Here is a 461373-nt window from a genome sequence, read left to right on the forward strand (position 1 = left end):
TGGCGACTTCCTCGATCGCTGCATTACCGGCCCGCTCCCCGATACCATTGATTGTGCCTTCGACCTGGGTGGCTCCGTTTTCGATAGCGGCAATAGTATTGCTGACAGCCATACCCATATCATCATGACAGTGAGCGGAAAGGTCGGCTTTCTGGACATTCGGCACGTTTTCCCTGATGTAACGGAACATAGCGCCGTACTCTGCCGGGGTGGTGTACCCGACGGTATCCGGCAGGTTAATGACTGTTGCTCCTGCATCGATTACTTTTTCGATAATACGTACGAGAAAATCAAGATCCGATCTCGAAGCATCTTCCGCCGACCACTGTACGTGAGTGAAGCGTTCTTTCGCATAGGTTACAGCTTCCACAGCCTGGCTGATCACTTCCTCTTCGGTTTTCATCAGCTTATGCTTCATATGAATGGGAGAGGTGGCAAGAAAAACATGGATCCTCGGCTCTGCAGCGTATTGCAATGCATTCCAGCAGGCATCGATATCTTTTTTGTGACAACGGGCCAGCCCCGTAACCGATGCATTTTTTACCGTCTGGGCAATTTCTTTCACCGATTCGAAATCCTCAGTGGAGGAAACCGGGAATCCGGCTTCCATAATATCCACTCCGAAGCGGTCGAGCTGTTTGGCGATTTCAAGTTTTTCGAGACGATTCAGGTTCACTCCCGGAGATTGCTCTCCGTCTCTTAGTGTCGTATCGAAAACGTTTATATCAGCCATGATTTACCACTTCCTTCTCTTTTTCGGATTTGCCTTTGACAAACGGCATCAGTTTACGAAGTTCCCGGCCCACTTCCTCAATCTGACTGTTATTCTCACGTCTGCTTATTGCTTCAAACTCAGGACGGTTCGCTTTATTCTCGAGGATCCAGCCTTTTGCAAATTTACCGGTCTGAATGTCTTCAAGCACTTCTTTCATGCGGGCTTTCGTTTCATCATTGATTACGCGGGGACCGGAGACGAAATCGCCCCATTGAGCCGTATCCGAAACGGAGTAACGCATGTTTTCAATTCCGCCCTCATACATAAGGTCGACAATCAGCTTCAGTTCGTGGAGACATTCGAAGTAAGCGACTTCCGGCTGATATCCTGCTTCTGTCAATGTTTCGAAACCTGCTTTCACGAGGTTGGAAACTCCTCCACAGAGGACTGCCTGTTCTCCGAACAAGTCCGTTTCGGTTTCCTCCTGGAAGCTCGTTTCAAGAACCCCGGCGCGTCCGCCGCCGATTCCTTTGGCATACGCAAGAGCAATATCTTTCGCCTGATTGCTCGGGTCCTGTTCTACCCCGATAAGAGCAGGTACGCCGGCCCCCTCTTCAAATGTACGACGCACGAGGTGACCCGGGCCTTTCGGGGCTACAAGGAACACATCAACATCCGACGGCGGGACTACCTGATTGAAATGAACATTGAATCCGTGTGCGAAAGCAAGTGCATTTCCTGCTTCAAGGTTCGGTTTGATCTGCTCTTCGAAAACTGTCGGCTGATACTCATCCGGCAGAAGGACCATCACAACGTCTGCTGCTTTCGTCGCTTCCGCTACCGATTTCACTTCCACTCCGTCCTGTTCCGCTTTGTCCCAGGACTTTCCTTTACGGAGACCTACCACTACGTCGAAGCCGCTTTCCTTAAGATTCAGGGCATGAGCATGACCCTGGGAGCCATAACCGATCACAGCCACTTTTTTGTTCTGCAGTACCTCTTCATTGATATCATTGTGATAATAAATTGTCGTTGTCATATTTAACATCCTCCTCGATAATTAGTTCAAAATAGAATAAGGTTTCACTTCTGTCTGATGCAGTTGCTGCCCTCTCGTGAAGGCTGTGAGCCCCGTCCGGGCCAGTTCTTTCAGCCCGTATGGCCTTAACAACTCGATCATCGCATCCACCTTGTCCGAATTTCCGGTTATCTGTACCGTCATACTTTCTTTACTTACATCGATGACAGTTGCCCGGAAAGGTTCGATGATGGCCTGAAGCTCACCCCGCTGTTGCGGGGTAGTGAGCACTTTTATCATAGCCAGCTCTCTCGCCACGATCTGTTTATCCGTAATATCCGATACTTTAATTACGTCGATCTGTTTGTTCAGCTGTTTGGAAAACTGTTCAAGTTTCCGCTCATCTTCCACATCTACCACGAACGTCATTTTCGAGACTCCGTCGGTTTCCGTACGCCCGACAGATATACTTTCGATATTGAACTGCCGCTTGGACAGCAGTCCGGTCACCCGGTTCAAAACCCCGCTCCGGTTATGGACAACCGCTGTTATTATTCGCTTCAAGGCTTGCTCACTCCAATCATTTCGTGACTTCCCTTTCCGGGAGCTATCATTGGATAGACGTTTTCCTGCTGTACCACCCGGCAATCGATAATCGCCGGCTTATCGTTGTTCAGAATACCACCGAGCTCCCGGTCGATTTCCTGGATGCTTTCCATCTTATAGCCGTGCAGTCCGTAGGCTTCAGCCATTTTCACGAAATCCGGCTGAGTATCTATGATGGAATGGGAATAACGTTTGTCATAAAATTTCTCCTGCCACTGTCTTACCATTCCGAGAGCCTGGTTATTGACGATTATGATTTTCACCGGAAGTCCCCTTTCCTGAAGCAGTGACATTTCCTGCATCGTCATTTGAAAACCTCCGTCTCCGACGATGGCTACCACAGTAGAGTCTTTATCAGCAATCTGTGCTCCAATAGCTGCAGGAAAACCGAAGCCCATCGTTCCGAGACCTCCTGAAGTCACCCACCGGTCCGGGCGATTGAAGGTGTAATATTGGGCCGCCCACATCTGATGCTGACCGACATCTGTCGTTACTACCGCTTCTCCGTCCGTATACTGGTGAACCTTTCTGAGTAAATACTGAGGAAGAATGACATCCTCCGACTCGTTATGCCAGAGTGGATAGTTCTGTTTGTTACTTTCCAGTTTTTCCACCCATTCCGCGTGATCGAGGGTGGCGGGTTCCAGTTCGTTCAGTTTATCCAGTGCTTTTTTCGCATCCGATACTATAGGGATCTCCGTAGGTACGTTCTTACCTATTTCAGCCGGGTCGATGTCGATGTGAGCGATTCTCGCGTTTGGAGCGAAATGCTGAAGATTTCCTGTAAGCCTGTCATCGAAGCGCCCGCCTATGTTAATAAGAAGATCGCATTCATAAAGAGACATATTCGCAGCATACGTTCCGTGCATCCCTGCCATTCCCAGAAACCGGTGGTGGTCTCCGGGAAAAGCGCCGAGACCGAGAAGGGTGGATGTGACGGGCAGGTCGTAATTGCTGACGAATGATTTCAAAGCTTCCGTCCCGCCTGCATGGAGTATGCCGGCACCTGTCAGAACTACAGGCTTCCTTGCGCCTATAAGAGCTTCACGAAGTTTGTTGATCTGCAGAGGGTTAGGCCGGACCGTCGGTTGATATCCCGGTAAATAGAATTCGTTTTTTACGTCCCTTTCGAACACCGTCGCCGAAATATCCTTAGGGATGTCGACTACTACAGGTCCCGGCCTTCCGGTTGCAGCGATATGAAAGGCTTCATTAACGATACGGGGCAATTCTTCGAGATCCTGAACCTGATAGTTGTGTTTCGTAATCGGAGTCGTTATACCCATAACGTCCGATTCCTGAAAAGCATCCGTCCCTATGACGTTCTTGGCAACCTGTCCGGTGAAAATTACAAGAGGCAGAGAGTCCATCATAGCGTCCGCAATACCTGTAATCAGATTAGTTGCCCCGGGACCGGATGTGCCGATGACTACTCCCGGCTTACGGGAAACTCTGGCATACCCTTCAGCTGCATGTATCCCTCCCTGCTCATGTCTCGGCAGCACATGGTCAAAACTTCCATCAGCCCGGTATAACGCGTCGTAAATCGGAAGTACGGCTCCTCCCGGATAGCCGAATATCGTTTCGACTTTCTGTTCAATCAACGCTTCCACCAGTAGATCTGCCCCTGTCTTTATCGTCTGCTGTTTGCCTTCTGCCGGTTTCGGTTCTGTGCTGGCCCTCATATTCATCATCCTCCTGTCTTAATGATTTTCGGTATAAATAAAAAACCTTCCCGTCCCTCTACAGTTCATCCCGCAGGCCACATTGAAGCCTCGGGATATCCGGTAAAGGGGCGGAAAGGTCTTGCTTTCCACGGTACCACCCTTGTTTTGCAAAGTTTCAGCTTTGCCTCATGAAACAGAATGCTTCTGTTTCTTTTGGTAACGGGTGAGTGACACCCGGCTCCGCCTACTGGGTCTTACCGTTCAGCATGAGCACTCAGGGACGATGTCGATTTAAGACGTATTGTCAGGCTTTCAGCAACCCTGACTCTCTGTGAATACGATCCCCTAAACCTTTCTTCCCGTCATCGCTTTGCATATCCTTTTTTAACCGGCCTGGACTTTTTCGCCGGAAGGGTAAACTTTATGTCCATCTTTCGTCGTTACTTTCCTGAATTCGGAAAGGAGGTGGTTGGTAATGGTTCCCGGTTTTCCGTCACCGATAATGCGCCTGTCCACTTCCACCGCTGCAATAACTTCGGCCGCAGTTCCCGTCAGGAACACTTCATCCGCTACGTATACGTCATGTCTCGTAAAAGGTTGTTCCATTATCTGGTAGCCGAGCTCATCCGCTATATCGATAATGGCATTCCTCGTAATTCCTTCGAGAGCTCCCAGATATACGGGAGGAGTGTAAATCTTTCCGTTCTTTACAATAAATACGTTGTCAGCAGATCCTTCCGTCACATAGCCCTGGTCATTCAGCATGAGGGCTTCATCCACCCCTGCCTGGTTCGCTTCCATCTTAACGAGAATGTTGTTCAGATAGTTCAGCGATTTAACCTGCGGAGGAAGGACGTCGGGTCTGTTACGTCGACTGGCAACGGAAGCGAGGCGTACCCCTCTTTCGTAAAGTTCTTTCGAGAATAAGGAAAGTGCTTCAGCAATGACTACCAGCCGCGGCTTTGAACAGGAGACAGGATTTAAACCGAGATCCCCGATGCCCCGGGATACGACTACACGGATGTAAGCTGATTCCAGTTCATTCTTACGGATCGTTTCCGCAATAATCTCCTCCAGCTCCTCTTTACTGTAAGGGATCTCCAGCATGACCGATTTAGCCGAATCATACAGCCGGTTGAGATGTTCATCCAGTTTAAAGATATTTCCTTCGTATGCCCTGATACCTTCGAACACCCCATCTCCATATAGAAAACCGTGGTCGTAAACCGAGATTGACGCTTCCTGTTTCGTTACGAATTCGCCACTTAAAAATATCCATTGGCTGCTCATCTGTAGCACTCCTTTCTATATGTAAATTCTTTCTATTACTTATGCTTTACGTCTTATTTAAAAGGGGGACCCCGATCACTATCTTTCAATAGATGGATCAGGGTCAGGAAAAGAGGTCTTTTCCAAACAGATCGCCCCGCTCCGACGAGAGCGAAATGTTTATTGATGATTACTCTAATACTCTTCATGACAAAGGTCAATAACAAATGTACAATTTTTCTGAACAATTAAAATTATCAAAATAATAGTAAACGCTTACATCCGCGTCACAATTGATTTAAAGCGGTAAAGCGTTTTTCTTTTTTTCTTTTTTATCTTAAAAACACCGACAGTAATGAAAGAACCTGAACCTGGATCCGCGGAATTTCTCATAAAAAAATCCATCCGCGCAAAGCATGTTGCTGCGGATGAATCAATGATGTTCAGTGTCGGGTATTCACCTGTTACAGAGTATAACTCGCAAGTGCTCTGTGGACCTCGGCAATATTATTGCCTTTTTTGAACTGTTTCATCACAGGCTCCGGTGTACCGCTCAACCATATACGGAGTTCCGACTCCATATCGAACGTGCCGGCTGTTTCCACACTGAAGTGTGTGATACTTCTGTAAGGTATGGAATGGTACTCCACTTTTTTTCCGGTCATCCCCTGTTTATCCACGAGAATGAGGCGTTTGTTCGTAAACAGGAACAGATCGCGGAAGACATTATATCCACTGTCCACTTCTTCTCCCTCTGTGAGAATATCCTCCATTTCACTTTCCAATTTATCCAGATCAACTTCCGACGCATTCCCCATCAGATTATCAATAAATCCCATTTCACTCATCCCCTTTTCAGATTCTTCTTACTTGTATCCCCTTCCTGCACACATTTAACACGTGCTTACATAAAATGCAAACCGCTTTTTTCAAGGATCACGCTGTATTTCGTACTAATCGTAAGCAAATAAAATCTTCCCGATAATTTATACATAAGAACGTAAAGCTTTAAAGATTTATTCCTTCTCATCATGAATAAACTGAGTTGATATATTTCTGAAAACTATCTAACATTGTAAGCGTGTTCTTAACAGAGCACAAATAAAAAAGTGAAACATTACTTGAAGGAGGACGATTATTCTGATGAAAACAGCTGCTAAAACGGCTGAGATCGTTTACGACAAACCGGTTGTCGAAGACGGTGCAGCTATGTGGAAGCTAGTCAATGAATCAACCCTCGACCAGAACTCTCCTTACAAATATATAATGATGTGTGAATTTTTCCAGGAAACGTGCGTTACAGCTAAAGAAAACGGCGAACTCGTCGGTTTCGTAACTGCGTTTATCCCTCCGGAAAAACCGGATGTTATTTTTGTATGGCAGATTGGTATCGGTGAAAATCAGCGGGGTAAAGGTATCGCTACCGGCCTGCTGAGAGAACTTACGAACCGCACCATTTCGGATGACGTACGCTACCTCGAAGCTACTGTCACCCCTACCAACGAAGCATCAAAAGCCCTGTTCAAAGGGTTTGCCGATAAAAATGACGTGACCTGCACAGTAGCCCCCTGTTTTGATAAAGACTTATTCCCCGGAGACGACCACGAAGAAGAACTTACGTATCGAATCGGTCCCCTGGACAAACAATAACCTGAGGAGGAATTATTAATGGACAAAGATCTGAAAGTATTTGAAGAGCTCGAATCGGAAGTACGTTCGTATTGCCGCAGTTTCCCGACCATTTTTACAAAAGCGAAAGGTTCACTCATGTGGGACAAAAACGGTAAAGAATATGTGGACTTTTTCTGTGGAGCCGGAGCCCTTAACTACGGGCACAACGATCCGAACATGAAACAGAAACTCATAGAATATATTTCAAGTGACGGCATCACTCACAGTCTTGATAAAGCGACCCCACCGAAACAGGATTTCCTCACCACTTTGAACGAAAGCATTCTGAAACCGCGGAACCTCGAGTATAAAGTGATGTTCCCGGGTCCTACCGGTACCAATACAGTGGAAAGTGCCCTTAAACTGGCCCGTAAAGTTACCGGCCGTACGGAAGTCATTACTTTCACCAACGGCTTCCACGGTATGACTATCGGTTCCCTTTCCGTAACAGGCAATGCTTTCAAACGAAAAGGCGCCGGTATACCTCTTCACAACGCAGTGACTATGCCGTATGACCGATATATGGATGATACTACCGATTCCCTCGATTATCTTGAACACTATCTTGAAGACGGAGGCAGCGGTGTAGAAGTGCCGGCTGCAGTCATTCTTGAAACTGTCCAGGGAGAAGGAGGACTGAACTGGGCTTCCAACAAATGGTTGAAACGTCTTGAAGAACTGTGCAGCCGATTTGAAATCCTGCTCATCATCGACGATGTTCAGGCAGGTGTAGGACGTACGGGAACTTTCTTCAGCTTCGAACCGGCCGGTATTAAGCCGGATATCGTCTGCATGTCCAAATCCATCGGCGGCTATGGTTCTCCATTTGCCATCACTTTAATCAAACCCGAATATGACATCTGGGCTCCTGGAGAGCATAACGGAACATTCCGCGGTAATAACCACGCGTTCGTTACAGCTACGGAAGCATTGAAGTATTGGGAAAACCCTGAATTCGAGAAAGCTATCCATAAAAAAGTCGAGAAAGTTACTGAGTTTCTGAATCGGATTGCCAAAGATTATCCTGAACTCGACGGGTATGTAAAAGGACGCGGGCTCATGCAGGGGATTTCCTGTGGAGTGGAAGGCATTGCTGACGAAGTTGCGGCGGAGGCTTTCTCTCGTGGACTGATTATGGAAACAGCAGGTGCGGATGACGAAGTGTTCAAGTTATTCCCTGCCATTAATATAGACGATGCAACCCTTGAGCGCGGCTTCTCCATCATTGAGGAGTCAGTAAAAGCAGCCGCATCGAAACATACACCGGTAACAAACTGATAAAGGAGGACATACAGTTATGAAAGTAATAAGACTGGAAGATATCAAAGATACAGAGCAGGATGTAAAAGCCGATACGTGGGAGTCCCGCCGTCTCGTGTTGAAAAAGGACGGAATGGGCTACTCCGTACATGACACCATAATCAAGGCCGGTACGGAAACTCACATCTGGTATCAGAATCACCTCGAAGCCGTCTACTGCATTCAGGGGGAAGGCGAAGTCGAAACAGTGAAAGACGGGAAAATCCATCCTGTAAAAAAAGATGAAATCTACATCCTTGATGAAAATGACGAACATTTACTCCGTGCTTACGAGGGAGAAGATATGCGCATGGTGTGCGTATTCAACCCGCCGATCACCGGCCAGGAAACACATGACGAAAACGGTGTATATCCTGTACTGGAAGATTGAATATTAAAGTTCATTATGTGCCCCCGGCTTACAAGGCCGGGGGCTTTTATATTTTCCATAAAACCGGTCCGGGTGATTAACAGGAGGGCCAAACGGGTAAACTTTATTATCTTCAGATTGATTAAGATGAACGAACCGAGGAGGTATATTCAACATGGAAAATTTACAGAATAAAACAGCTATAATCACCGGAGCCAGCAGCGGTATCGGCAAAGCCGTCGCTCACCATCTTGCCGGTCATGGAGCAAACGTGGTACTCGCCGCCCGGCGCTCCGATCGCCTGCAGGAACTGGCTGATGAAGTGAAAAACGAACATAACACAGGCGTGAAAGTCGTAGAAACCGACGTAACGAAAAAAGAAGACCTGGAAAATCTCGTAAGTGAAACGAAAAGCGAATTTGATTCCGTGGATATATTCATCAATAATGCCGGAGTCATGCTTCTTTCTTTCCTTAAGAATGATCACGTGGATGAATGGGAACAGATGGTGGACGTGAACATCAAAGGGGTTCTGTTCGGCGTTCACGCTGTACTACCTACAATGGTGGAGCAGGAATCCGGTCATATCATCAACATTTCTTCCGTCGCAGGTCACGAAGTCTTCCCGTCGAGTGCCGTTTACAGTGCTACAAAATACGCGGTGCGGGCTCTTTCCATGGGAATGGAAAAAGAACTGTCGAGAACTGGCGTGCGCGTAACGAATATATCTCCGGGAGCGGTGGATACAGAGCTTACCGACCATATAACCGACGGGGACGTTTTCGATATGTTCAAAGGGGCAAGCTCGAAGACACTGAAAGCTGAAGATATAGCCAAAGCCGTCACCTATGCTGTCACTCAGCCGGACTATGTGGACGTCAACGAAGTGATGGTCCGCCCTATGCAGAAATAAAAGCATAACCCTGGCACGGACCAGCGCATAAAACACTAAAATCCCGCAGCGACTACAATACGTCGTTGCGGGATTCTTTTTCCTTAAAATGGAGTCTTTCTCCGAGAATGAGCAAAGATTTATTGATTTTCCAAATGTAGTGAAGATGATGAATGAGATCCCCATCCGTCTTCGACACGGCCGGGGCATTGCTTTCAATGAGTTCCCGTTCGTTTTTCAGATCATAAAGTTTCCCTGCCTTTTTATTTTCTTTCAAACTTTCCCTCAGAGACCGGATGTTATAGGTCAGATATTCTTCAGTAAGCTCCAGGTTATCCTCCACTACTTTACCGTAACGAAAATCTTTCTGGTAACTTGAAGCGACAAGCTGTTTTGCATAATAGTTGACGGCAGTGAAAATCGTAAGCCATCCGGGCAGCCCCGAATACCTTCGCGCACCAGGTCCCTGAAGTAAAGGTTTCGCCTCTTCCTCCAGTAAATGCAGCTTCTCATCGAGAATAAAGGCTTTTTCGGCAAGGTCTTTCACCCCCTGATCACTGAACCCTTTCAAATATTCCGTAAGATATGCTTCCAGTTCCTCCAAATATTCTTCAAACGTGTCCGTAATCTTATTCATCGTCTTAGTCGGAAAAATGACAGCGACTACACTGAGGGCAATCACAGCTCCTGCGATTGTATCGATCACCCTGGCTGCCAGCAGTTCATACGTGATACCGCCAAGGATAAGATCGTACATGAAAGCGATAAGCATAGTAATGAATACACTCATGATGGTATAAGACACTGTAAGCATATAAAAAGCACAGAAAATCACGGTGAAAATAAGTAGCAGCTCCACTATTGCATAATCAGATACCATCGTGGCAAGGCCGAAACCTATTATCGCCCCGATCACCGTCCCGACAGAACGTTCCACTCCTTTGCGATACGCCCGTCCCACCGTATCCGTTCCAATCTGGATGATGAACGTCGTCAGTATGATCCAGTAGGGCTGCACCGGAGAAATAAGGTGACCGGCTATAATTGCAATAGAACCTGCAATGAGTGCCTGAACGGCTTTTTTCGTCGAGGGTTTCATCCCCTCTTCAGGCTCATCCTCCTGCTCTTCTTCTTTTATTTCTTCCACTTTCCGGTTGCGATGCATGGATCTTCTGATGTCCATGGCGCCTTCGGTCACGTGTGTAGCAATAGCTTCGATACGGCGGAGCAGGTAAAGCCAGCCCCCCGCTTTGGCTTCCTGGCTGTCAAACAGGTCGTTAATGACATCCCGGAGTTCCCGTAATGTTTTCTCGGCGCGCTCCAAATCGTTTAAGTCATACGAATATCTGAGCACTTCCGCTTTCCGGAGATGATCCAGCACATCAACCAGCAGCCTCTGCAACACTCGATTCTCGAAGGCTTTATCCATTTTAAGTCGCTGAAGACTGTCGGAGAGGGTGGTCACAAGCATAGCTGCATCAAACAGATAAAGCCTGACCTGAGCGGCACGCAGACCCGGCCAAATCTCCTGGATTTCTTTTTCTTTTATATCTGTCGCAACACTGCTTGCATATATTCTCAGTTTTCTTGCGTTCGCTTCCAGTATCGCCTTTCTCCCCTCCAGCAGATGTTCATCCTGTATCACTTCCTCCAGAAGGTCAAAAGTCAAATTCGCCTGCCTGTGGAAAGAACTCATACTATAAGCGATAAGCCGGGGGGAGTCTTTGAAAAGTATGAAATTGTAAGTAAAAGCGCTGGCAGCACCTAAAAGTATAGCCATATAAAACCAGGGGAACTCCTCATAGGAAAGACCGAGGAACGAAGATATGTAAGTGGTCAGAAACCCTACCATCCCGAGGGAAAAATAGCGCGTCCCGAAGCGGGAAAAATAGAAAGCCCCGGCTGTCACCAGTATCATCAGAGTACTTACGAAGAAAACATTTCCTGCCAGTAACGAGCCTGAAGTGAGGCCGGTGACCCCGGCTACCGGAAGTAATAACGTTGTTCTCTTTTTATCCTTCTCCGTATCGTCCATCACTACCATTATTCCCATCATACCGAGCATTCCTGCCACTATCGAAGGCAATAGCGGATCTTTGCCTGTAAGCGTGAGAATAGTCATAACGATAAAAACCGAAGTCATCAGACTTAATATTGCTTTCCCTGCCTGTCTCAACCGCTTCTTACCCGGGTCAACTGCCAGAAGTCGTTCCCACCAGTAAGCCATCGATTTTTTCACTGTTTCTCCCCCTTCCCTTAAGAGCATACCTTTTCTTATAATACGCATTCTGCTCTTCAAGGGCAACCTCCCGCTAATTTCGAAAGACCGCATGCGACGGAAGTCGTTATGTTTCAATCTACTATTACTTTTTATGTCGTAGAGAAACCGGAGTAAATGTGCTATAATGCGTACGGAATGGAGTGATTTTAATGTTATCCTTTGATGAAAAACAGGCAATACTCGATCAATTTGAAGAATTGAAGAAAAATGAAATCTCACTGGGACGACTCAATTACCACTATGAAGAAAGTCTATATGATAAAAAAAATGTCGTATATCACCTTCACCCTAACGGAAACGGGTTCGTTTATGCCGGCTTACTGGACGACAAAGAAACGGACGACCGGGGTATGGTGAATATCCGCGATTTCTCGGAAGAAGCTTTGAAAGAAATTGTCCGAGAGGCTATCGACTCCCTGTCCATGACCGAAGCCGAGCGTCACCCTCTCCTGGAAGAATGGGAAAACAGATCCGGTGAGCTGCTCGTTCTTCTCAAGGAAGATGACGGCTACAACGTTTATGGCGGAGAACGTCTCGAAGGGTCTTTCCGTTCCTATGAAGAGGCCAGCGATTTCCTCGAACAGGAAGGTTTCAGAAATATATAGGAGGTCGAATTCATGCTGATCCGCTTTATTGCAGTTTTCCTTATTTCCATAGTACTCTTCGCTCTGATCGCAACTTTTCTGCCCAACATACTTAATTTCGTCTGGCTGGCCATAGGGATTCTATTCATTTTATGTTTAGGTTATCTCGCCGCAGTCTACATTCAGAAAATCAGACGGTTGATTAAACAGAAATAACGCGCCGGCTCAACACCGGGCGCGTTATTTTTATTACCGCTTATATTTTTACACTCCAGCCTTTCGCATCTTCTCTCACGCCAAGCTGGATCCCGGTTATTTCGTCGTACAGACGTTTCGCCAGTGGACCGACTTCTTCACCGTTGATCGTCATCGTATTTCCGAGCCAGTCGAGTCGTCCCACCGGAGAAATAACCGCTGCTGTACCGGCCCCGAAAGCCTCTTCAAGTTTTCCTTCCTCGTAATACTGATACAGCTCAGCAATAGAAATCTTTCTTTCTTCTACCGGAATATCCCAGTCCTTCAACAATTCCAGTACGGACATCCTGGTCACACCTTCGAGAATGCTGCCACTGAGAGCAGGGGTGATGACTTTCCCGTCTATCTTGAAGAAGATGTTCATACTCCCCACTTCTTCGATGTAACGCTTTTCTACACCATCGAGCCAAAGAACGTCTGCATGCCCTTCTTTTTTGGCATTGGCCTGAGCCCGATATGCAGCCGAATAATTTCCTGCCGTTTTTGCAGCACCGGTGCCACCTTTGACCGCTCTGGTGAACTCGTCTTCCACCTTAATCCGGACCGGCTTCATCCCACCTGCAAAATAAGGGCCTACCGGCGAAAGAATGATCATAAGTTTATATGATTGCGACGGAGCTACTGCAAGATTCGCCTCGGTCGAAATTATAAACGGCCGTATGTAAAGTGAAGTTCCTTCAAACTCCGGTACCCATTCTTTATCTACTTCCACGAGTTGTTTCACGTATTCGAGCACCCGTTCTTCATCAATTTCAGGTATGCTCATGCGCCGGTTTGATTTGTTGAGACGTTCCATATTTTTGTCCGGACGGAACATGAGAGTCTCTCCGTCTTTGGTACGGTACGCTTTCATACCTTCGAAAACCGTCTGGCCGTAATGGAAAATCATCGCTGCAGGATCCAGAGTGATCGGCGCATAAGGAATAACGCGGGGGTCATACCAGCCTTTCCCTTCTTCATAATCCATCACGAACATGTGATCCGTAAACACCTGGCCGAACGGGATTTCCTTCGATTCCGGTTTCTGTTTCATAGTCTCGGCTTTTTCGATTTTAATGGACACACCTATCTCCTCCTATCGTTTTTCAAAAAATTGTTCTGCTTTTTGTAAGAACTGCTCATCTTCCGGAGTAAGATCGAATTCTTCCACAATTGCTGCTACCGGGCACTGCATGACACACATGCCGCAGTCGATACACGTATTCGGATTTATGTAAAATTGATCTTCTCCTTCTTCAATGCAGTCCACCGGGCATACATCGACACATTCCCCCGACTTTTCATTCATACACGGGCTCGTGATGACAAACGCCATAGTTGTCCCTCCTAATTTAAAAACTGAATGATACAATCTGCAAAACCAGCCATCGACTTTGTCATTCATTTCTGTTTATTCTAACATATCATACTCAAAAAAATCAGGACGGAACCTCCGCCCTGGTTATTCTCCGGTTAACTGCCGGTATTTTTTGAAAACCTCCTGGTACGTACGATGATTTTCCTCATTGAAACGTATGATTTCACCGACGGGGGTGTACTCACGTATCTCTTCATAGGAGCCCACTTTTCCGGAGCCGAAGAGGGAAACCCAGGCGGCGCCCCAGGCTGCACTGTGATGAGTGATGGACAGCTCTATATCCTGACCGAACACATCGGCAAGAATCTTTACGAAGACCCGTGATTTGGCAAGCCCGCCATTCATCCTGATTTTTTCCGGTCTGCCGGATATACGCTCCACCGAGTGACCTATGTGGTATAAATTGAAAGCTATCCCCTCGAGGCATGCCCTTACAAAGTGAGCCTGCCCGTGCCTCATCCCGAGATGATGAAAACTACCGGTGGCCTCAGGATCCCAGACAGGTGCCCTTTCCCCGTTTACGTGAGGAATGAACAGCACACCTTCTGCTCCCGGAGCTATTTCTTCTGCCAGTTCCGTAAATTCATCAGGAGAACCGTCGAAATTCATAACATTCTTCAGCCACTGTAATACAATCCCTCCATTGTTCGTCGGGCCACCTATAATAAATGAATCTTTTTCAAAAGCATATGTGAAAGTCTCCCGGCTGTCATCTACGTAAGGGCTATGCGCGAACTGTCGGATGGCTCCACTCGTTCCTGCAGAAATTGCAGCCTCTCCGGGTCTGATAGCTCCGTCCCCAAGATTTGCAAGCTGTCCGTCGCAGGCCCCCAAATAGAAGGGAATAGTCTCAGAGATGCCTATTTCCTCCGCCACTCCCGCTTTAAAAGGAGATAATCGGGTCCGGGGAGAAGAAACACGGTTCAGCATACGTTCGGAGATGCCCGCTACTTCAAGGGCCTTTTCATCCCATTTACCTTCTTTCAGGTTATACATACCGGTGGCCGAAGCCATCGAGTAATCAATGAGGTCATCACCGAACCAGTTATGAATAATGTATTCTTTCAGGGAAACGACTCCCTCAGCTCTCCTGAACATATCCGTACGCCTCTTTTTATGATGATGTAATTTCACAAGAGGGGTCATCGGGTGTATCGGCGTGCCGGTACGTGCATATATTTCTTCCTTCATGGGAATAGAATCCATACTTTCAAGACTTCCGGCATCAGACCAGATAGAAGCGTTTGAAATAGCCTGCCCGTCTCCATCTACGAAAATTAACGAGTGCATGGCCGCTGAAAAACCACCTGAAATGATACGTGTCTGTTCTACCCCCTCCATAAGAGCGGCCAAAGCTTTACGGGTTTTCCGGTCCACTTCCACCGGATCCTGTTCTGCTCTTTTCCCGGAAAGATACATCGTATCCAGCTCTTCCTCCACTTCTTTTACAACACTGCCATTCGTCCGGAACAGAACTGCTTTGGCGCTTGTCGTTCCTATATCGAGTCCGATGACTAACTGTTCCTTCATGTTTCCCACCACCATCTGCTTATAATTATCCTGTTCGAAAAACCCCCGGCCCGTCAAAGGAGCTTCCTCTCCTTGCGGCAGGCCGGGGTGAATTATATTACTTCAACCATTCGGTATGGAACGTTCCTTCTTTGTCTTTACGCTGATACGTATGAGCCCCGAAATAGTCACGCTGCGCCTGTATGAGGTTCGCAGGTAAATCGGCCGTACGATAACTGTCGTAGTAAGCGATCGCGCTTTGAAGAGTCGGTACAGGAATACCATTTTTCACAGCAATACTGACGACTGTACGGAGGGCGTCCTGATAACTTTCAACGATGTTCCTGAAATAATCATCGAGTAATAGATTATCAAGATCCGGGTCACGATCATAAGCTTCTTTTATCTTCTGGAGGAAGCCTGCGCGAATAATACATCCACCTCTCCAGATCATAGCGATATCACCATACTTCAATTCCCAGCCGTTTTCGTCACTTGCTTTTCTCATTTGAGCAAACCCTTGTGCGTAGGAGCAGATTTTACTCATATACAAAGCCTTGCGGATCGCTTCGATAAGCTCCTCTCTGTCTTCCTCAAAGGAAATTTCCGGTCCGGAGAAAACTTTACTCGCAGCCACTCTTTCCTCTTTCAGAGAAGAAATGAAGCGGGCAAAGACGGCTTCTGTAATTAAAGGAAGTGGCACTCCAAGGTCCAGAGCATTTTTGCTCGTCCATTTTCCGGTACCTTTCTGTCCGGCAGAATCCAGAATTACGTCTACCATCGGTTTACCTGTCTCCTCGTCTTTCTTCGTGAAAATATCGGCTGTAATTTCCATAAGGTAGGAATCAAGTTCGCCTTCATTCCATTTCTTAAATGTCTCATGCAGCTCGGTATCGTCCATTCCTGCAACGTCCTTCAACAGATGATACGCTTCGGAGATAAGCTGCATATCCCCGTATTCAATACCATTGTGCACCATTTTAACGAAATGACCGGCACCGTCCGGACCAATATATGTCGTACATGGGTCGCCATTCACTTTCGCGGAGATGTCTTCAAAAATCGGCCGTACAAGTTCATATGCTTCTTTCTGGCCGCCCGGCATAATTGAAGGTCCTTTCAGGGCTCCTTCTTCTCCACCGGAGACTCCGGTACCGATGAAATGAATACCGGATTCGGCAAGTTCTTCATTACGACGCATCGTTTCCTCATAAAGAGTGTTTCCTCCATCGATAAGTACGTCTCCTTTATCAAGGTGAGGAAGTAACGACTGGATGGTTGCGTCCGTCGCCGGTCCCGCTTTTACCATAAGCATAATTTTCCGGGGCTTCTCCAGCGAAGCAACGAACTCTTCCACTGTCTCTGTTCCTGTGAAGTTTCTGCCTTTCACTTCGTTATTTACAAACTCTTCCGTTTTCTCGAAAGTACGATTAAATACCGAAACGGAGTAGCCGCGACTTTCAACATTCATAGCTAAATTCTTACCCATAACGGCAAGACCGATGACACCGAATTGATTTCCAGACATAATCATAACTCCTTTATCCATTCGTTTATTTTCCTGACTATTGATTGTGACACAGTCCGAATTACCGGCATACACTTATATCAGAGAGGATTTCACACACTTTTGAAATCCAGCCGGGAAAACTGAATGATTTTACTTTACCATAAATAAAAATTTTTTTCAGACTTGAAATTGCATCAGAAAATTCGACAAAACTTCAAGCAGTAATAAAGCCGGACTATCAAAGATTATTCACTGAAAGTGGCGCCCATCGATATAATTTGTAAAAAGCCGCTTATACCTGTTATCTTTACATGAAGTTATCGTTACGGAGAGAGAAGCACCTGTCCTTCACGAAAAATAGTTTTCTATACTTTGTATCTGCGAATTTTGATATAATGTATAATCAACCATAAGTATTATCAATAATCAGCAAAGAGGAGTTCAATATGGAATATAAACTAGGCGTAATAGGCGGCATGGGCTCTGAGGCGACAAGTTATTTCTTCAAGGAAGTTGTCGCTCATACGGAAGTAAAAAAGGATCAGGATCACATTGACACCGTCATTTTAAATCATGCAAGTCTGCCGGACCGGACAGAAGCTATTCTGACGGGGGACGACGAGGAATTTATCAACAGGATTGTTCAGGATATTCAATTGCTGGAGAAGATAAACGTTCAGAACATTGCCATCCCCTGTAACACGACCCACTATTTTTATAACATCATTCAGGAAGAGACCTCCGTCCCGATTATTCATATGCCGAAAGAAAGCGTCGCTTCCGCAGTAAGTAATTTTGATGACGTTAAAAAAATTGGCATCATGGCAACTACCGGAACGATACGGACAGGAATTTATCGAAAAGAATGCGAGGAGATGGGTGTAGAACTCGTGGCTCCGTCCGAAGCAGGACAGGAAGATGTCATGTCTCTTATTTATGATGAAATAAAAAAAGGTCTGCCGGGTGACAGATCGAAATTTGACCGTGCCTATCAGGAATTGATTGCTGCAGGCAGTGACGTAATCATTCTGGCCTGTACGGAATTATCCGTGTTCGGGGAAAAGAATGAACTGTACGATAATTGTCTGGATGCAATGGAAGTGTTAGTGAAAGAAGTGATTGCCCGTTCGGAAGAATATCAGGAAGTATTATAATACGTACCTGTATATTCCCTGCTGACTTTCATTTCTTCACCTACAGCTCCGGTTAACCCTGGAGACCTTTGCACATAAAGCGATTTTGTACATGTCCCCATTGAAACAGAGTAAGTCCGAGTATCGACTTACGGTTGCTTTTATCACTGAACCCTGCCATACTGAATCAATTATCAAAGAAAAGCAGGTGATGGATTGATAGAAGTACGTACTTCTCAAATTACAGACGTCGAAGATGAATTCAACAAAGGGGTGTTCGCCTCTCAAATGATCAGTAAAGGGACCCGCTTCCACCGGGCACCGGTGCTTCCCTACCCGAACGAACAGCATAAGCATATTGAAAAAACGTATCTGGCCGACTACGCTTTTGAGTATGGAGAAAATCACACCGCCTTTTTGCTCGGTTACGGTATGATGTTCAATCATTCTTATGAGCCGAACGCCATTTATGAAATAAATTTCGACAACCATTCTTTTGATTTCTATGCTTACCGTGATATACAGCCGGATGAAGAAATTTTCATCAACTATAACGGGGAAGCGGATATTGAAGATCCTTTATGGTTTCATGAAGAAGAGGAGCAGGATTAAGTCCGCTCCTCTTCTTTTATATATCCGGCAGTTTGTTGTACGTTTTTTTACAGATGTTCTCCGTGTGCCAGCTTAGCTATGTGCTCCCTGAGATCTTCTTTCCTCACTCTCCAGTGCCTCCCGATTTTAAACCCGGGAATCCGTCCGTCCTGCACCAGTTTATACGTGGTCACTTCACTGATCTGCAGATACTCCGCGACCTGAGCCACCGTCATGATTTCACGTTCCTTATCCATCAGCAACCGTCCTTCATTTCTATTCTGCTATTGTCAGTGTACGCGTTTCCTTTGAAATTCACAATCAAAACTCGGTGAAACCGATGAACTGAATCACTCCAACCATAATTTCTCATTGCAATTCAGTCGTTTATATTATACTCTGTTATAGTCCATTATAAGTCATTTAAAGACAATGATTCAAAATTTCATTGCTTACCCAATGAAAAAAGATAAATTCATAAAAGAAAGAGGGTACCTATGTTCTCATCCACCTTAAAGCAGGAATGGTTCGGAAACGTTCGCGGCGACATTCTTTCAGGTATTGTAGTAGCTCTGGCTCTCATTCCTGAAGCGATCGCCTTTTCAATTATAGCAGGCGTCGACCCCATGGTCGGTCTCTACGCTTCCTTCTGTATTGCGGTAGTCATTGCATTCGTCGGAGGCAGACCCGGCATGATTTCGGCAGCTACAGGAGCGATGGCTCTGCTCATGGTAACGCTCGTGGCGGAACACGGGCTCGAGTATTTACTGGCCACCACCATTTTAACGGGGGTTCTGCAGATTATTCTCGGGGTATTTAAGCTGGCCCGTTTCATGAAATTTATACCAAAATCGGTGATGGTCGGTTTCGTCAACGCGCTGGCTATTCTGATTTTCACTTCCCAGCTGCAGCATTTCGAAGGGGAAGGCTGGATCATCTATGTACTTGTCGGAGCTACACTTGCTATCATCTACCTTTTCCCTCTGATCAATAAGACGGTCCCCTCCACGCTCGTCGCCATCGTAGTTATGAGTGTCATCGTCGTAACGATGGGAATTGATGTGAGGAACGTCGGGAGTATGGGCGAACTTACCCAAACGTTGCCTATTTTCGCACTTCCAGATATACCGCTTAATTTCGAAACGTTAGCGATTATATTTCCGTATGCCATGGCACTGACAATTGTCGGGTTGCTTGAATCGTTACTGACAGCCTCGATCGTCGATGATTTCACCGATACGGAAAGTGATAAAAATAAAGAGAGCCGCGGCCAGGGAATAGCCAACGTCGTGGCCGGATGCTTCGGCGGTATGGCAGGCTGTGCTATGATCGGTCAGTCCGTCATCAACGTCAAGTCCGGGGGACGAGGACGTTTGTCGACTCTGGTAGCCGGGGTTTTTCTTATGTTTCTCATCGTAGTCCTCGGAAACGTCGTCGTACAGATTCCGATGGCTGCCCTTGCCGGAGTCATGATCATGGTATCTATCGGAACTTTCGACTGGGGTTCTGTGCGTAACATCCATAAGACCCCGCTTTCCGACGCAGCGGTTATGGTCATCACGGTGGTGACTGTCGTCCTGACTCACAACCTTGCTTACGGTGTGCTGGCCGGGGTCGTCCTGAGCATGATTTTCTTTGCTGTTAAAATCTCCAGAGTCCGTGTTTTATCCCTGTATATGAACGAAGCACAAAAACGTATATACTATGTACAGGGGCAACTGTTCTTCGCTTCTGTCACCGAATTCCAGGAATCTATCGAATTTAATGAAATTCCTTCTGTAAAAGAAGTTATAATCGATTTAAGCGAATCCCACCTGTGGGATGATTCAGCGATCGGAGCCCTGGATAGTGTAGAAGCCAAGTTTGACCAAAAAGGTATCGACGTTACGTTTGTGGGAATTAACGCAGAAAGCAGACGTTTACTTGAAAAAGTAGGGGGAGTTTCCAAAACCTCCTCCTAATAAACCGTAAGGGAGTTCTGATATGTATACCAAAATACTTTTAGCATCCGACGGATCCGAACATTCTCATCGGGCGATCGACGAAGCCTTGAAAATGGTGGATCCCTATAAAGATGAAGTTCATATTGAAGTTGTTTACGCTGTAGATGGTGATCAGTCCAAAAAAGACGTGCTGAAATATGGGGATTCCGACACCGCTTCCCTGAAACGGAAAGAAAAGTTCCAGTCCACCATCGAATATATCGAGGCGAAGGGGCTTGCAGCCGACATTACGATTTTGCACGGTCAGCCGGCTGAGACACTGATTGAATACGCGAACGAAGGCGACTACGACTGTGTGCTCGTCGGAAGCCGGGGACGGAATAAATTCCAGACGTTGATTCTCGGCAGCGTCAGCCATAAGGTAGTGAAGTATATTCAATGTCCGGTGGTCGTTGTGAAATAATTCATGGACTTTTATAAAAAAGTGAACTTCCAGGAAGAGCGATTTTTTTCATTTACTGAAGAAAATCGTTCTTTTTATGCAAAAAATCGCCTCCTCTGTATGAGGAGACGATTAACAAAACTTATGAGCGTCGGAAGTTACCGAGCACTTCGACGGTTTCCGTCACGCTCACGAAAGCCCGCGGGTCCACGTCCTGGATGATGGACTTGACAAGCGCCAGCTCGTAGCGGGAAATCACCGTGTACAGAACCTTTCGTTCCTCGTTGGAATATCCCCCTTGAGCATTCATCACCGTAATGCCGCGTATAAGATTTCCAATCAGTTCACCACGGAGTTTCTGATCCTGATCGGTCACCACCATAAGACTGAGTTTAATGTGACGGGTGTGGATACGGTCTACGACGATTCCGGTAATATAAATGGAAGCCAGTGTGTAAAGTGCGAGTTCCCAGGTAAAGAAAAATCCGGAAGCGAACACGACGAGACTATTCAGACCGAACACGAGAACGCCAAGAGGCAGATCACGTTTCAGGGTAAGGACTAATCCGATAACGTCAAACCCTCCGGTGGAGCCGTAAAAACGGATAATGGTACCGATACATGCCCCGACGATGACTCCCCCGAATACGGAAGACAAAAGTGCATCCTCTGTCACTTGAAGCACCGGCACATAGAGCATGGCCACCGAGGTTACTGCCACGGAAAACACACTGTTGGCGATAAACTCTTTTCCGAGTTTCATCCAGCCGATGATCAGCACCGGTATATTGAATACGATAAGCCAGATTCCTGAACTTAACGGGGTCAGCAGGCCGAATATCATAGCCAGTCCGGTTACACCGCCCGATAGAACTTCATGCGGCAGCAGGAAGAAGTTAAACGCAAAAGCCAAAACGACTGATGCCGTGAATAATACAATAAGATTTCTGAAACGATGTTTCACTTATTATCCCTCCGATCTCTCGGGTTTCTTAATAACACTTAATAGATTTTAGGGTCACAAAAATAAGAAGTCAATAAAAAAATCATCGTTTCTTTGAAGGTTCCCGAGGAGTCTATATATTAAAAACAGCTGCAGAGGCGGGTCCCCTGCAGCTGCTTTCAATGTTCTCTTCTATAAGCTCTCTTTCCAGTACTCTGACAACTTCCGGATAATGTCAGCTGCAGCACTATCCTCGGAGAGTCTCGGACTCTGCCCCGACCATAGAGACATAAACTCCGTCTTCTGCAGCCGTCCGGCTTCCTTACGGATCGGTTTTGTCAACGCGTTCTGAAGGGGATATTCAAGAATCGTCCGGCCGTCCATTTCGCGGATGAACCGGTTCTCAATCCCGCGGGCCGGCTTCCCGCTGAACACATCGGTCACGACAGTGTCAGCTTCTGTCGCTTCAAGAATAGCACCTTTGTGTACGCGTTTGGCACCACTTTCCTTACTCGTCACGAAAGCCGTGCCAAGTTGCACACCTTCCGCCCCGAGAGCAAACGACGCGGCTATCCCCCTTTTATCCATGATACCTCCGGCCGCTATAACCGGAATGGATACATGATCTGTGATCTGCGGAATAAGCGACATCAGGCCGATCATCCCTTTTTCGAATGAAGCGTGGAACGTCCCACGGTGGCCACCGGCTTCTGCTCCCTGGGCGACGATTGCATCCATCCCCGCTTCTTCGTTGAGCACCGCTTCTTCTACCGTCGTGGCAGTGCCGATCACTTTTATCCCGGACTGCTTCAGGGAACGGATCACCTCTTCCGGCGGAATACCGAAAGTGAAGCTGACTACAGGTACCTTTTCTGCCAGAATCCCTTCTATCTGTTCACCGAAAACAGACGGAATATCAGGGTTCACGGCCGCCTCCATCCCAAGTTCTTCTCTGAAAGGATGAAGGGCACGCATAGCTTTCTCTTCTTCTTCGAGGCTTGAAGAAGGATGGCCAGGGACAAACAAATTAACGCCAAAAGGTTTTTCCGTATGTTTTTTCACTTCCCGGATTGAATCCTTCATCGCTTCCGCCTCCATATAGCCGGCTCCTATCGTACCGAACCCGCCGGCTTCAGAGACAGCAGCCACCAGCTCGGGTGTCGTCACTCCTCCGGCCATTCCTGCCTGTATAATCGGGTAATCCGTCTCCAGCAGTTCAACGATTCTTTCACCTTTCATATTTTGAACCTCCCCTGTCATACATTCTTTTTCAGAAAAACATACCCGGTCTTCTCATAGTCCATCTTTTCTTCATAAAACTTGTGGGCATGCGACTGAGCCATTCCTGAAGATAGAGCTACGTGATCATATTTATTCTGCGCGGCCCATTGCTCAACGAAGTGAAGCATCATTTCCCCGTACCCGTAATTCCGTTTTTCATTTGTAACTACAAGGTCTTCAATCCATACGAGTCGTCCATAGTAAAGGCTTACAGCCGGTTTGAATCCTGCGACTGCAACGATTTCCTCTTCCTCCATCATACCGAACATATGGTAATTATCCCGTTCCATCGCTTCCGTCACAAGTTCCGAATACTTGTTCAGATCGAGGTTCGCACGTAATTCATTTACTACAGCGAAAGCCTTGGTAATATCCTGTTTCGTCGTCAGTTCTACAAGTTCCATGTATTAACACTCCCGGTCATTCTTATTACTTTCCCATTCAATTCTTCTCCTGCCTCTTTCATCCCTAATTTTTTATAAAAAGCTATCGCTCTCCTGTTCTCAGGAGCGACACGCAGGTGAAATTCAGTGATATCTTTTCCACGAAAAAATTTCATGGCGTAATTATACAAATTTAAGCCAAAGCCGAGGTCCCGCCATTCTTTCTCAAGGTAAAACAGGTGAACGTAACCGATGATCCGCCCCCTGAACTCCCGGACCGACAGTTCCAGTTGGCCGATCGGCTCCCCTTTTTTCTTCACAAGTTTCATACCGTCGGGAAATTCTTCCGCCTTCTTCTGTAACCAGTCCAGATAATCTTCTTCGTTCATAGAATCCGAACTGCCAAAACTTTCCTGAAAAACTTCTCTCCTGAACCGGAGTACCGTGTCTCTTTCCTTTTTCACGTTGATAGAAGTAAATTCCATTTTTACTCCTCCCCTTAATTGACAGCGAAAATATATACGCCTACGAGAAGCACCAGCAGTACGGCTATACTCGTCATGAACCCGATGAGCCAGCTGGAGGAACGGAAACGGCTCTCATTGATATTCTTCCGGATGGTATAGTAATTGACAGTAGAGCCGACGATAGTCAATATCCCAAGTGCGAGAGCACCGATACTGACGGTCAGCACAAGTGTCTCTTCCGTTTCCCCTTCCCCGGGACCTGCATTTATGTGCAGAGTCGTGGCCAGAAATCCGATACCGATCAGGGCAATCGCCGTACGGATCCAGGCCAGGTATGTACGTTCATTCGCCAGATGCTGCTGGATCAACTTCTGTTTATCCATTCGTCCGGCCTTCCTTGTTCTCCCGTCTTCTTCTCAGAACAATCGCAATACATATCCCGATGTAAGCACCAATTACTGCAGGGACGAAAGGCAAATCAAAGACCAGCACGGCTATGCCGACAATAATAAGCGGCAGTATTACATAATCGAATATTTTCAGCATGGTATCCCTCTTTCAATCTTCATTCAATCGTCTTCACCAATCGTATCATATCACGGCACTGTATGCCGTTTTCCCATATATCATCCTCGTACTGTTTTATGAAAAAGTCTTTATCTACGTGATCAATACGAAATCCGTTGCGCTGATAAAACAAAAGCTGGCCGATGCTTGAGTTCCCCGTTCCAGTTTCCATATTCTCATACCCTTCAGCAGCCTCAGCAGCAAACTGTAAAAGCCGGGATCCTACTCCTTTGCCCCGGTAAGAACCTGAAACAGCTATATTCACCACTTCCAGTGTACCCGGCCGGGTCGGGAGGAGAACCATAACACCGATGACTTCCCCGGCTTCCTCTGCGACAAACACGTCTCCCCGGTTTATGTAGTCGATGACATGATCTTTCATCGGATCCGCTTCCAGCAGGAGTTCCATAGGAACCTCGACTCTGTTGCAAGGTTTAATAATCACTGATTTCCACCCCTTTCCCTTCCATGCAGAAACTGTATTTCAATATTCTATCATACCCGGGTTCAGGTGATGAGCTCTCCTTACGTTTCAGTCTGTTCAGGTGTGGTATTATTACTTTCGAGGTGAATTAACATGGAACTATTGCCTGCTTCATTTTTTCGACAGCCGGCCCTCACCCTTGCGGAGGACCTGCTCGGCTGTGAGCTGATCAAAGAGACGGAAGAAGGAACAGCTTCCGGCTACATCGTAGAGACCGAAGTCTATATCGGAGCTGTGGACAAGGCGGCCCACAGCTACAACTATAAACGTACCAAACGTACGGAAGTGATGTTCGGAGAAGCCGGACATGCCTACACTTACGTAATGCACACCCACTGTCTCGTAAACGTGGTGGCGGGAGAAGTGGGAGAACCGGAAGCGATTCTCATCCGTGCCGTGGAACCTGTCCGGGGGATAGATCTTATGTACAAAAGACGCGGGGATAAAAAGGAAAAGGAACTTACGAGCGGCCCCGGCAAACTTACGAAAGCGCTCGGTATCGTGAAAAACGACTACGGGCATCCTTACGGGGAACCCCCGTTGTACATTGCTAAGGGTTTCACGCCTGAACACATTTCCACCGGTCCCCGCATCGGTATCGATAATTCAGAGGAAGCCAGAGACTTCCCCTGGCGTTTCTGGGTTACCGGCAACAGGTTTGTGTCCAGATGAAGATCTGCCGGGAATTGCAGTTTCGTTCCCCTCCTCCCTGTCGCACTATGAGGAATGGCACATAAAAAGAACGCTTCAGTCACGAAGCGTTCTTTGCCCGGCTTCCCCGGATCCTGCCAGCTTTTTTCGAACGTTGGCGTTCAGCTGGTCCATTTCTTCAATAAACTGTTCACTGGAAGCGATGATTCGCTCCGACGACTGTTCGGTCGTCTCCAGAGCTTCAAACACATTATCGAAAGATTCCTGAAGCGCTTCAATGCTGATGGCAGGATTTTCCATCATGGAAGTCGCTTCTTTCGTGTTATCCCGTAAATTCCTGGAGTTGGATAACAGCATCTCTTCCGTCGCTTTATTCACACCATTAACCGTATCGATTACTTCTTTCTGGTTATTCAGCGCCAGCTGAATCGTAGCGGAGACGGTAATAATATTTTTAGTGAGCGTTACCGCATTCCGAATAGATTCTTTCAGTTTTTCATTGTTTCTTTTAATGATATCAACCGAGGAAATACTTTGAATGAGTACGCTTTTCATCTGCGTCATATTTCTGGTCCGGGTGATGATTTTCTCTTTCCCCTCTTCAATCAGTGCATCGTCGTGTTCTCCGGTTCCTTCTTTTTCTTTCAGAAGCTGGAACAGTTTCTTTCCGAGATAGATCTGCTTTTCCAGCTCGTATATACGCTCCCGGGCACTTTCCTTAATTAAGCCGAGCTCCACACTGTCCTCTTCCAGCTGGTCCTTGCCGGCAAGTAAACTGCGGACGATCGTTTCAATACGTCCGTCCACGGTTTCGTATTTCTTCATGTAGCGTTCAATCGGTTTTTTGTTGCTCATTTTGTAAAAAAGTCTGGTCACTGCATTCCCTTCCGTCTGTTTCGGATCCAGATCGGAAACTACGTTCTTCAATTCATTCAGAGTCCGCGGTATATCATTGTTACTTTTATTCATGAGATCGTTCACCGGTCTTTTGAGAGAATCCATCGTTTCTCCGGCCACCCGCTGTTCTTTCTCACCGAGATCACCGAGTTCCTTCAACACCTCCGAAACCGAGCCGTCTTCGGCCGTGTCAAACTGACCGGCGTAGGATTCGGCTTCCCGGTTCAAACGTTCCATATCTTCCTGTTTAATCAACGTCTTCGCTTCCTTCAGATCCTGCTCATCCATTTCTGCTTCTATACTTTTATTTTCAAACTCCTTACTCATGTCGCATCTCTCCTTATAAGGTATCGATAAAACCGTATGCCTGGTTGACTTGTACGGCAGAAGCGGACGTCTATCTGTAATACGCAGCGACGAGGGGAAGGGTTTCGATTTTCAATGCGGATCTTCGTCTCCGGATGAAGACTCTTCCTGCCAGGAGTCTTTATATTTCGTGGTGATGATACCTTTACTTCTTGCAAAATCCTTTGTATACGTCTCTTCTTCCTTCGCTTCCAGCCTTTCGATGAACTTTCGTAAGTCCTCCATCGTCTCCTTCAGTTCCTCTTTTTTCTTCTGTTTATTTTCAGGCGACAGACTGGAAAAAGAATCCAAAAAAGCAGGAACATCTTTAAGGACCATCGTTTCCAGCGCATGCTGATCCTCTATATCGAGTTTATCGATCCGTTCGAACTGCTTCTGCGTGCGTTTTTTTAAGCTTCTCCAGCCCGCCTGCAGCTCCGGATCACTTTCAGCGAAAGGAAACACCCATCCTTCGAATATCTCAGCCGCCTGTTCGCTCACCTGATTATCAGGAGGGCTTTCTTCACGTACCCCGGTCACGTTGTGTTCCAGATAAGAGTCAAGGAACAAAAAAAGTTTTGTCGCAAAATCCCCGAGCGTTTCCCCGAGTCCTTTTTTGCGCGTGAACTCTTCCTTCAACGAGGTAGGGACCAGGGAATCTTCCTCCCGGCCGTTTATTCTCTCCAGCCTGGCAATAAGCAGCCTCGGCGGTTTACCGTACATCTCAACGGTCGCCTGGAACATGGAAGACAGTGGAACCGTTACTGTCATGTAGACTCCTTTCCAGGACAGATCGACGATGTATCTCGTTTTCATTTCAGCTATTTCTTCAATATCAAGGTCAATATACACAGGTCTTTTCCCTTTAGCGACCTGCTTCATATCTCTGAAAGTCTGGAAATCAATATAATGCTGGTATTCGGAACCGTACGGCATGAACGTTCGTTCAAGTGTTCCGAGTGTAGAAGAGTAGAGGTCTTCCATCGTTCATCATCCCCTTCTTATTCACCCTTCCTAACGGGTGCTATAGTAAAAGAATACCACAAATACCTGGTATAGAATATGCTGAAGACGTTACCTGAAAAAAATAAGACCGGCTCCCGGCCGATCTTTACGCGTTAAGGGAATCATTCAGTTTTTTCGCCTGGAAATAGAAATACAGATAGCAGCCAGTCCAGATTAAAACGTATACGATCAGAAAAAGCAGAACCCCGAACAGCAGCCCTGCGAAAGTAAGGGGGAACCAGCCGATACCGATGCCAAGAATAAAATAGAGAGAAGTGACGATAAAGAAGTGTACAATCGTCCGTTTTCTGAGTGTCCAATGTTCAAATGTAAAAATCAGGGCTCCTACACTGAAAAACCAGCCGCAGAAAATAGATGCCGCCGAATTTTTGATAAATAGCGCGGCGTCAAAGGATTCTGCCCCTGTTGCGTAGAATCCGGTATACATCAATACAGCGATAAGTGCTCCAAAACAGATACCGACAAAGCTTTGGAAAATCAATTTCTTTCCCATTTTCTTCATCCTTTCCCTTCGAGTTTATTCCTGATTTCGGACACGTATTTCCGGGATACGTACTCCTTCTCCCCGTTTTTAAAATAAACGCACAGGGTACCATTGAAAGAAGCTTCAAATTTTTGCAGAGCATCGAGATTTGCTATCGCTGATTTCGAAAGTCTTACGAAATGTTCCGGATCCAGTTCTTTTTCAAGCTCGTACAGTCGCTCTTTCATTCGATACCTCCCGTCTTCGGTACGGGCCACCACCGTCTTATTTTCTGTATAGAGGTACAGGATTTCTTCAGGTTTGAATATGTGACGTGTATCGTCATTCACCCCACTGAAGTAAGAGCGTCTTCTCTCTTGTAACCGCTCCATAAGCAGACTCACTTCCTCATTCCATTCTTTCGCCCGGATCAGAACTTCCAATCGTTCCAGCGCCTCATCGATTTCCACGTTGATTTTCATACCCTGGGCCTCCCTTCCTCGCTATCTGTTTCTATTATAATAGAAGCGGCCGGTAATCCGTACCGGATGTTTCCAACCGGACGATAAATAAAGGCGACGTGCAGAAATAATGATCCAACGTGCAACTTATTCCGTAAGCTATGTAAAGGAGGCAAACTCATGCCTAAATATTTTCTCATTCTGATTTTTGTATTATTGAGCGGCTGTATGAATACAAATGACGAAGTAAAGGAAAGTGAAGAAAGTCAGGAAACAAACAATACGGAAGTGAAAGCACAAGCGGAGAGTACCGGTAACTATGACGAACCGATTATTAAAGATGAAAGAGAAGCCGTGACCCCGGCCAAACTATCCATACCGGCAATTGATGTCGAAGCGGAAGTCGAACAAGCGGGAGTCGATGAGAAAGGGCGCATGGGCGTACCGGACGGGTCGGAGAATGTCGCCTGGTTCGAACCGGGAACGAAGCCCGGGGCTGCGGGTAACTCCGTCATGGCGGGACACGTTGACGACACCGTGAATCCGGCAGTTTTTTATAACCTGCACAAACTTAAAGAAGGCGATGAGGTTTCCGTTCAGAACAAAGATGGGAAGACGTTGACTTTCGAAGTGACAGGTAAAGAAGTGTACGGGTTCAAGGATGCTCCAATGGAAGAAATATTCGGTTATACCCACCGCAGTGCTCTTAACCTGGTTACCTGCTACGGAGATTATGTCGGAGATACTACCCGAAGAGAAGACAGACTCGTAGTATATACACAATTGAAAAGTGAAAGCTCTGATTAACCTTTTGACTTCTTCTTTACCGGGAAATAGCGATGCGACAAAAATAAAACGATACACGAAGAAAAAGCGTTATCTGCCTTTCAAGATTTATACTTGTGCAGTTATGTTATCCAGCGTATGGAGCAGGGACTGCACTTTTTCATCGTTCTCCGCATCCGGATGAGGATTTCCGAAATTACCCTTATCGTTATCGTAATACTTCCCGGAAGCTTCCCGAAACGAATCGGATACAGCAGCCTGATATAAAATCCGGGCTCCGATACTGATGTCGTGCCCATCTGTTCCGAATGCCTCTTTCACCATTTTGCTACCGAGTAAAGACATCGGGTTAACAGCCACTATCACCGGTTCACTCTTTTTTGCCATTCCGAACGTCCACATCGTAAGTGCCAGCTTACTCTGACCATAGGCAGCGTCGTCCCCGATTTCTTTTCGCCTCATCATCTTGTCGAGGTCGACAGGCTGCTGTGCCGCGGAGGACAGGTTGATGATACGCCCTGACCCGTCCATAAGAGGAAGAAGACGCCTTGTGAGTAAGTAAGGAGCGACCGTATTGACCGCAAAACGGATATCCAGGCCGTCTTCCGTAGTTTTCACAGGCGTTTTGTATATTCCGGCATTATTAATGAGCACATCGAGACGATCGTGATGATCCGTAACCTCTTCGGCGAATTCCTTTACCTCTTTAAGTACAGAGAGGTCGGCCACGTAAGTTTCACTGTTCTCTTTCCCCAGTTCCTCTTCCACCATTTTCAGTTTTTCTTCATTACGCCCGTGCAGCAGAAGAGTGTGACCCTCTCCCGCCAGCATGCGTGCCGCTGCCAAGCCGATTCCATCCGTAGCTCCCGTAAGCAGAATTTTCATCGTACTCCTCCTGTCTGTGACTGACTCGTTCACCATTTACCGACCTGTTCCCTTTTCCTTGCTCTTTTAACATAAAAATTCCAGCCTGCACCGGGAATTATTATATTCTTCAATGTTACAATATAAGAAAAATATAAGGAAAAGGATGATCAGAAATCAATGTCAACGTCCATACTTTAGTAGATGTCATCGGAGACCTGTTCTCTGAAGAGACTTCTCTCGCTTTGTCGGATACGGAGAATTACGTCTATTATCGTCCCAGTAAACGGATTGATTTAAAGATAAGTGCCGGAGACCCGGTTACCAGAGGAACAATTACCTATAAAGCTCTGAGCATGAAGCAGAAAGTCTCGGAATATATAGACCGGGATGTTTTCGGCGTGCCTTATTACGGCATGGCAGTTCCCTACGAAATAGAAGGAGAACTCGCCGGGTGTGTAACCGCCATTTTCCCTACCCTGACCAGTGCCCTGTCCGTGGTCACCGTTAAAGAGAATGACAGGTGGATCCCGTTGAAGTTCGATCAGGTCCTGTACATAGAGGCGAAAGCGAAAAAGACGTTCGTCGTAGGTGAAGCGCACACGGGGGTGCACAAATACTCTTTGAACGAATTCGACTTCTTTCTGCCGGGAAGTTCCTTTATCCGTTGTCATCGCTCTTTCATTGTAAACGTCAATCACATTCAGGAAATCTATCCGGACACTCATTCCACGTTCCTGCTTAAAATGAGTGATGATTCCATGATCCCGGTCAGTCAGACGCATTCCGGTTATTTGAGAAAGCTACTCGGGTTCTGATTTACTCTTTCTCATCATCTGATATTCTTACTCGTAAAGAAAAATGACCATTCCGTCGGAAATCTCCAGTTCTTCCCTTTTTATAAGATAAAATATTCACAACAGTCTTATAAAAAGAGGTGGAACTATATGGGTATAGAAAATAGCCGAATTTTAAATGAAGACTTGAAAGAACGCATTGTTACAGCCGAAACTGCAGCTTCCTGGATCGGGGACGGTATGACGCTTGGATTAAGCGGATTTACAAAAGCCGGAGATTTGAAAGCGATACCAGACGCACTGGTTAAGAGAGCTGAGACAGATCCATTCAAAGTAAATGTATTTACAGGAGCATCACTCGGATCGGATATAGACAGAATGTTCGCGGAAGCTGATATTATCAATAAGCGCCTTCCCTTCCAGGCCGATCCCAGAATGCGTCAGGGGATAAATGAGGGGTCGTTTCACTTCGTGGACCAGCATCTTTCCCATACTTCCGAAATGTTGCGTCAAGGGGTTTTACCTGAAGTGGATTACGCTATTTTGGAAGCGGTTTCTATCAAAGAAGATGGAACTATCATTCCGACGACTTCCGTCGGGAATTCTCTGGCCTTCGCCATGCATGCAGAACACATTATTGTGGAAATCAACGAAGCCCAGCCCGAGGCCCTCGAGGGTGTCCACGATCTCTATGCTCCTGCTCCCCAGGGACAGCGTGAACCTATTCCTCTCGTCAGCCCGGAAGAAAGGATAGGGACGGAAGGTATTCAGGTGGACCCTGCAAAAATCAAGGGAATCATCTTTACGAATCAGCTGGATTCCCCTTCTACAGTCACACCGCCGGATGCGGAAACGCGTGACATAGCCGGTCACCTGATCGATTTTCTCAAAGAGGAAGTCAGATTAGGAAAACTGCCCGAAAATCTTGTACCTTTGCAATCGGGTATCGGTTCAGTAGCAAATGCTGTATTCCACGGCCTGCTGGATTCTGATTTCGAACATTTGCAAGTCTATTCGGAAGTGCTTCAGGATTCAGTGATAGACCTTCTTGATGCCGGAAAAGTGGACTTTGCATCAGGATGCTCAGTTACGTTGTCCGAAGATAAAATGAAACAGGTATTCTCAAACATTGAAGACTATCGTGACCGCGTGGTACTGAGACCACAGGAAATCTCGAACCACCCGGAAATCATCCGCCGGCTCGGTCTTATCTCCATTAATACAGCCGTGGAAATGGACATATACGGAAACGTGAACTCCACTCACGTAGGCGGTACTAAAATGATGAACGGAATCGGAGGATCGGGCGACTTTGCCCGAAATTCGAGACTGGGTATTTTCGTTACTAAATCAATAGCCAAGGACGGTGACATCTCAAGTATCGTTCCGTTCGTTCCACACGTCGATCATACCGAACACGATGTAGATGTTATCGTGACGGATCAGGGATATGCAGATCTGCGGGGACTAGCGCCCCGGGAACGTGCCGGGCTGATCATTGAGCGTTGTGCACATCCGAGTTACCGGGAACAGCTTCACGATTACTTTGAAGCGGCTCTGGAGCGGGGCGGCCAGACTCCTCACATGCTGGAAGAAGCACTCGCCTGGCACAGGGAGTTCGAAACAAACGGCTCGATGAAGAAATTGGTCAAATCCTGAAATCGGATATAACGAATTTAAAACCCCGGGGAAGAAAGCTTAAGTTCAAAGCTTCCTTCACCCGGGGTTTTAGTTAATATCGGATGGTTTTTCCATTTTACTGCTGGTTCTGTTTTCTGAAATGCAATGTAAGTGCTGTGATCAGCGCAAACATTCCGGCAATAGCAAGCCACATTGTACTGTTCATGCCGGTGTCCTGTGGAGACAATCCGGTTTCCGGCATTTCAGAAGGCATTTCCTGACTGAATTTCTCAGGGAACTGTGCAGAAATTGCTCCTGAGAGAGCTTTTCCTGGAGTGAACATATGAGCGTAAGCATCACGGATATCCGAGTAAGCTTTATCATAGTCTTCCATCGTATAGCTGTCAAAAGCTCCAATCAATTGATTCACGTGTGTCTGAAGTCCTTCTGACATAACGTCTGCACTTACTTTTCCTTCCGTAGCGGTTTCAATAAAGGAAGAGAAGTCAGCACGGTAATCTTCAAGGGCGGATAGTGCTTTCTCTTTTGCTGCTTCATCTTCTGCACCTGTCGCTTCTACATAAGAAACGAAGTTACCGATGTGGTCAGACCACATTTGCTGGAACTGTTCTCCTGCTTCTTCTCCGTATACAGACCCGATAGTATCAGAAAGTTCTTCTGTGTTATTGCTCAGTGCTTCTGCAGATGCTTCGAAGTCTTCACTTCCGTCGATGCCATTCTGCATAGCTGTTACTGCAAGTCCGGCGTGCTCACTTAACAGGTAGCTCAAGTCAGAACGAAGATCTGCTGCAGGTGTAACTGCGGATGTATCATTGAATTTCTCAGGGAATTGGTTGGACATAGCGTCAGACAGGCCTTTACTTACCATGTACATATGACTCATAGCTTCCCGTTCGTACTCGTAGGCCGCTTCATAGTCGCCAGCGACGAAAGCATCAAAAGCTCCGATCAGCTGATTGACGTGCACTTGAAGTCCTTCCGCGAGAGCTCCTGCTTCCAGTCGCTCACCAGTAGCATCTTCAAGGAACTGGGAGAATTCTTCTTTGTATTCCCCGAGGTTATCGAGTGCTTCCTGTTTCGCCTCTTCGTCCCCTGCATCAGTAGCCTTCACGTAATCCACAAAGTAGCCGATGTGCTCGGACCACATGTCATTAAACTGTTTGCCGGCTTCTTCCCCGTATACAGAACCGATGGCTTTGGACAGATCATCCGTGTTCTTGCTCAAAGCTCCTGCAGCCTGATCAAAATCGGAAGCTCCTTCCGCTCCTTTTCTCATCGTTTCCACTGCAAGGTATACGTGTTCACTTAACAGGTGGTCAAGAGACGAACGCAATTCTACAGCTTCTGTATCCACGGAAGGGGTCGGCATATGATCCTCCGCATAAACGTTCAATCCTAAACTCGGTACAGCGATAGTGGCAGCAAGTGGGATAGTTACAAGTCCTTTTTTCCAGTTCATTAATGATCCTCTCCTTTTTTAATTAATTACACCAAGCATACGGAGCGGATATAGAAGTGGATCATTATTTTTCGAAAAAAGTGAACTTTTTTTGAAAGTTTCATACAGAATCCCTCTACGGAAGGGATTCTCTCTTTTTCAGGAACGGCCGATGATTTTTTTCCGATATTTCGACGGGTACACCGAAAAAAGATGTCATCATATCCGAATCGAGCAGACGGCTCGTCTCCCCGGCCTCATATATCTCCCCTTCCTTCAACAGGAGAGTATGTTCGAAAACAGGAAGAATCTCATCTACATGGTGAGTTACAAAAAGGATGGTCGGTCCCTTTTCTTTTTCAGCTATCCGTTCCACCGACTCAAGCATCTGTTCCTTTGCAAGAAAATCAAGCCCGTTCGTCGGTTCATCCAGAATAAGGAGCTCCGGCTCTGCCATCAGGGCTCTCGCAATAAGCACCCGCTGTTTTTCTCCGGAAGAAAGAGTGTCGTACAAACGGTTTGCATAATCGTAGCAGTCAAGTTCCCTCAGTAGACCGATCGCTCTTTCTCTTATTTCATCCGTAGGAGTATCATACAGCCCTATGGAAGCAAAAGCTCCACTCAATACGACCTCAAAGGCATTGTCCCCTTTATGCAGACGGTTCTGTACCGAAGCGGAGACAAAACCTATCTGTTTTCGCAGCTTTTCTGCCAGATACGTCTTTCCGAATTCAAGACCAAGAACTTTTATCGTACCGGAGGATGGAAATGTATAGGCATTGATCAGATTCAAAAGAAAAGTCTTTCCTGAACCGTTCAGTCCAAGGATTGCCCAGTGCTCTCCGTTCTCTACTTGCCAGGTGATGTTATTTAATATAAAGCGACCCTCTCTCTTTAAAGAGATGTCCTGCATGTCGATGATCATTCTAAAACTCTCCTTTTATTTGTAAAAAGCCGCCCCCTGTATAGAGGACGACTTTCGTATATTTTATATCTCTGCGGCCAGCACAATTTCCCCCTGAGGTGTTTCACTGTCAGGCCCCGGTTCTTTAGTGATGGCAAGGGTATCCCAGTTACCGTCTTTAAGCTCATCCATAGGATAGGTCACTGCTCCGGAACCTTGTTCGTTCGTTACAAATGTTCCGGCCCTTACCGGATCCCCTTCCTCAAGAAGCCAGACCTGATAAGCCTCATTACCCGACAGAGGAGCGAGCTGTTCTGCCTGGATCACGAGCTGCGACTCTCCGTCATTTGCGACCATGGAAGCCTGACCTTTGGCTTCTCCTCCTTCAGGGTTCTGAAGAGTAAGCTCCTGCCTGAGGTTATCGATCACAACTTCCTCCTCCGGTTGAGTGGTGGAAGTGCCGGACCACTGGTTCAGGAATGCCGCATTTCCAACAAGTGAAGCAGCTAGTGCGGCCGCAAGCCCCCAGACCGCCCAGTTTCTTTTCCTTGTTCGGGAGAGCGCGGGTTTTTCCTTTTCCTTCTTCTCTTCAATAGGAATTACACTGTCATAACCCTCTTCTTTTTCCTCATCTTCAAAAACGGAAGAGAGTACGCGGTTTTTCATACCGCTATCCGGTTCAACCGGTTCGGAAAGATAAGGGAGAGACTCGGTCAGCTCACGCAATTCAGCCAGTTCCTCCCGGCACGACTCACAGCTTGCCAAGTGATTTTCAAATTGAGCTTCTTCTTGCTCGGACAACTGTCCGTTAAAATAATCTATCAGGTTATCACATTGTTTATCACTCATGTCGTATCTCCCCCCCTTCCTCTTTCCGTCATTTCAGTCTGTAAATGTTTCAACGCCATTCGTATTCGTCCCTTTACTGTTCCCAGGGGCACGTCCAGCTGTTCTGCTATCTCTCTGTGGGATTTTGCATCAAAATAAAACAGCCGGATTACCTTCTGTTGGTCTTCTTTCAATACTTTCATCGACTGGCGCACGGCCGTCGCTTCTTCTTTCGACTCATACATCTCCTCGATCGAAGGTTCATTAGTCTGAAGCGCATCTCTTTCATCGAGTTCATAAGGGGTGTCCTTCTTCTTCCTCATCAGATCAATCGCTGCATTCCTCACAATCGTGAGCAGCCAGCTCGAAAATTTTCCCTTCGATTCATCATACGTACCTTTTTGAGTCCATAATTTCATGAATACATCCTGGACGACTTCTTCCGACAATCCGTGATTGTTCGTCATCTTGTAACTAAAAGAAAAGACTAGTTTCTCATATTTATCATATAACTGCTCGAGGGCATCTTTATCTTTATGCAGCAGACGCCGGTAGAGTTCTTCATCCGGTTTACTCATCTGATTCTCCTTTAATTGTAGTAAACCTATTATAGAAAATAGAATACTGGATTACAATGTTTCTCACTAAGTATACGTATGAAAATCCGCTTTGGATCTTTGAATTTTAAAAGTTTCGTCTATACTGCCGATAGTGAAAGCCAATCCCCATTGGTGGTCCACACCAGTGGACGCCCTCCCCTTTTACGAACGATTTATGAATTATAGGTTTACGTTATGTCTCATGAAGGAAATGGTTACAGATATATTTTTGGAAAAAAAGGGTAACGATCAGGAGGGACGTAATGAAGATGAGAGGAATAGTTCTAGTAGTGCTTGCAGCTGTATTCTGGGGGATTTCTGGTGGAATAGGGGATATACTTATGGGTAAAGGCTGGAGCCCTCTCGTCATTTCTTTTTATCGCGGAGGAGTAGGATTGATATTATTCGCGGGGTGGTGGCTGGCCGGCAAAAAAGAGAAGCCGGTATTCACTCCCCCTATTATATTATTTTCTGTACTTGCAGGAGCAGGAGTAGCAGGGAACTTCACCTTTTACTTTTTCGCTATTGAAGCTTCCAGTATCGCTGTCGCAGCAACGCTTATGTATACGGCTCCGGTATTTGTTCTGCTCGCTTCCTTCTTACTGAGAATAGAGGACTCGACCTGGTTCAAATGGGGATGTATTATCGGCGTCCTTCTCGGTATCGTTCTGCTTACGGGTGCCTATAACACCGACAACCTTTCGGGTGGTGTCTTCGGTATTACAGCCGGACTGGCGGCAGGTGTATCTTACGCACTGTTTATTTTCGGTTTTAAAAAAGCGACAGCAATCGGCGATCCGAAAACGATTCTGAGTGTCGCTTTTCTCACCTTCTGTTTAATCCTTCTTCCTTTTAATGACATGACCGAAGTAACGTATGCTGTAACTTCGGGAGATGCCGGATGGTTTATTCTGCTCGGTCTTGTCGGTGCGGGTATATCTTTCATCATTTACGTTATCGGGATGCGTGGGACTGCCCCCTCCACCGCTTCCATGGTAGCCATGGCAGAACCCGTAACAGCTTCCCTGTTTGGAGTTCTGTTACTGGGAGACACCCTCACCATTATTCAGCTTGCCGGCATGGCCGTCATTCTGTTCACTATCACCATCCTCAGTGTAAAACAATCGGGCAGTTAGAAGGCTTTCAGGAAAAGTAATAATTCTTTACCATTTTCCCCATCAGCTCGTTTGTGCGGATTGCGCTCTTTCCCGTGCTCGGGCAGCTTCCTTTACCAAGCAGTTCATTAACGATGGACTGGATATGATAATACTGGATGTGGGTCGGGTGCTCAATATAAAAAGACTCTTCCCCGGATTCGGTCATGAGCTTCACAGACTCATCGCCGAAAGTCGAAAATGTTATCTCTCCTCTCGAGCCTACGATACGGTTGGTATCCCCGTTTCTGTAGGAAGAGAAATTCCATACTCCATTGCCGACTGCCCCGTTTTCGAATTTCCAGCTTGCGCTCACAGTATCTTCCGCCGGATGGGTGCCGGCAAGATTATCGGCAGCTCCCTTTATTTCAATCAGGGGCCCTAACAAAAAGTCGAACAAATCAAGGGTATGGGATCCTACATCGTACAACAGACCTCCCCCGCTCTCCTCCGGAAGGACCCTCCATGGCCATGTGCCGTCTTCCTGTTTCTGTACAGGTTTCTTCGTGTGCTGGATCGTTAAGAAACGTATGTCCCCGATTCTCCCCTTTTCAATCAGCTCTTTCACTTTCAGAAATCGTGGCAGAGACCTTCTGTAATAAGCGACGAACAGCGGCACGTCCTGAAGAGGTATGTTCCCAATCTCTCCAGGCTGTGTATATATTCTGTTCATTTTTTTTCGAGGTACGTCTTCAACACGTGAATTCCCTGGACGATGTCATTCAGCCCTGCCCATTCTTCCGGAGTATGGCTGATACCGTCTTTGTTTCTTATGAAGAGCATAGCTACCGGGTACCGGTGACCGATCACCAGTGCATCGTGCCCGGCACCGCTCGGTATTTCCACCGCTCTTATACCTTCATCATTCACAGCGCTGCGTAAAAATTCCTTCGTTTCTGCAGGGACGGGGACGGGAGATACTTCGAAATTCTGTTGATACTCCACGTCCACATCATGTTTTTTGGCCAGCGTTTCAGCTTCTTCTATTATACGATCCGTGAGCACATTTCTGTCTTCTTTACGAATATCACGTATATCCACAATCAGTTCCACTGTCCCGGGGATAACGTTCGCTCCATTCGGACGGACCTCCAGTTTCCCTACTGTAGCTACAGCGGATTCACTGACCTCTCCCGGCATATCCGGCACGGAGCTTACAAAAGCCCCTGCAGCTACGAGGGGATCTCTTCTATCCGGCATAGGGGTATTACCGGCGTGTCCGGCGTGTCCGGTAAATGTAACGCTGAGCCAGCACGGTCCTGCAATCCCAGAAACGATCCCTACGGGAAGGTTTTCTTTTTCGAGTACTTTGCCCTGTTCAATATGTATTTCCACATATTCTTTTATATTTTTGTTATGGTTTGCAGCTTCGGCAAACGTCGAAGCAGATAAACCGACCTCATGGATAACTTCCGAAAAAGCAGCACCCTCACTGTCTTTCAAACCTTTTTGGATGTCCATATCGACTTTCCCCGTCATCGCTCTGCTTCCTGTTAAACCGCTTTGAAATCGGGAGCCTTCTTCATCGGAAAAAACGACCACTTCATAATCGAAATCAGGGAGAAAACCGCTCGCGTTCCATGCTTCGACTATCTCAAGTGAAGAGATTACTCCGACAGGTCCGTCGAAATGCCCTCCATTCGGCACACTGTCGAGATGAGACCCGCTCATCAAAACGGAAGATGGCTCATTTCTGCCTCTCATTCTGCCGAACACATTCCCCGCTTCATCTTCGGACACCGTGAGCCCCGCTTCCCTCATCCAGCTTTTCAAAAGTTTTTTTGCTTCCTGCTCTTCTCCCGAAAAACCGAGACGGAAACTTCCTCCGTCCCCGGTTCTTCCTATTTCAGAAAGTTTATGAAGACGGGTAGCTACCCTTTGACCGCTCACTCCATTTCGATCAAATTCGGAATTATAATCATTCATCAGATTCGAATATAATTCGTTCTCTTGCATATGTCCACTTCCTTTCTATCGGATCAGGTTCTTTTGAATCTTTCCGTCTTTCATGACCATTACGATCCTCTCACTTTCTTCCAGTTCACGGATTTCAGCCAGAGGATCAACATCCGTCATAATAACGTCCGCCAGTTTACCTTCTTCAATCGTACCTACTTCCTTTTCCCACCCGAGGCATTCGGCGGCAGTCTTCGTTGTGGCTGTCAGCACTTCCATAGGTGTCATGCCCGCATCGCACAACAAGCCGAGTTCCCTCAGGTTAGTGCCGTGCGCGAAAACTCCTGCATCTGTCCCCATCGCAATTTTCACTCCCGCCCGGTGGGCTTTTGCGATGCTTTCTTTATGAACTTCAATCACTTCTTTCGATTTCTCGATAGCATAGGAAGCCATGGAATTTTCACCTTCTGCCGATTCAAGCACAGATACCGGGGCAAGAAGTGTCGGCACAAGAAATGTATCGTTTTCACGCATCAGTTCAATCGCTTCATCATCGATATAAATACCGTGTTCAATCGAATGTATTCCTGCACGAACAGCGTTCTTGATTCCTTCGGCCCCCTGGGCGTGGGCCATTACTCTGATGCCTTTGCGATAAGCCGCTTCCTCCACCATCACTTCCAGCTCTTCCTGAGAAAACTGAGTGTATTCAGGATGATCCGTCGGGCTTGATACCCCGCCGGTGGCATGTACTTTTATCACTTCAGCCCCGGCCCTCAGCATTTTCCTGACAGTCTTTCTTACTTCTTCCACTCCATCGCATATGGCATCCGGCATGCCGGTGTATGTCTGCAGAGTAGTATCAACCCCTGAACGATTCCAATTATCCCCATGGCCCCCGGTAATGGTAAGAGGATTAATACTCAGCTGCATACGGGGGCCGGCTGCAAGACCGTCTTCCACCGCTTTCTTCATTCCCAGATCGGAAAAACCGGCATCTCTCACTGAAGTGATACCAGCGTTCAGTGTTCTTCTCATGTAATGGATACTTTTGTAGAAACGATAGGAGAATGGAGTTAAAATGGTTTCTTCCAGGCCGCCCATTTCCATAGCCATATGAACGTGAGTATCTATAAAACCGGGAAGAATGTACTTCCCTTCTGCATCAATAATATCAGCATCCTCCGGCATTACCAGATCATTTAAAGCGGTCACCTGTTTAATTTTATTTCCTTCTATAACTACCGACATTCCTTTTTGCGGTTCTTTACCCTTTCCGTCGATTAACACACCGTTTTTTATCACCGTAATACTCATATTCCTTTCCTCCTTCTTTTATTAAAAAAGTTATAAAGTTCCTACTAAAATACTGGCAACGACTATCGAACCTACCGTAACGGAAGTGAATCCCCCGATCAGCATGGGCGCCACGAGTTCATCCATGATCCGCTTCCGTTCTTCTTCGTTTCTTCCGACACTTCTGCTTACCTCTTCGACGATAAGATAATCTCCCGGAAACCCATAAAGTGCTGTCAATACTACCGGAATGGACTTGGTCGGTTTCCAGTTGAATATTTTTCCTCCAATAAGTCCGCCGAGCATCAACCCCGCCGTTCCGATAATTATAGTTACGATTACGGCCAGTAAGGAAGAGACTACCTGGTCCCACGTAATTCCCACGAGCGAACTGATGACGACGACAATTAAAGCTACCATCGCAAGACCGGTACTGTTGGCTTTATCTAAAGCCCGGTCCGGATAGAATCGCAGTGCTGAACCGGTAACCCCGATTGCAAGTGACCATAAGCTGTAGTTGATCCCGGTTGCATCTCCGAGCCACGTTGCAGCCGCTCCTCCGATAAACAGCAAAAATAGAATAAAAAAGTCACTTTGCATGATCCGGTCAGGAAAAACCAGTTTTTTCGTTTTAGTACTAACCATCGGATCGGAAGACTCTCCACTTTCTTCCGCACCGTTTTGAGACGGATCATCGCGAATAGTTACAGCGTATTTACTCAGCAGAATTGAAGTCAAAGGCATGCCGACAAGGTTCTGAAGAGCGAAAACCACTACAGGAATAGCCGCCAGTGTAGTGAACCCGGCCTCCGTCAGTCCTTCAGCGGTAACAATGTATGCTATGATTCCACCTGTGAGCGGGCCCGCTCCCGCTACCGCTGTATTGTAATCGAAGATCAACGTAATAAGCGTTAGCATGGTAACTACCGAAATAACAAGACCAATAAGTGTAATAAGTACGGCTTTGTACTGTTTTTTCAGCACAGAAAGGGGAATAAGTGTCCCTAAATGCACAATCAGCACCGGTACGAGTACACTTCCGGCAGCTACAAAGGTGGACGCCTCAATATATGACTCCGGTAATACTCCTGTCTGAAGAAGTATGAATACTGTACCTATAACTACGAGCAAAGTAGGTATTTTCGCTTTTGAAGTAATGGACAAAATTTCACCGAGGGCAATGATGGCCGTCAGTATCCCCATAATATAGATAGCTTCCATATATTCACCTCTTTTTAGTTATTGTCAAAATTATAAGATAATTTCAAATAATAAAAAATATAGGTAACCGACAAAAACAAAACGAAATTTTTGTCGGTTACCTATAACTTTATTCATTCAAATAGTCATTTATTCGAAAAGCCAGCTGCAATTCAAAGTTTTTTTTCCCTGAAAGACTTTTGATATCGAGAATTTTATAAACCGTTGCCAGGCGATATTTAATAGTATTCACGTGAAGAAACAGTCGTCGTCCACTCTCCGCCATATTCTGATTAGTATCCAGATACATCTTCAGCGTGTTCAAAAGCTCCGACCCGTATTTTTCGTCATGTTCGATTACCGGAAGAAGAATTTCGCTTCTGTAGTTACGCAACTCGTCCCGTTCCATTTTCAAAAAAAGCCGATACGGTCCCAGTTGCCGGTAATTCATTATATACCTTTCCTGATAAGTGGATTGCAGAAATTCCACACATCTCTTAGCGTCGTAGTAGGAATAGTGTACTTCGTTCAGTTTTGTGACTGTTCTTCCGAGCCCTATACTCCCGGATATCCCGGCGTATGAAGAAGAATAACTCATTATTTTATTGAAAATACGGCCGAGTTTTTCGTATACAGCCGTCTCCGAGAGATACCCCGGAACTGTAAACATGACGTTGACTTCCAGATTCCGGTCGTAAACGAGAGTCCTGTATGGTAGTCTTGAAAATTCACGGTAAAACATCCTCATTATTTTCTGCTTCTTTTCAGTCATTTTTTCAAAAGACAGCAATGGGTCCCTAAAGTACAACTGAGCTATACAATAATTGTGGTAATCATGCTCAGGGAAATTCATCTCTGTTAAATTCAGCGAGGATAGATCTTCGTAAGGGTGATGGATGATCCTCTCGAGAATAGACCCGGAATAATTGAAGTGCTCCTCCACGAGTCTTTCCTGGCGATCGATTTCCATGGCAAATACAGTCACCGCCTGTTCTACGGCAAATTGATCCAGTGGATCCACATCCGTACCATTCATTATGGGGACAGCGAGCAATCCGAAAAAACGTGTGTCAGCAGCTATTGGGAAAAAATAGACGAGTCGTTCCTCCCCGGCGAGTGAGACCTGTTCAGAGAGCGTTTCCGTTTCAAAAACAGGACGCTCCGCCCCCTGTATGGTCTCCTCCTTCAGCTCGAGGGATATTGAATACAATTCTTTCTCGGACGTTGCTATTATATCCATCATTTCATTATAAACAATCACCGGTTCATCAATAAGTTTCGACAGGGTGGAGGTGATATCTGCCAGTCCTCCTTTCGCCAGTGAAACTTTAGAAAGTTCCTCATGAATTCTTTTGTTCCTTTCGTTCTGTGAAAATAATGTTGCATTCTCAATCGCTATAGACGCCTGATTCGCAAACGTTTCCAGCAGCCTTAGATCTTCCTGCTCAAATTGCACATCATCTTCATACACGTCGACGGTCAGAACACCGATGCACTTTCCGTCGGAAATGAGAGGTACACAAATAGCACTTACCGGATACTCCATCCGTCCGAGCGAATGAGAGTAAATATTTCTGATGTTATCCGAAATGTCGGCCATGCCCTCCACCGTGTCTTCTAAAGCAGAAAATATGCGACCTTTTTCATCGAGAAATGTTTTTCCACTCATCCCTTCCCCGGGCTTTAGGCGTATCTCCTTCATGTACGTCATATCAAATCCAACCGCTGTTTTCGCGTACAGTATGTCTGCCCTATCATCATACAGAAACAGTACGCTCTTGTTCGCTCCTCCAACAACATTCAATACTTCCTGAATCAATTGCTCCAGCACTTCCGGCAAGTCCCGTGTAGAGTTCAATACGTTCACGGAATTGATCAGGCTCATCAGTTTCTTTTCATTATCCATTGAGTTTCTCCTTTCTGGACGACTTTCACTGCACTCAATAAAAAAACAGCTCAAAAAAAGGCCCCGCCTTTTTTTGAGCTATCCGTATATTTTTTAAATTCTCCGGTCTACGAAACGCTTGATCCGTCTCATCGCTTCGTCGAGCTGTTTGAGAGAAGTGGCGTAGGAACAGCGTACAAATCCCTCCCCGCTCTCTCCGAATACGTTCCCGGGTACTACGGCTACCTGTTCTTCCTGAAGTAATTCTTCCGCAAAGTCAGCCGAACTTAATCCCGTTTCTCTTATGGATGGAAACGCATAGAAGGCACCGCCCGGATTCGGGCAGGAAAGGCCGATTTCGTTCAGACTGCTTACGATGAAGTTACGTCTCTGTTTGTAGCTTTTGATCATGTGATCGACACTCGATTTCCCGTTTTTCATAGCTTCAAGTGCTGCATGCTGAGCGATGGTCGGTGCACACATCATCGTAAACTGGTGGATTTTCACCATAGTCTGGATAATTTCCTCCGGTCCTGTTGCATAACCAAGCCGCCAGCCGGTCATAGCGAATGCTTTCGAGAAACCGCTGATCAGGACAGTCCTTTCCTTCATGTTTTCGATGGAAGGAAAACTCGTATGTACATCTTCATACGTAAGTTCTGCATAAATTTCATCAGAAAGTACGAGCAGGTCATGTTTTTCGACGACTTCCGCCACTTTTTCCAGTTCATTTCTCGTTAACGCAGCGCCTGTCGGATTATTCGGATTGCACAGTATAATCGATTTCGTTCTTGGAGTAATCGCAGCTTCCAGAAGTTCCGGTGTAAGTTTGAAATCATCCTCTGGTCTTGTCTGAATCGTAACGGGCGTTCCCCCTGCAAGACTCACTGTCGGCACGTAAGCAACAAACCCCGGTTCCACGACGAGCACTTCCTCACCCGGGTTCACTGTAGCTCTTAATGCAAGGTCGATAGCCTGACTGGCTCCGACCGTAACGATGGTTTCTTTTTCAGCATCGTAATTCACTCCGAAACTCCCGAGCAGATAGTTACTGATTTCTTCGCGCAGATCGAGCATTCCCGCGTTTTCTGTGTAAGACGTATATCCCTGTTCAAGAGCATGGAAGCTGTGTTCGATAAAACTCCACGGAGTGACGAAATCCGGTTCCCCTACGCCGAGAGAAATGACGTCCTCCATCTGTGCTGCCAGGTCGAAGAAACGGCGGATGCCCGACGGTTGCAGACTGTCGGCCTGCTTTGACAAAAAAGACGTTTTCTTCATGGTGTCACCACCATTCTTTTATCATTATCGTCTTCATCATCCAGAATAATTCCATCATGCTTATATCGTTTCAGTACGAAATGTGTCGTCGTAGAAAGAACAGAATCAAGAGCCGAAAGTTTTTCGGAGATGAACCGCCCTATTTCCATCATTGTTTTTCCTTCGACAGAAACAGAGAGATCATACGCTCCGGACATCAAATACACGGCTTTCACTTCCGGAAAACGATAAATCCGTTCTGCGACTTTATCGAAGCCGCTGCCTCTCGCCGGCTGCACTTTCACATCCACCATTGCGGTCACTTCTTCTTTCTGGACCACCTTTGCCCAGTCAATCAGAGTCGAATAACCGAGAATCGCTTTTTTCTCCTCGAGACTACGGAGAAGTTCGCGCACTTCTTCTTCCGATACAGCCATCAGCTTCGCAATTTTGGAGGGTTCCAGATTGGCATTTTTTTCAATCAATTGTAACAGTTCTATTTCCTGTTCCTGCATACTCTCACCTGCTTTTCAAGATTCCTGTTGTGTATTAAAGGTTTGATTTATCCATTATAACTCATTTCTTTCGTTTGAGAACGGTTATAATGATAGTTTTTTAAATAATTAAATTTTTTATGGAATTTCAGAACCATAATTGAAGAATGATCTGTCTGACATGTTACCGCAGAAAAAAAGACAGGAGCCCCTGTCTCAGCTTGTAGAGAAACCCCGTGTTTTTCTGCAAGCTTTTTTTGTGCAGTTCGTGCGGGCGAATACCACTCGCTTTCCGCGGACGAACGCCCGAGCCTCCCTCGTGAAAACCCACACTGCGGGGTCTCGGGTCGCCCGTTTTTCCGCAGGAGTCTCCTGGTATTCGCCCTCCCCTCACCGAAAAAGACTCTCCTTCACCTATCTCACCCTGGATAGGTGGAGGGCAATCTTTTTCATGTTTTGGCAGGCCGCCGTCAGTAACGCTTGTTCGCATACATTCTCTTTTCCGCGCAAGCGACAATAACGCAGCCCGTGCAGTTCTTTTGAATCTGCGAAGCTACGTTCAACTTTCTCTTTTCTCATGCGATAGATCCACTTGCCTTCATTAGAAAGCCGGTTCAACCGAACCTTCTCCTTCGAGCTTTCCCATACATGGCGAGTGATCGTTTTTTGATACTTCTTATTTTGGGTACACTTCGCTAGAAGAGGGCAATCTGCACAATTTTCAGGGTTTGATTTGTAATGCCGATACCCCTCACGATCGGTGGTCGAATAGCTTAAAACTTCACCCTGGGGGCACACATATTCATCCCGCTCTTCATCATATGCATATTTCCATTTCGGAAGAAGCCCTTTCTTTGACTGGTACCTTCGATGAGCAATAACTCCAAATATTCCTCTTTCCATTATAAGCCCATGACATATAGGGTTCGTCAGATAGCCGGCATCTAGACCTACAGCTTCCACCTCAAAGCCAAATCGTTCGATTTGGCGATCCAAACGTTGTAAGTAAGGTCTGGAATCATGAATATTTCCTGGCGTTACATGAACATCAGTAATGATGTTATGCTTTAAATCTGTGGTACGGTGATCAAGATAAAAGAAGCCTTCCGGCTTATTCTCCCGGTAAAGATAACCACTCTCGCTATCCGTGTCGCTAACCTTAATTTCCTTTGTCTTTTTTACCCCCTCCTTTTCCTTCAGAGGCTTTTTTTCATGATCTTCACGATCTTTTCTTACGGCTTCTTCCAAATCTTCGAGGTAGTCTACCGTTTCTACTTCAACTTCTTGTTTTGAGAATTTCTTCTTATTAGCGTTGGCTTTCAAGTGCGTGGAATCTGTGAATAATACACGGCCGGAGACCATACGGTGGTTCATCGCTTGGAGCACGATTTCATCAAAAACTTCTTGAAAGATATCCGTGTCTTTGAAACGAGTGCGGCGGTTCCAACTAATAGTGGAATGATGGGGGACTTTGTCTGTAAGATTCAACCCTAAGAACCAACGATAAGCAACATTCGTTTGAATTTGTCGCTCCAATTCGCGTTCGGAACGAACGCCATAAATATAACCAATGAACATCATTTTGAATAAAACAAGAGGATCCAAAGAGGGACGACCATTATCTTCTGAATAGTAAGGACGGACTTTTTCAGGAATGAAAGAAAAATCTATGTATTGGTCAATTTTGCGTAGGAGATGATCTTCAGGGACAAGCTCTTCAATGGTAACCATTTCGATTTCATTTTGTCGTTCAGTTTTAGATTGAAACATCCAATCACCTTTCGTTGATAAGTTACAGCTATTATAACAAATTAACGCGGTGATCTATTAAAAAAACAGAAAAAATAAAAGCTGCCGAGACTTTCTCGACAGCCTGAGACAGGAGCCCCTGTCTTTTTTCCTGTTACTTATAACTGCTCATAGATGACGTCTTCAAATAGAATAGCCATGTCTTTCATCAGCGACTTCGCCTCCAGCTCCTTTTCCGTCTCTTCTAAACCTGCAAATCGCAGCAGCCGTTCCTCCATTCCATCAATTCTTTTCTCCATTCCATCAGTGGATTTCTCCCTCAGCATTTTGATAAATAATGTGTGGGCTTCATATTTATTTATAAGTCGAAGAAGTTCGAGCGCCAGTATGTTCGCCGTTCCTTCCCACACAGTCAGCACCTGGGCATCGCGCAGGAGCCGTGGTGTAACAAAATCTTCGATGTATCCATTCCCCCCATGCATTTCTATCGCTTCATGAGCAAACTCAATCGATTTCTCTGCCGTTTCTTTTTTCATGATAGCAATCAAAAGACGATTCAGAGCTTCCTCTTCAAAAGAAGCAGTTCCGTTCGTCACTTTTTCATAGAGCTGTACCATTTCAAAAACTGCTGCCGTTTCTTTTTCGAGTTTCATCCGAAGCTCCTGGAGAGTCTGCTGAATCATCGGAAAACCGGCCAGTCGGCGTCCGAAAGCATTTCTCCCGTCGGCATAGAGAAGGGCTTCCGTATAACTTCGTCTCATGATTCCGAGTGAAGCGACTGCGTTACAGATCCGTGATAGATTGAGAGCCTCCATCATATAGTAGAAACCGCGGTCCGCTTCCCCGACGAGATAAGCTTTCGCTCCGGTGAATTCCACCTCGGCAGAAGGTACCGCGCGAACTCCGAGTTTATCTTTCAGCCGGCGGATCCTTATGTTGCCTCCTTCCCAGGGGACGAGGAACAGGGAGAGCCCCCGCGAGCCTTCCTTTGAGTCTTCCATACGGGCCAGAACCATTGCCACCCCGCACATACCTGCATTCGAGGCGAAATACTTTTCCCCGTACAAGTAGTAGTCTTCCCCTATAGACACGGCTTCGACCACGTTCGCCCCCACATCCGAGCCTCCTTGCCTCTCGGTCAGAAAAGTGGCTCCTTCATACAGCTCCATGTCTCCGGTAGCAAGGACGTGAGGAAGATACGTTTCTTTCAGTTCCTCACCACCATAATGGTCGAGCAGATATGCCGTCGCCATCGTCAGAGTGACAGGGCAATAGAAGCCTGGTTCAGCCTGGGAGAGAAGGTATCCTTGAGCAAAACTATACGTGTAGGTTCCTTTTTCACCCAGCTCAGGGATGTTCTTGTGTACGTAACCGACGATTCCCGTTTCATACGTTTCTTTTACCGTCTGTTTATACCCTTCGTTCACCCATACCCGGGAAACCTCTTCTCCATACTTGTCGTACCGTTCGAGTCTCGGCTGGCCTTCTCTGTCCGTGTGGACGGCACGTTCATCTATAGGTCCTGCCGCACGTTGTCCGAATTCTCTCAGATTCTTATCTGCATAGCTGAACATATCGGATGTCATATACTTTTTTAATATCTTCTGCAAAAACTTATCTTCTTCATAAAAGTTATGCTGTTCGTATTCTTCTGTCAGTACTTTCATAATTCCCCTCCTTTGAGGGCCTGTTTCAAGATTTTACCCGAAGCGTTTCTTGGCAGTTCTGCCACTTGTTCATATATTCTTGGTACTTTGTAAGAAGCTATCCGTTTCTCAAGGACGTTTCTCACTTTCTCTTCCTCCGCAGTACCTGCATAAACGGCTTTCACCGTCTCTCCCCACTCCGGATGTGGGATACCGATAACGGCTGCTTCATTTACGCCTTCGATTTCAAGCATTACATTTTCTATCTCTTTCGGATAAATATTCACTCCCCCGGAGATGATCATGTCTTTTTTACGATCAATTACCCAGTAATACCCGTCCTCATCCTGCATCGCGAGGTCTCCGGTCCGAAGCCATTCACCTGCAAATACCGCTTCCGTCTCGTGAGTTTTACGGAAGTATTCACGCATGTTTCCTTCCCCGCGAAGAGCAATTTCCCCTACTTCGCCCTTAGGGACGTTTTCTCCAGCTTCATCGATCAGACATATTTCCGTGCCCCAGGGAGCCCGTTTGCCGATACTCCCGGCTTTCTTTTCATGTTCCTCATCGAAAAGCAGTGTGCCACTCGGCCCCGCTTCCGTAAGACCGTAAACACAAGTAAGGCTGCCGGAAGGGAAAGCCTGCTTTATGGCGTGCACTTCTTTCGATGATAAAGGAGCTCCGCCATAGACCCACCATTTCATCGAAGAAAGGTCCCGTTCCCGGGGATCTGCCATCTGCATCGTCGTAAGATAAGCGACAGGGGCACCGAAGAAATGGGTGGTCTTTTCCCTTTCTATCGTATCCAGAAATAGCTCAGGGGTGAATGTAGGAGTCAACACCAGGGTGGAACCCGTCATCAGGCCCGCCATGAAAAACAAGTGCAGAGGAGCCGAGTGACTGAGAGGCATACTGAGTAAAATACGGCTTTCCGGTTTCACTTCCATTTCGATATTGATCATCGTAGCCACATTTAAAATACTGCGATACGGAAACAGTACACCTTTCGGTTTACCGGTTGTACCGGAAGTGTATAAAACAGTCGATAAATCATCTTCCCTCAAGTAACATTCAATCGGAGTATCTTCCTGCTCCTCAAGCAGTGCCCAAAATGAGTCCCATTCCTCTGTCCTTTCTCCGGTCTTCACTTTCAGCACCGGGGCAGAAATATTCTTGACTGGAGCGACGACCATTTCGTGGGCAATCAGCATTTTCGCTCCGCTGTCCTGAAGGATATAAAGCACCTCTTCCTCTGTAAGCTTTACATTCACCGGCACAACAATAGCTCCAATACGCTGGACAGCCAGATAGGCTATGGCAAACTCGGGGGTATTCGGCAGAAACAGGGCGACTTTATCCTCTGTGTGTATTTCTTTTTTTCTTAAAGCACTGCCGAACTTATTAACGAGAGTATCGAGCTCGGCATAGGTGAGCCGGTTACTCTGGAAGACTATTGCATCCTGAGCGGGATATTTACGGGCATTGCGGGCAAGCAGTTCAGATGTATTCATGACTCTTCCTCCTTCAATTTTTGTTCGAAGTGCATAAGCCATTCTACCATTTCTTCTTTTAACAGTTGGAATTCCGAAATAACAGTTTCTATTTCCCGAATTCGTTTTTCCCCGTATTCGATCGAACGCTCCAATTGTTTTCGTCCTGACCGGTCTTCATCAAAAAGAAGGATCATCTCCCTGATCTCTTCCAGCGAGAATCCGTATTTTTTCCCCCGCAGAATCAGTTTCAACCGGGCCGCATCCTGACTGGCATATACACGCTGATTACCGGAGGAGCGCCCGGGTGTAAGCAACCCGATTTCTTCATAGTAGCGCAGCGTCCGTGGAGTTACTCCGAAAGATACAGCCGTTTCCCGAATCGATTTCACCACAGCTCCCCTCCTTTGTAGTTTCATTTTATCATTGACGTTAACGTTAACTTCAATATATTTTTTAATTTTTCAGATTTCTTATTTCTTTTTAAAAAATCTTTTCTTCTCCTGTGTATAAAATAGTGCTGTGAACGTAACGGTTCGATAGGAAACGTGCTTATTTTGTCCAAATAAAAAAATAAAAAAGACAAAGGAAAAATCCTCTGTCTCCACAAATCATTACTGCCGTTATTAATCTCCGATGATGTTGACGAACGCAAGGATAAGTGCCAGAACCGGCCCTACTATAAAAATTCCGACCAGTAACGATCTCACCATATCCATTACCGCCTGAAAAGGCGTGACTTCATCCTTCTGCGCTTCCAGCAGATGGTTCGTTTTCTTAAGTTCCTCAAGAATTTCTTCCTCTTTATTCACATCGCGACCTCCTTAGACGGTGCCCAGGAATGAAAACAGGGTCATCAGTAACAGGGACAGGACAGCCAGACCGTCATAATAGTAGCTGCGGTCCCCATCGTCCCGTCTCCTGGCTTCTATCACCTGGGAAAGAAAATAAGCCGCCAGCAGCAGAGGGACGACGAAAAACATACCATCCGCTCCGCCCGTCAGGAACAGGAAGGTAAAAGCCGCAATAAGAAGAAATACTTCAAGAACAACGAAACGTTTGTCCCGTCCGGCCCAGGTCATCCCTGTTCTGTCCGGTTCAATTCCCCATTTCCTTTTCAGTACAACTTCGCTGACCGTAATGTGAAAAATAACGACCAGCACGACACCTATAACCGCCGTCATTTATTCTTCCTCCTCAGGCAATTTTTTAATATGAACCCGGCGTATCATACGGCCTTCGATTTCCAGCACCTGAAATTGGAGACGCTCGCGTTCAATCACTTCTCCCAGTTCAGGGAAATCGTTGCATTCCCGTAGAATATACCCGGCCAGGACGTCCTCTTCTTCAGGTATATCCGTATCGAAAATACTGTTCAGACGGCTGAGCGTTATTTTCCCGTCACAGATGATTTCGTCTTCGCCGAGGTGTTCAATGAGCGGGTCGCTGTCGTCGTCCCATTCATCTTCAATTTCCATGCCGATCATCGCTTCTATCGCATCTTCATGTGTCAGAATACCTTCTGTACCACCGTACTCATCAAGAACGACAGCCAGGTGTTTTTTGTTGATCATCATCTTCTTGAAAGCCGACTCCATCGACTGGAATTCATATACGAGGAGGGGTTCTGCATCATAATAGGAAGAGAAGTGATCCTCCGGATGCTCGTACCATGCGAATAAGAACTTGGAGTGGAACACAGCTACGATGTTGTCTATTTCTTCGTCGTACACCGGGTAGCGTGTATAGGAATTGTTGACGACTACATCCCGCACTTCTTCGAAAGTCGCGTCTTTATCCAGAGCCACCAGATCCACACGTGGCGTCTTCATGACATCTTTTACGTTCAAATTGTAAAAATCAAGCACGCCCTTGATCCGGTATGATTCCTCTGCGTTAAACTGTCCCTCGGAGTCCGCTACGTCGACCATCGTACGAAGTTCCTCCTTGGATACCTGTACGTCCTTCGGCTGTCCTTTGGAGAGGAGTTTGTTCAGATTGTCCGTGAACCAGTTCAGCACAGTGGTCAGCGGTTTGAACAAAATGACGAAAAACCAGATCACCGGGTATACAATCATCGCGATACGGTCTGGAAACGTGGCGGCCACTGATTTCGGTATGACTTCTGCAAAAAGGATGATGACGACTGTCAGAATCGCAGAGGCCATCCCTACACTGAACCCGTATTTAATAGCCAGAGTGGTGACCAAGGTCGGCAGCAGGATATTTGCTATATTGTTACCTATCAGTATCGTCGTAATAAATTCGCCCGGTCTGGAAACGAGACGAAGTAGTTTATCAGCCTTTTTGTTCCCTTTATCGACTTGAGACTGCAGGCGCATTTTGTTTGTCGCCGTCAGTGCTGTTTCACTGCCCGAGAAGAACAGGGAAACAAAAATCAGTACGATTATCGCTATGATCAAAACAGCTTCCTCCTTAAAAAACTCCATAAAAAATATAGCTGACCTGATGCCTCTGTTTCTTAAGGCTGCTTATGTTCACATCCGGCCGGAATTACATTTCTTTCACTATACCCTAAATAAAGAGCAGTGAAAAGAAAGAATATCTACCCGCTAATGGAATAATCTCCCTGCCCACATTCCTGCCCAGGCAAGAGCGATTCCGCCCGTGTAGCTTATAAATTGATATAGAAGAAATCTCTTCCTTTCAATCCTTTTATAAAGAGTAATTCCTTCCAGCTGCATGGTAGAGAAGGTGGTCAACGCTCCTGCCATTCCAGTGCCCGCAAATAAGAACGGATGTCCGGAAAACCCGGCTCCGATAAGTGCTCCTAAAAAAAAGCTTCCGAACCAGTTGACGGCCAGCGTGCCTGTAGGGAATGATCCACTGTTCCATTTTTCACTGAAAGAAAAACGCAGCAGGGCGCCGATACTTCCACCAAGACCGACGAGAATAATTGAAAGAATCGTCACATTTCTCCCCCCTTCCCCGGTCCCGCTTTACTGCCTGCGATGGCAGCTATAGTGCCACCTGCGAAGCTAAGAGATATGTATAAAAAAGCGACAGCGTAGAACTCTCTCTCCAGCAGCGATACTGTTTCCGCGCTCAGAGTGGAAAAAGTGGTGAAAGACCCGAGCACACCGGTGCCAATCGCTTTTTTCAACTGGGCAGACATGGGAAGAGTATGAAACGTCAGCCACGAAAGCAGGAAACTGCCCACTATATTGATAAAGAGTGTCGCGAAAGGAAATATCGTGTCCGGCCTGAATAAAACTTCCCCTGTGATGTAACGGAGCACTGCTCCGATAAACCCTGCAACTGCTATAAATATGTATATCATGTCATCTCTCCACCCGCTTAAAATTCCGTTTCCAGTCGATGCTCTCCTCCGCTATTTCTTCATCACCCATACTATCACAAATCATCCCTGCGTCCTTCTAAGCTTTCCACTTGACTTTATGAAACATATATCTTGTATCTGTTTCTCCTATCCCTTACTATAGGAATAGCGAATTTTAGACAACGAGGAGCGTATTTATGAAAACATCTATTTACGGACTGACGTTCGAACAGCTGACGGACTGGCTCGTAGACCATGGCGAGAAAAAGTTCCGTTCGAAACAGGTGTGGGAATGGCTCTATCAGAAAAGGGTCACGGACTTCGACGATATGAAAAACGTGAACCAGTCCTGCATAGACGTACTTAAGGAAAACTTCACCATCGAAACACTGTCCGAAGAAATCAAACAGGAATCCGAAGACGGCACTGTCAAGTACCTGTTTAAACTTCACGATGGAAACATCATTGAAACGGTACTGATGCGTTTTAACTACGGACTTTCCGTATGTGTGACGACGCAAGTCGGCTGCAATATCGGCTGCTCCTTCTGTGCCAGCGGTGTTCTCAGGAAAAACCGCGACCTTACAGGAGGCGAAATTACCGAACAGATCATGAAAGTCCAGCATGACCTTGACGGAAAACAAAAAGGCGAGCGCGTCAGTCATATCGTAGTGATGGGAATCGGGGAACCGTTCGATAACTACGACAACCTGATCGACTTCCTTAACGTCGTCAACGATAAAAAAGGTCTCTCTATCGGTGCCCGCCACATAACGGTTTCCACAAGTGGAATTGCACCGAAAATGTATGAGTTTGCAGATGAAGGCATCCAGATCAACCTGGCCCTCTCCATCCATGCTCCGAACAACGAACTGAGGACCCAGATTATGAAGATTAACCGGGCCTATCCTCTCGAGAAACTGATGCCGGCAATCGATTACTATTTAGAGAAAACGAATCGACGTATTACGTTCGAGTATATACTGCTGAAAGATGTCAACGACCACGTGAAAGAAGCGCATCAGCTGGCGGACCTGCTTATGGATAAGAAACATCTGTCTTACGTCAACCTTATCCCTTATAATCCTGTCGCCGATAACCCTTATGAGCGGAGCGACAAAGAAGCCATATTGAACTTCTACCAGACTCTGATGGACAGAGGCATCAAGTGCGGGGTCCGTACTGAACACGGCACCGATATCGACGCCGCCTGCGGCCAGCTCAGAAGTAAACAGATCGAAAAAGAAAAAGCCCGTAAAAAAGGAAAGAAAGAAAAAGCGGGAGTCTAAACGGAAGAAATCGTCTCACTCTATACAGAGGAGGCGATTTTTTATTGAAAAAATAAGCCGGCATACGTTTTACGTATGCCGGTGCCTCCGTCAGAAGTATTTGGTATATTCCGGATCCTCCGCCTTACTGACTGCCCCATGCTCGCGGTAAAATTCTTCCACTGTCTCTTCGTTATCATAACGACTGTAGGAATCATTTTTGTTCTTTTTATCGAAAACAGCAGTAAGTGTAATCAGTCCTCCAAGCACCGACATCCCAATAGTAAACCACCACACCATTCCCACCTCCTTCTTACTACTATTGTTCCCTTTTATGAACGGGACTAACCCAAAAAACACAGATGTAACCGGTTTGACATAATTGACATAAGGGTAACGTAAAACACCGGCACTGAGCGTTAGGTTTTATATTAATTTGCAAAAATGTCAATTTTTATTTAGTATAAGTAACTGTTCTTAATCCCGGTAAGTTTTTATACTAAATTACATAAGGAGCGGTTTTATGAAAAAGGTATCTTCGGTATTCTGGTATGGTATTATCGTATGTTTTATATTTGTTCTCTGGGGTGTAATCGGTCCTGAAAACCTGAAGACGGTCACTGCTGCAACCACTTCATTCATCTCGACCAGATTCGGCTGGTATTATCTGCTTATTGTCATGGTAATGCTTGCTTTCTGCGTCTACCTCATTTTCTCACGTTTTTCCCACATAAAACTCGGCAAACAGGATGAAAAACCGGAATTCGGGCTGGCCTCCTGGTTCGCCATGCTTTTCAGTGCCGGTATGGGAATGGGACTTGTGTTCTGGACAACGGCCGAACCGATTTCCCACGCCTTCAATAACAGTCCGACCGCAGAGCCCGGAAGTGAGCAGGCGATTATGGATTCCCTCCGCTTTTCATTTTTCCACTGGGGGCTGCACGCGTGGGCAATTTATGCGCTCGTGGCACTCGTACTTGCCTATTTCAAGTTCCATAAAGATTATCCGGGCTTAGTCAGTGCTACTCTGACACCAATTTTCGGTGAGGACCGAATGAAAGGAACTCTTGGGAAAATCATCGACACGCTGGCTATTGTGGCTACCGTCACAGGCGTGGCTGCGACTCTCGGTTTCGGTACGGCACAGATAAACCAGGGGCTCGCTTTTCTTTTTGACGCTCCCGGTAATTACTGGGTACAGCTGATCATCCTTGTAGTCGCTACAGTACTTTTCATATTCTCTGCCTGGTCCGGCGTGAGTAAGGGTATTAAATACTTGAGTAATATCAACATGATTCTGGGTATTGCCCTTATGGTTCTCCTGTTGATTATAGGACCGACCCTTTACATTATGAATATGTTCACCGCTTCCATCGGGGGCTACGTGGCCAACTTCTTCGACATGAGTTTCCGCATTGCCCCAATGAATGAAGAAAACAGAACGTGGATCGACAGCTGGACGATTTTCTACTGGGCGTGGTGGATCTCCTGGTCACCGTTTGTAGGAATTTTCATAGCCCGGATCTCGCGCGGCCGTACTATTAAAGAATTTATGCTCGGAGTTCTGTTCGTCCCGTCTATCATCTGCTTCGTATTCTTCACGGTTTTCGGCGTCTCTGCACTCGAAGTAGAGCAGAGCGGTCTTGCGACTATTTCGGACTATCCGATGGAAACTGCTACGTTCGCCACACTCGCTGAGTATCCGCTCGGATTCTTCATGTCGCTTATTACACTGGTCGTTATCGCCATCTTTTTCATTACGTCGGCAGACTCGGCTACGTTCGTTCTCGGCATGCTCTCTTCCGAAGGCTCTCTTGAACCCGGCGGACGTGTAAAAATCATATGGGGTCTCACACTTTCTGCCATGGCAGCGATTATCACTTACTTCGGAGGGACCCAGGGCCTGCAGAACGTTCTCATAATAGCTGCCTTCCCTTTTTCCATCGTTGTACTTATGATGGGATATTCCTTCTATAAAGCTGCCAGTCGGGAAGTTTCCCCGAAAAGAAAGAGAAAGAAAGAAAATAAAGCTGTATGATAAGGAAAACATGCCTGATCTCCCGCCGCAAAAGCGAGGTCAGGCATGTTTTATGCCTACTGTGATACAATTTTACATAAAACTTGGAGAAAACAGGTGAATCTATGGATATCAGACATCTTACGTACTTTATTGAAGTCACCCGGTTCGAAAGCTTCACACGCGCTGCGGAGCATTTGTACGTGACTCAACCCACCATCAGCAAAATGATCAAAAACCTCGAAACGGAGCTGGGCGTCGAACTGTTTGACCGGTCCCGTAAACAGCTGGTACTTACTGATGCCGGACGGGCCATTTATGACAAAGCGAAAACGATAGTAAAAGCTTCCGAAAACCTGCAGACGGAACTCGATGACCTGATAGGTCTGCAGAAAGGGCACATAAGAATCGGTCTCCCTCCGATTCTTGATGCAGAGTTATTCATCGGAATCCTCGGAGAGTTCCATCAGTTGCATCCGCGCATCACTTTCGAGCTGATTGAAAATGGCACGAAAAAAATCGAAGAGGATATCCTTAATGAGCACCTCGATGCAGGTATAGCCGTGCTTCCCCCGCAGGAAGAGGAATTCGACACCTTCTCTTTTATCAAAGAAGAGTTGAAAGCGGTTCTTCCCGCTTCCCACCCTCTGGCCGGGAGGAAAAGAATAGACCTGGAGGAGCTGAAGGATGACGATTTCATCACTTTCAACAGAGATTTCGCCCTGTATGAGCGTATCCACGATGCATGCCTGTCGGCAGGGTTTGTTCCGAAAACTATTTCGGAGACGTCCCAATGGGATTTCATCGGTAAAATGATCACTTCAGGGCTCGGTATTTCCATATTGCCCTATAGTGTCGCTAATTTACTGAAAGAAGACCTCCGGCTCGTCAAGATCCGCAACCCTTCCCTCGAGTGGAACGTCGGTCTTATATGGAGAAAGAACCACTATTTATCTTACGCTACCAGAGAGTGGCTCCGTTTCACTCAGGAAAGACTTATCGAAAACTCCTCCTGAACATACGGTATATCTGACGGATAGGAGAGACATCGAATTGATTTCTCTCCTGTCCGTTTTTTCGTGCTCTAATTCACGGCTTTCATTCCTGACATACATGGATGAAAACATTTTCATAGACATTATCTATGTGACAGATGATATATTTCTATTTCACTTTCCCCCGGAAACGGGCGTACACTTGGTTTATCAACAAATTGACCAAACAGGAAAGAAGGAATGAATCATATGGAAACGAAACATCCAAAAGAAAGTTTAATCGTAAATACCGATCAGGTGATGATCAATGACCTGAATAATTATAATACACTTTTCGGCGGGACTCTTATGAAAAAATTGGACAATAACGCAACACTCTCCGCCCGCAGATATGCCCGGGCTAAAGAATGTGTCACTGCCTCGACGGATTCCATCGACTTTCTTCACCCGATACATCAGTCGGACTCTGTCTGTGTCGAATCATACGTTTCTTATACAGGCAACAAGTCGATGGAAATCTTCTGTAAAGTCATTGCGGAAGATATGATTACCGGAGAGCGTCGCATGGCGGCAACGGCATTCCTTACTTTCGTTGCCCTCGACGACAACAAAAAGCCGATAACCGTGCCTCGTCTCGTTCCGGAAACCGAAGAAGAAAAGTTTCTTTATGAATCCGGGAAAGAAAGAGCGGAACGCCGCCGTATAAGAAAACAGCACAGTAAGGAACTTACTGAAATAATCGGTCTCGAGAAACCATGGGAAAAAGGGGTGCACGTATAATGACACACATGGTGGCAGGATTGAACCAGTTATATAAAGTGAAAAGAGATGTTGACGACCTCCAGCGGGCCTATCCCGACCTTGGTGAACAGCTCGTACACGTAGTCAGCCTGACAAGACAACTGCAGTTGAAATACGGTTATATGGCATCTCTCATAAAGAATGAAGAACTGCCGAAATATGCCCCTAAATTTCTCCGTACTTCCATACTGAGTCTGTATCAGGAGGAAGTGCAGAAACTGAAGGAGCATCCTGACATCGACGAACTGAAACAGCTGCTGAAAAAATACGAAAACATCAGTGATTCCACTGTCTTCCTTATGATTCTCGGTGCCAAACCTGAACTGCTGCAGGGCTCCGTCATTATGGATTGATCTCCATCCGAAAAGCCCGGATCTCTCTTTGAGACCCGGGCTTTTCGCAACTCATTTTGTTTTATCTTTGGCAGGGACGCCGAAATCGAATTTGATATTGTAATCCTCATCCAGCGTCAGTGCTGTACTGAACGTTTTCTTATTTTTGCTTTTGAACCCTTTCAGCACTTTCGTTTTTTTCTTTTCACACAATGTTTTTATCATGTTTTCCGTAAGCGTTTTTCCAGCAAGACGTTTCGGGAAGGTTACTTTGCATCCATCTTTATAACCGGAACAGGCATAAAACTTATAACGGTCCACGATTGCCCCGGTCTTACAGGACGGGCAGGTGACGATGGGTTCGTTCCATTTCTTCTTCGTTTCTCCGATATCTCTCAGCTGGACTTTTTCAAGGGAGGAAGGAGCTTCTTTCATCAGCTTTCTGATGAACTTTTCCGTATTATCTATGAAGGTCTGTTTCGAACCTTCCCCCTCACCGATTTTCCGTAAGTACGCTTCCCATTTTGCAGTCATGGACGGACTGGATAGAAGCGTCCCTTCGATGGCCTCACACAGCATAATTCCTTTATCAGTAATGGCCACGTTGTTTTTCGTAACGGAAATATAATTCTGTTTCTTGATCGTCTCGATGATACCCGACCTGGTCGCTTCTGTACCTAGTCCTTCCACTTCTTTCAGTATTTCTACATCTTCCTCATCTTCCACCGTCTTTCCGGCAGTTTTCATCATCGTGATCAGCTGTCCTTCGGTATAAGGTTTTGGCGGCTGAGTCATACTTTCTTTTATATGGACCTCGGCTTCCGGTTCTTCCCCTTCTTTTACCTCCGGCAGCATTTCTTCTTTTCTCTTCTGTTTCGGAAACAGCTCTTTCCAGCCTGCATCCACTTCCCTTTTGCCTGTGGAAAAGAACACGAGGCCATGAACATCTGTATGAATTTTCGTTTCTTCATATACATGATTTCTATGAAACATACCGAGTGTCACAGCGAGCACTTCGTTATAAATGTTTCTTTCCTCCCGGCTGAGTCCTTCCAGTTTCTTCGCCGTGGGGGCTGTTTTAGTCGGTATGATCGCGTAGTGTTCTTCTACTTTCGCCCCGTTCACGTATCGTTTATCAGGCCTTAATGTAGCCGGTGTGAAGCTGGTTCCAAGTACTTGTTGATAATCATCCGCCTTCTTCACTAAGTAATTGAACTCGCCCTGTGTGATGAAATTACAGTCCGTTCTCGGGTAGGACAACAGTTTCTTCTCGTAAAGCTGCTGGGCGATTTTCAGGACTTTGGCAGGAGGATATTTCCACATACGATTCGCCACGCTTTGAAGAGTGGATAAAGAATGAAGTTTAGGCGACCTGATACGCTTTTCCTTCTTGTCCACTTTCCGTACTGTACCTCTGTACGTATCTTCTTTTTTAAGACTGTGCTCGTCTATGAGCGCCTGCACTTTCGCTTTGTCTTTCTCCTTTATTTTGGCAAGACCTTTGTATGTCCCCTTCTTTGCCTTAAACGAGCCTTCTATCTGGTAGAAAGGTTCCGGAACGAATTCTTCGATTTCTTTGTGCCGCTGGTAAATAAGATAGACGGTCGGAGACTGGACCCGGCCGATGGATAAATGACTGCCGAACCCTTTTTTCTGGAGATGCAGCGTAAAAAGCCGGCTTGCATTCATTCCGACGAGCCAGTCACTGATCTGTCTCGCTTTCGCTTCTTCAAACATACGTCTGTCTTTCTCATTATTCTGCAACTGACGGAACCCTTCCCTCACTTCGTCTTTCTCGAGGGAGTTGATCCACAGACGTTTCACAGGCTTTTTCACACCTATCAGTGTGTAGATACTGTAAAAAATATTCGATCCTTCCCGGTCCACATCGGCAGCATTCACAATGACATCCGCCTGCTTAAACAGCTGTTTCACCGCCTGGAACTGTTCCCACTTTCCTTTCGCCACTTTCTCCTGGAATATTTCCGGTACTATCGGCAGCTCCTCAAGCTTCCATTTCTTCCATTCTTTCCTGTAATCCTGCGGTTCTTTAAGTTCCACAAGATGGCCCACTCCCCACGTAATGGTGGCACCCTCCGGAAAAATGGGATCCGGTTTAAGCTGAATATGTGTTTTCGTTTTGGTTTGAACAGAAAAAGCTTCCGCGTACGCTTTCGCCTGGGAAGGTTTTTCCGCTAAAATGACGACTTTAGTCATCGGCCGGTCACGTCCTTTCTTTTCTAAAGATATCTTCTTTCCGTTAAAAAATCAAGAACGTACGTTTGCAGGAATATTGGTTGGACGGGTCGAAATAAAAAAGCTGCCGGAAAGATCCGGCAAGCTCATTATAGTGAACCGCTTCTATAAACATCCGCGACCAGATCGGCCTGAGGATAGTCGTTCTCATACAATTTATTCACTGCTTCTTCAACATCATAAGAAACTTTGCGGAGTTCCATACTGTTTTCGCTCACTATCAGATAAGAAGCACGTGGATCGCTATCGAACGGTAAACCGACACTGCCGGTATTCGCAATCACTTTTCCCTCGAGAGGACGTACATAAGGCAAGTGAATATGGCCATACAGATAAACATCGGCTTCTTTTTTATCGAAATATTCTTCTTTCACCTGCTCTTCGGGAGTATCGGGTTTCACTACATCAAACAGGCTGTCCGGCGTCGCATGAACGCAGTATACGTCCTTCTCACCGATTGTTTCCGTTACACTTTCCGGCAAGTTTTTAAGATAGGAGATATCCTCTTCCGTAAGCTTATCCGCCACCCATTCTCTTTCTTCCCTCATCATTTTAATATTCTTCTCCGGCACTTCTCCGTCCCGCACGCCGCGGGTAATCCAGGCGTCTGCATTACCTTTGATGACCGGAGCATCGAGATTTCGTATAAGGTCCAGCGACTTCTTCGGTTCCGGGCCCCGGTAACAGAGATCACCGAGCATAACTACACGGTCTGCCCCCTGACGTTTTATATCGTCCAGTACCGCTTGCAGTGCTGTAGCGTTTCCGTGAATGTCTGCAATGAATGCTGTTTTCATAAGTAACTCCTTTCAAATTAAGTTCTACATAGTTACTTCCCTGCATTTGAAAGAAAAAATCGTTTTACTCTTGACTGTATTGAGATGATTACATAGGTTATTACGCTTTTGGATCCACACCGGTTTTTTCAACCAAACATCATAAACAAGGTCAACGGTCCCAACTTAAGCACCCGCGTGGGGTGCGACCAGGTCGCAGGGAACGCTTAGAAGCTATTGAACTATTTCAATCCACGCACCCGCGTGGGGTGCGACGAAAAACGCCAGTAACGGTAATGAAGAAACACAAATTTCAATCCACGCACCCGCGTGGGGTGCGACAGCTTTTGCAGATATTCTCTATCCAGCTGCAAGATTTCAATCCACGCACCCGCGTGGGGTGCGACCTACCTCGGATGTGGCGGCTTGTTCCAGGTACGTCTGATTTCAATCCACGCACCCGCGTGGGGTGCGACACAGCAATTCATCCAATACGTGCAGACAAATGGCCCATTTCAATCCACGCACCCGCGTGGGGTGCGACGCAGGTGCAGAAAGAAAAAGCAGAGCTCCAAGAATTTCAATCCACGCACCCGCGTGGGGTGCGACAGTAACCACACAAAAAAGTGAATAAACACGTAATGATTTCAATCCACGCACCCGCGTGGGGTGCGACTTTTTCTATGAAAAGTGCGTAAAAAGCTCATATGAATTTCAATCCACGCACCCGCGTGGGGTGCGACTAAAAACTTATTGTTTCTATATGTATCTAGATAAATTTCAATCCACGCACCCGCGTGGGGTGCGACTGCGATTTTGGCACAACATATTGATAAACCACTCAATATATGAACCAAAAACGAAAATTCTAATAGTGATTCTAAAGAGCCAAAGATAATTTCACTACATTTCACTATTAATTTGGTGCGAATCTCTCTGAAATTTTATGTTTACTTAGAGTTCGCACTCAAAAAATCAATGGGTCTTCTACATCTAGTGATTCCTTTACACCAACGTGTTCTACTTTGTCCTTGTATTCATTTCCTAAACGATAAAACCTCAAACTATCCTTTTCAAAATCTATGATGTTTTTCAATTTATGCTTCAGAGTTACGAATTGAGATGAATCGATTACACACTCGAAAACAGAATGTTGAACACGTTGGCCGTAACTTTGACAAGTTTTCGCAACTTTTCTTAACCTCTTACTCCCGCCTTCACTACTTGTTTGTACATCATAAGTAATTAAAACTAGCATAATTCACCTACTTCCAAAGGAAAGGAGGGTACTCATCAATGTCTCCTCTCAAGTATCTTGCTAACAACAATGCCTGGGCATGAGGAACCAAGCCCCAGGAGATTTTTTCTTTAAGATATGGATGAGTTATCTTTTCCTGTTTTTTCTTTTGCCAGGCTTGCAGAAATTTCTTTCTGGATTCTTCTTTCAAAATGATTGCTCCGTTTTCTTTTTGATAGAAATCCTCATTTGTAAAGATATTTCTGTTAATCAGAGACAAAACGAATCTATCTGCGTAACAACCTCTTAGCTCTTCCATCATATCAAGTGCCAGAGACACTCTTCCCGGCCTGTCTCTATGCAAAAACCCAACATATGCATCCAATCCTACCCCTTCAAGGCCTGATGCAGTGTCATTGGCTAAAAGTGTGTAAGCAAAAGACAGTAAAGCATTTACATTGTCCAACGGCGGTCGGCGATTTCTATTATGGAAATAAAAATCTTCCTTTTGACTGAGTATCATATCATCAAAGACTTTATTATAACTATAAGCTGCTTGTCCTTCCCATCCACGCAGGTTTTCTAAGTCTTCGACATTTCTGATGGATGCTAATAACTCAGTTAAAGTATTAGATATACCTTTCAGCCTTTGTTCATCAAGACGTAATCCATGATCTCTTATAGATCGTTCTATGACCCATTTGTTATTAAATACTTTTCCTACAATGAAATTTTTCGCTATAAAAGCCGATTTACGTTCAGATTCGGAAATCTTGTATTGCGTTTTCCTTAATACTACATTCCCTCGACTCTCCCCCACGACCCTGGCAAGAAATCTTCCTGTTTTCGTCATAAACACTATGGATATGTTTCTTTCAGCACAGTACCCCATTAATGCAGGACTGGCTCCGGTATATCCAAACGCAACAATAGATTCCAGGTTATGAAGTGGCATCTTTGCCAATTCTTTCTTGTCTTTAGACAGCACTACATTATCTCCACGAAGAGACAAGTAAACATCCGGTTGATTGACGAATAAAGTGTTGAGGAGCCTTTTCATTCGCTGATAACCCTTTCAATGTAGCCCCTGACCGATTCCTTATTCATGAGATGAGGAAGACACATATCTTTCAAAGAACAACTTTCACAAAACTTTCCTGTTTTGACAATAGGGGTGTACCTTCTTTTAAAATAATCATGCATCTCGGAGGCTACATTCTTCAATTCATTTCTCAGTTCTAAAGTAAAATGTACTTCTTCCCGACGCTTGGTTTCACCGTAGTAAATATAGCCTTTTTTCACTTCAGTCACCAGCATTTCTTCCAGACATATAGCCTGAGCAGTTAATTGAAGGATATCCGTGCGGTCTTTCTTTGGTTTACCACGCTTGTACTCCACCGGAAAAACCTCATATGTTTCTGTGCTACCATGAAGAGGTACACCATGATCATTTTTCGAAAATTCAACGACATCACAAATACCGCTTAATTTTAACTCTTCGGATTTGATTGGCATCCCTCTTGCCACAATTTTTTCTCCGCGTTTCTCTTTCACAAAAGGATTATCAGCCTTCTTATGCATAATATTTCCTTCGGTAGTTTTTGCGTTCTCTGCCCATTGCTGTTCAATATGAATCAAAGCCCACTGACGTCGACAGAAACGGAAATGTTGTATTCCTGAGAGCATCAGATACTCGTTTTCTTTATTGTCCCTCAATCTCTTCCACCTGCAGATCCGTTAATTCCTCCACTCTTATTTCGTAATCTTTTATAGTGTGAGGTGAATCTACGTTTCGGGATATATTTAGAGAACGATGAACTTTCGCTGCAGAATGCTTTCCTAGTTTTGAATCATGTTCCCACCAGTATAATTTATTCACTTCCATGGAACCCTCAGGCCTGGCTGAAGAACTGTCGTTTTCAAAAAGTGTTCTCAAAGCTTCTTTAATCTTCATTGCGTCTTCGTGGGTAAAGCCTGTCTTCTCAGCCAATTGCGGGTTGATACTGCCGTAAAAGACATAGACTCCAAAATCAACGCGGTGTTTCATCCCCATCGTATCAGAACCTCGTTTATCGCCAGATTCTGAATTGACACTTTTAGTAATTTGAGTACTTGTAACATCTACGGGATCCAAACTTGTAGCGGTGTGTATAGACACCGGCCCTCTTACTCCCACAGATACACCGCTACCTTTATTACTGCCCTTATAGGCAAAGACTTGGCCAAAGCTCCGAACATCAATCCACTCTTCACAAGCTAGGGAAGCAAATTCTTCATCCCTGTCCGCTTTATCTTTCAATATTTCTTCTAACTCTTTTTTTCCAGAAGCGCGCGCTTTTAAGCTGTCATATTCGTCCATTTTTCTGTCATTTGATTGAACAAAAACTTTCTCGCCCATGTCCATCAGCCTGTTTCTGATTTTTCGTTTGATTGCTACATCAGATATCTCTCCAAGGCCATCAAAATCCTGCCTCGGCCTGTTACCGTTTAATGGATCACCATTTGGGTTAGCTTTACTTACAGATAGAACTACTGCGAAATCAATTTTGTTTTTTAACGTGTTATTACTCATTAGTCATTTCCCCTTCTTTGTCTTTTTTAGATTTAAAAAGTTCTTCCCGCTGTGATGAAAAACCTAATAAATACAAGCCTGTTAATGGTTGGTCATTATATTGTGTAGAATGCATAGTGGATTCTACCGACTCCATAACTCTTAATACATCTATCCCCTGCCTGCCTAACCTTTGCTGGTAAGGCAAGAGTTGCTCCCGAATCACTTTCCAGGTTCTTGCCGGATGTTTAGAAAATGCGCTCATGTAGCGTATAGCATTTGTAGGACGATTTTCATCAGCCCCGTGTGCTCGTCTTTCCAATACATCTGCAGAAGCAAGAAGTCTTCCAAATAAATAGCTGCGATCCTCATTATCATATTCTATAGCCAAATCTTTCCCCTCCCCTTTTTTCGATAGTGAATTGTTAATTAAAGCACAGGAAACGCCCAATGTTTTTTCCCACATCCACTGTTGCATAGATTCAGGGCTAGACGCTCTTTGGAAAGTTTGCCGAGCCAGGTCCGTCGGTACGGGCCTCTGATCTATAATACTCGGAATCAACCGTTCTATCGTGTCTCTAATTATTTTGTCATCCGCAGAAAATCCATAGGCTGCATAAGCTATGTCTTTTAACGAGGGCGCTCCGAAAAAATATATTTTTTCTTTCTCCCTTTTGATCGATTGCTTCCATACAGTAGTAGTATGCCAGTTCCTTAATCTATCAAGATAGTCATCGATTATAAGAGTTTTGTAATAGAGAACCCCTAACCTTCCAGTGGTAGCTGCATCTAATATGATAATATTCACATTCTCTTCCGGAGGCAGGTTGTGTCTATAGCCTTTTAATGCCTTTGAAAATTCTTTTGCATATCCCTCCTTGGTAACCACCTCGTTATTAAACTTAATATCCGGTGTTAGGGAAAGACTGTCATTTCGTAAATCAGGGGCATCCGGATTCTTCTGACCCCAAACTAGAAACACGCGCTCACCTATTGCCGTTCCTTGACGTCGAATCAGCCACTTCAATGCGTTGTGTGCTTTCTGAGATGCTTCATAGCTGATTCCTGCTACTTGTTCGCTATCTGTGAATCTCCCCCTGAAAGTGAAACCACTAGTGTCATTTGCAGAAATCAATTTCGCTTTATCTGCGGCATTTCTGATTTTACTGGCATGTTTTGTTGTTTTTGGAAGACGTTTACCGAGCACAAAACATAAGTCCTCTTCTTCAAACTGTGATTCATAAAAATTTACATAGGCATTAAACACATTTTTGTTTTTCCAAATAGGTTTATGCTCTTTTACGGGGTCATGAATTCTAAATCGAATAAATGCCGCCTGTTGATCACCGGGTAAAACTTTGAAAATATCCGGTTTCGGCCCTCTTTCTTCCTCCATCTCTTTCGACCACTTCTTTAACAGCTTTCCCGAACTATCTTCATGAAGAATATCTTCCATTATCAAATCACTAATCAGCGTAGCATTCTTTAAATATTCATATACACTCTTAACGTCTTCATGTGTGTAAAGCGAGTTCGCCCATTCCTCTAATTGTTTAATATATGCATTGAAGTTCTCTGTTTTATTTTCACCTGTGTAATCGGAATAATCTCCAGCAACATATACAAGTTTGTCATGTAAGGGGTATGGTGCCACTTTAGCCCCGGCACGATTGGCAGAATCCTCAGTGGTTGGAATTGTGGTTCCTGTATCCTCTTTATCAATTACGTAGGCACTGTGAAATCTTCCCTCAGATGTAACGTACACTTCGATATGAGCATTTTGCGTAGTGTGGGCGATAGGGAGCAATGTATATTCTTGGCCATTGTCCCTTATTTTGATTTCACCGATTTCCTGCTTATTTTCTTCGTACGTTTCATATAACTGTTTTAACCAATTCATTGTTTCCCCCCCTTTTACTTCAATTGTTCAAATAAATCATCTACGGAAGTCATATTCGTTTCGTCAAACTCTTTCCTTTTCATATCTCTAATTTTCCGGACATTTCGGCATTCTTCCGGTCGTTGAAAAGAGATTATCCCGTTCTTCATCACAGGGTTCCATAATCTGACCTGCATCTCGTCTTTTTCTATATCCGATGGATAATTGATACCATGAACCATCGTTCCTAAATGATACTCTTCCTGATTATCATAAGCTCCTGCTCCCTCTCCAAACTTGCATGGCTCTACATAGCCCTGGCATTCCCTGGCACCCAGAAAAATGTCCCGTCTTCCACCAGCATTTAAAGCACGATGCAAAATACTGAAGTGTTTGCCCTCATTATAGTCATGATAAAGTTCAGGACGGCTCGCATTGAATTCGAAGTGAGCTCTTACCTGGTAACGGACATCCCTTAAATAAGTATAGTTAGCCAAAGTATTCCCGCCATGATACTGGATAGGACGAACTCCTTTAGATTCCATACTTATTGATTTCATAATACGAAGATCATCGATGATAAAAGTTAACGTCGGTTTCCAATAGATAGACTCTGTAATCCCTTTCAAAGCTTCGTAGGTAGGTACATTATAAGACAATTTCTCGCCTCCTATTTTCGTAAGAGGGTCCGTAAACAATGCATACTTACCATGAACTTCAAATTCTATTTCATTTCTCAATGGATAACGTCCTTTCTTGATATTTGATTTTTATGAAAGTTAACAGCAAAAGTTACCCACAGTTACATCTCTTCTAGCTTTAATTATTAAATAAAGTATAAACTACACAACAAACAAAAACAATAAGTAGAATTAAATATTATATGAATTATTAATATAATTTAATTTTGTATGCTATAATATACTCTATTCATTACTTTTAAAAGAGTAATGCGGATTGAAATATATAATATTTAATTCAAGAGCTTATCTGGTGTATTCAGATAAGCTTTTGCATTAATAAATCAACCCTCCTGAGCCCACTTCACCAGAAATAGCCAAACCAAATTCATCATCATAAAAACCTTCCACTAAAACTTTCACGCTTCCATCAATATAGCCTCTGACGCCGTTCTTTTTTTGCAGAGTCTGCAGCTCGTGGGGGAAAACATTCACGCTGAATTTCTGAGCTTTTTTAAGAAAATCAGAAAGCTCTTCGATTGTTTGCCCATCATTCAGTGTAGCTATTACGTCCTTTCCTTCCTTACAATAAGGTACTATTACAGAAGTGGTAAGATCAGGAATGACTTGAAATTTTTCAGCGGCTGAGCGGATACTGTTTCTTAAAATAAAATCAGGACTATCATTTCTTTGTACGTAGTTTGTCACGGTTATCCGATTATCACTCAACCAATTTATCATAGTCTCATCTGTAGTGTTCGGAATTGGGTAATCTAAACGATTTTGCACTTCCTGATAAAATTCTCTGAAATATCTTTTCATTACATATGGCTCGAGAATGTTCTTGGCAGGGTCCTTTTTTATATCTTTCATTAACCGTAAAGATATGTTTTTACCAATTTTCATCTCTTTCAGTTTACTCAAACTCTCTTCACTATGATTGATAACATAAACATTTTTCTTCTCGGCTTTCCCATTTCTATTACATCTGCCTGCTGCCTGAGCAATTGAATCAAGACCGGCAGCAGATCGTATAACACAATCAAAATCCAAATCTACCCCCGCTTCTACCAACTGAGTACTTATACAAATCATATCCTGTCCGCTTTTAACTTTTTCGTTAATTTTATCTATGAAATTCCTTCTATGTTCTGCACACATAGCAGTGCTTAAATGATATATATCATACGAAGTGGATTCTTTCATTTTGTGATATAAATCTTTTACCACCTGCTTAGTATTTAAAATAATTAACACACTGGCTTCTTTATCTTTTTTATCTAAAATAAAGTTTTTCAAATCATCATTATTCATCTGACCATCCGTTGCACAATCCACGACATCCACCCGTTCAAATTTCCTGGAAATTTTTTCGATATGAGGAATGATTTCGGCATCTTCTTGAATTTTTAATTTATTATGAACGTACTCAAGAGAAGGTTGGGTCGCTGTGCAAAGAATGGCACTGGAATTTGCATAATGACATAAGTAATTTACAGAGAGATTGAATAATGATACGCAATCGGAAGGAACTTTTTGTACTTCATCAAAAATCAGAACAGAGTTACTCAGGTTATGAAGTCTTCGAGCACTGGACGATTTCCTATGATAAATTGCATTCAAATATTGCACCATCGTTGTAAAGACGATAGGAGTATCCCAGTTTTCTTCAGCTATTTTCAATTTTTGGTGAGCGTCCAATGCTCCTTCATCTTCTTCCTCACTATCATGCGTTACTACATTGGAATGATGCTCCAGAATATAACTATATTCTTGTAGAATACTCCTTACTTCTTCTGCGTTCTGTTCGATGATTGTTGTGAAAGGCACGATGAAAAATATTCTTTCTTTGCTATATAAACTTGCATGTTTCAAAGCATATCGTAAGCTTGCAAGCGTTTTTCCCCCGCCGGTCGGTATGGACAGGGTATATATTCCTGATGGTTTTTCAGCAAATTCATCACAAATCTCTGACATCTCGTTTCTCAGTTTATTTATAGGGTTATGAGGATTTTCGAACTGCTGGAGATGAGTAGTTAATCTATTATAATAAACATTCATGGAAGGAGGAGCCGTTTTTTTAAGGTTTTGTTCAAAATCTCTTGTGTTTGTTCTGTCAGCATCGATTAAACTGCTGTAGACCATTTTTGTAACGTAGCTCATCGTTGAGTAAACTTCTTCTTGGGGGGTATCATTTATAATCTCATCAATTTCTATAATTGCCTTCTTTATATATTCTGTAAGTTCTTCCTCTTTCATCACGTCTCGAAAAAATCTTTGTTTAAGGTCGTGATACTCATTTACTTCCTTTTCCACTACACTATTTCTGTAAGGAGTATCCAAGTCGGAAGGCCTGATAAAATCATTAATATACGCATGATGTGAGATAATTGCATTCCCTACTATTTCTGCCACCAGCCCCTTCGCTAAACTACCCGGCTTCCCGTTATGAAGTAAGTCATATAGTAACTTTCCACCTGCTCGAGAGTGTACAACACTACCCTTTTTGGGAGGACAGTCCGGATTGTTTACGGCTTCATTCAAATACGTTTGGAATTCAACAGTGTACTTTCCTATATCATGAAGAAGACCCGCAAGACCGATAGTGTAAGAAAGGTGCAAAGGTTCACCAAATTTTTCTCCCAGTTCTTTTACTTCTACCAAATGATCCCGTAACATTTGTTCTCTTCCATCCTCTTCTCTGACATGAGCTATAAAATTCATTACTTCCCTCCCAGTTTTTTGTTACTTAAAGTATAACAAAAACACGTTCATTTTTTTCCAACATATGCAAATTATTGCCTATAGTTGATTAATAACTTGACATTGTCTCTCCCTATTCTCGATTCTAAATAATAGTTACAGTTTAATTTTCAGAAAATTCATCGCTCCATCACACGAGTTTGTTGAGAAAAAAGAGGAGGATTTGTACATATAACTTCGGCACTTATCTTTCTTACCTAAATAGATATTCTGAGAGAAACGAGTGATTTCGTATACTCGTATTTTTCCTGTATAGTGTTTTTGGAGCAGTGGCTCGTCGAAACATGAGAAAGATTCTCCTTTTTCGAAAGATGGAGAGATACTAGAAGACTACTTCGGAAACGGGCGACCCGAAGCTATAATAGTGGGATTTTCATGGAAAGGATGGGGAGTTCTTCCACGGAAAGCGATTGGTATTCACTCACAAGAATTGCACAAAAAAACTTGTAGAGAAAAACGGAGATTCTCTACAAGCTGAGATGCTGAAAATGTTCCTTTTTTAGATTTAAGTTAATAAATCAATTCCGGCATTACGACCTTGTTTTTATAGATTCTGCAAACTTAGACAGGTATACAACCCCTCTATCGTGATGAGAGATTTCCACAACGCATTAGTATTTAACTTCTTCAACCACTAATAGTCGAAACATTTATGGTTTTGATTCGCAGATTTTATGCTCTCTCCCTTTTTGCCCGGGCATGTTTCTCTCCCCACTTATGCATCGCCTCCAGAATCGGCTGCAACTCTTTACCATACTCGGTAATCGAATACTCCACTTTCGGCGGAACCTCCGGATAGACTTTCCTGTCCACAATCCCTTCCGCTTCCAATTCTCTCAATTGCTTCGTCAGCATCTTCTGAGTAATTTCGGGGATTTCCCGCTTCAATTCACTGAACCTCTGTGTTCCTTCTTTCATCAGATGGAGCAGAATAATCGGTTTCCATTTCCCCACCAATATCCCGATAGCTTCCTGGACCTGACATTGATCCGGTTTAATATGTTCGTTCATCGCTGTGCCCTCCATAGGTATCATCAATGATACTATCTTACTTGAAAGTACGTACTTCTCATTCATTCTGTTATCCCTCATACTAACATTAGAAACATGAAAAGAGAAAGGTGAGTTTTTGATGAAATATGGATTAGACCCTTCGAATGGATTAGAATTCGGATTATATACTCTCGGTGATCATTTGCCGAACCCGTCGACCGGCGAGCGTATCCCGGCGTCCCAACGACTCAACGAAATCATTGAATTATCACAGCTTGCCGAACAGGCGGGTATCGACTTTTTCAGTGTCGGAGAGAGTCACCAGGACTATTTCACGACCCAGGCACACTCCGTAGTGCTCGGCGCCATCGCTCAGGCAACGGAAAAAATAAAAATAGCCAGTTCCTCCACGATTATAAGTACCCTCGATCCGGTGCGTGTCTTCGAAGATTTCGCAACGATCGACTTGATTTCAGGTGGACGTACCGAACTGATTGCGGGGAGAGCCTCCCGCACCGGAAACTTCGAGCTCCTCGGTTACAGCCTGAAAGATTATGAGGAACTTTACGAAGAAAAATTCGATCTTCTGCGTCAAATCAATGAACAGGAAGTGCTCAACTGGAGCGGGAATTTCCGTGCCCCACTTAGAGATGCACACATTCTCCCACGTCCGATGAACGGGGAACTTCCAATCTGGCGTGCCGTAGGCGGTCACCCGGCAAGTGCGATGAAAGCCGGATACGAGGGAGTGCCGATGTTCTTTGCCGCGCTTGGAGGTCCTGTCTCCACTTTCAAAAATACCGTGGACACCTTCCGACAGGCAGCGGCTCAGGGCGGCCACAACCCGGATGAACTCCCGGTCTCTATGGCAGGGTTTTTCTATCCTGGCGAAACGACGCAGGAAGCGTTACGCGAATCGTATCCATTTTTCAACGAAGGCATGAAGAAAACGAACGGACACGGTTTCTCGAAGCAGATGTTTGCCCAAGGTGCAGATTCCAGAAGCGTCATGAACGTCGGAAGTCCGCAGCAAATCATCGAAAAAATCCTTTACCAGCACGAAACATTCGGTCATCAGCGTTACATTGCGCAAATGGACTTCGGTGGCGTCCCATTTGAAAAATTGAAGAAAAACATCGACATGATCGGTGAAAAGATTCTTCCGGAAGTGAAGAAGCATACTAAAAAGTGAGGAGGAACCCGGATGCGAATTGTAGGTCTCGCCGGCTCCAAAGTCGGCTCTAAAACGAGAACAGCGATGGATTATGTGAAAGAATCAGTGGAACGTCAGTATCCCGACCATACGTTCACCCTGATCGATCTCGGTGATAACGATGTCGAGTTCAGTGACGGGAGAAACTATCTGGACTATAAAGGAGACACGGGATACGTTGCGCAAACAATTATGGAAGCGGACGCTGTCCTCATCGGCACTCCTATCTTTCAGGCGTCGATTCCGGCCACACTTAAAAACATTTTCGACCTTCTTCCTCAGGACGGACTAGAAGGGAAAATTGTCAGCATATACGCTACCGCAGGATCGGACAAACACTTTCTGATTCCGGAACAGCAGCTGAAGCCGATTCTTGGCTATATGAAAGCGCAGATTGTGCAGACGTACGTATTCCTGAACGACGAAGATTTTCTCAATAAGAAAATTATCAGTGATGATGTTTTCTTCCGACTCGACCGTCTCGTCGAAGATACCATGGTGCTCACAGAAACATACCGCCAAATCAGGGAAGCGGAGGATGCAAAATACGACTTTTGAATAGGAAAAACGACCAGACGCTTAGCCTGGTCGTTTTTTATCCTGATTCAGAGGAAAGTCCAATCATTAATCAGAAGGAACCGCCCCTTCACAGGAACGGTTCCTCCTCTAAACTATTCTTCACCTGAACTGTCCGAGCTATTCTCTCCTTCGGAAGATCCGTCATTCTCCCCGCCATTCTGATTCTCGGGGTTCTGCTGCCCGGTTCCGCCGGAGTTTTGGGAACTTTGAAGCTTGGACTGGATTTCTTCCATGATACGTCCTGCTTCTTCATAATTCCCGTCAGACATCTGCTGCTGATACTGACCGAAAAGGTCCGAGATTTCCTGCAGCGTTTCATTCGTCTCCAACCCGGAGGACTGACCTTCTCCCTGACCGTCTTCTCCGCCCTCTTCCGGTGCTTCGACTTCCGGATCGATGCGGGAAAGGAGAACTTCCAGAGCCTTATCGAAGGTAGGTTCCATAACAATCTGATCCTGGTAGGCGACAATAACCTGTTTCACTTCAGGCAGGGACGTCTCGTTGGAGGACTCGATATATACAGGTTCTGCATAAAGGACCGTATCTTCAATCGGCAGTACAAGCAGGTTACCCCTGATTACCTCCGAGCCGCCCTGGGACCACAGATTCAACTGCTGGGAAATGTTACTGTCCTGATTGATCCGGTTTTCGATCTGTTGCGGACCGTATACATTTTCCTGCTTCGGAAACTCATACACGACTTTCTCCCCGTAGTGCTCGCCATCATTCCTGACACCCATCCAGGCGATCATATTCTGCCGGTTTCTCGGTGTAAACGGAGTCATCAGAACGAATTCTTCTTCCTCGGCTTCAGGCAGACGCATCGTAACGTAATAAGGTTCCATCGTTATATCTTCGTTGAAGTATTTCTCCGTAGGTATTTCCCAGTAGTCCTCACGATTATAAAATACTTCCAAATTCGTCATGTGGTACGTCTGATACATTTGTGACTGGATTTTGAAGAGATCGATCGGGTAGCGGAAGTGGCTTTTCACATCTTCCGGTATCTCCTCAGTAAACAGATCAGGGAAAATCTGTTGATACGTCTGGAGGAGAGGCTCCTCGGGATTCACTGCATAATAGTCCACTTCTCCCGTGTAAGCATCCACCGTCACTTTAACGGAATTCCTGATGTAACTGTTATCTCCGGAATACGGTTCCGAATAAGGATAATTCTCTTCTGTGACGTAGGCATCAATCATCCAGTCCATCGTGCCATCTTCGCGTATGAAAATATAAGGGTCTTCGTCATAGGTGAGGAACGGAGCAATACGTTCCACCCTGTCCATAATGTTCCGTGTCTGGAGAATTTTGGAGTCTCCTGTCACCTGATCGGAGACGAACATCCGGAATGATCCTTCATTAATCGCAAACAGGGCCCGGTTGATGCCGGAGAGCGGTACTCCGCTGTCTGCTTCAAATGTACTGGACATGTTCTCATCCCCAGCAGGGTAGTCGAACTCCTCGACGCCACTGTTGACGATGACAGAATCATAGTCTTCCTCTCCGAAATACACCTGTGGACGTTTTACTTCCGGTTTACCTTCAGGCGGGAGGTTTTCCACCATATACTCGGGCTGACCCTGAGGCGTGATTTCATTGACGTTACTCATGGAAATGCCGTAGCCGTGGGTGTAACGTAAGTTCTGGTTGACCCACGTCTTCGCTTGCGAAGGCAGATCCTCCGTATTCAGTTCCCGCGCTCCGAGGAATACCTGTTCATACTCCCCGTCCACGTTGTACCTGTCGATATCAATATCATTGAACTCGTAATAAGTACGGAATGTCTGCAGCTGATTATATACGCTCAAAATCGGCCGTGCATCATTGATACGTACGTTATTGATTGTGTCCTGATTCCTCTCCACCATGGACTGATTCAGGGAATCAGCTCCAGGGTGCTGCTCTTCGCTCATGTTTTCAAGATCATAAGCCGTTCTCGTCATCGAGAGATTTTCTTCCAGATAAGGGCTTTCTTTTGAAAATTCGTTTGGTGAAACGACAAAGTTCTGTACGATCATGGAAGCTCCCTGAGCGAGAACTCCTACGGCTATATAAAGGATGATCGGCGCTACCATCGATTTCCATCTTCCCCGGAACAGAGCTACGATGACCCAAATCGTTCCGAGGAGCGCGACTCCCGCCATCACGTAGGATGCAGGATTGTTGACGACATCATCCGTGTAACTCAGTCCGTGCACCACACTCTCCTGAACTACGTTCACCTGGTTGGTGAGAAGGGAACGGAAAGGTTCAAGCACGTGCTGGAAGGCAAGAAGAATACCGATGATCGCCAGCGTTATACCCATGTGCATCTGCGCTTTCCTGTTCATCCGGTACATATTGTAGACGGAATAGAATCCAATCTCCACAAGGAAGAAAAAGATTGCAAGTCCAAGAACGATAGAAAGAACAAATTCGATGAATGGTAATACGAACATATAGAAGGATACATCCCGGTCAAAATGGGGATCTTTCACTCCGAATGATTCGTAGTTGAGAAACTTCAGCCATGGTTCCCAGCCTACGCCCTGTACAAGCACACTTCCGAGCAGACCGACGATAATCGCAATTACAAGCGTCAAAAGGCGGCTCTGCTTCTTGTTATTGATGAAAGGCGGAAGTTGGCCCGCGGTGAAATGTCCGACATAGACGTTACGTATCCAGCTCAACGTCATGTAAGTAAATATAGCATATAAAATGAAACCGACGACACCAAGCATCAGCTTGCTCGTCAGAATTGTCATGTAGGAATCCTGGTACCCCACGCTCCCCATCCATATGTAATCGGTGATCCAGTTAAAAGATATAAGTACAATGAACGCAAGGATGAACAGGACCGTGAAGATTTTACCAAGCCACCCCCCGGCTTTGTTCAGTTTCTGTTTTTGCGCAGCCGTCAGATTCTTTGTCTTTTTCGGTTTAATATCCAATAATAACTCCTCCTTTCTTCTACTATATATCTACGCCCTTTACATATAAAAAGTTTCACGAAAAAGGGCACTTCTGATAAAAATAGTTCGGTGAATCCATTCTGTCTTCAAAACTCTGATGAAAAATGGGCGTTGTCGCAGGCGACACCGGGGGGTTCAGCCATGTCCAGTCCCCTGTAACCTGCCGGTTCTGTTTATGCTCATTCCTCTGGAAGACCTGAAACTGCCAGGCCGCCGTATGATGGTCAACGAGAGAGACTCCGTCCTGCTGGAAAGAGTATAGTACAGCCTGATTCAACTCCAGAAGCGCCCGATCCTTCCACAAAGAAGAATTCCGATTTGTATCAAGGCCCATCTTTTCAGCTACTACAGGAAGAAGATTGTAACGGAACTCATCCGCAAAGTTTCTTGCTCCTATCTCCGTTTCCATATACCAGCCGTTAAACGGGGCACATGTGTAATCGACCCCTCCTATCTCAAGCCGCATATCAGAAATTATCGGCACGGCATACCAACGCAGGTTCAGTTCCCGAAACCACTCATATTCCGGATGCCTGAGCGGTATCTCTAAAATAATGTCTTCAGGTACATCATACCACACGGGCTCGCGGTCATCGATGTGGAAGATATGGGGCAAAATATCGAAAGGAGTCCCAGCCCCTTCCCAGCCCATATCCAGTGCCTTCTTCGTAAGTGCCACCGAATCCGGATCCCCGATGATGCCCTCGTCCGTTTCGTATCCGGCATAGCGAAGCAGCTGGTGGTTCCAGATTTTCACTTCGCCGCCTGCTACGGTTTTCGGTTTAAAAATACTGATTGTGGACTGAATCCTCCCTCCGTTGGTCGCTTCGTGAATATGCTCCCGGAGCGCACCCGCCACTTCTTCTTCGGTATCAAGGTGTCTTTGATCCTTCACTTCGAGACGGTTCCAGAACAACCGGCCGATACATCGATTGCTGTTGCGCCAGGCCATCTTCGCCCCGTACTCCAATTCTTCATATGTATGAGTGTAAGAGCCGGTATCTTCTATTTCTTTTGTCACTGCTCCGGTCCGTTCCCGTAACTCCGCTTCCGTTTTTCCTAATTCTTTATAGCATTGCTCCAAAAATTGTTCAGCCTGTTTTATCATGACGACCGCCCTCTCTTTCCTGTTGATTTTATCACAAGAGAGATGCCGAAGGCGGTGACGAAGCTGTGAAGTCTGTATAGTTATATAAAAAACCGGACCCCGGAAGGTTTCCGGAATCCAGGTCTCGCCTTATTAATTGAGTTTTTGTTTTAAGAGAAAAGCTGACTGATGCGTGTGATTGTTGCCTGATCCAGTGTCACATCTGCTGCTTTGTTGTTATGAAACACCTGGTCTTTTCTCTTCGCACCCGGAATTACAGCATCGATTGCTTCCTGATGAATGTAATAAGCGAGCACGAGCTGAGCCGTATCAAGACCGTATGAATCCGCGATCGGTTTCAGTTCGTTGACTTTCCGGACGTTCTCTTTAAACTTCTCCCCCTGAAACTCGGGTTTCTGATGGCGGAGATCCCCTTCAGGAAAAGTCGTGTCCTCCTCATACTTACCGGCCAGTAGTCCGGAGGCAAATGGGAAGAACGGTACGAAACCGATCCCCTGTTCTTTCACGTAAGGGAAATACGTCTCCTCTGCTTCCCGCTCAAAAAGATTATAGTGTTCCTGTATAACATCGACATATCCGTCCTGATTCGCTTCTTTCAACTGATCCATCGAAAAGTTGGAAACACCCACAGCCCGTATCTTACCTGCCTCTTTCAATTCCTGAAGCGCACCGACTGCTTCATACTTCGGTGTATCTTCATCCGGAAAATGAATATAGTAAAGGTCGATGTAATCGAGACCGAGACGCTTAAGGCTGTTATCAACCGCCTGTTTCAAAAATTCCGGACGGTTACTTTTACCGCCGTCATCTGTGTGGGCACCTTTCGTAGCAAGAACGACTTCCTGACGTTTGCCGGATTCCGCAATCGCCTGACCCACGAGTTCCTCGGAACGTCCGTTACCGTAGGCATAGGCCGTATCAAGAAAATCCACGCCTCTATCGATAGCCGCTTTCACCATGTCCACGCCCTGCTGCTCATCAAGATTCGGATATATGTTGTGTCCTCCGACCGCATTTGTGCCAAGTCCGATCGGGTTGATGGATAAATCTGTTTTGCCGAGAGTTACCTTGCTTACCATAATCATCCCTCCTGCCCCACTATTTCCACATTTCTTTCATTCTTAATCGTCAAATAGCCAGAAGCCAAACGAAAAATGGCCCGAAAAAAGAACCGATGATGGCAGCCAGACTCATTGCCACAGAACTCATTGATACAGTTTCTTCCCCGTACTCCACAGCTTTTGAAGTACCGAGCCCGTGAGCAGCCGTGCCCAGTGCTATCCCCTTTCCTGTGTTACCGAATGGAATATATTTAAAAAATAAGGGGGAGGTCAATATGGCGGTAAATCCTGCAATCATCGTGAAAGCTACTGCCATCGAAGGAATGCCGCCTATTTCGGAAGCTACCGGCACCGCAATCGGTGTAGTCAGAGACTTCGGCAGAATGGTAAGGAGCAGTTCACGCTCCAGCCCGAGAGCCGTCGCCATCGCATATCCCGAACCGAAAGCTGTAATGACGCCGACAATGACACTAACGACAATCGGGAGAAAGTGTTTCTTCAGAACAGCCCGCTGCCGGTACATCGGGTAAGCCAGCGCCACGACGGCCGGCCCCAGCATGCGGTCGACCCACACCGCCCCCTCCATATATGTCTCATACGAAACTCCGGTTATAAGAAGTATGGCAACCATCACAGCTACAGTAGTAAGCACCGGAGTGAGCAGGGGTGTGCGGTATTCAGAATAAATTTTGCCCATCAATAAAAAGGTGAAAATCGTAAGCAGAAGCATTATAAAAGCCATTACGCTCCTCCTTTTTTCGACAGTTTTTCACTCGTAAAGCCGGCGATGAACATCGTCAGCCACGTCCCCGTAATCGTCATTATAATCATAACGATACCCGTACCGCTCAGCAGCACGGGGTACTCAATGATTCCCACCGTAACCGGCACAAAGAACAATGGCAGGTACGCAAGCATAAAACCTGCACCGTGATCGACCCAACCGGCCGGGAGCACTCCGGTCAGGAGCAGAGTCAGAAGAAGCAGAAGACCGATTATACTTCCGGGCACCGGGAGCCCGCTCCACTCCTGGAGTTTGCTTCCTATGTAGTATAAAACGAATAGTCCTGCCACCTGCAGAACAATCTTTCCTCCGAGTTGCATACACACTCCCCTTTCTTCGTTCCGGTACGATCGTTTCTCCCTATATTATCATATTATTGGTGGATTTTTCCCGTACTTCTATCGTTATGAAGGCTCCTTTGAAAAAACAGGACGAATGAGCAGTTCCATTATTCATGTTACTCTTTAAGTTGGAAGTATGTACTTAAATGAAGGAGGAATTACTTATGGGACAAGACATTAAGGGTAAAGTTGCATACATTACCGGGGCCGGCAGCGGCATCGGTAAGGCGACAGCTATCGAATTCGCGCAGGAAGGCGTTCATGTCGGGCTCATTGCCCGTACCGAAACGAAACTTCAGCAGGTGAAAGAAGAGGCAGAGAAATACGGAGTAAAAGCGGAGTACGCTGCCGTGGACATCTCTGATCTTGAAGAGACGGAGAAAGCGGTTTCCGGTCTGAAAGAAAAGCTCGGGAAAGCCGACATTCTTATCAATAACGCAGGGGTCGGCCTGCACGGTAACTTCCTGGACACGGACCCTGACGACTGGAAGCGGACAGTGGAAATCAACCTGTTCGGTATGTATCACATGACCCGTGCTGTACTTCCGGACATGATCGAGAAAAACGGGGGAGATATGATCAACATCTCCTCGAGTAACGGTCTGAAAGGCACCGCGGGCTCCACTTCTTACAGTGCTTCCAAATTTGCCGTTCAGGGAATGACCGAAGCACTGATGCAGGAAGTGCGTCCGCATAATATCCGCGTCTTTACCATGAACCCGAGTCTGGTAGCAACTGAACTCGCATTCGGTGATAACCCTGATAAAAATGATGAACAGAAATTCATGCAGCCGGAGGATCTGGCTGAATACATGGTGGCGCAGCTGAAGCTTCACCCGCGCATCTTCATTAAACAGTCTCTCCAGTGGGCAACCAACCCTTTCTGATATTTATTACAAAAAAGCCTTTCCTCCTGAACGGGGAAAGGCTTTATATATATGCCAGGGATTGAGAAGCGGGTCAGTCATCTTTATCCGTATCCCTGTCTACGCCAGTTTCCGGACGTGGCACGCGTTCTTCGAGCACCTTTTTCAGACGTTCTTTATAAGCGGCTTCCACGAGAATGTAGAGGAAATCCCCTTCCTTGATTTCTGTTTCCCCGTACGGCGTAATGACCCGGTTCTCCCGGATGATCGCGCTTATGTTGGCCCGGTTGGGAAAAGAGATTTCATGCAGTTTCTTCCCGACGACAGCTGACTCCCTGTTCGTCTGGAACTGTATCATTTCCGCCTGGGCTTTCCCCATTGAAATCAATTCGATGGAATGATGCGGTACATCCTTCTTCTTCCCCACGAGTTCGAGTTTGTTTGCGAAATTCGAAATCGTCGACCCCTGAACAAGTGCGGAGGAGAGGACGATAAAGAAGACGATGTTGAAGATATCGCGACTTGCCTCCAGTCCCTCAACGATCGGGAATGTGGCCAGTACAATCGGCACGGCTCCGCGGAGGCCGGCCCAGGAAATGAAGATTTTCTCTTTCACTGTATAGTTCATTTTAATGAGGGAAAGAAATACGGCAACGGGCCGCGCAACGATAATGAGAATGAAGGCAAGAAGGAACCCGTTCCCCATAATCTCTGCGGTGAATAACTGTCCGGGATATACGAGCAGTCCGAGAATAATAAACATCAGAATCTGCGCCATCCATGCAAACCCTTCATTGAATTGAAAAATCGAATACCGGTAAGTCAGCTCACTGTTTCCGATAACGAGAGCTGCCACATATACTGCAAGAAATCCGCTGCCCCCTGCGAACGCAGTGATACTGTATGTAATCAGAGCAAATGCCACGGAAAGAATCGGATAAAGAGCACTTGAGTCCAGCCTTATATTGTTGATTGACAGAGAACCGATTTTTCCGACCGCCAGGCCAAAGAGAAGACCGAGTCCCATCTGCACAAAAAAGGTCGGGATCATAGCCCATATACTGCCATCGTTAGCGGCGATAAGCTCAATAAGGGACAGAGTGAGAAACACTGCCATCGGATCGTTCGTCCCTGATTCAGCTTCAAGCGTCGCTCCCATTTTAGCCTTGATGTTCCTTTCTTTTAAAGCGGCAAAGACAGCGGCCGCATCGGTTGAACCGACGATCGCTCCGAGCAGCATACCTTCAAGAAGCGAAAAGTTGAAAAGGAAATAAGCACTGAACCCGATGAGTAAAGAGGTGATCAGCACACCGAGAGTTGCGAGGGAGAGAGAAGGAAGCGCTACAGACTTAACGGTCGCCCATTTTGTGTGCAGGCCACCCTCAAACAAAATGATGACGAGAGCGAAGACACCGATGATCTGCGCAGTACCTGCATCATGGAAGTAAACCAGCCCCAGCCCGTCACTGCCCGTCACCATCCCGACCATTATAAACAGAATCAGGGAAGGGATGCCCCAGCGACTGGAGAACTTGGCAACAATGATGCCGCTGAATAATAGAAACGCCGCTAATAGTAAGAAACCGTTTGTGCCAAACGAGTTAAGGAACATAGATAGATTGGATTCTCCTTTTGAAAGTTAATATAAATCCCTACTTTAAGATTATAGGAATTTTATATTAAAATCAAAATTTCATTAAAGACTCCCCCACCTCAACTTCTGGCAGAGAAGCGCGATTATCATCCGGTTTTATTTTCAGGTGACCGGAAGAACCCTGAATTCGGAAGCGAGTCTGAAAACTTCTTCCGTTTCACGCGATTCGGTCATCGTTACTATCACCCGATATACTCCCGGTTCAAAATCGGATTTTATTTCATCAAGCACAACAGCAGATTCGAAACTCTCTCCCGGCTTCACTTCTTTGGCCCGTTCCCGAAATGGAATTTCTTCATCGAACGGCAGTTCTTTCCACGTTCCGTCCGTTTCTTTTTCTATTTTATACCCCATATCATAAAAAACGGGGGCCTCACTTGCATTGATGATGTAAAAGTGCACTCCGTTTTCCCCATTATCGACTTCCGATTCCGCTTTAAAGGTAACTTCGTTTTCCGTATGCGGGAGTTGACCATACTCACTCGTCGGATAACCTGATTGACAGCCTGCAAGCAAAACCATACATATCACAATCACCGCTCTATTCAACGCCGCTCCCCCCTGAATCAGTAAAACTTCACCGGTACCTGAGCTTCATTTTCCAGCACATTACATCCCTGCCATAATTATAACAATTCTGACAATTCAAAGGATAGAGGAATATTTTCCAATTATCAACCAATCTTATCGTGCCCCCGCTCCCCTCAATTTGCCGCGAGCTGTATTTATTCGGGCGGAGTGGCGAGACCGGAGATGTCATCCCATCCATAGATCAGCTCATTCAGCGTTTTTCCGTCTATCCCGATTTTTATTTTATCGAGTAGTTTTGCGCCCAGCGCTTCGTAAAAATATCTGGATTCATTTTCAGCCAGAACGTATACGAGCATCGAAGACCGTCCGCCTTCCATAAGCTCATTCACGACGGGAGTGAGCAGTTTTCTGCCAAGCCCCTTCCCCTGGTCATCTTCTCTTATATAAATGGCGTACAGCTCCGCTTCATGCGGATGAAGTTGAGGAGATCGGCTCGGACCTCCGCTTGCAAATCCCGTAATCTCCTCTTCTTCATTCACCGCCACGTAAACCATACCTTTTTCGATAATCTTTTCCCATTTCTCCCTTCTGTTCTCCGGGGTCATCCGGTTCAGGTATCCCTCCGGTACAATCCCCCGATACGTCGTCTTCCAGGTCTCCACCTGAACTTTCGCAACGCCGGGCGCGTCTTCCAGGCGTGCGCTTCTTATTTCCATATGATTCCTCCTTCCGCGTAGCTGAAACAGTTATATGAATCTTCTTTCGTTCAGCCATTTTCCCATTTTCGAAAAAACCAACCTCCCCTGTCTGTTTGACCGGTCATGAGGACGGCAGAAAGCATGGTAATCCACCTGATCGATAAAAACGGCCAGCCTTACCATAGCGAACAGGAAAGAGGCCGTGGAGCCTATGGAGAAGCTGAGCCCGTATCCATCGTATCCAAGAGGCAAAAACACCAGAGACAGAATCAGGTTCAGACTGAAGAACATGATTGATGTGTACATAGCTCCCCGCCGATCCTCAAAGTAAAGAAGAATGAGAGTAACTATAAGTACCATAGCGTTTGAAAACGCTCCGACTGCCGTAAATCGGAAGATGGAAATAATTTCGTCCTCGAAACTGAGAAAAGCTGTCAGGTAACCGATGAACAGAATAACGAACAGGGAAAAAACCCCCTGACTCCGGAAGAGACCCTCCAGCTCCTGTCTCAATACACGCTGCATTTTCTCTTTAGCCTTCCTGATTTCACCGAGAGTTCCGCCTTCGTTGACATTCCCGTAGAAAATCCGGTACCTTTCATAAAAACGTGTTTCCACGGAAACCACGAAAATGATAAGAGCAGGGATGATTGTCAGATAAGAAAGGAAAACGGCCGTATCGTATATTCTATGATAAAGGAAAGTATCAAAGAGGGAAGAGCCCCCCGGCCCGAACCATATTACCCAGTTACAGACCCACACCCCTGCGTTATACAGAAAGCCCGTCCAGAATAGAGACGGGTACTTATCAAAATAACTTAAGTAGCTGAACTGGCCTTCGACCGTTTTCTCTCCAAAAGTCATAAGCATAGAAAGCAGGAGTCCAAACAGCGTTACGATCATCCCGCTCGTAAAACCGAGAAGCAGAAAGAAGCTGAGACTGTGTTCTGCGAATGTGAACATTTGCACATTGAACCCCATCCAGACAATAAGGATAATGGAAATGACAGCCCCGCTCAGAAAACTGTACGCCACGGCCTGGTAAAACTTAGCCGCACTTAAGAATAAAAACATTACCCAAATCAGGTTAATAGTAACAAATAATGCCAATATCAGAACATTAAAGTGAAAAGGAAGCTCGGAGAACCAGAGGAACAGCAACCAGGTGACCGATGCAATCATCAGAGTCAGCTTCGTCATTCCTATGAATGTTGCAAATATTTCTTTCGAACGGTTTTCAAATATCAGGTCTGCAAGATACCGCGTAACGACCAACTGCTGAATACCGAAAATCACCTGGGAAAAAATGAAACAGTACGCTACCGACAGCGTGAACAGTTCATTTTCCTGCCGGCTTATATCGATGAATTGAGTGGTGAGCCACTGGATCAGGGTAATGGTAACGATAACGATGAGCCACGGGCCTGCTGTCACCAGTCCTGCGAAGACATATGCTTTGAAACGGGAAGAAAAGTAATCCTCCTGGAACAGTTTCTGTAATCTAAACCCGATGCCTGCCATAAGCTTCTTCCCTCCTCTGATACAATTCTCTGTACTGTTCAATCAACTGGTTCAATTGATAATACGTCTCCACACGTTTTTTACCGTTCCAGCCGAACTTTACAGTCTCCTCCGGATGAGCGTACATCCACTCACATTTTTCCGCTACCTGTAGCGGCTTTACCGGTGGCACGACAAATCCTGCCGGTCCGTACGGATCACCTTCACCTCCGAGAATCAGTTCGGAACAGGACCCCACGTCTGTAACTACCCACGGGACTCCGGCAGCCATTCCTTCCAGAACTGCGAGCGGCTGGCCTTCGGAAATACTGGTAAGTAAGCACACATCAAATGTCGGCAGATAATCACTTATATTCACTTTGCCTGTCAGAAAGACGGAGTTCTCGAGTTCCAGCTGATTGATAAGACGCCTGCATTCCTCTGCGTAATCTTCTTCTTCATCGAGCGGGCCCATTATGTACATTTCAAATGGAATGGACTTCTCGGCCAGAAGATTAGCGGCCTGGATCATCGTCTTGATATCTTTGATCGGAACTACCCGTACGATAGCGCCAATAATCAACGTATCCTTACCTTTTTCGGATTTTTGGATAGCGCCCAGCCGCTCATAGTCGATTCCGTTAGGTACAACATGTAACTTCCCGGCAGGTGCCCCAAGCGTCTCCTGCAGTTCACTGTTTCTCTCAAACAGCGTAATCACATCATCCGCTTCCGTGTACGCCTGCAGGGACAAGTGATGGAAAAATTTCACCCAGCGCTCTTTGTAATAATCGGCGATCCATGCCGCCTGCAAAATTTCTTCCTCGCGCTCCCGGGAATAGATCCCGTGCTCTGTCAAAATAAAAGGAATGTCCTGCTGCTGTTTCATGGCGGCTCCTATCAGCCCGGCATAACCGGTGGAAACGGACTGGACCAGATCCACGTCCGGAAAATCGAACTGCAGCAGTTCAATAACCGGCGAGAACATTCCTTTCCACATAAAGAGATATTCAATAAAAGAAGCCGTCTGCTTTTCTTCTTCATAGCTGCTTTGTACGATATGCCAGAACAGCCGGCTCGAGAAGAACTCGGAAGGATCTCCCAGCCTTCCGCTCAGCATATTCAGCGCCGTATCACTGGTCTTCCGGAACATCATCCATTCGGTGAGTGCTTCCTCTTCTTCTGCAGAAAGCCTTTGTTTTTTCATCTTCTTTTTTTGTTTCATGTTCAATGGAAGGTTGGTTACGCCGGTTACGTTCTCCGGCAAAGTGTAACGATAGTCTTTTTCCGTCATCTGTTTCGGTGTGATAGCGACAATTTCAAATTCATGTTCGGGCATTCTCTGAATCATCATTTGTACCCAGTTGGCCACTCCCCCACTGACGTAAGGATAACTCCCTTCCACGATCATACCTATTTTCATTTGCCCCGCTCCTTAATAAGGATCTCAGCTTCCGGCTCTTTAACAGTCACCCGGTATAATCCTTCACTTAATTCGTCCACACTACCATAAGAATATTTTCCTTCATTGAGAAACTTGCCATTCTCCAGCCTGATGAGAAACTCACTCGGTTTCAGGATTTCATCCCCTGTAATAACGATCCGGTCTTCCTTATAGGATACCGTCAGTTCCGATTCCTGATAACTTTTCATTTTTTTCGTAGCGTTCGACTGGGTCATGGCTTCCAGGTAAGGGTAGTTTTCTTTAACGTGCTCTCCCATATCCTGTAACCTGGAACGCATCTGGCTCCAGTTTCTGCCTTGTGCCCTGTAGGAATCCAGTACGTCATCCGGGTGGACGAAGTGGGAGAAAACACCAAAGTTAGCAATAACGTCTGTCTGGAGAAACTGGTCTTCCGGACTTTCTGCATATCCGCTCGTCATTCGCGGAAAATAATAAAGGTTGTTCTTAACATCGCCCGGCCCGAATTCCTGTTCAAGACTTCCCTTGTCTCCCCCGATATATAATGAACTGATTGTCTTTAATTCAGGAAGCGACTGTTCCAGCGCTTTAATTCCGGTCGTGTTGATTACGTTGGAAGGAGGAACGTAGGATTTGATCTCTTCGTCAGGAAAATAGTATTTGAAAACACCTTCCACTTCCTTAATCATTTCCACCATCTGCCGGTTATTCTTCCACGGTACATATCCGAGCGTCTCATCTATCGGTTCGGAAGGGGTGACCAGGGACTGGTGGTTATACCCGTGCAGACCAAGTTCTCCTCCTTCACTCAATAAATCACGGCCGAAGTAGAGCATAGGATAACGGAGATTTTCCCGGATCTCTTTCCCTTTCAATTCCGTATCATCCCTGTACGTACCTATTAAGTAACCCGTGTACGTGAAGTCATGGTTCTCTCCGATCTCTTTCATATCCTCCCACCATACGTCTGTGTAAAAATCACGTATTGATTTATCATACTCCTGCTCTATTTTCTCCGGAGTTTCAAAAGGAATAGGGGACGGAAAGTCGTCGATATGAAAAACTTTAATGGAGGCCTGGGCACTGACGAAAGCAGGCGGAAGCATGGAGAGTGATTGAAGCAGCATTCCCCTCGTAGTTTTACCCACAGTGATGGTTGAATTCCAGAACATCACTTTCCCTTTGCCTCTTTCATGGATCCACATAAGCGGCTCTTCTTCCACTGTAAGAGGCACCGCTACCTCTTCTTTCAGTTCAACATCGGCGATACTGTGGGAAAAAAGTTCAGAGGATGCACCAAGATCCACGTAACCGGGGAACAGTTCCTGTTCGAAAGAAATACCGTGCAGATCGCCTTTGTATCCCTCCGCTTTCTTAATACCAAGAAGATCGTTCCAATCCGAATCGACAAAACGGCCGGCGATCATCACCCGTCCGCCTTCTTCCACAAACTCGGTGATAACGTCCCTCGGCCACTCTTCGGAATGTTCTCCGGCAAGAACTATTATCGAATAAGGGGAAGGGGCAATGTTTTTTATCTCCTCCCTGCCTACCTGTTCGTATGGCACTTTTGCATACTCGAGGGCCTGTTTCATATTTCCGATGGCTCCCTCGGACAGGTCACTCTCATTCTGGTGAAGAAATACCTTGAGTTCCTCCTCCCCCTTCTTCGGCTCTTCCGCAGTCATTACCGGGAACTCATTCTCCGGTGAGGAGTTGGGAGGAAACCACTGCTGGAACGTTTCCATTCTGATGAGCTGCAGAATAGTCACCATGCCTATCAGCAGTACAGCGAAGGTTATGCTCAATTGAATTGTGTGTTTTTTCATAATTCTTCCCCCAGCAAATGTTCAACAATGAAACGTCTGGATTCCGGTATATTGGTCTTCGGGACGTTTTCTTTCAAGGCACTCAGCACGCTGCGTATCTTTTTCCAATCTTTTCTTCCGTAATAATAACGGAGAAGTACCAGATATCCTTCGGCCTGAAGAGGGTGCTTTTCATTCATACTTTCGAGTATTTCCACTCCGGTGGAAGGATCACCCCGATACAGATGAAACTCTCCAAGTCTTTCAAGGAGCAAGGGGCGGTCATTGCCGGAAGCAAGTTCTTCCTCCATGAAACCTTTGTACTCCTTCTCGAGTCTCGAAAGGGAAGGACCTTCCAGCAGCTCACTTTTCAGAAATCGTTCATAGGCTGATAACAGCGTCTTTAATCTGGTCGTATCACCTGGAGTGTATTCCGATTTTGCGAGCTGAATTTCCTTCTCGTGGTTGTCTATCAGCAGGTTCCGGGTGGTAGCAGCGTAGTGGACCATTTCCGAGTTCTGGTTTGTTAGTCCGAGATTTACGTAATGCCCTTTTCTGGAGACGTCCGAATTTATCAGCCTCATAATCGCATCCTGTTTAGATCGTGCTTCAAAATCCGTAAGAGTCTCGGAGAACGGCTGCATATCATAGCTTGCTCTTGCTTCATATCTGATCTGCTCCAGCATCGGCGGCTTATAAGTAACGTACTCCTCGTATGATTCCAGTATGTCATTGCTGCCGAAGCGTCTGGCCATATACCAGACCATCCCTCCAAAAATTTCTCCGATTACAGGGAGAAATAAGCTTACAGTAAAAATCCACAGCACTACTCCCTGTTCTTCTTCTTCCGCCCTTTTCTGAAGAAAAAGCAGCAAAAGAAAAGCCAGAACACCGTGAATAAAATAAAATGTGAGTATCCATACCGGTTGTGTGAAGTTATTGAACATACTGCACAACCTTCTCATCCATAACTTTCTGTATACGATCCTTTACGATGCCGGCATTTTCCGGACCGGTTCCCGGAAGCAGGAAATAAAACACTCCGGTGCCTTCCTCGAACCCGACTATATCCACTTCCCGGAGGTAAGAGCGCAAAATGATTTCCATTTCAACTTTCGACACTGTTCCGGCGTTGACGTACGGCACCTCTATCACACTATAATCGACATCGAACTTCTCTTTACGGTCCTGCTGCTCGATGACTTTTTCTTCAAAAGCTTCCTTGAAATAAATACGTGTCCCCGGATACATTTTCTTCTCTTCTTCTTTCTGCATAGATGCCCGGGATTTTTCAATCCGGTCCGAAAGCCAATCCAGCAGAACGGAAAGAATCTGTATTTCATAATTCGTCAACCGTTCAAAATCGAGATCGTTGATGATCAGCACTTCCTGTACTTTGCCGTTTTGAATAATTGGGCCTGCCAGCACCGGAGCGTCTTCATCATCTTCAACAGAACGGATCGTCACCGTTTTATTCGAAAATAATCTCTGAAGCATCGAATCCTCTCCGGAAACGAAAATGGTCTGCAAAAACGCATCAGGCCCGCCTCTTTTCACACTGAGCCTCATCGCACTGAATGATGCGTCCACATGATAGATGGCTACTTCCCGGGACTGAAATAAATCCGAAATGATCTCAATCGCTTCGTTCCGTATGAGATAAGGGGTCGGCTGATCAAGCGCTTTTCCTACCTGGTAAATTCTGGTCAAGGTGTACTCGCTTTCCAGAACGCGGTTTTGCATCGCTTTCATCGACTCTTCCACGGACTGGATGACCTCTTTCACGTTTTCATTCTCTTCGTAAAGTTCGGAGTTACGGTCACTGAGAGACTCATATCTTTCCCGGAAACTTGTGCCGTACATCCCTCCGATGACGGCAACCAGGAGCAATAGCGCGACATTAATAAAACGGTCGAAGCTGTAGAATACAAGGAATACGTCCCCTCCTCCAATCACCATATCCGCCAGATAGTAAGCCAGCACAAGAAGGAAACTGCTTATACCGATCGTCAAACCGTACCTGAGAGAAAATAAAAGTACCGTTATAAGAAAAGGATTCAATGTCCATTCTCTCATCTCTAACCCGAGTATTTGATCTATCATTCCCAACCCTGCAATGACCAGAATCAGTTCAATGGATTTCCTGATTATGCTTGATTGTCTGTAAATCATCTCATCACCCCTTTTTGGTTCGTTCGGAATACTTTCGAAATAAGTATATTTAATTGTCACAATTGTATATAATAGTAATTACAAAAAATACTTTTTTAACAGGAGAAATGTTCTTTGAAAAGAAAAAAACGATTACCCGTCTACCTGCTGACTTCCCTGCTGTTCGCTTTCTCCGCTTTTCTGGTCTCGGATCGTATCACCGCTTCAAAAGAGTCGCCCCTCGCTCACATAGAAACTTATAAAATCTATTACGATGCTCCGACTCCTGCGATTATAGACGAGATGAGCGAGTATGATGTAATGATTATTGAGCCTTTCTACTACACAAACCAACAGATAGAAGAAATAAGAAAAGACGGTACGCTCGTGTACGGGTATATTAATACGATGGAAGCCGACCAGTGGAATACTCCGCTGTTCCAGAAGTTAAAAGAAGAAGACTTCTTCGTTCGCAATAGTAAACGAGTTTACTACGAAGAATGGGACTCCTACCTGACCGACATAACTTCCTCTCACTATCAGAAAGTTATGGCAGACGAAGTTCAGAAGCAGATTGTCGATAAAGGACTGGACGGAGCTTTTCTCGATACTGTAGGAAACATCGATAATGAGCATGGCGGTGACCCTCAGGTTCTTCACGCACAGCGGGAAGGATTGACGGACTGGCTGACTCTTCTCAAAGACAGGCACCCGGATCTTTCTCTGATACAGAACTGGGGATTCGATACGCTGGCCACCGCCTCCTCTCCGTACGTAGATGGTATTATGTGGGAAGGTTTCCACTTCAGCGATGTCGTATACGATGAGTGGGCCCAGGACCAAGTCTATAAATTGCGGAAAGTTCGTGAAATGGATGGGGTTGAAGTACTGACAGTTTCTCATCAGCAGCCCGGGGAAAGCAAAGGACTTTCTACTGCAAATCGCTTCAAACATTACCATGAACCGACAAATTATAACGAATGGTAGAATGATGCCACCATTCCCGACTACCTTCAGTTACGGGAAGCCGGAACTTTCCGAAAAGAACTCAATTGAGTTTATATAGTTCTATATTATCAGATTCCGGTTGTTTTCACTTCTTCTTTCATGTAATTTTATGGATAAGAATAAAAACAGGAGGGTAGCCTATGATTCTTATTACAGGAGGCGCAGGTTTCATCGGAAATCATATATGCGTGGAACTTTTGAACGAAGGGTATGACATTGCTGTCATCGACAACCTGTCGAACAGTCGAAAAGAGTCCCTGGCGAGAGTCGAGGAAATTACCGGCGGAACGATAACATTCTACGAAAACGACCTGCTGGACCGGAGTGCCCTCGAGGAGATTTTCTCGAAGCACACGATTGAAGCTGTTATACACATGGCAGGTCTCAAATCGGTGAATGATTCGGTCTCCCTTCCTCTCACGTACTACAAAAATAATTTGACGGCTACTTTCGTACTGCTGGAAGTCATGACCGAATTTAATGTGAAAACCATCATATTCTCTTCTTCCGCTACGGTCTACGGGAAACCGGCATTCAACCCGATAACGGAGGACTTCCCGGTGTCTGCCATCAATCCTTATGGAAGAACGAAACTGATGATTGAAGAGGTTCTGGCAGATCTTTGGAACGCTGATTCCGAATGGAGCATTTCCATTCTGCGCTATTTCAACCCGATCGGCGCTCACCCGAGCGGAAAAATCGGCGAGTCACCGAATGGAACTCCGAATAATCTCATGCCTTATGTTGCAAAAGTAGCTCTGGGACAATACGAAAAGCTCACCGTTTACGGCGATGATTATCCGACCGTTGACGGAACGGGGGTACGTGACTATATCCACGTAACAGACCTTGCTCTCGGCCATGTAAAAGCATTGGATAAAGCAATGCAGGGATCGGGTCATGAAATCTATAACCTCGGCACCGGGGAAGGTTACAGCGTACTTCAGCTCGTCCGGGCTTTCGAATCAGCTTCCGGTCGTTCTGTACCTTATGAAGTGACCGGCCGCCGCGAAGGTGACGTAGCCTCCTGCTATGCAAACCCTTCAAAAGCCGAGGAAAAGCTGGGATGGAAAGCGGAAAAATCCATTACCGATATGTGTGAGGACACCTGGCGATGGCGCAGCCATAACCCTTACGGTTATGCTTCAGGTAAATAATCCGAAAAAAAACAGATCAGCAGCAGAAACCCGGGTCAGATTGCTACAAACGCTTCCAGGAAACCCCTGTAGCAATTTGACCTATTACCTTTGCCCGATGTTTACAGAAAAGCATTATATGCATTTACGTATCGAATTTTGTTATGTATAATGAACAGATACAGTCGATACATAATAGAGGATCGTTCAGTGAAAGTGAGAGTTATTCCTCTTTGCGGAACGACTCATCTGCACGCACTTATCACTCGTCCGAGCTTCTTAGGCTGTCTTGTCCTTCTGCCCAGGTAGAAGGATTTTTTTGTTTCTGCATTTATATATCGGTCATAAATTACAAAACTGCCCCGGTCACTGCTGCAGCGACCGGGGTTTCCTATGCTTTCATTATAATAATCGCTGCACACCGCTGAAAGGATCTTCATTACTTGCGATGGCGGAAATAACGCTTATCCCGGCACCGGTCTCTCTAACTTTCTGTACGTTACCTTCGTGTATACCTCCTATGGCGACCACCGGCAAGCCGGCTCTGTTCTGAATCGTCCGAAGTCCTTCTATTCCTATTACGTCTTTCGCATCCTGCTTCGACGAAGTTTTGAACACGGGTCCCACTCCGAGATAATCTGCCAGCTCGTACCGGCTCTGCTCCAGTTCTTCCGGGGTGGATACGGATAATCCGATTATAAGATCCGGAAAACGATCTCTAACTTTTTCTACTTCCGTATCTTCCTGCCCGATGTGAACACCGTCCGCTTTCCATTCACGTGCCAGCTCAATATCATCATTTACGAAAAAAGGGATTTCATGCTCGTGGCATACTTCCCGCAGACGGTGGCCAAGCTTGACTTTTTCGGCGCCCATCAACGATCCTTCTCCTTTTTCCCTGAACTGAAAAGCGGTGATCCCTCCCCTGATGGCTCGCCGCAGAGTTTCCACAGGGTCTTTTTTACAGTTTTGGCTTCCCATAATGAAATAGGTATGAAGATAATCACTCATACATCTCCCCCCAGTTCATCGAGAAGAGAAACGGCGAAAGATCCCGGACCATGGGAGTTCGCTTCCGCCCTCTCCGCAGCTTTATTATAAAATTCCACTGCAAAAAGTACCGCTTTCTCTTTTTCATCCTCAACCGTGAGACAGGCGGCAATCAGCGTCCCGAGGAGACACCCCGACCCTGTAACCTGCGTAAGCAGAGGAGAACCGTAGGAAGACGTTGTATAATTGCCGTTTTCCGCTACTATATCTGTTGCTCCCGTCACTACTACGCAGGTGTTCAGTTTCTCCGAAGCCCTCAGGGCGATATCTGTGGAATCTCCGCTTTCTTCCGAATCCACACCTTTCACTTTCAGTGGTATGTCTGCGAGAGCAGCGATTTCCCCGGCGTTCCCTTTCACGACGGCTACGTCCAGCTCTTCTGTTATTTTTCTGACTGCATTTTTCCGGAAGGTACTCGCTCCTGCCCCCACCGGGTCCAGCAGTATAGGAATACCCTTCTCATTAGCTGCTTTTCCTGCTGCTATCATCGTTTCCACGTCACTGCTCCGGAGCGTGCCGATATTCAATACAAGAGCATCGGCCGCCCCTGCTATGTCTGCGACTTCTTCTCTTTCTTTCGCCATAACCGGGCTCCCCCCGAAAGCCAGGAGGCCGTTCGCAGAGAAATTCATCACTACTTCATTCGTAATGTGGTGAACCAGCGGTCTTTTTCCTCTTACACGCTCTTCCATCATTTGACCTCCCCCCTTCTGCCGGCCCAGTGATTCGTAGGGCCGCTCCCTGAACCGAGATCGAAAGAATGACGGATAGCTTCGGTAATAAAATGTTTAGCCTTCTCTACAGCTACAGGAAGCGTCCGTCCCCGCGCCAGATTCGCCGCGATAGCCGAAGCATACGTACAGCCTGTGCCATGGGTATTATCCGTTTTAATGCGCGCTTCTCTGTATGTCCTCATAATTTCTCCGTCATACAATACATCGACAGCTTCTCCATCCAGATGTCCGCCTTTAATGAGCGCGCCGCGGCTGCCGAGTTTTTCTACAAACAGTCCTGCCGCTTCTTCCATATCAGCTTCTGTCTTAATAGTCATCCTAAGCAGCGTTTCCGCTTCCGGAATATTCGGAGTGACGACATCAGCATGAGGAAAAAGATATTCGGAAAGCGCCTCCCTCGTCTCCTCTTCCATAAGAGGATGACCGCTCGCGGTTACCATGACGGGGTCACAGACGTATGGTTTCCGCCGGGCCCCGATCCATTCCCCTACTGTGCGTGCAGCTTCTTTCGATGAAATCATTCCGGTTTTGATAGCATCCACAGGCAGATCCTCTTCAATACTTTTAAGCTGAGCAGTAAGGAATGGAACAGGTACGTGATGAACCTCCCGGACTCCCATAGTGTTCTGGGCGGTCAAAGAAGTCAGCACAGACATCCCGTACACCTGCCATTCTTCCATCGTCTTGATATCCGCCTGAATCCCGGCTCCGCCTCCGGAATCGGATCCTGCGATTGTCAGTGCTGTATATGGTCTCATCTCGCCGTCTCCTTTCCTGCAGGCCATTCTTCCAGTGAATAGGACATTTCCCAGAAAGCGAGTTCCAACTGACAGCTTTTCCGGAAAGCCTCTTTCATTTTCCGCCTGTCTTCCGGAGATGCCCGCTCCGCTTCCTCATCCAGACGTTTCATCATGTAGCCGGTGGTTTCGGCAATAGAATCATCGGCATAGAATTCAATCCACTCATAGAAAGGATGGTCCGGTTCCGGAGAGAAACGCCGTTTCAATTCTTTTCCGATTTCATCGTAAGTCCACGGACAGGGAAGCATAGCCGCAATTGTTTTTCCGAGCAGACCTTCTGTGGCCACACTCTTCATGTGAGCACGATAATGATCCGCCGTCGGTGGCATCGGATAACCCTGAAGATTTTCGTACGGGGTGCCTGCGTAATCGCTTAAATTGCGGTGTGGATGTATCTCATCCCCCAGCACAAAGGCGATCTGATTATGAAAAAATGTTATATCCTCCCGACTGTCGGATTGGGAAATGGCCGTGCCATAAAGGGTAAGGAAGGTATTCAAGTATTCATAGTCCGCTTTTACGTAGTGAGCCACCGCTTCTTTCGGCAGTTCACCTTCGCCAAGACCCTGGACAAACGGGTGATCGAAAATCGCCTGAAATACATCTTCATTTTCTCTTCTTAATTCTTTCGTAAATGACATAAAAATAGCCTCCTCGTTTTAGTATAAAGGAAGCCCCCATGTGCAGAGTGCTTCCCTTCGGCGGCATGACCCGCATCAGGTTCAAAGGGACTAAGGCAAAACCTTATCTCAGCGATATCCGCGCCCCCAGCAGTTCAAATAATTAAGTTGTCACGATAGCTGCCTGTTTCAGCCGGACTGCGACCATCCAGCCTATCAGCGCCCCGGTCACGGTACTTACAGCGAATGACGGTACAAAAGCGAAAACCCCGGCGCCTGTACCCATCAACAGATTGGCGATCGGTACGGAAGCAAGAGATCCGAATAATCCTGTCCCGATGATTTCACCGGTTACCGCTCCCCCGATACGCTTCGTGTAGTGATATGTCACTCCCGCCACAAAAGCCCCGATCATACCCCCCGGAAATGCTAGCAGAGTGCCGAGACCTAACAGGTTCCGCAACACAGCTATCAGGAAAGCTATCGTCACCGCCGGCAGCGGTCCAAGCGTAACGGCAGCGACGACGTTGACGGCATGCTGGACCGGATAGGCCTTTGCTATTCCGGCCGGAAACCACAGCATCTGTGCCCCGAGCGTTCCGAGTGCAGTAAGCACAGCCATGGTCGTAAGCAGTTTTGTGCGATTCATAATTCTCCCCCCTTTTATCCCAGGCAGAAGAAGAAGCAAAAAAACCGGGTCCTGTATTACAGGACCCGGTTCGTCAATGGTATGTTGACTACTTCCCCACGCTGGTATGATCCAGATCAGGTCCAGAGAGTCGGAAAGTCATTCTTTCCTCTCAGTCCGTTCCACGGACACCCCTAGTAGTTGATTACTTATTCACTTGGACGACTTCAGTATAACAAAAGCCAGAATCTTTTGCACCATCTGAACCGTTTTTTTGAAAATATCAGTAATTTCCACAAGGAGGCATTGACAATCCCGGAGAGAGTAATAGAATTTAGAAAAAGCAGTCTTTTTGCTACAGTAAGGGGTGTAAGCAATGATTCGCATCGACAATCTTACCCGGCGGTTTACGAATGGCAAAGGGATTTTCAACGTCTCTTTTGAAGTGAAGGAAGGGGAAGTGTTCGGGTTTCTCGGACCTAACGGATCTGGTAAATCCACGACTATCCGTCATCTCCTCGGGTATATGAAACCTCAAAAGGGGAGTGCTGTAATTGACGGTTATGATACGTGGAAGAATCAGGCGAAAGCACGGGGAAGAATCGGTTATTTACCGGGGGAGATCGCTTTTCTCGAAGGAATGACAGGGAGCGACTTTCTCGATATGATGGCAGGAATGCAGGGGATCACGGACAAGAGCAAACGGACCAGCCTGATTCAGCGTCTCCAGTTTGATCCCGATACTCCTATCCGGAAGATGTCCAAAGGCATGAAACAGAAGGTCGGAATCGTTGCGACATTTATGCACGACCCCGATGTATATATTCTGGATGAACCCACCTCCGGACTGGACCCCCTTATGCAAAAGCTTTTCGTCGAGCTCGTGCTGGAAGAGAAGGAAAAGGGAAAAACCTTTCTGATGTCCTCCCACAGCTTTTCGGAGATCGAACGAACGTGCGATCGTGCAGCTATCATCCGGAACGGAGAGATTGTTACGGTCAAGGATATACACGAACTGCAATCCATGCAACGTAAGGTCTTCGATGTCACACTGACCCGGTCCGAAGATGTTGAAGCTATGAAGGAATCCAGGCTTTCCATTAAAAAAACGGAGGGGTTATTCGTACGGGTCGAAGTCCAGGGGGACTTTGATAATTTTATCCACGAATTATCGAAGTACAGCGTCAAAAATATCAGTGCCGGCACCCAGAGTCTGGAACAGATATTTATGGATTACTATGATGCAGAGGAGGCCGGGTCATGAATTTTCCGCTTTATAAACAAATGATGAAATCAAATATTAAATTATTCCTCGGCTTCGGTCTCGTTTCCGCTATTTATGTAGTTCTTATGACGTCGCTGTTCCCCCTCTTTGCGGACAATCTCGATGAAATGGAAAGCATGATGGAACTGTTCCCTGATTCTCTATTAAGAGCTCTCGGACTGGAAGCTTTCGGCAACTATGGCCAGTTTATTTCAGCGGAATACTACGGATTATTCTACCTGCTTATTTTGGGTGTGTTCAGCGTAATGAGTGCGGTGCAGTTGCTGGCAAAACTTGTGGACCGGGGTTCCATGGCTTATCTCCTTTCCACCAGAATCTCCAGGGTTCAGATTGCTTTTACTCAGATGATGGTTCTGCTGAGCGGTCTTATCATTATACATGTCCTGAATTTCGGCGGGGGACTGGCTGCCGGCGAACTGCTGATAGATGAGCAGAATGCGATAGCCATGAAAGATTTTTTTCAGATCAACTTTGTGGGGTTTTTGTTATTTTTTGCAGTAGGGGGGTACTCTTTCCTCGTGTCTTCCCTGCTGAACGATGAGAGGTCGGCGTTAGCGACAGCAGGCGGGTTGACCTTCCTTTTTTACGGAATGAATATGATTGGAAAGATTGTGACCGATGTCGACTGGTTACGGAACATCACTCCCTTTTCGCTTTATGAACCCGGAAAAATCGCCGGAGGAGATGCGGAAGTATGGACATCTTCTCTCATACTTACGGGTATTGGAATCCTTGCTTATACTCTGGCGATCCTTCTGTTCAGGCATCGGAACCTCCCGTTGTAAAAGTCTGCCATACAGGAAGATCGATACTCAGGTTCAAAAGGAATCAGGCCCCCGGCATGTTTCTTTCACCCGTTTTCCGGATACACGACCACCCCGTCTTTCTCGATGATAGGCATCGCTCCCCACCGGCCCTGCTCGTGTTTTACCAGGGAAATTCCATCCTTTTCATCTAAAATATGATAGACATCCCATCCGTTCGCTTCCAGCCAGTTACTGACAAGCAGTCTGTGACAGCGGGACGGGTGTCTTTCCGCACAAAAATACGCAACATCCTTCTCACCGGCCAGTGCTTCGAGCCCGACTATTCCTTCCCTGAACTCCTCCGTCAGTGTATAGTCTGCATAATTGTGAAAGGACTGGTTCTCCCAGGCTCCGTTCACCTTCGACTGCACGTGGCCTGCTTTATTGCGTCGTCCTGCAAGGAGAGGGTGGTAGGAGTATGAAAACCCTCCCCCCGCCAGCCACTTCTTCATGTTCTCCTGATTGAAATGGGAAAACTTACGACTCGCCGGAAACGCCCGTACATCCGCCACCGCATTCACTTTCGCCTCTTTCAGCATAGAAAGAAAGAACTGTTTCGAGTGGGAAGAGTGTCCAATCGTATATATGTAAGGTTTCCTCATTCCCGGGAACCCTGCTTTAACCGGCGAACCTCTTCTTCCAGTCTGGTAATTTTTTTTGCGTTGATCTCGACTACTGCGTAAACAATCCCTATCACAAAGCCCAGGATCGCTCCTCTCCACCCAAGAGTGATCAGCCCGACGAACGCTGCCATCAGTATGTAAAAAAATATCATTCTTTTCCTCCCCTTCTAAATCTTTCTGAGTTTCTTTCCGCTTTGTTCCTTATTTCCTGTTTAAAGTCCCGAAAGTCTTCTTCTGAAAGATTTTCCTTTTCCACCAGTGTTTCTCTGCGCTTTTTTCCGTATTCAATGACGAGCTCTTCTTCTCTTTCCACAAGTCCCGTCATGTCCCCGAGAAGCACTTCTTTTTTATTGAAAAACGGGCCATTGCGTATGAGTACAGCCTGGTCATCGACTGTTATATATTCTTTTCCCGATCTCGTAAAAAAGTAGAAAGTGTTTATTACCCCGGAAATAATGATGACTCCTGTCACAATTTGGATGAAACTGAGAAGCAGAGGGGAAGGGTCTATCGAGGCCATAGTAATAATGTTGGCTGCAACAGCAGCCATTGCCTGCCACAGAGATTTGAGGCCCTCACGCTTCCACTTCTTGGAATCTTTATAACGATACTCCATAGATACCCTCCAATCAAGATACCGATTATAACAGAGACTGTAGATCGGCGAATGTTTCAATCGTCTGCTCGGCCCTGTCCACCTCACCAAATCCGTAGGATGCGTAGTAGAAAGGAAGGCCTGCACTTTGAGCGGCTTCTTTATCTCCCGAGGTATCCCCCACATAAATCGGGCTGTTAAGATCGTTTCTTTTCACCACGAGCTGAATATTCTCTGCTTTGGAGAGGCCGGTACGTCCAGGATTTTCAAAGTCCTTAAAATATTTCTCCAGCTGATGGGCCTGAAGAAACGCTTCAATATAGCCGTCCTGGCAGTTACTTACGATAAACAGAGGATAGTTGTTATAAAGGTGCTGCAGAGTACGTTCCACCCCTTCGTATAATTCCCCACCCTGTTTTTTAATTACTTCGATCTCCGCTTCAAAACAATTGTGGATAATCTTTTCACCCTCAGACTGATCAAGATGCGGGAATAACTTCTTAACTACTTCTTCTGTTTGGAGTCCCATTATAGATTCCATATCTTCCCGACTAAGTTCTTTTTCTTCGGGACGATGTGCCTGAATTGTTTCATTCCAGGCATCTTTCACCGTGGAAATGGGATCCCATAGAGTCCCGTCTAAATCAAAGATAACACTATCCATGAATCATCACTCCTTTTTACGGCCCATAATCTTGCATCCGTTCCGTCCTGAACAGGCAATGAGCAATTTGTTATTTTCGTAATCTTTCCTGTACCCTATATGGACAAAGACTCGTGGCAAGAGAGCGATTTCGCCTCCCTCTGTGCATTTTGTTTGTCAGTCGGCGAACATTAAGTTTCCCTGTCTCAACTGTTTTGAAATCTCCTCCGGGTCAGGACAGACAGTGGGCTGGAAATCAATCAGTATCATCGAACGTTCCCCCTTCATTTCTTCTTTCCCTTTCGTTACGGGAGCAACATAATGACTGACCATCGGATCGAACACTCCATATGATTCGAGAGGGGAAGTCAGCGTCATCTGCTTCAGCAGCTGTTTCTCGTTTACGTTTTCCGGTACTTCTCCCGCTACATGAGGAGTGCCTATAGCATTCCCGCCCCCTTCTGCGTTCTGACGATGGACAAGATGGGCGAACGTGAATGGTTCCCCGTCCTGATGGAGATGGTTCGGAGAAGACACTGCAATTTCCTGTTCATTATCCACTTCCAGTTTCACAAAATGAACCCCGGCGTGAATAGGGAGAAGAAGGTCTTCCTCTCTCCAGAACGTCTGTCTGTAATCGAACAGAATGATGTCATCAAGCAGACGGTTCTCCCGCATTTTCTCTGAAATAGCCGGAAAATCACGGGCGCTGTCCGTATATTCAGGGTTGAAGCTCCCCTGGAAATACTTGTACATTTCTCCCTCTTCGGTCCGAACGGAAGGCAACCACTGGACATGGCCTGTGCCCGGTATAATCACCGCTCTCCCGTATCTTCTGTATCTGTTCAGTTCCTGCGCATACGAGTCTGCCGGCAGCGTAGCGAACTCCTGTTTGATTTCCTCCAGCTCTTCTTCAAGGTGACGGGTCTTCAGTATATTTTTCAGATCGTAATATTCATACCCGAAACGTTTCAAATAACTCACTTTCTTCTCCTCCTGTTGCTCATAATAATACTTTTCTTATGGTGTAAAATACCGCCGGTCAATATTGGCTGATTCAAATTAAAAACCGGTACGTACGAATGCCGGAATCGTCACTTTCTGTTATTGATAGTGTGAAAAATGATAAACGTGATCAGAAAGAAGAATACAAGACCGGCGCCGATCAGCATATCAATCACAAATTCCAATCCCCTCTTCCTCCTTTCCCGTACAGTAAAGCAGTATCAAACACATATTCTCACGTCTGAAATTATTTTATCATAGAAAAAATCCCTCTGCTTAAGCAGAGGGGGAGACAGGATTCATTCCGGCAGCGGAGTCTTTTCCGAAATGAAACCTTTCGTTACCATTTCTTTCCGGAAATCTTTCTGAATCTCTTCCTGCAGCAGAAGCACATCTTCTTCAATATAACCACCAGTCGCAGCCACCGAATGATTAGAAAAAAATCGTCGTGTGATCGATCCGTAAGGGCTTTGCCCGGACGTGCTTCTGCAAGCCTTTCCCGTGACAGGGTCAGAATCAAAGCACCTGAGCTTCAGACCCTGGGCATGCTGAATGGTCTCTTTAACTTTTCTTTATTCATTACCTTACTAAAGAGAAACATACCCTTCTTTATTCAAAACTCTGTCAGAAATTATTCTTTTGTTGCATAGACAAGGATATCTTTCCCATCTATAATGTGAGTATGCTCTTATAAAGAGCATTCATGTGAGAAAGACCTCCCAACCTCCGGGAGGAAGACTCATCTGCACATGTTAATTCAGAAACATCGAACAGCGCTCCTTCCACCCGCCGGTGGGGGAGCGCCTTTTTAAATTTGTCGCTTACTCTTCCAAAAGCGTTACGCTTACACTTACGTCGAGGTTCTGTCCCCCTCCGCGATATACCCCCTGCAGCGGACTTACATCTGCATAGTCACGCCCCGTGCCGATTCGTATATGATTCTCCAGCGCTTCTACGTTGTTCGTCGGATCGAGTCCCGTCCAGCCGACACCAGGAACCATCACTTCCACCCAGGCATGAGTGGCAGCGTCCCCGACGAGAGCCGAATCTTCCCCGATATATAAATATCCACTGGCGTACCGGGCCGGTATCCCGTTCCCCCTTAACACTGCAATCATAATATGAGCAAAGTCCTGACACACCCCTCCCTGCAAAGGCCATGCTTCGTGTGCTTTCGTATTCACATCCGTCGTGGTTGTATTGTAAAACAGCGTATTGTGCACGTATCTCATCAGGTCGATAGAAAACTGAATCGGATCCGTCGGATCACCGACATTTTTAGTAAGCAGATCAATCTGTTCTTTGTACATGAATGTATAGGGTGTTTCGTTCAGGTAGGCCAGATAGTGTTTGCGAAAAAGCTCGGAATGAAATATCTGCTTCATTTCGTCCGAATAGCGGATCATATCGATAAAAGGGCTCTTCTGAATACTGACCGTTGAAATCGTTTTGACCGTCAAATGTTTATGTTTTTCGGGAATAAAAAATGTTTCCACGTGATTCCCCCACACATCGACGTGCTCTTTTATTACAGAGACAGGCGAGATCTCCGAACGGTAGGCCAATACCCGCTGGCATTCATCGGAACGCGGTTTTAACCGAATGTGGTTCATGCTTTGATCTACGGATGTTTCATAGTGGAATTTATTTGTGTGTTCAATTTGGTATTTCATAAAATCGTTTGCTCCTTCTCATGTTGAGGATGTTGGTACAGAAAGATAGTAGGTTTCCATAAACAGACTGCTTAAAGCGATGCACTGCTTCTGAAAATGGTCAAGAAACCTCATAAGTTCTTCCATGTTCATGTCTTTAATCCCGGTATCGCTGATTTCTGCAAGAATCACATCTGTAAGCTGAAACAGCTCTTCCGAATAGTGATGCACCTGCCCGCCTTCAAGATCCATTATCGCTTCTTTAATATGCGTCATACAGTAGTTTATCGACCTCGGAAACTTTTCTTCTTTTACAAGAAAATCAAGGACGTACGCAGAGTCCATGGTCGGCGGATGTTCTTTGATGAATGAATCGTATCCGTTCAGGAACCTGAGAGCAGCCAGCCAGTAGTAATAATTGTTCGTTGTATGTTGAAGGGGTTCCCGCCTTTGTTTCTCACAGACGACGTTCAGAATACGGGCTGTCTTCTCCGCACGCTCAAGCCACTTGCCAACCTTGATGAACGTATATGGTACCCCTCTGGTCATTGAGGATTCTATTACCCCCTGCGCGGTCATAGAGGTGCGGGTGACTGTTTTCAAATAGTCTTTCGTCCGTGCCAGTGTCCCTATATTTCCTCCGCTGTCCTGATGATCAAGATGGAATTCATTGAGAATCTCCCACAACTCGCCAGGGATGATATCACGCGTATTCTTAGTGTTCTCTCTCGCGACTTTCATACAGTTCCCGATGGAATTGGGATTAATCGGATTCATTGTCAGATACTCGATCATAGTCCCTCTTTCCATTCTCGAATAATGATTGATGTAGTCCCGGTAGGAAGCACAAATCTCAAGCACTTCTTCCCAGTCCCTGTCCAGCACTTGCTGATCAGCCGCTTCGAGCATATTTATAAGCTGAACATTCAGTACCCGGGCGTTATTTTCGGAACGCTCCAGGTTTCTCGCCATCCAGTATAAAGCGTCTGCCGTCCGACTAAGCATCTGTTTCGCCTCCTCCCGACAAAATCCACGTATCTTTGCCGCCTCCTCCCTGAGAAGAGTTGACGACGAGTGACCCTTCTTTCAGGGCAACCCTCGACAACCCTCCGGGAAGCACATTCATCTCCGTTCCGTTCATGACGAAAACCCGTAAATCCACGTGACACGGATAAACATTCCCACCCTGAAAAGCCGGAGCCCGCGACAGTTTGATAGTAGGCTGGGCAATGTACTGATTCGGCTGTTCTATCACTTTCTCACGGAAAAGCGCTCTTTCTTCTTCCGTGGACTGAGGACCGATAAGCATATCGTAGCCCCCGGAAGCCCCGACGTTTTTAATAACCAGTTCTTCCATATTCTCTAAAACGTATTGAAGACGTTCCGGATCACTGAGAAAATACGTTTCCACGTTTGGAATAAGAGGTTCCTCTCCAAGATAAAAACGGATCATTTCGGGAACGTATACGTACATCGCTTTATCGTCCGCAACGCCATTCCCTATTCCGTTCAGGATAGCTACGTTACCTTTCTTATATGCATCAAGAAGTCCGTTCACTCCGAGAGCCGAATCCGGCCGGAAAGCTTCCGGGTCAAGAAAATCATCATCAATACGCCTATAAATAATATCGACTCGTTTCAGACCGCGTATCGTTTTCATGTAGACGACTCCGCCTTGAACGAAGAGATCTCTGCCCTCCACGAGCTCGATGCCCATCTGCTGAGCCAGAAACATGTGATCATAATATGCGGAATTGTAACTCCCCGGAGTCAGAAGTACCACATTCGCCTCTCCTTTACATCCGGACGGTTTGTGATCGCAGACCGCCTGGTGCAGTTTCGAGAATTCGTGCTCAAGGGTACGGATGGAATGATTGAAAAACAGTTCCGGATACACTTGTCTCATAACGTAGCGATTTTGAAACACGTAGGACATTCCGGAAGGGTTACGCAGATTATCTTCCAGCACACGATACTGCCCATGTTCGTCACGGATGAGATCGACGCCGGAGAGAAAGATATGATTATCAAGAGGTATACCGACGCCCTGTACCTGTTTCCGGTAATAATAAGGATTATTGTCCACAAGTTCCCGCGGTATAACGCCTTCCTCAATAATTCTGCGTTCATGATAAATATCTTCCAGAAACTTATTCAGAGCCGTCATTCTCTGTTTCATACCTGTTTCGATCATCGTCCATTCCGACTCCGGAATAATGATCGGAATAAAATCGAACGGCATCGTCCTCTCAGTCTGGCCTTCATTATTATAGACGGTAAACGTGATACCCTGACGCAGAAAACTCAGTTGCGCGGTCTCGTGCTTTTCATCCAGTTCCCGGGCCGAAAAACGTTCCACCAGTTTATAAAACCATTCGTAGTGAGGCTTCGGTGTAGCATCACTGTTCATCATTTCATCAAAAAAAGCTCCGGTCTGATAATTTTTGAGCATCGATTCTCCCCCTGACGCAGAATAAATTCACCAATATTCTGAATACTGATTATGTATATACCCTACTGCGAAAGTTATAAGCCGGCATCCGAGAAAAATATTTGGACGGCAGTGATAAGAGAAAACAATGCCACAATAAAAGAAAACAGACTCCAATACTTTCTCCCTTTTTCATAGTCATCTATTCCGGTAATCGCCAGTACTCCCGAAAGACCGAGAAGCATCAGGTACTGGTAGCTGAAGTCCCCTGTAACCAGTCCATAAAGAGCAAGTCCGGGAGTAACGGTGAAAAACACTCCCCGGATCACCTTCTCCAATATTCCGCCCTTTCCCATATCCATCCACCTCCCGACTTTTGGAATAAAGTTTTTTCATCTTAAAAAAGTTCAACAACGACGAGCGATAGAAAAACGAGTAGTATCACTACATTCACCGTACCGAGAATCTTTCGTCCCTCGGAAAAATCACGTATGGCATTCAGCGTGAACAGAATAGGTATCGCAATAACCAGAAATAACGGCGACATCGATACATCGGTAAACATCGATATAAAGAAATATACAAGGAAAATAATACCGACCCCGAGACTGACCAGATTAATGACTTTCAATTTATCCACTTCCGCTCCTCCTTTCAAGGTATACTCCATTACCTTATTATTCTACAGTATATATTCCAATCGTATCACATCCGTTTTCTTTGCCGCAGTTTCTTATGACTGTCATTTTAGTTATAATGTTTGTAAGCGGTTACTAAAAGGAGGAAATTGAATTGACTACATATGAAGACGTATGGATTCCATCAGAAGAAAAAATGAAGCAAACGAGACTTTATCAATGGATGAAACGGCTGGGATATGAAGATTATAAGCAGTTCCACCAGGCCACTGTTTCGGATATTTCCTGGTTCTGGGACGAAGCGGTAAAGGAAATCGACTTCGAATGGTTCGACAGTTATCAGAAAACACTAGACCTTTCCAGAGGCGCGCCGCATCCCGACTGGTTCCGGGGCGGAACGACCAACGCCACGCTGAATGCTCTGGATAAATGGACAAAAGATGAAGATAAGAAAAATGATATTGCCCTGTACTGGGAAGGGGATAATGGAGACCGGGTGAAGTATACGTTCACTGAACTCGACGAAGAGGTGAATGCTGTCGCCGCAGGTCTCAAAAAACTCGGCATCACTGAAGGAGATATCATCACCATCTACCTCCCCATGCTTCCGGAAACGCTTATCAGCATGCTTGCCATTTCTAAAATAGGTGCCATTTTCTCACCCGCCTTTTCCGGCTATAAAGCGGATGCAGTGAAAACAAGGGTCAACGCATGTGAAGCAAAAGCTATCATCACCGCTGATGGTTTCTTCCGGAGAGGGAAAACTGTCAATATGAAAGAAGAAGCGGATAAAGCTGCGGAAGTTTGCGATTCCCTGGAACACGTTATCGTAGTGGAACGCGCTGGCGTTTCATTTGAAAAGAAACCGAAAGACGTCCTGTTCAACGAAATGAAAGAGCCTAATGCTTCTGTGGAAACGATGGAGAAACACGCCGATGATCCATTTATGCTCATTTATACTTCCGGGACGACAGGCACCCCGAAAGGAGCGGTACATACCCATGCCGGTTTTCCTGTAAAATCGGCTTTTGATGCCGGAATGTGTATGGATGTCGGGAAAGACGACACTCTGTTCTGGTTCACGGATATGGGCTGGATGATGGGGCCTTTCCTCGTGTATGGAGGTCTCGTAAACGGAGCATCGATCGTCATGTTCGAAGGTACTCCGGACTATCCTGAGCCGGATCGTCTGTGGGAACTTGTGGAACGTTATAAAGTGACACATCTCGGCATTTCGCCGACGCTTGTGAGGGGGATGATGAAGCACGGGGAATCATGGATTGACCGTCATGACCTCTCTTCCCTTGAAGTGATCGGCTCTACCGGTGAACCGTGGAATCCCGAACCGTGGCATTGGTTATATAAGCACGTCGGCAAAGAAAGAGTACCGATTTTCAACTATTCGGGCGGTACAGAGACCTCTGGCGGTATGGTAGGAAACGTACTCGTAAAACCGATTCAGCCCGTTACCTTCAACGCAGCCCTCCCCGGCATGGATGTGGACGTGCTTGATGACGAGGGACGTCCTGTCGTGAACGATGTAGGCGAACTCGTGCTGAAGCAGCCCTGGGTAGGGATGACGAAAAGTTTCTACAAAGACGATGACCGATACCATCGTACGTATTGGAACCGTTTCAAAGACATATGGGTACACGGTGACTGGGCGACTGTGGATGAAAGAGGCTACTTTTTAATTTCAGGACGCTCTGACGATGTACTGAACGTAGCCGGAAAGCGCATAGGACCTTCCGAGATAGAATCTGCAATCGTCGAACATGAAGAAGTGATTGAAGCCGGGGTCATCGGTGCCCCCCACGATATGAAAGGGGAGGAACCCGTGGCGTTTGTCGTTACGAAAACGGAGAACTCGGAAACCCTGCTCGAAGAACTGCAGCAGCTTCTCACCGACAAGCTCGGAAAAGCTATTGCACCGAAAAAAATATATATCGTCAGTGATCTTCCGAAAACGAGAAATGCCAAAGTGATGAGACGTGCCATAAAATCGGCTTTCTTAAATCGGAATCAGGGAGACCTCAGTGCTCTTGAAAATCCTGAAACCGTGGAAGAAATCAAAAAAATAGGAGCCTCTGTCCATTAATTTCGCACTTTTGCTATGGAAGCATGACGAGAGTAAGCAAAGAAAGCTGCCGGTTTTAAAACCGGCAGCTTTCTTATTTATTCATCGTCTTTCGCTTTTCCGATGTTTTCCTGAACTTTTCCTTTAGCTTTATTCTTCTGTCCTTCCTGTTGAAGTTCAGAATCCTCTTTGGCGTTGCCTACCTGATCTTTGGCTTCCCCCTTCACTTTATTGACAGCACCTTTCACCTTATCACTCATACCTTTTTTGTCTGTCATACTGCACCTCCTTATTATGATTTGTTACTATTCTTTTCCCACTAAGTCATGAAGTAAAACTGCGACGCTTTATTTTCCCATTCCAAAAGTATTTTCGATATCTTCTTTATAGGCATAGGTGAACAGTAAAGAGACAAGGATACCGCCTCCAATAAGGTTACCTATACTTGCAGGGACAAGGTTGAAGAAAATATATTCATACCATGTGTACTGGTCCATAGAAAGTATCCCCATACTGAAATACCCCATATTGGCCGCGCTGTGCTGGAAATTACCCGCTACGAATAGTATGACCGGCAAAGTGGTCCCCAGTATTTTACCGGTTATGTCACGCGCCGACGTCGTCAGAAAGGCGGCCATACCGATCAGCCAGTTGGCGAGTATACCTGATACGAGAATTTCAAACCATCCCTTCACTCCATAATCGAGAAACTTCATTTTCTTATCTACATATACGGCCAGTTCCGAATAAAAAGGGTCGGAAAGTGAGCCGGACATCTGTATAAGAAGGCCTACCGCAAAGGCTCCAATCATATTACCAAGATAAGTTGCCAACCAGAATTTATAAATATTGACTTTCATTAAACCTTTTTTGTTGAAAAGATAGGAGGGCAACAGGACGTTCACTTCTGTAAACAGAACCGCTCCTGAAATGAACACCATCGCATACCCGGCTGCAAATCCCAAGCCGGACATTAAATAGAAAAGTCCCTCTGCCTGGATATCGATCGCCAGCAGAATAGAAAACACAGCTCCGAACGTCATGAATGACCCGGCCGTCAGAGCAAGCAGAAACTGAGCCCGTGGCTTCTTGTTCAGGTGGTCTCTACCCTTCTCCCCAAATTCATCAACGATTTGAGAAGGTATATAAAACTGCCGTCCCGGACGGTCAATTTTCTCTTCGGAAGCTTCTGTATGTCTGTTCTCATTCTCTTCTTTCTCTTTCATACTTTCATTATCCTTCATCTTCCTTCACCTCCGATGCCCGACTTTTCCCGTTTCCTGCTTTTATTAACCATACATGGAGAAATAAAACCGATGGTCGAGCCCCTGCTCTCCAATAGAAAAGCCCCCCTCTTACTGGTATCAGAGGGAGGCTGAATATCTTTTTCGTTACACGGGGTATACCCCATGTTTTCTTTCTGTAAAGACCGTGTTTTTCGAGTCATACATATCGAATCTGGTCATGAGCTCGTTCCGGAGGTTATCCGGCTGCACAATATCATCGATCACCATCTCGGATGCAAGACGGTAAATATCGATATTCTCTTTATATTCTTCATGCTTCTCTTTAGTGAAGGCCGGGCGCTCTTCTTCCGGAAGTTCCGCAATTTTATTAGCATACACTGCATTCACAGCAGCTTCCGGACCCATTACTGCAATTTGTGCACTCGGCAGGGCCAGACACGCATCAGGTTCGAACGCCGGGCCGGCCATTGCATACAGGCCGGCGCCGTAAGCTTTACGTACAATGACTGATATTTTAGGAACCGTAGCTTCGCTCATCGCCGCCAGCATTTTCGCTCCGTGACGGATAATACCGGCCTGTTCTACCCGAGTACCGATCATAAATCCCGGTATATCCGCAAGGAACAGGAGCGGAATGTTGAAAGCGTCACAAAGCTGCATAAATTTAGCCGCTTTGTCGGCGGAATCAGGGAAAAGCACGCCCCCTTTGGCCCTTGGCTGATTTGCTATAACGCCGACGGATTTTCCTCCGATGCGGGCCAGTCCCGTGATCAGTTCAGGTGCAAATTTTTTCTTAATTTCGAGGAAAGAGTCTTCATCAATCAGCCTGTCCACCAGCTGGTACATGTCAAACGGAGCATTCTGGTTCTCAGGAATCAGCTCGTTGATCGATTTTTCGAAAGAAGCCGGGTCGACACTATCTTTCACACCTGGTTTCTGTCTGAAATTGGAAGGGAAATAGCTCAAGTATTTCCGTGCGAACCGGATCGCTTCCTCTTCGCTCTCCGCCAGAACGTCTCCACACCCGGAGACGGAACAGTGCATGTTTGCACCACCCATTTCCTCGAGCGTCACTTTCTCTCCGATAACTTTTTCTGCCATCCGCGGAGAACCGAGATACATGGAAGCATTTTTATCCACCATGACTACGATATCGCAAAAGGCGGGTATGTAAGCTCCTCCGGCAGCGGACGGACCGAACAGCAGGCATATTTGCGGCACACGGCCGGACATTTTGATCTGATTATGAAAGATACGTCCCGCTCCTCTTCGATTCGGGAACATTTCCACTTGATCGGTAATTCTCGCCCCTGCGGAGTCCACGAGGTAAAGCATCGGCAGCTCAAGCTTCAGTGCCGTTTCCTGTATCCGGATGATTTTTTCTACGGTTCTCGCTCCCCATGATCCGGCTTTTACTGTGGAATCGTTAGCCATGACGCACACTTTTTCACCGTTAATACGACCGATACCGGTCACGACTCCGTCCGCCGGCAGCCCTTCGTCCTGATTGTTGGCGAAAAATGCGTCTTCCACGTCAATATTGTCATCAAACAGTTGTTCCAGACGTTCCCGTACGAACATTTTCCCTTTCTCTTTGTTCTTTTCGTGATATTTCTCCAGGCCGCCTGAGGCTATTTTTTCTTTCGCTTCTTTTAATCTCTGATCCATGGCCATACAAATTCCTCCTTATTCTCCTCGATACACAGGCTTTCTTTTCTCAGCGAAAGCTGTCAGTCCTTCCAGACGATCTTTCGTAGGAATCGTTTTTCTATAGCTCTTCTGTTCAATATACAAGCCTGCTTCAAGATTCGTCTCCATTCCCCGGTCGATAGCTTTTTTTGCTTCCCGCACTGCCACGGGTCCGTTCCCCGCGATAGTCCTGGCAAGATCTTCCGCTTCTTCCATAAGGACGTCCGGGTCGTGAATATACTCTGCAATCCCAAGGGCGTAAGCCCGGTCCGCATCTACGGGCCTTGCGGTATATATGAGCGACTTAGCCTGCCCTTTTCCTATCAGACGGGAAAGACGCTGAGTTCCTCCGGCTCCGGGTATAATAGCGAGGGATGTTTCGGTCAGACCGACCCGGGCCGATGAACTGATCATTCGAAGATCACAGGCAAGAGCCATTTCAAGACCGCCGCCGAAAGCTGCCCCATTAAGTACTGCTATGACGGGTACCGGCAGTTCCTCGATCATCCGTACCGTTTCCCCTATCTTCTTGACCGTTCCGGTTACCTCTTCATCGCTCATCCCTTTTCTTTCTTTTAAATCAGCCCCTGCGCAAAATGCTTTCGTACCGTTCCCCGTCAACAGGACGACGCGAATATTGTCATCTCTGTTCACTTTTCGAAGTGCGCGCTGCAGTTCATCGAGAAGTTCACGGGAGAGAGAATTCGCAGCATCCGGACGATTCAGTGATAGCAGAGCTATATGGTCTTCAATACGCTCTATCGTTACGGTTTTATCCATCATTCCGCCCTCCTTGTCTGTTTCTGATCTGCATCTGATGGCTTGGCAGTTCTTTTGATATTCTGGACTGGATGAACGTCGCCGCCTCTGCCAGTTTCTCCTGATTAACCCCGGTCTCTATCCCCATCTCTTCAAGCATATGGACGAGGTCATCCGTTGCGAGATTTCCGCTGGCTCCATCTGCATAAGGACAGCCGCCAAGGCCTCCCAGTGCTGCGTCGAATTTCGTAATACCCCGTTCGAGCGATACAAGAACGTTGGCTAACGCCATTCCCGACGTATTATGGAAATGCATTGCTACTTTTGAAAAAGGAACATTTTCCTCCATCTGCTTAAGAAATTCATCCACCTGCTTCGGATTGGCGACACCGATCGTATCGCCGAGGGACAACTCATCAATGCCCATTTGAAATAACCGGTTGCTTACCTCAAAAACACGTGAAGGAGCGACTTTTCCTTCATACGGGCAGCCGAACACTGTCGAGACATAGCCCCGTACCGTTTTTCCGGCCGCCTTCGCTTCCGTCACTACTTCTTCAAGAACCCGGTACGTTTCTTCGATCGTTTTATTTATGTTCTTTTTATTATGAGTTTCACTGGCAGACATAAACACACTGACCTCATCCACATCCGTATCAATCGCGTTTTCAAGTCCTTTTCTGTTCGGCACAAGAGCTGCATAGGTAATACCGGGAGTGCGGGTAATGCCTTCCGCTACTTCACGGGCATCCTTCAGCTGAGGAATCCATTTCGGATGTACAAATGAGGAAAATTCGATGTAATCAAGTCCTGATTGTGATAAAAGGTTGATCCAGTCAATTTTGTCTTCTGTAGCGATATTTTCCTCTTCGTTCTGCAGGCCGTCTCTCGGCCCCACTTCCCTGATTGTTACTTTTTCGGGCATTTCAAACATCCAATCCCCCCCTATTCCAGTACCGCCAGCACGTCGCCTTCATTCACGAAGTCACCTTCCGCGACTTTGATTTCTTTCACTTTCCCGCCTTTTTCAGCCGGAATGGGAATTTCCATTTTCATAGATTCAAGGATTGCGACATCGTCTCCTTCGTTAACCTCTGCGCCTTCTGCTACGTTCATTTTCCATACGTTTCCTGCCATTGAAGCTTTGATTTCCATGTTATTGTCCTCCTTTATAGTATTTTTCAACAAATGCGGTCGTAGTATCTCCGGCTCTGTACCTTTCGTGCCGGACCACTTTTTGAAGCATAGGTATGTTCGTTTTGATTCCTTCGATCCGGAACTCATCCAGAGCGTCCGTCATTCTCTCTATCGCCTGCTCCCGGTCACGGCCTGTCGTGATCAGCTTGGCTATCAGAGGATCATAATAAGGTGTTACTTCCGATGAGCTATGAACGGCCGTCTCCAGGCGGACACCTTCCCCTTTCGGAAAGACGGCCGTAGTAATGGTACCCGGGGATGGGAAAAACCGTTCCGGATCTTCTGCATAAATACGTACTTCTATCGCATGACCGGAAATAGCCAGGTCGTTTTGTGAAACGGCAAGCTTCTCTCCGCTTGCGATCCTCAGCTGCTCTTCCACAAGATCAAGGCCGGTGATCTCTTCTGTAACCGGATGCTCCACCTGCAGACGTGTATTCATTTCAAGAAAGTAGAAATTCTCTTCCTCGTCCACGAGAAATTCGATAGTACCGGCATTTACATACCCGAGAGCCTGTACCGCTTTCAGACCGGCTTCCCCCATCTTCTGTCTGGTTTTTTCCGACAGGACTGGAGAGGGCGCTTCTTCCACCACTTTCTGATGCCGGCGCTGAATTGAGCATTCCCGTTCAAAAAGGTGCACAGCGTTCCCGTGGGCGTCGGCCAGCACCTGTATTTCCACGTGACGCGGTTCTTCGATCAGTTTTTCGATAAACATAGTACCGTTACCGAAAAATGTTGCAGCCCGCTTCTGATTCCCTTCAAAAGCTTTCTCGAGTTCTTCCGGAGAATGAGCAGCCTGCATGCCGATGCCTCCTCCACCTGCGGAAGCTTTCAGCATAACCGGATACCCGTACTCCCCGGCGGTCTTTTTCGCTTCCTCCGTGTCTTCCACAGCTTCTTCCGTGCCGGGGATAACGGGGACGCCCGCTTTCTTCATTTCCTTACGGGCAGCGATTTTATCGCCCATTTTCCCCATGACATCAGCACCGGGGCCGATAAAGACGAGACCGGCTTCCTTCGTCTTGAGAGCGAAATCGGGATTTTCACTTAAAAGACCGTAGCCGGGGTGGATAGCTTCCGCCCCGCTGCTTTTTGCGACTTCGATAATCTTCTCCATATTCATGTAGGAATCCTTTACGGGAGGCTTGCCGATTTCATAAGCCTCATCTGCCTCTGCGGCAAAATTTGCATCAGCATCAGCTTCCGAATAAACGGCCACTGTCGAAATTCCGAGCCGTTTACAGGTTCTTATTACACGCGAGGCGATCTCCCCCCGGTTGGCAACCAGTACTTTTTTGAACATCTCGAATCTCCTTTCTTCCTTAACGTCCGATCATATCGACGGCAGCTTCTCTCAGCTTGAATTTCTGTATTTTACCGCTCGCGGTCATCGGGTATTCGTCGGTGAAGTAGATATACGCCGGGATTTTATGTTTGGAAATTTCCCCTTCAAAGAAAGCCCTTATATCTTTCTCGGACACTTCCGAATCCTCTTTCGGAATAATCCAGGCCATGATTTCTTCGCCGTATGTCGCGTCCGGAATTCCCACAACCTGTACGTCGAGCACATCCGGATGCTGATAAAGGAACTCCTCGATTTCTCTCGGGTAAATATTTTCTCCCCCGCGGATAATCATATCCTTCATGCGTCCGGTGATTTCCACGTACCCGTTTTCATCCATTTCGGCTATGTCACCGGTATGGAGCCAGCCGTCCGGATCGATAGCTGTTTCCGTTGACTCTTCGTCTTTGTAGTAACCTTCCATCACGAGATAGCCTCTTGTACATAGCTCCCCGGGCATCCCGCGCTCCGCTTCTTCTCCGGTGGCAGGTTCGACGACTTTCACTTCCACGTTGGGGTGTGCCCTTCCTACACTTTTCACCCGCAAATCAATCGGATCGTCAGGTCTCGTCTGGGTTATGACCGGGGAAGACTCCGTCTGACCGTATGCAATAGTTATCTCTTCGACGCCCATTTCGTTAATGACACTCTTCATCACTTCCATCGGGCAGGTCGATCCGGCCATAATACCGGTACGCAGTGTATCCGGTTTCAGATTTTCGAACTCCGGATGGTTGAGCTCGGCGATGAACATCGTCGGTACACCGTGAAGAGCTGTGCACGCTTCGTCTTTCACTGCCTGAAGAACGAGTTTCGGTTCGAACTGTTCGATGACTACCATCGTCGCCCCTTTTGCGACAGTGGCCGTCGTCCCCATGACACAGCCGAAGCAGTGGAAAAACGGCACCGGGATGCACAAACGGTCTTCGTCCGTCATATTCATACAGTCTGCTACCTGATTGGCGTTATTCACAATATTGTAATGGCTCAGCATAACCCCTTTCGGAAAACCCGTAGTTCCGGAAGTGTACTGCATATTGATTACATCTTTATAAGAAAGGGTGGCTTCTCGTTCCCGGAGCTCCTCATCCTTCACTTCTTCTCCTTTGGCAGTCAGATCCTTCCACGTGTAACAGCCGGGATATTCCTGATCTCCAAGCACAATTACGTTACGAAGGGCCGGGAGCTTCTCACTGTGAAGGTTACCTTTCTCCGAATGATCGAGTTCCGGGCAGATTTCCCTGAGAATGTCGACATAGGAAGTCCCTTTATACGACTCAGCCATGATCAGTGTTTCGGAATCAGACTGCTTCAGCAGGTATTCGAGCTCCTTCGCCTTATAACTCGTGTTCACTGTTACAAGCACGCCGCCCATCTTACCGGAAGCAAATTGGGAGGCCAGCCATTCCGGCTTGTTGTCGGACCATACCGCAAAATGATCCCCCTTCCCGATACCGAGAGCCATCAGTCCTTTAGCCACCTGATCGGTCCACTCATCCAGATCTTTATATGAACCCCGCAGCCCTCTTTCCGGAAAAACGAACGCTTCTTTTTGCGGCATTTTGTGCGCTTTCTCTCTCAACAATTCACCCATAGTCACTTGCAGTAAGCTCATCCAATCCCTCCTTCGTTATATTCAGCAACCGAGCTGGCGAGCTATGACCATCCGCTGTATTTCAGAAGTACCTTCACCTATTTCGAGAAGTTTTGCATCACGCAGGAACCGTTCCACTTCAAACTCTCTCATGTAGCCGTATCCTCCGTGGATCTGTATCGCCTGGTTTGCAGAACGGAAGGCTGTCTCCGATGCAAACAGTTTTGCATAAGCGGATTCCTTCGTGAACGGCTTCCCTTCGTCTTTCAGCCACGCCGCTTTCAGTACCATGTTCCGGGCCAGTTCGACTTCCATCGCCATATCAGCCAGCTTGAACTGAATCGCCTGGAATTTTGAAATCGGCTCCCCGAACTGTTTCCTTTCCTTCGCATAAGCAAGAGCACGATCAAGAGAAGCCTGTGCAATACCGACAGCAAGAGCAGCTATGGAAATACGGCCTCCGTCCAGCGTGTGAAGGAACTGACCAAATCCTTTTTTCGGGTCTCCGAGTATGTTCTCTTTCGGAACTTTTACATCTTCCAGTACAATCTCTGAGGTGTTAGAGCCGCGCACGCCCATTTTGTCGTAATCACTTCGAATCGTCATTCCGGGAGTATCCTTCGGAACGATGAATGCAGAAATGATATTTTTACCGTCTTCTCTTTTACCGGCCTGGGCCGTAATAGTTATCGATCTCGCATATTCAGCGTTTGTAATCCAGGACTTCTCTCCGTTCAGAACGTAGTGATCCCCTTCCAGAACCGCTTTCGTCTGTGTACCGCCCGCATCCGACCCGGCGTTCGGTTCAGTGAGACCGAAAGACGCAAGCCCTTCACCTTTTGCAAGAGGTATCAGGAATTCCTGTTTCTGCTCTTCCGTACCGAAATAGTACAGGGGACTGGCACCAAGAGATACGGCTGCCGCATAACTTAGACCGGTGGAGCCGCACACGCGTCCGATTTCTTCGACCGCCAGCGCATACGTTACCGTGTCGCCGCCGCTCCCCCCGTATTCTTCGGGGAACGGGATGCCGAGCAGCCCCAGTTCTCCCATCTCTTTGAACAAGTCCTCCGGAAATTCAGAATTTTTATCTATGTCTATTGCCCGGGGTGCTATCTTCTCTTCCGCAAAATCACGAACCATTTTCCTCGTCATTTCCTGTTCTTTCGTCAACTCAAAATTCATCAGCTTCCTCCTTTTATCTCTTGAGACCGACTGGTTGGTCTGTATAGAGCGCTTTTTATGAAATCGCTTACTTTTTACCGTAAAAAAAAGGGGGGCTCTGCTCCACTCCGGATACACCTCCGTGACCCGGCAAAAGAAAGTGAAGTACCAAATCCGTGAACACTTCAGCTATCTCTTCAATCGTATGGCTTCCCTCTCTCCGGTACCACTTATTCAGCCAGTTGACCATACCGAGAATAGCCATACCGGTAATTTCCGGAGGGAGTTCGTGACGGAATTCGCCTTCTTCCTGTCCTCTTTTTACGACGGCGATGACCTTATCCTTGAACTGGTCCCGTTTTCTGTTGATTTCGTCTTCGAAGGTTTCGTCGACGTAGTTACTTTCCTGGTAGAATACTGTGATGTGAGACTGGTATAAGTCAAACACGTGCACAAACGAACGTATAATTTCCTGTATCTGCTCCACAGGGGACTGGTGTGTTTCAGTAGCTGCCTCGGCTTCTTTCAGCACATATGTAATGAACGTGTCGTGAATAACGAACAGCAGCTCATCCTTGGATTGAAAATGGTGGTAGAAGCCACCTTTGCTGGTTCCCGCCTCTTTTACAATCTGATTGACACTGACGCGATGGAAGCCTTGAGCATCGAACAACTTAAGAGCTGTCTGAATGATTTCTTCCCTTAACTTCTGCATACACCATCCCCTTCGTAATGAATGTACGTTCATCTTATCATATAATTAGAAAATTACAAAATATGTGTAAAGAACATTTTCTTTCGTACTTTACGGCCTCCCCCGCAAGTAATGTTATCTCTTTCTTTGTTTCCCGTTACCGAATACAGGGAATGCTGCATTTTTAGAGGAGGGAAAAATATGCAGAAACGAAAACTTGGAAAGAGCAATGTAGAAGCCACCCGTATTGCCCTGGGTACGTGGGCGATCGGAGGTTCCGGCTGGGGAGGTACGGATGAACAGGAGTCCATCCGGACAATCAGAACAGCTATTGATAAAGGAATAACGATGATTGACACTGCCCCCGCGTATGGTGAGGGTCTTTCTGAAGAACTGGTCGGAAAAGCGGTCAAGGAGTCCGAAAAAAGCCGGGAAGACCTCGTTATCGCCACCAAGGCGGGAATCAACTTCGAAGGTGGAGCTTCCCGTGATTCAAGGCCCGGTAAACTCGAGAATGAATTGAACAGAAGTCTTCAACTGCTACAGACGGGTTACATCGACGTCTATCAGATTCACTGGCCGGATACGGATGAGCCGATTGAAAATACTGCGAAAAAAATGAAAGAGTTTTTCGATGAAGGGAAAATTCGGGCAATCGGGGTCAGTAACTTCAGCCCCGAACAAATGGATGAGTGGCAGAAATATGCTCCTATCCATACGTCACAGATGCATTTGAATATGTTGCAAAGATATCTGATCGACTGGTTCGAGTACTGTAATCGACACGACATCGCAACGTTATCCTGGGGGTCTCTCGCCCACGGGATGCTTACCGGTAAGTTTACAAAAGATGCCGAATTTCCGGAGGGAGATCTGAGAAGCAACATCGAACTGTTCCAGGGTGACCGGTTCCCTGCGTTTCTCGATGCCGTAGAACAACTGAGGGATTTTGCGGATGAACGGAATCTTGACCTGATCCAGCTTGCCGTACGCTGGCTGATGGATCATGAACCCGGCGCTGATTTCGTTCTCTGGGGAGCAAGAAAACCTTCCCAGCTTGAAGGTGTGCAAAAAGCGGATGAAGCAGAACTGTCCAGTGAAGATTTGCAGGAGATTGATAACATTCTGTATAACCATGTCAGCGACCTGAACAATGGAGACCTGAATGAATACGGGCCGCCGCTTCGTTCCGAAAAATAATAATCAGATATGCGACAGGCTGTGCGAAATATCCGCACAGCCTGTTTTTTGTTTAACAATAAAAGCTTCATCTTAAAATGGATATTGCTTTTCATATCACCTAATGATATATTTCATTTAATGATATATCATTAGGTGATATGAAAGGAGAAGAATATGGCCAGAAGAAATAGTCTCAATGAAAGGGAATTAACGGATACTTCTTTTTTTATCCTTCTCTCCCTGACCGAACCGAAGCATGGATATTTAATTATGCAGGAAATCGAAAAAATGACAGAAGGTGCTGTCAGTATCGGCCCCGCTTCCCTGTACACAACTATAAGGAAACTTTCAGAAGCAGGTCTGATCAGACCCGCACCCGGTACCGAAACAAAAAAGAAAACGTATCTCATTACAACAGAAGGAAAAAATCTGCTGAATGAAGATATCGTTCGGCGAGAACAGATTGTTCGGACTGCTAAAGATTATTTAAGTGAAAGGGAGAATGCAGAATGAAAAATATAAAATACGTCAGTTCAGGCGGACTTGCTTTTGAGGAAGAAAAAGATATGCGTAAACTGGAGCGGTATGCAGCCGAGGGATGGGAAGTCGATGGCTTTTCTCTGCTCGGTTATAAACTGAAAAAAAACGACCCCGCGGAACGAATTTATGCAATAGACTATTGCAACAAACCGGACGAAGAGTATTTCACTTACTTCAGGGAAGGCGGTTGGAAACACGTCGCCAGTCAGTCAAACTACATTCATCTATTCACTGCAGCCCCCGGTACAACCCCTTTGTATACAGACAAGACGACGGAAATCGATAAATACGAAGCTCAACAGCGGATCACCGGAAAAGCTGCCCTTCCGTTACTTATAATAGAAGTCTTATTACTGTCGGGGGCTTTTGGCGATTTCAGCTTTATAGCCCCGTTTATGAATAAAGTGTTTCTCGTTTTATTTTTCATCCTGTCGGTGCCGCTCGTGTTCACAGGACTGCCGTGGTTCGGATTTACGTACAGGTTATTCAAATTACGGCATTCGGGATAGCCGACGACATTAAACAACCTCCTTCTGCAGCTATTGTTGCGCAGAAGGAGGTTGTTTCTACTCGTATTATCGGCCGGCTCCACGGTCTGTTACTTCACTTCCATACCGAGAGCTATTTTAATATGGGCGAAGTGATGCTCTTCGTGCCAGGAAAGTTTTGCAACTTTGGTAGCTACCGTAATTTTACCGGTATCTTCGTGTATGAAATAACGCTGCAGCTGATCTTCTGTGAGACTGTGGCCAAGAGCTACGATTCGCTTGTTCATCCCTTCAAGCATTCTTATGGAAGGCTCCACAGGAAGTGAATTGTCCGCAAGTTCCAGCCACTTCTCCTGATCGAATCCCGGTACTGTCGGAGCATCGTCGGTCAGTGCAAGTTTTAATCTCTGGTACATATTCAACTGAGAATCCGCTATGTGATGAACGAGCTGACGGACGGTGAAACTTCCCTCGCGATACGTTTTCGAAAGTTCCTCCTCACTCAGATTGTCCACTGTGTCTCTCAGTCTGTCCGTATAGGTTTCGATTTCATTCAGCCAGGTCCTGATATCTTCAAGTGTCACCTGGTCCGGCACCTGCAATTCACCGATTGGAAATTTTACATTCATGTTCATTCTCCTTCCTTTGTAATGAAATCATTGTGTGAACGCACACTACATTAGTGACCGTTCATACACAACTTCCCCGCTTACGAGATTCACCGCATCCACACTCATTGTAAGCACTTCGCCCGTTTCCTCTTTTTTCGCTCCCCATAATCGTATATCACTGTTGAGATCGTCATCCTGATAAGTTATTTTTACGGTACGAATATCTCCGTCACTGCGCTGCTTCAACTGTATCACACATTCCTTGAAGAACAACGTCTCTTTCTGTTGCGTGAGTATATAGTCATTAAGCATCTGTTCCAGTTCAGGGAAATCGATACCATTATTTTGCAATCCTTCATTTTCAAATTCTTTCACATCTGTAAAATGGTGCAGCATTTTAGCTTCGTTTTCCACACTATCCCTCCGTATCTTAGAGTCATTCTACCTGTTTCCCTTTAAACGCCTCCGGAAAACGACGTTGCTTTTGAAAGTTTCCTCTTCCCTTGTAGTTTGTGCCTTCTCTTCAGGAGGAATATAATAATCAAGGAGGGGTTTTAGTTGAATAATTCAATTCCAGAACTTACATTGCGGGATGGTATGACAATGCCGGCGTTGGGGTTCGGCACATACCGCCTGAACGGGAATGACGGAGCTGTCTCCATCCAAAGCGCTATTGACATGGGATACCGCCTGATTGATACTGCATATAATTACGAAAACGAAGGAACGGTAGGAGAAGCGGTGCGCCGCAGCAGCGTTCCAAGAGACGAACTCAGAATCACATCCAAACTTCCGGGCCGTTATCACGAGTACAATAAAGCTGTCGCTTCCATTCAGGAATCTCTTTACCGGACCGGTCTTGAGTACTACGATCTCTACCTGATCCACTGGCCCAATCCGGAACAGGGGAGATTTACCGAAGCATGGCAGGCGTTGATTGACGCTAAGAAGTGGGGGCTCGTCCGATCCATCGGAGTCTGCAATTTTCTTCCGGATCACCTGGAGCAGTTAATGCGGGAAACGGACGTCACTCCGTCCATCAACCAGATAGAACTTCATCCTTTTTTCAATCAGAGGGATCAGCTTGCCTATCATAAAGAAAAAGGCATCCAGACACAGTCCTGGAGCCCGCTCGCCCGTGTGACCAACATTCTGGGAAATGAGACGATACAATCCATTTCATCCCGTCACAAAAAAAGTGTGTCCCAGATTATTCTAAGGTGGCATTATCAGTTGGGGACGCTTCCCATACCAAAATCCTCTTCCCCCGAAAGACAGCGTGAAAATATGAACATCTTTGATTTTGCGCTGGAGGAAGCGGAAATGAGAATTATGAATGAACTTACAAGAAGAGATGGCAGACTGAACGGGCAGAACCCTGCTGACTACGAAGAGTTTTGAAACAATTATGAACCTTCATTTCCCTTTCACAACAGGGTTTCACAGTTCCCGGGACAGGGAAGCTGGATAGCATCAGGCCATCAGACGGAGGGTAACCATGGAAGAATTAACGGTTTCAATTATCATTCCTGCTTTTAACGAAGGAAACAATATAAACAGGATTCACAAAGAACTAAAAAAAGAATTTAGTTCTCTTCGGTATGATTTTGAAATAATATTCGTCGATGACGGCAGTGAAGATGATACACTTGCGAGAGTGCGTACGCTCGCATTAGAGTTTCCGGAAGTGAAATACCTTTCCTTCAGCCGTAACTTCGGCAAAGAACCTGCTCTTATTGCCGGTCTTCAGCATGCTAAAGGAGGTTCGGTCATTATTATGGATGCCGACCTTCAGCACCCCCCTTCCCTTATCCCCGAACTTCTGGAAGGATTTGAGGAAGGCTTTCAACAGGTCGTCGCCAGGCGGAACAGGGTAAAAGAATCCAAAGTACGTTCTTCTCTCAGTTCCCTTTACTATAAACTGGTCAATAAACTGGCCCAGGTGGACCTGGTCGACGGCGAAGGAGATTTTCGTCTGCTTGGCAGACAGGCAGTCGATGCCATTCTCGCCCTCAGTGAAGGGAACCGTTTTTCCAAGGGGTTGTTTTCCTGGATCGGTTTTGATAAAAAGGTAGTGAAATTCGATAACGTACAGCGCGATGAAGGGAATTCCACCTGGTCCCTCGTTGACCTGTTTGAATACGGTATAGAGGGAGTGCTGTCCTTTAACCAGCGGCCTCTCCGTCTCGTATTTTACGCAGGGTTTTTCATCATGGGTCTGAGCCTTGTTTATATTCTGATCATGTTCGGACTCATCCTTTCACGGGGGGTGGAAGTACCCGGGTACTTCACCACTATCTCCTCCATCCTGTTTCTCGGGGGAGTACAATTAATAAGTCTCGGGGTTATTGGGGAATATGTCGGAAGAATCTATATGGAAACGAAAAGACGTCCTCACTATCTCGTCAAGGAAAGTAACACGGAAAGGGAGACCTATGAAGAAATGGAATAATGAATTCACCCGCTTCGTTCTCGTGGGCGGGCTGAATACAGCGAACTACTATATATTTTATCTGCTATTCTATAACGTACTGGAGTTTTATTATTTAATCTCCCACATACTCGCTTTTTTCATCAGTATGGTAATTTCGTTCTTCCTGAATGTGTATTTTACATATGGAGTAAAGCCGACCATTTCAAAGTTTTTACTGTTTCCTTTCACTCAGTTCGTTAACATGTCGGTCTCTTCACTTCTTGTTTTCGTATTTGTCGACCTGTTCGGTTGGAATGGAAACATCGCACCTCTGGCTGCTGTGTTCTTTACAGTGCCGATCACATTCGTAATAACCGGGAAAATTTTAAAAAGGTAGGTCAAAGGTAAGCATGACAAAAAAACAGCTGATCACGTTAGTAACCTTCAGTCTTGTAATTTCGGCACTGGCTCACGGATTCTTTTTATATCAGTGGAGTGAAGGCCACTACATGGTAGGACCGAATGACGGCCTGTCACAGATGGTCCCTTTTAAACAGATGCTTTACGAACAGTTCACCGGCGGGGATTTCTTCTACTCCTATCAATTCGGTCTGGGAGGAGATGTATACAGCCAGCTCGCTTATTATTTCAGCGTGAATCTTTTCTTCTATTTAACCGTGGCTGTTGTATTCCTTTTGGAAACATTTTCCGTCATCAGTGAACCGGATGTTTTGTTCTGGGCTCAGAGTGCGGTCTTTTTAAGTGTAATCAGAATGAGCTTCGTTATAATATCCACCACTTTTGTATTTCGTTACTTCACGAGCAAACTGGTTCCTTCCTTCGTGGGAGCTGTTTTTTTTGCCACTGCCGCGAAGTATTTTCAGCACGTCACATACTGGGAGTTTTTCGGCGATGCTTTCCTCTGGCTCCCTCTGCTTATACTGGGGGCCGAGAAAGTCATCAGGGAAAACCGGCCCGGCTGGCTGATCGCTGCGACAGCTGTCTCCTTTTTCGACAATTTCTATTTCGCTTATATCAACGGGTTCTTTATAGTCATTTACATTCTTCTCAGATGGCTGCTTCCTCTTCGTAAAAAGGAGATGCCGAAATTCAGCCAGATCAAAGTCTACATAATAGCTGTGTTACTCGGATTCTGCATAGGCGCTGCAGGTTTCGTTCCGGCAGTGAGGAGTTTTCTTCAGAACGTGCGTCCTCCCTATACCGATGAAATACCGCTGATTGAGAGTACTACGAACATTCTGTATGACAGCCTGTATTTAATGGTGCCTGCGTTATTTGTTCTAATGCTCGTATTAAGGCCCCTTTATAAAAATAAAAATTTCCGGTTCTTTGCGGTATTGGGTCTCATTATAATTGTCCTTCACTACATTCCGTATGCAGCCAGCTTCTTCAACGGCCTCTCTGCTCCGCAGCACCGCTATGAATATCTGGCCGCATTTGCAATCGGCGGGGCGATAGCCAGCGGCCTACCCGAACTACGGCACATCAAAGGTAAGAAACTTCTTACAGGTGGAGCATTTACAGTTGTATTATACGTGCTCTTCCTCCTAACGGATCACGGGCTTGCCTGGTCGGATGAATGGGCACTTCTTTTCCTGACGTGGGCAGGGTTTACTGTACTTGCAGCTCTCGCAACGACCCGATATGGAAAAAAAGGGTTCTTTTTTCTCATTATCGGTACGATTACATTTCAGCTTCTTTCCATGAATATGTATCAATGGGACAAACTATACACAGGCGGAGAAGTGTACAAGAGCTCAAAAGATTATATTACGAGCGAAGACTACAGAGGGAAAGAACAGCGGGAATTGATTGAAAGGACGATGAAAGACGCCGGTTTCTCCCGAATAAGCTGGATGGCAGACGGCAGGTACAACACACCGCTTATCCAGGATTTTTACGGGACGAGTGCATATTCAAGCATTTTGAACGGGAATTTACTGAATTACTATTATCATGATTTGGAAATTGATATGAAAAAAGAAAGCGTGAGCCGCTATGCCGGCTTCGGGGACCGGGCGAACCTGCACAGTCTGTGGCAGGGTGACTATTTTATGTACGAAAAAGATAGTGTAAAAAACGTTCCTTATGGATTCAAGCCTGCTTCCGAGAGCGACAACTACATTATTTACAAAAACACGAACAGCCTTCCATTCGTACAGACCTCCGGTACTATTTACAGTGAAGAGGATCTCGAGGAAAGTCACCCTCTTGCGCGTGAAGCAGCGATGATCGATGGCATGGTAATAGAGGGAGCAGACAGCACTGCCTCCTCCCCTCCTGTCCGTAACAATTATATCGAGAGTACGGAAATCACCGCCTCCGGGGCCACTTACAGCAACGACACACTCCACGTTAAGGAAAAAGAAGGCGGTATCGATTTAACTCTACCGGATTCCGTCATGAATTCCGATGCAGAAGACGTTTACGTTTCTTTTTATCTTCTTAACAACGATGAAGAAGCGCCGTGGTTCGCCCTTTATGTGAACGACTTCCGGACCTCTCGCAAATCGGAGGACTCCATCTACAAAACGGGCGTGAACGATATCACCATCCGTGTGCCAAAAGAAAAAGAAATATCGATCCGCATGCGCAAAGGAGAATATACTCTTAAAGATATAGGAGTATACGCTGAAGATTATCAGAAACTGGAAAAAGCTGCAGAAAAAGAGAAGGTCGGGAATGTCGAAATAGATGATAACCATATTACTATAGACTCCCTGGACATGGAAGAAAAAGGCTATCTTTCCATCCCCGTCCCTTACGAGGAAGGGTGGGCCGTAAAAGTGGACGGAGAAAAAAGAGAAACCGTCCAGGCCAATTACGCCATGACCGGGACTGCTGTCAAACCGGGAGATGAGATGGTTGAATTCACTTATCGCCCCCCTTACTTCAATCTGCTGATTATCCTTTCCATCGTTTCTGCAGCAATAAGCATAGGCTGGTTACTCATAAGAAGGAGAAAGATATAAGAACTCCCCGCATAGTTTGAGCGGGGAGTTTTTTCGACTCTTTCCTTACCTTCAATCTGATCCGGCTTCTCTGAAAGGAAGGAAAAAAAGATACGAGTAGAACGGAACGTAATTCTTTCTGCTCACCGCTAAAAATAAAAAACCGGACTGGAGGTCCGGTCAGGCTGTCGAGAAAGTCTCGGCAGCTTTTATTTTTTCTGTTTTTTTAATAGATCACCGCGTTAATTTGTTATAATAGCTGTAACTTATCAACGAAAGGTGATTGGATGTTTCAATCTAAAACTGAACGACAAAATGAAATCGAAATGGTTACCATTGAAGAGCTTGTCCCTGAAGATCATCTCCTACGCAAAATTGACCAATACATAGATTTTTCTTTCATTCCTGAAAAAGTCCGTCCTTACTATTCAGAAGATAATGGCCGTCCCTCTTTGGATCCTCTTGTTTTATTCAAAATGATGTTCATTGGTTATATTTATGGCGTTCGTTCCGAACGCGAATTGGAGCGACAAATTCAAACGAATGTTGCTTATCGTTGGTTCTTAGGGTTGAATCTTACAGACAAAGTCCCCCATCATTCCACTATTAGTTGGAACCGCCGCACTCGTTTCAAAGACACGGATATCTTTCAAGAAGTTTTTGATGAAATCGTGCTCCAAGCGATGAACCACCGTATGGTCTCCGGCCGTGTATTATTCACAGATTCCACGCACTTGAAAGCCAACGCTAATAAGAAGAAATTCTCAAAACAAGAAGTTGAAGTAGAAACGGTAGACTACCTCGAAGATTTGGAAGAAGCCGTAAGAAAAGATCGTGAAGATCATGAAAAAAAGCCTCTGAAGGAAAAGGAGGGGGTAAAAAAGACAAAGGAAATTAAGGTTAGCGACACGGATAGCGAGAGTGGTTATCTTTACCGGGAGAATAAGCCGGAAGGCTTCTTTTATCTTGATCACCGTACCACAGATTTAAAGCATAACATCATTACTGATGTTCATGTAACGCCAGGAAATATTCATGATTCCAGACCTTACTTACAACGTTTGGATCGCCAAATCGAACGATTTGGCTTTGAGGTGGAAGCTGTAGGTCTAGATGCCGGCTATCTGACGAACCCTATATGTCATGGGCTTATAATGGAAAGAGGAATATTTGGAGTTATTGCTCATCGAAGGTACCAGTCAAAGAAAGGGCTTCTTCCGAAATGGAAATATGCATATGATGAAGAGCGGGATGAATATGTGTGCCCCCAGGGTGAAGTTTTAAGCTATTCGACCACCGATCGTGAGGGGTATCGGCATTACAAATCAAACCCTGAAAATTGTGCAGATTGCCCTCTTCTAGCGAAGTGTACCCAAAATAAGAAGTATCAAAAAACAATCACTCGCCATGTATGGGAAAGCTCGAAGGAGAAGGTTCGGTTGAACCGGCTTTCTAATGAAGGCAAGTGGATCTATCGCATGAGAAAAGAGAAAGTTGAACGTAGCTTCGCAGATTCAAAAGAACTGCACGGGCTGCGTTATTGTCGCTTGCGCGGAAAAGAGAATGTACGCGAACAAGCGTTACTGACGGCGGCCTGCCAAAACATGAAAAAGATTGCCCTCCACCTATCCAGGGTGAGATAGGTGAAGGAGAGTCTTTTTCGGTGAGGGGAGGGCGAATACCAGGAGACTCCTGCGGAAAAACGGGCGACCCGAGACCCCGCAGTGTGGGTTTTCACGAGGGAGGCTCGGGCGTTCGTCCGCGGAAAGCGAGTGGTATTCGCCCGCACGAACTGCACAAAAAAAGCTTGCAGAAAAACACGGGGTTTCTCTACAAGCTGACCGGACTGGAGGTCCGGTTTTTCTTCGTGTCGACACAGTTGCCTGAGATAGTTCATTCGTTCTCAATATTATCATTGGACTCATCTTTCTGTTCTTTCTCCTTCTTTTCTTTCTTCTCGGCCCGTTCCTCCTTGAGCTGAAAATACGCTTCGGCCACGCGGGCACCGATGTGATAGTTCGGGGATACATCTGCCCCGGAATCAAGGTTAGGTACGATGACCGAAAAAGCGATTTCCGGATTCTCGGAGGGAGCGTACCCTACGAAGGCTTTGTTCGTAAGTTCCACCCGGCGGGTGCCGTCCCCGGAGGAATTTTCCAGGTACTTGTCTGTCTCCGCAGTACCCGTCTTACCGGAGATGTCATACTGTCTGTAACGGTCGCTGTTAAAAACGCTCGAAGCGGTACCTCCGGGAGTCTGCGTAACCATTTTGAACCCTTTCTGGACTCTTTCAATGTACTCCTCATCCATGTGGAGACTGTTTTTTACATTTGGCGAGAAATCTTTGTAGATATCCCCGAGTTCTTTACCGGAGCTTGCCGGTTCGTGGATGGAAGTGACGAAACGCGGCTGCATGCGGTATCCTCCGTTAGCTATTGTAGAGACATACTGATTCAACTGCATCGCAGTATAACTGCTGTACTGTCCGATCGCTGAACGCATTACATCCGACCCTGTAGGATCGCTGCCTTCAAGACCCGTCGCTTCATAAGGAAAATCTATGCCGGTAGGAACACCGAGTCCGAACTGATGGAAATTGTATCGGATCAGCCGGTTCGCTTTCTCCTCATCCATCCTTAACGGCTGGTTCGGCTTATAGTAATAGTCTCCAAGGCGCATAGCGATGTTATACATATAGACGTTGGATGAACGCTGCAGAGCCTCAAGATCATTCACGTTACCGAGTTTTGAGTACGAGCCCATATCTTCGGAATCAGGGAATTCGAGCGGCCGGTCCCGGATCGTCGTGCCCGGATCGATGACGCCTTCTTCGAGACCTGTAAGCACTGTGGCTCCCTTCACTACTGAACCGGGAAGATAAGCATTATAGACGCCCTGATGGGAAGAATCCGTGAATTTCTCTTCGTCTCCGGAAGGGTTTTTATTAACGGACTGGCCCGAAACCGCTAAAATCTCCCCTGTGTCCGGTTTCGATACTACAGCTACGGCATTTTCCAGATAAGAATTACCTGGTACAGCTTTCGCAAGCTCTTCTTTCACGATTTCATTTACACGCTTCTGGTATTCCATATCGATAGAAAGCACAAGATCTTTCCCGCTCTTTCCTTCGCGGATCACTTCGGTATCTACGACATTATTATTCCGGTCCGTCGTATGTCTTACTTTTTCTTTCACTCCCCGCAGTACTTCTTCATACTGCTGTTCAAGTCCGCTTGTACCTACGCGGTCATTACGGCTGTACCCGAGAGCGAGGAATTTTTCCAGTTTTTCGCGGGGGACACCCTGTTCACGGGTGGAAATGTTTCCAAGGTAGCTTTTGAACACTTCCCCGTTCGGGTAACGGCGTTCCCAGTCCGAAGCCACGTTGATACCCGGGAGTGACGGGAGATGCTCTGCCACCCGGGAGTATTCTTTTTCTGATATGTTTTCATCTTTCACGACATGTGGTGCGAGGGCATACGCTTTATTCAGTTCTTTATTGATGGCTATCACCTGCAGGGTTTCCCCCTTATAACCATCCACATCCTCTTCCGTGACGGCTGCCAGCTGAGCCTGATATACCTCACCCGAGTCGAGATTTTCCATATCCTTGTCCTCTATCCGCTCTTTAACCACGTCCGGATTTTTCAGGAAAAAATATTCTTTTTTATCTCTGAGACGAATTCCTTTAGTATCAAGCTCGATATATTCGCTTAATTTTTTTGCCAGTTTCAGTTTGTCCTCTCCCTGAACCCCTTTTGGCGGAGTATATGTAATCGAATATTTGGAATCGTTCTCGACTACAATTTCCCCGTTTCTGTCGTACATCTCCCCTCGTGGCACCGGGGTATTGGTGGTTACGTTTTCCGTGCGATCGATCTGATCCTGTGCCGACTCCCCACTGAGAATCTGTATAACACCGAGCTGCAGGATGAGAACGGCAAACAGTATAAAGACAACTAGAAATATAATGTTCAGACGGAATGATAAATGCTTTTTCTCTTTTTTACTCACGTATATATTTCCTTCTTTCCATGAAAGTCTTTTTCCGTACTTGCATAGTACAGAGGAGCCGGCAGAAGCACTTTCCGGCTTCTGTCGTCTATAGTATTCACAACATATCTATCTGTCCTTCATTTTATCACGGAAGCCGACATTTTTCTTCCCGATTCCCTTTATTTCTTCTGTCCCGATCACTGTTCAAACAAAAAAACAGGCAGTGCCAAGGAATAGTCAGTTCCTTCCCACTGCCTGTTAAATAAAGCTACGTTTTCCTGAAGTATACGAATAATGTCACTGCATAGACCAGAAGCATAGACGTCGCAAGACCCATAGCTTCAACAACATCTGCACGATTATAGTGCCCTGACTGATCCATCAGAAAATAGAGTGGCCAGGATATGTAGGCGATCACTCCAATCCACATATAAAACTTCTTTCCTTCCATAATTTTTTTCCCTCCTTCATTTCCCGGTTCGAGACGCACCTTTTTATAATGCTTCCAATAAGTACCGGACCCCTTGAATCAGCCATTTCCCTGTTAGTACCATCCCCCGGATAAAGACGAGAATCAGCTCCGGAATCGACAATACGAGCTCGGCAAAGAAACGGCCGGAGGCACGAATGAACCTTCTCATCTTCTCAACAAGTCTTTCTGTGTTTGTCATATGAACTCCGCCTTTCCCACTTTAAGAAATACATACGAAGAGTAACTTAAAAAGTTTCAACGCCTGTTTCCGGCTCAACTTATTACTCTTCCTTTCCAGGTGGAGCTGCGAAGGAAAAACGTGCGTATGACCGAGCAGGTAAACAGACTGATGAAAAACAGGAAATGAACCGGAAAAATCAGAGCATCCCGAAAACGGAAGTTCCCAATATCCCTCCAGAAACGGTACATCCATCCTGTCACAAAGGAATAGCCGATTACAGAAACAGGTCCTGTTTTTTTCATTCTTGTAAGGAAAGAAACGACAGAAGAAATCCACACAGCGTTCCACACTGTCATCCGTAAAGAAGCGGAAGCTGCCCCTGAAGCGAAGCTTTTGGACCATCCGGCTGCCACTTCTTTCATATCTGCCTGATACATACGCATTGACAGAACCCCTTTTCCACTATAAGCGTGAACCGGAGCCCCCAGTCTTTTGGCTCTCCGTGAAAAAGCGAGATGCTCGGTGACCTCCCCTTTTATTGCCTCATGCCCTCCCAGCTGATGATACATGGCGGCCGGGAGCGCAAGGCAGGGACCGAACCCGCCCTGCACTCCTGTCTTTCTGCGCCCGATTTTTGTAATTCCTGTAGAAGCATAGACTACGGAATGAAAAACGGCCGAGAGTTTCTCGGGGAAGGACTTCATTACGTGATAGGGGTGAACGGTAAGCAACGCCTGCTTCTCTTCCACAAATCCCGTAATTTTCTCCATCCCTCCCTTCTCGAGCCACGTATCAGCATCAAGAAAGATCAGCGTGTCACCTGAAGCTTCCTTTGCACCGTTATGACAGGCCCATGATTTGCCCATCCAGCCTTCAGGGAGTTCAGGAGCGCGTATAACCTTCGCACCCGACTGTTCGGCAATCAATGACGTATTATCCGTCGATCCGTCATCAACTACTATCACTTCTCCCTGATCCGGCAGAGTCGGCAATAATCTTTTCAGGTTATGTTCCTCATCCCGGGCAGGTATTATAGCAGTGAAATTCTTCTTCCCCTGTTTCTGACGTTCAGGAAAAGAGACCCGGTGTCTGAACAGTCCCGCTGTCGTGAGCATTGCTGCAATCATCCAAAACATAAACACCCTCCTGTTCCGATGCAATCTTACCTTTCTCCTTCCCTTTAATTGATGTATATATGCTTACGACTGAAGAAATCAGGGTAAGGTAAAAAGAATACAGACAAAAAAGGCGGGATGAAGATGATGAAGAAAGCCGTAGCCACGACTATGCGACTTTTTCCGAACAAAGAAAGAAAACAGACGATGGTACCCTCTGAAGAAGTCGGTGACCGCAAAGATTTTCTCATCGATACTGAAATAACAGCCTCGGAGATCTCTATCTACTATCCGGCCATACATGAGTACGACCCGCTTCCTGTGTACATAAACCTGCACGGCGGTGCATTCATCATGAGCGACAAAGACATGGATGACGCCTATTGCCGGCATATAGCCAACCATTCCCACTGTGCTGTCGTGAACATCAACTATCCGAAAGCTCCGGAACACCCTTTTCCATTACCACTCGAACAAATTTATGAGATCTGGCACTGGCTAAAGAGATATGCCCCTTCCTTGTTTCTGGATGCCGATCGATTTGCGGTAGGAGGACAGAGTTCGGGCGGTAACCTCGCAGCAGCTCTATGTCTCTATCTGAAAGAAAAGGAAGAGGAACAACCGGTGCTGCAGATGCTCGCCTATCCGATGCTCGATTTCGTCACGTCCCATGCGGACAAACCGGAACCGGATAAGAACCGCGCCAAATTTCCGCAGGCTGCTCATTTTCTGAACGAATCCTACATTCCGGATCCCGGAGAAATGGGAAACCCTCTCGCTTCACCCGTGTACGCCCGTAATCTTGAAGGCCTCCCTCCGGCGCTTATTCTTATTCCTGAATATGATGCTTTCAACCCTGAAGGAAAAAGATACGCCACCAATTTATCTCAGGCCGGGGTTATGGTAAATCTGCATGAGTTCGAAGATTGCTATCATGCTTTTACGCATCTCGGTCCGGAACAAAAGGCCGAAGAAGCCTGGTCTCTCATTGAAAACAGGCTTGCCCTCGCCTTTTATGGCACCCGCTGACGTTTAATATTCCAAAATCCGTGGTATACTGACTGTAATCATATGTAGGAAGGCAGGGGGACATTTGTGCAGAAACAGGATTTACCAATAGAAGAAATAGATAAAGCCGTTCCGGGGGATATTGTCGCATTTGAACGGGGCAATGAAACCTGGAAGGGTAAAGTAATCCCTTCCGGATGTACAAATTCTGTCGTCGTCGACCTCAGTATCATGGAGGAACTACCTGACAGAGATGTGGATTCTCACCTTACTTGTATCAACCATAGGAAATATACAATACTAAGTCGGGAAAATCAGACCTGACTAAAAAACTCTGCTCCACTTATAACCAAAGTGGAGCAGAGTTTTTACGTGTTGTATTTTTTCATAAATCGGGAATCAATGAAATGTTTCAGTGTAAAGCACCACTTCCCGTGTATCATCACATTGCCATAGGTCAGCAGACCCTGACGATTTCCAGTAGACAGGATTGCCATATACTTTTTCGGCGGTCGAAAAGCAAGAAGTTCTTCGTTTCCGGCATGACGTTTGAGGTTCTCCCACAATACAGGAGCTTCTTTTATCGCAAACACCCCGTTTTTCGGAACTTCTTCCTCTTCTATAGTAACGCAGTCCCCGGCTCCGTAAATGTAAGGGTATTCGGGGTTTTTTAAATATTTATCCACGAAAAGAAATCCTTTCGCGTCCACCTTCAAATTCGATTGTTCAAACAAAGGAGGTGCTTCTGCCCCTGAAAGCCACAGCACACCCGAATGATGGACGTGACGTCCGCTGTCCGTCCGGAGAAACTCTCTTTCTATTCCTTCCACACGCTCCCCCGTAATGATGGAAAGCCCTTTTCTCCGGGCCAGCTTTTCTGTCCGCCGGGACGTTTTCGAACCGAATTCCTCCAGCAGATTTCCGGAGTCGATAAGTGTGACCCGCTGATGTGGCTGATGATTTTTTCTCCATGCGAGCATGGAGAGTGAGAGCTCCACCCCTGCTGCGCCTCCCCCGACCACTACAGGTGCAGGAGAACCCTTCAGTTCATCAATATTTTCAGTAAACACGTAGTTCGGTTTTACCGAATACACTTTTTCTGTAGGTTCCGGTATCTGTTTTACCCGGGAACCGACATCGAAAGAAATGAGATCAAATGGATAGCCGCACTCGTCGAGAACGACTTCCTTTTTCACAGGATCCACCTCTGCTACCTTTCCTTTTATAAAGGAAGCACCGGCTTTGATAGATAATTCCTCGAGGTTGATTGTGATTTCTGAAGCTGGATAGATCCCTTCCGTATAACCGGAAAACATTCCCGAGTAGTATTGATGCTCGGAAGGGGAAATCATCGTCACCTCGAAACCGGGGTTCTCTTTTTGAAGTGCCTTTAGAATATATACGTGGGCGTGGCCTCCTCCGATAAGCAGCAGCTTCTTCATAGGAACCACTTCAGATACCTGCGGGACAGTACGGGGGCTATGCCCGAAAATAACTTTAGTCTCCAGTATTGACCAGAGACGGCCTCCAGAGCGGCCGGGTGGTTCGGATACGGGTAAACCATGTCGGAGAGCTCTTTGATGTGTCCCCCTCTGTTCATGACGGCGACGACCGGCTGCATCCAGTCTCCGGCTCCCTTACCGATGGCGTGGGCTCCGATAATTTTCCCCTTCCGATCAGTTATAATTTTTACGAACCCTTCGGTCGCATGCTCCGCTACAAACCGGTCCACTTCATTGAGACGGGTTTCGTATACATATGCTTCCTCCACTTCTTCCCTGGTTTTACCCAGATGGAAAATTTCCGGGGTCGTGTACGTATTCCAGGGAATCGTTTCGTAAGACATTTTCCTTTTCAAAGAATAAAGAGCGTTCTGCACCACCAGCTTTCCATGTTCGCCGGCTACGTGTGTAAAAGGCATATGGCCGGTTACATCACCGATAGCAAACACGTGGGGGTTCGCGGTCCTCATCGTGTCATCCACGTGAACAAACCCCTTATCGTCGAGAACCACTCCGGTCTCCGTCAAATTCATCCCTTCCGTATTCGGCTTTCTGCCTGCAGCGAGGAAGAGTTTATCTGTCTCCAGTGACTGTTCTTTTCCGTTTTTCGTGTAATAGACTTTCTTTCCGCCGTCGCTCACCTTTTCTACACGCGCTTCCGTAATAAACGTTATTTCCCGGGAAAGAATCTCCATAGCTTTATCTCTTATGGAAGGATCCTCCTTTTTCAAAATGGTGTTTCCACCTTCCAGCACAGTAACGTCACAACCGAGACGTGCAAAAGCCTGAGCGATTTCAAGACCGACGGGACCGGCACCTATGAAAGTCAGGGAACGAGGTAGTTCGGTCTGCTGGAATACTGTTTCATTCGTCCAGTAATCTGCGGCATCCAGGCCTTCTATAGGAGGTTTGTTGACTGAAGAACCTGTAGCAATAACGATTTTTTTGGCTTCCAGGATATCACCCTCCACTTTAAGTTTCCTGTCTCCGAGGAATTCGGGTGCTCCTTTGTAAACATCCACCCCCATCGTCTCGAACCGTTCTTTGCTGTCCGATTCCTGAATCGTCTCCACAGAGCGATTCACTCTCTCCATTATTTTTCCAAGATCCACTTCTCCCGAAGCATCAATTCCCGCATAGGAACTATTACGTGCTGTATGAATTTCGTTCGCTGCTTCTATCAGAGCTTTGGAGGGCACACAGCCATAGTGCAGACAGTCACCGCCGAGTGATTCTCTTTTCTCGATAAGAGCCGTTTTTGCACCAAGAGAGGCTGCTCCTGAGGCCACAGTAAGACCGCCTGCGCCACCACCGATAATTATAATGTCATACATAGATATCCCCTCCTTCCTTTAAATTTTTCTGCTACCGCAATATTCTTTTTGCTTCGAAGAGACGCTGCATTCCAGTAAAGGTCTCCACTGCAAAGTAGAGAAGTGTAATAAATAAAATCCACTGCGGCAGAAGAATCATAAGGCTGAACAACACGAATCCTTCCGTTCGCTCCGCTACCCCTGCCTGATAATAAAACGACTTCATCCCCTGCTTTTCCGACACAGTCCCGACTGTGAGAAACACCGTCATGGAAAAAATGATGGAGACACTGAGAAGCAGGAGCGGCCACAGCACTTCCGGGTGCACATAAGCGATAGCCAGAATGATTCCTATTTCAACAATACGGTCGAATGTTACATCCAGCACCGTTCCAAAAGGGGAAGTCGATGTCCGCCGTGCCATTGTGCCATCGACGGCATCCAGAAAACCCGAAAGCCATAAAAACAGCACTGCTGCCCACGGGGCACCGGCTATGTACCAGACAGCAGCACCTATACCTGTAAGGAAGGCAAGGACGGTTATTTGATCAGCCGTTCTTCCTTTTCTCAGGAACCAGTCGGCTGAATGCTCAATGAAAGGTTCTGCGTACTTCCTTGCGTGAGTATCAAGCATCTTCGTCCCTCTCTTTCCCGTCGGGCAAACCTGCCCAGCGCCGTACTTTGTTTCTTAAAAAATATATAACGATCATTAAAATGAGAGCACTGCCTGCCACCATACCCATCAGCACAGGATCCCCGCTCAGAAGACTTGCGCCGACTGTAACATACATAAACGTCCCCGGGATGATTCCTATCATTGTCGCACTCAAATAAGAACGAAAACGAATGTTGAACCACCCCGACAGATAACTCAGCATTCCGAACCCTATCAAAGGGACAAGTCTCAGAACAAGCACGAATAAAAACCCCTGTTTTCTGACGATAATCTGAAGACGTGCCGTCAATTCAATATGTCTGAGACTGGCCAGTCTCTCACCAAGGACCTTCCCGACAAGATACCCGGCAGCAGCTGCTCCCGTTGCCCCCAACCAGATAAACAGCACACCCGGCCATACCCCGTAAGTGATCCCTGCACTGAGCGAGAGTATGGAAGCGGGAAAGAAAACGAAGGGAGTCAAAATATAAAGAAGAATGAACAAAAAAGGAGCAGCCCACCCAAAAGAAATAACGAATTCCTTAATCTCCGAAGGCCCTATTTGCCAGCGACTGTTCACCCACAAAAATAAACAGACGAAAAGCAACACCACAACGGCCGTGCGTAATTTCCGCTTCATCTTTTCTCCCGGTTCTGCTGGAACGTTCGGATATTTGAGGCGTCTGTACTTACATATACGTTCTCTCCTGTATGGAAATCCTCAGGAGCAGGAAACATAATATGTTCCTCCTCATCATCGAGGAGAACTTCCATGAAACGGTACCCTTTTACAAAGCGTACACCTTCGATGACCCCTCTCCACTGAACTTTCTCCTCTATTTCTATGCGCTCAATGCTGAGGTTCCGCTTCGGGATGAATCTCATTTCGTCAATGACCCATGCATCACCGAAGAATCTGGCTACTTCAGAAGTTTGCGGGTTTTCATACACTTTTTCGGGAGAGCCGATCTGTTCGAACGTCCCCTCCCGAAAAACCCCGATGACGTCCCCTACCTGCATCGCATCGTCCTGGTCGTGTGTGACAAATACGGCTGTAATGTTTTTTTCTTTCAACAACCTTCTCACCCATCGCCTCATTTCTTCCCGCAATTTCCGATCGAGACTCGAAAACGGTTCGTCAAGAAGTAGCAGTTTAGGAGATAGAATAAGACCTCTGGCCAGGGCGACCCGCTGCTTCTGACCTCCGGAGAGCTCACGTGGATATCTATTTTCATATTCGGGAAGTCCCGCGATACTAAGAAAATCATCGATGCGCTTACTTTTTTCTTTTTTGCTTATATCCAGAAATTTAAGTCCGTAACCTACGTTTTCCCTTATTGTCATATGAGGAAAAAGAAGAGGCTCCTGAAAAACGAGACTGACCGGCCGTTCGTTCGCTTTCTTATGAGTCATATCGTCTCCGTCAATGGACATCTCTCCGGCAGAAAAAGTTTCCAGACCCGCGAGACAGCGGAGTAGAGTGGTCTTCCCTCCTCCGGAAGGTCCTACGACACTGAATATCTCTCCTTCGTTCACTGAAAACGAAACGTCTTTCAGAACTTCTCCGACACCGAAATGTTTCGTTGCATCACGTACTTCTATCATTTTATTCAAAACAGTTCCCTCCTCCCGGATTTTCTACGGTACGGTAACAATCGAAAAACTGCGCCTGCAGTTATATAAAAAAGAAGGGGGAGGACGGCGAACCAGATAGAAAATGCCGCAATCAGCGTAGTATCGGCAGAATCCAGAAAAGGAAAATAAACCATCGCAAGAGTTACCACAGTACCGCCCCCGATAATCGAAGTAATAACATACTGACTCAGACTGATGACAAAGGTGAGAAATATTACGCTCTGCACGGAGGGTTTTAGGAGCGGTAGTTCAATATCGAAGAATGTTCTTCCGGCAGATGCACCGAGTGTTTCCGCCTGTTCCTGCATCCTTCTTCCGAGACTCACATAGCCATTCCGGAAAATCCTGATGCTATAGGGGACCGTCGGAACCAGGTGAATGAGAATTACTCCGAGGCCTGTGTCAGCCAGCCCGATCCGTATCATAGCGATGTGAACCCCGAAAGTGATGGCAAGGATCGGTACGAGCAGAGGCATCACGAACAAGGTGTCCACCGCCGTTTTTCCGTGAAATGTATATAACGCCAGTGCCTTACCGGCGCTCATTCCTACACCAATATTAATTACCGTCACGAAAAAGCCGATTGTCAGAGAAGTGCCTGTAGCTTCCAGGAGCCTTGTTGTTTCAAACAGCCCTCTCCAGCCATACAGGGAAAATGCCGTCCAGCTTCCGGGTGATGTAAAACTCTGGAGAACCAAAATCCCTACAGGGGAAATTATAAATAACATAGCGATGACCCAGAATAAGATTTTCTTCATACTTTCACAGTCCCTCAGTAATATTTCGGCGCATTTTGTTTATGAAATGAAACAATAGTAAGGAGATCAACCCTATTACTGTCGTCAAAAATACCATCGCTGCAAAAGCGAGCGGCCGCTCACTCCAGTCGCCAGAGTAGAACCAGTCGAAGGTAAGAATAGAAAGCATCTCCGGGAAAGTAGCTCCCACAAGCGCGGGGACTTCATAAGCACTGAACGTGAAAGCAAAAATGATGATTCCCGTTTCAATAAGAACCGGAGTGACAAACGGAAGCTCTGCATCGCGTATTTTAGAAATCCAGCATCCGCCGAGTGTTTCCGTTAAATCGTCATACAAACGATTTCTGGTCAGGTAAACAGGCAACAGCATCAAAATGACGAACGGAATTTCCTTTCCCATATACGTAAGAATAATTCCGACACCTTCCGGGTCATTAGCGTATGCCCGGTTCCCGGGCAGTAAACCGCTGACGAGACCCCCTTCCTGAAAAAGAAGAAGAACCAGGTAGGCCCACACAAAATGAGGGAAAACCATCGGCAGCCATACCGTCAGTCTGCCTCCGGTACGTTCAAGCATCGGAACGAATGCTCTCGTGAAGAACCATCCGATAAGCAGAGAGAGGAAGGTCGAAGCTGCCGCTATCCATAAACTGTACAAAAAAGAGAGAAGAAAATCGGAGTGTGAAAACAGACGGACATAAACTTGACCGGTCAGCTTCCCATCCGGATAAACACTCAACCGGAAGGCAGACCATAGTCCGTACAATGGAAGGAGCAGAAACAGAAGAGCAGGGGTCAGCAGCAACCACGGCTTTATTCTAGCGGACAACTTCATCTTCCCACGTCTCCGTAATCCATTCGACATATTCCGTATCCAGTTCAGGCAGATACGTTTCCTCCAGTTTCTCTGCATCCGGCACTGTTCCCCCCCGGTCGAGTTCTTCAAATCGCTGTTTCGTCTCTTCGGGAAGCTTATCCGTATCGATGGTTGTATTATCTCCCCATGAAGAAGGCTTCATTTTCTGCAGCTGCGCCTCCGGGGAGAGGAGGAAATTGATAGCCGTTACAGCTCCCGGCACATTTGTACTGTTATAAGGAATAGAGAGGAAGTGTGTGTTGCCAAGCGATCCGGAGTCCATCACGTAGGTATCGGTGGATTCGGGGAAGACTCCATCATTTATGAGATGTTCACTTCTCGCTTCGTTGTACCCTAACGTCATAGATACTTTCCCTTCGCTATACAGACGATCCAGCTCACTTAACGAGGCAGGGTAATATTCTCCCTTCCTGTACAGAGCAGGCTCCCATTCTCTCAACTTTTTCCACATTCCATCTGCGGCTGTCTCTGCAGCGTTCGGGCTGAAAGAATCTTCCGCTAAAGCTTCGGGGTTCTCGGTCCCTGAAAGCATCATCTGCCTCAAAAATGCGTTGCCGGTGAATTCGGAAGGGTGAGGGTATGTAAATTCTCCCGGATTTTCTTTCACCCATTCGCTCAACTCTTTATAGGTTCTCGGCGGGTCATCCACTTTCGCACTATCGTACTGCAGAGCGAATTGGACTCTCCCCCAAGGGGCCTCCATCCCTTCTGTAGCCGTTCCGAAGTCGTGGGAATATTCGTCCCGGTCATAGTATTCATTGAAATTGGGCAGTTTTTCCGTAAATGCTCCGTAAAGCAGCTCATTGTTTTTGGCGTTACGAAAATTCTCGCCGTTCAGCCACAGAAGATCCACCGTCCCTTCTTTCTTTCCAGCCTCACGTTCCGTTCTCAGTTTCTGTAAAATATCTGCGGTGGCCATCGGTGTTCTCGTAAGACTGATACCGAACTTCTCCTGAAGACGTGGGGCGACCCATTCATCGATGTAAGTATTGATGCCGTCATCGCCACCCCACATGAACAGTCTTACCTCCGTACCTTCGGCCGCATCTTTGATTTCTTCAAAATTCCGGTTCGCTATGGTGCTACCTTTCTCCTCCGTATTCGTAACACCGGAACACCCGGACAGGATGATCATTATGGCAATGATCCCTATTCTCATCTTCTCACCCTTTCCACATTACCTCCATTTTACCCTATCCCCGGTGGAACGAATACTTTGAAAGCCCCTTATGTAAGAAAGCTTACATTTCCCGGGGAATGCCTGGAAAGTGTAAACGAAAATTCCCCTCTCAATCATAGACAGATTTCAGAACTGCCCGTACAGGGCTGCCGTCCGCTTCCTCAAGTGCCAGGGGAAGAGCGCTTAAATCATATAGTCCAGATTCCACCTCCCGAAGATCGGCGTTCTCCAGAATATGCACTCCGCTTGAAAACAGAGCATGGTGAGCGTCGAGCGTTTCACTGTCCATCGGATCGACAGATGGAACATCGACCCCGACGAGACGAATGTTTTTTTCTTTAAAGAACTCAGCCACTTCCGGCTTCAGATAAGGAATCTCCTCCGGAAAAATCCTGGAATCGGGAAAGGCATCCGTCTTTATCAATACCCGTTCAACATTCTCGAGATCTATACCTTCAAAAGCTGCTGCACCTATCGCTTCGAAGCCCCGGCAGTCCACGACTTTCGTTCTGCCGATATAAACATTAATATCCAGCTCATTCACCCGCTTCCCTTCATTGTCGAAGTGAAAGGGGGCATCAATGTGCGTACCCGTATGAACACTCATCGTGATCTCTCCGATGTTTACGGAGCCACTCTCCTTTTTAGTCGCCGTCCGGCGATACGAATACGGAGTATCCTCCGGCCAGGTGGAAATACGGTCGTTCAATGGTCGTGAGATATCAATCCATCCCATGTCGACACCTCCTAAGCGATAATATCGCGTTCGTTTTTGAACGCTTTGTACTTCTCTTTTTCCATGATCTCTTTCAATTTAGTCACTGTCTGAAAGCAGTCTTCAAATGTATTATAAAGGGCTGTCGGGGCTAGACGGATTCCGTTCGGATTTCTGAAGTCCGGTATAACACCTTCTGCTTTAAGAGCTTTCGTAATTCTTGCAGCTTCGGGATGTTCAAGATACACATGACCTCCCCTCCTGCTTTCTTCTCTCGGATTAGCGATGACAAAATCCCAGGATGACAGCCGGGAGTCGATCTGTTCCATCAGATACCCGGTCAATTTCAGTGATCTGCCACGGAGAGCTTCCATTCCCGCCTCTTCGAACATTTCGAGGGAGCCGAGCAGCGGAGCCGCACTTAAAACATGCGGAGTACCGAGCTGATATGCTCCGCTGTCTGCCGCTTTGACATACGTATGCTCCATATCGAACTGACTGTTTTTATCAGAACCGAACCATCCCGTAAGGCCTGGAGTTTCTGAAAAATGTTCCCTGTTAATATATAAACCGCCGACACTTCCCGGTCCTGCATTAACATATTTATAGTTGCACCAGAAAGCGAAGTCCACTCCCCACTCCGAAAGTCTGTGAGGAAGCGCACCAATGGAATGGCTTAAATCAAAACCGATTGTAATTCCGCGCTCGTGAGCAGCAGCGGTCAGCTTTTCCATGTCCAGCACCTGACCGCTGCGGTATAACACACTCGGCAGAATAACGAGCGAGATATCTCCGGTCATCGCCTGAATAATGGTATCCTCATCGATCGTATGCCCGTCCGTACTCTCTGCCAGAACGAGGTGCGACTCATCATACCCTTTCAGCGAAAGCTGACTTTGAAGTGCATAAATGTCCGTCGGAAAAGCAAGAGCATCCGCAAGTATTTTCGTTCGTCCTCTCTCCGGACGGTAGAATGTAGCTGTCAGCTGATGAAGATTGGACGTCGTCGATCCCGTCACCGTCACTTCTTCAGGAAAGGCTCCGACGAGTGGTGCCATGCGATTCCCCAGTCTTTCCGAGAGCGTGAACCACGGGTCTTCCCCTTCCGTCCATCCGTCAATCCCATACTTTTTCCAGCTTTCCATTATTTCTTTCACCACTTTTTCGGCCCGCACGGACATAAGCCCAAGCGAGTTCCCGTCCATGTAAATTTTTCCTTCCGGAAGGTAAAACTCGTCGCGAAATGTGATTTCTTCCATGTTCCTTCCCCCCTGCTTTTTTCACGTCATAAAAAAAAGAAGATGATGAGTGCGATCAGCACAATACTTACATCCATGACTATCCCGAGGATGCCACAAACCATTCCCGTTACGGCATACCACCGCTTCGGATTATCATAAGAAATGGATTTCAGCGCCGGCCGTGCGTATGCGACAGCAAAAATTCCGAGCAGCCAGCCTATAAGCGGCACAGGGAGAGAAATCAGCCCGAGAACCATTGACGTTACAGCCTTCGATTCATGAATTTCTTTCACTATTACACCTTCTTCTCCAATACAGTCTCTTTTATTCTCCGCTTCGCAAATCAATCAGAAGCTCTCACTGTTTTCCCTTAATCGGACGTTTCAGGGCTTCCAGATCTTCTTCAATCGACATAATCTTCTGGTTCATCATCTCGGATGCATCCGCTACTCCCTGGTTATAGAATGGAACCGCCAGTTCTTCGGCAAAGAAATGTAGCCAGTTCTCTGCAGCGAGCTCCCCGATTTCTTCTCCGTGCTCTTGATATATGTAGTACTGTATCCGTTCCTTCATCTCCTGTTTAAAGTCCCGAGGTATTTCCAATTCGTCCCCCCCTCTCAATTTAGATAATCACAATTATGGTCATTCTTCGAAAGGCCGGGCCGGTGGTTACACGAACCTCGCTTATCTTCTCCCGGCCAGCCGCAGATCATAAGAATACCAAACACCCCGGGGTGCCGGTGAAATCCGTCCTCAAAACGCGCAGTTCTTCAGATCATCCGTTTTTTCTACGGAAAAGAGCCATCGCTCCCTCTTTCTCCAGAGGTAAATGTTTCATTCTGACCTTCCTCATCTCTTCCGGCTTCTGTAGTTCTTCATTTATTTCGCCGCCTTTGGAAAGTCCTGTCTTTTGCGCTTCTTCTTTTGATTCCGCAAAATAGATATCCTGTATACCGGCATACCTCATCATAGCGTAACACATAGGGCACGGCTCCCCGCTTGCATACATCGTACAGTCAGACAGATCGACTCTGCCAAGTTTCTCCTCGACCTTTCTGACAGCGATCATTTCGGCATGTCCGCTGGCATCGTTCTGGAGATGAAGCTCATTCACTCCTTCACCAAGCACTTCCCCGTTTCTTTCTATAACGGCTCCGAAGGGCTGCCCTCCTTCCTCTACATTTTTTCTAGCCAGTTCAACCGCTCTGTCCATGTACTGATTCATATTCCCACTCTCCCTTTCCCGGATATATTACCATTCCTCGTACGTTTCACCCCCGCCTTTATCCCACCATGTCTCCGGCTGCATATATTTTTCCCGGATCATTTTAAGGACTTCCTCCCTTTCGTTTTCGTCCAGCTTCTCGAGGTCCGCCAATATTTTCTCTTTCCTGTCCATTGTTACACCTCCTGTGTCTGTCTGTTTATCATTTCGTTGCGGGGTTATAATCAATATACCCTTTTGATCTTTCACCTATGCTCCCGTTCATTTCTCAATAAAAAAACTCCTTCTGCTATTATCGCAAAAGGAGTCCGATTTTTTAAGTTTTTTCAGTTTTTTCAGTCGGTTATCGCCCGTTCTTCCTTAATTTCTTCAATAGACCATTCTTTATTATAAGTCGAATGCTTCTCCAGTCTTGAAACCACGATTTCCGCTTCCGCGTACGTGCTGAATCTCTTCGTATCCGTCCGTCCAGAAGATGTAAGTTCTTTTCTGACTCCGTTCTCTGTGAAAGTAACTTTATACATCAGGCTTTCATCTCCTAACTGCGGTCCTATGCCCGCAATCACAACATTCGTTTCATCGTCCGCAGAAGAGGGGGTCTGGAAATTATTCCTCCCTTTTCCCGCTGCGTCCACACCGTCCCGGGCTCCTCCATTTGATATTAAAGATGTTTCCTTATACAATTAGTCATATCAACTCAACCTTAAGAAGAGTGGGGACTGCATATGGAAAATCAAGAAAAACCTAAAGCACTTATCGTAATCTTCGGAGCTACCGGGGACCTGGCCAAAAGGAAACTTTTCCCTTCTATTTACCGCCTGTATCAGAATGGAAAAATTGGTGAAGACTTCGCTGTAGTTGGAATCGGACGCCGTTCCTGGAGCAACGAGCTGTTCCACACGAACGTACGAAATTCTCTTGGAGACGATGTTTCCGGGAAAGAAGCGGAAGCCTTCGTGTCCCATTTTTACTACCATCCGTTTGATGTATCGGATTCGTCTTCCTATGAAAATCTCGGCACACTGCTTAATAATCTGGAGTCCGAGTATCGTACGGAAGGGAATCGCATCTTTTATCTTGCGATGGCCCCGCAGTTCTTCGGCACGATTGCAAATAACCTGAAAAAACATAACCTGAAAAGTGAAACGGGCTGGTCACGTCTCGTTATCGAAAAACCGTTCGGTCACGATTTCGAATCGGCAAAACAGCTGAACGACCAGATCACTTCGGCTTTTGACGAGAACCAGATATATCGGATCGATCACTATCTCGGAAAAGAAATGGTCAAAAATATAGAAGTGATCCGCTTCGCCAACGGCATTTTCGAACATTTGTGGAATAATCGGTTTATCGCAAACGTACAGATCACATCCAGTGAATCGCTTGGTGTGGAAGATCGGGCGAATTATTACGACTTGTCCGGAGCTACGAGAGATATGGTCCAGAACCATATGCTTCAGATGGTTACTCTACTGGCGATGGAGCCTCCGATCAATCTGAACCCTGAAGAGATACGCTCGGAAAAAATCAAAATTTTACGCGCCCTGCGTACTATCGACGAGAAGAATATCGATGACTATTTTGTACGTGGGCAGTATGGTCCTGACAAAATGCATGGAAGGAAACTTCGCGGCTATCAGGAGGAAGCGGAAGAATTGCAGAATTCCGATACTGAAACGTACGTCGCCGGTAAAATCATGATCGATAATTACAGGTGGGCAGGTGTCCCTTTCTATATAAGAACGGGCAAACGCCTCGCGGAGAAGTGCACGAAAATAGTCGTGGAATTCGAAGACATTCCTTTGAATCTTTATCAGGAAGAACAAAGCGAAAAATCTCCGAATCTGCTGGTGATCAATATCCAGCCGAACGAAGGGGTGACCCTGTATCTGAATGCGAAAAAACCGGGGGTTAGCTCCTATTCGGAACCTATAAAACTGTCTTACACACACGAAGCCGTCAACAGTGTGAACACCCCCGAAGCTTATGAGAAATTACTTCACGACTGTATGATCGGGGACACTACGAACTTCTCGCACTGGGACGAAGTTTCCCTTTCCTGGAAATTCGTGGACCGGATTTTAAACAGGTGGTCCAAAGAAGAACCGGACTTCCCTAATTATGCCGCCGGTTCAATGGGACCGGAAGAAGCGGATAACCTTCTTAAAAATGACGGCTTCCACTGGTGGCCGGTGAATAACGAAGAGGAGTGAGGAATTTGGCTATATACGACGTCTCTATGACCATCCGGGAAGGGATGAAAGTCTACAAAGATAAAGAAGAAAAACAGCCGCAAATTACGACCAGCACGAACGGTCACGTTACGGAATCACGGATAGATATGGATCTGCACACGGGAACCCACGTCGATTCCCCGCTCCATATGATCAACGACGGGGAAACGATGGAGACGATAGCTGTAGAGGATCTGGTAGGAACAGTTAAAGTTTTCGACCTCTCAGACTGTGGGGACAACATAGATAAATCGGACGTTGAACCGCTTGATATAAATAAAGGGGATTTTATACTCTTCAAAACGAAAAATTCCTACCATGAAGGGAACGACTTTGATTTTGATTTCACCTACGTTACCGGTGAAGCAGCGGAATTGCTGGCAGAAAAAGGTATCAAAGGTGTAGGAGTCGACGGTCTCGGCATTGAACGCAGTCAGCCGGACCATCCTACCCACCGGACACTGTTCACTCATCGCGTCATCATAATTGAAGGTCTTCGATTAAAAGAAATTTCTGAAGGGAGCTATTTCATGATGGCCGCTCCTTTAAAGATCGAAGGTACAGATGCCTCCCCTGCCCGTATTCTGCTTATGGATGAGTAAATAAAAAAGAGAGCCGGCGCTTCCTGAAAAATGGAAGGCCGGCTTTCTCTATGCTGCTCGTGACAATTTCCTTTTTTTCCTGCCTCCAAGTACCTGAACGACGATAACTCCGGCAAGTGCCACTGCCCCTCCTATGAGTGACAGACCGCTCGGCCATTCCCCGAGCCATATCCAGGCTGTAATTACAGCCACCGCGGGTTCCAGATACATCATACTTGTCACTTTACTGGCGTCCCCGAGGGATAAGGCTGTAGACCATGTGACGTAAGCAATCGCGGCAGGAAAAATTCCTGCATAAACGGCAGAAGCGTTCGCCTCTGTCGTTGCTTGTGTCACCGTATCCACTACTCCCGGAGAAAATATCAGGAAAGGAATAGTACCCGCCCAGCTGAAATAAGCTACAAGTTCGACCGGTTTATACTTACGCAAAAACGGCTTTTGTCCTGCAAAGAACACAGAAGTGGCTATGACGGATATAAGAACATAAACGGCTCCGACAGATATAGAAAAGCCTTCCGCAGTACCGAGAGTAATGAGTATAATTCCCGCAAAACCGATTCCCATTCCCGTCCAGCCTATACCTCCCAGTTTCTCTTTAAGAAAAAGTACGGCTATGATTGCAGTCACAATCGGTGCCGCTCCGATCATCATACCGACCGCGCCTGCGGATACCGTCATCTCACCGAAAGTGATACCGGCATGATACACGCTTATACCAATAAAGCCAAGCAGCGCAAGCAGAGGGATATCCTTCCTGTCCGGCATCCTTATTTTTTTGCCGGGAAGCATAGCCACGAACACAAAAGCAAGAGAGGCCACACTGTAACGGACAAGAATAAGGTGTCCCGGCGTGTAACCTCCGAGTAAAGATGCCCGGATAGCGGCGAACGTGGAACCCCAGAGAAGAATAGTTGTGAAAGCCAGTATCCACACTTTTCTACTCATCCGACTCCCCCCTTTTTTGCTATAGTCCTTCCTATGTTAGAGCATCTCTCTTCAAAGTGCAAAACTTCCCTGTCAATAAAACTATCCCCTTTCATTCGGAGAGAGGAATTCCTTCTATACGGAATAGTCCTTACCTGCCCTTCACACATTGCTGTGGGACATGAAGGTCACTATTAAAACTTAAACGGTACCTTCCTCCAGTCCTCAGGGAAAGAACATTCCCCTTCTCTTCCACTCTCCTCTGCTCCCCTGAACGGAAGAAATAGGGAGATATCAAATTTTTTCAGCTACAGAAAAAATGAGACCGGGCCACAGGACCCGGTCTCATCTGTACAAGTAAGATTCAAAAGACTCTTACGGTTATTTATCTTTGCGATTTTTATCTTTGTTCATCAATTCTTCAAGTGCTTCAAGAATTTCGTTTTTGGAGTATTTCTCCTCTTTTCCATTCTCCGAAGTATTATCCTCAGTGTCATTCTTTTCTTCAGATACAGGAAGTTGATCAGTAGTACGTTCCTCTTCCTCTTTATCTTCTCCTGAATTCAGGAAATGATCATTTGTGCTTTCTTTGCGTTCCTGATGATTTTCTTCAAGGAGATCACGTTTGTACACGACTCCCCCGTCCGGTGTCATATACTTCTTGTTCATATCACGCGTGGATTTATCAAAGAAAGTATAAATGACCGGGATGACGAACAGAGTGAGCAGAGTACTGCTTACAAGACCGCCGATAATGACGATCCCCATCGGCTGAATCGTCGCCGAACCTTCCCCTATACCAAGAGCAAGCGGAAAGACACCGAGAATCGTAGTAATACTGGTAATCAGGATCGGACGTGTCCGGTCTTTTACGCCGGTGACCAGAGATTCTATGACATTCATTCCTCTGGCTCTCTGTTGATTGACGTAATCAACAAGTACGATTGCGTTATTGACTACAATACCCCCGAGCACCACTACACCTATGAGAGCCATAGCACTGATCGGTTTCTGGGTTACTGTAAGAGAGAGCATAACCCCGATAACGAGCAGCGGTACTGTAAACATGATGATAAATGGATGCTTGAATGATTCGAACTGAGCACTCATCACTAGATAGATGAAGACCAGCCCGAGTACGAAAGCCAGGGTAACATCTGCAATCAGATCGTTTACCAGTTCCTGGTCTCCCCCTACAACGAATTCGGCTTCCTCGGCCAATTCAATATCATCGATGGTAGATTCGACTACTTCCGAGACATCACTCAAATCATTCGACGGGTTGAACCTTACCGTAAAGTCGGCGCTCCGTACCTGATCGGCACGATTTATGACGCTTGGAGCCCCGCCTTCCTCAATATTCGCCACATCCGAAAGCTTGACATAGCCGCCCTGGCCGTCAGCGATTGTAATGTTTTTAAAGTTCTCCCGACTGTTCAATACATCTCCTTTGTATTGAACGCTGATTTCATACGTCTCATCAGAGTCCGTCGTTATGGATCCTGCATTTGTGCCACTGGTAGCGGAACGAATGGACTGCGCTACCTGAGCGGGAGCCATACCGTTCTCTCTTGCAGCTTCTTTATCCACCGTAGCCTGCAGTTCCGTCACGGAGTCTTCTTCGGAACTTGTGACTTCTTCGATAATGCTGTCATCTTCCAGTTCATTGATAAGTTCCTTGCTCGTTTCTTTCAAACGGCTTACGTTCGGATCTTCAATAGTAAAGGAATACGTATTCGGCTCTCCTCCAAGACCTGAAGATGCGGCGTTGGTCATCTTAATATCTGCGGAGTCATCAGTCTCTTCTGCAGTTCCTTCGAATTCACTGATGAACTCTGCAGTGGACATATCCCGTTTCTCCTGATCTTTCAAAGAGACGAATATTTCGGCTATATTACTTTCCGAGCCGCCACCCATGCTCGCGCCCTGGGCGGTTGCTCCAATCGTGCTCATATAGTTAGCCACTATTCCTTCATTGGCCAGTTCGTCCTCGATCTTCTTAACCGTCTCTTCTGTACGGCTGAGACTCGTTCCCTCTTCATGCTCCACTTTTATCATGGCCATGCCTTCATCGTTCGTAGGAAGGAATTCCACTCCTGTGGTTGTAAGACCAAGTGCTCCGACAATAAGAGTGGCGGCAGTGATAAGCAGAACTAGAGCTCTTCGTTTCAAAGACCAGCGGGAGGCTTTTTCTATTCCTCTCATAAAGCGGGAATTCTTCCGCTTGTCTTCTTCTATGACTCTCGGAGCTTTCAGAATACGACTTGCAATCATCGGTACTACCGTCAGTGCAACGAACAGGGAAGCGAACAGACTGAACGAAACAGCTATGGAAAGCGGAGCAAACAAGTCACCGGCTATTCCTGAAATGAACACTACCGGCAGGAATATAGAGACGGTAGTCAATGTCGAAGCGGTGATAGCCCCGGCTACTTCCCGCGTCCCTTCGGAAGCTGCTTCCTTCGGCGCTTTACCCATCGCCAGATGACGATAAATATTTTCCACGACGACGATGGCATTATCGACCAGCATACCTATACCGAGAGCAAGACCCCCGAGCGTCATCATGTTAAGACTGATATTCGTAAAGAAAAACAGTGCAAACGTCACTATAATGGAAAACGGTATGGCGATACCTATGATCAGTGGCGTTTTCAAGTTACGGAGAAAAGCGAACAGTACGAGCATAGCCAGAATACCACCACTTACAAGTGCGGTGATTACACTATTGATCGAAGCCTGCACGAACTCTCCCTCGTCATAAATACTGACGACCTGAAGATCGGAGTATTCATCTTCTTTCAAAAGCGTATCAATTTCATCATTAACTGCAGTAGAAAGTTGGGCCGTGTTGGCATCTGATTCCTGTGTAACTTCGAACTGAATCGCAGGTTTCTCGTCGACCCGTGTGATGACGTTCTGTTCTTCAGGACTCAAGGATACGTCCGCGACGTCATCAAGCACTACGTTTCCACCGTCCCCGTTCTGTCCTACGGTTATCTGTCGCAGTTCGTCGGTGGAAGTCAGTTCACTCAGTACTCTTGTAGAGATAGTCTCCTGCTTGTCTTCATTTACAATTACGCCCCCTGGCACCGTAGCCTGTTGAGAACGTATAGCCTGCACAACGGCATCCTGATTAAGCATGTTATCCTGTAACGCCTGCTGATCCAGCCTTACCTGGAACTGCTCAGTTACCGTGCCTGTTTCAGAAACATCAGCGACACCATCCACTCTTGAAAGTTCCTGATTCAGGTCAGCTGCCGAATCCTGGAAATCGATAACTTCATCTCCGCCCGAAGATACGGCGAGCTGCATACTCGGAAGTGCGGACGGATCGAATTTAAGAAATGTAGGAGACCCGGCTTCCTCAGGGAGATCCGCCTGGTTCATGGTAGATACGATTTCCGTTTCTATATCGTCAAGGTTTGTCCCTGACGAAAATTCCATAATAAGTATGGCAGCCCCTTCCATGGACTGTGACGTTAAACTTTCAAGCCCTGAGGTGTCCGAAAGTTCCCCTTCCAGTTCTTTCGTTACATCACTCAGCACCTCCTCAGGTCCTGCCCCTGGGTAACTTGCTGTAACTGCCGCCGCAGGTGCCTCCACGTCAGGGAAAAGCTTGATTGGCAGTCGTGACAGGGAGACCGCCCCAAGTATCAGTAGTACGAGCATAATGACGATAGTAAATTTCGGTCGCCTTATCGATAAGTTCCAAAGTTTCATATTGCACGTGCTCCTCTCGATCTTCTCATTTAAAAAGAAGATAATTTATTCCTCGGTTTTATGACTGTACAGTCATAAAATATAAATGACTGTCCGGTCATTTTCAAGGAATAACTCTTACTTCACGAAACGTTCACACTAAAGAGAATAATTTTTAATAACACAGGTTTCTTTAAGATAAAGATAACACTTTAAAGTTCCATAAACGATTTATCCGCCCGTAAAACTTTTCAATAAAAATAATTTGACCAATTAGTCATAAAAAATCACAATCGACTGTGAAGTCAACTGTGATTCTTTATCACTTTTCTTTTTTCTCTTCGGTTGCCTGCTTTTTCTCTTCAGCAGCTTTCTGTTCTTCTTCCTGGCTCTCTTTTTTAGCTTCTGCGGCTTCTTTTTTCGCTTCTGCCGCTTCTTTTGTTCCATCCTGCGAACTCTCGCCGTCTCCCGAGCGACTTTCCTTTTTCTCTTGGGCAGCCTCTTTCTTCTCTTCTTGAGCTTCTTTCTTCTCTTCCTGTGCCTCTTTCTTTTCTTCCTGTGCACTTTTCAGCTGATTATAACGCTGACGCTGACGGTATCCGTAAGCTGCAGAAAGAACGACTTCTTCATTTTCAAGAGCTGAACCGAGTGCGCCGATGATCGTAGCAATACTTGTAGCCGTCCACGCAATGTAAACATAGTTGACGTAGCCGACTTCAGAAGAGACCTGGGATTCCAGCATACCCATCGGAATCAGAACGACCACTGCGATAGAAAATAGTATAAATAGCAGACCATAATACATGAGTACTGTTAAAAACAGGGTCGAAATCGTAGCCAGGTTGTATAACTTCCTCAAATAGTTTTTGGTCGCCTTACGTTTCGACTCCCACAACTGGTGGGCAAGCGTTATCCACAGCACCATGGCCGTAATGGCTACGACGGACACCATGACCATGCGCCATATGCCATAATTGCTGCTCAACATCCACAATGTCGGAAAAACGAGGGCATAAGCTCCGGTAGCAAAAGCTACGACAATTAACTTCATAAAAGAAGGAAACATCGCCCAGGGCCGGTTCGCGCGAATCATTCCGGCCAGTATTCTCAGTGCTCCGACCCATTTCGATCTGACTGTGAACCGGACATCTATGTTCGACTCTTCTTCATCCGGAGTTTCCCTCTGGATGGGAGAGAGACGGTCAAGGAATCGTTTTCCGACAAGTCTCTTTGCGTCTTTATTTTTAAGTTCCTGGTGCTCCCCATAATCTTCCTGATCTTTCTGCTGAATATGTTTTTCGGCTTGTTCCCTATCCTCGTCGGACGTACCGTAGTACATTTCGTTGATAAGCTGCACCGTCGATTCACGTATACGTTTAATAAGGGGAGTGACCCCGAGAGCCGGTATACTTAACAGAGCAGTATTCTGTTCAACATAAGCTTCCGCCACGATCGCTTTCTTTCTTTTGAATAAAGGTAAATCCGTAAGGGATATAACGTAATCCCATTCATGCTCTTCTTTCTTATCGAAAGTAGCGCCAAGAATCTCCGATGAATTCTCGGTGGCCCCTGTGAGGGCATCAGTTTCATATTCCACTTCCCATTCGACCCGGTCGTCCACGTAGTAACTGAGCAGATCAGGAAGGGCGTGACTCAAACCTTCACTGATACGTTTGGCGTATCCTGGCGCTGTGATCAGCCCGACTCTGAATTTATTATTACTCATGATTTCTCCCCCCTTTTCTATTTATGATGACAATATTATTGAATATAACCGAATATCTTCTCTTTAAACCGTGAATTTTGCTCCTATGGTAACTTATTCCCTATTTTTTAGAGAAAAGCAGCCTGCAGGATGTGTGAGTTCGAGTAAAGTGATTGCACTGCCCGGGCCCCGGGTATCATCAGTCGCGTTCACTGATGTAATCGATAAGCGTTTCTAACAGCACGGGTATTTCTTGAAAAGCATTTTTCTTATGCAGTCGTTCCGTGCGTTTATGGGCGTCTTTTCCGTAAGGTCCCAGATTCATTACCGGCGCCCTCAGCTTCTCCATATCTTCAAACGGAATGGTATAACGCTCTCCCCACACAGGTGAGTTACGTTCAAATGCTTTCCATCCTTCCGTCTCCCCGTTGTAGTTCACATAGCTCAAGTCGGAGATGCCGTTAAAATAGTGTACTTGAGTAACAGTAAGATCAAAGGCCTCTTTTGCCTTCTGCTGAATTACGTCCACTGCTCCCATCACCACCGGGTCCTCTGACGAATTGACAGCAGGATAATAAGGAGTAGCGAAAAGAAGGATTATGACGGGTCCCAGTTCCTGGCAGTGCAAAATAAGCTTATCTACAATACGCACGGCCACTTCCCGGTCATCCTGTTCTTCTTTCTCCATCACTTCTTTAATGTATATCCGGACCATGTCTTTTCCGAGTTTTCTTTCGGCATAATGCAGAAGCTCCCGGTACTCCATGACTTCCACCTTCCCGAGCGGCTGTACGTCTTCCCGTCGGCACACTTCTTCATATGAGCTGTTGCAGGCTTCCGCTGCTTCTTCGGCAGTTTTCCGGAATAGTTCAAAAATATCCTTCGCCGAACGTTTGAACAGGAATGCATTGAACAGTACCTGAGCACGGTACGGTGTCTGAGTCGAGTATCCCGTGCCCATCAGATCTTTCTGCCGTAAAGATATCGGTAACGGAGTGCTCTCTCCCATTTCCGTTTCACGAAATTCGGGATTCCATTCCATTTTCTGTGTTAAAAACGTCGCCATATAATTAGCAGTCAGACCGCTCATCGGATTCCCGACGTGCGTTTCTTTTCCGTACAATAATGCTGCAGGCATGATTTTTCCGATAGAACCCGAATACATATAAAAATGTTCGTCTCCGAGCTCCTGAAAAGTAGGTTCGCTGTTCAGAAACAGAGTTATATCGAGGTCATACCGGTGTTGTATATCGCGGATGGCAGGTACTGCTTCTCTCATACCTGCAGAGTCTACTTCTTCATCCGGCACTGTCACGAGCAAAATGTTCACAGGCCATTGTTCTTCGCTTGCTCTGGCAATAATACTCATATGCAGAGTGAGCCCCATCTTCATGTCCATAACTCCGCGACCAAACAGATACTCTCCGGATTCAAGATCCCCCCTCGCTTCTTCCGGAAGTTCCTCTTTATAATCATGAAGAGTCTCCGTGAGCCGTTGGGGGTGAAAAGCCAGATTCTCCAGGTGACCGTAATCCTCCGTGTTCACCGTATCAAAGTGGCTGAGAAGGACGATAGTACGGCGGGATTTCCCTGATAAATACAAAGCATTGACCCCTTCACGACCGTCCGGCGTTTTGAAGAACGTCAGATTTTGACTGTTTTCCCGGAAGTAAGGAACGTTTGTCAGTTTATCCATCAGATGATGGGGGAATATCCTTTCCCCTTCCGTCCAGGAGCGACTTTGCCAGCTCACCAGTTCAGTAAGAAGCTGTTCGAGTTCTTCCGGTGTCTGCCATTGGGCCATACTGCAATTCCTCCTCTTTTTTCCAATATGTATCGTCTAATGTAGTGTAAATTAGAGAGAAAGGTTTGTAAACGAAGTCTTTCAACAGGAGAAGACGATAATCCTCCGTTAACATTTGGATATATATAAGATATGATTGACCATGGAGGAGGTGTTCGCCGTGGAACGGAACATACGTGATCTATTAATACTTATCGCCGGCAGTTTTATACTTTCTATCGGCATCAACTATTTCGTCATACCGAACCAGCTTTCCGAAGGTGGAGTATTCGGTATCACCATCGTTACTTATTATCTGTTCGAATGGTCACCCGGTATCGTGAACTTCGTACTGAATACTACTCTCGTCGTTATAGGGTACCGATACTTCACGAAAAGAACTATCATTTATACAATTATCGCAATTATACTGAACTCCGTATTCCTTATTATCACTGAAGGGTGGGGAGAGGCGATGGATGACCGCCTCCTCGCGGCTCTGTTTGCAGGACTGGCCGTGGGTCTCGGTATCGGCATGATTTTCCGGGCCGGCGGAACGACCGGAGGCACAACGATTCTTGCAAATATGATGAATAAGCTGCTCGGCACCAGTGTAGGATCGGCCATGCTCGGTCTTGATATTCTTGTTATTGCGGGAAGTGCGTTCGTCATCGGCCGGGAAAGAGCTATGTATACTCTTATTTCCGTATATATCGGTGCTAAAATAATCGACATGCTTATCGAAGGTGCGGAAGAAAGAAGTGCCGTTATGATTATTTCCGAAAAAAACATAGAACTGCTTAACGCAATTCTTGTCCAGATGTCCCGGGGTGTAACCGTAATGGAAGCAGAAGGGGGTTATACCCGGGAGAACCGTGATATCCTTTATCTTGTCATCAACAAGCGGGAAATCGTCCAGCTGAGAAAGCTGGTGGAAGACATCGATGCCGATGCCTACGTAACGGTACACCGGGTGCAGGAAGTGTTTAGAAGTGGATATAAAGGCAGAAAAGCCTGAGGAATCTTACATTAAAAAAGTCCGGAGAGGCAAAATATCTCCGGACTTCATCTTTATTGTCAAGCTTTCACCCATTCAGGGATCATCTCTACGTCAGCCGCTTCCAGAGTGGTAAACACAGGACAGCGACGATCCACTTTCTCCTGAAGCTCCTTTACGCGTTCTTCTGTTTCACTCGTGTGTACTTTAGCATGAACGCTAACCTTTTTGAAATAAGGACGGATTCCTTCTTGTCCCATCATACCACGCGGGTCCATTTCTCCGTCGATTTCGAAATCTATCCCCTGAAGATCGAATTCCATTTCTTTTGCGACAAAATTGGCAATGGCGTTTTCACACCCTGCAAGTGAAGCCAGAAGTGTACCAAGCGGGTTGGCACCTTCGTCCGTACCTCCCATGTTCGCCGGTTCATCGATAACTACGTTATGCCCTTCCGACTCCGCTTTCGTATTCATACCTTTTGAGATTGCTGTAACCAATTCATGTTTCTCGGCCATGAAAAATCATCCTCCTGTTTTAGTAGTCATACCAGGTGCGCCGGTATAAAACAGACTTTATCACAGCATTTATCCGATAAACAAAAGACTGGTTCGGAGATGTAAGCCAGCTTACATCTCCCCCGTTCCATTAAGCCCAAGTTCTTCATCAATCTTACGGATCATGAACTCCGTCGATTTTTTTGACGTTTCCAGCCAGAAAATCCTTTCTTCTTTCTCTTCTTTGATTTCCTGCAGCAGTTCAAGACTTTCCGACAAATCTGTTTTTACATCTTCCTCCATATCTTCTTCTGTCCACTTTCTCAGTCTTTCTATCTGTATATCCCTCAGTCTCTGTTCTCTCCGATATTCTTTTCTGAGCGTTTGTAACTCTCTGGTCGTATCATCGAGGTCCCTTCTCAGTGTACGTTTCCAGTCTTCCAGATACTCTTTCGTTTCCATTACGGACATCCTCCTCCGGTATTCTGTTATCAGTTACTCAAGTCCTCCGCCATATACTGATTTTATCATTAACAAGAACCCCTCTGCCTGTACAGGGGGGTCTTGTCGCACTATGACGGTCGTGTGCTACCGGATAGTTCTCAGAAGTTCATAAGCTTCTTTATCCGATTCGGCTTTCAACAACTGTTCCCGGTAGCTCTCATCCATCAGTTTTCTGGATAACATCTGCAGTATTTTCAAGTGATCTTCTCCTTCCCGACCTTTCGGAACGGCGATCATAAAAATAAGTTTTGCTTCTTCTCCATCGGCACTGTTCCAGTCGACACCGTTACTCTGCCTTCCAAACACTACGGCCGGCTCGTTTACTGCTTCGGATTTTCCGTGAGGGATGGCGATTCCCATGCCAAGACCGGTACTGCTCTGTTCTTCCCTGGCTATAATAGCTTCCCGGAATTCCGCCTTTGAACTCAACAACCTGGCTTTATCAAGCATATCGATCATTTCATCCACGACTGATTCCTTCTTCTCTCCTTTGAGAGAAATAGTTGCAAGTTCGGGAGTCATAATATCCTCCAGCTGATGAATCGGTTTGTTTTCATTCCGGCTGATTGTTGTTTCCTGTTCTCTGCTTCCGGTATCAGCTACTGTAATATCAGAAGATTCTTCTTCAGACATATCTGTTTCAACAGCTACATCTTTCTTCAGAAAGTTTATCAGCAGGGCTGTCACTATCGTACCTGCGATAATAGCTACAAAGAACATCAGTACATTATTGACGGCTCCCAGTATGGCTACGATCGGCCCTCCATGAGCCACACGGTCTCCGACACCGGAAAGCATAGCTATTACGGAACCTGTCATCGATCCGGCAACGATACTCGGAATGACGCGGAGCGGATCCTGGGCTGCGAAAGGTATCGCTCCTTCTGTAATTCCGAAGAAACCCATGGTGAAGGACGCCTTGCCGGTCTCTCGTTCAGCCTGATGATATTTTTTCTTATTCATAAATGTTGCCAGTCCCATACCGAGCGGCGGGATGGCAATAGCCGCGGCGATAGGCCCCATTATTTCATAGTTCCCTTCACTGATCATTGCAGCTCCGAAAAGGAAGGCGACTTTGTTGAAAGGGCCGCCCATATCTACGGCAATCATGGCACCCAAAATCAGGGCTAGAACTATGGAACTTGCTCCCTGCATTCCTTCAAGCCACTGAGTCAGTCCTTCGAAAATACCTGCTACCGGCGCCCCGATGACAAGAATGAAAAGGACTCCGACAACCAGTGATGCAAGAATCGGGATGAAAATAATAGGCATGACAGGCTGTACAGATTTAGGAACTTTAATCTTTTTAATACCGAGTGCTACATACCCTGCAAGGAAACCGGCAAGAATACCTCCGAGAAATCCTGCTCCCGCCTCACTTCCATAAAAACTTCCGTTCGCTGCAATGTACCCTCCGATCATACCGGGGGCAAGGCCGGGACGATCTGCAATACTTACAGCTATAAAGCCGGCGAGTATAGGTACCATAAAGCTGAATGAAGCCGCTCCGATATTTTCAATCTGTTTCCAGAAAGAATCCTCGGGCACCTGCAGTCCTCCCGGAGTCTGATCGCCTCCGAAGGCTAGAGCGATGGCGATCAGCAGTCCGCCCACCACGATAAACGGAATCATGTACGATACGCCGTTCATCAGATGTTTGTAGACCGGGTTCTCTTTATCTTTCTTTTTCGCTTTCACTGTTTCCGCATCAGGCATCGCGCCTTTATACACAGGTACATCACCTTTCATAACGCGTTCGATAAGACTCTTCGGCTCACGTATTCCCTTTTGTACACCGACCACTAATAGCGGCTTGCCTCCAAACCGTTCCTTCGATACTTCTTTATCACTGGCGATGATGATACCGTCTGCTTCAGCTATATCTTTCTTCGTCAATTCGTTTTCCACTCCGATGGAGCCCTGTGTTTCTACTTTAATATCTATGCCGAGTTCTTCTCCGGCTTTCTGGAGATTTTCGGCTGCCATATACGTATGCGCTATCCCGACAGGGCATGCTGTTACCGCAAGTACTTTCATATCTTTTCCTCCTCTGATCGAGTTCTGTCTTTATTATAAATGCGCTATACTAAAAAATAATCACTCCTTTTACCGGTACTGCGGTAAAGAGAGCGATTATTTTAATACATCTTCTACCATTTCGAATGTTGTTGCGTTTTTCAGCTGTTCCAGCAGATGCGTTTCTGCTCCCAGTCTGGAGATCATGTTCATAAGCGGTTTCATACTTTCCCGGTCTTTTTTGGAAATAGCCAGAAGAAAAACGACAGATACCTTCTCTTTTCTCCATAACACCGGTTCTTTGAAGACTGCAAGAGAAACTGAAGATCGATAAACTTCTTCAGGCGGGGCGTGGGGGATGGCTATGCCATTCCCTATCTCTGTCGCAGACATCTTCTCCCTCATCACCGCTTTCGCAGGAAACTGTGCCGATACCTTTCCTTTTTGAACCAGTTTTCTTCCCAGTTCTTCTATTAACTCGTAGCGGTGAACCGGTTCAATCCCCAATTCTATCTCCCCTTCTTCGAGCCAGGCGTTTATGGAAGGCGAATCTATCGGTCCTGTTTCCTCCACGTGAAGGAACCGGTCTATTTTTCTGCGATCCTCCGCCTTCAATAAAGGGGATATCACTACTACCGGAAGACGGGGCTCCTCAAGTTCCCTTGTAGATATAATGAAATCAACGTGATGATCAGTGATCATCCCCTCCAGTTCCCCCATTCCAATACTTCCGATGACCTCCATACCCTGGTATGATTGTTCAAGTTTCGCTTGCAAAAGATGAGACATTCCGATACCAAGTTCGCAAACGATCACCACTTTTTTTCTGGGATCCCGCTTTTTGTTCAGTCTTTCCAACGAAGCCTGGAAATGCAGCACGAGATAGGCAGCTTCATCTTCCGGAATGGAAAGGGAGTGACGTTTATTCACTTCTTCCAGCGCCATGACAACCATACTGAACATATAAGGATACATATTTTTGATTTCCTCAAGCATCGGATTCCTGATGGTCAGACCATTGGCGACCCGGTGTACAGCAGAAGGGAGATGTACACGGAGCCCTTCCTCCAGAATGTCGTCCTGGCCGAAAGGCACCATAGTCATAATTTGCAGCTGATTTGTCAACTGTGATCCAAGTTCATGTACCAGGCTGTCGATGTGCTCATCCTTTTGAAGGGAATCTCCTGCAGAATAGCTGAGTAGATGAAGAGTAAAGTATACTTTCTCTGACACCGGAAGAGACACCTTCAGTTGATCATTGATTCTTTCGGCCAGCTCTTCTGTCATGGTATACTCCCGACTCCCTTTCACCCGGACCACTTCATCATTTTTCATCAGGATTGCAGAGGACTGCCTCACCCTTTTTAATATGATCAGAAGGTGAATTAAAAGGTTCTCCTGTTTATCCGAAGAAATTTTCCAATTCCAATTATCCATAAGGTCAGAAATCTTCTTATTGACGTATGTCACTTCGTGATCCGGAAATAACATCAGAAGCGAGCGGGGCGTGCCCGGTTGACGGGAGCTCAGTTCATATAAATGGGCAAGAGCATTTCTTCTGCTGAGTTCCTCCCCTGTGACAGTCACTCCGCGTCGCTGCCTGGATATCAGTTCAATATTATAAGAGATAAGCCAGTCGGAAATGATAGACAAGTCTTTTTTGATTTCTTTCACGGAAACGAAGAATTCTCTGGTCAACCTGCTGACAGTGAGCGGATTCTTTTCCACTAACAAACGGTACCCGATCTCCTGACGACGTTTTGTGTCTTTGTCGGAACCGGTGTGCAACAGCTTAAAAATACGTTCTCTTTCTTCTCCCCCGACTGACACCTGGACACCGGCCCCCGGCTTCCTGATCAATTGTGCGCGGGAATGTGTTTCAAGAAACAGACCGACTTCTTTCAAATCATTGCGAATCGTCTTCTCCGAACAGCCAAGTTCACCTGCCAGAGTCTTTATGTATGTAAAATTACCCGATTGAAGTAACAGTTTGCGTAATAGATTTATTTGCCTGTCGTTCATCTCGCATCAGCCTCCACTACTGACAGGGGTCCCTTCCATTCTATCCGAAACGAAAGGGGTGTCAACTTTCGATACATAATAAAAAACTCCCCGGATATTGTTCCGGAGAGCCTTTCATACAAAATCCTAACAGAATGTATCTTTCGGTTTCGGTACCGAAAGACCGAAGAACGGGCGCAGAAATAACGCGACGAATGTACCGGCGAGTGCCAGTATCCCCCATATATATCCGTGCAGACTGAAGGACGCAATACCGCCGAAATAAGCTCCGATATTACACCCGAATGCAAGACGTGCCCCGTACCCGAGCATAAGACCACCGATGACTGATGCCATGAAATTCCGCAGCGTAATTCGCGTGAACCGGAACAGACCGCCCGCAGCGGAAGCAAGGAACGCCCCGAGAATAACTCCCAGATTCAACACTGTAGTAGAATCTGCAAATATAGAGGACTGGAGCACTTCGGCGTTGGCCCCCTGCCAGTATCCCCAACTGCTTACATCAATACCGAAGAACATGGCCACTTTTGACCCCCATAAGGCGAAAGCACTGGTTACGCCCCAAGGAGATCCGCGCGTCATAAGTGTAAGAGCGTTAAGAACCGCAAGTATAATTGCAGCGGCGAACAACGGCCACGACCCTCTGAGGATACGCTTCCATCCTCTGACTGAAGGTACAGGGGCCTGTTTAGGCGGACGTTTTTTCTTCTCCACCCATAGAGTAATCAGTGCTACTAACCCGAATATCGCAAGAGACAGCACCCATGCTCCTCCGTAACCGAGCCCGGTCGAAGTCGCCAGGGAGACCGGTTCAAATGAAGGCATCTCTTCGGTCCAGAAAGGAAGATGATAAGCTCCGACGGTGGAACCTATGATGAAGAACAGAAGGGTGACAAACATAATCGATCTGCCGCCACCGACAGCGTAAAGCGTGCCCGAAGCACAGCCGCCACCCAGCTGCATTCCTATTCCAAACATAAAAGCCCCTACGAACAGACTCACTCCGACAGGAGAAACATAACCTGACACTTCTCCTCCGAAAAAAGATACTCCAAAAGCGAGTATAGGAGCGAATAATGTAACGGCGACCGCAAGCATTACCATGTGAGACCTGAGCGCTTCCCCGTTTCCGACAGCCATTAGTTTACGGAAAGCGGAAGTGAAACCGAACCTTGCGTGGAACAGTGTGTAGCCGAGTCCCAACCCGATAAGCAGAAGAATCGGCTGGGAAATCGCCTGAGTAGCAAAGAGATAAATGAGTAAAGCTGTCCCCACTGCTGCACCCCCGGCTATAAGCTTTGTTTGAGGGCTATCCAGTGCTCTTTTTTCCTTTTCCACAGGTTCTTTAACTTCTTCGACAGGCTGTACTTTTACGTTCATTTATAAAACACCCTTTACTGATTAATTTACTTGGTTTTATCACTATAAATTATAACCGCTTATAAATCAAGGGATTGCCCCATCGCTTTCTAATCTTCAGTTCTTCCTGTATCTGTTCCTGCATCATTCATGATAAAATAATGTATTATCTATTGATGACAAAGGGAGTCTGTTATGAATAAATTACGTTTACTGTCGGAAATCAGCCTTTTCGAAGAAATGCCGGATCATAAATTAAAAGAAATAGACATGATCACACAAATGACCACGGTGAAAAAAGGTACATTAATCTACACGCCGGACACTCCTGTGGAAGTGCTGTATTTCCTGAAACAGGGACAAGTTCGTCTTTACCGGGTGAATGAGGAAGGTAAACAGTTCACTATAGATGTGCTCGTTGATGGAAACCTCTTCGGAGAGACTTCTTCTCTCAGTCTTTCGGACGACTCCACTTATGCGGAAGCAATGACAGATTCCTATATATGCATCGTAAAGCAGGAAAATATGGAAGCATTTCTTGAAGACAACCCTGCTACCGCCCTTCGACTTATCAGTCTGTTAACCGAACGATTAAAAGAACTCCAGAATTTCTCTGAAAAAATGGCTCTTTCCGACGTGAAGCACTGACTCCTCTACCTTCTTCTTATTTTAAGCGAGAAGACCGGGCATCGTCAGGGCGAATGGCAGTCAGTGGAAGCGGATCTCACCCATAAAGATCTGGCCCACATGGTGGGATCGACGAGAGAAACCATCAGTTCCACTATCAGTACATTAAAAAAAGAAGGATATCTTCACGGGAAGACACCCTTCTCTGTGCATGCAGCGAAAGCCGAAGCTTTTCTGGCTCACAAAACTTTATAAATCTTAGCCTATTTCCACTCGAGGAGCCCTTTCAGGTTGTCGTACTCCACCTCAGGCTGGATATCGAATTCTTCTCTCTGAAGTCCTTTCCGGTTTATCCAGGCGGTATGGAACCCGTAGCTTGAAGCGCCCGTAATGTCCCAGGGGTTGGAAGACATAAAGAGAATATCCTCCTTCTCGAGCCCGAGTTCCTGCTGAGCATAATAATAAGCTCCAGGAACCGGTTTATACTGCTTAACACCGTCCGCGCTCAATACCTCATCGATGTGTCCGCTGATATCCGAACGACCCACAAGCGGGTCTATCATGCCGGGCGAGCCATTTGAAAAGACGACAAGCCTTTTGTCGTTCAGCTGTGACAGAACTTCTTCCACTTCTTCGAAAAGCCCCAGATTCAGATATGCTTCCATTAAAGCTTGTTCCGATTTTTCTGTGAGCTGCGCTCCGTTCGCTTTGCAGGCGTATCTGAGAGATTCCCGCGTTATCTGGTCGAAAGGCTCATACCGTTCCATCAACTGTCTTAAGAAAAAGTAATTCAGCTGTTTCTCTCTCCACGTTGTACTGATTGCGTCCCCTTTTTCCGGGAACCATTTATTACACTCCTCTTTGACCGAATGCACGTCAAAGAGAGTACCATACGCGTCGAACACAAATGCTTTTACCATAATCGTTGCCTCCTTGAACAATTTCTTCCCGTACTTCCCTCCGGCAACGAAAAGAAAACATAAGAAAACACAACTACTATTCACTAATCTGTTATGTTACAATAACCAAAATAGATATCCGGGAGGGGTTTTCAGTGGCAATAAGAAGGAAAGCATTTCCCCAGCAAGAAGGTAACGCAGGTGTCGAACTTCCTAAAAACCTGGTGGAAAAAGCAGGATTCTCTGAAGAAGACGTTCTGGATATAGGCATTGAGAATGGAAAAATCGTTCTGAAACCGAAGGAAAAAGAGCGCTAAGTACCGGAAAACAATGCAGGTCCCATCGTAATAAAGACGCTGATTTGCTTGAGAATCATTCACAAGTACGCTATACTGGAAACAGATTATATTATGAGGGGAAGGAAGAGTTGTACCTCTCCCTTCCGGTTAGGTTTATGAAGACTTTCGCTTGTCCGAGCGGAGGTCTTCTTCTTTTTTTGACCTTTTTCTGGATCGAACTCTTTTCCTGAAGTCGACGAGTGCCGTTAACAGGTTAATGATCGCAGCGGCCAAAAACACCCATTCCGTCATAACCCTCACCCCCTTTCTGAAAGGGGCTGTTTATATCATAACACAGCAGAGTGTATATGAGAACACATGTTCTCATTATTAAGAAAATCCATTCTGAATTCATTACTCTTTTTGCAATTGTCTGTTCCTGTTATTAAAAACATAAGTTCCGCCCATTAAATTCTGCGTCTGGAAATACGGTCGCCCTGCGTTGTAACAATAACACCCGCGATGACTGTAAGTGCTCCGCCGACCTGAGTGAAAGTCACATCCTCACCGAGCCATACAGCCGCTCCGGCCATCGTAAATACCGGCAGCAGATTCAGAAATATAGAAGATTTGGAAGCTCCCACTTTATCAACGGCCAAATTGTACATAGAGATCGCAAGGAACGACGGAAACACACCCAGATAGAGAATTCCAGCCATATTACCTGCATCGAACGCAGGAACACCGTGGATAATCCACTCCAAAATTACGACAGGCAGCAGTACTAATACTGAAAGACCGCTCATCACGAGAAGAGCTCCGTAATTTGGAAAAAGCGGCATATACTGTTTTACAAAAATAGAATAAATCGCCCACGTGGCGATAGCTCCTATCATGATCGCATCCCCAATATTCCACTCTATGGCGGCTAACTGAAAGATGTTTCCATCCATTACTACCCACATTGCCCCCAAAAGCGAAACGAATACTCCGAGCCACTGGATTTTGTATATTTTTTCTTTTAATATGTAAGCACTCAGAATAACTGTTACGACAGGTATAATCGTTTCAAGAACCGAGACGTTGGTTGAGGTCGTAAACTGGAGCGATGCATATATAAAGGTATTAAAAAAAGTAATACCTGTGAGAGTCATAATAAGAAAAGGCTTTTTGTACTTAAAAAAAGTTTCTTTATACTGACGGGCCGAGCGCAGACCGATAGGTAACAGAACGATAAAAGCGACGACAAGACGCAGGAAGGCTATAGTATAGGGAGGTAGATCATTAATGGCCTTACCGATTATAATATTCCCCGAAAACATGATTACGACGAAAATCAACAAAAAATAAGGCATCAGTGAATCTCTTTCACACGTCCCACCTGGCCATCTTCAAGACGTACTTTGATACCGTGCGGATGCTCGGGAGACTTTGTAAGAATATCTTTCACTACTCCCTCGGTAAGGGCTCCGGAGCGCTGATCTTTTTTCAACACGATAGACACTTTCTGACCTGCTTTTATATCTTTTCTCATTTTTCCTGCCATATATATCACCCCTTTTCTATTACACTTTAACACATTTCAGCTGCCTTGAATTCAAGAGTTTGGTATACTTTAAATCAGAGGTGAAAGAAATGAATTTAGCATCCATTCGCGACAAGCTTACAGAGCACACCCCTCACTATATCGGACGGGCCAGGCCCGTCAACTTCTCGGTCCTCCTCCCTCTCGTAGAGAAAGAAGGAGAACTTAACGTCGTATTCGAAGTCCGGTCTTTTCATATGCGGCGTCAGCCGGGAGAGGTGTGTTTCCCCGGAGGGATGGCAGATGAGGAGGACGACCACCTCAAAGATACTGCTATAAGAGAAACGTGTGAAGAACTCGGCACCCGGCCGGAAGAAGTTACAGATATATGGAAAATCGGTACTTTATTCTCTCCATTCGGTCCAAAAATTCACGCTTACGCAGGGTTTCTCAAGAGAGAAGAAAAGTTCACCGAGAACCCGGCCGAAGTTCATGAATCGTTTACTGTCCCTCTATCTTACTTCCTGAAGAATGACCCGGTCGTACATTATATAGATATAGAGGTACATCCAAGAGAGGGCTTTCCCTACGAAGATATTGCGAATGGGAAAACCTATGAGTGGCAGACAGTTCCTTATGAAGAGAACTTTTACTATTTCGAAGATAAAGTGATCTGGGGGCTTACCGCTCAGATTCTGAAAGATTTCGTTTCCATCATCAACGAAGATCGGGATAACACTATTTAAAGAGGCCATGAAAAAAATACCTCCCTGCCTACGCGGCGGGGAGGTTTTACTTGTCTCTTTATTTATTTCTGAGAAGTCTCATACTGTTCAATATAACAATCAGAGCCGCACCTGTATCACTCAGCACAGCCATCCACAATGTTAATATTCCAGGGAATATGAGGATGAGCGCTGCGGCTTTCGTCAGCAGAGAGAACCAGATATTCTGTTTGATTATATTCAATGCTTTCTTACTGAGACTAATCGTTTCAGGAAGTTTTTCAAGGTTGTCGGCCATCAGAACAATATCTGCCGTTTCCATGGCAGTGTCCGTACCGGCACCCCCCATAGCAATTCCTAGGTCAGCTGTCGCAAGAGCCGGGGCGTCGTTGATACCATCCCCGACCATGGCTACCTGTTTTCCTTCATTTTGAAGTTTCTGGATAGCTGTCACTTTATCTTCAGGCATAAGTTCCGCAAAATGACGGGTCACTCCGGCTTCTCCGGCGATATTCACTGCTGTACCTTCATTATCTCCGGTCAGCATCACCATATCTTTCATGCCATTTTTCTTCAGACGCTCTATCGCCCGTACCGTAACCTCGCGGATGGTATCTCTCACGGCTATGACTCCGCTGATACTCTCGCGCGTACCTACCAGGACAAGGGTATTTCCTTCTTCCTGAAGCCGGGAAATCTCATCCTGAACATTACGGAAGTCTATCTGCATATCTTCAAAAAGTTTCGGTTTCCCTACGAAAACCTCCCGGCCTTCAATGACACCTTTCGCTCCCTGACCGGCCATCGTCTGGAAATCTTCCCCTTCCTGCAATGTAATTCCTTTGCCTTTTGCGTACGTAAGAATCGCTTCTGCAATAGGGTGCGAGGACTGGGACTCTATAGTCGCAGCCTGTGAAATGAGCTCTTCCTCATTTCCACTGAAGACAACCGTTTTTGCCACTTTAGGCTTTCCTTCAGTAAGCGTTCCTGTTTTATCGAATGCTATTGATTTAACGGCTGCTGCCTTCTCAAGATACGTACCACCTTTAATAAGAACTCCTTGTTTTGCCGCATTTCCGATAGCCGAGACGATCGCTACCGGAGTAGAGATGACGAGTGCACACGGACAGGCTACCACTAATAGAGCCAGACCTTTGTAGACCCACTCGCCCCAGGTTCCAAAACCTGTCAGAGGAGGTACTACCATGACGAGAAGAGCCAGAATGAACACAACGGGAGTGTAAACAGCCGCGAACCGGTCGATCAATGCTTCCGTAGGAGCTTTTTTCTCCTGAGCTTCTTCCACCATATGGATGATTTTTGCAATCGCCGTATCTTCTGACAAAGTGCTCACTCGGATTTCGAGAGCCCCGTGTCCGTTAAGAGTACCTGCGTAAACGACATCCCCTATATCTTTATCGGAAGGGATGGATTCCCCTGTGATCGGAGCTTCGTTAATACTTGTCGTACCCGAAATCACTTTCCCGTCAATCGGTATCTTATCCCCGGGGCGGACGACGAGCACCTCTCCGACTCCCACGTCTCCAACATTTTTCTCTTCTAAGCCGTTTTCCGTTTTCACAAGAGCCTTGGCCGGCGTCAAATCCATCAGACTCCTTATAGAGTCTCTCGTTTTTTCCATGGAACGGTCCTGAAGAAGGTTGCCGACCGCAAACAGGAATACGACCATGGCTCCTTCGAACCACTCGCCGATGATGGCTGCTCCGATTGCAGCGGAGGCCATTAACACGTTCATATCGAGCGATTTGCTTCGAACGGCGTAGTAAGCTGATTTTACCGGTTTGAAACCTCCGGTGGCAATAGAAATTGCATACATCAGGGTAACCAGAATAGCCGGAACACCAGTAAACGAACCAATGAAGCCGAGCGCCAGAAAGACACCGGAAATGACGGTTACGAAACTTCCTTTCTTCCAGGCGGGTGTTTCTTCTTCAGGAACAGATTCCGGATAAGCTTCGAATCCGGACTTTTTCACTTCTTTCAAGATTTGTTCCTGCGTTAACCCATGCAGGACCTGCATGTTACCGGTAGAAAAGTTCACCCGGACGTCCTCTACCGAAGAGAGACGGCCCATATGCTTTTCTATCGTCATAGCACAGGAACCGCAGTCCATTCCGGCTATCCGGTACGTCTCGTACCCGTGATCCTGCCGGGCCGGAACTGCTTCAAACCCCAATTTCTTAACATCGTCCGGAATTGTTTTATACACCGCGGGCTCGTATGCGCCCACCGCAAGCTTTCCGGTGCCGTAACTCACTGTGGCGGCTCGTATGCCGGGATTTTTATTTAAACTTTTTTCAACAGTTGCGGCACAGGATGGGCAGTCCATACCGCGGATATAAAATTCTCTCGTTTCACCTTTTTCGGATGAAGGAGCCGGCGTTCCTGCAGAAGAAGCTTCTTCATTACTGCAGCAGGACGTACCTTCGGATACTTCCTCCTTTTTGCCTGAACAGCAGCCGGTTTCCGCCGTTTCTTCCTGGTTGCCTGAACAGCAGACATCTTTTTCTTTATCTTTTGCTTTCTCTTTCGTAATCATGACGGAACCACCTCTTCCGAATGGGCAAGCGCTATAGATACTAATTGCCTTACGTGTTCATCCTTGAGTGAGTAGAACACAAGCTTCCCTTCTTTTCTATGTTTGGCGAGATTCATTTTTTTCAACTGACGTAAATGGTGGGAGGCGGTCGCCGTAGTACAGCCTATAATATTGGATACATCACAGACGCATAGTTCTTCTTCGAGCGTAAGAGCATAGACGATTTTCACGCGTCTCTCATCGGCAAGCGCCTTGAAAATCTGCTCGACACCGGAGATTCTTTCCACCCGGGGTTTGAGATTTGCTACGAGCTTTTCGTCGTAACAAAACGTCTCGCATGTATCATTCGTTCGTTTTTTTATAGCTTGCTCTGCCATTACAGCCACCTCATTCAAAAGTTTGTTTGATTATACTATATTCTTTTTGGACGAAAAATTCAACCATTCAACCAAATATATATTTGATTGAATAACTGAAAAATCGCCTCGATGACTCAGACATAAAAAAACGGTCCCTGAATTTCAGGGACCGTTCGTAAGGTATTCACTTACACTTTTTTTTCAATTTTCTTTTCGAGACTGAGCGCAATCCGTGAGCCTACACGGGCGTTGTGTTTAACGAGGGCAATGTTTGCGTCCAGACTTTTTCCGTTTGTAAGTTCTTTGATTCTTCCAAGAAGATAAGGGGTGCTGTCTTTTCCGGAGATGTTATCCGTTTCCGCTTCTTTGACAGCCTGGGAAATGATTCCGTTGATGTATGATTCATCCATCGCGTCTTCTTCAGGGATAGGGTTAGCAATAACGGCCCCGCCCTGAAGACCAAGGTCCCACTTGGCTTTGAGAGTTTCTGCTATTTCCTCTTCCGATTCGGCACGGAAGCTCAGCTTGAACTCACTCGTTCTTGTGTAGAAAGCAGGAAGATACTCCGTCTGATAACCGATTACAGGTACGCCTTTCGTTTCCAGATACTCCATCGTCAGTCCGAGATCGAGTATGGATTTAGCGCCGGCGCAAACGACAGCTACATTCGTCTTTGCCAGTTCTTCAAGGTCGGCAGAAATGTCCATCGTCTTTTCAGCTCCGCGGTGTACTCCTCCGATACCACCGGTCACGAACATTTCGATTTCCGCCATTTCAGCACAGATCATCGTCGTCGTTACGGTCGTAGCTCCCAGTTTCTTCATAGCAACGACGTTTGGAAGATCGCGCCTTGAAACTTTGGCTACCCCTTCACTATTCCCGAATTTTTCCAGTTCTTCATCACTTAAACCTATTTTGATTTTTCCGTCCATAATGGCTATGGTCGCCGGTACTGCTCCTTCATCACGTACAATCTGTTCAACTTCTCTGGCCATTTCCACGTTCTGCGGGTATGGCATACCGTGGGAAATGATTGTGGATTCAAGCGCTACTATCGGTTTATCGTTAATTTTAGCGTCTCTTACTTCCTGCGAATATTCAAGATACTGTTCCATTGAAAAATTCCTCCCTGTCCTGTTTTAGTTGTTCTTCAGACAAATCCTGTCTCACTGTCGTATTTGACATAATCGTTTTGCGGGCATTCACAAGACCGGCCTGGAGACTCTTCTGGAAAGACTCCTTCTGCAGCCATGAATAAATGACTGCGGCACAGAAAGAATCTCCGGCTCCTGTTACATCTGTTACTCGTGTTTCCAGTGACGGAAAGAAATAAACTCCTTTTTCGTCCCCTGCCATAACTCCCCGTTCTCCTCCTGTTACTATTACATGAGCTGCACCTTTATCCATCCATCTGTAAACGGACTCCTTCCAATCTTTATCGGTGTCAATCTTCATGCCGAGAGTCGTTTCGGTTTCGTCCTGATTCACAATCAGCCACTCCACCCCTGTAAGATCGGAAGGGAGACGATCCATCTTCGGAGAAGAGACGGGAATGATAACGAAAGGTATATCATTTTCCAGGGCAAAAGATTGTAAGAATTTCACGGTTTCCGCGGGACAGTTCAAGTCTGCAATTATACATGCCGCTTTTTCTAAAACCGGAAGTTCCCCGGTAATCTTCTCCTTAGTCAGTTCATCGAAAACGTCCATGTCCGCATACGCACAGGAAAGGTTGCCGTCAGATTCAAGTACAGCAGTGTAAGAGCCTGTAGAAGCATCGGGGATTTCGAAAACATGATCCAGGTTCACGTAATGGCTGCATTCTTTATCAATGGCCAGCCACTCTGCGTCGTTTCCTTTCGTTGTAAGAAGAACGACTTCCTCTCCTATTCTGCCCAGGTTTTCTGCTATGTTCCGGGCTACCCCGCCAACGGAAGTCGAAGAAGACACAGGGTTTGAAGTCCCGGGAACGATTTCATTTTTAGCATAAAGTTTCTTATCAACATTGGCGCCGCCTACACAAACGATGGGCCGGGCCGACTGACTCATGTAATCGCCTCCTCTTTAAACAAAAGTTTACCACAAAGACAATTGTTTGTAAAAGAAAACATTTATTCCTGCACATTTAGTAATTTCGTACGTAAATCAGATTTATGCTGTTTTTATTATGATATCATCGTCAGTAACAATTCCCTCGGAAAGGTCCGATATAAATGACTATGTTTGAAAAAATATACACGCCTCTCATTTTAACGGCTGCCCTGCTAGGCATCGCTTTTAGCCAGGTCAGTTCCGTCAAACACATCGCCGGACAAGCTATCTTACCCCTGCTGATGGTTATGCTGACTCTCACTTTCTTTCAGGTTCCCCTGCGTGAAGTGAAGCAGGCTTTTACCCGTACCACCTTTACTCAGGCCACCCTGGTAATCAACTTTTTATGGTCACCTCTGTTGGCCTGGGGACTGGCTTCTGTTTTCCTTTCCGACCATCCTTCTTTATATATAGGGTTCATCATGCTGATGATCACTCCCTGTACGGACTGGTATCTCGTATTCACCGGTATTGCTAAGGGAGACGTAGCATTATCGACCGCTATTCTTCCCGTGAACCTACTGTTGCAACTGTTACTGCTCCCGGTATTTCTGCTTCTTTTCGCCGGGACAGGGGGAATAGTTCAACCTGCTTTTCTTATAGAAAGTGTGTTAATGGTACTGTTTCTACCCTTTCTGATTGCGATTTTATTCAGATTTCTGCTGAAAAACACTCCCCGCATGATGAAAAATCTCCAGTCAGGGGCAGGCCCTCTTCCGGTCGTTTTTCTTTGTCTGGCTATAGCCGCCATGTTCGCCTCGGAAGGTCGTGTCCTTCTTGAAAACCTGAGCGTTTTATGGATTATTTTCGTACCTATCACCCTGTTTTTCTTTATCAATTTTTTCATAGGAAGATGGGCCGGCAATTTCATGAACTTCCCCGAATCGTGGAGGACGAGTCTGACCATGACCACACTTGCGAGAAATTCTCCCGTGGCGCTTGCTGTCGCAATGACCGCATTTCCTGACAGACCTCTTGTCGCACTGGCACTGATTACAGGACCTTTACTCGAACTGCCCGTGCTCGCGGCAGTTTCCCAGATTCTTCTCTATATTTCCCGGCACAACCGGTAAAAAAAAGAAGCACTGCGGATTGCTCTCCGGTGCTTCTTGATGTTAAATCTTTTATTTTGATGTAGAGGCGGCAGTATTCTGCTCTCTTTTTTCAGAGCGAAACTCCTCCAGGAGCTCCCGCACTTCGTCTGTGGATTCCGTGCTCATCAGTTTGTTCCTCAACTCACTGGCCCCACGGAAGCCTTTGACATATATTTTAAAGAACCGGCGGAGCGGCTTGAATATCCGCGGCTCCAGTTCTTTCGAATATTTATCATGAAGATCGAGCTGCAGATGAAGAAGATCAAGCAGTTCTTCGCTCGTATGCTCTTTTTTTTCCATTTCAAAAGCAAACGGGTTATGGAAAATACCGCGGCCTATCATTACTCCGTCCACTCCGTATTTCTCTACGAGTTCCAACCCTTTCTGCCTATCCGGAATATCTCCGTTGATCGTAAGCAGGGTATGAGGGGCAACTTCATCCCTCAGTGCTTTAATTTCCGGAATCAGTTCCCAGTGGGCATCGTAATTGCTCATTTCTTTTTTTGTGCGGAGGTGGATAGACAGATTTGCTATATCCTGTTCCAAAAGGTGTTTCAGCCACGTCTTCCACTCATCCACTCTCGTATACCCGAGTCTTGTCTTAACACTGACCGGCAAACCTCCGGCTTTCGCTTCCTGAATGATTTCTGCTGCGACGTCCGGGCGCCTGATCAGCCCGCATCCTTTCCCTTTTGTCGCTACATTGGGGGCGGGACACCCCATATTGATATCCACCCCTCTATAGCCCATTTCAGCCATACCGATGCTCATTTCACGGAAGTGTTCCGGTCTGTCCCCCCATATATGAGCGACAATCGGCTGTTCGTCTTCGGTGAAAGTCAGACGGCCGCGTACGCTGCTTTTTCCGTCGGGATGACAATAGCTGTCCGTATTAGTGAATTCAGTAAAGAAGACATCCGGCCGGGCCGCTTCACTGACGACGTGCCGAAATACGACATCCGTGACTGCCTCCATGGGAGCAAGTACGAAAAAAGGTTTTGGTAACTCCTTCCAGAAATTATCTTTCATAATATATCCGAACCCTTTCTTTCCAGCACTGTTAATGCTGCACTAGAGAATTATATTTCCTGTTTCTTTTACGGTTTTTCTGAACTGAATAATATTTTAACATTATATACTCTAAGGGGAAGTGTTTCAAAGTGCAAGAAAAAAATAAGCACCGGTAAAATACCGGGCTTATCGGCCACTTTTCTCCAACAGCACTGCCGTCTCCACATGATAAGTCTGAGGAAACATATCCACCGGGTGGATCTCCTGTACTTTATACCCGTGTTTCTTCAAATAATGAAGATCTCTCACCTGAGTTTCCGGGTTACACGAAACATACACTACCCGCTCAGGTCCGAGTTTCACGACGCTCGACAGAAAAGCCTCATCACTGCCGCTTCGCGGGGGATCAAGAATAACTACGTCCGCTTTTTTGCCTTCCGCAGCCATTTTCATCATAAAATTCCCGGCATCTCCCTCGTAAAAGCGGGCGTTGGTCACTTTATTGTGCCTGGAATTGCGGATGGCATCTTTGACTGCTCCTTTATTCATCTCTACTCCGATCACTTTACCCGCCTGTTTGCTGGCAAGCAATCCGATAGTGCCGATGCCGCAGTAGGCATCGATCACCGTCTCCTTCCCGGTCAAACCGGCAAGTTCCACTGCTTTTCCATACAGTTTCTCCGTCTGTACCGGGTTGATCTGGTAAAAAGATTTCGCAGAGATTTCAAACTCCATACCTCCGATTGTATCCGTGATATACCCTTTACCGAACAGAACTTTTTCCTGTTTACCAAGTACCATGCTGTCGCTGCGCGTATTGATATTCTGGATAATCGTTGAAATTTCCGGATGATCACGCCGAAGAGCTTTGAGGAAATTATTCTTCCCTTTGAATTCGGGAGTGCCGGTGACGAGTACCACCATCACTTCTCCGCTTGTTTTACCTGTTTTTATCAGTACGTGACGGAGAAACCCCCGATTTGTATCTTCATTATAGGCCCGAAGTTTAAAAGAGACCAGCAGTTCCTTGATGGTGGCAATGATGGCGTCCGCTTTCGGATCGTGGATCAGACAACGATCGATTTCGATCAGATCATGAGAGTTGGCCGCGTACAGTCCTCCAATAATCTGACGTTTCCTGTTTTCACCGAAAGTCATCGTATTTTTATTGCGATAATCAAAAGGGTGGTCCATAGTCATAATCCGCTCAGGCTTCCCGAACGGCTGCATAAGCCGGTCGACTATACTTTGTTTAAAATCATTCTGGGCAAGCGGAGTCATATGTTGTATCTGACACCCGCCACACACGTAAAAGTAAGGGCAGGGAGCCTCCTGTCTCACTTCGCTCTTTTCTGTCACCCGGACGACTTCAGCCGGTCCTCGCTTTGGAACGGCCACTTCCGCTTTTTCACCCGGAAGGAGGTGCGGAATCTCGAGACGTTTTCCCTTCCACGTCGCTATCCCTTTTCCATCGTCCGTAAGTCCTGTACAGGTCACTTCCGTCGTTTTAGGCTGCTCCTGTTTCAATGAATGCGGTTTTCCGGAAGGGGCCGGTCTGTTATGAGGTTTCTTCCGATTCTTCTTTTTATTTTTAGCCAACGCATGATGCCTCCTATTCAATCTTCTACTTTTAAGGGTACCATATCTTTTTTTGAAAAAGACAAAATAAAGCGTGGAGCTTTGTCAGGCTCCACGCTTTGATACTATTATTCAGCCGGTTCCAGATCTTCAATGGACTCGATGTCCATATACTCCGGTACCGCCAGGCCAATTTTTGCTCCTGTGATGGCTTCATTCACCTTGACGAGGTTATCTTTATGTTCCTCGTAGAAACTGCCGTGCGTTTTGGGCAGCCAGGCAGCTAGAGTAGCGTCGGCATCTCCCTGAGCTAAAGCTTCAAACACAATAGCCGGATCTACGGGAGTCAACGTCACTTCATACCCCTTTTGTTCAAGGACACGTTTTGTCATATTACCTGTCAGTCGCTCAGAATCCCACGGAGTCATGACAAGTTCCATCGACTTCCCTTCGCCTTCCGGTGCTTCGGCGATCCACTCATCGACCTTATCCTGATTTTCATCAACCCACGTCTGAGCTACTTCCTCAATAGGAGTTTCCTGTGCTTTAAGCATCAGTTCTTCAAGAGTTGAAATATCCCAGCCTATTTTTTCAAGAATCTGGTAAGCGCCCGGGTACTCTTCTTTAAAACCTGTCCGGGCCAGTGTAGTAATCTGTTCTGACCCGCCGTAAGCCCCCTCCGGATCTTCAAGGTACTTCAGATCCCATTTTGCGAACATGTAGTGAGGTGACCATCCGACCACGACTACAGGTTCTTCCGCTTTGATAGCATCTCCGAGAGAAGTGAGCATAGCCGCTGTCGAAGCTGTTTCATGTTCCCAACCGTTAAGGGAGTCATAGGTCTCCACGGCCTCTTCGGTAGCTACCGTTGCACCTGCTCCCGGTTCTATTCCGACAATAGTATGTTCCACTTCTTCACTGACGTTTGTTTCACCGCCTGAAGAAGCTTGTTCACTGTCGCTTCCACAGCCCGACATCAGCAGGGACACAGACAGGAAAGACACTATTCCTACGTTCTTTCTCAAAGATTTCCACATACATTTTACAGCTCCTTTAATAAACGATCCTTTTTTGAAACACAATTGTAAATGTACGCGTAATCCGAAGTCTTATCAACGTGTAAATCCCTTCATTATCAGGAGCAAAACCTTTCGTGTTACTTTCTGACCGAAACGAAATGGTAATGATACCGATTTCCTCAATGATACTCGAATTTTCGGAAAATATGGATGTTACAGATGTTTTCGTTTATCTCCAAAAGGAAGTACAGTTCTTTTTTTCAGCTATGTTATATGAAATCATTCGCTTTAAAAGATCATAGTCTACAGGCTTTGACCAGGGAATCTGCAACAGCATTTTCGTATGTCTATATCCTGCGTCTTCTATCGCTTTCGAAAAATGGATAATGCCTTCTTTCTCCGGCGAGACAGCCATATGTTTTTTGGACGCACTGAATCCGATGATATATGTGCCGTGATCTGTGAACATAGGCTGGTTCCACGCGATTCTTCCATTAAGCTGCGGAAATTCTTCCCTCACCCACATGAGCACTTCTTCTATCCGCTCCCTCGCTTCAGGTACGGTGAGCGTTTCCAGGTATTCTTCGAACGTTTCCATAAGTCTCTCCCCCTAACTTTGCAGTTGATTATACAGTTTTTCCTTGGAAAGAGCGGCGACGGTTTCTTTACTCTGCCACGCCTCGGCAGCCGCCGCCATTCCGAGCAGAATCGAATCGCGAAACGATTCCTCATGGGTATAGCCGAAAAGCATGCCGCTGATAAAAGCTTCCTTAACCCCGGCACCATCTTCCACAGTATGCGGGTACGGTGCCGCGTACTCTTCTTCCCCCGTATCCGTTCTTACAAATACTCCGTCCGTATCAAGGTGGATGACAACCTTTGAGACACCACGTCTGATCATGAGCTCACAGGCTTCCCTCCATTTTTCCTTCGTTCCTCCATGCACGCCCGTAAGTTCCGCTGCTTCTTCCCGGTTGATGAATAACACACCGACTCCGCTTAAGTCTTCCGGCAGTCGCTTCATTTTCGTCGTAGAAACCGTATGTATCCAAAGGTGACGGTCTTCTTTATCTGCCCGCTGAATCAAATAGGAAAGTGTGGCTTCTGGCAGGTTCGTATCTGCAAAAATCACTTCCGAAGAAGCAATATGCGGCCACTTCGCTTCAAGAAGCCCGGCGGTGAAGCGGTCATACAATTCCATATCTGCCACTGCCAGCACCAGTTCTCCGGACGAATCGAGGATAGAAGTGTAGGCTCCTGTTTTTTCTCCATTCAGAGCAAATGACTGCGAAACGTCCACTCCCTGCTGTTTCGTTTGTTTCATAAGCCATTCCCCGTCCTGGTCTTCTCCGGTAAGTGCAATAAGAGAAACATCACAGGTCAGCTTCCCGAGGTTTTCAGCCACGTTTCTGGCTACACCCCCAAGGCTCTGAAGAGAGGAAACAGGGTTGGAAGTTCCGTATTGCACCTGTGAAAGCGTGCGGTTCTTCCGGTCGATATTCGCCCCTCCAATACAGAAGATTTTCGACTCCTCTTTCAGAACATAGGCTCTTCCTACAATCTCCCCTTTTTTTGTAAGCGTTGAGATGTATCCGGCTACTGCCGAGCGTGAAAGATTTAATTTTTCCGATAGCTGCTGCTGGGTGATGAACGGATTTTCTTTGATTAATTCCAAAATACGCTGGTCTTTCAACACAAACGACCCTTCCTTCACCAAATTTATTTACTTAACATTATACCATACCTTCTCTTAGGAAAAGGGGGTACAAATATCCCCCTTACCCCGTTTGGCGGTATTGCCTCACGTACTATGTGGTTTAATGAAAAACTGAACGGGAAATAAAAACAGAGGACCGTTCAGGACGGACGGAATATGTAACAGGAGGGATTTGAATGATGGAAGAGCAGCATAATACAGAAGAACAGAAACACTATGGCTTGCCGCGTATCGGTGAAAAAGCCCCTGACTTCACTGCTCAGACGACACACGGAGAGCTTTCTCTCGATGATTACGAAGGAAAATGGTTCGTTCTATTTTCCCATCCGGCAGATTTTACACCTGTATGCACGACAGAATTCGTAGCGTTTCAGGGGATTTATGATCAGTTGCGGGAAATGAACACAGAACTCCTCGGACTGAGTGTGGACAGCATCACTTCCCATATTGCCTGGATACGGAATATTGAAGAAAATTTCGATACGAAAATCGAGTTCCCGGTAATCGCCGACCTTGATAAACAGGTGGCTACCAAGTTCGGTATGATTATGCCGGAAAGCAGCGGTACTGAAGCTTCCCGTGCCGTTTTTGTGATTGATGACAAAGGAACAATCCGTTCTCTCATATATTATCCGCTCACTACCGGCCGGAATATGGGTGAAATCGTACGGCTCGTCGAGGCTCTCAGAACTACCGACAAACACGGAGTTTCCACTCCGGCTGACTGGACGAAAGGAAACAAAGTTGTCGCATCTCCTCCAAAAACAGTTGAAGATGCCCGCGCAAGAGAAAACGACGATTCCTATGAGTGTGTAGACTGGTACTTCTGCAAAAAAGACTTAAAAGAATAATGTTCATAAATAATACGGGGCCCTCAGCGGGTCCCGTATTGTCATGCGGTTCAGGTTCGCAGCTCAGCTTTTTCTTCCCGCTGTTTCTTTCTCGCGGCAGCCGTTCTGTTCAGTTCTTTCTCTTCTTCCGTTTCCGGAATGACGTGGGGGACTGGTTTCGGGCGCCCTTCTTCGTCCATTGCCACCATTGTAAGAAATGATTCGGTCGTCATTTTCTGCTCTCCACTGAGCAGATCATCTGCGAATACTTTCACATACACTTCCATAGAAGTCCGACCTGTCTTCGTTACACAGGCTTCAATCGTCAGAGCTTCTCCCACTCTGGCAGTAGATATGAAATTCACGGAGTCGATCGAAGCCGTCACTACGATAGCATTGGAGTGTTTCATTGCGGTAAGGGCAGCAACTTCGTCGATATATGCAAGGACTTTCCCTCCGAAAATCGTTCCAAGATGGTTAGTGTCCGGGGGAAATATAAGTCTTGTCTGGGTTACTTTTGAACAACGTACAGGTATCTGATCCATCGTTTCTTCCTCCTCTTTTATCGCTGCGATAACGACCACAGGAAAGGTCTCTTTTCACCTTGACTCCATTAAAATACCTTCCCGTCAGCTAGCAGGAAGGCGGATAAGAAAGTATCGACGGTCCAGGCCCGTATCGGCGTCCCGGTTTAAGATATTTCACGTAACATCCTCCTATTCTCCCGTAGGATTTCATGTTCTTTCCGGTGGCAGGTCTCCTGACTCAGGTTCCTCACTCTGTACGCCTTCCCGTCTTTTTCAGACAGTGGATTGATACGAAGCTCCCCTTTACAGTGGCGGGACCGTGCCGGATTCTACCGGGCTTCCCTTTTAACACAGATGTTGTGACCACCGGACGTATTCAGTTGTTGAGGGGAGATCCCCTCCCTTCCACTATCCTGCAAACGATTCGATCTGTCAATCAGCATTCCCGCTTTTCGATTCTCGACTCTCCATGAAATTTGTGCATAAAAAAAGAGAGATGTGTTCAGACATCTCCTCTTTTTTTTATAATCCTTAACCGAGCGCAACATCTAGCGTCATCATAAGGGCGAAACCGAACATTAGACTCATAGAAGCAATGTTGACATTCCCCTTTTCATGGGAGCCCGGGATAATTTCTTTAGCTACCACGAAAATCATGGCTCCAGCCGCAAAGCTTAAGGCGTAAGGCAGGACCGGTTCTATAATTATAACGGCAGCCGCCCCCACTACTGCGGAAATAGGTTCTACCATTCCGGAAAACTGTCCAAACATGAAACTTTTCTTTTTCTTCATACCTTCCCGGTAAAGAGGCATGGAAACTGCCGCTCCTTCCGGGAAGTTCTGTATACCGATACCAATCGCAAGAGCTATCGCTCCACCGAGAGCCGCACCGGACCCGTCCGAAGCTACAGCACCGAAAGCCACACCAACCGCTAATCCTTCCGGGATATTGTGGAGGGTCATCGAGAACATCAGCAGTGCCGTACGACTCTTCGCTCTTTTATTTTTAATGTCGTACATGTACTTATCGAGGTCTACAAATGGTATGACACGATCGATAAAGAGAAGCAGAAACCCACCGAGAAGAAAACCTACGACAGCAGGAAACCAGGAGGGCAGCGGACCTTCCGCCCCTCTCTCTATAGCCGGAGCGAGCAGCGACCAGTAACTGGCTGCAATCATGACTCCTCCTGCGAACGCGAGCATACTGTCCAGAAACTTTTGACTCGATCCTTTTATTAAGAAAACGAGGGCTGCTCCGAGAGCAGTCATCCCCCAAGTGAATAAAGATCCCAGCAAAGCCAGAATCACGGGATTTATATTACCTAATTGTTCAAAAATATTCCTCACCTCATCATTTTTGCCCTCAGGCAAATTTTATCGATATGGTTATTCTACTTTTTTTGTTTCCCCGAGTCAACTTTTAATGTGCAATTCTTTTTGTTTAATGGCTTTACTTGCGGCACGTTTGAAATTTCCTTTATTTTGTCTTAAGATAAAACTCCTACTGTTGCCTCCCTCCTTTAGAGAGGAGGCATGTAATGAAAAACTATGAAATAGGCAGCCGCGTCCATGATCATTGTCTGAACTGTTTCAGTAACGAACAGAAAGTCGTCGAAGTTGTTTCCAAAGAATTCACTGATAGAGTTGTGGAAACTCTCTGGCTTCAATGTATAAACTGCGGAAAGCTTCACAGTCGTCTGGTCCAGCACGATTACTGACTAAGACAACACAAACGCCGAGGTTGAATAACCTCGGCGTTTTCATTTGATTGGTTTGAACAGTTTCTTCAATAATTCTCTCATTCCTTTTTTCTGCTTTGTTTTCTCTTTCTTTGCAGATGTACCAGTGTCCACTTTTATCTCTTCTTTTTCCAAAGGATAATCCACGGTTAAAACAGCTCCGATTTCCGTTTCTTTCTGCTGATCCGATACGGATTTTGTATGCACACCGTACTTACGGGCGAGCCGGGAATAAGGTTTTCGAAACCTGTAACTTATTTTCCCGTTCAAAAGTAGCGTTGCCCTGTCATAACTCCTCATTTCTTTTTCAAGTTCCGCCATACCTTTTTTCTGCATCACCTGACTTTTCGTCAACACAAGAACGATTCGTTCACGAAGAGTACCGAGATATCTCCTGCGTTCCCCCGGTTTTGTTTCCGGAGTCCCGTATATACCTTCCTGCACGTAGTCTTCAACTTCTCTTTTCCTCATTGTCTTCACCTCAATCTTCATTTATTGGGACATCCTCTGTATAAGTGAATAATAAGTCGTCGCACATACTCTTTGCAAAACTTCGGCACCGGACGGGAATATTGTCTCCTGCAATTCACCCGTAAATAAACGAGCCTGCCTGTTTTCTAATGACCGTTTATATGAAATAATGAAAACGATTTCAAATAAGCGACCGTCCTTTAAAAAGTACAGAAATAGAAACGGAGAGAGGACAAATGAAGCTCCACTTAGAAATGAAACAGACCAATCAGCTGAAAATGACACCTCAATTGCAGCAGTCCCTGCACCTGTTGCAAATGTCCTCCCAGGATCTTAGGGAATATATTGAACAGGAAGCCATGGAGAATCCGTGGATTGATCTGCGGGAGCCTTCCTATGCCGATCCCCCTCCCGGTGACTGGAGTAATTTCCCTTTATACAAATACGAACCGGAGCCTTGTCTTCACGATTATTTACTGCAACAGCTCCCTTTTCTCCCCTGTAACGAGAAGGAAAAAAAGCTGATAAGACACTTCATTTTTCATCTGGATGACAATGGCTATCTACAGGAATCATCAGATGACCTTGCTGTGGAATACAAAATTACTGAAACGTCCGTCGAAAATTGCCTCACTCTGCTGCAAACGCTGGAACCCGCCGGTATCGGAGCTCGTACATTGCAGGAATGTTTATCACTGCAGGCGCGTCGCTTTTTTCCGGAAGACAGGGAACTTTCCATTCTCATTTCCCGGTACCTCCCTTATGCTGCCGAAGAGCCCGCACGTCTCAAGACTCTATTGAATCTCGATTGGAGGCAGCTGGACCTGTGTCTCGACCGGCTGAAATCCCTTCATCCTAAACCCGGGCTTGCGATCGGGTCTGCGCGGTCAGACGTTCTCATTCCCGACATCTATATCACGAAAGAGGACGACTACCATATTTCTTTGAACCGGCAGATCGTGCCGGAACTGAATATGAATGAGGAATACAAACAAATGATGAAGGCTCATAAAGAAGCCGTTTCTTTTCTTAAAGAGAAATACAGAACCTTTCAGTGGCTCAAAAAAAGTGTGGAACAGAGACAATGGACAATACTGGCAATCGCTGAAGAAGTTTTCCGGTGTCAGCCAACGATGGTTTCCGAGGGCACCAGGTCCCTGTCCCCGCTCACGAGGAAAGAAGTTGCCAGCCGGCTCGGCATTCATGAATCTACGGTGAGCAGAGCTGTTCGCAACAAAGTGATACAAACGCCCTCAGGAACTTTTTATCTGGAGGAGTTTTTTCCTTCCCGGACGAAATTGGGCTCGTCCTCAGCCGCAATTAAAAGCAGCCTCCAGCAATTCATAGTAAAAGAAGACCCTCTCCGCCCTCTTTCCGATCAGAAACTGGTACATCTGCTGGTAAGGGACGGATATCACGTTTCCAGGCGGACGGTAGCGAAATATCGTGAACTGTTGAATATCCCCCCTTCTGTCAAAAGGTAAAAAAATTCACTAACCTGTCAGTAATAGGAATTAAGAAATATCTCACCATTATTTTCTGTATAAAAATAGTTTACGCACCGGATCCTGGGAGGAATCCGGTGTTTTTTTAATATTGTAATCTGCAATAATTAGTGATACTATAATTTGTATTAGTATGACACAATTTAATAAAAATACTTATTAGTGTGTCATAATCACCACGACAAACTTTCACTATGCATAGCTTATCTGTAATTCCATATTATCAGGAGGTATCGTTGACGATGGAACAGAAATTTGTATTTATGTTCGACCATGAGAAGGCAGTCGGAAAAAAAATGCTGGGAGGAAAAGGCGCGAATCTTGCTGAAATGACCCGTCTCGGCTTGCCCGTCCCCTACGGTTTCACTGTTACCACGGAAGCCTGTAACGCTTACTACGAAGCGGGCGAACAGCTTTCGGAGGCGGCAACGTTGCAAATCAAAAGATCTATGGAAAAGCTGGAAAAAAGGACCGGAAAATCCCTCGGAGACACGAACAATCCTCTGCTCGTCTCTGTACGTTCCGGAGCCGTTCATTCTATGCCGGGAATGATGGATACCGTTCTGAATCTCGGGATGAATGACGAGACAGTGAAAGCAATTGCAGACCTTACTCATAATCCAAGATTCGCTTATGACTCCTATAGACGATTTATTCAGATGTTTGGAGATGTTGTGCTCGGGCTGGATAATTCTTTGTATGAGAATCACCTTGAAAACTACCGCATGTCCAGCGGCTACACCTCTGATGTACAGATGACTGCCGAGGACTGGAAAGAGATTATCGAAGCGTACAAAAAAATCACCAGGGAAGCTGCAGGGCGCACTTTCCCCCAGGATCCTTACGAACAGCTTTTTTTAAGTATCCGCGCTGTGTTCGATTCATGGAATAATAAGCGTGCAGTTCTGTACCGTCGTCTGCACAATATTCCGGGTCATCTGGGGACTGCGGTGAACGTGCAAAGCATGGTGTTTGGAAACATGGGAAATGATTCCGGTACCGGCGTAGCTTTTACCCGCAACCCGTCCACCGGTGAGTCTGATTTGTATGGAGAGTATTTGATTAACGCCCAGGGAGAGGATGTAGTAGCAGGAATTCGCACCCCGCAGCCGATAAATGAACTTAAGAGAGAAATGCCTGATTTGTACGGTGAACTGGTGAAAATGTGCAATCTCCTTGAGAAGCATTACAAAAATATGCAGGACATCGAATTTACCATAGAAAACGGTGCACTCTTCTTCCTGCAGACGAGAAATGGAAAAAGGACAGCACAGTCGGCTGTGCGGATAGCAGTAGATATGGTTAACGAAGGAATAGTAAGCGAAGAGGAAGCACTTCTACTCGTGGACCCTGATCAGCTCAGTCAGCTGCTGCACGAACACATTGATCCCGAACATACGTCACAGAAGCTGGTCACCGGATTGCCTGCTTCCCCCGGCGCCGCTACGGGAGAAGTCGTTTTCGATGCGGACAAAGCCGAACTTCTGAGTAACGAAGGGAGAAATGTCATCCTTGTGAGGCCGGAAACGACTCCGGAAGATATTCATGGTATTGTCGCTGCCAAAGCTACCGTTACCAGTCGCGGAGGGATGACCAGTCATGCCGCTGTTGTGGCCCGCGGTATGGGTAAAGCCTGTATATGCGGCTGCGGGTCGATAAATATCGATCTTGAAACCGGCCGATTCACCGTTGCAGAAACTATCGTGGAAGAAGGAGATGTCATTACGGTAGACGGGGCGTCCGGAGATATTTATCTCGGTGAAATCGCAACCATCGAGCCGGAGATGTCTGCTGTATTCCGGAAGCTTCTCGGCTGGGCAGACAACACTTCCACTCTCGGCGTGCGGACGAATGCCGATACGCCCGAGGACGTACGAAAAGCTGTGGAACTCGGAGCGGAAGGAGTCGGGCTCTGTCGTACGGAACATATGTTCATGGACCCTGAACGGCTCCCTGCCGTACAGAGAATGATTCTTGCGGAAAATAAAGAAGAACGGACTAAAGCTCTTGAAAAATTACTTCCTATGCAGCAGCAGGATTTCGAACGTATTTTCGAAACCCTTCGCGGGCGTCCGATCACTATACGTCTGCTGGACCCGCCGCTCCACGAATTCCTTCCCAATGTCGAGGAGCTGCTAGTCGATATTACGCGTCTGGAGCTTACAGATCCGGAAAGTGCAGAACTTGAAAGAAAGCAGAAGCTTCTCCGATCCGTACGTCTGCTCGAGGAATCCAATCCGATGCTCGGGTTAAGGGGGTGCCGCCTCGGTATGGTGCATCCCGAAATATACGAAATGCAGATCACAGCCTTGTTCCAGGCTATGACAGGTGTGCTGAGTAAAGGTATCGATGTAAATCCCGAAATCATGATTCCTCTTGTCAGTCACGTGGCAGAGCTCCGGGAAACGAGCGGGCTTGTGCATAAAGTGGCCAAGGAAATCGGCGGGAGGAACGGAATTTCCCTAAATTATCTCACCGGCACGATGATTGAGACACCAAGAGCTGCATTAACTGCTGATGAAATCGCTTCGGAAGCCGATTTCTTCTCATTTGGAACGAACGATTTAACGCAGACGACTTTCGGCTTCAGCAGGGATGATGCAGAAGGTAAATTTCTGCAATACTATATTGAGAATGGAACCCTCCCCGATAACCCGTTCATGAAGCTCGATCAGGAAGGGGTAGGTAAACTGGTGGAGTCAGGAGTGACGCTCGGTAAACAGACGAATCCTCAGTTAAAAACCGGGATATGCGGAGAACATGGCGGTGACAAAGATGCGATCCGATTCTGTTTCGACAAAGGTCTCGATTATGTAAGCTGTTCCCCGTTCCGCGTCCCGGCCGCACGCCTTGCCGCTGCCCAGTCTGCTCTTGGCAGCAGACAGGAACGCAAATCGGTACTGCAGCCCGGCTGAGGAGAATAAACAGAAGAAATTTTTTAATAACATGACTACTGCCGGCAGAATATAGATTCTGCCGGTTTTTTAGTTCGCAGACATATTTCCTCAGTTTACGGGCGGAACAAGTTCCGTTGTGATACGGTAAGATCAGCCTTATTTTGTACAAAAGGAGGGAAGAGAATGCCGGTTTCTCTTATTATTCTGATCCTTACCGCACTGTTTCTCGGCACACTTATGCGTGCCACGTTTGGATTTGGCGATGCTATGGTAAGCATGCCTCTACTGGCTCTGCTGCCCATAGATTTATCTTTAAGTATCTCGCTTGCAGGCTTATCAGGGCTTACCGCAGCAGCCATGTCGTTATCCGGGAATGTTCAGAATATCGACAAACCCGTGCTTTACCGACTCGGAATTATGACGCTTTCCGGCATTCCTGCAGGGGTTTTACTTATTTTGTTTCTACCTGCACAAACGGTTAAGCTCGTTCTTGGTGTTTTGCTGATCATATATATACTTTCCCTGAAAGTACTCCCGAGCTCCGCTTCCCGGTTCGAGAACCCTTCCTGGGCTCTCCCTTTCGGCTTTTTATCAGGAATGCTCGGAAGTGCCTACAACTTCAACGGCCTCCCGGTAGCTGTATATGCCGCACTGAGAAAAATGGATCCACTGCAGTTCAGGAGTACTCTTCAGGCTCAGTTTTTGTTTTCAGGTTTCTTCATTGTAATCGGTCAGGCTCTCGGCGGGTTCTGGTCCCGCCCATTGTTTATGCTTTTCCTGCTGAGTCTTCCTGTACAAGCAGTTGCTGTGTTCACAGGAAACAGACTGTTTGAGCGGATACCGGCTCATCGTTTCAGTTTTATTGTCTATACCCTCATTTTCATCCTCGGCGTATTACTGATTCTTAAAGCAGGATGAGAGTTCCGCTTACTCTTCCTCTTAGTATTTGATACCATATACTAGTAACTATAAAGGATAAGGGGGAGAACGATGCTATTAAAAAATGCCAAACTTTATAAAGGGGAGGACTTGAAGGACCTCTCTCTCCGGGACGGTACAATCCGTACCATCGCACCTGCCGGTAACGTGACCGGCTCGAGAGAAGAACAGGTGATAGACCTCGAAGGGAAGCTTGTGCTTCCGCCTTATGTCGAACCTCACATACATCTTGATTATGTACTGACAGCCGGAACGCCGCGCTGGAACGAATCAGGATCTGTGTTTGAAGGAATCGAAATATGGAGCGAACGCCGCAGTCTGATGAAAGAAACGAAAGAAGATATTAAGATACGTGCCAAAAAGGCGATTGAAATGCAATTACGGCACGGTATTCAGCACGTGCGCACGCACGCGGACATAAGTGATCCTGAACTGACAGGTCTGAAAGCACTCCTGGAACTTAAAGAAGAAGTTAAGAAGTGGATGGATGTGCAAATCGTCGCTCTGCCTCAGGAAGGCATGTATACGAAAGAAAACGGAGAAGATCTTTTACGTAAAGCACTCGATATGGGCGCAGATGTTGTCGGAGGCATCCCTCATTACGAGCTGACCCGTGAAGATGGTATCCGATCACTCGAAACTTCCATGGCTCTTGCGAAAGAATACGGGAAACTCGTTGATATCCATTGTGATGAAATCGATGATGAACAGGCCCGTTACCTGGAAACGCTCGCTGCCCTGACTATCAGGAATGACATGCAGGGAAAAGTTACGGCCAGTCATACGGCTGCGATGGCTTCCTACAATGATGCCTATACTTATAAACTGTTTCAGACACTTAAGAAAGCAGACGTTCAATTCATTGCCCTTCCTAAAGCGAACCTCCACCTCCAGGGACGTTTCGACAGTCATCCGGTGCGCAGAGGAGTCACAAGGGTGAAAGAAATGTGGAAAGAAGGAATCAACGTATGTTTCGGGCTGGATTCAATCATGGACCCATGGTATCCGCTTGGGAACGGAGATCTCATGTCTGTCGTTGATACCGGTCTTCATGCCTGCCACATGACCGATTATGATCATATTACGAAGGCCCTTGACCTCGTGACCGTGAACGGAGCGCGGACTCTCTCCCTAAGTGATTACGGCCTGAGGGAAGGCAGCGACGCGAATCTGATCGTTCTCGACTCCGTCTCTGATTACGAAGCGGTCCGTACACAGGCAGGAGTCTTATATTCCATAAGGCACGGAGAAGTCATCGTGGAGACGAAACCTGCCGTTACAGCCATGAATATTTCTCTTCATTGAAAATAAGACAAACTTCGATAAAAAATCCGATAAAAGAATCGGGAATTAATAAAATACTTTTATTTTACAAAACCTGGCTGTTTTTCAGCCGGGTTTCTAACATGTTGTAATAAAACTAACAGTGGTCTGAGCGGTTGCGGCACAAGCTCGGAGAGATGATATAAGCATTAACGCCCACGACTTTCCATTCACGTAAAATTACAACTTCGTCACTTCCTGTTAAACAATCATAATAGAACTGTAACCTTCTCATAACCTATAAGGGTATGCAGACTGATACAATGTTAATTGGCTTGAAGAAGTTGTACATACGCTACATCTTGCTTCATCTAAAAACATTCAAATGGAGGAATCAGACATGAACAAACCAGTACATCCGCTTAGGAAGTACGTTGTTTCCACAGCTCTTGTCACGTCTTTGGCTTTGACTCCGCTTGTAGGATCAAGCGTTTCAGCCCATTCAAATGCACCTGCAGATAACGGTTCATCCGTTCAAATAACAGAAAGCAACGTTCTTACTGCAGGGGATCGCGGCCAGGCCGTTTCTTCTCTTCAGTCGAAGCTTGCATCCTATGGCTACTACGGCTATAACGTGGACGGCAAGTACGGACCAATCACGAAAAATGCGGTCATTGCGTTCCAGAAACAGCAAGGTCTGGCAGTAGACGGTATTGCAGGTCCTAATACGCAGGCTAGCCTCGCTTCCGGTTCAGTAGCCCCGGCTCCTGACACTACTTCTGACAACGATACAAAGGCTGCACAGTCCGATTCAGACGATTCGGAAGAAAGAGCGACAGCAGTGAAAGCTGCTTCTACTTCCACTGCTTCCACGGCATCCGCTTCGACCGGATCAGCCAGCAATGCGGACATCGTTAACGCTGCTGAAAGCCTTATCGGTGTACCTTACCAGTTAGGCGGGGAAACACGCGCAGCTCTCGGCAGCAGTGGTTTCATCAACCTTGTAATGGAAGAAGCGGGAACTGACGTCAACCGTACGCACGCCGGCATGTGGGCAAGCGATGGTGTTTTTGTTGACTCTCCTAGCGTCGGAGACGTTGTATTCTTCGAAAACACGTACAACGTTGACAGAGTCGCTACTCACAGTGGTATCTATATCGGCGGAAACAAAATGATTCACGCCGGCAAGGAAGGAGTAGAAGTTTCAGATATGGATTACGATTACTGGGAAAACAGGTATATCGGCGCAAAATCCATTCAATAGTAGACAGAACCTTTCATTCATCAATTACTGATGGATGAAAGGTTTTTTGTTTTGTTCCGATTCTTCTCACGACAGCTTCACTTACCGCCTCTCTTCACTTTTTCCACAAAAATCTCCAGAGCTTTCGAGCGGAACAGAGATCTTGAAATTAAGGAAAATTCTCTTTGTACAGGTAACCCTTCCACATTTACAATCGCTAAGTCTCCGGCTATTACTTCTTTTTTGAAAGTCCAACGGGAAAGAAGCGCAATGCCAAGCCCCGCCTCTACCGCTTCTTTTATAAGCTGCGTGCTCCCGAATTCCAGACGGGAGACTGGGAGGATACCTGCGGAACTGAAAAACTTCTCTGATATTCTCCTTGTGCCTGACCCTTCTTCTCTCACAATCCATGTCTCCTCCTCCAACTCTTCCGGAGAAAAGTTTCCTTCCCTTGAAGTTAATGAATCGGGTGAAGAAACAACGTAGAGTTCATCCGTTTCAAACGGTTCCACCGTAATATTTTCATCTTTCACCTCCCCTTCCACAATACCGATGTCGAGCCGGTAATCCGAGATCAGCTTGCAGATCTCTTTCGTATTACCGATCGTTACGGACGGAGTTATCTCCGGAGCTTCTTCTTTCAGTCGTTTCAGAACTTCCGGTAATACGTACTCCCCGTAAGTGTAACTCGCTCCTATGGAAATCGTGCCGCTTGCCTTATTAGTCAAATCATCAATAAGAGCATGCATACTCGTATAAAGACCGATAATTTCTTTCGCGTGATGATACACGATTTCCCCTGCCTGTGTAAGGCGGACATATTTATTGCTTCGGTCAAACAGCCGGGCATCCATTGACTTTTCCAGTACTTTAATATACTGACTTACGGCCGGTTGAGTCATATGCAGACGTTCTGCAGCGCGTGAAAAATTTTCCAGTTCGGCTACTGTGACGAATACTTCCAGTTGACTGTCCACAGTGCACTCCTTTCGATAAGTATTAACTTATCATCATAATTAAAAATTATTATTTTTCTTATCATAAAAGAAAAAGTAAGCTTTAGAAAGAACTTTTTTTAGAAGGGGACGTTACGATGGCTCAAGTACAACTGCTTCATAATGAAACGAATCACAACAAAAATTTCAAAAAGAGCTGGCTCGCAGGTGTAGGGTTTACGTTTCTGATTGCAGCTCTCGGTTATCTTCTTGCGCTCGTACCGGGATTTTCACTCGTAGGACCTTTGGCTTCCGCCATAGTAATTTCTGTTACGTACAGACACTTTCTCGGTTATCCTGAAAGTATTCAGCCGGGGATCGAATTTTCCTCGAAACGGCTGCTCCGGGCAGCAATTATTCTGTACGGGCTTAAGCTGAATATAGGTACCGTCATTTCAGACGGACTCGGCCTTCTTCTGCTGGACATCGGTGTAGTGATTTTTGCTATTTTATTCACTGTATGGATGGCGAAGCTTTTGAAAGCCGACAGTTCTATTTCTCTGCTTATCGGAATCGGTACCGGAGTATGCGGTGCCGCCGCTATCGCCGCGACCGCTCCGATTGTGAAAGCGAAAGAAGAAGATACGGCTATAGGAGTAGGAATCATCGCTCTGATGGGAACTTTTTTTGCAATTGTTTATACGATACTGCGCCCCGTACTCCCTATGTCAGATATCGCTTACGGAAGCTGGGTCGGTGTAAGCATCCATGAAGTGGCCCAGGTGGCACTGGCTGCTGCTCCTGCTGGAGAAGGGCCCCTTGCGATGGCACTGCTCGCGAAACTGGGCCGTGTCTTTCTGCTTATCCCTCTCTGTCTCGTTCTTATATATGTAATGAAACGAAAATATAAAGGAGAAGACACTGGAGAAGCAAAAGTCACTTTCCCCTGGTTCCTGCTCGGTTTCATTATTATGAGTATAGTCGGAACTTACGTAATCGGACCTGTTCTCCCGGTATCCGATGGAATACTGAACGCAACAGACGTACTCACCACTTTCCTTCTGACAGCTGCCATGGTAGGACTCGGATTGAAAGTGGACTTGAAACAGCTGCGAAGAAAAGCCTGGAAACCTCTACTGGCTATGACTGCCACTTCGGTAGTTCTGTCGGTCATCACTTTCCTCATTTTCGTGTAAAACAGGCTGCCCGCTTTTCACGGAGGAGGAGACTGGCAGACCTATCCGTGAAAAAACTTGCTGAATAAGTTAAAATAACTTCAGGGGGAGCATTTTAATAGAAAGAAATGTACAGTTGAGGAAGATTGGATTTGCAGAAAGGAGAGTTTCCATGAATAATCACACAACAACTGCCGAAGATGTAAAGAAAAGAGAGGGAACGACTACGGACGTTATCCTCGTGGGGGCAGGGATCGTCAGCGCCACACTGGCTACGATTCTTCACAAACTCGAACCCACGTGGAGTATTACCCTGTTCGAGAAACTGGATTCCGCAGGAAATGAAAGTTCCAACGAATGGAACAACGCCGGAACCGGTCACGCAGCGCTCTGTGAACTGAACTATACTCCTGAAGATGAAAACGGGGACATAAGTATAAGAAGAGCTGTAGAAATAAACGAACAGTTCCACACCTCCACCCAGCTGTGGTCATACTTAGTTAAGAACGGTGATATACAAAATCCCGAAAAATTCATACGCTCCCTCCCCCACATCAGTTTCGTCCACGGGGAACGGAATGTGAACTTTCTGAAGAAACGTTTCGATGCGCTGACGCGACATCCCCAGTTCACCGATTTGAAATACTCGGAAGATCCCGAACATCTCGCTGAATGGATTCCTTTAATGATGAAGGAACGCAGTGAAGAAGAGCCGGTAGCCGCGACCAAGTCGGACAAGGGGACAGACGTAAACTTTGGAGAACTGACCAGAAAAATGCTGGAAAACCTTTCTGGTAAAGATAACGTAACCGTGCATTATAATTGTAACGTGAAAGACATCAAACAGAGAGAAAATGGAACGTGGGAAGTAAAAGTCCGGAATTTCAAACAGGATACCCTCGAAGAGCATGCTTCTTCCTTCGCGTTCATCGGAGCCGGAGGAGGCGCACTGCCATTGCTTCAAAAAACGGGGATTCCCGAAAGTAAACACATCGGCGGCTTCCCGATCAGCGGAGAGTTTCTCGTCTGTGATAACCCTGAAACAGTACAAAGACACCACGCCAAAGTTTACGGAAAAGAACCGGAAGGAACTCCTCCCATGACGGTTCCTCACCTGGACAGAAGGCATATCGACGGGAAGGACACCTTACTTTACGGGCCATTTGCCGGATTTACACCGAAATTTCTGAAGGCCGGATCTTATCTGGACCTTCCCGGTTCCGTGAAACCGGATAACTTAATAAGCATGCTTGCTGCAGCTTCGAAGAATATGTCTATGATCAAATATCTGGCCGGACAGCTGACAATGTCCAAAGAAGAACGGGTGGAGCAGTTGCGCGATTTTGTTCCTACGGCAAAAGATGAAGATTGGGAACTTCTCGTGGCCGGACAGCGGGTGCAGCTTATTGAAGATACCGAAGAAGGCGGCAGAGGTGCCCTTCAGTTCGGGACAAAACTGATCCACTCCGGAGATCGGACTCTCGCCGCTCTCCTCGGAGAATCTCCGGGCGCATCCGTATCAGCTTCTATCATGCTGGAGGTTATAGAGAAATGTTTTCCTCACTACCTGGAGCAGTGGGAACCGAAAATCAAAGAAATGATTCCTTCATATGGCATTGATCTTGAGGATCATCCGGATCTTCTTGCTGAAATCAGCGCTGCAAGTTCTGAGGCTCTTCGTCTGAATTAAGTGCAGTTTGCTTACTGACTTCTTATCAGAAATATGAATAAAAAACACCACGACACCGAACGGTAAAGTTCAGCGTCGTGGTGTTTTTCCATTCTTTCACCATTCCTCTTTCAGGTAGTCATTAATAAAGTTTATGCAATGCATCTTTACTGAAAGCTAACAGGTCGTCTGTTCTTCCTTCCTGTACTTTTTTCACCCATTCCGGATCCATCAGCAAGGAACGACCGATAGCTACAAGGTCGAATTCTTCATTATCGATTTTATCAACCAGACCGTCGAGATTCGCTTTTCCTGCACCGGAGAAATCCGTAAATACTCCGTCTAGCCCCACGGAACCTACGGAAATGACCGGTTTTCCGGATAATTTCTTCGTCCAGCCTGCAAGATTCAGATCAGACCCTTCGAATTCGGGTTCCCAGAACCGGCGGGTCGAACAGTGGAAAATATCCACCCCTGCTTCTGTAAGTCTTTTCAGGAAACGATCGAGTTCATCCGGGGTATCAACCAGTTTTGCCTTATAGTCATTCATTTTCCACTGGGAAAATCGGAATATGACAGGGAAATCTTCTCCAACTTCCTGTCTGCACGCTTCTACGATCTCCACGGCAAACTGCATCCGGTCGGTAAAGTCACCTCCATAACGGTCGGTGCGTTGATTCGTCTGCTTCCAGAAAAACTGATCAATCAAATAGCCGTGTGCCCCGTGAATCTCGATAGCATCGAAACCGAGACGTTTCGCTTCTGCTGCCGCTTCCGCGTAAGACTGGACGATTTCTTCCACTTCCCCGATAGACATAGGTTCATTCACCTGTTCTCCGTCCAGATTCAGACCACTCGGCCCGACAGGCTCCGCCTCTTCATTCGGCACGTCTCCTTTACTGCGCGTCATTCCTACGTGCCAAAGCTGCGGAGCGATCTTTCCGCCGGCTTCGTGAACTTCCTTCACTACTTCAGCCCATCCACTCAACGCTTCTTCTCCGTGGAACAAAGGAATCCCCGCACCCGAAACGGAAGATGGATGATTAATGCCTGTACCTTCTGTAATAATCAGCCCCACCTCATTTTCTGCACGTCGGCGGTAGTACGCAGCGACGTTTTCGTCAGGTACATTACCTGGCGAGAATCCCCTGGTCATAGGTGCCATTACGGTACGGTTAGGAAGATTCAATTTATCACTATTGAATGTTTTAAACAATGGTTTTGCTGTTGACTCATTCGTCATTTCTTTACCCCCTAAATAAGCGATGCCTATGATTATCACAGATTAACAGGGAAGAAGAAAGAATTCTGTTTGAGAATCCCGGACCTCTATATTTATAATGTCCTGCAGCCTTAACGGACAACATTCTTCCTTGCCAAAAAGAAAAGAAGAGCTGCTACCAGCATTTCTGCAAGCGGCAGGGAAAGCCATACCGCAGAAGCTCCAAATAATGCAGGGAGCGCCCACAGCAGAATCACTATAAACACAAAACTGCGCAGCAGTATAATGATCATGGCAGAGCGGATATTGCCGATCGACTGATAATAAGTCATATAGACGAAGTTGAAACCGATAAACAGATAGGCGAAAAAGAACAGACGAATCCCTTCGATCGCCAGTTCCCTCACGTCATTTGACTCCAGCCCGAAGAGGGATACGAGTGCCGGAGCTGCAACCGCTCCGATGCCAAGCAGAAGTACGCCAAGAACGACCGAGGTTTTCTCCCCGATTTTCACACTCTGTCTTATTCTTTCTTTTTCTCCGGCTCCGTGATAAAAACTGATCATCGGCTGCAGTGCCGTTTCAATTCCGAAGAAAGAAAGGAACATAAATCCGTGCAGGTAATTCACTACGGAAAAAGCGGCTACTCCTTCCGTGCCGAGAAGCTGGACTAGAGACAGGTTATAACCCGCTACGAATACGAGCATCCCTGCTTCTGCCGTAAAACTCGGAAACCCTATATTGAATATTTTTTTGAAAGATGCAAAGGACCAGCCGAAAACAAATCGACTCAAATTCGAATTCTTATTCAGAAAGTGTATAAGTAAAACGAAAAGTCCGGCGACACTTCCAAGAACCGTGGCCAGTGCCGCTCCAAACACGCCGAGGCCGAGTATAAAAATCATATAGTAATTGAGGATAATATTGACGATTGCGGTTACTCCAAGAGAAACCATCGACAGAATCGGGCTTCCATCGTTGCGGACGAAAATACTTAGAGCTTCATGAACCGCTACAACCCATCCGAACAGCATAAGGACTTTCAGATATTCCATCGTGTGAAAAAGAGTATCTTCATTAGCGCCCAGTAGTCGTGCGGTTTCCTCGATAAAAAAGTACCCCACGCTTCCTATGAGACCGAGAATGAGGAGGAGAGAAACGACAGATAGAGAAAAAACGCTCCTCGCCTCTCTCTTCTCCTTTCTTCCCATATGTACAGAAAACAATGTACCTCCCCCGATACCTATCCAGAGCGCCATAGAAAATATGAGAGAGAAGACGGGCATCGAGAGGTTTACTCCGGCCAAAGCTTCCTCTCCTACTCCGTTCCCGACAAAAATCCCGTCCGTTAAAATATTTACAGACATGAGCATCATGCCGGCAAGAGAAGGGAAAAAATATTGAAAAAACACGTTCCGAACCGGTTTGTTCATTAGTGTAGGATGGGATTCTGCCATATGTGTACCTCCTTCTACTATTTATGTTTCATTCGATGATATGGACTTCAATCTCTCATTTTACCATGATTTGTATGTATGTTTATGGTGAAACGCTTACCCTCATGAACCGGGAAAGTCTTCGGTACTATCATTGTACATCAACTTTACTGAAGGGCGGGTTTATAGTCCCGGAAATGTGAATCTTTATCCTCATTCTTCCATTTTATCGGGGTTTTATGTTTTAGCTGAAGGTTCACGAGGAAAACTTTAATTACGAAAGGGAGTAGTCCTGCTCGGCATTATGTATCTCCCCCCTAGGATTGTCATGACGCCGACGTTCCCCCTTTCGCCTGGAACTTAATTAAAGGAGGGACAATTTGTGACACTACTGTATGTAAAAGCACGCGAAGGTTTCGACGAGGATTTCAAAAAATCCCCGGTTCGAAACGAAGAGCAGCTAAAAACAGACGTGAAACAAAAGAAAAGCGGCAAGCTTTTCAGCAAAAAGAAAAACTCTAAAAAATAGAATACAGTAGTTACAAGTACAGGTTCTTTGAAGAATTGCGGGAACAGTCAGTGTCATGGCGAGGAGCCACGATACTGGCTTTTTCTTTTGGAAAAATCTGCAGGAATTTTTTCGATTGAAAAAGCCCCCGAAATAGTACCGGAGGCTGGAACCATGTATTACATATGCGCTTTATACAGGGGTCTTCTATAGATGATCAACCCTTCCAGGAGGACTGTCTGCAAAAATTACAGTATAGATGAGTAACCCTGTTTTCCTGAAAATGAGCAGCGGGATAATTTTTCTGGCATTTCCGGCACTTTCTTTTCTTCACACGTTTAGTGGTCATAAGCCTCCGTTCCCTTCCTTGCTGGCATAGTTAATAAATTCCCCCTGCTTAAAAAAGAAAACGTACGGCCGCCAATAAAAAGAAAAATCTTTTATTGAATTCCTTATTAATGTAATAAAGTCTCCCTGTTATCCATTCTTTCTTGCTTCCCTTTTCTCCTGCATTGCTTCCTCTTTCTCTTTTTCAGCCTCTTTTTTCTCCTGTTCCGCTTCATTTATCAATTCGTAACGCTGGCGCTGCCGGTTTCCATATGTACCTGACAACACAACCTCTTCGTCCTCCATCGTTGTTCCGAGAGCTCCTATGATTGTCGAAATGCTTGTAGCGGTCCAGGCAATGTAGAAATACCCGATATTATTCATCTCCGAGTTCAGTTGACTGTTTATAGCACCGATCGGCAACAGTATGAGAACGAGCAGCTGAAAGAAGATCAATAGAAGGGTATAATAGAAACTGACCGCTGTCAGCAGAGTCACAATGGTCGTGCTATTATAAAGCCTTCGAATATAGGCGCTTGAATGGTCACTTTTTCGTTCCCATAGCTTGTGTGCAGCCATAATCCAGAACACGAGGAGAACAATGGCAAAAATATTAATCATAATCATCCGCCAGAGAGAATACTGGTTACTTACCTCCCACAAAGTCGAGAATATGATGAATCCGAAAGCCCCGGTCGTGAATGCTACTGCCAGTATTTTTAAAAACTGTTCAAATAACCTCCATGGACGGTTCGCTCTCACCATTCCGGTGATAAGCCGAAGGGCTCCCCGCAGTCTCGAATCCACCGTAAACCTTACCTCCGACACTTTTTCGGATTCCGAATTCTCCCTGACAATAGGAGAAAATCTGTCGATCCCCCGTCTTTTTACGAGTTCCCTTGCATTTATTTTTTTTCTGCCTTTTCTACCGGCTCTCAGCTGAACTCTATCCCTGTCTTCATAGGAAGAACCGTGATGCATTTCACTCAGAAGCTGCAGAATAGACTCACGGATGCGTTTAATCAGAGGAGCCGCTCCGAGTCCGGGCAGGCTGAGAAGACCGACTCTTTTCGCAGAATTCGCTTCGGCCACTATCAGTTTCTTACCCCGAAAAAGCGGGAGGTCCGTTAAACAGACAGCCATATCCCAGCCTTGCATCTGCTTCTTCTCCAGGAGGGCTTCCAATACTTCCTCCGGTTCTTCCGTATAGCCGGTCAGGGGACTTTCCAGAGACTCCACTTCCCACGTCTCTCCTTCATCGACGTACTCTCTCAGCAGTCCGGGAAGGGAATAATACAGTCCTTCCCCGATTCTTTTCGTATAGCCCGGAGCAGTAACAATCCCTATTTTCTTTTTGTCCTGGTTCATATGGCAGCCCTCCTTTCCTTCCGATCATTACCGGCAGCATTTTTCGGCCGGGACGGTTCTGAAATCATTTCCCGCTGTGGACGTAACGGAAACACACATTCCCTCTTTTTCCCAAAAAATGCTGATGATGCTCTTCCCTGCCCGGCCGATCCCTGCAAAACAGGTTGTTATTCTATTATTTTATCCATTTATATCCTACTCCCCACACGGTCTTCAGATGGTCGTCGACGGGGAAGCCGGCTTTTCTTATCTTTTCCCTTATATTACGCATGTGAGAATCCACAGTACGGCCTCCCGTATCCGAATCCACACCCCAGACAAGATCCAGAAGATCATTACGATCATAAACGTGATTAGGTCGTTTTAGCAGAAGACCTATTATTTGAAATTCTTTAGGAGTAAGCACGATCGCTTTTTTTCCGTACGATAGCTCGTAGTTTTCTTCCTTCCAGATTAAACCATTCATCTCTATAGAAACCGGTGTACTCCTCCGGAGAAGCGTTTCGATACGGGCGACCAGTATATCTTCATCGAATGGTTTCGTAACGTAATCGTCTGCTCCTGTCTTCAGTCCTTTCACGACGTCTTCTTTCTGATCCTTTGCTGTCAGCATAAGTACAGGAAGATCGCTGAAAGTCCGGAGCCTCCGACACGTCTCAAAACCGTCCATCCCTTCCATCATAATATCGAGAAGAACGAGATCAAATGGACGCTCCCGCAACATCCGGAGCGCCTCCTGGCCGCTTGGAACTTTCGTAATCTCGTACCCGTGAGGCCGGAGATACAGTTCCAGCAGATTCAGCATCCGTTCCTGATCATCAACTACTAAAAGTTTAGCCATAGTTTTTTTCCTCCGGTAATTTAATAAGTATTGATAATCCGTTATCGTTGAAAGCCTGGACCGTACCTTCATGTTTCTCTATAATTTCCTTCACGATCGAAAGGCCGAGCCCGCTGCCTCCATACTTCCGGGATCTCGCTTTATCCACACGATACAGTCTTTCAAACAGATAAGGCAAAGTTTCTTCCGGAACTCCGGGCCCATTATCCGATACAAGAATATGTACCTCTCCCCGGATGACAGTGACGTTTATTTCGACTTGAGGGCTTTCGTAACCATAAAAAACAGAATTGTTCAGCAGATTGTAAAAGACCTGTTTTAAGCGCACAGCGTCTCCATAAATGAAGACTTCTTCCGGGGAGGAAATAGAGAGCCCGGCTTGCCGTTCTTCAAAAAGAGGCTGCATCTGGCTTCGGACATCTACGAGAAGCGGGGTGAGTTCTATAACGGAAGGTTCGATAACGAACGAATTTTCTTCCATTTTTGCAAGTTGGAACAATTGCTGCACGAGGGAAGTCAAGTGGTTTATCTCTTCCCTTATAATAGCAAGATACTCTACCCGTTCCTCATCACTCGTGCCTTTTCTCGAAGCCACTTCGGCATAGCCTTTAACGTAAGTAAGAGGAGTCCTCAATTCGTGAGCTATGGAAGAAAGGAAGTTATTACGATCTTTTTTCAGACGTTCAAGATCTTCGGAAAGGCTGTTTATAGACACAGCAAGCGAGCCGAGTTCATCGTTGTGCCTTTCATCAAGTTTACGATCCGCTTTCCCTGCACTCAGTTTTTCGGTCACCTGCTGCATTCGGATAAGCGGGCGGGTGATGATCTGGGATAAAGCAAAGACGACTACGAGGGTAACGGCTCCTATCAGCAGCATTACCAGCAAAAACTGCTCAGAGAGGTGGGTAAGTGTATTTCTGATCGCTCCTGAAGGAGAGAACATAAATACTTCACCCTTGTGGACGCCATCTACAAATATCGGAGAGACAGTAGCTACATAAGGCAGTTCCGCCCATTTCTCCTCTATAATCCGATCTTCATTGACTTTTACAGGAGCGATATCCCGGACCACGCTACTCTGAAATTCTACGTCTTCATCTGAGGAACGGCCTTCGATATCCCCATTTTCATCTGTAATGATAACGTCTGTAGAGGCTTCCGATTCCATCAGTACGACGTGCTCAAGTGTAGTGGAATCGTAGTTGTTTTCGAGTACGTCCCTGTGGCCGGCCCCGCGGGCAAGGAGCCCTTCCATCACTTCCGATACCCTGTGGTTTGATATCGTAATATAAAGAATGAAGAACAAAGCTATTTCAATAACGAGCATCAGCACAAAAAACAATAAACCCAGTTTTACCGATAATTTTCCCCTCATATAAGTCCTCCACACCCCTGTATATCTTCGAAAACAGCTTTATTCATATTCCTGTGGCGGTTCCACGGAACATTCCTTTTAGCGGGTGACCGTCCCTTCTTCAAGAAATTGTTTCCACGTCTCCCCTTCATCTTCCGTACTGTAGCTGCTTCCATTCATTGTATATATTACTATAACATCCTCCCCGGGAGAGAGAGCAGAGTACAGTACTGCATCTTCTCCAAATTCAGGCAAAGGTACCGTTTCCATTTCTTCGGAACCAAGCCCGTATTTTTTAAAAGCGGCACCATTCTGCAATAATCCGAAGTATAAGCTGTTTTCAGTAAAAGTAAGACCGGAAGCCTGACCTTTTTCAGAAATTCTTTTGAACGTCTCCCCCGCATCTTCACTTAAAAACACTCCGGTTTTCGCTGCGGCAGCCACCACTTTTTCCCGGATAGGATGGACTGCCAACTGAAACAGATCTTCCGGAAGATTTTCAGCTCGAAACGGTTCGAATGTCTCTCCTTTGTCAAAACTGCGATAAAACCCTGTTTCAAGTTCCTCATCCGGGCTGTCATTCAACAGATAAACCGCTTCGTTCTCATATCCGACTCCGAGCAGATGAAAGTCACTTTCTCCCCGGAAGCCAAGGTGATCAAGTCCTTCTTCCCCGGCTCTTCCTTTTTGAAGACCGACAGGATTAGGCAGATCCGACGTTTCTCCCGGGTGGCCGGAGACGTACATTCCTCCTTTAACGGCGTTGAATCCCATATAATCGTTTTTATGATAGGGAGTTTCCCACCATTGTCCTTCCCTGTAGATTTTCAACCCCTCGTGAGATGCAAATGTCACACCGTCTACATCCGTGTAGCCTAAACCATGAATATGTTCCACAGTACCCTCGAATTTTTCAAGTTCACCCTGCTCTGATTGGTCTTTTTCACTTTTGCTGTTTTCCGTTTCTGATATCCCTTCTTTCGTTTCTTCCCCTCCGCAGGCCGAAAGAATGAATGTAGCTCCTAAAGCAACCAGGAATGCAGTGATTTTTTTCATAAACTTTCCCTTCTCCCATCTTTGATTATAGTTCGAAAACCTATGTTACCTTCATACACTATACAGGGAGCCTGGGGATCTCTCCCCAGGCTCTCTTGAATACCTTTCCATTCTATATACCACCTGACTCTATTGTGGTGCTTTCATCATTTTGGCATTAACAGCTACGACTACCGTACTCAGACTCATAAGGACCGCCCCGATCGCCGGACTGAGCAAAATACCTATAGGGGCAAGCACTCCGGCAGCCAACGGGATAGCGAAAATGTTATACCCGGCAGCCCACCACAAGTTCTGCACCATTTTCCGGTACGTATTCTTCGAGAGAGAAACTATCGAGACAATATCTTTCGGATCACTCTTCACAAGAACAATATCGGCCGTTTCTACCGCCACATCGGTACCACTTCCGATAGCGATACCCACGTCAGCTGTGGCGAGAGCGGGCGCATCATTAATACCGTCACCGGTCATTGCTACTCTCAATCCTTTTTCCTGAATTTCCTTCACTTTTTCCGCTTTATGATCCGGCATTACTTCTGCATGGACTTCATCTATTCCGATTTGTCCGGCCACCCAGTCAGCCACTTTACGGTTATCTCCGGTAAGCATAACCGAACGTATCCCCTGTTCTTTGAGATCCGCCACGGCATCTTTCGCTGATTCTCGTACCATATCGGCAAGAGCGATCATTCCTTTGTATTCTTCATCTACGAGCACGAATACTACAGTCTTTCCTTCTTCCGACATACGTCCAAAAGCTTTCGTATCGTATTCAATTCCATACTCCCTCATATAGCCCGGGCTCATAACCTGGACTTTCCTTCCTTTTACCTGACCACTGAGACCGCGTCCGGTCACCGATTCGAAATCCTCTGCGTTCTCAAGTGTGATGTCGCGCTTTTCGGCTTCGCCGACTATCCCCTGGGCGAGAGGATGCTCGGATTTCTGTTCAATACTTGCCGCCCAGTACAGGACCTCTTCTTCTTCCGTACCATTCGCTATAACTTCCGTAACACCGAATTCTCCTCTTGTCAACGTACCCGTCTTATCGAAAATAACAGCATCAACGTTTCTGGCATTTTCAAATTGAGTACGGTTTCTTATAAGGAGACCGTGCTTGGCGGAAATGGAAGTGGACACAGCGACTACCAGAGGTGCTGCCAGGCCAAGAGCGTGCGGGCAGGTAATAACCATTACAGTAACCATACGTTCTATCGCCATATCTATCGGATTTCCAAGTGCCAGCCAGACTGCAAATGTTGCAATCCCCGCACCGAGTGCCAGGTAGAACAGCCACTTGGCAGCACGGTTCGCAAAATCCTGAGCCCGTGATTTTGAATTCTGTGCTTCTTCCACAAGTGTAATTACTTGTGACAGGTAGGAATCTTCTCCCAGTTTTTTCACTTCAATCGTCAGGCTGCCTTCTTTGTTGATGGAACCTCCGATCACTTCTTCCTCCGTACCTTTTTCGACAGGGACGGATTCTCCGGTGAGCATCGATTCATCTATGGCTGATTTTCCTTCAATTATCGTACCGTCCACCGGCACTTTCTCCCCCGGTTTTACCAGGACATGATCTCCATGTTCAAGCTGCCCCACTTTTATATCTTCCGTTGAACCATCTTCATTTACTTTATGGGCCTTGTCGGGCATCAGTTTCACAAGTTCCTCAAGAGCATTCGAAGCTCCCATCACTGATTTCATCTCGATCCAGTGACCGAGAAGCATGACGTCGATCAGGGTAGCCAGTTCCCAGAAGAAGTTTCGACCTTCAAAACCGAAAACGACCATGGAACTGTACACGTATGCTACAACGATAGCAAGCCCGATCAGCATCATCATACCAGGACTCTTATTCTTTCCCTCATCGATAGCTCCTGTTATGAAGGGCCATCCCCCGTAGAAGAAAATAAGAGTGGCAAGTCCGAACAGCACGTACTTATCAAAAGGAAATGTAATACTGAAGCCAAGAAAATCCTGGATCATCGGTGATAACAGTAAAATAGGCAGTGTAATAATGAGTGAGATGTAAAACCGTTTTTTGAAGTCTTCCACCATGGCTCCGTGGTCATGGCCGGAGTGATCGTGACTATGCTCTTCCCCACCGCTGTCATGGTCATGATGCTTATGCTCTTCATTCATGGAATCGTGGTTATGTGCAGTCAATCCTCTCTCCCCTTTCCGTGCGAATTTTTGGTAACTATTATGCTCAGAGGCACTATTCGTCCAGTTTCTTTTTCAACCTGTCATACTCGTCCTCGGAGATTTCTCCCCGGGCCAGCCGGGATTTTAATATGTCCTCATGATTGTGTCCGGATGTCTGGTCACCGCCGCTTCCCTTCCCGGAAGGCCTTACCATCCAGACCACAATGAGAATGACAACTATAATCAAAAGCAGAAAAATCAGCCCGAGTCCAAAAAAACCTCCTCCCATACCGTACCCGTTCATCATTCCACCCATACTTCCCACTCCTTTCCTGTCTTAAAGAGATTTTTCTATGAAATTTATAACTTTACCCATTGATACTTTACCTGTCTTTTGTGCAGAATTTATGAATATTTCCATTAAATCTAAAAAAGATCGGCCCGGGACCGATCTTTTTCTGGTATATATTTTGTTCAGGCAATTTTGCGGCATTCTTCCGCGCACTTACGACAAGCCTCAGCGCATTTCTGACAATGATCGTGATCGTGTTTTGCACATTCTTCTGCACAATCATCACATATTTTCGCACATACGGAAGCAAGTTCGGAAATATAAGGGGAATTTCTTGAGATAGCTGCTTCGAGATATCCACACATGTCTGCACACTCGCGATCCAGACGGATGCACCCCGCCATCATCTTCACGTCGTCTTCCTTCAGGCAGGAATCGAAACAGTAGTTGCAGGCTTCCATACACTCATGTAGAGCTTTCATTGCGTTTTCGTACTGCTTTTCAGCCATTCGTTATTCCTCCTTAAAATTTAATTCAGAGCACTTATGGAGAGGCTCTATGAACTTTTATAACCTTACTTTGTGCAGAAAATGTGAAGATTGAACTTTTTTTATTTCATTTCCATTACATTTCACCTGTTGAAGTTTTAACTTCTCCGGGTAAGGAAACTTAAAAACAAAGGGAATCTTAAGGAGGTAATGGAAAGACATGAGTAAAGAAACACGGTACAAAACCGGAGAAAAGGCACCACTGCCCGGCACTTATAAAATCGACGGGCTGGTAAACGGTTATGTTTGTGAAGATAATGCCATGGTCGAAATGGCGCTCGGGGACACATTTCCCCCTGCGCCTTCCGAACAGGAGGCAGCCTATTGGGTGAAAGCCTCATAAAGAAAAGGGCCCCCTGCGCAGGGGGCTCTTCGTTTATAAACCTTTCTTCAGGGAATGAACAGTTACAGAAGACGAGAGGAGAGATTACATGAGTAAAAGGACAGGAGAAATAATGACCCGCCAGCTTCTGGACTGGGGAGTGAAACATATTTACGGACTTCCTGGGGACTCTATCAATGAGTTGATTGATGATATAAGAAAGGAAGATGAGCTCGGGTTTATACAGGTAAGACATGAAGAAACCGGATCACTTGCCGCTTCGGCAGAAGCGAAACTGACTGGCAATCTGGGCGTCTGCCTTTCTATTACTGGTCCTGGAGCCATTCATTTGCTGAACGGCCTTTATGATGCAAGGGGGGATCATGCTCCGGTTCTTGCTATTGTAGGACAGGTGACCAGCACCTCTGTAGGGACAGATGCTTTCCAGGAAATCAATTTGGAACGTATGTTTGAAGACGTAGCCGTATTCAATAAACGTGCCGAGTCCGCCGAACAAATCCCCGACCTGCTGAACCGGGCTATCCGCACTGCTTATACAGAGAAGGGGGTCTCTGTTTTAATTGTTCCCGACGATCTGTTTGCCGAAAAACAGAAAGAAGAAGGACATCTTACCGCTCCAGGTTATTTCCGGCCCAACATGGCTCCGGCCCAGGAAGACATGAATGAGGCGAGGAAACTTATAGAACAGGCAGAAAAACCCGTTATTCTCGCTGGTAAAGGAGCAAGGGGCGCTCAGGAAGAGCTTCTTTCCTTTGCTGAAAAAGTTTCTTCCCCTATTATACTGAGTTTACACGGCAAAGGGCTTATCCCGGATAATCATCCCTACTGTTTAGGACACCATGGACAAATAGGTACGAAACCCGCCTACCACGCCATGAAAGAAACGGACCTTCTCATTCTCATCGGTACCCAATTCCCTTATCCGGAATTTCTTCCAGAAGGCGTGCCCGGTATTCAGATAGACAATAAGCCTGAAAATATCGGAAAGTATTATCCGGTTACCGCAGGACTGGCCGGTGATGCTAAAGACACGCTTCACAACCTGACCTCTTCCCTGACCGGCACGAAAGATACCTCTTATCTGAAGAAACAACAGGAGAGGATGAATGAGTGGCGTATCGCCCTGCAAAAAGAGAAACGTGAAGAGAAAACTCCTATTCAGGCTCCTCAGGTAATGTACCAGATAGAAAAGAATATGAAACCGGGAGCGGTAGTTTCGACGGATGTAGGTAACGTCACCGTATGGACCTCCCGTTTTCTGCCGTTTATCGATCAAAAATTCCTGATATCCGGACAGTTGGCAACTATGGGCGCAGGTCTCCCGGGAGCTATTGCTTCACAGATCACACACCCCGATAAGCAGGTACTCGCTATTTGTGGAGACGGAGGTTTCTCCATGGCTATGCAGGATTTCGTTACAGCTGTGAAATATCAGCTGCCGATAAAAGTTATTGTGTTGAACAATGAGAAAATCGGTATGATCAAATACGAGCAGCAGCAAATGGGACACCTTAACGCAGAAACGGACCTCGGTTCCATGAACTTTGCTAAATTTGCAGAAAGCTGCGGAGGAGAAGGATACCGTATTGAAACCTTCGAAGAGATGGAGACGAAAATGCAGCAGGCGTTCATTTCCGACAAGCCTGCAGTCATAGATGTTTGTATTGAGGATATGGCACCGCTCCCGGGTCATATTGATTACGCTTCGGCCGTGAATTACTCTCAATATATCATCAAGAATTTCTTCGAGACCGGAACGATGGACCTTCCCGACATGAAAAAGGCTGTAAAAAGAATGTTTTGACACGTAAAAAAAACGGCCAGAATCGTTGTTCAATTTAAAAATAGATCTACTGGAAAAACGAATCTTTTTTGCTCTCTTTCCTTCGAGCTTATTCATTTATTAAAAAATAGACACAAATACCGGATTTCAAATCCTTCGGTGTTTGTGTCTATTTATATTTTTCTTCGGCTCTTCTCCACTCAATGTACAACTATCCCTACGAGTAATCCGGCTATAAACAAAAATCCGAAACTCCAGTGGTGGAGGGCCGCCTGCTTCATCACTGCTATTTCTTTCTCCCTCGTCCCACTACGCCCGAAGGCCCGGGGCAGCTTAAAAGCCAGAAAAACGGCCGGGAGAGCGAGCAGAATAAATGGAGTCGCAGCATTCGAAATTGCCATCCACAACAATACAATGTAAGGAAGAACAGCGAGAATCGAAAGCGTTCTCGTCACTCTTTTCTTCCCTAATCTGACTGCAATCGTCCTCCTGTGCTGTTCGTCCTTTTTGATGTCACGCACATTGTTAGTCAGAATCATCATACTGATCAGCAGACCGAAAATTACGGCTGTAGCTGCAGCAGCATAGTTTATGCTTCCTGTCTGAACAGCGTATCCCAGGAGAGTCGTAGCTACTCCGAGGAAAAGAAAAGCGGTGCATTCTCCAAATCCGAGAGACGCAAGAGACCTGCTGCCGGCTGAATAAAAAACCGCTGCAGTGATACCGGCTGTACCTACGATTATCACCCACCAGCCTACGGAAAAGGCGAGCGATAAACCGATCGCTACGGATACCGTCAGCAGTATACTGACCACTATCGGTATCCGGGAGTGTGCAGGACCTTCTTTCCCCTTACCTGTTGCTTCCCTCCACGGAAAGTTCCAGTTGAGCCAAATTTATTACATCATCAGAATGCAAAAACCCGACCGACTTTTCCGACATCGATCGGGTTTTCCTGATTTTTACTTGAGATTTCCCTGTGCTTATTCAAACATCCTTCTTATTTTTTTGTAAGAAGGTATATAAAGTACGGAGCTCCGATCAGAGCCGTCATGACTCCGGCCGGAAGACCGTCCGGTTCAAGAACGTTCCGCCCGATTGTGTCTGCCGCGAGCAGGAGCCAGCCTCCGAGCAGAAGAGTCAGAGGCATATACAGCTGTGTTCTCGGACCAATGAGAGTTTTTGCCAGGTGAGGAGCCATCAGGCCTATAAAAGATATACCTCCCGTAACAGAAACTGCGGAAGCGGCCAGAGCTACTGCTGCCATAAGCATCGAGAATCTTTCTCTCCCGAGCGGAAGGCCCAGTTCGATACTCACAGGTTCCGAGAGGTTCAGTATATTCATTCTGTTCGCTTTATAAAAAGTGAATGGTATTAGAAGCAGGAGCCATGGGAGCAGCGCCAAGATAAAGGGCCAGTCAGCCCCCCATATATCTCCGGCAAGCCATTGCGAGATGAAATTGACTTTTTCTCTTTCCGCGGATGATATCAGGATGATCATCAGCCCCGAGAGTGCCATGGAGAAGCCGACACCGACCAGAATCAGGCGGATCGGCTGGAAACCTGCCCGTCTGTCGAACGAAAACAGATAAATGGCGACCGCTGTCGCAAGCGCCCCCAGAAACGCCACTACCGGTAACAGGTAAATGAAGCTGCCCGGTTCGAGCGGAGCAAACAGAAAGAACACGGCCACTGCCGCTCCGGCCCCTGCATTAATACCTATAATACCGGGATCCGCCAGATCATTTCTGGACAGGGACTGTAAAATGGCGCCGGACAGAGCAAGCGCCATACCAGCAAGAACCGTAATGATTATTCGTGGCAGCCGTACTTGAAAGAAAACGAAATTCTCTTTGAACGTACCTTCGCCGGCTATTACGGAAGGAAGCCTCGCAAACGGTACCGAGGAATAGCCGAGAGCCATCCCGAGCAATGCTGTAATGATGATCAGCGCACTGAAAACTGTCAGGTAAATTTTGAATTTGCGCAGTACGGATGGATGTATCATGTGAAACTCTGCCCCTTTCTTTGTACGATAAATAAGAAAAAGGGCAGGCCTATGAAGGAAACGATTGCCGCGACCGGCGTTTCATAGGGAGCATTCACCGTACGCGCGAGCGTATCGGCGATAAGCATAAAACCGGCTCCGATTATCGCGGAGGCCGGAAGCACGTTCCGGTAATCGTGCCCGATGAGCGGGCGGACGATGTGAGGAATCATAAGACCGAGAAATGCCATATTCCCTACAAGAGCTACTGCTGCTCCTGCAAGAAGTACTATAATGACAAACAATGCCCATTTGACTCTTGTTACTCTTTGACCGAGGCCGATAGCAAGTTCCTCATTCAGACTCATAATCGTTAAATGCTTGGCGAAAAACATAGCGACGAAAATTCCCGGCAGTACAATGGGAGCAAGGATCTGCACCTGTCCCCAGCTCGTTCCGGATAGTCCTCCGGCCGTCCACATGGAGACATCTTTGGATATCTTGAATATCAGGCTTACCCCTTCGGCTATTCCGAACAGAAATGCAGAAATTGCCGCTCCGGCCAGAACAATTCTGAAGGGGGAAAACCCGCCTTTATTCATCGTTCCTACCCCGAAGACGAGAGCCATCCCGACACCTGCCCCAATAAAAGAACCGAAAGTGATTCCTAAATAGTTTGCATCCGGGAAGAAAGCATAGGTAAAAGCAAGAGCCGCGTTCGCTCCTGCAGTTAAACCGAGCAGTCCCGGGTCGGCAAGAGGGTTCCTCGTCAGCCCCTGCATGATAGCCCCTGACACGGAGAGTGCTGCACCGACAAGCATAGCGGCCACTTCCCGGGGCAGACGGATTTCTCTGAGAATCAGCGCCGTACCATCTAAAGAAGATCCTGTTATTGAAAGCCACGCTTCTTTTAAGCCGGAGTCAGCAGCGCCAAAGGTCATCGCTATAAAAAAAGATATGAGCATCAAGACGACGCTTGAAATCCACGTTACAATTCGCATATTTGTCCCAACTTTTCTGTATTAGTTCTACCTGTTACCCGGTAATTCAAAGACTAAAGAACAGATGACCCGCCCCGATCACCTGTCCCAAAGTCCGATCTATTGCACAGGAACTCCTTTATTTCTCTCCAAGAAATTTCTCTTTGAAGAAATCAAGTTGATATTCCAGAGAAATAGCGTCATTAAAGTAGAATTTTTTCGCATCCGCCTCATAAACGTTACCGTTCTTGACAGCCGGTATCGACTGATAAGTTTCCGTTTGTTCAAAAGAAGTCTCAGTATCGGAATTTTTACTGAAAATAATATAGTCACCAGCATATTCTGGCAGCACTTCAGGGGAGATAGCGTAGAACCCAGGTTCCATCGCCATCTCTTTTACTTTCTCAGGCATTTTCAGCCCCATTTCCTGATAGAGAATTTCTGTACCGCGGGCCCAATTATCACCGAATACGTACAATTCTTTTTCAAAATTCTCGATGACGGTCACCGTAGCGTCTTTTCCTATTTTTTCTTTGATCTTTTCACCGGTCTCCTTGGCCTCAGCCTTGCATCCATCTACCCATTTTTGAGCTTCCTCTTCTTTACCCAAAAGTTTTCCGATTTCCACGTGCTGCTCCAGATAACCGAGTTTGCCATACGTATATGTAACGGTTGGAGCTATTTCTTTTAGCTGACCTACATTTTCAGTACTTGCAAGACCTATAATCAGATCCGGATCAAGCTCGATGATTTTTTCCAGATTATCGGGGGACACTTCTTCCACGCCTTCAAGCCGGCTTTCAAAGTTCGGATTCATCTTCGACCATGAATCGACTCCGACTACGTTTCCATCAAGTTTCAGCACATTTCCTGCATAAGTGGAAAGTACGACGATACGTTCAGGATTCTCAGGAACTTTCACTTCCTCTCCACTTTCGTTTTCATACGTACGCATGGAGGAACTTTCGGAAGACGATTCCCCTCCTTGCTCTTTCTCTCCGGAACTTTCCTCATTTTCTCCTGAACTGCAGGCACTAAGCGCGACGAGCGCTCCCAACAGAATCATCAGTATTATTTTTTTCAATGGTATTCTCTCCTCTGGATAAATTGTAAGTAAAGCAAATCGGTTTTCCTGTTCTGGGTTCCGGCACGACATCCGCTTCTATGTTAAAAACTTCCCGGAGCGTTTCAGCCTGGATGACGAAATGGGCGTTCCCCGACTTAACGACTTTTCCGTCTTTCAGTGCGATGATATTATCCGCAAAGCGGGCGGCCTGATTTATATCATGCAGGACCATTACGATTGTCCGCCCTTCCTCCCTGTTAAGCCGTTCCAGAAGCTCGAGTACTTCGAGCTGGTGCGCCATATCGAGATACGTCGTCGGTTCATCCAGCAGAATCGTCTCCGTTTCCTGAGCCAGAGCCATCGCTATCCACACTCGCTGACGTTGACCTCCCGACAAGTTGTCTATGCCGTCATACTTGTAAGCGAGCACACCTGTCATCTCGAGGGACCAGTCAATAACTTCATGGTCTTTCTTCGAAAGCTTTCCGAATCCCGTCTGGTGGGGAAACCTTCCGTAAGAGACCAGTTCTCCTACCGTAAGCCCCGGAGCCCCTTCGGGAGACTGCGGCAAAATGGCCATTCGCTTTGCCAGTTCCCGGGTCGGGTATTTACTGATATTTTTACCATCGAGGGTTATCGCTCCCCCTTTAGCAGGAAGAATCCGGGCGATGGTCTTCAAAAGAGTCGATTTCCCGCAGCCGTTTCCCCCTATAATTGTAGTAATCTGACCACTCGGAATATCTACGTTCATATCCTCGATTATATTAACGTCGCTATAACCTGCGTCCAGGTTATTAATGTGCATATGGCCCACAGCCAGGCACTCCTTTCGATGAAGCGATGAGAATGATTATCAACGATAATGATAATACTTCAGGTCGATAAAGTCAATAAACCTGAAATATATTTCATTTCCTTTTCTTCCTGTTCCGAATATGTTTTCGTAAAAAAGACGCCATCAAAGATTACGGTGGCGCCTTAAGGCTTTGACATTCAAGAGTGTGAAAATAGCGAAGAACATAAGGAGCATAAAGACCTGCCATTGAAGATCACCGAGATTTTCATTTCTGAGCATGATCCCACGCAGAGCTTCCGCACCATAGGTAAGAGGCATCAATTTGCCGAGCACCTGCACCCAGCTGCTTAATCCTTCTATCGGGAAAAGTCCCGAGAAAAATAGCTGAGGTACGATAACAAGGGGTATGAACTGGATCATCTGAAATTCATTTTTCGCATATGTGGACAACAAAGTACCGAGACTGAGAGCAGTAAGGGCAAGAAGCATCGTAATAAACAATACCATCCACATCTCACCGACCATGTACATATCCAGCACATATACTGAATAGAGAACAATCAGAACGGATTGCAGGAGCGTAAATAATCCAAACCCGAGCAAATATCCTCCCACCAGCTCGTACCTTTGGATTGGCGTGGCCAGGACCCTTTCGAGAGTACCCTGGGTCCGTTCCCGGAGAAAAGAAACTCCCCCTACGAGAAATACAAAGAAGAATATAAAGAATCCGATAAGTACAGGACCGGTGTAATCAAAGAAATTCATGTCCTCTGAACCATGCCAATATTGAATACTCACTGCTTCTTTTCTATCTACTCCCATCGCCTCCTGAATAGAGGTACGTATCATTTGATGGTCTGTCGGGTCCGAACCTTCAAGAATTAACAGAGGTCTATTTTCATCCCACTTAAGTAAAGCATCGATCTCCGCATCATTCAGCTGTTTTTGTGCTGTCTTTTCGTCGAGGATTGATACTTCCATTTTTCCGGAAGCCAGCTGTTCGTAGATTTGTTCCGGTGCTTCCACCACAGCCACTTCAGCCGTCCGGCTGTCATTATCGAGTACAAGCCATAAGAGGGATAATATAAGTCCAGGCGCCACTACCATCAGGGCCACACTCCGCTTATCTCTCAGGAATTGGCGTAAAATCCTTTTGGCTACAATAAGAATGTTCAAGCTTCCTCACCTCCGAAATGAAGGAATACATCCTCGAGAGTCTGGGTATGATATTCTCTCTTCCATGCATCCGGGCTTCCGGCAGCTATTACTTTCCCCCCACGCAGCATTGCCAGCCGGCCACATTTCTCGGCTTCTTCCATCGAGTGAGTAGTGATCAGAATAGTCGTCCCCTGTTCTTTCAACCGGTAAAATTCCTTCCAGATGCTGCGGCGTACTACAGGGTCAAGTCCCGTGGTCGGCTCATCCAGTATCAGAATTTCCGGATCGTGAACCATCGCTATCGCCAAGGATAATCTTCGTCGCATCCCCCCGGAAAAAGAGCCGACGGAACGGTTTCTGTATTCCAGTAGTCCGGTAATACGAAGTACATATTTCATTCTTTCTTTTTTTTGTTTTCTGAGATAGAAGGAAGAAAAGAAATCAAGATTTTCCCAGGCGGTCAGTTCGTAATAAAGAGCATTTTCCTGAGCCATATAACCGTACCGTTTCATAAGCGAACGTTTCGGCATTCGCTGGTTCCTCAGCTTCACTTCCCCCTCCTGAGGGATGATCAATCCCGTCATAATGCGCACGAGTGTGGTCTTTCCGGATCCTGAGGGGCCCAGTAATCCGAATATTTCCCCGCGATCGATGAATATGTCGACATCCTCCAGCACTTTTTCTTTTCCGAATTTATGTGTTATTCCATTCAGTTCAATCATTTCGATCCCCCCCCTTCCTTTATTTTAACTTCTTTCAAAGGATAAAACTCTATTTATACAAAACTATTTAATTTTTTCTGCTTTCCTATTTGAAAGTGGTCCGTGGTAATTGTTAAAAACTGAAATTTTTGTAAGAGGTACGTTTTTTTATAATTTTGGAAAAAGCAACTACAGAAAAATTTTTTTAGTTTCAGTTAACTATTTTATAACTTCTTTAATCTCACAATTAATGTAAAAAGAGTTTCATCTGAATGGAGCGTGGGTACATTCCCTAGGAAGACATAATGATAAGGAGGATTCGTGTGAGCGATAAAAAAAGCAGAAAACAGGAACAACTGGAACGTTTTACAGCTGATGATCGCGATAAAGAGATGACCACGAACCATGGAACGAAACTCTCTGAAGACGAATTTTCCCTGAAAGCGGGAGAACGCGGGCCTACTTTAATGGAGGATTTCCATTTCAGAGAAAAAATAACGCACTTTGACCATGAACGTATTCCGGAAAGAGCCGTACATGCCAGAGGCTATTCCGCCCACGGAGAGTTTGAGCTCTATGAGTCTCTGGAACAATACACAACTGCTGATTTTTTGACGGATACAAGCAAAAAGACCCCTACCTTCACCCGCTTCTCCACGGTTGCAGGCTCTAAAGGGTCAGCAGAACTGGCACGTGACGTGCGTGGGTTTGCAACAAAGTTCTATACAGAAGAAGGCAACTTTGACCTTGTAGGTAACAACATACCGGTATTTTTCATTCAGGACGCCATTAAATTTCCGGATCTCGTCCACGCGCTAAAACCCGAACCGCATAACGGCATCCCTCAGGCAGCAAGTGCCCATGACACATTCTGGGATTTCATTGCGAATAACCAGGAATCGGCACACATGATTTTGTGGGCGATGAGTCCCCGGTCCATTCCGAGAAGCTTCCGGATGATGGAAGGTTTCGGTGTAAACACTTTCCGACTGGTAAATAAAGAAGGAAAAGGTCATCTGGTGAAGTTCCACTGGAAGCCGAAACTCGGCGTACACTCCCTCGTATGGGACGAGGCACAAAAAGTGAATGGTAAAAACCCGGATTTCCATCGTGCCGATCTTTACGAAGCAATTGAAAATGGAGATTTCGTCGAATTCGAACTGGGACTTCAGATAATCGATGAAGGAGATGAGCATTCTTTCGATTTTGATGTTCTGGATCCTACGAAAGTGTGGCCCGAAGAAGAAGTTCCGGTCAAACGGGTAGGTAAGCTGACGCTGAACCGGAACGTGGACAACGTGTTTGCCGAGAACGAACAGGTCGCTTTCCACCCGGGCCACGTCGTACCTGGAATCGACTTTTCCAATGACCCGCTGTTACAGGGACGTCTGTTCTCTTATACAGACACTCAGCTGACACGTCTCGGAGGGCCCAATTTCCACGAAATTCCGATCAACCGCCCCGTCTGCCCTTTCCATAACAACCAGCGCGACGGTATGCACCGAATGACGATTAACCGCGGTCAGTCGAGTTACCACAATAACTCGTTGGCGGATAACCATCCGCGTACTGTTCCTCCGGAGGAAGGCGGATTCGAACATTATCAGGAAAAAGTGGAAGGTGAGAAAGTACGCGCACGGAGCGAAAGCTTCAAAGACCACTTCTCTCAGGCCATCATGTTCTGGAACAGTATGAGTGAACACGAGAAAGGTCATATTAAAGATGCTATAAGCTTTGAACTTGGTAAATGTCAGCAGACAGCCGTCCGCGAACAGGTTGTGGATATGCTTTCCAATATAAGCGGAGATCTTGCTTCCTACGTAGCAGATAATCTCGGACTGGCAGCACCACAAAATCAGGCGGAAAATATAACAAAAACTTCTCCGGCTCTGAGCATGGCGAATACGGTACAGTCACCTGAAACCCGTAAAATTGCCGTGCTGCTTGCAGAAGGCTTCAACGGTGAAGAAGTTCAGGGAGTCCTTGACGGTATCGATAAAGCCGGTGCGGATGCTGAAATATTCAGTACCAAACTCGGTAAAATCAAAGCTGATAATGGGTACACGGTAGAGGCGGATCATACATTCCTTACCGGAGATTCCGTACTTTTCGATGCTGTGTACGTTGTAGGCGGCCCTGACCTCAGTGAATCTTACAAAATGAAGGCGAAGTACTTCACGAAAGAAGCTTACATGCACTTCAAGCCTGTCGGAGCGACTCACGACGGTAAAGACTGGCTCGAAGAAGCGGGCATGAGCGGACAGCCGGGAGTCATCACTTCAGATGATCTCGAGTCCTTTGGAGAAGACTTCATTAAAGCCGTAGCCGCACACCGTTTCTTTGATCGCGAATTAGTATAAATCAAAAACCCCGGATTCAGAGAATCCGGGGTTTCGTATGTCTTCAAAATCTGTTATGTAAGTCCTGATGTTATTTTGATAAATAATTGCGCAATCCTTCTGTTACTGCCTGAGCTACCTGATTCTGGTGGTCCCTCGTCTTTGCAAGATCCAGTTCGTAACCATTGGAAATATAGCCGAGTTCCAGCAATGCAGCAGGAGCCTTGTTACCACGAAGCACCTGGAAATTTCCATGAAGTGTGCCATCATCCTGATAACTTGTGCGTGCTGTGAGACGGTTCTGTATGGAGGCAGCGAGAGACGGAGACCCGTAGTAATAAGAGCTTATCCCTCTTGCACTTTCGTATTTGTGAGAATTGTAGTGAAGACTTACGAAAGCGTCTGCATTGTGACGGGCGGAAGATCCGGTGCGTTCGAAAAGCGAAACGTATCGGTCGGAGGTTCGTGTCATAATTACCTCCGCTCCGGCATACCTGAGTGCCCCTGCCACCGTCTGTGCGGTCTGAAGGGTTAAATTTTTCTCAAGCGTTCCATCTCTGCCTATCGCTCCGGGTTCGTACCCACCGTGGCCGGCATCTACAACGATCGTGGAATTCTTTAAAGAAGAAATATCATCAGAGGGGGAAGCGGAATGGGACGCTTTAACAGCAGTGGCCCTGCCGGAACTTGTCAAAAATCCTGCAATCCACGCCTCAGAGCCGTTACCAAGTTGAACTTTTACCCAGCCATTTTGTTCTTCTAATTTCTGATACGTGTCCCCCTGTCCGGCGAACCCGACGATTGGAGTCTCTGTGCCCGGCCCTTGTCGAAGGTAAACGGTATCAGCCTGGACGATTATGTCTCCTGAAGCTGTCTGTCCGGAGGAAGCGGAATTTCCTGCTGATACAAGATAATGACCCGCTACCCAGCCACTTTGTCCATTATAATCAACATTCGCCCAGCCGTATTTCTCTTCCTGCACTGTTACTTCCGTACCCCGAGAGAGCGCTCCCAGCACTTCGGACTCGCTCCCCGGCGCTTCCCTCAAGTACAGAGAGGAAGCGTCCACCTGCTTCGTGGAGTGACTGTCTGCCGCTACTGCAAAAGTTCCTGTAAAAATAAATAAAAAAGTAAGTAATAGAGCGGTAATCTGTTTAATAATGACTATCCCTCCTTTTGTTTGCCGGGCCAAGGCCGGCAGTTATCATTATAACACTTTTCCATAAAACGAACACCCAGCGAATGGATTAATTCAGAATCTGGTCTTAAATACAGGTATAACAAAAGTCCATGACAAAAATTATCCCCCCAGGAAGTCGGACGATGCTGTCCGGTTCCAGGAGGGGGTTCGACGTATAAATAAAAAAGAACAACACTTCGCATCCTGCGGGCACGGCCCGCAGAAGTCTCCGTGTTGTTCTCCAGAAAATCGTTTCAATGAATTAACCGGTCCTTGTCTTTCCATTATCTGTGCTGTCCCGGTCTCTATACAGCTTAAATGCTTGCTACTTTCTTTTGCTGATAAATATCTATCATATTATGCAGTGCTGAACATTCGGCGTCGTCCAAAGGAATCATAGGAAGGCGTACGCTCCCTACGGAAACTCCCATGTAATTCAGGGCTTCCTTCACAGGAGAAGGGCTCGGCTGGGCAAAAATAAGTTTCATCATAGGCAGAATGTACCCGTGCAGAGTGGCCGCCGTCTTCACATCCCCACGCTTGTAACTGTCTATCATGTCTTTCATTTCGTCACCGATAACATGGGAAGACACGGAAATGACTCCGGCGCCCCCTACGGATAACATCGGTAACGTCAGACTGTCTTCTCCGGTGTAAACGGAAAAGTCCTGAGGTGTCTGGCTGATGATACGCGTGGCAGCATCCAGATCACCGCTCGCTTCTTTTACAGAAACAATGTTCTTGATTTCAGCAAGCCTGATAATCGTATCGGGTTCAATGTTTACGACACTCCGTCCGGGAATATTGTATAACATGACCGGGAGTGAAGTTGCTGCAGCCACTTGAGAAAAGTGACGATACAGGCCTTCCTGAGAAGGTTTGCTATAGTAAGGAGCTACGAGCATAATACCGTCCACTCCCACTGCTTCTATCCGTTTCGTCAGTTCTACAGTGGCTTTCGTATTGTTGGAACCGGTACCTGCGATGACCGGTACTCTTCCGTCTGCGACTTCCACTACAAAGCGGCAAAGCTCCACTTTCTCCTCAGCCGTCAAAGTCGGGGACTCTCCGGTCGTTCCGGCTACGACAAGTCCCTCCGAGCCGTGGAGGATCAAATGCTCCACGAGGTTTCTCGTCCGGTTATAATCGATGTCCTCCTGGTCGTCAAAAGGCGTCACCATGGCCGTTAATAATTGTCCAAAATTCATTGTTACACACCCTTTTTGAGATTTTTAGATTTAGGTGCGGAGGACCATAATAAAAAGCAACAACGGAAATCAGGGCCGCTGTTGCCGTAGAAACATGTATATCGTTTCTCCGTAAGATAGCCCTCCATATAGTCTCCTATATGACAGTTCTGCATCTTTTAAATACCAGAACCAGCGGTCAGAATCATGAGGCTTCTGCCACTTCGGCAATGTCCCCTTTCGATGCGATTCACCGAAGCCTCCGCTTCTCCCTGCATCTACTAATGATTATTGCACCTCTACCCTTACTTCAAACATTATTTGAAATAAGATGTGGTATTGAATTACTTCCAACATACCAGAGCAGGGCCTTTTTTACAATCGATTCGTTTCAAAAAAATCTATTATCCCCGTATTTCTTCAACGCCCATTGCCGGCTTTGTTTAATTGTACTGTAAGAACCTGGCCGGCCAGGGGGTCCAGAACTTCATTCTTCATAAAGACGTCTCATTTTCTCAATCTCCTTCTCCACTTCCTGTTTAAGGGTACGTGGAGATACAACCCGGGCCTTGTGCCCCCACTGGAGTACCCAGGTGACGAGTCCCGTACTCATCTTCCCTTCTGTGGACAGGAGAAAATACTCTTCGTCCACCTGTTTCACCGATACTTCCAGACCGAATCTGTCGAGTACTACATTCAGAAGGGACTGATGGAATTTTATTTCGACTTTCATATTTTCGCCAGAGAACATGTGAAAGCTCTGATTAACGTACTCCTGAACATCGAAGTCACCTTTTTCAAACGTCTCCTCGGCGATACGGATGTTTCTTATACGATCCAGACGATAGTGACGCATCTCTTCTGTTTTACGGAACCAGCCGATCAAATAGTAGAAGTCGTTCTGCCAGATAAGGGCATACGGCTTCACTTCGTACTCGTCTCCGTTTCTATGATATTCGAACGTTTTATTCATGTTGTATTTACCATACTTGAAGCAGACGACCCGCTGCTCGGAAATAGCCCGGTGCACGTGATCAATATTGATTTTAACCTGATCATAATCGTTCGCTGTCATCTGTGAAAATATAAGAGGGTCCGGGAGGGTTGCAGCAATATGTCTGCTCGTTAATTTGCCCAGTTTTTTAATAAGTTTCTTTTTTTCTTCCCCATTAATGAAACGGGCCGACAAAATGGCATCATTCAACAATCGGAGCTGATACGTTTCAAACAATCTGTCCTGAAAACTGTAATATACTTTGCCGAATTTTCCCCGGTTTTTTATGATTTCATAACCGATCTCTTCCAGCACGTTCATGTCACTTTTCAGGGTTCTCGAATCGAATTCTCTATCCACCCCGAAAAACTCCTGTAACTTACTGCTCATTTCCGTAATGCTCAGTTCGTTATTTTCGTCCGTCTCTTCAAAAAGGATACGTAACAACGTTAACAGCCTGGTATTGTTGTTCAGTTCCAAATACTCACCCCTCGACGACTTCAAAATAGGTTCGTTTCATATATCTTAAATTCATAGTAAAATTTATTCACACTGTTGTCTATGCTCAATCGTTAAAAATGCCTACTATTCCCGCAGGTGAACATTTTTTTGTATTTCTGGTAATCTTTTATAAAACAGCTGTCTGGCCCCTGTTTTCATTTATTTACTGAGAACGGGTTTGAAATTGTTGTCACCTCCGGAGCGTGAGAGTATAATATTCCATTAGTCTATGCAAACTAAAGGAGGGTTATCAATGGTGGAACAGAACTACAACAGAGTTCTGGTTGCGGCATTGCTCATATCAGGATCTTTCATTACGATCCTTAACCAGACACTTATGATTACGGCCATTCCTCCGATTATGGAAGAAATGAGTGTATCAGCCAACTCCGCCCAGTGGCTGACCACCGTCTTTATGCTCGTGAACGGAATAATGATTCCGATTACCGCATTTTTAATAGAAAAATTCACAACAAGACAGCTGTTCATGACAGCTATGACAATTTTCTTGGTTGGAACATTTCTTGGAGGTATCGCTTTTAACTTCCAGAGCTTAATCGCGGCACGCGTAATTCAATCAGCCGGGGCCGGTATCATGCTTCCGCTGATGCAGACGGTCTTCCTGCTTATATTCCCGGTGGAAAAACGCGGAACGGCCATGGGGTACATAGGACTCGTTATTTCCTTCGCCCCTGCCATCGGCCCTACCCTTTCCGGGTGGGTGACTGAAGAATTTACATGGAGATACCTGTTCTGGTTCATCTTCCCGCTTGTCATTATTATGATTTTGGTAGCTTTCTTCGTACTGAGGAACGTGACGGAACTAAAAAATCCGAAACTCGATATTCCTTCCGTACTTCTTTCCACGTTCGGCTTCGGAGGACTACTGTACGGATTTACAAGTGCCGGAAACAATGGATGGGGAAGCCCTATCACTCTCCTCGGCCTTGCAGCCGGGTCCGTCATTCTCTTCGCTTTTATCAGAAGACAGTTGAGTATGACTCATCCGATGCTTGAGTTCAGGGTATTCAAACTGAAAACATTCAGACTGACTACCATTATCGCCGGCATCACGTTCATGGGGCTTATAGGTTCTGAAACACTGATTCCGCTTTTCATGCAGAACATGCGTGGTTTCACTGCGCTCGAATCCGGTCTCGTACTTCTTCCGGGGGCTCTCATTTCCGGGTTGATGTCTCCTATTACCGGAAGGATTTTTGACCGGATCGGAGGACGTGTGCTCGGAGTGATAGGTCTCTCGATCATGACGACCGGGACAGTCCTTTTGGGAGTACTTGATACGGAAACGACTCTCACTTACCTGGTGGTCGTCTACGCTATCCGCATGTTCGGTTTCTCAATGGTGATGATGCCCGTCACCACTTCAGGTTTGAATGAGCTGCCTAATAAACTTATCCCGCACGGAGCTGCGGTGAGTAACACGATGAGACAAATCGCTGCTTCTGTGGGTACTGCCGTTCTAGTTACTCTGATGACAACATCCAAAGACGTAGCAGCATCTCTCACATCCATGGAGAGGCCGGATATCTTTGGGGTTAATTTCGCTTTCTTCCTCATTGCCGCTCTCTCGGCGGTATCAACGGTTCTTGCTTTATTCATTAAGCGCACCTCTCCGCCTAGTGACGAGCAGTGGGACGAGTGGGAAAGACAGGCTCAGGAACAAAAAAACGAAAAACAAAAAGAGAAAGCAGCAGGCGGATAAATCGCCTGTTGCTTTCTCTTTTGCTATATTGTCTTATTAACGGAAGCTTTTTTCCATCGTTACGTGCGGAATATTGGCATCCATAAACTCATCAGAAGTCGTACGATAGCCGAGACTTTCATAAAAAGTTTCCGCCCGGGTCTGAGCATTCAACTTCGCCTTATCCCTTCCTTCTTTCTGGACGCGCTCTTCCATCGTACCTATCATCTGTTTCCCGAATGACAAGCCACGATGTTCCTTGAGCACACAAATACGTTCAAGTTTTCCGTAGTCATCCATTATGCGGAGACGTGCGGCTGCGACGGGCTGATCGTCTTCATAACCAACGAAATGCACAGACACTTCATCAAGACCATCATGCTCCTCTTCTTCTGTGACATTCTGTTCTTCAATAAACACTTTTCTCCGTACGGAGTAGGCATCTTTTCTTTCCTCTTCTGTAGATACTGTCTTTATTTCTATAATTTCTATTCCCCTTTCAGGCGGAACGTTTCATACACACTCCACGATTCGTTATCGAGCTGGTAGAGCAGTTGAAAACGGTCTAACCGGTCGGTAAGATCGAACTTGGACATCCGCAGACTTTCATATATGTCGGAGAATTCATCGTCCGACAGACTCTGTGCAATAGTGATATGCGGTACGAAAGTATGTTCTCTTTCTCCTTCAAGAGCACCTTCATGCATTTCTTCACTCAGTCTGTGGAGATCTTCGTTAGGCTCTATCTTTAAATACAGCACGTTTGCTGCCGGCTTAAAGGAACCTACCTTCTTCACTTCTATATCGATCGGCCTCGTTTTTTTTGCAATCTCATCCAGCGCAGGGATAATGGTTCTCTCGATTTCTTCATCGTCCGATTCAAAAGGATATTTCAAAGTGATGTGAGGCGGTACGAGAGCATAATGAGAGTCGTACCTTTTTCTGTAAGAGTTTGCCTCATCCTGGACTTTTTTAGACGGAAAAATAGCTATACCATATTTCATCTTGCGTCCCTCCTGTTCATTTTCCGATTATAGTAACAAGTCCCCTTTTGAAGTCTTTCTGCCAGGACCCCCATGTGTGGTCCCCTCCTTCAATTTCGTGGAACGTGTAATCGAACGGTTTTCTTTCAAGGTATTTATTCAGTTCGCGGTTCGGATTGAGAAAATCCTTTACTTCGCCTTCTGTGGTAGTTACTTCTGTCTCTTTAGTACCAATCGTATGATAAATCGACAGCGGTGTGAAGTCGCTTGCTTTCTTAGCTTCTTCCAGTACCGTCTCATTCACGAACGGGCTCTGCATTATAATGTTGGAAAAAGTATAAGGATAACGGCATCCGATCATGAAAGCCAGAGAACCTGCGAGGGAATCACCGATCAGTGTACGACAGCTGGCCATACAATGACTCGGATACGTCTGATCCAGGAAAAGAACAACTTCGTTTACAATAAAATCTATATAATTCTGCTGTCTTTTCCCTTCCGGATGGTATTTATCCTGCCTGTCGAATTTATCTTCATAATGGATCCCCACAAAGATAGTCGGAGAAATCTGTTTGGACTCATGAAGTTCATCGCTCAGGGTAGCTGCCCTTCCCATCTGAAAATAATCGTCCCCATCCTGCATGATACAGAACTGATATTTGTACAGTTCGGAAAAATTCTCCGGTAAATATACTTTCAGTTTCATTTCTTCTTTTAAATACTCACTGTTTATCGTATGTTCTTCGAATGTGCCTTTCCTTTTCACATGAACACCCCTGCATCGTTTAATCATCCATAGATTTTACCCTTACGTTGAAGTTTCAAACATTTACTTTTATTTTATCATAGTTAAGCTTTCGAATCTTTATTTAAAAAACGTTTGACATATATAGAGTACACATAGTATATTATTACATGTCTTACTTACATATTCAAAACACGGGCCGTTAGTTCAGCGGGAGAACGCTTGGTCGACAACCAAGAGGTCGCTGGTTCGATCCCAGCACGGCCCACTACTGAAAGTCTTTTTCTTCCTTAGGGAGAGAAAGACTTTTTTTGTTGAGGAAAACCATTACGGAAGTATTTTTTATTATCATATAAAGATTTCTCATGTACAATTATTATTATCTGCATAAGAAATCGATAGAGGTGAAATTATGTCACATACTGAAGAAAAATATTACATCGGCATCGGTGCTTCCGCAGGAGGCCTCGAATCTCTCGAACGCTTTTTCAAAACCATGCCCAACGATACAGGTCTCACTTTCATTATCATCCAGCATCTTTCCCCCGACTTCGAAAGCCACATGGATGACCTTTTGCGCCGCTATACGAGTATGAATATCCATGTAGCCGAAGACATGATGGCGACGGAGCCGAACTCCGTCTACCTTATCCCGCCCCGTAAAAATCTCTCCATTTATCATGGCACTCTCCATTTAAGTGAACAAACCGAACGAAAACACCTGAATCTTCCGATAGACCTGTTTTTTAAATCACTGGCTGAAGACCAGGGTAGAAACAGCATCGGGGTCATACTCTCCGGTACCGGAAGCGATGGTACTCTCGGGGTTCGTGCCCTGAAAGATGCCGACGGAATGGTGATAGCGGAGGACGAGACTACTGCCAAATTTGACGGGATGCCACGAAGTGCGATTTCCACCGGTCTCATCGACTACATTCTCCCTCCGGATGACATGGCTGAAGAGATAATCAATTACGTTACTCATCCGGCAGACCCCGTTAACAGGTCTTTACAAACCTCCGACGGAAAAAGTATGTTGTCGCGGATAAACAGAATTATGAGAAGTCACTCAAAAATAGATTTCGATAACTATAAAGAGACGACGATGATCCGCAGGATTAACAGAAGAGTGAAGCTGAACCGGCTTCAAACACTTGAAGAATACGCGGAACATCTCTCTAATTCGGAAAAGGAAAGAAATATACTCCAACAGGAATTGTTTATAGGCGTCACCGGTTTCTTCCGGGATAAAGAGGCTTTTGACAGTCTTACCGAAAATGTCCTCCCCAAACTCGATTATAACAAGGAGGCTCTCCGGATCTGGTCCGCCGGGTGTTCCACCGGCGAAGAAGTTTATTCGCTTGCTATACTTCTATGTGAATACATGGAAAAAAACAATCTGCAGACCGGTCTGAAAATTTTCGCAACAGACATAGATGACAAAGCACTTGAAACCGCCGGTAACGGTGTCTACCCGGAGAGCCTGATGTCGGATGTCCCTCCTGAACTTGTAGCCAAATATTTTATAAAGGAAGAAGAAGGATACCGCATAGCTAATTCCATAAGAAAAATGGTCGTTTTTGCGAAACATAACCTTGTGAATGATCCTCCTTTTTCCCGGCTTGATCTTCTCGTATGCAGGAATTTGTTCATTTATCTTAAAAGCGAAACACAGCAGTATATTTTGAATAAATTTTATTACTCGTTATTAAAAAATGGATACTTATTCCTCGGTACCAGTGAGACTCTCGGAGATTTAACGAAGGCTTACCGGTCCATAGATAACAAATGGAAATTTTACAAACCTCGGGAGGATTACCGGCCCGACCATCCTTCGGGAATATCTCTGTACAGTGACAAAGGCCCGGAAATTGAGAAAAACACCCAGCCTGCAAAGTCTGTGGCCCAGAATGTAAATCTTGAAAATGTATTACAAAAAGCTGTATCCAGTATCTCTCCCCCTTCCATAATTATCGACGGTAACGATCAGATTATTCACGTTATTAATGATATGTCGGATTATTTGCGACCGCAGCCGGGCAAGTTTTCAAATAATTTCAATACCAACATGTCCCGGGAACTCTCGTTATTTGTAAACAATATCCTTCGCAGACTGAAAGCAGAGCGTACTCACGTCCGGTTGAATAATATCATGAACGGAGCAGGAGAGGAGACTTCTCTCTCCCTGAGCGGCCACATCATCGAAATGAAGTATCAATTTTTCTACTTCATCAGTTTTATTGAAGCTACTGAGGTGAAAGTAAAAAATAGTGAGGAAGTGGATGTGTCGGATCAAATGAAAGAGCGGGTCCGATATCTGGAATCCGAACTCCAGCTTGCCAGAGAGGGTCTGCAGGCAACAGTGGAAGAACTGGAGACATCCAACGAAGAATTACAGACATCCAACGAAGAACTGACCGCTTCCAATGAAGAATTGCAAAGCACGAACGAAGAACTCCAATCCGTGAATGAAGAAATCTATACAGTCAATAACGAGTACCAGGAAAAAATCGAGGAACTGAAAAAAGCCAATAACGACCTGAACAACCTATTGAATAATACAGAGATAGGAGCGCTCTATCTCGATGAAATGCTCTGTATAAGAAGAATCACCCCACTTATGAAGGAGGTTTCAAACGTACGTGATGAGGATATAGGCAGACCAATATCCCATATTTCGGTCATGTCCGAGTACCCCGAAGTTGTGGATGACGTGTACGAAGTACTGGATTCTCTTATAAAGAAAGAAAAAGAGATAGAGGATAATAAAGGCAGGCACTGGTTCGTCCGCATCCGTCCTTACCGGACAGAGTATAACTCCGTTAACGGAATTATCGTCACACTCGTAGAAATCACGAATTTGAAAAAGGAACGGTCAAAAGTGATGGAAACGAAGGAGAAATTTGAGCAGGTCCTTGAAATCAGCAATATGGGATGGTGGGAATTCAATGGCCGTGCCGATCATTTCGACGTCTCCCCTTCCTTTTTACAGAACTGCGGTTATGGAAAGGAAGATTTTCCTACGACGCTCAACGAAGTCAGCCGATATTTTAAGACAAATGATATAAAAGTAGCTTTTGAAAAAATGCTTTCGGGGAAGAAGAAGAGTATCAACCTGTTCGCTTCTTATCAGTGTGAAGATGGAAGTTTCATCCCTGTCCATTTTTTGGGGAGAGTCCTCGAGAAAGATCACGATGAAGACCCGCTCCGTATCGGCGGTACTATCATAGATATTTCCAACTACATGAAGCAAGGAGACTAAACTTATGGAACGTATGGAAGAAATAATCGAACAAATTCTTCAGGGGAACAATATTGAAGACTACAAAAACGAAACAAAAGAGGAAATTCTTTCTACACTGTCGGTCTACCATGAAGAACTCCGTTTTCAGAACGAAGAGTTGAAACGGACAAATCATGAGTTGGTACTGGTAAAAGAAAATTATGAATCTTTGTTTTATGAAGCCCCTATTTCTTACCTGACTGTAGATGGTTCCTTTTCCATTACGGACTGCAACAGGAAAGCTTCCTCTCTCTTTGAAAACGAGGATCTGACAGGTTCAAAACTGTTTGAGTGGATCAGCGAAGATAGCCAGGATGCTTTTTATTTCCATACGAAACAACTCGAACATCAGAAGGATATACAGCCGATAGATATTACTCTGGACATAAACGGAAAAGAAAAACATGTGCATATGGAAAGTAACGTGATTAATAAAGGTGAGTATAGAATCGCCTGTATCGATCAGACAGAAAACGTCAATTACCAGAAACACATTGAACACCTTTCCATCCATGATGAAATGACAGGACTGTACAATCGTCGTTACTTCGAGAAAAAAGTTCAGGAAATGGATACATCCCAAAATTTCCCACTTGGATTTATACTGGGAGATATCAACGGTTTGAAACTTATCAATGATGCCTTCGGTCACCCCGAAGGGGACAACGTTGTAAAAAAAGTTTCCGAAGCGCTTTCGGAAAACACCAGAACGAATGATGAAGTATTCCGCATCGGAGGGGATGAATTCGCTATTATTCTCCCGAACACGTCCGAAAAAGAAGTGAAGGAAATACGTGCCCAGTTAGTGAAATCCTGTGTAATTGAAGGCGATAATAAATTATACATCACTACTTCTTTCGGTTCCTCTGTCAAAAAAATGGCCTTCCAGTCCACCGAGGAAGTTCTTCAATATGCAGAGAACCGGATGTATAGAAATAAACTGTTCCAGCGAAACAGCCATCGGACCAGCTATATCAACAGTATGATGGCCAGTCTTTTCGAAAAAGTCCCGCGTGAAGAAGCCCACTCCCAGCGTGTGAGCAGCCTGGCCGAAAAATTGGGTCAGGCTCTGGATCTTGATGAAACGAGACTATTGAACCTGAAGACGGCAGGAATGCTCCATGATATAGGGAAAATCACCATTGATCACTCTATTCTCAACAAGGATACTCCGCTAACTGCGGAAGAGAATGAACTCGTGCAGCGACATCCGGAAATTGGGCACCGGATATTGAATGCTTCCGAAGAGTTCGCGGATTTATCAATGATCGTACTCACCCACCATGAACATTATGACGGCCGTGGATATCCTCTTAACCTGGAAGGGGAAGACATTAAGTTAGAGGCCCGCATTATCCATATCTGCGAGGCGTATGATGCGATGGTCAGTGACCACCCTTATCACCCTGCTATTTCTAAAGAGGAAGCATTACAGGAGCTTAAAAAGTATTCTGGCAAAGAGTTCGACCCCAAACTTGTGGAACTGTTTATTGAAATCATGTCCTGAAGCTGAAACTTCAGGACATTTTTTCTGAAGAGGAGATCCATCGCTCCGTGTTTTTATGACGATAAAACCGTACATAACAATCCGGTGATGTCAGTGCTGACAAACATTGATTCTGTGTCTTTTCTTCCACCTTTTTGTCACATTATTCACAGGACCGACATTTTTTCGTGACAATTCATTCAACATACATGAACAATTTGTGAACTGTTGTCATATTCGTTGCGAAAGTCTGTATAAAGCCCCTATGATGGAAACACGCATTAACAGCAGTTAATTCAGAAAGGAGTCTGAACATGAAGAAACAGTGGCTATTTTCCGGTTTGCTTTTGTCTTTTTTACTTTTCCTGAGCGGATGCGAACCGTTAACTGTCTTTGATCCCATGGGACCACAGGCAGCACTATTAAAAGATATCATATGGATATCTATATGGACTATGCTATTCGTTGTTGTCGTGGTCTTCGTTATCTTAATATATATCCTGGTTAAATATCGCTCGACAAAAACACCATCTGACTACAGACCACCGATAGTGAAAGGGAACATCTGGGTGGAGATAACCACAATTGGTATTCCGGTATTGATCATCGTATTCCTTTCCTTCGTCTCTGTACAAAGCACATATGAAGCAGAAAGCGTGCCGAAACAGTTCAAAGATGAGGAGCCTATGGTAATTTATGCTGCTTCCTCCAACTGGAAATGGCATTTCAGTTATCCGGAAGAAGATATTGAGACTGTAAACTATCTTTTCCTTCCTACTGACCGCCCTGTAGAGTTCCGCTTATATTCTTTCGATGCCATTTCGAGTTTCTGGATTCCTCAATTGGCCGGTCAAAAATACGCTATGACAGGAATGATTACAACTCTGAATCTTGCCGCTACGGAAGAAGGAGAAATGCAGGGACGTAATGCCAACTTCTCCGGTGAAGGGTTCGCTGAACAGACCTTCAACGTGAGTGCTGTCTCCCAGAAAGAGTTCGATGAATGGGTGAAAGAAGTAAAAAATACTGCGGAACCTTTGGATGAAAAAACATTCAATAAACTGCTCGAACCCGGACATCTGGGCCAGAAAACCTTCAGCAGTACTCACCTTGATTTCAGCCCTCCTCCTGAGGAGCACGGGGAGATGAGCGAGGAAGAAATGAAGAAAGAAATGGAGCAAGAAATGGAGCAAGAGCAGTCGGACCATTAAAAGAGAGGAGTCTTATGGATGGAGTTTTTTAAACAATTTGCCGTACCTAACCCAACTCCCACCATTTATTTATCTATGGTCGCAATCGGTCTTACACTGATTGCGGTCCTTGCCGGTATCACCTATTTCAAAAAGTGGGGATACTTGTGGAGTGAGTGGTTGACGACGGTTGATCATAAAAGAATAGGAATCATGTATTTGATTTCTGCACTGCTTATGCTTTTCAGGGGCGGAGTCGACGCGCTGATGATGCGTGCCCAAACTTCCATGCCCGGTAACGAACTATTAAGCGCAGCCGAATATAATGAAATATTCACCACCCACGGCGTTGTCATGATTTTCTTCATGGCCATGGCTTTTATTACAGCTTTAATGAACTTCGTCGTTCCTTTGCAAATCGGAGCGCGCGACGTTGCTTTCCCGAGACTGAACGCCCTCAGTTTCTGGTTGTATTTCATGGGAGCGATGCTTTTCAACCTGTCGTTCGTCATCGGGGGATCACCGAGCTCCGGTTGGACATCGTACTTCCCGCTCGCCGGTAACGAACTGTCCCCACACATCGGGACCAACTATTACATGATCGCGTTACAGATTGCCGGACTGGGTACGTTGATTACCGGTATTAACTTCATCGTTACGATTTTCAAAATGCGTGCCCCGGGCATGAAACTGATGAAAATGCCGCTTTTCACCTGGTCGGCGCTTATTACCAACCTGTTAATAACGTTTGCTTTCCCGGTACTGACAGTAGCTTTGGCTATGGGTACCATGGACCGTCTGTTCGGAACCCATTTCTTCACAATGGATAACGGAGGAATGGCGATGCTGTGGGCCAACTTCTTCTGGGTATGGGGTCACCCCGAAGTTTACATTCTGGTGCTCCCGGCTTTCGGTATATACAGTGAAGTTATTTCTACGTTCTCCAAACGGAACCTGTACGGCTATACATCCATGGTCGTCGCTATTGTCGTTATTTCGACCCTTGCTTTCCTCGTTTGGGTACACCACTTCTTTACGATGGGGCAGGGTGCTCTCGTAAACAGTATTTTCTCCATCACTACAATGGCCATCGCTATACCTACGGGTATTAAAATATTCAACTGGCTGTTCACGATGTGGAAAGGGAAAATTCAATTTACGGTGCCTATGTTGTATTCTCTCGGATTTATTCCGATATTTACAATCGGAGGTGTTACCGGGGTCATGCTCGGTATCGCCAGTGCCGACTATCAGTATCACAATACGATGTTCCTTGTGGCACACTTCCACATCGTAATCATCCCAGGGGTTGTATTTGCAATGCTTGCCGGGATGACGTATTGGTGGCCGAAGATGTTCGGTTTCATGCTGAACGAAAGAATCGGAAAATGGGCTTTCTGGAATATTGCAATCGGTACGTGTCTCGCGTTCTTCCCTATGTTCATTTCGGGACTCGATGGTCAGGCCCGCCGTATGTACACGTATTCCGAAGTAGCCGGGTTCGGAATTTGGAACCTTCTGTCGTTCTTCGGTGCTCTTGGACTTGCAATGGGCTTTATACTGATTGTATTTAACGTATATTACAGTGCCCGCTATGCAACCCGTGATATCGGAGACGATCCATGGGATGCACGTACCCTTGAATGGGCTACCCGTACACCGGTGCCGGAATACAACTTTGCGGTTACTCCGCAAGTCGATTCACGCGAACCATTCTGGGACTCGAAATATGAAGGGAAAACGTTATTCAAAGAGGAAATCAAAGACATCCACATGCCTAACAACAGTGGACAGCCGTTCATTATGGGAGCTTTCTTCTTTGTGGCAGGCTTTGGACTCGTATTCAGTCTGTGGCCGGTCGTCTATGTTGCCGCTGCCGGTATAGCCGTCCTTCTCTTCATACGTTCCTTCGAACAGGACGACGGCCGTCATATTCATGAACAGGAAGTAAGAGATACCGAAAACGATAAGAGAGGTGAGACGCGATGAGTACAGAGCACTCTACACCAATGGAATACAGCACGGAAACTAACGCTTTGAATATTATCGGTTTCTGGGTCTTTATAGGGGCTGAGATCGCGTTGTTCGCTACCCTTTTCGCCACCTATTTCATTATGGAAGGTCGCATTGCAGATGGACCTTCCGGTGGCCAGCTTTTCGTCATCTCTACCTTAATGATTCAGACGTTCGTCCTTCTGACCAGCAGTTTTACGATAGGTCTCGGGGTCAATGCTATGCGTCTCGGCCGAAAAGGTGCTACGCTGACATTCCTGGCAATTACTCTTGTATTAGGGGCCGGGTTCGTCGGAGTTGAGATTTATGAATTTTACGAGTACGTACACGAAGGCCTGTCTCTTCAGACAAGTGCTTTTTCCGCCGGGTTGTTCACTCTTCTCGGTACGCACGGAGCCCACGTCTCCTTCGGTCTCTTCTGGGGAGCCGGGATCATCGTACAAATCGTCAAGCACGGGTTTACGCCACGTACAGCCAACAAAACATTCATCTTTTCCCTGTACTGGCACTTTCTGGACGTCGTTTGGATTTTCATTTTCAGCTTCGTCTACCTGAAAGGAATGATGTAATATGAGAGAACTATTTCCGGCTAAACAGCTTACAGGTTTCGTCGCTTCTCTCGCTTTAACAGTGATTGCCCTGCTCGTCTATTTTCTGGATATGAGTTTTACAGTTGGCATGGTAGTTCTTCTGCTTACTGCTTTTACACAGGCAGGACTTCAGCTTGTGGTATTTATGCACGCGGGAGAATCACCTGATTCAGATTCCATTTATTTGAACACTTACTATGGTATTTTCATCGCCCTGGCCATCGTGTTCGGTTCATTACTGGCTATGGTCTGGGGATATTAATTAATCTGAACCACAGACAGACGAGTGGAAAATCACGTGGAATAAAGAAACAGGCAGAGACAAACTCTGCCTGTTTCTTTCATTTAAGCAATTTATACATATAGTATTCATTTATGTATTCCCCTTCTATTTTCAGGGAATTCACTTTTTCACCTTCTATTTTGAAGCCCATTTGCCTGTATAAATGAATAGCAGCAGCGTTGTGTGTAAGTACGGTCAGCTCAAGCCGGGTCACTCCCCGCTCTCTGGCCCAGCGAAAGCCTCTTCGCAGGAGCTGCTTACCTGTTCCTTTGCCTCTTTGACTTTCCTTTACTCCAAGAGCTATGTATGCACAATGACGGGCCCTTTCCAGTGCACTACCTCGAAGCATAATAAAGCCCGTGATTTCTTCATTCTCTTCACTTATAAACAAATCTGTCGAACGGTCTTCATTAACATTCCGGATCATTTCTTCCTGTTCCTTCACACTTATCTCTCTTTCCCCGGGTGCATACAGCATATTTCCCGATTCATCTAGTTCTTTACTTAATTCAAGAAATTCCAGGGCGTCCCCTGTCTCCAGTAATCTGCATTCCGTATCCATAGCTCTGCTCCTCCATTGATCTATTCCAATTTCCATAACAAAGCCCTAATTCCAAAAAAATTAGGGCATTCTTCATTTCATTTTATTGATTGAATCGCCGGTTTTCTTTTTTGTAACGGACCGTTAATTCTTCGGATAGTGACAGGAACAATCCCATCATAAAAATGAAGACTGAACCCATTACGAGACCAACTCCGATCATAGTCAACGTGCGGTCTCCAAGTCCCATTATACTTAACAAAAATGTCACAGTACCCATAATGAGAAGAGTTGCTCCGACGTATTGGACAGTGTTTAAAGTTTTAGAGTTCATTTCCATCACCTCTTACTAACATTATTACCCTTGTTCACAAATTTGTCAAACATTTCGTTAGCGCTTTCATATATATTTCCCGGGTAATATCGGATTAATATGGTCATGGAATTCGTCTCGTGCCTTTTATTTATTTCAAAGAAAAAAACAACCGGGACTCTTTTATAAAGAAAGTAACTTCCCCGTTTCTCATAAGTCCGTTTGCAAAAGCCGTAACCGCCGTCCGGTATAACAGCCAGGCTGAAACGTGCTGCGTTTCCACTCCGTAAGCCCGGCACATACCGGCTACCAGTTCTTCATGCGACACTTCTCCGTGCTCCCGTATCCATTCCTTCATATACTCAGTTAATTTTTCGTAATAATCCAGGTTGGTCCGCACTGTCTTTTTAAAATCCTGTTCAAATACGCCATGGCCCGGTACGGCTCCAAGCACTTTAAGATCCAATAATTTGTGAAGAGAGGCTTCGTGGAACGAGCTGTCAGTAATGTAAGGTATTTTATGTTTATGAATGTACTCAGGACCGAAATAGCTGTCAGCGGCGAATAATATGTTATCTATTACCAGCCCGCCCTGGTTGTAACTGTGGCCGGGAAATGTAATCATTCGTGCTTCCACTTCCCCGATTTGCACTGTTCCTTCTTCAACTACCCGGTCAATTTTCACCGGAGGTCCTTCCAGAAATTTATTCCGCGTCTCAGGGAGAGGGTCATTACCGGAGGATAGATATAAAGGTTCAATTGTCGGATTCTCCATAATTGCTGCTTCAAATTTCGGAGCGATAGTGATCACCCCGTACTTCTTCCGTAAAAATGCCGCTCCCCCGTAATGGTCCGCGTGTGCATGAGTAAGAAAAAGGTGGGTAAGCGGGAACTCATTCTCTCTCAGGTATCGAACTGCTTTTTTTACAGTCGAGTCATCGATTCCCGCATCAATCAAAAGACCCGTATCGCCGCTTTGTACGTAGCCGATATTTACAACACCATCAAAATAATTGACATGTTCCGTCAGTTTCCTGAATTCCATATATCTTCTCCCCTTTCCAGCTATACTATACGGATTCGCTGAAAAAGGAACCTTTTCCTGTTACCCGTGAGTAAATTTTTTCCTGAGTATGAAGAGGTAAAGATGAGTTTCTGCTATGAGTTTTATGAACCGTCGAAGGCGCGTATAGCAACCCGCTGATCTGTTGGTATTCCAGCCTGTCCTCTTCTCTCGTCTGCCTGCGTTCCTTCACTTTCTGATCAAGGACAATTTTCCAGGCTTTTTCTATTCCCCGCGGAGCTTGCTGTCGTTCCGTGATGCGCTGATGGTAATCCTGATACTGATAATGGTTAACAGGTAAGATATAGCCCATCATTCTCCCTCCTCTTTCTTATCTCTATACCCCCTTTTTTGATATAATACGCAAAAAACGAACCGGTACTGCGTACAGTAGCGATTCGTTTATGTTACATATCCCGATTCGTGTATTCCGGCCAGACATTCCAGGGATACTGATCCGGTGGCATAGATTCGAATGTCATATCCTCTTTTTTCACAGGGTGAGAAAGTACGAGCCTGTGAGACCAGAGAGCAATCTGCTGACCCGGGTGATTGACTTTCCCTCCGTATTTCTGATCTCCATAGATCGGTGCTCCCTGGTGGGCGAGCTGGACTCTTATCTGATGGGGACGACCGGTATAAAGATCTATTTCCAGGAGACACATCCCGGATTCTTCCTGCTTTACTTCATATTCAAGTTCCGCTTCTTTCCCGCGTCTATGATCCTTACCTACGACATAGACCTCATTCTTCTTCCGGTCTTTGACGAGGTAGTCTTTCAGCCGGGCCTTCGGTGAATCCATACTCCCTCTCGAGATCGCCAAATAATATTTCTCCATGGCATTTCTTCTGATCTGATCCGAGAGACGGGAGGCAGCTTTGGAAGTTTTCGCGAAGACCATCACTCCGCCTACCGGACGATCCAGGCGATGTACGAGCCCCAGATAAACGTTCCCGGGTTTATTGTACCGTTCTTTGATATCATTTTTTAGAATGCTCAACAGATCTTCATCCCCGCTCGCATCTTCCTGCACCGGCACATTCACCGGTTTCTCCACGACAAGCAAGTGATTGTCTTCATACAGAATAGGAATGTTGATACTATCCTCCCCTTTCTTCACTCAATTTTTTATGGATGCCGGGAACTTTCGAAAAAGTTTCCGAAGCTTTCGCAACGTCCTCCTCCCATAAGGCCGGCACCACGAAGTGCCTGCCCTGGGCGTTATTCAGAATAGCTGCATCGATCGTCGCCAGTCCCTGTTTTCTGTAAAGCCACGTATCTTTTTTCTCGAACGCCTGGAGACGTGCACGTTTTAACGTCACAGTTTCTCTGCTGACTTTCCGATACTGAAGGTTTAAATAAGTTTCATCAAATGAGATACCTGAGGTCCGCCAGCGGATCACTCCCCACCCCGGGAATAACACAAGGGCTGCGACGGGGAGGAGCACCCATGCGGGTACTGTCAATGAAACGACGATAACTGACGTTAACGACACGAGTAGACTTCCCCATATATAATAGGGAAGACTCCTTAGCGGTGGTCTTTTCATCCCAGGGTTGTCCCGATAGTACTCCGGAAGGTATTTATTAAGGAAATCGGGCACGTCGTTCTTTTTTAATAACGGAAGCAGGTAAACCGTACTCCCCTCCATTTTTCCCCCATTCACGCCTCCGGCTACCTCTACATACACATAACAAAGACCGAGCAGTTGTCTGATGATATTCTCTTTTACGATAACTGCCTGAATTCTGTTAACAGGAATCGTGCGCTGCCGCTTCTCGATAAGTCCGTATCTCATGTACAGCTCCGTTTCATATCTTGTAATCGTGAAATTCGCATACTTGACCATCGTCCAGAGAATACCCGCTCCCCATACGATGAGGACCGATATAAGAACAAGGAAGATAAGAAACTGTACAGCTAATGAAAACAGCCATCTGGTGGCATCTTCATACATCTGTTCCGGAATAATCTGATTGGCCTGGGAAAACAGAAGCCAAAGCAGACCAAAAATAATTATCGCATTATCGGAAGTTGCTCCGGTAAGCGCCAGTCTGGAATAGCTCATCACTTCTTCCGGATATACTTTTTCATAATCTTCTTCTGTTCTTTCCCCTTTATGTTTCAGATTTCCCGAAACCCGTTCCCCTTCTTCAAATGTGACCGCAGCAAGGGAAGCATCTACGTTCTCGTCGCTTCCAGCGGTTTCGATCTGCACTTTCGTCAAACCGAAAATCCGGTGCAGAAGGGTTTGAGTAAGATCTATCGACTGTATTCTGTGTTTGGAAATACGGCGTTCCCTGCGTACAAAGATCCCCTGCTTAATCTGTAATTCTTCTCCTGTAACTACATAAGAGAACCTGAACCATTTCACAATGGAAAAGATGAGGAGAATAACGAGTAATAACCCGACCCCTGCAAATTCGTACCAGGAGGCACCGCTGTTGAAAATGATAAAGAGGACAGGCAGAAAACCGAGCGCTGCATCTTTCAGAGAACGGAAGAACTGAAAAACGATGGAGGCAGGATGGAGACGTTTTTCATACATCATTTTCTTCCACCCTCGCAAGTTCCGAAATTCTGTCCCGCAACCCGGAAGCTTCCTCCTCGGTCAGCGCCGGTATTTCATGAGTCGTCGCTGCCGTCGATATCGTCACCGTAGCAAGAGAGAATTTCTTCAGAATCGGTCCCTGTTTCGTATCTACGTGCTGAACACGAAGCATAGGAACTAGCGTTCTTCTTCTTATAATGATGCCGTGCTGAATATAAACTTCCTGCTCAAAAACTTCATATCTCCAGCGCCGCCATCTTAGCCTGGGAATAAGAAATACAGAAAAAATTATGTCAATTATCAGCAGGGAGACTGCTATAGCGATGACCCACCAGGGCCATGATATGTATACAAAAGCTGCTATCGAACCGGCGAGAAGAGCAACGGGGATGATAAGATACAACACAGCCGTTAACCTCCAGGCACTGACAGCCGTTTCTTCAATGAGATTTGCGGGAGTCTGACGCATGCCCTCCCTCCTTTCCCCTTTATTATAACGAAACCGTTACTTAATTGCGAAGACTTCCTTACAGCTTCCTGATGTTCGGAAACTAAAAAAGATGCCCCTCCGGTTTTGAGAGAGGCATCGCTATCTGTACACTTAAAAACCGATAATATTGAACCCTGAATCAACGTGGATAATTTCTCCTGTTACGCCGCGGGAAAGGTCACTAAGAAGATAATAAGCAGTATCTCCTACCTCTTCCTGCGTAACCGGACGACGAAGCGGCGCTCTTTCTTCTATTTCGGCGAGAATCGAGTTGAAGTCTCCCACACCTTTTGCACTGAGAGTACGGAGCGGTCCGGCTGAAATAGCATTTACACGGATATTGTCTTTACCAAGGTTGCTGGCAAGATACCGCATATTAGCATCCAGACTCGCTTTTGCTACCCCCATCACGTTATAGTTCTGGACGACTTTCTCTCCACCGAGATAAGTCATAGTCAAAATGCTGCCGCCGTCTTTCATAAGTGGTTTGGCTGCACGGGCAACTGCCGTGAGTGAATAGGAACTTATATTCTGAGCTGTAAGAAATCCGTCCCGGCTCGTGTTCAGGAATTCTCCCTTAAGTTCTTCACGGTTCGCAAAAGCAATGCAGTGCGCCAGACCGTGTATGGTCCCCACGTCATTCTGGATCGATTCGAAAGTCTGAATGATCGATTCGTCATCCGTCACGTCACACTCGTAGAATAAAGGCTCCTGTCCCTCAAGTGACTCGGCGAGTTCACGGACCGACTTACCGAAACGTTCTCCTACGTAAGTGAAAATAAGTCTTGCTCCCGCTTCGTGAAGAGAACGGGCAATTCCCCACGCTATACTTCTCTTATTGGCCACACCCATTACAACATATGTACGGCCTTCTAATGAAAAATTCATCAAAACCCCTCCTTGAGGTTAGTATTTGTTGTTAGTACCTGCTCCTATTTTATTATACCTTTATCAAAAATACAATTATACCAGCAAATTCATGAATGCAGAAGCCATACCGAAATAAATCAGTATGGAAATCAAATCGTTTATCGTTGTTATGAAAGGACCGGAAGCTACTGCCGGATCGATATTAAGTCGATCCATAATCAGCGGAACGAAGGCTCCTGCAATAGTCGCTACGATTAAAGCGGACATGACCGATATACCTACGAGCAGACCAAGGAAAAAGTTTCCCTGCCATACATATACTACTAAAGTGATGATAACACCACAGACGACTCCTGTTATGAGACCGGTGGAAGCTTCTCTTAACATCATCCGCATTTTCCCCTGCTTCCTGATCTCTCCCGTCGCTATTCCGCGTATGGCGACCGCCAGCGCCTGAGTACCTGTGTTCCCTGCCATACCGGCGATAAGAGGGATGAAAATAGCCAGGATAGCTACCTGATTCAGCTGAGCTTCGAACTGACTGATCAGACTTGCCGTGAGACTGCCGAGAAACAGCAGAATAATAAGCCACGGGAGTCTCTTTTTTGCAGAAGTGAACGCATTATCGTTAGGGCCATCCACATCGGATATACCGGCCAGCTTGGAGTAATCATCACTTGCTTCTTCATCCATTACATCCATAATGTCATCCACCGTGATGATTCCGAGCAGATGGTCCTGGAAGTCGACAACGGGGAGCGCAAGGAAATCATAGTCTCTCATCATCTGAGCAATCTCTTCCTGATCTTTAGCCACCGAGACACTTACGACCCGGTCGCTCATTGCCTCTTCGATGGTCCAGTCCGGTTCAGAAATGATCAGATCCCGGAGAGAAATCACGCCGGCCAGTTTTTTGTCGTCGTCCACCACGTACGTATAGTAAATCGTCTCGGCGTCCGGTGCTTCCGTACGTAAATGTTCCATTGCCTCTCTCACTTTCATGGAGGCTTTCAGGGAGACATACTCTGTCGTCATAATAGAACCGGCTGTCTTCTCTTCGTAATGAAGCAGATCCTTGATTTCCTGTGCGTCTTCTTTGTTCATTATCGTCAGAAAACTGGCGACCTTGTCTTTTTCCAGCTGATTCAAAATGTCCACGGCGTCGTCCGAGGACATCTCGGCGAAAACTTCGGAGGCGAACCTTGGATCCATTTCAGAAAAGTATGGTTCCGACTCCTCGTGTTCTACGTGCTCCATTACATCCGCCATTTCTTTTGGTGACACATATGTATAAATAACCTGGCGGAGCTCTTCTTCCAGTTCTTCGAAAACTTTCGCCTGATCATAAGGGTGCAGTTCCAGAAATTCGGCCCGAAACTGGTCGATTTTCCCTTCGCTCAGTGAATCTTCCACCTCGTTCCAGGCATATTGGCGTTCCTCTTCATCCAAATGTTCCATTTTATCCCGCCTCCTTTGTTATAATATAGTAAGTGTAAGCGACAGCTGCCATTCAGAAGGCTTACTGGAACGCTCACAATTTTTTACATAAAAGGCATGTTCGATTTTCAATGACAAGGAGTATGTTCTATGGCTTACGATATCATCGGGGACGTACACGGCTGCCTCGAAGAATTAAAACAATTGTTCACAGAGCTCGGGTACAGTTATGAAAACGGGGTGCCCGTCCATCCCGAAGGAAGAATCCCCTTATTTATCGGAGATATTACAGACCGGGGTCCACACTCCCTTAAAACGATCGAATTCGTATGGGATATTGTGATCGAAGCCCGACAAGGACTGTATATCCCCGGCAATCACTGTGATAAACTGTATCGTTTCTTTCTGGGAAACGATGTTCAGGTAAAACACGGTCTCGAAACAACCGTGGAAGAATACCGGTATTTGTCGAATCGGCAGCAGAAAACGGTCCGGGCTCAATTTATGCAGCTGTTCGAGGAAGCACCGGTTTATTTGGAGCTGCCGGAAATAAATACTGTAGCAGCTCATGCCGGCATCCGGGCTCAGGATATCGGTGATTTAAATAAACGGATACGCGCTTTCGTTCTTTACGGGCCCGTCACCGGTAATAAACTACGGGACGGAAGGCCGGAGCGCGTGGACTGGGCGCTGAATTACAGCGGTTCGAGACGTGTCGTTTATGGACATACGCCTGTCCTGGAACCCCGTTTCATTAACAATACCGTCAATATAGACACCGGATGTGTCTTCGGTAATAAACTGACAGCTCTGCGCCTCCCGGAAGAAGAAATTGTCCAGGTCCCTTCCCTGCTGACTTTTCAGTCCGATAACTTCCGTGCTTTCGGGTAAAAAGAAGGCGCAGAGCGGAAACTCATCTTTTCTTTTGTCCAGGGGTGGATGAATTGTAAAAAACTTGCGTGCAGAGCCTGCCCTTCGGACCATGCTGACGGACCTGCCCCGTAGAGCGTATCACCGGTCAAAGGGTGACCGATACTTGCCATGTGCACCCTTATCTGATGCGTTCTTCCGGTTTCAAGACCCACGCTGACGAGGGTTTTGTCTCCCATTTCTTCCAGCACTTCATAACGGGTGACAGCTGATTTACCTTCAGCGGAAATTTCTCTTTTTATAATCGAATCTTGCGCCCGGGCGATCGGCGAGGTGATCCTGCCTTGTTTCCCTTCCATCATTCCTTCAACAAGGGCAGTGTACCCTTTTCTCAGTCCCGCCTCTTCTTTATAAAATAGCGAGTGACTGTAGGGATGTTTCGCTATCAGCAGCAGTCCTCCTGTATCTCTGTCGAGCCTGTTAACCAAATGGACGGTCTGCTTCCAGTTCTGCAGTGTGTAATGATGAAGCACAGCCTGGACGACCGTACCATGAGGATGCTGGCAGGAAGGCGTGGTCACCATACCGACCGGCTTGTCGATAAGCAGTACATCCTCATCCTCGTAAACTACAGTCAGCGGAGTAGCTTCCGGTTCGGCGGGTAAAGTATGCACCGCAGGGAATTCTACAGTCAGCACATCCCCCGGTGAGAGTTTATCGTAATGACTGACCACAGCTCCATTCCGGAAGAATCCTCCGTTTTTCTTAAGATCTTTGACCATTCGGCGTGACATCCCTGCTTCGTCCCGAAGGAAATCCTGCACTTTCTTTTCCACAACAACTGAGAAAGCCTTTTTCATCCGTTACTCCCCATCGTTGTACTGATCGGAAATGAAGGAGTCGTGCACTCTGCGCCAGAAAGGGAAAGGACGGAATCTTGCAAATCTCACTTTCTCTTTAGCCACTCTGCACTGAATAGACTCGACGTTACTGTACGTTCTTGTTAAATGGTCGATAGTAAAAAGAAAGCTTTTCTCATTAAGTGGACGGAACACACAAGTGTGATGAGCAGGTAATACAAGTGGAGACCCTACCGTACGGAACACCCTGTTGTTGATCGACGCCATTTCGGTCACCTGAATCGCTTCCAGGGACGGGTGCAGAATCGCGCCCCCAAGTGCTTTGTTGTAGGCGGTACTGCCTGAAGGGGTAGAAATGCACAGCCCGTCTCCACGGAAGGTTTCGAAATGATCCCCTTTAATATCGATATCAACTACGACAGAACCCTCAGACGTTTTAATCGCACACTCATTGAGAGCGAGATGACGTTCTTCTTCCTCGTGCTCCTTCTGTTTAATCATCACTTCCAGGAGCGGATACTCGACTACCTGGAAAGGAGTGCGGGCGATTTCAATAATCAGTTTCTCTACTTCTTCAGGCATCCAGTCGGCGTAAAAGCCAAGGTGGCCGGTATGAATACCGATGAAGGCCGTATCATCCAGCCTGTGTAAATACGTATGGAACGCCTCAAGCAGCGTTCCGTCCCCGCCTACCGAAATAACAAGTTCCGGGGTGTCCTCATCGTATTCCAGCTTGAATTCGGCTAGGTAATTTTTAATCTTCGTCCGAAGCTCATTCGATTTGCGGTCCCCTTTGGATAAAATAGCGAATTTCATCATTTTCCCACCTTTCTTATTCCCGGGAGTTTTTCTTTTTATACTCCTCCTTCTTGCGAAATTCTTTCCGCGCCTCATACACTTCGTCTTTGATCTTGGACATCTCTTCATCGAGACGGAAAGCAGCTTCCCCGGCACTTCTTAAACGTGCCTTTATTTCCGGAGGAATCTGCCCCGAATATTTGTAATTCAACGTATGTTCATTCGTTGCCCAAAAGTTCATAGCAAGCGTACGGATCTGAATTTCTGCAAGTACCTTCTTCTGACCGTGTATCGTCTCTACCGGGTATAAAATAACGACATGATAGGAGCGATAGCCGCTGTCTTTCTGACTGGTGACGTAGTCTTTTTCTTCCACAATAGACAGATCGCTGCGCTGACGCAGCATCGCGGCTATGACATAAATGTCACTTACAAACTGACAGACTACGCGGACACCGGCTATGTCCTGCATTTCCTCTTCTATGTTTTCAGGGTTGATCGCTTTCTTTTTTGCTTTTTCAATAATGCTGTTCTTTGGTTTTACCCTTCCAGTAACGAATTCAATCGGAGATTCTTCCCCCTCGAAATCATACTGCTGCCGCATCCCTTTAAGCTTCACTTTCAGTTCCTCGACTACCTGGGCGTAAGGTGCAAAAAAGGCTTCCCAATTCATACTGCGCACCACCTTATCACTCATTTATAATAGTTATGAAGTGATTTTTTATTCAAAACCATTGTATCATAATACCATAACCAGCAGACTGCATACATCAGCCGAATCATATTTTTTTACTGAAGGAGCGTGAAGTAGTGAGTCAGGAAATCGAGATTGAGTTCAAAAACTTGCTTACGGAAGAAGAATATAAGAGAATGCTCGAGGAGTTGCCGTTTGATCCGGACGAATTCTTTGATCAGACCAATTATTATTTCGAAACAGGAAAGCTTCTTTTGAAACAGCATGGAGCTGCTCTTCGTATACGTCAAAAAGGTTCGGGATGGACAATGACTCTGAAAGAACCTCACCCTGAGGGCCTCCTTGAGACTCATGATGAAATCGATGAATACGAAGCCAACCTGTGGATCCGGAATGAAGGACACGCTCAGCCGAACATTACAAAACGGCTTAATAATCTTGGAATCGATATCAGCGATTTGTACTACCTCGGTTCTCTTTCCACCCGGAGACGGGAAATCAGTTATCAGAAGACAACAGTGACACTTGACTACAGCCGTTATTTTCAGACACACGATTATGAACTTGAAATCGAAGCCGATTCCCGGGAACAGGGTGTGAGAGTTTTTCAGGAGCTTCTCTCCAAGTTTTCCATCCCTCAAAGAGAAGCGAAAAATAAAATTCAGCGATTCTATGAAGCGAGGGGCAGGTCAGATTAGTTGTCGGCACCCCTCCTCATTGCTACAATAGATTATATAGATAGGAAGGGATGAATTATGCCCCAGGAACATCGGTCTATTTACGAAGCGATCGGAGACGAAAAGCTGCAGATACTTGTCGACGCTTTTTATAAACGTGTGGCCTCCCACCCGGAGCTCACACCCATTTTCCCGGCCGATTTAACCGAAACAAAACGTAAGCAGAAACAGTTTCTGACTCAATTTTTCGGAGGGCCGCCCCTGTACATTCAGGAACATGGACACCCGATGCTGAGAGCCAGGCACATGCCTTTTCCCATCACGCCGACCAGAAGGGACGCCTGGCTTTCATGCATGAGAGAAGCCGTTTTTGAGGTCGGTATTGAACAGCCATATGAACGTATCATATTAGAGAGGCTGACAATGACAGCAAACAATATGATGAATACACCGGAAGACGAGAAAGGGGAATCTATGTGAGTTGGAGAAGCTTAAGCCAGGCGGATCAAACATCCCAGGGCTTTGAGGAAGGTTTTTTCAATTTGCAGAAGCGGCCTATCGAAATCTACGTTTTCGTCGACCCGCTCTGCCCCGAATGCTGGTCTCTTGAACCTTTCATCAAAAAACTTACGCTTGAGTACGGCAGATATTTCAAAATCCGTCCCATATTAAGCGGATCTCTTACCACCTGGCAGCGGAGCCACTCAGAGAAACCCGAGAACCTGAAGCGTCAGTGGGATCAGACTACTTCCCTCACAGGTATGTGCTGTGATGGTGATGTATGGATTGAAAACCCGGTCCACTCCCCTCTTTCTACGGCTCTTGCAGTGAAAGCCGCCGAATTTCAGGGAAAGAAATCAGGTATGAGATTTTTGAGAAAAGTTCAGGAGTATGTATTCCTTGAAAAACAGGACGTTTCCAAAGAAGAAATACTGGTAGAATGCGCAGAAAAGAGTCATATAGATGTGGAAGAGTTCAAACGGGATCTTCATTCCGAAACCGCTAAGCGGGCACTTCAGGATGACATGAAACTTAGACAGGAAATGGAAGTTGACGAAACCCCTACAATCGTTATTTTCAACGAATCCGAAGAGGATGCCGGTCTGAAAATCACAGGCCTTTATGAATATCATATTTATGTTAAAGTTTTGAAAGACATGCTTCAACAGAACCCGGCCCCTTCGTTAAAACCAAGCCTGGAAGAATTCATGAACCAGTACCGGTTCGTAGCCAACAAAGAAATCGCTGTCGTCTACGACTGGACAGAAAAAGAAGCCCGACGGGAAATGCGCAAACTCGTTCTGAAACAGAAAGTACAGGAAATACCTGTGAAACACGGCGTGTTTTGGGAATATATACGTTAAAAAAATGGACATCTATAAGATGTCCATTTTTTTGTGCCACTCGTGCGGGACGAATACCAATAAGCGAGAATAACGCAGCCGGTACAGTTGTTTTGAGCTTGCAGGGATGGACTGAGGCTGAGGGTAAATTTAACCCCCGGTGTTGTACCGGGGGCCAGCTGATAGTATCTTTCACTTCGACTATTTATTTGTCAGGAGAATCAAACTATCACCCTTCCAGCAGACGTTCCATTTCGTCAAGCTTCTGTTCAAACACGTCGAGCGCTTCCAGTACCGGCTGTTTGGATGTCATATCGACACCGGCTTTTTTAAGGACTTCAATAGGATAATCGCTGCTTCCGGCTTTAAGGAAATCTTTGTACCGTTCCACAGCGGAAGCTCCCTCCTCCTGGATCTGACTTGCAAGAGCTGTAGCGGCAGAATAGCCGGTTGCGTACTGATAGACGTAATATCCCATGTAAAAATGAGGAATCCGCGCCCATTCCAGGCCGATATCTTCATCGATAAACGCATCGTCTCCAAAGTACTTTTTATTAAGATTGTAATAGATTTCTGTCAGTCTCTCTGCAGTAAGAGCTTCGCCTTCCTGCTCTCTTCTGTGGATTTCATGCTCGAATTCAGCAAACATCGTCTGACGGAAGACAGTGCCCCGGAAACCTTCCAGGTAGTTATTCAATAAGAAAAGTTTCTCTTTCTCGTCATCCGTCTGTTCCACCATATAATCGTTCAATAATGCTTCATTTGTAGTGGAAGCGACTTCGGCTACGAAAATCGAGTAATTCCCGTAACGATACGGCTGATGCTGATGCGTGTAGTAGCTGTGAAGCGAGTGACCCAATTCGTGAGCCAGCGTGAATAAGTTATCCACATTATCCTGCCAGTTCATAAGAATGTAAGGGTTTGTGCCGTAATGTCCGGAAGAATAGGCCCCGCTTCTTTTCCCTTTATTCTCTTCTACATCAATCCATCGATTTTTGAATCCTTCTTCAAGTTTTGCAGTATAATCCTCACCTAAAGGTCTGAGGGCCTCTATCACTTTCGACTGCGCTTCTTCAAACGTAACCTTCATTTCGACATCTTTGACCAGAGGTGTATAAAGGTCATACATATGGACTTCATCCAGTCCGAGAACCCGTTTTCTTAAACGGACATATCTGTGCATAAGGTCAAGACGGTCATGTACCGCTTCGATAAGATTGTCATAGACGGTTTCCGGTATTTTATTAGAATCGAGCGCCGCTTCTCTCGCACTGCTGTAATTACGCACCGTCGCCTTGAAATTGTTTTTCTTAACGTTAGCACTGAGTGTAGAAGCGAACGTGTTCTTAAAGGAGCCGAATGTATCATACATAGCACGAAAAGCATCTTCCCGTACTTTCCGATTGTCGGATTTCAGGAAATTGATAAAGCGGCCGTGTGTCACATCCACTTCATTCCCCTTCTCATCATTTATGGAAGGGAAAGTGAGATCGGCGTTATTAAGAGCTCCGAAAGTCTGAGCAGGAGCACCTGCGACTTCAGAAAAACCGGCAAGCAATTTCTCTTCTTTCTCGGATAGTATATGTTCTTTCTGGCGGATGATTTCGTTTAACGTGTGCTCGTATAATTTAAGCGGCTCGTACTCTCCGAGAAACTTATCAACCGTTCCCTCAGGCAGTGCCAAAATTTCGGGTACTATGAAACTCATTGCCTGAGACGCTTCAGTAAGTAACGTCTCAGCTTTCGTATTCATCTCCTGGTAATATGCATTCGTCGTATCCTGATCACTGCGCATGTGTGCATACGTGAACAGCTTCCCGAGCCTTTGCATAAATCGATCCTGAAAATCGAACAGTTCGTACAATCGCTCTGCTGAATTTCCGAGCGTATTTTCAAATGGAGGGATCTTTTCCACTTCCCTTTTTAACTGCTCAAATTCTTCGTACCATTTCTCATCCGTTTCAAAAATATCTTCGAGTTTCCACGTGCGCTCTTCAGCCACGTCCTCGCGTTTTGGAAGTTCTTTCGTCTGTGCCACTTAAAAGCCTCCTTATTCTATACTGCTCAGGACCATTCGTCCTTTCGTCTTAATTGTATCATTAATTCCCTGTCCTGCCTTACAGCCTGCTCTACGTTTTTAGGGAAAGGGACACCTTTTCCTTTGTACCATCCTTCTTTTATTTTCTGAACATATCCAAAGTCCGCCAGTTCCTCCATGTAAGCTTCTGCAAGGTTGAACTTTCTGCTGCCGATTGCATCCGACACAGAGACAGGCGGACAGGTCACCTTCTCTCCCTGCTTCAAAGAAGACATGGCAAGAATTATCTTCGTCTGCCATCTGACGGATATATCGTAATACAGAGGCTGACAGCTTACAGGCAGGAAACATACGGAAGGAAGAAGAGAAGGGGATAGATTTTTAGAATAAAGGAACTGACGGAATTCATTTTCTTTCCCGAAGTTCCGTGGTGCGGGAGTCGTCCGGTAATAATAGACGGTCTGTAGCCAGTGCCGAAGAGATTTGTCGGCTGTACGTATGCGGAAAAGATCAGTGAAGGATAGATATTCAAGGGAGCGACTCTGTTTCCTGATGAGCCATTTTGCGGAGGAGAGGGCCTGACGGACATATATGATAGAGAAGGTTTTTGTGGGGGGAGAAAAAGTGTAGAAGACGGGTTGAAGATTGAATACGTAAAGAAACGACCTGAGAAACGCTGAAGAAGAAATCCGTCGGGAATCTCCTGTCACTTTCTCGTCAGCCAGAATCCATATCGGAATAATACCGGCCTCACGATACGTTACGGTTCTTTGTTCTATCTTTTCGGCGGGGATGACGGAGCATTGAAATTCTACAGCAAACTTACGATTTTTCCATTCCACGTAAACGTCGGGCCGCTGGTTGATAGCGGGTATGTAATATTCCAGAACAGGATTCAGATTCTGATTTCTCAACCATTCGTATAGAAGTACCTTGCCGGAATGATGTTGGAGCGTTTCCCCTTTACGGTCACATGCATTTCCCGGTAAATGTGCAAAATGCGGAGCGTAGTTATCACTGAGCCGGAGCCGCACTCTTTCTTTACATTCAGGACAGTAGAAAGCTTTTATATGTTTGAGGTGTGCAACTTCCCTTGTCGTTCGTCTATACAGAGAAAACAAGGTTCCTTGTGTATCTAAAGCTGAAAACATGTCTCATCTCCTTTATGAAAGTTATACCACCGTTCAAAGTATTATATTCGTCACGCATTATGAAAATCCTGCTTTCTTTTACGACTTCCGAATGACATAAAAAAAAGCACTTTCCTTAAACGGAAAAGTGCTTTTTGATAGATTTTAGAGCATCCTCTTCAAATATAGGATTACCATATTCATTAATGACGTGAACAGTGTGCTTCGTTTCTGAACCGAATTCCATCAGACGGCTTAAATAATTTTCCTGGATACTATCATCCATATTCTCATCTTGGAAGCGAACACTTAGATAATACCCTTCCTCATAATGGTACAAGGCATTGTGAACGCTGTCCGGCAATGTCAGGTAATGGCTCAACTGAATGACATCCTCGATATCCGGAAAGTGAAGAACGAAGGACAACGGCTCTTTATTTTCTTCTTCTTTCTCACCTTCATTGTCTTTCTTATCTTCTGCAGTGCTTTTCTCTGAAGGCTCACTTTCCAGTAACGACTCCAGTTTCTCATCCATCGGAATGTCGATGTTCTTGTCTTCCTCATCCGGCAATTCCAGCTTTTGTCCGTCCTGGGAAAGTTGTGCTTTTGTTACAATGATTTCCATTCCTTTATCCATCGCCTGTACCTGGATCCACAACGGCCCTTCCGGAGAGAAATCTTCCTGGTCGCTCACTTCATCCATCATGTCCCAGAAAAGCTGCTCGCTGCGCTCCCGGTCATACCAGATTTCTTCGCGATTGAATCCCCGTTGTTCTACATCCTGATACGTTATATAAAACTTAACAGTGTTTTCATTAATCCGTTCTATTTCCATTTTCGTCTCTCTCCCTTCGAGGTAGTATAACAGGCTGAAGAGACTGCTCTATTATTTAACACAGTACCCGAATCCGCAACGGTCTACACCCTGCTTTCGAATAATTCATCTGTGCTGTTGACTTCATTATAGGATACCTTCCCTCGGCTTCAAAATAAATTGCTTTCACGTAAAGTAAATGTAAGTTGGTATTATATTTTAGACTATTTACTTTCTTTTGTCACTAGATAAGAAGGAACGAAATTTATCGTTTTCACGTTCGTTGATTATTGATTAATAAAAAAGCTATGCCTCTTATCGGGGCATAGCCTTTAACATCAATTGACAAGACGCTGAGCTTCTTTCAACTGGAAAGTTCGAACGCTCCTTGGAAGGAAGCGGCGTATTTCATCTTCGTTGTATCCGACCTGCAACCGTTTGTCATCAATAATGATAGGACGGCGTAACAAACCGGGATTTTCCTGGATAAGATCGAACAATTCCTGCATTGGTAATTGATCGAAATCAGTGTCCATTTCCTGGAACACTTTGGATCTCTTCGATATGATCTCTTCTGTCCCGTCTTCAGTCATTCGGAGTATTACTTTTATTTCATCGATAGTCAAAGGTTCTGAAAAAATATTTCTTTCCGTGTATCCAATGTTATGCTCTTCTAACCAGGCTTTGGCTTTACGGCATGATGTACAGCTTGGTGAGGTATAAAGTGTAACCATGTGAGACTTCACTCCTCATTTTTGGAATATAACAATATCTGCAAGCGAAATTGTTTATCAGTTTAAAATCACTTTAATTAAATCCTTATGTTCAGTATAACACAATAGGGACCGAAAATCCATATCGCTTCCCGAAAAAACTGGTGAAATTGAGGTAGCGATGCTCGGTGTCGTTTTGCCTTACATATACTATTATACCACGTCTGACCTCTACTTAAACCCCGCAAGCGATTAAGTTCACAAAGTTTTCATTATCAATTAATATACCTTCATTGAAAAAGCTCCCGTACTGATACGGGAGCTCTTTTCAAACTTTCTTTTTAGCATCGAGAGAATCAATCATGTTGTCTACGGCCCTTTCTTCATCCAGCTGGAGAACTTCTTCTACCGGCTGGTAGGATTTGCCGTAAAACTTCTTATCTTTATACGTGTGTATTTCATTATACATCTGTTTCATCTGTTCAAATGTTTTCTCTTCACTGTAATCTTCCGGAGACCAGTACAGAATCTCAAGCTGGCTCCATTCATTCGTAGCCAGGGAACGCCGGGAATATCCAATAGACTGTGCGTGTGAGAATCCTTCACGCTGATAGAAGCGGAGGCGTTTCTCCGTATCCGAATCTTCGTAATCGACCGGTTCCACTTCAAGTATAATCGGTTTGTTCTTTTCCTTCATCCTGTCCATCAGTTTGTGACCGAGACCTTCGCCCCGGGCGCTTGAGGAAACATACACGTAATCGATAAAGACGAAAGTCGGGAATTCGGCATACATTAATACGTGTTTATCCCCTTCATCTTTGTAGTATAAATCTCCCTTTTCATTCAAAAGAGCTTCCATATGTTCCTGAGATTTCATTTCTTCAATTGGAAAATACTGATTAAGCTTTTCAAACCAGTTCATCGATCTACTCCCTTTTTCGTAGTCTTCTCTATTATAACGGAAATCCGCTCTTTTGTTAAATTGGAGTAAATAAACAGAAAACCCGGCCGCAATTTAACTGCGCCCGGATCTTTGATTACGGAGTATAGTCCACTCCCTCAGTATAGTTGTTTCCTGCATTCCAGATAAGATATTCTTCGATTCCGTTATTATTAAGAGCCTCGATCTGTGCTTCCACTTCCGCTACTCCATACTGTTTCGTCGGACCCGAATATAACCACGGAGCTTCGAAGTCCTGAATCCATGGCCGGGAAACCGGCGGCTCTTCCAATGTTTTCAATCGGTCATTTTCCACTTTAGCGTATTCCTCAACAAGCTTATAAGGTTCTGTATCTGTATTTTCAATTCCAAAGAAAGAACCCCAGTGGCTCGGGTAAATCATCGAGGAAATCACATCGACATTCGAGGCGATTTTCGAAAAATTCTGGCCTATATTCGGTTCTTCGGGAACTACTGCCGAGTAACCGAAAATATCCACCGATACATCAGTATTGTAATTTCTGAGCGATTCTCTCGCATATTCTACAAAGTCCGTCACTGCATTGACTCTTTGCTGGACATCACTCACACCTTCTGAATCGTAATCCCCTCTTCCATACTGAAGTACGTCGTCTCTTGACGCGAACCCTTCCGGAAAGCGTACATAGTCGAACTGAACTTCCTGGAAACCAAGATCAGCCGCCATTTTAGCAACTTCAACGTTGTACTCCCACACTTCTTTCTTGAATGGGTTCACGAAGGCTTCCCCTTTCCCATTCGTCCATATCTCCCCATTTTCTTTGGTAAAAGATAACTCAGGTCTCTCTTCTGCCAGCACATTGTCTTTAAATACGACAACTCTCGCTATCGGGTAGATACCTTTCTTTTCAAGATCTTTCAGTATGGCCTCGGGATCGTCCATCACGCTATCGTATTTACCTTCGAATATTTTTTTATATTTCTCGTTATGCGGTTCGAGCATAATTTCGCCGTGGTCTTCCTTAACATCAATTACCATTGCATTCAAATCCGTCGATTTTACCAGTTCAGTCAATTCAGGCATTTTTTTCCCTGCTGCCGAATTGGCAGTGACATAGATTCCCCTTACTGCATCGGGATATGTAAATGAAAGTTCCGACTCGCGCATAAAACGCTGAATTTTGTCGGGAAACGGGTATTTTTCGGAGACAAGTTCTTTGCCTGAAACATCCGTTGCCGGTAATTCTTCCCCTTCTTCCGCCTGAACTGCCCCCGCAAGACTGCAGACTACCATTATAACGAACATTAAGCTGCACAATATTGATTTCACTTTACCATCTCCTGCCATCATTTCCTCTATTATATACGAAAATCCTATTAAATGACCATAGTTTTCCATTACTTTCATAAAAAAACTTATACTTAAGAGGACCGCTTCAGAAGAGAAGCGGTCCTCACGGTTACTTACCCGGATAATCCTGTTGATATTTTTCCATTTCTTTGGTCGTACAAAGTACCCAATGGTCCGGTCGCACCTCGCGGAATTCAGGTTCCTCACTCTGATCATGATCACTCGGGTCATAGTTGAATCTTCTTCTGGATCTTTCATAATCCGGATCCGGAAGAGGGATGGCAGAGAGCAGTGACTTCGTATACGGATGCATCGGGTTCTCATATAAATCGTCGGCATCTGCAAGTTCAACCATTTTTCCAAAATACATTACTCCGATACGGTCACTTATATATTTTACCATCGACAAATCATGAGCAATGAACAAATAAGTGAGTCCTTTCTCATTCTGCAGTTTCTTAAGCAGGTTCACCACCTGGGCCTGGATAGAAACATCAAGAGCTGAAATCGGCTCGTCAGCAATAATGAAGCTCGGGTCTACCGCCAGAGCGCGTGCGATACCGAGACGCTGGCGCTGGCCCCCGCTGAATTCGTGCGGGTAGCGGTTTGCATGGTCTTCGTTAAGACCCACTGTTTCAAGCAAATTCACAACGATTTCTTTACGTTCCTGGTCGTTGGATGCAAGTCCGTGAACGTCAAGGCCTTCCGCTATAATATCCTCCACCTTCATACGGGGATTCAAAGAAGCGTAAGGATCCTGGAAAATCATCTGCATTTCCCGATTGAAACGCTTCAATTCTTTTTTATCTTTCACACTGTGTACGTCTTCTCCATTAAAAAGCACTTCCCCATCTGTTGCGTCATAAAGGCGGATGATGGTACGGCCCGTCGTAGATTTACCGCACCCCGACTCTCCTACAAGCCCGAAAGTTTCGCCTTTGTATATATCGAAATTAAGGCCATCCACTGCTTTGATGACGCCTTTCCTTCCTGCTTTAAAGTGCTGTTTCAGGTTGTTGATCTCAAGCAGCTTTTCTTTACTCATACTCCATCTCCTCCCGCACTTTCCTGTGTCGTCCCTTTCATACGAGTCTGCACACTTTTAGGCGGCTGGACGGCCGGTGCATTCTCATGAAGAAGCCAGGTAGCTGCGTAGTGATCATCTGATACTTTGAACATCGGTGGTTCCTGTTCAAAATCGATTTTCATGGCGAAATCACTGCGCGGAGCGAAAGCATCTCCCTTTGGCGGGTGCATCAGATCCGGGGGAGATCCCGGGATGGCGTACAGTTCGTCGTCATTACTGTCAAGCGAAGGCATGGAGCCGAGCAGCCCCCACGTATAGGGATGTTTCGGGTTGTAGAAAATGTCATCCACTTTACCGATCTCCACTATTTTACCGGCATACATGACAGCTACTCTGTCAGCTACGTTCGCCACAACTCCTAGATCGTGAGTGATGAACACGATACCGGACTCCATTTCCTTCTGAATATCTTTCATCACTTCAAGAATCTGTGCCTGAATGGTAACGTCGAGAGCGGTCGTCGGTTCATCTGCAAGAAGAAGCTTCGGATTACACGCAAGCGCAATAGCGATCACTACACGCTGACGCATCCCTCCTGAGAACTGATGGGGATATTGTTTAAGACGCTCTTCAGCATTTGCGATTCCGACGAGTTCCAGAAGTTCCAGAGCCCTTTTTTTTGCGTCGCTTCTACTCTTCTTCTGGTGCTTGATCAAACCTTCCATGATCTGATTGCCGACTTTCATCGTCGGGTTCAGGGAAGTCATCGGATCCTGAAAAATCATCGCTATATCTTTCCCGCGGATTTTGGAAAGTTCTTTATCTTTCATTTTCGTTAAGTCTTTACCCTCAAAAAGGATTTCCCCTTCTTTGATACGGCCCGGAGGACTTGGTATAAGTCCCATTAAAGCTTTCGTTGTTACGGATTTACCGGAACCGGACTCGCCTACAATGGCGAGGGTTTCCCCTTTTTTAACACTGAAATCCACACCCCGGACTGCTTTCACTTCGCCTCCGTAGGTATCAAAGGATACGTGCAGGTTGTTCACTTCGAGTAAGTTATCCATGATGTACCCCTTTCTCCTATTCACGCATCTTCGGATCGAATGCATCACGAAGACCGTCTGCTAATACGTTAAATCCAATCATCAGTATCGATAATATAAGCGCCGGCCAGAACAGAATGAACGGATAAATCTGCAGAGATTTGAACCCTTCATCAATGAGCGTACCGAGAGATGCCTGTGGTGTCGGTAGCCCAAGGCCGATGAAACTCAGAAAAGCTTCAAAGAAAATGGCTGATGGAATCGTGAACATCGTATTAATGATGATCAGTCCCATTACGTTAGGTACGAGGTGTTTTCTGATCACCCTGTTATCCGAGGAACCGAGGGTCTGGGAAGCGAGCACAAATTCCTGGCTTTTCAGCTTCAGTACCTGTCCCCTCACTATTCTCGCCATTGGAATCCACCCGGTAATGACGAGCGCAATGGTAATGGACATGATCCCCGGATCCAGAATGAGGATCATCAGTACGACGACGACAAGGTTCGGTATACCGGTAAGTATTTCAATGACACGCTGCATGTAGTTGTCGACACGCCCGCCGTAATAGGCGGAAATACCGCCGTAGGCGACTCCGATCACCATATCGATTGCAGCCGCAAGAAGAGCTATGTAAAGAGAAATTCTTGTTCCTTCCCATACTCTCGTCCACTGATCCCTTCCGAGCCCGTCTGTTCCAAACCAGAAGTTAGAGTCAATACCTTTGGCTGCATATGGGTCGTGTACTGCTTCGACTCTTGCTTCCCCGCCATCGGAGCCATCATTCAATACATTTATTTCCGTGAATTCTTCATCGTTGCTGAAACGGGCAAGCGCACTCGAACGTGCAGCTTCCACCGTGTCTCCTTCTTCAATCTGGGAAAGCGTGCCATCGAGGCCGAGCCACCCAAGACCATCGACTTTCGCAGGAATCTTAGACCGCGATAGGTCCTGCTCATTCGCAGTGTATTCGTTCATATAAGGGCCGAATATCGCCATGATCGTTACTATGATAAGCATTATCAGGCCGGCCATTGCGCCCTTGTTCTTCCGGAGACGGATCATAGAGTCTCTCCAGAAAGAAAGACTTGGTCTCCCTATCTCATGCTGCTCTTCACTTTCGCGTTCCACCGGTACAAATAGATCTTTTGAAGGTGTCTGATTTTCCATACTCAATTAATCTCCTTCTGTCAGTCGAATTCTTGGATCAATGAGTCCGTATAACAGGTCAATGATCAGGATGATAAGGATGAACAGGAACGAGAAGAAAAGGGTCGTTCCCATAATAATCGGGTAATCGTTTGTGTTGATGGATTTGACGAACTGTTCACCGATTCCCGGAACCGAGAAAATGTTCTCAATTACGAGTGTACCTGTCATCAGACTTACAGCAAGCGGCCCGATAATGGTTATAATCGGAATAAGTGCGTTACGGAGTCCGTGTTTGAATACTACTCCGAACTTGTTCACTCCTTTCGCCCTCGCCGTAGTTATAAAATCGGAACCGAGTACTTCCAGCATTTCAGTCCGCATGTAACGTGCGGCAATTGCAATTGGGAAGATCGCCAACGCCAATGTTGGTAAGATTGTATACTCCCAGCCTTCCCAAAGAGCAACTGGAAAAAGCCCCCACTGAACACCCAAATAAAATTGAAGAATACCTGCGAAAACGAAAGAAGGTATAGATTTACCTATTACAGCAATGAATGTGGAACCGTAGTCCACGACTCCATTGTGATAAATCGCCGCCAGCAATCCTAGCAGGACACCGATAATCGTTCCTAAAATCAGAGACTGTGCCCCAAGTGTCATTGAAGGGCCCATCCTTTCGAGCAGAATCGTCGTCACTTCACGATTATCAAATTGGAACGAAAGTCCGAGATCTCCCTGGAAAAGTCCGGTTATATAATTGAAATACTGGACAGGGAGAGGGTCATTTAAACCGTATTTCTCCAAAACGATCGCCTGCTGTTCTTCCGACAGCTTATCTGCAGCACTCAAAGGTGTACCCGGCAGAAGCTTCATCAGGAAAAACGTCAGTGTTGCAATAAGCAGCAACGTTATTAACATATACACTAGTCTTTCTAATATGTAACGCACCATATGCTGACACCTCCTGGTTGTTAAAACATCTTAAACAGTTAATTGACTGAAAGTTCCGTATTATCGGAAAAATTCCTTTACAGGGAAAAAGAGAGCATACGTCCTGCGACATATACTCTCCTTTCTTGTTACTGGCCTATATAAAGTTAAGAATGTCCTTCTTATTTACCTTCAATATAAGCATACTTGTACGTGTAGTCGGCACCCATAGGGTTTACATAGACACCTTTTACGTAAGGTTTCTGCAGCTGGGCCACACTACGCTGATAAAGTGGAGCAAGTACAGCATCTTCTTTCATAAGCAGTTCCTCCGCCTTCAGGAAGTTCTCCCAACGGGCTTCAGGATCCTGGGCAAGATCTGTATTCGCTTCATTGATCAGTTTATCGTACTCTTCACTTGCATAACCGGTATGGTTGTTACCACCGTCTGTCAGCCACAAGTTAAGGAAAGTATTAGGGTCGATGTAGTCAGGTCCCCAACCTGCGTTCTGAAGCTGGTAATTCATACTCGTGTCGCGCTCCAGACGTACTTCGAACGGCACGGAATTAACTTTAACGGAAAGTCCTTCGAGCTGCTCCAGCTGATCTTTGATGTAAGCATCAAGATTTTTAGCAACCTCTGTATCTCCGCCGAGGTACTCAAGCTCAACAGAATCTTTACCGAGCTCTTCTTTCGCCTTCGTCCAGTGTTCTTTCGCTTTTTCAAGATCGGATGTTACGAGATCGCCACTAAGTTCGCGGAAATCTTTTCCGGATTCAGGGTGAGAAACGAAGTTCTCAGGCACCTGTCCTGTAGAAGGTTTCGAACCGTTGTTCAAAATGACGTCCACCATACCCTGTCTGTCGATTGCGTACTGGATAGCTTTACGTGCATTCACGTTCGAAAGCACTTCGCCTTCCTGGTTCATCTTAATATAGAAAAGAGTAGGTTCATCTTTGATCTGGAACTCTTCCGAGGAACGGTATTCGTCTACGAACTCAGAAGAAAGACCTGTCCGGTCGATTTCACCGGAGTTGAAAAGGTTCACTCCTGTCGCTGTATCTTTCACTACGTTTACGTCGATTTTATCAAGTTTCACGTTCTCTGCATCCCAGTAGTCTTCATTCTTGACTACTGTCCAGCCTTCACCGTGGTTCCATTCTTCAAACTTGAATGGTCCGTTAGAAAGAAGGGCATCCGCTTCCTGAGCGTAGTTATCTCCCTGCTCCTCAACGAAGTCCTGGTTCAATGGAAGGAACGTTCCGAACGCCGTCAGAGATTCGAAGTAAGGCGTCGCCTGTTCCAGTTGTACCTCAAGCGTATGTTCATCTTTTGCAGTAACACCAAGTTCACTAACTTCCATCTCACCGCTGGCAATCGCTTCGGCATTTTTAATGACGCCGTTCATCATGTACGGACCGTACTCGGAACCTGTGTCCGGGTTTACGGCACGTTGCCACGCATAGACGAAGTCTTCCGCTGTTACAGGGTCTCCGTTGGACCATTTTGCGTCTTCACGAAGGTTGAATGTATAAGTAGTGCCATCTTCGCTCATTTCGTGATCTTTAGCGATACCCGGTTCTGCCTGGGCATCTTCATCCAGACGATACAGACCGTCTTTCGTGGAACCTAACCACTGGAACGCAACTGTATCGGTAGCCATGGACGAATCCATCGTCGGAATATCTGCGGATTCAGAAAGGTTCAATACCTGTTCTCCGTCCCCACCGGAACCTTCGTTATCTGATCCGGAACTTTCTCCGCCCTCACTACTGCTGTCGCCTCCGCCGGAGCAGGCAGCCAGGAACATACTCAACGCCAGTGTCAGCACCAGCAATAACCAATTCGACTTCTTCATGTGAAAAAGACCTCCCCTTATTATAAATGTATTCTGAAAATTCAGCGGTTCGAACAACCCGCAATTTGAATTATACAAGTTTTCTTAAAATTTTGCATTAATTTTTTAAATCTTTTTGAAATAAACATTGTTACAAAAGTGGATTCGACCGGTTTTTTAAGTCTAAAGACCTATATTAAATTACAATAACATTACAACTATCACCACCTTTATCTTTGAAGGGACGAAATTCGGTGCTATAATTGTAACGATTTGTTACATAGTGAGGAGTGTTTGGATATGGAAGCTGTAAAAAAGCCCTTCTTTGTATTGCTTGTTAATCTCGTAATCACCGCTCTGCTTTTTCTGTTCAACGCTCCTGCATATACATTGAAGTATTATATCAATTCCGTTTTCTACGTAGTATTCTTTTATTTATTCATCGCACTTATGATGTGGGTGATCCGCGGAAGATTCTTCGACGGGATCACTTACAGTTTTCGCAGATTCTACAATAAGACTTCAAAACAGCGGGACTATCTTGAAGAATGGAAGGGAAAACCTCTGCCCTCAGAAACCGTCAATCAAAGTTGGCTCCGGATGTTTTTCTTCCAGGGTGTTTTTATGCTGATGATTATGTTTGTGCTTTTGTTCTTCTACTATGCAGGGGTTGCAAATTAGCACCCGTTTCCCTATACTTCTATTACAATATATATTCAGAGAACAAGGATGGAAGATGAGTACGTACAATGTTCTATTGGTACAGAGATGCTGTGGTCGGTGCGAACAGCGAAGACATAGTACGGAAATTGGGCTTCCGGAGTTTTACCGTATATCGGCGTTAACGATTGAAGTCGGCTGTATGATCGCAATACAGCAATTAGGGTGGCACCGCGAGCATTCGTCCCTGCACAGGCAGAGAGGAATGCTTTTTGTATGTAGGAAATTAATTATATAAACAGGGAGCGATTACTATGTCCGTTATTTTTTCAGGTATTCAGCCGAGTGGCACACTTACTCTCGGCAACTATTTGGGAGCGTTGAAGCACTTCGTCGATCTGCAGGAGGACCACCACTGTTACTTCTGTATCGTAGATGAACATGCGATTACTATGCCACAGGACAGATTAAAATTGAGGGACAATATCCGTTCTCTTGCAGCTTTGTACCTTGCTGTAGGTATCGATCCAGGGAAATCCACACTGTTCATTCAGTCGGAAGTACCTGCCCACACTCAGCTTGGCTGGATGCTACAGAGTATCAGCTATATCGGGGAACTTGAACGGATGACCCAGTTCAAAGATAAATCACAGGGAGGCGGCAGAGACGGGGTTTCTTCCGGACTTCTCACATATCCGCCTCTTATGGCTGCGGATATCCTTCTTTATCAGACAGAGACTGTACCAGTAGGCGAAGATCAGAAACAGCATCTCGAACTTACACGGACGCTTGCGGAACGTTTCAACAATAAGTACAACAGCATTTTCACGGTACCCGAAGTCAGCATACCCACTACCGGGGCCCGGATCATGTCTCTCCAGAAGCCCGACAAGAAGATGAGTAAATCCGACGCCAACACAAAAGCATTCATTTCAATGCTCGATGCTCCTGATACGATAAGAAAGAAAATCAGGAGCGCCGTGACGGATTCGGAAGGAATCGTAGAATTCGACCCCGATAATAAGCCGGGAATTTCAAACCTGATTACCATTTATTCCGTCTGTACCGGCCGTTCGCCGGAGGAGTTGACAAATGCTTACCAGGGGCAGGGGTACGGAGACTTCAAAGCAGACGTAGCGGAGGCTGTCGTCGAAGTCCTCTCCCCTATCCAGGAAAAGTACTACGAGCTTCTCCATTCCGAAGAACTGGACCTGATTCTTGATGAAGGAGCCGGTAAAGCGAATGCTTCTGCAGAAAAGACGTTGAAAAAAGCGAAAAAAGCGATGGGACTCGGACGCGTTCATCAAAAGAGAAGTTGAATCTCAAGAAACTTTCCATACGGTACAAACCGGAACTTTTTCAGGTTCCGGTTTTTGTTTTTACATTAAGGAAGCGGACCAACGGATAAATTGGTATGAACGCTCAAAAATACAGATATGATTTCGTACTTTATGTAAGTATCTGGAGTACGGTATAATACGTTCAATTCCTTCTTTACTTATGAAAGGATACAAGGTACATTTGAATTGGTAAGCTACGGGAAAGGGGAATAATTATGGCTTCAAGCCGTGCAGTGCGCAGACGAAGAAAAAGTAAAAGAAAACTGAAATTGTTCGTCGCACTTATATTGATTTTAACATTGACAGTCGTAGGTTATACGGCTTTTGAATATTTGAGTGGAAAACACAACGCGGAAGGAATGGCTTCTGCAGACGCCAAAGCTACTTCGAGTGAAATGAACAGCGAGTATAAGGAAGATTGGAAAGGTACGGATAACGGGGATGGAAAGACGAACGTCCTGATGCTCGGAAGTGATCAGCGCGGCTCGGAAAAATCCCGTACCGATACAATTATGATTGCCCAGTACGATCCGGGTGCCCAGTCAGCGAAACTGGTCTCCATTATGAGAGACACATACGTCAAAATACCCGGCCACGGATATAATAAAATAAATGCTGCATTCGCCATTGGCGGTCCGGAACTGATGCGGAAAACGATAAAAGAAAATTTTGGTGTGGAGTTGGAGTATTACTCTCTTGTAGATTTTGACGGCTTCACACAAATTGTGGATACTATCGCTCCGGAAGGACTTCGTATCGATGTGGAAAAAGATATGAACTTCGAAGATAGCGCAGGCAAAATCGATCTTGAGAAAGGGGAACAGAAACTGGACGGAAAGGAACTGCTCGGGTATGCACGTTTCCGCAAAGATGCGGAAGGGGATTACGGACGTGTCCGCCGCCAGCAGCAGGTGATCACCCGTTTAAAAGAGGAAATCATTTCCCTGAACGGTGTATTAAAAACACCTCGGCTGATCGGTACAATCCAGCCTTACGTCGATACGAACCTCGGCACCGGGAAAACTCTTTCCCTGGCCAAGGACTTTCTTTTGAACCCTGTGGAGGATATTGAAAAACTACGCATACCGACTGATGACAATACGTGGAATGAACGTAAAGAGTACCCTATTGGTCTGGTACTGAATCACGATACAGAAGAGACAGCAAGAACGATCCAGGAATTTCTGGAATAAGCTAAAAGCCTTCCCTAGAGATGGTCAGGGAAGGCTTTTTTGTAATTTATTAATAGATTACAAAGTCAGTCTGCATATTTCTCAAAAATCAGCGCAACGTTGTGTCCTCCGAAACCGAGGGAGTTACTCATTACTGTCTGAATTTCCTTGGATCTTGCTTCGTTTGGTACATAGTCAAGGTCACACTCAGGATCCGCTTCCTCATGATTTATTGTAGGAGGGAGAATACTCTCATTGATAGCCTTCAGGGAAAAGATCGCTTCTATCGCTCCGGCCGCTCCTAAAAGGTGTCCGGTCATGGACTTCGTGGAAGACATGGCCAATTTGTAGGCATGATCCCCGAACACGGTTTTAGTGGCAATCGTTTCATATTTATCATTAAGTTCCGTAGAGGTACCGTGAGCGTTAATGTAATCAACAGTCTCCCTGCTGATTTCGGCATCTTCAAGAGCTTGACTCATGGCTCTTGCAGCACCCTCGCCTTCCGGAGCAGGAGCCGTAACATGGTGAGCGTCCCCTGTAGAACCGTAACCGGTAATTTCACCGTATATTTTAGCGCCTCTATTTTTCGCGGACTCAAGCGTCTCGAGAATGACAACGCCTGCGCCCTCTCCCATTACGAACCCGTCCCGGTTCCGGTCGAAAGGTCGGCTCGCTCTGGCCGGATCCTCATTCAGTGAGAGGGCCTTCGCTGAAGAGAAGCCGGCAAAAGCCATTTGAATCATCGGAGCTTCTGTCCCGCCGGCAATCATAATGTCGGCGTCTCCCCGCTGTATCACTTTGAAGGCATCTCCGATAGAGTTGGCACCCGAGGCACAGGCTGTTACCGTACACGAGTTGATGCCTTTGGCGCCCAGCGAGATGGAAACCTGACCGGCGGCCATATCCGGAATCATCATAGGGATAAAAAATGGGCTCACGCGCCGATATCCCTTCTTCTGAAACTTCTCGAACTCTGATTCATACGTGCCCATGCCGCCGATTCCTGAGCCGATCCACACACCGGTACGCGGAGCGATTTCTTCGGTGATTTCAAGGTTTGCATCCTTTACGGCCATGTGGGAAGCTGCTACTGCGTACTGGACGAATGGATCCATCCGTCTGGCTTCTTTCTTATCAACGTACGGCGAGACGTCGAAACCTTTCAGCTCGGCCGCCACGGAGACCGGGTAATTGGCAGGGTCCATTTTAGTCATGGGGCCTATACCCGACTCTCCTTTCTTTATACTGTTCCATGTATCTTCGACATTATTACCTAAGGGTGTTACGGCACCCAGACCGGTAATAACGACTCGCTTATTATCCATCCTCTGCTTCCTCCTTAAAAATTCGCTGAATATTATCTATAAGTTACTTTTCGGTTCACCTCGTCCGTGAAACCTCAGAGCTTTATTTGCCCCAGCGCAGTGCGACTGCACCCCACGTCAATCCGCCGCCGAATCCGACGAGGACTACGAGGTCTCCGTTTTTGATTTTACCTGCTTTCACTTCTTCTGACAAAGCGACAGGGATAGATGCTGAAGAAGTGTTCCCGTACTTCCTGATAGTTGTGGCCATTTTCTCCGGAGGGATGCCGAGACGTTCTCTGGCAGCTTCCATAATACGGATGTTCGCCTGATGAGGCACGAGAAAGTCTACATCCTCTTCTTTCAGACCGATTTTTTTCACGACATTCACGGAAGACTCGGGCATCTGACGCACAGCAAACTTAAACACTTCACGGCCGTTCATCTGAAGTGCATCTTTCTGGTCCTGATACAAATGCGGTCCGCCCGATCCATCGGCACCAAGTTCGAAAGATAGTATTCCTTTTTCGTCGTCTACCGGACCGATCACTGCAGCACCGGATGCGTCTCCGAACAGCACGCACGTATTACGGTCTTCCCAGTCGGTAATTTTCGAAAGTTTATCGGTTCCGACTACGAGAATGTTTTTATAGGCTCCAGTATCAATGAACTGTTTAGCGGTGATCACACCGTACATAAAACCGGCACACGCTGCCCCGAGGTCCATGGCAGCAACTTTATTGGCGCCGAGTTTATGCTGAAGCATGGCCGATACGGAAGGGAAAGGCTGATCCGGTGTAACCGTAGCGACAATGATCATGTCCAGATCCTCCGCTGTCATACCGGCGTCTTCAAGAGCATTGACTGCTGCATTGTAAGACATATCAGAAGTATCTTCCCCATCAGCTGCAATCCTTCTTTCTTCGATCCCCGTACGGGTGCGTATCCATTCGTCACTGGTATCTACAATTTGTTCCATATCCTTATTTGTAAGCACTTTTTCGGGTGTATAATGTCCAATTCCGAGAAATCCAGCATTCATGTTTTCATCCCCTTAAGGTATAATCTAATCTTATTACTTGGTGCTAATTCTAATGTAAATTATACCTGTCTGCAAGCACTTTGGCCGGAGAATCGCCTTATTCCGCGAAGATTCAGGCTGACCTCGCCTTTTCAGCGAACCCTTCCGGTCCTGATTTTTTTCGTAAATGTCATATGACAGAAGATCCTCTTGGCCTCTTATCTCCTGAAGATACGCGGTGAAATATGTTTTTTTGTTTTATTTCTTTCCGGCTTTTGGTAATATGAGTAGTAAGATTGTACATAATTGAGGTGAATAACAATGCGTATTCTTTACACGATTCTATGGTCATTCCTATTCAGCTTCATGACTGCTTACGTAATAAGCAACATGAACCAGGTTGATTTCTCCATGCTTCAGGTCATTTTAATGACTGCCATATTCACGGGCGCAGTTATATTACTCGGAGAAGTAGGTCTGAAAGAGGAAGAAGCTTAAAAGAAGCGCTCAGCGCGCTTCTTTTTTTAATGGTGGAAGACCCGTACTACAAACAGAAGTTTAATCAGAAGGAGGCTTCTTTACATTGGAAGCGATATGGTTATGGATCAAATACTTACTATTGGGCATATTTCAGGGATTTACGGAACCGATCCCCATCTCTTCAAGCGGACATCTGGTCATTTTACAGGAACTTATTTCCCTGAGCGATGAAGGGCTTGATTTTCTTGTTCTCGTCAACTTCGGTTCATTGATTGCCGTGCTTATCATTTACCGGAATGATATTACCCGCCTCATCCGGAACGGTTTCGGATACATTTTCAAACAGGAAAAAGCACATAAAGAAGACTTTGATTTCATCCTCTACCTTGTAGTTGCGACTATTCCTGCAGGTATTCTCGGAGTTGTATTCGGAGATTATATAGACAGTAACCTCGATGCCGTATGGATTGTGGGAGCGACGCTGCTCGTAACGGGACTGGCTCTCTGGGTTATAAGAAACATACGCGGGGGGAAAAACGACAGGAACCTGACAATGAAAGATGCGGTTATTGTGGGACTTGCCCAAGGGGTGGCCCTCATACCCGGCATCAGTCGTTCAGGAGCGACTATTGTAGCCGCCATGCTGCTCGGGATGAAGCAGGAAACGGCTCTGCGCTTCTCTTTCCTTCTATTTATCCCGGTAAGTCTCGGTTCGATGCTTCTTTCACTCGAAGACATTCTCGGAGCAAAAAGCGGACAATTATGGGCTGCTTACGTACTGGCTTTTGCCGGTTCCATAGTAGCTTCCTATTATTCCCTTCGCTGGTTCATGAACGTTATGGCCAACGGTAACCTGAAGTATTTCGCCTACTATTGTTTTGCTGTCGGTATTCTCGTCCTGCTGTTTTTATCCTGAGCAGCGACCGGAGTATCAGCATAAAAAATTCCCTCCGGAGGAAAGCGTCTGTACTAGCACGCAGCCTTCGGGGGGAATTTTTTGATTTCGTATAAATCAATCCGGAATACCAAGAGCTATCTTCGCATAGCGGCTCATGCGATCTTTGCTCCACGGCGGGTTCCATACGATATTTACCTGAATTTCATCAATTTCAGGGAGATCGGATAAAGCGCGTTTTACATCCTGCTCGATGTGTCCTGCCAATGGGCATCCCATCGCAGTAAGGGTCATCGTAACAACCGCCTTATTATTTTCATCTACGTCTACGCCATATACCAGGCCTAAGTTCACAATGTCTATACCAAGTTCCGGGTCAATAACGTTTTCAAGAGCACCCATTGCGTTTTCTTCGATTGCAGTAGTCATTATTCAGCCTCCTTCTTATCTTCTTATACGTATTATAACGAAAAATAGAGCGAACGTTAAATTTTTCGCTACAATATTTTTTCAAGCCACTTCGTCATCTCCAGAATACCACTCCGGCTTACTTTGTGATCCCTCCCCGGTTCTTTGATATGACGGATCGCCTGCTTGTTTCTGTATTGACACTCCACTTCGTTGTAAAACTCATAGCTGTGAGTGAACGGCACAACAGGATCCGCATCTCCATGCCAGAAGAAAAGCGGTCTCTCCTTCAATTTCTCAGGATGAAGCGAGAGATCTATCGTAGAAAGCGCCCAGTACAGACTGTTCAATTCTTCGTCGCTGACAGGAAGCTCTCCTCCACTTGCTCTTACGTCCTCTATTATCTTTTTTGAAAACTCTACCGGTTTCGGAGATCCCATCATGACGCAGGCCGCATTTATCCACGGGTACATCGTCAAAGCCGCCGTAGTCGTAATGCCGCCCATGGAAGTACCGCCGACTCCGAAACGGTCCCCTTCCAGCAGATCACGGATTTCCAGTTCATCATACAGAACCTGGAGTTCTTTCAGGTTTTGGTAAACAATATCCCAGAATTTGAGATTGAGCTGCTGCTGGTGCAGTTTTTCTTCGCGCTCTCCGTGGTACAGACTGTCCGGGAGCAGCACACGGTACCCTTTCTCCGCAAGCAGATAAGCCTGTGGTAAGTTGTGTTCTTTGGCGGAAGTGAATCCGTGGAAATATGTAAATACCGGGAGCGGTTCTCCCTGTTTCGCCGCTTCGGTGACGTGCAGAAGCGGAATTCCTCTCCATGACTCGCGTTGTACTGAAATCATTGGCTCTTTCCTTTCTTTTCTTAATTTACTTTGGTAAAATACGAATATTCTCAGTTAATAGTAACATTCACAAATTTCATTGGAAAGTTTTACATATTTCCAATAGTCGAGGTGACGAAATGAATAAACATATAATTGCGCTGGACTTGGACGGAACACTTCTCACAGATGAAAAAACGATCAGTCCCAGTACGAAGGCAGCCGTACAACAGATTATTCAGGAAGGCCATATCGTAGTTATATCTACCGGCCGTCCGCACAGGGCCAGTATTAAATATTATCACGAACTTGGACTGGATACTCCGATGGTGAACTTCAACGGGGCACTTATCCACCATCCACTGAACCAGAAGTGGGATGTTATCCACTCCCCTCTCCCTTTACGAAAAGCAAGAGAGATCATCCACATGGCGAACGAAATGGGTGTGAAGAATATTCTCGCCGAAGTAAAAGATCACGTCCACCTTCATTATTACGACGAAGACATGATGAAAATATTCGATACGAACGAACATCCCGTAACCGTGGGCCCGCTCACCAATCATTTGAAAACCGATCCCACGTCCCTGCTTATTCAACCGAAAGAAGGAGACATGGAAAAAGTGAAGTATATCCGCGAAGAGCTCGACAAACATGCCGAAGCCATCGATCATAGGCGATGGGGCGCTCCATGGCACGTTATCGAAATTGTCCGGTCAGGATTGAACAAAGCGGTAGGACTTCATAAGATTGCCCACTACTACCGCATACCACGCGAGAGGATTATAGCTTTCGGTGATGAGGACAACGACTTCGAAATGATAGATTACGCCGGCACAGGAGTGGCGATGGGGAATGCGATTGACGGGCTTAAATCAATTGCCGATGAAACGACCGCTTCTAACGAAGAAGACGGCATCGCCCATTTCCTTAACAGTTATTTTCAAATGAAACCTTCCATACGATAATTGCTTGATGGTATGAAAGAGAAGTCCTGGCATGCTGATCACGCCAGGACTTCTTAATTTATTATATCAACCTGGTATCTACTCTGAAAAAAGGCAGCCACCTGTAAACTGACTCCTCATCTTTTTTTCTCTGTCAGACAGCAGCAGGGCGGTCTTTCCATTTCAGCACATCATAACTGCCCGACAGGACCAATCCGAATACGGCATGTCCTGCAAGCCAGAGGGAAATTGCTTTCCCGTCCCGAAGCGAGGGGGTTTCCTGTATAGCGAGAAGAGTCAGCGGCACATACGTAAGTGCAGCGCCTGCGGACAGCAGCCCTGAAAGTACAAAACGGAATGTCGAGTCCCAGGCTTTTCTCTTTTCAACTATATAAACGAAAATAAAACCTATGCTCAAAGAGACAGATAGATGAAGCATCCATTCCAGTGCAGGGTGACCCATCGCATGACGGACTCCCGGAATAAAATCCACGTTCATCAGAAGGGTGTAGACGGAAAGACCGAAAATCTTCTCTATGCCGTAAAGAAAACCTCCAAGAGCGACACCTGCAATAGTGCCGATCCACGCTCCGATTTTTTTGATCATGCCCGTCCCCTCCTTTTAGTAGTGCTCCTGAGTTCTTAATTCCCTTAATATCTGAAGTAAAACCTCACAAATTTCTTCTTCCTCTTCATCAATCAGTCGGAAATAAAGAGCGCGGAGCAGATGCTTACCGTTATTAATGATAAGATCTTCCTCCGGATCCTTCCAATTTTCCCGTTCATAGAGGAAAGTCCATAGCCACGCGACCTTCTCTTCTTTTTCTATCTTATCGAACATAGTTATAATCGCAGTCACCATATGCTCTTCTTCATCGAACAGGTAGGGTCTGTCTATGAGAAATTGTTCACGGATGATCGGCAGCATTCCTTTCACTTCCTCCCCTGTAATACACGCGCAGGCGGACAGGCTGTTAAGTGCTTTGCCGGCGTGAGCCATCGTATGCACCCAGCCTTTTCCTTTCACGTAACCGCGATGATCCTGTTCCTGCTTCATGTATTTTTTCAGGTTTTCCCATACCCGGTGTATATTTTCCTCGGAAAGGAAAGCGTTACTTGAATGTCGGGAGAGGATGGGGGACATGAGTAATACTGAATAACTGCGACGGAACACAGCGTCTTCTTCCTGTTTGGACGTATTGATTCTATAAAATAAATAATTTTTATTCATCAGAGATGTGAGCATATTTCTAAGCTGCTGATCTGAGTATTTTTCTCTTTGGATGAAAGTGGACAATATATTGTGAATAAGTTCCGAACGTAAATAAGGGTCCACCGCCCCCATATTCTGGAGCATCACTGTCGTTATTTCCTGCTGGTTGACGCGTTCAGGAAGAGTATAGTCGTTTTCCTTAATTTCTTCCAGCGTTTCTTTAAGTCTGTTCTTCATATGTTCACCTCTATTACTACTCAAAAAGTGTTTTTATTGTACCACAAACCTTCGCAACGAATAGAATGTTTTGTTTCTTCGTTTTGCTCCCGCCCTTTTTCTGCTAAAATGAATAAGTACAAAGGTTACAAGGAGGTTTTTTAAATGGGCGTAGTTGTAGAAGAAACACCGAATCCCAATGCCAGAAAATTCACGACGGATTCCCGTATTTTCCCCGGGGATGGAAGTGTGTCCGTAATGCCGGGACAGACGAGCGATTTCCCGATTATGAATGCACTGATGGAACTCGAAGGAGTCGATAACGTATTCGGCTTCCAAAATTTCATTACTGTCAATAAAAAATCGGATGCCGACTGGGATCAGCTGACTCCGAAAGTGGAAGCTGCAGTCAAAGAAGCCGGCTATTAAGAAGACTCTGAGACAGAAAGGCTGTCTCAGAGTCTTCTTTTACTTTATCCGTCTTTCCGGGCTCATTCTTCCCCGAATCGGTCAAGAGGTACGTAATTAACGTTCACAGGTTCATTGTCCTTGGCATTTCTGTCGTAAATCATAAGCGTAATTGCTCCGGAATCCGGCAACTCAGATTCAGGGATGGAAATGGCGAGCTCAAATTGCGACCAGTTCGGCGCCCCCGCATCCACTTGAACAGTCGTTTCCGAAATTAGTTCATTATGACCGTCTTCTACTCTGTAGAGGAAGTCTCCTTCGAAAACGCGGGCTTCCCCGCTCACTGTATAGTTTCCTTTTTCCCCGGACAGTTCAAGGTTACGAAAAGCGTCATTGCCTTCCACAGAACTCGATGGCTCGGATGGTTCCGGGTCTCCTTCTTCCTCTGTACCTTGTTCAGTTCCTTCTCCCTCAGCACTTCCTGACTCTTCGGAAGAACTTTCTTTCTGTTTCTCGATAGTGAAAGCTGAAGTGGACGTAAACTCCATGTCCTTCACTTTATCACCGTTCACCGTATTGACCAGAAATGTCACCGTCGCTTCATATTCTCCAGGCGTCACGTTCTCTTTCCACTCTACTGCATTCTCAAGCTTTTGTCCGGCTTCTATATTTTCGGATGTTTTAGCCTGTGTAAATGAGCGATCAGCAGAAAAAGTGTACACATTTTCACCCTTTTGATCCGTTATGCGGACATCGAACTGCTGTCCCGACAGGAATCCTGCTTCTACAGCTTCTTCACCTTCATTCGTCAAAGAGAAACTAATATCGGCTTTTTTCCCTGAAGTTTCAGCACTGCTTTTCACTGCAAGCTGTTCAGCCAGTACCTGTCCGTTACTCTCGTCACTCGTTTTCTTTTCTTCATTTCCTTCGTTATTCTGCTGTGCACTTTCTTTCTCGTTTTTCTTTTCTTCATTTTCTCCGTTACTCTGCTGTTCGCTCTCTTCCTCATTTTTCTTTTCTTCTGTCTTACCCGTTTCATCGGCTCCACACGCCGAAAGACCAATAACTCCTGTGATCAGAATTGCCATCCACCATTTTTTCATTTCATTTCCCCCTTACAGGACTGTTATACTACTTTACTAATGTACCTTATTTTCATTCTTTTCGGAAGAAGCCGAAGACACCGGTGGTCTGGACAATATTGGTGAACGCCCGGTCATCGACATCGTGAATAATATGTTGAAGATCGTAAAGCTCGTAGCGGGAGATAACCATTATCAGCATATTTTTGTCCTCACCGGTGAAAGCCCCTCTTGCCGGTAACGTAGTAATACCCCGGACCACCTGAGCGTGGATTGCCTCTTCCATATCTTCTGCCTTCGAAGTAATAATCATCGCTGTCAGTTTTTCATGACGGGTATGTATTGCATCAATCACCCGCGTCGTAACGTATAGAGTCAGCAAAGTATATAAAGCATTTTCCGGTTTATAAATCAGACCGGCTACGGCGATGATAGCACTGTTGATTATAAGGAAATAAGTGCCGATCGGCCGGTCTTTCATCCGGGAGAGGACCATAGCGATAATATCAAGCCCTCCGGTGGACGCCCCCCATTTAAGGGTGATACCTACACCGACACCCCCGAGCACGCCACCGAACACAGCGTTAAGTATAATGTCCTCCGACAATTGCAAAAGCGGTATAACTTCGAGGAAAAATGTCGTAAAAGCCACTGATATTGCGCTGTACACAGTAAACCCTTTTCCTACTTTCAGCCAACCGAGTATCGCAACAGGTATGTTCAGAATAAATAATATGATTCCGGTGCTGATAAAATGGATGTCCAGAAAATCCTGAATGATACTCGTTAAGAGCTGGGCCATACCGGTAAAACCGCTTGCGTAAACATTTGCTTCTATGAGAAATAAGTTCAGGCTGACTGCGTTAAACAGTGCACCTATAATAACGACGATGATCCTTTTCGTTTCAAATGTAAACATGGTGCTCCCCCCCTGTCTTTTTTAATTATAGATTATTATTACTGAAATGAACATATGGTATACTTTGACTAAATAACTTCTTAGACATAAACTTAACATAGAACTCACTCTAATAGAATGAAGGTGAAAAAATGAGCGTACAAATCATCTGCGATTCTGCAAGTGACCTTTCAGAAGCTACATTGAGCGAATACGGAGTGGATCGCGTATCGTTGAAAGTTCTTCTTAAAGGCAAAGAGCATGAAGATGGTCAGGACCTTTCTCCCAAAGAAGTGTATGATGCGATGAGAGAAGGGGAAGCTCCGAAGACGTCACAGGTGACGGCCCAGGACTTCCGCGAACTCTTCACCGAAAAAATTGCCGCCGATCAGCCATTTCTATACATCGCTTTTTCCTCCGCCCTCTCCGGGACTTATCAGTCGGCAAAAGTAGTGGAGCAGGAGCTGAAAGAAGAATACCCGAAGGCCAAATTTGCAGTAATCGACACGAAAGCCGCCTCTCTCGGGTACGGACTCATCGTGCTAAGAGCAGCGGAAGAGAGTCGGAAAAACGCGACGCTGCGGGATCTTATATCCCTCGTTTCCTACCACTCCAAACATATGGAACATTTATTTACAGTAGACGACCTTTCATACCTTCAGCGTGGTGGTCGGGTAACCAAAGCAGAGGCTTTCGTCGGCAGTCTTCTTAAAATTAAACCTCTTCTGCACGTCGACGACGGGAACCTTGTGCCCCTTGAGAAGATCCGCGGTCAGAAGAAAGTATTTAAGCGCATGATTGAACTGATGGAAGAGCGCGGAAAAGATCTGAAACGCCAGCGTATCGCAATCAGTCACGGAGATAGCGAAGAGAGGGCGAAGCAGCTCGCCTCTATGATTGAAGAAAGATTCTCCCCTGCAGATATCCACATAGATATGGTGGGCGCAGCTATCGGAGCCCACGCCGGCCCGGGAACGATAGCACTCTTCTTTATAAATGAAGAGTACAGGTAAAAACCCCTCATTTACAGAGCAAAAGGTCAAAAAAATCAACGAACACGACGCTCAGTGTCCGTTGATTTTTTGTTTTCTGTTTTTTACCATTGTCATTATAACAAAGATGACGAAAATAGCCATTACGCTTACGACAAAACCGACGAATAACCAGTTGATCCCTGCCGAATCTTCCACGACGAACACATCGGCGGTCTCACGCTCCAGCACCACCCGGTACTTCCCATCATCTGACTGTCTGAGAAAACCGTCATGCATCAGACCGCGTAACTGTTTATTGTCTCCGAGCGAAGTTACAATGCCGCTTTTCGTTTCCTCCGAATTGTTTACGGCTACAAGCATTGTTTTCTCCCCGTCGATTTTAAACACTTCCATACCGCCTTCGTTATACACTTTCTGAACTTCACCTTTCGCAAACGACGGGAACTCATTTTGCATCGCGTTCAACTTATTTATCCTTCTGGTTACTTCTTCGTCTGTTCCACCAAAGTTCATCATCGGTAAATTCCCGATTCCTGGCTTTTCCCCCATAGGGATCGCTGTTCCATACTGTACTACGGCTACATCGTGATCGGTATACAGTTGGGTCAGAGCCAGTTTCCATCTCGTCACCGGGTTAAAACCAGCCTCCTGAGATAACGTCGTGAAACGTCTCGTATCATGAAAATCAACAGCACTAGCGGTGGTCCCCTCTTTCGCCGGAGCCGGCAGTTCTATGTTACCTGTTCCTGAAAAGCTTTCAGAAATCGCTTCCTGATACGATTCATCATACCATATGTCAAAACCTGCTTTGCTGTAGGAAGAATCTTCTCCCTTACCGATCAGTACCATATCCGTAACATCGCTTAAAGTTTTTTGCCAAAAGTCCGGGCTGGCCTCTTCCACTTCCGGAAAACCGAAGCCGTCCAGACCCGCTTCTTCTTTCCAGTACGAAAGAATGGAACTTATTTCTTTTTGTACATCCCCGCCGGTTTCCTTCACCTTGACTTCCCCGTTTCCGGAGCGTTCCGTAAAACCTTTTTCCACCCATGGATGGTCTTCGTCGATGCCCATCAGTGGCATATCCATAATCACTTTCATATCTCGATTGTGGGCTTCTTCGGTAAGCGTCCGGACTTCTTTCATTGTACCTAAGTGTTCATCCACTTTTTTGTAGTCCTTCACCTCGTACCCTTCAAAGTCCGACGAACTCATCAGCGGCGATAACCAGATTGTCGTAAATCCGAGATCCTTGATATAGTCCAGTTTCTCTGTGACGCCCTGGAGGTCGCCACCGTGATACCCGTTTTCTTTGCCGGTCTCAAGGTTCTTATCGTTAGCGGTCTTCCCGTTCATGAAACGGTCCACCGTTATGTAATAAATACTTTCACCTTTCCATTTCTCTCCTTCTTCTGCCGTGGCCGGTGTGGGAAGTACCCAAAAAAGAAGAGACGAAAGAATGAGCATAAGACCTGTCATTCTTCTCATCTGTCCTACCCCCTCAAATTTTCAATCATTATTAAAGGTTATCCTTCCAGTACCTTTACCGTCAACTATTATCTTTACATAAATACTCTCTCAGATTGAAAAGAGTATAAATCGTCCACACTTTCTTCACAGCTCTTTTCGATGTCTCGAGTTCCTCCACTTATTGCAGTAATTCACTTCTATCCGCTATAAATATTTTCAAAAAATTTATTGACTTTATAAATGAGAATGATTATCATTACAAGTGAGGGTGATTCCTCGCCATAACCTTGAACATAGTAGCAGGCACTCCCCCGTGCCTGACCCCCTTATCACAATAAAAAAAAGGAGTGATCCGCTGGTCCGGACCACTCCTTTTTTTATTAAATTTACGATTATGGCAATATGCCCATCGGCAGCATTACGAAACCGAGGAAAAGTGCCAATAGTACGGAAATGGTAAGCTGTGTCCACCAGCTCGTAACTTTTTGACCTTTTTTCTTTTTGACAACCACCATCTCTATGGAGGCGATCACCCAGATTCCGACCAGGAGTTTAATGATAACTGCCGGACCGTAGCTGGAGTAAGAAGCGAAAAGATCTCCTCCGGAATAAAGAATCAGTAAATAGTCTAAGCGTAGAATCATGTGAGAAATCTTGGCAGGCTTTAAATTTCCCGAATTTAAAAACGTTGACACCAGCGCAAGAAGTGCTAAAGCCAGCACCCATGAAAAAATATGTAGATGCGTCATTTCATCATCCTCCTTTCTCTTCTTATCGTATCACTTCTCCCTCCCGATTCCCAATGAAAAATGGCTGGAGAAATCAGTAGAAAAACCTGTTATAATGGAAAAGTATTGTTATAAAGATTCAAAGGAGGTCCTGTATGTCTCGTAACAGTCAACAAATCATTGATCAGACCCAAGAATATGGTGCCAAAAACTATCACCCGCTCCCTGTAGTCATCTCGGAAGCAGAAGGAGTATGGGTAACAGATCCGGAAGGTAACCGTTATATGGATATGCTTAGTGCCTACTCGGCCGTTAACCAGGGGCATCGCCACCCTAAAATCATTCAGGCGTTGAAAGACCAGGCCGACCGGGTGACTCTTACATCCCGTGCTTTTCATAACGACCAGCTCGGACCCTGGTATGAAAAGATCTGTAAAATCACTAATAAAGAAATGGCTCTTCCTATGAACACAGGAGCTGAAGCCGTAGAGACCGCTCTTAAAGCAGCCCGCCGCTGGGCTTACGATGTAAAAGGTGTGGAAGAAGACAATGCGGAGATCATCGCCTGCACAGGTAACTTCCACGGACGGACGATGGCTGCTGTTTCCCTCTCCTCCGACGAGGATAACAAACGCGGCTTCGGTCCTACTCTCCCGGGCATCAAATTAGTCCCTTACGGTGACATCGACGCTCTTCGGGAAGCGATTACAGATAATACAGCGGCTTTCCTTCTTGAACCCATCCAGGGAGAAGCAGGGATCGTTATGCCACCGGAAGGTTTTCTGAAAGAAGCTTCCGATCTTTGCAATGAGGAAAATGTTCTGTTTATCGCAGACGAAATTCAGGCCGGCCTTGCGAGAACCGGAAAGATGTTTGCGTGCGACTGGGAAGATGTAAATCCGGATATGCTTATTCTCGGTAAAGCCCTCGGCGGCGGTGTATTCCCTATTTCCTGTGTAGTATCCAACAAGGATATTCTCGGAGTATTCAATCCGGGTTCCCACGGGTCCACGTTCGGAGGCAACCCGCTTGCATCAGCTGTATCTCTCGCTTCTCTCCAGGTGATCGAAGACGAAAATCTGGCCGACCGCTCTCTCAGACTCGGCAATCATATGATGGAAGAGTTAAAATCCATCGACAGTTCCATTATAAAAGAAGTGCGTGGAAAAGGGCTCTTCATCGGTGTGGAACTTACCGAACCTGCGCGTAAATACTGTGAAGAACTGAAAGAAAAAGGACTTCTCTGTAAAGAAACGCACGAAAACGTCATACGTTTCGCTCCGCCTCTGATCATTTCCGAAGAAGATCTGAACTGGGCCATCTCTCATATCAAAGAGGTTCTGAGCTTTTAATATCACAAAAACATGAAAGCGGCTTCTGTCCAGGACAGAAGCCGCTTTTTTCTTTCGAAAGTGTTTATATATCAGTTTTGTACGTTCCTCTTCTCCACAGCCATTCCACCGGACCATACCGGTATTTTTTCAGCCACCATCTGCTTATGACGACCTGCAGCAAGAAGACGATCAGCACAAAAATGGTACTCTGCAGCGGCGACACTTCCCCGTAAAATCCGAAACCGACAGAGTAAAAAGCGATGAAACTTACAACCGACTGCAATATATAGTTCGTAAGCGACATCCTCCCTACCCATCTAAGCGGCCGTATCGCCCGTCTGACCGAATTTCTGTACAACATAGTAATAGACAATACGTAGAACACAGCCGAGGCGGACCCGCCGATGTTGTCCTGAGCCAGTTCAAACCACATGGGCCTTCCGAAGAAGTAAGGTCCGACCTTGAATACAAGGAACAATACACCGGTCACTACCCACCACTTCCACATTTCATTTCTATGGTTCTCCGGTTCATGAAGCCACCTTTTTCTCGCGATGTACATACCGAACAGCATCATCGGAAGCATGCTCATGATTAAAAACGGCCAGTTCCCCGGGCTGTTCGTATACCACCAGTCCGTCAAATTCTGCGCCCATATCTCCCCGAGCGTCCCTTCACCATAACTCGTCATTGCCGCCTGTATAGCTTCCCTGTTCATCACAGCCGCATTGAAATCTCTGGCTGCATAAAGCAGTAAAGTGAATGGTAACGTTACGGCAGCCAGCATTCCGAAAGCGGAACGAAGCAGCGTCCGGTTCTTCCCTTTCATAAATAGCAGAAGAATCATCCCGAGAATGCTATAGGTGAGCAGTATGTCTCCGTGCCATATAAGGAAAGCATGTACGATTCCGAAAAGAAAAAGAATAAACATCCTTCGCTGTAAAACGGGTTCGTAACTTACGCCTTTTGCCACCAGTCGGTCTTTCATCATTTGCAGGCCAAACCCGAACATAAGAGCAAAGAGCGTGTAAAAACTTGCCTGGAAGAAGATATCAATGATCGCCCGGATCATTCCGCTCATTTCTGAAGAAAAATACTCCTCTCCTCCTCCATATAGAAAAAAAGGGGCGTTAAACGCCGGAGCGTTCACCATAAAAATACCGAATATCGCGAAGCCTCTGGCGACATCCACCCATTCCAGACGCTCCTTCTCTACTATTGGGCCTCCCTTCGGCATAGTCCTCCCCCCTTACTTCCTTCTATTGGCTTTTTTCGTAGTGACTCTTTTAGCCGGATCCTGCTTCTGCACCCATTTCACATACTTTTTCATATCAGGGTGGTCCTGGAGTCGTTCAATCCGGTTGTAGAACCGGGCCAGTTCCCGGTTGGAGAAAAGTGCATGAATCTGACGATGGCAGGCCGTACATAATTGAACCGTCGGCCCGTGTACGCCTCCGTACTGTTTAGGGGTAAGATGGTGTTCTGTTGTTTTCACCGGGAAGCGCCAGCACAACTCACAAATCTCCTCCATCACTTCAATCCCCTTTCACCTCCACAACTTTTGCTGCATCGAAAAAGTAAAGTATGCTTTTGTACACTTTCTTTTTTCTTATATCCTCAATCGCTTTTGTATAAAGGGAGAGCTGGGTGCGGTAACGGGAAGAAAGCTCTTCATCCGTTTCCTTTCCGCTCAGACTGTCTGTTTTGTAGTCAAGCAGAATATATCCATCTTTATAAGGGATGAGAAGATCCACAATCCCCTGGATAAATACCCGGTCGTTATCGTCTTCCTTCCAGTCGCTATATACTTCTTTTGCAGGAAGCATATAGTTGAAAGCTGCTTCACGTTCCACTCCCGGTTCGGAAATTACTGTCTCACCCGTTTCTGTATCAAAAAAACGGGAAATGGCCTCGGCATCGATTGCGTCCGCTTCCTGACGTGTTATTATTTCCCGGGTAATAAGTTTTTCAGTGAATTCTTCCACTTCCCGGGAGGTATGAGGTTTTAGAGGAATGTGCTGCATCACGGTGTGCATAGCTGTCCCCCGCTCGGCGGCAGTGAGCGCTTTTTCCTGCTGCATAAATTTAGGTCTCTTTCTCATCGGAGGCCGGTAAGGAAGAGCAAGAGTCGTGTCGGCATATTCATCCACTTCCTGATTCCTCTTGATTTCCGTCACCGTCTGTTTGGCGCGTCGTCTCGCTGCCTGTTCATGAGGATAGCGATAACCCAGTCTTTTCTCAACAAACGGTTCTATTTCGTGATCAACGGGAGACCACTTAAAAACGGATTCTTTCACTGTATCATCCCGATGTTCTCTTTCCTTTTCTGTACCGGTTAATTCTCTGCCGTGGATGACTCCGACAGACCACTGTGATTCATCCTTGTGAATAGCGGAAGAAGTTGCCACTTCCACTTCCCCGGCCGTAAGAATTTGGGCCTGCTGATGTCGGACAAGAGAAGGACCGATCCAGTCCAGGTACGATTTCGCGCTCAGCCTGTCAGCTGCCGGCAGTGTCCATGGTTCATAGCGGGCAAAACGCTTCCATTCCTCCTGTTTTGCCTGAAAAGAAGCGACATTTCCTACAAGCACCAGTTTTTCCTTAGCCCTCGTAAGAGCCACATAGAGCACCCGCATTTCTTCGGCGAGCATCTCTCTTTTTTTCTTTTCGCGCAAAGCGTGATAAGCGATCGTCGGGTAAGTGAGCCTTTTTTCGGGGTCGATGTATTTCGATCCGAAGCCGAGATCTTTGTGGAGTAAATACCGGGAATTAAGATCTTTCATATTGAATTGCTTATCAATACCTCCGAGAATGACCACCGGAAATTCCAGTCCCTTACTTTTGTGGATCGTCATAATCCGCACGACATCTTCCTGCTCTCCAAGAGCCCGGGCCGCCCCAAGATCGTCTCCCCTTTCTTCCATTCTTTCAATGAAACGAAGGAAACGGAACAGTCCGCGGAAAGATGTAGTCTCATAGGAGCGGGCACGGTCATAAAGTGCCCGGAGATTTGCCTGACGCTGACGTCCTCCAGGCATACCTCCTGTAAAATCATAGTAACCGGTCTCACGGTAAATGTACCAGATCAGTTCAGACAGGGCTCCCTGTCGCGCCCGCTCCCGGAAATCGTGGAGCATGATCAGAAAACGGTCCAGTTTTCCGCTTAACGAATCCGTTTCTTTGGCGGTATATAATTTAACAGCTTCATAATAATTTGTCCGCTTGTCTTCCAGACGGATGCGTGCAAGCTCGTCCTCATCCAACCCGACAATCGGAGACCTGAGTACCGAAGCCAGTGGAATATCCTGTTTCGGATTATCAATGATCTTCAACAGGCTGATCATTACCCGGATTTCAATCGCTTCGAAATACCCGGTGGAAAGTTCTGCGTAGACCGGAATCCCCTGCTGTTTAAGTTCATCCATTATAACCGGCGCCCACGTCATGGAACGTTGGAGAAATACTATATCCCTGAATTTAAGAGGTCTCGGCATACCTGTTTCTTTATCCATTACCTGCATCGGCTCGTTTCCATCATACCCGAGCCATCCTCTGATTTTCCCTGCGTAAGCCCGGGCTTCCAGCTGTGCCTTTTCCAGATCACGGTAATCTTCTTCCATGTCCTCCTGCTCCTCTTCTGCTTCTTCCCGGTCAATTAACAGAAGTTCCGTGCTCGTGTCTTCTTTGAACCATTCGTCGTAGGAGGTGTTCCCGTAAATAAGTTCGGCTTCTTTCTCATACTCCATCTCCCCGACCTCTTCGTCGAGAATTTGACGGAATAGATAGTTCGTTGCATCGAGCACCTGGGTCCGGCTGCGGAAATTTTTGGCCAGATCTATTCTCTCTCCGTCTTCTTCTTTCTGCTGGAAACGGCTGTACTTCTGGAGAAACAGGGAAGGTTCCGCGTGCCGGAAGCGGTATATACTCTGTTTCACATCCCCCACCATAAACAAATCTCCCGCCCCGTCATCGGCAGTCAATAGTTTAAGGAGCGTCTCCTGTACCAGATTCGTGTCCTGGTACTCATCTACGAGTACTTCCGTAAACTGGCGCTGATAATTTTTCGCCACCTGCGAAGGTACGAGATGTTCCGGCTGTGAACTTTCATCCCGTAAAATATTCAGTGCATAATGCTCCAGGTCGGAGAAATCGACTACTCCTTTTTCTTTCTTCGCTTCCTGGTAGCGCTGTTTAAAATCTTTCACTACAACTCCCAGCTGAACGATGACCGGATACAATTCCCCCATCTCTTCAAGATATCTCACAAGGGGGCGTGCAAACCATTCTTCCTGAATCTTTTTGAATCTTTTCTTATATCTTTCCCGTATTTCTTTCGCTTCATTTTTCTTATCCTCTGTCACGTCTGATTTTTTTCTCGACAGTGATGGAAATTTAGCTTCTTTCACGTAGTTCTCAAGCGACTGCCAGGACGTGGCGAGGCTGGCTTTCGCTTCACGTACAAGAGCGAGATCCTTGTCTGCCGTTTCCCCGTATGTATAAGGGCCGTCCGGCTTGCGGGTAAGTTCAAGGAATTCTTCTGCTTCTTTTTCCATAGCTTCAAGCTGATGGTGTACTTCTCTTTTCAGCAGCACAAACCAGGGCAGATCTTCCACCTCTTCATTCACTGAAACGTTATACATTTCTGCCACCTGGTCCAGCCAATCTTCCGGCCACGGATGCTGTTCCGAGAAGGTGTACATCTGAAGAATAAGCGACTCCACGTCCAGGTCATGACGGTCCCCCGAGAACCGGTCCACCAGGTCAAAAAACCGGGTTCGCTCCTCGCCTTCTCGTCCATACCAGTCTTCCAGAAGATCTTCCAGCACTTCCTGCTTCATTAAATCCGCTTCTACGGAATCCGCAATTCTGAAGGCCGGATCGATATCCAGAAGATACGCATGTTTCCTTATCACTTCCATACAGAAGGAATGAAGTGTCGAAATGGACGCACTCTGCACAAGGGACAGCTGTTTTTTCAGGTGGATAGAATCCGGCGACTGTTCAAGAGCTTTGTCGAGCGCCTCCGTCACCCTGTTCCTCATTTCCTGAGCTGCTGCGTTCGTGAAGGTTACTACGAGAAGGGAGTGGATATCCACCGGGTTCTGCCTGTCGATCACCTTTTGAATGATCCTTTCTACAAGAACCGCTGTTTTTCCCGATCCTGCCGCTGCCGAGACGAGAATATCATGGCCGGAATTATAAATCGCCTCTTCCTGTTCTTTTGTCCAGCTAACCATCGACTTCCCCCTTTTCCTTCAATTTCTCCCAGACTTTACTGTCTTTCATATCGGCCAGCTTCCGGTACTGGTTCTCCGCAAGAGTCGGGTCGAACTGACAGACGGAACGGAAGGAACAGAACTGACATGCCGTTTCCTGTTTCTTCTGATATGGATTAAGCGGAATATTGCCTTCCGTAATATCCATCCCCGCCTGCGTCATCAGTTTACGAACGTAACCGTCCAGCGCTTCGAACCTTTCCCTGTCCGCCACTTTGGAATTGGAATAAAAACCGCCTTTTTCCTTTAATCCTGCCGGAACCACCGGGCTGTAACCTTTATCCGTCTCTGTATCCATCATGCGGACAGCGGCTTCATCTTCCAGAAGCAGCCCCTGCATTTTGAAACTTTTCACGATTTCCCGTTCCAGTTCTTCATCGTTCAGCACTTTCTTTCCTGTAATCATCGGGTTGTGGACGTGGAAATACAGTACACCTGCAGGAGTCGCCTCCATTCCGAGCCATTCTTTCGCATTCTGTAATATAACTTCGAGATAAATAAGCATCTGCAGCGAAAGACCGTAATATACATCGGAAAGATTCAGACCTCTTGCACTTGACTTGTAGTCAATGATTCTCAGGAACATCTCTTCATTATCAACAGCCTGATCCACCCGGTCGATTCTTCCTCTGAGCATGAGTTCGAAGCCGTTCGGAAGATCCAGACTCATAGCCGGAAGGGCTGAATCTTTCACTTCCCCGAAACCGAGTTCAAGACCGACAGGAGCAAAATTCGTCCGTCTCGCCTGTTCTCCGAGGATATATGTTGCCTGGGCGATCACTTTACTCAACTTTTCCTGAATATATCTGTATCGATTCGAACTTCTGAGCACCTGATGCTGCAGAACCGGTGCAAGTTCCTGTGTGGCACGGCGCGCATACTGTTCGGCAGAGGAACGATCCAGCTCCGAAAACCGCTTCCCTTCCTTTCCGATCCAGTCGGTTATCTGCCGAAGAGCCTCGTGGAACAACTGACCTATATCAGGGGCGTCCAATTTATACGTCCGTCGTTCTTCCAGATTCAGCCCTTTACCGGCAAAGTGCTGAAATCCGCAGCTGTAGTAAGATTCCAGGGCGGAAACACTCGTTTTCACCTGTTTCTTATGCATGCGGCGGGCTGTTTCCTGCTGGAGTTGAACGGGTTCATTTTTATAAAACAGGCTGTGAAGCACTCTTCGCGTCGTGCTCTCTTTCGTTTCCGCCTGAATATACCAGTTCAACACGCCCCACCAGGCATCCTGGATCCGGTATCCTTTAATATAACGGGCCAGCTGGGCAGTGAGAGCCGATCGCGTCTTGACCGGCGTCGTGATAAAACGTTCGGCTTCTTCCAGATCGTCCGGATCCTGAAGAAGCACATGTTCCCTGCAGGCCGGAAACAGTTCTTCAATGCGGGTGATCAGGGGAGAAGCCGCCTTCGCTTTACCTTCCTCATCACTCAACGGATAACTCACCCATAATTTCCCGCTCGGCATCGTTGCTGCAAGATACATGTAGAAACGGTCGTAAAGCAGTCTTTCGCGACTTCCGGCCGCTAATTCCACTCCATGCCGGGACAGAAGTTCCCGGTCTTCCTCAGAAATCATTCCGTCTCCGGCAGGTTTCATTGGCCACGTTCCTTCGTTGACTCCGAGAAGAAATCCGGCTTTGATGCCGTTTAATCTGGAACGGTCCACGCTTCCGACAATGATATGATCCATACTTGGAGGTACGTGAGCGAAAGTAAGGGCATCGAGACCACTTTCGAATGCCTGGCGGAATACCTGAAGGGACATAGTTTCTTCCCCTATCATCTCCACCATTTCGTCGAGAAGTTGAAGCAGACTGTCCCATACCTGTTCCTGCTCCCTTCCTTTCTCCACTTCTCCGTTTTCATCATAGAAACTTCTCCATATTTCAAGCGTGCCCGGAACGTCCATTCTGTCCAGCCATTCAAAAAGAGCGGTCGCCCTCTTTTCATTGGATTTCCTGCCCCGGAGGTCGTCATCCAGATTCCCGAGGGCTTCTGTCACCTGATGACGGTATGCGTTAATGCGATCCTGCTTCTGTTTCTCTTCATCCGTCTGTGCCGCCTGTTCAAAACCCCGAAATCGCTGATATTTCCATGGCTCCGCCGATCTCCATTGCTCCCTCGAACGGATGCCATATTCGAGAACATAATTTTCCAACTCATCAATGGCTTCTTCGTTAAGAGGATGTTTCTTATCGCCGGAAGGGATAAAACCGGTTTTCAACAGCCGGAATACCGCATCATAGCGCCAGCCCCCCTCTACGACATCAAGTGCGGAACGTATCAGTTCCAGGAGCGGGTGGTTCAGCATCGTCCGCTTTTCATCAAGAAAGACCGGTATACCATAATCGGTGAAAATCGTTTCGATTAAACTGTGATACATACCGGCATCACGCATGAGAATTGCTATATCGCGGTACCTGTACCCGTCTTCCCGGACGAGCCGGAGGATTTCCTGGGCAGCTCCTTCCACTTCCGCCCTGGGGTGGACAGCTTCATAAATACCGATCGGTACGTCTCCTTCGAAAGAAGGGGCAGGACGTTCTTCAAAGTTATTCTCCAGGTGCTGAAATGCTTTACGATCAAGAAAACGGCCCTGTTCATTCGAAAGGGTCAGCGTCTCCTCCACTTCCACACCCCCTTCTTCAGCCAGCTCTCTGAGAATGGCACAGGTTTCTTTCGTTTCCGCAAAAAGATCGATATCTTCAGGCTCTCCGTCTTCTTCGTCGAGTGTCAGTGTGACCTGTACCTGTTCCGCATGCTGGAAGAGTTCACGCAGAACCTCATACTCCTGGGGAGTGAAACTGTGGAAACCGTCTATGTATACTTCTGCACCCTGAAGAAATGAAGAGTGGGGGATTTTCTCTCCGAGCAGTTTCAACTGGTCTTCTCCATCCACGTAGACGCCTTCCATGTAGTGGGTGAGACGGCTGTAGATATAATGAAGATCTTCCAGTTTATCCTGCAGCGCCCTTTCTTCAGCGGTCCGGTGGACATATCCTTCCATAGCCTCCATTTGGGATTCAAGCGTCTCAGGAGTCACGCGATATCTTTTGAATTCCGTAATCATTTCTTCCAGCTGATGAATAAATCCCTGTTTCTCCATCGCCTTTTGGAAGACATTCCAATCGGATGTGCGTTCCTCCACGATTTTTCTGAGCAGCATCTGTACTCCCGTAGAGCTTATATAAGATCTCGTCGCACCTCCGGTTTCCTGAAACACTTTCCAGGCGAGACGGGAAAAACTGAGCACATGAGCTCTCGTCGCACCGTCGATATTCCCCCGCTTCAATAACGCATACTCCTGCTGGAAGGTCATCTGATCCGGCACCAGATATACAATCGGGCGGCCTGCAGGTTCCTTTTGAAGTTTCGCTTCTATTTCACTCAGACAGTAGTCACTTTTTCCGGCTCCCGAACGTCCGGTTATGAACTTAATGCTCATCCGCCTTCCTCCTTTTTCCTTATCTTACAATACCATAAGAAAATGAACCACCCGGGCGGCAGTTCATTGAAATGTTATACTCAACTGTGACATCGGCCAGTAACGTATTGACACTTTTCCGACCACCGAAGCTGAATCGATAAAACCGAAGCGGCGGCTGTCCAGGCTGTGCCGGCGGTTATCCCCGAGAACGAAGAGTTTACCCGGAGGGACTGTCGGTGTTCCTGTTATTCCTTCGAGCGTGAAACTGGGGGTGAAAACTTCCCCGTTTTCCGGACGCAGCTTATCAAGATACGTTTCTTCCAACCGCTCATCGTTAACGTATAATTCGTCGTCTTTCACGGCTATCTCATCCCCCGGGAGACCGATCACCCTTTTTACATAGTCGTCTTTTTCGTTGTAATGAAAAACGATGACGTCCTGCCGGTGTATTTCTGTCCATTCATAGGAGACTCTATTCACCATTAAAAGATTTCCATCGTGTAACGTAGGCTCCATCGACTCCCCGTCCACAATATAACTTACGAAGATAAAAGTGCGGAAGAACACCGCCACAAGGGCTGCCAGAACGACCGCACGAAACAGATATTTATGTTTATTCATTCCGTTTCCTCCAAAGGGTTTAATACTGGTAATTTACCCGGGAGAGGGCCGGTTCAACCCTTCTTCCTTCTGGCACGTGCCGCCAGCCGCTGCTCCAAATATTTACCGAGGAGCCAGAAAAGACTGATACAGATAAGCACAACGATAGTTTTGACAGGATTCGAAGTAAAAGAGGTGATGCTGTCACCGACGAACGTTATCGAAAAAATCATTACGGATTTCCCGAGTACAGCAGCCAGTAAAAAGTCTCTGGTCTTCACTCCGGACAATCCTGCAACGACATTAATGATGGCGGAAGGGGAAAAAGGAAAGCACATGAGAAGAAACAGCGGACCGAATCCGTGCTCTTCAAACCAAACCATCACCCGTTTTACCTGACGGTTCTTTCTCAAAAAACGAAAAAAACGCCGACGTCCGAGACCTCGTACTATAAGAAAGACGAGTACGGCTCCTGCCACAGCCCCGATCCATGAGTAGAGAAATCCTTTAATAAGACCGTACACCACGGCATTGGCGACTACAAATACTATGAGCGGCAAAACAGGGAGAAAAGCTTCGATAAGAGGCAGAACTATACCGGGAAGCGGACCAAAGCGCTCCAGCCTCTCCAGTTGCCGTATAGCGTAATCGAACAATTGATCATTTTCAGCTAGCAATTTCAATTCCTCAAGCGTTGGCATAAAGGTTCATCCTACTCTGTTTATCTATAGTAATTTTATTTTACTGGAATTCTTCTTTTCTGCCTACCGTGTCACTTTCGAAAATTGGATTGCATAAGCGAAGGGGTTCTATGATATACTACCATACAAGAACACATGTTCGCAATGAATGAGAGGAGGTCCAGGTATGGCTCACCTGAAAGAAAAACAACTTGATAAAGCCTCCCGCTACCTGTTCCTGACAATGGCGATCACTGTCATAAAACAGGACCGGCGACATATAGCGAATGGCGCCCACAAGATTAAAGAACCTTACCTCGAACTGCTTGGTAAAATGGAAGTGTGTGCCAGGGAAGAAAGAAAGCATCTTCGTTCATTTATGGATACGCATCAGGTTTACGTTATTGAAACATCAAGGCACGAAGCCTTTACCACTTTTTCCTTTATGGCTGCAGGTTATGAGGAAAAGAGAAACTATTTCAATCCGGCTATCCGCAGGAAAGTGGAATTCATCTTATGGGAACTGATGGAGAAGGCTCTGAAACAAAAGAATGTCTCACCGTAGAAGTGAATCGTTTTTCGTACATGAGCCTGAACTGTGCGGTGCGTTCCAGCTGGTTCGAAAATACGCCGGGGGAGACGGGCAATTCTTCACTCAGTTTGTTTACAAATTGAACTCTCGTTTTTCTGGGATCGGTCTGGCCGGGGGCGAAATCACGTACAAAACTGTGGGAAATCCAGGAGCATTCAAGTCTTGAAGGGGACATGGTCGGGAAGTAATAGAGCTTCAGCATCCCGGAGATGACGATGGGGGATTTGTGTGTGTAGTTCGTAATAGCTTTTGTGCCGGAAATTCTACCGGAGAGGTTGCTTCCAAAATACTTACAGGAGTTGTCGATCACTTTCGTGGGGGGCAGGTCCACTATAAATGAATCTTCCACTTCCATCACCCTCGTTCTGATTTTCCCCTCTTCCTCTATGGCGATGAGAGCAACTGTACGTTCGTTTACTTCATATTCAGTTTTCAACGTTTCTTTCACGGTTATCATATCCCTTCCTTGTGAGTACAGTAATTGCTTTTTAAATATAGCAGATTATTTTCGAACCGTCTACGTTCCTGTTATTTTCTTCCGAAAATTCCAACATCTTCACCGTATTTGTTATAATAACAGTAAAATACCGGAGGAGAGTGCTATGTGGATTCGGAGAAAGAAAAAGAAATCTGCCCCCAGAGAACTGGAAACTATGGACTTATCCCTGAATGATATACGAAAAGCCATCAACGATTATGCCGAAAAAAAATCGGACAGGGTACCTTTAAGTGTAATCATTAATGAAGACCTAACCATCGACTATGAGCTTCTTGCTCACTTCATCGAAGGAAAACCGAGGAAGACTTTCTACATGTCCCGGGAAACTTACGAAGTATTTGAAGAGGAAAACCTTCAGCTCGCAAAAGATATCGATATGATGCAGCGGGCAGTGGATGCTTACGTTCAGCAGGAAAAAGAACTGCCTGTCATTGAAGATGACCCTTACCGACGGGTTAACTGCTACAAACTGGAGCGCCTCGGTTTGATAACCCACCGCCCCGACAGAGAATTTTATATTACTAAAGAAGAATACATGGTGGATTACGAGAGGAAGTGACTTCTCCGAAGAGGTATTTGATCAACGCTATCCCGCACTCGGTGTTCTTATCTCTGTTCAACCTAAAAAAGAGCCAATGCTACGGGGAGCATTGGCCAAAAGAGACGACTGATTAACTTTTGAGTGAGGGGTTTACATGAATGAAAAGGCTCTTTAGCGTACAAAGGCTTTTCTTTCATGCAGACAGTTATTTAAACTGCCTTTCTCAATTTTCATTATAATACAGCCTCTGAAAAATCTCACCGAAAGCTTTTTGCGGTCTACCGCATATGTGTCTGCGATATTTCTATTAACTGACAACAGACATCTGTTAACTTTGCTGTAAATGCTCTCGCAGGTTCTTTCTTAAAATTTTACCGGTCGTGTTTTTAGGGAGCTCTTCCATGAACTCTACGCGCTGTGGAAGTTTGTATTTCGCCAGTTCCTTCTTACAGTATTCAATGACAGCTTCTTCATTCAGGGAAGGGTTATCTGAAACGACGAAAGCGATCACTGCCTCTCCCATCTCCGGATGAGGTTCTCCGACTACAGCCGCTTCCGTAATTTCCGGGTGCTGATAGAGGACTTCCTCCACTTCTCTCGGGTAAACGTTATAGCCGCCGACGATAATCAGATCTTTTTTCCTGTCCACGATATAAAAGTACCCTTCCTCATCCTCACGGGCCATATCTCCGGTGAACAGCCAGCCGTCTTTAATCGTTACCGCTGTTTCTTCCGGCATTTTATAGTAACCCTTCATCACATTCGGTCCTTTGACGACGAGCTCGCCTGTTTCTCCGGCAGGTACTTCCTGGCCGAGCTCATCAACGACTTTATTTTCGACGTTAGTGATATTCTGTCCTATAGAACCGGCCCGGCGCGGCCGGTCTAAAGGATTAAAAGCTGTCACGGGAGAAGCTTCCGATAACCCGTACCCTTCCGACACCCGTACGTTGAATTTTTTCTCGAAAGCTTCGAGGAGAGAAACCGGAAGAGAAGAGCCACCCGAAACGTTGATACGCATATTTTCAAATGTGCTTTCCTGGCCGTCTCCTGTCTGCAGAAGATAGTTGTACATCGTAGGCACACCGGCAAATACAGTAGCCTCATACTCTTTCGCAGCTTTGAACACTTCTCCCGGTGAGAACTGAGGGATGACTATAATCGTTCCTCCATTTACAATCGGAGCATTCAACGCCACGGTCAGGCAGAACACGTGGAACATAGGCAACGTTGCAATTACACGGTCCTCTTCACTTATTTCCAGATAGGTGGCCACATCTTTTGCGTTCGAATAGATGTTTTTGTGGGTAAGCATCGCTCCTTTCGGCTTCCCGGTCGTCCCGGAGGTATACAGAATAACCGCCAGGTCATCATCATCCAGCGAAGGAGGAGTGAATGAAGCTGATCCTTGCTCTACTGCTTTTGTAAACGATTTCATTTTTGGGGAGATAGTAAAAGCTTCCAGATCAATATCTGCCCCGGTATCCGCAACGAAATAATGGGTGACATCCAATTCATCATCCACTACATCCAGCTGACTTACAAGAACATCAAGCGTTATAACCCCTTTGACATCGCCATTTTTTAAAATATACTTCATTTCTTTGGAAGTGTACGTAGGATTGATAGGAATGACGCTGAGACCTGCACGAAGAGCGCCGTAAAGGCCAATCATAAACACAGGACTGTTGCCACTGATAAGAGCTACGTGATCCCCCTTCTCGAAACCGGCATCTTCGAGAGCGCTTGCGAATTTAGTTACTTTAGCATCGAAAGTCCGGTAATCCGTCCTCTCTCCCTGAAAAATATACGCATCTTTCCCCGGCATTTCCCGGGCTGTCAAGCTTAATCGTTCACTTACATTCATAGGTGCTCCCCCCTTCTTTTATTAAATGAATGAATAGTCATTCATCGTAAGAAATATCATCTTAAATTATAAATTATTGCCAGACTATTCGCAAATTTATTTCCATTCTTTTTTAATATTCCGTAAATTATCTGATCGATGAAACGATTATTCATATGGGCGCCGGACCGGGAGACCCCTTCTTTCGTAAACCCGAGACGTTCCGCGACAGCCCGGCTCGTTTCGTTTGCCACAGAGGCCCGGATAATTACTTTATTCATGCCGAATGAAGAGAAGGCGAAGGTAATCAGTGACTTGACGGACTTTGTGATAATTCCTCTCCCCTGATATTCCCTCCGAAGCCAATACCCTATGTAAGTGGTTCGATTCTTCCAGTCCAGTTCGTTGAAGCTTACCACTCCGACAATCTTTCCCTGAAAAAGGACGACCGCAGTCATACTTTCATATTCAGCATAACCGCGACGAAAATTCCTTATCGCATTTTCCATGTCCTGCACTTCCCGGGTATTCTCTACCCATGGAAGCCAAGTTTGCAAGTAGTGCCGTTCCTCTTCAACTATTTCGAACAGTTCACCTGCATCAAAAAATTCCACGAGCCGCAGTTCCGTTTTTTCATCAACTTTCCGGACGAACATGTTCTTCCTCCTTTTCCGCTTCCTCCCGTACTCTTTCCAGAAAGTCATGTACCACTTTTCTGTTACTCTTATCCCTGGCGAATTTCAGCATTATTTTTCCTAAAACACTGGCGCCCTCATTGGCCCCTTCATAGATGAGTCTCGTTCTATTTTCTGCCAATTTTTGAAAAGTATAAGAGGTTTTTATATTAAAAGCACCTCCCACAGTGAATGTCACTTCTTTCAGTTTGCGCTCTTCCCTGTCTTCAAAGGCTGTAGTCGTCACGATATACGTCTCCGTTCTTTTTCCTTCTCTGTAGGTCTGACGATGCCTTGCTCCTACCTCGTTCTCTTCTTTTTCAATGAGAGAATGTTCTTCCACTTGCGGCATAATCCTGGTGATGTTCTTATCTTTAAAAAGTTCCCATACTGTTTCAATATTTGCATCAATCGTTATCTCTTCACTCCAGGTAATCATCATTTGGACCTCCTACTTTTCGTATTCAACTGTGGTGCATTTCTTTCTACAAAACGGCCCGACTCTTTCCGGAGCCGGGCCTGTTTGATTAATACACAATCGTTAAAAAGTCTTCTTCATTAATCTTACCGAGATAGTGGGGAAGGTCAATGTCTTCGACTGACTTCCTGATTGCTTCTCTTTCATATTTTGTCCCTATTAAACGATTTTCCACATCAGAAACATCCCCGATTCCGAAGAAGTCGCCGTAGATTTTAGCGTTTTTAATATATCCTTTATCTACATCAAGACGTATGTCATACGTTCCTGCGCCTTCAATACGCTTCGTCTGGCTTATATTTGATTTCGGTGACTTTCCGTAGTTCCAGTCCCAGTTGCGGTAACGTTCTTCCGAAAGCTTTCTGATCCCCTTCCAGTCTTCTTCGGTAAGTTTGTACTGAGGCACATCCTTCACATCTTCCACATCGAAAATATAGCGGAGGATCATCGACTTGAACTCTTCCATAGTCGTTCCTTCCGGAAGATATTCGGAAATATTCGCTACCCGGCTGCGGATCGATTTAATACCCTTCGACCGGATTTTCTCCGACTTCACGTTAAGGCTGCGTACTACATTTTCCACTTCGGAATTGAACATGAGCGTACCGTGACTGAACATCCGGCCTTTTGTCGTGAATTGTGCGTTCCCGGAAATTTTGCGGCCTTCTATCGTCAAATCGTTTCGGCCTGATAATTCTGCAGGAGCACCAAGCTGCTTGAGTGCTTCCACGACGGGTTTGGTGAATTTTGCGAAATCATGAAAGCTGTTTCCGTCGTCCCTGGTAAGAAAGCTGAAGCTAAGATTCCCTTTATCATGATACACTGCTCCGCCCCCGGAAAGACGACGAACGACGTGAATGCCGTTCTCCTCTACGAAATCAGTGTTGATTTCTTCTACAGCATTCTGGTTTTTTCCTATAATGATGGACGGTTCATTAATATAAAACAGTAAGTACGTTTCACTGATATCGAGGTTTTTAAGTGCATACTCCTCAATAGCAAGATTAATAGTCGGATCATAAATACCTTCGTTATCGATAAAGAGCAAGATTCTCATCCTTTCCTGTCAGTTTTTACTTATCTCAAGTATAAGGGAGAGGGGCTTTCTTAGCAATTACTCGTCCGTCCACTTCAATCCTTCCTCCGCCAATTTCACTTCTCCCTGAAACACGTCCGCAGCTTCCTGTTTCAGCTTCGAATGGTTGCCGAAATGCGGAAGGTGACTGAGCCAGAGCTCTTCTACATCCGCTTTCACAGCGATTGCAGCCGCTTCCTCACTGGTCATATGACCGGCCGCCCGGGCATCCATTCCTCTGTAAAAACTGGTGTCGGCAATCAAAAGATCCGCTTTCCAGGAAAAATCGATCCACTCTTCCTGATAACAGGTATCTGCCGTATAGACGATGGCCGATTCACCATTTGAAATCCGCATACCGTAGCACGGAACAGGATGATCGGTTTTCAGGAAAGAAATGGCGAAGGGCCCTATCGTCACGGGGGCATCGGGATCATAAGGAATCGCTTCCGTGTAGGAAGAGGACAAAGCGGCGAAGCCATCCGGGTCTTCCTCATGCCCGTAGACCGGAAGTTTTTCATTCACTTTTTCCAGCAGGGTCTGTACAAGCCAGGCGTGTTGCAGTACACCAATATCAGCTATGTGATCATGATGGTAGTGGGAAATGAGGACAGCGTCGATGGAACTTAAAGGCATATACCCCTGAAGACGGGAAAGCGCTCCACTGCCGCAGTCCAGAAGCAGTCGAAAACCATTTTCCTCTATTACATAGCTGGATGTCGCGCTGTTCTGGGCAGGATAAGCTCCCCAGTATCCGATAGTTGTAATATTCATAATATTCCTCCTTTTATAATTCTTTAGCCCTATTTTAAATTGTTTTATAACATCCTGTTGATTTCTCGCTTCTGTTATAATACAATGAATTTAACATAAAAACAGAGGAGGCATTACCCTTATGATGAACGTCGTTGAATTCTTCCGTAACTTGCCTAAAAAACAGTGTGCCAAATGTGGAGACGTAATCCAGGAGCAGGCGGACTGCTACGGTAATACGTGTCATGATTGTGAAGGTCCCGCTCTTTAATTCCAGAGGAATAAATCAAAGAAGGGAGCAGACTGCTGCTTCTTTCTTTCATTTTAACAGACTATTTCCGAAACTTGTGAAGCGACAGTCCCGTTCCTATACCAGCTACTATATAACAGTTGTTACTAAAAAGCTTACAGCAATCTATGTACGGATTGACTGTAAGCTTTTTTATTATTCACTTTCAATAATTCGTCCGGCTGCTTCTTTCCCCTGATCGATACAGTCAGGGAGACCGATGCCGTAATAATGGGCACCTGCAAGCTGAATACCCGGCAAATCTTTCTTCATATGGTTCGTGACCTGATTCAGACGTTCTTTATGACCTACACTATACTGGGGCATCGCATTGTGCCAACGGGTAACGACGAAAAAGTCAGGCTGGTCGGTGATATCCATTATTTTTTTAAGATCCTTCATAACGATATCCCTGATCTCTTCATCTGTTTTATCGACGACTTCCTCGTCTCCCGGCTTTCCGATGTAACAGCGGAGCAGCGCTTTCCCTTCAGGTGCTGCATGAGCCCATTTTTTATGCGTCCACGTACATGCCGTAATCCGGTAGTCATCTGTCGTTCTTGATACCACAAACCCGGTACCGTCGATATCCTGTTTGATCGCTGATTTGTCAAAAGCCATAGCGACATTGGCCACCGAGGTTGCTTTCATCTGTTTCAGAGGTTCCGTCCAGTCATAGTGAGCAAGCATTTTTGCAGCTGCTGGAGCGGGGACAGCCAGAATAATATCGTCTGCCCGTTTCACTTCCCCGTCACTCATCAGTATGTGGTAGCCGTGCTCTTTCTTCTCGATGTGGTCTACGCCTTTGGACAGCTGGACGCTCCCTGGCTTCAGAGCACCCTGCAGGGCGTCGATGAAACCTGAAAGTCCGCCGGTGAATGAACGGAAGGCACTCGGTTTTTCCCAATTCTTCTTTTTTCTCACAGGGGGGGCAGTCCCGGTATCCTTCAGCCCTTTGACCAGACTTCCATACTCTTCGGTGATTTCTCTGAACTGCGGAAAAGTGGCGTCCATACTCAGACGATCGATATCTCCGGCATAAATCCCGGAAAGAAGCGGTTCCACTGCGTTCTCCACTACTTCATTCCCGAGCCTGCGCCTTAGAAACAACCCGAGAGCCTCATCCCCGGTCATTTCTTTCACCCGTTTGCCGGGCTCAAGCAGAGCTCTCATTTTTCCTCTTCCGGAAAACAGGGTGGACTTCAAGAGCGGCCGTTTCCTCGTCGGAATTCCCATATGGGACCCCTGAGGCATACGGTTCAACCGTCCTTTCGCCAGAATATATGCGTTCCCGGTCGAATTTTTGACGACTTCCTCCCCCATTCCGATTTCTTCTGCCAGTTCAAGCATGCTTGTTTTACGGGCGAGAAAGGAATCAGGTCCTCTTTCAATCGTAAACCCGTCCTTATGAAAAGTTCTTACCTTCCCGCCCAGACGTTCTGTTTTCTCCACAAGTTCCGTATCCACGCCGGCTTTCTGTAAATAATAAGCGGCAGATAACCCCGTTATCCCGCCGCCTACCACAACTGTTTTTCTGCTCATTCTATTTCTCTTCCTTCCACTTGGACCAGACCACATCGACAAGCGTTTCTATGAACTTCGGATTTGTGTTGGGCATCTCCGGGCGGTAGTAATTCGCCCCCACCTCGTCACACACGACTTTACATTCGTAGTCATTATCAAAAAGCACTTCCAGGTGGTCTGCCACGAAACCTACCGGCGCGTAAACGAAGGAAGTATACCCCTTCTGCTCAAAGAGATCCCTGGTCAGATCCTGAACATCCGGGCCGAGCCACGGATCCGGGGTATTCCCTTCACTCTGCCAGCCGATTTCATACTGGCTGATGCCGGTAGCTTCCGAAATCAGTTCAGCCGTCTCCCGCAGCTGGTCCGGATACGGGTCTCCTCCCTGAAGAATTTTCTCCGGAAGACTGTGGGCGGAAACGATCAGACAGGCTTTCTGCTTCTCCTCTTCCCCCATTTTTTCATATTCCTGAAGAATCCCTTCTTTCCAGAAATCGATAAACGTCGGATGGCTGTACCAGCTTTCCACAGAGCTGATCCGGATTCCGTGTTCCTCTGCCTTCTCCTGGGCACGCCCATTATAAGACTTAACGCTGAAAGAGGAGTAGTGCGGAGCGAGTACGATCGAAACAGCTTCTTCGATTCCGTCTTTGGCCATCTGATCGACCGCATCTTCGATAAACGGGTTTATATGCTTCAGACCGATGTAAAGTTTGAAGTCCACATCTTCCTGCATACCGTTCAGCTCATTGCGGAGCGCCTCTGCCTGTTCTTCTGTTATACGGGCCAGTGGAGAAATTCCCCCGATCGCTTCATAGCGGTCTTTAAGATCCTGAAGCGCTTCCTCCGAAGGCTTGCGTCCTTTTCTGATATGCGTGTAATAAGGTTCAATATCTTCTTCCTTATAAGGCGTACCGTACGCCATTACAAGTAAACCTACCTGTTTATTCGCCATTTCCGTGAACACCCCTTAATTGTTTTTGGAATATGTGTGTACCAGTTCGGTCAGTTTTCTTAACGTTTCCGGCTTAATTTCCGGAGTAACACCGTGACCGAGATTGAAAATATGCGGCCCGTATTTGAGCCCTTCATCCAGTATGGATTTTGCCCGGCTTTCAATAACGTCCCATTCAGATAGAAGGACTGCAGGATCGAGATTTCCCTGGAGAGGTTTCTGAATCCCCATTTCCCGGGCCTCTGTAATAGAAGTGCGCCAGTCCAGTCCAAGTACGTCGATAGGAAGTTCATCCCAGTCCCCGAGCAGGTGAGGAGCGCCGACACCGAAAAGAATCAGCGGTACTCCTTCTTTCCTCAATTCGCGGAAAATACGGTCCATGACAGGCTTGATGAATTTCCGGTAATCCGCAGCATGAAGTGCCCCGCCCCACGAGTCGAAAATCTGAATGGCTCGGGCACCGGCTTTCACCTGGGCCTGGACATACGTAATGATCATCGAAGCGAGTTTATCCATCAGTAAAAACCATGTTTCTTCATCTCTGTACATCAGTGACTTCGTTTTATGATAATTTTTCGAAGGGCCGCCTTCGATCATATAGCTGGCCAGTGTGAATGGCGCACCGCTGAACCCGATCAGAGGAACGTTAAGCTGCTCTTTCGTCAAAAGGCTGATCGTGTCCAATACATATGGAACGTCCGACTGCGGGTCGATTTCCCCAAGATTCTCCACATCCTGACGATTCCGGACAGGATTGTGAATGACCGGCCCTACCCCTTTCCTTATTTCCACGTCTACACCGAGTGCAGGGAGCGGCGACATAATATCCTTATACAGGATAGCTGCATCAACACCGTAATTCTCAACGGGCAGCCTTGTTACATAAGCGCACAGTTCAGGCTGGTGAGTGATTTCAAACAACCCGTACTTCTCTTTCAGTTTCCTGTATTCCGGCTGGGAACGCCCGGCCTGACGCATATACCACACGGGTGTATGTTCTGTCGGCTCCCCGCGGAACGCTTTTAAAATTGTGTCGTTAAATGAATTAGTCATATAGCACCTGACTCCTTTATATTCTATCCGATTCCAACTATAACGATTATGTGCCCCGGTGTATAGCGATAAGCCACATTTGTCACTATTTTGTACCTTCTGACAGATGTGACTCTTTTACCTGTGCGTTCGTACTCTGAAAAGAGCGGGGTTCTACCATTCCAGTGTCACTTCATTGGACGGCTCCCCTTCTCTTCCCGATTCCGGATCAAAAGGCACGACGTAATACGTCCGTGAATCAAAAAGTCCGAAGCTCTGAATCGTATGGCTGGTTTCCTTCGTCTTTGTTATCAGTTCCTTTTCTTCACCTTTTTTACGATAAATTCTGTACGTTACGTCTTCATTTTCTTCGTTTGTGTTCCAATTGAGTTTCCCGCGCACCAGTGTCCATCCGCCGATGTCGATGGAACCTTCCAGTTGGATATTCCGAGGCAGATCCACCGGCTCTTCCAGTGAAGTAAGACCTTCAGGATCGGTGAATTTTTCTCCCGGGTCGAGCACTTCCTTAAGGTTTGTAAGCATCTGTTTCGTAAGCGACACCGGTACGCTGCTGGAATCATCAAGGTAATAGTCACTTCCCGAATCTCCGTACCCCATCCACATGCTCATAGCATAATTGGGGGTGAAGCCTGCAAACCACACGTCTCTGTTCTTGCCTTCCACCTCCGGATGCTGCGCAGTGCCGGTTTTTCCTGCAAGTGCACCACTGTAGCTTCCATTACGGGCCGTGCCGGAACTCACTACGGTCTCAAGCATTTCCCGGAGCTGGAAAGCTGTTTTTTCACTGAAGACGCGCACAGCTTCTGTTTCTTCCTTCGGCTTCACAGTTTCACCGGTCCGGTCCGTAATGGTGGAAACGGTTCTAAGCGGCACCCGTTCCCCGTCATTCCCGACAGCCTGATAGCCGCCGGCGATCTCCATCGGGCTGTATCCTTCCGACATTCCTCCCAGCGCGATGGAGAGGTCGTCGTCTTCAGTGGCAAGACCGAGTTTTTCAAGATAGCTCTTACTTTCCTTCACGCCTATTTCGTTCAGCAGCCATACTGCAGGAGCGTTTTTCGATTTGACAAGGGCTTCATATAACGTCACCTGCCCTTCGTACCCGTCCAGATTCTTCGGAATATAACCCCCGTAACTGATCTTCTCATCTTTCAGTACGGAATAAGGGCTGTAAGTATCACCCATTAAGGCGGGACCGTACACTGCCAGCGGTTTCATTACGGATGCGGGCTGGTGTTTAGTGAGGGCATGGTTCATCTCCCCGTGTTCATACTCTCTTCCCCCGGTAAGAGCTGTCACCTTCCCTTCTTTATCTGTAAGCACAAAAGCCGCTTCCACCCCTTCGACAGAACCGGACGCGTAGTTCCCATCCTTCATCGTCTCATAAGCTATCCGCTGGGCTTCCGGATTCATATTCACTTCTATTTCATACCCTTCCGTTTTCAGTGCCTCTCTTGAAACACCGTAACGATCCACCACTTCCTGAACCACGACGTTTACGTAAGCATTCGACCATGTCGCGCCGACAGGTGCTTCTTCAGTATATTCCACCTGTCGGTCGGAGAGTGCTTGTTCTTCTTCCTTCGTAATGTACCCTTCATCTTCCATCCTGAACAGAACCGTGTCGCGCCTGTCTTTGGCCGCTTCGGGATCTGCTATCGGTGAATAATTGCTTGGGGCTTTCGGGAGGCCGGCCAGGAGAGCCGATTCCGTTTCGTTCAGCTCCGGTACAGGCTTTGAGAAATAACGCTCTGCTGCTTTTTCCACTCCATAGGTTCCTTCACCGAAGTAAATCGAGTTCAAATAAAGTTCAAGAATTTCATCTTTTGTATAATTCCGCTCCAGGTACAGAGCTACCATTACTTCCTTTGTTTTTCTGAGCCACGATTTATCGTTGGAGAAAAATAAATTCTTCGCTACCTGCTGGGTGATAGTACTGGCTCCTTCCACCTTCTCCCACGCTAAAACGTCGCGGTAAAGAGCTCTCGCTATGCCACGGGGGTCAATACCCGAGTGTTCATAGAACCTGCTGTCCTCGGTAGCCACCACGGCTTCCTGCAGAAATTCGGGCACCTCCTCTAAGGATATGGGACTCCGATTTGTGGAATAGATCTCTTCTATCTCTTCTCCATCCGCAACTACTGTAGTCGCTGCATCAAGGGTCATTGCATCTTCGGAAACGAAGAAGCGTCCTCCGAACATGAGCAGAAGCAGACCTATGGCCATGACGAATAAAAAGCTCCCCAACCCTATGAACGTATTCCTTAACCGTTTCCCCTTTTTCCTCATTTGCTTATATTCTTCGCGTTTCACTATAAGCCATCCTTTCTTCCTGCTTGCAGTTTCTCCTGCCCTCTTGCTAAAATTTAACTGAAGAAGAAAGGAGAATCTTTATATGATAGTTTCCATGACTAACGGTACGATCGATTTCCTGAAAAAGATTCAAAACCAGCATTCCGACAAACAGGTCCAGCTTATGCAGGGGGATAATTCCACAATCGCTTATTACGAAGGAGAGGAGCCTTCTATTTTCGAAGAAAGCCGTGATTATGAAATTGTCGACTCTACAGGAGATGTACAGAATAACGGTTTCGTAGTGACCAACAATATCCCTGTATCCGAAGAAGGACGCGCTACATTTGAAGACCGCTTCAAAAACCGGAAAGGGAACGTTGAAGGGATGGAAGGGTTTCAGGCCATCCGTATTCTTCGCCCTAAACAGGGGAAAACCTATGTCGTATTCACGCAGTGGCGTGATAAAGAAAGCTTTGATAACTGGAGGAACTCCCAATCTTTCGAACAGGCCCATAAGAAATCGGGTCCGGAACATAAACAAAAGCCGTCCTTTATCGATGGCGATGCTTATATCATGCACTACCGCATGGTGAATCCGGAAGATTGACATAACAGAGGCCGCTGACATTTTCAGAGAACTGTCATGCTATAAAGAAAGTGAGCGGAGAGCCCGCTCACTTTTTTCTTAATCCCCTTTAACGTTGTTTTCGAAGAAATCCCTGAAGTTCTCTTCCGGCTGCTGACCGACGATACGATCCTGTTCTTCCCCGTTTTCGAAATGTACGACCGTAGGCGTTCCTTCGATTCCATACTTATGTCTCTGCTCGGGGAATTCAAGTACGTTCATCTTCTTCATATCCACACCCATCTCTTCTGTAAGAGGCACCAGGTACGGTGTTGTGTTCTGACAATATACACATTCAGGACTGTAGAAATATACAGTTACTTCCTCTCCCGACTCCACTTTCCCGGAAAGTTCATCAGGAAGGATCTGGTTGCCGTAGTTCGGATTCTCCAGCTGATCGATCGTGGACTGCTGCAATTCACTTTCGTCCTTGTTATAAGGGTTACCTTCTGCTTTTTCCGAGTTCTGCAAACTGACAATCAATGCCAGTGCCGCAATCAGTACCACAAGTACAGCTGCGAATATAATCATCTTCTTTTTCATCGTCACTGCTCCTTCTGCCGTAATAGTAATAAATGGCTTATGAAAATTATGATAAAAGCTGTACCGGCCAGAAAAGGAATCGTAATGAAACCTAAATAATTGACGTACTCGACCGTACAGGGGACCGTCCCGCAGCTTCCGCCCGGAGTCTTTAGAGCCGGAACTTTTTGAACCGAATAATGATACGTGGACACAAGAATCCCCGCACCACTCAAAATCAGTCCCGGTAAAGCGGTGTTTTTTTCATTTTTAAGTAAAGCGACACCATATATGATGACGAGGGGGTACATTAAAATACGCTGATACCAGCACCACTCGCACGGCGTATAACCAAGAAATTCCGAATAGAACAAACTTCCGAGCGTAGCGGTAAGGGCCGTCGCCCAGGCCACAAACATCAAATCTGACCTCTTCATACTTCGCCTCATCCTCTCTTTAAGTATTATACAAGGGAATGTAACGAATTGAAAATATAGAATAAAAATTCACGAAATCGCCATCATCTGTTCGTTTAAGCAAGATCGATGCGGGAATACAAATAAAGAGAAGATATTTATGTCCAAAGAAAGGATGGTCGTCTTATGGATCAGAAAATGAAAGAATTAATCGAAGGCTTAAATGAAGATCTTTCCCATGAATACGCAGCTTCTGTTATGTATACGAATAACGCTGCCGTAGTTTCGGGTTTGTATCGTTCAGTACTGAAACCGTTCTTCGAAGGAGAAATTGCTGACGAGCAGGGGCACGCCTTATATCTCGCAGAAAAAATAGCAACTCTCGGCGGAACGCCGACGACTACTGTAGCGGAGGTACCTCAGGAAACACGTGTTAAAGAGATGCTTGTAGCCGCACGTGATTCGGAGGAAGCCACTATCAAACGTTACGAACAAAGAAAGAAACAGGCCGATGAATTGAATCTTACCGAACTCTCTGTAAAACTCGATGACCTGATTTCCGATGAAACCGGTCACATGGAAGAAATCGATCGTCTGCTTCAGGACTCCCGACTGCACGAATAACCGGAGTGACTGGCGTTATAATCGAAAAGCGGACTACCCGTCCGCTTTTTTTCTTTCTTCTGACAACGATGATATAGTAAAGAGTAAAAGGAGGGAAAGATAATGTCCGAGTCCATGTTTAAAGAAGTAGAAACCCTCTATGAAAAAATGGTGGAAACACGCAGGTACCTGCATCAGTATCCTGAACTTTCTTTCCAGGAGACGGAAACGGCTGCATATATAGCTGATACATACGAAGCACTCGGTATCCCTTTCCAAAAAAATGTAGGCGGCAACGGAGTGATAGCCACGATACAGGGGGGACGGCCCGGCAGAACCGTGGCACTGCGGGCCGATTTTGACGCCCTCCCGATCCAGGAAGAGAACACCCACCTGCCTTACCGCTCCAGAAACGACGGAGTGATGCATGCGTGCGGACATGACGGTCACACGGCTGAGCTGCTCGGTCTCGCAGAAGCGGTGTGGAAATATAAGGAGGAACTTCCCGGCACTATGGTTCTCGTACATCAGCCCGCTGAAGAGATTACTCCAGGGGGAGCGAAACCTTTGCTTGAAACAGGCGCCCTCGACCACGTAGACGCCGTTTTCGGTACTCATCTCTGGACAAATACGGAATACGGTACAATCGAAACGGCCCGGGGTCCGTTTATGGCTGGCGCCGATGCTTTTGAAATTAAAATTAAAGGAAAAGGCGGCCACGGCGCCCAGCCTCACCAGACGAAAGATGCTATCGTCATCGCCTCCGACATTGTAGCTTCTCTCCAGCAGGTAGTCGCCAGGAGAGTCGACCCGTTAAAGACTGCCGTAGTTACCGTAGGGACCATTCAAGCCGGCAAAGCCTTCAATATAATCGCCGATCAGGCCGAGCTTTCCGGTACCGTACGAACGTTTGAGCCCGAGGTACAGGAAACCATCAGGGAAGAGATGGAACGTATTACGAGAGGGATATGTGAGGCGGCAGGCGCCGACTACCATTTCTCCTACAATATCGGCTATCCTCCTGTTATCAATCATGAAAATGAGGCTGACCTGGTTCTTAAAGAAGCGCCGCATGCAGATTCCTCTCTCTCAACCCGTGAAGTGGACCCCTCCATGGCCGGTGAGGATTTCTCCTATTATTTACAGAAGAAGCCCGGAGCCTTCTATTTCACAGGAGCTAAACTGCCCGAACACGACTTCCCCCACCATCATCCGAAATTCGACTTTGATGAACGGGCTATGCTTCATGGGGCCAAAACCCTTCTCCAGGTATTTCTCAGTTACCAGCATAAATATAGCAGCTGAATCATAAATTTTTCATATAGACCTGCTTCCCCGGCCGCCCTGGCCCGGGGAATTTTTCTATTTATTTGCCCGTCTGTCTTCTTTTTTTGAACAGCATAATTTCAAGAGCGGCGATGGAGACGAGCAGCCAGGCCGTTCCGACAGCTATTCCCGCCAGAACGTCGGTGAAATAATGGACCCCTATAAAAATGCGGCTGAGAGCCACCGTAGTACCGAATAATGCAAGCAGTATATTCACGGTCCACTTCACTTTAGAAGTGAACCTGCTTACTGTAACGAGATAAATCATAAATCCGTAGAAAGCGAAGGCACCTGTAGAGTGTCCGCTCGGGAAGCTGTATCCGACCCCGTCATATGCCTCGATCACTTCCGGACGCTGGCGCTCAAACAATAACTTCAAACCTTTCGTAAGAGCGCTTATTCCTATCATATTGACCGCAAAAAAAAGTGCCACCCATTTACTTTTATTCGAAATAAACAGAAGATAACTTATTACGATGACCGACAGTGCTGACAAAACCCATACGGACCCTGCTTCGGTTATGTATCCCATCGTTTCTGTGAGCCACGGTGGATTGATGGTATCCACAAAATTATTTACTATGCGATCCAATGCGAACTTTTCCCCTTCAAGAACATCTTCACCGAGGGAAACGAAAGAGAAGAACCCTCCTCCTATGAGGATAAACCCTGCTATTATTAAAATAATGGATGTTCTGGTGGGATTTTTGAAATGTGTGCCTCTAAATAACAATTTCTTTTCCTCCTACTTCTTACTTCTTTACTATCTTTCCCCGCACCGTTTTCAAACAAACTACAAGCCCCGGCAGAGTATACCTCCTTGCCGGGGCTTTGCTTATGCTTTCGTCCTGTAGGCCAGGTTTGATTCATTCAGGCTTTCCTCTTCTCCGAACAGAAAATGTTTATGCATATCGGGTGAATAAATGGAGTGTACCGTCTCCACACCGGCCGCTTCCGCAACAGAGCGGAGCATAGCAGGAGAACTTCCGCAACATAGACCGATATAATTAACTCCGTCATTTTTCGCTTTTTCCGCCCATGCCGCAAGTTCATACCGGTTATGATAGAGCGGGTCGAGCGAAGTCGGAAAAGTCGTTTCCGTCGGGAGAGTGCAACTGCATCCGCCATCCGGAAGATTAAAAAATGTGGGATTGTCTTCCGTCGTACGGTACGGAATCGGCAGTGCCCCTACATATCCGTTCACTTTTCGTCTTATTTTCTCTACGTAGGGCTGCATAGTATCAGGCCCGCGAAAACAGTTCATACCTACGACCAGTGCTCCGTTCTCTTCAAGAGAGGCGCAGGAATCCTCCACGGTGTAGCCGTCACGCAGTATGTTTTCCCCCATAAGACCGAGGGTTATGACAGCCGGGAGTTCAACCCGTCTGATCTCCTCCAGAGCAATAAGAGCTTCTTCGTGGTAGTAGAACGTTTCCCCGTTCACAAAATCCACCCCTTCTTCTTTACACCATCCGACCATTTCCCGGAACATTTCCCGGACTTGAACTTTACTGTCTTCATTTTCCGGATCAAAGATATTCGTATTCGAAATGTTCCCGGCCACGAGCGCTTCTTCCTCCGGATGTTCTCGCGCCACTTCTTTAGCCAGACGGATTGCGTTCCGGTTCAGCGGTTCAAGCAGTTCCTCTTTGCCTATGATTCTCATCTTCTCCCGGTGGGCGTTGTAGGTAAAAGCTAACACTACATCGGAACCTGCAAGCATATAATCCCGGTACGTCTGTTTCAAAGCTTCCGGATTCTTAAGGGCTACTTCCGGCACGAAAGAACCCGCCTGAAGATATCCTCTCCTCTCCAATTCAAACAGGTAACCTTCCCCGGCAATCACCGGACCTTCTTCCAGCCGCTGCTTAAGACTTCTTTTAGTCATATACCTCGCTCCTTTTTATAATGGTTTGCGTATCAGGGCAGTTATGCACTTTTTCGAACAGACTCCAAAAGCGCTGCGCCCAGGTCATCCATCAGGTCATTTTTATCTTCAATGCCTACGGAGAAGCGGAGAAGACAACTATCCACTCCATATTTCACCCTCGTCTCCTCCGGAATATCCGCATGCGTCTGAGTTGCAGGATAAGTAATGAAACTCTCCACCCCTCCAAGACTTTCAGCAAACGTAATGATATTTAAGGTCTTCAGAAAAACCGGCACCTGTTCTTCTCTTGTTAAACGGAAAGAAAGCATCCCGCCCCGTCCCGGATACAGGACTTCCCGGACCTCTTCACGGCTCTTCAGATAATCAACAATTGTTTCCGCATTCTCCTCGTGCTGTTTCATACGTATGTGGAGCGTTTTCATCCCTCTCAGTAAAAGCCAGGAATCCATCGCCGACAGTGTCGCACCAATCCCGTTATGAAGGTTCTGGACAGTGCGGGTGAGCTCCTCCCCTTTCGTTATGATCGCCCCCGCCAGGACGTCATTATGACCTCCAAGATACTTCGTACCGCTGTGGATAACGATGTCCGCCCCTTCTTCCAGAGGATTCTGAAGGAGAGGTGAATAAAACGTGTTATCCACTATCAGCCTTACACCGTATTTTCTGCAGACAGCAGCGCATTTCGAAATGTCCACCTCCTTCATCAAAGGATTGGCCGGAGTCTCGAAAAATACGGCTTTTGTCCTTTCCCTCATTTCACTCTCCAGTGCCGCATCATCCGTGAGGTCTGCATAACGAAAAGTTATCCCGTACCGGGCAAGAACTTCTTCAAACAACCGGTAGGTCCCGCCGTACAAATCACGTGAAACGATCACCTCCTCCCCCGAGCGGAACAGACCGAAAACTGTATGGATAGCTGCCATTCCGGAACTGCAGGCAAAAGCCCCGTCTCCCTTTTCGAGTTCCTGAAGTGTTTTCTCCAAAACAGAGCGCGTGGGGTTAGCCGTCCTTGTGTAATCAAAACCGGTGGATTCCCCGAGCCCGTGATGGGCATAACTTGTGGAAAAATAAACCGGAGTGCTTACTGCGCCGGTACCGGGGTCCGTCCTGTTTCCGGCCTGCGTCAGTATTGTCGCTCTCTCGTGTACCATAGTGGTATCCCTCCCATAAAAAAATCGACCTCCTGAAAAGAGGCCGATTTCTACACATTTGTGTACTATCGTCCTCTCATCTTTTCAAAGCACAGGCTTTGCTGGAATTGGCACCAGTTCGCTTTTAAACGATGGTTGCCGAGGTTTCAAAGGGCCAGTCCCTCCACCTCTCTGGATAAGAGTCCATTAATATTCATTTGATTTTCACCAATTATATAGACGAACGCAGCATTCGTCAATATTTTTTGAATTATTTTTCAATTCAGTCGTTTCCTTACAAAGGTTTCCGTGAATAACCGACTGAACAAAACACCTACGAGCGCCATCAAAAGGGCTCCCGCCCACATCATCTGCACAGCAAATACCACGACGAAAATGAGTGTCTGGAAGAAAAGAAGCTGTCTCAGGAAACGTATCAATTCTTCTTTTCTCTGTTCAAAGGAGACCGGATAAATATCCAGCCAGGCGATAGTCCGATGATGCTGCCACAACGTCATCATCTGGAATCCGCTCAAATAAAGAAACAGGACACCGATAATTACACTTATCATCATATTAGGAACGAACCATACAGCAAGAGCACCTATAGCAGCCAGACGAATGTACATCCCGCTGTAATCGCCGGATCTTGCAAAAGTAATTCGGTACAGGTAAGTGTACGTTGTATCTCCGGAAAAAGGAATGCGGGCGGTCAAAAGTTTTACGATAAGACGCCTTCGTTTCACCCGGCTTTTCAGATGCGGAACGTCTGTGAACATATTAGCCAGCCTGTAGAACACCCTCATCCGTCCCTGGTCTTTTTCCAGCAGAAGATCCCAGGCAAGCCCGGCTTTCTGCTTCGATACTCTCCAGGCATATACTACAAGCCCGCTCAAGAGCACAAGACCCGGAACGACAAACAAGAGGGCATCAACGGCCGCAGAGTAAAACAGGGCGGCTGAAACTATCCACACCGCCGCCTGATAGCCGATACGTATAGAAGGCTGACGTTCCTGCAGCATCCACCAGTTGGACTGCATTACTCCCGCCTTCACGACAAGCATAAGCAGAATGATGGCGAGGTAGTGATCCGTACCCAGTTCAGGATACACGGTAAAATACAAAGGTCCGAGCGCAGCCCCCGCAAGAAAAATTACGTAAAGCTGCACCACATAACTATAGTAAAGACTGAAACGGAAATAATCCTTCAACTCGAACTCCGCCGGCAGAAGAAAAACCAGGTCCGGTTCTTTGATCATTGTACGTACCGGACTGTAGGATGTAATGCTGGCGAAAACCAGAGCTACAATCAGTCCGGCGGGGAAATCTTCAGGAACGGTCTGCAGCCACTGCTGATAAAAGTATGCACCGGCCGAAAGAAGAAAAAACATCACTACCGCAATATGACCGTTAAAAATATAGCGCGTATACCGGCTCAGTTCTTTCGTGTGTTCCCTCATCCGCTCTTTCCAGAAACGTCTGGCGTTAATCATGGGAATCGTCCTTCGTCAATCGTACATATATATCGTCGAGGGAAGCCCGCGGCATGGAAAAGAATGTGCGAAGTTCTTCCAGTGTCCCGTCTGCTCTGATTTCTCCTTCATGAAGAATGACAAAGCGGTCACAGTATTTCTCTGCAGTGGCGAGTATATGAGTCGACATAAGAACCCCGGCCCCGTTCTTCTTCATTTCTTCCATCCATTCCAGATAAGACTGGATGCCGAGCGGGTCGAGCCCTACAAACGGCTCATCTACGATATATAAAGCGGGTTCGATCAGAAAAGCACACATAATCATGACTTTCTGACGCATCCCCTTGGAGAAGTGAACAGGAAACCAGTGAAGCCTTTTTTCCATATGAAATTCTTTTAAGAGAGGGGGGACTCTGCTGTTAAAAGTCTGTTCATCAATGTGATACGCACGGGCAGTCAGGCGCAGGTGCTCTTCCAACGTAAGTTCATCGTACAGAATAGGCATCTCGGGGATATAGGCAAGCTGTTGACGATAGCCTTCGGGGTTCTCCCTGAAAGACGTACCATTTATGGAAACACTTCCTTTTTTCGCCTCCATCATTCCGATAACGTGCTTGATGGTCGTACTTTTCCCGGCGCCGTTCAATCCGATAAGACCAACTATTTCACCGGAATTCACCTGAAGAGAAATGCCGTGCAGAACGTTTTTACGGGTGTAGCCCCCAAATAAATTTTCGATATGTAATAGTGATTCCAATCTGACTCCCTCTTTTCGTGTGTAGTGGTCCCTTCCTTTAAAAAATAGTACCATAGTTGGCTTTCCTATTACAGTTCTTGCGTACTGCTATGGTACAATACCCATCAAGGAGGGTATATTTATGACAGATTGTATTTTCTGCAAAATTATCAACGGAGAAATTCCATCAGCCAAAGTATATGAAGACGAAGAAGTTTATGCCTTTTTAGACATTAGTCAGGTCACCAAAGGTCATACGCTCGTCATTCCAAAACAGCATACTAAAAACATCTACGAAACTCACCCGCAAGTAGCCTCCAATGTGTTTGCACGAATACCGAAAATCGCCACGGCCGTTAAATCCGCTTTTGATGCGGATGGTGTGAACATTGTAAATAATAACGACGAAGCAGCCTATCAGTCTGTATTTCACTTACACATCCACGTTCTTCCGAGGTACGAAAACGGAGACGGTTTCGGAGTCAAATGGACGGACAACAGTAATTCCTACACTCCCGAACAGCTTCAGGAACTGTCGCAGACGATTGCTGAAAAGATTTCTTAGAAACTGTACGGGACTTTTGTTATACTTATAACACATTCGCAATCGACCACGAGGGTACGGTTGGAGTGAAATCAGAAAAGCTTAGAAGAGGAGAGATTAGATGAATACTCGTGTACTGGTGTTGCTGTCGTTGTTTATAGGAATAGGGGCTGTACTGCATGCAGTCATGCCGCCGATATTTTTCGGAATGAGGCCGGATATGCTGCTTGCCATGATGTTTTTGGGGATTATTATGTTCCCCAAAGTATCTTACGTTCTTGTACTTTCCACAGCTACAGGAATCGTCTCTGCATTAACCACCACCGCGCCGGGCGGACAGATCGCAAACCTTATTGAAAAACCCGTCACAGGTATGATTGTATTTGTGCTCGTTCTCGCCATGCGTAACTTTAAACAGGAACGCATCAAAGCAGCTGTTCTTACGGCTGTCGGAACGATTGTCAGCGGCTCCATTTTCCTAGGGTTGATTCTGTTCGTTATCGGTTTAATGGATGCAGGCTTTATAGCCATGTTCCTGACTGTAGTGCTCCCGACAGCGCTTTTAAACACTGTGCTGATGATGGTATTGCACCCGGTTTCTCTCAGGATTATGAGAAACTCCCCATCACAGACACTTCGCGCCTCCTGACCTTATAGGAGCGGCCTCTCAGCCCGGTCGCTCCCCTGTTTTCAGGGGGAAGGTTTAAATGCATACATATTAGGAGAAACAATAACCAGGTGCAGGTTAGTAAGTAAAGGAGGAAACAGAATGGTCCGAGCTAAACCGTTTGTTATGGGTATCGTTTCCGGAAGTGCTGCCGGAGCCCTTTACGTTCTTTTCAGCACTCCCTCATCCGGCCAGGAGTTCCGCTCGAATGCTGTCAGTAAAAGCAAAGAGTTGAACAGTCTTTTAAGCAGAACCGGTCAGGAAGGTAAACAGTTCACAAACCAGATAACCGAAACATCCAAAGAGACACTTTCACTCATCCGTCATCTCAGCGAAGATATTAGCTCTTCTGTCGAGGGCTGGAAACAGACTATCGCTCCCCATCAGAAGGAAATCCAAAAATACTTAGAGCAGATCGAAGAAAATCTTGCAGATCTTGAAGAGAAAGCAAAGCAGCACCGTACCTCCGGAAACGAAGAAACTCCCCGCAACTGATGAAAGAGTCTGGGACATAACTAACTCGGACTCGTAGTAAAAAAACTCCGATCATCGTAAAAAGATGATCGGAGCTTTTTCGATATCGGTCTTTCCAGTCTCCAGAGGCAGAATTTGCGATGGTGGCGTTGTATTTCCGGAGGTTCACCGCCATCAGCGCAAATCCTAATTCATTTTCCACGTTTTCCGTGCCGCGCACGGAGAAACGTCGGAAACACAAACAAGCTTTCAGGAATCCAAAAACTGGTTCTACATCCACTTTACGTTGTTTGTAGATGTCCTTCGTTTCTGGTTCCGAAAGCTTTTCTCTCATATAGGACTTGTGATCTTCCCACGTCTCGTTATAATAAATCTTTCGATTATTCCCCTCTTTCGCTTTCGTACAGGAAGCTCGCAACGGGCAGCCGGTACAGTCGTCACACTCGTAGACCTTGAAGAAGCGCGTATAGCCATGCCGATCTGTCCGCCGGGAATCGTACTGGTATCTCAATGCCTGACCAGCCGGACACGTAAAGGTATCCGTTTCTTTATCATACGGCCAGTTCGCCACGTTGAAGGGATCTTCTTTGTATTTCTTCTTCTTCTCTTTCCGGTAGGTATTGTAAGTGATGAGTGGCGTTCGTTCCCGTTGGAAACGTACGTCTTCGTAGTTCGGTTCACTTCCATATCCGGCATCTCCGACGATGTAGGCAGGAAGATCAAAAAAATGATTTTCAATATGATCGAGAAACGGAATGAGCGTACGGGTATCCGTCGGATTCGGGAATACTTGATAAGCGAGCGAGTACTGTCCTTCGGTAGCGAGTTGCAGGTTATATCCAGGTTTGAGCTGTCCGTTACGCATATAGTCATCCTTCATACGCATGAATGTCGCATCATGATCCGTCTTCGAATAACTATTACGTCCCCTGAAGATCTCCATATCTTTCTGATACTTCTCTTTACGGGTGATCATGTCCTGGAACTGCTTCCGGTACTGCTTCGGTTCTTTCCGTTCGGAACGAAGCCTCTTCCGTTCCTGTGTATCCGTACTTTCTTCAATCTTCTGGTCATAAGAAGCTACCGTTTCATCCACCTGTTCCGTGATGGTTTGAAGTTCCTCGGTCGTGAGTTCATCAGCACTCTCGCGTTCAATGCCCGGAATGATCTCTTTGTCGAGGAGTTCCTCATAGAAACGGTTGGACTTCTCGATAAGCTGATCACTGTATCGTTCACTCATTCGTCGCCAGACGAAGGTGAATTTATTGGCGTTCGCTTCCAGTTTTGTGCCGTCGATAAACACAGCTTCATCATCAATGACGTCTTCCTGGACAAGCTGACAGCGAAACTGTACGAAGCACTGGCGAAGAAGTTCTTTTGTAAGAGGATTCACTCGGAATCGATTGATGGTGCGATAGCTCGGTTCGTAGCCTTGAGCGAGCCACATCATGCGGACGCTGTCTTTGAGGAGCGCTTCGATTTTCCGACCGGAAAAAACGGACTGGGTGTAAGCGCAGAGGATGATTTTCATCATCATTTTGGGGTGATAAGAGGGGCAACCGGTGTCACGAGCGAAGCCGTCAAAGGCTTCCTCAGGAATCTGTTCGACCATCTCGTGTACCGTGTAGGCAATATCATTTTCCTGCAATTTCATTTCAAAATCTAAAGGCAAAACCACTTGATTCATGTTATAATAAGTAAACATAAGGGATCCCTCCTTGGTTATTGTGTGGTGCTTTAATTATAGCAGAGGGATCTCTTTTTGTGTATAAACGTACAGAAACATCCATAGAGAAGGGGCGTCCCTTGCAATGAAAGTCATTGGAAGGGACGCCCTTTTTTACTAATATTTACTGGTTTTGTCCCAGACTCTTTTTTACATTCTTTCTACCAAAAAAACGTCCCGGAATCCGGGACGCTTTCCTACCATTATTATTCAGCAGCTTGTAAATCTTCGATAGAATCAACATCCATGTATTCAGGGACTACAAGACCGATCTTGGCACCTTCCAGATTAGCCCCAAGGTCTTCTACCTGCTCTCCGTACTTCTCAAACTGTGGACCGTGAGTGGCCGGCAGCCAGGCCGCTACCATTCCATCAGCTTCGCCGTTGGCTACAGCTTCCCACATCGGACCATTATCGAGAGGAGTAGTTGTCACTTCAAAACCCTGCTCCTTCATGACTTCGGCCACAACGTTTGCAGAAGCGATTTCCGAATCCCAGTTTACGTATACGAGTTCCACTTCTTTTCCATCAACTTTTTCTGTACCCTCAGTCCAGGATGACACTGCATCTTCATTATTGGAAATCCAGTTTTTTGCAGCCTCTGCAGGGTCTGTGCCATTTTGGATTTCAAGCATAACTTCTTCCATTTGGGAAGTTTCCCACTGGAACTGATCCAGTATCTTATAAGCATTCGGTTTCTCGTCTTTCAGTCCCGTTTTCACCATCGTTTTGATTTCTTCAGCATCTCCGAAAACCCCTTCCGGATCTTCGAGATATTTGAGGTCATATTCGGCGAACTTCCAGTGTGGTGTCCAGCCGGTAACGACAATCGGTTCTTCATTATCAATAGCTTCCCCGAGAGCAGTTGCCATAGCCCCGGAGGAAGAAGTGGATACTTCCCACCCGGAAAGGCTGTCATATGTCTCCACAGCATCCTGGGACGCTGCTACAACGCCGGCACCTGCTTCAATACCAGTAATTTCATAGTTTATTTCCTCACCGTAGTTAGCTTTTCCGGAAGATTCACCGTCAGAGCCGGACTCTCCACCAGACTCCGACGAGCCTCCGTCCGAACCGCACCCCGCGGCTAATAGCGTCAACGATAACCCGGCTGTCATACCAATCCTTTTCCAATCAAACTTAAACATGTACTTCTCCCCTTTTCTTAATAAGTTTTATATAAATCAGGACACGCGGTCCTCTTCCACCTGATTAAGGATTATCTCCCCGCTGTGTATTAAGGTTCTGCGTAAAGCGGTCGATAATAATCGCCAGAATAACGATTCCAAATCCTGCAACGAAGCCCGGTCCTACCTGGGCACGCTGAAGGGCTGTAATAACTGTCTGGCCAAGGCCTTTCGCCCCGATCATAGAGGCAATGACTACCATGGAAAGTGCGAGCATAACTGTCTGGTTAATACCGGCCATGATCGTTTTCTTAGCCATAGGGAGCTGAACTTTAAACAGCTTCTGCGCTCCCGTAGTACCGAAAGCATCGGAAGCTTCGATCAATTCACCGGACACCTGACGTATGCCGAGGTTGGTGAATCTCACCGTCGGAGGTGTAGCAAATATGACTGAGGCAAAGACGCCCGGCACCATGCCGATTCCGAAGAACGCGACAGCCGGAATCAGATAAACGAACGCCGGCATTGTCTGCATAAAGTCAAGAACCGGAGTAAGGATGTTTTCCACCGGTTTGCTTTTCGCCATCCATATTCCGAAAGGCACTCCGATAATGACGGAAATCAGACTTGCGAATATGACGAGCGTAAATGTATTCATCAGCTCTTCCCACAGTCCCTGGTTGGCCACGAACCATAAACCGATAACGGTAAAAGCGACCAGCCCGAGCTTTTTGCCGGAAGCGAAAAATGCAAGGACCGCTATTATTACGATGAATAACCAAATCGGTACGTTCATCAGCCAGTCTTCGGCAAATACTTCGATAAAGTTGCCGAAATCTTCCCTTATAAATGTAAAAATAGGTTTAAGACCTTCCTGTATGCCTTCAGTTGCTGCTGTTATCCATTCAGCTACCGGTATTTCAGGAAATATCCCCATTCAGGTTCACCTCACTTCCGGACAGAGCGGCAATTACTGCCCCTCGCACAATGATTCCTTCCAATTTTTCATTATCCACTACGGCTACCGGGACTTTAGCGTCATGAATCACATCAAAGATTTCATGCATCGTAGTCTCCCTGCTCACCTGTACTACTTCTGTACGTAATATGTTTTTCAGAGTTTTTTCTTCCTTACCTGCCGCCTCGGCTACGTCATCAGCGGTAACGTATCCTTTTAAATTTCTATCGGCATCGGTGACGTAAATACTTGATAATCCTTCTTTCCTCATTCTTTCAAGAGCAGTCCGCGGGCCATGTTTCTCTATATCCACCGTCTCCGGCCGTTTCATAATGTGTTCGGCAGTCAGTACTTTGGAACGATCCACGTCCTCGACAAATCTCTCTACATAGTCATTAGCCGGATTGATGAGTATTTCTTCCGGAGTGCCGATTTGTACTATCTTTCCATCTTTCATCAGAGCAATACGATCTCCGATACGGAGTGCTTCGTCGAGATCGTGCGTGATGAAAAGAATCGTTTTCTTCATTTTTTGCTGAAGGGCAATCAGTTCATCCTGCATCTCTTTTCGAATGAGAGGATCGAGTGCCGAAAACGCTTCATCCATCAGCAGTACTTCCGGGTCGTTGGCAAGCGCACGCGCCAGTCCGACACGCTGCTGCATCCCGCCGGAGAGCTGACCGGGAAACTGATTCATATAATCCCCGAGCCCTACCATCTCGAGCGATTCGGACGCTTTCTTTCTGCGCTCATCTTTGTCTATGTTCTGGACTTCAAGACCGAATTCCGCATTTTCAACAATGGTCCGATGAGGAAACAGTGCGAAGCGCTGGAAAACCATACTTAATTTCCGACGGCGCACTTCTCTCAAAGCCTTCTTATCCATCTGGGAAAGGTCTTCTCCGTCGATCGTCACGCTTCCTTCCGTCGGCTCGATCAATCTGTTCACGAGACGTACCAGAGTGGATTTCCCACTCCCGGACAGCCCCATTATTACGAAGATTTCTCCTGCCTCCACACTGAAAGTAGCGCGGTTTACACCGACTGTGTTCCCGGTTTTCTTTAAAATTTCTTCCTTCGACATACCTTCATCCAGATATTTGGTAGCCTTCTTGGCGTTTTTACCGAATATTTTCGATAAATCTTTTACGTCGATTACTGGCAATTCCCTCACCTCTTTCTAAATTAGCAACGATTCCATTCGTTTTCTCTTTTTGTTACCTACTTGTAATACTGTAACTTATCCGACACATAAAACACAAACTTATTATAAATGTTATTCAGTTCAAAAATAACGTACAGTTTAAACTGTACACAACAAACAAAGTATAATACGCCTTTTTTCTTTGTTTTTCGTCTATTTCCTGCCGGTGCTACTATTTTCTCCCGCAGTAGCATTGTAGTAACCTTAAAGTAATTCGTACTGGAGGAGGATTGCATGACATCTGTAAACTATCCCTTATTAGAAGAATTTCAGGCTAAAACCGTCCAGGAGTTTTCTAAAACTCTTGAGATGTTCGGTCTTACCTCCGGGGACGCGCGGCTTTTTATCATTTTATACATCCACCCTTTTCCTATGACATTGGATGACATGAGTAAGGCTTCAGGTAAAAGTAAAACGTCCATGAGCACCGGGATTCGAAGTCTGCTGGAGCAGGGGCTCGTAGAACGGGTGTGGGTGAAGGGGAAGCGTAAAGACTTCTATCAGGCTAATAAAAACCTGTATTTAAGTTTCCTTTCTTCTTTTATTGAAAAATGGATACAGCAGGCTGATGAACAGAAAGACAATCTGGAAAGGCTGCAGGCAGAGATGGCGGCCAGCAATTATGAGTTAGTCGAGGAAGGTTCCGCCGAAGAAGCGGATCTGCTTTATGAAAAAGCTGAGGAAATGAAAGTATTCCAAGCATGCGTTACGGAAGCATTCACCAAAATACTTGCGCTGAAAGAAGATGAAGTCAACTAGTTATATATACCCTCCCCTCTTAAAAATAACCGGCGTATAGTCGGTTATTTTGATTTTTGTGACTTATCCCTGCCGCCTTTCTGCCCTCTCTTCTCCCTGCACTTATTAACCCTTCTTCTCCAACGTTTTCGCAAGAACTCCATGGACCCTTCGACCCCCGCCATCACGCTGTTAAAATTCTTTTTTATAAAACTGTTGCTTTTCTTCTCAATCCGTACTATGATTCCTCTTGTGGCCGGGGAAAAAAGTCTTCGCAGACCCGGCATGTCGACGATTCAACCAACTATTGACTTGCATTCTGATGCAGAGGAGGGTATTCACTATGATGAACTGCTGGAAATCAGTAAACATCAATAAAGAATTCGGCCTGAACCGGATTTATATCTTTTCAATTTTTATTGGGGTTATTTCTTTTCTCATCTTATTTATTCCGTTATCTATGTATCATGGCTCTAATGAAGTAAAAGACTATGGGCTGTTTCCGGTAGTCGTCGTTCTGTTTCTCCTTCCGCTGTTTCATCGGCTGATGCATATGCTTCCGTTACTATTGTCTTATAAACGTATGAAGGTGTTCCTGAAATTCAGAAAGCGCGTTTTCCCGACTTTCTTCTATCAGTGTAAATCGAAACTTTCAAAACAGACGTCCATTCTTATGGCGCTCGGCCCGACTCTTTTCATATCGGCGCCTTCGTATATGATGGCTTACATGTTCCCTGATTATTTCGTGTATTTCATGCTCATCACTTCCGTTAACTTAGCGATGTCTTTCACAGACTTCCTTTATCTTTATCATTTCGTGAAAGCTCCGCGCCGGTGTATAATCGAAAACGCAAAGGACGGGTACGACATACTGATCCAGCGGAAAGAAGCATAAGACAGCACCTGTAAGAGTGCTGTCTTTTCATTTTCTCCAGTTTTTGATACAGTAAACCGTAAGAGTAAAGGAGGGGCTATTTATGAGCTTCGCAGTCGTTTTTGGTGTATTTGCTTTAGTTGTACTATTTATTTTCAACTCATTAACTCACTCCCTATGTCTGAAAACGAAAATGGAGAAAGAAAAACAGATGAGAGTATTTCGTACGATCAACGTTCTCATTACCATTCTGCTGATTTCTTCTTACGTGGAAGTCATTACGGTTTTATAATAGAGCGTCATGCACTATAAAATAATTATCGTTAAGGAACACTGCAGGTACGGGCTGCGGTGTTTTTATTTTATGGAGGCAAGTTTCCCCCTTCCGTTTCTTTACATTCACAGTAGTAAGTGAAATGTTTTTTATGTTATATTATCTTTTAGGCAGACCTTCAGGCCCACCTCTGCAAATTACATACAAGGAGTGTACGACCATTATGAAAAAAGCTGTATTAACCACAATTTTAGCTACGAGTGTTTTTACGCTTGCGGCATGCAGTTCGGATGATTCCTCCGAAACGGTTGCAGAAACCGCAAACAGTGAAATTACAAAAGAAGAATTCTATAACGAACTGAAAAATAAACACGGGGAAGAGGTACTTCAGCAGCTTGTGACGAATGAAGTACTGACCGAAAAGTATGACGTAAGTGATGAGGCCGTGCAAAAAGAAGTGGACGCCCTGAAGGAACAATACGGAGACCAGTTCGATCAAGCTCTCGAGAGTAGCGGTTTTGAAGATGTGGACGCTTTTAAGGAAACGATACGTCAAAGTCTTCTTCAAGAACAGGCTGCTGCTGAAACAGTAGATATTTCCGAAAAGGAAATGAAAGACTACTACGAACGCATGAAAACAGAAGTACAGGCAAGCCATATTCTTGTCGAAGACAAAGAAACGGCAGAGGAAGTTAAGAAAAAGCTGGCTGATGGAGCAGAATTCAGTGAACTTGCCAGCGAATATTCCTCTGACGGCTCTGCACAGCAGGGCGGCAAACTCGGTTACTTCGGCCCCGGGGAAATGGCCCAGGAGTTCGAAGCGGCTGCTTACAAACTGGATAAGGGTGAAATCAGCGAACCTGTCCAGTCTCAATTCGGCTACCACATCATAAAGGTCACCGATAAACGTGATGCGGAAGATGTGAAACCTTACGAGGAAGCTAAACCGGAAATCAAAAGAACGCTCGTAAGTCAGAAAGTCGATCAGCAGAAAATGCAGCAGCATCTGCAGAAAATCATGGATGAAGCTGAAATTGACGTGAAACTGGAAGAATTCGAGGGACTGTTTAAACAGGAATCAGCTGAAGAAGGCAGCGGGGATTCTGAAGAAGATGGAAGTTCCGAAGAATAGTCCAATTTAAAAGCTGGGGGATTTATCCAATCCCCCGGCTTGTTTTATTTATTTGTACATAAATTTATTATTAATAGACTTCTGTAAAACTGCAGGCAGGGGAGGTGTGGTTCTCACTCCATTTCAAACAGGGGTTTGTAAAAAGAGCGCTGCTCCAGCGGATAAATCCTCTCCGTAAAGCTGCCTGGCTTTGTCTTTTGCAGGGAGGTGTTCATCATTTGTATGCGGGAGTCCAGCATATCGATCTGGTGCAGAATTTCTGCTTCGCGAATGTAAGGTGGTTTCGGGCTGCCCCATTCACCTTTACCGTGATGACTCAGTACAAGATGCTTCAGCGCCATCACTTCCTCCCCTTCGATATGAAGTTCCGAGGCCGCATGCTGGATTTCCTCGACCATTATGGAAATGTGCCCGAGCAAACGGCCTTCAATCGTATACTCGGGTGAATCAGGGTCCGAAAGCTCTCTTATTTTACCTAGATCGTGTACGATAATTCCGGCGTACAGTAAATCCTTGTTTACTTCCGGGTAAATTCCACCGATTTCCCTGGCTAGGCGGAGCATGGTGACAACATGGTGAGCAAGGCCTGAAACGTAGTTATGGTGGTTCCTCGTAGCGGCAGGATATGTGAAAAGTTCTTCGTTGTACTCTTTTACGAAGTAGCGGGTGAGCCGCTGAAGATTAGCGTTGGTCATTTCGAACATGAATTCTTTGATCTGATCTTCAAGCCACTCTACACTCACCGGCGCTTCCTCCACGAATTGTTTCACTTCTCTTCCGTCTTCCTCCAGCGCCTGACGTATGTGCTGAATTTTCAATTGGGGCTTATTTCTGAATTGACTTATCTCCCCGGATACCTTCACTAATACACCTTTTTTAAACAATGTCTCATCTTCTTTTTTTGCGCCCCACAACCGGGCGTCGATTTCCCCGGTACGGTCACGTAAAAGCAGGGCTAAAAACGGTTTACCGTTACTGGCGATACTTTTATTCGCCGAGGTGATGAGCAGGAAATCGTCGAACGTCTCCCCTACCTGATAATGAGCAATTCCCTTACTCATAGGAAACCCCCTCTCTCCTGACAGGTTTCTGCTCCACTTTGGGAACATACCGGAAGATTTCCCCGGATTCTACAACACGAATAAAGTTCATCAGCCATTCATAGTAGTTTTTCGCATACTGCAACTTGTATATATCGTCTTCGAGTCGTTCCCTTAACAGTAAATCTTCCGTGTTCTGCTGCAGATTCCGGAACTCTTCGATAGCTTCATCCGCTTCTTCTATGTTCGTTTCTACATCTTTCTTCCATTTACTAGCAAAAAGAGAAGTGAAGGATTTGTACCAGTCTTCTTCAGACTTATACAGATCTTTGCGCATCCCTTTTTTAAAAGCAGGTTCTACCATTTTCATATCAGATAGTACTTTCACTCCTGTAGACATGCTCGTTTTGCTCATGGATAGCGCTTCTCTCATGTCATCGAGCGTCATAGGTTTCTCGGCAAAATACAAAACTCCATAAAGACGTCCGATAGATGGAGTAACCCCGTAAAGGTTCATATTTTTAGCGATCACCTGAATAAACTTTTCTTTCGTTTCTTCATACTGCTGCCATTCTTTATTTTCCACTGGAGGATCCCTCCCGTCTGATTCAAAATTAACATCCATCTATTCTATCAAATATTTTCTTAAAAAGCTCTATCCCTTTTTATCTTTTAGTTCACCTGCTTATCAAACGTATTCAGCTATATAACAAATTCCCTGCCCGGGAGGCAGGGAAACATGTTCTTCATTCTTTTTTGGAAAGCTGCAGCGCTTCTTTCGTGTTTTTCCATAGCGAGGAGCTGCTGTACATAAGTACACCTCCCCGATAAATTCTGGCACCGATAACTCCGAGCAGTATGATTGCGCCGACGAGAACGCCGAACGACAGAACCACTTCCCATACCGGCATTTCTCCCACTCCTATTCTCGTGAACATGACGAAGGGAGTGAAAAAAGGGATATAGGAAGCCGCCGCTATATAAAAAGCGTTCGGGTTGCTGAGGGCGGATATCGCAAAAAAGAACGCTACGACCACCAGCATCATCATCGGTGTCACCGTCTGTTGGGCATCTTCCACCCGGCTTACGAGTGAACCGAGCACCGCGGCCAGTGTGGCATACAGGAAGTAGCCGAGCAGAAAATAAATGACTGCATAAGTGATGATGCCCCAGTCCGGGTTGCTGAGACCGGCCATCTGGATAAGGGAATTCTCCGAACTGTCACTCATACGGATACCCACAATACCGCTGAGAATAAAAATCCCGAATTGACTCAGCCCCACCAGGGCAACCCCTGTTATTTTTCCGAACATCTGCGTGACCGGCGATACGCTGGAAATAAGAATTTCCATTACCCGGCTCGACTTTTCCGTAGTCACTTCCGTGGCAATGATGTTTCCGTACATAATGACAGCAAGATACATAACGAACAGCATAATATAGACGATCACGCGGGCCTGGTTCAGCTCTTCTTCGGACTTAGCCCCCTCTTCCAGTGCTGTCGTCTCAAATTCCACAGGCGTGGAAATTTCGGCAAGTGCTTCTCCGGATATATTCTGCTGCCGCGCCGCAGCGTTCATTTTGACCTGCTGTAATGCCTGCCTGACTTCCTGATCCGTGGAGGAAGTGAATTCGTCCGTGTAGTAATGACCGGCCGGCAATCCTGCTTCTCCTTTTTCGACTACGAGAAGCCCATCGAATTTGCCATCTCTTACCGACTTTTTCGCGTCTTCCGCTTCTCCTTCATATATTTCTCCACCGGGAATGGATGCAGCGAGAGCAGACGCCTCCGGTTCATCTGCAATAAGAGCTACGGAGGATTTTTCATCCTCGTCCCCCTGGAAGACTTCCATTACCGTCTGTATATTCGTCATGAGCAGGATAGCAGCCACCATAAGAGCAGTAGTAATGATAAAGGCCTTTGATTTAATTCTGTTAGTATATGTATGGGATAGAATGACAAAAAACTTATTCATATGATTCACCTACCTTTTCAATGAAGATATCTTCAAGCGACGGTTCCTCCACCTCGAATTTTCTCACAAATCCTTTGCCCTGCAGGGCTTCGAAAAGTACCTGTGCATCTTCTTCCTTATGTATCTGACAGGTCGCCCCCTCCGGTACAGCTTTATAGTGGAGCACCACCTCTTCCTCTTTCAGGAATGAAACATCGAAGTCGGCTTCGATCTGCACATTTTTCTTTCCGAACGAGCGTTTGATTTCCTTTAATTTCCCATGCACTACCGGCGCTCCTTTATGCATAATACACAAGCTTTCACAAAGTTCTTCGACGTGCTCCATCCGGTGGGAGGAGAAGACGATGGAAGTGCCCTTTTCTTTCAGCTCTTTCACGGCTTCTTTCAGCATCTCCACGTTTACCGGGTCGAGTCCCGTAAAGGGTTCATCCAGAATCAGCAGTTTCGGCTTATGCAGCACGGCGGAAATGAACTGGATTTTCTGCTGATTTCCTTTCGAAAGCTCTTCCACTTTTTTCGTCCGGTAATCGGGCACTTTGAAACGCTCCAGCCAGTAGTTGATTTCACCGCGGGCGTCCTGCTTATTCATCCCTCTCAGTTTGGCCAGATAGACGAGCTGATCTTCGACTTTAAGTTTCGGATACAGCCCCCTCTCCTCCGGCAGATAACCGACGAGGTGACTCTGATCGTACCCGATTCCTCCTTCATTCCAGGAGATTTCCCCTTCTGTCTGGTCGAGAAGACCGAGAATCATACGGAATGTTGTCGTTTTACCCGCACCATTTCCTCCGAGGAACCCGAACATCTGCTTTTCGGGTATTTCTATGGAAAGGCTGTCGACTGCAACAAACGAGCCGAATTTTTTAGTTACATTTTCAAGTTTCAGCATATTTCCTCCTCCTTCATTTTCTTTCGATTACGTTTCTTCAGTGAAAACGTTTCATTTTTAAACAAAAACTTCTATAATGTGAATAGGCATTCATCCAAAAAGGAGGGTACATAAATGAAAACATATTTTCTGACAGTATTCAGCCAGGACGGCACCAACCTGATCGACGAAAGGTTTGAAGCGGAAGACGATAAATCTGCTGCGGAAATCGGAAAAGGGAAGTTGGCCGAGCAGGGATATGAAGAACAGACTCATCGCTGCGTAGCGCCTGAAGGTCATCTCGTTCTGTTTCACAGATAACTTCAACACATAGCGAAGCCTTCCTTCTGGAAACAGAGGAAGGCTTCTTTGATTCAATTTCAGAATGAACTTTGATCTTAGATTCTTCAGTCGTTTCCCCGATTATTCACCTGTGAATTCCGGCTTTCTTTTTTCCATAAAAGCACGGACCGCTTCCTTGTGATCTTTCGTTTCACTCAGTTTCCTCTGGTTAACCCGTTCCTGCTGCAGGTAATAATCCAGTTCCTTTACGCCCGCCTGATGGTACAGAGTCTTCGTGGCAATCATCGACCTCAAAGGCCTGCGGCTCCAGCTCGTCATCAGAGCTTCCGCCTGGGACATCAATTCTTCCGTAACCATATCCACGAGCTTCAGTTCCTGAGCTTCTTGTCCCGACAGTTTCGCACCCTCCCAGGCGTACTGTTTCGCATGATGCACACCGAGCCTTTCCTTCAGCCAGTAGTGGCCGCCTCCGTCCGGAGCCAGACCGATCCCGATAAAATTCATCGAAAATACTGCATTTTTTTCAGCAATAATATAATCGCAGCTGAGGGCGATACTCAACCCGAGTCCTACAGCAGAGCCGTGCACGGCAGCAACGACTATTTTAGGCATCGTATAGATTTCTTTAACAATCGCTTCGATGTCATTCATCAGTGCGCTGTATTTTTCATCATCCGAAAACTCTTTCATCATCGAAATGTCGCCTCCGGCACAGAATCCGGGACCTTCGCCGGATATCAGAACCAGATCCGCTTCGTATCCTCTCACTTCCTCTAGCACTTCCCTGAACTCCTTAAGCATCGGTGCATTCAATGCATTGTATTTGTCGGGACGTGCCAATTGAACGTGTACAAAAGAGTCGTGCTGTTCTAAACGGAAATAATTCAATGTGTTTCCCCCTTTTTAATTCTTTACATACCTTCCTGTATTATACATTTCGACGAAAATTCCGACTTTCCTTTTAACAATATACGCACCCTTTTCTTGGCATAAAAAAAAGCCGCCCGAAGGCGACTTTTTACTGTTCTTCCTGATCCTGGGTACCGTAAAGATCTTCAAGAGGTTTCGTAATGATCTGGCTTACCTCATTGATGACCGTGTTCAAACGCTGCTCTTCTTCCATCAGCTTGGAAATATCAGGATGCTGCTGTACAAGTTGTACAACGCTCTGCGCTTTTTCCACTTCTTCTTCGGAGATTTCTTCTCCCTGCATCTGCTTCTGTTGAAGCGTCATTTGCGTCTGACGGAAATCTTCGAACATCTGTTTAGAAGATTCATCGCTCATCACTTTGTCATAAGCGTCTTTAAGTGCTGTAAATTCTTCACTGTTACGTAGTGCTTTTTCCAGTTCATATGCATTATCATAAATATTAGCCATTGAAAAATAACCTCCTAAATTTGACTCTTTTCCTACTATAACAAACGAGTTTCCGTCTGTATAGGCAAAAACTTATATTCCAAGGAGGAGTACGATACCACTTTGAAGAAGGCCTACAAATCCCCCTAACATAGCTCCGAGATAAGTGATCATCTTGAACTCGCGACGTGAAATTCCGAGCACCAGATCTTCAAGGCGTGATACCTCGAAAGCTTCCACCTGTTCCTTCACGATATCTTCCAGATGCAAATGTTTAATGACACTTTCCATCTGTACCGAAAGAAAATCGATCGCTTTCGGAACGACAAAAGCCACTCCATCTTCCGTAATCCTCTCCCGCACAGGGGTCGGAATCTCGGAGAGCGGTTTATCCCAGTATCTCTCCAGAGGTACGAGACTGCTCAAAGCTTCGGAAAATGAGGCGATTATCTCCTCACGCCTGATGTGTTGTTCAATATCTTCCACTTTCAAAGCAATCAGATGTTTATACTCCTCCACCATTACGTCTTCAATCCACTGTCTGGTCTCTTCTTTGTTTGCATATCTCACCATAGTGCCATGCAGCCGTTCGCTTATGTTTCTGCTGCTGAAAATAGAAGACATGAGCTGGCCGAACATCCCGTGTTTTTCAAAATAATCGTTGATAAGAGCCTTTACACGATATCGTCCGTCCGGGCTTTCAAGATACGAAGCTATTTTCCTCTGTACATAGATGCTTGCGCGTTTTGTAAGAAATATCCCCCTCTCTTCCCATTCTCCCGGCACAATATCTTTTATTTTTACGTCTTTTCTTCTGTCCAGCCACCCGCTGATAGTTTTCTCCAGCTGTTTTTCAAGTTCTCCGTGCACGTTTTCTTTCGTAAGTTCCGGGGCCATGGGAGAAATGAGTTCTCCCAGAGTGATTTTTGAATCGAGGAAACGGTTCACTTCTTTTCTGGTTCCCCTTAGCAGTGTTTCCCTGAATGTCTCGTTCAAAAGCTTATTCCTGAGCCCGCTCGGAGTCACCAGGTGTTCCACCACCATTTCACCCAGTTGTTTTGCCAGTTCACTTTGCCGTTTGGGAATAAGTCCCGGAGTGAACGGTATTTGAAATTTGCCTATATATACAGGACGATAGGGACGAAACAACATACGTATGGCGAGAGAGTTCGTCACTCCCCCGATCATTGCTCCAATTCCGATCATCATAATTGTAAACAGTATCGGATCCATATAATTATCCTCATTTCCGGTTATGTTTCTTTCAGTATAAGCGAATCGGTAAAAAACGTGCAATCAGTTCGCGGGACCCGAAGGTATGCCAAGTGTGCCGAGCCACGGAAGGACGCCCCTGTTTTGTTCCTCTTAACCAAAAAAACGCACCGGGACACCGGAGCGTTTCAGCGGCTCTTCACGAGCATTTGTATAGCTTCGCCTATTACTTCGTCTGCACTTTCTCCTTCGTTCTCTGCATCACGAATACATGTTTCCAAATTTTTTGCTACAATATATGCTAGGGAACGATCCATCGCCGACCGGGCAGCAGATAGCTGTGTTACAACATCTTTACATTCTTTTCCTTCATCCATCATTTTTAAAATGCCGCGTATTTGCCCTTCCACTCTTTTGAGGCGATTTTTCACATCCTGATCATATTCACTTTTCTTCTCTATATCTTCCATGAAGGAGCCCCTCCTCTTGCTAATCTGGTATTTTCTTTTAATACTACTACATCACTCGGGATTATACAAAAGAAAGGATATGTTTTATGAAAGCAGCTCAGCTGAAACAGCTTTACTCCAATTATACAACACCGGAAGAAGTGTCCGTACACGCATACGATTCCTATTACTGGTTCGATACGGACGAAGGGACGGTGGGCCTCAAGCGGGAAGAAGTTCCGGAACGTGAGCATACTCTCCTGCTTGAACTTTTCCCGAAAGCCGACCGGGGAATCTCTTTAAGGGAAGACCAGTGGAGACGTCTGCTTTTCCAGCGGGAAGAAGCAACTTTCCAGACGCCTCCTCACCGTTATCGCTTCATTTTCTTTACCGCTCCTCATTCCGTGGATCAGGAATCTCTCCACGAAGCTTTCCAGGCGCTCTTTCCGTTCCCTGTTTCCATCATCTGGACAGATGGAAGGGGCGGGGTAATCATTGAGGAGCAGACAGAGAGACCGGTGGAAACCATCGCTTTCGACGAAGTGATGGATGTACTTATGAGTGACTTCGATATGAAAATCCGTTTCTATGTAAGTGAATTCTATGAAGAGTTCCGGTCGGTCCATACCCATTTCACCTTCTCTCAAACGATGGCCGAAACAGCCTCCCGCTATCTCCCGGGAGCACTCGCCACACCTCTGAATACGGCTCTTTATCTTTATATGGATAGTTTAAAAGAAGAGAACAGAGAAATCCTTGCATCCAATTTCCTGAAAGGCACTGAATCCGACGGGGAACTTCTGGATACCGTCAAAGTGTTTCTTGAACACGGAGCGAATGCATCAGCCGCTGCCAAAACGTTATATATGCACCGCAACAGCCTGCAATACCGTATCGATAAATTCACGGAACTTACCGGAATGGACATCAGGCAGTTCGACGCAGGCGTCCTCGTTTATCTCTCTATTCTTTACATACGCTACTGACAACGTGCACAAAACGCCGTTGATTTTCCTGTGCACGTTAACCGTTTTCTTTATTGTACGGATGAGATAGACTGGTCCTTATAAAGAAAACGATTTCAAATGACGGGGGTAATGATAATGGCTGAGATCAATTTGAACAATATCCAAAAAGTTTATGACGGAAATGTGCATGCCGTACAGGATTTTAATTTACATATCAATGATAAGGAATTTGTGGTATTCGTCGGTCCCTCCGGGTGCGGGAAGTCGACGACTCTGCGTATGATCGCAGGACTAGAGGACATTACTGACGGGGATTTTATGATTGATGAAAATCGTATGAATGATGTGGCACCGAAAGACCGGGACATTGCAATGGTTTTCCAGAACTATGCCCTTTATCCGCACATGAACGTTTACGATAATATGGCATTCGGACTGAAACTTCGTAAAATGGATAAAAAAGAGATCCAGGAACGGGTTAAACGGGCTGCGGACATTCTTGGGCTCGAATCTCTTCTCGACCGTAAACCGAAAGCACTCTCCGGCGGTCAGCGCCAGCGTGTGGCTCTCGGTCGCGCTATCGTCCGGGATGCGAAAGTCTTCCTCATGGACGAACCGCTCTCCAACCTGGACGCCAAACTTCGTGTACAAATGCGTGCCGAAATCCAGAAGCTCCATCAGCGCCTGCAGACGACCACTATTTACGTAACGCATGACCAGACGGAGGCTATGACGATGGCAACCAGACTGGTAGTTATGAAAGATGGTGTTATCCAGCAGGTCGGAGCCCCGAAAGATGTATACGACCGGCCGGAGAACATGTTTGTCGGCGGGTTCATCGGCTCTCCTGCGATGAACTTCTTTACCGGAAAACTGGGTGAGGACCATATAGAAATCGATGAGGCGAAAGTAGCCGTTCCGGAAGGGAAGATGAAGACACTGCGCGAACAGGGATACGTCGGTAAAGAAGTCGTACTCGGCATACGTCCGGAGGAACTCCATGACGAACAGCTCTTTATCGACAGTAACAGTGATAAAAAAATCAAGGCTTACATCGAAGTTGCCGAACTGATGGGAGCGGAGTCCTATCTTTACTCGAGAATAGGTAATCAGGAATTCGTGGCGCGGGTGGACTCCCGCTCCGACGTCAAAGGTGGAGATACTATAGAAATCGCCATGGATATGAATAAAGCTCACTTCTTCGATAAGGAATCAGAGCTTCGCATCAGATAATCACTTAACAACAGCGCTTTTTGCCCCAATACGACAGGGCGCGCTGTTGTTTTTTATAGAATTCTTATCCGTCACTACGCTTTTCTGTGAAATACTTCGTCCAGAATGCGAAGTGCTGCATCAATCTGGGCCGTCGTCACGGTAAGGGGAGGAAGCAAACGTATCACGTCCGGACCTGCCGGAAGTACGAGCACGCCCTCGGTCCGCAACTCATCGATAATCGGTTTTACTTCATACTCCCATTCGACCCCTATCATGAGCCCGAGTCCACGCACCTCTTTTACTCCGTCGATATCAGCAACCATTTTGGTCAGCTGTTCTTTCATGTACTTCCCTTTTTCTTTTACATCATTGAGAAATCCTTCTTTAAGTATCTCTTCCAGAGTAGCTCTGGCTGCCGTGGCGCTGAGGGGGTTCCCTCCAAAGGTGGACCCGTGACTTCCCGGACTAAAATCATCCTTCAAAAAAGCCTTCCCCAGCATCGCTCCCACCGGAAAACCGCTGCCGAGCCCTTTAGCCGATGTAATGATATCAGGATCGAGCCCCATTGTCTCATAAGCGAACAGTTCTCCTGTACGTCCGGCTCCCGTCTGGATCTCATCAATGATAAGAAGCACTCCCCGTGATCTGCATATATCCTGAACGAATTCCAGAAAACTCTGTTCTGCCGGACGGACTCCTCCTTCTCCCTGAACAATCTCAAGCATACACGCTGCTGTAGTCTCGTCTATGTTCTTTTCCACACTTTCTTGATCATTCCACACTGCGTAGTCGAAAGGCTCGAGCATACGGCCAAACCCCTGCCTGACCTTTTCCTGTCCGGTAGCCGCCATTGTAGCAAAGCTGCGCCCGTGGAAAGATTGACCGAATGTCACTACTTTATTTTTGCCTGTATGTTTTCTGGCCAGCTTAATAGCTGCTTCATTCGCTTCTGCTCCACTGTTGCAGAAAAATACGGCATCCATGGAAGAGTGTGATGTTAAAATTTCCGCCGCTTCCTTCTGAGCCGGTACCGGAAAAATATTCGATACATGCCACAGCCGGTTCATCTGCTCTTCAATCGCCCTTTGTACTGCAACCGGACGGTGTCCAAGATTATTCACTCCGATACCGGAAGTGAAATCAAGATATTCATTATTATCATCATCTCTTACGATCGTTCCTTCCGCATCCGTCAAAGTTACCGGCAGACGCGGATAAGTCGGAAACAAACTCACAGAAACATCCCCTTTTCCTCTTTTGTAATGAATGTGCCTTTCCATTCCCCGTTTACTGACATAGGTTCTTTCCCGCTGACGATCACCGCTTCCCGCAATGTTTCGGATAACGCTTCTTCCGCCGCCCTCACTTTAGGTATCATTCCTCCATGAATCGTCTCTCTTTCAATGAGCTGCCTGATGTCTGCTGAGGAAAGGTGCGGAATTATCCTTTCCCCCTCCATTACACCGGGTACATCCGTTACAAAAATAAGTTTGTCTGCTTTCAGTGCTTTTGCAATTCCTGCAGCTGCGGTGTCGGCATTCACGTTCACAATTTCCCCGTTTCCTGTCCGCGCAAGAGGAGAAACGACAGGAAGGAAAGACCTCTCTAGAGGTTCCTTCAGAAGTCCCGTTTCGATCCGGGGCATCCCCCCTACGTACCCGTAAGAAGAGAAATCCAGAAATTCGGCAGAAATCACACCATCACAACCTCTTATACTCACTGCCTTCATCCCTTCCTCCGTAAACCTGTCTGCCAGTTCCCGGTTTTTCACTTCTCCCAATACTGTTTCCACAACTTCCATAGCCGGTTTCGTCGTCCTCCTCAGTCCGTGTATGAAAGGAGCGTCGATTTTTCGTTCCTTCAGTTCGGAGGAGATAGAGGGGCCTGCGCCGTGAACGATTACAAATTGATACCGATCCCTGAGTTCTTCTACACTCTTAAGAAAAATGCTTTCCAGTTCATCGATCATACTACCGCCTATCTTCAGGACAAGCAGAGGTTTATGTCCGGTAACTGGCATTGATTTTGACATAGTCATACGTCAGGTCACACCCCCATGCTGTTCCGGAAGCGTCACCGGCGCAAAGATCTACAGTGATCTTCACCTCATCCCGGGACAGATAGGAAGCTACTTCTTCCTCTGAAAAGTCGACGCCCTCCCCATTTTCAAAAACGGTACAGGACCCGACCGCCACGGTACACTTTCCGGAATCGAAACTTGCCCTGCTGTGGCCCATCGCACCGATAATCCGCCCCCAATTTCCATCTTCTCCATATATGGCCGTTTTGACGAGACTGGAACCTACGATTTTTTTAGCTACTTCTCTTGCTTCTCCCACACTTGCCGCGCCGTTCACGGTAACCTCCACCAGTTTGGTCGCCCCCTCTCCGTCTGCTGCTATTTTTTTAGCAAGGTCACAGCAGACTTCCGAAAAGACTCCTGCGAAAAGTTCCCAGTCTTCATGACCTTCGTGAAGAATTTCATTATTAGCCGCTCCGTTCGCCATGGCCAGCACCATGTCATTTGTCGAAGTTTCCCCATCCACGGTAATCTGATTGAAGGAGTGATTGACAGTAGATTTTAAAAGCCGGTCGAAATCTTCCGGATCGACAGCTGCGTCCGTCGTCAAAAACCCGAGCATCGTCGCCATATTCGGATGGATCATTCCGGAGCCTTTCGAGGTCCCGGCTACAGTTACTACGCTTTCCCCGATTTTCACCCGATAACAGACAGATTTCGTCTTCTTATCAGTAGTGAGAATCGAGGAAGCGAAGTCTTCCCCTCCTTCCGAATCCGGGTCTACTTCAAAACAGCCCTTTTTAATAATATCCATAGGCAGCTGTTTCCCGATGACACCGGTGGAAGAGACGGCTACCGAAGATTCCGGAAGGCCGTGACGTTCTGCCAGCCACCGTCTCATCTGAAACGCATTGGCCACTCCCCGGGCACCTGTACAGGCGTTCGCTACTGCACTGTTCACGACTACTGCCTGAAGCATGCCATCTTCCAGACTTTCTCTCGTCACCTGTAATGGCGCAGCCTGAAAGTGACTCCGGGTGTAAACGGCGGTACTGACAGCCGGCACATCACTGACAATCACCCCCATGTCTTTTCTCGTTTTTCTTAAACCTGTATGGGCTCCTCCGGCTGTGAACCCTTTTGGCGTGGCTACTGTTCCATTTTCTATCTTTTCTACGTTTAACGCTGTATCGATCAACCTCCCAACTCCTTTCTATTTTTTATTTATGGATATAAAGGAAACAACTTCAAACCTCTCGTCTCTTCGAATCCGAGCATAATATTCATGTTTTGTATCGCCTGACCCGAAGCTCCTTTAACGAGGTTATCTATAACGGACACTATCGTTAACCGACCTGTCCTCTCGTCCAGTTCCACATGCATATCACAGAAGTTTGAGCCGTACACATCTTTCGTTGCCGGGAATTCATCCCTGACCCGAACGAAAGGACTGTTTGCATAAAAAGTTCTGTAAAGATCCATCCACGATTCCGGATGTTCATGCAATGAGACATCGACATACATCGTCGCCATAATACCTCTCGTCATGGGTACGAGATGGGGAGTGAACGAAACTGCCTCCGATCTCCCGCTCCATCTCTTAAGCTGCTGCTCAATTTCAGGTATGTGCTGGTGTTCATTCACTTTGTAAACTCTGAAGTTCTCTTCTGTATTCGTATAAATTGTCTTTTCGTTCGGAGACTTTCCTGCTCCCGAAATACCGGATTTAGCATCTATAATGAGAGATTTTTTCTCCAGCAACCCGCTGTCGGCGAGAGGGGCAAGCCCAAGGAGTACTGCTGTAGGATAACACCCGGGGTTAGCGAGAATATCCGCCTCCCTTATCTTTTCGCCATTCGTTTCCGACAGACCGTAAACCGCTTCGTCCAGTAACTGTCCGGGAGCAGGAGGTTTTTTATACCACTTTTCATAATCCGCCGGGTTCTGCAGACGTAAATCCCCCGACAAATCAATCACCTTTACTCCGCTGCCCTGGAACAAGGGGGTCAGGTCTCTGGATACTCCTGCGGGTGTCACGAGAAACAGTACATCCAGTTCCTCTTTCATCCGTTCTGTTTCTATAGGTTTAAGCTCATCACTGAACCACTCGGACAGCTGAGGCATTAAAGAAGCGTACGGAGAACCTGCCTCCGAAGAAGAATAAAGACTTATACTGTTTATATCCTTATGATTGGCCAGAAGCCGGAACAATTCTACGCCACCATAGCCGGTAGCTCCGGCGATACCTGCGTGTACCAAACTGTAATTCCCCCTCTGTATATGAATATTTATTAATTATATCGTATATTTATACCAATAATATCTTTTTTAATGAAAATGTCAATACAAGTATCAGAATTTTGGCGCAAAAAAGGGTTGCACCGAATAAGTACTTAAAAAGTAGAGAAGATATACTAAACAGCCCCTCTCGGAAACCGGAAGATGTTCTCCGCTTTCCGAGAGGGGCTGTTATACAAGAGTGATAATAAAAGAACGGCTTATACTGTCTCCGGCACCTCCATCAGATATTTATCACAGGCATCTGCAGCAGCTCTTCCTTCGTTGATGGCCCAGACGATCAGACTTTGTCCGCGCCGCATGTCTCCTGCTGCAAAAACTCCTTCTTTGTTTGTCAGGTACGTATGAAGGTCAGCTTTAACATTCGTTCTTCGGGTCGTTTCGAGCCCCATTTCTTCCACCAGTTCCTGTTCAGGTCCTGTAAAACCGATAGCCAGCAATACGAGATCTGCCTGCCAGACCTTCTCGGTGCCAGGAATTTCTTCGCGATATTTGTTCCCCTGTTCATCGAATTTAAGTTTAACGTTGATAGTATGCACTTCCTTAATTTGACCATTTCCATCTCCGACAAACTTCTTAGTCTGGACGGCATAAGCTCTCGGGTCATCTCCGAAAACTGCCTCCGCTTCTTTTTGCCCGTATTCGATACGATGAATCACCGGATATTGCGGCCACGGGTTTACCGCTTCATCTCTATTCTCAGGTTTCTTGTCGTATATATCGAACTGCACGAGTGACTTGCAATCATGTCTCATGGACGTGGCGATACAGTCGGTTCCGGTATCACCACCTCCGATTACAATTACATTTTTTCCTTCGGCGGAGATGTATTCTCCGTTCTCGTGATGTGAGTCCAGCAGACTTCTGGTATTTGCATGAAGAAAGTCCATCGCAAAATGTACACCTTCAAGGTTACGTCCTTCTACGTCAATATTTCTGTGGTTAGCTGCGCCACCGCATAATACAACGGCGTCGTTTTCCTCTTCCAGCTGGCGGGAAGGTATGTCCTTTCCTATATTTGCATTCGTTACAAAGCGCACCCCTTCTTCTTCCATAAGTTTTACACGGCGCAGTACCACTTCATACGATAGTTTCATCTCCGGTATGCCGTACGTAAGCAGGCCGCCGGGACGATCGTCACGCTCGTATACTGTGACTGTATGTCCCGCTTTGTTCAGCTGGTCGGCTACGGTTAACCCCGCCGGTCCGGACCCTACAACTGCCACTTTCTTACCGGTACGCTTTTCGGGCGGTTCCGCAGTAATCCATCCGTTAGCAAAACCCTTCTCAACGATGGACCTCTCCACCGATCTTATGGCTACGGGATTCTCATTCAGACCCAGCACGCATGCCCCTTCACACGGAGCCGGACAGGCGATACCGGTGAATTCAGGGAAGTTGTTCTGCTCGTGAGCTTTCATCAGTGCTTCTTTCCACTGCCCCCGGTATACAAGATCGTTCCATTCCGGAATATAGTGATAGACGGGACATCCTGAGGTCCCTCCAGCCATTTCGGTGCCGGTGTGACAGGTAGGCACACCGCAGTCCATGCAGCGTGCCCCTTCCCGTTGTGCTTCTACATCCGGCATGGGGAGCGTGTAGTCCTCCCAGTCCTTCACCCTTTCCTTAGGGTCCCGTTCCGGTCTCCCCCGGCGCTCATACTCCATAAACCCTGTCGGTTTGCCCATCTTTAGCCTCCTCCTGTTCAGTCTCCAGTTGTTCTTCTTCTTTTTTCTGGCTGGCTTCAAATGCTTTCATTTCCGCTTCGAATTTATCGTTCCCTTCGTTCCTGAATGTTTCGATTCTGCTCCTCATTTCAAGAAATGCTACTGGCACGACGCGTTTGAATTTAGGAAGTGTTTCCTCCCAGTTATCAAGAATCCGCTGCCCTTTCTCACTCCGGGTATAGCCTGCATGGGCTTCGATCATCTCATAAAGTTCCTGCTTCTCTGTCTCTTCCTGTATCTGTTCCGAAAGTACAAGCTCTTTATTAAGTTTAGTGCTGAAACTTCCGTCTTCGTCCAGTACATAGGCTATTCCGCCGGACATGCCTGCGGCAAAGTTCCTCCCTGTCTCCCCGAGTATGGCTACTCTTCCTCCTGTCATATATTCACAGCCATGATCACCCACACCTTCGACTACGAGATGGGCTCCACTGTTACGCACAGCAAAGCGTTCTCCCGCCTTCCCGCTGATATATGCTTCGCCTCCGGAAGCGCCATAAAAGCAGACGTTTCCAGCTATAATGTTATCTTCCGCTTTGAACGTAGAACGCGGGGAAGGGTGAGCGATGATTTTCCCGCCGGAGAGACCTTTTCCGACGTAATCATTTGCATCTCCGACCAGGCGCATCGTAAGTCCTCTCGGAATGAAGGCTCCAAAACTCTGACCGGCCGAACCTTTGAATTTCAGCTGAATTGTATCTTCCGGAAGACCTTCTTCTCCATATTTTTTCGAAATTTCACTGCCGAGTATCGTTCCGGCAACCCGGTGGATGTTACGTATCGATCCTGTACCTTTCACCGGTGTTCCATTATCGATCGCTTCCTTACAAAGAGGAATCAGTTCCTGGACATCAAGAGACTTCTCGAGTCCGTGATCCTGCTCCACCTGAGAATAATGTCCGACGTTCGATCCTGTCTCCGGACGATAAAGAAGAGCTGATAAGTCCACATCTTTGGCTTTCCAGTGATCCACATCGGCTTTCCTTTCCAGAACGTCATTTCGACCGATCATTTCGTTCACCGTCCGGAAACCGAGCTCTGCCATAATTTCTCTTGCCTCTTCTGCTATGAAACGCATGAAATTCGCGACGTGATCAGCATCCCCTATAAATTTCTTTCGAAGCTCCGGATTTTGGGTGGCAACTCCGACCGGACAGGTATCCAGGTGACAGACGCGCATCATAATACACCCAAGAACTACGAGAGGAGCTGTGGAAAATCCGTACTCTTCCGCCCCCAGCAGAGCGGCCGTAACGACATCACGTCCCGTCATCAATTTACCATCTGTCTCCACCGTAATCCGGTCCCTGAGTCCGTCCAGGAGGAGAGTCTGGTGAGTTTCTGCAACTCCAATTTCCCACGGCATTCCTGCATGTTTGATACTCGTCCGGGGCGCGGCACCCGTGCCGCCGTCATAGCCGCTGATCAGTACAAGATCCGCACGTCCCTTGGCCACACCTGCAGCTATCGTTCCCACCCCTACGGCCGATACCAGTTTGACACTGATACGGGCTTCCGGATTGGCGTTTTTCAGGTTATGAATCAGTTCCGCTAAATCTTCGATCGAATAAATATCGTGGTGAGGGGGCGGAGAAATCAATTCCACTCCGGGAGTTGCCCCTCTTACTTCCGCAATCCACGGGTACACTTTCTTACCCGGCAGATGCCCCCCTTCTCCGGGTTTGGCACCTTGGGATACTTTGATCTGAATTTCATCAGCATTCACCAAATAGTGACTCGTTACCCCGAAACGACCGGAAGCCACCTGTTTAATGGCACTGCGCCTTGAGGTCCCGTCTTTATTCGGATGGAACCGGTCAGGTGATTCCCCGCCTTCTCCGGTATTGCTTCGACCTCCAAGTTTGTTCATGGCTACAGCCAGAGCTTCATGGGCCTCCTGTGAAATGGAACCGTAGGAAATCGCTCCTGTTTTGAACCGTTTCACGATCTCTTCCACCGGCTCCACTTCATTAAGAGGAACTGAGGCACGATCTTTGAACTTAATGAGCCCGCGGAGCGACTGCAGATTATTCGTTTCATCGGTGAGCATCTTCGTGTATTTCTTAAACAGTTTATAGTCATTAGTTCTTGCTGCCCGTTGCAGGGTATGAATAGTCTGGGGGTTGTACTGATGGTCTTCCCCGTTCATTCTGTACTGAAATTCATCTCCCGGGTCCAGCATCTTCGTCCGGGACCGCTCGGCTTCGAACCCCCGGTCGTGACGCATACACACTTCCTGCTCTATAGTTTCCAGTCCGATGCCCCCGAGCCGGGAGGCTGTTCTAGTGAAATACTTATCTATCACGTCCGGACTGATGCCTACCGCTTCGAAAATCTGAGCACCGCGGTAACTCTGAATAGTAGATATACCTATTTTGGAAAGTACTTTGACGATTCCGTCCGTAACACTGCTCACGTAGTCGCGAACGCTCTGGTCATAGTTGCGATCCGGAATCTCCCCACGCGCCACCAGATCACGGAGCGTTTCATAAGAAAGATAAGGATTTACAGCTTCCGCCCCGTACCCGAGCAGAGTAGCGAAATGGTGCACTTCTCTAGGCTCTGCCGATTCAAGTATTAAACTGACTTTAGTACGGACACCCTCGCGAATGAGATGATGGTGCATTCCTGAAACGGCAAGCAGTGCCGGAATGGCTGCATAATCTCTGTTCACACCCCTGTCCGACAAAATAAGGAAAGTTGTGCCTTTCTCCACTTCTTTGTCCGCTTCTTTGAACAGCCGTTCCAGAGCTTTTTCCATTTCGCGTTCCTGGCCATTCTTTTCAAAGAGCAGGGACAACTTCCCGCTTTCAAACCCTTCAATATCCTGATTTTCGATTTTTCCCAGCTGCTCGTTTGTCAGTACCGGGGTGTCGAGCTTCAGATGGCGGCAGCTTTCCGGCTTCGGATTTACGACGCTTCCTTCTTTCCCAATGGTCGTCTCCGTCATCGTAATAACCTTCTCCCTTATGGCATCGATAGCCGGATTGGTCACCTGGGCAAAAAGCTGTTTAAAATAGTTGTAGAGCAGCTGTGGTTTTTTCGACAGGACAGCGAGAGGAGAATCATACCCCATCGAACCTACAGGATCCTTCCGGTCAAGGACCAGCGGTTTTATAATTTTATTGAGTTCCTCCGTCGTATAACCGAAAGCCAGCTGCAATGTGATTAGATTATCTCCGGTAATTCGCGGCGCGCTGGCTTCAGTTTCCGGAAAATCGGATAAGTCGTATTTGTTATTCTCAAGCCACTTTCCATATGGTTTCTCTTCGGCTATGCCCAGTTTCACTTCTTCATCCGGAATAATCCGGCCCTCCTCAAGATCAACCAGGAGCATCTTACCGGGATGGAGACGGCCTTTATATTCGATATCATCAGCAAAGATATCGAGCGCCCCCACTTCGGACCCGAGCACAATCATTCCGTCTTTGGTAACGTAATATCTGGCCGGGCGAAGGCCGTTCCGGTCGAGGCAGGCCCCTATTTGTCTGCCGTCTGTATAACAGACGGCCGCAGGACCGTCCCATGGTTCCATAAGAGTGCTATGGTATTCATAAAAATCCCGTTTCTTCGGGTGGATCGTCTCATCGTTGGCCCACGGTTCAGGAATCATCATCATCGCGGAATGCGCCAGCGATCTTCCTGATAAATACATAAATTCAAGAGCATTATCGAACATCGAGGAATCGCTTCCGTCTTCATCGATGACGGGCAAAACTTTTTTCAATTCTTCCTCGTTGAATGCTTCCGATTGAGACATTTTTTCGCGGGCCCGCATCCAGTTGACGTTTCCGCGCAGCGTATTGAACTCCCCGTTATGAATAGTATAGCGATTCGGGTGGGATCTTTTCCACGAGGGGAAAGTATTTGTACTGAAACGTGAGTGGACCATGGCGAAAGCAGTTTTAAATGTAGGGTGATTCAAATCAATATAGAAAGAGTCAAGCTGTTCGGGGATCAACATGCCTTTGTAGACGATAGTGGTCGTGGATAGGCTGCACATATAGAATTCTTTAAATTTATCGTTTTTCTCCAAAGCTTTCAATGCCTGCTTCCGAATAACGTAAAGCTTCCTTTCAAATTCTATGCGACTTTCGATAGTATCATCCGGTTCAATAAACAGTTGTGAAATGTAAGGCATGGTCGTTTTAGCATTATCCCCGACGAAAGAAGCGTTAATCGGCACAGACCTCCACCCGAGGAATTTCTGTCCTTCTTTCTCTACCAGTCCTTCAAAAATCTTTTTGGCTTCCTGCCGGGAATTGCGGTCTCTCGGAAGAAAAACCATCCCGACGCCATATTTCCCGGCTTCCGGTAAATATATATCCTCTTTTTCGCATTGTTTCTCGAAGAAAGAATGGGGGATCTGGGTCATAATTCCTGCGCCGTCTCCTGTACTGACATCCGCTCCCTGTCCCCCGCGGTGTTCCAGGTTACAAAGAATGGTGACCGCGTTATTTACGATATCGTGGGATTTCGAACCGTTTATGTTCGCTATCATTCCGATACCGCAGGCTTCGTGTTCAAAATCCGGATGGTATAACCCCTGGGTAGCAGGGTAGCCTCTTTTTTCCATGTTTTAAAACCTCCTGATGAACGATTATTTATTTTTGAAGATTAAGAAAATTCTGCTTACAGTAGCGTTGCATAATTATAGTATAAAATACGGAATTTTGCACGCGGGTTAATTTTTATCCAATTAATGGATCGCTGTTACGACAACTTTGTAAACGTTGACATTTTATTTTAAAAAAATATAAACTTTCTGTTTCTGTTAATAATTAAAAGAAATAATTATCCATAATCATTAATGTTTATTCAAAAAGATATGAATTATTCATTATAAAAAAACCTGAGAAGGGACCGCTCCCTTCTCAGGCTTCTGTAATTCTCTATTCCCCCGTTTATTTTGCGTTCGGTTTCGTCATTTCTTCAGGTTTAACATATTCCTCAAACTGCTCTTCTGTCAGTAAATCGAGCTCTACTGCCGTTTCTTTCAGATTCTGATTCTTTTCGAAAGCAGTTTTCGCTATTTTCGCAGCATTTTCGTATCCAATGTGCGGGTTAAGAGCTGTTACAAGCATGAGCGAATCGCGAAGATACTCTTCGATTTTCTCCATATTCGGCTCCAGTCCCTGTACACAGCGTTCGTCGAAACTCTTCATACTGTCTGCAAGAAGTTGGGACGACTGCAGGAAGTTATAGGCAATTACCGGTTTGAAGACATTCAGCTCAAAGTTACCCTGACTTGCTGCAAAACCTATAGTCGCATCGTTACCCATAACCTGGGCTGCAACCATCGTTACTGCCTCACTTTGAGTCGGGTTGACTTTTCCGGGCATTATGGAACTCCCCGGCTCGTTAGCCGGAATCGTAATTTCCCCGATACCCGAACGTGGTCCACTGCCGAGCCAGCGAACGTCATTGGCGATTTTCATCATATCCGCTGCCAGTGCTTTTACAGCTCCGTGCGCATGTACAAGTTCATCATGAGAGGTAAGGGAATGAAATTTATTAGGTGCCGAAATAAAATCTTTCCCCGTATCCTTGTTGATATAGGAAACGACTTTTTCGGAAAAGTCCACATGAGCGTTCAGACCTGTGCCGACCGCTGTTCCCCCGATGGCCAGTTCTTTTACGTATGTAATGCTTTCAGTCAGCATCTTTTCCGTTTTCTCAAGCATTCTGTGCCATCCGCTTATTTCCTGGCCAAGGGTCAGAGGAGTGGCATCCTGAAGGTGAGTCCGGCCGATTTTAACGATGTCGTTAAACGCTTCCATTTTTTCTTTCAATGTCTTCTTTAACTGTTCCGAAGACGGGAGCAGCACATCTTCCACTTTACGTACAGCTGCAATGTGCATCGCTGTAGGATACGTGTCGTTGGAACTCTGGGATTTATTCACGTCATCATTCGGATGAAGACGGGTTTCTTTTCCTTCTTTTTCAAGCCATTCACTGCCGACGTATGCGATGACTTCGTTTACGTTCATGTTGGACTGCGTTCCGCTTCCGGTCTGCCACACGACGAGTGGAAAGTGGTCGTCCAGTTCGCCTGCCGTAATTTTATCTGCTGCATATGCGATAGCATCCGCTTTGTCTTTCTCCAGAAGACCGAGTTCTTCGTTCGCGCGGGCTGCACTTTTTTTCAGGATAGCGAATCCTTCAATGATTTCTTTCGGCATTTTTTCGTCACCGATCGGAAAATTTTCTTTACTCCGTTGCGTCTGGGCCGCCCAGTATTTATCTTTCGGTACTTTCATTTCCCCTAATGTGTCTTTTTCAATACGATATTCCACTTGATGATCCCTCCTTAAAATGGTTCCATTTAATTGTATCAACTTTCAATCGAACTATCACCTTTTTGATGCAAACTCCGCAAAAACTTGGAACACCGCTTAATTTGCATTTGGATCGGGAATGATAGAACAAGAAGGAGGAATACATATGCACATAGCAATACTTGGAGCGACAGGGAGAGTAGGCCACAGAGTTGCAAATAAACTTGCTGAGCAGCACACTGTGTCCGCTCTCGTCAGAGACAGCAAGAAAGCTTCCGGTCTGCTCAATGACGATATAAACCGTATCGAGGGGGACGTACTGGACCCGGAAACCCTCCGGAAAACTCTGGAACATGCAGACGTGGTGTTCAGTGCTCTTGGAACCGATAAAACAACGACGTTATCGGAATTCACTCCGACCTGCCTCGAAATAATGAAGGAATACAATATTCCTCGCATAGTTACGATTGGTACGGCGGGCATTTTGAACAGCCGGACGGAAGAAGGTAAGCTGAGATATCAGACAGACGAGTCGAAACGGAGAATTACGTTCGCTGCAAAAGAGCATGAAAAAGTTTACCGGGAATTTGAAAACAGTGACAGGAGCTGGACGATTCTTTGTCCGACTTACCTGCCGGATGAAGAATCGGGGGGTCCTCTCCGTGAAGAAGCTGATTATTTACCCGAAAACGGTAAAAGAGCTCCGGTCCCTGATGTAGCGGAGGTCGCCGTCCGCGAAATAATTTCTCCCGACTATAAAAATAAGCGTGTCGGACTGGCACTCTGACCGAAAGAAAAACTCCCGGACGCGAGAAACCCGGGAGTTTTTAAATCCATATTATCACTGATTGACAGGATACAGCCCAAAATATTCTTCAAGCGTCACATTCTCCGCGTGCACTTTACCCGCCAGCTCTTTTCCTACAAAACGCAGATGCCAGGGTTCATAGGCGTACCCGGTGATATCCGACTTGCCCTCGGGATAACGAATGACGAAGCCGAAACGGTGCGCATTTTCCTTCAGCCACTGACCTTCTTCTGTGTTTACGAAAGACTCATCAAGTCCGAAACCCATTTCAGCAGACGTTACGTCCATGGCAAGCCCGGTCTGGTGCTCGCTCGTCCCCGGCTTAGCGGAATAACGATTCGCATATTCTCTTCCATTTTCCGCTACGGAATTTTCGTAAATCGCTTTCTGTCGTTCATAAGAACGGTAGCCGGAAGCAGCGACGGGTTCCAAACCGTCCTCTTCTGCTGCCTGGAACAACTCTTCGAGAGCCGCAGCTGCTGTTTTTCTCATCTGTTTTTTCGGATGAAACTCTTCAAAAGAGAACGGAACATCCGGCACGGTCAGGTTCGGAGTTTCGTACCCTTCCGGCAGCTTTCTCTGCTTATTAACTATTACATCGATTCTTTCAGGCTCTTCCACTTCAATCATACTTCCATCTTCTGAAGTTTTCCGGCTCTCACTTGTCTCTCCGTTTCCGTTGCTTTCATTTTCACCACTGTCGTCCTGAGCCGTTTCCTCTTTATTCCCGATTTCTGCCTGACTATCGCCACTACTGTCATTTTGTTCTGCATTTCCTTTTTTGCCCGTCTGTTCCTCAACGGATTCCTCCGGGTCAGCTGCGTTTTCTTCTGCAGTATTTTCACCGGCACAACCGGCAAGCAGAAGTCCTAAGCCTATAATTGCCGTCACTACAGTTTTTTTCATATTTTATGTACCCACCTTTTTGTAAAAAATATCCTTACCTACTATATCATGAAAATCATTCTTGTGTATAACCGCTTCTGAAGCATAACAAAAAGCGTACCCACTCGTTGCAGGTACACTTTTCGTTGACCGAACTTATGTTATTCCCAGGTGTAGGGCTGGTAATGTACGGCTAGTCGCTCGAAAGCAGCTCTGTCATCGTTATCAATAGCTTCGTTTATAGCAGCATCCAGGCGGTTTTTGTTGAATTCATATACCATCTGGTCGAGAAATAACCGGGAAGCCAGCTTAATACCGTAGGACAACTCTCGTTTTGCAGTAATATTTTTTCCTTTGTATGCCGGGAACCGTCGAAGAACGTATACACTCTTTTGCTTCCTCATGAGATTACCCCCTCAATCCTTTTTTCCATTATGCAAGATAACAGATGATTTAGCAACAATTTTCTGAATATTTAATTATAATATACCCGCTTTCTCTCTTTTGAAACATAAAAAGGCCGGCAGAAATCTTTTCCTGCCGGCACTGTCTGGTTATTTTACTGTTTAATTTTTTCTGCAATCTGCACGGTACGTTTAGCCTGGTGGCGTACCGCCCCTTCGACATCTTCCTTCATATTGCCTTCGCCATCTACACTTACACTTGTTCCATAAGGATTTCCGCCTGCTGCGAAAATCGTATCGTCCGAGTAACCTGTAGGTACGACGATAGCACCCCAGTGATACATAGTGGTATAAATGTTCAGAATAGTCGCTTCCTGTCCTCCGTGAGGGTTTTGAGCGGAAGACATGGCTGTAGCCACTTTGTTGACAAGTTTTCCTTGAGCCCATAGGCCCCCTGCCATATCAAAGAATTGTTTCAGTTGTGCAGGTACGCTTCCGAAACGTGTCGGTGAACTGAAAACAAACGCATCTGCCCATTCCAGATCTTCCACTCTCGCTTCAGGGACTACGTCTTTTGTAGCTTCGTAATGTTCTTTCCAGGCAGGGTTCTTTTCAATAGCAGCCATAGGAGCAAGTTCGGGAGCACGCACGAGCTTAACTTCCGCTCCTTCTTTCTCGGCTTCCTCTTTTGCCCACTTAGCCATCTGATAGTTCGTACCTGTAGAACTGTAATAAATGACAGCCAGCTTAATTGCCATAACAACAATACCTCCCAAACGATATTTTCGTTGGTAACAGTGCGGCAGGCTGTGCACTGTTTCCACCACATTACTTACAATAACCTAATTATCTCAGTTTAAAACTATTCATTTAAAGAACTTCTCAACCGCAAATTGTTCTCCCTGCCTAAGTTTTATCCTGTTGGCAATATTGCTCCAATTTCGCCTCTTCTTCTTTCTTTAATACTGTTAGCCTGCATATGGTATATTTGCTATGATAGAAGGATGGTAAGGAGAGAGATAATCGATGGAAAACAACCAGTGGAAAAAAGGGGAAACAGGTGCCTGGGTCAGCATTATCGCTTATGTCGTATTATCGATATCAAAGCTGATCATGGCACAAATCGGCTCGTCCGATGCCCTGCGTGCAGACGGATTAAATAATACAACGGACATCATTGCCTCATTGGCTGTACTGATCGGCCTGCGCATCTCCCGGAAACCGCCGGACAGCGATCATCACTACGGCCACTCCAGGGCTGAGACTATTTCTTCACTGATTGCTGCCTTCATTATGGCTACTATCGGTATTCAAGTACTTTTTGGGGCAGGTGAAACGATTGTCAACCGTCAGTTCGGAGAGCCGTCTCTGCTTACAGGGTGGACAGCGGTTGCAGGCGCGGTCATTATGTACGGGGTGTACCGTTTTAACCTCCGATTGTCACGTCAGGTAAGCAGCAGGGCTTTATACGCCGCAGCCCAGGATAACCGGTCGGACGCTCTCGTCAGTATCGGAGCCGCTGTAGGTATCTTCGGTACGATGTCCGGCATGCTCTGGATGGATCCTGCTGCAGCTGTCATCGTCGGCGCCGTTATTTTAAAAACGTCGTGGGATATTTTCACGGACGCGACTCACCTGTTAACGGACGGGTTCGATGAAGATGAACTTCATGAAATCAAATCGACTATCTCGTCCCACCCCGAAGTGAACAAGGTGGCTGACGTCAAAGCCCGTCTCCAGGGTAATGAAACGCTCGTCGACGTAATCATTCTCGTATCTCCGGACATCACCGTCCAGAAAGCCCATGATATTACGGATGAGATAGAAATACTTCTCGAAAAAAATCATCACATTTCTTACGCTCATATTCATACGGAACCATATCACGGTTAAAGATGGCTGATTAAAAGTACTGTTATAATTGCAATCAGCACCGTGACCATTATCGGGGCACGCAGCCAGGCTGCAAGGACGGCTGCCGCCCCGCCGGCCATGCCTGCCCAGGGCTTGCCGTCTATCACCGTGAATATCCCCGGGATAATAAGCGCTCCGAGCGCTGCGTAGGGGATAGCTGCAAGCCATCTTCTCCCCCACAGGGGAAGGTCAAGTTTATCCATGATAAATACCGGAGCGAATCTCGGCACCAGAGTAACGGCACTCATCCCTAAAATCATCCAAAGGATCATTCTTCTTCCTCCTCTTCATCGGGCAGGAGAAATACACCGAGCAATCCTCCAAGGATCGTCCCTATAACAATGGACCATCCGGCAGTAAGTCCCGCCCACTGAGCTGTACTGTTGATAATCATGGCTGCCCCGGCTATACCTCCGACGGCTATGGATTTCTTCAATGAAGGTACGAGGAGCCCGATAAACATAGCGTAAAGAGCGATACCCATGCTGTCACTGAGTGCTTTCGGCATGACATTGCCAAGAAGACCTCCGGCAAGGGAACCAAGTACCCAGGCGCTGTATGCAGCCAGCATTACTCCAAAGTAGAACCAGAACGCGTGAGGCCCTTTCGCTTCTTTCTTATGAATGGAAGAAATAGCAAATGTTTCATCGGTCAAAAATAATGTTAGGGGAAGTTTCCGCTTCTTCGCATGAGCTTTCATCTGGTTTACAAAAGAAAGACTCATAACAAAATGGCGGAAGTTCAATACGAACACGGCTATAATAATTTCTGCAGCGCTTACCCCCGCCGCTACCATCGAAACTCCGAGAAATTGCGCGGCTCCGGCAAACACAGCCGCGCTCATGAACGTCAGTTCAAAAAGAGTAAGACCCGACTGATAAGCAAGCACCCCGTAAGTAAGGGCAATAGGTATGTATCCAAAAATGATCGGTGATCCGGCGACGAAACCTTTTCTGAACATTTTTCCTCTGCCGGAAATGGTGATTCTTTCACTAACCTCCGCCACATCATCCCTCCATTTCAGTAATATTTTCTAATATTATACATTATATCCGGGGTGAATAGTTAGAGTGATTTTTCCTTTTCCTCATTTTCTTTCTCCTTCGTTGACACAGCTTCGCACCTGCTCTATAGTAAATTCATATACTTCAATACACAAAAGCGTCTAAGCATAAAAGCAAACGATCAATCATCAGGAGGTTTTTTCAGTGTTATACTTACAGCCTAAAAAATTACCGGGTCTGACTGAGTCCGTCATTGTCCTTCTTTTTATAATTTCAGTCATCAGTTTTTTCATTATCAGTCTGGAAAGCACTCCTCACACTCCTATTCTCATCGGGATTCTTATTCTTTTAGCCTACGGCACGGTGAGGAAATTCCGCTTTGATCAATTACAGCATGGGATGGTACAGGGAGCTCAATCCGGAATGCCGGCTGTATTGCTCTTTTTCGTTATCGGTATTTTAATAGCCAGCTGGATGGCGAGCGGAACTATTCCTGCCCTCATGAACGTCGCTTTCTCTCTGACCGGCGGTCCGTTTATTTACGCTTTAGTATTTACCATCACCGCCTTTACGGGCGTGGCTCTCGGCAGTTCGTTCACTACAGCTGCTACGGTCGGGGTAGCTTTTATGGGAGCTGCACAGACTACTGACCTTTCTTTGGCAGTTATGGCCGGTGCCATTGTCTCGGGTGCCTTTTTCGGAGACAAAATGTCTCCTCTGTCCGATACGACCAACCTGTCCTCCACCGTAGTGAAAGTCGATCTGTTCGATCACATAAAAAACATGATGTGGACTACTGTACCGGCGTTCATCATCACTTTTATCCTTTTTGCTTTTCTTTCTCCGGGAAGCAGCCGCGGAGCCACTTTATCTCCTTTTGAAGAAGGGCTGTTAAGCACCGGCCTGATCCACTGGAGTTCCTGGATTCCTCTCGCTGTCCTCGTCCTGTTCACTGTTACCAAACGTCCGGCTTTCGTTTCTCTCTCGGTCACGAGTGTTATAGCGACCGTCATTGCAGGCTTACGGGGAACGATGGAGTGGGGCGCAGTACTCAGTTCCTGGTTTAGCGGTTTTGAGATTGAAACGCAAAACGAAGGGCTGACAGATATGCTCTCAAGAGGCGGCATGAACGGAATGTTCTTCACCATCTCCATCGTCATCCTTGCCCTTGCTCTGGGCGGTCTTTTCTTCACTACGGGGATAATACCGAGCATTCTTCAAAGTGCGCAGAAAGGGCTGCAATCCGTGCGTTCAGCTACGATCGCCACTGCTTTTACAGCTATCGGAATCAACGTTACGGTCGGAGAACAGTACCTTTCGATTCTGCTGACCGGAGAAGCGTTTCAGGACGTGTATGACAGAGTCGGCCTTGCCAGAAAGAATCTATCCCGTACCCTGGAGGACGCCGGTACGGTGATCAATCCTCTCGTTCCCTGGAGTGTCTGCGGAGTATTTATGGCCGGGGTGCTTGGCGTACCGGTCCTTGAGTATCTGCCGTTCGCTTTTTTCTGTCTCCTCTCCCCGCTTCTTACAATTATTTCGGGTTTCACCGGCAAAACCCTGTCAAAAAAGTCTGAAGCAAAAATGGAAGTCTTCTGACAGGGGGGCTTCCGTTTTTTATGTTTTTGTAAAATAATGAAAGGCCGCATTCCTTTTATACTCATAAAGTGGTAAACTGAATACAATTCAGCGGAATAAAGGGGGCTTGTCATGATCAAAGGACGCGTAAAGTGGTTCAGCGATGACAGAGGGTTCGGTTTTATCGAAACTGAAGACGGGAACGAAGAGGTTTTTGTCCATTTTTCTGCGATTGACGAAGAAGGGTATAAAACGTTGAAGCAGGGACAGCCGGTTACATTCGAAATAGAGGAAGGACGCCGGGGCCCTCAGGCCTCCAGGGTCCAAAAATAACTGCTGCTGAAGCAGTTTTCTTTTTTATTGGAATAATAAAAGCGTACAGGTCCTCCCTGTACGCTTTATGTGCCCCCCAAAACCCGGGAACTACTCATCTTCCTGGGCCGTAAGAATGAACGGCCCTTCTTTTGTAATTGCGATAGTGTGTTCATATTGCGCCGATAGCGACCCGTCGACCGTTCTTGCGGTCCACTGATTATCATCCATTTTACTCTGCCAGTCGCCGACGTTGATCATCGGTTCAATGGTAATCACCATACCATCCTTCAGACGGGCTCCTTTACCCGCTTCACCGAAGTGCGGTATATAAGGATCTTCGTGTATAGTTTCTCCGATGCCGTGGCCCGTAAACTCCCGGACTACGGAATATCCTTCCCCTTCCGCATAAGACTGGATAGCGTGGCCGATATCTCCGATGCGGTTGCCGACCTGCGCAGCTTCTATCCCTCTATATAGGGAAGTTTTGGATACATCCATAAGTTTCCGTGCTTCCTCGCTGATTTCACCCACGGGATGAGTCCACGCCGAATCAGCGAGGAATCCGTTCAGTTTGACCACCATGTCCACCGTAACGATGTCCCCTTCTTCCAGTTTTTCCTTTCTGGGAAAACCGTGACAAATTTCGTCGTTGATACTAGCACAGGTGGTGTACTCATAACCCTGGTAGCCTTTTTGTTCTCCGGTGGCTCCATGCTTGTCCAGGTAGCGTTCCACGAACTGCTCGATTTCCATGGTAGTTACACCCGGTTTGATGAAGGAGCGCAATTCTTTGTGGACAGAAGCGAGAAGCTCTCCTGCTTCTTTCATCTTTTCAATTTCTCTTTTACTTTTCCGTTTAATCATCTTTTCCATCCTTTCTCCTGTATCGATCCGTCATTTTATGTTTTGAACAATTATTCCATTACTTATATTATAATATCAGCACTCGAATTGAAACCGTCACACCCTGAATTCGTATTACAGTAAAAAAGAAAGGAGCTTTCCGTGCTTGAATTACACAATGTAACTAAACGATATGCCGGGAAAACGGCTGTACATAACCTTGATTTACGGGTGACCCCAGGGAAGATCTTCGGGTTCCTCGGACCGAACGGGGCAGGCAAATCCACCACGATTAAAATGATCACCGGTATACTTCCTGTAGACGAGGGGAGTATTTCCATTAACGGAAAAGATATTGAAAAAGACGCGCTCGAAGCTAAACGACAATTCGGTTACGTCCCGGATACGTCCGACTCCTTTCTGCGGTTAAAAGGAAGAGAGTACCTGGAATTCATTGCCGATGTTTATGATGTCCCGGAAGAAGTAAGAGAAGAGCGACTCGCCCGCTATGCCTCTCTCCTTCAGCTAAACGAAGCTCTGGAGGATAAGCTCCATACTTATTCCCATGGAATGAGACAGAAGGTTGTGCTGCTCGGAGTGCTTATTCACCAGCCGGATGTATGGATTCTTGATGAGCCGCTCACAGGACTGGATCCGAAATCGGCAAATGCCCTGAAAGAACTTATGAGAGAACAGGCGGACGCAGGAAAAATCGTTTTTTTCTCCTCTCACGTACTCGAAGTCGTGGAACAGCTGTGTGACGAAGTGGCCATCATCGATGAGGGAAGCCTGCGCTTTCAGGGGGAAATGAGTGATATGAGGCAGGAATTCCAGGAAGGAAGAAACCTGGAAAGCCTATTTCTGGAGCTGACGAACGATGCATAAAGCTTACCTCCTTATGAACATCATCGTTAAAATGGAATTTTTTCGAAAAGGAAAGGGCAGTGCCCTCAGAGTGCTCCTTTTCGTACTTGCTATACCGATAGCTGTACTGGTTTACAATCTTACGTACACTCTTTTTAAGGAGACGTTCTCAATCCTTTCCGTTTCCGGGAATGAGCCGGCACTGCTGGGGCTGATTTTCCTTGTTGCCACTGGCCTTCTTATTGTCACCACCTTCATACCGGCTATAAATACATTTTATCTTTCAGACAGCATAGAGGGATACCTACCACTGCCGTTGAAGCCTTCTCAGATTATTATAGGGAAATCCGCTTCCCCACTTCTGCGGGGTTATGTATGGAATACTGTCATAACCGCTCCTTTTCTGCTTATGTACATGCTTCAGGCAGGAAGCGGGTTTCTGTTTTTTCTTTACGCTTTTATTATATGGACGATATTTCCTATTCTTCCGTTTCTGCTCGTGAGCTCTTTACTCATGTTCGTCATGCGTTTCATTAACATATCCAGATATAAAGACCGGGCCAAAGCAATCGGAGGTCTGCTTTCTTTTGCGCTCATTCTGGCCGTTAACGTGCTTGTCAGACAGGATTCTCCAGGGGACGACGGCAGTCTTTCTGCCGTGATCGGCGACGGTGAACTTCTTGCCGCACTGACGGGCTGGGTACCAAACGCAAAGCTTGCCGCCATGGCACTCGCTTCCCCCTTCAGCGTAAGCGGCATCCTTGCTCTTACCGGCCTCCTTATCATGACGGCCTCAGGGACGTTCTTATTTCTTTATTTCAGTGATACGCTCTATTTTAAAGGGGTTCGCGGCCTGAGTGAAGGGGTGCGTTCCTCTTCATCCAAAAGAAATGTCGCCCGAAGGAAAAGTATGTTCCACTCACTCGCCCGCAGGGACATCAAAACGATTGTGCGTACTCCCGTTTACGTTACCCAGATTCTCGGTCACCAGTTCTTTGCTCCATTATTACTACTCATCTTTCCATTTGTCGACGGCGGCAGTTCTTTTTCATCCTGGACAGAAGGGGCAGCCGGGCTGGAGACCAACGTCATCCTCCCTCTCCTGCTCGCTTTTTCCGCTCTTATCGGAGCTACGAGTACAGCAGGTACCAGCTCTTTCTCCAGGGAAGGAAAAACTCTTTATGAATTTCGGTCTTTTCCGATTCCGTTTACCGAACTTTTAAAAAGTAAACTGCTGGTGGCTTTCATCATCCCTGCCTCAGCATTCACTCTGTTCGCTTTGACCATCGGATTTGTGTTCTCTTTACCTTTTCCTCTCTGGGCCGGTTGGCTGGTTCTTTCCTATGTGCTGATCTTATCAATATCCATTATCGCTACAGCTCTGGACATGAACGAACCGAAACTCGCATGGGAGAGTGAAGAAGAAGTATTTCAGCACCGGTTCACCAACCTGCTTCTGCTGATACTGACAGCAGTATTTACCATTCCGGTACTTCTCCTCATGTGGAAGGTACCGGTAATGAAGAACCCCGTAATAGCCTTTCTTTTCGGGTTGCTGAGCTTCGTTGTGTATGCCTGGACAGGTTGGAAAATAATGAAGCATAAAGTCCTTCCTTCTTTCGTAAACAGAGACTGACATCCTTAAAGCAAATCTCTTCCTTTCCTCTTCTATTTATAATAGGATAGGGAAAGTGAATTTTTTTGGAAAGGGTTAAGGAAAGAGGAGGAAGAATTATGTCTGACCGGAATAAAGGGATATTGTTACTGCTTATATCAGCGCTCGGTTTTTCTATGATGGGGGCTTTCGTTAAACTGTCCGGGGACCTCCCCACTGTGCAGAAAGCTTTCTTCCGAAATATAGTGGCAGCTGCCATAACACTTGGATTCGTGCTCAAGCACAAAGACAGGATTTTCGGAAAGCGGGAGAACCAGAAACTGCTTCTTTCCCGCTCCTCACTTGGATCAGTAGGGATTGTAATGAATTTCTACGCTATCGATAATCTCGTCCTTTCCGATGCGGAAATGCTGAACAAACTGAGTCCGTTCATTCTTATTATTTTCTCCGGCATCTTTCTTAAGGAACATGCACGGAGGTATCAGATTGTTTCTATTATCATCGCTTTCCTGGGAACGCTGTTCATCATCCAGCCGGAGTTTTCTGTCCAGGTCCTTCCTTACATTATCGGGGTGCTGGGAGCGGTTTTTGCTGCCGGAGCTTATACTATGCTGCGGGTACTCGGAAATAAGGAGAAACATTATACGGTAGTCTTCTACTTCTCCTTCTTTACTACTGTGCTGCTTCTCCCTTTTACAATATTCTTTTACGAACCGATGAGTGTACAACAGTGGATTTTTCTTTTACTTGCCGGCGCATTCGCAACGGTGGGCCAATTCGGAGTTACGCTGGCCTACAAATTCGCCCCGGCCAGTGAAATTTCTATATTCTTCTACTCCACTGTGGTATATTCCGCCCTGCTCAGCATTGTACTGTTCGGACAGATTCCTACATTATGGAGCGTTATCGGCTACGTCATTATATTCAGCGCTTCGTTCTATATGTTCCTGAAAAATAACCATATAGATAAAAAACAGCTCGCCCGGCAGGAAGAAAAGAAAGCATTCAGGTCTTCCTGATCCCGGCAGGCTGTGGCCCCCGGAAAAGCTGTACGATGTTCTTTTATCCTTGCGGAAGTAACAGAGACAAAAGACCGGACAATCCAATGTCCGGTCTTTTGTCTCTGTTTTATTGTTTCTTTGAATTCTTTTTAATATTTATCAATGTAATCATAGAGTTTATAGACTTTGCCATTTTGTACCGGTTCCTCTTTAAGGAGATTACGGAGAACTTCAGCCACCCGTTCAGGAGAAGTCAATTCACCCTTCTCTTTCAGTTCCCGGAACTTTTCTACATCTTTAAATGAATCCTCGGATGCAGAACGTATTTCTTCCTGCATATCCGTATCCATTACTCCGGGGCTGTATGCGAGGATCGTATGACTCTTCTGTTCCTGTTCTTTGGCCGTAACGGCAGTAAATCGATCAATAGCGGCTTTTCCGGCACTGTACACGCTCCAGCCTTCCGTCGTCTTCCCGGCTGCTCCTGAGGTGATATTCACAAGTGTTAAAGGCACTTCCCACTCATTCGCCAATCCAAGTATGTAATTGGCAAGCAGAACAGGTACGGAAACGTTCAAACGTATGTGCCGATCTACGGCTGGTATATCAAGAGCTCCGACTTTTTCAATCGGCCCCACCATCCCTGCATTATTAAGAAGCGTAAGTGCTTCCACATCTTCTCTCTGCAGATAATTGTGGACTGCCGCAAGCGTATTATTCGTAGCCGCTTCATCTGTAAGATCACATTCGTAATGACGATAGGAGACCCCGCAGCTGTCGGCAGTTTCTTTTAACGTTCCGTTATACGTGCGTGAAATGCCGATCACCGACACCCCATCTTCCATCCATCGTTTTGCCACTGCTTCTCCAAGACCTTTCGAGTCCCCTGTAATAATAATGAATTTCACAGTTTTTCCCTCTTTTCTTTACAATCTTCCTTCAAATAAGTATGCTATTATCAGCTTATGTTAAAGGAGTCTTCTATGGTTTACTTGTTATTAGCTCTCATATATTCGGCCGGTCTGCTCGTCTCGAGTCTCGGTCTTGCCCTCATCATTAAATCAAACCTCGGGGCCGGTCCCGGCGACAGCATAGCTGTAGGTTTATCGTATCATACCCCCGTCACTGTTGGAACGTTTATGATTATCGCATTCACTATTCTTTTAATCGTCAATGCGATTTTAGAAAAGAAACGTCCTCAATATGAATCCCTGATACCGAGTATTATCCGTGGGCGTACACTGGACTTTTTCCTTTATGGAACTTTGGAAAACGTAAACCCTGATGCCTGGTACTCCCAGGCCGGTATCTTTGCACTGGGTATCCTTGCCACGGCCGTAGGAATCTCCTTTTACTTACGTACACCGTTCCCGAGAATCCCGCTGGACCATTTCATGATGGTGATGAACAATCGGACGAACCAGTCCAAAGGGGTCGTTCGTAATCTGATGGAAGGGGCTATGGCCCTCACCGGTTATTTTCTCGGCGGCCCGGTCGGAATCGGCACTGTAATGGTCGTCTTCCTGCTCGGCCCCCTTATCCAATGGACTTTCCCTTTGGCACGACCTGTCGCTTTTCTATGGTCCGATGCACAAAAAGCAAGAGACGCAGAATAATTTCTGTCGCCTCTTGCTTTTTTTGTTTCATTTCACCTGCTTACGTTCAAGCGTCCTGACGGGTCGTTTTCACAACCGGTACGCCAAGTCCGTCTTTTTTAACCAGGAATTGAAGGGCAAGCAGGATAGCAAATATGCTCAACCCGATAATGTCGCTCCAAAGTCCCGGATAAATGAGTGTGAGTCCTCCGAGAACTGCCGGTATCCGTTCGTACCATTCCACTTTTCTGAACCAGTATCCGACCAGCCCGGCGCCTATAGCCATCATTCCGGTTATGGCTGTGAACAGAATCCATGATACTTCCCCGACGTTCGTGTCGATCATCAACAGTTCCGGTGAAAGTACGAACATGTACGGGATGATGAATGCGGCAATGGCAAGCTTCGCTGCGTTCAGCCCGGTTCGTATCGGTTCGGAAGACGCAACACCGGAAGCTGCGAACGCCGCAAGCGCTACAGGCGGAGTGATATCCGCTATAATGCCGAAGTAGAAAACGAACAGGTGAGCTGCCAGATCCTGCACCCCAAGAAGAATGACAGCCGGAGCTGCAATGGTGGAGGTGATGACATAGTTAGCCGTTGTCGGCGAGCCCATACCAAGTATAATAGCGGCAATCATCGTAAAGAAAAGCGTAATCAGAATCTGACCGTCCGCAAGAGTGACAAGACTGTTGGCAAGTTTCAGCCCGAGTCCCGTTTTCGTTACCACTCCTACGATAATACCTGCCGCCGCCGTGGCCGCTACAACTCCAAGAGCCGTTCTGGCACCACTTACAAGAGCATCAATCGTATCCTTGAGATTTCCGTCGAAAAGGTAGCTCACTATAATCGTTACGAGCGTGCCGGCAATAATGGAGTCAAGGATAGAGAATCCGCCTTGCAGAAAGCCGTAAATGCCGAAACCGACAAAGCCTGCGGCAAAGGTAGCGACGTAAATCTTCCTGAATTTCTCCTCCCGCAGCAGACCTACCAGTATGACAGTCAGTATGCCGTAAAGGGCGGAACGCATAACGCTTACCCCGCTTGCCAGAAAGACGACGATAGCCACAATCGGCAGTAGCAGGTAAAGCTTTTTCAGCACTTCTTTTTTATCCGGAATATCTTCATCCGGCAAGCCGCTCAGACCCGTTCTTTTAGCTTCGAAGTGGGTCATAATCCAGATACCTGTAAAATACAGAATTGCTGGTATGAGAGCCGCTTTAGCAATCGACCAGTAGTCGATTCCGATAAATTCGATCATAAGGAAAGCCGCTGCACCCATTATCGGAGGCATGAGCTGTCCTCCTGTCGAAGCAGCCGCTTCCACTCCCCCGGCAAATTCCCGGCGGTACCCGAGTTTTTTCATCATCGGGATAGTGAAAGATCCGGACGTAACCACGTTCGCCACGGAACTTCCGCTTATCGTCCCCTGCAGGGCACTGGAGAAAATCGCAACTTTCGCAGGCCCCCCCGTTCTTTTACCTGCCAGAGCAACAGCCAGGTCATTGAAATACTGACCTACTCCCGTCTTGACGAGGAAAGCACCGAACAACAGGAATAAAAAGATGAACGTGGAGGAGACGGCGATTGGTGTACCGAGAATACCCTCTGTAGTAAAGAACATGGACTGCACGAGATTATCGAGGTCCACCCCTCTGTGTACGAGAAAACTCGGCATCTGGCGACCCCAGTACGCGTAAGCGAGGAAAAGTGCCGCAATAACCGTAATAGGTATACCCACGGCTCTCCTCGTCGCTTCAAGCACAAGCACTATCGCCAAAGCTCCCACGTAAAAATCAAGCTGGGTCATGTCGCCGGCCCGGAGGACGATATCTTCATAAAACAGCGGCCAGTATAAACCTACTCCGCCTCCGAGAATGGCGAGGCCTATATCGTACCACGCAATTTTCCCTTTGCTTCTATTCTTCTTAGTAGCGGGGTACAACAGAAAAATCAGTACAAGACCGAAGCCTACGTGTACAGAACGGAGAATCTGAGCCTGCACCTGGTAGACGGTGGATGTAAGTAACTGAAATACGGAAAAAGAAAGTAGTAAAATAAATACTATTTTAGCTATCTTCCCGGTGAGTTCCCGGACGCCGGACTCGGGGTCGTACTTTTCCATAACTTCTTTCTGTTTTTCCACTGATTCGTTAGTTTCACTCATTGCAGCTTCACTCCTCTCCACACTTCCAGATTAGAGACGTATGCAGGGGCGATACGCACCCAGCTTCCCGCCTCAATGGAATCTTTAAGTAAATAAGAATTATCATGATAGTTAATAGTATGTTCCGCCTTCACCTGACCTATGTTCAGGTCTAAACTGGAATGCGAACCCTGAAGATTTGTGATGTAATATTTCCCGTTCTTCATTTCAAACGACTCCCCTTCCCCTGCATTGGAAGGCATGCCGATCGCCGTGTCCTCGTATATAAGCCGGACCGGCTTTAAAGAACGGCCTTTCATTTCATACTCTTCCACCACCCTGGACAAGTGAACAGAGTGGATGAATTGAAGCTGAAAATGATCGTTTTCGGATACAGGCAAAAAATATACTCTTTCTTCCCCGGGCATCGTAGTTACAGTAAGTACGTAGCGGCAAGGAATGAATATCCAGGCCAGCAGGATACCGACTGCCAAGACAGTCAGCACTGCGACTATCCATTTTTTCATAGTATCCCTGTCCTCTTGTCAGAGACGAAAAGGGACTGTGCCGGACAGTATCCTGTCTGACAGTCCCTTTCCTTTTCCCTGCTATAGGCTTTTCTTACTGTTCATCAAAATATTTTTTCGCTCCGGGGTGAAGATCGATACCTACACCTTCCTGAGCACTCTCGGCAGTAATCTGCTCCCCTTTGGCATGCTGAACCTGATCTGTGTTTTCGAAAATAGCTTTTGTCATATTATAGACGAGATCTTCACTTAAGTTGGAATCAGTTACAAGCATAGCCTGAACAGCTACCGTGCTTACCGCTTTTTCAAGTCCGTAAGTACCTTCAGGAATTTCGTCTTGAGCATAGTACCCGTACTCGTCAATCAGTTCTTTGACTTTATCCTGTTCCACAGGAACGATGTTGACATCGGAAGTAGCTGCCAGACTTTCTACGGCACCCGTCGGTGTACCGGATGTAATGAATGCCGCATCAATCGTCCCATCCTGGATTCCGGACGTAGAGTCATCGAAAGCAAGGTCGCGGGCTTCGATATCGTCTTCAATTGAAAGACCGTGAATGTCCAGAATGTTCTCTGCGTTCGCATGAGTTCCGGAACCGACCGCCCCTACGGAAACAACTTTGCCTTCAAGGTCTTCTACTGATTCTATTCCTGTATCAGCCGTCGTTACGATTTGGATAGTTTCAGGGTAAAGAGTTCCGATAGCCTGAAGATTTTCAATCTTTTCATCAAACATAACTTCTCCGTTCTTTGCGTAAGAAGCGATGTCTGTCTGAGTGAATGCGAGCTGGCCGTCGCCGTCACGCATGGATTTCATATTTTCCACGGAAGCCCCTGTAGACGTAGCGTTTGCTTCCAGATTATCTATTTCACTGGTCAGGATATTCGCAAATGCTCCTCCAAGCGGGTAATATGTACCCTGCGTTCCGCCTGTGAGGATCTGCACGAACTCTGTATCTCCGCTTTCGCCACCTTCACCGTTATCGGAACTTCCTTCGTCGCTACTCGAAGTACCGCCGCCACAAGCAGCCAGCACAAGAGAAAGCGTTCCCAACAATAGGAATAATAAAAACCCTTTTTTCATAAAATTACCTCCTGTAATTGTAGTATGTGAACTTATTCATCTTTCGTACGATAAGTTTGAAACCGTTCTTTCAGTACGTTGCAGCAAAAATAAGATTCGGGACCAAAATATATTCTACACGAAAGTAGTGCGGGTGAAAAGAATTTTTTCACATCTTTGTCACCCGCTTTGTCGGACTTTATGTCATCAATCTTCCCACGTTAAAGCCCATAACCCGTTCTTCTCCAGTTTCTCTTCCACTTTCGCTTCTATTTCTAATTGTTTTTCCACTTCTTCTTCCTTCAGCGGGCGATTCATTATTTCCTCCCCGAAGGCATCGATCATTTCTTTCTGGCTCAGTTTTTCAATAAGCTGATCCCAGAAACTATGTTCATCATATTCCTGCACGTAGCGTTCCATCCACGTATTTTCCGTTTCCTGATTCAGCTCATAAACGTCCGCATGGGGCTGGTATTCCACTTCTTCCTGCATGGAATCTTTGTAGTATTCAGCCAGCACAAGATTCCGCACATCTTCGAACTCTTCGTTCAGTTCCTGTCTCGGATAATTGACTATCCATGTGGAAAGAAACATGGAAGCCACCATTGTACGAAGCTGTTCCTTTGAAACATCTATAGAATGATAACTCATTGTGTTCCCGCCTTTTCTGAAAGTATTATTCTTTTGAAAAAATCGCTGCCGTTCCCGTAATTCCCGCATCTTTTTCGTAAGCAGCCTGCAGCTTCCTCGTTACCGGACCAGGCCGGCCCTTGCCGATTGTCACCTCATCAACCTTAGTCAGGGGCTGTACCTCCGAAGTACTGCTCGTCATAAATACCTCGTCCGCGCCTTCGAAGTCTTCCATCCGGAAAGCTTCTTCTATAAACGGAATGTCCGCTTCCTTGCAGAATTCCTCTATTTTCATGCGTACGCATCCGCCCAGGATCCGTTTCGTTGCGGGGTGGGTATATACCTTCCCTTCCCGCACCAGGTAAATATTTGAGGAACTTCCTTCCGTCACCATTCCGTCTTTATGAAGAATCGCTTCTTTTGCGCCCAGTTCCTTGGCGTTCTGCTTGGCGAGAACGTTCGGAAGCAGATTCAGGCTTTTTATATAACACCATTCCCACCGTATATCTTCCATGGTAATGGCAGAGGCGCCTTCTTCCAGCGAGTCAGTGTCGCGGGCGAAATCTTTCACGTACGCATACAGATTAGCTTCGGTGTTAAGGGGGAATGCGTGGTCCCTCGGTGCTGAACCTCTCGTAAGCTGGAGATACATCGTTGCATCATTACGTACACTGTTTTTATTCAGAAGTTCATGCAAGTGAGCGTATAATTCCTGTTTCTGAAAAGGTACGTCTATTTTGATTGCTGCTGCAGAACGGTAAAGACGTTCAACATGCTCGTCGATAAGATAGTATTCCCCCTCATAAATCCGGATAACTTCGTACACTCCATCACCGAACTGAAGGCCTCTTTCTTCGAAGGGATAACTCAGGTCATTCTTATCCACGAACTCTTTTCCTGTCAGAATCCAATCGTATAAACTCATATATAAACCTCCTGTCAATCTTTAGGGACGATCCACGAGGACCCGTCCATATCGTCTTATCTGTTCGTTGTTCCCCTGCTCAGAAGGGAAGATTCCAAAAGATATGTACAGTAAAAACGTACACAAGCTGGATTCCTGCAAAGAAAAGCAAAGTAACAGGGAAAAGCAGCTCTTTCCCCGGCGTTTCCCGTACACTTTTTTTCAGAATAATTATAGTAACCAGGGCTATTACGTAATACAGAAAAAACCACAGCCAGCCGGCGGATGAATCTTTACCAAGACCGATTTCATACGCAACAGCAAGCATTGCCCAGGTGACAAGAAAAGAAGCAGTTCCTATGAATATCCATTTTCTCCGCTCATCTTTTGTTACAGCAGTAACTGCCATAACAAGAGTCATTACCCCCGTCACTTCACTTAAGGTAACATACACTCTCTGCACAGAAGCCGTTTCCATAGTGACGATACTCAGCAATATTAAAAATGCCAATAAAAAAATGCCACCGACCGTCAGCCTTAACCAGGTCCTCTCTTTCATAGCCAAAGCGAATCTCTCCCTACAGTTCAAACTTTATTCATTATAGCACAGGAGGAAAAAAACTTTCTTTACCTGAACGCTATTCTTTCAAGAAATTGAACATGTTATTTCCAATCATATGATATTCTGTTAAATAGGAGGGAAGAATCCCCTCTTTTACCGGGGGATCAGTCAGGGGTTGATTCTTTTCCGGAAAATGACGAAAATAATAGTAGCGTAACCAGGTGAAGCGACACTTCAACTGGTCATCATCTATCCAAACTTACAACCTGCAGAGGAGGAGCTTTATATGAAGAATGAAATCGTTGTAATCACTGGTGCTTCACGCGGTATAGGCCGGGCCGCAGCTTTCCATTTCGCCAAAGCCGGAGCGCGGCTCACTGTAACCGGAAGCTCCGAAGATATATATGATACGAAGAAATCTCTTGAAGAGGCCGGCTTCAATGACGTAATTGCTCTCGTAAGCGATGTCACCAGGGAAGGTGCGATGGAACAGATCATCCACTCCACCATCAATACGTATGGTCGTGTAGACGTCCTCATCAACAATGCCGGTGTGGGAAAATTTCAGGCTCTGGAGGATATCACGCTCGAAGAATGGAAAAAAATGTTCGAGGTGAACGTACAGGGCGTATTCCTCGCTACTAAATCTGTCATCCCACAAATGAAAAAACAGCAATCAGGTACCATTCTGACTGTAGCTTCCGATGTCTCCCGTTATTCGATACCGGAGAACGGGTCATTGTATACTGCCACCAAATATGCCGTGCAGGGCTTTATGGGATCCGTCGCTCAGGAATTAAAACCTTTTGGTATACGGGTCGGGACGATTAACCCCGGCATGACGGACACGAATTTTGCCGGAGGTACAGAAGGTGATCCGGAGAAAAAAGACTGGTTGAAAGCTGATGATGTAGCTGCAGGACTACTGCACATGGCTTCTGCCCCGAAACATATGCAGGTGGACGAAATGCATATCCATCCATTAGCCCAGGACTATCCAAGACCGTAAGTCTATATGCATCCGGTCCTTAAACAAAAGAAGCAGTCAGCAGAAGCAGTATTACACTGCTTCTATTGGCTGCTTCTTTACTTCTTTCCTATTATAACGAACGTATTAATGCATCGATACGAATCGTCTTCCAGAGAAACATCTCTACAGCTGCTTAATCTTTCTTCGACTCGAAAAACACCCGAATCAAATCTTTCACATCATCTTCAATCTCAGTAACCTCTTCACTTGCGGTAATTCGTTCATTAACTAAAGAATTCACAGTCTTCCCGACTTTTTCGGCTTCTTCCTTCCACTTGTACGGAACAGTATAAACAGCAGCCTCGTAAGCTTCCTCTTCCTGAGCGAGAAATTGCTTTACTTTTTTACTGATATCCAGCTCTTCCTTCCCCGCTAAATAAGAAATACCTAAAAGTACATTTTCTTCTCCGGAAGCACCGTCACCGTTGACAGCTTCACATAACTGGGAAGTTACGGCAGCCAGCTTTTTCCCTTCCCATTCTTCCATGTTTTTTATAATAACCTGAGCTTCATCATCAGCAGCTTCCAACGAGATAACCTCAAGCTCCCGATTTATCTTCGCCTCGAAGCTCGGATTAATGTCTATATTCACGTAAGCATAGGTTTTATCATTTCCATACCATAAATAAGCAGGTACAAAAGCGAGAAGAAAAGCCAGAACAATCGCAAAAGCACTGAACTTTTTAGGAGGCATCCAGTTGAGTGAAAAGCCGGGTTTCTTTTCGTAAAAAGCTTCTTCCCCCACTTTTGCATCAGGGATTTTCCTGGCTTTCACAAACTCGCCTTCGCTGGTGAACACAATAGTCGAACGTACTTTATGTTCAAGGACTACTCCCTTCTTCACACATCTACCCCCTTCAGATAATCTTTCAGATATACGTAGTCACCTGACAGTATAAGCACAAGAGAAATAATATACTTGCGATTCCGCTCTAACGTCTTTTTACTTACAGTGACTTTGTCACTCAATTCTTTGATCGGCAAACGGCCTTTACTTAATACTTTAGTACGTAACTCCTCGTTATGAAAAACTATATGCGCTACTTTGAGGGCAGATTCTCTTGCATCTCTGTGTCTTGGGGCAACTTCTGTCAGTTCCTTGAAAGACAGACGGAAATGACGAAGCTGCTGCTGAAATTCTTCGATTTCCGTTCTCCGGTACCACGCTTCCGTTTCCACTTCGAATTTTTCTCTCGAAATCTGTACTTCAGCAGGGCTTTCCGTTTTTTCTTCCTGGTCATTCAGATTATTTATAGAAGTCATTATTATAGGGGAGGTCTGCTGACGGATGTAATCGATTACCCTCCGTTTGATGACCAGCTTTGCAAAAGAAAGGAAAGCAGCACCTTTATCTATGACATAGGAATCGATCGCATCATTGAATGCTATAAGCCCTATGCTGAATTCATCATCCCGGGAAGGACTGATATATTTCTTGCACACTTCCGAGACACACTTGGCAACGAAAGGTTGATATTTGGAGATGAGTTCATGTCTTATCTCCTCATCCCCGAACTGGGCCGCAGTCACCTGTGTCTCCAGGGCGGACTCTTTATTCGTAAACAGATGTACGCTCAACCTTCTTCACCCCCGGCTGTTAAATGTTTTCGTTACAACCACTAATACTGTGGAAGCGTTTTATTAGAATTGTTTCATCGATTCAACAAATGTATATTCGTTACTAAGTCGTGCGATTCACAACTTGATGAAACTATTTTACTAAACGACGGGAGTGTAAGCGAGAACACACTGATTACATTTTTTTAAAATTCTGTTGCAAACAATAATGACTATTATCTGTTCACTTCATGAAAATGATCCACCGGGACTGCCAGACCCACTTTTCCATGGTCGTCCGTCTGCAACGTTGCAAATACGATTCCTGTGACTTTCCCTTCCTCATTGATAACCGGACTCCCGGAATTCCCCCGGTACACAGGGGCATCCAGCACCAGCACTTTTTCTTCCCAGCCCTCAAGTTCTTTCATCCCTATGATTTCCCCTTCGTTCGCAATCCTTATAAACCGCAGCGGGTTCCCGATAAATCGGATAGGCGGATCCCCCTGAAATTGTGCCCGGTCCGCAAGTTCGAGATGAGGCAGGTTCTTACCTGATACTTTCAGAACAGCGAGGTCTATTTTTTCATATTCTTCTACGACCTCCGCTGAATAAAGGCCTTCTTCTTCAAAAGAAACCGAGATTCTTTTTTCCCCTTCTATTACGTGATGGTTGGTAAGTATTTCCCCGTCGGACGTGTAAGAGAAGCCTGTCCCTTTCTTTTCCCCCGCTTCCACCACTACCACAGATTCTTTGTATTGACGAACGTCTTCATCAGTGTATAACTTGGCCGAAGTAATAAGGAAGTCTATAGCCGGGATGGAAAACGTACGGGGAATGGCACTGATTACGCTTAAAAACATGAAAAAAGCTATTAATATAATCAGCCACTTCGAGAAAGGGTTCCTGTTTTTTCTTTTTTCTGTACGTTCCTTGCGAGGGAAGGAATTTTCTTCTTCAATCAGTTCTGCCATTTCTTCTTCATTCAGGTTCTCTTTCAAATCTTCATCCATCTGCTCATCGTCTCTCCAGCTCACGGGCTCACCTCGATTCTTACGTTAATTTTATCACTGAAGTCATCTTTTGAACATTTCCGGTTATTCCCCCGGAAATATTTCGTCTTTTACTATAAAAACAGACGCGCAGATCGATTCTATCTCGATCCACGCGTCTTGTATAACTGCTATATTGTTCAGGGAACGTCAATCATATGGAAATTCATCCGGATGTTTCCCCTGACGTTCATTCCGATCCATTTCATCAATTTCATTTATATCTTCGGGACTTAGTTCAAAATCGAAAACGTCGGCGTTCTCTTTTTGACGTTTGCGTCTGGTGGATTTCGGAATAGTGACGATTCCGTGCTGAAGCCCCCAGCGGATAATAATCTGAGCAGGCGTTTTATTATGCTTCTCAGCCAATGATTGCAGTACGGGAGAATCCAAATATCTGGCTCTTCCGAGAGGAGCCCACGCTTCCAGCTTTATATCTTTTGCAGAACAGAAGTCAAGCAGGTCTTTCTGATAAAGGCGCGGGTGAAACTCCACCTGGTCGACGACCGGCATTACTTCCGCCGTCTCCAACAGTTTTTCCAGGTGATGTTCCTGGAAATTACAGACGCCTATCGCTCTCGCACGTCCCTGATTATAGAGGTCTTCAAGAGCTTTCCACGTATCCTGAAATTTACCGGGAACCGGCCAGTGAATGAGGTATAAATCGACATAATCCGTTTGTAATTTATCAAGGCTGCGCTCAAAAGCTTTAATCGTTTCTGCGTAACCCTGCTCATCGTTCCACACCTTCGTCGTTACAAAAATCTCTTCTCTCGGGATATTCGACTCTGCGATAGCACTCCCCACTTCCCTTTCATTTCCATAAAAAGAGGCAGTGTCGATATGGCGGTATCCGAGATCAAGGGCTGTGGAAACAGTTTCTTTCGCCTCTTCCTGTGCCACTTTATAAACACCCAGACCCAGCTGAGGGATTTTCACTCCATTTGACAATGTAACTGTGGATTCCAAATTCATCATTTCTTCCTCCTTCTAACGTTTGTTTTCCAGAAATACCGGAAGCGGATGTTCATATCTCACATAGGAAAGAATTCTCATCAATGGTGGATACAAAGTCAGCACTCCGAGCAGATCACCGATAGAACCAAGAGCTGAACCGGCAAGAAAAAATATACTGACCGCCAGCATAATGATCGAGATAATAGTGTTCGGCATATTGTTCAATGGTTTTTCGTTGTCGCCGATCCTTTCTACTTCCCGGGCCGCCTGATCGTAACAGATGTAGTGGTACGGACGTATACTGAACCATTTTGCGGCGGTCACGAGCTCATCCCGGTCACGGATCGGTTTTTGGCAGTACCGACAGGCATGTGTCATAACTTACCCCTTTCTTTTCTCATACTGCTCCAGCAGCTCGATGACATGCTCCTTCGATTTTTCCACCTCATATTTTTCCATATGTGTTTTCAACTGCTCCTGATCTTCGTCCAGCTTTCTTACGGCTTCCAGAAAGCTTTTCTTCGTAACCTGTTCCTCTTCAAGACTGTGAGCAAACCCCTGACGTTCAAAAGATTGGGCGTTCAGAATCTGATCTCCCCTGCTCACCTTGCGGGAGAGAGGGATGAGAAGCATAGGTTTTTTCAATGCCACGAATTCAAAAATTGCATTAGCCCCGGCGCGGGAGACGACGAGGTCAGCCAGTTTCAGTAAATCCTTCAGTTCATCTTTGACGTACTCATACTGTATATAACCTTTTACGTTATAAGCTTCCTCCCTGTGGCCCTTTCCGCACAGATGAATAATGTTGTAGTTCAGAAGAAGCTGATCGAGGTTGTCCCGTATAGCCGTGTTTATCGTCTCGGATCCGGTACTCCCTCCCATTACGAGAAGGACAGGTTTATCGTCGGAGAAACCGGTCATCTCTCTGGCGGCATCGGCGTCTCCGAGAAAAAGTTCCTCCCGGATAATCGCGCCGATATATTCCGACTTCTTCTCCGGTACATGCTTCATCGTTTCCGGGAATGTTGTAAGAATTCTGTCTGCAAAAGGAAAAGACAATTTGTTGGCAAGTCCGGGGGTGTAGTCCGATTCATGAATCAAAACCGGTACTCGCGCGAGCTTGGCAGCAAGTACTACAGGTACGCTGACAAATCCGCCTTTCGAGAAAATGACTCCCGGTTTCTTTCTTTTTAAAACCGACAGCGCCTGAAACGTCCCCTTCGCCACTTTGAACGGATCTTTAAAATTTTCTTTCGACATGTACCTTCTCAGCTTGCCTGTCGAAATACTGTGGTACTCTACTCCTTTCATAGGTGTTATCAGTTCTTTCTCTATTCCATTGTACGAACCTATATAATCAATGTCGTATCCTTTTTTCTGTACGGCAGGAATCAGTGCCGTATTCACGATTACGTGCCCGGCGGTCCCCCCGCCTGTGAACAGCATTCTTTTCATATGTATCTTTCCCTTCTTTTTAAAAATCGTAGCCCAGCACTGCTGATTGATTCACGCATCACTGCCACCCTCATTTAATCATATCTTACCGTATACAAAAAAGAAATTACAGTCGACAGACAACCCTCACTCATCGATTTTCCACATAAAAAAGCTGCCCGGGGGGCAGCTTTCGATAAACACTTCAGGAAGGATCGTCAAGGTTCATTACGACCAGACGCTCTTCTGTCATATCTTCGATAGTATATTTAGGACCTTCTTTACCCCAGCCGCTTTCTTTCACGCCTCCATAAGGCATCAGATCGACACGATACTGGGAAGAATCATTTATCATAAATCCGCCTACCTGCACGTTTCTTGCAGCATAGAAAGCGTTGTCGACATTCTGTGTGAAGATTCCTCCTTGCAGACCGTATTTCGATTTATTCACTTCTTTCACACCTTCTTTGAGGTCAGAGAAGGATAAAATACTTACGACTGGAGCAAAAACCTCTTCACTCACAACTTTCATCGATTCGTCAACGTCCGTGAGCACAGTAGGTTCAAGAAGTGCTCCTTTTCTTGTACCCCCATGGAGAACAGTCGCTCCACCCGATTTCGCCTCTTCTATCCATTCTACCGCTGCTTCGGCTTCCTTTTCGCCAATCATGGGACCTACATCGGTATCCGGATCATTCGGATCTCCGACTTTCAGTTTCTTGAGAGCTTCGATAAACTTATTTTCGAATTCTTTTTTCACTTCTCCATGCACGTATAGTCGCTGAACCGAAATACACGTCTGACCCGCGAAAGCATAGCCTTTGGCGGCAGTATTCTCAGCCGCTTTATCTATATCTGCATGTTTATCAATAATGACAGGAGAGTTGTTACCAAGTTCAAGAATGAGTTTATTCATTCCTGTATTCTGTTTCAGTTTCAGACCGACTTTGGAACTTCCGGTGAATGTGTAAAGGGAGATTCTCTCATCCTGCATCATCTGATTCCCTACAGTTGATCCCGATCCGATAACAACGTTGAATAAGCCTTTCCTGAGACCTGCCTCGTGGAACAGGGAAGCTAGTTTAAGAGCGGTCACCGGGGTTTTACTGGCCGGTTTAAGTACTACCGCATTACCCGCTGCAATCGCCGGAGCTATTTTGTGACAGACGAGGTTCATCGGGAAGTTGAAAGGACTTATCGCACCTACGACCCCTACCGGCACTCTAATTGTAAAAGCCATGCGATTCTCAGACCCGGGAGATGCTTCCACCGGTACACCTTCTCCGCTGATACGCTTCGCTTCTTCTGCTGATAATTCCACCGTCTGCGTCGCACGGTCAATTTCTGTCCGTGCCTGTTTCAGGGGCTTCCCGGCTTCCTTTGTGATCGTCAGGGCCAGATCTTCTTTTCTTTCCTGCATCAATTCGCTTACCTTCTTCAATATTTTGAAGCGTTCATAAGGTGGGAGCGGACCTTCATTATAGGCGTCCTCTGCCGCTTTCACAGCCTGGTCGACTTCTTTCTCGGAAGCCTGTGGGACACTTGCATACGGCTCCATCGAATATTTATCCAGTACTTCCGCTTTTTCTTCCGTATCCACCCATTGTCCATCAATATAAAGTTTAAAGTCCTCCATATTTCCACTCCTTTTCCTAAATAAGGCTTTCTCGCAGTATTTCCTATTTTTTTTCACAATAAACAATTTATTAGCGAAGCAAAGTTGTACACAAAAAAACCTGACTGCTGAATGCAGCAGTCAGGTCTTTCGTCTTAAAGGAATATACCGGCCATCGTACCGGAAAGAATGGAGCCGAGTGTGGCACCGATAAGGAGTTTCATACCGAAACTGGAAACTTCCGCACCTTTTTTAGCATCAATTCCCTGCACTGTACCTGCAATGATACCTATGGAGGAGAAGTTAGCGAAACTGGTAAGGAAGACGGTGACGACTCCCACTGTTTTATCGGAGACTTCACTAAGCATCTGTTCGAACTGAAGCATAGCGACAAATTCGTTTGTAATGATCTTCGTACCCATAATCGCACCCGATTGTACGGTTTCAGAAGCTGGGATACCCATAAGGAACCCGATAGGAGCAAATATATAACCAAGAATCTCCTGTAACGTAACGCCTGCAAATATGGCAGATATAGCATAGTTCACAAGTTCGAGGGAAGCGATGAAGGCGATAAGCATGGCCCCGACGATAAGTGCAATCTTTCCGCCATCGAGCGCCCCGTTCCCCATCGCTTCAAAAATACTTTTGGACTGAGAAACATCCTGGATGTCCACCTCGTCCTCTTCTTTCGGCACCTTAACCGGTGCGATAATAGAAGCTACAATCAATGCGCTGAACATGTTTAGAGGCAGAGCGACAAGTACGAACTGCTCAGGCAGTATGTTCAGATAAGCTCCGACGATCGAGGCGGAAACAGATCCCATCGCTGAAGCACTGACAATATAAAGGCGGTTATTGTTCAGTCGCTGAAACTGGGATTTGATTGCAATAATCGCTTCCGACTGGCCGAAGAAGATACTGTTCACCGCGTTGAACGACTCTACTTTCGGAAGACGTGTAATAAACGAAAGACCTAAACCAAGATATTTGATGATAAACGGAAGAATTTTCAGATGTGTCAAAACGGAAAGGAGAGTCGAGAAAAATACAATCAGCAGAAGTACGTTGAAGAAAAATACGGAACCGCCTTCTTCGACTGCCACTCCTCCAAGAATAAAATTGACCCCTTCTGTCCCGAACTCTATCAGTTTGTTGAAAACCGCCGAAATTCCCTTGATGAGCGCTTCTCCCCACGGAGTCTGGAACATGAAAAACGTAGTAACTAGTTGAGCCAAAAGCATTGTACCGACACCGATGAAATTAATGTTTTTCTTATCATTGGACATTAAAAAAGCAATGCCGATCACGACAGCGATGGATGCCAAGCTCAGAAGAAAACTGACCAAAGATGCGTCCCCCTTAATATTTTATAAAAAAAGCAGTGAAAACATTTTCATATAACGCTTACATATGGATTGTAACAGGTTGTCAGACGTCATGCAAGAATCCTGCAAATAGAAAAAATATTCTAATTTCACTTACGTCTTCTGCATTTTTCTTAAAAGATACAGAAAGTATGGAGCTCCTATGACAGCTGTAAAAATCCCTGCAGGAATTTCCGTAGGAGGGACCAGTCCCCTCCCGAGCCCGTCGGCGACTAGAAGAAGAATCATTCCCGTCAGTGCGGAGGCAGGCAAAAGTACGATATGTTTATTCCCGACCAGCTGTCTCGCTATGTGCGGTGCTACCAGCCCTACGAAACCGAGGGTCCCTACAATAGCCACTGACACACCTGCAAGCACAACGGACACAAGAAGAAGAACATTGCGTGCTGCTTTTACACTTTCCCCGAGGCCCTCAGCCACGTCATCCCCCAGTTGTAAAATGTCCATTTTCCGGGTAAGAAACATCGCTATCCCGGAGAATATAATTATCCAGGGAAGGAGCATCCATATGTCGCTCCAGTCTTTACCCCACAGACTTCCGGTCAGCCATACGAGGGCCGCATTCGTCTCTACCGGATACCGTACGGTCAAAAACTGGATGCCGGCCTGAAAAATGGCCCCCAGAGCTATTCCCACAAGCGCAAGCGTAGCCGGTTGTACCCGTTGCCGAAAAGCGAACAGGTAAAGACCTGCCGTCACGATCCCCGCACCGAGAAACGCCGCAACCGGTACCGCCTGCGGAGGGAGCCCGGGAAAGAGTATGATGGTGGACGCTGCTGCAAAGCCTGCCCCTTTCGTAATACCTATGACGTCAGGAGAAGCAAGCGGATTACGGATAACCGCCTGTAAAATCGCGCCGGATATGCCCAGGCCGGCACCGACAAGCAGTGCTATAACAAGGCGGGGGACTCTGAAGTTCATGAACAGAAATGACTGCTCCCCGCTAAAGATGGCAGCAGGTGAGACATAAACGGCTCCTACCCCTGCGGAGAGGATACCGGCAACAAGAACTCCCGCAGCCAGTACACTGATGATAAGAAAAGGAGATCTGTTCTTCATGTTGTCTGCCCTCCTTTTTGTGCCAAATATAAGAAAAAGGGAGCACCGATCAATGCCGTAACGATTCCTACAGGGGATTCGGCCGGAAAGGCGATGAACCTTGACAGAACGTCCGAAACAGACAGAAGAATTCCCCCGAACAGCGCACAGACCGGCAGCACAATTTTGTAATCGGTACCCACGAGCTTCCGGGCGATGTGAGGAATGATGAGACCGACAAACCCTATAGGACCTGCAATAGACACTGCTGCACCCGCAAGAAGTACTACAATGAGTGAAGCGGCCATTCTCATCCAAACAACCCGCTGTCCAAGCCCTCTCGCCACTTCTTCGCCGAGACTCATAATCGTAAAGGAAGGAGATAACAGCATGGCTGCTGCCAGTCCTGATCCTACCCATACAAGGAGCAACTGTACATCCCCCCAGTCAGTACCGTCCACTCCTCCTGCCAGCCAGAATAATACATCTTCAGTGGAGGTTTCGTTAAAAATCACTACGGATTCGATCAGGGAGGTAAGAAACATATGAATGGTAATTCCGGCAAGAGCCAGTTTAACGGGGGTCATACCTCCCGAGGAAGCTGTAAAAAACACAAGACCTCCTCCAAGGGCTGCACCGATGAAGGCAAAATAAACGATTTCGGAAGGAGAGAAGTCAGGGAACAGCACGACGGCGAGTACGACGAGCAGAGATCCTCCGGCATTTACACCGAAAATCTGGGGAGAGGCCAAGGGGTTATTCGTCATCGCCTGCATGATGGCCCCGGCTACTGCAAGACCCGCTCCTATCAGTACAGCTACGAGAGCCCTCGGAAGCCTTAATGTTCGTACGACTTCTGCAGCTTCGGTCGATGATCCTCCCGTCACCCCTCCTATTAAATCCGACATAGATACAGTGTAAGCCCCTATACTTAGACTGAAATAAACAGAAGCCGTCAATAACAGCAGACCTGCAAGTACAGTAATAATAATTTTACAGTTGGACTTCTTCATAACTACCCTTCCTATTCGAGAAGACATGAAATTCAAACATACCCTTATACCACAGGTGTCTCTGCATACGAGTATAGCAAAGGAACCGAGCTGTTTCGATTCCTTCATCGTAATCCGGAGTTACCGGAGTAAATAACTTAGTGTAAAACAAGAAAGAACGGAGTATAACGTCCGTTCTTTCAGAAATCACTCATATAAGTGGTCGATAGCGTCTTCCAGAATTTTCTCGGAGGAGATCAATCCGCGGAATCTTGACCACATATTACGATCCACCTCGTACACCTGATCTTCTTTTACTGCACTTACTTTTCCATACAGATCATTTTCTTTCCATTCGTCCACTACTGTCTTATCTCCGGTCACCATATGGAACATCACATCCGGGTCGATTTCCACGATTTGTTCCAGGTTTATTTTATTATATCTGTCGTCTCCACTCTGAATCGCGTTTTCGAGGCCGATGGATTCAAGAAGGGAGCCGGTATATGATTCGAAATTGTGAGCGAAATAGCCGCTGTCGGCCACTACGGCAGGTAAAACTGTCCTTGATTCGTCTTCCGGGACCTGAGAGCGGAGTTCTTCCATTCTGTTTTTATGTTCTTTCAGAACTTCCTCCCCCTTCTGCTCTTTCCCCACAGCTTTTGCAACCGTTTCGAAACTGTCGATAATGCCTGCATAATCCGCTGAAAGGGAAGGCAGGACAATCGTCGGTGCAATTTCCGAAAGCTGATCATAAATATCCTGATGTCTTTCATAATCGGCTATGATCAAATCCGGCTGGAGAGAACTGATCACTTCGAGGGAAGGCTGCTTTCTCGTACCTACCGAAGTGTAGTCTCCTATTTTTTCTTTAACAGGGTCTATGATACGTTCCGGATCCTCATCATCTGCGATCCCCGCCGGGGTGATACCGAGAGAAGCAAGGTTATCCACAAAGGAAAACTCCAGAGCCACTACTTTCTCCGGCGTTCCTGTAATTTCGGTTTCGCCCATTTCATGTTTAATCGTTCGCGTTTCTTTCTTATCCTCCTGCGATTCCCCGGAAGAATCCTCTTCATTTCCTCCGCAAGCCGCTAAAAATATAACAAAAGCAAACATGCTTATAAGTACTGCATAACGTTTCATTACTTCACTCCTGACCTTAATTGAAAATCATTATCACTATTATCTTATGCGCTCCACCCCCTGTTGTAAAGATATTTTTCACTTTAATAAACAGTAGCTACAATTCAGACAGTAATTATAATGTTTATTTAAAGCAGGAGACTCTGTTTTCCCCCGGTGCCGAAAACAGGGTTTACTGTTTCGATAAATATCCGGAACGTTCTGTCGTAGCATTCATCGCTTCGATTACAGCCTTGCGAAGACCGTGTTTTTCAAGAGCGGTGACGCCCTCGATGGTGACTCCCCCGGGCGTACAAACATCGTCTTTCAGTTTGCCCGGGTGCTCTCCTGTTTCAAGAATCATTTTTGCCGCTCCGCTCACGGACTGAGCAGCCATTTTATAGGCCTTATCTCTTGGAAACCCCTGTTGTACCGCCGTATCGGCCATAGCTTCAATGAACATATAGACAAATGCCGGAGAAGACCCGCTTACGGCAGGTACAGCATCCATGAGATTTTCTTTAATAACCTCCGCCTTCCCGAAGCTCTCATAAAGATCGAGAACAGCATTCAGTTCCGTCTCTGTAACCAGTTCATTAGGGCACAATACACTCATCCCTTCCCCTACTAAAGAAGGTGTGTTAGGCATGGAGCGAATTACCTTGACGTTTTTGCCAAGATACTTCCTCATCGTTTCTAAGTTTATGCCGGGGGCGATTGTAACTATAATAGTATCTTCAGAAAGTTCCGATTTGATCTGTTCGATTACCCCCTGATAAACATAAGGTTTCACAGCCAGGAACAGGATATCACTATCCGCAGCCAGACGTTTGTTGTCATCAGAAATCCGTATACCGATTTCCCCGCTTACGAAATCGATAGTCTCCTCGGTTATTGCAGTCGCAGAAATCTGATCGATAGAGACGCTCCCGGAACGGATCATCCCCTGGATCATTGCCTGCCCCATGCTGCCACATCCTATAAAACCAATGTTCTTTACCAAATCAATCGCCTCCTTTAATGGTTTTCATTTTAACGAAATCTGTCCACGTTCACAATCTCATTAACGAAAAAGGTTATATTTCCTGAGAAAGGGTTTACAAAGCTGAAGACCTGCTTTATAATAAAATACGGAATCATATCATAACGCTTCACCCCAAATATCATAACCACTGCAATCGAGCCAGGTACCCTTCTACACCTGGCTCTTACTTATGTTCAATTTTCTTTTAAAGCCTGCAGACGTTTCTTCAGCTGTTTCTTCACTTTCCGGGCTACGAGAATGTACAACGTGTCTCCCGGCATAATTGTTGTCTGACCGTAAGGGGTAATCATATCCCCGTCTCTTATAATAGCGTTAATCAAAGCCCTGTCAGGCAAAGATAAATCTTCAAGCGTCTCCCCGGCGATCTGGTTCTGGTCTGTTACTTCAAATTCCAGCATCTCCACGTTCGCTTTCCCCATGGATATCACCTCGAGAGAATGGATAGGATTGATTCTCCTCTCTGAAACCAATTTGAATTTCTCTGCCACCTGCATAATAGTCGAACCCTGCAGCAGAGCTGAAATCAGAACAATGAAGAAAACGATATTAAAAATAGTCTGGCTGTGACCGATCCCTGCGAGCATAGGGAATATCGCCAGTACGATTGGTACAGCTCCTCTTAGTCCCGCCCACGACAGAAACAGCATTTCCTTAGTCGAAAATCTGAAAAAGCCGAGCATCGAAAATACCGCGGCAGGGCGGGCGATGAATATCAGTACGAATGCTGTAAGCACTCCGCTCCACATAACGCTGCCCGTAAACACCTCGGAAGGGGAAACAAACAGCCCAAGCAGGACGAACATCAAAATCTGCGCCATCCAGCCGAACCCTTCATGGAAACGGAGAATGGAGTATCGATAGGCGAGCTCACCGTGGCCGATTACAACAGCACTTACATAGACTGCGAGCAGGCCGCTCGATTCAATAAGTGAACTCGTACTGTAGGCGAGGAATGCAAAACCCAAAGCAAACAACGGATACAAACCACTTGAGTCGAGGTTTATTTTATTCAGGGAGAGGCTCGCCACGTATCCGATAATAATTCCTGTCAGAAGACCGGCACCCATCTGCCAGAAAAAAGAACCCACGGCTGTCCAAATGTTGGACTCCTCCAGAGAAAGAAGTTGTATGAACGTGACCGTCAGGAAGACGGCCATAGGATCATTAGTCCCCGATTCCGCTTCAAGCGTGGAGGATACTTTATCTTTGATGTTTTTTCCTTTCAGCACGGCGAATACGGCTGCAGCATCCGTGGAACCTACGATGGACCCTAACAGAAAGGCCTCGAGCCATGGTAAATCGATAATGTATTTCGCTGTTACAGCTACAATGGCAGTGGTTATCAGCACGCCGACTGTAGCAAGCATGACAGACGGTGCGGCCACCGGTCTGATTTCCCGCCACTCCGTCTGCATACCGCCCTCGAACAAAATGACTACAAGAGCCATTACCCCGATTAACTGGGCAACTTCGGCATTATTAAAATACACGAGTTGAAGACCGTCACTTCCAACAATCATTCCTACAGCTATAAATAAAACCAGTGAAGGCACGCCGAGACGGCTTGAAAATTTCGTAACTACCACACTGACAATCAGAAGCAGTGCTATCAAAAAAAGAAACTGATTGGATTCTAAAATTTCCTGTATCATTTATGGAGCCTCCAGAGATTTCGTTTTTTTTATTATACCAATTTTTCTCTGGTATCGTTCGCAGGACGCTCGCTCTTCTTCCATTACAGAAGTTTCTCAGATACAAAAAGGCGGCCTTTTGAAACCGGCCGCCTTTTTGTAGTGCTGTTTTATTAACCTTCGAGCAGAAGATCATATGGGTCTTCAATCATTTCTTTAATACGACGAAGGAATTGCACTGCTTCTTTACCATCAACGATACGATGGTCGTAGGAAAGCGCAATATACATCATCGGTCTGGCTTCAATGGAATCGTCCGGCATTACTTTCGGACGCTTTTCAATATTGTGAAGCCCGAGAATCCCTACCTGTGGGGAGTTCAGGATAGGTGTAGAAAGCATGGAACCGAAAATACCGCCGTTTGTGATCGTGAAAGATCCGCCCTGAAGATCATCAAGACCGAGTTCTTTATTACGGGCCATCTCAGCCAAACGGATGATTTCGCTTTCGATGCCTGCGAAACCGACGCGATCCGCATCACGTACGACAGGGACGACCAGACCTTCATCTGTGGAAACAGCCATTCCGATATCATAGAATTTCTTTTTCACTACTTCTTTGCCCTGGATTTCCGCATTAAGCAGCGGGAATTCTTTAAGGGCACCAACTGCAGCTTTCGTAAAGAAGGACATAAACCCAAGTTTCACTCCATGTTTATCCTGGAATGCTTCTTTCCGTTCTTTACGCAAGTTCATGATATTGGTCATATCCACTTCGTTGAAAGTGGTGAGCATCGCAGATTCCTGCTGGACTTCCACCAGACGTTTTGCAATAGTCTGGCGGCGGCGGGACATTTTCTCGCGCTCTACCGGCTTACTGAACTCTTCTTTCGATTCTTTTTCTTTTTTATCGGAAGACGAGCCGCTGGAAGTCTGTTTCTTCTCCTCTTTCGAACTGCCATTTGCATGTTCGTCTACATCTTCCGGACGTACGCGGCCGTAAGGGTCACGTGCAGAAATCTCGCTTAAATCGATACCAAGTTCTCTGGCCCGTTTGCGGGCAGCCGGGGTAGCGATGATATCTTCTTTCTTCGAGTCATCATCGGAAGATTTTTCTTTCTTGTCTTCTTTTTCTTCTTTCTTATCTTCTGTTTTCTCCTCTTTCGCTTCCTGTTTGCCTTCGTCTGGCTTCTCTTCTGTTTTCTCTTCGGAAGCATCTTCCCCGGAAGAATCATCTTCTTTTCCGGAGGCTTCCCCGGTTTCATCAACTTTCGCAATTACGTCCCCGACTTCTACGTCATCACCTGCTTCTTTCAGGAGTTCGGTAATGACACCGCCGGTATCCGCGTTCACCTCGACGTTGACTTTGTCGGTTTCAAGCTCGAGAACAGGATCGCCTTTTTCCACCTGGTCCCCTTTATTCACGAGCCATTCGGCTATAGTCCCCTCCGTAATTGATTCTGCCAGTTCTGGTACTTTTATTTCCTTCATTGTGAGTTGCCTCCTTTAGAGATTTGAAGAGCTTCCTTGATTATGCGGTTCTGTTCGGTTTTATGAATATTAGGTTCCCCCACTGAAGGTGATGCACGATGAGGGCGTCCCACGTAACGGTGTATCTGACCTTCCTCGAGCAGGTTGTAAAGAATGCCTTCGACAAAATACCAGCTTCCCATATTTTGCGGTTCTTCCTGTACCCATACGAGTTCTTTCAAGTTAGGATATTCCTTCATAATCTCTTTCAGTTTCTGATCCGGGAACGGATAAATCTGTTCGACGCGGACCGCATCAATTGTTTCAAAAGAACTTTCTTCCTGTTCAGTACGATCTTCGATATCCACCATGATTTTACCGCTTCCGAGAAGCAGTGTTTTCACTTTAGATTTGTCTTTTTTCTTCGTCTTCGTCAGTCCGGGCTGACGAACAAGAGGGTGGAAGCCGCTGTCCGTAAATTCTTTCGCTTCTGAAGCCACGCGCTGATTACGCAACAGACTTTTCGGTGTCATCAGCACAAGTGGCCTTTCTTCCTCTTTACAGCTGATAGCCGACTGCCTTCTGAGAAGATGGAAGTACTGGGCGGCAGATGTCACATTTGCGACAGTCCAGTTGTTTTCAGCTGACATTTGCAGGAACCGTTCCAGACGGGCACTGGAGTGTTCAGGTCCCTGCCCTTCATAACCGTGCGGAAGCAGGAATACCATATTCGACTGTTCATTCCACTTTGCACGTCCGGAAGAGACAAACTGATCAAAAATCACCTGACCTGCGTTCGCAAAGTCTCCGAACTGTGCTTCCCATACGACCAGAGTCTCCTGGGAATGTACGCTGTACCCATATTCAAAACCGAGTACTCCGGCTTCCGACAGCGGACTGTTAAATATATCAAACGAAGCTTTCGCCTGTTCAATGCCGTGCAGCGGGCAATAAGTTTCCCCTGTTTCTACGTCATGAAGAACCATATGCCGGTGAGCAAACGTTCCACGTTCTGTATCCTGTCCGGTGACCCGGATCGGCTGTCCCTCTTCAAGAATAGAGGCAAACGCCAGTGCTTCTGCTGTAGCCCAGTCTACTTTATTTCCTTCTTCAAGCATATTCTCACGTTTGTTCAGGATTTTTTCGAGTTTCTTGAACCCATTGAAGCCTTCAGGGCGCTCAAGCATCTGCTTGTTGAGCGTTTTCAGACGATCAAGGTCCACTACGGTTTCAAACTCCTCGAGAGACCGTTCCACTCCCTGCGGGCGACCCTGGACGTCCGGTTCGTATGTCTCTTCTTCTTTCATACTGTTATAAATGTCTCTCAGGTTCGAAGTCGCTTTTTCTTTATACTCATCAAGCTCTCCGTCCTGGATAACCCCCTGATTCAATAGATTCTCTCCGTACACATTGGCGATGGTAGGATGTTCATCTATTTCACTATAAAGACGGGGTTGGGTAGCCCGTGGCTCGTCTATTTCGTTATGACCATAACGCCGGTAACCGACAAGATCGATTAATACGTCTTTATGGAAAGTCTGGCGATATTCGTATGCAAGAGCAATCGCGGAGAGGCACGCTTCCGGATCGTCAGCATTTACGTGCATGATAGGAATTTCAAACCCTTTGGCCAGGTCACTGGCATAACGGGTGGACCTTCCGTCTTTCCGGTTCGTAGTGAAGCCAACAAGATTATTCGCAATAATATGCACCGTCCCTCCAGAACGGTACCCTTCAAGGTCACTCAAGTTTAAGGTTTCGGCTACGATACCTTCCCCTATAAAAGCAGCATCTCCGTGAATAAGCACGCCAAGAGCCGCATCTTCATCAATTACTGAATTACCGCGCTCCTCCCGGTAATCCTGAGCAGCTCTTGTGAAGCCCTGTACTACCGGATTTACAAACTCAAGGTGAGAAGGGTTATGGCTTAACGTTACGCGCGTGGCGTGACTGTCATCCCCGTTTTTCACTTCTCGTTTGGCACCGAAATGATATTTCACATCTCCGGTCCATCCGTAGTTGATTCCCTGTGATCCTTCCGAAGGCATAAGTTCCTTTTCCGGGGAGTGATTAAATTCCGAAAAGATTTTTTCATAAGGTTTTCCAAGTACGTGAGCCAGTACGTTCAGACGGCCGCGGTGCGCCATTCCAAGCATAACGTGCTGAATATGGTCGACTGCTGCTGACTGGACGATTTTATCCAGCATAGGTACCATGGCATCCATGCCTTCGATGGAAAACCTCTTCTGAGCCACGAAAGTTTTACCGAGAAACTGTTCGAAATTCTCGACTTCTATCAGGCGATACAAAAGCTGCTTCCGTTCTTCCGTGGACAGGTTGACACTGTAAGAACCCGATTCGATTCTTTCCTTTAACCAGGACCTTTCCCTTTCGTTATGCACGTGTTCATATTCGAAGGAAAGCGTACCTGCATACCTTTCTTTCAGTGTTTCGATCGCTTGCCACGCATTATTGAGTTTAACGTTAGCCTCAGGCCAGATCCATTCGGCCGGGAGCTGTTCAAGATCTTCTTTAGAGATACCGTAAGTTTCCGGTTCGAGTAATTCGGTGTCGGGGCGATCAAACCCTCCTACCGCATAAATATCGGCGGAAAGATGACCATCGCGACGGATTGCTTCCACCAGTTTCAAAGCAGCAGCAATTTTGCTTACATCCTGGGCAGAAGGGACGTTTCCACCGGAGGACTCGGCAGCAGGCCGCTCCGATTCTACAGGCGCCCCGTGCTTTTCAAAAAGTTCTTTCATAGAAGCGTCGACTGCATTTTCATCTTCCTGAAAACGTTCATATTGCTCTTCTATGTATCCCATGTTGGGACCATGGAAGTTAGACCAAAAAGATACTTTGGATTCTGTATTCGACACGAAAATTACCCCCAAATTAGTCTTCGATGATGTATGAAACGTAAACGTTTGCAAATTCAAACTCTATTATAGAACTGTACATGGTAACGTTCAATAGCTGTTGACATTTTCTTTTTTTCTGACTTTCATACATACTCTTTTATTCCATCTATCATTATAACAAGAAAAGATGGATATGCACACGAATTGAGTAATTATCCTCTACTATTTTACAACATTCTTTTTCCTTTTGAATGTATGAGGATTTTATATAGAAATAAATACTCTTAAAAACTACCGTGTCAACTTTCAAACCGAATTTCTGAATATATACCTGTACATCTTAAAAAATAGTTTACATAGCAAATGAATGTACACGTTTTTTGTCTTTTTCCTTCTTTTGACAAACATTCCATGACCTGCTACACTCTAACCGTTTACTATCATAAACGAAGGGAGGTAATTAAGTTGGGAACGTGGAAATTTCTTTATACTCCTGATTTGACACCTGCGATGAACATGGCTCTGGACGAGAAATTGATGGAATGGCACCGGGAGAAAAGAATCCCGCCTGTGTTGCGCTTTTACACTTGGAGTCCTGCCGGTCTTTCTATAGGCTATTTTCAAAAAACACTGAACAAAGTAAGTGAAGAAGGTGTAAATAAGCACAAAGTCGATATAGTAAGGCGACTTACGGGCGGACGGGCTGTCCTCCATGATAACGAACTTACATATAGCATCATCGTAGACGAACGTCACCCCGGAATTCCAAAGACAGTTAAAGAAGCCTGCCTCGTCCTTTCGAAGGGACTCATGAAAGGTTATTCGATACTTGGGATAAAAGCAGAATATGCTATGCCGGAGAAACGGATGAATGAGTCTTCGGCAGTATGCTTCGAAGAATCATCCTGGTACGAACTGACTGTAGAAGGGAAAAAAGCTGCCGGAAGTGCACAGGTCCGACAAAAGGGGATTCTTCTCCAGCACGGCTCTATACCGATCCGTACGGATGAAGAAAAACTTTTTGATATGTTCATTTATCCTAATGAAAAAGTAAAACAGAGATCTAAAAAGAGTTTTCATAATAAGGCTGTTAGTATTGAGGAGGCTTTAAGTGAACGTGTGACTGTACAACACGTCCACGACGCCTTTCTCCAGGGATTCCGAGAAGGGTTGGATGTAACTTTCGAATCTTTAAACCTGGCAAAGAAAGACTGGGAGGAAGTTGAATATTTAGCAGAAACCAAATATATGAGCGAGGAATGGAACTTTAAACGTTAAAAAGGAGTGAAGCAATGAGTAAAAGTTACGAACACATCAAAAAACCCGAATGGCTGAAAATTAAGCTGAACACCAATCAGTCCTATATGAAGCTGAAAAAACTGATGAAAGATAAAAAACTGAACACCGTCTGTGAAGAAGCGAGATGCCCGAATATTCATGAGTGCTGGAGTGAACGGAAAACTGCTACTTTCATGATTCTCGGGGATACATGTACGCGCGGATGCCGTTTTTGCGCTGTCAAAACCGGTCTTCCGAATGAACTCGATTGGGGAGAACCCGAGCGGGTCGCAGAATCGGTAGAAATCATGGGGTTAAAACACGTAGTCGTCACTTCCGTAGCCCGCGACGACCTCAAAGATGGAGGGGCAGCTGTTTTCGGGGAAACAGTACGTGCCATCCGAAAAAGAGTACCGGGATGTTCCGTAGAAATCCTCCCTTCTGATATGAAAGGCGACTACGAAAGCCTGTCCACTCTGCTCGCAGGGGAGCCGGACATCTTTAACCACAATATCGAGACAGTGCGTCGGCTCACGAAACGTGTCCGTGCTATTGCTATGTACGACCGTTCTCTCGAATTGCTTCGTCGAGTGAAGGAAATGCGGCCAAACACTCCTACGAAATCAAGTATTATGGTCGGACTTGGAGAGACAAAGGAAGAACTTATTGAAGCAATGGATGATCTACGGGCGCACAACGTGGACATCCTCACACTCGGCCAGTATCTGCAGCCGACGAAAAAACACTTGAACGTAGAGAGATATTACCATCCGGATGAGTTCGAAGAGTTAAAACAAATAGCTTTAGAAAAAGGGTTCAGTCACTGTGAAGCGGGACCACTGGTGCGTTCCTCCTATCACGCAGATGAACAGGTAAACAAAACGACCGTGCAAAAAAGATTGGAATATGCCAAAGGGTACGAAGAAAGCTCCGGGGAACCGTTAACGAATACAAACTTCTAAATGGTATTTCCTTTGGAATTTCACTCATGTATAATGAAAATAGCCTGAACGGAATATGAAGGAGGAACTACACATGAAAATGACATTGATCATGATGGTGAGCATTTCTTTTCTTACGTCTATTTTCGCTGCAGGACGCGACGAAAAGCCAGGTGCTCCAAAGTAATATACTGAAGAGATCGCCCTCAAAAGGCGATCTTTTTTTGTTCGGAAGAAAGGGGCCAAGTGCCTCACATTCTTCTCTTATTTTATAAGACCGGGAAACCCCTGCTCGTGCAATACGTGGAAAAGCATAATAGAAACAGTATTCGCAAGATTCAGTGACCTCACTTTATCTGTCATAGGTATGCGCACGCACCTGTCTTCCATTCCTTCCAGCAGTTCATGCGGAATTCCGTCGCTTTCCCTTCCAAATACGAACAGCTGATCTTTCGCCGTATCCGTATAGTCCATCTCCACGAATGAACTTCCTCCGAAGTTTTCGACATAATAATAGTCGCCTTCCGGAAATTTTCCGTAGAGTTCCTCCAGGGAATCATAATGATAAATAGTTACGTCATACCAGTAATCAAGTCCTGCTCGTTTCACCATGCGGTCCTCCGTGGAAAATCCGAGCGGATGTATGAGGTGCAGAGTAGTGTCCGTAGCAAGACAGGTTCTGGCTATATTTCCGGTGTTTGCAGGGATTTCCGGCTGAAATAATACCACGTGATTAGGCATCCGTTTCACCTCTGAAATTATTTTAGTCAACCCGGATATTATATCACATAAAAGTGTATTTATCTTAAAGAGACCGTAACGAACCAAGCAGCCGCAACAACTGGAAGGTCCCGGAAAAATTTCTGAACAGTAAAACCACCCGCAGCTAAAGGGTGGTTTCGAGATTCAACAGATACACTTTTTTATCAACACCCCCGCCATATCCGGTCATTTTTCCGTTCTGGCCTACCACTCGGTGGCACGGGACTACGATGGAAAAAGGGTTTTTGTTCATGGCTCCTCCTACGGCACGTACGGCTTTTCGGTTACCGGCGCTCTCCGCCAGACCTTTATAAGTGATGGTCTCCCCGTACGGAACTTCCATCACGAGCGCTTCCCAAATATTCTTTTGAAAGGAGGTACCGTAAAATTTATAAGGAAGGCTGAACGAGTACCTTTCCCTGTTAAAATACTCCTTTAGCTGCCTCTCAGTTTCCTGCAGCAGCTTTGTTTCTTTTTCTATCAACTCCGGAGATTTATCGATAAAGGAGTGGATGTGGTTCTCATGAAGTTCCCCTTTTTCGGAGGCGGACCCGTAGTCCAGACGGATCAAACGCTCCTCATCGGCCGTTGCGAGCATCGGTCCGAGCGGAGTGGTCATTTCCTTCTGATAAAATAACATTTCTTCACTTCTCCTTTTCAATTCATCTGAAAAGCTAAACCTTTCTCCATTTCTTCTTTCACTTTTTCATCAGTCTCATCTCCTCTGGCCATCTCGAGCTCCTCGAAACATTCCGGCGTTCCGATTTTTCCGAGACTGTACGCAGCCGTACCCCTGATTACAGGGCGGGGGTCGTTCTTCATAAGATGTACAAGGTCCTCTACCGCCTCTATTTCCCGGTAATGACCGAGAGCCAGAATAGCATTACGCTGAATCGGTTTCTTTCCGCGCCACGATCCTGCCATTCTGCCGAACTTTTCTTTGAACTCCCGGTTGGATATGCGAAGAATAGGGCGGAGTACAGGTTTGACTTTCTCCGGGTCTGGCTCGAACTCTTCGTGAAGATGGAAATCTTTTTTGCGGTTGAACGGGCAAACCGTCTGACAAGTATCACAACCGTAGACTCTGTTCCCTATTTTCGTACGGTATTCATCTTCGAGAAAACCTTTGGTCTGGGTCAGAAAAGCGATGCATCGATTGGCATTCAGCTGCCCGCCCTGGACAAGGGCATCCGTTGGACACGAATCTACGCAAATATTACAGTCCCCACATCCTTCCTGGATCGGCTCATCCGGAGCGAACGGAAGATTTGTCACCAGTTCACCGAGATAAACGTAGGAACCGAACTCGGGGGTGATTATCGCACAGTTTTTTCCGCTGAACCCGATCCCTGCCCTCTCGGCTACGGCACGGTCTGACAGCTCCCCTGTGTCTACCATCAGTTTCAATTCAACTTCAGGAACCTTTTCACGGAGAAAAGAACCGAGCAGCTGCAGTTTTTCGCGTAAAACCGTGTGGTAATCCTCCCCCCACGAAGCACGGGCGAACTGGCCGCGTCGCGCCCCTTTCTCGTTTTTAGGGGGATTTTCCATTTTTGAAGGATAGGCGAGCGCGATAGAAATGATAGATTGGGAAGAGGGAAGGAGGCGTTCAGGTTCCGTACGCTCTTCCGGACTCCCCTTTTCGAACCCCGAGTGATATCCCAGCTGTTCCTGTCGTATCAGCCGGGATTTCAATTCGCCGAATACGTCTGCGCTGGCAAAACCTATTTTATCGATTCCTATTTCCTTGCTGTAGGCAATCGTTTCCCTCTTTAATTGTTCGGCATCCATACGTGCGCTCCTCCTTCTCCCTTACCTTAGATCCTCCACCTTTGCGGTACGGATTCTGTTTAAGGTGGCTGCAATTTCAAACTTTCTCGGTCTGGCCAGTTCCCCGGGATGCTGATTCCTGAAAGGAGCGGCGAAGGAAAGTCCTTCTGCATCAATCTGTTTATCAATCGCATCTACCAGTTCTTTCAGCGTCTCTTTTTTCTTCAGCATACCCTGTTTATTCATATGGGTGATCAGATCAGCGATGAACCTCGTCTGAGAAGCATCAACGAGCTGCTCAAGTCCTTCCATGCGTATGTCGTGCCTTCCCATAATTATATGATACATCCCCTTGGACTGCACTTTTTCCTTCTTCCCGCGCTGGGCCTGAATGGTGGCCGGAAGAAAAGACCGCGCCGGCAGGGAACCGAAAGAAAATTCCTCTTTCTTACGTTCGCTCGGGTAACGGGAAGCTATTTCCCTGGCCCTGGCCGTCACATCATGCGGGATGTACTGATCCATCATTATCACGTGATCGGCAGCGTGGAAATATTCACCGGATCCACCCATGACGAGGATCGTCGAGACATCGAGCTCATCCCTCATCTGCTCGATTTTATCGATGAAAGGGGTGATCGGCTCTTTCTCTTTAGCAACAAGTTCCTGCATACGTTCATCCCGGATCATAAAGTTCGTCGCACTGGTGTCTTCGTCTATCAATAGAGCTCCGGCACCTGTCTCAAGCGCCTCGACCACATTCGCAGCCTGCGATGTACTTCCGCTCGCATCCTCTGTTGTAAAAGTGGAGGTATCGGTGCCGTGCGGTAGATTCTTAATGAAAGAGGAAATATCGACGTTTGTAACTTTCCTTCCATCTTCCGCTCTCACTTTAACGGCGTCCGGAGCAGTGATGACATATTCGCGCCCATCTCCCTGTTTATGAGGATACACCCCTCTCTCAATGGCCTGGAGCAGGGTGCTTTTTCCGTGATAGCCGCCCCCTACTATCAGCGTGATGCCTTTTTTGATTGCCATACCTGTGAGCGGTTCTGTGCGATGTGGCAAAGAGATGGAAACCCGGTTCTCTTCCGGACTTTCAAAAGGTACTGCGTTTTTCATCGGTCGCTGGCTGATTCCGCTTTCCCTTGGGAGAACAGACCCGTCCGCTATGAATGCTTCCCAGTCATTTTTCTCCATTTCTTCTCGGATTGCGTCGTACTGATCGGCAAGTTCACATGCCTGATCAATCTCCTCATCTTTTATAGACATAATCGACTGTTCCACTATCGCAGGTAGGACTTCGAAAAAAAGTTTTTCAGCTTCCTTTCCGTTAATTCGGCGTCCATTCGCCGGCAGGCCTACCGTGAAACAGAGCACTGTAGAATCCTGTTCTATCATAACCGCGGTACGTTCAAGAACTTCCTGACCCGGCTGATCCATTCCTACATCTCCGCTTTTTCCCGAACCTTTCACGTTCGATTTATGCTTCTTCACCGTTTCTGAAACGCATCGGGTAAGTGTATCTTCCGTATAAACTCTTCTTGATCTGGAGGTCGTCCACTCCTTTTTGATGGAACGTTTCGCTTCCGGAACTCTTATTCTTATTTTGGAAGGGGCCGCAAAAGGGTCTCCCTGCACATAGTCGATGTGAAGCTTGTAATCCCGGAAAGAATAAGTCCCCTGGATCTGTTTATATCCCTTGTAACTTTTCCCGTCTATTTCTTTTAAATGTTTTTTCAGCTGTTGCATGATAACACTTCCTTTCATAAAATCTGTCTCATCTATATGTATGTATCCATTTTCAATCATGAAAAAACGCAATGCTTCGTTATTCATTAACGAAACACTGCGTTGGCACGTGGTATGAAAACATAATTTCAAACACTAGTGGAGCGGGTGAGGAGAATCGAACTCCCGTCATCAGCTTGGAAGGCTGAGGTTTTACCACTAAACTACACCCGCCCGAAGAGGTCAGGACAACTTCAAGGGATAGTTTACATTGTAACAACGACCAGAAAGGGTTTCAACCTTTTTATTTAAAAAAACGCAACTTGGAAAGTTGCGTTACTTACCACTGTAACTGTCAATGTGAAACTTGCCTTCCACTTTATAAAGTTCTTTATCCGGAACTGCACTTTCTATTTTCGGAAAGATGACCCTTTCTTCCATTCTAATGTGATCATGAAGCTTCTCTCCCAATTCCTGAAACACTTTATAATCGAATCTCTCCAGCTTACGCAGTTTAACGATAAGTCCACGTATCACTGTATGATCGATAAGCATTTTCTCTATATCTTCATCCTCTTCTATCTTTGCATAGCAGGCGTACAGCGGGAGAAGGATTTCCTCTTCTTCCCTGAAGTGTGCTTCCCCATCATTTTCCCAGAAATCTTCAATATCCTTCATAATTTCTCTGAACTTGTCTTTTTCTTCTGTTTTCTGTAACTTCTGAGCAAGTACAAGACCATGGTGATGGTGGTGCGACAAAGGAACTAACGCTTCGTGTCGTTTCATTTTTATCCCTCCTACCCTCTTTATACCACAAATCCGGGTAATAAATCATCTGTCCGTAATACGTACTTCCGCCTTCTGGAAGGAAGGAGCTGACTTTATGTATTCATTACAAAAAAACTACCAGGATTCTGGTAGTTTTCATTATATATAGCGAAGGTGGGATTCGAACCCACACGCCCAGAAGGCACAGCATTTTGAGTGCTGCGTGTCTGCCAGTTCCACCACTTCGCCACGATTTTTATGTTTATTTTTTGGAGGCGGCAACCGGATTCGAACCGGTGATAAAGGAGTTGCAGTCCTCTGCCTTGCCACTTGGCTATGCCGCCATAACCTCAAAGAGCGAGAGACGGGATTCGAACCCGCGACCCCCACCTTGGCAAGGTGGTGTTCTACCACTGAACTACTCTCGCATGGCTGGGCTAGCTGGATTCGAACCAGCGCATGACGGTACCAAAAACCGTTGCCTTACCGCTTGGCCATAGCCCAACAATAAAAAATGGGGCGACTGATGGGAATCGAACCCACGAATGCCGGAGCCACAATCCGGTGCGTTAACCACTTCGCCACAGTCGCCATAGATTGAAAAAACAGGGGTAGTAGGACTCGAACCCACATCGGCGGTTTTGGAGACCGCTGTTCTGCCTTTGAACTATACCCCTAAAAATGGTGGAGGGAGCAGGACTCGAACCTGCGAACCCGATGGGAGCGGATTTACAGTCCGCCGCGTTTGGCCAACTTCGCTATCCCTCCATTTTTTATTAAAGTATCTGGTGCCGGCCAGAGGACTTGAACCCCCAACCTACTGATTACAAATCAGTTGCTCTACCAATTGAGCTAGGCCGGCAAAAGTGGTGGCTCGGGACGGAATCGAACCGCCGACACACGGATTTTCAGTCCGTTGCTCTACCGACTGAGCTACCGAGCCACTTTTATGTATTAATGGCGGTCCGGACGGGACTCGAACCCGCGACCTCCTGCGTGACAGGCAGGCATTCTAACCAACTGAACTACCGGACCAAAATTTGGTTGCGGGGGCAGGATTTGAACCTGCGACCTCCGGGTTATGAGCCCGACGAGCTGCCAGACTGCTCCACCCCGCGATGTTGAAGTATAACTTCTATGGTGGAGGATGCAGGGCTCGAACCTGCGACCCCTTGCTTGTAAGGCAAGTGCTCTCCCAGCTGAGCTAATCCTCCAGTGAAATAGTGGTGACCCGTACGGGATTCGAACCCGTGTTACCGCCGTGAAAGGGCGGTGTCTTAACCACTTGACCAACGGGCCATGGCGGAGAGAGAGGGATTCGAACCCTCGAGACCCGAAAGGGCCTACACGAGTTCCAATCGTGCTCCTTAAGCCAGACTCGGACATCTCTCCAGAAATGGCTCCACCGGTAGGATTCGAACCTACGACAAATCGGTTAACAGCCGATTGCTCTACCACTGAGCTACGGTGGAATATTGAAACGACCTGGCAGCGCCCTACTCTTGCGGGGGGTAACCCCGACTACCATCGGCGCGGAAGAACTTAACTTCTGTGTTCGGCATGGGAACAGGTGTGACCTCTTCGCTATTGCCACCAGATCTACAATTGAACTTTCCTTCGGACAAAAACCATTATATTGTTCCGAATGGAAAATTTCAAGAGGTTTTTTGAAAAACCTTCAAAACTGGATAAGAAACATACGACCAACGTATAGAGAAGATCTCGATGGATTAGTATCCGTCTGCTGCACGTGTCGCCACGCTTCCACACCGGACCTATCAACCTCTTCGTCTCAGAGGCATCTCTACAAAGGGAAATCTCATCTCAAGGGGGGCTTCATGCTTAGATGCTTTCAGCACTTATCCCGTCCACACGTAGCTACCCAGCAATGCTCCTGGCGGAACAACTGGTACACCAGCGGTGTGTCCATCCCGGTCCTCTCGTACTAAGGACAGCTCCTTTCAAATTTCCAACGCCCACGACGGATAGGGACCGAACTGTCTCACGACGTTCTGAACCCAGCTCGCGTACCGCTTTAATGGGCGAACAGCCCAACCCTTGGGACCGACTACAGCCCCAGGATGCGATGAGCCGACATCGAGGTGCCAAACCTCCCCGTCGATGTGGACTCTTGGGGGAGATAAGCCTGTTATCCCCGGGGTAGCTTTTATCCGTTGAGCGACGGCCCTTCCATGCGGTACCGCCGGATCACTAAGTCCGACTTTCGTCCCTGCTCGACTTGTAGGTCTCGCAGTCAAGCTCCCTTGTGCCTTTACACGCTGCGAATGATTTCCAACCATTCTGAGGGAACCTTTGAGCGCCTCCGTTACTTTTTGGGAGGCGACCGCCCCAGTCAAACTGCCCACCTGACACTGTCTCCGGACCGGATCACGGTCCTGGGTTAGAATGTCCGTACCGCCAGGGTGGTATCCCACGGGCGCCTCCACCGAAGCTTGCGCTCCGGTTTCGATGGCTCCCACCTATCCTGTACAAGCGATACCAACATTCAATATCAGGCTACAGTAAAGCTCCACGGGGTCTTTCCGTCCTGTCGCGGGTAATGCGCATCTTCACGCATCGTATAATTTCACCGGGTCTCTCGTTGAGACAGTGCCCAAGTCGTTGCACCTTTCGTGCGGGTCGGAACTTACCCGACAAGGAATTTCGCTACCTTAGGACCGTTATAGTTACGGCCGCCGTTTACTGGGGCTTCGGTTCAACGCTTCGCTTACGCTAACGCATCCCCTTAACCTTCCAGCACCGGGCAGGTGTCAGCCCCTATACTTCACCTTACGGTTTCGCAGAGACCTGTGTTTTTGGTAAACAGTCGCTTGGGCCTCTTCACTGCGGCTCCTCGGCAGAGGAGCACCCCTTCTCCCGAAGTTACGGGGTCATTTTGCCGAGTTCCTTAACGAGAGTTCTCCCGATCACCTTAGGATACTCTCCTCGCCTACCTGTGTTGGTTTGCGGTACGGGCACCCGCCATCCTCGCTAGAGGCTTTTCTTGGCAGTGTGAAATCAGGAGCTTCGATACTCATGTTCTCTCCCCATCACTGCTTGCACTTGCCGGACGGATTTGCCTATCCGACGCGCTCACAGCTTGGACGCACACATCCAATGGTGCGCTCTCCCTATCCTCCTGCGTCCCCCCGTTCGCTCGAACGGAGGCGGGTGGTACAGGAATCTCCACCTGTTGTCCATCGCCTACGCCTTTCGGCCTCGGCTTAGGTCCCGACTAACCCTGAGTGGACGAGCCTTCCTCAGGAACCCTTAGGCTTACGGTGAAAGAGATTCTCACTCTTTTTTCGCTACTTATACCGGCATTCTCACTTCCAGTCGCTCCACCAGTCCTCACGGTCTGACTTCACAGCTCCTGGAACGCTCTCCTACCACTTGCATCATCGATGCAAATCCGTAGCTTCGGTGGTGTGTTTAGCCCCGGTATATTTTCGGCGCAGCGTCACTCGACCAGTGAGCTATTACGCACTCTTTCAATGATAGCTGCTTCTAAGCTAACATCCTGGTTGTCTAAGCAACGCCACATCCTTTTCCACTTAACACACACTTAGGGACCTTAGCTGACGGTCTGGGCTGTTCCCCTCTTGACCATGAACCTTCTCACCCATGGTCTGACTCCTCGACGCGAGTCGCTGGCATTCGGAGTTTGACTGAACTCGGTAACCCGGTAGGGGCCCCTCATCCAATCAGTGCTCTACCTCCAGGACTCCTGGCCGAAGGCTAGCCCTAAAGCTATTTCGGAGAGAACCAGCTATCTCCGTGTTCGATTGGCATTTCACCCCTACCCACCCCTCATCCCCGTAATTTTCAACTTACGTGGGTTCGGGCCTCCAGTCAGTATTACCTGACCTTCACCCTGGAGATGGGTAGATCACACGGTTTCGGGTCTACGACCGTCTACTCGAGACGCCCTGTTCAGACTCGCTTTCGCTGCGGCTCCACACCTACGGTGTTTAACCTTGCAGCCGATCGTAACTCGCCGGTCCATTCTACAAAAGGTACGCCGTCACCCATTAACGGGCTCCGACTACTTGTAGGCACACGGTTTCAGGTTCTCTTTCACTCCCCTTCCGGGGTGCTTTTCACCTTTCCCTCACGGTACTGGTTCACTATCGGTTACCAGGGAGTATTTAGCCTTGGGAGATGGTCCTCCCGGATTCCGACGAAATTTCTCGTGTTTCGCCGTACTCAGGATCCACTCCGGAGGAGGGAGGATGTCGGCTACAGGGCTGTTACCTGCTATGGCTGGACGTTCCAGTCCGATTCGCCTATCCTCCCTCTTGGTAACTCCAAGGGAGTGTCCTACAACCCCAGAGAGCAAGCTCTCTGGTTTGGGCTGGTTCCGTTTCGCTCGCCGCTACTCGGGAAATCGCATTTGCTTTCCTCTCCTCCGGGTACTGAGATGTTTCAGTTCCCCGGGTCTACCTCCGACCACCTATGTATTCAGTGATCGGTACTGTCCCATAACGGACAGTGGGTTCCCCCATTCGGACATCTTCGGATCAACGCCTACTTACGGCTCCCCGAAGCATTTCGGTGTTTGTCCCGTCCTTCATCGGCTCCTGGTACCAAGGCATCCACCGTGCGCCCTTCATTTCTTCACTATACTAGTGAAAAGACGCTTCATTCTAAAATAAAGATCGATGTTGGTCCAGATCAATATCTTACGATATTGTCTGTTTGTTTCTTATCCAGTTTTCAAGGTTCAAAGAGAGCATAGATCTCTCAAAACTGAACATGTTTTAGCCATGCGCCGGAGCGCTCCATAAGAGCGCCCGGTTCGTGCGGATCCTTCCCGTAAGGGGAAAGACCCGTTCCTATCCTTAGAAAGGAGGTGATCCAGCCGCACCTTCCGATACGGCTACCTTGTTACGACTTCACCCCAATCATTGGCCCCACCTTCGACGGCTGGCTCCTGTAAAGGTTACCTCACCGGCTTCGGGTGTTGCCAACTCTCGTGGTGTGACGGGCGGTGTGTACAAGGCCCGGGAACGTATTCACCGCAGCATGCTGATCTGCGATTACTAGCGATTCCGGCTTCATGCAGGCGAGTTGCAGCCTGCAATCCGAACTGAGAATGGGTTTCTCGGATTGGCTACCCCTCGCGGGTTCGCTTCCGTTTGTCCCATCCATTGTAGCACGTGTGTAGCCCAGGTCATAAGGGGCATGATGATTTGACGTCATCCCCGCCTTCCTCCGGTTTGTCACCGGCAGTCACCTTAGAGTGCCCAACTGAATGCTGGCAACTAAGATTAGGGGTTGCGCTCGTTGCGGGACTTAACCCAACATCTCACGACACGAGCTGACGACAACCATGCACCACCTGTCACTTGGTCCCCGAAGGGAACCTTCCATCTCTGGAAGTAGCCAAGGATGTCAAGACCTGGTAAGGTTCTTCGCGTTGCTTCGAATTAAACCACATGCTCCACCGCTTGTGCGGGCCCCCGTCAATTCCTTTGAGTTTCAGCCTTGCGGCCGTACTCCCCAGGCGGAGTGCTTAATGCGTTAACTTCAGCACTAAGGGGTGGAAGCCCCCTAACACCTAGCACTCAGCGTTTACGGCGTGGACTACCAGGGTATCTAATCCTGTTTGCTACCCACGCTTTCGCACCTCAGCGTCAGAAACCGACCAGAGAGTCGCCTTCGCCACTGGTGTTCCTCCACATATCTACGCATTTCACCGCTACACGTGGAATTCCACTCTCCTCTTCAGTTCTCAAGTTCCCCAGTTTCCAATGGCCATCCGTGGTTGAGCCACGGGCTTTCACATCAGACTTAAGGAACCGCCTGCGTGCCCTTTACGCCCAATAATTCCGGACAACGCTTGCCCCCTACGTATTACCGCGGCTGCTGGCACGTAGTTAGCCGGGGCTTCCTCGTGAGGTACCGTCAAGGGACCGCTCTGTTCGCACGGTCCTTGTTCTTCCCTCACAACAGAATTTTACGATCCGAAGACCTTCATCATTCACGCGGCGTTGCTCCGTCAGACTTTCGTCCATTGCGGAAGATTCCCTACTGCTGCCTCCCGTAGGAGTCTGGGCCGTGTCTCAGTCCCAGTGTGGCCGATCACCCTCTCAGGTCGGCTACGCATCGTCGCCTTGGTGAGCCGTTACCTCACCAACCAGCTAATGCGCCGCGGGCCCATCTGTAAGCGATAGCAAGAAGCCATCCTTTTACCATCGGTTCAGGAGAACCGTTGGGTTATCCGGCATTAGCCCCGGTTTCCCGGGGTTATTCCGGTCTTACAGGCAGGTTGCCCACGTGTTACTCACCCGTCCGCCGCTCGTTCCACGAGCGTCCGCCCCGAAGGGCTTCAGCTCGCTTCCCGCGCTCGACTTGCATGTATTAGGCACGCCGCCAGCGTTCGTCCTGAGCCAGGATCAAACTCTCCATAAAAGAGATTGATTAGCTCAATCATAATTCGTTCAAAAAATTGACGCATGGCATAAAACATTGTTCAGTTTTCAAAGATCCATTACAACGTCGCCTCAAAACAGCGACTTAATTAATATATCACATCTGCTGACATCCGTCAATAATCAAATATGATTTATTGTTTTTGTTGCTCTTCGCGATGTGTTTTCCTTAACGCGACGATTAACAATGTATCACGAGCTGAATATAAACGTCAATGATTTTCCCTGATTTTTTATTTTATTTTCTCCGACCTGACTGTCCTGCTTTAAAACAACCTTGTCGAAAGATTGACGTTTTTATAACAGTTGCCTTTCTCTTTCTATGAAGTCTCTCTCCTGTGATACAATAATCCATATAGAAAGAAGGTGAATTCATGGCACTGAAATACAGCAACAAAATAAATAAAATCCGTACGTTCGCTTTATCATTAATTTTCATCGGTTTCGCTATCATGTACGTCGGTCTTCTCTTCAAAGACATAGCCTGGTTGATGGTAGTAGCCATGATACTCGGAATGATCGCTATTCTTTTCAGTACGTTAGTGTATTTCTGGATAGGCATGATTTCCACGAAGGCTGTCCCCATCATCTGCCCCTCCTGCGGGAAACAGACAAAGATGCTCGGACGTGTCGATGCCTGTATGCACTGTGATCAGCCGCTGACAATGGACCCTGAACTTGAAGGTGAAGAATTCGACGAAAGCTACAATTCGAAGAAAAGAAAAACCGAACAGTGATTATTCAGGAACGGACCCCATTAAGAAAAACTAAAAAAGCTTCCGGCGGTGTTTATACGACACTGCCGGGAGCTTTTTTGTGGTTATCAATAATGATCGCTGTATAAAAAAAGATCTTCTTTGCTGCCAAAGAAGATCCTAATGAGCTGTCTGCGCCCGGCACTCGGGACACGTTCCGTACACTTCCATGCGATGGTGACTTACATTGAAACCCGTCACCTGTTCCGCCAGTGATTCCACCTCATCCAGGCTTGGATAATGAAAGTCCACGATCTTACCACACGACTCACAAATAGCATGGTAGTGATCCGTAGTATTACAATCAAACCGGCTCGAAGAATCCCCGTAAGTAAGCTCCCTCACAAGTCCGATTTCCTTAAGGACACGAAGGTTATTGTAGACAGTGGCTACGCTCATGTTCGGAAATTTGTGTTCTAAGGCCTTATATATATCATCAGCAGTAGGATGGCTCATCGACTGGACGAGGAACTCAAGTACCGCATGACGCTGAGGGGTAATACGAACTCCTGACTCTTTCAATGTATCAATCGCACCTTGAAGTCTATAATCAGACACCGTCATGCACCTCGCTTTCTAAACAGAAATAACTAACTATAAAATTATCAAATAATAATCTTTATAAATAGTGTAACTCTGTTCCTCTCCCCCTGTCAATCTTTTGCTTTGTCCTTATACATCAGGATTCAGGTTAGTTTCTGTTCCTTCGAGCGTATGGTTAACATATCTCGCTGCCACGAACAATAAATCCGACAGCCTGTTCAAGTAACTGACAGCAAGCGGATTATTGAGTTCCTCTTCAAGCGCAGAAGCATACCTTTCTGCACGACGCACGACAGTACGGGCCATGTGGAGATGGGCAGCCGCTTCCACTCCTGTAGGGAGAATGAAGTTCTTCAAATCAGGAAGATCTTCATCCCACTGGTCGATGAGTGCCTCCAGCTCATTGACGTGTTCTTTTTTTAGCTGCCAGAAAACTTCTTTCCCTTTCGGTGTCGCAAGTTCTGCTCCGACATGAAAAAGGATAGTCTGAATTCTGTTCATCTCTTCAAGCATTTTATCTCTGCCGGTGAAATCCTCTTTCCTTAAATAACTGATGGCAACTCCAATTACGGAATTCGCTTCATCACACGTGCCGTAAGCTTCCACCCGTTCATGACTTTTCGGCACCCTGTCCCCGTGTATAAGTGAAGTTTTACCCTTGTCACCGGACCTTGTATAAATCCTCATCTCAATAACCCCTTTCTAAATCAATCACGTTTTCCATCGTCTCATTTTCAATGTAAGCTTTAATGTTTCTGTCAAAAATTTCAAAACCTCTCGGCAAATAACGGGAGGTGATTCCCGAGATATGCGGGGTGACCGTAATATTCTCTTCTCTCCAGAGAGCATGTTCCGCAGGAAGCGGTTCCTCTTCCATCACATCAAGAATGGCATGAGAAATGAGCCCCTCCTGTACAGCCTCGAGAAGAACGTCCGTGGAAACCAGCTCTCCTCTCCCCATATTAAGGAAAACGGCATGGGCAGGCATGGCTTCGAAATGTTCTTTCCGGAGCAGTCCCCGCGTTTCTTCAGTGCTCGGGAGAACAGCAGTTACATAGTCCCCCGTTTCCAGAGCTTCCGTAAGCTGATCTATACGAAACACTTCGTCAAAATGCTTCTTCGCCTCTCCGGATCTCGATACTCCTACCGTTTTCATATTAAAACATTTCGCGAGACGTGCAGTTTCAGAAGCGATAGCCCCTGTACCCAGAAGAGTCATGGTATGACCATTCATTTCCTGAAATTCAAGCCTTCGATTCCACCTGGACTCCTTCTCCTGCAGATGAAGTTCCTTCATTCGTTTCGCATTCTGCAAAAACATACCTATTGCATATTCAGCCATAGGCTGAGCGTGGATACCTCTTACGTTCGTTACAAGAACCCCTCTTTCCCGGATGGCTTCGAAAGGCATCCGGTCCATACCGGCAGACATCACCATAATCCATTTCAGATTTACCGCCTTCTCTATCTTCTCCTTATCGAGATCTTCTCCATATGTAACGAGAATATCCGCCTCTTCCAGAAAAGGCTCTCCCTCTTTCATACCATGGCAGTATCTGAATTCGAGGGAGGGATACTTTTCATCAAGCCACTGCTGCAGATCCTCGGGAACGTTTTTCAAAACCGAAAGCACCTTCATTGTCTGTTTCCTCCTTATTCCTGATCACGGGTCTGAAATTAAGATTCCAGATTTTCTTTAATGTAGCTTAAAGCTTCTTCCACATGACCTTCCACTTTAACCTGACGGAACTCTTCCTGCAGAACACCGTCTTTATCGATGATAAATGTGGAACGTTCCATTCCGTATTTTTCGTCACCTGCGCTCCCCTGCACTTTGAGTGCCCCGTATTTTTCGGCAACATCAAAGTTCTCATCGGCCAGAAGCAGAAACGGAAGATCATATTTGTCTATGAACTTCTCGTGGGAGTCCACAGGGTCTGCGCTCACACCGAGGATTACGGTATCAAGTTCTTTAAAGCTCTGGTGATTGTCACGGAAATCACAGGCTTCACTGGTACACCCGGGAGTCATATCTTTCGGGTAAAAATAAAGCACGACATTCTTTCCTGCGTAATCTTTCAGGGACACATCCTTTCCATTGTTTGCTGGAAGTGTAAACTCGGGCGCCTGAGTTCCTTTTTCTAAATTCATTACGATTCCTCCTTCATCTTATTATCTTACTTTCTACTTTAAAGGAAAGTATCAAAAACTTCCAATATTTCTAAATTATCATCTATCTTCCACTTCCACCTCTCATGATCGCTCTTATCTGTCTCCATATGATAAACTACTTAAAGAAAAACCGAAGAATGGAGGTAGTATAGTTGAATATACATACGTCAGAAACGTTATTCAAAGAAGCAGAAGAACATATCGTCGGAGGAGTCAATTCCCCTTCCCGTGCCTACAAAGGGGTGGGCGGCGGCACGCCTGTTTACATGAAAAAAGGGGAAGGATCACGTTTTATAGATGTGGATGATAATGAATACATTGATTTTCTTGGTGCTTACGGCCCTATTATCACCGGGCACGCCCATCCGCATATAACCAGTGCCATAAAAACTGCCGCAGAAAACGGTGTCTTATACGGCACACCTACTTCCCTCGAAAATGAATTTGCGAAAAAGATCAAGAGTGCTATCCCCTCCCTTGATAAAGTGAGGTTCGTAAACTCAGGCACAGAAGCAGTGATGACCACTATCCGGGTAGCCCGTGCTTACACCGGAAGAAATAAAATCATAAAATTCTCAGGATGCTATCACGGCCACTCCGACCTTGTGCTCGTAGCAGCGGGATCGGGGCCGGCGACACTCGGCACTCCCGATTCAGCAGGGATTCCTGCCTCTATAGCCGAAGACGTCATTACCGTACCTTTCAACGAGATCGCCCCGCTGAAGGAAGCGTTGAAACGGTTCGGTGACGAAATCGCAGCCGTACTCGTGGAACCGATCGTCGGCAACTTCGGAATCGTCACTCCGAAAGAAGGGTTCCTTGAGCAGGTGAACGACCTTACTCACGAAACAGGGGGACTCGTAATCTATGATGAGGTGATCACCGCGTTCCGTTTCAACTACGGAAGTGCACAAAATCTTGTAGGGGTGGAACCTGACATGACCGCAATGGGGAAAATCATCGGTGGCGGTCTCCCTATCGGTGCCTACGGGGGGCGCGTCGATATTATGGAACAGGTAGCCCCGCTCGGCCCCGCTTACCAGGCTGGTACAATGGCCGGAAATCCTGCTTCCATGGCAGCGGGCATCGCCTGTCTCGAAGTGCTGGAAAAACCGGGTGTCTATGACCATCTCGACAATCTGGGGGCGCAGCTCGAAAAGGGTATTGCGGAGCGGGCTTCCTCTCACGGTATACCTGTACAGATTAACAGGCTCGGAGGAGCATTGACCGTATATTTTACAGACCACCCTGTAGAAAATTATGAGGATGCCGAAAATACCGACGGCGAAAAATTCGCTTCATTTTTCCACAGCATGCTCGAAAAAGGTATAAACCTGGCTCCTTCCAAGTTTGAAGCATGGTTTTTAACCACTGCCCATACAGAAGAGGACATTCGCATAACTCTGGAAGCTGTCGACAGCACGTTCGCAGAAATGACAGGAGAAAAATAGTGATAATTAATCGTCAAACAAAGCGAAAACATTTACAATAAGTAAAGGAAGAGCCTTACCTTTTTCTTCCGCGTTCAGGGTAGCCCGAGTTCGAGAATGCCCTGACGCTTATTTTTCAAACTAAAGGATGATGTGACTTGAAACTGGGAGCAAGAATGGTCAAAACCGGGCTGGCTGTGGCCATAGCCTTATATGTAGGAAATATGTTCGACTTTCTCTCACCTTTACTTGCAGCTATTGCCGTAATATTTTCACTGCAGCCTTCTATTTTTCGTTCTTATCAGTCCATCATCGAGCAGGTCCAGGGTAATCTGATTGGGGCACTGATTGCAGTTCTGACCGTTTTCACGCTGGGCAACGACCCGTTCGTCGTAGCGTTTGCCATTATCGTTTCAATCGGGATCACTACGGGAATGAAAATGAACGAAAATACGGTCTCTCTTGCCGTAGTAGCCGTAGTTGCCCTTATGGATTCGACAGACCTGACCTTCCTGCCTTTCGCGACTTCACGAATCGCTTCGATGTTTTTCGGGATTTTTACGGCTTTCATTATAAATCTGGTCTTCCTTCCTCCTAAATACGAAACGAAATTGTTCGCCAGTATTGATGAGTCCACCCGTGACATTTTACAGTGGATCAGAGTAACCACAAGAAAGTTATCCGACGAACCGGCACTTAAATATGAGACTACGCGTATTCAGGATGAAATACGAAGACTGGATCACACGTACCTTCTTTATTCTGAAGAAAGAACCTATTTAAAAGGAAAAGGATTCGCTAAAGGCCGGAAACTAGTTGTATTCCGCCAGCTGATTACAACTACGAAGAAGTCCTTCGATGTCCTGAAGGCTTTCCATCGGCTGGAAAATAAAATCGAGCACATACCCGAAGAGTTTCAGGATGCTCTCGTCTATGAACTCGACAAACTCGTCAATGCCCACGAAAAACTGATCCTGAGCCTGAAAGGCAGAATCAAACAGACACACAAGCAGGCACTTCGCCGGGTGGAAACGCCTGACATTCCACTGATTGTCGATCGGCTTATGAACGAGTATGAACACGGGTATGACAAAGATAGGCTCATTTTTCTTCCTCTGGCTTCTCAGTTGATGGAGTATCACTACCAGCTGGAGAAACTGAAGCGTTTGCTGAAAAGCTATCAGAAAAACTCCCAGAACGAATACATCCAGACAGGACTCAAATAAAAAAGGAAGCCCGCGGGCTTCCTTTTCTTAATGCTCATACATTCCTGACACCCTCAGCTGACTCTTCCTTTAAATAAAAGTCTCTGTACGTCTTCCTTGGAAATCGGTTTACTGAACAGGAACCCCTGATAGTACAGACATTGCCTCTCCTTCAGGTAGTCCAGTTGCCCTGAGGTCTCCACACCTTCCGCTATTACGTTCAAAGCTAAACGATTCCCCATTTTGATGATAGTATCGATAACCGCCTGGTCTTTTTCACTTTCGTGTACTGTCTGAATGAACGATTTGTCTATCTTCAAAGTGTCCAGAGGAAAATCTTTCAAATACTTCAGGGAGGAGTAACCGGTGCCGAAGTCATCCAGCGAAAGCTTTACACCCATCTGTTTCAGTTCTTTCATAATAGGAATGGCCTCTTTCGTATTCTGGACGACACTTTCGGTAATCTCAAGCTCTACATACTCGGGCGGCAGCTGTGTCTCTTCCAGTATCTTCCCGATGACTTCGGGCAATTCGCGGTTTTGAAACTGCACCGACGAAATATTCACCGCAACGTGCCCGAGTTCGTACCCTTCGTCCAGCCACTCCCTGAATTGTTTACAAGCCTCTTTAAGTACCCATTCCCCGATAGGGATGATCAACTTCGATTCTTCTGCAAGAGGTATGAATTCCGCCGGTGAAATTCTTCCAAGTTCAGAGTGTTCCCACCTGAGCAAAGCTTCCATCCCGATGACTTCACCCGTATTCGTATTCACCTGAGGCTGATAATAAAGAGTCAGCTCCCCACTTTCATGAGCCTGCTGCAAACCGATTTCCAGCAGCGTCTTTCTGGAAACCTCTTCATTCATCGATTCCGTGAAAAAGCACGCGATATTATCGCCTTTCTTCTTAGCCTGATACATTGCCATATCGGCGTTTTTAATCAGTTCGTCTGCTATTTCCCCGTCCTCCGGATATGTACTGACCCCTATGGCAAGAGAAGTGTAAATTTTAAACTCTCTTAATAAGAACGGACTTCCAAGCGCCTGTGCAATGTTCCTCGTAAAGCTGCTTACCTGGTAGGAAGTGGCTTCGGGGTACACGATAATAAATTCATCACCGCTGTTTCTGGAAAGTATAGCTTCTAAAGGCAGAAGTGTCTTCAAGCGTTCCGTCAGACTTTTCAGCAGTTCATCTCCCATGTTATGACCGTACAGATCATTGATACTCTTGAAACGGTTAAGATCCAGAAATAATATGCTGACACTGGTGTTATTTTTAGCTGCTTGTTGAAGAGACATGGAGAGATGATCGTGCAGCATTCTCCGGTTCGGCAACTTTGTAAGATCGTCTTTGTAAACCAGCTCGCTGATTCTTTTCTCATGCGACACACGTTCTGATATATCCCTTATAATGCCCGTGAAATAGACGTCTCTCTGTTCATGCACAGCTGACAGAGACAACTCGACAGGAAAGACACCTTCCGTTTTATGCAGCCCCTCAAGTTGTACAGTCTGATTGGTCACAGTTTTCTTTCGCGTGTTTAAATACTCCGCCAATCCTCTTTCATGAGCTGTACGATACTTTTCGGGCATTATAGTGGTAAGAGGCTGCTTTATAATCTCCTCCGAAGTATATCCGAATATCTTCTCCGCAGCTTTATTCCAACTGAGTATCGTCCCCTCTTTATCGGTTATGATAATAGCATCGTTGGCGGACTTAATAATAGATTTATGGATTTTACTGCTCAGGGAGTAATTTTTATGCGCATCTTCCATTTTTCTATTGTAGTAAATGACAATTACCAGACAGAAAAGGATTACCAGGAAGATGACTCCGATAAAGTATCCGAGAACCCCCTGGTTAATCGCTGCCTCCGCTGCCGGTTCTCCGAGCGGTTCCTTCATCTCATAAGTGGCCGAAGCCATCCCTGTATAGTGCATCCCTGAAATAGCCGTTCCCATCAGCACTGAACTTCCTCCCATAACCAGAATATTGTTTTTTGAATCGTTCTTCTCCTGTAAAGAAAAGATATAAAGAGCAGCAGTAGAGGCTCCGAAAGCGATAAGAGCCGAGAGAGTAACCAATCCCCTGTCGTAAATGATTTCTGCGTTCATCTGCATAGCCTCCCCCCCACATAGTGCATGGAGAGTACGCCCACAGCTAAAAAAGGAGAGGCGAAAAACAGAAAACGCCAATCTCCTGAGAATCTGTTTATCGCAAAAAAAGCTCCAAAACTTGCCAATACAGCACTAATAATACTTAATGAAAGAAGATAGGGGTTGTAGGTAACCACCATATTCATATCAAACGCCAGCATCGCCACGAAATGCATGGACCATACCCCGCTGCCAAATACTATACTCCCCGTCACTGCCCACAGTGTACGCTGTTTTCCGCTCGAGTTCTGCAGCATACGCTGAGCGATCAACAGAGAAGTGTAAGAAGCGAATACTGCTATACTGACCGAAAGCAGCACAAGCTCTGTAATGTAATTACCCGTGTTCTCCATAATATGTTCCCTTCTTTTTTTAATATACCGATCACACTCGTTGCTTCACTTATAAAAGTGCTCTACTATCTATTTTTATTAAACCGGTACCGAAGCAGCTTTACTCTTACTATCGGTCTCTTTTCAAAAACTTTCAGTATTCGTTCAAACTATTGTCCGACCGACTGACAATTTGAAAGAAAAAACGAGTCAGATAGTGATATTCCTGAGGTCAGATGGTATAAAGACCGGGGACTATATACAAAAAAGCCTGCAAAACCGGAGTTTTGCAGGCTGGCATCCATTCTTCAGGATAATGGTACATCGTCCAGTTCCTGAACCTGATAAAGATTGTAATAGTGACCTCTTTTGGCCATAAGTTCGTCGTGTCTGCCACTCTCCACAATATGACCGTTTTCGATCAGCACTATGCGGTCGGCGTGGGTAATCGTGGAAAGCCGGTGGGCAACGATAAAAGTGGTGCGTGCCGAAGCCAGTCGTTCCAGTGCAGACTGAATCAGACTTTCGCTTTCAAGATCCAGTGCGGAAGTAGCTTCGTCCAGGATGAGAAGAGAAGGGTTCTTCAGGAACACCCTGGCAATGGCTATCCGCTGTTTTTGTCCGCCGGAGAGCTTGACGCCTCTCTCTCCGACCAGGGTCTCGTACCCGTAAGGAAGCCCGGTGATGAATTCATGTGCATTGGCTGCACGGGCCGCTTCCATCATCTGTTCATCTGTTGCATTCGGATTCCCCATCTTAATATTCATGGCTACCGATTCACTGAATAAAGTGTTGTCCTGAAGAACCATACCTATCTGATCCCTTAACGAACGGACTTCTACGTCCCTGACGTCCGTATCGTCTACCAGAATACGGCCGCCGGTTACATCATAGAAGCGGGGAATCAGACTGATAAGGGTCGATTTCCCTCCCCCGCTCATTCCTACGAGGGCAATCGTCTCTCCCTGATCGACATGAAGAGTAACATTCTTCAGAACTTCCTGTTCTTCCTGTTCGTAACTGAAAGAGACGTTGTCGAACGTCACTTTACCGTCCAGAGCCGTCAATTTCCGGGCACCTTTTTTGTCTTTGATATCGTAAGGTTCGTCGATGAACTCAAAGACCCGGTCCATGGAAGCGATGGACTGTGTCAGAACGGTAGCTGAGTTCACAAGCCGCCGGAGCGGTCCGTAAACCTGATCCATATAACCGACAAAAGCCACCATCGTACCCACGGTGACAGAACCGCCGATCACGAGATAACCCGCCACCCCTATAAGAAGAAGGGGAGCAAGGTCCGTAATCGTAAACGTCACGGAATACGTATAAGCGTTCCAGTTCGTATGACGGATCGCCTTAGTCAGGAAGTTGGAGTTTTTCTCATCGAACTGTTTCTGTTCGTAGTCTTCAAGAGCGAAACTCCGGGTGACCGGTACTCCCTGCACCCGCTCGTGCAAGTGTCCCTGGACTTCTGCAAGAGCCTGGGACCGCTCACGGGTAAGAGTGCGTAAGCGTGAATAGAAATATTTCACGGCGAACCCGTACAGAGGAAACAGAGCTATGGCTACAAGTGTCAGCCATACGTTCATCGTAAGCATGATGATTACGGCAATGAGAATCGTTACCATATCAAGCCATATATTCATGAGTCCTGTAATTACAAAGTTTTTCGTCTGCTCCACGTCGTGTATTACCCGGGAAATGATTTCTCCCGATTTTGTCTTCGAGTAATATCTGAGACTCAGTCGCTGAATGTGATCGAATAAATAGTCACGGATATCATATAAAATATTACTGCCGATCCACTGAGCATAGTACTGGCGTAAATATTCCACCGGTGGACGAACTACGACGAAGAGGAACAGGGCCCCTCCGATAATCCAGAGAAGCTGATCCACTTTCTCGGACTGGGCCATGGATTCACTGCCGATGATGTTGTCGATTACGTACTTCGAAATAAGCGGCAACAGTAAAGGAATTCCGAATTTAACGACGCCGATCATAATCGTAAAGACGATTTTCCATTTATATGGAGTTACAAAATACATATACCTCTTAATGGTATCCATACAGAATGTACCTTCTTTCTACTATCAAAATAAGTGAGCGCACTATTAAAGTGCGCTCTTCCCAATCTACCTATACGTTAAATACCGTTCGTACCACTGATCTATGAATTCCGGAGCAAAAGGACCTTTACGCTGATGTATCCAGCGGACCAGAATATCTACATTGTTGTACAGAATCCGGTCAAGAACGTGCGGGTAGTTCATCTGTCTGCGGTGAAGTTTATATTCGTCTTCATCCAGCAGTTTATAAGTCATATCGGGGAAGACTTTAACATCCAGATCATAATCGATATATTTGATCATTTCGTCTTCGTAAATAAAAGGAGAGCTAATGTTACAGTAATAATGCACTCCGTCTGCCCTCAACATTCCGATGACATTGAACCAGTATTTCGTGTGAAAGTAACAGATCGCCGGTTCCCTTGTCATCCACGATCTCCCGTCGCTTTCCGTTACGGTCGTACGGTCATTCGCACCGATCAGTACAGTCTCCGTCCCTTTTAAAATCGTAGTACTGTTCCAGATTCTGTGCAGTTTTCCATTGTGTTTATAACTTTGAATTTTGATTCGCTTGCCAGGCGATGGGCTGGACATACGAATTCCACCCCTTTCTTAACTGCGTTCACTTCTACCAATTATAACGGGGATACCTGCCAATTGAAAACATTTCACTTCATTTACCTTAATGAAAACCAGCCTTCTCCGCCCCAAATTCGCTTTTCTTCCTCTTCATTTCCGCCGGTGGATGACTGCTCCCGCCTGTCCTCATGCTCTTTGTTTTCCAGGTCTTTCACCGGATGTAAGGATGGATTTTCTGGTGGGAGACCGGAAACGGATAGACAGTAAGCTCATTTTTCGACACGAATTTCCCCTGTTCTCCGTTAAACGTACCGGAGATGACTTTCACACGGTGCACTTCCATTTCCCAGATGAGGTGGGAAAATGTGTGCTTAATCCGATCGACCATCCCTTTTTCTTCGATTTTCAAACCGTCAAGCCGACCTTTCTCCGCCTCCTCCTCCAGGACCATCGGGTATTGCCACAGGTTAGCCAAAAGCCCTTTGCCGGGCCGTTTTTCTATAAGTATTTCCCCGTCCTCGTTTTCTGCTATGTACGTGCGATAGCGAATTGTTTTTTGTGTCTTTTTGGAGGACTTCACCGGCAATTCATTTTCAATCCCTTTATGAAAAGCGCGGCAGTGATCCTGAACCGGACACAAAAGGCAGGAGGGGGATTTTGGGGTACACACGATAGCCCCCAGTTCCATCAAACCCTGATTGAAAGAGCTCGGATCTTCGGATGAAATAAGGGAGGAGACCAGCGCTTCAAACAGTTTCCTCGTCGACTGTTTCGCTATATCTTCATCTACCAGAAGAATCCGGGATAATACTCTCATAACATTCCCGTCCACGGCCGGTACCGGGAGGTCGTAAGCGATACTGAGGATTGCCCCTTGCGTGTACGGCCCCACCCCTTGGAGAGAGCCTATTTCCCGGACTGTATCCGGTACTTTGGAGTCGTACTCCGCCACTACCTCTTTTACCGCAGTTTGCAAATTTCGTGCACGGGAATAGTAACCTAGACCCTCCCAGGCTTTTAATACTTCCTGCTCGTCTGCGGAGGCCAGGTCTTCCAGCGTAGGGAATTGACGGAGAAAATTTTCATAATAAGGAATCACCGTCTCCACTTTCGTCTGCTGGAGCATGATCTCTGAGACCCATACACGGTAAGGGTCCTGGTTTTCCCGCCACGGAAGGGTACGCTGTTCTTTTTTAAACCATTCAATCAAATTTTGCCGGAAATCTTCTGCCGGGAAGTCTTTGACTATCTCCAGGGCCAGCTCTTCTCTCTTCAAATTAACACTTCCTTCGTGATACATTATACATTTAGAGAATCGGGAAAAGGGGGAATACACATGGATACAGCTACGCACGTAGTCATGGGAATAGCACTCGGGGGGCTTGCCACCATCGACCCTGTCGTCGCCGAAGACCCGGCTCTTGGCCAGGCTGTCCTTATAGGCACCCTTGCAGGTTCCCAGGCCCCTGACTTCGATACTGTTTTGAAACTTAAAAATAACGCAAAATATATCAGAAACCATCGGGGCATCACCCATTCGATGCCTGCCGTCGTATTGTGGGGGCTGCTGCTCACGGGAATCCTCCACCTGTTTTACCCGGAGGTGAACACCCTTCACCTTTGGATGTGGACTTTTGCGGCAGTCATATTCCACGTCTTCGTCGATGTGTTCAACGCGTACGGAACCCAGGCTTACCGCCCCTTTACCAAAAGGTGGGTCGCCTACGGCTTCATTAATACATTCGACCCGTATATTTTCTACTTTCACGTAGCCGGAATTGTCGCCTGGGTAGCAGGAGCAAACCCTGCCTATCTATGGCTCATCATTTATTTCATCCTTGCTCTCTATTACGTTAAGCGTTACTTCGACAAACGGGAGATGGTGAAGCTTATTAAAGAGAACTTCGAGGACATCGAACAGATTGTAACTTTTCCGACCATCAAACAAAACATCTGGAGAATCGTAATCACTACCCCGTCGAGGTACTATGTAGGCCATGCCGAAAACGGACAAATAACGATTCTCGATGAATTCGTCAATAAACCGATCAACACCCGGGACCCGATAGTCGAAAAAGCACTTGAAGACCATAATATCAAAGCTTTTCTATCTTTCTCTCCGGTATATCGTTACGACATCAACTATCACGATGAATATACCGAGCTTCGATTCACGGATCTCCGCTATCGTCATAATGGACGCTATCCATTCGTGGCTATCGTACAGATCGATGACGAACACGGAGAAGATCTTGAGATTCTTGATTCCTACACAGGATGGGTGTTCTCCGAGGAAAAACTTCAGGACAAACTGAGCCCCGGCGAAAGTTGAACCACGCTTTTATCAGCGTGGTTCTTTTTATTCTCCGAAATATTTATTGAACTTGGGATTGGTAGCTATGAATTCATCGAGATGTGCTCCGTAATGGGTCACCCACTGTCTTACAATCTGTTCAGTCATTTCGCTTCCCCTGTATTTCCTTCCCGCTTTCGCCCGGGTAGCTTCGAAGTCCTCCCAGAGCAGTTCGATCCACTTTCTCGCCTCTTCTTCGGATAGACTGCCATTCTTCCGTTGCAATTCTTTAATAAGCTCTTTCTGAGCGTGATGATGGCTACTCATCGGTACCGACCCTGGCTCCGAGCATGGAAATAGGGAGAGCTTCTTCCGGTTCTCCCGTAATACGCTCTTCTTCTTTTTTCTCCACGTAATTCCCGTGCTGGTCTTTACGGAATCCCCAGGCGAATACACCGTTAATGTATACGATATAGAAAGTATGGGAAGGGTCCCCCTCTATTTCGTACGTTTCGCCTTTTTTGAAGTCCTTCGGATTCAGCATATACGCCTGAGCCATAGTTATTTTACGCTGATGTACCGCGTATTCATTTACCATACCGAACTGTTCCGCTTTTCTTGCTTTTTCAGTCAATTCGCCGACTTCCCGGCGCAGTTCTTCATACGTGTATTCACTGTATCGACGTTCCAAGGTAAACCTCTCCTTCACTTTTTTCCATTTACATTTTAACATTTAAAGAAGACAATAGGAATAAGAACAAACTATCAGGAAAGGAAGTCATTATGGATACCGTTATCATTACAGGAGCAGGAAGCGGCCTGGGTAAAGCTCTGGCCAGACAGTATGCCGCCTCCGGATGTATGGTTTACCTCACCGGCCGGAACGAAGGGAAACTCAGAAGCACCAAACGTGAAATCATAGAGCAGGGGGGAAAAGCAGAGTCAGTCGTCTGTGACGTTACAGAAGCCGCTTCTATCGAAGAAATGCTGAAGCAGACGGACAAGGTGGACCTTCTCATTAACAACGCGGGCGTCGGACTGTTCGGGGAACTGGAGAGTTACGGAAAAGAAGACATCGACGCCATGCTCGATACTAATGTAAAAGGAACCATTCTGTTCACTCAGGTAGCACAGCCCAGGCTTGAACTCTCAGGAGGTCGTGTACTGAACATTATCTCTACAGCCGGATTGAAAGGGAAGGTAAATGAAAGCGTCTACTGTGCCAGTAAGTTTGCCGTACGCGGCTTTACCGAAAGTCTGCATAAAGAATGGGGAGACAAACTGATCGACGCTACAGCTGTCTACATGGGCGGAATGAACACTCCTTTCTGGGACGGTTCGACTCACGTAGCCGATCCGGGTAAATTAAAAACCCCGGAAGAGGTGGCAAAGATCATCTTCGAACAGGATGACCGGCGTCCTGAAATAAAGGTATAATAGCCCGCCTCTCTGCAGAAAAAATACAGGTAAAACGGGAACACTGAAAAACTGAATGTTCTGTGTGAAATAGAAAAAGCGGATGGCATATTTATACCATCCGCTTTTTCTATTTCTGTACTTCACACTCCACGGTGGAGAGGAAGAGAGGCTTATGACTTATTCGTACGTTCTTTCGCTCTCTATATACTGCAAAAAACAAAAACCGGACATAAGAGCCCGGTTTTTGTGCGTGTACTATGCTTCCTGCCTGTCGTGCTGCTTTCATCTGTCCCCGGCAGATAAGTTACTCGCCAAGCCCTTCTTCTTTCGCTTTTTGGGCAATGGCTTCCACTGCTTCTTTTTCATCAGAGCCTTCAGCGGAAAATGTGATTTCCGAGCCGCTCGGGATACCGAGAGACATTACGCCCATAATCGATTTCATGTTAACCGATTTCCCGTTATACTCAAGGTTTATATCCGATTCGTATTTTCCTGCCACCTGTACCAGGGAGGTAGCGGGCCTTGCATGTACTCCTTCGGAAGCTGTCACTTTCATGTCTCTTTTTTCCATTGAAAATCTCTCCTTATTACTCTTTTATTTTAATGATATTCGTCTGTTCGGTGCTGATTTTGCCTGTGGTCTGTAAGTCCACATACTGATTCTCATTAAGATTCGTGAAGATAATCGGGGTTACAACGGAAGGTGCGTGTTCTTTCAGGTACGCTAAGTCCACGTCCATAAGTTTCTGTCCCTGTTTCACTTCATCTCCTTCGCCGACGTGTGCGGTAAAGCCTTCTCCGTTCAACTTCACTGTGTCTATCCCTATGTGAATCAGTATTTCCACTCCGTCCTCTGTTACAAGGCCTAACGCGTGTTTCGTCGGGAAGACATTCACTACTTTTCCGTTAATCGGAGAAACGATAGTCCCCTCTTCCGGATCGATCGCAAAACCGTCCCCCATCATTTTACCGGAAAACACCTGATCCGGCACATCAGTCAATGGTACCAGTTCACCCTGCATCGGGCTTACAAAATCGATGTCTTCCGTTACATGAAGTTCCGTATCGACAGCTGCATCCTGCTTCGGTTTTTCCTGTTTACGCGGCGTTTTACCATCGATGATATCCTGCATCTGGCCGCGAAGAGAATCGGACACGGGTCCGTAGATAGCCTGGATGTTATTTCCTACTTCCATTACACCGGAAGCACCGAGCTTTTTCAGACGATCCTTGTTCACATTACTCTTATCGTGTACGGAAACACGGAGTCTCGTAATACAGGCATCAAGGTTATCAATATTTTCCTGTCCACCCATCGCCTGAAGTATTTCGTACGGTTTGTCGTCCACTTCTCCTGTTTCCTCGTCCTGGTCTTCTCCTTCTTTCTCACGTCCCGGTGTTGCCAGGTTGAACTTGAGGATAGCCCAGCGGAACCCGAAGTAGTAAATGACCGAGAAGACAAGTCCTACGATGATGACCCACCACCAGTCAGTACGGTTCGGAATGACACCGAAGATAATAAAATCGATCAGCCCCCCGGAGAACGTCATTCCAATTTTTACACCGAGAATCTCCATAACCATAAAGGAAAGACCGGCGAACACCGCGTGGATCGCGAACAACAGCGGTGCTACGAAAAGAAACGAAAACTCGATCGGTTCTGTAATACCAGTAAGGAAGGAAGTAAGAGCTGCGGAGAACATGATACCCCCGACAATCTTTTTACGTTCAGGGCGTGCTGTGTGGTAAATAGCAAGCGCTGCCGCCGGCAGTCCGAACATCATGAACGGAAACTTCCCGACCATGAACGTCCCTGCTGTGAACTCTACCTCGTCACGAAGCTGGGCAAAGAAAATCGTCTGGTCGCCGCGTACGATTTCTCCGGCAGCATTCGTGTAGGAACCGAACTCGAACCAGAACGGAGAGTAGAAAATATGGTGAAGTCCGAATGGAATAAGCGAACGTTCCGCAACTCCGAAAATGAATGCAGCCAGCGTCTGGTTCGACTCAAGCATGAACTGGGAGAATGCGTTCAGCCCTGACTGAGCGTACGGCCAGACGAAGTACATCAGAATACCGAGAGCAAGAGACGTAAAGGCTGTAATAATCGGTACAAACCGTTTCCCGGCAAAGAACCCGAGGAATTGCGGAAGTTCTATGTTGTAATACTTCTTATAAAGATAAGAGGCCCATATCCCTACGATAATACCGCCAAAGACCCCGGTCTGCAGTGTAGGAGTACCGAGAACTTCGGCATACGCAGGGCTGTTACCGGCCATTTCAGGCGTTACGTCCCCGAGCACTCCCATGGTGACGTTCATAATCAAATATCCGATGATGGCAGCAAGACCTGCTACCCCGTCACCTCCAGCGAGCCCGATAGCTACCCCGACAGCAAATAACAGGGGCAGGTTATCAAAAACTATCCCCCCGGCTTCTTCCATCAGTGAAAGAACCAGCTGTATCCACGGGTGTTCAAACAGTGGAACGAGATCGGTGAACTGCTCCTGGGCAAAGCTTGTCCCAAAAGCAAGAAGTATACCGGCTGCCGGAAGCAACGCTACCGGAAGCATCAGGGATTTACCAACTTTTTGCAATGTGCCAAATGCATTTTTAAACATAAATGTTTCCTCCTTTTCCCTGCGCAACAGAAAATAACCCCCCCGCAGATGAACCGTTTTCAAAAAAACCGTTAAAAAAGACATGAGCACGAACGTCAGCAGTCAAAAGGATACAAGTATCCCGTTAGCTACTCACATTTCATACTCATGCCTGATCGTGTCAGTAACACGTACTTTATTTTTGAGTGAGTCGATGAAGATGAATCGTTAAATATACGGCTTCCGCTTCATCTACGGTTTTATTCAGCTGTTGCTGCATTACTTTAATCAATTTCCAAGCAATATTGTAGCACGAAGGGTATTCAGCTTTCAACATTTTATCAAGATTTGTCTGGCTCCCTGCAGTCTCCCCGGTATGCACGCGGTGGATGGCCCGGTGTAAATGCTGGACCAGCCTGTGATAATCGATACTCTTTCTGTTTATGTTCAGTTCGAGCTGATTTTCTATGAATTCTATCAGCTGAGTAATCAGCTGATTGTGTTTATTAATTTCCCTTAATGATTTATCCGTGACCCCACTGTGGATATGCAGAGCAATAAAACCGACTTCCCCGGCAGGAAATTGGACACCGGTCCGGTCATAAATCATCGTAACGACTTCTAGGGCAATCTGGTATTCCTTCGGATAAAGCGTTTCTATTTCTGAAAGGAACGGGTTCTGGAAGTCAAGGGCGTTTTGAGTCCTGTGGAAAACGAATGCCAGGTGATCGGTCAACGCAACGTGAATGTGCTCATGCAGGGGTTCTTCCATTCTCTCCCCCACGTGCAGAAGTATATCACTCATTAAAGGAATAAGTTCTTCATTCACGTGCGACATCAGATTAACGTACTGCTCCTTTTGCTCGGGATCTCTGAGAAGGAACGTCTTCTCGGCGATTTCCGGCTCGATACAGTCGCCGGGCTTTCGATTGAACCCGATACCTTTCCCGATAAGGATCACTTCTTTGAACGAAGGGTGATCCGCGATGACTACATTATTATTCAATGTTTTCTGCACAGTAACCGGGCTCCCCATAAGTATCCCCCATTTTTTCATTCATCTTAGTCATTTCTCCTTATTCATCGTAACGACTGCCTCCGAACTTTACAAGAAAAAGAATGGAGGAGGACCGGCCGGAACGTCCCGATCTGCACCAGTCAATACCCTTTTTCCTCGAGAAATTCCCTGATCAGATCCCCTGAGAAACCTTTACGATACAGAGAAGCCATGACTTTCTGCTTCAGTTCAAATCCTTCTGCTTTCTTTTCGTATTTACGGATAGCCTTCTCTCCCTGAAGTTCAAGTGCCGTACGTTCGGAGGAATCCTCTTTCTCTTCGGCCAGACGGGCCGCTACTTCCTGAATTACATCCTGGGTAAATCCTTTTTGCATCATGGACTGCTTTGCTGTCTGAAGCTTCTGCTGAAAAGATTTCTTTGAAGTGTCGTTCACTTTTTTCATTCCGAACTTCAGAGCTTTTTCATACTGGTCCTCGAACGAATACTGTTCAAGTGCACTCAGCCTATAGTCTTCGGCTACACCTTTTTTGGAGAGTTCCTGTTTTAAAACAACAGGCCCCTTACTCGAAGTGGCTATTTTACTCTGCACGTAACTTTTGGCGAAGGCTTCATCATCCAGCAAATTTTCTTTATAAAGACGGTTGATGACATCTCTTGCATCTTCTTCTGTCACTTCTTTATCGATAAGATAGTCGTACATTTCTTTTTCGGATCGCATACGGTAGCTTAAATAATGGATAGCACGGGTATAAGACTTATGTAGTTCATCTTTATTTTTCAACTGCTTAATATCTTCTTCGCTTAATTCCATTCCTTTGTGAAGATTATATTGAATAAGGATATCTTCACTTACACCGAAACCAAACTCTTCTTCATCTGTCTTTTTAAAAAAGATGTTGAAGCGTCCTTTATTTTTCTGTTGAACAGAAATTTTACTGATGACAGGCATAGCACCGTCTCCTCTCTGAGGGTAATCATATCATAGCATATAAGGAGGATTCACAGATGAACATAGTTATTGCCGGAGGCACAGGATTTGTAGGTCAGCACCTGACTGAACACTTCACGTCAAAAGGGGATCACGTATCCATTTTAACGAGACACCCGGAAAATCATGAAGACGGGGAAAACGTCCGTTATGTAGGCTGGCTGAAAGAGGAGTATACTCCCGAAAATCAGTTACAGAACGTAGACGCCATCATTAACCTTGCAGGCGCCTCTCTCGCCGGAGGCAGATGGACTCCCGAAAGGAAACAGCTCATAAGACAAAGCCGGATTGACGCAACGAACGGAGTACTCTCTCTTATCGAAAACCTCGACAAGACTCCGGATGTACTCGTGAACGGCTCCGCGGTAGGTTTCTACGGTACCTCCGTATATAAGTCATTCACGGAAAACACGGAAGAACCGGGGAATGGTTTCCTCGCCAGTGTCACCAAAGACTGGGAAGCGACTGCCAGTCAGGCGAAACTGAAAGGAGTCCGCACAGTGTATGCCCGCTTCGGGTTGATTCTGGGTACAGAAGGAGTACTGCCCCTCATGAAACTTCCTTATAAATATTTTGTCGGTGGCAGACTCGGCAACGGAGAGCAATGGATGTCGTGGGTGCATATTGATGACGTGGTCGGAGCCATTGATGAAGCCGTTCATAACAGTTCCATCGAAAACGCTCTCAATGTAACCGCTCCTACTCCCAAACGTAATGAAGACTTTCTACGAACGCTTGGAGAAGTTCTCGAGCGACCGCACTGGTGTCATGTGCCCGCCGTCGTTATAAGTAAAACATTAGGAGAAATGAGCACACTCGTGCTGAATGGTCAGGCCGTCTACCCTCAAAAATTGAAGAGTCACGATTACCAGTTCCATTATTCGGATGTGCACGGTGCCCTGCACTCTATACTGAAAAAATAACAAAACTATAAAAAACGTGAAGATCTGATTTTGTTGCAGATCTTCACGTTTTTATTCTAATTGACGATCACCCGTTTTTCAGGAACTCCTTATCTACGAGACCTGTAAGGTCTGGTTTCTCCTCCAGAAATTTCAGGTTATAGGAAGAGTCTGCAAAATCCTGAAGTACACTTTCATCCACTTCGTATGAAAAATCAATTCTCTCCCAGGCACCGTCAATAACTTCTTTTTCCAGCCCCTGGTCAGTAATTTCCTTGATCTTATCCTGAGCAATCGTTTTTGCTTCTTCCGGGTTTTCGTTTATGAAGTCTGTAGCCTGTTTGTGGGCATCAACAAGATTCTGGACGAGTTCCGGATTTTTCTCTTTCAATTTCTCCGAAGTTACAAATACAGCTGCAGGTAACGTCTCTCCGAACGCCACTTCCGGAGTGTCCACCAGAACTTTACCGCTTCCTTCGGTTTCAATAACAGAAGCCCAGGGTTCCGGAACCGTAGCCGCATCGACCTTCCCGGCTTCGAACATACTCGCATAGGTGGCCGGCTTCCCGGTCACATGCTTCATGTCTCCCTGCACACGCTCTGAAGTCATTCCGAATTCTTCCTTCATCATCGTTTCGAACTGGACATCGTGCGTACATCCTACCCGAGGGGAGATGAACGTCTTCCCTTTAAGATCCTCCGGAGTTGAAATATTACTGTCATTACTGGCCATAATCACGGTCCCTCCTTTGGAACCGGCTGCTACCACATTGATTGCCGCCCCGCTTACGTAGTGATTCATTGCAGGACCGGGGCCTACTATTCCGCCTTCAATTTCTCCGGTCTCCACCGCTGTCATAAAAGCGGAACCGTCAGGAAAATACTGATAATTAACCTTCGTTCCGTCAGGCAACTGTTCCTGATACATTTCCTTTTCTTCAGCGACCATGCCGGCTGCATGATTAATATTCGGGAAATAACCGACAGTAATTTCATCCGCCTCTTTTTCTTCGCCACCTGCTTCTGATTCACTGCTGCCACATGCACTAAGGACTATGAGTAAAACACCGACTGCGGTCATATAAAAAATTTTTTTCAACTTCTCCACTCCTTTTTTTCAGGCAATAATTACAGTATTCTATAAAATTCCCCATCGTTTCATTACGTTTTTCTCCAGTTTCGAAAATACGAGCTGATCCACGACAGCCCCTATGACTCCGATGATAATGATAATCCCGATCACCTGATCCATCCTTGCATAGTCTTGAGCATAGCGGAGGGAATAACCGAGACCCGGACCGTTACTCAGCAATTCCCCGGCCATTAATGCCCTCCAGCTGAAAGCCCACGCAAGGCGCAGCCCCGACATAAAGTAAGGGACACTGGCCGGAATTTCCACCCGGAAAAACTGGGACACCCCGCTCACTCCCATCGTTCTTGCTGCACGTAATAAGTGCGGCGGTACGCTCCTGATTGCCGAGCGCACATTCAACGCCATTACGAACGTACCTCCAAGTACCACTACAAATACGACAGCAGCTTCCGAAAAACCGAAAATCATAATAGCGAGCGGAACCCATACGATACTCGGAATACTTTGAAGAGCTACAAGATACATCCCTGCCGTTTCATCCGCTTCTCTGGACTTGCCGAGGAGGACCCCGAGCACTGTCCCGAATAAAATGGCCAGAACCAGTCCCGAAAACAGGTGTCTGAAACTCGCACCGAGAGCTGTAACAAGATCACCATCGGCAAATCCTTCGTAGAGGGAGGAGACTACCGTAAGAGGAGAAGGAAATATTATATCTTCAAAAATGTTCAGGGCATAAATACCCTGCCAAATACCTGCAACGACAACTAGAAAAACGATCCGTTTAGTTATAAGAGACAGATTCATTATCCAGTTCCTCTTTCAGTACTTTGTCTATCTCTTTCTCGAGCAGTTCCATCACATGTTTTTCCCAACCGATAACATTCTCATCATCGCGTGCCCGCGGTCGTGGTACATCAATGCTGAAATCGGCAATAATCCTCCCCGGTCTCGTGCCCATTACAATCACCCTGTCCGACAGTTTGATCGCCTCCTGAATACTGTGAGTAACAAAAAGAATCGTTTTTCTCGTTTCTTCCCATATAGATAAAAGCTCTCTATGAAGAATGTGCCTCGTCTGTTCGTCAAGAGCACCGAAAGGCTCGTCCATCAAAAGAACTTTCGGGTCCATGGCAAGGGCCCTTGCAATAGCCACCCGCTGCTGCATGCCGCCGGAAAGTTCATATGTATATCTGGAACTGGAAGAACTGAGGTGCACCATTTTCAAAAAATGTTCGGCACGCGCTTCGGCTTCTTTTTTTGACCTTTTCTTCTTTAGGGGAAACATGACGTTCTCCCGGACAGTCAGCCATGGAAACAGCGACGGTTGCTGAAATACCATCCCTCTTTCCGGATCAGGACCTGTTATTTCTTGTCCCTCGAGTTTAATCGTCCCTTCGGAGGTATCCTCGAGTCCCGCCACCATCGATAATAGCGTTGACTTTCCGCAGCCGGACGGTCCGAGGATAGAAACGAACTGGTTATTTTCAATACTTATATTCACTCCCTTGAATACTTCAAACTCGTTTTCCGTTGCTTCGCCAAAGCGTTTTCCTGTGTCCTCAAACTCCAAAAACATGTACTCCCTCCCTTTTCAAAACCTACTTGTTTACTTAGCATTAAATTTTAAATAAAAACGCGACGTATGTCAACATTATTCCTATAAGTTTACTGTGTAATTAAAAAAACTCCACTAGCGGAGGCTTCTGCTCCGATAATGGAGATATTTCACTTAAATCACCACGGCCATCTATTCTTTTTTCATTGCTCCATGCTCTTGCAGCACTTTTAGTACTCCTTCGTGATCCTCCTCTTCGACTTCGAACTGAAGAAGGTGGGTAACTTCTTTTCCTTTATTTCCAAGTGCTTCGTTAAAAGTTTCCCCGTACTCCGCAACATCCGCCTGGAACCCTCCGGAAGTAAAAGGGATGACGCGCTCAAGTTTTGAATCCTGCGGTATCTCTTCGACTCTTTCTTTCTCCACCTTATACTTCTTAAGCGAAGTGAGGGCGCTTTCAGCATCATTTTCATTTGCAAAATACGCGATTACCTGTTTCATTATTCTCCTCCTGACTGCGTGACGTAGTACACTCTTCCCTTTTCCCAATAATAGAACACTTGCCTTCCTTAAAAAGACAAATGTTCTTCAGCAGCTTTCAACTGTTCTCTCACCTGGTCAAATCCCGTGCCGCCCTCACTTTTTCTGGCTGCTATCACCTGATCAGGGGCCAGTTTTTCAAAAATATCCTCGTCGATCAGTTCCGAAAATTCTTTGAATTCTTCCAGTTTCAAATCAAGCAGATACTTCTCTTCCTGAATAGCGTACAGAACAATTTTACCGATGATTTCATGCGCTTCACGGAATGGCAGACCTTTTACCGCAAGATAATCCGCCATATCAGTGGCATTGGAATAATCACTTTTTACGGAACTGTCCGTTCTGTGCTTATTGACTTCCATCGTTTCAAGCATCGGGGCAAGAAGGGAGAGGGCCCCCTCCAACGTCTCCACTGTATCGAACATCCCCTCTTTGTCTTCCTGCATATCTTTATTGTAAGCAAGAGGCAGACCCTTCAACAGTGTTAAAAGCCCCATCAGGTTTCCGTAAATTCTTCCTGTCTTCCCCCGCAGCAGCTCAGGGACGTCGGGGTTCTTCTTCTGCGGCATAATACTTGAACCGGTACAGAAAGCATCATCCAGTTCCACAAACCGGAATTCCTCGCTGCTCCACATTACCAGTTCCTCGGACAGCCGGGAGATATGCATGATCAATATAGAAGCGTCCGAAAGAAATTCAAGAATAAAGTCCCTGTCGCTCACTGCGTCGAGAGAATTCGGATACACCTTTTCGAAACCGAGAGCTTCCGCTGTCTCACGGCGATTGATCGGATACGTCGTTCCGGCCAGTGCCGCTGCCCCGAGAGGCGACCAGTTCACACGTTTCAGACTGTCCTGAAGTCTTTCTTTATCTCTTTCAAACATCCAGAAATAAGCAAGAATATGGTGGGCGAAAGAAATCGGCTGAGCCCGCTGCAGGTGAGTATACCCGGGGATCATCGTCTCCACATTCGATCCCGCCTGCCCGACGATCGCCTGCTGGACAGTCTCTACAAGTTCAATGAGTTTCTTCGTCTTCTCTCTCAGATACAGATGCATATCTGTAGCCACCTGGTCATTACGGCTCCGCCCCGTATGAAGTTTTCCGCCCACAGGACCTATTTCGTCAATAAGCATATGTTCGATATTCATATGGATATCTTCGTCAGCTACAGAATATTCAACTTCTCCCCTCTCTATTCTGGAGAGAATTTTATCCAGTCCCTCACCGATCTCCCGGGCTTCTTCCGTCGGGATTATCCCCTGATTTCCGAGCATACGCACGTGAGCCTTACTTCCTTCAATATCAAATGCCGCCAGCTTTTTATCAAAACTGATCGAGGCTGTATACTCCTCGACCAGTTCGTCCGTCTGCTTCGTGAATCTTCCGCCCCAAAGCTTACTCATCTACTGACACCAGATGTTTCTTCTTATTATGCACATCCGCATGCACTTTTGTAGGAAGCCCCCACAATTTGATAAAACCTACGGCAGCATTATGATCGAAAGCATCTTCTTTTGAATAGGTTGATAATTCTTCGTTATAAAGACTTACAGGGGACTGCTTACCGATGACCTGATGGTGCCCTTTGAACAGCTTGATTTTCACCGTTCCCGTCACAAACTGCTGAGTATCTTCCACAAACGCCTGCAGGGCTGTTCTGAGCGGAGAATACCAGAGCCCGTCATATACCACTTGAGCCAGTTGCTGTTCTACCTGGGGTTTGTAGTGAGCCACTTCCCTGGTAAGTGTAAGCGACTCCAGTTCTTTATGGGCGTTAATAAGAATCATGGCTGCCGGATTTTCGTACACTTCTCTCGACTTGATCCCCACCAGTCTGTTCTCTGTATGATCTATCCGCCCGACTCCATGCTCTCCTCCAAGAACATTCAGTTTCTCAATCATGTCGACGAGTCCGAGTGCTTCTCCGTTCAGACTCACAGGCTTTCCCTGTTCAAAGGAGATTTCGATCGTTTCAGGGGTATCCGGTGTGTCTTCCACCGGGTTTGTCCAGTCATATGCTGCTTCAGGTGCTTCCTGCCACGGATCTTCCAGAACCCCCGCTTCACAGGCTCTCCCCCAGATATTCGCGTCGATGGAGAAAGGATTTTCAAGGTTTACCGGAATAGGTATACCTTTCTCTTCTGCATAACCTATCTGCTCATCCCTCGTCATACCCCATTCTCTGACGGGGGCAATGACTTCCAATTCCGGATTCAGAGCCTGAATGGACAGCTCAAACCTGACCTGGTCGTTTCCTTTTCCGGTACATCCGTGTGCTACGGCTACTGCCCCTTCCTGCTCCGCTACTTCCACCAGCAGTTTGGAAATGAGAGGTCTCGATAAGGCGGAAGAGAGCGGATATTTCCCTTCGTAGAGCGTATTCGCTTTCAGCGCGGGCATTAAGTACTCTTCGGCGAGCAGTTCTTTCCCCTCTATCATGATCGCTTTAACTGCTCCGACATCGAGCGCTTTCTGTCTGATCGTCTCAAGATCCTTCCCCTCTCCGACATCGATACCGAGTGCAATTACGTCGTAACCATATTTTTCCTGAATCCATTTAACTGATATGGAAGTGTCCAGCCCTCCGGAATATGCAAGCACTACTTTAGGTTTAGCCATAAATATCTTCCTCCTTATAGTTATTTTCAATAATCGTTTGATCTGCAATAAGAAAAGTCCGCCTCTTCGTAAAGAGACGGACGTATATCCGCGGTACCACTCTCGTTGTCCTCACCTGTCTCTGACAGTAAAGGACCGGCTCGTCACGGGATAACGGGCAGGAACCCGGTTCCGGCTACTTATTTTCACCGGAACTTCTCCAAAGTGCGTTTCTTTCAGCTTCCGTACACCGGGCTCCCACCATCCGCCGGTTCGCTGGAGTCTTCGACTGAAATACTTACTTTTTCGCTGAATGTATTTTTATTATTATTTATTCATAATTATACATTTTTATTTAAACCTGTCAACACGCTACCCTTATATTTTTATAATCAGCGGTTCATTAAGTATTTTTTCTTCTAAAACAGCGCTCCTGCCTGCGTGGCAAAAGCGCTGTTTTTACATGGGGGTCAGGAATTATGAATTCCAATGAATACATCATGATATTCTTCGTTATTCGTCAGGACATCGCGCGTGTAAGGACAGTGAGCGACGATTTTTTTATTTTCTTCTCTCGCATAGTTGACTACAGCTTCCACCAGCTGCTTTCCCGCCCCCTGGCCTCTCATCGATTCGCCGACATACGTGTGGTCGACTATAAGCTTATCATCCCCGAATTTCTCGAAATGGATATAAGCTTCCGGATTGTCGCTGTCTCCTGCGAAAAAACGTTTATCATCCTGATACAGTTTCATGACCAACTACTCCTTTCGATTGTTTGTAGGAATAAATCGTTCTAGCTCCAAGATTCTCCTGTAAGAGAAAGCGCCTTTTGCGCCCCCCTTTTTCTACCGATAAAAGTGTTGTTTCTTATACATCACTGCTCCCTGCTGGTTAAATGTTTTGTATACACTATTAAGTATAAACCATTTCCTCTCTGCCAAAAACCAAAAAGAGAACAAAAGTTTTCTGATAAATACAAAAATTTGTGTTTATTTTATCAGATAAAAGCGTTATAATGAAGTCATCCTATAGAGTGGGGTGTGATTTGCTTGAATAAAAAACTTGATATGGAATGGGTGGAACTGATGCAGGAAGCCCGGAACCTCGGACTCTCACCGGAAGAAATCAGCAGATTTCTTAACACCGGCAGTCAGGAGGAATCACCTAAAAATAAAACGGTGATCCAGTAATCTGACAATCAACAAGCACCCCCACTCTCCCTATACTAATTGCTGAAGGTCTCCTATAATAATTATCAGGAGGTTTTTTTTATGAACGAAAAAGACGAATGGATCATACAGAAATATAAAGAAGAAGAGAAAATGATGATTTTGCTGTTTGCCCAGTGGTGTGTCGACCACGGGGAAAACGCAGTAGAAGTTTATCAGACGGCTTACCCCTATCAGGAAGTCAGTCCTCTTTTGAAAGAGATGCTCAAAGACACGGTTCCTGCAAAAGAGTCGGAAGGCATTCAGGAGGAGCTTCTACTGGACGTCCTTTCCGCTTTCGGAAATGAGGAACTGGCGTTTACAGTGGCTGAAATCTCTTCTTCGCACGAAGAAAAGCGCCTCTGAAGCGAGGCGCTTTTTCACATTTTCACCGCGGTATACGCTTGAAGCATATTTCTGACTAATCGTTTCCCCTCCACGGTGCCAATTGATTCAGGGTGAAACTGGACCCCCTCAAGAGGATAGGCTCTGTGCCTGATTCCCATCACTGTCCCTTCGGAAGTGGCAGCCGTAACATCAAAACATGGCGGTAATGTCGGCAGGGCCACTATAAGAGAATGGTAGCGCATTGCGGTCAAAGGCGTCGACAGGCCTGCGAATACAGTGTGCCCGTCATGATCGATTTCGGAAGCTTTCCCATGCATCAGGCGGTCCGCACGAATTATCGAGCCCCCGAAGTAATAAGCAAGCGCCTGGTGACCGAGACACACTCCGAATATAGGGATTTCTTTATGAAATATTCGAATGATTTCCTGAGTACGGGGCATTTTTTCCGGAGATTGCGGTCCGGGCGAGAGAACTATAAGTTCAGGAGCCAGCTCCCTGATTTCCTGCGGCGATATCTCCTCGGGGCGACGAACCACCACTTCTGCTCCCAGTTCCCCGATGTATTGAACGAGATTATAAGTGAACGAATCATAATGGTCGATCATGTAGATCATCTCTGCTCTGCTCCTCTCTGCTAATTCTGAATACTGTTATCCTTTCACAAGTTTTCGCAATTCTTCCGAAAATTGTTCCAATCCTCTTTTTTCATCTGTATTTTTCTCTGTTTCCACACTGGCCTCAATCATCTTCACTATTTTACTTCCTATAATGTATCCGTCTGCATGTTTCTTCATCAGCTCCACCTGATCATACGAGGAGATGCCGAAGCCGACCGCCACAGGAACACTGCTGTATTCTTTCACTTTTTCTATAAAAGCAAGTGTTTCGGGAGCTATCTCTTTCCTCTCCCCCGTAACACCCAGGCTTGATACACAATAAAGAAAACCGCGGGCCTGCTCCGCTATTCTTTTGATTCTCGCTTCGGAAGTAGGAGCCACAAGCGAAATAAGTTCTATGTTCTTCTGCTTAGTACGCTCGTTCAGGTCTTCACTTTCTTCGAGGGGAAGATCCGGGATAAGCAGTCCTTCCACTCCATTTTGTTCAAGGGCTTCGATAAACTTATCGTGGCCGTATTGAAGTACGGGATTGTAGTACGTAAAGATGACGACCGGAATGGATACTCCCGCTTTTCTCAATGTCGGGACCATCTCCACTGCTTTTTTCAAAGACATCCCCGCATCAAGCGCCCGTTTGGCGGCTTTTTGAATAACCGGACCATCCGCCAGAGGATCGGAATACGGGACCCCAAGCTCCAGCACGTCCGCTCCTTCTTCCTGGAGGCGGAGGGCATATTGGACGGTTTTATCCGGATGGGGGTCACCTGCAACTATAAAAGGGATGAACAGGTCTTTCTCCCTGGTCAGCTTTCCCTGAAACATCGTCCTCTGTGTCATCATTGCAGTCCCTCCTCCGTAAAATGTTCCATAAGCGTCGCCATGTCTTTATCTCCCCGGCCGGAGACGTTGATAACGATAGTATCTTCCACGGACATCTCCTTCGCTTCCTTTATCGCCTGAGCGACTGCGTGAGCGGACTCGATCGCAGGAATGATACCTTCAGCCCGGGAAAGCTGCTTCACGGCTTCCAGAGCTTCTTCATCGGTGACCGATTCATACCGGACCCGCTTCGTTCTGAAAAGATTTGCATGCTCCGGACCGATCCCCGGATAGTCGAGTCCTGCTGAAATGGAATACGGCTCTGTAATCTGTCCATTCTCATCCTGCATCAGATAGGTGAGAGACCCGTGAATCACTCCGGGTGTTCCTTTTGTAAGAGTGGCCGCGTGTTCCGCAGTATTTATCCCTTTTCCGGCAGCTTCGATACCGATAAGCTCTACATCTTCTTCCAGATACGGATAAAACATACCGATGGCGTTACTTCCACCGCCGACACATGCATAAATCCTGTCAGCTTTCCGTGTCATCTGCTCTTTTGTCTCATCACCGATAATACGCTGGAAGTTCCTCACCATTCTCGGATAAGGGTGGGGCCCGACGACGGAACCGATCAGGTAGAAATGGTCGTCACAGTTCGCTACCCAGTAGCGGATCGCTTCGTTTGTAGCGTCTTTTAATGTACCGTTCCCGCTTGAAACAGGAACCACTTCCGCACCAAGAAGTTTCATCCGGAACACGTTCAGTTCCTGTCTCCGGGTATCCTCTTCTCCCATAAATACTTTGCAGGTAAGCCCGAGCTTTGCCGCTACGGTCGCGGAGGCGACACCGTGCTGTCCTGCTCCGGTCTCGGCTATGATTTTATCTTTACCCATACGTTTGGCCAGAAGGGCCTGACCGAGAGCGTTATTCAATTTATGTGCTCCTGTGTGAAGCAGGTCTTCCCGCTTCAGGTAAATATGGGCTCCTCCCAGTTCAGCGGTCAGTTTATCAGCATACGTCAGTGGAGTCGGACGGCCGGCATATTCTTTCAGATCGTTTTCATACTGTTTCAGGAAAGTCTCGTCTTCCATCGCTTCATCAAGCGCGGATTCCAGTTCCTCCAGTGGTGCCATCAGCGTTTCCGGTACGTATTTTCCACCGAAGTCACCGAATCTCCCCTTATGATTTGGCAAATTTGTAAGCATGACCCGTCACCTCTTTCGTAATTACCTGGATTTTATGAAAATCTTTCCGACCCTCTGTTTCAATTCCGCTTGAAATATCTACGCCTTCCGGAGAGTAGGTCATCAATTCCTTAATGTTTTCGGGAGTAATACCTCCCGCCATCAGACACGGTACGTTCTGCCTGTTCGCTTCCTGCTGGTAAGCAGGAATAGCTTCCCAGTCAAAGCTGACACCTGTGCCGCCGTAAGCTCCCTTCACTTTGGAATCCACAACGAAGCCCTCAGCCACCCCGCTGAACAGCTTCATCGTCGCCAGACCATCCTTCTGGTGAGGGATAGCTTTCCATACGGGCATAGGGAAAGTTTCCTTGATTTTCAGGAGTTCCGAAACCGTCTCGTTACCGTGGAGTTGTATAACATCGAGAGGTACAAACCTCAGCACTTCATCAATTTCATCTACAGTCGGATTAACGAATACACCTACCAGCTTCTGAGCAGGTCTGATACGTTTAATCCAGCTGCCTGCTTTCTCGGGAAGAACGTATCTTCCCGCAGACTTCACAAAGATAAAACCTAAATGGGTAGCAGGCGAAAACGCGCCTTTTTCCACGTCAGCCTCACGCTGGTTTCCGCAAAGTTTAATAAGTGGTTCCATTAGTTCTCCTCCTTCAGCAGCTGTCGTACCGCTTCTTCCACATCTGACTGCCTCATTAATGACTCACCCACAAGAACCGCTCCCGCTCCGGCTTTCTTTACCTCGGCTACATGCTCGCTCGTATAGATTCCACTTTCGGATATGAGAAAACAGTTTTCGGGCACCGAATCGGCAATAGTAGCTGTGTGCGTCAGGCTCGTATGGAACGTGTTCAGATCACGATTGTTGATACCGAGTACTGCAGGCGTGAAAACGTCCAGAATTCTGTGCAGCGTTTTTAAAGCATGCACTTCGACCAGCACTTCCATGCCGAGACTGTACGCTTCATCATACAGCTTTTTCAACTGTTCCACATCTAGCGCTTCACCGATCAGCAGGATAGCATCCGCCCCTAATCGGCGGCTCTCCTGAACCTGGAGGGAGTCGATGATGAAATCCTTTCTCATTACGGGCAGGGAAACGTGCTGTTTAATCGCTGTGAGATATTCAGGATTTCCCTGAAAAAAGGTTTGGTCGGTCAATACGGATATAGCACGGGCTCCGCCTGCTTCATAAGCTTCCGCTATAGCCACAGGGTCGAAATCTTCGCGTATTACTCCTTTGGAAGGAGACGCTTTTTTAACTTCGGCGATCAGTCCGGCCGATCCTCCCTTCTTCAGGTAATCAGCGAACGGCACACACGGTTCTCCCTCACGTTCCGGAAGGGTGAGCCTGCTGATTTCTTCTCTTTTCACTTCCAGAATCTTATTCAGCATAACTGCTCTTCCCTCCTGCCAGGTGTTCATAGAACTGTTCTACTTTTTGACCGGCAATCGCTTCCTTCACCTGTGTTACTCCGTCGGCAATGGTTTCAGCTCCTCCGGCAACGTAAACGCCGGCGCCGGCATTCATTACGGCAATAGCCTGAGCGGCTTCCGGCGCAGAACCTTTCAACACGTTCCGGATTAAACCGGCGCTTTCATCCGATGATGCAATCTGAACATCTTCAATCGGAAAAGTACTGTAACCGAAATCTGCGGGATGGACTGTGAATCTGGTTATTTCGTTATTTTTAAGTTCCACCACGTCCGTCGTACCGGTAATGGTAATCTCATCAAGACCATCCTGCCCTGTTACGAACAGTACGTGTTCCGACCCTAATTGTTTAAGGGCTTCTGCCATCTTTTCGGCATACGACGTATCATACACCCCTATCAGCTGTCTTTTCGCATTTGCAGGGTTGCTCATCGGGCCGAGCAGATTGAATACCGTGCGGAATCCCAGTTCTTCCCGGGCTTTCGCTGCGTGCTTCATCGCAGGATGATAAACCGGGGCGTACAGAAACGTCAGACCTTGAGCCCGGAGCGCTTCCGCTCCCTCATCCGGAGTGGAGTCCACCCTGATACCGAGAGTTTCTATAACATCCGCGCTTCCGCTCGTGGAGGACACTTTACGATTTCCATGTTTTGCGACTTTAACCCCCATCCCGGCCAAAATAATCGAGACGGCAGTCGAAATATTGTAAGTGGATGCACCATCGCCTCCCGTACCGCACGTATCCACGAAATCGGAATCGGACATCGGAAATTCTTTCATGTGTTCTCTCATCGCTTTGACGAATCCTGTGATTTCACTTGAAGTTTCTCCCCGATATTTCATAAGGCTGAGAAGACCGGCCAGCTGGGCCGTGGTCACTTCCCCGTTCATTATCGAATGCATCAGCTCATAAGCTTCATGTTCAGAAAAAACTTTACCTTCCAGGGTGTCGTTCAAAAATTTGTTCATTGCTTCTCCGCTCCTTCTCTTCTCGTCTCAAATGCCTGCTCTGCTACAGCCAGCGCATATTTCAACGCACTCGCTTTCTTCACTGTTTCCTCATACTCCCCTTCAGGATCCGAATCGGCCACGACTCCAGCTCCGGCCTGGATAAAGACCTGCTGACCGATTTTCGCCATCGTCCGGATGGCAATACAGGAGTCCAGGTCTCCGTCAAGACCCAGATATACCACTCCGCCCCCGTACACGTGTCGGGGGGAAGGTTCCAGTTCACGCAGAATCTGCATTGCTCTTACTTTCGGCGCTCCTGAAAGTGTCCCTGCCGGAAATGCGGCTGTTAAAGCATCGATAGAGGAAATATCCTCTCTTATCTCTCCTGTAACTTTACTGATGATATGCATTACTTTTGCAAAAAGTCCGATCGTCATATAGTCATGGACATCCACTGTTCCGTATTTAGCTACCCGTCCGACATCATTCCTGGCAAGATCCACGAGCATGCGGTGTTCTGCCTGCTCTTTCTCATCCGCCAGAAGATCGGCTGCCAGCTCTTTATCCTCCTCTTCCGTTTCGCCTCGCTTTCTCGTCCCGGCGATAGGATGGATTTCCAGCTGTCCTTTTTCCACACGCAGTAACCTTTCTGGTGAGCTGCCTATTATTTCCATGTGGGGGAAGTTCAAATAAAACATATACGGGGAAGGGTTCACTTTTCTGAGGACCCGGTACAGTTCAAAGCCCGAACGTGTCGTTTCAGCCTTGAAACGCTGGGAAAGCACTGCCTGAAATATATCGCCCGCTTCAATATACTCCTTGATAGTACGTACACTTTCGAGGTAACTATTTTTGGTAAAATTACTTGTCAGAGTCATTTCCGCCGGACGGATGTTTTCATCAATAAGGAAGTCCGGAAACACACTTCCTTTCACAATCGACCGTTTCACCTCACTAATGCGTTCGCAGGTGTTTCGATAGGAAGATTCAGGGAACTTCCCGTCCGCAAAAGAAATGACCGTCGTTTTTTCGGTACGGTGTTCATGAGCAATAATGGTGCGACAGAACACAAAATGATAGTTTTCCTGATCTTCATTAACGGGAGGCACAGGTTCAAAATCAGAAACTGCATCGTAGGATATATATCCTACGCACCCTCCCTTGAACGGAAGAGGCGTCTCCGGAATCTTGATCTGAAGAAATTCATAAAGACCTTCATACGCTTCTTCAAGCGATGCGTATGCGGAAGTTTCTTTTGTTTCCAGAGTTTTTACGAAAAATCGCCCTTTTTCCTGAAAAATAGTATAGGCGGGGTCGAGGCCTATAAAGGAGTAGTTGGACCACTCCGACTCCCTGTCTCCACTTTCAAGCATGTAGACCGCTTCTTTTTCAAGAGACGCAAACATGTGAATCGGAGTGATAGTGTCGGTCGTGAATGTCTCCATCACAGGAATAGTAAGATAATGATCAGAATCTTTTCGGAAGGATTCATAAGTAGTCAAGTGGCTCACCTCTCCATAGTTGCAGAATGGAGAATGAGATTATGAAGAATGTAAGAGAGTGGTGGTGCAGGGGATATGACGCAGCCCTCAGACAGCTCCTTACGTCCGTCTTTATCTGCGTTCTCTCGGCTCACCTGAATTCTCAGCTCAACTGCTCTCATTCTCGACTTTATAATGTAACTTTCGAATAGTTTATAAAATTCAGAACTGAAAGTCAACCTTATAGGCAGGTTTCCCTCTGTTCTTCAGGATACGTCACTTCATTCAGAACCGATAATCACCACGTCAGGGTGTCGGTTCTTCATCACGTTCCACTTCCACGGTCTTAAGATTGCCTACTTCATCAAAATCAATATAAAGAAATTCTCCGGGCACTGCAAAAGCTTCCAGCCTTTCACGAAGTACCAGCAGCTCATCAGTTTCTTCCCTCTCCTGAACGAGGACGGCGAATTCTTGCTGGAATCGGGCAAGTTTGTAACGGTTCATTGTACCGCTCCTTCCTTTTTTCTGAAAATACCCTTTTATACCGTAATCTAAACAAACGTGCTTTCTCCAAAGAATCCATTTAAGCAGATGAATTTATATTTCTTTAAACTTCTATCATAATGAATATAGCTAAAGGAGGAAGTCTGTATGCTTAAGAACGAAAAACAGGTATTAGTTATTTTCCCACATCCGGACGATGAGGCATTCGGAGTAAGTGGCACTATATCCTCGTATATTAACCAGGGGATTCCGGTCACCTACGCATGTCTCACGTTGGGAGAAATGGGAAGGAATCTCGGAAATCCGGCGTTCGCCACGAGAGAGTCCCTTCCTGAAATAAGAAAAAAGGAACTGCAGAAAGCAGCGGAAGAAATGGGACTCAGCGATCTGCGCATGATGGGATACCGGGATAAAACACTCGAGTTCGAAGATGATGATAAGCTCCAGGGTCTGGTGGAAGATCTGCTGGAAGAACTGGAACCTTCCCTCGTCATAAGTTTCTATCCGGGGTATGCTGTGCACCCTGATCACGAGGCGACAGCCCGTGCAGTCGTCCGTGCCTTACGGAACATCAAAGAAGAAGAACGCCCTGCTTTTTATGCTCTCGCTTTTGCGAACGATACGGAGGAAAACCTCGGGCAGCCGGATGTGTCTCACGATATTTCGGAAGTCCAGGAACAGAAACTGAGAACACTGAAAGCGCACGACTCCCAGACATCGCAGCTCCTGAGCGATCTCGAAGCAGGAGTAAGAAGCGGGAATCCGGAAGCTATGAAATGGGTGACCCGAGAACAATTCTATTCATACAACTGGAAAGAAGACAACGTAGACTGACCCTCATTTTCAGGGTCAGTCTTTTTGCATACACGGGTGCAGTGTTTCCGGATTTCCGGATCTCCTGCTCCCCCGCCCCCCCCGGCCGGCATGGAATGAAAAAATATTTTAGGGAATGTTCACAGACGAAGTCCTGAAACCATGATATGCTGAAGGAAACACATAATAAAGGAGTATTACCCATATGAAAAAAGCAATCCCGTTCTTATTACTAATAATCACTCTTGCTGCCTGTGGTTCGGCATCTTCCGAGAAAGAATCCACGGATTCAGAGAAAAAGGAGGATGAAATGGCTGCCGCTCCTGTAGAGGTGGAGGTCAGCTTTGAACCTCACCCCCTCACGGCCGCGGAGAATGCAGATATTACCGCTACAGTGACCCAAAATGCGGAGCCGGTCAATGATGCCGAATACGTGGAGTTTGAAATATGGAAGACGGATCAGGGACAGGAGTCATCCGAAACGATTCAGGCCGTACAGTCGGAAGAAGGGAAATACACTACCCAGTACAGTTTCTCTGAGGCCGGCTCCTACCAGGTTATCGCCCATACACAGGCCCGGGGACTTCACACCATGCCTCAGAATGAAGTTACGGTGGAAGGCGCAGATGGACAGACTTCCGGAGATGATAGCCACAGTCATGCGTCCTCCCCTTTCGAAGTAACGCTTGAAAAATCCCAAAATGATAAAGGAACCGTATTAAAGACGACAATCAATAAAGACGGGGTTCCTTTCGAAAAAGGAGAGATCACTTATGAGATCTCGAGCCCGGAATCAGAGAAGCATGAATATGTGGATGCAGAAGAAACAGAACCGGGGGTTTACAGGGCCCGGCATTCCTTTCCTTCCAAAGGCACCTACACAGTGGCAGTCCATATAGAAAAGCCTTCCGAAGAGATTCATCAGCACCAGGAAAAGAAAGTCACGATCCAGTAGTTATTTAACACAAAAAAGCCGGAGACGAGGTCTCCGGCTTTTTCTGTTCTTCTATTCTTCAGCGTTCTGTAACTTATTTCTTTTAGCGGCACGGTCGCGTTCACCTTTGTTAAGGACTTTCTTACGAAGACGAACGTTTTCAGGCGTTACTTCGCAATACTCATCGTCATCCAGATACTGAATCGCTTCTTCAAGCGTAAGGTCACGAGTCTTCTTAATAGTGTTCGTCGTGTCCTTCGTAGCTGAACGTACGTTAGTCAGGTGTTTCTCTTTTGTAATGTTTACGGTCAGATCGTTTTCCCGGACGTGTTCTCCGACAATCATTCCTTCATAAACATCCGTACCAGGGTCGACGAAAATTGTACCTCTGTCTTCAAGGTTCATAATTCCGTACGTTGTAGCCTTCCCTTTTTCCTGGGAAACAAGTACGCCGCTGCGGCGTCCGCCGACATTACCTTTCTGTAATGGAGCGTATCCGTCAAACGTATGGTTCAGAATACCATACCCGCGTGTCTGGCTCATGAATTCTGTGGAATAACCGATCAGTCCACGGGAAGGTACGAGAAACTCAAGACGTACCTGGCCGTTACCATCGTTGACCATGTCTTTCATTTCACCTTTCCGTGTACCGAGTGATTCCATGACGGCACCCTGATACTCTTCGGGTGTATCCACCTGGACACGTTCCATCGGTTCACACTTCACTCCGTCGATTTCCTTGATGATTACTTTAGGTTTGGACAGTTGCAGTTCGAAACCTTCACGGCGCATATTTTCCACCAGAATGGAAAGGTGCAGCTCTCCACGTCCGGATACGGTAAAGGCATCCGGGGAAGAAGTAGGTTCCACACGCAGACTTACGTCTGTTTCCAGCTGAGTAAGAAGACGCTCCTCGATTTGACGGGAAGTCACAAATTTACCTTCCCTGCCTGCGAATGGACTGTTGTTTACAAGGAAAGTCATTTGCAGTGTCGGCTCATCGATACGCGGAATCTCCATGGCTTTCTGGTTATCTTTGGCCGTTACCGTTTCACCGACGTTAATGTCCTCAAGGCCGGCAAGTGCGATAATATCGCCGGCTTTCGCTTCAGTTATCTCCACCCGTTTCAGACCGATAAAGCCGAACAGTTTGGAGATACGGAAGTTCTTCACGGAGCCGTCTTTCTTCATAAGGGAAACGTTGTCTCCCACTTTCAGTGTTCCCTGAAAGACACGACCTACTCCGATCCGTCCGAGATAATCGTTGTAATCCAGAAGCGTTACCTGGAATTGCAACGATTCATCCCGGTTGTCGATCGGGGCAGGAATATTGTTCATGATAAGGTTGAAGATCGGTTCCATCGTCTCTTCCTGATCATCTTCCCCTTCTCCGGAAGTACCGTTCAGGGCAGAAGCTGTGACGACAGGGAATTCAAGCTGCTCATCGTCTGCACCCAGTTCGATGAAAAGATCGAGCACTTCGTCGATGACTTCCTGAGGACGGGCATTCGGACGGTCGATTTTATTCAGTACTACTACAGGCGTAAGCTTTTGTTCAAGTGCTTTTTTCAGAACAAAGCGTGTCTGCGGCATACACCCTTCATAAGCATCGACGACGAGAAGAACGCCATCCACCATTTTCAGAATACGTTCAACTTCCCCGCCGAAATCAGCGTGTCCTGGCGTGTCCAGGATGTTGATTCTTGAATCTCCATATTGAACAGCGGTGTTTTTGGACAGAATCGTAATTCCGCGTTCTTTTTCCAGATCGTTGGAGTCCATGGCTCTTTCACTTACATTTTCGTTGTCACGAAATGTTCCAGAATAACGTAACAATTGGTCTACTAACGTCGTTTTTCCGTGGTCGACGTGTGCAATAATAGCAATATTGCGAATATCATCTCTAAGTTGCACGGTGAAAACACCTCTTTCTACTCGTTTCAATTTTTAACCTACCTATTATAACATAGTGTAGACATAGTTCAACAACATGATTACAATAGATTCACAGAAAAGGGGGGAGAAGTCTATGGAACGACATGGTGAATGGCTACATATGACCGTACCCGAAAATTGGTCCGGAATAACAATAGCTAACGTAATGAAGAATAAATGGAAGGTGCCGAGAAAACTGAGACACGATTTCCGCTCCAACGAAAAAGTGTTGCTGAACGGCAGTCCTCCCCACTGGAAAACTGCTCCTGTGCGGTCCGGAGACATACTTTCCTTAAATTTTTTTCAACACGAAGACTTTACCCTTCCTGAATTCGAAATGGAGCTGGATGTCCTTTACGAAGACGACCACGTACTGGTCGTAAACAAACCGGCAGGAATGTTCACCCATCCAAATGGAGCTGCTGATATCCAGCAGACGCTATGGAATGGCATAGCCTTTTACTGCAGAAAACAACAATTACCCGTCTTACCTAAATATATTCACCGGCTCGACCGTCACACCTCCGGAGCCGTACTTTTTGGAAAGCACGCTCTGGCCACGGCGATACTGGGAGATATGATGAAAAACAGACGAATCAGCCGTGCATATGCAGCTAAAGTACACGGCCTTGTGGAAAATGACAACGGGCGTGTAGAGGTGCCGATTGCAAAAGACCCCGCTCATCCTGTAAAAAGAATGGTCGATGAAGACGGGCAGCCCGCCATTACTAATTATCACGTTGTACAGCGGGGACAGGATTATACACTTCTCAGTCTGAAACTGGACTCGGGCCGCACTCATCAGATCCGTGTGCATCTGAGTCACCTGGGGCATCCGCTCCTTGGAGATGAGCTTTATGGAGGACAGGGCGATGTACTTGGACGCCAGTCTCTGCATGCAGCCGCTTTGTCTTTCCCCCACCCTTTCACGGGAGAAATAATCACGTGTGCCGCTTCGTCCGAGACGACGCCTTTTTTCACAGAAGAAGAGTTACGCTCTTTCTGAATCGCAATATTGGGAAATTGCCTCGCCCTTTCTCTATACTGGGAAGAAAGCTATATCTTTACTTGTCTGCACAATCAGCCATACTTAATTTTTTGGAAAGGGGAGAATACTGTTGAAAGAGCATAAAGGATTCACTTCTATGTTTCAGAAAAGAAAACTTACGCTTGGGCTGAATATTCCTATAGAGGCTCACGGGAAAGAGGTACCCATACTTGATCGGCAGGTGGAGCGGGCACAACTGGCAGAAGAAGCCGGATTTTCCTGCTTATGGTTTCAGGACGTCGTACTTGAAGACCCTACGTTTGAAGATCCTGCCACCGGTCAGATTTTCGACAGTCTGATTTACCTCACTTATCTCGGAGCACACACAAAGTCGATAAATCTAGGTACTGCAGCAGTAGTAACGCCTTTACGTCATCCGCTCCGCCTTGCTAAGGAAGCTGCGAGTATAGAACGGCTTTTCCCGGAGAGACTAATACTCGGTATCTCTTCCGGAGACCGGCGTAAGGATTTCGAAGGGCTGAACGTCCCGATTATGGAGAGAGGACGCCTGTTCCGGGAATCTTTTGACTTCTTCAAAAGAGCGATAAGCGAAGAATACCCGGCACTCGAATCCCCCATGGGCAAACTCGATAAATCCAATCTTGTCCCGAAACCGTCTTCTCCCATACCTTTGCTCATGACCGGCTACTGTCAGCAGACGTTTGACTGGATTGCGGAAAATGGGGATGGGTGGATGTTTTACCCGCAAGCTCCCGAAAAACAGAAGGAGATGGTAGCATCCTACAGAGAGAAAGCAGCAGAGTTCCACGGAGATGAATTCCACCCATTTATTATGCCGCTTCCTGTGCAGCTGGAGGAAAACGAAGATGCCCCCCTTTCGAAGATTCCGGCAGGATACCGCGGTGGACGGAAAGCGATCGTTGATATTTTGAAAGAGTACAGGGAAATCGGAGTGAATCACATTATGTTCAACCTGGCCAAAAGTGAGCGGCCTGTAGAAGAAGTGATTCACGAATTTAAAGAATATATTATACCTGCTATTGAGGAGGAAAATTTCTCATGAGTCGTCTTTTACTGATAGCAGTACCTAACTTTTCAGTTCATCCCGACCTCGTCCAGGAGGAGAAAATTTCGTCTATTGCGGAGTCTTTCGCTTCATTTGAACCGACTGCGATAGCTATCGAGAAAAATTACTATGTGGAAGAGGAAGTCAACAAAAATCTCGATTCTTATCTCAGGGAAGAATTCATTCTTACTTATGATGCACTGGAGCAGTTCTCTTTCCGCACGGCAGAACAGGCAGGGCTTGCCGTCCTCTATATGGTTGATGAAATCGTGAATATGTCCGACCCTTCCCTCGATCAGGTATTTACCTGGGTGGAAGAGTATCAGCCGTCTTTGTTGAAGGAAATCATATCCATTAAACAAAAAGCGGACGCTTTTCGAACGTACGATGATATCCAGGGGGTTTTGGAACAGATAAACAGCGATACCTACATCACTCTCATTCAACACCTGCACGCCTCCATAAATATTGCAGGGGATCGGTATCACCAGGTCGGAACGGCCTGGCTGAAACAATATTTTGAAAAGAATCTGGCGATTGCCGCCAATCTGGAAAGAATGATCCGGCACGAAGAGCGGATCATTGCATTTGTAAGCGAGGAAACACTCCCCTTACTGAAAAATCTTTTAAAAAACAGCAATCGTATTACGCTGGAGCACCCCGACTCCTACTTAACCCGTCACAATTCTTCGAACGAATAAAAAGCCGCCTCTTCCTAGCTGGAAGAGGCGGCTTGATGTTTCTATTTTTGATCCTTTTGATTCTTTTGATCATCTTTGAAGACCTGGGAAGCGGCACGACGCTTGCCTTCTTTTTTCCAACGTTTAATATGAATCGTCGGTGATTCATAATCATCTTCTGATCTGATATCCGCGCTGGAAGCTTTCATGAACGACCAGGCAAGCAGGAACATTATGAAGATGAGCGGAAAACCACCTACGATACTGGCCGTCTGCAGTGTACCGAGTCCCCCGAGGAAAAGAAGAACAAGAGGCATCAGACACAGGGCAAAAGCCCAGAACAAACGGTTCCATCTTTCCGGTTCTCCTTCGATCTCTTTCTGAACGACAGAAGCAAGAATATAGGAAGAGGAATCGAATGTGGTTGCAAGAAAGATGATTGCCAGCACAGTGAATACAAACACCATAAAAGGAGCAAACGGCAGCTGGGCAATAATTTCAATGATGGTTGCCGGAGCACCGTTGGCCTCCAGGAAGGAGATTGCATCGAACTGACCGGTAAGCTGCAGATAAAGTCCGAAGTTCCCCATGATACCGAAGAAAAGGATACTTCCGAGACTTCCGTATACAATCGTACCGAAAATCATTTCGCGAATCGTCCGGCCTCTTGAAATCCTGGCAACAAACAGACCGACGAACGGAGCGTAAACGAGCCACCACGCCCAGTAGAAAACGGTCCACGCTTCAGGGAAGCCGGTTTCTTCAAACTGCCCAAGATTTCCAAAAGGTTCCATCCAGGTAGCCATTTTGAAGAAATTATCCAAAAGGACTCCGACAGCGTTGAACGTCGTTTCCAGAATGAACCGTGTCGGTCCCACAGCTAGTATAAAGGCCAATATAAATATGACCAGCCATATATTGATGTCACTCAGCACCTTAATCCCGTTTCTCAGCCCCGAATAGGAACTGACGGCGAATATAGCGGTTGCCACAAGCATAATGACAGCCTGCATTCCGAGAGTGACGGGAATGCCGGTCAAATAATTGACTCCCTGGGCGATCATCGGAGTACCGAGAGCGAGAGTCGTGCCGGCCCCGCCCATCAGACCGAACATAAATAATACATCTATGATATTCCCGACAGGACCGTCCACCCATTTTCCGAGGACGGGTCGTACTGCTTCACTTACTTTAAGTACAGGTTTTCTTCTTACGTAAAAGAAATATGATATAGGAAGTGCGGGTAAGGTGTAAATCGCCCAGGCGATTGGACCCCAGTGGAAAATCCCGTAAGCGGTAGACCACTGTATCGCTTCTTTCGATTCCGGCGCTATGCCAAAAGGAGGTCCCTGATAATAGTACACCCACTCTATGACACCCCAGTACAGAATACTCGAGCCGATACCGGCGGCGAATAACATGGCCGCCCAGGAGAACGTATTGAACTCCGCTTTTTCCCCTTCTTCACCGAGTTTTACATGACCATTCTTACTGAATGCTACAAATACGAGGAATGCAAAAACTGCCAGCCCCATGGCCATATAAAGAAAACCGAATTTATCGGTCATGAAATCGTTCGCTTGCCCTACCAGTTCTTTACCTGCTTCCGGAAATAAAATGAGCGGAACAGTTACAAGCAGTAGAAGAGCCAGTGCCCCAAAAAATGTGGGCCAATCCATAATCCGTTTATTCATTTTCTCCATCCTTTCCAAAAGCTTGTGTTGTTTCATTGCTGTGTACGGTTTAGTATTGTAACAAAGCCGTAAAATAAGTCAAAGGAAATTCATTACTTTCCGACCATATTATGGTTATTTTTACACAGTTTAAAAATATTAAAAAAGGGAATGAGAAAAAGTTATTCATGAAAAAATTCTTTGAAAAATGGAAACTTGATGCTTTACACGTACCCCTTGTAACCGCATACCCGGCAGGCTTCTGGCTGCTTCTTGGTTCGGTGGAATGGCACGCTACGACACTGACTCTTTATATATTATGCATCCTCTTTTTATCATTCTCCGGATTCGTGGAAACCGGTGGAGATTCAGGCAAAGAAATTTTTTTCGGCTACGTCTATCTGACAGGCGCCCTGTTCTTTTCTGCAGCCGGTTTGTGGATGTGGCTTATATAAAGAACAGGAAAGGCAGAATCATCGGTATCATGGTGATTATAGTGAAAATCAGCCACTCTGTCTTCCGGTCCCCTTTCACCTGTTTGTAATAGGACATCCCCCAGGCTAAAAGCAGCAGACCCGTCATAATTATACTCCTTAAATGCAAGTCCCCATCTTTATTATTCGTAAAGATGAACAGACCTCCCTCCACCAGTATCAGTATACCGACGATACTATTGAAGATATGATGAAATGTATTGCTCATGTTACTCTCTCCTTTCTACTTCCATCATACCTTATAGGTCTTCCTTCCATAAAACAAGAAAAATTCCCGCGCGAAAAGCTGTCTTTTTTCACTAAACAGGCGCAGAAGAGCGTTGTTCTTCTGCGCCTGTTTCTGATATTATTTCTCTTTCTTCCTCAATTCGATTCTCCGTATTTTTCCTGAAGTCGTCTTCGGCAGCTCCTCGATAAACTCGATTTTTCTCGGATATTTATAAGGGGCCGTTTCCGCTTTAACGTGATCCTGCAGTTCTTTGACGAGCTTCTCATTCCCGTCTACGCCGGACTGCAGTACTATAAAAGCCTTGACTACGTTACCTCGTACCTCGTCGGGACTTGCGACCACTGCGCATTCCTGGACGGCTTTATGTTTCACGAGAGCATCTTCCACTTCGAAAGGCCCGATCGTGTATCCGGAACTGATGATGATGTCATCACTTCGGCCTTCGAACCAGAAGTAACCTTCTTCATCTTTTTTAGCCTGGTCTCCGGTTATATAATAATCTCCTCTCCGGGACATTTTCGTACGTTCCGGATCTTTATAATATTCTTTGAACAGGGCCGGTGTATCAAGATGCACCGCTATATCCCCTACCTCACCGACTGGTGCCGGTTCACCTTCTTCATTGATTACATTCACATCGTTGCCTGGTGTAGGGCGGCCCATCGATCCCGGGCGTACTTCCATATCTTTCATAATCCCGACAAGCAGAGTGTTTTCCGTCTGACCGTAACCATCCCGTACTGTAATGTTGAAATGATTCTTGAACGTATCGATCACTTCCCGGTTCAGCGGTTCACCTGCGGATACGGCACTGTGAAGCGATTGAAGCGAATAATCATCAAGATTATCCACTTTGGCCATCAGCCGATACTCCGTAGGCGTGCAGCAGAGAACATTCACGTGATAGTCCTGCATAATCTGCAAGTACGTCCGCGGGTCGAATTTACCCTGATAAATAAGGCCACACGCCCCCGTGCCGAGAACGGAAAGGAAAGGTGTCCAGATCCATTTCTGCCAGCCCGGTCCGGCTGTAGCCCAGACTACGTCGTTCTCTTCTATAGCCAGCCATTTGGATGCAGCCGTCTTCAGATGGGCGTACCCCCATCCGTGAGTGTGCACCACACCTTTCGGGTTTCCGGTAGTCCCGGACGTATATGGAAGAAAAGCTGTGTCGTCCCTGTGGGTCGGAGCCGCTTCCAGTTCCTCCGATGTATTTTTTATTTTTTCTTCAAGAGATATCCAGCCTTCTTTCCCTTCTCCGACAGAAAACAGATGAAGATCATCGATTCCTTTTACTTCATCAAACTGTGAAGTGAATGGATGATAGCAGGCTACGGCTTTCGCCTCTCCGTGCTCTATGCGGTACTGCAAATCTTTTGCCCGCAACATTTCAGACCCCGGTATAATGATGATCCCTGTCTTCATAGCAGCAAGATATACTTCGTAGGCTTCAATCGTCCGCGGAATCATGATAACTATTTTGTCTCCCGGTTTCAGTCCTTCATTCAGGAAAGCGTTACCAATTTTGTTCACTCTTTTCATTAATTGCTGATATGTAGTTTCCTTTTTATTGCCCTCACTGTCAATCCAGATTAAGGCCTTCCGTTCTTCACCCCGGGCATACTTTTCCATTTCGGAAATAATATTATACTGTTCCGGTGCAATTAGTTCCTTTCTATTCATTAAAAATCCCCCCAAATAAAATGTATCTCTTTCATTATACCTAAGATTCTGATTTTTTGGAATGATTCAAACAATTATTATGCCAGAAAAAACCTGCTTCGAATAAAGAACTTTACGCAAAAGGGTTCTTTGTCCAAAGCAGGAGTATTTATCAGGAAGCTAAACGTTTGAAGTTTTCTCCCAGTATTTCATTCATTTTGTGTACAGTGATAAACGCATGCTCATCAATGAGAGTCATGGATTTTTTCAGGAGAGTGTATTCTTTTCTGGTCAGCACCGTAGTGATCACTTCTCTGTCCTCTTTGTTGAAAGCACCCTTAGCCTGATGGATAGTAGCTCCGCGACCCAGTTTTTCTACAATATACTGACGGACTTCGTCACTTTCCTGGCTGATGATGACGACTTCCTTGTTGTCTTCGAACTGTTCGAGAGCGTAATCTATAACGAGACCGTTCAAAATGACTCCGAAAAATGCATACATGCCGATAGCCGGGCCGAATACGAGTACGGAAGATATCGCGATAGCAATATCGGAGACGAGAACCCCTTTCCCGACTTCAATGGAGAAATATTTATTGAGAATCATAGCGATAATATCGGTACCTCCGGTGGAAGCACCCTGATGGAAGACGATAGCCATTCCGGAAGCTGCGATGATCTGACCGATAATCAGCTGAATCAAAATGTCCTCGCTGAGCGCTTCCTGAATAGGAAAATACGTCTCAAGCCCCCACACCATGAAGGATAAAGCGAAACCCGCATATATCGTCTTCGCGCCGAAACGAAAACCGAGAAAAATGAATCCGACGATAAATAAAAGAATGTTGAGTATAACCATAATCAGCCCGAGAGACAGTCCAGGGAAAACATTACTCATTACGATGGAAAGACCACTGACGCCTCCGGTAGCCAAATCGTTAGGAGACAGAAAGTAAGTTACGTTCACTGCTACAAAAAGAGCACCAAGATTCATCAGCAAAAAACTTTTCATTTGTTTCCACATGGAACACAACCCCCTCGTTTCATCCGTAATTTCTTCTAACAAAGACGGATTGTAACGAGTCTTACACCCTTTGTAAACAGGCTTCGGAAAACTTTCTCAAGTAAGCGGATACACCCTGAAACTTCTGAATTGTCTCCACATTCAACGCACTTTATTACTGTTCCATAAGACTTCTCCACAACAGGAGTGAAGCATAACTTCTGTAGGGTGCCCACTCCCGGCTGACCCGAAGCATTTCTTCCTGCGAAGGTTTCGATTCTTTTCCGAAATACAACTTCCAGGCGTTCTGGATCCCTACATCCGCTTCCGGAAAGAGGTCTGCACGGCCGAGTGCTCTCATCTGCCAGTTCTGGGCCGTCCACTTCCCTATTCCCCGCACTTTGGTCAGCTGCGTTATCGTATCTTCCGCACCAATCTGTTCAAAATCGTTCAACTCCAGCTCCTCGCGGGCGATTTTACCGGAAGTATCGATGACATATTCCGCCTTTCTCTGACTGAACTGCAGTTCCCGGAGGTCATCATATGCGAGTGAAGCCACTTTCTCCGGAGACGGATAAAACCAGACGCCCTTTTCCTTTTCCCCGAAATTTTCGACAAATCTGGTACTCAACCGATATGCGAACGTTTTATTAAGCTGCTGATGGATAATCACTCTCATGAGTGCATCATACATATGAAAACTTCGGACTACCGGTGTGGCCGGAAACTTTTTCTGAAGGTCGGCTAACGAAGTCCCGAGGAAGTGAGCGTCCATCTTTTCAAGATCAACGTCCCATTGAAAAATTTCGTAGAGTCTATTTACTACAGTATCTCTATCCCGCTCCCCCGTAACCCGGAACTCCGGCGCATCTCTTGTACCTGTAGACTGCACACGTGCGACTTCTCTTTCATTGCCATGAAGTACCAGCGGAACATCCACCCACTGTTCCTGCTTGTCCAGCCGGATGAGCGGGTCTTCTCCCATACGATCCAGTACAAACGAAAAATCATAACGGAACGGCAATTCGATATTTTCTGTCCACATAATCATTCCTCCCGCTTTTTCTCTACCTTACTTCAGTATAGACGAAACCTTAGGCTCTTCAGGAACCGTTGAAAATTAAAAGCCTTACTTCTTCCCGAAGAGAAAAAGTAAGACTTTCAATAAAGTGCCATCAGAATAGAAGGCTCGCCGCCCATCCGAAAATGATCAGAGGTATATTATAATGCAGGAAAGTCGGTACGCATGTATCCCAGATATGATTGTGACGACCGTCCGCATTAAGACCCGACGTAGGTCCGAGCGTACTGTCGGAAGCGGGGGACCCGGCATCACCGAGAGCCCCTGCCGTACCGATCAGAATAGCGATCGCCATAGGAGAGTAACCGACTTCCAGGCAAATCGGAACGAATAACGCAGCAAGAATAGGGACGGTAGCGAAAGACGAACCTATACCGATGGTAACGACAAGGCCTACGAGAAGAAGCACGAGTGAAATTACTGCTTTATTATCACCGATCATGCCTGAACTCGATTCCACGAGGTCCTGGACAGAAGCTGTTTCTGTAAGGACGTTAGCGAACCCGGCAGCCGTCAGCATGACAAAAGCGATAAAACCCATCATGGTTATGCCCTCTCCCATCGTACGATCACCATACTGAAAAGGAACGACTCTGAAGATGAACATAACGATCAGTCCGGCAAGAGCTGCAAATATAAGGTTCCCCCACACTGCCTGTATAAAGAGCGTCACTACGATCGCTATAATGGTGTAAACGTGCTGTTTTCGAAATGTCACCTGCTCATCTTTCGGTATTTCGGAAAGACCGCTTCCATCCGAAGCGCGCGGCTCCCTTGGTCTCCTGTAAGTGATAAGTACAGCGACGAGAAGACCGGTCACCATCCCGAGACCAGGTATTATCATCGATTTGGCGATCGTACTGATAGATGTTTCCACTCCATTCGACTGCATCGCATCCTGGATTGTCTGGTGGAAAATAAGACCGAAACCGAGCGGAATAGTGACATAAGGTGCTTTCAAACCGAATGTCAGTGCTGCCGCTACAGCTCTTCTGTCCAATTTCATCTGGTCGAACATGTGTAAAAGCGGTGGAATAAGAATCGGAATAAAAGCGATGTGTACAGGGACGACGTTCTGTGAGAGACTCGCCACTGCTGCTATGATGAATACGAGCCATACTTTTTTATCTTTCAGCAGGTGCAGGAGCGTCTGCACGAGAAGCGTCGTAATACCCGAAAAACTGATGGCGGCCGCAAAAGCTCCCAACAGTATATAACTGAGCGCCACCTCAGCCTGGTCTCCCATGCCGGCGATGAACAAATCCAGAGCCTCCGTCAGCGATTCTCCGTTCATCACTCCCGCTGTAAGACCTGCAGCTATAATTGCTACTATAACATTGACCCTGGCCAGACTGAGAATAGTCAAAACCAGCACGGATACAATAACAGCCGATGCCATCATCTCCACCCCTTTCATCTCATTAACGATTTACCATGATAAAGAATAAATATAAAAAAATCCACCCTTTCACATAATGTCTGAAAAGGTTGAAAAAGTCATTTCATTCTATCTTCGAGTTCATCAAGCATTCGTATCAGTTCATCAATGTCTTTGACGTCCGTTTCCTCCGGATCCAGTTCATCGATCCGTTCGGCGAATTGAGCCAACTTCAATTTCAAATTACTCAGTTTTTCCTGATCCTCCATAAAAAGCTCCTTTTCTTCTAAATCGATTCCAGTTCATGATAGTACAGTTCAACCGCACTGTCGATATTTTTTCCGGAGAAAAAGCCCTCCAGGCAGAGGGCTCCAGTCAGCTCAGTTGAATACACTCTATCGTTTCTTCAATGTCGATACTGTCTTTCACTGACTGCACCATCGAGCAGTTTTTTCTTGCTACTTCAAGGTTTTTAGCCAGCTTATCCTGGTTCAGATGATATCCTTTCACTACGTAATGAAGATGGACTTTTTCAATCCGGTTCGCTTCATCAGGGTTTCTTTTCACATCAGCTGTAAGATTGATGTCTTCATATTTGATCCTCTGCTTATCGAGAATTTTCCGGTACACACTCATGCTGCACCCGGCTATGGAAGCCGTCATCAGCTGGTAAGGACGGAAACCGTAATTCTCATCACTGGAAATATTAAGATTGTCGAACTCGAATGATGTACGGATGCCTTCATCTTTCAGATAAAATTCCATTCCCTCTCACTCCTCTGTTAAAATGCGTCTTTATTCATAGTATAACCGATTCATCTGTATTTCTAACGTAAAATTAATCTTCTTGCAAACGATCCCTCTGTTCGCTTATTCTGTAGGAAGACTTTACCGGAGGGAGGAAGTACCATGTTCAGTGTAAAACAGAGATTTCGTGTCTTAATAGGACTCGTTACTATTTCCGGTTTTTCTCAAGGGATGCTCCTCCCTCTACTGGCTGTCATTCTGGAACAGAACGGAGTATCCTCCTCTTTGAATGGCATCCATGCTACAGGTCTTTACATAGGTATTCTCCTTGCTTCCCCTTTTATAGAAAAGCCGCTCCGTTCCCTCGGCTTCAAGCCGATTATTATGGTCGGAGGTCTCCTGGTGGTTACGTCGCTGTTCCTTTTTCCTTTCTGGCAGTCCCTATGGTTCTGGTTCGCCCTCCGTGTAGCTATAGGTATCGGGGATCAGATTCTGCACTTCGGTACGCAGACGTGGATTACGACTACGGCCGACAAAGGAAGCCGCGGACGCAGTATCGCCTATTACGGGCTGTTCTTCAGTCTCGGTTTCACACTGGGCCCTCTTATGACCAATCTTCTTTCGGTCAGTACGTACTTTCCTTTCCTACTGGCTTCTTTCCTCAGTTTGGGCGTATGGCTGTTCATGCTGAAAGTGGGAAATGAATTTCCGGAGGAAGATTACGCCTCCGCTCACGGATCCAGTTCGTTCAGAAGATTCCTCAAAGCCGCCGCAATAGCCTGGCCCGCTTTTCTCGGTCCGCTCTGCTACGGCTTTCTGGAAGCGTCGCTGCACGGCATATTCCCGGTTTACGGCTTACGTATCGGTCACAACGTGCAGACCGTCTCTTTCATTATTCCGGCCTTCGCTGCAGCAAGTCTTTTATCACAGATTCCGCTCGGCCGCTGGAGCGATTCCATAGGGCGCCCTCGCGTCATACGCTATGCTCTTGCCGGAGGCACAGCCGCTTTTCTCATCGCTTCCTTCTACGAGTCTTCGGCCACTGTACTGTTTCTATGCTTTGCTTTCGCCGGGCTTTGTGTCGGATCTTTATTTTCCCTCGGCATCTCTTATATGACCGATCTTCTGCCCCGGGAACTCCTCCCTGCCGGAAATATATTATGCGGGATGTCGTTCAGCATCGGCAGTATTCTCGGTCCGTTTCTGTCGGGGATCGTTCTTGACATACTTCCGGGCCTGTCTCTCTTCTTTTTGATCGTAGGTCTGCTCGTCTTTATTTTTCTTGTGTTCTTCTTCAAAAAAGATGTATCCGTCACGCAGGACCCGGTCTGAAGTGTAGACGGGTCTTCTTTACCGGTTCAAGGCCTGTTCGAGAACTTCCCTGTTTTCTTCCATGATGTCGAAGTAATCTTTTCCATTTTCCGCTTCTTCTTCTGTTCTCGTAGCCAGATTATGCAGATAAAGGGCTTCTGCCCCTATTTCTTCCTGGACTATATCCGCCGCTTTCATAGACACGTTCTTTTCGAACAATACGTAGTTGAGTCCATGCTCCTCTGCAGTTTCGATCACGTGTTCGAGTTCTTTTTGGGAAGGTTCATTCGTAGAGGAGAGACCGGCTACGGAAATCTGTTTTAAGCCGTAGGCGTCCTCCCAATACCCGTATGCCGCGTGTGAGACTATCACTTCCTGAGTGTCCGCCTCTTTGACGGTGGCGGCCATACGTTCATCAAGTTCGTGAAGTCTTGCCTTCAACTTTTTTGTATTCTCGCTGAACTCATCCTTTTTTTCCGGATACATAGTCGCCAGTTCCTTTTCAATCTCTTCCGCCACTTCCGTCATAATCACAGGATCGAGCCATATGTGAGGATCCTCTCCGCTCGAGGAATGGCTGTGGCCGTCATGATCCCCGCCTTCTTTTTCTTCATGTCCGTTCTCCTTCTTCAACCCTCCCAAGCCTTCTGCCGCAGCAACCGTTCGGACATCTTCCGCTTCCAGTGTATCGGCGATCGTCTCTGCGTATGCCTCGAAGTCATCTTTCGTGTAGATGAATACCTCTCCTTCTGCCATACGTACCATTTCCTTGGTCGTCGGTTCATACGTATGTGCATCCGAACCTGCCGGCAGGATAGACTCGACCTCAAGCGTCTCACCTGCTATTTTCTCAGTCATAAACTGCAATGGATACACAGTAGTATAAATGACATCTCCCTTTTCCTCATTCCCTTTTTTCCCGGCTTCGCCGCTATCGCAGGCCGAGAGAACGACTACTGCGAGTAAAAACAGAGCAATACCTGACTTTTTCATTCCACACACCTCTCATCCATAACAATTACTTCACGCCTGAAAGTCTTTCTTTATAAACTCACGGGGTTAAGCACATAGCGGGCACTTCCCGTAAATTTCAAACTTATGACTTTCCACATCATAGCCTTTTAAATCTTCATTTATCTTTTCCATCGGACAGAACTCTATCAGCTTCGTTTTTCCGCAGTCTGTGCAAATAAAATGGTGATGATGGTGCCCGGTACCGCAGCTGAGCCGGAAATGTTTTTCGCCTTCAAGTTCTGTAGCCTCAAGCACGTTTTCTCCGGATAAAAGATAAAGATTCCGGTAGACTGTATCGAAACTTATATTCGGAAACTCCTTCTGCATATCCTGAAGTATCTTCTTTGCCGGTACGTACTGATCGTGCGATGCGAATATTTCTATAATCCGCTCCCTCTGTTTCGTCTTCTTGTACCCTTTCTCCTTCAGCTGTTGTAAAGCACGGTTCATTACACTCATACTTTTTCTCCTTTCTCAAAAAGACCGGAACGGAATTTTTTGTACAGCATACTTATCATAAGAAGCACCACCGCAGCCATTACGATCGTCCCTCCCGGCGGTACATCCAGCTGATACGCACTGATCAGCCCGATAACAACGGAAATTTCTCCGAACAGTACCGAAAGACCGATTGTCTGCCTGAAACTGACGGACATGCGGAGAGCGGATGCGACAGGCAGCGTCATGAGTGCCGAAACGAGCAGTATGCCGACTACCTGCATGGCCGAGGCGATGACGAGAGCTACCATTACAATAAATAAAAAGTGGACGAACCTGGCATTCACCCCGGCAATGGACGCATGATCTTCGTCAAAGGAAAGTACGAAAAGCTCTTTGTAAAACATAAGGACGATAATTACCACCAGCGTGGTGATGACAGCTACTGTCCACATATTTCCTCTGCTGACGGCTGTAACGCTTCCGAATAAATAACTGAATAAGTCCGTATTGAATCCGTCTGCCAGAGAAATAAGTATAACACCGAGGCCTATTCCGCCCGATAACATGATAGGGATTGCCAGCTCTTCGTAATGCTTGTACACTTTTCTCAATTTTTCTATGAACACAGCCCCCAGAACGGAAAACGCCATCCCCATATACATCGGGTTCCAGTCGTCCACTGCCGATACACGCTTTTCAATCAGCAGACTGGCAGCAATCCCCGTTAAAGTGATGTGGGAGAGAGCATCCGCTATCAGCGACAGTCGCCGCACGACGATGAATACTCCGAGCAAAGGAGCTACAAGCCCGATAAGCAGACCGGTAATCACCGCATTCTGTAAAAATTCATATTCCACAATCGCTTCAATCATAGTGAACTCCCTTCGTGGTTATGAGTAAGCTGCTGCAGGGAGTGACCATACATCAGACTCAAAGTTTCATCGTCCATATTTTCGTAATCCTCCGTGGAACCATGGAAATGGACTGTTTTATTCATGCAGGCCACGTGTGTAGCGTGGCTTGTAATGGTGCCGATATCGTGACTTACCATTAAAAGAGTGAGATTGCGCTCTCCGTTCAATTTAGCTAAAAGATCGTAGAAAGCAGTAACATGTTCACTGTCCACTCCGACAGTGGGTTCGTCGAGAATAATCAGGGAAGGGTCGCTCACCAGAGCACGGGCAATAAACACCCGCTGCTGCTGCCCTCCCGACAGTTCACCGATAGAGTGTTGGGCATATTCTTCCATCTCCACTTCGCGCAAAGTGGCAAGCACTTTATCTTTATGACTGTGATTAAAGAGCTGGAACATGTTCATACGGGATACAAGACCGGAGCGGACGACTTCATAGACGGTAGCCGGAAATCCCGAGTTGAAACTGTTCGCTTTCTGTGAGACGAAGCCCACTTCCTGCCATCTATTGAACTTTTTCACTTCTTTACCAAACAGCCGGATGTGTCCTCTGACCGGTTTTTCGAGACCGAGCATCAGTTTGATCAGGGTGGATTTACCGGAACCATTCGGTCCGACAAGACCGACGAACTGTCCTTCGTTTATAGTCATGTTTACGTTCTCCACTACCCAATTCCTGTCATATTTGAAAGACACATCTTCAAGTTCAATAAGCGGTTCCTGAGCCATGATTCGCCTCCTCCGATTCTAAATAAGAATGATTACGATTTAGATTATATAGCAGGCCAGTGGATGTGTAAAGAAAAAAACGCCTCCGTCTCCGGATGGCGTTTATACATATCTGTTATATCTTTTCTCCAAATAGTTCTGAAAGAAAGAGAATAATAAAGTCAGAGCCCAGTAAACGAGTGCCGCAGTAATGTACATCGTCATGGAATCCACCGTTCTCCCTGCCGCTATCTGCGCTTTATTCAATATTTCGGGTACAGTGATCATTGCTGCGAGAGAGGTAGCTTTCAACAGATCAAGAAACACGTTGGCAAGCGGCGGAATGGCCACTCTCGTCGCCTGGGGTACGATGATTCTCTGTAGTGTCTTCCAGTAGGAGAACCCGAGAGCCCGGGAGGATTCCCACTGACCCCCGTCCACACTTGAAAGTGAGGACCGAATGATTTCCGCCACGTAAGCGGCACTGTTCGTCCCGAAACCGAGAACGGCAGCTGAAACGGCGTTGATTTCAATACCTACAGCCGGAAACCCGAAGTAAATGACGAACAGATACACAAGTATCGGCGTTCCGCGCATGAACGAAATATAAAATCTGGCGGGAAGCTGCAGCCACAGCTGAGCCGACGACCGTGCCAGAGCCAGAAAGAAACCGAGAACCAGACCGAGAATCATACCTGCCAAAGCTACAAGCACTGTGTAGGGGATCCCTTCCAATATCAGGGGCAGATTTTCGATAGAACGTTGAAGATTAAATATTTTGCCGGGTTCAAAATCGTCTATCTCGATTCCGATCATTCCATTCCCTCCTTAAAGATCCATTTCATCTACAGAAGGAATATCCTCTTCCGGCCGTTTGGACACGTCCGCATTATAAAATTCCTCCGACAGTTCTTTCAGCGTTCCATCTTCTCTCATTTCCGTAATCGCTTCATCGACCTTCTTCTTCAGTTCGTCCGCATCCTGCGGCAGAACGACCGCAATTTTGGCTTCGTTGAATTTAATGTCCGGATGTATCTTTACATCTATATCAGGAAGAGCTTCTGTCGCCAGTTTCTGCAGGTAGTAGTCGTTGATGATGAAATCCGTACGTCCATTCTCGACGTCTCGCAAATATACGTCATTGGTCACATTGTTGTACGTCTTCAGCTCAGCTCCCAGTTCCTCGGCGAGCTGGGAGTGCGTAGTGGTCGCTCCCCCACCGTGTACTTTACCGGAAACGTCCTCAAGCGTTTCAATTCCGGATAAATCATCTTCACGAACAATTATCGAAGTGAAGGAGTACTTATAGGGCTCGCTGAATGCGAATTCCCTTTTTCTTTCTTCGGTAACTTCAAAATCGTTGGCCGCCATATCCACTCTTCCGTTTTTAAGGGCTGGAAGCATTCCGTCCACACCGATTTCTTCGAATGAAATATCGATATCCAGCCGTTTGCCGATTTCTCTCAAAACCTCCACATCATAACCGGTCAGTTCATCCGATCCTTCCGGATAGTAAGTGGAAGCGAGCAGGGTGCCGGAAGTTGCTACAGTCGCACCTTCTTCCTGAAGCTGCTTGAATAATGTCTGTTCTTTCTCACCGTTTTTGCTGCTATTGCCCTTCTCCCCGGAGCTCTCGTCACTGCCGGTACCGCAGGCAGCCAATATAAGAGTAAAAGCGAGAGCAAATAAAAATGTTATTTTTTTCATGTATACACACCTTTCTATTTTTTAACGATTCTAACTATACCAACCTTCTGTATCACTATTCAATCATACACACCTGTTTTTTTCATAAAAGTAAAGGAAGGCACTGGCAGCCTCCCTTCCCTATAATGAGTGGTCTCTTCTGATAGAATCCAGAAGCCCTTCACAACCGCTGTTCACGAGCTCAAACGTTCCTTCGAAATCGCCTGTAAGGTAAGGGTCAGGCACTTCACTTTCCGGAACATTTTCGGCGTAATCCATCAGTTTCTGTATTATGACACCCTCTTTGTCATTGATCGCTTCTACATCTCTCAGGTTATTATCATCCATGACGATCAGGTAGTGGAAATCTTCCCAGTCCTGTTCCGTAATCTGCCTGGCTTTCGTATCTGTCATACGTATGTGATTTTTCCGAAGGACAGCCCGGGTACCTTCATGAGGAGGAGACCCCTCGTGCCAGTGTCCCACGCCGGCAGAGTCTGTATCTATTTTATCCTGTAACCCCTCCTGTTCAACCTTACTGCGAAAAATGGCTTCGGCCATCGGTGACCTGCAAATATTACCGAGACAAATGAATAATACACGAATCATAATAGTAACCTCCTTCACTCTTCTTATTATAAATGTTTTTTCTGTTTTCCTCACTTTTTCCTATAAAAACCTTGACTTTTAGTTGAATTTTCGGAATATTTAGTATGTAAGCATTATCTTACAAGGGGGATTCAGATGGACAGATTAAACGAAATACTTGGGAACATAAGCGGCCTCGTATGGGGCTGGCCTCTCCTCGTACTGCTTGTAGGTACAGGTGTTTACTTAACGCTTCGGCTGGGTTTTTTACAGTTCCGGACTCTGCCTTACGCTTTGAAACTTGCATTTAAACCAAGCGCTCAGCAGAAGGGAGAAAAAGGAGACATCTCCCACTACCAGGCTCTGACCACTGCACTTGCCGCCACAATAGGTACAGGTAACATAGCAGGGGTGGCTACAGCGGTCGTGCTGGGCGGGCCCGGAGCAGTATTCTGGATGTGGATCACCGCTATATTCGGCATGGCTACTAAATACGCAGAAGCAATACTTGCCGTAAAATACCGGGTCGAAAACAACAAAGGTGAAATGTCAGGTGGACCTATGTACTACCTTGATCGCGGACTCGGCCAAAAATGGCTGGGAGTGCTTTTCGCATTTTTCGGAGCTATCGCCGCGTTCGGCATAGGGAACATGGTCCAGGCCAACTCCGTCTCCGATGCTGTAGTCCAGACATTCAACGTTCCGACCTGGATTACAGGCCTGATTCTTCTCGTGTTTGCCGGTCTCGTTCTTCTCGGCGGAATTAAAAGCATCGGCCGTGTAACGGCGTTTTTCGTTCCTATTATGGCAGCTTTTTACGTTCTTGGTGCATTAATAATCATTATTACTAATTTTGAACTCGTAGGCCCTGCCTTCAATACGATTTTCACGGATGCTTTCAGCGCTAATGCAGTCGGAGGAGGCATTCTCGGTACTGTTATCCGTTACGGGGTAGCCCGTGGAGTCTTTTCGAACGAAGCTGGACTCGGCTCGGCACCGATCGCCGCCGCTGCTGCCCGTACGGACTATCCCGGACGTCAGGCTCTCGTGTCCATGACACAGGTACTTATTGATACGATTATCATCTGTACAATGACCGGACTGACCATCGTTATGGCCGGGGAATACAAGGGGGAAGGAAGCGAGGATGGTGCTGCCCTGACCACCGCATCGTTCAGTGCTTTCCTCGGCGATATAGGAGGATACATCGTCACGTTCGGACTGATCTTCTTCGCTTTCTCCACTATTGTAGGCTGGTCCTATTATGGAGAGAAATGCTTCGGTTATCTGACTAACGACCGGGGGCTCGGATTTTACAAAATTCTTTTCGTCGCCTTTGTATTCATCGGTGCGGTAATTGAACTCAGTACTGTCTGGACCTTCGCTGATGTCATGAACGGCCTTATGGCTTTCCCTAACCTTATCGGACTTCTCCTGCTTTCCGGAGTCGTAGCCTCGGAGACGAAGCGGTTCCTAAAAGTCGCCAAAGAGGAGAAGCGTTCTGCAGGTTAACAACGGTCTCTATTCTTAAAGAAAAAAATGAAGCCTCTCCCTCACTTGCCTGTGCGGGGGAGGCTTTCCTATCAGATCTGTATGGCCCGGAGGTCGCTCGGAAAGTTTATGTTTTAAAGCCGCTTTCTTATGGAACTTTCATATTGGCCGAAAGTTCCGGACTGGGCCATTTTCCTCTTTTCCATAAGCATTTGAAAACGGATACGTTTCTCCGTCAATTTCCTTTCCGTGCGTTCTTTCTCTTCGGGATCCGCAATCTGATCCAGCAGTTCCTCGAGTTCCACCACTTCTTTCTTAATCTGCATCTCTTCAGGTAACATGCCGGCGTTTTTCAATACGCGGTAACTGTTCCTTAGGTCATCCGGCACGTGGGCGAACTCATCTTCCGGCAAAGGTCTGCCCTTTCCCGGCAAATCATCGAGCTCTCCCTGATCAACCGCCTTTTTAATTTTCTCTTCAACGATGTGAGCAAGATCCATCTCCCCACCCCCTATACGTGCATTTCTCCCTGCCGATACTGTCTGATCCATCCCGGAAGGTAATCATAGCTCCAGGCGTCCATCGGGTAATCGACAGGAAGTTCTTCCCCGTTTTCATACAGAGCCTGCACAAGTTCATTTATACCCTGGAAGTAAAAATTATAAAGAAAGTCGTAACTGGTCGTCTCTTTCGGCATGTGTTCCGTGGCACAGACTGTCGGGTCGGAATAGTTCACATACGTACGGCACGGAACCGGTCTGATTTCATATGCCTTGCACAACTGCTTCTCCTCATCCAGCATCGGACACGGTAAATTCAGCTGTTTGTATTTCCATTTCATCTCGGGATCGTCTTCCTCAATAGCCAGAGCCTCTTCCAGCTTCCGGGGGAATTTTTCATAGTATTTTTCCCAGTGCCTGTAAATATCTTCTTTTCTATCCGGCTCCATATGTTCAATGGAGCGGAAGAAGAGCTTCGCTTCCATTTTGCTGACCCTTATCGGGAAATAACAGCAGAAAGCACAGCCCATGAAACAGTTCGGTTTCATTTCCATGAAAGAATCTATATCCGTCATCGTTTCATCCACCGAACGGAGCAATTTCTCGAAACCTTCGAGAATGATACTCTCCGTATCTTTTTCACTTTCCAGAAGATCATCTACGACTTCCTCAAAGATGGAAACATCCAGTTCATACGATTCATTCAGGACGTCACTTTTTTTTCGTATGTCTTCATAAGTCAAATAACCGCCCACTGCAGCGTCCCCCTGTCTTTACTTTCCCCCGATTATAAAACAATCTCTCATTTATTTCTATCACTGTTTTCCCAAATACATTATAATAGAGTTATCTATTCAGAAAAATCTATCATCACTGGAGTGAAATCAATGCTATCTAACGAAGAAATCGGAATTGATCTTGGTACCGCAAACATACTTATCTATTCCAAATCCAAAGGAATGTTATTGAACGAACCTTCCGTCGTCGCCTACAATACGGACACCAAATCAGTGATCGCCGTAGGGGAAGAAGCTAAAAAGATGGTCGGGAAAACACCAAAGAACGTCATACCCGTAAGACCGCTCAGAGACGGAGTGATCGCAGACTTCGACATGACCTCCCAGATGCTGAAAGAATTTTTGAAGAAAGCCGGGAAATCCTCCGGTATGTCTATCAGAAAACCTACGGTAGTAGTGTGCACTCCGTCCGGTTCCACCTCTGTAGAAAGACGGGCAATCGAAAACGCTGTGAAAAACTACGGCGCCAAACAGGTGCACCTCATTGAGGAACCGATAGCAGCGGCTATAGGAGCGGATTTGCCCGTAGATGAACCGCTTGCGAACGTTATAGTGGATATCGGTGGTGGGACGAGTGAAGTGGCTATCATTTCGTTCGGGGGCGTCGTCTCCAGCAACTCCATCCGCTCCGGCGGAGATGTGATGGATGAGGAGATTATGAATTACGTACGCAAACAGTACAACATGCTTATCGGCATCCGGACCGCCGAACTGATTAAAATGGAGGTCGGCCAGGCTCCGGTCGAGCATGAAGAAAGAACAATGGAAGTGCGGGGGCGGGACATGGTGACCGGTTTGCCTAAACCGATTCAGCTCACTTCTACAGAAATACAGGGCGCTTTGAAGGAGATTCTTGCACAAATTCTTGAAACGATCCGCACGACTCTCGAAAGCTGTCCTCCTGAACTGAGCGGGGATATAGTCGATCGCGGTATTATACTTACGGGCGGAGGTGCACTTTTAAACGGTCTGCAGGACTGGCTGTCAAGTGAGATCGTTGTTCCTGTACATATGGCCCCGAACCCGCTGGAGTCTGTCGCAGTCGGAACGGGCCGTTCGTTGAAAATGATAAAAAAATTACAGAAAGCCAATAAATGATTTAAAAGAAAGCACCGCCGCACCGGTGTTTTCTTTTTGCATGGAGGACTTTTTCACTTATCCCATGCAGGTAAAAGCGTTTAATAACAGGCTATAACAGGAAAGGAATAAGGGACGATTGTTGTTTATCGGGAACAGAATCGGCATCTTTCCGGAGAAATTACAGCTTCCCCCGAAAATTTTTGAATACAAAGCGGCCTTACCGCGAGCAGAAAGGGAGGGATCATTATGAGTGCAACAACTTTATTAAAATGGATCACCGGTATTTGTGAGGCTTTTCTGGCTATCCCGGTCATAGGCGGGACGTTTATACTGAGCGGCGGCTGGCAGCCGCTACTATTTATGTTCGTTTTCCACGTAATCGTACTTATCGTTTCCGTTAAGCAGAACGAATTCAGCTCAGGAAGCGTCGCCGGTATGGTGGCGAACGCCCTCGGAATCATACCTGTAGTCGGCTGGATCCTGCATACTATCACTGCAATCATTCTCATCATTGATGCAGGGAAATCCACGGTTAAAAAATAATCGTTTCGTAAGTATTTGAGAGGGAGGAATTGAAGTGAAGATAGTCATTGTGGGAGCCGGGGCTCTCGGAGCTTACTTCGGGACGAGGTGGCATGATGCCGGTCACACCGTCATCAATCTCGTTCGTGAAGGAAGAGCTGAACAGTTAAGGACACACGGAATGAAAATCCACAGTAATGTAGAAGATACGGTATGGGAAAACCCGAACATCGCAGAGGATCCTTCCGTGATAGAAGATCCGGACCTCGTGGTTCTCGCCGTTAAAGGATACCATCTGGAGGGGACGATGCCCTGGCTGAAGTCTCTCGTAAAAAAAGGCGCAAAAGTTCTGCCCCTTCTGAATGGTGTGGAACATTACGCTATTTTGGAAAAGGAACTGGGAGAGGAGACGGTCCTCGGAGGTCTTGCCTTTATTATAGCTACCCTTAATGAGAAAGGACACGTGGAGCATACGAGTGACTTCCACAATATTGTATTCGGCCCTCTTCACCCTTCCCAGGAGTCGATATGTGAAGAACTTTCCCTTGCCGGGGAGCAGGCAGTGATGAACAGCCGGTGGAGCTCGGACATTCTGAAGGAAATCTGGAAAAAGTACATGTTCATCACAGCTTTCTCCGGTATCACCACCGCAATGAATACCCCTATCGGAGATATCCGTGCCTATCCCCAAACCTTTACTATCGCCAGGCGGATGCTTGAGGATATGCAGAGACTGAGCGTCGCCAGAGGAGTGAAAATAGGACAGGATGAAGTCGACCACGCTTTTAAACAGCTCGAAAATCTCGGGGACGACATGACTTCTTCCATGCATCAGGATCGACGGAAAGGACTGCCGCTTGAACTGGAGCATCTCCACGGGGGAGCGATGCGTCTGGCAGCGGAAAAGAACCTCACCCTCCCCTATATTGAAACGATTTACGGAATAATAAAACCCCATGACGGAATGGATTTGTAATCCGGAAGCTGCTCTTGATAAGGGCAGCTTTTTCTTTTTTACGGCTCATATGCGCACGTCTGCCCTTCAGAAATGTTCCATGCTATAATGGAAGTCCCAAAGGAGGGCTGCAGGATGAATCGCTGGAAAAGAAGACCCGGAAAAACAGCATATGAAGTACTTATGGTCCTTCTAGCCAGTTTATCTGTAGCCACTATATGGCAGGAAATGCAGTACGACAGTCTTATTGTGTGGGGAACGTGGGCTATATTCTTTCTCGACTTTCTCTATCGTTTCTTTAAAAGTGAAAGTAAACTGGATTTTGTCAAAAAGCACCCTTTTATAGTCATTGCCGCCATTCCACTGGATGCTGTCTTCCAGCTTGCGCGTTTTGCCAGAATTCTTCATCTGCTCCGGTTGAAATCTATCACCAAATACTACACGAAGCCGTTTCTCCGCTTCCTGAAACGCCAGCATCTCGGTTTTGTGGCAGGAGCCATCAGCATCCTGATTTTTTTACTTATTATCCCTCTTACGTGGATAGAGGACGAACTGGAGACCTACTCCGACGCATTCCTCAGTGCACTTCTTTCTATTACATTCTTCGGCAGAACCACCTTTGAACCGGATACTCTCCCGGGACAGGTGATCGTCGTTATTTTCACGATTCTGGGAGTGATTCTGCACGGGCTGATCATTTCTGTCGCAATCGATTTTCTTACTTCGCTACCCCTGTTCAGGCAGGGAAAAAGAAAAATCAAAAAAATTATTGATAAATAAAGCTGAAACACGTTTTCAAATGTACGTAACGGGTAAGGTAGTACGGAAGGCGCTAATTTGGAAAATGACTTCCCCCTACAACATTTTTGCCAAAGCCTTCACGACTTCTTCCCTTTTCCTTTATCCGTGAGATAGAGGGAAAGGATTTTCTTTTACATAACTCTGCTTACTCATTATACAGCTGCATTTTTCTATTGCCCCTTCAAAATTTTCGACTAAAGGAGAGAAAGCCGGTGAGCCATTATTTAAAAAGGTTTGATCCCGTGGAAGTGCGTTACCTGATTGATGCCGAAGAAATTCAGGAGATCACGGCCGAAATGCTTGGGGAAGTGGCTTCCCTCGTGAATATATATATATCCTATGAGTACACGGCTGCCTCCGAAGGCAACCTGGTACGTCCGATGATCACGCTTGAAGAAACAGAAGGACTTACGGAGGAAAACCGTAATTCCATTCTCTCTACCGGTTTCAACCTGGACGCTCCGTTTGATAACGGTGATGAAATTTTCCGGACGGTGTTCGGTGATTCTCACGTAGTAATCGCTGCGACCGAAGACGAGGATGGTGTATTTTTCACTGTAGAAATCCCTTATGAAAATTTCAAAACCTTACACTCATAATTTATCTCTATCTCATAAAAAAAGGAAGCCCTCTGCAGAGAGCTTCCTTTTGGATGTTTTATCGGATCTTTTCCGGTTCATTATTAACTATCGTAAGAAATATTTTCCTGGATTGTGCCATCCTGCTTGTGGATGATGACACTGCCACCTTTATTTTGCGCTATTTCTTTTGCCCTTGTTACTGCTTCGTCTTTATTATCAAACACTTTCGTAGGTTGGGAGGCACTCTCTCCCTGTACGGCCCAGCCGTCTTCATGAGCGATGACATGTTCTCCTTTTGCAGAGAGGTCCGGGGTGTTGTTACCGGAGTTTCCGATGTTGCTGCTATTGCCGGACTGCTGATTTCCTTTTGCATATTGTCCCTGGCGTCCGTATTCTTTATTCTGTTCCTCCGTACGGTTTTCACCGCTTCTTCCCTTGTTGTTGTTTGTCATGTGTGGGTCCTCCTTATTGAAAATCATGTACGCTTTTTAGTATACCCATAAATTCCAAAAATAAACTTTTTTTACTTATTATAGGAAATGTTCTCTTGTATCGAACCGTCCTGCTTATGAATAATGGCAGCTGTACCTTTGTTTTGAGCTATTTCTTTCGCCCGATTCACTGCTTCCTCTTTCTTTTCGAAAACTTCCGAAGGCTGCTTGGCATCCTCCGCCTGTACTGCCCAGCCATCTTCATGAGCAATGACATGTTCTCCTTTTTCCATAAGCTCCGGGCGACTGTTCTGCGGATTTTCCTCATCTCTCGTCCGCAGTTCCTTATCCGTCATCTGTTTCACTTTATTGATGTCCTCTTCTGAAGCATTACTATACCATTCCTTTGCCTGTTCAGTGGCGATAGGTATAGCTCTCCCTTCCTCATAACCTTCATGAAGCATGCCGTTCGCGATTGTTATCGCTTTTTTTCGAACTGCCGTGTCCAGATTCTTCAAAGAGTCCGGATAATCCTGTGTATCCCAGGGCATGATCAAAACCTCCTGTTTAACTGTTTTCTTTTTCTATACCGCACCGTCGCAGGCTTTAAACACTTTTCCGCCGAAAACATCCCCTGTGCAATTAAAAAAGCTGCCGGAAAGGTCCCCGACAGCTTTCGTATCCACGTTATTAAGGTTTCAGTACCAGTTTTCCTTTTGTCTTTCTGTTTTCGAGATCTTTGTGAGCCTGCGACGCTTCACTAAGCTTGTATACTCCTCCGATGTGAAGTTTCAGTTCTCCCTGCTGTACAAGAGTCAGCAGTTCTTTCATACTTTTTTGAACCAGTTCCGGATATTTCATAATCTGTGGAAGGAAAAACCCTATAACAGAAAGGTTGCGTCCCATGAGACCGGCTGCGTTCAACTGAGGCGGCTGGCCGCTTGCTGCACCGTAAGTAAGCACGCGACCAAAAGCACGCATCGTCTTCAGCGTTTCTGTGAAAACGTCACCTCCGGCCATTTCGAGCGCGACATCCACGCCTTTCCCGCCGGTTTCGTCAACAACGTCCTGCTGCCAGTCTTCTTTCGTATAGTCGATTCCTGCATCTGCTCCCAAATCTTTGGCGAACTTCAGTTTCTCTTCGGAACTGGCAGTAGCGATGACCTTGCCGGCCTGAAAATGCTTAGCAAGCTGCACCGCAATCATTCCTACTCCACCGGCTGCCGCGTGGACGAGAATCGCTTCCCCCTTTTCCATACGGCCCATCGTGCTGATCAGATGATAAGCGGTAAGACCTTGAAGCAACAGAGCTACTGCCTGTTCATCTTCCACTCCGTCCGGTACAGGTACGACCGAAGAAGCGTTTGCGGTAACGTATTCGCTGTACCCGCCTGATTCTACCAGGGTAACGATCCGGTCCCCTTCTTCAACGTTTGTGACACTTTTCCCTTTTTTACTTACAACACCGGCAACCTCTGCCCCCGGTACGAAAGGGAGCGGGGTAGGAACAACATACTGGCCGCGGCGACGTGCCGTATCAGCAAAGTTGACCCCGATCGCTTTCACTTCAATCTGCACTTCGTTATCTCCCGGTTCGGGCATCTCGACGTCGACTTCGTTTAAAACGTCCGCCTCTCCGTATTCTTTGAATTGTATAGCTTTCATAATTTATCCCTCTCTTTTTTCAGTAATACCTGCCTGCACGGCAGCCTGATCCATAAGTTTATTTACAAAATGATTCATGTGCCTGAAACGCGGATCATCCGTCTGTCCCTGTTTGTATCTGAAATAAATCTGCTGGACGATCCCCGCGAGTTTGAAATAGGCGAAAGCCAGGTAAAAATTCATGTCGTTTAAATCGCGTCCGCTTTTCTCCGCGTATCTGTCCATAAATTCCTGTCTTGTGTAGAACCCTTCTGCTGTCGTAAGCGGGGGTTTTCCGAGTCCTTCTTTCAACTCTGAAGAATCCTCTGCCTCCATCCAGTAACTCATGGCCGCCCCGAGATCTGCAAGAGGATCTCCGACAGTGGTCATTTCCCAGTCAAACAGCCCGGTCATCTTCGACGGGTTGTCGTGAGAAAACATGGCGTTATTGAGTTTATAATCATAATGAATGATGGCACTCTCTTCATTTTCCGGTATGTTTTCCACGAGCCACTTCTTCAGCTCGTTCCCTTCTTTCACATCTTCGGTATGAGCTTTCTCATATCTCCTGATCCACCCCTCTACCTGTCTTCCCATAAATCCTTCGGGTTTAACCATATTTTTCAGAGGAGTCTCCGTATAATCAATGGAGTGAAGTTCAACCAGGCGGTCGACCATTTCCCGGGAAATATCCTTCGCAAGTTCCGGAGATGGTGTGACTCCTTCCGGCCATTCGGTATCGTAAACGATCCCCGACTTCCTTTCCATTATAAAAAAGGGTTTTCCAATCAATTCTTCTTCCTTAAAAGCCATCGGTTCAGGTGCAAGAGGGAAAAAAGGATGGACCGCTTTGATGACTTTATACTCCCTCTCCATGTCGTGGGCTTTGGGAGGGAGAGGCCCTTTCGGCGGTCTTCGCAGTACGGCTTCCCAGTCTCCGATTTTCAGTTCATACGTAAGGTTGGAATGCCCCGCCCCGAACTGCCGGATGTTTAAAGGGGATTCAGGAAGGTCTGTGAACGTACTTCTCAAGTATTCATCAAGAACTTCTTTCTCCAGTTCCTCTCCTTTTCTTACTTCGCGAGTGTCCATACAGTCATCTCCCTTCTGCAGTTTCAAACTGACAGGAAGCAAGCTGGTTTTTCATCCATTCGGACATCTTCTCGCTTGCTTCCGTCTTGAAATCGTACTGGACTACTACAGAATCCCCTTCCGCTACAAGTTCTCCACTTTCTTTCTCATACATGTTCTGCTTCAAATGGAAACTGGAGTTCCCTATTTTCGTCACAAAACTTTTAATCGTAATCGACTGACCGAAGTACAGCTGTTTAACGAAGTCGCACTTTACGGAAGCTACAACGAACTTCCATTCTCCATCCCCGACCAGGTCGAGATAGTCGAAGAAATGTATTCTTGCTTCCTCCATATATATGAAATAATTGTTGTTATTTACGTGTCCCAGCTGATCCGTTTCCGAAAATCTCACTTTTATATCATGTTCGTGCATGTCCCTCACTCCTTCTCTTTCGATTCCAGACCCTGTAATAAAATAGCTGTATATATATCCGCCAGATGTTCTTCCGACACTTCTCCTTCCGGCTCATACCAGAAATAGCTCCAGTTCGCCATGCCGAGAATGAAATAGGAGATCATGTCCGCCCGAAGATCAGTGCGGAATGCTCCTTCTTCTATACCTTCCTGCACAAGCTTTTCGATATTCTGCTGAAATAAATCCCGCTTCTGCCTTACGTATAACAATTTTCCTTCACTTAAGTGCCGCATTTCCCGGAAAAAAATCATGGCACTGTTTACACTTGCACGGATATTTTCGATCATCATCCTGACAAGCTCGCGCAGTTTCTCCTCCGGGCGAAGGCTGCTTCTCATAATTTTTTCCTGTTTTTCAAGTAAATCATCAATGAATCGTTCATGAATCTGAACGAGAACTTCTTCTTTGTTTTTGAAATAATAGTAGAATGTGCCTTTCGTAAGGCCGAGATGATCGACGATTTCCTGTATAGAAGTTTCCTTGAAGCCTTTTTGGCCGAAAAGTGAAATGCTTGTTTCGGTAATCTTTCCTTTCACGCCTGCTTCCTCCTTTTTAACAAGTTGCGTGCATCCCCCCGTCGACTGTGAGAATATCTCCCGTCACGTAGTCAGAGGCGCCGGATGCCAGAAAAAGCGCTGCGCCTTTTAATTCCCCTTCTTTCCCGAAACGCTTCATCGGAGTCTGATCCAGAATGTATTCCCTATTCATCGAGAGAAGGCCTTCGGACATTTTCGTAGGGAAGAACCCGGGAGCGATTGCATTCACCTGGATATTGTCTCCCGCAAGTTTCACAGCCAGATCTTTTGTGAACGTATTCACTGCTCCCTTGCTCGTATTATAGCCGATGGTGTCCATAAATCTCGAATCGGCCCCACCGAATCCTGCCACTGAGGACAGGTTTATAATTTTACCCGACTGCTGCTGTTTCATAACTTTGGCAGCTTCCCTGCTCATCAGAAACGTACCGGTAACGTTAACATTCATCACCTTCTGAAAAGCCTCCGTAGGCATATCAAGAACGGGTGCTCCCCACGTAGCCCCGCTATTATTGATTAACACATCAAGCGTTCCGAATTCGTCCTTCACTTTCTCAATGACGCCCCTCACACTGTCTTCGTCGGTTACGTCACATTCGAGTGCCAGCGTCCTCACTCCATAATTTTCTGTCAGTTCGGATGCTTTCTCTTCGCAATTTTCGAGTTTTCTCGAACATAACACAACATCAGCTCCCGCTTCAGCCATACCTTCGGCGAGCTGTGCTCCGAGACCTCTTCCTCCTCCCGTGATGACAACGGTCTTCCCTTCCATCTTAAAATAATCAAGTACGTGCATATCCATCCTCCTCGTATTTAGAGAGTTCCAGTTTTGCAATCTGTCTTTTGTGAACTTCATCCGGGCCGTCTGCGAGCCTGAGCGTCCGGGCATTCGCATAATTCATGGCCAGTGTGAAATCGTCACTGACGCCTGCTCCCCCGTGAGCCTGGATAGCTCGGTCAATAACGTTGAGCGCCATCGAAGGAGCCGTGACTTTGATCATAGCTATCGCTGCTTTCGCTTCTTTGTTTCCTACTTTGTCCATCTGCCAGGCTGCATGAAGAGTCAGTAACCTTGCCTGTTCAAGTTCCGTTCTGGAGTCGGCGATCCATTCGCGTATCACTCCCTGTTCAGCCAGTGGGCGGTGAAATGCTTCCCTGTGACGGACGCGTCTGCACAGATCTTCAAGCGCCCTTTCTGCAGCTCCGATCAGTCTCATACAATGGTGGATCCTCCCCGGCCCGAGCCTTCCCTGGGCTATTTCAAAACCGCGTCCTTCGCCGAGAATCAGGTTTTCTTTCGGCACCTCTACATTCGTAAACTCGATTTCCGCGTGCCCGTGCGGGGCATGATCATAGCCGAAGACATTCAACGGACGCTTCACGGACACCCCTTCTGCATCCATAGGTACAATAATCATCGACTGCTGTTTGTGTCTCGGAGCTTCCGTATCTGTCTTGCCCATAAATATAGCGAAAGAACACCTCGGATCCATCGCTCCGGTCGACCACCATTTCGCGCCGTTTATAATATAAGAGTCACCCTTCTTCTCGATGCTGGAAGAGATATTCGTCGCATCCGAAGAAGCGACATCCGGCTCGGTCATCGCAAAACAGGAACGGGTCTCCCCGGCAAGAAGAGGTTCCAGCCATTTCTTTTTCTGCTCCCGGGAACCATACATAGACAACAATTCCATATTTCCTGTGTCCGGTGCGTTACAGTTGAAGATTTCCGGAGCTAACATCGATTTTCCCATTTCTTCGCATAAAGGTGCATATTCCAGGTTGGTAAGTCCTCCCCCGATTTCTTCATCCGGGAGGAAAAGGTTCCACAGTCCGAGCGATCGGGCTTTCTTCTTCAGTTCTTCAATGATTGGCGGAATCCCGCTCCATCGGTCAGGCTGGGCATTCAGCTGTTCGGCAAACACTTTTTCGTTCGGGTAGACATATTCCTGCATGAATGAACGCACGGCCTTCCGGTACTCTTTCGTTTTTTCATTATATGAAAAATCCATCATTTCTCCTCCTCGCATACTAACCAGTTGGTATGTAAAGTATAAATAAAAAATTCGGAAAATTCAAGAAAGAAAAATTCCGCAAAAAGACGACATAAAAAGACAGCGTCTCCTATCTTTTTATGTCGTCCATGAATTTATGAAGGTGTTTTTGGTCTGTTATATTCCGGTTACACGTAATGCTGTCTTTGCAGACGTAATTTCCTTTTCTTTTGTATGCCGTAGCGTCTGTAACAAAAAGCCCGACATACTCATGTTCGCGACAGATAACACACATGTTTTTCCGTCCACTGTAAGTGAAGGACCCTTCCATACCCGTCAGGACGCCCTCTCTGTACGTTGCAATGAATTTTCTGTCGAGTCCCGGGTCGAACCAGCTTACGTAAGTCAGATCACGCCGGTCCACGCCGGTCCCGAGCACGGGCGTTTTCACCCGGGAAAGGTGCGGAAACAGACTTCTGACCTCCCCTTCCTCCGGCATTTCAAAGGGATGGACCAGTGGGAGGATACGTGCTTCAAACATTTCCACATCTGTCCGGTCTTCAAGTTCGGTCATCCCTTCCAGCAGCCTTTTCTGCAGATCGGTGAGACCGTGAAAAACATCCTTCATCTTGTCCATCGCCAGCCCCTGCACTGTCCGGACCATTTCTCTGTCATTAACAAGTGCATTCGTCTGAACAATGTGGCGGAGCTGCTGTTTCAGGAAGTGGTATTGATCGCTGCGTATAAATGGTTCCATTTTGCCACTGCTCCCTTCAAATATATTTCGTTTCATCCGGCCTGCTCCGTAAGTGTACGGGAATAATAACACGTACAATCTTCAGCAGAATAAATATCTGTTTAATGACGGATGATAAAAGCAATTTAAAAGACCTTGCCTTTCTCCGAATGTTAAACTCATAAAAGCAAAGGAGGAAACAGAAATGTTCGATTCATATACACTGCCTTCGGGCGTAACGTTGAAAAACCGGCTGATCCTGGCCCCCATGACAAATTTTCTCTCGGAAGAAGACGGCCGGGTATCCGAAAAAGAACTGACTTATTATAAAAGAAGATCACGTGGAACCGGTGCCGTCATCACGGCCTGCGCAAACGTAAATACGCAGGGTAAAGGCTTCGATGGAGAAATAGGAGTAGACCGTGACGAACTTATTCCGGGCCTGAAACGACTGGCAGAAGTCATCCATGAAGAAGGAGCAAAAGCCATCCTGCAAATCTATCACGGAGGACGAATGAGCCCGCCACACCTCCTGCCGGACGAAACACCGGTATCGGCCAGTGCCGTCCCCTCCGAACGTGAAGGAGCAGCAACTCCGAGAGAGATGACTGCAGAAGAAGTTTCACAGACAGTCGAGGATTTCAAACAGGCTACGAGACGGGCAATTGAAGCCGGGTTTGACGGAGTCGAACTTCATGGAGCGAATACATATCTGCTTCAGCAGTTCTTCTCCCCTCACTCGAACCGCCGGAGCGATAAATGGGGCGGAGATGTGTGGCAGCGTATGACATTCCCGTTAGAAGTTACGGAAGCGGTGAAGCAGGCCGTCCGGGAATACGCCCGGGCCCCTTTCATCACCGGATACCGTTTTTCTCCTGAAGAACCGCACACTCCCGGCATTACGCTTGAAGACACGATGAAACTGGTCAGCGAATTAACCGAAAAAGGACTGGACTATCTTCATATTTCCCTGAGAGATTTCCACCAGTCTTCCATCCGGGAAGAAGGCAATGGAAGTTCCGTCATTCGGCAGATCAGAGACCAGATCGGGGCTGACCTTCCTCTTGTCGGCGTCGGAGAAATAAGAACAAAAGAAGATGCGGAAAAAGCACTCGAAACCGTACCACTGCTGGCTTTAGGAAGAGAGCTTCTTATCGACCCGGACTGGGCTGTGAAAGTGGAAAAAGGACAGGAAGACCACATAGTTACGGAAATGGATATGGAAGCGCAGGAAGAGCTGGTGATTCCCGAACCGATGTGGTCAAAAATAATGAGTGTTCCGGGATGGATTCCGAGAAAAGTGTAGCAATGATAAAGAAGAGCCGTTCTTTTGGAGAGCGGCTCTTCTTATGCGTTCATGGCATCCTGCAATTTATTCAGCTGATAATCCAGTTCTCCCACCGGTACGAAACGTGCTTCTCTTATAAGTTCTCTTCCTTCTGAATAGACCAGTACCACAGGTACCGTAAACACTTGAAATTCTCCGGATACCTCCGGAATTTCAGTTGCATCCAGGTGAATCGCTTTTACTTCCGGATAGCTCTCAAGCAACTCTTCCACCTGCGGTTTCAGGCTATGGCAGACAGAACAGGTCGGCTGGGAAATATACACCAGCGACAGTTTCTCTTCGGAAATTATTTGTCTGGCTTCTGTAATCGTCTGTAACTTTTCCATAGAAATCTTCACCTCTACTTTGTCTTTTCCCTGCACTTTCATTTTTAATCCGATTATTGATTTACTTTTCTTCTTATGCTATGTTTTCTAATAATAACATATCACCTTTGATGAAGAGAGTAATCTATTCTGTTTTTTCAACAGCGAACTGGGGATGGTGGGAGCCCGGCAAAAAACGATGGAAGAACCGGACTTCTGAGGTGCGGGAGTGAACGTAAGTAGCTCTGCCGCCGGGATGGACCCCGTTATCCGATCAAGTGGCCTTAAGGCTAAAAGAGTGGTACCGCGCGGCGCCCCCACGTCTCTTTACGACGTGGGGGCTTTTTTTATGTCACATAAC

At 46.5% G+C, this 461373-nt stretch carries 455 protein-coding genes, 17 tRNA genes, 3 rRNA genes, 1 CRISPR repeat array, 5 riboswitches and 3 other annotated features (1 of these 484 only partly in view); of the genes, 128 read left to right on the forward strand and 347 right to left on the reverse strand.

All coding sequences use genetic code 11. The annotated features are described in order from the left end of the window. From AAV35_RS08080 to AAV35_RS08105, 6 genes are all read right to left on the reverse strand, one after another. A protein-coding gene (locus tag AAV35_RS08080) for a 2-isopropylmalate synthase (protein ID WP_008589540.1) crosses the window boundary here: on the reverse strand, window positions 1-733 show its beginning. The gene continues 809 nt to the left of window position 1, outside the view; the window shows 733 of its 1542 coding nt (coding positions 1-733); the start codon lies at window positions 731-733; the stop codon falls past the left edge of the window. Continuing rightward, window positions 726-1754, reverse strand: a complete 1029-nt coding sequence (ilvC, locus tag AAV35_RS08085) for a ketol-acid reductoisomerase (protein WP_008589539.1) — start codon at window positions 1752-1754, stop codon at window positions 726-728. Before ilvC ends, AAV35_RS08080 begins: the two co-directional genes overlap by 8 nt. 21 nt (window positions 1755-1775) lie before the next feature. After that, the gene (gene ilvN, locus AAV35_RS08090; RefSeq protein WP_008589537.1) at window positions 1776-2297 is read right to left on the reverse strand and encodes an acetolactate synthase small subunit; all 522 of its coding nucleotides are present in this window, start codon (window positions 2295-2297) and stop codon (window positions 1776-1778) included. Beyond that, window positions 2294-4024: a biosynthetic-type acetolactate synthase large subunit gene (gene ilvB, locus AAV35_RS08095; protein WP_008589535.1), complete on the reverse strand. Its 1731-nt coding sequence runs from the start codon at window positions 4022-4024 to the stop codon at window positions 2294-2296. The genes ilvN and ilvB overlap by 4 nt, the downstream gene beginning before the upstream one ends. Window positions 4025-4390: 366 nt before the next feature. Continuing rightward, window positions 4391-5296: a branched-chain-amino-acid transaminase gene (gene ilvE, locus AAV35_RS08100; protein ID WP_008589532.1), complete on the reverse strand. Its 906-nt coding sequence runs from the start codon at window positions 5294-5296 to the stop codon at window positions 4391-4393. Window positions 5297-5739: 443 nt separating this feature from the next. Then, window positions 5740-6114, reverse strand: coding sequence for a PH domain-containing protein (locus tag AAV35_RS08105; protein ID WP_008589530.1), 375 nt, complete (start codon window positions 6112-6114; stop codon window positions 5740-5742). Between the two features lie 304 nt (window positions 6115-6418). Here AAV35_RS08105 and ectA point away from each other — a divergent pair, with 304 nt between their 5' ends. The 4 genes from ectA to AAV35_RS08125 all read left to right on the forward strand — a co-directional run bounded on the left by ectA (window position 6419) and on the right by AAV35_RS08125 (window position 9528). After that, the gene (gene ectA, locus AAV35_RS08110; RefSeq protein ID WP_008589527.1) at window positions 6419-6925 is read left to right on the forward strand and encodes a diaminobutyrate acetyltransferase; all 507 of its coding nucleotides are present in this window, start codon (window positions 6419-6421) and stop codon (window positions 6923-6925) included. 18 nt (window positions 6926-6943) lie between these two features. Continuing rightward, the gene (gene ectB / locus AAV35_RS08115; RefSeq protein WP_008589525.1) at window positions 6944-8224 is read left to right on the forward strand and encodes a diaminobutyrate--2-oxoglutarate transaminase; all 1281 of its coding nucleotides are present in this window, start codon (window positions 6944-6946) and stop codon (window positions 8222-8224) included. 19 nt (window positions 8225-8243) lie between these two features. Continuing rightward, the gene (locus AAV35_RS08120) at window positions 8244-8636 is read left to right on the forward strand and encodes an ectoine synthase (protein WP_008589522.1); all 393 of its coding nucleotides are present in this window, start codon (window positions 8244-8246) and stop codon (window positions 8634-8636) included. A gap of 154 nt (window positions 8637-8790) precedes the next feature. Further along, complete coding sequence (locus AAV35_RS08125; RefSeq protein ID WP_008589521.1) at window positions 8791-9528, forward strand: SDR family oxidoreductase; 738 nt, start codon at window positions 8791-8793, stop codon at window positions 9526-9528. Window positions 9529-9580: 52 nt separating this feature from the next. Here AAV35_RS08125 and AAV35_RS08130 read toward each other — a convergent pair whose 3' ends face one another. Then, complete coding sequence (locus tag AAV35_RS08130; RefSeq protein ID WP_040609316.1) at window positions 9581-11746, reverse strand: FUSC family protein; 2166 nt, start codon at window positions 11744-11746, stop codon at window positions 9581-9583. A 191-nt stretch (window positions 11747-11937) separates the two neighbouring features. Here AAV35_RS08130 and AAV35_RS08135 point away from each other — a divergent pair, with 191 nt between their 5' ends. Together AAV35_RS08135 and AAV35_RS08140 are read left to right on the forward strand one after the other, a co-directional pair. Continuing rightward, on the forward strand, window positions 11938-12393 hold the full coding sequence (locus AAV35_RS08135) for a hypothetical protein (protein WP_008589516.1): 456 nt from the start codon (window positions 11938-11940) through the stop codon (window positions 12391-12393). Window positions 12394-12405: 12 nt separating this feature from the next. Next, complete coding sequence (locus AAV35_RS08140; RefSeq protein ID WP_008589514.1) at window positions 12406-12588, forward strand: hypothetical protein; 183 nt, start codon at window positions 12406-12408, stop codon at window positions 12586-12588. Window positions 12589-12628: 40 nt separating this feature from the next. On the opposite strand, the gene AAV35_RS08145 is transcribed toward AAV35_RS08140, so the two are convergent. From AAV35_RS08145 to gndA, 4 genes are all read right to left on the reverse strand, one after another. Continuing rightward, entirely contained in the window at window positions 12629-13690 is a 1062-nt protein-coding gene (locus tag AAV35_RS08145; RefSeq protein WP_008589512.1) for a branched-chain amino acid aminotransferase, read from the reverse strand. 12 nt (window positions 13691-13702) lie between these two features. Continuing rightward, entirely contained in the window at window positions 13703-13942 is a 240-nt protein-coding gene (locus AAV35_RS08150) for a ferredoxin family protein (protein ID WP_008589510.1), read from the reverse strand. Window positions 13943-14068: 126 nt separating this feature from the next. After that, window positions 14069-15514 (reverse strand): gluconokinase, encoded by a 1446-nt coding sequence (locus AAV35_RS08155; protein ID WP_040609314.1) that lies wholly within the window; start codon window positions 15512-15514, stop codon window positions 14069-14071. Window positions 15515-15611: 97 nt separating this feature from the next. Further along, entirely contained in the window at window positions 15612-17021 is a 1410-nt protein-coding gene (gene gndA / locus AAV35_RS08160) for an NADP-dependent phosphogluconate dehydrogenase (RefSeq protein ID WP_008589507.1), read from the reverse strand. 428 nt (window positions 17022-17449) lie between these two features. Between gndA and cuyB the strand changes: the two genes are divergently transcribed. Together cuyB and AAV35_RS08170 are read left to right on the forward strand one after the other, a co-directional pair. Then, complete coding sequence (gene cuyB, locus AAV35_RS08165; RefSeq protein WP_008589505.1) at window positions 17450-18157, forward strand: cysteate racemase; 708 nt, start codon at window positions 17450-17452, stop codon at window positions 18155-18157. A 195-nt stretch (window positions 18158-18352) separates the two neighbouring features. Continuing rightward, entirely contained in the window at window positions 18353-18748 is a 396-nt protein-coding gene (locus tag AAV35_RS08170; protein WP_008589502.1) for an SET domain-containing protein, read from the forward strand. Window positions 18749-18795: 47 nt separating this feature from the next. Here AAV35_RS08170 and AAV35_RS08175 read toward each other — a convergent pair whose 3' ends face one another. Beyond that, entirely contained in the window at window positions 18796-18984 is a 189-nt protein-coding gene (locus AAV35_RS08175) for a helix-turn-helix domain-containing protein (protein ID WP_008589501.1), read from the reverse strand. A gap of 240 nt (window positions 18985-19224) precedes the next feature. On the opposite strand from AAV35_RS08175, the gene AAV35_RS08180 reads away from it, so the two are divergent. Next, the gene (locus AAV35_RS08180; RefSeq protein WP_008589498.1) at window positions 19225-20688 is read left to right on the forward strand and encodes a SulP family inorganic anion transporter; all 1464 of its coding nucleotides are present in this window, start codon (window positions 19225-19227) and stop codon (window positions 20686-20688) included. Window positions 20689-20710: 22 nt separating this feature from the next. After that, complete coding sequence (locus AAV35_RS08185) at window positions 20711-21133, forward strand: universal stress protein (RefSeq protein ID WP_008589496.1); 423 nt, start codon at window positions 20711-20713, stop codon at window positions 21131-21133. Window positions 21134-21254: 121 nt separating this feature from the next. On the opposite strand, the gene AAV35_RS08190 is transcribed toward AAV35_RS08185, so the two are convergent. The 7 genes from AAV35_RS08190 to AAV35_RS08215 form a co-directional block, all read right to left on the reverse strand. Then, a complete protein-coding gene (locus AAV35_RS08190; RefSeq protein ID WP_008589495.1) occupies window positions 21255-22076 on the reverse strand; it encodes a YitT family protein in 822 nt (273 codons plus the stop codon). Window positions 22077-22247: 171 nt separating this feature from the next. Beyond that, window positions 22248-23294: an NAD(P)H-dependent flavin oxidoreductase gene (locus tag AAV35_RS08195; protein WP_008589493.1), complete on the reverse strand. Its 1047-nt coding sequence runs from the start codon at window positions 23292-23294 to the stop codon at window positions 22248-22250. A 17-nt stretch (window positions 23295-23311) separates the two neighbouring features. Continuing rightward, window positions 23312-23740 carry a GNAT family N-acetyltransferase gene (locus AAV35_RS08200; RefSeq protein WP_008589491.1) on the reverse strand — a complete coding sequence of 143 codons (429 nt, stop codon included), beginning with the start codon at window positions 23738-23740 and terminating at the stop codon, window positions 23312-23314. Then, window positions 23728-24204, reverse strand: a complete 477-nt coding sequence (locus AAV35_RS08205; protein WP_008589489.1) for a GNAT family N-acetyltransferase — start codon at window positions 24202-24204, stop codon at window positions 23728-23730. The genes AAV35_RS08200 and AAV35_RS08205 overlap by 13 nt, the downstream gene beginning before the upstream one ends. A 14-nt stretch (window positions 24205-24218) precedes the next feature. Beyond that, entirely contained in the window at window positions 24219-24569 is a 351-nt protein-coding gene (locus tag AAV35_RS08210; protein WP_008589487.1) for a YidH family protein, read from the reverse strand. Then, window positions 24562-24732, reverse strand: coding sequence for a hypothetical protein (locus tag AAV35_RS14365; RefSeq protein WP_156330867.1), 171 nt, complete (start codon window positions 24730-24732; stop codon window positions 24562-24564). Before AAV35_RS14365 ends, AAV35_RS08210 begins: the two co-directional genes overlap by 8 nt. Window positions 24733-24751: 19 nt before the next feature. Continuing rightward, window positions 24752-25198: a GNAT family N-acetyltransferase gene (locus AAV35_RS08215; protein ID WP_008589485.1), complete on the reverse strand. Its 447-nt coding sequence runs from the start codon at window positions 25196-25198 to the stop codon at window positions 24752-24754. Window positions 25199-25330: 132 nt separating this feature from the next. On the opposite strand from AAV35_RS08215, the gene AAV35_RS08220 reads away from it, so the two are divergent. Then, the gene (locus tag AAV35_RS08220; protein WP_008589484.1) at window positions 25331-25909 is read left to right on the forward strand and encodes a DNA-3-methyladenine glycosylase; all 579 of its coding nucleotides are present in this window, start codon (window positions 25331-25333) and stop codon (window positions 25907-25909) included. Window positions 25910-25984: 75 nt separating this feature from the next. Here the strand turns inward: AAV35_RS08220 and AAV35_RS08225 are convergent, their stop codons facing one another. The 4 genes from AAV35_RS08225 to AAV35_RS08240 all read right to left on the reverse strand — a co-directional run bounded on the left by AAV35_RS08225 (window position 25985) and on the right by AAV35_RS08240 (window position 29101). Then, on the reverse strand, window positions 25985-27112 hold the full coding sequence (locus AAV35_RS08225) for a toxic anion resistance protein (protein WP_008589482.1): 1128 nt from the start codon (window positions 27110-27112) through the stop codon (window positions 25985-25987). Window positions 27113-27223: 111 nt separating this feature from the next. Then, complete coding sequence (locus AAV35_RS08230) at window positions 27224-28114, reverse strand: hypothetical protein (RefSeq protein ID WP_008589480.1); 891 nt, start codon at window positions 28112-28114, stop codon at window positions 27224-27226. Window positions 28115-28241: 127 nt separating this feature from the next. Further along, a complete protein-coding gene (locus AAV35_RS08235) occupies window positions 28242-28649 on the reverse strand; it encodes a DUF3021 domain-containing protein (RefSeq protein WP_008589478.1) in 408 nt (135 codons plus the stop codon). 5 nt (window positions 28650-28654) lie between these two features. Beyond that, entirely contained in the window at window positions 28655-29101 is a 447-nt protein-coding gene (locus AAV35_RS08240; protein ID WP_008589475.1) for a LytTR family DNA-binding domain-containing protein, read from the reverse strand. Window positions 29102-29260: 159 nt separating this feature from the next. Between AAV35_RS08240 and AAV35_RS08245 the strand changes: the two genes are divergently transcribed. Further along, the gene (locus AAV35_RS08245) at window positions 29261-29887 is read left to right on the forward strand and encodes a class F sortase (RefSeq protein WP_008589473.1); all 627 of its coding nucleotides are present in this window, start codon (window positions 29261-29263) and stop codon (window positions 29885-29887) included. 87 nt (window positions 29888-29974) lie between these two features. Here the strand turns inward: AAV35_RS08245 and AAV35_RS08250 are convergent, their stop codons facing one another. Further along, entirely contained in the window at window positions 29975-30751 is a 777-nt protein-coding gene (locus AAV35_RS08250; RefSeq protein ID WP_008589471.1) for an SDR family NAD(P)-dependent oxidoreductase, read from the reverse strand. A 155-nt stretch (window positions 30752-30906) separates the two neighbouring features. Here AAV35_RS08250 and AAV35_RS08255 point away from each other — a divergent pair, with 155 nt between their 5' ends. Beyond that, window positions 30907-31548 (forward strand): LytTR family DNA-binding domain-containing protein, encoded by a 642-nt coding sequence (locus tag AAV35_RS08255; protein WP_040609287.1) that lies wholly within the window; start codon window positions 30907-30909, stop codon window positions 31546-31548. Window positions 31549-31677: 129 nt separating this feature from the next. After that, entirely contained in the window at window positions 31678-33186 is a 1509-nt protein-coding gene (locus tag AAV35_RS08260; protein WP_008589468.1) for a succinyl-CoA:acetate CoA-transferase ScpC, read from the forward strand. A gap of 97 nt (window positions 33187-33283) precedes the next feature. Here the strand turns inward: AAV35_RS08260 and AAV35_RS08265 are convergent, their stop codons facing one another. From AAV35_RS08265 to AAV35_RS08280, 4 genes are all read right to left on the reverse strand, one after another. Beyond that, a complete protein-coding gene (locus AAV35_RS08265; RefSeq protein ID WP_008589466.1) occupies window positions 33284-34627 on the reverse strand; it encodes an LPXTG cell wall anchor domain-containing protein in 1344 nt (447 codons plus the stop codon). A gap of 115 nt (window positions 34628-34742) precedes the next feature. Next, the gene (locus AAV35_RS08270) at window positions 34743-35531 is read right to left on the reverse strand and encodes an ABC transporter ATP-binding protein (protein ID WP_008589464.1); all 789 of its coding nucleotides are present in this window, start codon (window positions 35529-35531) and stop codon (window positions 34743-34745) included. Window positions 35532-35594: 63 nt separating this feature from the next. Continuing rightward, window positions 35595-36359: an anti-sigma factor gene (locus tag AAV35_RS08275; protein ID WP_008589463.1), complete on the reverse strand. Its 765-nt coding sequence runs from the start codon at window positions 36357-36359 to the stop codon at window positions 35595-35597. Then, window positions 36356-36916, reverse strand: a complete 561-nt coding sequence (locus tag AAV35_RS08280; protein WP_008589461.1) for an RNA polymerase sigma factor — start codon at window positions 36914-36916, stop codon at window positions 36356-36358. The genes AAV35_RS08275 and AAV35_RS08280 overlap by 4 nt, the downstream gene beginning before the upstream one ends. Before the next feature lie 284 nt (window positions 36917-37200). Between AAV35_RS08280 and AAV35_RS08285 the strand changes: the two genes are divergently transcribed. Then, window positions 37201-38073 carry a DMT family transporter gene (locus tag AAV35_RS08285; protein ID WP_008589459.1) on the forward strand — a complete coding sequence of 291 codons (873 nt, stop codon included), beginning with the start codon at window positions 37201-37203 and terminating at the stop codon, window positions 38071-38073. A gap of 7 nt (window positions 38074-38080) precedes the next feature. Here AAV35_RS08285 and AAV35_RS08290 read toward each other — a convergent pair whose 3' ends face one another. The 16 genes from AAV35_RS08290 to AAV35_RS08370 form a co-directional block, all read right to left on the reverse strand. Further along, a complete protein-coding gene (locus AAV35_RS08290; RefSeq protein ID WP_008589457.1) occupies window positions 38081-38764 on the reverse strand; it encodes a Gfo/Idh/MocA family protein in 684 nt (227 codons plus the stop codon). Further along, the gene (locus tag AAV35_RS08295; protein WP_008589455.1) at window positions 38761-40047 is read right to left on the reverse strand and encodes a M20 family metallo-hydrolase; all 1287 of its coding nucleotides are present in this window, start codon (window positions 40045-40047) and stop codon (window positions 38761-38763) included. The genes AAV35_RS08290 and AAV35_RS08295 overlap by 4 nt, the downstream gene beginning before the upstream one ends. Window positions 40048-40062: 15 nt before the next feature. After that, complete coding sequence (locus AAV35_RS08300; protein WP_008589454.1) at window positions 40063-41304, reverse strand: metal-dependent hydrolase family protein; 1242 nt, start codon at window positions 41302-41304, stop codon at window positions 40063-40065. A 30-nt stretch (window positions 41305-41334) separates the two neighbouring features. Beyond that, complete coding sequence (locus AAV35_RS08305) at window positions 41335-42504, reverse strand: hypothetical protein (protein WP_008589451.1); 1170 nt, start codon at window positions 42502-42504, stop codon at window positions 41335-41337. Window positions 42505-42613: 109 nt separating this feature from the next. Continuing rightward, the gene (locus tag AAV35_RS08310; protein WP_008589448.1) at window positions 42614-44389 is read right to left on the reverse strand and encodes a helix-turn-helix domain-containing protein; all 1776 of its coding nucleotides are present in this window, start codon (window positions 44387-44389) and stop codon (window positions 42614-42616) included. Between the two features lie 93 nt (window positions 44390-44482). Next, window positions 44483-45649, reverse strand: coding sequence for an aminotransferase (locus AAV35_RS08315; RefSeq protein WP_008589446.1), 1167 nt, complete (start codon window positions 45647-45649; stop codon window positions 44483-44485). Beyond that, entirely contained in the window at window positions 45646-46143 is a 498-nt protein-coding gene (locus AAV35_RS08320; RefSeq protein ID WP_008589444.1) for an Lrp/AsnC family transcriptional regulator, read from the reverse strand. The genes AAV35_RS08315 and AAV35_RS08320 overlap by 4 nt, the downstream gene beginning before the upstream one ends. A gap of 393 nt (window positions 46144-46536) precedes the next feature. Next, window positions 46537-47892, reverse strand: a complete 1356-nt coding sequence (locus tag AAV35_RS08330) for an IS1182 family transposase (protein WP_065757349.1) — start codon at window positions 47890-47892, stop codon at window positions 46537-46539. Window positions 47893-48029: 137 nt separating this feature from the next. Beyond that, a complete protein-coding gene (locus AAV35_RS08335; RefSeq protein WP_008592281.1) occupies window positions 48030-49538 on the reverse strand; it encodes an acyl-CoA dehydrogenase family protein in 1509 nt (502 codons plus the stop codon). Beyond that, window positions 49535-51028, reverse strand: coding sequence for a class I adenylate-forming enzyme family protein (locus tag AAV35_RS08340; protein WP_008592282.1), 1494 nt, complete (start codon window positions 51026-51028; stop codon window positions 49535-49537). The genes AAV35_RS08335 and AAV35_RS08340 overlap by 4 nt, the downstream gene beginning before the upstream one ends. Further along, entirely contained in the window at window positions 51025-51399 is a 375-nt protein-coding gene (locus AAV35_RS08345) for a MerR family transcriptional regulator (protein WP_008592283.1), read from the reverse strand. The genes AAV35_RS08340 and AAV35_RS08345 overlap by 4 nt, the downstream gene beginning before the upstream one ends. A gap of 234 nt (window positions 51400-51633) precedes the next feature. Beyond that, a complete protein-coding gene (locus tag AAV35_RS08350; RefSeq protein WP_008592284.1) occupies window positions 51634-51819 on the reverse strand; it encodes a hypothetical protein in 186 nt (61 codons plus the stop codon). A gap of 12 nt (window positions 51820-51831) precedes the next feature. Beyond that, a complete protein-coding gene (locus AAV35_RS08355; RefSeq protein ID WP_008592285.1) occupies window positions 51832-52191 on the reverse strand; it encodes a hypothetical protein in 360 nt (119 codons plus the stop codon). Further along, window positions 52192-53430 (reverse strand): hemolysin family protein, encoded by a 1239-nt coding sequence (locus AAV35_RS08360; protein WP_008592286.1) that lies wholly within the window; start codon window positions 53428-53430, stop codon window positions 52192-52194. A 150-nt stretch (window positions 53431-53580) separates the two neighbouring features. Then, the gene (locus AAV35_RS08365; RefSeq protein WP_008592287.1) at window positions 53581-53940 is read right to left on the reverse strand and encodes a fluoride efflux transporter FluC; all 360 of its coding nucleotides are present in this window, start codon (window positions 53938-53940) and stop codon (window positions 53581-53583) included. Continuing rightward, window positions 53937-54308, reverse strand: coding sequence for a fluoride efflux transporter FluC (locus tag AAV35_RS08370; RefSeq protein ID WP_008592288.1), 372 nt, complete (start codon window positions 54306-54308; stop codon window positions 53937-53939). Before AAV35_RS08370 ends, AAV35_RS08365 begins: the two co-directional genes overlap by 4 nt. A 197-nt stretch (window positions 54309-54505) precedes the next feature. Between AAV35_RS08370 and rlmN the strand changes: the two genes are divergently transcribed. Then, a complete protein-coding gene (gene rlmN / locus AAV35_RS08375; RefSeq protein WP_008592289.1) occupies window positions 54506-55597 on the forward strand; it encodes a dual-specificity RNA methyltransferase RlmN in 1092 nt (363 codons plus the stop codon). 90 nt (window positions 55598-55687) lie between these two features. On the opposite strand, the gene AAV35_RS08380 is transcribed toward rlmN, so the two are convergent. Further along, entirely contained in the window at window positions 55688-55876 is a 189-nt protein-coding gene (locus AAV35_RS08380) for a hypothetical protein (protein WP_008592291.1), read from the reverse strand. Between the two features lie 223 nt (window positions 55877-56099). On the opposite strand from AAV35_RS08380, the gene AAV35_RS08385 reads away from it, so the two are divergent. The 4 genes from AAV35_RS08385 to AAV35_RS08405 all read left to right on the forward strand — a co-directional run bounded on the left by AAV35_RS08385 (window position 56100) and on the right by AAV35_RS08405 (window position 59742). Then, window positions 56100-57614: a BCCT family transporter gene (locus AAV35_RS08385; protein WP_008592293.1), complete on the forward strand. Its 1515-nt coding sequence runs from the start codon at window positions 56100-56102 to the stop codon at window positions 57612-57614. Between the two features lie 104 nt (window positions 57615-57718). Next, complete coding sequence (locus AAV35_RS08390) at window positions 57719-58609, forward strand: LysR family transcriptional regulator (RefSeq protein WP_008592295.1); 891 nt, start codon at window positions 57719-57721, stop codon at window positions 58607-58609. Between the two features lie 228 nt (window positions 58610-58837). Next, window positions 58838-59368 (forward strand): acyl-CoA thioesterase, encoded by a 531-nt coding sequence (locus AAV35_RS08400; protein WP_008592299.1) that lies wholly within the window; start codon window positions 58838-58840, stop codon window positions 59366-59368. Next, entirely contained in the window at window positions 59368-59742 is a 375-nt protein-coding gene (locus AAV35_RS08405; protein ID WP_008592300.1) for a hypothetical protein, read from the forward strand. The genes AAV35_RS08400 and AAV35_RS08405 overlap by 1 nt, the downstream gene beginning before the upstream one ends. 51 nt (window positions 59743-59793) lie before the next feature. Here the strand turns inward: AAV35_RS08405 and AAV35_RS08410 are convergent, their stop codons facing one another. The 10 genes from AAV35_RS08410 to AAV35_RS08455 all read right to left on the reverse strand — a co-directional run bounded on the left by AAV35_RS08410 (window position 59794) and on the right by AAV35_RS08455 (window position 72874). After that, window positions 59794-61938: a type IA DNA topoisomerase gene (locus AAV35_RS08410; protein ID WP_008592302.1), complete on the reverse strand. Its 2145-nt coding sequence runs from the start codon at window positions 61936-61938 to the stop codon at window positions 59794-59796. Window positions 61939-62066: 128 nt separating this feature from the next. Beyond that, on the reverse strand, window positions 62067-62774 hold the full coding sequence (locus tag AAV35_RS08415; protein WP_008592304.1) for a metallophosphoesterase family protein: 708 nt from the start codon (window positions 62772-62774) through the stop codon (window positions 62067-62069). Window positions 62775-62997: 223 nt separating this feature from the next. After that, window positions 62998-63562: direct repeats of the CRISPR family, unit length 32 nt; unit sequence ATTTCAATCCACGCACCCGCGTGGGGTGCGAC. A 158-nt stretch (window positions 63563-63720) separates the two neighbouring features. Further along, complete coding sequence (cas2, locus tag AAV35_RS08420; protein WP_008592306.1) at window positions 63721-64011, reverse strand: CRISPR-associated endonuclease Cas2; 291 nt, start codon at window positions 64009-64011, stop codon at window positions 63721-63723. Window positions 64012-64018: 7 nt separating this feature from the next. Next, window positions 64019-65050 carry a type I-C CRISPR-associated endonuclease Cas1c gene (gene cas1c / locus AAV35_RS08425; RefSeq protein WP_008592308.1) on the reverse strand — a complete coding sequence of 344 codons (1032 nt, stop codon included), beginning with the start codon at window positions 65048-65050 and terminating at the stop codon, window positions 64019-64021. Continuing rightward, window positions 65047-65706 carry a CRISPR-associated protein Cas4 gene (gene cas4, locus AAV35_RS08430; RefSeq protein ID WP_008592314.1) on the reverse strand — a complete coding sequence of 220 codons (660 nt, stop codon included), beginning with the start codon at window positions 65704-65706 and terminating at the stop codon, window positions 65047-65049. Before cas4 ends, cas1c begins: the two co-directional genes overlap by 4 nt. Then, window positions 65693-66562 (reverse strand): type I-C CRISPR-associated protein Cas7/Csd2, encoded by an 870-nt coding sequence (gene cas7c, locus AAV35_RS08435; RefSeq protein ID WP_008592317.1) that lies wholly within the window; start codon window positions 66560-66562, stop codon window positions 65693-65695. Before cas7c ends, cas4 begins: the two co-directional genes overlap by 14 nt. Next, entirely contained in the window at window positions 66555-68441 is a 1887-nt protein-coding gene (gene cas8c, locus AAV35_RS08440; RefSeq protein ID WP_008592319.1) for a type I-C CRISPR-associated protein Cas8c/Csd1, read from the reverse strand. Before cas8c ends, cas7c begins: the two co-directional genes overlap by 8 nt. A gap of 14 nt (window positions 68442-68455) precedes the next feature. Next, window positions 68456-69160 carry a type I-C CRISPR-associated protein Cas5c gene (cas5c, locus tag AAV35_RS08445; RefSeq protein WP_008592321.1) on the reverse strand — a complete coding sequence of 235 codons (705 nt, stop codon included), beginning with the start codon at window positions 69158-69160 and terminating at the stop codon, window positions 68456-68458. Window positions 69161-69436: 276 nt separating this feature from the next. Continuing rightward, a complete protein-coding gene (locus AAV35_RS08450) occupies window positions 69437-71824 on the reverse strand; it encodes a CRISPR-associated helicase/endonuclease Cas3 (RefSeq protein ID WP_008592329.1) in 2388 nt (795 codons plus the stop codon). Window positions 71825-72535: 711 nt separating this feature from the next. After that, window positions 72536-72874, reverse strand: a complete 339-nt coding sequence (locus AAV35_RS08455; RefSeq protein WP_008592331.1) for a winged helix-turn-helix transcriptional regulator — start codon at window positions 72872-72874, stop codon at window positions 72536-72538. Between the two features lie 121 nt (window positions 72875-72995). Between AAV35_RS08455 and AAV35_RS08460 the strand changes: the two genes are divergently transcribed. Together AAV35_RS08460 and AAV35_RS08465 are read left to right on the forward strand one after the other, a co-directional pair. Further along, a complete protein-coding gene (locus AAV35_RS08460; protein ID WP_008592333.1) occupies window positions 72996-74048 on the forward strand; it encodes an LLM class flavin-dependent oxidoreductase in 1053 nt (350 codons plus the stop codon). Window positions 74049-74060: 12 nt separating this feature from the next. Then, window positions 74061-74627, forward strand: coding sequence for an NADPH-dependent FMN reductase (locus AAV35_RS08465; protein WP_008592335.1), 567 nt, complete (start codon window positions 74061-74063; stop codon window positions 74625-74627). A 113-nt stretch (window positions 74628-74740) separates the two neighbouring features. Here AAV35_RS08465 and AAV35_RS08470 read toward each other — a convergent pair whose 3' ends face one another. The 5 genes from AAV35_RS08470 to AAV35_RS08490 form a co-directional block, all read right to left on the reverse strand. Beyond that, window positions 74741-77581 carry a UPF0182 family membrane protein gene (locus tag AAV35_RS08470; RefSeq protein WP_008592338.1) on the reverse strand — a complete coding sequence of 947 codons (2841 nt, stop codon included), beginning with the start codon at window positions 77579-77581 and terminating at the stop codon, window positions 74741-74743. Window positions 77582-77636: 55 nt separating this feature from the next. Next, complete coding sequence (locus AAV35_RS08475) at window positions 77637-78710, reverse strand: nitric oxide synthase oxygenase (RefSeq protein ID WP_008592339.1); 1074 nt, start codon at window positions 78708-78710, stop codon at window positions 77637-77639. Window positions 78711-78859: 149 nt separating this feature from the next. Continuing rightward, window positions 78860-79789 carry an aldo/keto reductase gene (locus AAV35_RS08480; protein ID WP_008592341.1) on the reverse strand — a complete coding sequence of 310 codons (930 nt, stop codon included), beginning with the start codon at window positions 79787-79789 and terminating at the stop codon, window positions 78860-78862. Between the two features lie 49 nt (window positions 79790-79838). After that, on the reverse strand, window positions 79839-80513 hold the full coding sequence (locus AAV35_RS08485) for an LrgB family protein (RefSeq protein WP_008592344.1): 675 nt from the start codon (window positions 80511-80513) through the stop codon (window positions 79839-79841). Beyond that, entirely contained in the window at window positions 80513-80875 is a 363-nt protein-coding gene (locus tag AAV35_RS08490) for a CidA/LrgA family protein (RefSeq protein ID WP_008592346.1), read from the reverse strand. Before AAV35_RS08490 ends, AAV35_RS08485 begins: the two co-directional genes overlap by 1 nt. Before the next feature lie 185 nt (window positions 80876-81060). On the opposite strand from AAV35_RS08490, the gene AAV35_RS08495 reads away from it, so the two are divergent. After that, window positions 81061-81783, forward strand: coding sequence for a 3-ketoacyl-ACP reductase (locus AAV35_RS08495; RefSeq protein WP_008592348.1), 723 nt, complete (start codon window positions 81061-81063; stop codon window positions 81781-81783). Window positions 81784-81856: 73 nt separating this feature from the next. Here AAV35_RS08495 and AAV35_RS08500 read toward each other — a convergent pair whose 3' ends face one another. The 8 genes from AAV35_RS08500 to AAV35_RS08535 form a co-directional block, all read right to left on the reverse strand. Further along, window positions 81857-83374, reverse strand: coding sequence for a potassium/proton antiporter (locus AAV35_RS08500; RefSeq protein WP_008592350.1), 1518 nt, complete (start codon window positions 83372-83374; stop codon window positions 81857-81859). 144 nt (window positions 83375-83518) lie between these two features. Continuing rightward, window positions 83519-83965: an immunoglobulin-like domain-containing protein gene (locus AAV35_RS08505; RefSeq protein WP_008592352.1), complete on the reverse strand. Its 447-nt coding sequence runs from the start codon at window positions 83963-83965 to the stop codon at window positions 83519-83521. Window positions 83966-84141: 176 nt separating this feature from the next. Beyond that, the gene (locus AAV35_RS08510; protein WP_008592354.1) at window positions 84142-84663 is read right to left on the reverse strand and encodes a GNAT family N-acetyltransferase; all 522 of its coding nucleotides are present in this window, start codon (window positions 84661-84663) and stop codon (window positions 84142-84144) included. A gap of 30 nt (window positions 84664-84693) precedes the next feature. Continuing rightward, entirely contained in the window at window positions 84694-86166 is a 1473-nt protein-coding gene (gene pelG / locus AAV35_RS08515) for an exopolysaccharide Pel transporter PelG (RefSeq protein WP_008592356.1), read from the reverse strand. Further along, on the reverse strand, window positions 86147-87568 hold the full coding sequence (gene pelF, locus AAV35_RS08520; RefSeq protein ID WP_008592357.1) for a GT4 family glycosyltransferase PelF: 1422 nt from the start codon (window positions 87566-87568) through the stop codon (window positions 86147-86149). The genes pelG and pelF overlap by 20 nt, the downstream gene beginning before the upstream one ends. Then, window positions 87565-89397 (reverse strand): DUF2194 domain-containing protein, encoded by a 1833-nt coding sequence (locus AAV35_RS08525; protein WP_008592359.1) that lies wholly within the window; start codon window positions 89395-89397, stop codon window positions 87565-87567. Before AAV35_RS08525 ends, pelF begins: the two co-directional genes overlap by 4 nt. Continuing rightward, complete coding sequence (locus tag AAV35_RS08530; protein WP_008592361.1) at window positions 89394-90323, reverse strand: hypothetical protein; 930 nt, start codon at window positions 90321-90323, stop codon at window positions 89394-89396. The genes AAV35_RS08525 and AAV35_RS08530 overlap by 4 nt, the downstream gene beginning before the upstream one ends. Next, window positions 90313-91548: a hypothetical protein gene (locus AAV35_RS08535; protein ID WP_008592363.1), complete on the reverse strand. Its 1236-nt coding sequence runs from the start codon at window positions 91546-91548 to the stop codon at window positions 90313-90315. The genes AAV35_RS08530 and AAV35_RS08535 overlap by 11 nt, the downstream gene beginning before the upstream one ends. 114 nt (window positions 91549-91662) lie before the next feature. Between AAV35_RS08535 and AAV35_RS08540 the strand changes: the two genes are divergently transcribed. Both AAV35_RS08540 and galE read left to right on the forward strand, forming a co-directional pair. Further along, the gene (locus AAV35_RS08540; protein WP_008592365.1) at window positions 91663-92514 is read left to right on the forward strand and encodes a glycoside hydrolase family 191 protein; all 852 of its coding nucleotides are present in this window, start codon (window positions 91663-91665) and stop codon (window positions 92512-92514) included. 161 nt (window positions 92515-92675) lie between these two features. Beyond that, window positions 92676-93692: a UDP-glucose 4-epimerase GalE gene (gene galE / locus AAV35_RS08545; RefSeq protein WP_008592368.1), complete on the forward strand. Its 1017-nt coding sequence runs from the start codon at window positions 92676-92678 to the stop codon at window positions 93690-93692. A 381-nt stretch (window positions 93693-94073) separates the two neighbouring features. Here the strand turns inward: galE and thiE are convergent, their stop codons facing one another. From thiE to thiW, 5 genes are all read right to left on the reverse strand, one after another. Then, window positions 94074-94682 (reverse strand): thiamine phosphate synthase, encoded by a 609-nt coding sequence (gene thiE / locus AAV35_RS08550; protein ID WP_008592369.1) that lies wholly within the window; start codon window positions 94680-94682, stop codon window positions 94074-94076. Further along, window positions 94679-95416, reverse strand: coding sequence for a hydroxyethylthiazole kinase (thiM, locus tag AAV35_RS08555; protein ID WP_008592371.1), 738 nt, complete (start codon window positions 95414-95416; stop codon window positions 94679-94681). The genes thiE and thiM overlap by 4 nt, the downstream gene beginning before the upstream one ends. Then, window positions 95413-96213 carry a bifunctional hydroxymethylpyrimidine kinase/phosphomethylpyrimidine kinase gene (gene thiD / locus AAV35_RS08560; RefSeq protein ID WP_008592373.1) on the reverse strand — a complete coding sequence of 267 codons (801 nt, stop codon included), beginning with the start codon at window positions 96211-96213 and terminating at the stop codon, window positions 95413-95415. The genes thiM and thiD overlap by 4 nt, the downstream gene beginning before the upstream one ends. Further along, complete coding sequence (gene tenA, locus AAV35_RS08565) at window positions 96210-96896, reverse strand: thiaminase II (protein ID WP_008592375.1); 687 nt, start codon at window positions 96894-96896, stop codon at window positions 96210-96212. The genes thiD and tenA overlap by 4 nt, the downstream gene beginning before the upstream one ends. 35 nt (window positions 96897-96931) lie before the next feature. Further along, window positions 96932-97034: riboswitch (TPP riboswitch) on the reverse strand. 4 nt (window positions 97035-97038) lie between these two features. After that, window positions 97039-97524 (reverse strand): energy coupling factor transporter S component ThiW, encoded by a 486-nt coding sequence (thiW, locus tag AAV35_RS08570; protein WP_008592378.1) that lies wholly within the window; start codon window positions 97522-97524, stop codon window positions 97039-97041. A gap of 76 nt (window positions 97525-97600) precedes the next feature. Next, window positions 97601-97709: riboswitch (TPP riboswitch) on the reverse strand. A gap of 170 nt (window positions 97710-97879) precedes the next feature. On the opposite strand from thiW, the gene AAV35_RS08575 reads away from it, so the two are divergent. Next, window positions 97880-98767, forward strand: coding sequence for an ABC transporter ATP-binding protein (locus tag AAV35_RS08575; RefSeq protein WP_008592380.1), 888 nt, complete (start codon window positions 97880-97882; stop codon window positions 98765-98767). Continuing rightward, on the forward strand, window positions 98764-99573 hold the full coding sequence (locus AAV35_RS08580; RefSeq protein WP_008592382.1) for an ABC transporter permease subunit: 810 nt from the start codon (window positions 98764-98766) through the stop codon (window positions 99571-99573). The genes AAV35_RS08575 and AAV35_RS08580 overlap by 4 nt, the downstream gene beginning before the upstream one ends. Window positions 99574-99638: 65 nt before the next feature. On the opposite strand, the gene AAV35_RS08585 is transcribed toward AAV35_RS08580, so the two are convergent. The 10 genes from AAV35_RS08585 to AAV35_RS08620 all read right to left on the reverse strand — a co-directional run bounded on the left by AAV35_RS08585 (window position 99639) and on the right by AAV35_RS08620 (window position 107183). Then, window positions 99639-100196, reverse strand: a complete 558-nt coding sequence (locus AAV35_RS08585) for a DUF488 domain-containing protein (protein ID WP_008592385.1) — start codon at window positions 100194-100196, stop codon at window positions 99639-99641. Then, entirely contained in the window at window positions 100193-100369 is a 177-nt protein-coding gene (locus tag AAV35_RS14370) for a hypothetical protein (RefSeq protein WP_156330919.1), read from the reverse strand. Before AAV35_RS14370 ends, AAV35_RS08585 begins: the two co-directional genes overlap by 4 nt. Continuing rightward, window positions 100366-100833, reverse strand: coding sequence for a hypothetical protein (locus AAV35_RS08590; protein WP_008592387.1), 468 nt, complete (start codon window positions 100831-100833; stop codon window positions 100366-100368). The genes AAV35_RS14370 and AAV35_RS08590 overlap by 4 nt, the downstream gene beginning before the upstream one ends. 25 nt (window positions 100834-100858) lie before the next feature. Beyond that, a complete protein-coding gene (locus AAV35_RS08595) occupies window positions 100859-101476 on the reverse strand; it encodes an HAD family hydrolase (protein WP_008592389.1) in 618 nt (205 codons plus the stop codon). Window positions 101477-101632: 156 nt separating this feature from the next. Then, on the reverse strand, window positions 101633-102439 hold the full coding sequence (locus AAV35_RS08600; protein WP_008592391.1) for a 2OG-Fe dioxygenase family protein: 807 nt from the start codon (window positions 102437-102439) through the stop codon (window positions 101633-101635). Window positions 102440-103281: 842 nt separating this feature from the next. After that, window positions 103282-104133 (reverse strand): transglutaminase family protein, encoded by an 852-nt coding sequence (locus AAV35_RS14545; protein WP_008592392.1) that lies wholly within the window; start codon window positions 104131-104133, stop codon window positions 103282-103284. An 18-nt stretch (window positions 104134-104151) separates the two neighbouring features. Continuing rightward, window positions 104152-105117 (reverse strand): alpha-E domain-containing protein, encoded by a 966-nt coding sequence (locus tag AAV35_RS14550; RefSeq protein WP_008592394.1) that lies wholly within the window; start codon window positions 105115-105117, stop codon window positions 104152-104154. Beyond that, window positions 105110-106564: a circularly permuted type 2 ATP-grasp protein gene (locus AAV35_RS08610; protein WP_008592396.1), complete on the reverse strand. Its 1455-nt coding sequence runs from the start codon at window positions 106562-106564 to the stop codon at window positions 105110-105112. The genes AAV35_RS14550 and AAV35_RS08610 overlap by 8 nt, the downstream gene beginning before the upstream one ends. A 74-nt stretch (window positions 106565-106638) precedes the next feature. Further along, a complete protein-coding gene (locus tag AAV35_RS08615) occupies window positions 106639-106905 on the reverse strand; it encodes a hypothetical protein (protein WP_156874362.1) in 267 nt (88 codons plus the stop codon). 35 nt (window positions 106906-106940) lie between these two features. Then, the gene (locus AAV35_RS08620; protein WP_040609891.1) at window positions 106941-107183 is read right to left on the reverse strand and encodes a hypothetical protein; all 243 of its coding nucleotides are present in this window, start codon (window positions 107181-107183) and stop codon (window positions 106941-106943) included. 152 nt (window positions 107184-107335) lie between these two features. On the opposite strand from AAV35_RS08620, the gene AAV35_RS08625 reads away from it, so the two are divergent. Next, the gene (locus tag AAV35_RS08625) at window positions 107336-109279 is read left to right on the forward strand and encodes an AMP-binding protein (RefSeq protein ID WP_008592402.1); all 1944 of its coding nucleotides are present in this window, start codon (window positions 107336-107338) and stop codon (window positions 109277-109279) included. A 77-nt stretch (window positions 109280-109356) separates the two neighbouring features. On the opposite strand, the gene AAV35_RS08630 is transcribed toward AAV35_RS08625, so the two are convergent. The 10 genes from AAV35_RS08630 to AAV35_RS08675 all read right to left on the reverse strand — a co-directional run bounded on the left by AAV35_RS08630 (window position 109357) and on the right by AAV35_RS08675 (window position 118968). After that, window positions 109357-109536: a CsbD family protein gene (locus AAV35_RS08630; protein ID WP_008592404.1), complete on the reverse strand. Its 180-nt coding sequence runs from the start codon at window positions 109534-109536 to the stop codon at window positions 109357-109359. A gap of 69 nt (window positions 109537-109605) precedes the next feature. Continuing rightward, on the reverse strand, window positions 109606-110502 hold the full coding sequence (locus AAV35_RS08635; protein WP_008592405.1) for a formate/nitrite transporter family protein: 897 nt from the start codon (window positions 110500-110502) through the stop codon (window positions 109606-109608). Window positions 110503-110649: 147 nt separating this feature from the next. Next, window positions 110650-112179 (reverse strand): acyl-CoA carboxylase subunit beta, encoded by a 1530-nt coding sequence (locus AAV35_RS08640; RefSeq protein ID WP_008592406.1) that lies wholly within the window; start codon window positions 112177-112179, stop codon window positions 110650-110652. Window positions 112180-112191: 12 nt separating this feature from the next. After that, window positions 112192-112974 (reverse strand): enoyl-CoA hydratase, encoded by a 783-nt coding sequence (locus AAV35_RS08645; RefSeq protein WP_008592409.1) that lies wholly within the window; start codon window positions 112972-112974, stop codon window positions 112192-112194. Further along, complete coding sequence (locus AAV35_RS08650) at window positions 112967-113887, reverse strand: hydroxymethylglutaryl-CoA lyase (RefSeq protein WP_008592411.1); 921 nt, start codon at window positions 113885-113887, stop codon at window positions 112967-112969. The genes AAV35_RS08645 and AAV35_RS08650 overlap by 8 nt, the downstream gene beginning before the upstream one ends. Window positions 113888-113898: 11 nt before the next feature. Then, entirely contained in the window at window positions 113899-114108 is a 210-nt protein-coding gene (locus AAV35_RS08655) for an acetyl-CoA carboxylase biotin carboxyl carrier protein subunit (RefSeq protein ID WP_008592412.1), read from the reverse strand. Between the two features lies 1 nt (window position 114109). Continuing rightward, on the reverse strand, window positions 114110-115456 hold the full coding sequence (locus tag AAV35_RS08660) for an acetyl-CoA carboxylase biotin carboxylase subunit (protein WP_008592414.1): 1347 nt from the start codon (window positions 115454-115456) through the stop codon (window positions 114110-114112). Between the two features lie 19 nt (window positions 115457-115475). After that, the gene (locus AAV35_RS08665; protein WP_008592416.1) at window positions 115476-117110 is read right to left on the reverse strand and encodes an AMP-binding protein; all 1635 of its coding nucleotides are present in this window, start codon (window positions 117108-117110) and stop codon (window positions 115476-115478) included. Between the two features lie 21 nt (window positions 117111-117131). Continuing rightward, complete coding sequence (locus AAV35_RS08670; RefSeq protein ID WP_008592418.1) at window positions 117132-118274, reverse strand: acyl-CoA dehydrogenase; 1143 nt, start codon at window positions 118272-118274, stop codon at window positions 117132-117134. Between the two features lie 67 nt (window positions 118275-118341). Next, on the reverse strand, window positions 118342-118968 hold the full coding sequence (locus tag AAV35_RS08675) for a TetR/AcrR family transcriptional regulator (RefSeq protein ID WP_008592421.1): 627 nt from the start codon (window positions 118966-118968) through the stop codon (window positions 118342-118344). A gap of 180 nt (window positions 118969-119148) precedes the next feature. Between AAV35_RS08675 and AAV35_RS08680 the strand changes: the two genes are divergently transcribed. The 3 genes from AAV35_RS08680 (at window position 119149) to AAV35_RS08690 (ending at window position 121178) form a co-directional block, all read left to right on the forward strand. Further along, window positions 119149-120147, forward strand: a complete 999-nt coding sequence (locus AAV35_RS08680) for an aldo/keto reductase (protein ID WP_008592425.1) — start codon at window positions 119149-119151, stop codon at window positions 120145-120147. Between the two features lie 156 nt (window positions 120148-120303). Then, window positions 120304-120642 carry a PadR family transcriptional regulator gene (locus AAV35_RS08685; protein ID WP_008592428.1) on the forward strand — a complete coding sequence of 113 codons (339 nt, stop codon included), beginning with the start codon at window positions 120304-120306 and terminating at the stop codon, window positions 120640-120642. Then, window positions 120639-121178: a DUF2812 domain-containing protein gene (locus AAV35_RS08690; RefSeq protein WP_008592429.1), complete on the forward strand. Its 540-nt coding sequence runs from the start codon at window positions 120639-120641 to the stop codon at window positions 121176-121178. Before AAV35_RS08685 ends, AAV35_RS08690 begins: the two co-directional genes overlap by 4 nt. 89 nt (window positions 121179-121267) lie before the next feature. On the opposite strand, the gene AAV35_RS08695 is transcribed toward AAV35_RS08690, so the two are convergent. Beyond that, complete coding sequence (locus tag AAV35_RS08695) at window positions 121268-121786, reverse strand: YfiT family bacillithiol transferase (protein WP_008592431.1); 519 nt, start codon at window positions 121784-121786, stop codon at window positions 121268-121270. Between the two features lie 45 nt (window positions 121787-121831). Further along, the gene (locus AAV35_RS08700) at window positions 121832-122182 is read right to left on the reverse strand and encodes a hypothetical protein (protein WP_008592433.1); all 351 of its coding nucleotides are present in this window, start codon (window positions 122180-122182) and stop codon (window positions 121832-121834) included. Window positions 122183-122326: 144 nt separating this feature from the next. On the opposite strand from AAV35_RS08700, the gene AAV35_RS08705 reads away from it, so the two are divergent. The 5 genes from AAV35_RS08705 (at window position 122327) to AAV35_RS08725 (ending at window position 128796) form a co-directional block, all read left to right on the forward strand. Then, on the forward strand, window positions 122327-123169 hold the full coding sequence (locus AAV35_RS08705; RefSeq protein ID WP_008592435.1) for an aldo/keto reductase: 843 nt from the start codon (window positions 122327-122329) through the stop codon (window positions 123167-123169). A gap of 97 nt (window positions 123170-123266) precedes the next feature. Then, window positions 123267-124220, forward strand: a complete 954-nt coding sequence (locus AAV35_RS08710) for a glycosyltransferase family 2 protein (RefSeq protein WP_008592436.1) — start codon at window positions 123267-123269, stop codon at window positions 124218-124220. Beyond that, entirely contained in the window at window positions 124204-124578 is a 375-nt protein-coding gene (locus AAV35_RS08715) for a GtrA family protein (RefSeq protein ID WP_008592438.1), read from the forward strand. The genes AAV35_RS08710 and AAV35_RS08715 overlap by 17 nt, the downstream gene beginning before the upstream one ends. Before the next feature lie 13 nt (window positions 124579-124591). Then, on the forward strand, window positions 124592-127174 hold the full coding sequence (locus tag AAV35_RS08720) for a YfhO family protein (protein ID WP_008592442.1): 2583 nt from the start codon (window positions 124592-124594) through the stop codon (window positions 127172-127174). Window positions 127175-127440: 266 nt separating this feature from the next. Further along, entirely contained in the window at window positions 127441-128796 is a 1356-nt protein-coding gene (locus tag AAV35_RS08725; RefSeq protein WP_065757338.1) for an IS1182 family transposase, read from the forward strand. 250 nt (window positions 128797-129046) lie between these two features. Here AAV35_RS08725 and AAV35_RS08730 read toward each other — a convergent pair whose 3' ends face one another. From AAV35_RS08730 to AAV35_RS08740, 4 genes are all read right to left on the reverse strand, one after another. Continuing rightward, window positions 129047-131167 carry a peptidoglycan D,D-transpeptidase FtsI family protein gene (locus AAV35_RS08730; protein WP_008589847.1) on the reverse strand — a complete coding sequence of 707 codons (2121 nt, stop codon included), beginning with the start codon at window positions 131165-131167 and terminating at the stop codon, window positions 129047-129049. Between the two features lie 250 nt (window positions 131168-131417). Then, complete coding sequence (locus AAV35_RS08735) at window positions 131418-131600, reverse strand: hypothetical protein (protein ID WP_008589849.1); 183 nt, start codon at window positions 131598-131600, stop codon at window positions 131418-131420. 43 nt (window positions 131601-131643) lie between these two features. Beyond that, on the reverse strand, window positions 131644-131820 hold the full coding sequence (locus AAV35_RS14375; RefSeq protein ID WP_156330872.1) for a hypothetical protein: 177 nt from the start codon (window positions 131818-131820) through the stop codon (window positions 131644-131646). Window positions 131821-131894: 74 nt separating this feature from the next. Beyond that, window positions 131895-132938 carry a glycosyltransferase gene (locus tag AAV35_RS08740; protein ID WP_008589850.1) on the reverse strand — a complete coding sequence of 348 codons (1044 nt, stop codon included), beginning with the start codon at window positions 132936-132938 and terminating at the stop codon, window positions 131895-131897. A 123-nt stretch (window positions 132939-133061) separates the two neighbouring features. Between AAV35_RS08740 and AAV35_RS08745 the strand changes: the two genes are divergently transcribed. Together AAV35_RS08745 and AAV35_RS08750 are read left to right on the forward strand one after the other, a co-directional pair. Beyond that, window positions 133062-133946: an alpha/beta hydrolase gene (locus AAV35_RS08745; protein WP_008589853.1), complete on the forward strand. Its 885-nt coding sequence runs from the start codon at window positions 133062-133064 to the stop codon at window positions 133944-133946. A gap of 66 nt (window positions 133947-134012) precedes the next feature. Beyond that, on the forward strand, window positions 134013-134249 hold the full coding sequence (locus tag AAV35_RS08750; protein ID WP_008589855.1) for a YkvS family protein: 237 nt from the start codon (window positions 134013-134015) through the stop codon (window positions 134247-134249). A gap of 44 nt (window positions 134250-134293) precedes the next feature. Here AAV35_RS08750 and AAV35_RS08755 read toward each other — a convergent pair whose 3' ends face one another. From AAV35_RS08755 to AAV35_RS08820, 15 genes are all read right to left on the reverse strand, one after another. After that, a complete protein-coding gene (locus AAV35_RS08755; RefSeq protein WP_008589857.1) occupies window positions 134294-135367 on the reverse strand; it encodes an FAD-dependent oxidoreductase in 1074 nt (357 codons plus the stop codon). Further along, window positions 135364-136761 carry a dihydrolipoyl dehydrogenase family protein gene (locus AAV35_RS08760; RefSeq protein ID WP_008589858.1) on the reverse strand — a complete coding sequence of 466 codons (1398 nt, stop codon included), beginning with the start codon at window positions 136759-136761 and terminating at the stop codon, window positions 135364-135366. The genes AAV35_RS08755 and AAV35_RS08760 overlap by 4 nt, the downstream gene beginning before the upstream one ends. Window positions 136762-136792: 31 nt before the next feature. Next, window positions 136793-137374, reverse strand: coding sequence for a CDP-alcohol phosphatidyltransferase family protein (locus AAV35_RS08765; protein WP_008589860.1), 582 nt, complete (start codon window positions 137372-137374; stop codon window positions 136793-136795). Next, window positions 137367-138035: a TVP38/TMEM64 family protein gene (locus AAV35_RS08770; protein WP_008589862.1), complete on the reverse strand. Its 669-nt coding sequence runs from the start codon at window positions 138033-138035 to the stop codon at window positions 137367-137369. The genes AAV35_RS08765 and AAV35_RS08770 overlap by 8 nt, the downstream gene beginning before the upstream one ends. Next, on the reverse strand, window positions 138032-139000 hold the full coding sequence (locus AAV35_RS08775) for an ABC transporter ATP-binding protein (RefSeq protein ID WP_040609364.1): 969 nt from the start codon (window positions 138998-139000) through the stop codon (window positions 138032-138034). The genes AAV35_RS08770 and AAV35_RS08775 overlap by 4 nt, the downstream gene beginning before the upstream one ends. 5 nt (window positions 139001-139005) lie before the next feature. Further along, window positions 139006-139788, reverse strand: coding sequence for an ABC transporter permease (locus tag AAV35_RS08780; protein ID WP_008589866.1), 783 nt, complete (start codon window positions 139786-139788; stop codon window positions 139006-139008). A 4-nt stretch (window positions 139789-139792) separates the two neighbouring features. Further along, window positions 139793-140623: an ABC transporter permease gene (locus AAV35_RS08785; RefSeq protein WP_008589868.1), complete on the reverse strand. Its 831-nt coding sequence runs from the start codon at window positions 140621-140623 to the stop codon at window positions 139793-139795. Next, on the reverse strand, window positions 140607-141824 hold the full coding sequence (locus tag AAV35_RS08790; RefSeq protein WP_008589871.1) for an ABC transporter substrate-binding protein: 1218 nt from the start codon (window positions 141822-141824) through the stop codon (window positions 140607-140609). Before AAV35_RS08790 ends, AAV35_RS08785 begins: the two co-directional genes overlap by 17 nt. Window positions 141825-141954: 130 nt before the next feature. Further along, entirely contained in the window at window positions 141955-142581 is a 627-nt protein-coding gene (gene kynB / locus AAV35_RS08795; protein ID WP_008589873.1) for an arylformamidase, read from the reverse strand. 11 nt (window positions 142582-142592) lie between these two features. Continuing rightward, window positions 142593-143819, reverse strand: coding sequence for a kynureninase (kynU, locus tag AAV35_RS08800; protein ID WP_008589875.1), 1227 nt, complete (start codon window positions 143817-143819; stop codon window positions 142593-142595). A 26-nt stretch (window positions 143820-143845) separates the two neighbouring features. Further along, window positions 143846-144094, reverse strand: coding sequence for a hypothetical protein (locus tag AAV35_RS08805; protein WP_040609337.1), 249 nt, complete (start codon window positions 144092-144094; stop codon window positions 143846-143848). Window positions 144095-144158: 64 nt separating this feature from the next. Next, window positions 144159-144404, reverse strand: a complete 246-nt coding sequence (locus AAV35_RS08810; protein WP_008589879.1) for a DUF2164 domain-containing protein — start codon at window positions 144402-144404, stop codon at window positions 144159-144161. Between the two features lie 172 nt (window positions 144405-144576). Next, entirely contained in the window at window positions 144577-145026 is a 450-nt protein-coding gene (locus AAV35_RS08815) for a nucleoside deaminase (RefSeq protein WP_008589881.1), read from the reverse strand. Window positions 145027-145053: 27 nt separating this feature from the next. Then, a complete protein-coding gene (locus tag AAV35_RS14380) occupies window positions 145054-145200 on the reverse strand; it encodes a hypothetical protein (protein WP_156330875.1) in 147 nt (48 codons plus the stop codon). Window positions 145201-145361: 161 nt separating this feature from the next. Next, window positions 145362-145661: a hypothetical protein gene (locus tag AAV35_RS08820; RefSeq protein ID WP_008589883.1), complete on the reverse strand. Its 300-nt coding sequence runs from the start codon at window positions 145659-145661 to the stop codon at window positions 145362-145364. A 90-nt stretch (window positions 145662-145751) separates the two neighbouring features. Between AAV35_RS08820 and zwf the strand changes: the two genes are divergently transcribed. Further along, entirely contained in the window at window positions 145752-147239 is a 1488-nt protein-coding gene (gene zwf, locus AAV35_RS08825; protein ID WP_008589885.1) for a glucose-6-phosphate dehydrogenase, read from the forward strand. Between the two features lie 5 nt (window positions 147240-147244). Continuing rightward, entirely contained in the window at window positions 147245-147862 is a 618-nt protein-coding gene (locus AAV35_RS08830) for a cyclase family protein (protein ID WP_008589886.1), read from the forward strand. 48 nt (window positions 147863-147910) lie between these two features. Here the strand turns inward: AAV35_RS08830 and AAV35_RS08835 are convergent, their stop codons facing one another. From AAV35_RS08835 to AAV35_RS08850, 4 genes are all read right to left on the reverse strand, one after another. Next, window positions 147911-148807, reverse strand: coding sequence for a DMT family transporter (locus tag AAV35_RS08835; protein ID WP_008589888.1), 897 nt, complete (start codon window positions 148805-148807; stop codon window positions 147911-147913). Window positions 148808-149167: 360 nt separating this feature from the next. Next, the gene (locus AAV35_RS08840; RefSeq protein ID WP_008589890.1) at window positions 149168-152509 is read right to left on the reverse strand and encodes an efflux RND transporter permease subunit; all 3342 of its coding nucleotides are present in this window, start codon (window positions 152507-152509) and stop codon (window positions 149168-149170) included. A 301-nt stretch (window positions 152510-152810) separates the two neighbouring features. Then, window positions 152811-154214 carry an MFS transporter gene (locus AAV35_RS08845; RefSeq protein WP_008589893.1) on the reverse strand — a complete coding sequence of 468 codons (1404 nt, stop codon included), beginning with the start codon at window positions 154212-154214 and terminating at the stop codon, window positions 152811-152813. A 178-nt stretch (window positions 154215-154392) separates the two neighbouring features. Next, window positions 154393-155997 carry a M20/M25/M40 family metallo-hydrolase gene (locus AAV35_RS08850; RefSeq protein WP_008589895.1) on the reverse strand — a complete coding sequence of 535 codons (1605 nt, stop codon included), beginning with the start codon at window positions 155995-155997 and terminating at the stop codon, window positions 154393-154395. Window positions 155998-156139: 142 nt separating this feature from the next. On the opposite strand from AAV35_RS08850, the gene AAV35_RS08855 reads away from it, so the two are divergent. Continuing rightward, entirely contained in the window at window positions 156140-156994 is an 855-nt protein-coding gene (locus AAV35_RS08855) for a YitT family protein (protein ID WP_040609340.1), read from the forward strand. A 59-nt stretch (window positions 156995-157053) separates the two neighbouring features. Here the strand turns inward: AAV35_RS08855 and AAV35_RS08860 are convergent, their stop codons facing one another. The 5 genes from AAV35_RS08860 to AAV35_RS08880 all read right to left on the reverse strand — a co-directional run bounded on the left by AAV35_RS08860 (window position 157054) and on the right by AAV35_RS08880 (window position 163392). Next, the gene (locus AAV35_RS08860) at window positions 157054-157491 is read right to left on the reverse strand and encodes an OsmC family protein (RefSeq protein WP_008589900.1); all 438 of its coding nucleotides are present in this window, start codon (window positions 157489-157491) and stop codon (window positions 157054-157056) included. Between the two features lie 111 nt (window positions 157492-157602). Continuing rightward, window positions 157603-157932, reverse strand: a complete 330-nt coding sequence (locus tag AAV35_RS08865) for a hypothetical protein (RefSeq protein ID WP_008589902.1) — start codon at window positions 157930-157932, stop codon at window positions 157603-157605. Window positions 157933-158058: 126 nt separating this feature from the next. Continuing rightward, on the reverse strand, window positions 158059-160011 hold the full coding sequence (locus AAV35_RS08870; protein WP_008589904.1) for a fructose-specific PTS transporter subunit EIIC: 1953 nt from the start codon (window positions 160009-160011) through the stop codon (window positions 158059-158061). A 96-nt stretch (window positions 160012-160107) separates the two neighbouring features. After that, window positions 160108-162012 (reverse strand): BglG family transcription antiterminator, encoded by a 1905-nt coding sequence (locus AAV35_RS08875; protein WP_008589906.1) that lies wholly within the window; start codon window positions 162010-162012, stop codon window positions 160108-160110. Window positions 162013-162138: 126 nt separating this feature from the next. Beyond that, the gene (locus AAV35_RS08880) at window positions 162139-163392 is read right to left on the reverse strand and encodes a YeeE/YedE family protein (RefSeq protein WP_008589908.1); all 1254 of its coding nucleotides are present in this window, start codon (window positions 163390-163392) and stop codon (window positions 162139-162141) included. Window positions 163393-163566: 174 nt separating this feature from the next. On the opposite strand from AAV35_RS08880, the gene AAV35_RS08885 reads away from it, so the two are divergent. Both AAV35_RS08885 and AAV35_RS14555 read left to right on the forward strand, forming a co-directional pair. Next, entirely contained in the window at window positions 163567-164019 is a 453-nt protein-coding gene (locus AAV35_RS08885) for a Crp/Fnr family transcriptional regulator (protein WP_008589910.1), read from the forward strand. An 18-nt stretch (window positions 164020-164037) separates the two neighbouring features. Beyond that, window positions 164038-164253, forward strand: coding sequence for a helix-turn-helix domain-containing protein (locus AAV35_RS14555; protein WP_272947613.1), 216 nt, complete (start codon window positions 164038-164040; stop codon window positions 164251-164253). A gap of 8 nt (window positions 164254-164261) precedes the next feature. On the opposite strand, the gene AAV35_RS08890 is transcribed toward AAV35_RS14555, so the two are convergent. Next, window positions 164262-164918: a haloacid dehalogenase type II gene (locus AAV35_RS08890; RefSeq protein WP_008589914.1), complete on the reverse strand. Its 657-nt coding sequence runs from the start codon at window positions 164916-164918 to the stop codon at window positions 164262-164264. A gap of 134 nt (window positions 164919-165052) precedes the next feature. Here AAV35_RS08890 and AAV35_RS14385 point away from each other — a divergent pair, with 134 nt between their 5' ends. Continuing rightward, window positions 165053-165214: an AbrB/MazE/SpoVT family DNA-binding domain-containing protein gene (locus tag AAV35_RS14385; protein ID WP_008589916.1), complete on the forward strand. Its 162-nt coding sequence runs from the start codon at window positions 165053-165055 to the stop codon at window positions 165212-165214. Between the two features lie 135 nt (window positions 165215-165349). Here AAV35_RS14385 and AAV35_RS14390 read toward each other — a convergent pair whose 3' ends face one another. From AAV35_RS14390 to AAV35_RS08900, 3 genes are all read right to left on the reverse strand, one after another. Further along, window positions 165350-165487 (reverse strand): hypothetical protein, encoded by a 138-nt coding sequence (locus tag AAV35_RS14390; RefSeq protein ID WP_156330876.1) that lies wholly within the window; start codon window positions 165485-165487, stop codon window positions 165350-165352. A 155-nt stretch (window positions 165488-165642) separates the two neighbouring features. Next, the gene (locus AAV35_RS08895) at window positions 165643-166530 is read right to left on the reverse strand and encodes a DMT family transporter (protein WP_008589918.1); all 888 of its coding nucleotides are present in this window, start codon (window positions 166528-166530) and stop codon (window positions 165643-165645) included. Further along, window positions 166530-166721 (reverse strand): YwbE family protein, encoded by a 192-nt coding sequence (locus AAV35_RS08900; RefSeq protein WP_008589920.1) that lies wholly within the window; start codon window positions 166719-166721, stop codon window positions 166530-166532. Before AAV35_RS08900 ends, AAV35_RS08895 begins: the two co-directional genes overlap by 1 nt. An 89-nt stretch (window positions 166722-166810) precedes the next feature. Between AAV35_RS08900 and AAV35_RS08905 the strand changes: the two genes are divergently transcribed. Beyond that, window positions 166811-167446, forward strand: coding sequence for an NUDIX hydrolase (locus AAV35_RS08905; RefSeq protein WP_008589923.1), 636 nt, complete (start codon window positions 166811-166813; stop codon window positions 167444-167446). 58 nt (window positions 167447-167504) lie between these two features. Here AAV35_RS08905 and AAV35_RS08910 read toward each other — a convergent pair whose 3' ends face one another. The 4 genes from AAV35_RS08910 to AAV35_RS08925 all read right to left on the reverse strand — a co-directional run bounded on the left by AAV35_RS08910 (window position 167505) and on the right by AAV35_RS08925 (window position 172393). Then, entirely contained in the window at window positions 167505-169985 is a 2481-nt protein-coding gene (locus tag AAV35_RS08910) for a heavy metal translocating P-type ATPase (protein ID WP_008589926.1), read from the reverse strand. After that, a complete protein-coding gene (locus AAV35_RS08915) occupies window positions 169982-170362 on the reverse strand; it encodes an ArsR/SmtB family transcription factor (RefSeq protein ID WP_008589928.1) in 381 nt (126 codons plus the stop codon). Before AAV35_RS08915 ends, AAV35_RS08910 begins: the two co-directional genes overlap by 4 nt. 170 nt (window positions 170363-170532) lie before the next feature. Further along, a complete protein-coding gene (locus tag AAV35_RS08920) occupies window positions 170533-171459 on the reverse strand; it encodes a pseudouridine-5'-phosphate glycosidase (RefSeq protein ID WP_008589930.1) in 927 nt (308 codons plus the stop codon). Next, window positions 171443-172393 carry a carbohydrate kinase family protein gene (locus AAV35_RS08925; protein WP_008589932.1) on the reverse strand — a complete coding sequence of 317 codons (951 nt, stop codon included), beginning with the start codon at window positions 172391-172393 and terminating at the stop codon, window positions 171443-171445. The genes AAV35_RS08920 and AAV35_RS08925 overlap by 17 nt, the downstream gene beginning before the upstream one ends. Before the next feature lie 164 nt (window positions 172394-172557). Between AAV35_RS08925 and AAV35_RS08930 the strand changes: the two genes are divergently transcribed. Next, window positions 172558-173508 (forward strand): arsenic resistance protein, encoded by a 951-nt coding sequence (locus AAV35_RS08930; protein WP_008589934.1) that lies wholly within the window; start codon window positions 172558-172560, stop codon window positions 173506-173508. 51 nt (window positions 173509-173559) lie between these two features. Here AAV35_RS08930 and AAV35_RS08935 read toward each other — a convergent pair whose 3' ends face one another. The 5 genes from AAV35_RS08935 to AAV35_RS08955 form a co-directional block, all read right to left on the reverse strand. Further along, window positions 173560-174558, reverse strand: coding sequence for a tRNA dihydrouridine synthase (locus AAV35_RS08935; RefSeq protein ID WP_008589937.1), 999 nt, complete (start codon window positions 174556-174558; stop codon window positions 173560-173562). A 168-nt stretch (window positions 174559-174726) separates the two neighbouring features. Further along, a complete protein-coding gene (rlmD, locus tag AAV35_RS08940; RefSeq protein WP_008589938.1) occupies window positions 174727-176139 on the reverse strand; it encodes a 23S rRNA (uracil(1939)-C(5))-methyltransferase RlmD in 1413 nt (470 codons plus the stop codon). 107 nt (window positions 176140-176246) lie between these two features. Next, window positions 176247-177155 (reverse strand): glycine betaine ABC transporter substrate-binding protein, encoded by a 909-nt coding sequence (locus tag AAV35_RS08945; protein ID WP_008589940.1) that lies wholly within the window; start codon window positions 177153-177155, stop codon window positions 176247-176249. A 211-nt stretch (window positions 177156-177366) separates the two neighbouring features. Further along, window positions 177367-177735, reverse strand: coding sequence for an iron chaperone (locus AAV35_RS08950; protein ID WP_008589942.1), 369 nt, complete (start codon window positions 177733-177735; stop codon window positions 177367-177369). A gap of 12 nt (window positions 177736-177747) precedes the next feature. Beyond that, complete coding sequence (locus tag AAV35_RS08955) at window positions 177748-178833, reverse strand: carbohydrate kinase (RefSeq protein WP_008589944.1); 1086 nt, start codon at window positions 178831-178833, stop codon at window positions 177748-177750. Window positions 178834-179030: 197 nt separating this feature from the next. On the opposite strand from AAV35_RS08955, the gene AAV35_RS08960 reads away from it, so the two are divergent. Next, on the forward strand, window positions 179031-179705 hold the full coding sequence (locus AAV35_RS08960) for a peroxiredoxin (RefSeq protein ID WP_008589947.1): 675 nt from the start codon (window positions 179031-179033) through the stop codon (window positions 179703-179705). Window positions 179706-179755: 50 nt separating this feature from the next. Here the strand turns inward: AAV35_RS08960 and AAV35_RS08965 are convergent, their stop codons facing one another. Further along, window positions 179756-180229, reverse strand: coding sequence for an acyl-CoA thioesterase (locus tag AAV35_RS08965; RefSeq protein WP_040609373.1), 474 nt, complete (start codon window positions 180227-180229; stop codon window positions 179756-179758). Window positions 180230-180417: 188 nt separating this feature from the next. Further along, window positions 180418-180594, reverse strand: a riboswitch (cobalamin riboswitch). Window positions 180595-180742: 148 nt separating this feature from the next. Next, window positions 180743-181483 carry a ZIP family metal transporter gene (locus tag AAV35_RS08970; RefSeq protein WP_082409516.1) on the reverse strand — a complete coding sequence of 247 codons (741 nt, stop codon included), beginning with the start codon at window positions 181481-181483 and terminating at the stop codon, window positions 180743-180745. Between the two features lie 269 nt (window positions 181484-181752). Between AAV35_RS08970 and AAV35_RS08975 the strand changes: the two genes are divergently transcribed. Next, window positions 181753-181932, forward strand: a complete 180-nt coding sequence (locus tag AAV35_RS08975; RefSeq protein WP_040609345.1) for a hypothetical protein — start codon at window positions 181753-181755, stop codon at window positions 181930-181932. A 42-nt stretch (window positions 181933-181974) separates the two neighbouring features. Here AAV35_RS08975 and AAV35_RS08980 read toward each other — a convergent pair whose 3' ends face one another. Continuing rightward, window positions 181975-182445, reverse strand: coding sequence for a YueI family protein (locus AAV35_RS08980; protein ID WP_008589953.1), 471 nt, complete (start codon window positions 182443-182445; stop codon window positions 181975-181977). A 215-nt stretch (window positions 182446-182660) separates the two neighbouring features. On the opposite strand from AAV35_RS08980, the gene rpoN reads away from it, so the two are divergent. The 5 genes from rpoN (at window position 182661) to AAV35_RS09005 (ending at window position 190292) form a co-directional block, all read left to right on the forward strand. Further along, complete coding sequence (rpoN, locus tag AAV35_RS08985; RefSeq protein WP_008589955.1) at window positions 182661-183908, forward strand: RNA polymerase factor sigma-54; 1248 nt, start codon at window positions 182661-182663, stop codon at window positions 183906-183908. Window positions 183909-184171: 263 nt separating this feature from the next. Then, on the forward strand, window positions 184172-186844 hold the full coding sequence (gene ppdK, locus AAV35_RS08990) for a pyruvate, phosphate dikinase (protein WP_008589957.1): 2673 nt from the start codon (window positions 184172-184174) through the stop codon (window positions 186842-186844). Between the two features lie 165 nt (window positions 186845-187009). Next, entirely contained in the window at window positions 187010-187744 is a 735-nt protein-coding gene (locus tag AAV35_RS08995; RefSeq protein ID WP_008589959.1) for a sulfite exporter TauE/SafE family protein, read from the forward strand. Between the two features lie 72 nt (window positions 187745-187816). Next, on the forward strand, window positions 187817-189070 hold the full coding sequence (codA, locus tag AAV35_RS09000; RefSeq protein WP_008589960.1) for a cytosine deaminase: 1254 nt from the start codon (window positions 187817-187819) through the stop codon (window positions 189068-189070). 358 nt (window positions 189071-189428) lie between these two features. After that, entirely contained in the window at window positions 189429-190292 is an 864-nt protein-coding gene (locus AAV35_RS09005) for a C40 family peptidase (protein ID WP_008589962.1), read from the forward strand. Window positions 190293-190369: 77 nt separating this feature from the next. On the opposite strand, the gene AAV35_RS09010 is transcribed toward AAV35_RS09005, so the two are convergent. Beyond that, window positions 190370-191248, reverse strand: coding sequence for a LysR family transcriptional regulator (locus tag AAV35_RS09010; protein ID WP_008589964.1), 879 nt, complete (start codon window positions 191246-191248; stop codon window positions 190370-190372). A gap of 116 nt (window positions 191249-191364) precedes the next feature. Between AAV35_RS09010 and AAV35_RS09015 the strand changes: the two genes are divergently transcribed. Both AAV35_RS09015 and mqo read left to right on the forward strand, forming a co-directional pair. Continuing rightward, complete coding sequence (locus AAV35_RS09015) at window positions 191365-192402, forward strand: YeiH family protein (protein WP_008589966.1); 1038 nt, start codon at window positions 191365-191367, stop codon at window positions 192400-192402. Window positions 192403-192553: 151 nt separating this feature from the next. Further along, entirely contained in the window at window positions 192554-194071 is a 1518-nt protein-coding gene (gene mqo, locus AAV35_RS09020; protein WP_008589968.1) for a malate dehydrogenase (quinone), read from the forward strand. Window positions 194072-194192: 121 nt separating this feature from the next. Here mqo and AAV35_RS09025 read toward each other — a convergent pair whose 3' ends face one another. Together AAV35_RS09025 and AAV35_RS09030 are read right to left on the reverse strand one after the other, a co-directional pair. Further along, a complete protein-coding gene (locus AAV35_RS09025; RefSeq protein WP_008589969.1) occupies window positions 194193-195293 on the reverse strand; it encodes an NADH:flavin oxidoreductase in 1101 nt (366 codons plus the stop codon). Between the two features lie 110 nt (window positions 195294-195403). Beyond that, window positions 195404-196729 carry an MATE family efflux transporter gene (locus AAV35_RS09030; protein ID WP_008589972.1) on the reverse strand — a complete coding sequence of 442 codons (1326 nt, stop codon included), beginning with the start codon at window positions 196727-196729 and terminating at the stop codon, window positions 195404-195406. 361 nt (window positions 196730-197090) lie between these two features. Between AAV35_RS09030 and AAV35_RS14495 the strand changes: the two genes are divergently transcribed. After that, entirely contained in the window at window positions 197091-197237 is a 147-nt protein-coding gene (locus tag AAV35_RS14495; RefSeq protein ID WP_169819462.1) for a hypothetical protein, read from the forward strand. Between the two features lie 456 nt (window positions 197238-197693). Here AAV35_RS14495 and AAV35_RS09035 read toward each other — a convergent pair whose 3' ends face one another. From AAV35_RS09035 to AAV35_RS09065, 7 genes are all read right to left on the reverse strand, one after another. Next, entirely contained in the window at window positions 197694-198911 is a 1218-nt protein-coding gene (locus AAV35_RS09035) for a hypothetical protein (RefSeq protein WP_008589974.1), read from the reverse strand. A gap of 175 nt (window positions 198912-199086) precedes the next feature. Beyond that, window positions 199087-199752 (reverse strand): response regulator transcription factor, encoded by a 666-nt coding sequence (locus AAV35_RS09040; protein WP_008589976.1) that lies wholly within the window; start codon window positions 199750-199752, stop codon window positions 199087-199089. Then, window positions 199745-201127 carry a sensor histidine kinase gene (locus tag AAV35_RS09045; protein WP_008589978.1) on the reverse strand — a complete coding sequence of 461 codons (1383 nt, stop codon included), beginning with the start codon at window positions 201125-201127 and terminating at the stop codon, window positions 199745-199747. The genes AAV35_RS09040 and AAV35_RS09045 overlap by 8 nt, the downstream gene beginning before the upstream one ends. A 78-nt stretch (window positions 201128-201205) precedes the next feature. Next, window positions 201206-202162, reverse strand: coding sequence for a F510_1955 family glycosylhydrolase (locus tag AAV35_RS09050; protein WP_008589981.1), 957 nt, complete (start codon window positions 202160-202162; stop codon window positions 201206-201208). Between the two features lie 129 nt (window positions 202163-202291). After that, window positions 202292-204307, reverse strand: a complete 2016-nt coding sequence (locus AAV35_RS09055) for a heavy metal translocating P-type ATPase (protein ID WP_052034752.1) — start codon at window positions 204305-204307, stop codon at window positions 202292-202294. A gap of 76 nt (window positions 204308-204383) precedes the next feature. Further along, entirely contained in the window at window positions 204384-204626 is a 243-nt protein-coding gene (locus AAV35_RS09060; protein WP_008589985.1) for an SHOCT domain-containing protein, read from the reverse strand. Window positions 204627-204784: 158 nt separating this feature from the next. Continuing rightward, entirely contained in the window at window positions 204785-205111 is a 327-nt protein-coding gene (locus AAV35_RS09065) for a four-helix bundle copper-binding protein (protein WP_008589988.1), read from the reverse strand. Window positions 205112-205310: 199 nt separating this feature from the next. On the opposite strand from AAV35_RS09065, the gene AAV35_RS09070 reads away from it, so the two are divergent. After that, window positions 205311-205493: a YjzC family protein gene (locus tag AAV35_RS09070; protein WP_008589990.1), complete on the forward strand. Its 183-nt coding sequence runs from the start codon at window positions 205311-205313 to the stop codon at window positions 205491-205493. An 88-nt stretch (window positions 205494-205581) separates the two neighbouring features. Continuing rightward, on the forward strand, window positions 205582-207297 hold the full coding sequence (locus tag AAV35_RS09075; RefSeq protein WP_008589992.1) for a pyruvate oxidase: 1716 nt from the start codon (window positions 205582-205584) through the stop codon (window positions 207295-207297). Window positions 207298-207476: 179 nt separating this feature from the next. Here the strand turns inward: AAV35_RS09075 and AAV35_RS09080 are convergent, their stop codons facing one another. The 7 genes from AAV35_RS09080 to AAV35_RS09110 all read right to left on the reverse strand — a co-directional run bounded on the left by AAV35_RS09080 (window position 207477) and on the right by AAV35_RS09110 (window position 213985). Further along, entirely contained in the window at window positions 207477-208091 is a 615-nt protein-coding gene (locus AAV35_RS09080) for a prenyltransferase (RefSeq protein ID WP_008589994.1), read from the reverse strand. Window positions 208092-208276: 185 nt separating this feature from the next. Continuing rightward, complete coding sequence (locus AAV35_RS09085; protein WP_008589997.1) at window positions 208277-209284, reverse strand: FecCD family ABC transporter permease; 1008 nt, start codon at window positions 209282-209284, stop codon at window positions 208277-208279. Further along, the gene (locus AAV35_RS09090) at window positions 209281-210264 is read right to left on the reverse strand and encodes a FecCD family ABC transporter permease (protein WP_040609348.1); all 984 of its coding nucleotides are present in this window, start codon (window positions 210262-210264) and stop codon (window positions 209281-209283) included. Before AAV35_RS09090 ends, AAV35_RS09085 begins: the two co-directional genes overlap by 4 nt. A 118-nt stretch (window positions 210265-210382) precedes the next feature. Continuing rightward, complete coding sequence (locus AAV35_RS09095) at window positions 210383-211327, reverse strand: iron-hydroxamate ABC transporter substrate-binding protein (RefSeq protein WP_008590001.1); 945 nt, start codon at window positions 211325-211327, stop codon at window positions 210383-210385. Continuing rightward, entirely contained in the window at window positions 211278-212123 is an 846-nt protein-coding gene (locus tag AAV35_RS09100; RefSeq protein WP_008590004.1) for an ABC transporter ATP-binding protein, read from the reverse strand. The genes AAV35_RS09095 and AAV35_RS09100 overlap by 50 nt, the downstream gene beginning before the upstream one ends. 144 nt (window positions 212124-212267) lie before the next feature. After that, a complete protein-coding gene (locus AAV35_RS09105; RefSeq protein ID WP_008590006.1) occupies window positions 212268-213281 on the reverse strand; it encodes an ABC transporter permease in 1014 nt (337 codons plus the stop codon). After that, window positions 213278-213985: an ABC transporter ATP-binding protein gene (locus AAV35_RS09110; RefSeq protein ID WP_008590008.1), complete on the reverse strand. Its 708-nt coding sequence runs from the start codon at window positions 213983-213985 to the stop codon at window positions 213278-213280. Before AAV35_RS09110 ends, AAV35_RS09105 begins: the two co-directional genes overlap by 4 nt. 284 nt (window positions 213986-214269) lie before the next feature. On the opposite strand from AAV35_RS09110, the gene AAV35_RS09115 reads away from it, so the two are divergent. After that, window positions 214270-216324: a catalase gene (locus AAV35_RS09115; RefSeq protein WP_040609349.1), complete on the forward strand. Its 2055-nt coding sequence runs from the start codon at window positions 214270-214272 to the stop codon at window positions 216322-216324. Between the two features lie 70 nt (window positions 216325-216394). On the opposite strand, the gene AAV35_RS09120 is transcribed toward AAV35_RS09115, so the two are convergent. From AAV35_RS09120 to AAV35_RS09130, 3 genes are all read right to left on the reverse strand, one after another. Then, on the reverse strand, window positions 216395-217495 hold the full coding sequence (locus tag AAV35_RS09120) for an N-acetylmuramoyl-L-alanine amidase family protein (protein WP_008590012.1): 1101 nt from the start codon (window positions 217493-217495) through the stop codon (window positions 216395-216397). Between the two features lie 302 nt (window positions 217496-217797). Continuing rightward, window positions 217798-218691, reverse strand: a complete 894-nt coding sequence (gene dapA, locus AAV35_RS09125) for a 4-hydroxy-tetrahydrodipicolinate synthase (RefSeq protein WP_008590014.1) — start codon at window positions 218689-218691, stop codon at window positions 217798-217800. A 109-nt stretch (window positions 218692-218800) separates the two neighbouring features. Further along, a riboswitch (Lysine riboswitch) is annotated at window positions 218801-218980 on the reverse strand. A gap of 177 nt (window positions 218981-219157) precedes the next feature. Beyond that, window positions 219158-220144, reverse strand: a complete 987-nt coding sequence (locus tag AAV35_RS09130; RefSeq protein ID WP_008590017.1) for a helix-turn-helix transcriptional regulator — start codon at window positions 220142-220144, stop codon at window positions 219158-219160. Between the two features lie 274 nt (window positions 220145-220418). Here AAV35_RS09130 and AAV35_RS09135 point away from each other — a divergent pair, with 274 nt between their 5' ends. After that, entirely contained in the window at window positions 220419-221888 is a 1470-nt protein-coding gene (locus tag AAV35_RS09135) for an MDR family MFS transporter (RefSeq protein WP_008590019.1), read from the forward strand. A gap of 36 nt (window positions 221889-221924) precedes the next feature. Here the strand turns inward: AAV35_RS09135 and AAV35_RS09140 are convergent, their stop codons facing one another. From AAV35_RS09140 to AAV35_RS09150, 3 genes are all read right to left on the reverse strand, one after another. Next, the gene (locus tag AAV35_RS09140) at window positions 221925-222287 is read right to left on the reverse strand and encodes a GNAT family N-acetyltransferase (RefSeq protein ID WP_008590021.1); all 363 of its coding nucleotides are present in this window, start codon (window positions 222285-222287) and stop codon (window positions 221925-221927) included. A gap of 68 nt (window positions 222288-222355) precedes the next feature. Continuing rightward, window positions 222356-222871: a YjcG family protein gene (locus tag AAV35_RS09145; RefSeq protein ID WP_008590023.1), complete on the reverse strand. Its 516-nt coding sequence runs from the start codon at window positions 222869-222871 to the stop codon at window positions 222356-222358. A 16-nt stretch (window positions 222872-222887) separates the two neighbouring features. Beyond that, window positions 222888-223616 carry an alpha/beta hydrolase gene (locus AAV35_RS09150; RefSeq protein ID WP_008590025.1) on the reverse strand — a complete coding sequence of 243 codons (729 nt, stop codon included), beginning with the start codon at window positions 223614-223616 and terminating at the stop codon, window positions 222888-222890. A 175-nt stretch (window positions 223617-223791) separates the two neighbouring features. Between AAV35_RS09150 and AAV35_RS09155 the strand changes: the two genes are divergently transcribed. From AAV35_RS09155 to qoxD, 7 genes are all read left to right on the forward strand, one after another. Continuing rightward, window positions 223792-223863, forward strand: a tRNA-Val gene (locus tag AAV35_RS09155). Between the two features lie 144 nt (window positions 223864-224007). Then, the gene (locus AAV35_RS09160) at window positions 224008-226857 is read left to right on the forward strand and encodes a CheR family methyltransferase (protein ID WP_008590026.1); all 2850 of its coding nucleotides are present in this window, start codon (window positions 224008-224010) and stop codon (window positions 226855-226857) included. 4 nt (window positions 226858-226861) lie between these two features. Continuing rightward, window positions 226862-228385, forward strand: a complete 1524-nt coding sequence (locus AAV35_RS09165) for an HD domain-containing phosphohydrolase (RefSeq protein ID WP_008590028.1) — start codon at window positions 226862-226864, stop codon at window positions 228383-228385. A gap of 293 nt (window positions 228386-228678) precedes the next feature. Continuing rightward, window positions 228679-229575 (forward strand): cytochrome aa3 quinol oxidase subunit II, encoded by an 897-nt coding sequence (qoxA, locus tag AAV35_RS09170; protein WP_008590031.1) that lies wholly within the window; start codon window positions 228679-228681, stop codon window positions 229573-229575. Between the two features lie 18 nt (window positions 229576-229593). Continuing rightward, window positions 229594-231543 carry a cytochrome aa3 quinol oxidase subunit I gene (gene qoxB, locus AAV35_RS09175; protein WP_008590033.1) on the forward strand — a complete coding sequence of 650 codons (1950 nt, stop codon included), beginning with the start codon at window positions 229594-229596 and terminating at the stop codon, window positions 231541-231543. After that, window positions 231540-232136, forward strand: coding sequence for a cytochrome aa3 quinol oxidase subunit III (gene qoxC, locus AAV35_RS09180; RefSeq protein WP_008590035.1), 597 nt, complete (start codon window positions 231540-231542; stop codon window positions 232134-232136). The genes qoxB and qoxC overlap by 4 nt, the downstream gene beginning before the upstream one ends. A gap of 1 nt (window position 232137) precedes the next feature. Next, window positions 232138-232419, forward strand: coding sequence for a cytochrome aa3 quinol oxidase subunit IV (gene qoxD / locus AAV35_RS09185; protein WP_008590038.1), 282 nt, complete (start codon window positions 232138-232140; stop codon window positions 232417-232419). 79 nt (window positions 232420-232498) lie between these two features. Here the strand turns inward: qoxD and AAV35_RS09190 are convergent, their stop codons facing one another. The 9 genes from AAV35_RS09190 to mgtE form a co-directional block, all read right to left on the reverse strand. Continuing rightward, a complete protein-coding gene (locus AAV35_RS09190) occupies window positions 232499-233002 on the reverse strand; it encodes a GNAT family N-acetyltransferase (protein ID WP_008590040.1) in 504 nt (167 codons plus the stop codon). A gap of 82 nt (window positions 233003-233084) precedes the next feature. Next, window positions 233085-233315, reverse strand: a complete 231-nt coding sequence (locus AAV35_RS09195; RefSeq protein WP_008590042.1) for a hypothetical protein — start codon at window positions 233313-233315, stop codon at window positions 233085-233087. Between the two features lie 130 nt (window positions 233316-233445). Then, the gene (locus AAV35_RS09200; RefSeq protein WP_008590044.1) at window positions 233446-234339 is read right to left on the reverse strand and encodes an MBL fold metallo-hydrolase; all 894 of its coding nucleotides are present in this window, start codon (window positions 234337-234339) and stop codon (window positions 233446-233448) included. A 25-nt stretch (window positions 234340-234364) separates the two neighbouring features. Continuing rightward, window positions 234365-234670, reverse strand: a complete 306-nt coding sequence (locus AAV35_RS09205) for a hypothetical protein (protein ID WP_008590046.1) — start codon at window positions 234668-234670, stop codon at window positions 234365-234367. Between the two features lie 94 nt (window positions 234671-234764). Then, on the reverse strand, window positions 234765-235457 hold the full coding sequence (locus AAV35_RS09210) for an RluA family pseudouridine synthase (RefSeq protein WP_040609390.1): 693 nt from the start codon (window positions 235455-235457) through the stop codon (window positions 234765-234767). Window position 235458: 1 nt separating this feature from the next. Further along, window positions 235459-236910, reverse strand: a complete 1452-nt coding sequence (locus AAV35_RS09215) for a PH domain-containing protein (protein ID WP_052034750.1) — start codon at window positions 236908-236910, stop codon at window positions 235459-235461. Continuing rightward, a complete protein-coding gene (locus tag AAV35_RS09220) occupies window positions 236900-237379 on the reverse strand; it encodes a PH domain-containing protein (protein WP_008590053.1) in 480 nt (159 codons plus the stop codon). The genes AAV35_RS09215 and AAV35_RS09220 overlap by 11 nt, the downstream gene beginning before the upstream one ends. A 132-nt stretch (window positions 237380-237511) precedes the next feature. Continuing rightward, window positions 237512-238288: an enoyl-ACP reductase FabI gene (gene fabI / locus AAV35_RS09225; protein WP_008590055.1), complete on the reverse strand. Its 777-nt coding sequence runs from the start codon at window positions 238286-238288 to the stop codon at window positions 237512-237514. Between the two features lie 75 nt (window positions 238289-238363). Next, entirely contained in the window at window positions 238364-239728 is a 1365-nt protein-coding gene (mgtE, locus tag AAV35_RS09230) for a magnesium transporter (protein ID WP_008590057.1), read from the reverse strand. Window positions 239729-239857: 129 nt separating this feature from the next. Here mgtE and prpE point away from each other — a divergent pair, with 129 nt between their 5' ends. Then, window positions 239858-240598 (forward strand): bis(5'-nucleosyl)-tetraphosphatase PrpE, encoded by a 741-nt coding sequence (prpE, locus tag AAV35_RS09235; protein ID WP_008590058.1) that lies wholly within the window; start codon window positions 239858-239860, stop codon window positions 240596-240598. Here the strand turns inward: prpE and AAV35_RS09240 are convergent. Genes AAV35_RS09240 through yjbM form a run of 3 tightly spaced genes read right to left on the reverse strand, consistent with a single transcriptional unit; the run spans window position 240568 to window position 242908 of the window. Next, a complete protein-coding gene (locus AAV35_RS09240; RefSeq protein ID WP_008590061.1) occupies window positions 240568-241437 on the reverse strand; it encodes an RluA family pseudouridine synthase in 870 nt (289 codons plus the stop codon). The genes prpE and AAV35_RS09240 overlap by 31 nt on opposite strands. 3 nt (window positions 241438-241440) lie before the next feature. Beyond that, window positions 241441-242253: an NAD kinase gene (locus AAV35_RS09245; RefSeq protein ID WP_008590062.1), complete on the reverse strand. Its 813-nt coding sequence runs from the start codon at window positions 242251-242253 to the stop codon at window positions 241441-241443. 16 nt (window positions 242254-242269) lie between these two features. Continuing rightward, the gene (yjbM, locus tag AAV35_RS09250) at window positions 242270-242908 is read right to left on the reverse strand and encodes a GTP diphosphokinase (protein ID WP_008590064.1); all 639 of its coding nucleotides are present in this window, start codon (window positions 242906-242908) and stop codon (window positions 242270-242272) included. Window positions 242909-243045: 137 nt separating this feature from the next. Between yjbM and AAV35_RS09255 the strand changes: the two genes are divergently transcribed. The 3 genes from AAV35_RS09255 to AAV35_RS09265 are packed head-to-tail and all read left to right on the forward strand — an operon-like array spanning window position 243046 to window position 244970. Continuing rightward, entirely contained in the window at window positions 243046-243627 is a 582-nt protein-coding gene (locus tag AAV35_RS09255) for a CYTH domain-containing protein (RefSeq protein WP_008590067.1), read from the forward strand. Window positions 243628-243684: 57 nt separating this feature from the next. Next, complete coding sequence (locus tag AAV35_RS09260) at window positions 243685-244086, forward strand: globin domain-containing protein (protein ID WP_008590069.1); 402 nt, start codon at window positions 243685-243687, stop codon at window positions 244084-244086. After that, entirely contained in the window at window positions 244083-244970 is an 888-nt protein-coding gene (locus AAV35_RS09265; RefSeq protein ID WP_008590071.1) for a ClpXP adapter SpxH family protein, read from the forward strand. Before AAV35_RS09260 ends, AAV35_RS09265 begins: the two co-directional genes overlap by 4 nt. 208 nt (window positions 244971-245178) lie before the next feature. On the opposite strand, the gene pepF is transcribed toward AAV35_RS09265, so the two are convergent. The 11 genes from pepF to AAV35_RS09320 all read right to left on the reverse strand — a co-directional run bounded on the left by pepF (window position 245179) and on the right by AAV35_RS09320 (window position 257926). Further along, the gene (pepF, locus tag AAV35_RS09270; RefSeq protein ID WP_008590073.1) at window positions 245179-246987 is read right to left on the reverse strand and encodes an oligoendopeptidase F; all 1809 of its coding nucleotides are present in this window, start codon (window positions 246985-246987) and stop codon (window positions 245179-245181) included. 26 nt (window positions 246988-247013) lie between these two features. Continuing rightward, the gene (locus tag AAV35_RS09275) at window positions 247014-248138 is read right to left on the reverse strand and encodes a competence protein CoiA (RefSeq protein ID WP_008590075.1); all 1125 of its coding nucleotides are present in this window, start codon (window positions 248136-248138) and stop codon (window positions 247014-247016) included. A 115-nt stretch (window positions 248139-248253) separates the two neighbouring features. Continuing rightward, entirely contained in the window at window positions 248254-248952 is a 699-nt protein-coding gene (gene mecA, locus AAV35_RS09280; RefSeq protein ID WP_008590076.1) for an adaptor protein MecA, read from the reverse strand. A 317-nt stretch (window positions 248953-249269) separates the two neighbouring features. Further along, window positions 249270-249665, reverse strand: coding sequence for a transcriptional regulator SpxA (gene spxA, locus AAV35_RS09285; RefSeq protein WP_008590078.1), 396 nt, complete (start codon window positions 249663-249665; stop codon window positions 249270-249272). A 307-nt stretch (window positions 249666-249972) separates the two neighbouring features. Continuing rightward, the gene (locus AAV35_RS09290) at window positions 249973-250566 is read right to left on the reverse strand and encodes a GNAT family N-acetyltransferase (RefSeq protein WP_008590081.1); all 594 of its coding nucleotides are present in this window, start codon (window positions 250564-250566) and stop codon (window positions 249973-249975) included. 115 nt (window positions 250567-250681) lie between these two features. After that, complete coding sequence (locus tag AAV35_RS09295; protein ID WP_040609354.1) at window positions 250682-251911, reverse strand: putative glycoside hydrolase; 1230 nt, start codon at window positions 251909-251911, stop codon at window positions 250682-250684. Between the two features lie 112 nt (window positions 251912-252023). After that, window positions 252024-252959, reverse strand: a complete 936-nt coding sequence (locus AAV35_RS09300; RefSeq protein ID WP_008590084.1) for an ABC transporter ATP-binding protein — start codon at window positions 252957-252959, stop codon at window positions 252024-252026. Beyond that, window positions 252956-254008 (reverse strand): ABC transporter ATP-binding protein, encoded by a 1053-nt coding sequence (locus tag AAV35_RS09305; protein ID WP_008590087.1) that lies wholly within the window; start codon window positions 254006-254008, stop codon window positions 252956-252958. The genes AAV35_RS09300 and AAV35_RS09305 overlap by 4 nt, the downstream gene beginning before the upstream one ends. A 16-nt stretch (window positions 254009-254024) precedes the next feature. Continuing rightward, window positions 254025-255155, reverse strand: a complete 1131-nt coding sequence (opp3C, locus tag AAV35_RS09310; RefSeq protein WP_008590089.1) for an oligopeptide ABC transporter permease — start codon at window positions 255153-255155, stop codon at window positions 254025-254027. Window positions 255156-255161: 6 nt separating this feature from the next. Further along, window positions 255162-256088 (reverse strand): oligopeptide ABC transporter permease, encoded by a 927-nt coding sequence (opp3b, locus tag AAV35_RS09315; protein ID WP_008590090.1) that lies wholly within the window; start codon window positions 256086-256088, stop codon window positions 255162-255164. A gap of 161 nt (window positions 256089-256249) precedes the next feature. Further along, the gene (locus tag AAV35_RS09320) at window positions 256250-257926 is read right to left on the reverse strand and encodes a peptide ABC transporter substrate-binding protein (RefSeq protein ID WP_008590093.1); all 1677 of its coding nucleotides are present in this window, start codon (window positions 257924-257926) and stop codon (window positions 256250-256252) included. Between the two features lie 279 nt (window positions 257927-258205). On the opposite strand from AAV35_RS09320, the gene AAV35_RS09325 reads away from it, so the two are divergent. From AAV35_RS09325 to AAV35_RS09335, 3 genes are all read left to right on the forward strand, one after another. Continuing rightward, window positions 258206-258586: a DUF3899 domain-containing protein gene (locus AAV35_RS09325; protein WP_008590095.1), complete on the forward strand. Its 381-nt coding sequence runs from the start codon at window positions 258206-258208 to the stop codon at window positions 258584-258586. A 36-nt stretch (window positions 258587-258622) separates the two neighbouring features. Continuing rightward, window positions 258623-258817, forward strand: a binding site (T-box leader). Window positions 258818-258879: 62 nt separating this feature from the next. Beyond that, window positions 258880-259884 (forward strand): tryptophan--tRNA ligase, encoded by a 1005-nt coding sequence (gene trpS / locus AAV35_RS09330; RefSeq protein ID WP_008590096.1) that lies wholly within the window; start codon window positions 258880-258882, stop codon window positions 259882-259884. Between the two features lie 482 nt (window positions 259885-260366). Further along, window positions 260367-261098 (forward strand): LCP family protein, encoded by a 732-nt coding sequence (locus tag AAV35_RS09335; protein WP_420329555.1) that lies wholly within the window; start codon window positions 260367-260369, stop codon window positions 261096-261098. Between the two features lie 65 nt (window positions 261099-261163). Here the strand turns inward: AAV35_RS09335 and fabF are convergent, their stop codons facing one another. Then, entirely contained in the window at window positions 261164-262405 is a 1242-nt protein-coding gene (fabF, locus tag AAV35_RS09340; RefSeq protein ID WP_008590101.1) for a beta-ketoacyl-ACP synthase II, read from the reverse strand. 82 nt (window positions 262406-262487) lie between these two features. Beyond that, window positions 262488-263426, reverse strand: a complete 939-nt coding sequence (locus AAV35_RS09345; RefSeq protein ID WP_008590102.1) for a beta-ketoacyl-ACP synthase III — start codon at window positions 263424-263426, stop codon at window positions 262488-262490. A gap of 300 nt (window positions 263427-263726) precedes the next feature. On the opposite strand from AAV35_RS09345, the gene AAV35_RS09350 reads away from it, so the two are divergent. Both AAV35_RS09350 and AAV35_RS09355 read left to right on the forward strand, forming a co-directional pair. Further along, a complete protein-coding gene (locus AAV35_RS09350) occupies window positions 263727-263903 on the forward strand; it encodes a YjzD family protein (RefSeq protein ID WP_008590105.1) in 177 nt (58 codons plus the stop codon). Window positions 263904-263988: 85 nt separating this feature from the next. Continuing rightward, window positions 263989-264801 carry an undecaprenyl-diphosphate phosphatase gene (locus AAV35_RS09355; protein ID WP_008590107.1) on the forward strand — a complete coding sequence of 271 codons (813 nt, stop codon included), beginning with the start codon at window positions 263989-263991 and terminating at the stop codon, window positions 264799-264801. Between the two features lie 96 nt (window positions 264802-264897). Here the strand turns inward: AAV35_RS09355 and AAV35_RS09360 are convergent, their stop codons facing one another. Next, the gene (locus AAV35_RS09360; RefSeq protein WP_008590109.1) at window positions 264898-265209 is read right to left on the reverse strand and encodes a metal-sulfur cluster assembly factor; all 312 of its coding nucleotides are present in this window, start codon (window positions 265207-265209) and stop codon (window positions 264898-264900) included. Window positions 265210-265277: 68 nt separating this feature from the next. Continuing rightward, a complete protein-coding gene (locus AAV35_RS09365; RefSeq protein WP_008590110.1) occupies window positions 265278-266042 on the reverse strand; it encodes an alpha/beta fold hydrolase in 765 nt (254 codons plus the stop codon). Between the two features lie 119 nt (window positions 266043-266161). Here AAV35_RS09365 and AAV35_RS09370 point away from each other — a divergent pair, with 119 nt between their 5' ends. Beyond that, complete coding sequence (locus AAV35_RS09370) at window positions 266162-266989, forward strand: Cof-type HAD-IIB family hydrolase (RefSeq protein WP_008590111.1); 828 nt, start codon at window positions 266162-266164, stop codon at window positions 266987-266989. Between the two features lie 133 nt (window positions 266990-267122). Here the strand turns inward: AAV35_RS09370 and AAV35_RS09375 are convergent, their stop codons facing one another. Both AAV35_RS09375 and AAV35_RS09380 read right to left on the reverse strand, forming a co-directional pair. Further along, window positions 267123-267575 (reverse strand): hypothetical protein, encoded by a 453-nt coding sequence (locus AAV35_RS09375; RefSeq protein WP_008590113.1) that lies wholly within the window; start codon window positions 267573-267575, stop codon window positions 267123-267125. A gap of 15 nt (window positions 267576-267590) precedes the next feature. Then, complete coding sequence (locus AAV35_RS09380) at window positions 267591-268418, reverse strand: DUF2785 domain-containing protein (protein ID WP_008590116.1); 828 nt, start codon at window positions 268416-268418, stop codon at window positions 267591-267593. 144 nt (window positions 268419-268562) lie between these two features. Between AAV35_RS09380 and AAV35_RS09385 the strand changes: the two genes are divergently transcribed. Next, a complete protein-coding gene (locus AAV35_RS09385; protein WP_008590118.1) occupies window positions 268563-268826 on the forward strand; it encodes a NifU N-terminal domain-containing protein in 264 nt (87 codons plus the stop codon). Window positions 268827-268888: 62 nt separating this feature from the next. Here AAV35_RS09385 and AAV35_RS09390 read toward each other — a convergent pair whose 3' ends face one another. Next, window positions 268889-269908, reverse strand: a complete 1020-nt coding sequence (locus AAV35_RS09390; RefSeq protein WP_008590120.1) for a BsuPI-related putative proteinase inhibitor — start codon at window positions 269906-269908, stop codon at window positions 268889-268891. Between the two features lie 52 nt (window positions 269909-269960). Next, complete coding sequence (locus AAV35_RS09395) at window positions 269961-270806, reverse strand: YitT family protein (protein ID WP_008590123.1); 846 nt, start codon at window positions 270804-270806, stop codon at window positions 269961-269963. Between the two features lie 131 nt (window positions 270807-270937). Between AAV35_RS09395 and AAV35_RS09400 the strand changes: the two genes are divergently transcribed. Next, a complete protein-coding gene (locus AAV35_RS09400; protein WP_008590126.1) occupies window positions 270938-271798 on the forward strand; it encodes a DegV family protein in 861 nt (286 codons plus the stop codon). A 51-nt stretch (window positions 271799-271849) separates the two neighbouring features. Here the strand turns inward: AAV35_RS09400 and AAV35_RS09405 are convergent, their stop codons facing one another. After that, on the reverse strand, window positions 271850-273265 hold the full coding sequence (locus AAV35_RS09405; RefSeq protein WP_008590128.1) for an alpha-amylase family glycosyl hydrolase: 1416 nt from the start codon (window positions 273263-273265) through the stop codon (window positions 271850-271852). A gap of 374 nt (window positions 273266-273639) precedes the next feature. Beyond that, window positions 273640-273996 carry a YisL family protein gene (locus tag AAV35_RS09410; RefSeq protein WP_008590131.1) on the reverse strand — a complete coding sequence of 119 codons (357 nt, stop codon included), beginning with the start codon at window positions 273994-273996 and terminating at the stop codon, window positions 273640-273642. A 134-nt stretch (window positions 273997-274130) separates the two neighbouring features. Between AAV35_RS09410 and AAV35_RS09415 the strand changes: the two genes are divergently transcribed. Continuing rightward, entirely contained in the window at window positions 274131-275327 is a 1197-nt protein-coding gene (locus AAV35_RS09415) for an ornithine--oxo-acid transaminase (RefSeq protein WP_008590132.1), read from the forward strand. 64 nt (window positions 275328-275391) lie between these two features. Here AAV35_RS09415 and AAV35_RS09420 read toward each other — a convergent pair whose 3' ends face one another. The 6 genes from AAV35_RS09420 to AAV35_RS09445 all read right to left on the reverse strand — a co-directional run bounded on the left by AAV35_RS09420 (window position 275392) and on the right by AAV35_RS09445 (window position 285322). Next, a complete protein-coding gene (locus AAV35_RS09420) occupies window positions 275392-276546 on the reverse strand; it encodes a DUF418 domain-containing protein (RefSeq protein WP_008590134.1) in 1155 nt (384 codons plus the stop codon). A 12-nt stretch (window positions 276547-276558) separates the two neighbouring features. After that, a complete protein-coding gene (locus AAV35_RS09425; RefSeq protein ID WP_040609357.1) occupies window positions 276559-276840 on the reverse strand; it encodes a hypothetical protein in 282 nt (93 codons plus the stop codon). A 4-nt stretch (window positions 276841-276844) separates the two neighbouring features. Next, complete coding sequence (addA, locus tag AAV35_RS09430) at window positions 276845-280546, reverse strand: helicase-exonuclease AddAB subunit AddA (RefSeq protein ID WP_008590139.1); 3702 nt, start codon at window positions 280544-280546, stop codon at window positions 276845-276847. Continuing rightward, the gene (gene addB, locus AAV35_RS09435; RefSeq protein ID WP_008590141.1) at window positions 280539-284039 is read right to left on the reverse strand and encodes a helicase-exonuclease AddAB subunit AddB; all 3501 of its coding nucleotides are present in this window, start codon (window positions 284037-284039) and stop codon (window positions 280539-280541) included. Before addB ends, addA begins: the two co-directional genes overlap by 8 nt. A gap of 63 nt (window positions 284040-284102) precedes the next feature. Beyond that, window positions 284103-284642: a signal peptidase I gene (lepB, locus tag AAV35_RS09440; RefSeq protein ID WP_008590143.1), complete on the reverse strand. Its 540-nt coding sequence runs from the start codon at window positions 284640-284642 to the stop codon at window positions 284103-284105. A gap of 53 nt (window positions 284643-284695) precedes the next feature. Then, a complete protein-coding gene (locus AAV35_RS09445) occupies window positions 284696-285322 on the reverse strand; it encodes a TVP38/TMEM64 family protein (RefSeq protein WP_008590145.1) in 627 nt (208 codons plus the stop codon). Window positions 285323-285488: 166 nt separating this feature from the next. On the opposite strand from AAV35_RS09445, the gene AAV35_RS09450 reads away from it, so the two are divergent. Further along, complete coding sequence (locus AAV35_RS09450) at window positions 285489-285866, forward strand: YhjD family protein (RefSeq protein ID WP_008590148.1); 378 nt, start codon at window positions 285489-285491, stop codon at window positions 285864-285866. On the opposite strand, the gene AAV35_RS09455 is transcribed toward AAV35_RS09450, so the two are convergent. Then, the gene (locus AAV35_RS09455; protein ID WP_040609359.1) at window positions 285811-286350 is read right to left on the reverse strand and encodes a competence protein ComK; all 540 of its coding nucleotides are present in this window, start codon (window positions 286348-286350) and stop codon (window positions 285811-285813) included. The genes AAV35_RS09450 and AAV35_RS09455 overlap by 56 nt on opposite strands. 145 nt (window positions 286351-286495) lie before the next feature. On the opposite strand from AAV35_RS09455, the gene AAV35_RS09460 reads away from it, so the two are divergent. After that, complete coding sequence (locus tag AAV35_RS09460) at window positions 286496-286951, forward strand: DUF3939 domain-containing protein (protein ID WP_008590153.1); 456 nt, start codon at window positions 286496-286498, stop codon at window positions 286949-286951. A gap of 310 nt (window positions 286952-287261) precedes the next feature. Here the strand turns inward: AAV35_RS09460 and AAV35_RS09465 are convergent, their stop codons facing one another. The 5 genes from AAV35_RS09465 to AAV35_RS09485 all read right to left on the reverse strand — a co-directional run bounded on the left by AAV35_RS09465 (window position 287262) and on the right by AAV35_RS09485 (window position 291780). Next, window positions 287262-288800, reverse strand: a complete 1539-nt coding sequence (locus tag AAV35_RS09465) for a fatty acid--CoA ligase family protein (RefSeq protein ID WP_008590154.1) — start codon at window positions 288798-288800, stop codon at window positions 287262-287264. Between the two features lie 56 nt (window positions 288801-288856). Next, complete coding sequence (locus AAV35_RS09470; RefSeq protein ID WP_008590156.1) at window positions 288857-289435, reverse strand: GNAT family N-acetyltransferase; 579 nt, start codon at window positions 289433-289435, stop codon at window positions 288857-288859. After that, window positions 289416-289895 (reverse strand): SRPBCC family protein, encoded by a 480-nt coding sequence (locus tag AAV35_RS09475; protein WP_237757029.1) that lies wholly within the window; start codon window positions 289893-289895, stop codon window positions 289416-289418. The genes AAV35_RS09470 and AAV35_RS09475 overlap by 20 nt, the downstream gene beginning before the upstream one ends. Window positions 289896-289980: 85 nt before the next feature. Beyond that, on the reverse strand, window positions 289981-290979 hold the full coding sequence (gene lplA, locus AAV35_RS09480) for a lipoate--protein ligase (RefSeq protein ID WP_008590161.1): 999 nt from the start codon (window positions 290977-290979) through the stop codon (window positions 289981-289983). 66 nt (window positions 290980-291045) lie between these two features. Next, complete coding sequence (locus AAV35_RS09485; RefSeq protein WP_008590163.1) at window positions 291046-291780, reverse strand: MBL fold metallo-hydrolase; 735 nt, start codon at window positions 291778-291780, stop codon at window positions 291046-291048. A 121-nt stretch (window positions 291781-291901) separates the two neighbouring features. Between AAV35_RS09485 and yhfH the strand changes: the two genes are divergently transcribed. Beyond that, the gene (gene yhfH / locus AAV35_RS09490) at window positions 291902-292030 is read left to right on the forward strand and encodes a protein YhfH (RefSeq protein ID WP_008590165.1); all 129 of its coding nucleotides are present in this window, start codon (window positions 291902-291904) and stop codon (window positions 292028-292030) included. Window positions 292031-292204: 174 nt separating this feature from the next. Here yhfH and hemY read toward each other — a convergent pair whose 3' ends face one another. From hemY to AAV35_RS09510, 4 genes are all read right to left on the reverse strand, one after another. Continuing rightward, window positions 292205-293590 carry a protoporphyrinogen oxidase gene (hemY, locus tag AAV35_RS09495; RefSeq protein ID WP_008590166.1) on the reverse strand — a complete coding sequence of 462 codons (1386 nt, stop codon included), beginning with the start codon at window positions 293588-293590 and terminating at the stop codon, window positions 292205-292207. A gap of 1 nt (window position 293591) precedes the next feature. Further along, on the reverse strand, window positions 293592-294527 hold the full coding sequence (gene hemH / locus AAV35_RS09500) for a ferrochelatase (protein WP_008590168.1): 936 nt from the start codon (window positions 294525-294527) through the stop codon (window positions 293592-293594). Between the two features lie 15 nt (window positions 294528-294542). Beyond that, window positions 294543-295580 carry a uroporphyrinogen decarboxylase gene (gene hemE / locus AAV35_RS09505; protein ID WP_008590169.1) on the reverse strand — a complete coding sequence of 346 codons (1038 nt, stop codon included), beginning with the start codon at window positions 295578-295580 and terminating at the stop codon, window positions 294543-294545. 153 nt (window positions 295581-295733) lie between these two features. Next, window positions 295734-297893 carry a transglycosylase domain-containing protein gene (locus AAV35_RS09510; RefSeq protein WP_008590171.1) on the reverse strand — a complete coding sequence of 720 codons (2160 nt, stop codon included), beginning with the start codon at window positions 297891-297893 and terminating at the stop codon, window positions 295734-295736. A gap of 82 nt (window positions 297894-297975) precedes the next feature. Between AAV35_RS09510 and AAV35_RS09515 the strand changes: the two genes are divergently transcribed. Next, window positions 297976-298482: an antibiotic biosynthesis monooxygenase family protein gene (locus tag AAV35_RS09515; RefSeq protein ID WP_008590172.1), complete on the forward strand. Its 507-nt coding sequence runs from the start codon at window positions 297976-297978 to the stop codon at window positions 298480-298482. Between the two features lie 78 nt (window positions 298483-298560). Here the strand turns inward: AAV35_RS09515 and AAV35_RS09520 are convergent, their stop codons facing one another. Both AAV35_RS09520 and AAV35_RS09525 read right to left on the reverse strand, forming a co-directional pair. Then, window positions 298561-299043 (reverse strand): thioredoxin family protein, encoded by a 483-nt coding sequence (locus AAV35_RS09520; protein ID WP_008590174.1) that lies wholly within the window; start codon window positions 299041-299043, stop codon window positions 298561-298563. A 2-nt stretch (window positions 299044-299045) separates the two neighbouring features. Further along, on the reverse strand, window positions 299046-299459 hold the full coding sequence (locus tag AAV35_RS09525) for a disulfide oxidoreductase (protein ID WP_237757030.1): 414 nt from the start codon (window positions 299457-299459) through the stop codon (window positions 299046-299048). Window positions 299460-299624: 165 nt separating this feature from the next. Between AAV35_RS09525 and AAV35_RS09530 the strand changes: the two genes are divergently transcribed. Both AAV35_RS09530 and AAV35_RS09535 read left to right on the forward strand, forming a co-directional pair. Then, on the forward strand, window positions 299625-300062 hold the full coding sequence (locus AAV35_RS09530) for a ferritin-like domain-containing protein (protein WP_008590177.1): 438 nt from the start codon (window positions 299625-299627) through the stop codon (window positions 300060-300062). A gap of 102 nt (window positions 300063-300164) precedes the next feature. Further along, window positions 300165-301346 carry a M20 family metallopeptidase gene (locus AAV35_RS09535; RefSeq protein ID WP_008590179.1) on the forward strand — a complete coding sequence of 394 codons (1182 nt, stop codon included), beginning with the start codon at window positions 300165-300167 and terminating at the stop codon, window positions 301344-301346. A gap of 61 nt (window positions 301347-301407) precedes the next feature. Here AAV35_RS09535 and AAV35_RS09540 read toward each other — a convergent pair whose 3' ends face one another. The 5 genes from AAV35_RS09540 to AAV35_RS09560 all read right to left on the reverse strand — a co-directional run bounded on the left by AAV35_RS09540 (window position 301408) and on the right by AAV35_RS09560 (window position 306617). Next, window positions 301408-302100 carry a phosphatase PAP2 family protein gene (locus tag AAV35_RS09540; RefSeq protein WP_008590181.1) on the reverse strand — a complete coding sequence of 231 codons (693 nt, stop codon included), beginning with the start codon at window positions 302098-302100 and terminating at the stop codon, window positions 301408-301410. 102 nt (window positions 302101-302202) lie between these two features. Next, on the reverse strand, window positions 302203-303255 hold the full coding sequence (locus tag AAV35_RS09545) for a homocysteine S-methyltransferase family protein (RefSeq protein ID WP_008590183.1): 1053 nt from the start codon (window positions 303253-303255) through the stop codon (window positions 302203-302205). Between the two features lie 41 nt (window positions 303256-303296). Then, the gene (locus tag AAV35_RS09550) at window positions 303297-304409 is read right to left on the reverse strand and encodes an aminotransferase class I/II-fold pyridoxal phosphate-dependent enzyme (RefSeq protein ID WP_008590184.1); all 1113 of its coding nucleotides are present in this window, start codon (window positions 304407-304409) and stop codon (window positions 303297-303299) included. Window positions 304410-304482: 73 nt separating this feature from the next. Beyond that, window positions 304483-304591, reverse strand: a riboswitch (SAM riboswitch). 75 nt (window positions 304592-304666) lie between these two features. Then, on the reverse strand, window positions 304667-305881 hold the full coding sequence (locus tag AAV35_RS09555) for an ABC transporter permease (protein WP_008590186.1): 1215 nt from the start codon (window positions 305879-305881) through the stop codon (window positions 304667-304669). Then, the gene (locus AAV35_RS09560; RefSeq protein ID WP_008590188.1) at window positions 305874-306617 is read right to left on the reverse strand and encodes an ABC transporter ATP-binding protein; all 744 of its coding nucleotides are present in this window, start codon (window positions 306615-306617) and stop codon (window positions 305874-305876) included. The genes AAV35_RS09555 and AAV35_RS09560 overlap by 8 nt, the downstream gene beginning before the upstream one ends. A 121-nt stretch (window positions 306618-306738) precedes the next feature. Between AAV35_RS09560 and AAV35_RS09565 the strand changes: the two genes are divergently transcribed. Both AAV35_RS09565 and AAV35_RS09570 read left to right on the forward strand, forming a co-directional pair. Then, window positions 306739-307161 (forward strand): HIT family protein, encoded by a 423-nt coding sequence (locus tag AAV35_RS09565; protein ID WP_008590189.1) that lies wholly within the window; start codon window positions 306739-306741, stop codon window positions 307159-307161. 100 nt (window positions 307162-307261) lie between these two features. Then, window positions 307262-307789, forward strand: coding sequence for a tryptophan transporter (locus AAV35_RS09570; RefSeq protein WP_008590191.1), 528 nt, complete (start codon window positions 307262-307264; stop codon window positions 307787-307789). A gap of 388 nt (window positions 307790-308177) precedes the next feature. On the opposite strand, the gene AAV35_RS09580 is transcribed toward AAV35_RS09570, so the two are convergent. From AAV35_RS09580 to AAV35_RS09595, 4 genes are all read right to left on the reverse strand, one after another. Beyond that, window positions 308178-309986, reverse strand: coding sequence for an IS1182 family transposase (locus tag AAV35_RS09580; RefSeq protein ID WP_244890593.1), 1809 nt, complete (start codon window positions 309984-309986; stop codon window positions 308178-308180). 227 nt (window positions 309987-310213) lie between these two features. Then, window positions 310214-311155 carry a glycine betaine ABC transporter substrate-binding protein gene (locus AAV35_RS09585; protein ID WP_008592275.1) on the reverse strand — a complete coding sequence of 314 codons (942 nt, stop codon included), beginning with the start codon at window positions 311153-311155 and terminating at the stop codon, window positions 310214-310216. 64 nt (window positions 311156-311219) lie between these two features. Then, window positions 311220-312071, reverse strand: coding sequence for an ABC transporter permease (locus AAV35_RS09590; protein WP_008592273.1), 852 nt, complete (start codon window positions 312069-312071; stop codon window positions 311220-311222). After that, entirely contained in the window at window positions 312055-313257 is a 1203-nt protein-coding gene (locus AAV35_RS09595) for a quaternary amine ABC transporter ATP-binding protein (protein WP_008592266.1), read from the reverse strand. Before AAV35_RS09595 ends, AAV35_RS09590 begins: the two co-directional genes overlap by 17 nt. 273 nt (window positions 313258-313530) lie before the next feature. On the opposite strand from AAV35_RS09595, the gene AAV35_RS09600 reads away from it, so the two are divergent. The 4 genes from AAV35_RS09600 to AAV35_RS09615 all read left to right on the forward strand — a co-directional run bounded on the left by AAV35_RS09600 (window position 313531) and on the right by AAV35_RS09615 (window position 316314). Further along, window positions 313531-314055 carry a GbsR/MarR family transcriptional regulator gene (locus tag AAV35_RS09600; RefSeq protein WP_008592265.1) on the forward strand — a complete coding sequence of 175 codons (525 nt, stop codon included), beginning with the start codon at window positions 313531-313533 and terminating at the stop codon, window positions 314053-314055. Between the two features lie 322 nt (window positions 314056-314377). Next, window positions 314378-314929, forward strand: a complete 552-nt coding sequence (locus AAV35_RS09605; RefSeq protein WP_008592264.1) for a DUF3267 domain-containing protein — start codon at window positions 314378-314380, stop codon at window positions 314927-314929. An 82-nt stretch (window positions 314930-315011) separates the two neighbouring features. Next, entirely contained in the window at window positions 315012-315200 is a 189-nt protein-coding gene (locus AAV35_RS09610; protein WP_008592263.1) for a hypothetical protein, read from the forward strand. 205 nt (window positions 315201-315405) lie between these two features. Next, the gene (locus AAV35_RS09615; RefSeq protein ID WP_008592262.1) at window positions 315406-316314 is read left to right on the forward strand and encodes a peptidylprolyl isomerase; all 909 of its coding nucleotides are present in this window, start codon (window positions 315406-315408) and stop codon (window positions 316312-316314) included. 113 nt (window positions 316315-316427) lie between these two features. Here the strand turns inward: AAV35_RS09615 and yhaM are convergent, their stop codons facing one another. The 4 genes from yhaM to AAV35_RS09635 form a co-directional block, all read right to left on the reverse strand. Further along, complete coding sequence (gene yhaM, locus AAV35_RS09620; RefSeq protein WP_008592261.1) at window positions 316428-317375, reverse strand: 3'-5' exoribonuclease YhaM; 948 nt, start codon at window positions 317373-317375, stop codon at window positions 316428-316430. Next, window positions 317368-317940, reverse strand: a complete 573-nt coding sequence (locus AAV35_RS09625) for a GbsR/MarR family transcriptional regulator (protein ID WP_008592260.1) — start codon at window positions 317938-317940, stop codon at window positions 317368-317370. The genes yhaM and AAV35_RS09625 overlap by 8 nt, the downstream gene beginning before the upstream one ends. A 160-nt stretch (window positions 317941-318100) precedes the next feature. Further along, window positions 318101-319330 (reverse strand): ABC transporter permease, encoded by a 1230-nt coding sequence (locus AAV35_RS09630; protein WP_008592259.1) that lies wholly within the window; start codon window positions 319328-319330, stop codon window positions 318101-318103. After that, window positions 319323-320219, reverse strand: coding sequence for an ABC transporter ATP-binding protein (locus AAV35_RS09635; RefSeq protein WP_008592257.1), 897 nt, complete (start codon window positions 320217-320219; stop codon window positions 319323-319325). The genes AAV35_RS09630 and AAV35_RS09635 overlap by 8 nt, the downstream gene beginning before the upstream one ends. A gap of 114 nt (window positions 320220-320333) precedes the next feature. Here AAV35_RS09635 and AAV35_RS09640 point away from each other — a divergent pair, with 114 nt between their 5' ends. After that, window positions 320334-320519, forward strand: a complete 186-nt coding sequence (locus AAV35_RS09640) for a YhzD family protein (RefSeq protein ID WP_008592256.1) — start codon at window positions 320334-320336, stop codon at window positions 320517-320519. Window positions 320520-320621: 102 nt separating this feature from the next. On the opposite strand, the gene AAV35_RS09645 is transcribed toward AAV35_RS09640, so the two are convergent. The 4 genes from AAV35_RS09645 to AAV35_RS09660 all read right to left on the reverse strand — a co-directional run bounded on the left by AAV35_RS09645 (window position 320622) and on the right by AAV35_RS09660 (window position 323540). Continuing rightward, window positions 320622-321389 carry an enoyl-CoA hydratase gene (locus AAV35_RS09645; protein WP_008592252.1) on the reverse strand — a complete coding sequence of 256 codons (768 nt, stop codon included), beginning with the start codon at window positions 321387-321389 and terminating at the stop codon, window positions 320622-320624. Between the two features lie 130 nt (window positions 321390-321519). Then, window positions 321520-321879: a YlbF/YmcA family competence regulator gene (locus AAV35_RS09650; RefSeq protein WP_008592250.1), complete on the reverse strand. Its 360-nt coding sequence runs from the start codon at window positions 321877-321879 to the stop codon at window positions 321520-321522. Window positions 321880-321951: 72 nt separating this feature from the next. After that, window positions 321952-323091: a DUF445 domain-containing protein gene (locus AAV35_RS09655; RefSeq protein ID WP_008592249.1), complete on the reverse strand. Its 1140-nt coding sequence runs from the start codon at window positions 323089-323091 to the stop codon at window positions 321952-321954. A 167-nt stretch (window positions 323092-323258) separates the two neighbouring features. Beyond that, window positions 323259-323540: a metal-sensitive transcriptional regulator gene (locus tag AAV35_RS09660; protein WP_008592248.1), complete on the reverse strand. Its 282-nt coding sequence runs from the start codon at window positions 323538-323540 to the stop codon at window positions 323259-323261. Window positions 323541-323626: 86 nt separating this feature from the next. Between AAV35_RS09660 and AAV35_RS09665 the strand changes: the two genes are divergently transcribed. Together AAV35_RS09665 and AAV35_RS09670 are read left to right on the forward strand one after the other, a co-directional pair. Next, a complete protein-coding gene (locus AAV35_RS09665; protein ID WP_008592247.1) occupies window positions 323627-324505 on the forward strand; it encodes a PucR family transcriptional regulator in 879 nt (292 codons plus the stop codon). Between the two features lie 117 nt (window positions 324506-324622). Next, on the forward strand, window positions 324623-325720 hold the full coding sequence (locus tag AAV35_RS09670; RefSeq protein ID WP_008592246.1) for an ABC transporter ATP-binding protein: 1098 nt from the start codon (window positions 324623-324625) through the stop codon (window positions 325718-325720). Window positions 325721-325794: 74 nt separating this feature from the next. On the opposite strand, the gene AAV35_RS09675 is transcribed toward AAV35_RS09670, so the two are convergent. The 7 genes from AAV35_RS09675 to fumC all read right to left on the reverse strand — a co-directional run bounded on the left by AAV35_RS09675 (window position 325795) and on the right by fumC (window position 338040). Continuing rightward, window positions 325795-326982, reverse strand: a complete 1188-nt coding sequence (locus AAV35_RS09675) for an acetylornithine transaminase (RefSeq protein WP_052034763.1) — start codon at window positions 326980-326982, stop codon at window positions 325795-325797. Continuing rightward, window positions 326934-327740 carry an acetylglutamate kinase gene (gene argB, locus AAV35_RS09680; RefSeq protein ID WP_082409554.1) on the reverse strand — a complete coding sequence of 269 codons (807 nt, stop codon included), beginning with the start codon at window positions 327738-327740 and terminating at the stop codon, window positions 326934-326936. Before argB ends, AAV35_RS09675 begins: the two co-directional genes overlap by 49 nt. Further along, window positions 327703-328920, reverse strand: coding sequence for a bifunctional glutamate N-acetyltransferase/amino-acid acetyltransferase ArgJ (argJ, locus tag AAV35_RS09685; protein WP_008592242.1), 1218 nt, complete (start codon window positions 328918-328920; stop codon window positions 327703-327705). Before argJ ends, argB begins: the two co-directional genes overlap by 38 nt. A gap of 26 nt (window positions 328921-328946) precedes the next feature. Then, window positions 328947-329981, reverse strand: a complete 1035-nt coding sequence (gene argC, locus AAV35_RS09690) for an N-acetyl-gamma-glutamyl-phosphate reductase (protein WP_008592240.1) — start codon at window positions 329979-329981, stop codon at window positions 328947-328949. 239 nt (window positions 329982-330220) lie between these two features. Then, on the reverse strand, window positions 330221-331708 hold the full coding sequence (locus AAV35_RS09695) for a glutamate synthase subunit beta (RefSeq protein WP_008592239.1): 1488 nt from the start codon (window positions 331706-331708) through the stop codon (window positions 330221-330223). Then, window positions 331677-336320, reverse strand: coding sequence for a glutamate synthase large subunit (gltB, locus tag AAV35_RS09700; protein ID WP_008592236.1), 4644 nt, complete (start codon window positions 336318-336320; stop codon window positions 331677-331679). Before gltB ends, AAV35_RS09695 begins: the two co-directional genes overlap by 32 nt. A gap of 328 nt (window positions 336321-336648) precedes the next feature. Next, window positions 336649-338040, reverse strand: a complete 1392-nt coding sequence (gene fumC / locus AAV35_RS09705) for a class II fumarate hydratase (protein ID WP_008592234.1) — start codon at window positions 338038-338040, stop codon at window positions 336649-336651. Window positions 338041-338188: 148 nt separating this feature from the next. On the opposite strand from fumC, the gene AAV35_RS09710 reads away from it, so the two are divergent. Continuing rightward, on the forward strand, window positions 338189-338809 hold the full coding sequence (locus AAV35_RS09710) for an NAD(P)-dependent oxidoreductase (RefSeq protein ID WP_008592232.1): 621 nt from the start codon (window positions 338189-338191) through the stop codon (window positions 338807-338809). Between the two features lie 54 nt (window positions 338810-338863). Here the strand turns inward: AAV35_RS09710 and AAV35_RS09715 are convergent, their stop codons facing one another. The 3 genes from AAV35_RS09715 to wrbA all read right to left on the reverse strand — a co-directional run bounded on the left by AAV35_RS09715 (window position 338864) and on the right by wrbA (window position 340877). Beyond that, window positions 338864-339736: a M15 family metallopeptidase gene (locus tag AAV35_RS09715; protein WP_008592231.1), complete on the reverse strand. Its 873-nt coding sequence runs from the start codon at window positions 339734-339736 to the stop codon at window positions 338864-338866. A 140-nt stretch (window positions 339737-339876) separates the two neighbouring features. Beyond that, window positions 339877-340119 (reverse strand): IDEAL domain-containing protein, encoded by a 243-nt coding sequence (locus AAV35_RS09720; RefSeq protein ID WP_008592230.1) that lies wholly within the window; start codon window positions 340117-340119, stop codon window positions 339877-339879. Between the two features lie 155 nt (window positions 340120-340274). After that, window positions 340275-340877: an NAD(P)H:quinone oxidoreductase gene (gene wrbA, locus AAV35_RS09725; RefSeq protein WP_008592229.1), complete on the reverse strand. Its 603-nt coding sequence runs from the start codon at window positions 340875-340877 to the stop codon at window positions 340275-340277. A gap of 268 nt (window positions 340878-341145) precedes the next feature. Here wrbA and AAV35_RS09730 point away from each other — a divergent pair, with 268 nt between their 5' ends. After that, complete coding sequence (locus tag AAV35_RS09730) at window positions 341146-342012, forward strand: cation diffusion facilitator family transporter (protein ID WP_008592228.1); 867 nt, start codon at window positions 341146-341148, stop codon at window positions 342010-342012. On the opposite strand, the gene AAV35_RS09735 is transcribed toward AAV35_RS09730, so the two are convergent. Together AAV35_RS09735 and AAV35_RS09740 are read right to left on the reverse strand one after the other, a co-directional pair. Then, window positions 342009-342305: an AzlD domain-containing protein gene (locus tag AAV35_RS09735; protein WP_008592227.1), complete on the reverse strand. Its 297-nt coding sequence runs from the start codon at window positions 342303-342305 to the stop codon at window positions 342009-342011. The two genes, AAV35_RS09730 and AAV35_RS09735, sit on opposite strands and share 4 nt — an antisense overlap. Next, entirely contained in the window at window positions 342302-343039 is a 738-nt protein-coding gene (locus AAV35_RS09740) for an AzlC family ABC transporter permease (protein WP_008592226.1), read from the reverse strand. Before AAV35_RS09740 ends, AAV35_RS09735 begins: the two co-directional genes overlap by 4 nt. Before the next feature lie 202 nt (window positions 343040-343241). On the opposite strand from AAV35_RS09740, the gene nhaC reads away from it, so the two are divergent. Next, window positions 343242-344636, forward strand: a complete 1395-nt coding sequence (gene nhaC / locus AAV35_RS09745) for a Na+/H+ antiporter NhaC (protein ID WP_008592225.1) — start codon at window positions 343242-343244, stop codon at window positions 344634-344636. Window positions 344637-344747: 111 nt separating this feature from the next. Beyond that, window positions 344748-344948 carry a cold-shock protein gene (locus AAV35_RS09750; RefSeq protein ID WP_008592224.1) on the forward strand — a complete coding sequence of 67 codons (201 nt, stop codon included), beginning with the start codon at window positions 344748-344750 and terminating at the stop codon, window positions 344946-344948. 90 nt (window positions 344949-345038) lie between these two features. Here the strand turns inward: AAV35_RS09750 and map are convergent, their stop codons facing one another. Beyond that, window positions 345039-345794 carry a type I methionyl aminopeptidase gene (gene map, locus AAV35_RS09755; protein WP_008592221.1) on the reverse strand — a complete coding sequence of 252 codons (756 nt, stop codon included), beginning with the start codon at window positions 345792-345794 and terminating at the stop codon, window positions 345039-345041. 141 nt (window positions 345795-345935) lie between these two features. Here map and AAV35_RS09760 point away from each other — a divergent pair, with 141 nt between their 5' ends. The 3 genes from AAV35_RS09760 to AAV35_RS09770 all read left to right on the forward strand — a co-directional run bounded on the left by AAV35_RS09760 (window position 345936) and on the right by AAV35_RS09770 (window position 349271). Next, the gene (locus AAV35_RS09760; protein WP_008592219.1) at window positions 345936-346658 is read left to right on the forward strand and encodes an ABC transporter ATP-binding protein; all 723 of its coding nucleotides are present in this window, start codon (window positions 345936-345938) and stop codon (window positions 346656-346658) included. Beyond that, window positions 346651-348273, forward strand: coding sequence for a putative ABC transporter permease subunit (locus AAV35_RS09765; RefSeq protein ID WP_008592217.1), 1623 nt, complete (start codon window positions 346651-346653; stop codon window positions 348271-348273). Before AAV35_RS09760 ends, AAV35_RS09765 begins: the two co-directional genes overlap by 8 nt. Before the next feature lie 98 nt (window positions 348274-348371). After that, window positions 348372-349271, forward strand: a complete 900-nt coding sequence (locus AAV35_RS09770) for a DMT family transporter (protein WP_008592215.1) — start codon at window positions 348372-348374, stop codon at window positions 349269-349271. Window positions 349272-349402: 131 nt separating this feature from the next. On the opposite strand, the gene AAV35_RS09775 is transcribed toward AAV35_RS09770, so the two are convergent. After that, window positions 349403-350161, reverse strand: coding sequence for an SDR family NAD(P)-dependent oxidoreductase (locus tag AAV35_RS09775; protein WP_008592213.1), 759 nt, complete (start codon window positions 350159-350161; stop codon window positions 349403-349405). Window positions 350162-350236: 75 nt separating this feature from the next. Between AAV35_RS09775 and AAV35_RS09780 the strand changes: the two genes are divergently transcribed. Further along, a complete protein-coding gene (locus AAV35_RS09780; RefSeq protein WP_008592211.1) occupies window positions 350237-350869 on the forward strand; it encodes a YczE/YyaS/YitT family protein in 633 nt (210 codons plus the stop codon). Between the two features lie 46 nt (window positions 350870-350915). On the opposite strand, the gene AAV35_RS09785 is transcribed toward AAV35_RS09780, so the two are convergent. From AAV35_RS09785 to AAV35_RS09810, 6 genes are all read right to left on the reverse strand, one after another. Beyond that, on the reverse strand, window positions 350916-353015 hold the full coding sequence (locus tag AAV35_RS09785) for a TRAP transporter permease (protein WP_008592209.1): 2100 nt from the start codon (window positions 353013-353015) through the stop codon (window positions 350916-350918). Beyond that, window positions 353012-353521: a DUF1850 domain-containing protein gene (locus tag AAV35_RS09790; protein ID WP_008592208.1), complete on the reverse strand. Its 510-nt coding sequence runs from the start codon at window positions 353519-353521 to the stop codon at window positions 353012-353014. Before AAV35_RS09790 ends, AAV35_RS09785 begins: the two co-directional genes overlap by 4 nt. A gap of 94 nt (window positions 353522-353615) precedes the next feature. Then, the gene (locus tag AAV35_RS09795) at window positions 353616-354605 is read right to left on the reverse strand and encodes a TAXI family TRAP transporter solute-binding subunit (RefSeq protein WP_008592206.1); all 990 of its coding nucleotides are present in this window, start codon (window positions 354603-354605) and stop codon (window positions 353616-353618) included. Window positions 354606-354791: 186 nt separating this feature from the next. Continuing rightward, complete coding sequence (locus tag AAV35_RS09800) at window positions 354792-355235, reverse strand: hypothetical protein (RefSeq protein WP_008592205.1); 444 nt, start codon at window positions 355233-355235, stop codon at window positions 354792-354794. A gap of 25 nt (window positions 355236-355260) precedes the next feature. Next, a complete protein-coding gene (dat, locus tag AAV35_RS09805; protein WP_008592204.1) occupies window positions 355261-356139 on the reverse strand; it encodes a D-amino-acid transaminase in 879 nt (292 codons plus the stop codon). 79 nt (window positions 356140-356218) lie between these two features. Continuing rightward, window positions 356219-356683, reverse strand: a complete 465-nt coding sequence (locus AAV35_RS09810) for a hypothetical protein (RefSeq protein WP_008592203.1) — start codon at window positions 356681-356683, stop codon at window positions 356219-356221. 283 nt (window positions 356684-356966) lie between these two features. On the opposite strand from AAV35_RS09810, the gene AAV35_RS09815 reads away from it, so the two are divergent. Beyond that, a complete protein-coding gene (locus AAV35_RS09815; protein ID WP_008592202.1) occupies window positions 356967-357689 on the forward strand; it encodes an SDR family oxidoreductase in 723 nt (240 codons plus the stop codon). Window positions 357690-357843: 154 nt separating this feature from the next. On the opposite strand, the gene AAV35_RS09820 is transcribed toward AAV35_RS09815, so the two are convergent. The 15 genes from AAV35_RS09820 to AAV35_RS09890 form a co-directional block, all read right to left on the reverse strand. Further along, window positions 357844-358554 carry an anti-sigma factor domain-containing protein gene (locus AAV35_RS09820; protein WP_008592201.1) on the reverse strand — a complete coding sequence of 237 codons (711 nt, stop codon included), beginning with the start codon at window positions 358552-358554 and terminating at the stop codon, window positions 357844-357846. Continuing rightward, on the reverse strand, window positions 358551-359288 hold the full coding sequence (sigI, locus tag AAV35_RS09825) for an RNA polymerase sigma-I factor (protein ID WP_008592200.1): 738 nt from the start codon (window positions 359286-359288) through the stop codon (window positions 358551-358553). The genes AAV35_RS09820 and sigI overlap by 4 nt, the downstream gene beginning before the upstream one ends. 215 nt (window positions 359289-359503) lie before the next feature. Then, the gene (locus tag AAV35_RS09830) at window positions 359504-360304 is read right to left on the reverse strand and encodes a S1C family serine protease (protein ID WP_234972543.1); all 801 of its coding nucleotides are present in this window, start codon (window positions 360302-360304) and stop codon (window positions 359504-359506) included. A gap of 165 nt (window positions 360305-360469) precedes the next feature. Then, window positions 360470-361294 carry an aldo/keto reductase gene (locus AAV35_RS09835; protein ID WP_008592197.1) on the reverse strand — a complete coding sequence of 275 codons (825 nt, stop codon included), beginning with the start codon at window positions 361292-361294 and terminating at the stop codon, window positions 360470-360472. Window positions 361295-361309: 15 nt separating this feature from the next. After that, window positions 361310-361654 carry a hypothetical protein gene (locus tag AAV35_RS09840; RefSeq protein ID WP_008592195.1) on the reverse strand — a complete coding sequence of 115 codons (345 nt, stop codon included), beginning with the start codon at window positions 361652-361654 and terminating at the stop codon, window positions 361310-361312. A 3-nt stretch (window positions 361655-361657) separates the two neighbouring features. Continuing rightward, complete coding sequence (locus AAV35_RS09845; protein ID WP_008592193.1) at window positions 361658-362731, reverse strand: undecaprenyldiphospho-muramoylpentapeptide beta-N-acetylglucosaminyltransferase; 1074 nt, start codon at window positions 362729-362731, stop codon at window positions 361658-361660. Window positions 362732-362915: 184 nt separating this feature from the next. After that, the gene (locus AAV35_RS09850; protein WP_008592191.1) at window positions 362916-364346 is read right to left on the reverse strand and encodes an aldehyde dehydrogenase family protein; all 1431 of its coding nucleotides are present in this window, start codon (window positions 364344-364346) and stop codon (window positions 362916-362918) included. Between the two features lie 134 nt (window positions 364347-364480). Continuing rightward, window positions 364481-365674 (reverse strand): NupC/NupG family nucleoside CNT transporter, encoded by a 1194-nt coding sequence (locus AAV35_RS09855; RefSeq protein WP_008592189.1) that lies wholly within the window; start codon window positions 365672-365674, stop codon window positions 364481-364483. A 132-nt stretch (window positions 365675-365806) separates the two neighbouring features. After that, window positions 365807-366772, reverse strand: a complete 966-nt coding sequence (locus tag AAV35_RS09860; RefSeq protein ID WP_008592188.1) for a FecCD family ABC transporter permease — start codon at window positions 366770-366772, stop codon at window positions 365807-365809. Further along, on the reverse strand, window positions 366769-367764 hold the full coding sequence (locus AAV35_RS09865) for a FecCD family ABC transporter permease (RefSeq protein WP_008592187.1): 996 nt from the start codon (window positions 367762-367764) through the stop codon (window positions 366769-366771). Before AAV35_RS09865 ends, AAV35_RS09860 begins: the two co-directional genes overlap by 4 nt. Window positions 367765-367950: 186 nt before the next feature. Further along, window positions 367951-368889, reverse strand: a complete 939-nt coding sequence (locus tag AAV35_RS09870; protein ID WP_008592185.1) for an ABC transporter substrate-binding protein — start codon at window positions 368887-368889, stop codon at window positions 367951-367953. A 172-nt stretch (window positions 368890-369061) separates the two neighbouring features. Further along, a complete protein-coding gene (gene proC / locus AAV35_RS09875) occupies window positions 369062-369871 on the reverse strand; it encodes a pyrroline-5-carboxylate reductase (RefSeq protein ID WP_040609862.1) in 810 nt (269 codons plus the stop codon). A 215-nt stretch (window positions 369872-370086) separates the two neighbouring features. After that, a complete protein-coding gene (locus tag AAV35_RS09880; protein WP_008592177.1) occupies window positions 370087-371565 on the reverse strand; it encodes a potassium/proton antiporter in 1479 nt (492 codons plus the stop codon). Between the two features lie 152 nt (window positions 371566-371717). Beyond that, a complete protein-coding gene (gene odhB / locus AAV35_RS09885) occupies window positions 371718-373034 on the reverse strand; it encodes a 2-oxoglutarate dehydrogenase complex dihydrolipoyllysine-residue succinyltransferase (protein WP_008592175.1) in 1317 nt (438 codons plus the stop codon). Beyond that, a complete protein-coding gene (locus AAV35_RS09890) occupies window positions 373031-375841 on the reverse strand; it encodes a 2-oxoglutarate dehydrogenase E1 component (RefSeq protein ID WP_052034765.1) in 2811 nt (936 codons plus the stop codon). Before AAV35_RS09890 ends, odhB begins: the two co-directional genes overlap by 4 nt. A 495-nt stretch (window positions 375842-376336) precedes the next feature. Between AAV35_RS09890 and AAV35_RS09895 the strand changes: the two genes are divergently transcribed. Then, a complete protein-coding gene (locus AAV35_RS09895) occupies window positions 376337-377155 on the forward strand; it encodes a lipoate--protein ligase family protein (RefSeq protein WP_040609873.1) in 819 nt (272 codons plus the stop codon). A gap of 14 nt (window positions 377156-377169) precedes the next feature. Then, window positions 377170-378117, forward strand: coding sequence for a lipoyl synthase (lipA, locus tag AAV35_RS09900; RefSeq protein WP_008592171.1), 948 nt, complete (start codon window positions 377170-377172; stop codon window positions 378115-378117). Between the two features lie 243 nt (window positions 378118-378360). Here the strand turns inward: lipA and AAV35_RS09905 are convergent, their stop codons facing one another. The 24 genes from AAV35_RS09905 to AAV35_RS10020 all read right to left on the reverse strand — a co-directional run bounded on the left by AAV35_RS09905 (window position 378361) and on the right by AAV35_RS10020 (window position 389538). Further along, on the reverse strand, window positions 378361-378837 hold the full coding sequence (locus AAV35_RS09905; RefSeq protein ID WP_008592170.1) for a tRNA (cytidine(34)-2'-O)-methyltransferase: 477 nt from the start codon (window positions 378835-378837) through the stop codon (window positions 378361-378363). Between the two features lie 145 nt (window positions 378838-378982). Beyond that, window positions 378983-379498 carry a methylated-DNA--[protein]-cysteine S-methyltransferase gene (locus tag AAV35_RS09910; protein ID WP_008592169.1) on the reverse strand — a complete coding sequence of 172 codons (516 nt, stop codon included), beginning with the start codon at window positions 379496-379498 and terminating at the stop codon, window positions 378983-378985. Between the two features lie 17 nt (window positions 379499-379515). Beyond that, complete coding sequence (gene queG / locus AAV35_RS09915; protein WP_008592168.1) at window positions 379516-380649, reverse strand: tRNA epoxyqueuosine(34) reductase QueG; 1134 nt, start codon at window positions 380647-380649, stop codon at window positions 379516-379518. Between the two features lie 21 nt (window positions 380650-380670). Next, window positions 380671-382377, reverse strand: coding sequence for an ABC-ATPase domain-containing protein (locus AAV35_RS09920; protein ID WP_040609871.1), 1707 nt, complete (start codon window positions 382375-382377; stop codon window positions 380671-380673). 139 nt (window positions 382378-382516) lie between these two features. After that, window positions 382517-382590, reverse strand: a tRNA-Gly gene (locus tag AAV35_RS09925). A gap of 102 nt (window positions 382591-382692) precedes the next feature. Then, window positions 382693-383142 (reverse strand): hemerythrin domain-containing protein, encoded by a 450-nt coding sequence (locus AAV35_RS09930; protein WP_008592166.1) that lies wholly within the window; start codon window positions 383140-383142, stop codon window positions 382693-382695. 148 nt (window positions 383143-383290) lie between these two features. Further along, a tRNA-Leu gene (locus tag AAV35_RS09935) sits at window positions 383291-383373 on the reverse strand. 21 nt (window positions 383374-383394) lie between these two features. Continuing rightward, a tRNA-Cys gene (locus AAV35_RS09940) sits at window positions 383395-383468 on the reverse strand. 12 nt (window positions 383469-383480) lie between these two features. Beyond that, window positions 383481-383552, reverse strand: a tRNA-Gly gene (locus AAV35_RS09945). 1 nt (window position 383553) lies between these two features. Next, window positions 383554-383628 (reverse strand) — tRNA-Gln (locus AAV35_RS09950). An 11-nt stretch (window positions 383629-383639) separates the two neighbouring features. Further along, window positions 383640-383715 (reverse strand) — tRNA-His (locus AAV35_RS09955). A gap of 15 nt (window positions 383716-383730) precedes the next feature. Next, window positions 383731-383801 (reverse strand) — tRNA-Trp (locus tag AAV35_RS09960). Window positions 383802-383806: 5 nt separating this feature from the next. Further along, a tRNA-Tyr gene (locus AAV35_RS09965) sits at window positions 383807-383892 on the reverse strand. Between the two features lie 18 nt (window positions 383893-383910). Continuing rightward, window positions 383911-383986 (reverse strand) — tRNA-Thr (locus tag AAV35_RS09970). Window positions 383987-383991: 5 nt separating this feature from the next. Next, window positions 383992-384067: transfer RNA gene (locus AAV35_RS09975), tRNA-Phe, on the reverse strand. Window positions 384068-384082: 15 nt separating this feature from the next. After that, window positions 384083-384159 (reverse strand) — tRNA-Asp (locus AAV35_RS09980). Between the two features lie 6 nt (window positions 384160-384165). Continuing rightward, window positions 384166-384242: transfer RNA gene (locus AAV35_RS09985), tRNA-Met, on the reverse strand. 20 nt (window positions 384243-384262) lie between these two features. Further along, a tRNA-Val gene (locus AAV35_RS09990) sits at window positions 384263-384338 on the reverse strand. Window positions 384339-384348: 10 nt separating this feature from the next. Continuing rightward, window positions 384349-384423, reverse strand: a tRNA-Glu gene (locus AAV35_RS09995). A 1-nt stretch (window position 384424) separates the two neighbouring features. Continuing rightward, a tRNA-Ser gene (locus AAV35_RS10000) sits at window positions 384425-384516 on the reverse strand. Between the two features lie 5 nt (window positions 384517-384521). After that, window positions 384522-384596: transfer RNA gene (locus AAV35_RS10005), tRNA-Asn, on the reverse strand. 11 nt (window positions 384597-384607) lie between these two features. Then, window positions 384608-384722: ribosomal RNA gene (rrf, locus tag AAV35_RS10010) — 5S ribosomal RNA — on the reverse strand. A gap of 112 nt (window positions 384723-384834) precedes the next feature. Continuing rightward, a 23S ribosomal RNA gene (locus AAV35_RS10015) occupies window positions 384835-387746 on the reverse strand. A 223-nt stretch (window positions 387747-387969) separates the two neighbouring features. Beyond that, a 16S ribosomal RNA gene (locus tag AAV35_RS10020) occupies window positions 387970-389538 on the reverse strand. Together the 16S, 23S and 5S rRNA genes with 15 tRNA genes alongside form the textbook arrangement of a ribosomal RNA operon. Window positions 389539-389932: 394 nt before the next feature. On the opposite strand from AAV35_RS10020, the gene AAV35_RS10025 reads away from it, so the two are divergent. Then, on the forward strand, window positions 389933-390295 hold the full coding sequence (locus AAV35_RS10025; protein ID WP_008588534.1) for a YgzB family protein: 363 nt from the start codon (window positions 389933-389935) through the stop codon (window positions 390293-390295). A 138-nt stretch (window positions 390296-390433) separates the two neighbouring features. Here the strand turns inward: AAV35_RS10025 and perR are convergent, their stop codons facing one another. The 4 genes from perR to bcp all read right to left on the reverse strand — a co-directional run bounded on the left by perR (window position 390434) and on the right by bcp (window position 393007). After that, the gene (gene perR, locus AAV35_RS10030) at window positions 390434-390877 is read right to left on the reverse strand and encodes a peroxide-responsive transcriptional repressor PerR (protein WP_040609129.1); all 444 of its coding nucleotides are present in this window, start codon (window positions 390875-390877) and stop codon (window positions 390434-390436) included. Between the two features lie 108 nt (window positions 390878-390985). Further along, a complete protein-coding gene (locus AAV35_RS10035) occupies window positions 390986-391543 on the reverse strand; it encodes a cob(I)yrinic acid a,c-diamide adenosyltransferase (RefSeq protein ID WP_008588532.1) in 558 nt (185 codons plus the stop codon). A 1-nt stretch (window position 391544) separates the two neighbouring features. After that, complete coding sequence (locus AAV35_RS10040) at window positions 391545-392495, reverse strand: D-2-hydroxyacid dehydrogenase (protein WP_008588529.1); 951 nt, start codon at window positions 392493-392495, stop codon at window positions 391545-391547. A 38-nt stretch (window positions 392496-392533) separates the two neighbouring features. Next, complete coding sequence (gene bcp / locus AAV35_RS10045; protein ID WP_008588527.1) at window positions 392534-393007, reverse strand: thioredoxin-dependent thiol peroxidase; 474 nt, start codon at window positions 393005-393007, stop codon at window positions 392534-392536. A 173-nt stretch (window positions 393008-393180) separates the two neighbouring features. Between bcp and AAV35_RS10050 the strand changes: the two genes are divergently transcribed. Together AAV35_RS10050 and AAV35_RS10055 are read left to right on the forward strand one after the other, a co-directional pair. Beyond that, entirely contained in the window at window positions 393181-394479 is a 1299-nt protein-coding gene (locus AAV35_RS10050; RefSeq protein ID WP_008588525.1) for a glutamate-1-semialdehyde 2,1-aminomutase, read from the forward strand. A gap of 137 nt (window positions 394480-394616) precedes the next feature. Continuing rightward, complete coding sequence (locus tag AAV35_RS10055) at window positions 394617-395684, forward strand: FUSC family protein (RefSeq protein ID WP_008588523.1); 1068 nt, start codon at window positions 394617-394619, stop codon at window positions 395682-395684. Between the two features lie 53 nt (window positions 395685-395737). Here the strand turns inward: AAV35_RS10055 and AAV35_RS10060 are convergent, their stop codons facing one another. The 5 genes from AAV35_RS10060 to mutY all read right to left on the reverse strand — a co-directional run bounded on the left by AAV35_RS10060 (window position 395738) and on the right by mutY (window position 402075). Beyond that, window positions 395738-397777 carry a bifunctional diguanylate cyclase/phosphodiesterase gene (locus AAV35_RS10060; protein WP_008588522.1) on the reverse strand — a complete coding sequence of 680 codons (2040 nt, stop codon included), beginning with the start codon at window positions 397775-397777 and terminating at the stop codon, window positions 395738-395740. Next, on the reverse strand, window positions 397774-398172 hold the full coding sequence (locus AAV35_RS10065) for an MHYT domain-containing protein (RefSeq protein WP_008588520.1): 399 nt from the start codon (window positions 398170-398172) through the stop codon (window positions 397774-397776). The genes AAV35_RS10060 and AAV35_RS10065 overlap by 4 nt, the downstream gene beginning before the upstream one ends. Before the next feature lie 287 nt (window positions 398173-398459). Next, window positions 398460-400220, reverse strand: a complete 1761-nt coding sequence (locus AAV35_RS10070) for an ABC transporter ATP-binding protein (protein WP_008588518.1) — start codon at window positions 400218-400220, stop codon at window positions 398460-398462. 66 nt (window positions 400221-400286) lie between these two features. Then, window positions 400287-400814, reverse strand: coding sequence for a nucleoside tri-diphosphate phosphatase (gene ntdP / locus AAV35_RS10075; RefSeq protein ID WP_008588516.1), 528 nt, complete (start codon window positions 400812-400814; stop codon window positions 400287-400289). Between the two features lie 196 nt (window positions 400815-401010). Continuing rightward, on the reverse strand, window positions 401011-402075 hold the full coding sequence (mutY, locus tag AAV35_RS10080) for an A/G-specific adenine glycosylase (RefSeq protein ID WP_008588514.1): 1065 nt from the start codon (window positions 402073-402075) through the stop codon (window positions 401011-401013). A 60-nt stretch (window positions 402076-402135) separates the two neighbouring features. On the opposite strand from mutY, the gene AAV35_RS10085 reads away from it, so the two are divergent. Further along, on the forward strand, window positions 402136-403131 hold the full coding sequence (locus tag AAV35_RS10085) for a metal-dependent hydrolase (protein ID WP_008588512.1): 996 nt from the start codon (window positions 402136-402138) through the stop codon (window positions 403129-403131). Window positions 403132-403158: 27 nt separating this feature from the next. Here AAV35_RS10085 and AAV35_RS10090 read toward each other — a convergent pair whose 3' ends face one another. Together AAV35_RS10090 and AAV35_RS10095 are read right to left on the reverse strand one after the other, a co-directional pair. Beyond that, window positions 403159-403419: a YfhJ family protein gene (locus AAV35_RS10090; RefSeq protein WP_008588510.1), complete on the reverse strand. Its 261-nt coding sequence runs from the start codon at window positions 403417-403419 to the stop codon at window positions 403159-403161. Next, entirely contained in the window at window positions 403412-403783 is a 372-nt protein-coding gene (locus AAV35_RS10095; protein ID WP_008588508.1) for a YfhH family protein, read from the reverse strand. The genes AAV35_RS10090 and AAV35_RS10095 overlap by 8 nt, the downstream gene beginning before the upstream one ends. Window positions 403784-403875: 92 nt before the next feature. Here AAV35_RS10095 and AAV35_RS10100 point away from each other — a divergent pair, with 92 nt between their 5' ends. Beyond that, entirely contained in the window at window positions 403876-404529 is a 654-nt protein-coding gene (locus tag AAV35_RS10100) for an SDR family NAD(P)-dependent oxidoreductase (protein WP_008588506.1), read from the forward strand. 286 nt (window positions 404530-404815) lie between these two features. On the opposite strand, the gene AAV35_RS10105 is transcribed toward AAV35_RS10100, so the two are convergent. From AAV35_RS10105 to recX, 4 genes are all read right to left on the reverse strand, one after another. Next, on the reverse strand, window positions 404816-405082 hold the full coding sequence (locus tag AAV35_RS10105; protein ID WP_008588505.1) for a phosphocarrier protein HPr: 267 nt from the start codon (window positions 405080-405082) through the stop codon (window positions 404816-404818). A 16-nt stretch (window positions 405083-405098) separates the two neighbouring features. After that, window positions 405099-407132: a glucose-specific PTS transporter subunit IIBC gene (gene ptsG / locus AAV35_RS10110; protein WP_008588502.1), complete on the reverse strand. Its 2034-nt coding sequence runs from the start codon at window positions 407130-407132 to the stop codon at window positions 405099-405101. Window positions 407133-407307: 175 nt separating this feature from the next. Beyond that, complete coding sequence (gene glcT, locus AAV35_RS10115; protein ID WP_040609167.1) at window positions 407308-408147, reverse strand: glucose PTS transporter transcription antiterminator GlcT; 840 nt, start codon at window positions 408145-408147, stop codon at window positions 407308-407310. A gap of 122 nt (window positions 408148-408269) precedes the next feature. After that, on the reverse strand, window positions 408270-409079 hold the full coding sequence (recX, locus tag AAV35_RS10120; RefSeq protein ID WP_008588498.1) for a recombination regulator RecX: 810 nt from the start codon (window positions 409077-409079) through the stop codon (window positions 408270-408272). Window positions 409080-409135: 56 nt separating this feature from the next. On the opposite strand from recX, the gene AAV35_RS10125 reads away from it, so the two are divergent. Continuing rightward, on the forward strand, window positions 409136-410041 hold the full coding sequence (locus AAV35_RS10125) for a TIGR01777 family oxidoreductase (RefSeq protein ID WP_008588495.1): 906 nt from the start codon (window positions 409136-409138) through the stop codon (window positions 410039-410041). A 67-nt stretch (window positions 410042-410108) separates the two neighbouring features. Here the strand turns inward: AAV35_RS10125 and AAV35_RS10130 are convergent, their stop codons facing one another. From AAV35_RS10130 to AAV35_RS10160, 7 genes are all read right to left on the reverse strand, one after another. Next, window positions 410109-411119: an aliphatic sulfonate ABC transporter substrate-binding protein gene (locus tag AAV35_RS10130; protein ID WP_008588492.1), complete on the reverse strand. Its 1011-nt coding sequence runs from the start codon at window positions 411117-411119 to the stop codon at window positions 410109-410111. Window positions 411120-411158: 39 nt separating this feature from the next. After that, window positions 411159-411917: an ABC transporter permease gene (locus tag AAV35_RS10135; RefSeq protein ID WP_008588490.1), complete on the reverse strand. Its 759-nt coding sequence runs from the start codon at window positions 411915-411917 to the stop codon at window positions 411159-411161. Continuing rightward, window positions 411895-412689, reverse strand: coding sequence for an ABC transporter ATP-binding protein (locus AAV35_RS10140; protein WP_008588488.1), 795 nt, complete (start codon window positions 412687-412689; stop codon window positions 411895-411897). The genes AAV35_RS10135 and AAV35_RS10140 overlap by 23 nt, the downstream gene beginning before the upstream one ends. Window positions 412690-412860: 171 nt before the next feature. Beyond that, window positions 412861-413169, reverse strand: coding sequence for a hypothetical protein (locus AAV35_RS10145; RefSeq protein WP_008588486.1), 309 nt, complete (start codon window positions 413167-413169; stop codon window positions 412861-412863). A gap of 68 nt (window positions 413170-413237) precedes the next feature. Next, a complete protein-coding gene (gene argH / locus AAV35_RS10150) occupies window positions 413238-414614 on the reverse strand; it encodes an argininosuccinate lyase (RefSeq protein WP_008588484.1) in 1377 nt (458 codons plus the stop codon). Beyond that, window positions 414607-415830, reverse strand: coding sequence for an argininosuccinate synthase (locus AAV35_RS10155; protein ID WP_008588483.1), 1224 nt, complete (start codon window positions 415828-415830; stop codon window positions 414607-414609). The genes argH and AAV35_RS10155 overlap by 8 nt, the downstream gene beginning before the upstream one ends. A gap of 69 nt (window positions 415831-415899) precedes the next feature. After that, window positions 415900-416128 (reverse strand) — a binding site (T-box leader). 151 nt (window positions 416129-416279) lie between these two features. Continuing rightward, window positions 416280-416564, reverse strand: coding sequence for a GNAT family N-acetyltransferase (locus AAV35_RS10160; protein ID WP_008588481.1), 285 nt, complete (start codon window positions 416562-416564; stop codon window positions 416280-416282). Window positions 416565-416852: 288 nt separating this feature from the next. Here AAV35_RS10160 and AAV35_RS10165 point away from each other — a divergent pair, with 288 nt between their 5' ends. Both AAV35_RS10165 and AAV35_RS10170 read left to right on the forward strand, forming a co-directional pair. Continuing rightward, complete coding sequence (locus tag AAV35_RS10165) at window positions 416853-417002, forward strand: anti-repressor SinI family protein (RefSeq protein ID WP_420877622.1); 150 nt, start codon at window positions 416853-416855, stop codon at window positions 417000-417002. Window positions 417003-417083: 81 nt separating this feature from the next. Beyond that, a complete protein-coding gene (locus AAV35_RS10170) occupies window positions 417084-417386 on the forward strand; it encodes a hypothetical protein (protein ID WP_008588478.1) in 303 nt (100 codons plus the stop codon). A 14-nt stretch (window positions 417387-417400) separates the two neighbouring features. Here the strand turns inward: AAV35_RS10170 and AAV35_RS10175 are convergent, their stop codons facing one another. From AAV35_RS10175 to AAV35_RS10210, 8 genes are all read right to left on the reverse strand, one after another. Next, window positions 417401-417982: an anthranilate synthase component II gene (locus tag AAV35_RS10175; RefSeq protein ID WP_008588475.1), complete on the reverse strand. Its 582-nt coding sequence runs from the start codon at window positions 417980-417982 to the stop codon at window positions 417401-417403. 36 nt (window positions 417983-418018) lie between these two features. Next, window positions 418019-418825 (reverse strand): tryptophan synthase subunit alpha, encoded by an 807-nt coding sequence (gene trpA, locus AAV35_RS10180; protein ID WP_008588473.1) that lies wholly within the window; start codon window positions 418823-418825, stop codon window positions 418019-418021. After that, on the reverse strand, window positions 418822-420009 hold the full coding sequence (gene trpB, locus AAV35_RS10185) for a tryptophan synthase subunit beta (RefSeq protein WP_008588471.1): 1188 nt from the start codon (window positions 420007-420009) through the stop codon (window positions 418822-418824). Before trpB ends, trpA begins: the two co-directional genes overlap by 4 nt. Further along, window positions 419984-420643 carry a phosphoribosylanthranilate isomerase gene (locus AAV35_RS10190; protein ID WP_008588469.1) on the reverse strand — a complete coding sequence of 220 codons (660 nt, stop codon included), beginning with the start codon at window positions 420641-420643 and terminating at the stop codon, window positions 419984-419986. Before AAV35_RS10190 ends, trpB begins: the two co-directional genes overlap by 26 nt. Continuing rightward, window positions 420643-421398 (reverse strand): indole-3-glycerol phosphate synthase TrpC, encoded by a 756-nt coding sequence (gene trpC, locus AAV35_RS10195; protein ID WP_008588467.1) that lies wholly within the window; start codon window positions 421396-421398, stop codon window positions 420643-420645. The genes AAV35_RS10190 and trpC overlap by 1 nt, the downstream gene beginning before the upstream one ends. Then, window positions 421388-422407, reverse strand: a complete 1020-nt coding sequence (gene trpD / locus AAV35_RS10200; RefSeq protein ID WP_008588465.1) for an anthranilate phosphoribosyltransferase — start codon at window positions 422405-422407, stop codon at window positions 421388-421390. The genes trpC and trpD overlap by 11 nt, the downstream gene beginning before the upstream one ends. Beyond that, window positions 422404-423891 carry an anthranilate synthase component I gene (gene trpE, locus AAV35_RS10205; protein WP_008588463.1) on the reverse strand — a complete coding sequence of 496 codons (1488 nt, stop codon included), beginning with the start codon at window positions 423889-423891 and terminating at the stop codon, window positions 422404-422406. The genes trpD and trpE overlap by 4 nt, the downstream gene beginning before the upstream one ends. 285 nt (window positions 423892-424176) lie before the next feature. Then, window positions 424177-424377: a hypothetical protein gene (locus AAV35_RS10210; RefSeq protein WP_008588461.1), complete on the reverse strand. Its 201-nt coding sequence runs from the start codon at window positions 424375-424377 to the stop codon at window positions 424177-424179. 147 nt (window positions 424378-424524) lie between these two features. Between AAV35_RS10210 and bshB2 the strand changes: the two genes are divergently transcribed. Both bshB2 and AAV35_RS10220 read left to right on the forward strand, forming a co-directional pair. Continuing rightward, the gene (gene bshB2, locus AAV35_RS10215; RefSeq protein WP_008588459.1) at window positions 424525-425211 is read left to right on the forward strand and encodes a bacillithiol biosynthesis deacetylase BshB2; all 687 of its coding nucleotides are present in this window, start codon (window positions 424525-424527) and stop codon (window positions 425209-425211) included. A 184-nt stretch (window positions 425212-425395) separates the two neighbouring features. Further along, window positions 425396-426145, forward strand: coding sequence for a FixH family protein (locus tag AAV35_RS10220; protein WP_008588457.1), 750 nt, complete (start codon window positions 425396-425398; stop codon window positions 426143-426145). Window positions 426146-426196: 51 nt separating this feature from the next. Here AAV35_RS10220 and typA read toward each other — a convergent pair whose 3' ends face one another. Continuing rightward, window positions 426197-428038 carry a translational GTPase TypA gene (typA, locus tag AAV35_RS10225; RefSeq protein WP_008588455.1) on the reverse strand — a complete coding sequence of 614 codons (1842 nt, stop codon included), beginning with the start codon at window positions 428036-428038 and terminating at the stop codon, window positions 426197-426199. A gap of 115 nt (window positions 428039-428153) precedes the next feature. Between typA and AAV35_RS10230 the strand changes: the two genes are divergently transcribed. The 3 genes from AAV35_RS10230 (at window position 428154) to AAV35_RS10240 (ending at window position 430835) form a co-directional block, all read left to right on the forward strand. Continuing rightward, entirely contained in the window at window positions 428154-429065 is a 912-nt protein-coding gene (locus tag AAV35_RS10230) for an RluA family pseudouridine synthase (RefSeq protein WP_008588452.1), read from the forward strand. Between the two features lie 112 nt (window positions 429066-429177). After that, entirely contained in the window at window positions 429178-430131 is a 954-nt protein-coding gene (locus tag AAV35_RS10235) for a TIGR03571 family LLM class oxidoreductase (protein WP_008588450.1), read from the forward strand. Further along, window positions 430128-430835: a DUF5694 domain-containing protein gene (locus AAV35_RS10240; RefSeq protein ID WP_008588448.1), complete on the forward strand. Its 708-nt coding sequence runs from the start codon at window positions 430128-430130 to the stop codon at window positions 430833-430835. The genes AAV35_RS10235 and AAV35_RS10240 overlap by 4 nt, the downstream gene beginning before the upstream one ends. 41 nt (window positions 430836-430876) lie before the next feature. On the opposite strand, the gene AAV35_RS10245 is transcribed toward AAV35_RS10240, so the two are convergent. Then, a complete protein-coding gene (locus AAV35_RS10245) occupies window positions 430877-432508 on the reverse strand; it encodes a BCCT family transporter (protein WP_008588446.1) in 1632 nt (543 codons plus the stop codon). A gap of 167 nt (window positions 432509-432675) precedes the next feature. Between AAV35_RS10245 and AAV35_RS10250 the strand changes: the two genes are divergently transcribed. Beyond that, on the forward strand, window positions 432676-432942 hold the full coding sequence (locus tag AAV35_RS10250) for a hypothetical protein (protein ID WP_040609160.1): 267 nt from the start codon (window positions 432676-432678) through the stop codon (window positions 432940-432942). Here the strand turns inward: AAV35_RS10250 and AAV35_RS10255 are convergent. From AAV35_RS10255 to AAV35_RS10280, 7 genes are all read right to left on the reverse strand, one after another. After that, window positions 432935-433189: a hypothetical protein gene (locus AAV35_RS10255; RefSeq protein WP_008588443.1), complete on the reverse strand. Its 255-nt coding sequence runs from the start codon at window positions 433187-433189 to the stop codon at window positions 432935-432937. The genes AAV35_RS10250 and AAV35_RS10255 overlap by 8 nt on opposite strands. Before the next feature lie 138 nt (window positions 433190-433327). Further along, window positions 433328-434893 carry an acyl-CoA synthetase MbcS gene (gene mbcS / locus AAV35_RS10260; protein ID WP_008588440.1) on the reverse strand — a complete coding sequence of 522 codons (1566 nt, stop codon included), beginning with the start codon at window positions 434891-434893 and terminating at the stop codon, window positions 433328-433330. Between the two features lie 151 nt (window positions 434894-435044). Next, the gene (locus tag AAV35_RS10265; RefSeq protein WP_008588437.1) at window positions 435045-435896 is read right to left on the reverse strand and encodes a YitT family protein; all 852 of its coding nucleotides are present in this window, start codon (window positions 435894-435896) and stop codon (window positions 435045-435047) included. A 154-nt stretch (window positions 435897-436050) separates the two neighbouring features. Beyond that, window positions 436051-436920 (reverse strand): DNA-3-methyladenine glycosylase family protein, encoded by an 870-nt coding sequence (locus AAV35_RS10270; RefSeq protein ID WP_008588435.1) that lies wholly within the window; start codon window positions 436918-436920, stop codon window positions 436051-436053. Between the two features lie 130 nt (window positions 436921-437050). Beyond that, complete coding sequence (locus AAV35_RS10275; RefSeq protein ID WP_008588432.1) at window positions 437051-438355, reverse strand: Na+/H+ antiporter family protein; 1305 nt, start codon at window positions 438353-438355, stop codon at window positions 437051-437053. A gap of 98 nt (window positions 438356-438453) precedes the next feature. After that, window positions 438454-438603 carry an SE1561 family protein gene (locus AAV35_RS14500; protein ID WP_008588430.1) on the reverse strand — a complete coding sequence of 50 codons (150 nt, stop codon included), beginning with the start codon at window positions 438601-438603 and terminating at the stop codon, window positions 438454-438456. Window positions 438604-438709: 106 nt separating this feature from the next. After that, on the reverse strand, window positions 438710-439099 hold the full coding sequence (locus AAV35_RS10280; protein WP_008588428.1) for an OsmC family protein: 390 nt from the start codon (window positions 439097-439099) through the stop codon (window positions 438710-438712). Between the two features lie 144 nt (window positions 439100-439243). Between AAV35_RS10280 and AAV35_RS10285 the strand changes: the two genes are divergently transcribed. After that, window positions 439244-440413 carry an MFS transporter gene (locus tag AAV35_RS10285; RefSeq protein WP_008588425.1) on the forward strand — a complete coding sequence of 390 codons (1170 nt, stop codon included), beginning with the start codon at window positions 439244-439246 and terminating at the stop codon, window positions 440411-440413. A gap of 18 nt (window positions 440414-440431) precedes the next feature. Here AAV35_RS10285 and AAV35_RS10290 read toward each other — a convergent pair whose 3' ends face one another. The 7 genes from AAV35_RS10290 to AAV35_RS10320 form a co-directional block, all read right to left on the reverse strand. Further along, window positions 440432-441385: a metal ABC transporter substrate-binding protein gene (locus AAV35_RS10290; RefSeq protein ID WP_008588422.1), complete on the reverse strand. Its 954-nt coding sequence runs from the start codon at window positions 441383-441385 to the stop codon at window positions 440432-440434. Between the two features lie 66 nt (window positions 441386-441451). Continuing rightward, on the reverse strand, window positions 441452-441865 hold the full coding sequence (locus tag AAV35_RS10295; RefSeq protein WP_008588420.1) for a Fur family transcriptional regulator: 414 nt from the start codon (window positions 441863-441865) through the stop codon (window positions 441452-441454). Continuing rightward, window positions 441862-442719, reverse strand: coding sequence for a metal ABC transporter permease (locus tag AAV35_RS10300; protein ID WP_008588418.1), 858 nt, complete (start codon window positions 442717-442719; stop codon window positions 441862-441864). The genes AAV35_RS10295 and AAV35_RS10300 overlap by 4 nt, the downstream gene beginning before the upstream one ends. Continuing rightward, window positions 442716-443489, reverse strand: a complete 774-nt coding sequence (locus tag AAV35_RS10305) for a metal ABC transporter ATP-binding protein (RefSeq protein WP_008588416.1) — start codon at window positions 443487-443489, stop codon at window positions 442716-442718. Before AAV35_RS10305 ends, AAV35_RS10300 begins: the two co-directional genes overlap by 4 nt. Before the next feature lie 102 nt (window positions 443490-443591). Beyond that, window positions 443592-444284 (reverse strand): amino acid ABC transporter permease, encoded by a 693-nt coding sequence (locus AAV35_RS10310; RefSeq protein WP_008588414.1) that lies wholly within the window; start codon window positions 444282-444284, stop codon window positions 443592-443594. A 12-nt stretch (window positions 444285-444296) separates the two neighbouring features. After that, complete coding sequence (locus AAV35_RS10315; protein WP_008588412.1) at window positions 444297-445175, reverse strand: transporter substrate-binding domain-containing protein; 879 nt, start codon at window positions 445173-445175, stop codon at window positions 444297-444299. A gap of 120 nt (window positions 445176-445295) precedes the next feature. After that, window positions 445296-445763, reverse strand: coding sequence for a low molecular weight protein-tyrosine-phosphatase (locus AAV35_RS10320; protein ID WP_008588409.1), 468 nt, complete (start codon window positions 445761-445763; stop codon window positions 445296-445298). A 135-nt stretch (window positions 445764-445898) separates the two neighbouring features. Here AAV35_RS10320 and AAV35_RS10325 point away from each other — a divergent pair, with 135 nt between their 5' ends. Then, on the forward strand, window positions 445899-447254 hold the full coding sequence (locus AAV35_RS10325; protein ID WP_008588407.1) for an alanine/glycine:cation symporter family protein: 1356 nt from the start codon (window positions 445899-445901) through the stop codon (window positions 447252-447254). Between the two features lie 113 nt (window positions 447255-447367). Here the strand turns inward: AAV35_RS10325 and AAV35_RS10330 are convergent, their stop codons facing one another. Together AAV35_RS10330 and AAV35_RS10335 are read right to left on the reverse strand one after the other, a co-directional pair. Beyond that, a complete protein-coding gene (locus AAV35_RS10330; protein ID WP_008588405.1) occupies window positions 447368-447733 on the reverse strand; it encodes a DnaJ family domain-containing protein in 366 nt (121 codons plus the stop codon). An 11-nt stretch (window positions 447734-447744) separates the two neighbouring features. Beyond that, window positions 447745-448488 (reverse strand): YkgJ family cysteine cluster protein, encoded by a 744-nt coding sequence (locus AAV35_RS10335; protein ID WP_008588403.1) that lies wholly within the window; start codon window positions 448486-448488, stop codon window positions 447745-447747. A gap of 132 nt (window positions 448489-448620) precedes the next feature. Here AAV35_RS10335 and mreBH point away from each other — a divergent pair, with 132 nt between their 5' ends. From mreBH to AAV35_RS10360, 5 genes are all read left to right on the forward strand, one after another. Further along, window positions 448621-449628 (forward strand): rod-share determining protein MreBH, encoded by a 1008-nt coding sequence (mreBH, locus tag AAV35_RS10340; protein WP_008588401.1) that lies wholly within the window; start codon window positions 448621-448623, stop codon window positions 449626-449628. Window positions 449629-449856: 228 nt separating this feature from the next. Next, on the forward strand, window positions 449857-450153 hold the full coding sequence (locus AAV35_RS10345) for a hypothetical protein (protein ID WP_008588398.1): 297 nt from the start codon (window positions 449857-449859) through the stop codon (window positions 450151-450153). 34 nt (window positions 450154-450187) lie between these two features. Continuing rightward, window positions 450188-451108, forward strand: a complete 921-nt coding sequence (locus tag AAV35_RS10350) for a ketopantoate reductase family protein (RefSeq protein WP_008588396.1) — start codon at window positions 450188-450190, stop codon at window positions 451106-451108. 114 nt (window positions 451109-451222) lie between these two features. Then, window positions 451223-451867, forward strand: coding sequence for a hypothetical protein (locus tag AAV35_RS10355; protein ID WP_008588394.1), 645 nt, complete (start codon window positions 451223-451225; stop codon window positions 451865-451867). A gap of 233 nt (window positions 451868-452100) precedes the next feature. Next, on the forward strand, window positions 452101-452487 hold the full coding sequence (locus tag AAV35_RS10360) for a hypothetical protein (RefSeq protein WP_008588391.1): 387 nt from the start codon (window positions 452101-452103) through the stop codon (window positions 452485-452487). Between the two features lie 83 nt (window positions 452488-452570). Here the strand turns inward: AAV35_RS10360 and AAV35_RS14225 are convergent, their stop codons facing one another. From AAV35_RS14225 to AAV35_RS10405, 9 genes are all read right to left on the reverse strand, one after another. Then, window positions 452571-452921 carry a DUF2188 domain-containing protein gene (locus AAV35_RS14225; RefSeq protein ID WP_008588389.1) on the reverse strand — a complete coding sequence of 117 codons (351 nt, stop codon included), beginning with the start codon at window positions 452919-452921 and terminating at the stop codon, window positions 452571-452573. A gap of 71 nt (window positions 452922-452992) precedes the next feature. After that, complete coding sequence (locus AAV35_RS10370) at window positions 452993-453451, reverse strand: DUF2188 domain-containing protein (RefSeq protein ID WP_008588387.1); 459 nt, start codon at window positions 453449-453451, stop codon at window positions 452993-452995. Between the two features lie 139 nt (window positions 453452-453590). Beyond that, window positions 453591-454565: a quinone oxidoreductase family protein gene (locus AAV35_RS10375; RefSeq protein WP_008588385.1), complete on the reverse strand. Its 975-nt coding sequence runs from the start codon at window positions 454563-454565 to the stop codon at window positions 453591-453593. Window positions 454566-454568: 3 nt separating this feature from the next. Next, on the reverse strand, window positions 454569-455636 hold the full coding sequence (locus AAV35_RS10380; protein ID WP_008588382.1) for a phosphotransferase family protein: 1068 nt from the start codon (window positions 455634-455636) through the stop codon (window positions 454569-454571). 4 nt (window positions 455637-455640) lie between these two features. Beyond that, window positions 455641-456051 (reverse strand): acyl-CoA thioesterase, encoded by a 411-nt coding sequence (locus AAV35_RS10385; RefSeq protein ID WP_008588381.1) that lies wholly within the window; start codon window positions 456049-456051, stop codon window positions 455641-455643. Between the two features lie 5 nt (window positions 456052-456056). Next, complete coding sequence (locus AAV35_RS10390) at window positions 456057-456629, reverse strand: TetR/AcrR family transcriptional regulator (protein ID WP_008588379.1); 573 nt, start codon at window positions 456627-456629, stop codon at window positions 456057-456059. Window positions 456630-456645: 16 nt separating this feature from the next. Further along, on the reverse strand, window positions 456646-457425 hold the full coding sequence (locus AAV35_RS10395) for an SDR family oxidoreductase (protein WP_008588377.1): 780 nt from the start codon (window positions 457423-457425) through the stop codon (window positions 456646-456648). After that, the gene (locus AAV35_RS10400; protein WP_008588375.1) at window positions 457412-458641 is read right to left on the reverse strand and encodes an acyl-CoA dehydrogenase family protein; all 1230 of its coding nucleotides are present in this window, start codon (window positions 458639-458641) and stop codon (window positions 457412-457414) included. Before AAV35_RS10400 ends, AAV35_RS10395 begins: the two co-directional genes overlap by 14 nt. A gap of 112 nt (window positions 458642-458753) precedes the next feature. Continuing rightward, entirely contained in the window at window positions 458754-459416 is a 663-nt protein-coding gene (locus tag AAV35_RS10405; RefSeq protein WP_040609127.1) for a FusB/FusC family EF-G-binding protein, read from the reverse strand. Between the two features lie 148 nt (window positions 459417-459564). Between AAV35_RS10405 and AAV35_RS10410 the strand changes: the two genes are divergently transcribed. Further along, window positions 459565-460665, forward strand: coding sequence for an NADH-dependent flavin oxidoreductase (locus tag AAV35_RS10410; RefSeq protein WP_008588370.1), 1101 nt, complete (start codon window positions 459565-459567; stop codon window positions 460663-460665). Between the two features lie 41 nt (window positions 460666-460706). On the opposite strand, the gene AAV35_RS10415 is transcribed toward AAV35_RS10410, so the two are convergent. Continuing rightward, window positions 460707-461033 carry a thioredoxin family protein gene (locus AAV35_RS10415; RefSeq protein ID WP_040609157.1) on the reverse strand — a complete coding sequence of 109 codons (327 nt, stop codon included), beginning with the start codon at window positions 461031-461033 and terminating at the stop codon, window positions 460707-460709. A gap of 98 nt (window positions 461034-461131) precedes the next feature. Then, window positions 461132-461342 (forward strand) — a binding site (T-box leader). Window positions 461343-461373 lie beyond the last annotated feature (31 nt).

It is taken from the genome of Salimicrobium jeotgali (genome assembly GCF_001685435.2).
GTDB lineage: Bacteria > Bacillota > Bacilli > Bacillales > Halobacillaceae > Salimicrobium > Salimicrobium album.

Coding starts and splice junctions, on each gene's coding strand:
- ilvC (WP_008589539.1), bottom strand. CDS start 1,754: ATGACAACGACAATTTATTATCACAATGATATCAATGAAGAGGTACTG.
- ilvB (WP_008589535.1), bottom strand. CDS start 4,024: ATGAGGGCCAGCACAGAACCGAAACCGGCAGAAGGCAAACAGCAGACG.
- ilvE (WP_008589532.1), bottom strand. CDS start 5,296: ATGAGCAGCCAATGGATATTTTTAAGTGGCGAATTCGTAACGAAACAG.
- AAV35_RS08105 (WP_008589530.1), bottom strand. CDS start 6,114: ATGGGATTTATTGATAATCTGATGGGGAATGCGTCGGAAGTTGATCTG.
- ectA (WP_008589527.1), top strand. CDS start 6,419: ATGAAAACAGCTGCTAAAACGGCTGAGATCGTTTACGACAAACCGGTT.
- ectB (WP_008589525.1), top strand. CDS start 6,944: ATGGACAAAGATCTGAAAGTATTTGAAGAGCTCGAATCGGAAGTACGT.
- AAV35_RS08120 (WP_008589522.1), top strand. CDS start 8,244: ATGAAAGTAATAAGACTGGAAGATATCAAAGATACAGAGCAGGATGTA.
- AAV35_RS08125 (WP_008589521.1), top strand. CDS start 8,791: ATGGAAAATTTACAGAATAAAACAGCTATAATCACCGGAGCCAGCAGC.
- AAV35_RS08135 (WP_008589516.1), top strand. CDS start 11,938: ATGTTATCCTTTGATGAAAAACAGGCAATACTCGATCAATTTGAAGAA.
- AAV35_RS08140 (WP_008589514.1), top strand. CDS start 12,406: ATGCTGATCCGCTTTATTGCAGTTTTCCTTATTTCCATAGTACTCTTC.
- AAV35_RS08150 (WP_008589510.1), bottom strand. CDS start 13,942: ATGGCGTTTGTCATCACGAGCCCGTGTATGAATGAAAAGTCGGGGGAA.
- AAV35_RS08155 (WP_040609314.1), bottom strand. CDS start 15,514: ATGAAGGAACAGTTAGTCATCGGACTCGATATAGGAACGACAAGCGCC.
- gndA (WP_008589507.1), bottom strand. CDS start 17,021: ATGTCTGGAAATCAATTCGGTGTCATCGGTCTTGCCGTTATGGGTAAG.
- cuyB (WP_008589505.1), top strand. CDS start 17,450: ATGGAATATAAACTAGGCGTAATAGGCGGCATGGGCTCTGAGGCGACA.
- AAV35_RS08175 (WP_008589501.1), bottom strand. CDS start 18,984: ATGGATAAGGAACGTGAAATCATGACGGTGGCTCAGGTCGCGGAGTAT.
- AAV35_RS08180 (WP_008589498.1), top strand. CDS start 19,225: ATGTTCTCATCCACCTTAAAGCAGGAATGGTTCGGAAACGTTCGCGGC.
- AAV35_RS08185 (WP_008589496.1), top strand. CDS start 20,711: ATGTATACCAAAATACTTTTAGCATCCGACGGATCCGAACATTCTCAT.
- AAV35_RS08195 (WP_008589493.1), bottom strand. CDS start 23,294: ATGAAAGGTGAAAGAATCGTTGAACTGCTGGAGACGGATTACCCGATT.
- AAV35_RS08200 (WP_008589491.1), bottom strand. CDS start 23,740: ATGGAACTTGTAGAACTGACGACGAAACAGGATATTACCAAGGCTTTC.
- AAV35_RS08205 (WP_008589489.1), bottom strand. CDS start 24,204: ATGGAATTTACTTCTATCAACGTGAAAAAGGAAAGAGACACGGTACTC.
- AAV35_RS08210 (WP_008589487.1), bottom strand. CDS start 24,569: ATGGATAAACAGAAGTTGATCCAGCAGCATCTGGCGAATGAACGTACA.
- AAV35_RS14365 (WP_156330867.1), bottom strand. CDS start 24,732: ATGCTGAAAATATTCGATTATGTAATACTGCCGCTTATTATTGTCGGC.
- AAV35_RS08220 (WP_008589484.1), top strand. CDS start 25,331: ATGGAACTATTGCCTGCTTCATTTTTTCGACAGCCGGCCCTCACCCTT.
- AAV35_RS08225 (WP_008589482.1), bottom strand. CDS start 27,112: ATGAGTAAGGAGTTTGAAAATAAAAGTATAGAAGCAGAAATGGATGAG.
- AAV35_RS08230 (WP_008589480.1), bottom strand. CDS start 28,114: ATGGAAGACCTCTACTCTTCTACACTCGGAACACTTGAACGAACGTTC.
- AAV35_RS08235 (WP_008589478.1), bottom strand. CDS start 28,649: ATGGGAAAGAAATTGATTTTCCAAAGCTTTGTCGGTATCTGTTTTGGA.
- AAV35_RS08240 (WP_008589475.1), bottom strand. CDS start 29,101: ATGAAAATCAACGTGGAAATCGATGAGGCGCTGGAACGATTGGAAGTT.
- AAV35_RS08245 (WP_008589473.1), top strand. CDS start 29,261: ATGCCTAAATATTTTCTCATTCTGATTTTTGTATTATTGAGCGGCTGT.
- AAV35_RS08250 (WP_008589471.1), bottom strand. CDS start 30,751: ATGAAAATTCTGCTTACGGGAGCTACGGATGGAATCGGCTTGGCAGCG.
- AAV35_RS08260 (WP_008589468.1), top strand. CDS start 31,678: ATGGGTATAGAAAATAGCCGAATTTTAAATGAAGACTTGAAAGAACGC.
- AAV35_RS08265 (WP_008589466.1), bottom strand. CDS start 34,627: ATGAACTGGAAAAAAGGACTTGTAACTATCCCACTTGCTGCCACTATC.
- AAV35_RS08270 (WP_008589464.1), bottom strand. CDS start 35,531: ATGATCATCGACATGCAGGACATCTCTTTAAAGAGAGAGGGTCGCTTT.
- AAV35_RS08275 (WP_008589463.1), bottom strand. CDS start 36,359: ATGAGTGATAAACAATGTGATAACCTGATAGATTATTTTAACGGACAG.
- AAV35_RS08280 (WP_008589461.1), bottom strand. CDS start 36,916: ATGAGTAAACCGGATGAAGAACTCTACCGGCGTCTGCTGCATAAAGAT.
- AAV35_RS08285 (WP_008589459.1), top strand. CDS start 37,201: ATGAAGATGAGAGGAATAGTTCTAGTAGTGCTTGCAGCTGTATTCTGG.
- AAV35_RS08290 (WP_008589457.1), bottom strand. CDS start 38,764: ATGAACAGAATATATACACAGCCTGGAGAGATTGGGAACATACCTCTT.
- AAV35_RS08295 (WP_008589455.1), bottom strand. CDS start 40,047: ATGCAAGAGAACGAATTATATTCGAATCTGATGAATGATTATAATTCC.
- AAV35_RS08300 (WP_008589454.1), bottom strand. CDS start 41,304: ATGAGTATTACGGTGATAAAAAACGGTGTGTTAATCGACGGAAAGGGT.
- AAV35_RS08305 (WP_008589451.1), bottom strand. CDS start 42,504: ATGGAAGCTATCTATATTATGGGGATACTGACGGCCATCATTGCCCTC.
- AAV35_RS08310 (WP_008589448.1), bottom strand. CDS start 44,389: ATGGATAATGAAAAGAAACTGATGAGCCTGATCAATTCCGTGAACGTA.
- AAV35_RS08315 (WP_008589446.1), bottom strand. CDS start 45,649: ATGAAGAAAACGTCTTTTTTGTCAAAGCAGGCCGACAGTCTGCAACCG.
- AAV35_RS08320 (WP_008589444.1), bottom strand. CDS start 46,143: ATGCAGGAACAGGAAATAGAACTGTTACAATTGATTGAAAAAAATGCC.
- AAV35_RS08330 (WP_065757349.1), bottom strand. CDS start 47,892: ATGTTTCAATCTAAAACTGAACGACAAAATGAAATCGAAATGGTTACC.
- AAV35_RS08335 (WP_008592281.1), bottom strand. CDS start 49,538: ATGAAAGTACTGACAGAAGAATACGAACAGCATAACTTTTATGAAGAA.
- AAV35_RS08340 (WP_008592282.1), bottom strand. CDS start 51,028: ATGAATACATCTGAACTGCTTGCCCGCAATGCCCGTAAATATCCCGCT.
- AAV35_RS08355 (WP_008592285.1), bottom strand. CDS start 52,191: ATGACGGCGGTTATAGGTGTCGTGCTGGTCGTTATTTTTCACATTACG.
- AAV35_RS08370 (WP_008592288.1), bottom strand. CDS start 54,308: ATGATATACATATTTATAGCAGTTGCAGGGTTTATCGGAGCAGTGCTC.
- rlmN (WP_008592289.1), top strand. CDS start 54,506: ATGAAAACATCTATTTACGGACTGACGTTCGAACAGCTGACGGACTGG.
- AAV35_RS08380 (WP_008592291.1), bottom strand. CDS start 55,876: ATGGTGTGGTGGTTTACTATTGGGATGTCGGTGCTTGGAGGACTGATT.
- AAV35_RS08385 (WP_008592293.1), top strand. CDS start 56,100: ATGAAAAAGGTATCTTCGGTATTCTGGTATGGTATTATCGTATGTTTT.
- AAV35_RS08390 (WP_008592295.1), top strand. CDS start 57,719: ATGGATATCAGACATCTTACGTACTTTATTGAAGTCACCCGGTTCGAA.
- AAV35_RS08400 (WP_008592299.1), top strand. CDS start 58,838: ATGGAAACGAAACATCCAAAAGAAAGTTTAATCGTAAATACCGATCAG.
- AAV35_RS08405 (WP_008592300.1), top strand. CDS start 59,368: ATGACACACATGGTGGCAGGATTGAACCAGTTATATAAAGTGAAAAGA.
- AAV35_RS08410 (WP_008592302.1), bottom strand. CDS start 61,938: ATGACTAAAGTCGTCATTTTAGCGGAAAAACCTTCCCAGGCGAAAGCG.
- AAV35_RS08415 (WP_008592304.1), bottom strand. CDS start 62,774: ATGAAAACAGCATTCATTGCAGACATTCACGGAAACGCTACAGCACTG.
- cas2 (WP_008592306.1), bottom strand. CDS start 64,011: ATGCTAGTTTTAATTACTTATGATGTACAAACAAGTAGTGAAGGCGGG.
- cas1c (WP_008592308.1), bottom strand. CDS start 65,050: ATGAAAAGGCTCCTCAACACTTTATTCGTCAATCAACCGGATGTTTAC.
- cas7c (WP_008592317.1), bottom strand. CDS start 66,562: ATGAGTAATAACACGTTAAAAAACAAAATTGATTTCGCAGTAGTTCTA.
- cas8c (WP_008592319.1), bottom strand. CDS start 68,441: ATGAATTGGTTAAAACAGTTATATGAAACGTACGAAGAAAATAAGCAG.
- AAV35_RS08450 (WP_008592329.1), bottom strand. CDS start 71,824: ATGAATTTTATAGCTCATGTCAGAGAAGAGGATGGAAGAGAACAAATG.
- AAV35_RS08455 (WP_008592331.1), bottom strand. CDS start 72,874: ATGAACGAACATATTAAACCGGATCAATGTCAGGTCCAGGAAGCTATC.
- AAV35_RS08460 (WP_008592333.1), top strand. CDS start 72,996: ATGAAATATGGATTAGACCCTTCGAATGGATTAGAATTCGGATTATAT.
- AAV35_RS08465 (WP_008592335.1), top strand. CDS start 74,061: ATGCGAATTGTAGGTCTCGCCGGCTCCAAAGTCGGCTCTAAAACGAGA.
- AAV35_RS08475 (WP_008592339.1), bottom strand. CDS start 78,710: ATGATAAAACAGGCTGAACAATTTTTGGAGCAATGCTATAAAGAATTA.
- AAV35_RS08480 (WP_008592341.1), bottom strand. CDS start 79,789: ATGGTAAGCAAGGTAACTCTCGGCAAAACAGATTTATCCATCAACCCG.
- AAV35_RS08485 (WP_008592344.1), bottom strand. CDS start 80,513: ATGGCTTTTATAATGCTTCTGCTTACGATTTTCACCTTTTTATTGATG.
- AAV35_RS08490 (WP_008592346.1), bottom strand. CDS start 80,875: ATGCAACTCGGAGGAAAGATTGTTCTGCAGGTGGCAGGACTATTCGTT.
- AAV35_RS08495 (WP_008592348.1), top strand. CDS start 81,061: ATGGGACAAGACATTAAGGGTAAAGTTGCATACATTACCGGGGCCGGC.
- AAV35_RS08500 (WP_008592350.1), bottom strand. CDS start 83,374: ATGTTCCTTAACTCGTTTGGCACAAACGGTTTCTTACTATTAGCGGCG.
- AAV35_RS08510 (WP_008592354.1), bottom strand. CDS start 84,663: ATGGAAATAAGAAGCGCACGCCTGGAAGACGCGCCCGGCGTTGCGAAA.
- pelG (WP_008592356.1), bottom strand. CDS start 86,166: ATGGCAGGCATCGGGTTTAGATTACAGAAACTGTTCCAGGAGGATTAC.
- pelF (WP_008592357.1), bottom strand. CDS start 87,568: ATGAAAATAGGTATGATCGTGGAAGGGAGTTATCCTTACGTCAGTGGG.
- AAV35_RS08525 (WP_008592359.1), bottom strand. CDS start 89,397: ATGAAAAAACACACAATTCAATTGAGCATAACCTTCGCTGTACTGCTG.
- AAV35_RS08530 (WP_008592361.1), bottom strand. CDS start 90,323: ATGTTCAATAACTTCACACAACCGGTATGGATACTCACATTTTATTTT.
- AAV35_RS08535 (WP_008592363.1), bottom strand. CDS start 91,548: ATGATTTACAGACAATCAAGCATAATCAGGAAATCCATTGAACTGATT.
- galE (WP_008592368.1), top strand. CDS start 92,676: ATGATTCTTATTACAGGAGGCGCAGGTTTCATCGGAAATCATATATGC.
- thiE (WP_008592369.1), bottom strand. CDS start 94,682: ATGAGTGATTATCTTCATACCTATTTCATTATGGGAAGCCAAAACTGT.
- thiM (WP_008592371.1), bottom strand. CDS start 95,416: ATGATGGAAGAGCGTGTAAGAGGAAAAAGACCGCTGGTTCACCACATT.
- thiD (WP_008592373.1), bottom strand. CDS start 96,213: ATGAGACCATATACAGCACTGACAATCGCAGGATCCGATTCCGGAGGC.
- tenA (WP_008592375.1), bottom strand. CDS start 96,896: ATGTCATTTACGAAAGAATTAAGAAGAGAAAATGAAGATGTATTTCAG.
- thiW (WP_008592378.1), bottom strand. CDS start 97,524: ATGAATCGCACAAAACTGCTTACGACCATGGCTGTGCTTACTGCACTC.
- AAV35_RS08575 (WP_008592380.1), top strand. CDS start 97,880: ATGATTCGCATCGACAATCTTACCCGGCGGTTTACGAATGGCAAAGGG.
- AAV35_RS08580 (WP_008592382.1), top strand. CDS start 98,764: ATGAATTTTCCGCTTTATAAACAAATGATGAAATCAAATATTAAATTA.
- AAV35_RS08585 (WP_008592385.1), bottom strand. CDS start 100,196: ATGAGGAAACCTTACATATATACGATTGGACACTCTTCCCACTCGAAA.
- AAV35_RS14370 (WP_156330919.1), bottom strand. CDS start 100,369: ATGATATTTTTTTACATACTGATGGCAGCGTTCGTCGGGCTGATCACT.
- AAV35_RS08590 (WP_008592387.1), bottom strand. CDS start 100,833: ATGGAGTATCGTTATAAAGATTCCAAGAAGTGGAAGCGTGAGGGCCTC.
- AAV35_RS08595 (WP_008592389.1), bottom strand. CDS start 101,476: ATGGATAGTGTTATCTTTGATTTAGACGGGACTCTATGGGATCCCATT.
- AAV35_RS14545 (WP_008592392.1), bottom strand. CDS start 104,133: ATGAAATACCAAATTGAACACACAAATAAATTCCACTATGAAACATCC.
- AAV35_RS14550 (WP_008592394.1), bottom strand. CDS start 105,117: ATGCTTAGTCGGACGGCAGACGCTTTATACTGGATGGCGAGAAACCTG.
- AAV35_RS08610 (WP_008592396.1), bottom strand. CDS start 106,564: ATGCTCAAAAATTATCAGACCGGAGCTTTTTTTGATGAAATGATGAAC.
- AAV35_RS08615 (WP_156874362.1), bottom strand. CDS start 106,905: ATGGATATGGGAAAGGGCGGAATATTGGAGAAGGTGATCCGGGGAGTG.
- AAV35_RS08630 (WP_008592404.1), bottom strand. CDS start 109,536: ATGACAGACAAAAAAGGTATGAGTGATAAGGTGAAAGGTGCTGTCAAT.
- AAV35_RS08635 (WP_008592405.1), bottom strand. CDS start 110,502: ATGAAGGATAATGAAAGTATGAAAGAGAAAGAAGAGAATGAGAACAGA.
- AAV35_RS08640 (WP_008592406.1), bottom strand. CDS start 112,179: ATGGCCATGGATCAGAGATTAAAAGAAGCGAAAGAAAAAATAGCCTCA.
- AAV35_RS08645 (WP_008592409.1), bottom strand. CDS start 112,974: ATGGATAAAACCGTAACGATAGAGCGTATTGAAGACCATATAGCTCTG.
- AAV35_RS08650 (WP_008592411.1), bottom strand. CDS start 113,887: ATGTTTGAAATGCCCGAAAAAGTAACAATCAGGGAAGTGGGGCCGAGA.
- AAV35_RS08655 (WP_008592412.1), bottom strand. CDS start 114,108: ATGGAAATCAAAGCTTCAATGGCAGGAAACGTATGGAAAATGAACGTA.
- AAV35_RS08660 (WP_008592414.1), bottom strand. CDS start 115,456: ATGTTCAAAAAAGTACTGGTTGCCAACCGGGGGGAGATCGCCTCGCGT.
- AAV35_RS08665 (WP_008592416.1), bottom strand. CDS start 117,110: ATGAGCTTACTGCAAGTGACTATGGGTGAATTGTTGAGAGAGAAAGCG.
- AAV35_RS08670 (WP_008592418.1), bottom strand. CDS start 118,274: ATGAATTTTGAGTTGACGAAAGAACAGGAAATGACGAGGAAAATGGTT.
- AAV35_RS08675 (WP_008592421.1), bottom strand. CDS start 118,968: ATGCAGAAGTTAAGGGAAGAAATCATTCAGACAGCTCTTAAGTTGTTC.
- AAV35_RS08680 (WP_008592425.1), top strand. CDS start 119,149: ATGCAGAAACGAAAACTTGGAAAGAGCAATGTAGAAGCCACCCGTATT.
- AAV35_RS08685 (WP_008592428.1), top strand. CDS start 120,304: ATGGCCAGAAGAAATAGTCTCAATGAAAGGGAATTAACGGATACTTCT.
- AAV35_RS08690 (WP_008592429.1), top strand. CDS start 120,639: ATGAAAAATATAAAATACGTCAGTTCAGGCGGACTTGCTTTTGAGGAA.
- AAV35_RS08695 (WP_008592431.1), bottom strand. CDS start 121,786: ATGAATGTAAAATTTCCAATCGGTGAATTGCAGGTGCCGGACCAGGTG.
- AAV35_RS08710 (WP_008592436.1), top strand. CDS start 123,267: ATGGAAGAATTAACGGTTTCAATTATCATTCCTGCTTTTAACGAAGGA.
- AAV35_RS08715 (WP_008592438.1), top strand. CDS start 124,204: ATGAAGAAATGGAATAATGAATTCACCCGCTTCGTTCTCGTGGGCGGG.
- AAV35_RS08720 (WP_008592442.1), top strand. CDS start 124,592: ATGACAAAAAAACAGCTGATCACGTTAGTAACCTTCAGTCTTGTAATT.
- AAV35_RS08725 (WP_065757338.1), top strand. CDS start 127,441: ATGTTTCAATCTAAAACTGAACGACAAAATGAAATCGAAATGGTTACC.
- AAV35_RS08735 (WP_008589849.1), bottom strand. CDS start 131,600: ATGGAAGGAAAGAAGTTTTATATGTGGATTGGAGTGATCGCCTACATA.
- AAV35_RS14375 (WP_156330872.1), bottom strand. CDS start 131,820: ATGACAAACACAGAAAGACTTGTTGAGAAGATGAGAAGGTTCATTCGT.
- AAV35_RS08740 (WP_008589850.1), bottom strand. CDS start 132,938: ATGTTTTGGATGATTGCAGCAATGCTCACGACAGCGGGACTGTTCAGA.
- AAV35_RS08745 (WP_008589853.1), top strand. CDS start 133,062: ATGATGAAGAAAGCCGTAGCCACGACTATGCGACTTTTTCCGAACAAA.
- AAV35_RS08755 (WP_008589857.1), bottom strand. CDS start 135,367: ATGAAGAAGCTGCTGCTTATCGGAGGAGGCCACGCCCACGTATATATT.
- AAV35_RS08760 (WP_008589858.1), bottom strand. CDS start 136,761: ATGTATGACATTATAATTATCGGTGGTGGCGCAGGCGGTCTTACTGTG.
- AAV35_RS08765 (WP_008589860.1), bottom strand. CDS start 137,374: ATGCTTGATACTCACGCAAGGAAGTACGCAGAACCTTTCATTGAGCAT.
- AAV35_RS08770 (WP_008589862.1), bottom strand. CDS start 138,035: ATGAAGCGGAAATTACGCACGGCCGTTGTGGTGTTGCTTTTCGTCTGT.
- AAV35_RS08775 (WP_040609364.1), bottom strand. CDS start 139,000: ATGATAGAAGTACGTGATGCAACGAAACATTTCGGTGTCGGAGAAGTT.
- AAV35_RS08780 (WP_008589866.1), bottom strand. CDS start 139,788: ATGAAGAAAATCTTATTCTGGGTCATCGCTATGTTATTTATAATTTCC.
- AAV35_RS08785 (WP_008589868.1), bottom strand. CDS start 140,623: ATGAAGTTGTCCGCTAGAATAAAGCCGTGGTTGCTGCTGACCCCTGCT.
- AAV35_RS08790 (WP_008589871.1), bottom strand. CDS start 141,824: ATGAGAATAGGGATCATTGCCATAATGATCATCCTGTCCGGGTGTTCC.
- kynB (WP_008589873.1), bottom strand. CDS start 142,581: ATGGGATGGATTGATATCTCACGACCATTGAACGACCGTATTTCCACC.
- kynU (WP_008589875.1), bottom strand. CDS start 143,819: ATGGAAGAAATCACATTTCGCGACGAGTTTTACCTTCCGGAAGGAAAA.
- AAV35_RS08815 (WP_008589881.1), bottom strand. CDS start 145,026: ATGAATCAGTACATGGACAGAGCGGTTGAACTGGCTAGAAAAAATGTA.
- AAV35_RS14380 (WP_156330875.1), bottom strand. CDS start 145,200: ATGGACAGGAAAGAGAAAATATTGGCGGACCTCGAGAAGCTGGACGAA.
- zwf (WP_008589885.1), top strand. CDS start 145,752: ATGGAAAATCAAGAAAAACCTAAAGCACTTATCGTAATCTTCGGAGCT.
- AAV35_RS08835 (WP_008589888.1), bottom strand. CDS start 148,807: ATGAGTAGAAAAGTGTGGATACTGGCTTTCACAACTATTCTTCTCTGG.
- AAV35_RS08840 (WP_008589890.1), bottom strand. CDS start 152,509: ATGAAACTTTGGAACTTATCGATAAGGCGACCGAAATTTACTATCGTC.
- AAV35_RS08845 (WP_008589893.1), bottom strand. CDS start 154,214: ATGAGTAATAATAAATTCAGAGTCGGGCTGATCACAGCGCCAGGATAC.
- AAV35_RS08850 (WP_008589895.1), bottom strand. CDS start 155,997: ATGGCCCAATGGCAGACACCGGAAGAACTCGAACAGCTTCTTACTGAA.
- AAV35_RS08855 (WP_040609340.1), top strand. CDS start 156,140: ATGGAGGAGGTGTTCGCCGTGGAACGGAACATACGTGATCTATTAATA.
- AAV35_RS08860 (WP_008589900.1), bottom strand. CDS start 157,491: ATGGCCGAGAAACATGAATTGGTTACAGCAATCTCAAAAGGTATGAAT.
- AAV35_RS08865 (WP_008589902.1), bottom strand. CDS start 157,932: ATGGAAACGAAAGAGTATCTGGAAGACTGGAAACGTACACTGAGAAGG.
- AAV35_RS08870 (WP_008589904.1), bottom strand. CDS start 160,011: ATGAAAGTACTTGCGGTAACAGCATGCCCTGTCGGGATAGCGCATACG.
- AAV35_RS08875 (WP_008589906.1), bottom strand. CDS start 162,012: ATGAACGACAGGCAAATAAATCTATTACGCAAACTGTTACTTCAATCG.
- AAV35_RS08880 (WP_008589908.1), bottom strand. CDS start 163,392: ATGAACGTAAAAGTACAGCCTGTCGAAGAAGTTAAAGAACCTGTGGAA.
- AAV35_RS08885 (WP_008589910.1), top strand. CDS start 163,567: ATGAATAAATTACGTTTACTGTCGGAAATCAGCCTTTTCGAAGAAATG.
- AAV35_RS08890 (WP_008589914.1), bottom strand. CDS start 164,918: ATGGTAAAAGCATTTGTGTTCGACGCGTATGGTACTCTCTTTGACGTG.
- AAV35_RS14390 (WP_156330876.1), bottom strand. CDS start 165,487: ATGACGGAATGGGTGTTTTTGGCCGCTGCGATCATTAACCTGTTAACG.
- AAV35_RS08895 (WP_008589918.1), bottom strand. CDS start 166,530: ATGCCTTATTTTTTGTTGATTTTCGTCGTAATCATGTTTTCGGGGAAT.
- AAV35_RS08900 (WP_008589920.1), bottom strand. CDS start 166,721: ATGGCAGGAAAAATGAGAAAAGATATAAAAGCAGGTCAGAAAGTGTCT.
- AAV35_RS08905 (WP_008589923.1), top strand. CDS start 166,811: ATGAATTTAGCATCCATTCGCGACAAGCTTACAGAGCACACCCCTCAC.
- AAV35_RS08910 (WP_008589926.1), bottom strand. CDS start 169,985: ATGATTACGAAAGAGAAAGCAAAAGATAAAGAAAAAGATGTCTGCTGT.
- AAV35_RS08915 (WP_008589928.1), bottom strand. CDS start 170,362: ATGGCAGAGCAAGCTATAAAAAAACGAACGAATGATACATGCGAGACG.
- AAV35_RS08920 (WP_008589930.1), bottom strand. CDS start 171,459: ATGGAACAGTATCTTGAATATTCGCAGGAAGTAAGAGACGCTAAAATT.
- AAV35_RS08925 (WP_008589932.1), bottom strand. CDS start 172,393: ATGAGTCAGTCGGCCCGGCCCATCGTTTGTGTAGGCGGCGCCAATGTT.
- AAV35_RS08930 (WP_008589934.1), top strand. CDS start 172,558: ATGACTATGTTTGAAAAAATATACACGCCTCTCATTTTAACGGCTGCC.
- AAV35_RS08935 (WP_008589937.1), bottom strand. CDS start 174,558: ATGAAAGATAATTTCTGGAAGGAGTTACCAAAACCTTTTTTCGTACTT.
- AAV35_RS08945 (WP_008589940.1), bottom strand. CDS start 177,155: ATGTGGAAATCTTTGAGAAAGAACGTAGGAATAGTGTCTTTCCTGTCT.
- AAV35_RS08950 (WP_008589942.1), bottom strand. CDS start 177,735: ATGGAAACGTTCGAAGAATACCTGGAAACGCTCACCGTACCTGAAGCG.
- AAV35_RS08960 (WP_008589947.1), top strand. CDS start 179,031: ATGATGGAAGAGCAGCATAATACAGAAGAACAGAAACACTATGGCTTG.
- AAV35_RS08965 (WP_040609373.1), bottom strand. CDS start 180,229: ATGGATCAGATACCTGTACGTTGTTCAAAAGTAACCCAGACAAGACTT.
- AAV35_RS08970 (WP_082409516.1), bottom strand. CDS start 181,483: ATGACTGCTCTCGGAGCAGCCCTCGTTTTCTTAATAAAAGGATCGAGT.
- AAV35_RS08975 (WP_040609345.1), top strand. CDS start 181,753: ATGAAAAACTATGAAATAGGCAGCCGCGTCCATGATCATTGTCTGAAC.
- AAV35_RS08980 (WP_008589953.1), bottom strand. CDS start 182,445: ATGAAGATTGAGGTGAAGACAATGAGGAAAAGAGAAGTTGAAGACTAC.
- rpoN (WP_008589955.1), top strand. CDS start 182,661: ATGAAGCTCCACTTAGAAATGAAACAGACCAATCAGCTGAAAATGACA.
- ppdK (WP_008589957.1), top strand. CDS start 184,172: ATGGAACAGAAATTTGTATTTATGTTCGACCATGAGAAGGCAGTCGGA.
- AAV35_RS08995 (WP_008589959.1), top strand. CDS start 187,010: ATGCCGGTTTCTCTTATTATTCTGATCCTTACCGCACTGTTTCTCGGC.
- codA (WP_008589960.1), top strand. CDS start 187,817: ATGCTATTAAAAAATGCCAAACTTTATAAAGGGGAGGACTTGAAGGAC.
- AAV35_RS09005 (WP_008589962.1), top strand. CDS start 189,429: ATGAACAAACCAGTACATCCGCTTAGGAAGTACGTTGTTTCCACAGCT.
- AAV35_RS09015 (WP_008589966.1), top strand. CDS start 191,365: ATGGCTCAAGTACAACTGCTTCATAATGAAACGAATCACAACAAAAAT.
- mqo (WP_008589968.1), top strand. CDS start 192,554: ATGAATAATCACACAACAACTGCCGAAGATGTAAAGAAAAGAGAGGGA.
- AAV35_RS09025 (WP_008589969.1), bottom strand. CDS start 195,293: ATGACGAATGAGTCAACAGCAAAACCATTGTTTAAAACATTCAATAGT.
- AAV35_RS09030 (WP_008589972.1), bottom strand. CDS start 196,729: ATGGCAGAATCCCATCCTACACTAATGAACAAACCGGTTCGGAACGTG.
- AAV35_RS09035 (WP_008589974.1), bottom strand. CDS start 198,911: ATGAACCAGGACAAAAAGAAAATAGGGATTGTTACTGCTCCGGGCTAT.
- AAV35_RS09040 (WP_008589976.1), bottom strand. CDS start 199,752: ATGGCTAAACTTTTAGTAGTTGATGATCAGGAACGGATGCTGAATCTG.
- AAV35_RS09045 (WP_008589978.1), bottom strand. CDS start 201,127: ATGAGGGGAAAATTATCGGTAAAACTGGGTTTATTGTTTTTTGTGCTG.
- AAV35_RS09050 (WP_008589981.1), bottom strand. CDS start 202,162: ATGAAAAAAATCACTGCATTCCTGGTTGCTTTAGGAGCTACATTCATT.
- AAV35_RS09055 (WP_052034752.1), bottom strand. CDS start 204,307: ATGAATGAAGAGCATAAGCATCATGACCATGACAGCGGTGGGGAAGAG.
- AAV35_RS09060 (WP_008589985.1), bottom strand. CDS start 204,626: ATGGGTGGAATGATGAACGGGTACGGTATGGGAGGAGGTTTTTTTGGA.
- AAV35_RS09065 (WP_008589988.1), bottom strand. CDS start 205,111: ATGGCTGAAAAGCAGTACGAAAACGCAATGAAAGCTCTACATGAGTGT.
- AAV35_RS09070 (WP_008589990.1), top strand. CDS start 205,311: ATGAGTAAAGAAACACGGTACAAAACCGGAGAAAAGGCACCACTGCCC.
- AAV35_RS09075 (WP_008589992.1), top strand. CDS start 205,582: ATGAGTAAAAGGACAGGAGAAATAATGACCCGCCAGCTTCTGGACTGG.
- AAV35_RS09085 (WP_008589997.1), bottom strand. CDS start 209,284: ATGATACATCCATCCGTACTGCGCAAATTCAAAATTTACCTGACAGTT.
- AAV35_RS09090 (WP_040609348.1), bottom strand. CDS start 210,264: ATGCGAATTGTAACGTGGATTTCAAGCGTCGTCTTGATGCTCATATCT.
- AAV35_RS09110 (WP_008590008.1), bottom strand. CDS start 213,985: ATGATTGAACTGAATGGAATAACACATAAATTCGGAAAAGAAAAAGTG.
- AAV35_RS09115 (WP_040609349.1), top strand. CDS start 214,270: ATGATAAGGAGGATTCGTGTGAGCGATAAAAAAAGCAGAAAACAGGAA.
- dapA (WP_008590014.1), bottom strand. CDS start 218,691: ATGAATTTTGGACAATTATTAACGGCCATGGTGACGCCTTTTGACGAC.
- AAV35_RS09135 (WP_008590019.1), top strand. CDS start 220,419: ATGGTGGAACAGAACTACAACAGAGTTCTGGTTGCGGCATTGCTCATA.
- AAV35_RS09145 (WP_008590023.1), bottom strand. CDS start 222,871: ATGAAATATGGTATAGCTATTTTTCCGTCTAAAAAAGTCCAGGATGAG.
- AAV35_RS09160 (WP_008590026.1), top strand. CDS start 224,008: ATGTCACATACTGAAGAAAAATATTACATCGGCATCGGTGCTTCCGCA.
- AAV35_RS09165 (WP_008590028.1), top strand. CDS start 226,862: ATGGAACGTATGGAAGAAATAATCGAACAAATTCTTCAGGGGAACAAT.
- qoxA (WP_008590031.1), top strand. CDS start 228,679: ATGAAGAAACAGTGGCTATTTTCCGGTTTGCTTTTGTCTTTTTTACTT.
- qoxB (WP_008590033.1), top strand. CDS start 229,594: ATGGAGTTTTTTAAACAATTTGCCGTACCTAACCCAACTCCCACCATT.
- qoxC (WP_008590035.1), top strand. CDS start 231,540: ATGAGTACAGAGCACTCTACACCAATGGAATACAGCACGGAAACTAAC.
- qoxD (WP_008590038.1), top strand. CDS start 232,138: ATGAGAGAACTATTTCCGGCTAAACAGCTTACAGGTTTCGTCGCTTCT.
- AAV35_RS09190 (WP_008590040.1), bottom strand. CDS start 233,002: ATGGATACGGAATGCAGATTACTGGAGACAGGGGACGCCCTGGAATTT.
- AAV35_RS09195 (WP_008590042.1), bottom strand. CDS start 233,315: ATGAACTCTAAAACTTTAAACACTGTCCAATACGTCGGAGCAACTCTT.
- AAV35_RS09200 (WP_008590044.1), bottom strand. CDS start 234,339: ATGGAATTCAGGAAACTGACGGAACATGTCAATTATTTTGATGGTGTT.
- AAV35_RS09205 (WP_008590046.1), bottom strand. CDS start 234,670: ATGGGCTATATCTTACCTGTTAACCATTATCAGTATCAGGATTACCAT.
- AAV35_RS09215 (WP_052034750.1), bottom strand. CDS start 236,910: ATGATGTATGAAAAACGTCTCCATCCTGCCTCCATCGTTTTTCAGTTC.
- AAV35_RS09220 (WP_008590053.1), bottom strand. CDS start 237,379: ATGCGTCAGACTCCCGCAAATCTCATTGAAGAAACGGCTGTCAGTGCC.
- fabI (WP_008590055.1), bottom strand. CDS start 238,288: ATGAATTTTTCATTAGAAGGCCGTACATATGTTGTAATGGGTGTGGCC.
- mgtE (WP_008590057.1), bottom strand. CDS start 239,728: ATGGAACATTTGGATGAAGAGGAACGCCAATATGCCTGGAACGAGGTG.
- prpE (WP_008590058.1), top strand. CDS start 239,858: ATGGCTTACGATATCATCGGGGACGTACACGGCTGCCTCGAAGAATTA.
- AAV35_RS09240 (WP_008590061.1), bottom strand. CDS start 241,437: ATGAAAAAGGCTTTCTCAGTTGTTGTGGAAAAGAAAGTGCAGGATTTC.
- AAV35_RS09245 (WP_008590062.1), bottom strand. CDS start 242,253: ATGAAATTCGCTATTTTATCCAAAGGGGACCGCAAATCGAATGAGCTT.
- yjbM (WP_008590064.1), bottom strand. CDS start 242,908: ATGAATTGGGAAGCCTTTTTTGCACCTTACGCCCAGGTAGTCGAGGAA.
- AAV35_RS09260 (WP_008590069.1), top strand. CDS start 243,685: ATGCCCCAGGAACATCGGTCTATTTACGAAGCGATCGGAGACGAAAAG.
- AAV35_RS09275 (WP_008590075.1), bottom strand. CDS start 248,138: ATGTTTTCAGCTTTAGATACACAAGGAACCTTGTTTTCTCTGTATAGA.
- mecA (WP_008590076.1), bottom strand. CDS start 248,952: ATGGAAATAGAACGGATTAATGAAAACACTGTTAAGTTTTATATAACG.
- spxA (WP_008590078.1), bottom strand. CDS start 249,665: ATGGTTACACTTTATACCTCACCAAGCTGTACATCATGCCGTAAAGCC.
- AAV35_RS09290 (WP_008590081.1), bottom strand. CDS start 250,566: ATGAACTGGTTTGAAAAGCTTAATCAGTATTTTCCAATTGAAGAAATG.
- AAV35_RS09295 (WP_040609354.1), bottom strand. CDS start 251,911: ATGGCAGGAGATGGTAAAGTGAAATCAATATTGTGCAGCTTAATGTTC.
- AAV35_RS09300 (WP_008590084.1), bottom strand. CDS start 252,959: ATGAGTAAAGAAAAGCTGCTTGAGATCAACAACCTGAAACAGCACTTT.
- AAV35_RS09305 (WP_008590087.1), bottom strand. CDS start 254,008: ATGGATAACTTACTCGAAGTGAACAACCTGCACGTATCCTTTGATACC.
- opp3C (WP_008590089.1), bottom strand. CDS start 255,155: ATGGAAAATCAGACACCTTCAAAAGATCTATTTGTACCGGTGGAACGC.
- opp3b (WP_008590090.1), bottom strand. CDS start 256,088: ATGGTGCGTTACATATTAGAAAGACTAGTGTATATGTTAATAACGTTG.
- AAV35_RS09320 (WP_008590093.1), bottom strand. CDS start 257,926: ATGAAGAAGTCGAATTGGTTATTGCTGGTGCTGACACTGGCGTTGAGT.
- AAV35_RS09325 (WP_008590095.1), top strand. CDS start 258,206: ATGGAAGCTGTAAAAAAGCCCTTCTTTGTATTGCTTGTTAATCTCGTA.
- trpS (WP_008590096.1), top strand. CDS start 258,880: ATGTCCGTTATTTTTTCAGGTATTCAGCCGAGTGGCACACTTACTCTC.
- AAV35_RS09335 (WP_420329555.1), top strand. CDS start 260,367: ATGCTCGGAAGTGATCAGCGCGGCTCGGAAAAATCCCGTACCGATACA.
- fabF (WP_008590101.1), bottom strand. CDS start 262,405: ATGGATAATAAGCGAGTCGTTATTACCGGTCTGGGTGCCGTAACACCC.
- AAV35_RS09345 (WP_008590102.1), bottom strand. CDS start 263,426: ATGAATGCTGGATTTCTCGGAATTGGACATTATACACCCGAAAAAGTG.
- AAV35_RS09350 (WP_008590105.1), top strand. CDS start 263,727: ATGCGTATTCTTTACACGATTCTATGGTCATTCCTATTCAGCTTCATG.
- AAV35_RS09360 (WP_008590109.1), bottom strand. CDS start 265,209: ATGACTACTGCAATCGAAGAAAACGCAATGGGTGCTCTTGAAAACGTT.
- AAV35_RS09365 (WP_008590110.1), bottom strand. CDS start 266,042: ATGATTTCAGTACAACGCGAGTCATGGAGAGGAATTCCGCTTCTGCAC.
- AAV35_RS09370 (WP_008590111.1), top strand. CDS start 266,162: ATGAATAAACATATAATTGCGCTGGACTTGGACGGAACACTTCTCACA.
- AAV35_RS09375 (WP_008590113.1), bottom strand. CDS start 267,575: ATGATCAAAAAAATCGGAGCGTGGATCGGCACTATTGCAGGTGTCGCT.
- AAV35_RS09380 (WP_008590116.1), bottom strand. CDS start 268,418: ATGAAGAACAGACTTAAAGAAACGCTGGAAGAAATTAAGGAAAACGAC.
- AAV35_RS09385 (WP_008590118.1), top strand. CDS start 268,563: ATGGGCGTAGTTGTAGAAGAAACACCGAATCCCAATGCCAGAAAATTC.
- AAV35_RS09390 (WP_008590120.1), bottom strand. CDS start 269,908: ATGAAAAAATGGTGGATGGCAATTCTGATCACAGGAGTTATTGGTCTT.
- AAV35_RS09395 (WP_008590123.1), bottom strand. CDS start 270,806: ATGTTTACATTTGAAACGAAAAGGATCATCGTCGTTATTATAGGTGCA.
- AAV35_RS09400 (WP_008590126.1), top strand. CDS start 270,938: ATGAGCGTACAAATCATCTGCGATTCTGCAAGTGACCTTTCAGAAGCT.
- AAV35_RS09405 (WP_008590128.1), bottom strand. CDS start 273,265: ATGAGAAGAATGACAGGTCTTATGCTCATTCTTTCGTCTCTTCTTTTT.
- AAV35_RS09410 (WP_008590131.1), bottom strand. CDS start 273,996: ATGACGCATCTACATATTTTTTCATGGGTGCTGGCTTTAGCACTTCTT.
- AAV35_RS09415 (WP_008590132.1), top strand. CDS start 274,131: ATGTCTCGTAACAGTCAACAAATCATTGATCAGACCCAAGAATATGGT.
- AAV35_RS09420 (WP_008590134.1), bottom strand. CDS start 276,546: ATGCCGAAGGGAGGCCCAATAGTAGAGAAGGAGCGTCTGGAATGGGTG.
- AAV35_RS09425 (WP_040609357.1), bottom strand. CDS start 276,840: ATGGAGGAGATTTGTGAGTTGTGCTGGCGCTTCCCGGTGAAAACAACA.
- addA (WP_008590139.1), bottom strand. CDS start 280,546: ATGGTTAGCTGGACAAAAGAACAGGAAGAGGCGATTTATAATTCCGGC.
- addB (WP_008590141.1), bottom strand. CDS start 284,039: ATGAGCATTAAGTTCATAACCGGACGTTCGGGAGCCGGAAAAAGTGAC.
- lepB (WP_008590143.1), bottom strand. CDS start 284,642: ATGAATAAACATAAATATCTGTTTCGTGCGGTCGTTCTGGCAGCCCTT.
- AAV35_RS09445 (WP_008590145.1), bottom strand. CDS start 285,322: ATGCCAACGCTTGAGGAATTGAAATTGCTAGCTGAAAATGATCAATTG.
- AAV35_RS09450 (WP_008590148.1), top strand. CDS start 285,489: ATGGCTCACCTGAAAGAAAAACAACTTGATAAAGCCTCCCGCTACCTG.
- AAV35_RS09455 (WP_040609359.1), bottom strand. CDS start 286,350: ATGATAACCGTGAAAGAAACGTTGAAAACTGAATATGAAGTAAACGAA.
- AAV35_RS09460 (WP_008590153.1), top strand. CDS start 286,496: ATGTGGATTCGGAGAAAGAAAAAGAAATCTGCCCCCAGAGAACTGGAA.
- AAV35_RS09465 (WP_008590154.1), bottom strand. CDS start 288,800: ATGAATGTAAGTGAACGATTAAGCTTGACAGCCCGGGAAATGCCGGGG.
- AAV35_RS09470 (WP_008590156.1), bottom strand. CDS start 289,435: ATGTTCGTCCGGAAAGTTGATGAAAAAACGGAACTGCGGCTCGTGGAA.
- AAV35_RS09475 (WP_237757029.1), bottom strand. CDS start 289,895: ATGATGATTACCTGGAGTGAAGAGATAACGATTGATGCAAATATTGAA.
- AAV35_RS09485 (WP_008590163.1), bottom strand. CDS start 291,780: ATGAATATTACAACTATCGGATACTGGGGAGCTTATCCTGCCCAGAAC.
- yhfH (WP_008590165.1), top strand. CDS start 291,902: ATGATGAACGTCGTTGAATTCTTCCGTAACTTGCCTAAAAAACAGTGT.
- hemY (WP_008590166.1), bottom strand. CDS start 293,590: ATGAGCAGAAAAACAGTTGTGGTAGGCGGCGGGATAACGGGGTTATCT.
- hemH (WP_008590168.1), bottom strand. CDS start 294,527: ATGGCGAATAAACAGGTAGGTTTACTTGTAATGGCGTACGGTACGCCT.
- hemE (WP_008590169.1), bottom strand. CDS start 295,580: ATGACTAATTCATTTAACGACACAATTTTAAAAGCGTTCCGCGGGGAG.
- AAV35_RS09515 (WP_008590172.1), top strand. CDS start 297,976: ATGATAGTTTCCATGACTAACGGTACGATCGATTTCCTGAAAAAGATT.
- AAV35_RS09520 (WP_008590174.1), bottom strand. CDS start 299,043: ATGAAAAAGAAGATGATTATATTCGCAGCTGTACTTGTGGTACTGATT.
- AAV35_RS09525 (WP_237757030.1), bottom strand. CDS start 299,459: ATGAAGAGGTCAGATTTGATGTTTGTGGCCTGGGCGACGGCCCTTACC.
- AAV35_RS09530 (WP_008590177.1), top strand. CDS start 299,625: ATGGATCAGAAAATGAAAGAATTAATCGAAGGCTTAAATGAAGATCTT.
- AAV35_RS09535 (WP_008590179.1), top strand. CDS start 300,165: ATGTCCGAGTCCATGTTTAAAGAAGTAGAAACCCTCTATGAAAAAATG.
- AAV35_RS09545 (WP_008590183.1), bottom strand. CDS start 303,255: ATGACTAAAAGAAGTCTTAAGCAGCGGCTGGAAGAAGGTCCGGTGATT.
- AAV35_RS09550 (WP_008590184.1), bottom strand. CDS start 304,409: ATGGTACACGAGAGAGCGACAATACTGACGCAGGCCGGAAACAGGACG.
- AAV35_RS09555 (WP_008590186.1), bottom strand. CDS start 305,881: ATGATTAACGCCAGACGTTTCTGGAAAGAGCGGATGAGGGAACACACG.
- AAV35_RS09565 (WP_008590189.1), top strand. CDS start 306,739: ATGACAGATTGTATTTTCTGCAAAATTATCAACGGAGAAATTCCATCA.
- AAV35_RS09570 (WP_008590191.1), top strand. CDS start 307,262: ATGAATACTCGTGTACTGGTGTTGCTGTCGTTGTTTATAGGAATAGGG.
- AAV35_RS09580 (WP_244890593.1), bottom strand. CDS start 309,986: ATGTTTACTTATTATAACATGAATCAAGTGGTTTTGCCTTTAGATTTT.
- AAV35_RS09585 (WP_008592275.1), bottom strand. CDS start 311,155: ATGTTTAAGTTTGATTGGAAAAGGATTGGTATGACAGCCGGGTTATCG.
- AAV35_RS09590 (WP_008592273.1), bottom strand. CDS start 312,071: ATGGGGATATTTCCTGAAATACCGGTAGCTGAATGGATAACAGCAGCA.
- AAV35_RS09600 (WP_008592265.1), top strand. CDS start 313,531: ATGACATCTGTAAACTATCCCTTATTAGAAGAATTTCAGGCTAAAACC.
- AAV35_RS09605 (WP_008592264.1), top strand. CDS start 314,378: ATGATGAACTGCTGGAAATCAGTAAACATCAATAAAGAATTCGGCCTG.
- AAV35_RS09610 (WP_008592263.1), top strand. CDS start 315,012: ATGAGCTTCGCAGTCGTTTTTGGTGTATTTGCTTTAGTTGTACTATTT.
- AAV35_RS09615 (WP_008592262.1), top strand. CDS start 315,406: ATGAAAAAAGCTGTATTAACCACAATTTTAGCTACGAGTGTTTTTACG.
- yhaM (WP_008592261.1), bottom strand. CDS start 317,375: ATGAGTAAGGGAATTGCTCATTATCAGGTAGGGGAGACGTTCGACGAT.
- AAV35_RS09630 (WP_008592259.1), bottom strand. CDS start 319,330: ATGAATAAGTTTTTTGTCATTCTATCCCATACATATACTAACAGAATT.
- AAV35_RS09635 (WP_008592257.1), bottom strand. CDS start 320,219: ATGCTGAAACTTGAAAATGTAACTAAAAAATTCGGCTCGTTTGTTGCA.
- AAV35_RS09640 (WP_008592256.1), top strand. CDS start 320,334: ATGAAAACATATTTTCTGACAGTATTCAGCCAGGACGGCACCAACCTG.
- AAV35_RS09650 (WP_008592250.1), bottom strand. CDS start 321,879: ATGGCTAATATTTATGATAATGCATATGAACTGGAAAAAGCACTACGT.
- AAV35_RS09655 (WP_008592249.1), bottom strand. CDS start 323,091: ATGGATCCGATACTGTTTACAATTATGATGATCGGAATTGGAGCAATG.
- AAV35_RS09660 (WP_008592248.1), bottom strand. CDS start 323,540: ATGGAAGATATAGAGAAGAAAAGTGAATATGATCAGGATGTGAAAAAT.
- AAV35_RS09665 (WP_008592247.1), top strand. CDS start 323,627: ATGAAAGCAGCTCAGCTGAAACAGCTTTACTCCAATTATACAACACCG.
- AAV35_RS09670 (WP_008592246.1), top strand. CDS start 324,623: ATGGCTGAGATCAATTTGAACAATATCCAAAAAGTTTATGACGGAAAT.
- AAV35_RS09675 (WP_052034763.1), bottom strand. CDS start 326,982: ATGGAAAGGCACATTCATTACAAAAGAGGAAAAGGGGATGTTTCTGTG.
- argB (WP_082409554.1), bottom strand. CDS start 327,740: ATGACTATGTCAAAATCAATGCCAGTTACCGGACATAAACCTCTGCTT.
- AAV35_RS09695 (WP_008592239.1), bottom strand. CDS start 331,708: ATGGGCAAACCGACAGGGTTTATGGAGTATGAGCGCCGGGGGAGACCG.
- gltB (WP_008592236.1), bottom strand. CDS start 336,320: ATGGAAAAAAGAGGCTACCCTGCTACCCAGGGGTTATACCATCCGGAT.
- AAV35_RS09710 (WP_008592232.1), top strand. CDS start 338,189: ATGCACATAGCAATACTTGGAGCGACAGGGAGAGTAGGCCACAGAGTT.
- AAV35_RS09715 (WP_008592231.1), bottom strand. CDS start 339,736: ATGAAAAAAACTGTAGTGACGGCAATTATAGGCTTAGGACTTCTGCTT.
- AAV35_RS09720 (WP_008592230.1), bottom strand. CDS start 340,119: ATGAGGAAGCAAAAGAGTGTATACGTTCTTCGACGGTTCCCGGCATAC.
- wrbA (WP_008592229.1), bottom strand. CDS start 340,877: ATGGCAATTAAGCTGGCTGTCATTTATTACAGTTCTACAGGTACGAAC.
- AAV35_RS09730 (WP_008592228.1), top strand. CDS start 341,146: ATGGAAAACAACCAGTGGAAAAAAGGGGAAACAGGTGCCTGGGTCAGC.
- AAV35_RS09735 (WP_008592227.1), bottom strand. CDS start 342,305: ATGATCCTTTGGATGATTTTAGGGATGAGTGCCGTTACTCTGGTGCCG.
- AAV35_RS09750 (WP_008592224.1), top strand. CDS start 344,748: ATGATCAAAGGACGCGTAAAGTGGTTCAGCGATGACAGAGGGTTCGGT.
- map (WP_008592221.1), bottom strand. CDS start 345,794: ATGATTAAACGGAAAAGTAAAAGAGAAATTGAAAAGATGAAAGAAGCA.
- AAV35_RS09765 (WP_008592217.1), top strand. CDS start 346,651: ATGCATAAAGCTTACCTCCTTATGAACATCATCGTTAAAATGGAATTT.
- AAV35_RS09770 (WP_008592215.1), top strand. CDS start 348,372: ATGTCTGACCGGAATAAAGGGATATTGTTACTGCTTATATCAGCGCTC.
- AAV35_RS09780 (WP_008592211.1), top strand. CDS start 350,237: ATGGTTTACTTGTTATTAGCTCTCATATATTCGGCCGGTCTGCTCGTC.
- AAV35_RS09785 (WP_008592209.1), bottom strand. CDS start 353,015: ATGAGTGAAACTAACGAATCAGTGGAAAAACAGAAAGAAGTTATGGAA.
- AAV35_RS09790 (WP_008592208.1), bottom strand. CDS start 353,521: ATGAAAAAATGGATAGTCGCAGTGCTGACTGTCTTGGCAGTCGGTATC.
- AAV35_RS09795 (WP_008592206.1), bottom strand. CDS start 354,605: ATGAAAAAAGGGTTTTTATTATTCCTATTGTTGGGAACGCTTTCTCTT.
- AAV35_RS09800 (WP_008592205.1), bottom strand. CDS start 355,235: ATGAGTTATCATTCTATAGATGTTTCAAAGGAACAGCTTCGTACAATG.
- dat (WP_008592204.1), bottom strand. CDS start 356,139: ATGAGTTTATACGATTGGATTCTGACAGGAAAAGAGTTCGTGGATAAG.
- AAV35_RS09815 (WP_008592202.1), top strand. CDS start 356,967: ATGAAGAATGAAATCGTTGTAATCACTGGTGCTTCACGCGGTATAGGC.
- AAV35_RS09835 (WP_008592197.1), bottom strand. CDS start 361,294: ATGAATTTGGAATCCACAGTTACATTGTCAAATGGAGTGAAAATCCCT.
- AAV35_RS09840 (WP_008592195.1), bottom strand. CDS start 361,654: ATGACACATGCCTGTCGGTACTGCCAAAAACCGATCCGTGACCGGGAT.
- AAV35_RS09845 (WP_008592193.1), bottom strand. CDS start 362,731: ATGAAAAGAATGCTGTTCACAGGCGGGGGGACCGCCGGGCACGTAATC.
- AAV35_RS09850 (WP_008592191.1), bottom strand. CDS start 364,346: ATGGAGGACTTTAAACTTTATATTGATGGACAATGGGTGGATACGGAA.
- AAV35_RS09860 (WP_008592188.1), bottom strand. CDS start 366,772: ATGAAGAACAGATCTCCTTTTCTTATCATCAGTGTACTGGCTGCGGGA.
- AAV35_RS09865 (WP_008592187.1), bottom strand. CDS start 367,764: ATGAAGAAGTCCAACTGTAAAATTATTATTACTGTACTTGCAGGTCTG.
- AAV35_RS09870 (WP_008592185.1), bottom strand. CDS start 368,889: ATGAAACGTTATGCAGTACTTATAAGCATGTTTGCTTTTGTTATATTT.
- AAV35_RS09880 (WP_008592177.1), bottom strand. CDS start 371,565: ATGATACAGGAAATTTTAGAATCCAATCAGTTTCTTTTTTTGATAGCA.
- odhB (WP_008592175.1), bottom strand. CDS start 373,034: ATGAAGGAAATAAAAGTACCAGAACTGGCAGAATCAATTACGGAGGGG.
- AAV35_RS09890 (WP_052034765.1), bottom strand. CDS start 375,841: ATGGGATACATAGAAGAGCAATATGAACGTTTTCAGGAAGATGAAAAT.
- lipA (WP_008592171.1), top strand. CDS start 377,170: ATGAGTAAAAGTTACGAACACATCAAAAAACCCGAATGGCTGAAAATT.
- AAV35_RS09905 (WP_008592170.1), bottom strand. CDS start 378,837: ATGCCTAATCACGTGGTATTATTTCAGCCGGAAATCCCTGCAAACACC.
- AAV35_RS09910 (WP_008592169.1), bottom strand. CDS start 379,498: ATGTTATTTTATCAGAAGGAAATGACCACTCCGCTCGGACCGATGCTC.
- queG (WP_008592168.1), bottom strand. CDS start 380,649: ATGGATGCCGAACAATTAAAGAGGGAAACGATTGCCTACAGCAAGGAA.
- AAV35_RS09920 (WP_040609871.1), bottom strand. CDS start 382,377: ATGCAACAGCTGAAAAAACATTTAAAAGAAATAGACGGGAAAAGTTAC.
- AAV35_RS09930 (WP_008592166.1), bottom strand. CDS start 383,142: ATGAAACGACACGAAGCGTTAGTTCCTTTGTCGCACCACCATCACCAT.
- AAV35_RS10025 (WP_008588534.1), top strand. CDS start 389,933: ATGGCACTGAAATACAGCAACAAAATAAATAAAATCCGTACGTTCGCT.
- perR (WP_040609129.1), bottom strand. CDS start 390,877: ATGACGGTGTCTGATTATAGACTTCAAGGTGCGATTGATACATTGAAA.
- AAV35_RS10035 (WP_008588532.1), bottom strand. CDS start 391,543: ATGAGGATTTATACAAGGTCCGGTGACAAGGGTAAAACTTCACTTATA.
- AAV35_RS10040 (WP_008588529.1), bottom strand. CDS start 392,495: ATGAAGGTGCTTTCGGTTTTGAAAAACGTTCCCGAGGATCTGCAGCAG.
- bcp (WP_008588527.1), bottom strand. CDS start 393,007: ATGAATTTAGAAAAAGGAACTCAGGCGCCCGAGTTTACACTTCCAGCA.
- AAV35_RS10060 (WP_008588522.1), bottom strand. CDS start 397,777: ATGAACGCAGAAATCATTTACGACAGGGGATTGGTTACTCTCTCGGCT.
- AAV35_RS10065 (WP_008588520.1), bottom strand. CDS start 398,172: ATGGAGAACACGGGTAATTACATTACAGAGCTTGTGCTGCTTTCGGTC.
- AAV35_RS10070 (WP_008588518.1), bottom strand. CDS start 400,220: ATGGATACCATTAAGAGGTATATGTATTTTGTAACTCCATATAAATGG.
- ntdP (WP_008588516.1), bottom strand. CDS start 400,814: ATGTCCAGCCCATCGCCTGGCAAGCGAATCAAAATTCAAAGTTATAAA.
- AAV35_RS10085 (WP_008588512.1), top strand. CDS start 402,136: ATGGATACAGCTACGCACGTAGTCATGGGAATAGCACTCGGGGGGCTT.
- AAV35_RS10090 (WP_008588510.1), bottom strand. CDS start 403,419: ATGAGTAGCCATCATCACGCTCAGAAAGAGCTTATTAAAGAATTGCAA.
- AAV35_RS10100 (WP_008588506.1), top strand. CDS start 403,876: ATGGATACCGTTATCATTACAGGAGCAGGAAGCGGCCTGGGTAAAGCT.
- AAV35_RS10105 (WP_008588505.1), bottom strand. CDS start 405,082: ATGGAAAAAAGAGACATGAAAGTGACAGCTTCCGAAGGAGTACATGCA.
- ptsG (WP_008588502.1), bottom strand. CDS start 407,132: ATGTTTAAAAATGCATTTGGCACATTGCAAAAAGTTGGTAAATCCCTG.
- glcT (WP_040609167.1), bottom strand. CDS start 408,147: ATGGGGAGCCCGGTTACTGTGCAGAAAACATTGAATAATAATGTAGTC.
- recX (WP_008588498.1), bottom strand. CDS start 409,079: ATGCCTGTCATCAGTAAAATTTCTGTTCAACAGAAAAATAAAGGACGC.
- AAV35_RS10125 (WP_008588495.1), top strand. CDS start 409,136: ATGAACATAGTTATTGCCGGAGGCACAGGATTTGTAGGTCAGCACCTG.
- AAV35_RS10135 (WP_008588490.1), bottom strand. CDS start 411,917: ATGAATCTGTCTCTTATAACTAAACGGATCGTTTTTCTAGTTGTCGTT.
- AAV35_RS10140 (WP_008588488.1), bottom strand. CDS start 412,689: ATGTTTTTGGAGTTTGAGGACACAGGAAAACGCTTTGGCGAAGCAACG.
- AAV35_RS10145 (WP_008588486.1), bottom strand. CDS start 413,169: ATGAAACAGGTAATCGCGTATTTTGCAAATGAAAATGATGCTGAAAGC.
- argH (WP_008588484.1), bottom strand. CDS start 414,614: ATGAGTAAGCTTTGGGGCGGAAGATTCACGAAGCAGACGGACGAACTG.
- AAV35_RS10155 (WP_008588483.1), bottom strand. CDS start 415,830: ATGGCTAAACCTAAAGTAGTGCTTGCATATTCCGGAGGGCTGGACACT.
- AAV35_RS10160 (WP_008588481.1), bottom strand. CDS start 416,564: ATGAAACTGTATCAGGATGATAAACGTTTTTTCGCAGGAGACAGCGAC.
- AAV35_RS10170 (WP_008588478.1), top strand. CDS start 417,084: ATGAACGAAAAAGACGAATGGATCATACAGAAATATAAAGAAGAAGAG.
- AAV35_RS10175 (WP_008588475.1), bottom strand. CDS start 417,982: ATGATCTACATGATCGACCATTATGATTCGTTCACTTATAATCTCGTT.
- trpA (WP_008588473.1), bottom strand. CDS start 418,825: ATGATGACACAGAGGACGATGTTTCAGGGAAAGCTGACCAGGGAGAAA.
- trpB (WP_008588471.1), bottom strand. CDS start 420,009: ATGCTTACAAATTTGCCAAATCATAAGGGGAGATTCGGTGACTTCGGT.
- AAV35_RS10190 (WP_008588469.1), bottom strand. CDS start 420,643: ATGGAACCACTTATTAAACTTTGCGGAAACCAGCGTGAGGCTGACGTG.
- trpC (WP_008588467.1), bottom strand. CDS start 421,398: ATGCTGAATAAGATTCTGGAAGTGAAAAGAGAAGAAATCAGCAGGCTC.
- trpD (WP_008588465.1), bottom strand. CDS start 422,407: ATGAACAAATTTTTGAACGACACCCTGGAAGGTAAAGTTTTTTCTGAA.
- AAV35_RS10210 (WP_008588461.1), bottom strand. CDS start 424,377: ATGAACCGTTACAAACTTGCCCGATTCCAGCAAGAATTCGCCGTCCTC.
- bshB2 (WP_008588459.1), top strand. CDS start 424,525: ATGCTTAAGAACGAAAAACAGGTATTAGTTATTTTCCCACATCCGGAC.
- AAV35_RS10220 (WP_008588457.1), top strand. CDS start 425,396: ATGAAAAAAGCAATCCCGTTCTTATTACTAATAATCACTCTTGCTGCC.
- AAV35_RS10230 (WP_008588452.1), top strand. CDS start 428,154: ATGGAACGACATGGTGAATGGCTACATATGACCGTACCCGAAAATTGG.
- AAV35_RS10240 (WP_008588448.1), top strand. CDS start 430,128: ATGAGTCGTCTTTTACTGATAGCAGTACCTAACTTTTCAGTTCATCCC.
- AAV35_RS10245 (WP_008588446.1), bottom strand. CDS start 432,508: ATGAATAAACGGATTATGGATTGGCCCACATTTTTTGGGGCACTGGCT.
- AAV35_RS10250 (WP_040609160.1), top strand. CDS start 432,676: ATGAAAAAATTCTTTGAAAAATGGAAACTTGATGCTTTACACGTACCC.
- AAV35_RS10255 (WP_008588443.1), bottom strand. CDS start 433,189: ATGAGCAATACATTTCATCATATCTTCAATAGTATCGTCGGTATACTG.
- mbcS (WP_008588440.1), bottom strand. CDS start 434,893: ATGAATAGAAAGGAACTAATTGCACCGGAACAGTATAATATTATTTCC.
- AAV35_RS10265 (WP_008588437.1), bottom strand. CDS start 435,896: ATGTGGAAACAAATGAAAAGTTTTTTGCTGATGAATCTTGGTGCTCTT.
- AAV35_RS10270 (WP_008588435.1), bottom strand. CDS start 436,920: ATGTGGACAGAAAATATCGAATTGCCGTTCCGTTATGATTTTTCGTTT.
- AAV35_RS10275 (WP_008588432.1), bottom strand. CDS start 438,355: ATGGCATCGGCTGTTATTGTATCCGTGCTGGTTTTGACTATTCTCAGT.
- AAV35_RS14500 (WP_008588430.1), bottom strand. CDS start 438,603: ATGGAGGATCAGGAAAAACTGAGTAATTTGAAATTGAAGTTGGCTCAA.
- AAV35_RS10280 (WP_008588428.1), bottom strand. CDS start 439,099: ATGGAATTTTATCTGAAAGATGAAGGCATCCGTACATCATTCGAGTTC.
- AAV35_RS10285 (WP_008588425.1), top strand. CDS start 439,244: ATGTTCAGTGTAAAACAGAGATTTCGTGTCTTAATAGGACTCGTTACT.
- AAV35_RS10290 (WP_008588422.1), bottom strand. CDS start 441,385: ATGAAAAAGTCAGGTATTGCTCTGTTTTTACTCGCAGTAGTCGTTCTC.
- AAV35_RS10295 (WP_008588420.1), bottom strand. CDS start 441,865: ATGAGTGTAATGAACCGTGCTTTACAACAGCTGAAGGAGAAAGGGTAC.
- AAV35_RS10300 (WP_008588418.1), bottom strand. CDS start 442,719: ATGATTGAAGCGATTGTGGAATATGAATTTTTACAGAATGCGGTGATT.
- AAV35_RS10305 (WP_008588416.1), bottom strand. CDS start 443,489: ATGGCTCAGGAACCGCTTATTGAACTTGAAGATGTGTCTTTCAAATAT.
- AAV35_RS10310 (WP_008588414.1), bottom strand. CDS start 444,284: ATGATCGGAATCGAGATAGACGATTTTGAACCCGGCAAAATATTTAAT.
- AAV35_RS10315 (WP_008588412.1), bottom strand. CDS start 445,175: ATGAAAAAAATAACATTTTTATTTGCTCTCGCTTTTACTCTTATATTG.
- AAV35_RS10320 (WP_008588409.1), bottom strand. CDS start 445,763: ATGATTCGTGTATTATTCATTTGTCTCGGTAATATTTGCAGGTCACCG.
- AAV35_RS10325 (WP_008588407.1), top strand. CDS start 445,899: ATGGACAGATTAAACGAAATACTTGGGAACATAAGCGGCCTCGTATGG.
- AAV35_RS10330 (WP_008588405.1), bottom strand. CDS start 447,733: ATGGATCTTGCTCACATCGTTGAAGAGAAAATTAAAAAGGCGGTTGAT.
- mreBH (WP_008588401.1), top strand. CDS start 448,621: ATGCTATCTAACGAAGAAATCGGAATTGATCTTGGTACCGCAAACATA.
- AAV35_RS10345 (WP_008588398.1), top strand. CDS start 449,857: ATGAGTGCAACAACTTTATTAAAATGGATCACCGGTATTTGTGAGGCT.
- AAV35_RS10355 (WP_008588394.1), top strand. CDS start 451,223: ATGAATCGCTGGAAAAGAAGACCCGGAAAAACAGCATATGAAGTACTT.
- AAV35_RS14225 (WP_008588389.1), bottom strand. CDS start 452,921: ATGACAAACAACAACAAGGGAAGAAGCGGTGAAAACCGTACGGAGGAA.
- AAV35_RS10370 (WP_008588387.1), bottom strand. CDS start 453,451: ATGCCCTGGGATACACAGGATTATCCGGACTCTTTGAAGAATCTGGAC.
- AAV35_RS10375 (WP_008588385.1), bottom strand. CDS start 454,565: ATGAAAGCTATACAATTCAAAGAATACGGAGAGGCGGACGTTTTAAAC.
- AAV35_RS10380 (WP_008588382.1), bottom strand. CDS start 455,636: ATGGACACTCGCGAAGTAAGAAAAGGAGAGGAACTGGAGAAAGAAGTT.
- AAV35_RS10385 (WP_008588381.1), bottom strand. CDS start 456,051: ATGCACGAACATGATATAAAAGTGAGATTTTCGGAAACGGATCAGCTG.
- AAV35_RS10395 (WP_008588377.1), bottom strand. CDS start 457,425: ATGCACGTACTTGATTATTTTAAGATGGAAGGGAAGACCGTTGTCATC.
- AAV35_RS10400 (WP_008588375.1), bottom strand. CDS start 458,641: ATGGATTTTTCATATAATGAAAAAACGAAAGAGTACCGGAAGGCCGTG.
- AAV35_RS10405 (WP_040609127.1), bottom strand. CDS start 459,416: ATGAAACGAAATATATTTGAAGGGAGCAGTGGCAAAATGGAACCATTT.
- AAV35_RS10410 (WP_008588370.1), top strand. CDS start 459,565: ATGTTCGATTCATATACACTGCCTTCGGGCGTAACGTTGAAAAACCGG.
- AAV35_RS10415 (WP_040609157.1), bottom strand. CDS start 461,033: ATGGAAAAGTTACAGACGATTACAGAAGCCAGACAAATAATTTCCGAA.